Annotated in this window: 467 protein-coding genes, 3 other RNA genes, 2 pseudogenes, 9 riboswitches and 6 other annotated features (1 of these 487 running past the window's edge); of the genes and pseudogenes, 362 read left to right on the forward strand and 110 right to left on the reverse strand. The window is 34.9% G+C overall.

Features of this window, described 5'->3' with window-relative positions:
- Positions 1 to 591: 591 nt before the first annotated feature.
- A complete protein-coding gene (locus AC1Q8M_RS03265) occupies positions 592 to 1,935 on the forward strand; it encodes a TrkH family potassium uptake protein (RefSeq protein ID WP_097821914.1) in 1,344 nt (447 codons plus the stop codon).
- Between the two features lie 35 nt (positions 1,936 to 1,970).
- On the opposite strand, the gene AC1Q8M_RS03270 is transcribed toward AC1Q8M_RS03265, so the two are convergent.
- The gene (locus tag AC1Q8M_RS03270; protein WP_000136546.1) at positions 1,971 to 2,345 is read right to left on the reverse strand and encodes a hypothetical protein; all 375 of its coding nucleotides are present in this window, start codon (positions 2,343 to 2,345) and stop codon (positions 1,971 to 1,973) included.
- Positions 2,346 to 2,473: 128 nt separating this feature from the next.
- Between AC1Q8M_RS03270 and ytfJ the strand changes: the two genes are divergently transcribed.
- Both ytfJ and AC1Q8M_RS03280 read left to right on the forward strand, forming a co-directional pair.
- Positions 2,474 to 2,941, forward strand: coding sequence for a GerW family sporulation protein (gene ytfJ / locus AC1Q8M_RS03275; protein ID WP_002093915.1), 468 nt, complete (start codon positions 2,474 to 2,476; stop codon positions 2,939 to 2,941).
- A 108-nt stretch (positions 2,942 to 3,049) separates the two neighbouring features.
- Positions 3,050 to 3,139, forward strand: coding sequence for a hypothetical protein (locus AC1Q8M_RS03280; protein ID WP_000608227.1), 90 nt, complete (start codon positions 3,050 to 3,052; stop codon positions 3,137 to 3,139).
- Positions 3,140 to 3,491: 352 nt separating this feature from the next.
- Here the strand turns inward: AC1Q8M_RS03280 and AC1Q8M_RS03285 are convergent, their stop codons facing one another.
- On the reverse strand, positions 3,492 to 3,731 hold the full coding sequence (locus tag AC1Q8M_RS03285; protein WP_000101021.1) for a YkuS family protein: 240 nt from the start codon (positions 3,729 to 3,731) through the stop codon (positions 3,492 to 3,494).
- An 82-nt stretch (positions 3,732 to 3,813) separates the two neighbouring features.
- A complete protein-coding gene (locus tag AC1Q8M_RS03290) occupies positions 3,814 to 4,053 on the reverse strand; it encodes a DUF3911 family protein (protein WP_000752514.1) in 240 nt (79 codons plus the stop codon).
- A gap of 414 nt (positions 4,054 to 4,467) precedes the next feature.
- On the opposite strand from AC1Q8M_RS03290, the gene ilvE (AC1Q8M_RS03295) reads away from it, so the two are divergent.
- The 20 genes from ilvE (AC1Q8M_RS03295) (at position 4,468) to AC1Q8M_RS03390 (ending at position 22,700) form a co-directional block, all read left to right on the forward strand.
- Positions 4,468 to 5,364, forward strand: coding sequence for a branched-chain-amino-acid transaminase (ilvE, locus tag AC1Q8M_RS03295; RefSeq protein WP_001005486.1), 897 nt, complete (start codon positions 4,468 to 4,470; stop codon positions 5,362 to 5,364).
- A 15-nt stretch (positions 5,365 to 5,379) separates the two neighbouring features.
- Positions 5,380 to 5,607 (forward strand) — a binding site (T-box leader).
- 72 nt (positions 5,608 to 5,679) lie between these two features.
- Positions 5,680 to 7,380, forward strand: coding sequence for an acetolactate synthase large subunit (gene ilvB, locus AC1Q8M_RS03300; protein ID WP_000095868.1), 1,701 nt, complete (start codon positions 5,680 to 5,682; stop codon positions 7,378 to 7,380).
- Positions 7,377 to 7,886 (forward strand): acetolactate synthase small subunit, encoded by a 510-nt coding sequence (gene ilvN / locus AC1Q8M_RS03305; RefSeq protein WP_000822952.1) that lies wholly within the window; start codon positions 7,377 to 7,379, stop codon positions 7,884 to 7,886. The genes ilvB (AC1Q8M_RS03300) and ilvN overlap by 4 nt, the downstream gene beginning before the upstream one ends.
- 26 nt (positions 7,887 to 7,912) lie before the next feature.
- Positions 7,913 to 8,923, forward strand: coding sequence for a ketol-acid reductoisomerase (gene ilvC, locus AC1Q8M_RS03310; protein WP_001151744.1), 1,011 nt, complete (start codon positions 7,913 to 7,915; stop codon positions 8,921 to 8,923).
- Between the two features lies 1 nt (position 8,924).
- A complete protein-coding gene (gene leuA / locus AC1Q8M_RS03315) occupies positions 8,925 to 10,445 on the forward strand; it encodes a 2-isopropylmalate synthase (protein WP_000809597.1) in 1,521 nt (506 codons plus the stop codon).
- Positions 10,446 to 10,522: 77 nt separating this feature from the next.
- Positions 10,523 to 11,587, forward strand: a complete 1,065-nt coding sequence (gene leuB, locus AC1Q8M_RS03320) for a 3-isopropylmalate dehydrogenase (RefSeq protein ID WP_071714662.1) — start codon at positions 10,523 to 10,525, stop codon at positions 11,585 to 11,587.
- Complete coding sequence (gene leuC / locus AC1Q8M_RS03325; protein WP_071714663.1) at positions 11,587 to 12,981, forward strand: 3-isopropylmalate dehydratase large subunit; 1,395 nt, start codon at positions 11,587 to 11,589, stop codon at positions 12,979 to 12,981. The genes leuB and leuC overlap by 1 nt, the downstream gene beginning before the upstream one ends.
- Positions 12,959 to 13,540: a 3-isopropylmalate dehydratase small subunit gene (leuD, locus tag AC1Q8M_RS03330; protein ID WP_000433187.1), complete on the forward strand. Its 582-nt coding sequence runs from the start codon at positions 12,959 to 12,961 to the stop codon at positions 13,538 to 13,540. The genes leuC and leuD overlap by 23 nt, the downstream gene beginning before the upstream one ends.
- Positions 13,541 to 13,850: 310 nt before the next feature.
- On the forward strand, positions 13,851 to 15,113 hold the full coding sequence (locus AC1Q8M_RS03335) for an ATP phosphoribosyltransferase regulatory subunit (protein WP_061660284.1): 1,263 nt from the start codon (positions 13,851 to 13,853) through the stop codon (positions 15,111 to 15,113).
- The gene (gene hisG / locus AC1Q8M_RS03340) at positions 15,089 to 15,724 is read left to right on the forward strand and encodes an ATP phosphoribosyltransferase (protein WP_001244467.1); all 636 of its coding nucleotides are present in this window, start codon (positions 15,089 to 15,091) and stop codon (positions 15,722 to 15,724) included. The genes AC1Q8M_RS03335 and hisG overlap by 25 nt, the downstream gene beginning before the upstream one ends.
- A gap of 11 nt (positions 15,725 to 15,735) precedes the next feature.
- Positions 15,736 to 17,025, forward strand: a complete 1,290-nt coding sequence (gene hisD, locus AC1Q8M_RS03345; RefSeq protein WP_098855604.1) for a histidinol dehydrogenase — start codon at positions 15,736 to 15,738, stop codon at positions 17,023 to 17,025.
- Complete coding sequence (gene hisB / locus AC1Q8M_RS03350; RefSeq protein ID WP_001249954.1) at positions 17,025 to 17,609, forward strand: imidazoleglycerol-phosphate dehydratase HisB; 585 nt, start codon at positions 17,025 to 17,027, stop codon at positions 17,607 to 17,609. Before hisD ends, hisB begins: the two co-directional genes overlap by 1 nt.
- Entirely contained in the window at positions 17,610 to 18,239 is a 630-nt protein-coding gene (gene hisH / locus AC1Q8M_RS03355; RefSeq protein ID WP_053564913.1) for an imidazole glycerol phosphate synthase subunit HisH, read from the forward strand.
- Positions 18,212 to 18,931, forward strand: a complete 720-nt coding sequence (gene hisA, locus AC1Q8M_RS03360; protein ID WP_000402295.1) for a 1-(5-phosphoribosyl)-5-[(5-phosphoribosylamino)methylideneamino]imidazole-4-carboxamide isomerase — start codon at positions 18,212 to 18,214, stop codon at positions 18,929 to 18,931. The genes hisH and hisA overlap by 28 nt, the downstream gene beginning before the upstream one ends.
- The gene (hisF, locus tag AC1Q8M_RS03365; protein ID WP_098360875.1) at positions 18,925 to 19,683 is read left to right on the forward strand and encodes an imidazole glycerol phosphate synthase subunit HisF; all 759 of its coding nucleotides are present in this window, start codon (positions 18,925 to 18,927) and stop codon (positions 19,681 to 19,683) included. The genes hisA and hisF overlap by 7 nt, the downstream gene beginning before the upstream one ends.
- Positions 19,680 to 19,985: a phosphoribosyl-AMP cyclohydrolase gene (hisI, locus tag AC1Q8M_RS03370; RefSeq protein ID WP_071714666.1), complete on the forward strand. Its 306-nt coding sequence runs from the start codon at positions 19,680 to 19,682 to the stop codon at positions 19,983 to 19,985. Before hisF ends, hisI begins: the two co-directional genes overlap by 4 nt.
- A gap of 10 nt (positions 19,986 to 19,995) precedes the next feature.
- Positions 19,996 to 20,319, forward strand: coding sequence for a phosphoribosyl-ATP diphosphatase (gene hisE, locus AC1Q8M_RS03375; RefSeq protein ID WP_071714667.1), 324 nt, complete (start codon positions 19,996 to 19,998; stop codon positions 20,317 to 20,319).
- A 12-nt stretch (positions 20,320 to 20,331) separates the two neighbouring features.
- Positions 20,332 to 21,348, forward strand: a complete 1,017-nt coding sequence (locus AC1Q8M_RS03380) for a histidinol phosphate phosphatase domain-containing protein (RefSeq protein WP_098855603.1) — start codon at positions 20,332 to 20,334, stop codon at positions 21,346 to 21,348.
- A 68-nt stretch (positions 21,349 to 21,416) separates the two neighbouring features.
- Positions 21,417 to 21,584, forward strand: a complete 168-nt coding sequence (locus tag AC1Q8M_RS03385; RefSeq protein WP_001118893.1) for a DUF4025 domain-containing protein — start codon at positions 21,417 to 21,419, stop codon at positions 21,582 to 21,584.
- Between the two features lie 144 nt (positions 21,585 to 21,728).
- Positions 21,729 to 22,700, forward strand: coding sequence for an NAD(P)-dependent oxidoreductase (locus AC1Q8M_RS03390; RefSeq protein ID WP_098855602.1), 972 nt, complete (start codon positions 21,729 to 21,731; stop codon positions 22,698 to 22,700).
- Between the two features lie 30 nt (positions 22,701 to 22,730).
- Here AC1Q8M_RS03390 and pssA read toward each other — a convergent pair whose 3' ends face one another.
- On the reverse strand, positions 22,731 to 23,432 hold the full coding sequence (gene pssA / locus AC1Q8M_RS03395) for a CDP-diacylglycerol--serine O-phosphatidyltransferase (RefSeq protein WP_000285417.1): 702 nt from the start codon (positions 23,430 to 23,432) through the stop codon (positions 22,731 to 22,733).
- A gap of 188 nt (positions 23,433 to 23,620) precedes the next feature.
- Positions 23,621 to 25,507 carry an LTA synthase family protein gene (locus AC1Q8M_RS03400; protein WP_000939088.1) on the reverse strand — a complete coding sequence of 629 codons (1,887 nt, stop codon included), beginning with the start codon at positions 25,505 to 25,507 and terminating at the stop codon, positions 23,621 to 23,623.
- Between the two features lie 254 nt (positions 25,508 to 25,761).
- On the opposite strand from AC1Q8M_RS03400, the gene AC1Q8M_RS03405 reads away from it, so the two are divergent.
- The 12 genes from AC1Q8M_RS03405 (at position 25,762) to AC1Q8M_RS03460 (ending at position 36,925) form a co-directional block, all read left to right on the forward strand.
- The gene (locus tag AC1Q8M_RS03405; protein ID WP_001228820.1) at positions 25,762 to 26,157 is read left to right on the forward strand and encodes a DUF3888 domain-containing protein; all 396 of its coding nucleotides are present in this window, start codon (positions 25,762 to 25,764) and stop codon (positions 26,155 to 26,157) included.
- Positions 26,158 to 26,246: 89 nt separating this feature from the next.
- Positions 26,247 to 26,428, forward strand: a riboswitch (Lysine riboswitch).
- A 180-nt stretch (positions 26,429 to 26,608) separates the two neighbouring features.
- Positions 26,609 to 27,925 (forward strand): diaminopimelate decarboxylase, encoded by a 1,317-nt coding sequence (lysA, locus tag AC1Q8M_RS03410; RefSeq protein ID WP_000280643.1) that lies wholly within the window; start codon positions 26,609 to 26,611, stop codon positions 27,923 to 27,925.
- A 115-nt stretch (positions 27,926 to 28,040) separates the two neighbouring features.
- Positions 28,041 to 28,149, forward strand: a riboswitch (SAM riboswitch).
- 72 nt (positions 28,150 to 28,221) lie between these two features.
- Entirely contained in the window at positions 28,222 to 28,365 is a 144-nt protein-coding gene (locus AC1Q8M_RS03415; RefSeq protein ID WP_000538896.1) for a YezD family protein, read from the forward strand.
- Between the two features lie 87 nt (positions 28,366 to 28,452).
- Positions 28,453 to 29,157 (forward strand): phosphoadenylyl-sulfate reductase, encoded by a 705-nt coding sequence (locus AC1Q8M_RS03420; protein WP_000959018.1) that lies wholly within the window; start codon positions 28,453 to 28,455, stop codon positions 29,155 to 29,157.
- A gap of 38 nt (positions 29,158 to 29,195) precedes the next feature.
- Positions 29,196 to 30,332, forward strand: a complete 1,137-nt coding sequence (sat, locus tag AC1Q8M_RS03425; RefSeq protein WP_000108781.1) for a sulfate adenylyltransferase — start codon at positions 29,196 to 29,198, stop codon at positions 30,330 to 30,332.
- Between the two features lie 12 nt (positions 30,333 to 30,344).
- On the forward strand, positions 30,345 to 30,956 hold the full coding sequence (cysC, locus tag AC1Q8M_RS03430) for an adenylyl-sulfate kinase (RefSeq protein ID WP_029441817.1): 612 nt from the start codon (positions 30,345 to 30,347) through the stop codon (positions 30,954 to 30,956).
- 148 nt (positions 30,957 to 31,104) lie between these two features.
- Entirely contained in the window at positions 31,105 to 32,727 is a 1,623-nt protein-coding gene (locus AC1Q8M_RS03435) for a nitrite/sulfite reductase (RefSeq protein ID WP_000119611.1), read from the forward strand.
- 10 nt (positions 32,728 to 32,737) lie between these two features.
- Entirely contained in the window at positions 32,738 to 32,938 is a 201-nt protein-coding gene (locus AC1Q8M_RS03440; protein ID WP_000366918.1) for a DUF3906 family protein, read from the forward strand.
- Between the two features lie 84 nt (positions 32,939 to 33,022).
- A complete protein-coding gene (gene cobA / locus AC1Q8M_RS03445; RefSeq protein WP_000521256.1) occupies positions 33,023 to 33,799 on the forward strand; it encodes a uroporphyrinogen-III C-methyltransferase in 777 nt (258 codons plus the stop codon).
- 1 nt (position 33,800) lies between these two features.
- Positions 33,801 to 34,556, forward strand: coding sequence for a sirohydrochlorin chelatase (locus tag AC1Q8M_RS03450; RefSeq protein WP_000648881.1), 756 nt, complete (start codon positions 33,801 to 33,803; stop codon positions 34,554 to 34,556).
- Complete coding sequence (locus tag AC1Q8M_RS03455; protein WP_071714670.1) at positions 34,531 to 35,145, forward strand: NAD(P)-binding protein; 615 nt, start codon at positions 34,531 to 34,533, stop codon at positions 35,143 to 35,145. Before AC1Q8M_RS03450 ends, AC1Q8M_RS03455 begins: the two co-directional genes overlap by 26 nt.
- A gap of 64 nt (positions 35,146 to 35,209) precedes the next feature.
- Positions 35,210 to 35,458: a binding site (T-box leader), on the forward strand.
- Between the two features lie 111 nt (positions 35,459 to 35,569).
- Entirely contained in the window at positions 35,570 to 36,925 is a 1,356-nt protein-coding gene (locus tag AC1Q8M_RS03460) for a sodium-dependent transporter (RefSeq protein WP_000665433.1), read from the forward strand.
- A gap of 27 nt (positions 36,926 to 36,952) precedes the next feature.
- Here AC1Q8M_RS03460 and AC1Q8M_RS03465 read toward each other — a convergent pair whose 3' ends face one another.
- Both AC1Q8M_RS03465 and AC1Q8M_RS03470 read right to left on the reverse strand, forming a co-directional pair.
- Positions 36,953 to 37,111: a hypothetical protein gene (locus tag AC1Q8M_RS03465; protein ID WP_001095997.1), complete on the reverse strand. Its 159-nt coding sequence runs from the start codon at positions 37,109 to 37,111 to the stop codon at positions 36,953 to 36,955.
- 101 nt (positions 37,112 to 37,212) lie between these two features.
- Complete coding sequence (locus AC1Q8M_RS03470; RefSeq protein ID WP_000726083.1) at positions 37,213 to 38,487, reverse strand: murein hydrolase activator EnvC family protein; 1,275 nt, start codon at positions 38,485 to 38,487, stop codon at positions 37,213 to 37,215.
- Between the two features lie 495 nt (positions 38,488 to 38,982).
- Between AC1Q8M_RS03470 and gltP the strand changes: the two genes are divergently transcribed.
- The 9 genes from gltP (at position 38,983) to AC1Q8M_RS03515 (ending at position 46,681) form a co-directional block, all read left to right on the forward strand.
- The gene (gltP, locus tag AC1Q8M_RS03475) at positions 38,983 to 40,257 is read left to right on the forward strand and encodes a glutamate/aspartate:proton symporter GltP (protein ID WP_000821130.1); all 1,275 of its coding nucleotides are present in this window, start codon (positions 38,983 to 38,985) and stop codon (positions 40,255 to 40,257) included.
- Between the two features lie 68 nt (positions 40,258 to 40,325).
- Complete coding sequence (locus AC1Q8M_RS03480) at positions 40,326 to 40,844, forward strand: ribonuclease FAU-1 family protein (protein WP_000824653.1); 519 nt, start codon at positions 40,326 to 40,328, stop codon at positions 40,842 to 40,844.
- Between the two features lie 120 nt (positions 40,845 to 40,964).
- A riboswitch (SAM riboswitch) is annotated at positions 40,965 to 41,070 on the forward strand.
- A 94-nt stretch (positions 41,071 to 41,164) separates the two neighbouring features.
- Positions 41,165 to 42,481 (forward strand): Na+/H+ antiporter NhaC family protein, encoded by a 1,317-nt coding sequence (locus tag AC1Q8M_RS03485; protein WP_072939638.1) that lies wholly within the window; start codon positions 41,165 to 41,167, stop codon positions 42,479 to 42,481.
- Between the two features lie 182 nt (positions 42,482 to 42,663).
- Positions 42,664 to 43,020 carry a lmo0954 family membrane protein gene (locus AC1Q8M_RS03490; protein WP_000808640.1) on the forward strand — a complete coding sequence of 119 codons (357 nt, stop codon included), beginning with the start codon at positions 42,664 to 42,666 and terminating at the stop codon, positions 43,018 to 43,020.
- A gap of 47 nt (positions 43,021 to 43,067) precedes the next feature.
- Positions 43,068 to 43,730, forward strand: a complete 663-nt coding sequence (locus AC1Q8M_RS03495; protein WP_000814127.1) for a PspA/IM30 family protein — start codon at positions 43,068 to 43,070, stop codon at positions 43,728 to 43,730.
- Between the two features lie 106 nt (positions 43,731 to 43,836).
- Complete coding sequence (gene liaF, locus AC1Q8M_RS03500) at positions 43,837 to 44,577, forward strand: cell wall-active antibiotics response protein LiaF (protein ID WP_016513098.1); 741 nt, start codon at positions 43,837 to 43,839, stop codon at positions 44,575 to 44,577.
- A complete protein-coding gene (locus tag AC1Q8M_RS03505) occupies positions 44,577 to 45,632 on the forward strand; it encodes a sensor histidine kinase (RefSeq protein ID WP_000744326.1) in 1,056 nt (351 codons plus the stop codon). The genes liaF and AC1Q8M_RS03505 overlap by 1 nt, the downstream gene beginning before the upstream one ends.
- Positions 45,629 to 46,261 carry a response regulator gene (locus AC1Q8M_RS03510; RefSeq protein WP_000598707.1) on the forward strand — a complete coding sequence of 211 codons (633 nt, stop codon included), beginning with the start codon at positions 45,629 to 45,631 and terminating at the stop codon, positions 46,259 to 46,261. The genes AC1Q8M_RS03505 and AC1Q8M_RS03510 overlap by 4 nt, the downstream gene beginning before the upstream one ends.
- Before the next feature lie 81 nt (positions 46,262 to 46,342).
- Positions 46,343 to 46,681 (forward strand): DUF3922 domain-containing protein, encoded by a 339-nt coding sequence (locus AC1Q8M_RS03515; RefSeq protein ID WP_072939635.1) that lies wholly within the window; start codon positions 46,343 to 46,345, stop codon positions 46,679 to 46,681.
- Positions 46,682 to 46,705: 24 nt separating this feature from the next.
- On the opposite strand, the gene brnQ3 is transcribed toward AC1Q8M_RS03515, so the two are convergent.
- Entirely contained in the window at positions 46,706 to 48,061 is a 1,356-nt protein-coding gene (gene brnQ3, locus AC1Q8M_RS03520; RefSeq protein ID WP_001099141.1) for a branched-chain amino acid transport system II carrier protein BrnQ3, read from the reverse strand.
- 56 nt (positions 48,062 to 48,117) lie between these two features.
- Positions 48,118 to 48,376, reverse strand: a binding site (T-box leader).
- A 273-nt stretch (positions 48,377 to 48,649) separates the two neighbouring features.
- On the opposite strand from brnQ3, the gene AC1Q8M_RS03525 reads away from it, so the two are divergent.
- Positions 48,650 to 48,859 (forward strand): hypothetical protein, encoded by a 210-nt coding sequence (locus tag AC1Q8M_RS03525; RefSeq protein WP_000880630.1) that lies wholly within the window; start codon positions 48,650 to 48,652, stop codon positions 48,857 to 48,859.
- Positions 48,860 to 48,899: 40 nt separating this feature from the next.
- Here AC1Q8M_RS03525 and AC1Q8M_RS03530 read toward each other — a convergent pair whose 3' ends face one another.
- Positions 48,900 to 49,676: a class I SAM-dependent methyltransferase gene (locus AC1Q8M_RS03530; protein ID WP_000026288.1), complete on the reverse strand. Its 777-nt coding sequence runs from the start codon at positions 49,674 to 49,676 to the stop codon at positions 48,900 to 48,902.
- A 108-nt stretch (positions 49,677 to 49,784) separates the two neighbouring features.
- Here AC1Q8M_RS03530 and AC1Q8M_RS03535 point away from each other — a divergent pair, with 108 nt between their 5' ends.
- The gene (locus tag AC1Q8M_RS03535; RefSeq protein WP_000677053.1) at positions 49,785 to 50,636 is read left to right on the forward strand and encodes a YhfM domain-containing protein; all 852 of its coding nucleotides are present in this window, start codon (positions 49,785 to 49,787) and stop codon (positions 50,634 to 50,636) included.
- 197 nt (positions 50,637 to 50,833) lie between these two features.
- Here the strand turns inward: AC1Q8M_RS03535 and AC1Q8M_RS03540 are convergent, their stop codons facing one another.
- The gene (locus AC1Q8M_RS03540; protein ID WP_001053359.1) at positions 50,834 to 51,031 is read right to left on the reverse strand and encodes a hypothetical protein; all 198 of its coding nucleotides are present in this window, start codon (positions 51,029 to 51,031) and stop codon (positions 50,834 to 50,836) included.
- Between the two features lie 150 nt (positions 51,032 to 51,181).
- Here AC1Q8M_RS03540 and AC1Q8M_RS03545 point away from each other — a divergent pair, with 150 nt between their 5' ends.
- From AC1Q8M_RS03545 to hmpA, 3 genes are all read left to right on the forward strand, one after another.
- Positions 51,182 to 52,279 carry a site-2 protease family protein gene (locus tag AC1Q8M_RS03545; RefSeq protein ID WP_000794493.1) on the forward strand — a complete coding sequence of 366 codons (1,098 nt, stop codon included), beginning with the start codon at positions 51,182 to 51,184 and terminating at the stop codon, positions 52,277 to 52,279.
- Between the two features lie 114 nt (positions 52,280 to 52,393).
- The gene (locus AC1Q8M_RS03550) at positions 52,394 to 52,912 is read left to right on the forward strand and encodes a hypothetical protein (RefSeq protein WP_000735528.1); all 519 of its coding nucleotides are present in this window, start codon (positions 52,394 to 52,396) and stop codon (positions 52,910 to 52,912) included.
- Positions 52,913 to 53,071: 159 nt separating this feature from the next.
- Positions 53,072 to 54,280, forward strand: a complete 1,209-nt coding sequence (hmpA, locus tag AC1Q8M_RS03555) for an NO-inducible flavohemoprotein (protein ID WP_000947339.1) — start codon at positions 53,072 to 53,074, stop codon at positions 54,278 to 54,280.
- Between the two features lie 32 nt (positions 54,281 to 54,312).
- Here the strand turns inward: hmpA and AC1Q8M_RS03560 are convergent, their stop codons facing one another.
- Positions 54,313 to 54,825 carry a Crp/Fnr family transcriptional regulator gene (locus tag AC1Q8M_RS03560; RefSeq protein ID WP_000600585.1) on the reverse strand — a complete coding sequence of 171 codons (513 nt, stop codon included), beginning with the start codon at positions 54,823 to 54,825 and terminating at the stop codon, positions 54,313 to 54,315.
- 170 nt (positions 54,826 to 54,995) lie between these two features.
- Between AC1Q8M_RS03560 and AC1Q8M_RS03565 the strand changes: the two genes are divergently transcribed.
- Positions 54,996 to 55,223, forward strand: coding sequence for a hypothetical protein (locus tag AC1Q8M_RS03565; protein ID WP_000883009.1), 228 nt, complete (start codon positions 54,996 to 54,998; stop codon positions 55,221 to 55,223).
- Between the two features lie 293 nt (positions 55,224 to 55,516).
- Here the strand turns inward: AC1Q8M_RS03565 and AC1Q8M_RS03570 are convergent, their stop codons facing one another.
- From AC1Q8M_RS03570 to AC1Q8M_RS03580, 3 genes are all read right to left on the reverse strand, one after another.
- Positions 55,517 to 56,317, reverse strand: coding sequence for a sulfite exporter TauE/SafE family protein (locus AC1Q8M_RS03570; protein ID WP_000455762.1), 801 nt, complete (start codon positions 56,315 to 56,317; stop codon positions 55,517 to 55,519).
- 117 nt (positions 56,318 to 56,434) lie between these two features.
- Positions 56,435 to 57,433, reverse strand: a complete 999-nt coding sequence (locus tag AC1Q8M_RS03575; protein WP_000380276.1) for an inorganic phosphate transporter — start codon at positions 57,431 to 57,433, stop codon at positions 56,435 to 56,437.
- A gap of 11 nt (positions 57,434 to 57,444) precedes the next feature.
- Positions 57,445 to 58,065 (reverse strand): DUF47 domain-containing protein, encoded by a 621-nt coding sequence (locus AC1Q8M_RS03580; RefSeq protein WP_000231445.1) that lies wholly within the window; start codon positions 58,063 to 58,065, stop codon positions 57,445 to 57,447.
- 311 nt (positions 58,066 to 58,376) lie between these two features.
- Here AC1Q8M_RS03580 and AC1Q8M_RS03585 point away from each other — a divergent pair, with 311 nt between their 5' ends.
- Positions 58,377 to 60,419 carry a transglycosylase domain-containing protein gene (locus AC1Q8M_RS03585; protein WP_000769253.1) on the forward strand — a complete coding sequence of 681 codons (2,043 nt, stop codon included), beginning with the start codon at positions 58,377 to 58,379 and terminating at the stop codon, positions 60,417 to 60,419.
- 79 nt (positions 60,420 to 60,498) lie between these two features.
- Here AC1Q8M_RS03585 and AC1Q8M_RS03590 read toward each other — a convergent pair whose 3' ends face one another.
- From AC1Q8M_RS03590 to AC1Q8M_RS03600, 3 genes are all read right to left on the reverse strand, one after another.
- Positions 60,499 to 60,927 (reverse strand): hypothetical protein, encoded by a 429-nt coding sequence (locus tag AC1Q8M_RS03590; protein ID WP_065228522.1) that lies wholly within the window; start codon positions 60,925 to 60,927, stop codon positions 60,499 to 60,501.
- Between the two features lie 217 nt (positions 60,928 to 61,144).
- Positions 61,145 to 61,429, reverse strand: coding sequence for a hypothetical protein (locus AC1Q8M_RS03595; protein ID WP_063546928.1), 285 nt, complete (start codon positions 61,427 to 61,429; stop codon positions 61,145 to 61,147).
- Between the two features lie 227 nt (positions 61,430 to 61,656).
- Entirely contained in the window at positions 61,657 to 62,928 is a 1,272-nt protein-coding gene (locus tag AC1Q8M_RS03600; protein WP_000937248.1) for an ATP-binding protein, read from the reverse strand.
- A gap of 139 nt (positions 62,929 to 63,067) precedes the next feature.
- Here AC1Q8M_RS03600 and AC1Q8M_RS03605 point away from each other — a divergent pair, with 139 nt between their 5' ends.
- Complete coding sequence (locus tag AC1Q8M_RS03605) at positions 63,068 to 63,913, forward strand: DUF72 domain-containing protein (RefSeq protein ID WP_000897363.1); 846 nt, start codon at positions 63,068 to 63,070, stop codon at positions 63,911 to 63,913.
- A 215-nt stretch (positions 63,914 to 64,128) separates the two neighbouring features.
- Here the strand turns inward: AC1Q8M_RS03605 and AC1Q8M_RS03610 are convergent, their stop codons facing one another.
- The 4 genes from AC1Q8M_RS03610 to deoD form a co-directional block, all read right to left on the reverse strand.
- Positions 64,129 to 64,323 (reverse strand): DUF3924 domain-containing protein, encoded by a 195-nt coding sequence (locus tag AC1Q8M_RS03610; protein WP_001094860.1) that lies wholly within the window; start codon positions 64,321 to 64,323, stop codon positions 64,129 to 64,131.
- A 121-nt stretch (positions 64,324 to 64,444) separates the two neighbouring features.
- The gene (locus tag AC1Q8M_RS03615; protein WP_000806236.1) at positions 64,445 to 64,975 is read right to left on the reverse strand and encodes a tyrosine-type recombinase/integrase; all 531 of its coding nucleotides are present in this window, start codon (positions 64,973 to 64,975) and stop codon (positions 64,445 to 64,447) included.
- A 107-nt stretch (positions 64,976 to 65,082) separates the two neighbouring features.
- Positions 65,083 to 66,897, reverse strand: a complete 1,815-nt coding sequence (locus tag AC1Q8M_RS03620) for a sensor histidine kinase (RefSeq protein ID WP_000797514.1) — start codon at positions 66,895 to 66,897, stop codon at positions 65,083 to 65,085.
- Between the two features lie 309 nt (positions 66,898 to 67,206).
- Positions 67,207 to 67,914 (reverse strand): purine-nucleoside phosphorylase, encoded by a 708-nt coding sequence (gene deoD, locus AC1Q8M_RS03625; RefSeq protein WP_000110707.1) that lies wholly within the window; start codon positions 67,912 to 67,914, stop codon positions 67,207 to 67,209.
- A gap of 176 nt (positions 67,915 to 68,090) precedes the next feature.
- Between deoD and AC1Q8M_RS03630 the strand changes: the two genes are divergently transcribed.
- Positions 68,091 to 68,879, forward strand: coding sequence for a DUF8832 domain-containing protein (locus tag AC1Q8M_RS03630; protein ID WP_098855601.1), 789 nt, complete (start codon positions 68,091 to 68,093; stop codon positions 68,877 to 68,879).
- 4 nt (positions 68,880 to 68,883) lie between these two features.
- Here the strand turns inward: AC1Q8M_RS03630 and mprF are convergent, their stop codons facing one another.
- On the reverse strand, positions 68,884 to 71,463 hold the full coding sequence (gene mprF, locus AC1Q8M_RS03635; RefSeq protein ID WP_061666894.1) for a bifunctional lysylphosphatidylglycerol flippase/synthetase MprF: 2,580 nt from the start codon (positions 71,461 to 71,463) through the stop codon (positions 68,884 to 68,886).
- Between the two features lie 184 nt (positions 71,464 to 71,647).
- On the opposite strand from mprF, the gene AC1Q8M_RS03640 reads away from it, so the two are divergent.
- The 14 genes from AC1Q8M_RS03640 to AC1Q8M_RS03705 all read left to right on the forward strand — a co-directional run bounded on the left by AC1Q8M_RS03640 (position 71,648) and on the right by AC1Q8M_RS03705 (position 84,697).
- Positions 71,648 to 72,037, forward strand: a complete 390-nt coding sequence (locus AC1Q8M_RS03640) for a hypothetical protein (RefSeq protein WP_000584360.1) — start codon at positions 71,648 to 71,650, stop codon at positions 72,035 to 72,037.
- Between the two features lie 21 nt (positions 72,038 to 72,058).
- Positions 72,059 to 72,550: a YpuI family protein gene (locus AC1Q8M_RS03645; protein WP_000067551.1), complete on the forward strand. Its 492-nt coding sequence runs from the start codon at positions 72,059 to 72,061 to the stop codon at positions 72,548 to 72,550.
- Positions 72,551 to 72,655: 105 nt separating this feature from the next.
- Positions 72,656 to 73,570 carry a superoxide dismutase gene (locus tag AC1Q8M_RS03650; protein WP_001075742.1) on the forward strand — a complete coding sequence of 305 codons (915 nt, stop codon included), beginning with the start codon at positions 72,656 to 72,658 and terminating at the stop codon, positions 73,568 to 73,570.
- 112 nt (positions 73,571 to 73,682) lie between these two features.
- A complete protein-coding gene (locus tag AC1Q8M_RS03655) occupies positions 73,683 to 74,807 on the forward strand; it encodes a D-alanyl-D-alanine carboxypeptidase family protein (RefSeq protein ID WP_001252626.1) in 1,125 nt (374 codons plus the stop codon).
- Entirely contained in the window at positions 74,800 to 75,396 is a 597-nt protein-coding gene (gene spmA, locus AC1Q8M_RS03660; RefSeq protein ID WP_000247810.1) for a spore maturation protein SpmA, read from the forward strand. The genes AC1Q8M_RS03655 and spmA overlap by 8 nt, the downstream gene beginning before the upstream one ends.
- A complete protein-coding gene (spmB, locus tag AC1Q8M_RS03665; RefSeq protein WP_000029514.1) occupies positions 75,393 to 75,923 on the forward strand; it encodes a spore maturation protein SpmB in 531 nt (176 codons plus the stop codon). Before spmA ends, spmB begins: the two co-directional genes overlap by 4 nt.
- A 289-nt stretch (positions 75,924 to 76,212) precedes the next feature.
- The gene (gene rluB, locus AC1Q8M_RS03670; protein WP_072939627.1) at positions 76,213 to 76,941 is read left to right on the forward strand and encodes a 23S rRNA pseudouridine(2605) synthase RluB; all 729 of its coding nucleotides are present in this window, start codon (positions 76,213 to 76,215) and stop codon (positions 76,939 to 76,941) included.
- Between the two features lie 106 nt (positions 76,942 to 77,047).
- Entirely contained in the window at positions 77,048 to 77,569 is a 522-nt protein-coding gene (resA, locus tag AC1Q8M_RS03675; protein WP_000742194.1) for a thiol-disulfide oxidoreductase ResA, read from the forward strand.
- A 120-nt stretch (positions 77,570 to 77,689) separates the two neighbouring features.
- Positions 77,690 to 79,315 (forward strand): cytochrome c biogenesis protein ResB, encoded by a 1,626-nt coding sequence (gene resB / locus AC1Q8M_RS03680; protein WP_000910517.1) that lies wholly within the window; start codon positions 77,690 to 77,692, stop codon positions 79,313 to 79,315.
- 14 nt (positions 79,316 to 79,329) lie between these two features.
- Positions 79,330 to 80,487 (forward strand): cytochrome c biogenesis protein ResC, encoded by a 1,158-nt coding sequence (gene resC, locus AC1Q8M_RS03685; protein WP_000250087.1) that lies wholly within the window; start codon positions 79,330 to 79,332, stop codon positions 80,485 to 80,487.
- 302 nt (positions 80,488 to 80,789) lie between these two features.
- Complete coding sequence (resD, locus tag AC1Q8M_RS03690; protein WP_000426861.1) at positions 80,790 to 81,506, forward strand: DNA-binding response regulator ResD; 717 nt, start codon at positions 80,790 to 80,792, stop codon at positions 81,504 to 81,506.
- Positions 81,506 to 83,281, forward strand: coding sequence for a sensor histidine kinase ResE (gene resE, locus AC1Q8M_RS03695; RefSeq protein WP_000964683.1), 1,776 nt, complete (start codon positions 81,506 to 81,508; stop codon positions 83,279 to 83,281). Before resD ends, resE begins: the two co-directional genes overlap by 1 nt.
- 136 nt (positions 83,282 to 83,417) lie before the next feature.
- A complete protein-coding gene (locus tag AC1Q8M_RS03700; RefSeq protein ID WP_000781271.1) occupies positions 83,418 to 83,999 on the forward strand; it encodes a cob(I)yrinic acid a,c-diamide adenosyltransferase in 582 nt (193 codons plus the stop codon).
- 83 nt (positions 84,000 to 84,082) lie between these two features.
- Positions 84,083 to 84,697: a peptidoglycan DD-metalloendopeptidase family protein gene (locus AC1Q8M_RS03705; protein WP_000866228.1), complete on the forward strand. Its 615-nt coding sequence runs from the start codon at positions 84,083 to 84,085 to the stop codon at positions 84,695 to 84,697.
- Between the two features lie 153 nt (positions 84,698 to 84,850).
- On the opposite strand, the gene AC1Q8M_RS03710 is transcribed toward AC1Q8M_RS03705, so the two are convergent.
- Positions 84,851 to 85,537: a hypothetical protein gene (locus AC1Q8M_RS03710; RefSeq protein ID WP_000711798.1), complete on the reverse strand. Its 687-nt coding sequence runs from the start codon at positions 85,535 to 85,537 to the stop codon at positions 84,851 to 84,853.
- Positions 85,538 to 85,785: 248 nt separating this feature from the next.
- A riboswitch (FMN riboswitch) is annotated at positions 85,786 to 85,925 on the forward strand.
- 162 nt (positions 85,926 to 86,087) lie between these two features.
- Here AC1Q8M_RS03710 and AC1Q8M_RS03715 point away from each other — a divergent pair.
- Positions 86,088 to 86,666, forward strand: a complete 579-nt coding sequence (locus tag AC1Q8M_RS03715; RefSeq protein WP_000810856.1) for an ECF transporter S component — start codon at positions 86,088 to 86,090, stop codon at positions 86,664 to 86,666.
- A gap of 121 nt (positions 86,667 to 86,787) precedes the next feature.
- On the opposite strand, the gene AC1Q8M_RS03720 is transcribed toward AC1Q8M_RS03715, so the two are convergent.
- Positions 86,788 to 87,036: a ferredoxin gene (locus AC1Q8M_RS03720; RefSeq protein WP_001151993.1), complete on the reverse strand. Its 249-nt coding sequence runs from the start codon at positions 87,034 to 87,036 to the stop codon at positions 86,788 to 86,790.
- 298 nt (positions 87,037 to 87,334) lie between these two features.
- On the opposite strand from AC1Q8M_RS03720, the gene AC1Q8M_RS03725 reads away from it, so the two are divergent.
- The 12 genes from AC1Q8M_RS03725 (at position 87,335) to AC1Q8M_RS03780 (ending at position 97,308) form a co-directional block, all read left to right on the forward strand.
- On the forward strand, positions 87,335 to 88,396 hold the full coding sequence (locus AC1Q8M_RS03725) for a YpbB family protein (protein WP_001167017.1): 1,062 nt from the start codon (positions 87,335 to 87,337) through the stop codon (positions 88,394 to 88,396).
- Positions 88,386 to 89,915 (forward strand): ATP-dependent DNA helicase RecQ, encoded by a 1,530-nt coding sequence (gene recQ, locus AC1Q8M_RS03730; protein ID WP_016082279.1) that lies wholly within the window; start codon positions 88,386 to 88,388, stop codon positions 89,913 to 89,915. Before AC1Q8M_RS03725 ends, recQ begins: the two co-directional genes overlap by 11 nt.
- The gene (locus AC1Q8M_RS03735; RefSeq protein ID WP_001025783.1) at positions 89,915 to 90,478 is read left to right on the forward strand and encodes a CPBP family intramembrane glutamic endopeptidase; all 564 of its coding nucleotides are present in this window, start codon (positions 89,915 to 89,917) and stop codon (positions 90,476 to 90,478) included. Before recQ ends, AC1Q8M_RS03735 begins: the two co-directional genes overlap by 1 nt.
- A gap of 22 nt (positions 90,479 to 90,500) precedes the next feature.
- Positions 90,501 to 90,980 carry a LysM peptidoglycan-binding domain-containing protein gene (locus tag AC1Q8M_RS03740; RefSeq protein ID WP_001231555.1) on the forward strand — a complete coding sequence of 160 codons (480 nt, stop codon included), beginning with the start codon at positions 90,501 to 90,503 and terminating at the stop codon, positions 90,978 to 90,980.
- Positions 90,981 to 91,047: 67 nt separating this feature from the next.
- Positions 91,048 to 91,824, forward strand: coding sequence for a metallophosphoesterase (locus AC1Q8M_RS03745; RefSeq protein ID WP_000637796.1), 777 nt, complete (start codon positions 91,048 to 91,050; stop codon positions 91,822 to 91,824).
- Positions 91,824 to 92,699 (forward strand): MerR family transcriptional regulator, encoded by an 876-nt coding sequence (locus tag AC1Q8M_RS03750; RefSeq protein ID WP_061660291.1) that lies wholly within the window; start codon positions 91,824 to 91,826, stop codon positions 92,697 to 92,699. The genes AC1Q8M_RS03745 and AC1Q8M_RS03750 overlap by 1 nt, the downstream gene beginning before the upstream one ends.
- A gap of 77 nt (positions 92,700 to 92,776) precedes the next feature.
- The gene (locus AC1Q8M_RS03755; RefSeq protein ID WP_001235396.1) at positions 92,777 to 93,385 is read left to right on the forward strand and encodes a genetic competence negative regulator; all 609 of its coding nucleotides are present in this window, start codon (positions 92,777 to 92,779) and stop codon (positions 93,383 to 93,385) included.
- Between the two features lie 311 nt (positions 93,386 to 93,696).
- On the forward strand, positions 93,697 to 94,983 hold the full coding sequence (gene gudB, locus AC1Q8M_RS03760; RefSeq protein WP_000225172.1) for an NAD-specific glutamate dehydrogenase: 1,287 nt from the start codon (positions 93,697 to 93,699) through the stop codon (positions 94,981 to 94,983).
- Positions 94,984 to 95,064: 81 nt separating this feature from the next.
- Positions 95,065 to 95,274, forward strand: a complete 210-nt coding sequence (locus AC1Q8M_RS03765; protein WP_000426766.1) for a hypothetical protein — start codon at positions 95,065 to 95,067, stop codon at positions 95,272 to 95,274.
- A 98-nt stretch (positions 95,275 to 95,372) separates the two neighbouring features.
- On the forward strand, positions 95,373 to 95,609 hold the full coding sequence (locus tag AC1Q8M_RS03770) for a DUF3961 domain-containing protein (RefSeq protein ID WP_001983018.1): 237 nt from the start codon (positions 95,373 to 95,375) through the stop codon (positions 95,607 to 95,609).
- Between the two features lie 79 nt (positions 95,610 to 95,688).
- A complete protein-coding gene (locus tag AC1Q8M_RS03775; protein WP_001240655.1) occupies positions 95,689 to 96,219 on the forward strand; it encodes a peptidoglycan recognition protein family protein in 531 nt (176 codons plus the stop codon).
- A gap of 108 nt (positions 96,220 to 96,327) precedes the next feature.
- Entirely contained in the window at positions 96,328 to 97,308 is a 981-nt protein-coding gene (locus AC1Q8M_RS03780) for a YpdA family putative bacillithiol disulfide reductase (protein ID WP_001168519.1), read from the forward strand.
- Between the two features lie 35 nt (positions 97,309 to 97,343).
- On the opposite strand, the gene ansA is transcribed toward AC1Q8M_RS03780, so the two are convergent.
- Complete coding sequence (gene ansA / locus AC1Q8M_RS03785; RefSeq protein WP_000822009.1) at positions 97,344 to 98,318, reverse strand: asparaginase; 975 nt, start codon at positions 98,316 to 98,318, stop codon at positions 97,344 to 97,346.
- Between the two features lie 180 nt (positions 98,319 to 98,498).
- Here ansA and AC1Q8M_RS03790 point away from each other — a divergent pair, with 180 nt between their 5' ends.
- The 4 genes from AC1Q8M_RS03790 (at position 98,499) to AC1Q8M_RS03805 (ending at position 102,025) form a co-directional block, all read left to right on the forward strand.
- Positions 98,499 to 98,672, forward strand: coding sequence for a YpfB family protein (locus AC1Q8M_RS03790; protein ID WP_023521499.1), 174 nt, complete (start codon positions 98,499 to 98,501; stop codon positions 98,670 to 98,672).
- 129 nt (positions 98,673 to 98,801) lie between these two features.
- The gene (gene cmk / locus AC1Q8M_RS03795; RefSeq protein WP_000361252.1) at positions 98,802 to 99,479 is read left to right on the forward strand and encodes a (d)CMP kinase; all 678 of its coding nucleotides are present in this window, start codon (positions 98,802 to 98,804) and stop codon (positions 99,477 to 99,479) included.
- Between the two features lie 335 nt (positions 99,480 to 99,814).
- Positions 99,815 to 100,963: a 30S ribosomal protein S1 gene (gene rpsA / locus AC1Q8M_RS03800; protein ID WP_000229558.1), complete on the forward strand. Its 1,149-nt coding sequence runs from the start codon at positions 99,815 to 99,817 to the stop codon at positions 100,961 to 100,963.
- Between the two features lie 12 nt (positions 100,964 to 100,975).
- A complete protein-coding gene (locus AC1Q8M_RS03805) occupies positions 100,976 to 102,025 on the forward strand; it encodes a type 2 isopentenyl-diphosphate Delta-isomerase (protein WP_098855600.1) in 1,050 nt (349 codons plus the stop codon).
- A 210-nt stretch (positions 102,026 to 102,235) separates the two neighbouring features.
- Here AC1Q8M_RS03805 and AC1Q8M_RS03810 read toward each other — a convergent pair whose 3' ends face one another.
- Positions 102,236 to 102,370, reverse strand: coding sequence for a YpzI family protein (locus AC1Q8M_RS03810; protein ID WP_000513900.1), 135 nt, complete (start codon positions 102,368 to 102,370; stop codon positions 102,236 to 102,238).
- 117 nt (positions 102,371 to 102,487) lie between these two features.
- Between AC1Q8M_RS03810 and AC1Q8M_RS03815 the strand changes: the two genes are divergently transcribed.
- The 29 genes from AC1Q8M_RS03815 (at position 102,488) to AC1Q8M_RS03955 (ending at position 127,052) form a co-directional block, all read left to right on the forward strand.
- A complete protein-coding gene (locus tag AC1Q8M_RS03815) occupies positions 102,488 to 103,099 on the forward strand; it encodes a YphA family membrane protein (protein ID WP_002093921.1) in 612 nt (203 codons plus the stop codon).
- Positions 103,092 to 103,985: a YIEGIA family protein gene (locus AC1Q8M_RS03820; RefSeq protein WP_000141599.1), complete on the forward strand. Its 894-nt coding sequence runs from the start codon at positions 103,092 to 103,094 to the stop codon at positions 103,983 to 103,985. Before AC1Q8M_RS03815 ends, AC1Q8M_RS03820 begins: the two co-directional genes overlap by 8 nt.
- Positions 103,982 to 104,167: a capping complex subunit for YIEGIA gene (locus AC1Q8M_RS03825; RefSeq protein ID WP_000979048.1), complete on the forward strand. Its 186-nt coding sequence runs from the start codon at positions 103,982 to 103,984 to the stop codon at positions 104,165 to 104,167. The genes AC1Q8M_RS03820 and AC1Q8M_RS03825 overlap by 4 nt, the downstream gene beginning before the upstream one ends.
- A 124-nt stretch (positions 104,168 to 104,291) precedes the next feature.
- A complete protein-coding gene (gene der, locus AC1Q8M_RS03830; RefSeq protein WP_001125890.1) occupies positions 104,292 to 105,602 on the forward strand; it encodes a ribosome biogenesis GTPase Der in 1,311 nt (436 codons plus the stop codon).
- Between the two features lie 18 nt (positions 105,603 to 105,620).
- Positions 105,621 to 106,643 (forward strand): NAD(P)H-dependent glycerol-3-phosphate dehydrogenase, encoded by a 1,023-nt coding sequence (locus tag AC1Q8M_RS03835; RefSeq protein WP_000161783.1) that lies wholly within the window; start codon positions 105,621 to 105,623, stop codon positions 106,641 to 106,643.
- A gap of 115 nt (positions 106,644 to 106,758) precedes the next feature.
- Entirely contained in the window at positions 106,759 to 107,010 is a 252-nt protein-coding gene (locus AC1Q8M_RS03840) for a stage VI sporulation protein F (protein WP_000369753.1), read from the forward strand.
- A gap of 267 nt (positions 107,011 to 107,277) precedes the next feature.
- The gene (locus AC1Q8M_RS03845; protein WP_001289005.1) at positions 107,278 to 107,481 is read left to right on the forward strand and encodes a DUF2768 domain-containing protein; all 204 of its coding nucleotides are present in this window, start codon (positions 107,278 to 107,280) and stop codon (positions 107,479 to 107,481) included.
- A 63-nt stretch (positions 107,482 to 107,544) separates the two neighbouring features.
- Positions 107,545 to 108,258, forward strand: coding sequence for a YphF family lipoprotein (locus AC1Q8M_RS03850; RefSeq protein ID WP_000755481.1), 714 nt, complete (start codon positions 107,545 to 107,547; stop codon positions 108,256 to 108,258).
- Positions 108,259 to 108,500: 242 nt separating this feature from the next.
- Positions 108,501 to 109,979: a stage IV sporulation protein A gene (gene spoIVA, locus AC1Q8M_RS03855; protein WP_000416519.1), complete on the forward strand. Its 1,479-nt coding sequence runs from the start codon at positions 108,501 to 108,503 to the stop codon at positions 109,977 to 109,979.
- A 297-nt stretch (positions 109,980 to 110,276) separates the two neighbouring features.
- Positions 110,277 to 110,549 carry an HU family DNA-binding protein gene (locus AC1Q8M_RS03860; protein WP_001043860.1) on the forward strand — a complete coding sequence of 91 codons (273 nt, stop codon included), beginning with the start codon at positions 110,277 to 110,279 and terminating at the stop codon, positions 110,547 to 110,549.
- Between the two features lie 120 nt (positions 110,550 to 110,669).
- The gene (gene folE, locus AC1Q8M_RS03865; protein ID WP_001151481.1) at positions 110,670 to 111,239 is read left to right on the forward strand and encodes a GTP cyclohydrolase I FolE; all 570 of its coding nucleotides are present in this window, start codon (positions 110,670 to 110,672) and stop codon (positions 111,237 to 111,239) included.
- A 183-nt stretch (positions 111,240 to 111,422) separates the two neighbouring features.
- Positions 111,423 to 112,157, forward strand: coding sequence for a heptaprenyl diphosphate synthase component 1 (locus AC1Q8M_RS03870; RefSeq protein ID WP_000332843.1), 735 nt, complete (start codon positions 111,423 to 111,425; stop codon positions 112,155 to 112,157).
- A gap of 38 nt (positions 112,158 to 112,195) precedes the next feature.
- A complete protein-coding gene (gene menG, locus AC1Q8M_RS03875; protein WP_001187668.1) occupies positions 112,196 to 112,909 on the forward strand; it encodes a 2-heptaprenyl-1,4-naphthoquinone methyltransferase in 714 nt (237 codons plus the stop codon).
- A 45-nt stretch (positions 112,910 to 112,954) separates the two neighbouring features.
- Positions 112,955 to 113,917: a heptaprenyl diphosphate synthase component II gene (gene hepT, locus AC1Q8M_RS03880; protein ID WP_000776079.1), complete on the forward strand. Its 963-nt coding sequence runs from the start codon at positions 112,955 to 112,957 to the stop codon at positions 113,915 to 113,917.
- 124 nt (positions 113,918 to 114,041) lie between these two features.
- Positions 114,042 to 114,488 (forward strand): nucleoside-diphosphate kinase, encoded by a 447-nt coding sequence (gene ndk, locus AC1Q8M_RS03885; protein WP_000415883.1) that lies wholly within the window; start codon positions 114,042 to 114,044, stop codon positions 114,486 to 114,488.
- 264 nt (positions 114,489 to 114,752) lie between these two features.
- Positions 114,753 to 115,925, forward strand: a complete 1,173-nt coding sequence (gene aroC, locus AC1Q8M_RS03890) for a chorismate synthase (protein ID WP_001269390.1) — start codon at positions 114,753 to 114,755, stop codon at positions 115,923 to 115,925.
- A complete protein-coding gene (gene aroB, locus AC1Q8M_RS03895) occupies positions 115,925 to 117,010 on the forward strand; it encodes a 3-dehydroquinate synthase (protein WP_000526809.1) in 1,086 nt (361 codons plus the stop codon). The genes aroC and aroB overlap by 1 nt, the downstream gene beginning before the upstream one ends.
- Before the next feature lie 132 nt (positions 117,011 to 117,142).
- Positions 117,143 to 118,255, forward strand: coding sequence for a histidinol-phosphate transaminase (gene hisC / locus AC1Q8M_RS03900; protein ID WP_001264022.1), 1,113 nt, complete (start codon positions 117,143 to 117,145; stop codon positions 118,253 to 118,255).
- Between the two features lie 328 nt (positions 118,256 to 118,583).
- Positions 118,584 to 119,846 carry a tetratricopeptide repeat protein gene (locus tag AC1Q8M_RS03905; RefSeq protein ID WP_001168673.1) on the forward strand — a complete coding sequence of 421 codons (1,263 nt, stop codon included), beginning with the start codon at positions 118,584 to 118,586 and terminating at the stop codon, positions 119,844 to 119,846.
- 73 nt (positions 119,847 to 119,919) lie between these two features.
- The gene (locus AC1Q8M_RS03910) at positions 119,920 to 120,456 is read left to right on the forward strand and encodes a ReoY family proteolytic degradation factor (protein ID WP_001095925.1); all 537 of its coding nucleotides are present in this window, start codon (positions 119,920 to 119,922) and stop codon (positions 120,454 to 120,456) included.
- Between the two features lie 154 nt (positions 120,457 to 120,610).
- Entirely contained in the window at positions 120,611 to 121,069 is a 459-nt protein-coding gene (locus tag AC1Q8M_RS03915) for a YpiF family protein (RefSeq protein WP_000872170.1), read from the forward strand.
- A 140-nt stretch (positions 121,070 to 121,209) separates the two neighbouring features.
- Entirely contained in the window at positions 121,210 to 121,722 is a 513-nt protein-coding gene (gene qcrA / locus AC1Q8M_RS03920; protein WP_001290420.1) for a menaquinol-cytochrome c reductase iron-sulfur subunit, read from the forward strand.
- Complete coding sequence (gene qcrB / locus AC1Q8M_RS03925; RefSeq protein WP_000932700.1) at positions 121,723 to 122,397, forward strand: menaquinol-cytochrome c reductase cytochrome b subunit; 675 nt, start codon at positions 121,723 to 121,725, stop codon at positions 122,395 to 122,397. It abuts the gene before it with no gap.
- 43 nt (positions 122,398 to 122,440) lie between these two features.
- A complete protein-coding gene (gene qcrC / locus AC1Q8M_RS03930; RefSeq protein ID WP_000554601.1) occupies positions 122,441 to 123,208 on the forward strand; it encodes a menaquinol-cytochrome c reductase cytochrome b/c subunit in 768 nt (255 codons plus the stop codon).
- 118 nt (positions 123,209 to 123,326) lie between these two features.
- Positions 123,327 to 123,917: a lipoprotein heptaprenylglyceryl N-acetyltransferase LhaT gene (gene lhaT, locus AC1Q8M_RS03935; RefSeq protein WP_000262839.1), complete on the forward strand. Its 591-nt coding sequence runs from the start codon at positions 123,327 to 123,329 to the stop codon at positions 123,915 to 123,917.
- A 25-nt stretch (positions 123,918 to 123,942) separates the two neighbouring features.
- Entirely contained in the window at positions 123,943 to 124,629 is a 687-nt protein-coding gene (lit, locus tag AC1Q8M_RS03940) for a lipoprotein intramolecular transacylase Lit (protein WP_000414374.1), read from the forward strand.
- A 106-nt stretch (positions 124,630 to 124,735) separates the two neighbouring features.
- A complete protein-coding gene (gene ypjB / locus AC1Q8M_RS03945; protein ID WP_000831589.1) occupies positions 124,736 to 125,524 on the forward strand; it encodes a sporulation protein YpjB in 789 nt (262 codons plus the stop codon).
- 101 nt (positions 125,525 to 125,625) lie between these two features.
- Positions 125,626 to 126,309 (forward strand): zinc metallopeptidase, encoded by a 684-nt coding sequence (locus tag AC1Q8M_RS03950; protein WP_011109966.1) that lies wholly within the window; start codon positions 125,626 to 125,628, stop codon positions 126,307 to 126,309.
- 101 nt (positions 126,310 to 126,410) lie between these two features.
- Positions 126,411 to 127,052 carry a uracil-DNA glycosylase gene (locus AC1Q8M_RS03955; RefSeq protein ID WP_000876861.1) on the forward strand — a complete coding sequence of 214 codons (642 nt, stop codon included), beginning with the start codon at positions 126,411 to 126,413 and terminating at the stop codon, positions 127,050 to 127,052.
- 28 nt (positions 127,053 to 127,080) lie between these two features.
- Here AC1Q8M_RS03955 and AC1Q8M_RS03960 read toward each other — a convergent pair whose 3' ends face one another.
- Complete coding sequence (locus AC1Q8M_RS03960; protein WP_000202121.1) at positions 127,081 to 127,962, reverse strand: YitT family protein; 882 nt, start codon at positions 127,960 to 127,962, stop codon at positions 127,081 to 127,083.
- Positions 127,963 to 128,339: 377 nt separating this feature from the next.
- Between AC1Q8M_RS03960 and AC1Q8M_RS03965 the strand changes: the two genes are divergently transcribed.
- Genes AC1Q8M_RS03965 through AC1Q8M_RS03995 form a run of 7 tightly spaced genes read left to right on the forward strand, consistent with a single transcriptional unit; the run spans position 128,340 to position 133,894 of the window.
- A complete protein-coding gene (locus AC1Q8M_RS03965) occupies positions 128,340 to 128,681 on the forward strand; it encodes a nucleotide pyrophosphohydrolase (protein ID WP_002108639.1) in 342 nt (113 codons plus the stop codon).
- A complete protein-coding gene (gene dapB, locus AC1Q8M_RS03970; protein WP_000658810.1) occupies positions 128,681 to 129,481 on the forward strand; it encodes a dihydrodipicolinate reductase in 801 nt (266 codons plus the stop codon). The genes AC1Q8M_RS03965 and dapB overlap by 1 nt, the downstream gene beginning before the upstream one ends.
- Positions 129,482 to 129,495: 14 nt before the next feature.
- Positions 129,496 to 129,891 (forward strand): methylglyoxal synthase, encoded by a 396-nt coding sequence (mgsA, locus tag AC1Q8M_RS03975; RefSeq protein WP_000684765.1) that lies wholly within the window; start codon positions 129,496 to 129,498, stop codon positions 129,889 to 129,891.
- Between the two features lie 11 nt (positions 129,892 to 129,902).
- Complete coding sequence (bshB1, locus tag AC1Q8M_RS03980) at positions 129,903 to 130,607, forward strand: bacillithiol biosynthesis deacetylase BshB1 (protein ID WP_000015660.1); 705 nt, start codon at positions 129,903 to 129,905, stop codon at positions 130,605 to 130,607.
- The gene (gene bshA / locus AC1Q8M_RS03985) at positions 130,604 to 131,749 is read left to right on the forward strand and encodes an N-acetyl-alpha-D-glucosaminyl L-malate synthase BshA (protein WP_000768317.1); all 1,146 of its coding nucleotides are present in this window, start codon (positions 130,604 to 130,606) and stop codon (positions 131,747 to 131,749) included. The genes bshB1 and bshA overlap by 4 nt, the downstream gene beginning before the upstream one ends.
- Positions 131,736 to 132,929, forward strand: a complete 1,194-nt coding sequence (locus tag AC1Q8M_RS03990; protein ID WP_000439311.1) for a CCA tRNA nucleotidyltransferase — start codon at positions 131,736 to 131,738, stop codon at positions 132,927 to 132,929. The genes bshA and AC1Q8M_RS03990 overlap by 14 nt, the downstream gene beginning before the upstream one ends.
- On the forward strand, positions 132,914 to 133,894 hold the full coding sequence (locus AC1Q8M_RS03995) for a biotin--[acetyl-CoA-carboxylase] ligase (protein ID WP_001192056.1): 981 nt from the start codon (positions 132,914 to 132,916) through the stop codon (positions 133,892 to 133,894). Before AC1Q8M_RS03990 ends, AC1Q8M_RS03995 begins: the two co-directional genes overlap by 16 nt.
- A gap of 127 nt (positions 133,895 to 134,021) precedes the next feature.
- Here the strand turns inward: AC1Q8M_RS03995 and AC1Q8M_RS04000 are convergent, their stop codons facing one another.
- A complete protein-coding gene (locus tag AC1Q8M_RS04000; protein ID WP_000062378.1) occupies positions 134,022 to 134,411 on the reverse strand; it encodes a cupredoxin domain-containing protein in 390 nt (129 codons plus the stop codon).
- A 577-nt stretch (positions 134,412 to 134,988) separates the two neighbouring features.
- Here AC1Q8M_RS04000 and panB point away from each other — a divergent pair.
- The 10 genes from panB (at position 134,989) to AC1Q8M_RS04050 (ending at position 144,156) form a co-directional block, all read left to right on the forward strand.
- On the forward strand, positions 134,989 to 135,825 hold the full coding sequence (gene panB / locus AC1Q8M_RS04005; RefSeq protein WP_000851108.1) for a 3-methyl-2-oxobutanoate hydroxymethyltransferase: 837 nt from the start codon (positions 134,989 to 134,991) through the stop codon (positions 135,823 to 135,825).
- Positions 135,825 to 136,673, forward strand: coding sequence for a pantoate--beta-alanine ligase (gene panC / locus AC1Q8M_RS04010; protein WP_098400459.1), 849 nt, complete (start codon positions 135,825 to 135,827; stop codon positions 136,671 to 136,673). Before panB ends, panC begins: the two co-directional genes overlap by 1 nt.
- Before the next feature lie 12 nt (positions 136,674 to 136,685).
- Positions 136,686 to 137,069 (forward strand): aspartate 1-decarboxylase, encoded by a 384-nt coding sequence (gene panD, locus AC1Q8M_RS04015; RefSeq protein ID WP_000490186.1) that lies wholly within the window; start codon positions 136,686 to 136,688, stop codon positions 137,067 to 137,069.
- Between the two features lie 131 nt (positions 137,070 to 137,200).
- Positions 137,201 to 140,005 (forward strand): ATP-dependent DNA helicase DinG, encoded by a 2,805-nt coding sequence (gene dinG, locus AC1Q8M_RS04020; RefSeq protein ID WP_098855598.1) that lies wholly within the window; start codon positions 137,201 to 137,203, stop codon positions 140,003 to 140,005.
- A 250-nt stretch (positions 140,006 to 140,255) separates the two neighbouring features.
- Positions 140,256 to 140,426, forward strand: a complete 171-nt coding sequence (locus AC1Q8M_RS04025) for a YpmA family protein (protein WP_000412179.1) — start codon at positions 140,256 to 140,258, stop codon at positions 140,424 to 140,426.
- A 7-nt stretch (positions 140,427 to 140,433) separates the two neighbouring features.
- Positions 140,434 to 140,937: a cell wall elongation regulator TseB-like domain-containing protein gene (locus AC1Q8M_RS04030; protein WP_000758740.1), complete on the forward strand. Its 504-nt coding sequence runs from the start codon at positions 140,434 to 140,436 to the stop codon at positions 140,935 to 140,937.
- Between the two features lie 18 nt (positions 140,938 to 140,955).
- Positions 140,956 to 142,143, forward strand: a complete 1,188-nt coding sequence (aspB, locus tag AC1Q8M_RS04035; protein ID WP_000761571.1) for an aspartate transaminase AspB — start codon at positions 140,956 to 140,958, stop codon at positions 142,141 to 142,143.
- A gap of 120 nt (positions 142,144 to 142,263) precedes the next feature.
- Positions 142,264 to 142,971: a DNA replication protein DnaD gene (gene dnaD, locus AC1Q8M_RS04040; RefSeq protein WP_000728532.1), complete on the forward strand. Its 708-nt coding sequence runs from the start codon at positions 142,264 to 142,266 to the stop codon at positions 142,969 to 142,971.
- Between the two features lie 15 nt (positions 142,972 to 142,986).
- Entirely contained in the window at positions 142,987 to 143,634 is a 648-nt protein-coding gene (nth, locus tag AC1Q8M_RS04045) for an endonuclease III (RefSeq protein ID WP_098855597.1), read from the forward strand.
- Between the two features lie 3 nt (positions 143,635 to 143,637).
- A complete protein-coding gene (locus AC1Q8M_RS04050) occupies positions 143,638 to 144,156 on the forward strand; it encodes a YpoC family protein (RefSeq protein WP_000442659.1) in 519 nt (172 codons plus the stop codon).
- A 25-nt stretch (positions 144,157 to 144,181) separates the two neighbouring features.
- On the opposite strand, the gene AC1Q8M_RS04055 is transcribed toward AC1Q8M_RS04050, so the two are convergent.
- Complete coding sequence (locus AC1Q8M_RS04055; RefSeq protein ID WP_001283105.1) at positions 144,182 to 146,875, reverse strand: PBP1A family penicillin-binding protein; 2,694 nt, start codon at positions 146,873 to 146,875, stop codon at positions 144,182 to 144,184.
- Between the two features lie 66 nt (positions 146,876 to 146,941).
- A complete protein-coding gene (recU, locus tag AC1Q8M_RS04060) occupies positions 146,942 to 147,544 on the reverse strand; it encodes a Holliday junction resolvase RecU (RefSeq protein WP_000155599.1) in 603 nt (200 codons plus the stop codon).
- Positions 147,545 to 147,647: 103 nt separating this feature from the next.
- Between recU and AC1Q8M_RS04065 the strand changes: the two genes are divergently transcribed.
- Positions 147,648 to 148,673, forward strand: coding sequence for a DUF2515 domain-containing protein (locus tag AC1Q8M_RS04065; protein ID WP_000495648.1), 1,026 nt, complete (start codon positions 147,648 to 147,650; stop codon positions 148,671 to 148,673).
- Positions 148,674 to 148,824: 151 nt separating this feature from the next.
- On the opposite strand, the gene AC1Q8M_RS04070 is transcribed toward AC1Q8M_RS04065, so the two are convergent.
- Positions 148,825 to 149,004, reverse strand: a complete 180-nt coding sequence (locus AC1Q8M_RS04070; protein ID WP_001987054.1) for a hypothetical protein — start codon at positions 149,002 to 149,004, stop codon at positions 148,825 to 148,827.
- An 85-nt stretch (positions 149,005 to 149,089) separates the two neighbouring features.
- On the opposite strand from AC1Q8M_RS04070, the gene AC1Q8M_RS04075 reads away from it, so the two are divergent.
- Entirely contained in the window at positions 149,090 to 149,332 is a 243-nt protein-coding gene (locus AC1Q8M_RS04075; protein WP_001252034.1) for a hypothetical protein, read from the forward strand.
- A 15-nt stretch (positions 149,333 to 149,347) separates the two neighbouring features.
- Positions 149,348 to 149,692, forward strand: a complete 345-nt coding sequence (locus AC1Q8M_RS04080) for a YppE family protein (protein ID WP_000786937.1) — start codon at positions 149,348 to 149,350, stop codon at positions 149,690 to 149,692.
- A 26-nt stretch (positions 149,693 to 149,718) separates the two neighbouring features.
- Here the strand turns inward: AC1Q8M_RS04080 and AC1Q8M_RS04085 are convergent, their stop codons facing one another.
- Positions 149,719 to 149,910 (reverse strand): YppF family protein, encoded by a 192-nt coding sequence (locus tag AC1Q8M_RS04085; RefSeq protein WP_000242652.1) that lies wholly within the window; start codon positions 149,908 to 149,910, stop codon positions 149,719 to 149,721.
- Between the two features lie 177 nt (positions 149,911 to 150,087).
- Here AC1Q8M_RS04085 and AC1Q8M_RS04090 point away from each other — a divergent pair, with 177 nt between their 5' ends.
- The 13 genes from AC1Q8M_RS04090 to pbuX all read left to right on the forward strand — a co-directional run bounded on the left by AC1Q8M_RS04090 (position 150,088) and on the right by pbuX (position 161,697).
- The gene (locus tag AC1Q8M_RS04090) at positions 150,088 to 150,645 is read left to right on the forward strand and encodes a YppG family protein (protein WP_000487718.1); all 558 of its coding nucleotides are present in this window, start codon (positions 150,088 to 150,090) and stop codon (positions 150,643 to 150,645) included.
- Between the two features lie 156 nt (positions 150,646 to 150,801).
- Positions 150,802 to 151,239: a CotD family spore coat protein gene (locus AC1Q8M_RS04095; protein WP_097912253.1), complete on the forward strand. Its 438-nt coding sequence runs from the start codon at positions 150,802 to 150,804 to the stop codon at positions 151,237 to 151,239.
- 56 nt (positions 151,240 to 151,295) lie between these two features.
- Positions 151,296 to 151,850, forward strand: coding sequence for an SLOG family protein (locus tag AC1Q8M_RS04100; protein ID WP_000862916.1), 555 nt, complete (start codon positions 151,296 to 151,298; stop codon positions 151,848 to 151,850).
- Between the two features lie 97 nt (positions 151,851 to 151,947).
- A complete protein-coding gene (gene gpsB / locus AC1Q8M_RS04105; RefSeq protein ID WP_098400461.1) occupies positions 151,948 to 152,283 on the forward strand; it encodes a cell division regulator GpsB in 336 nt (111 codons plus the stop codon).
- An 86-nt stretch (positions 152,284 to 152,369) separates the two neighbouring features.
- Positions 152,370 to 152,760, forward strand: an RNA gene (gene rnpB / locus AC1Q8M_RS04110) — RNase P RNA component class B.
- A gap of 180 nt (positions 152,761 to 152,940) precedes the next feature.
- On the forward strand, positions 152,941 to 154,080 hold the full coding sequence (locus AC1Q8M_RS04115; RefSeq protein ID WP_000521224.1) for a THUMP domain-containing class I SAM-dependent RNA methyltransferase: 1,140 nt from the start codon (positions 152,941 to 152,943) through the stop codon (positions 154,078 to 154,080).
- Positions 154,081 to 154,141: 61 nt separating this feature from the next.
- A complete protein-coding gene (locus AC1Q8M_RS04120) occupies positions 154,142 to 154,324 on the forward strand; it encodes a DUF3921 family protein (protein WP_016513089.1) in 183 nt (60 codons plus the stop codon).
- 139 nt (positions 154,325 to 154,463) lie between these two features.
- Positions 154,464 to 156,401 carry an ATP-dependent DNA helicase gene (locus AC1Q8M_RS04125; protein ID WP_098400462.1) on the forward strand — a complete coding sequence of 646 codons (1,938 nt, stop codon included), beginning with the start codon at positions 154,464 to 154,466 and terminating at the stop codon, positions 156,399 to 156,401.
- Positions 156,402 to 156,502: 101 nt separating this feature from the next.
- Positions 156,503 to 158,020, forward strand: coding sequence for a carboxypeptidase (gene ypwA, locus AC1Q8M_RS04130; protein WP_000215075.1), 1,518 nt, complete (start codon positions 156,503 to 156,505; stop codon positions 158,018 to 158,020).
- Positions 158,021 to 158,068: 48 nt separating this feature from the next.
- Positions 158,069 to 158,542 (forward strand): GNAT family N-acetyltransferase, encoded by a 474-nt coding sequence (locus tag AC1Q8M_RS04135; protein WP_000542515.1) that lies wholly within the window; start codon positions 158,069 to 158,071, stop codon positions 158,540 to 158,542.
- Positions 158,543 to 158,704: 162 nt separating this feature from the next.
- On the forward strand, positions 158,705 to 159,451 hold the full coding sequence (locus AC1Q8M_RS04140; protein ID WP_098400463.1) for a type I methionyl aminopeptidase: 747 nt from the start codon (positions 158,705 to 158,707) through the stop codon (positions 159,449 to 159,451).
- A gap of 116 nt (positions 159,452 to 159,567) precedes the next feature.
- Positions 159,568 to 159,669, forward strand: a riboswitch (purine riboswitch).
- Between the two features lie 108 nt (positions 159,670 to 159,777).
- On the forward strand, positions 159,778 to 160,371 hold the full coding sequence (locus AC1Q8M_RS04145; protein ID WP_000866483.1) for a xanthine phosphoribosyltransferase: 594 nt from the start codon (positions 159,778 to 159,780) through the stop codon (positions 160,369 to 160,371).
- Positions 160,372 to 160,374: 3 nt separating this feature from the next.
- Positions 160,375 to 161,697 carry a xanthine permease PbuX gene (gene pbuX, locus AC1Q8M_RS04150; RefSeq protein WP_000809229.1) on the forward strand — a complete coding sequence of 441 codons (1,323 nt, stop codon included), beginning with the start codon at positions 160,375 to 160,377 and terminating at the stop codon, positions 161,695 to 161,697.
- A 15-nt stretch (positions 161,698 to 161,712) separates the two neighbouring features.
- Here pbuX and AC1Q8M_RS04155 read toward each other — a convergent pair whose 3' ends face one another.
- Positions 161,713 to 162,876 (reverse strand): DUF418 domain-containing protein, encoded by a 1,164-nt coding sequence (locus AC1Q8M_RS04155; protein WP_000193087.1) that lies wholly within the window; start codon positions 162,874 to 162,876, stop codon positions 161,713 to 161,715.
- A gap of 549 nt (positions 162,877 to 163,425) precedes the next feature.
- Between AC1Q8M_RS04155 and AC1Q8M_RS04160 the strand changes: the two genes are divergently transcribed.
- Positions 163,426 to 167,085 carry a dynamin family protein gene (locus tag AC1Q8M_RS04160; protein WP_000182156.1) on the forward strand — a complete coding sequence of 1,220 codons (3,660 nt, stop codon included), beginning with the start codon at positions 163,426 to 163,428 and terminating at the stop codon, positions 167,083 to 167,085.
- Positions 167,086 to 167,088: 3 nt separating this feature from the next.
- On the opposite strand, the gene AC1Q8M_RS04165 is transcribed toward AC1Q8M_RS04160, so the two are convergent.
- Entirely contained in the window at positions 167,089 to 167,343 is a 255-nt protein-coding gene (locus AC1Q8M_RS04165; RefSeq protein ID WP_000369740.1) for a DUF3931 domain-containing protein, read from the reverse strand.
- 72 nt (positions 167,344 to 167,415) lie between these two features.
- Here AC1Q8M_RS04165 and AC1Q8M_RS04170 point away from each other — a divergent pair, with 72 nt between their 5' ends.
- From AC1Q8M_RS04170 to ssrS (AC1Q8M_RS04190), 5 genes are all read left to right on the forward strand, one after another.
- A complete protein-coding gene (locus AC1Q8M_RS04170; protein ID WP_000011410.1) occupies positions 167,416 to 167,874 on the forward strand; it encodes a GNAT family N-acetyltransferase in 459 nt (152 codons plus the stop codon).
- A 30-nt stretch (positions 167,875 to 167,904) separates the two neighbouring features.
- Positions 167,905 to 168,177, forward strand: a complete 273-nt coding sequence (locus AC1Q8M_RS04175; RefSeq protein ID WP_000451820.1) for a YpbS family protein — start codon at positions 167,905 to 167,907, stop codon at positions 168,175 to 168,177.
- A 2-nt stretch (positions 168,178 to 168,179) separates the two neighbouring features.
- Positions 168,180 to 169,013: a sulfurtransferase gene (locus AC1Q8M_RS04180; protein WP_098360884.1), complete on the forward strand. Its 834-nt coding sequence runs from the start codon at positions 168,180 to 168,182 to the stop codon at positions 169,011 to 169,013.
- A gap of 116 nt (positions 169,014 to 169,129) precedes the next feature.
- A non-coding RNA gene (gene ssrS, locus AC1Q8M_RS04185) (6S RNA) lies at positions 169,130 to 169,312 on the forward strand.
- Between the two features lie 21 nt (positions 169,313 to 169,333).
- Positions 169,334 to 169,517, forward strand: a non-coding RNA gene (gene ssrS / locus AC1Q8M_RS04190) — 6S RNA.
- 54 nt (positions 169,518 to 169,571) lie between these two features.
- On the opposite strand, the gene AC1Q8M_RS04195 is transcribed toward ssrS (AC1Q8M_RS04190), so the two are convergent.
- Positions 169,572 to 170,021: a hypothetical protein gene (locus AC1Q8M_RS04195; protein ID WP_001235522.1), complete on the reverse strand. Its 450-nt coding sequence runs from the start codon at positions 170,019 to 170,021 to the stop codon at positions 169,572 to 169,574.
- Positions 170,022 to 170,104: 83 nt separating this feature from the next.
- Between AC1Q8M_RS04195 and AC1Q8M_RS04200 the strand changes: the two genes are divergently transcribed.
- The 15 genes from AC1Q8M_RS04200 to AC1Q8M_RS04270 all read left to right on the forward strand — a co-directional run bounded on the left by AC1Q8M_RS04200 (position 170,105) and on the right by AC1Q8M_RS04270 (position 184,688).
- Positions 170,105 to 170,416 (forward strand): hypothetical protein, encoded by a 312-nt coding sequence (locus AC1Q8M_RS04200; RefSeq protein ID WP_000169030.1) that lies wholly within the window; start codon positions 170,105 to 170,107, stop codon positions 170,414 to 170,416.
- 3 nt (positions 170,417 to 170,419) lie between these two features.
- A complete protein-coding gene (locus AC1Q8M_RS04205) occupies positions 170,420 to 171,658 on the forward strand; it encodes a glutathionylspermidine synthase family protein (RefSeq protein WP_098360885.1) in 1,239 nt (412 codons plus the stop codon).
- On the forward strand, positions 171,651 to 172,037 hold the full coding sequence (locus tag AC1Q8M_RS04210; RefSeq protein ID WP_000606862.1) for a DUF350 domain-containing protein: 387 nt from the start codon (positions 171,651 to 171,653) through the stop codon (positions 172,035 to 172,037). Before AC1Q8M_RS04205 ends, AC1Q8M_RS04210 begins: the two co-directional genes overlap by 8 nt.
- A 213-nt stretch (positions 172,038 to 172,250) precedes the next feature.
- A riboswitch (M-box (ykoK) riboswitch) is annotated at positions 172,251 to 172,416 on the forward strand.
- 336 nt (positions 172,417 to 172,752) lie between these two features.
- Positions 172,753 to 173,478 (forward strand): P-type ATPase actuator domain-containing protein, encoded by a 726-nt coding sequence (locus tag AC1Q8M_RS04215; protein ID WP_098360886.1) that lies wholly within the window; start codon positions 172,753 to 172,755, stop codon positions 173,476 to 173,478.
- A gap of 132 nt (positions 173,479 to 173,610) precedes the next feature.
- Complete coding sequence (locus AC1Q8M_RS04220) at positions 173,611 to 174,477, forward strand: 5'-3' exonuclease (RefSeq protein ID WP_000757069.1); 867 nt, start codon at positions 173,611 to 173,613, stop codon at positions 174,475 to 174,477.
- 355 nt (positions 174,478 to 174,832) lie between these two features.
- Positions 174,833 to 174,973 carry an FbpB family small basic protein gene (locus tag AC1Q8M_RS04225; protein ID WP_001228048.1) on the forward strand — a complete coding sequence of 47 codons (141 nt, stop codon included), beginning with the start codon at positions 174,833 to 174,835 and terminating at the stop codon, positions 174,971 to 174,973.
- A gap of 328 nt (positions 174,974 to 175,301) precedes the next feature.
- Positions 175,302 to 176,495: an acyltransferase family protein gene (locus AC1Q8M_RS04230; protein WP_098365972.1), complete on the forward strand. Its 1,194-nt coding sequence runs from the start codon at positions 175,302 to 175,304 to the stop codon at positions 176,493 to 176,495.
- Complete coding sequence (locus tag AC1Q8M_RS04235) at positions 176,496 to 177,239, forward strand: YveK family protein (RefSeq protein ID WP_098360888.1); 744 nt, start codon at positions 176,496 to 176,498, stop codon at positions 177,237 to 177,239.
- On the forward strand, positions 177,226 to 177,846 hold the full coding sequence (locus AC1Q8M_RS04240; RefSeq protein ID WP_002093924.1) for a CpsD/CapB family tyrosine-protein kinase: 621 nt from the start codon (positions 177,226 to 177,228) through the stop codon (positions 177,844 to 177,846). Before AC1Q8M_RS04235 ends, AC1Q8M_RS04240 begins: the two co-directional genes overlap by 14 nt.
- A gap of 18 nt (positions 177,847 to 177,864) precedes the next feature.
- On the forward strand, positions 177,865 to 178,503 hold the full coding sequence (locus tag AC1Q8M_RS04245; RefSeq protein ID WP_000617644.1) for a sugar transferase: 639 nt from the start codon (positions 177,865 to 177,867) through the stop codon (positions 178,501 to 178,503).
- 56 nt (positions 178,504 to 178,559) lie between these two features.
- Complete coding sequence (locus tag AC1Q8M_RS04250) at positions 178,560 to 179,996, forward strand: oligosaccharide flippase family protein (protein ID WP_061660300.1); 1,437 nt, start codon at positions 178,560 to 178,562, stop codon at positions 179,994 to 179,996.
- 3 nt (positions 179,997 to 179,999) lie between these two features.
- Positions 180,000 to 181,214, forward strand: a complete 1,215-nt coding sequence (locus AC1Q8M_RS04255) for an O-antigen ligase family protein (RefSeq protein WP_000429880.1) — start codon at positions 180,000 to 180,002, stop codon at positions 181,212 to 181,214.
- Positions 181,189 to 181,998 (forward strand): glycosyltransferase family 2 protein, encoded by an 810-nt coding sequence (locus AC1Q8M_RS04260; protein WP_098360891.1) that lies wholly within the window; start codon positions 181,189 to 181,191, stop codon positions 181,996 to 181,998. Before AC1Q8M_RS04255 ends, AC1Q8M_RS04260 begins: the two co-directional genes overlap by 26 nt.
- Positions 181,995 to 183,047, forward strand: coding sequence for a glycosyltransferase family 4 protein (locus tag AC1Q8M_RS04265; RefSeq protein WP_001023701.1), 1,053 nt, complete (start codon positions 181,995 to 181,997; stop codon positions 183,045 to 183,047). Before AC1Q8M_RS04260 ends, AC1Q8M_RS04265 begins: the two co-directional genes overlap by 4 nt.
- A 93-nt stretch (positions 183,048 to 183,140) precedes the next feature.
- Positions 183,141 to 184,688 (forward strand): glycoside hydrolase family protein, encoded by a 1,548-nt coding sequence (locus AC1Q8M_RS04270; RefSeq protein WP_000006065.1) that lies wholly within the window; start codon positions 183,141 to 183,143, stop codon positions 184,686 to 184,688.
- A gap of 112 nt (positions 184,689 to 184,800) precedes the next feature.
- Here AC1Q8M_RS04270 and AC1Q8M_RS04275 read toward each other — a convergent pair whose 3' ends face one another.
- Positions 184,801 to 199,833: a cell surface protein gene (locus tag AC1Q8M_RS04275; protein WP_492334118.1), complete on the reverse strand. Its 15,033-nt coding sequence runs from the start codon at positions 199,831 to 199,833 to the stop codon at positions 184,801 to 184,803.
- Between the two features lie 122 nt (positions 199,834 to 199,955).
- On the opposite strand from AC1Q8M_RS04275, the gene AC1Q8M_RS04280 reads away from it, so the two are divergent.
- Complete coding sequence (locus tag AC1Q8M_RS04280) at positions 199,956 to 200,816, forward strand: GNAT family N-acetyltransferase (RefSeq protein ID WP_098360893.1); 861 nt, start codon at positions 199,956 to 199,958, stop codon at positions 200,814 to 200,816.
- A 42-nt stretch (positions 200,817 to 200,858) separates the two neighbouring features.
- Here the strand turns inward: AC1Q8M_RS04280 and AC1Q8M_RS04285 are convergent, their stop codons facing one another.
- Positions 200,859 to 201,419 (reverse strand): cysteine hydrolase family protein, encoded by a 561-nt coding sequence (locus AC1Q8M_RS04285; RefSeq protein ID WP_000806323.1) that lies wholly within the window; start codon positions 201,417 to 201,419, stop codon positions 200,859 to 200,861.
- 182 nt (positions 201,420 to 201,601) lie between these two features.
- Between AC1Q8M_RS04285 and AC1Q8M_RS04290 the strand changes: the two genes are divergently transcribed.
- The gene (locus AC1Q8M_RS04290) at positions 201,602 to 201,862 is read left to right on the forward strand and encodes a DUF6123 family protein (protein ID WP_001195212.1); all 261 of its coding nucleotides are present in this window, start codon (positions 201,602 to 201,604) and stop codon (positions 201,860 to 201,862) included.
- Positions 201,863 to 201,864: 2 nt separating this feature from the next.
- On the opposite strand, the gene AC1Q8M_RS04295 is transcribed toward AC1Q8M_RS04290, so the two are convergent.
- The 3 genes from AC1Q8M_RS04295 to AC1Q8M_RS04305 form a co-directional block, all read right to left on the reverse strand.
- Entirely contained in the window at positions 201,865 to 202,770 is a 906-nt protein-coding gene (locus tag AC1Q8M_RS04295) for a DMT family transporter (RefSeq protein ID WP_141533049.1), read from the reverse strand.
- A gap of 13 nt (positions 202,771 to 202,783) precedes the next feature.
- Positions 202,784 to 203,170, reverse strand: a complete 387-nt coding sequence (locus AC1Q8M_RS04300; protein WP_000573877.1) for a reverse transcriptase-like protein — start codon at positions 203,168 to 203,170, stop codon at positions 202,784 to 202,786.
- A 68-nt stretch (positions 203,171 to 203,238) separates the two neighbouring features.
- Positions 203,239 to 204,111 carry an aldose 1-epimerase family protein gene (locus AC1Q8M_RS04305; protein WP_098855595.1) on the reverse strand — a complete coding sequence of 291 codons (873 nt, stop codon included), beginning with the start codon at positions 204,109 to 204,111 and terminating at the stop codon, positions 203,239 to 203,241.
- Between the two features lie 132 nt (positions 204,112 to 204,243).
- Positions 204,244 to 204,288, forward strand: a riboswitch (PreQ1 riboswitch).
- Between the two features lie 6 nt (positions 204,289 to 204,294).
- On the opposite strand from AC1Q8M_RS04305, the gene AC1Q8M_RS04310 reads away from it, so the two are divergent.
- From AC1Q8M_RS04310 to AC1Q8M_RS04320, 3 genes are all read left to right on the forward strand, one after another.
- Complete coding sequence (locus AC1Q8M_RS04310; RefSeq protein WP_001026474.1) at positions 204,295 to 204,780, forward strand: QueT transporter family protein; 486 nt, start codon at positions 204,295 to 204,297, stop codon at positions 204,778 to 204,780.
- Positions 204,781 to 204,931: 151 nt separating this feature from the next.
- Entirely contained in the window at positions 204,932 to 205,591 is a 660-nt protein-coding gene (locus AC1Q8M_RS04315; RefSeq protein WP_000875548.1) for a ribonuclease H family protein, read from the forward strand.
- A gap of 12 nt (positions 205,592 to 205,603) precedes the next feature.
- On the forward strand, positions 205,604 to 205,780 hold the full coding sequence (locus AC1Q8M_RS04320) for a zinc-finger domain-containing protein (protein WP_000358801.1): 177 nt from the start codon (positions 205,604 to 205,606) through the stop codon (positions 205,778 to 205,780).
- 33 nt (positions 205,781 to 205,813) lie between these two features.
- On the opposite strand, the gene AC1Q8M_RS04325 is transcribed toward AC1Q8M_RS04320, so the two are convergent.
- Both AC1Q8M_RS04325 and cspB read right to left on the reverse strand, forming a co-directional pair.
- Complete coding sequence (locus tag AC1Q8M_RS04325) at positions 205,814 to 206,062, reverse strand: DUF2564 family protein (protein WP_000534400.1); 249 nt, start codon at positions 206,060 to 206,062, stop codon at positions 205,814 to 205,816.
- A gap of 119 nt (positions 206,063 to 206,181) precedes the next feature.
- Positions 206,182 to 206,379, reverse strand: a complete 198-nt coding sequence (cspB, locus tag AC1Q8M_RS04330) for a cold shock-like protein CspB (protein ID WP_001161731.1) — start codon at positions 206,377 to 206,379, stop codon at positions 206,182 to 206,184.
- A 261-nt stretch (positions 206,380 to 206,640) separates the two neighbouring features.
- Between cspB and AC1Q8M_RS04335 the strand changes: the two genes are divergently transcribed.
- The 8 genes from AC1Q8M_RS04335 (at position 206,641) to AC1Q8M_RS04370 (ending at position 213,148) form a co-directional block, all read left to right on the forward strand.
- Entirely contained in the window at positions 206,641 to 207,369 is a 729-nt protein-coding gene (locus tag AC1Q8M_RS04335) for a YqcI/YcgG family protein (RefSeq protein WP_061660303.1), read from the forward strand.
- Between the two features lie 14 nt (positions 207,370 to 207,383).
- Positions 207,384 to 208,127, forward strand: a complete 744-nt coding sequence (locus tag AC1Q8M_RS04340; protein WP_141549509.1) for a LysE family transporter — start codon at positions 207,384 to 207,386, stop codon at positions 208,125 to 208,127.
- 19 nt (positions 208,128 to 208,146) lie between these two features.
- Positions 208,147 to 208,440, forward strand: a complete 294-nt coding sequence (locus AC1Q8M_RS04345; RefSeq protein WP_000286363.1) for a hypothetical protein — start codon at positions 208,147 to 208,149, stop codon at positions 208,438 to 208,440.
- Positions 208,441 to 208,518: 78 nt separating this feature from the next.
- On the forward strand, positions 208,519 to 209,148 hold the full coding sequence (locus tag AC1Q8M_RS04350) for a sterol desaturase family protein (protein ID WP_090975970.1): 630 nt from the start codon (positions 208,519 to 208,521) through the stop codon (positions 209,146 to 209,148).
- A gap of 221 nt (positions 209,149 to 209,369) precedes the next feature.
- The gene (locus tag AC1Q8M_RS04355; protein ID WP_097924913.1) at positions 209,370 to 209,711 is read left to right on the forward strand and encodes a DUF485 domain-containing protein; all 342 of its coding nucleotides are present in this window, start codon (positions 209,370 to 209,372) and stop codon (positions 209,709 to 209,711) included.
- Positions 209,712 to 209,713: 2 nt separating this feature from the next.
- On the forward strand, positions 209,714 to 211,264 hold the full coding sequence (locus tag AC1Q8M_RS04360) for a solute symporter family protein (RefSeq protein ID WP_001098240.1): 1,551 nt from the start codon (positions 209,714 to 209,716) through the stop codon (positions 211,262 to 211,264).
- 191 nt (positions 211,265 to 211,455) lie between these two features.
- Positions 211,456 to 212,805 carry an aspartate aminotransferase family protein gene (locus AC1Q8M_RS04365; RefSeq protein WP_000850960.1) on the forward strand — a complete coding sequence of 450 codons (1,350 nt, stop codon included), beginning with the start codon at positions 211,456 to 211,458 and terminating at the stop codon, positions 212,803 to 212,805.
- A gap of 64 nt (positions 212,806 to 212,869) precedes the next feature.
- Positions 212,870 to 213,148 carry a DUF3986 family protein gene (locus AC1Q8M_RS04370; RefSeq protein WP_098400469.1) on the forward strand — a complete coding sequence of 93 codons (279 nt, stop codon included), beginning with the start codon at positions 212,870 to 212,872 and terminating at the stop codon, positions 213,146 to 213,148.
- Between the two features lie 62 nt (positions 213,149 to 213,210).
- On the opposite strand, the gene AC1Q8M_RS04375 is transcribed toward AC1Q8M_RS04370, so the two are convergent.
- Positions 213,211 to 214,374, reverse strand: coding sequence for a cation:proton antiporter (locus tag AC1Q8M_RS04375; protein WP_098360897.1), 1,164 nt, complete (start codon positions 214,372 to 214,374; stop codon positions 213,211 to 213,213).
- 269 nt (positions 214,375 to 214,643) lie between these two features.
- Between AC1Q8M_RS04375 and AC1Q8M_RS04380 the strand changes: the two genes are divergently transcribed.
- Together AC1Q8M_RS04380 and AC1Q8M_RS04385 are read left to right on the forward strand one after the other, a co-directional pair.
- The gene (locus tag AC1Q8M_RS04380) at positions 214,644 to 215,489 is read left to right on the forward strand and encodes a MerR family transcriptional regulator (protein ID WP_000925940.1); all 846 of its coding nucleotides are present in this window, start codon (positions 214,644 to 214,646) and stop codon (positions 215,487 to 215,489) included.
- A 130-nt stretch (positions 215,490 to 215,619) separates the two neighbouring features.
- Complete coding sequence (locus tag AC1Q8M_RS04385) at positions 215,620 to 216,975, forward strand: MATE family efflux transporter (RefSeq protein ID WP_098400470.1); 1,356 nt, start codon at positions 215,620 to 215,622, stop codon at positions 216,973 to 216,975.
- 36 nt (positions 216,976 to 217,011) lie between these two features.
- On the opposite strand, the gene AC1Q8M_RS04390 is transcribed toward AC1Q8M_RS04385, so the two are convergent.
- Positions 217,012 to 217,677, reverse strand: coding sequence for a DUF421 domain-containing protein (locus AC1Q8M_RS04390; protein WP_000923922.1), 666 nt, complete (start codon positions 217,675 to 217,677; stop codon positions 217,012 to 217,014).
- Between the two features lie 161 nt (positions 217,678 to 217,838).
- Here AC1Q8M_RS04390 and AC1Q8M_RS04395 point away from each other — a divergent pair, with 161 nt between their 5' ends.
- The 5 genes from AC1Q8M_RS04395 to AC1Q8M_RS04415 all read left to right on the forward strand — a co-directional run bounded on the left by AC1Q8M_RS04395 (position 217,839) and on the right by AC1Q8M_RS04415 (position 221,142).
- Positions 217,839 to 218,417, forward strand: coding sequence for a YdcF family protein (locus AC1Q8M_RS04395; RefSeq protein ID WP_098360899.1), 579 nt, complete (start codon positions 217,839 to 217,841; stop codon positions 218,415 to 218,417).
- A gap of 148 nt (positions 218,418 to 218,565) precedes the next feature.
- Positions 218,566 to 218,883: a magnetosome magnetite crystal formation protein family gene (locus tag AC1Q8M_RS04400; protein ID WP_063546959.1), complete on the forward strand. Its 318-nt coding sequence runs from the start codon at positions 218,566 to 218,568 to the stop codon at positions 218,881 to 218,883.
- Between the two features lie 150 nt (positions 218,884 to 219,033).
- The gene (nfsA, locus tag AC1Q8M_RS04405) at positions 219,034 to 219,768 is read left to right on the forward strand and encodes an oxygen-insensitive NADPH nitroreductase (protein WP_098400471.1); all 735 of its coding nucleotides are present in this window, start codon (positions 219,034 to 219,036) and stop codon (positions 219,766 to 219,768) included.
- A gap of 215 nt (positions 219,769 to 219,983) precedes the next feature.
- Positions 219,984 to 220,529: a sigma-70 family RNA polymerase sigma factor gene (locus AC1Q8M_RS04410; protein ID WP_141549508.1), complete on the forward strand. Its 546-nt coding sequence runs from the start codon at positions 219,984 to 219,986 to the stop codon at positions 220,527 to 220,529.
- 1 nt (position 220,530) lies between these two features.
- Entirely contained in the window at positions 220,531 to 221,142 is a 612-nt protein-coding gene (locus tag AC1Q8M_RS04415) for a PH domain-containing protein (RefSeq protein WP_098360900.1), read from the forward strand.
- 299 nt (positions 221,143 to 221,441) lie between these two features.
- On the opposite strand, the gene AC1Q8M_RS04420 is transcribed toward AC1Q8M_RS04415, so the two are convergent.
- From AC1Q8M_RS04420 to AC1Q8M_RS04435, 4 genes are all read right to left on the reverse strand, one after another.
- Complete coding sequence (locus tag AC1Q8M_RS04420) at positions 221,442 to 222,167, reverse strand: sulfite exporter TauE/SafE family protein (RefSeq protein ID WP_098360901.1); 726 nt, start codon at positions 222,165 to 222,167, stop codon at positions 221,442 to 221,444.
- 221 nt (positions 222,168 to 222,388) lie between these two features.
- Positions 222,389 to 223,588, reverse strand: a complete 1,200-nt coding sequence (locus AC1Q8M_RS04425) for an MFS transporter (RefSeq protein WP_098662129.1) — start codon at positions 223,586 to 223,588, stop codon at positions 222,389 to 222,391.
- A 7-nt stretch (positions 223,589 to 223,595) separates the two neighbouring features.
- Entirely contained in the window at positions 223,596 to 224,063 is a 468-nt protein-coding gene (locus tag AC1Q8M_RS04430) for a VOC family protein (protein ID WP_016082195.1), read from the reverse strand.
- A gap of 166 nt (positions 224,064 to 224,229) precedes the next feature.
- Positions 224,230 to 224,349 (reverse strand): YjcZ family sporulation protein, encoded by a 120-nt coding sequence (locus AC1Q8M_RS04435; protein ID WP_000120179.1) that lies wholly within the window; start codon positions 224,347 to 224,349, stop codon positions 224,230 to 224,232.
- 232 nt (positions 224,350 to 224,581) lie between these two features.
- Between AC1Q8M_RS04435 and AC1Q8M_RS04440 the strand changes: the two genes are divergently transcribed.
- Positions 224,582 to 224,800, forward strand: coding sequence for an aspartyl-phosphate phosphatase Spo0E family protein (locus AC1Q8M_RS04440; protein ID WP_000291691.1), 219 nt, complete (start codon positions 224,582 to 224,584; stop codon positions 224,798 to 224,800).
- Between the two features lie 53 nt (positions 224,801 to 224,853).
- Complete coding sequence (gene hfq, locus AC1Q8M_RS04445) at positions 224,854 to 225,042, forward strand: RNA chaperone Hfq (RefSeq protein ID WP_000400665.1); 189 nt, start codon at positions 224,854 to 224,856, stop codon at positions 225,040 to 225,042.
- A gap of 27 nt (positions 225,043 to 225,069) precedes the next feature.
- Here the strand turns inward: hfq and AC1Q8M_RS04450 are convergent, their stop codons facing one another.
- Complete coding sequence (locus AC1Q8M_RS04450; protein ID WP_016513063.1) at positions 225,070 to 225,672, reverse strand: HD domain-containing protein; 603 nt, start codon at positions 225,670 to 225,672, stop codon at positions 225,070 to 225,072.
- A 172-nt stretch (positions 225,673 to 225,844) separates the two neighbouring features.
- Here AC1Q8M_RS04450 and AC1Q8M_RS04455 point away from each other — a divergent pair, with 172 nt between their 5' ends.
- The 7 genes from AC1Q8M_RS04455 to AC1Q8M_RS04485 all read left to right on the forward strand — a co-directional run bounded on the left by AC1Q8M_RS04455 (position 225,845) and on the right by AC1Q8M_RS04485 (position 234,018).
- The gene (locus tag AC1Q8M_RS04455; protein ID WP_098400473.1) at positions 225,845 to 226,678 is read left to right on the forward strand and encodes a MotA/TolQ/ExbB proton channel family protein; all 834 of its coding nucleotides are present in this window, start codon (positions 225,845 to 225,847) and stop codon (positions 226,676 to 226,678) included.
- A 19-nt stretch (positions 226,679 to 226,697) separates the two neighbouring features.
- Entirely contained in the window at positions 226,698 to 227,375 is a 678-nt protein-coding gene (locus AC1Q8M_RS04460) for an OmpA family protein (RefSeq protein WP_000033627.1), read from the forward strand.
- A gap of 150 nt (positions 227,376 to 227,525) precedes the next feature.
- Entirely contained in the window at positions 227,526 to 227,894 is a 369-nt protein-coding gene (locus AC1Q8M_RS04465; RefSeq protein WP_098400474.1) for a response regulator, read from the forward strand.
- Positions 227,895 to 228,023: 129 nt separating this feature from the next.
- Positions 228,024 to 230,042 carry a chemotaxis protein CheA gene (locus tag AC1Q8M_RS04470; protein ID WP_001192623.1) on the forward strand — a complete coding sequence of 673 codons (2,019 nt, stop codon included), beginning with the start codon at positions 228,024 to 228,026 and terminating at the stop codon, positions 230,040 to 230,042.
- A 173-nt stretch (positions 230,043 to 230,215) separates the two neighbouring features.
- The gene (locus AC1Q8M_RS04475; RefSeq protein ID WP_098400475.1) at positions 230,216 to 231,853 is read left to right on the forward strand and encodes a flagellar motor switch protein; all 1,638 of its coding nucleotides are present in this window, start codon (positions 230,216 to 230,218) and stop codon (positions 231,851 to 231,853) included.
- Between the two features lie 29 nt (positions 231,854 to 231,882).
- Positions 231,883 to 233,274 carry a transglycosylase gene (locus AC1Q8M_RS04480; protein WP_098400476.1) on the forward strand — a complete coding sequence of 464 codons (1,392 nt, stop codon included), beginning with the start codon at positions 231,883 to 231,885 and terminating at the stop codon, positions 233,272 to 233,274.
- Positions 233,275 to 233,301: 27 nt separating this feature from the next.
- Complete coding sequence (locus AC1Q8M_RS04485) at positions 233,302 to 234,018, forward strand: hypothetical protein (RefSeq protein WP_098400477.1); 717 nt, start codon at positions 233,302 to 233,304, stop codon at positions 234,016 to 234,018.
- 31 nt (positions 234,019 to 234,049) lie between these two features.
- Here AC1Q8M_RS04485 and cheR read toward each other — a convergent pair whose 3' ends face one another.
- Both cheR and AC1Q8M_RS04495 read right to left on the reverse strand, forming a co-directional pair.
- Positions 234,050 to 234,832, reverse strand: coding sequence for a protein-glutamate O-methyltransferase CheR (cheR, locus tag AC1Q8M_RS04490; RefSeq protein ID WP_000582875.1), 783 nt, complete (start codon positions 234,830 to 234,832; stop codon positions 234,050 to 234,052).
- A 39-nt stretch (positions 234,833 to 234,871) separates the two neighbouring features.
- Entirely contained in the window at positions 234,872 to 235,369 is a 498-nt protein-coding gene (locus AC1Q8M_RS04495; RefSeq protein WP_001020110.1) for a flagellar motor switch protein FliG, read from the reverse strand.
- Between the two features lie 143 nt (positions 235,370 to 235,512).
- Here AC1Q8M_RS04495 and AC1Q8M_RS04500 point away from each other — a divergent pair, with 143 nt between their 5' ends.
- From AC1Q8M_RS04500 to AC1Q8M_RS04605, 22 genes are all read left to right on the forward strand, one after another.
- Positions 235,513 to 235,977 (forward strand): YaaR family protein, encoded by a 465-nt coding sequence (locus tag AC1Q8M_RS04500; protein WP_000946323.1) that lies wholly within the window; start codon positions 235,513 to 235,515, stop codon positions 235,975 to 235,977.
- Positions 235,978 to 235,992: 15 nt separating this feature from the next.
- Positions 235,993 to 236,445: a hypothetical protein gene (locus tag AC1Q8M_RS04505; protein WP_098400478.1), complete on the forward strand. Its 453-nt coding sequence runs from the start codon at positions 235,993 to 235,995 to the stop codon at positions 236,443 to 236,445.
- A gap of 17 nt (positions 236,446 to 236,462) precedes the next feature.
- Complete coding sequence (gene flgK, locus AC1Q8M_RS04510; protein WP_069355335.1) at positions 236,463 to 237,761, forward strand: flagellar hook-associated protein FlgK; 1,299 nt, start codon at positions 236,463 to 236,465, stop codon at positions 237,759 to 237,761.
- 41 nt (positions 237,762 to 237,802) lie between these two features.
- Positions 237,803 to 238,666 carry a flagellar hook-associated protein 3 gene (locus tag AC1Q8M_RS04515; protein WP_098855593.1) on the forward strand — a complete coding sequence of 288 codons (864 nt, stop codon included), beginning with the start codon at positions 237,803 to 237,805 and terminating at the stop codon, positions 238,664 to 238,666.
- Positions 238,667 to 238,685: 19 nt separating this feature from the next.
- The gene (locus AC1Q8M_RS04520) at positions 238,686 to 240,065 is read left to right on the forward strand and encodes a flagellar hook-associated protein 2 (RefSeq protein ID WP_098400479.1); all 1,380 of its coding nucleotides are present in this window, start codon (positions 238,686 to 238,688) and stop codon (positions 240,063 to 240,065) included.
- Positions 240,066 to 240,087: 22 nt separating this feature from the next.
- Entirely contained in the window at positions 240,088 to 240,456 is a 369-nt protein-coding gene (locus AC1Q8M_RS04525; protein WP_001149516.1) for a flagellar export chaperone FliS, read from the forward strand.
- Positions 240,446 to 240,718 carry a hypothetical protein gene (locus tag AC1Q8M_RS04530; protein ID WP_001058088.1) on the forward strand — a complete coding sequence of 91 codons (273 nt, stop codon included), beginning with the start codon at positions 240,446 to 240,448 and terminating at the stop codon, positions 240,716 to 240,718. The genes AC1Q8M_RS04525 and AC1Q8M_RS04530 overlap by 11 nt, the downstream gene beginning before the upstream one ends.
- Positions 240,719 to 241,036: 318 nt before the next feature.
- Positions 241,037 to 241,495: a flagellar basal body rod protein FlgB gene (flgB, locus tag AC1Q8M_RS04535; RefSeq protein WP_074789290.1), complete on the forward strand. Its 459-nt coding sequence runs from the start codon at positions 241,037 to 241,039 to the stop codon at positions 241,493 to 241,495.
- Between the two features lie 21 nt (positions 241,496 to 241,516).
- Complete coding sequence (gene flgC, locus AC1Q8M_RS04540; RefSeq protein ID WP_000484680.1) at positions 241,517 to 241,930, forward strand: flagellar basal body rod protein FlgC; 414 nt, start codon at positions 241,517 to 241,519, stop codon at positions 241,928 to 241,930.
- A gap of 16 nt (positions 241,931 to 241,946) precedes the next feature.
- Positions 241,947 to 242,246, forward strand: a complete 300-nt coding sequence (gene fliE / locus AC1Q8M_RS04545; RefSeq protein ID WP_000701684.1) for a flagellar hook-basal body complex protein FliE — start codon at positions 241,947 to 241,949, stop codon at positions 242,244 to 242,246.
- Positions 242,247 to 242,268: 22 nt separating this feature from the next.
- Complete coding sequence (gene fliF, locus AC1Q8M_RS04550; protein ID WP_492334119.1) at positions 242,269 to 243,843, forward strand: flagellar basal-body MS-ring/collar protein FliF; 1,575 nt, start codon at positions 242,269 to 242,271, stop codon at positions 243,841 to 243,843.
- Positions 243,844 to 243,856: 13 nt separating this feature from the next.
- Positions 243,857 to 244,861 (forward strand): flagellar motor switch protein FliG, encoded by a 1,005-nt coding sequence (gene fliG, locus AC1Q8M_RS04555; protein ID WP_000883364.1) that lies wholly within the window; start codon positions 243,857 to 243,859, stop codon positions 244,859 to 244,861.
- Entirely contained in the window at positions 244,848 to 245,537 is a 690-nt protein-coding gene (locus tag AC1Q8M_RS04560) for a FliH/SctL family protein (protein ID WP_000051706.1), read from the forward strand. The genes fliG and AC1Q8M_RS04560 overlap by 14 nt, the downstream gene beginning before the upstream one ends.
- On the forward strand, positions 245,534 to 246,838 hold the full coding sequence (locus tag AC1Q8M_RS04565) for a flagellar protein export ATPase FliI (RefSeq protein ID WP_098855592.1): 1,305 nt from the start codon (positions 245,534 to 245,536) through the stop codon (positions 246,836 to 246,838). The genes AC1Q8M_RS04560 and AC1Q8M_RS04565 overlap by 4 nt, the downstream gene beginning before the upstream one ends.
- A 116-nt stretch (positions 246,839 to 246,954) precedes the next feature.
- On the forward strand, positions 246,955 to 247,365 hold the full coding sequence (locus AC1Q8M_RS04570; protein WP_000360860.1) for a hypothetical protein: 411 nt from the start codon (positions 246,955 to 246,957) through the stop codon (positions 247,363 to 247,365).
- A 10-nt stretch (positions 247,366 to 247,375) separates the two neighbouring features.
- Entirely contained in the window at positions 247,376 to 248,485 is a 1,110-nt protein-coding gene (locus AC1Q8M_RS04575; protein ID WP_000616457.1) for a flagellar hook-length control protein FliK, read from the forward strand.
- Between the two features lie 3 nt (positions 248,486 to 248,488).
- Positions 248,489 to 249,067 carry a flagellar hook assembly protein FlgD gene (locus AC1Q8M_RS04580; protein WP_001143462.1) on the forward strand — a complete coding sequence of 193 codons (579 nt, stop codon included), beginning with the start codon at positions 248,489 to 248,491 and terminating at the stop codon, positions 249,065 to 249,067.
- A gap of 16 nt (positions 249,068 to 249,083) precedes the next feature.
- The gene (locus AC1Q8M_RS04585) at positions 249,084 to 250,307 is read left to right on the forward strand and encodes a flagellar hook protein FlgE (RefSeq protein WP_000588320.1); all 1,224 of its coding nucleotides are present in this window, start codon (positions 249,084 to 249,086) and stop codon (positions 250,305 to 250,307) included.
- Between the two features lie 49 nt (positions 250,308 to 250,356).
- Complete coding sequence (locus AC1Q8M_RS04590) at positions 250,357 to 250,692, forward strand: DUF3964 family protein (RefSeq protein ID WP_000198165.1); 336 nt, start codon at positions 250,357 to 250,359, stop codon at positions 250,690 to 250,692.
- Between the two features lie 214 nt (positions 250,693 to 250,906).
- Complete coding sequence (locus tag AC1Q8M_RS04595; RefSeq protein WP_000068299.1) at positions 250,907 to 251,392, forward strand: hypothetical protein; 486 nt, start codon at positions 250,907 to 250,909, stop codon at positions 251,390 to 251,392.
- A gap of 123 nt (positions 251,393 to 251,515) precedes the next feature.
- Positions 251,516 to 252,424, forward strand: a complete 909-nt coding sequence (locus AC1Q8M_RS04600; protein WP_000075943.1) for a chemotaxis protein — start codon at positions 251,516 to 251,518, stop codon at positions 252,422 to 252,424.
- A 743-nt stretch (positions 252,425 to 253,167) separates the two neighbouring features.
- Positions 253,168 to 254,115, forward strand: coding sequence for a DNA-binding domain-containing protein (locus tag AC1Q8M_RS04605; RefSeq protein ID WP_000274693.1), 948 nt, complete (start codon positions 253,168 to 253,170; stop codon positions 254,113 to 254,115).
- Between the two features lie 95 nt (positions 254,116 to 254,210).
- Here AC1Q8M_RS04605 and AC1Q8M_RS04610 read toward each other — a convergent pair whose 3' ends face one another.
- Positions 254,211 to 255,011: a flagellin N-terminal helical domain-containing protein gene (locus AC1Q8M_RS04610; protein ID WP_001219721.1), complete on the reverse strand. Its 801-nt coding sequence runs from the start codon at positions 255,009 to 255,011 to the stop codon at positions 254,211 to 254,213.
- Positions 255,012 to 255,262: 251 nt separating this feature from the next.
- The gene (locus AC1Q8M_RS04615; RefSeq protein ID WP_016513058.1) at positions 255,263 to 256,357 is read right to left on the reverse strand and encodes a flagellin N-terminal helical domain-containing protein; all 1,095 of its coding nucleotides are present in this window, start codon (positions 256,355 to 256,357) and stop codon (positions 255,263 to 255,265) included.
- A 257-nt stretch (positions 256,358 to 256,614) separates the two neighbouring features.
- Between AC1Q8M_RS04615 and AC1Q8M_RS04620 the strand changes: the two genes are divergently transcribed.
- The 18 genes and pseudogenes from AC1Q8M_RS04620 to AC1Q8M_RS04705 all read left to right on the forward strand — a co-directional run bounded on the left by AC1Q8M_RS04620 (position 256,615) and on the right by AC1Q8M_RS04705 (position 270,940).
- Complete coding sequence (locus AC1Q8M_RS04620; protein ID WP_000635230.1) at positions 256,615 to 257,400, forward strand: lytic transglycosylase domain-containing protein; 786 nt, start codon at positions 256,615 to 256,617, stop codon at positions 257,398 to 257,400.
- Between the two features lie 62 nt (positions 257,401 to 257,462).
- Entirely contained in the window at positions 257,463 to 257,687 is a 225-nt protein-coding gene (locus AC1Q8M_RS04625; RefSeq protein WP_000775712.1) for a flagellar motor switch protein FliN, read from the forward strand.
- Between the two features lie 14 nt (positions 257,688 to 257,701).
- On the forward strand, positions 257,702 to 258,688 hold the full coding sequence (fliM, locus tag AC1Q8M_RS04630) for a flagellar motor switch protein FliM (RefSeq protein ID WP_000012361.1): 987 nt from the start codon (positions 257,702 to 257,704) through the stop codon (positions 258,686 to 258,688).
- Positions 258,689 to 258,698: 10 nt separating this feature from the next.
- On the forward strand, positions 258,699 to 259,058 hold the full coding sequence (gene fliN / locus AC1Q8M_RS04635; protein WP_000680010.1) for a flagellar motor switch protein FliN: 360 nt from the start codon (positions 258,699 to 258,701) through the stop codon (positions 259,056 to 259,058).
- 12 nt (positions 259,059 to 259,070) lie between these two features.
- Positions 259,071 to 259,391, forward strand: a complete 321-nt coding sequence (locus tag AC1Q8M_RS04640; RefSeq protein ID WP_000121178.1) for a hypothetical protein — start codon at positions 259,071 to 259,073, stop codon at positions 259,389 to 259,391.
- On the forward strand, positions 259,388 to 260,146 hold the full coding sequence (locus tag AC1Q8M_RS04645; protein WP_001220582.1) for a flagellar type III secretion system pore protein FliP: 759 nt from the start codon (positions 259,388 to 259,390) through the stop codon (positions 260,144 to 260,146). Before AC1Q8M_RS04640 ends, AC1Q8M_RS04645 begins: the two co-directional genes overlap by 4 nt.
- Positions 260,147 to 260,179: 33 nt before the next feature.
- A complete protein-coding gene (locus tag AC1Q8M_RS04650) occupies positions 260,180 to 260,455 on the forward strand; it encodes a flagellar biosynthetic protein FliQ (protein ID WP_001098080.1) in 276 nt (91 codons plus the stop codon).
- 15 nt (positions 260,456 to 260,470) lie between these two features.
- Positions 260,471 to 261,232, forward strand: a complete 762-nt coding sequence (locus AC1Q8M_RS04655) for a flagellar biosynthetic protein FliR (RefSeq protein WP_001055717.1) — start codon at positions 260,471 to 260,473, stop codon at positions 261,230 to 261,232.
- A gap of 10 nt (positions 261,233 to 261,242) precedes the next feature.
- Positions 261,243 to 262,289 (forward strand): flagellar type III secretion system protein FlhB, encoded by a 1,047-nt coding sequence (gene flhB, locus AC1Q8M_RS04660; RefSeq protein ID WP_001040119.1) that lies wholly within the window; start codon positions 261,243 to 261,245, stop codon positions 262,287 to 262,289.
- 23 nt (positions 262,290 to 262,312) lie between these two features.
- Complete coding sequence (gene flhA / locus AC1Q8M_RS04665) at positions 262,313 to 264,379, forward strand: flagellar biosynthesis protein FlhA (RefSeq protein WP_000475626.1); 2,067 nt, start codon at positions 262,313 to 262,315, stop codon at positions 264,377 to 264,379.
- Positions 264,380 to 264,393: 14 nt separating this feature from the next.
- Positions 264,394 to 265,704, forward strand: coding sequence for a flagellar biosynthesis GTPase FlhF (gene flhF, locus AC1Q8M_RS04670; protein ID WP_098855591.1), 1,311 nt, complete (start codon positions 264,394 to 264,396; stop codon positions 265,702 to 265,704).
- 42 nt (positions 265,705 to 265,746) lie between these two features.
- Positions 265,747 to 266,520, forward strand: a complete 774-nt coding sequence (locus AC1Q8M_RS04675) for a flagellar basal-body rod protein FlgG (RefSeq protein WP_001013934.1) — start codon at positions 265,747 to 265,749, stop codon at positions 266,518 to 266,520.
- Between the two features lie 169 nt (positions 266,521 to 266,689).
- A pseudogene (locus AC1Q8M_RS04680) lies at positions 266,690 to 267,984 on the forward strand (NtaA/DmoA family FMN-dependent monooxygenase).
- Between the two features lie 138 nt (positions 267,985 to 268,122).
- The gene (locus AC1Q8M_RS04685; protein WP_097924282.1) at positions 268,123 to 268,833 is read left to right on the forward strand and encodes an alanyl-tRNA editing protein; all 711 of its coding nucleotides are present in this window, start codon (positions 268,123 to 268,125) and stop codon (positions 268,831 to 268,833) included.
- A 17-nt stretch (positions 268,834 to 268,850) separates the two neighbouring features.
- A complete protein-coding gene (locus AC1Q8M_RS04690) occupies positions 268,851 to 269,687 on the forward strand; it encodes a TrmB family transcriptional regulator (RefSeq protein ID WP_048656976.1) in 837 nt (278 codons plus the stop codon).
- A complete protein-coding gene (locus AC1Q8M_RS04695) occupies positions 269,680 to 270,405 on the forward strand; it encodes an AzlC family ABC transporter permease (protein ID WP_016082166.1) in 726 nt (241 codons plus the stop codon). The genes AC1Q8M_RS04690 and AC1Q8M_RS04695 overlap by 8 nt, the downstream gene beginning before the upstream one ends.
- A complete protein-coding gene (locus AC1Q8M_RS04700; RefSeq protein ID WP_000425944.1) occupies positions 270,396 to 270,707 on the forward strand; it encodes an AzlD domain-containing protein in 312 nt (103 codons plus the stop codon). The genes AC1Q8M_RS04695 and AC1Q8M_RS04700 overlap by 10 nt, the downstream gene beginning before the upstream one ends.
- A gap of 62 nt (positions 270,708 to 270,769) precedes the next feature.
- Positions 270,770 to 270,940, forward strand: coding sequence for a DUF3951 domain-containing protein (locus AC1Q8M_RS04705; RefSeq protein WP_000602245.1), 171 nt, complete (start codon positions 270,770 to 270,772; stop codon positions 270,938 to 270,940).
- A 79-nt stretch (positions 270,941 to 271,019) separates the two neighbouring features.
- Here AC1Q8M_RS04705 and AC1Q8M_RS04710 read toward each other — a convergent pair whose 3' ends face one another.
- From AC1Q8M_RS04710 to AC1Q8M_RS04725, 4 genes are all read right to left on the reverse strand, one after another.
- The gene (locus AC1Q8M_RS04710; protein ID WP_078401707.1) at positions 271,020 to 271,604 is read right to left on the reverse strand and encodes a dienelactone hydrolase family protein; all 585 of its coding nucleotides are present in this window, start codon (positions 271,602 to 271,604) and stop codon (positions 271,020 to 271,022) included.
- A gap of 2 nt (positions 271,605 to 271,606) precedes the next feature.
- A complete protein-coding gene (locus tag AC1Q8M_RS04715; protein ID WP_097924283.1) occupies positions 271,607 to 271,942 on the reverse strand; it encodes an antibiotic biosynthesis monooxygenase family protein in 336 nt (111 codons plus the stop codon).
- A gap of 184 nt (positions 271,943 to 272,126) precedes the next feature.
- Entirely contained in the window at positions 272,127 to 272,306 is a 180-nt protein-coding gene (locus AC1Q8M_RS04720) for an H-type small acid-soluble spore protein (protein ID WP_001025734.1), read from the reverse strand.
- Positions 272,307 to 272,372: 66 nt separating this feature from the next.
- Positions 272,373 to 273,587, reverse strand: a complete 1,215-nt coding sequence (locus AC1Q8M_RS04725; protein ID WP_053564823.1) for a helix-turn-helix domain-containing protein — start codon at positions 273,585 to 273,587, stop codon at positions 272,373 to 272,375.
- 119 nt (positions 273,588 to 273,706) lie between these two features.
- Between AC1Q8M_RS04725 and AC1Q8M_RS04730 the strand changes: the two genes are divergently transcribed.
- Together AC1Q8M_RS04730 and AC1Q8M_RS04735 are read left to right on the forward strand one after the other, a co-directional pair.
- Positions 273,707 to 274,975 (forward strand): MFS transporter, encoded by a 1,269-nt coding sequence (locus tag AC1Q8M_RS04730; protein ID WP_065228583.1) that lies wholly within the window; start codon positions 273,707 to 273,709, stop codon positions 274,973 to 274,975.
- A gap of 126 nt (positions 274,976 to 275,101) precedes the next feature.
- A complete protein-coding gene (locus AC1Q8M_RS04735) occupies positions 275,102 to 275,626 on the forward strand; it encodes a COG3014 family protein (RefSeq protein WP_097924285.1) in 525 nt (174 codons plus the stop codon).
- Positions 275,627 to 275,666: 40 nt separating this feature from the next.
- Here the strand turns inward: AC1Q8M_RS04735 and AC1Q8M_RS04740 are convergent, their stop codons facing one another.
- The gene (locus tag AC1Q8M_RS04740; RefSeq protein WP_001050585.1) at positions 275,667 to 276,560 is read right to left on the reverse strand and encodes a LysR family transcriptional regulator; all 894 of its coding nucleotides are present in this window, start codon (positions 276,558 to 276,560) and stop codon (positions 275,667 to 275,669) included.
- Positions 276,561 to 276,722: 162 nt separating this feature from the next.
- Here AC1Q8M_RS04740 and AC1Q8M_RS04745 point away from each other — a divergent pair, with 162 nt between their 5' ends.
- Genes AC1Q8M_RS04745 through AC1Q8M_RS04765 form a run of 5 tightly spaced genes read left to right on the forward strand, consistent with a single transcriptional unit; the run spans position 276,723 to position 282,514 of the window.
- Positions 276,723 to 277,715: an ABC transporter ATP-binding protein gene (locus tag AC1Q8M_RS04745; protein WP_000355536.1), complete on the forward strand. Its 993-nt coding sequence runs from the start codon at positions 276,723 to 276,725 to the stop codon at positions 277,713 to 277,715.
- Positions 277,693 to 278,718: an ABC transporter substrate-binding protein gene (locus tag AC1Q8M_RS04750; RefSeq protein WP_000714686.1), complete on the forward strand. Its 1,026-nt coding sequence runs from the start codon at positions 277,693 to 277,695 to the stop codon at positions 278,716 to 278,718. The genes AC1Q8M_RS04745 and AC1Q8M_RS04750 overlap by 23 nt, the downstream gene beginning before the upstream one ends.
- A gap of 12 nt (positions 278,719 to 278,730) precedes the next feature.
- The gene (locus tag AC1Q8M_RS04755) at positions 278,731 to 280,401 is read left to right on the forward strand and encodes an ABC transporter permease (protein ID WP_000248146.1); all 1,671 of its coding nucleotides are present in this window, start codon (positions 278,731 to 278,733) and stop codon (positions 280,399 to 280,401) included.
- Complete coding sequence (locus tag AC1Q8M_RS04760) at positions 280,398 to 281,660, forward strand: MBL fold metallo-hydrolase (protein ID WP_033657460.1); 1,263 nt, start codon at positions 280,398 to 280,400, stop codon at positions 281,658 to 281,660. The genes AC1Q8M_RS04755 and AC1Q8M_RS04760 overlap by 4 nt, the downstream gene beginning before the upstream one ends.
- 20 nt (positions 281,661 to 281,680) lie before the next feature.
- Positions 281,681 to 282,514: a hypothetical protein gene (locus AC1Q8M_RS04765; RefSeq protein ID WP_098365965.1), complete on the forward strand. Its 834-nt coding sequence runs from the start codon at positions 281,681 to 281,683 to the stop codon at positions 282,512 to 282,514.
- 286 nt (positions 282,515 to 282,800) lie between these two features.
- Here the strand turns inward: AC1Q8M_RS04765 and AC1Q8M_RS04770 are convergent, their stop codons facing one another.
- Complete coding sequence (locus AC1Q8M_RS04770; protein ID WP_061666830.1) at positions 282,801 to 284,249, reverse strand: serine hydrolase domain-containing protein; 1,449 nt, start codon at positions 284,247 to 284,249, stop codon at positions 282,801 to 282,803.
- A 268-nt stretch (positions 284,250 to 284,517) separates the two neighbouring features.
- A complete protein-coding gene (locus AC1Q8M_RS04775) occupies positions 284,518 to 284,964 on the reverse strand; it encodes a YfmQ family protein (protein WP_098855590.1) in 447 nt (148 codons plus the stop codon).
- A gap of 223 nt (positions 284,965 to 285,187) precedes the next feature.
- On the opposite strand from AC1Q8M_RS04775, the gene AC1Q8M_RS04780 reads away from it, so the two are divergent.
- The 4 genes from AC1Q8M_RS04780 to AC1Q8M_RS04795 all read left to right on the forward strand — a co-directional run bounded on the left by AC1Q8M_RS04780 (position 285,188) and on the right by AC1Q8M_RS04795 (position 287,767).
- A complete protein-coding gene (locus AC1Q8M_RS04780; RefSeq protein ID WP_000108701.1) occupies positions 285,188 to 285,349 on the forward strand; it encodes a hypothetical protein in 162 nt (53 codons plus the stop codon).
- A gap of 173 nt (positions 285,350 to 285,522) precedes the next feature.
- Positions 285,523 to 286,614 carry a serine hydrolase gene (locus AC1Q8M_RS04785; protein WP_001214676.1) on the forward strand — a complete coding sequence of 364 codons (1,092 nt, stop codon included), beginning with the start codon at positions 285,523 to 285,525 and terminating at the stop codon, positions 286,612 to 286,614.
- A gap of 116 nt (positions 286,615 to 286,730) precedes the next feature.
- Positions 286,731 to 287,306, forward strand: coding sequence for a histidine phosphatase family protein (locus tag AC1Q8M_RS04790; protein ID WP_098250977.1), 576 nt, complete (start codon positions 286,731 to 286,733; stop codon positions 287,304 to 287,306).
- An 89-nt stretch (positions 287,307 to 287,395) separates the two neighbouring features.
- On the forward strand, positions 287,396 to 287,767 hold the full coding sequence (locus AC1Q8M_RS04795; protein WP_000461779.1) for a hypothetical protein: 372 nt from the start codon (positions 287,396 to 287,398) through the stop codon (positions 287,765 to 287,767).
- 18 nt (positions 287,768 to 287,785) lie between these two features.
- Here AC1Q8M_RS04795 and AC1Q8M_RS04800 read toward each other — a convergent pair whose 3' ends face one another.
- Genes AC1Q8M_RS04800 through AC1Q8M_RS04810 form a run of 3 tightly spaced genes read right to left on the reverse strand, consistent with a single transcriptional unit; the run spans position 287,786 to position 289,402 of the window.
- Positions 287,786 to 288,718: an alpha/beta fold hydrolase gene (locus AC1Q8M_RS04800; protein ID WP_141549513.1), complete on the reverse strand. Its 933-nt coding sequence runs from the start codon at positions 288,716 to 288,718 to the stop codon at positions 287,786 to 287,788.
- The gene (locus AC1Q8M_RS04805) at positions 288,679 to 289,008 is read right to left on the reverse strand and encodes a DUF3147 family protein (protein WP_098855589.1); all 330 of its coding nucleotides are present in this window, start codon (positions 289,006 to 289,008) and stop codon (positions 288,679 to 288,681) included. Before AC1Q8M_RS04805 ends, AC1Q8M_RS04800 begins: the two co-directional genes overlap by 40 nt.
- Complete coding sequence (locus AC1Q8M_RS04810; protein WP_001059782.1) at positions 288,992 to 289,402, reverse strand: MarR family winged helix-turn-helix transcriptional regulator; 411 nt, start codon at positions 289,400 to 289,402, stop codon at positions 288,992 to 288,994. The genes AC1Q8M_RS04805 and AC1Q8M_RS04810 overlap by 17 nt, the downstream gene beginning before the upstream one ends.
- 122 nt (positions 289,403 to 289,524) lie before the next feature.
- Between AC1Q8M_RS04810 and AC1Q8M_RS04815 the strand changes: the two genes are divergently transcribed.
- Complete coding sequence (locus AC1Q8M_RS04815) at positions 289,525 to 290,352, forward strand: PP2C family serine/threonine-protein phosphatase (RefSeq protein ID WP_002093930.1); 828 nt, start codon at positions 289,525 to 289,527, stop codon at positions 290,350 to 290,352.
- A gap of 42 nt (positions 290,353 to 290,394) precedes the next feature.
- On the opposite strand, the gene asnB is transcribed toward AC1Q8M_RS04815, so the two are convergent.
- Positions 290,395 to 292,218, reverse strand: a complete 1,824-nt coding sequence (gene asnB, locus AC1Q8M_RS04820) for an asparagine synthase (glutamine-hydrolyzing) (RefSeq protein WP_098360914.1) — start codon at positions 292,216 to 292,218, stop codon at positions 290,395 to 290,397.
- A gap of 261 nt (positions 292,219 to 292,479) precedes the next feature.
- Here asnB and AC1Q8M_RS04825 point away from each other — a divergent pair, with 261 nt between their 5' ends.
- Both AC1Q8M_RS04825 and AC1Q8M_RS04830 read left to right on the forward strand, forming a co-directional pair.
- On the forward strand, positions 292,480 to 293,046 hold the full coding sequence (locus AC1Q8M_RS04825) for a sigma-70 family RNA polymerase sigma factor (RefSeq protein ID WP_000840007.1): 567 nt from the start codon (positions 292,480 to 292,482) through the stop codon (positions 293,044 to 293,046).
- Positions 293,043 to 294,149, forward strand: a complete 1,107-nt coding sequence (locus tag AC1Q8M_RS04830; protein ID WP_098855588.1) for a DUF4179 domain-containing protein — start codon at positions 293,043 to 293,045, stop codon at positions 294,147 to 294,149. The genes AC1Q8M_RS04825 and AC1Q8M_RS04830 overlap by 4 nt, the downstream gene beginning before the upstream one ends.
- 41 nt (positions 294,150 to 294,190) lie before the next feature.
- Here the strand turns inward: AC1Q8M_RS04830 and AC1Q8M_RS04835 are convergent, their stop codons facing one another.
- Entirely contained in the window at positions 294,191 to 295,264 is a 1,074-nt protein-coding gene (locus AC1Q8M_RS04835) for a WD40/YVTN/BNR-like repeat-containing protein (RefSeq protein WP_016513044.1), read from the reverse strand.
- A 212-nt stretch (positions 295,265 to 295,476) separates the two neighbouring features.
- Between AC1Q8M_RS04835 and AC1Q8M_RS04840 the strand changes: the two genes are divergently transcribed.
- Positions 295,477 to 296,376 (forward strand): cation diffusion facilitator family transporter, encoded by a 900-nt coding sequence (locus AC1Q8M_RS04840; protein WP_098360916.1) that lies wholly within the window; start codon positions 295,477 to 295,479, stop codon positions 296,374 to 296,376.
- 193 nt (positions 296,377 to 296,569) lie between these two features.
- On the forward strand, positions 296,570 to 296,740 hold the full coding sequence (gene fbpA, locus AC1Q8M_RS04845) for a Fur-regulated basic protein FbpA (protein ID WP_000098302.1): 171 nt from the start codon (positions 296,570 to 296,572) through the stop codon (positions 296,738 to 296,740).
- Between the two features lie 56 nt (positions 296,741 to 296,796).
- Here the strand turns inward: fbpA and AC1Q8M_RS04850 are convergent, their stop codons facing one another.
- Both AC1Q8M_RS04850 and AC1Q8M_RS04855 read right to left on the reverse strand, forming a co-directional pair.
- Positions 296,797 to 297,468 carry a GntR family transcriptional regulator gene (locus AC1Q8M_RS04850; RefSeq protein WP_098360940.1) on the reverse strand — a complete coding sequence of 224 codons (672 nt, stop codon included), beginning with the start codon at positions 297,466 to 297,468 and terminating at the stop codon, positions 296,797 to 296,799.
- A gap of 16 nt (positions 297,469 to 297,484) precedes the next feature.
- The gene (locus AC1Q8M_RS04855; RefSeq protein WP_098360917.1) at positions 297,485 to 298,450 is read right to left on the reverse strand and encodes a DMT family transporter; all 966 of its coding nucleotides are present in this window, start codon (positions 298,448 to 298,450) and stop codon (positions 297,485 to 297,487) included.
- Positions 298,451 to 298,585: 135 nt separating this feature from the next.
- Here AC1Q8M_RS04855 and AC1Q8M_RS04860 point away from each other — a divergent pair, with 135 nt between their 5' ends.
- Positions 298,586 to 298,897, forward strand: a complete 312-nt coding sequence (locus AC1Q8M_RS04860) for a DUF3784 domain-containing protein (RefSeq protein WP_000879377.1) — start codon at positions 298,586 to 298,588, stop codon at positions 298,895 to 298,897.
- Positions 298,898 to 298,932: 35 nt separating this feature from the next.
- Here AC1Q8M_RS04860 and AC1Q8M_RS04865 read toward each other — a convergent pair whose 3' ends face one another.
- Complete coding sequence (locus tag AC1Q8M_RS04865; RefSeq protein ID WP_000757667.1) at positions 298,933 to 300,120, reverse strand: GTP-binding protein; 1,188 nt, start codon at positions 300,118 to 300,120, stop codon at positions 298,933 to 298,935.
- A gap of 168 nt (positions 300,121 to 300,288) precedes the next feature.
- On the opposite strand from AC1Q8M_RS04865, the gene AC1Q8M_RS04870 reads away from it, so the two are divergent.
- The 4 genes from AC1Q8M_RS04870 (at position 300,289) to nhaC (ending at position 304,817) form a co-directional block, all read left to right on the forward strand.
- Positions 300,289 to 301,281: a permease gene (locus AC1Q8M_RS04870; protein WP_176542718.1), complete on the forward strand. Its 993-nt coding sequence runs from the start codon at positions 300,289 to 300,291 to the stop codon at positions 301,279 to 301,281.
- A gap of 13 nt (positions 301,282 to 301,294) precedes the next feature.
- A complete protein-coding gene (locus AC1Q8M_RS04875) occupies positions 301,295 to 302,179 on the forward strand; it encodes a TIGR03943 family putative permease subunit (protein WP_086392043.1) in 885 nt (294 codons plus the stop codon).
- A gap of 112 nt (positions 302,180 to 302,291) precedes the next feature.
- Positions 302,292 to 302,951 (forward strand): class I SAM-dependent methyltransferase, encoded by a 660-nt coding sequence (locus AC1Q8M_RS04880; protein WP_001104673.1) that lies wholly within the window; start codon positions 302,292 to 302,294, stop codon positions 302,949 to 302,951.
- A gap of 462 nt (positions 302,952 to 303,413) precedes the next feature.
- On the forward strand, positions 303,414 to 304,817 hold the full coding sequence (gene nhaC / locus AC1Q8M_RS04885; protein WP_000843992.1) for a Na+/H+ antiporter NhaC: 1,404 nt from the start codon (positions 303,414 to 303,416) through the stop codon (positions 304,815 to 304,817).
- Positions 304,818 to 304,857: 40 nt separating this feature from the next.
- Here nhaC and AC1Q8M_RS04890 read toward each other — a convergent pair whose 3' ends face one another.
- Both AC1Q8M_RS04890 and AC1Q8M_RS04895 read right to left on the reverse strand, forming a co-directional pair.
- A complete protein-coding gene (locus tag AC1Q8M_RS04890) occupies positions 304,858 to 305,238 on the reverse strand; it encodes a MerR family transcriptional regulator (RefSeq protein WP_002153132.1) in 381 nt (126 codons plus the stop codon).
- Positions 305,239 to 305,254: 16 nt separating this feature from the next.
- Positions 305,255 to 305,965 (reverse strand): SDR family NAD(P)-dependent oxidoreductase, encoded by a 711-nt coding sequence (locus AC1Q8M_RS04895; RefSeq protein WP_000759552.1) that lies wholly within the window; start codon positions 305,963 to 305,965, stop codon positions 305,255 to 305,257.
- Positions 305,966 to 306,156: 191 nt separating this feature from the next.
- Here AC1Q8M_RS04895 and fumC point away from each other — a divergent pair, with 191 nt between their 5' ends.
- On the forward strand, positions 306,157 to 307,545 hold the full coding sequence (fumC, locus tag AC1Q8M_RS04900; RefSeq protein ID WP_000456608.1) for a class II fumarate hydratase: 1,389 nt from the start codon (positions 306,157 to 306,159) through the stop codon (positions 307,543 to 307,545).
- Between the two features lie 95 nt (positions 307,546 to 307,640).
- On the opposite strand, the gene AC1Q8M_RS04905 is transcribed toward fumC, so the two are convergent.
- Entirely contained in the window at positions 307,641 to 308,063 is a 423-nt protein-coding gene (locus AC1Q8M_RS04905; RefSeq protein WP_000669072.1) for a PH domain-containing protein, read from the reverse strand.
- 163 nt (positions 308,064 to 308,226) lie between these two features.
- Between AC1Q8M_RS04905 and AC1Q8M_RS04910 the strand changes: the two genes are divergently transcribed.
- The 3 genes from AC1Q8M_RS04910 to AC1Q8M_RS04920 all read left to right on the forward strand — a co-directional run bounded on the left by AC1Q8M_RS04910 (position 308,227) and on the right by AC1Q8M_RS04920 (position 311,025).
- Positions 308,227 to 308,388 carry a hypothetical protein gene (locus tag AC1Q8M_RS04910; RefSeq protein ID WP_000221432.1) on the forward strand — a complete coding sequence of 54 codons (162 nt, stop codon included), beginning with the start codon at positions 308,227 to 308,229 and terminating at the stop codon, positions 308,386 to 308,388.
- A gap of 365 nt (positions 308,389 to 308,753) precedes the next feature.
- On the forward strand, positions 308,754 to 309,518 hold the full coding sequence (locus AC1Q8M_RS04915) for a DUF2087 domain-containing protein (RefSeq protein ID WP_098360922.1): 765 nt from the start codon (positions 308,754 to 308,756) through the stop codon (positions 309,516 to 309,518).
- Between the two features lie 97 nt (positions 309,519 to 309,615).
- Positions 309,616 to 311,025 carry an MATE family efflux transporter gene (locus AC1Q8M_RS04920; RefSeq protein ID WP_000804127.1) on the forward strand — a complete coding sequence of 470 codons (1,410 nt, stop codon included), beginning with the start codon at positions 309,616 to 309,618 and terminating at the stop codon, positions 311,023 to 311,025.
- Between the two features lie 56 nt (positions 311,026 to 311,081).
- On the opposite strand, the gene AC1Q8M_RS04925 is transcribed toward AC1Q8M_RS04920, so the two are convergent.
- Positions 311,082 to 311,780: a peptidase E gene (locus AC1Q8M_RS04925; protein WP_098360923.1), complete on the reverse strand. Its 699-nt coding sequence runs from the start codon at positions 311,778 to 311,780 to the stop codon at positions 311,082 to 311,084.
- Between the two features lie 392 nt (positions 311,781 to 312,172).
- Here AC1Q8M_RS04925 and AC1Q8M_RS04930 point away from each other — a divergent pair, with 392 nt between their 5' ends.
- The 6 genes from AC1Q8M_RS04930 (at position 312,173) to AC1Q8M_RS04955 (ending at position 315,947) form a co-directional block, all read left to right on the forward strand.
- The gene (locus AC1Q8M_RS04930) at positions 312,173 to 312,571 is read left to right on the forward strand and encodes a DUF3942 family protein (protein WP_000347529.1); all 399 of its coding nucleotides are present in this window, start codon (positions 312,173 to 312,175) and stop codon (positions 312,569 to 312,571) included.
- Between the two features lie 107 nt (positions 312,572 to 312,678).
- Positions 312,679 to 313,092: a BlaI/MecI/CopY family transcriptional regulator gene (locus AC1Q8M_RS04935; protein WP_000495052.1), complete on the forward strand. Its 414-nt coding sequence runs from the start codon at positions 312,679 to 312,681 to the stop codon at positions 313,090 to 313,092.
- Positions 313,093 to 313,096: 4 nt separating this feature from the next.
- The gene (locus AC1Q8M_RS04940; protein ID WP_065228601.1) at positions 313,097 to 313,909 is read left to right on the forward strand and encodes a M56 family metallopeptidase; all 813 of its coding nucleotides are present in this window, start codon (positions 313,097 to 313,099) and stop codon (positions 313,907 to 313,909) included.
- A gap of 53 nt (positions 313,910 to 313,962) precedes the next feature.
- Positions 313,963 to 314,676 carry a cytochrome c-type biogenesis protein CcdA gene (gene ccdA / locus AC1Q8M_RS04945; RefSeq protein WP_071714467.1) on the forward strand — a complete coding sequence of 238 codons (714 nt, stop codon included), beginning with the start codon at positions 313,963 to 313,965 and terminating at the stop codon, positions 314,674 to 314,676.
- Positions 314,677 to 314,694: 18 nt separating this feature from the next.
- The gene (locus AC1Q8M_RS04950; RefSeq protein WP_000733187.1) at positions 314,695 to 315,249 is read left to right on the forward strand and encodes a TlpA family protein disulfide reductase; all 555 of its coding nucleotides are present in this window, start codon (positions 314,695 to 314,697) and stop codon (positions 315,247 to 315,249) included.
- A 17-nt stretch (positions 315,250 to 315,266) separates the two neighbouring features.
- Entirely contained in the window at positions 315,267 to 315,947 is a 681-nt protein-coding gene (locus tag AC1Q8M_RS04955) for a prolipoprotein diacylglyceryl transferase family protein (RefSeq protein ID WP_069355371.1), read from the forward strand.
- Between the two features lie 117 nt (positions 315,948 to 316,064).
- On the opposite strand, the gene AC1Q8M_RS04960 is transcribed toward AC1Q8M_RS04955, so the two are convergent.
- A complete protein-coding gene (locus AC1Q8M_RS04960; RefSeq protein WP_000724012.1) occupies positions 316,065 to 316,202 on the reverse strand; it encodes a hypothetical protein in 138 nt (45 codons plus the stop codon).
- A complete protein-coding gene (locus tag AC1Q8M_RS04965; protein WP_098855586.1) occupies positions 316,202 to 317,296 on the reverse strand; it encodes a response regulator aspartate phosphatase in 1,095 nt (364 codons plus the stop codon). The genes AC1Q8M_RS04960 and AC1Q8M_RS04965 overlap by 1 nt, the downstream gene beginning before the upstream one ends.
- A 143-nt stretch (positions 317,297 to 317,439) precedes the next feature.
- Between AC1Q8M_RS04965 and AC1Q8M_RS04970 the strand changes: the two genes are divergently transcribed.
- On the forward strand, positions 317,440 to 317,616 hold the full coding sequence (locus AC1Q8M_RS04970) for a hypothetical protein (RefSeq protein WP_061660324.1): 177 nt from the start codon (positions 317,440 to 317,442) through the stop codon (positions 317,614 to 317,616).
- A 39-nt stretch (positions 317,617 to 317,655) separates the two neighbouring features.
- Here AC1Q8M_RS04970 and AC1Q8M_RS04975 read toward each other — a convergent pair whose 3' ends face one another.
- On the reverse strand, positions 317,656 to 318,201 hold the full coding sequence (locus AC1Q8M_RS04975) for a helix-turn-helix domain-containing protein (protein WP_000427637.1): 546 nt from the start codon (positions 318,199 to 318,201) through the stop codon (positions 317,656 to 317,658).
- A gap of 145 nt (positions 318,202 to 318,346) precedes the next feature.
- On the opposite strand from AC1Q8M_RS04975, the gene dsdA reads away from it, so the two are divergent.
- Entirely contained in the window at positions 318,347 to 319,678 is a 1,332-nt protein-coding gene (gene dsdA, locus AC1Q8M_RS04980) for a D-serine ammonia-lyase (RefSeq protein WP_061660326.1), read from the forward strand.
- Between the two features lie 154 nt (positions 319,679 to 319,832).
- Positions 319,833 to 321,080, forward strand: a complete 1,248-nt coding sequence (locus tag AC1Q8M_RS04985) for a DUF445 domain-containing protein (protein WP_000058308.1) — start codon at positions 319,833 to 319,835, stop codon at positions 321,078 to 321,080.
- 30 nt (positions 321,081 to 321,110) lie between these two features.
- Here AC1Q8M_RS04985 and exsE read toward each other — a convergent pair whose 3' ends face one another.
- The 4 genes from exsE to AC1Q8M_RS05005 are packed head-to-tail and all read right to left on the reverse strand — an operon-like array spanning position 321,111 to position 324,049.
- Complete coding sequence (exsE, locus tag AC1Q8M_RS04990) at positions 321,111 to 322,067, reverse strand: exosporium protein ExsE (protein WP_001261423.1); 957 nt, start codon at positions 322,065 to 322,067, stop codon at positions 321,111 to 321,113.
- Positions 322,064 to 323,134 carry a hypothetical protein gene (locus AC1Q8M_RS04995; protein ID WP_001039116.1) on the reverse strand — a complete coding sequence of 357 codons (1,071 nt, stop codon included), beginning with the start codon at positions 323,132 to 323,134 and terminating at the stop codon, positions 322,064 to 322,066. Before AC1Q8M_RS04995 ends, exsE begins: the two co-directional genes overlap by 4 nt.
- Entirely contained in the window at positions 323,127 to 323,570 is a 444-nt protein-coding gene (locus AC1Q8M_RS05000; protein ID WP_098855585.1) for a hypothetical protein, read from the reverse strand. The genes AC1Q8M_RS04995 and AC1Q8M_RS05000 overlap by 8 nt, the downstream gene beginning before the upstream one ends.
- Entirely contained in the window at positions 323,567 to 324,049 is a 483-nt protein-coding gene (locus AC1Q8M_RS05005; RefSeq protein WP_232339738.1) for an RNA polymerase sigma factor, read from the reverse strand. The genes AC1Q8M_RS05000 and AC1Q8M_RS05005 overlap by 4 nt, the downstream gene beginning before the upstream one ends.
- Positions 324,050 to 324,333: 284 nt before the next feature.
- Between AC1Q8M_RS05005 and AC1Q8M_RS05010 the strand changes: the two genes are divergently transcribed.
- The 6 genes from AC1Q8M_RS05010 (at position 324,334) to cls (ending at position 330,770) form a co-directional block, all read left to right on the forward strand.
- Entirely contained in the window at positions 324,334 to 324,972 is a 639-nt protein-coding gene (locus tag AC1Q8M_RS05010) for a response regulator transcription factor (protein WP_000704780.1), read from the forward strand.
- Between the two features lie 4 nt (positions 324,973 to 324,976).
- Complete coding sequence (locus AC1Q8M_RS05015; RefSeq protein WP_072938169.1) at positions 324,977 to 326,077, forward strand: sensor histidine kinase; 1,101 nt, start codon at positions 324,977 to 324,979, stop codon at positions 326,075 to 326,077.
- A gap of 138 nt (positions 326,078 to 326,215) precedes the next feature.
- Positions 326,216 to 327,154 (forward strand): ABC transporter ATP-binding protein, encoded by a 939-nt coding sequence (locus AC1Q8M_RS05020; protein WP_001093820.1) that lies wholly within the window; start codon positions 326,216 to 326,218, stop codon positions 327,152 to 327,154.
- Positions 327,155 to 327,191: 37 nt separating this feature from the next.
- Positions 327,192 to 328,301 carry an ABC transporter permease gene (locus AC1Q8M_RS05025; RefSeq protein ID WP_001020153.1) on the forward strand — a complete coding sequence of 370 codons (1,110 nt, stop codon included), beginning with the start codon at positions 327,192 to 327,194 and terminating at the stop codon, positions 328,299 to 328,301.
- 1 nt (position 328,302) lies between these two features.
- A complete protein-coding gene (locus AC1Q8M_RS05030; protein ID WP_098400497.1) occupies positions 328,303 to 329,448 on the forward strand; it encodes an ABC transporter permease in 1,146 nt (381 codons plus the stop codon).
- 110 nt (positions 329,449 to 329,558) lie between these two features.
- The gene (cls, locus tag AC1Q8M_RS05035; protein ID WP_141505436.1) at positions 329,559 to 330,770 is read left to right on the forward strand and encodes a cardiolipin synthase; all 1,212 of its coding nucleotides are present in this window, start codon (positions 329,559 to 329,561) and stop codon (positions 330,768 to 330,770) included.
- 53 nt (positions 330,771 to 330,823) lie between these two features.
- On the opposite strand, the gene pyrH is transcribed toward cls, so the two are convergent.
- Positions 330,824 to 331,567, reverse strand: coding sequence for a UMP kinase (pyrH, locus tag AC1Q8M_RS05040; RefSeq protein WP_001248061.1), 744 nt, complete (start codon positions 331,565 to 331,567; stop codon positions 330,824 to 330,826).
- Between the two features lie 376 nt (positions 331,568 to 331,943).
- Between pyrH and AC1Q8M_RS05045 the strand changes: the two genes are divergently transcribed.
- From AC1Q8M_RS05045 to AC1Q8M_RS05070, 6 genes are all read left to right on the forward strand, one after another.
- Positions 331,944 to 333,215 carry a cation:dicarboxylate symporter family transporter gene (locus AC1Q8M_RS05045; RefSeq protein ID WP_000713290.1) on the forward strand — a complete coding sequence of 424 codons (1,272 nt, stop codon included), beginning with the start codon at positions 331,944 to 331,946 and terminating at the stop codon, positions 333,213 to 333,215.
- A gap of 24 nt (positions 333,216 to 333,239) precedes the next feature.
- Positions 333,240 to 334,679, forward strand: coding sequence for an aspartate ammonia-lyase (aspA, locus tag AC1Q8M_RS05050; RefSeq protein WP_000224200.1), 1,440 nt, complete (start codon positions 333,240 to 333,242; stop codon positions 334,677 to 334,679).
- Between the two features lie 75 nt (positions 334,680 to 334,754).
- A complete protein-coding gene (gene malS, locus AC1Q8M_RS05055; RefSeq protein ID WP_141532471.1) occupies positions 334,755 to 336,467 on the forward strand; it encodes an oxaloacetate-decarboxylating malate dehydrogenase in 1,713 nt (570 codons plus the stop codon).
- A gap of 63 nt (positions 336,468 to 336,530) precedes the next feature.
- Entirely contained in the window at positions 336,531 to 337,829 is a 1,299-nt protein-coding gene (locus AC1Q8M_RS05060) for a sensor histidine kinase (RefSeq protein WP_098365963.1), read from the forward strand.
- A 2-nt stretch (positions 337,830 to 337,831) separates the two neighbouring features.
- Positions 337,832 to 338,764: a response regulator gene (locus AC1Q8M_RS05065; protein ID WP_000500299.1), complete on the forward strand. Its 933-nt coding sequence runs from the start codon at positions 337,832 to 337,834 to the stop codon at positions 338,762 to 338,764.
- 117 nt (positions 338,765 to 338,881) lie between these two features.
- Positions 338,882 to 342,076: a DEAD/DEAH box helicase gene (locus tag AC1Q8M_RS05070; protein ID WP_098855582.1), complete on the forward strand. Its 3,195-nt coding sequence runs from the start codon at positions 338,882 to 338,884 to the stop codon at positions 342,074 to 342,076.
- Between the two features lie 101 nt (positions 342,077 to 342,177).
- Here the strand turns inward: AC1Q8M_RS05070 and AC1Q8M_RS05075 are convergent, their stop codons facing one another.
- Positions 342,178 to 342,312: a DUF3934 domain-containing protein gene (locus AC1Q8M_RS05075; protein ID WP_000047588.1), complete on the reverse strand. Its 135-nt coding sequence runs from the start codon at positions 342,310 to 342,312 to the stop codon at positions 342,178 to 342,180.
- A gap of 406 nt (positions 342,313 to 342,718) precedes the next feature.
- Positions 342,719 to 342,977: a binding site (T-box leader), on the forward strand.
- A 70-nt stretch (positions 342,978 to 343,047) separates the two neighbouring features.
- Here AC1Q8M_RS05075 and asnA point away from each other — a divergent pair.
- Positions 343,048 to 344,031 carry an aspartate--ammonia ligase gene (gene asnA / locus AC1Q8M_RS05080; protein ID WP_000284912.1) on the forward strand — a complete coding sequence of 328 codons (984 nt, stop codon included), beginning with the start codon at positions 343,048 to 343,050 and terminating at the stop codon, positions 344,029 to 344,031.
- Positions 344,032 to 344,089: 58 nt separating this feature from the next.
- Here asnA and AC1Q8M_RS05085 read toward each other — a convergent pair whose 3' ends face one another.
- Together AC1Q8M_RS05085 and AC1Q8M_RS05090 are read right to left on the reverse strand one after the other, a co-directional pair.
- Positions 344,090 to 344,542 carry a VOC family protein gene (locus tag AC1Q8M_RS05085; protein WP_001107260.1) on the reverse strand — a complete coding sequence of 151 codons (453 nt, stop codon included), beginning with the start codon at positions 344,540 to 344,542 and terminating at the stop codon, positions 344,090 to 344,092.
- A 226-nt stretch (positions 344,543 to 344,768) separates the two neighbouring features.
- Positions 344,769 to 345,998, reverse strand: coding sequence for an aspartate kinase (locus AC1Q8M_RS05090; RefSeq protein ID WP_000448032.1), 1,230 nt, complete (start codon positions 345,996 to 345,998; stop codon positions 344,769 to 344,771).
- A gap of 204 nt (positions 345,999 to 346,202) precedes the next feature.
- Positions 346,203 to 346,389: riboswitch (Lysine riboswitch) on the reverse strand.
- Positions 346,390 to 346,581: 192 nt separating this feature from the next.
- Between AC1Q8M_RS05090 and AC1Q8M_RS05095 the strand changes: the two genes are divergently transcribed.
- The 3 genes from AC1Q8M_RS05095 to AC1Q8M_RS05105 are packed head-to-tail and all read left to right on the forward strand — an operon-like array spanning position 346,582 to position 349,737.
- On the forward strand, positions 346,582 to 347,490 hold the full coding sequence (locus AC1Q8M_RS05095) for a DoxX-like family protein (protein ID WP_000823948.1): 909 nt from the start codon (positions 346,582 to 346,584) through the stop codon (positions 347,488 to 347,490).
- A 4-nt stretch (positions 347,491 to 347,494) separates the two neighbouring features.
- The gene (locus tag AC1Q8M_RS05100; protein ID WP_000002647.1) at positions 347,495 to 348,106 is read left to right on the forward strand and encodes a DUF4166 domain-containing protein; all 612 of its coding nucleotides are present in this window, start codon (positions 347,495 to 347,497) and stop codon (positions 348,104 to 348,106) included.
- Positions 348,107 to 348,111: 5 nt separating this feature from the next.
- Positions 348,112 to 349,737 carry a YndJ family protein gene (locus AC1Q8M_RS05105; RefSeq protein WP_098360930.1) on the forward strand — a complete coding sequence of 542 codons (1,626 nt, stop codon included), beginning with the start codon at positions 348,112 to 348,114 and terminating at the stop codon, positions 349,735 to 349,737.
- A 28-nt stretch (positions 349,738 to 349,765) separates the two neighbouring features.
- On the opposite strand, the gene AC1Q8M_RS05110 is transcribed toward AC1Q8M_RS05105, so the two are convergent.
- Positions 349,766 to 350,251, reverse strand: a complete 486-nt coding sequence (locus tag AC1Q8M_RS05110) for an 8-oxo-dGTP diphosphatase (RefSeq protein ID WP_098281005.1) — start codon at positions 350,249 to 350,251, stop codon at positions 349,766 to 349,768.
- A 137-nt stretch (positions 350,252 to 350,388) separates the two neighbouring features.
- Between AC1Q8M_RS05110 and AC1Q8M_RS05115 the strand changes: the two genes are divergently transcribed.
- Together AC1Q8M_RS05115 and AC1Q8M_RS05120 are read left to right on the forward strand one after the other, a co-directional pair.
- Positions 350,389 to 351,651: an MFS transporter gene (locus tag AC1Q8M_RS05115; RefSeq protein WP_001161164.1), complete on the forward strand. Its 1,263-nt coding sequence runs from the start codon at positions 350,389 to 350,391 to the stop codon at positions 351,649 to 351,651.
- 26 nt (positions 351,652 to 351,677) lie between these two features.
- Positions 351,678 to 351,956, forward strand: coding sequence for a hypothetical protein (locus AC1Q8M_RS05120; RefSeq protein ID WP_098365961.1), 279 nt, complete (start codon positions 351,678 to 351,680; stop codon positions 351,954 to 351,956).
- A 19-nt stretch (positions 351,957 to 351,975) separates the two neighbouring features.
- On the opposite strand, the gene AC1Q8M_RS05125 is transcribed toward AC1Q8M_RS05120, so the two are convergent.
- Complete coding sequence (locus AC1Q8M_RS05125; RefSeq protein ID WP_098360932.1) at positions 351,976 to 352,440, reverse strand: YozF family protein; 465 nt, start codon at positions 352,438 to 352,440, stop codon at positions 351,976 to 351,978.
- Positions 352,441 to 352,845: 405 nt separating this feature from the next.
- On the opposite strand from AC1Q8M_RS05125, the gene AC1Q8M_RS05130 reads away from it, so the two are divergent.
- The 4 genes and pseudogenes from AC1Q8M_RS05130 to AC1Q8M_RS05145 all read left to right on the forward strand — a co-directional run bounded on the left by AC1Q8M_RS05130 (position 352,846) and on the right by AC1Q8M_RS05145 (position 357,610).
- Entirely contained in the window at positions 352,846 to 353,649 is an 804-nt protein-coding gene (locus tag AC1Q8M_RS05130; protein WP_000427312.1) for a polyphosphate kinase 2 family protein, read from the forward strand.
- 152 nt (positions 353,650 to 353,801) lie between these two features.
- A complete protein-coding gene (locus AC1Q8M_RS05135) occupies positions 353,802 to 354,341 on the forward strand; it encodes a PadR family transcriptional regulator (protein ID WP_000678333.1) in 540 nt (179 codons plus the stop codon).
- A 36-nt stretch (positions 354,342 to 354,377) separates the two neighbouring features.
- Positions 354,378 to 356,127, forward strand: a pseudogene (locus tag AC1Q8M_RS05140) (MDR family MFS transporter).
- Between the two features lie 208 nt (positions 356,128 to 356,335).
- Positions 356,336 to 357,610, forward strand: a complete 1,275-nt coding sequence (locus tag AC1Q8M_RS05145) for an MFS transporter (protein ID WP_097846321.1) — start codon at positions 356,336 to 356,338, stop codon at positions 357,608 to 357,610.
- Between the two features lie 46 nt (positions 357,611 to 357,656).
- Here AC1Q8M_RS05145 and AC1Q8M_RS05150 read toward each other — a convergent pair whose 3' ends face one another.
- Positions 357,657 to 358,640: a ketoacyl-ACP synthase III gene (locus AC1Q8M_RS05150; RefSeq protein WP_090976140.1), complete on the reverse strand. Its 984-nt coding sequence runs from the start codon at positions 358,638 to 358,640 to the stop codon at positions 357,657 to 357,659.
- A 691-nt stretch (positions 358,641 to 359,331) separates the two neighbouring features.
- Between AC1Q8M_RS05150 and hflX the strand changes: the two genes are divergently transcribed.
- From hflX to AC1Q8M_RS05185, 7 genes are all read left to right on the forward strand, one after another.
- Positions 359,332 to 360,591, forward strand: coding sequence for a GTPase HflX (hflX, locus tag AC1Q8M_RS05155; RefSeq protein ID WP_000393275.1), 1,260 nt, complete (start codon positions 359,332 to 359,334; stop codon positions 360,589 to 360,591).
- A gap of 212 nt (positions 360,592 to 360,803) precedes the next feature.
- Entirely contained in the window at positions 360,804 to 362,015 is a 1,212-nt protein-coding gene (locus AC1Q8M_RS05160; protein WP_001149399.1) for an MFS transporter, read from the forward strand.
- A 10-nt stretch (positions 362,016 to 362,025) separates the two neighbouring features.
- Entirely contained in the window at positions 362,026 to 362,943 is a 918-nt protein-coding gene (cysK, locus tag AC1Q8M_RS05165) for a cysteine synthase A (protein WP_000762271.1), read from the forward strand.
- Between the two features lie 78 nt (positions 362,944 to 363,021).
- Positions 363,022 to 363,534, forward strand: coding sequence for a GNAT family N-acetyltransferase (locus AC1Q8M_RS05170; protein ID WP_000771301.1), 513 nt, complete (start codon positions 363,022 to 363,024; stop codon positions 363,532 to 363,534).
- 92 nt (positions 363,535 to 363,626) lie between these two features.
- Positions 363,627 to 364,454: a DUF4037 domain-containing protein gene (locus AC1Q8M_RS05175; RefSeq protein WP_098365958.1), complete on the forward strand. Its 828-nt coding sequence runs from the start codon at positions 363,627 to 363,629 to the stop codon at positions 364,452 to 364,454.
- A gap of 23 nt (positions 364,455 to 364,477) precedes the next feature.
- Entirely contained in the window at positions 364,478 to 365,053 is a 576-nt protein-coding gene (locus tag AC1Q8M_RS05180; protein WP_098855580.1) for a hypothetical protein, read from the forward strand.
- Positions 365,054 to 365,297: 244 nt separating this feature from the next.
- Positions 365,298 to 365,520: a binding site (T-box leader), on the forward strand.
- A gap of 296 nt (positions 365,521 to 365,816) precedes the next feature.
- Positions 365,817 to 367,154 carry a sodium-dependent transporter gene (locus AC1Q8M_RS05185; protein WP_001088187.1) on the forward strand — a complete coding sequence of 446 codons (1,338 nt, stop codon included), beginning with the start codon at positions 365,817 to 365,819 and terminating at the stop codon, positions 367,152 to 367,154.
- A gap of 39 nt (positions 367,155 to 367,193) precedes the next feature.
- On the opposite strand, the gene AC1Q8M_RS05190 is transcribed toward AC1Q8M_RS05185, so the two are convergent.
- The gene (locus AC1Q8M_RS05190; RefSeq protein WP_098353384.1) at positions 367,194 to 367,898 is read right to left on the reverse strand and encodes a polysaccharide deacetylase family protein; all 705 of its coding nucleotides are present in this window, start codon (positions 367,896 to 367,898) and stop codon (positions 367,194 to 367,196) included.
- 326 nt (positions 367,899 to 368,224) lie between these two features.
- On the opposite strand from AC1Q8M_RS05190, the gene AC1Q8M_RS05195 reads away from it, so the two are divergent.
- From AC1Q8M_RS05195 to AC1Q8M_RS05215, 5 genes are all read left to right on the forward strand, one after another.
- Positions 368,225 to 368,488: a CD3324 family protein gene (locus tag AC1Q8M_RS05195; protein ID WP_000878325.1), complete on the forward strand. Its 264-nt coding sequence runs from the start codon at positions 368,225 to 368,227 to the stop codon at positions 368,486 to 368,488.
- A 160-nt stretch (positions 368,489 to 368,648) separates the two neighbouring features.
- Positions 368,649 to 369,335 carry a DUF421 domain-containing protein gene (locus AC1Q8M_RS05200; RefSeq protein WP_001015543.1) on the forward strand — a complete coding sequence of 229 codons (687 nt, stop codon included), beginning with the start codon at positions 368,649 to 368,651 and terminating at the stop codon, positions 369,333 to 369,335.
- 110 nt (positions 369,336 to 369,445) lie between these two features.
- Positions 369,446 to 370,087 (forward strand): FusB/FusC family EF-G-binding protein, encoded by a 642-nt coding sequence (locus AC1Q8M_RS05205; protein ID WP_000387074.1) that lies wholly within the window; start codon positions 369,446 to 369,448, stop codon positions 370,085 to 370,087.
- A gap of 142 nt (positions 370,088 to 370,229) precedes the next feature.
- Positions 370,230 to 371,117: an RCC1 domain-containing protein gene (locus AC1Q8M_RS05210; RefSeq protein ID WP_098365957.1), complete on the forward strand. Its 888-nt coding sequence runs from the start codon at positions 370,230 to 370,232 to the stop codon at positions 371,115 to 371,117.
- Positions 371,118 to 371,342: 225 nt separating this feature from the next.
- Positions 371,343 to 371,543, forward strand: a complete 201-nt coding sequence (locus AC1Q8M_RS05215; protein ID WP_000919314.1) for a hypothetical protein — start codon at positions 371,343 to 371,345, stop codon at positions 371,541 to 371,543.
- 163 nt (positions 371,544 to 371,706) lie between these two features.
- On the opposite strand, the gene msrA is transcribed toward AC1Q8M_RS05215, so the two are convergent.
- Both msrA and AC1Q8M_RS05225 read right to left on the reverse strand, forming a co-directional pair.
- A complete protein-coding gene (gene msrA, locus AC1Q8M_RS05220) occupies positions 371,707 to 372,243 on the reverse strand; it encodes a peptide-methionine (S)-S-oxide reductase MsrA (protein WP_001291883.1) in 537 nt (178 codons plus the stop codon).
- Between the two features lie 90 nt (positions 372,244 to 372,333).
- Positions 372,334 to 373,092 (reverse strand): SDR family oxidoreductase, encoded by a 759-nt coding sequence (locus tag AC1Q8M_RS05225; protein ID WP_000911801.1) that lies wholly within the window; start codon positions 373,090 to 373,092, stop codon positions 372,334 to 372,336.
- A 545-nt stretch (positions 373,093 to 373,637) separates the two neighbouring features.
- Positions 373,638 to 373,877: a binding site (T-box leader), on the forward strand.
- A gap of 150 nt (positions 373,878 to 374,027) precedes the next feature.
- Between AC1Q8M_RS05225 and ilvE (AC1Q8M_RS05230) the strand changes: the two genes are divergently transcribed.
- The 6 genes from ilvE (AC1Q8M_RS05230) to ilvA are packed head-to-tail and all read left to right on the forward strand — an operon-like array spanning position 374,028 to position 380,928.
- Positions 374,028 to 374,927, forward strand: coding sequence for a branched-chain-amino-acid transaminase (gene ilvE / locus AC1Q8M_RS05230; RefSeq protein ID WP_044306975.1), 900 nt, complete (start codon positions 374,028 to 374,030; stop codon positions 374,925 to 374,927).
- A 22-nt stretch (positions 374,928 to 374,949) separates the two neighbouring features.
- A complete protein-coding gene (ilvB, locus tag AC1Q8M_RS05235; RefSeq protein ID WP_141532474.1) occupies positions 374,950 to 376,665 on the forward strand; it encodes an acetolactate synthase large subunit in 1,716 nt (571 codons plus the stop codon).
- Positions 376,662 to 376,892, forward strand: a complete 231-nt coding sequence (locus AC1Q8M_RS05240) for an ACT domain-containing protein (RefSeq protein ID WP_000019909.1) — start codon at positions 376,662 to 376,664, stop codon at positions 376,890 to 376,892. The genes ilvB (AC1Q8M_RS05235) and AC1Q8M_RS05240 overlap by 4 nt, the downstream gene beginning before the upstream one ends.
- 14 nt (positions 376,893 to 376,906) lie before the next feature.
- Positions 376,907 to 377,914, forward strand: a complete 1,008-nt coding sequence (locus AC1Q8M_RS05245) for a ketol-acid reductoisomerase (protein ID WP_098353395.1) — start codon at positions 376,907 to 376,909, stop codon at positions 377,912 to 377,914.
- Positions 377,915 to 377,960: 46 nt separating this feature from the next.
- Positions 377,961 to 379,634: a dihydroxy-acid dehydratase gene (gene ilvD / locus AC1Q8M_RS05250; RefSeq protein ID WP_001255814.1), complete on the forward strand. Its 1,674-nt coding sequence runs from the start codon at positions 377,961 to 377,963 to the stop codon at positions 379,632 to 379,634.
- Positions 379,635 to 379,665: 31 nt separating this feature from the next.
- Complete coding sequence (ilvA, locus tag AC1Q8M_RS05255; protein WP_000250319.1) at positions 379,666 to 380,928, forward strand: threonine ammonia-lyase IlvA; 1,263 nt, start codon at positions 379,666 to 379,668, stop codon at positions 380,926 to 380,928.
- 80 nt (positions 380,929 to 381,008) lie between these two features.
- Here ilvA and AC1Q8M_RS05260 read toward each other — a convergent pair whose 3' ends face one another.
- Entirely contained in the window at positions 381,009 to 381,236 is a 228-nt protein-coding gene (locus AC1Q8M_RS05260; protein ID WP_016513026.1) for a hypothetical protein, read from the reverse strand.
- 52 nt (positions 381,237 to 381,288) lie between these two features.
- Positions 381,289 to 382,392 carry a CapA family protein gene (locus tag AC1Q8M_RS05265; RefSeq protein ID WP_000854543.1) on the reverse strand — a complete coding sequence of 368 codons (1,104 nt, stop codon included), beginning with the start codon at positions 382,390 to 382,392 and terminating at the stop codon, positions 381,289 to 381,291.
- 203 nt (positions 382,393 to 382,595) lie between these two features.
- Here AC1Q8M_RS05265 and AC1Q8M_RS05270 point away from each other — a divergent pair, with 203 nt between their 5' ends.
- Together AC1Q8M_RS05270 and AC1Q8M_RS05275 are read left to right on the forward strand one after the other, a co-directional pair.
- Positions 382,596 to 383,312 (forward strand): DUF554 domain-containing protein, encoded by a 717-nt coding sequence (locus tag AC1Q8M_RS05270; RefSeq protein WP_000236031.1) that lies wholly within the window; start codon positions 382,596 to 382,598, stop codon positions 383,310 to 383,312.
- Positions 383,313 to 383,480: 168 nt separating this feature from the next.
- Positions 383,481 to 384,695, forward strand: a complete 1,215-nt coding sequence (locus tag AC1Q8M_RS05275) for a multidrug efflux MFS transporter (protein WP_098353397.1) — start codon at positions 383,481 to 383,483, stop codon at positions 384,693 to 384,695.
- 54 nt (positions 384,696 to 384,749) lie between these two features.
- Here the strand turns inward: AC1Q8M_RS05275 and AC1Q8M_RS05280 are convergent, their stop codons facing one another.
- Positions 384,750 to 385,511 carry a DODA-type extradiol aromatic ring-opening family dioxygenase gene (locus AC1Q8M_RS05280; RefSeq protein WP_016513025.1) on the reverse strand — a complete coding sequence of 254 codons (762 nt, stop codon included), beginning with the start codon at positions 385,509 to 385,511 and terminating at the stop codon, positions 384,750 to 384,752.
- 212 nt (positions 385,512 to 385,723) lie between these two features.
- Between AC1Q8M_RS05280 and AC1Q8M_RS05285 the strand changes: the two genes are divergently transcribed.
- The 6 genes from AC1Q8M_RS05285 (at position 385,724) to AC1Q8M_RS05310 (ending at position 391,677) form a co-directional block, all read left to right on the forward strand.
- A complete protein-coding gene (locus AC1Q8M_RS05285) occupies positions 385,724 to 386,647 on the forward strand; it encodes an alpha/beta fold hydrolase (RefSeq protein WP_065228626.1) in 924 nt (307 codons plus the stop codon).
- A gap of 294 nt (positions 386,648 to 386,941) precedes the next feature.
- Positions 386,942 to 387,586, forward strand: coding sequence for a LytTR family DNA-binding domain-containing protein (locus AC1Q8M_RS05290; protein WP_098353401.1), 645 nt, complete (start codon positions 386,942 to 386,944; stop codon positions 387,584 to 387,586).
- Between the two features lie 127 nt (positions 387,587 to 387,713).
- Positions 387,714 to 389,228, forward strand: coding sequence for a succinyl-CoA:acetate CoA-transferase ScpC (gene scpC, locus AC1Q8M_RS05295; protein ID WP_098400501.1), 1,515 nt, complete (start codon positions 387,714 to 387,716; stop codon positions 389,226 to 389,228).
- Positions 389,229 to 389,466: 238 nt separating this feature from the next.
- Complete coding sequence (locus tag AC1Q8M_RS05300; RefSeq protein WP_000701896.1) at positions 389,467 to 389,910, forward strand: GNAT family N-acetyltransferase; 444 nt, start codon at positions 389,467 to 389,469, stop codon at positions 389,908 to 389,910.
- Positions 389,911 to 389,937: 27 nt separating this feature from the next.
- Complete coding sequence (locus tag AC1Q8M_RS05305) at positions 389,938 to 390,297, forward strand: YunG family protein (protein ID WP_000342909.1); 360 nt, start codon at positions 389,938 to 389,940, stop codon at positions 390,295 to 390,297.
- Between the two features lie 54 nt (positions 390,298 to 390,351).
- Positions 390,352 to 391,677, forward strand: a complete 1,326-nt coding sequence (locus AC1Q8M_RS05310) for a bifunctional S-methyl-5'-thioadenosine deaminase/S-adenosylhomocysteine deaminase (RefSeq protein WP_002153101.1) — start codon at positions 390,352 to 390,354, stop codon at positions 391,675 to 391,677.
- Positions 391,678 to 391,826: 149 nt separating this feature from the next.
- Here the strand turns inward: AC1Q8M_RS05310 and AC1Q8M_RS05315 are convergent, their stop codons facing one another.
- On the reverse strand, positions 391,827 to 393,047 hold the full coding sequence (locus tag AC1Q8M_RS05315; RefSeq protein ID WP_081367225.1) for an MFS transporter: 1,221 nt from the start codon (positions 393,045 to 393,047) through the stop codon (positions 391,827 to 391,829).
- A 47-nt stretch (positions 393,048 to 393,094) separates the two neighbouring features.
- Entirely contained in the window at positions 393,095 to 393,670 is a 576-nt protein-coding gene (locus AC1Q8M_RS05320) for a TetR/AcrR family transcriptional regulator (RefSeq protein WP_000533752.1), read from the reverse strand.
- A gap of 380 nt (positions 393,671 to 394,050) precedes the next feature.
- Here AC1Q8M_RS05320 and AC1Q8M_RS05325 point away from each other — a divergent pair, with 380 nt between their 5' ends.
- The gene (locus AC1Q8M_RS05325) at positions 394,051 to 395,679 is read left to right on the forward strand and encodes a peptide ABC transporter substrate-binding protein (protein ID WP_065228631.1); all 1,629 of its coding nucleotides are present in this window, start codon (positions 394,051 to 394,053) and stop codon (positions 395,677 to 395,679) included.
- 51 nt (positions 395,680 to 395,730) lie between these two features.
- Here the strand turns inward: AC1Q8M_RS05325 and AC1Q8M_RS05330 are convergent, their stop codons facing one another.
- On the reverse strand, positions 395,731 to 396,261 hold the full coding sequence (locus AC1Q8M_RS05330) for a GNAT family N-acetyltransferase (protein WP_098235565.1): 531 nt from the start codon (positions 396,259 to 396,261) through the stop codon (positions 395,731 to 395,733).
- A 201-nt stretch (positions 396,262 to 396,462) separates the two neighbouring features.
- Positions 396,463 to 397,758, reverse strand: coding sequence for an Nramp family divalent metal transporter (locus tag AC1Q8M_RS05335; protein ID WP_001030687.1), 1,296 nt, complete (start codon positions 397,756 to 397,758; stop codon positions 396,463 to 396,465).
- 478 nt (positions 397,759 to 398,236) lie between these two features.
- On the opposite strand from AC1Q8M_RS05335, the gene trhO reads away from it, so the two are divergent.
- On the forward strand, positions 398,237 to 399,196 hold the full coding sequence (gene trhO / locus AC1Q8M_RS05340; RefSeq protein ID WP_000246224.1) for an oxygen-dependent tRNA uridine(34) hydroxylase TrhO: 960 nt from the start codon (positions 398,237 to 398,239) through the stop codon (positions 399,194 to 399,196).
- Positions 399,197 to 399,385: 189 nt separating this feature from the next.
- Here trhO and AC1Q8M_RS05345 read toward each other — a convergent pair whose 3' ends face one another.
- Positions 399,386 to 400,861, reverse strand: coding sequence for a hypothetical protein (locus AC1Q8M_RS05345; protein ID WP_000387439.1), 1,476 nt, complete (start codon positions 400,859 to 400,861; stop codon positions 399,386 to 399,388).
- Positions 400,862 to 401,036: 175 nt separating this feature from the next.
- Between AC1Q8M_RS05345 and panE the strand changes: the two genes are divergently transcribed.
- On the forward strand, positions 401,037 to 401,981 hold the full coding sequence (panE, locus tag AC1Q8M_RS05350) for a 2-dehydropantoate 2-reductase (RefSeq protein ID WP_001221913.1): 945 nt from the start codon (positions 401,037 to 401,039) through the stop codon (positions 401,979 to 401,981).
- A 64-nt stretch (positions 401,982 to 402,045) separates the two neighbouring features.
- Here the strand turns inward: panE and AC1Q8M_RS05355 are convergent, their stop codons facing one another.
- Positions 402,046 to 402,174, reverse strand: a complete 129-nt coding sequence (locus AC1Q8M_RS05355) for a hypothetical protein (protein WP_000031873.1) — start codon at positions 402,172 to 402,174, stop codon at positions 402,046 to 402,048.
- A 139-nt stretch (positions 402,175 to 402,313) separates the two neighbouring features.
- Positions 402,314 to 402,460: riboswitch (cyclic di-AMP (ydaO/yuaA leader) on the forward strand.
- 144 nt (positions 402,461 to 402,604) lie between these two features.
- Here AC1Q8M_RS05355 and AC1Q8M_RS05360 point away from each other — a divergent pair.
- The 5 genes from AC1Q8M_RS05360 (at position 402,605) to AC1Q8M_RS05380 (ending at position 409,029) form a co-directional block, all read left to right on the forward strand.
- Positions 402,605 to 404,431, forward strand: coding sequence for an APC family permease (locus tag AC1Q8M_RS05360; RefSeq protein WP_000254901.1), 1,827 nt, complete (start codon positions 402,605 to 402,607; stop codon positions 404,429 to 404,431).
- A gap of 598 nt (positions 404,432 to 405,029) precedes the next feature.
- Complete coding sequence (gene nheA, locus AC1Q8M_RS05365) at positions 405,030 to 406,190, forward strand: non-hemolytic enterotoxin NHE subunit A (RefSeq protein ID WP_000751828.1); 1,161 nt, start codon at positions 405,030 to 405,032, stop codon at positions 406,188 to 406,190.
- Positions 406,191 to 406,227: 37 nt separating this feature from the next.
- Complete coding sequence (gene nheB, locus AC1Q8M_RS05370) at positions 406,228 to 407,436, forward strand: non-hemolytic enterotoxin NHE subunit B (RefSeq protein WP_000162968.1); 1,209 nt, start codon at positions 406,228 to 406,230, stop codon at positions 407,434 to 407,436.
- A gap of 107 nt (positions 407,437 to 407,543) precedes the next feature.
- Positions 407,544 to 408,623: a non-hemolytic enterotoxin NHE subunit C gene (gene nheC / locus AC1Q8M_RS05375; protein ID WP_033657501.1), complete on the forward strand. Its 1,080-nt coding sequence runs from the start codon at positions 407,544 to 407,546 to the stop codon at positions 408,621 to 408,623.
- A gap of 226 nt (positions 408,624 to 408,849) precedes the next feature.
- Positions 408,850 to 409,029: a hypothetical protein gene (locus AC1Q8M_RS05380; protein ID WP_000060529.1), complete on the forward strand. Its 180-nt coding sequence runs from the start codon at positions 408,850 to 408,852 to the stop codon at positions 409,027 to 409,029.
- Positions 409,030 to 409,222: 193 nt separating this feature from the next.
- Here the strand turns inward: AC1Q8M_RS05380 and AC1Q8M_RS05385 are convergent, their stop codons facing one another.
- Positions 409,223 to 410,998 (reverse strand): M60 family metallopeptidase, encoded by a 1,776-nt coding sequence (locus AC1Q8M_RS05385; RefSeq protein ID WP_000378337.1) that lies wholly within the window; start codon positions 410,996 to 410,998, stop codon positions 409,223 to 409,225.
- 1,213 nt (positions 410,999 to 412,211) lie between these two features.
- On the opposite strand from AC1Q8M_RS05385, the gene AC1Q8M_RS05390 reads away from it, so the two are divergent.
- The 4 genes from AC1Q8M_RS05390 (at position 412,212) to AC1Q8M_RS05405 (ending at position 416,617) form a co-directional block, all read left to right on the forward strand.
- A complete protein-coding gene (locus AC1Q8M_RS05390; protein ID WP_000141976.1) occupies positions 412,212 to 413,441 on the forward strand; it encodes an aminopeptidase in 1,230 nt (409 codons plus the stop codon).
- A 142-nt stretch (positions 413,442 to 413,583) separates the two neighbouring features.
- The gene (locus tag AC1Q8M_RS05395; protein ID WP_001012290.1) at positions 413,584 to 414,954 is read left to right on the forward strand and encodes an alpha/beta hydrolase family protein; all 1,371 of its coding nucleotides are present in this window, start codon (positions 413,584 to 413,586) and stop codon (positions 414,952 to 414,954) included.
- 392 nt (positions 414,955 to 415,346) lie between these two features.
- Positions 415,347 to 415,931 carry a TetR/AcrR family transcriptional regulator gene (locus AC1Q8M_RS05400; RefSeq protein ID WP_000710980.1) on the forward strand — a complete coding sequence of 195 codons (585 nt, stop codon included), beginning with the start codon at positions 415,347 to 415,349 and terminating at the stop codon, positions 415,929 to 415,931.
- A 62-nt stretch (positions 415,932 to 415,993) separates the two neighbouring features.
- Entirely contained in the window at positions 415,994 to 416,617 is a 624-nt protein-coding gene (locus tag AC1Q8M_RS05405) for a GNAT family N-acetyltransferase (protein WP_001071936.1), read from the forward strand.
- A gap of 275 nt (positions 416,618 to 416,892) precedes the next feature.
- Here AC1Q8M_RS05405 and AC1Q8M_RS05410 read toward each other — a convergent pair whose 3' ends face one another.
- Both AC1Q8M_RS05410 and AC1Q8M_RS05415 read right to left on the reverse strand, forming a co-directional pair.
- Positions 416,893 to 417,204 (reverse strand): heavy metal-binding domain-containing protein, encoded by a 312-nt coding sequence (locus AC1Q8M_RS05410; RefSeq protein ID WP_000637518.1) that lies wholly within the window; start codon positions 417,202 to 417,204, stop codon positions 416,893 to 416,895.
- Positions 417,205 to 417,295: 91 nt separating this feature from the next.
- Positions 417,296 to 417,949 (reverse strand): CPBP family intramembrane glutamic endopeptidase, encoded by a 654-nt coding sequence (locus AC1Q8M_RS05415; RefSeq protein WP_001009301.1) that lies wholly within the window; start codon positions 417,947 to 417,949, stop codon positions 417,296 to 417,298.
- A gap of 640 nt (positions 417,950 to 418,589) precedes the next feature.
- Here AC1Q8M_RS05415 and AC1Q8M_RS05420 point away from each other — a divergent pair.
- The 7 genes from AC1Q8M_RS05420 to AC1Q8M_RS05450 all read left to right on the forward strand — a co-directional run bounded on the left by AC1Q8M_RS05420 (position 418,590) and on the right by AC1Q8M_RS05450 (position 425,105).
- Positions 418,590 to 419,180 (forward strand): TetR/AcrR family transcriptional regulator, encoded by a 591-nt coding sequence (locus tag AC1Q8M_RS05420; protein WP_000169649.1) that lies wholly within the window; start codon positions 418,590 to 418,592, stop codon positions 419,178 to 419,180.
- Between the two features lie 263 nt (positions 419,181 to 419,443).
- Positions 419,444 to 420,391, forward strand: coding sequence for a DNA-binding transcriptional repressor DeoR (gene deoR, locus AC1Q8M_RS05425; RefSeq protein ID WP_000409787.1), 948 nt, complete (start codon positions 419,444 to 419,446; stop codon positions 420,389 to 420,391).
- Positions 420,392 to 420,695: 304 nt separating this feature from the next.
- Positions 420,696 to 421,367 (forward strand): deoxyribose-phosphate aldolase, encoded by a 672-nt coding sequence (gene deoC, locus AC1Q8M_RS05430; RefSeq protein WP_001017444.1) that lies wholly within the window; start codon positions 420,696 to 420,698, stop codon positions 421,365 to 421,367.
- A gap of 102 nt (positions 421,368 to 421,469) precedes the next feature.
- Positions 421,470 to 422,651: a NupC/NupG family nucleoside CNT transporter gene (locus AC1Q8M_RS05435; RefSeq protein ID WP_000876171.1), complete on the forward strand. Its 1,182-nt coding sequence runs from the start codon at positions 421,470 to 421,472 to the stop codon at positions 422,649 to 422,651.
- Between the two features lie 36 nt (positions 422,652 to 422,687).
- Positions 422,688 to 423,989: a pyrimidine-nucleoside phosphorylase gene (locus AC1Q8M_RS05440; RefSeq protein WP_002093946.1), complete on the forward strand. Its 1,302-nt coding sequence runs from the start codon at positions 422,688 to 422,690 to the stop codon at positions 423,987 to 423,989.
- A 33-nt stretch (positions 423,990 to 424,022) separates the two neighbouring features.
- Entirely contained in the window at positions 424,023 to 424,418 is a 396-nt protein-coding gene (locus tag AC1Q8M_RS05445) for a cytidine deaminase (RefSeq protein ID WP_000358533.1), read from the forward strand.
- 207 nt (positions 424,419 to 424,625) lie between these two features.
- Entirely contained in the window at positions 424,626 to 425,105 is a 480-nt protein-coding gene (locus tag AC1Q8M_RS05450) for a CcdC family protein (protein ID WP_000561069.1), read from the forward strand.
- Positions 425,106 to 425,152: 47 nt separating this feature from the next.
- Here AC1Q8M_RS05450 and AC1Q8M_RS05455 read toward each other — a convergent pair whose 3' ends face one another.
- Positions 425,153 to 425,383 carry a DUF896 domain-containing protein gene (locus AC1Q8M_RS05455; RefSeq protein ID WP_001179618.1) on the reverse strand — a complete coding sequence of 77 codons (231 nt, stop codon included), beginning with the start codon at positions 425,381 to 425,383 and terminating at the stop codon, positions 425,153 to 425,155.
- A 247-nt stretch (positions 425,384 to 425,630) separates the two neighbouring features.
- On the opposite strand from AC1Q8M_RS05455, the gene AC1Q8M_RS05460 reads away from it, so the two are divergent.
- On the forward strand, positions 425,631 to 426,545 hold the full coding sequence (locus tag AC1Q8M_RS05460; RefSeq protein ID WP_000994723.1) for a membrane protein: 915 nt from the start codon (positions 425,631 to 425,633) through the stop codon (positions 426,543 to 426,545).
- 72 nt (positions 426,546 to 426,617) lie between these two features.
- On the opposite strand, the gene AC1Q8M_RS05465 is transcribed toward AC1Q8M_RS05460, so the two are convergent.
- Positions 426,618 to 427,325: an alpha/beta fold hydrolase gene (locus tag AC1Q8M_RS05465; protein WP_000109165.1), complete on the reverse strand. Its 708-nt coding sequence runs from the start codon at positions 427,323 to 427,325 to the stop codon at positions 426,618 to 426,620.
- A gap of 143 nt (positions 427,326 to 427,468) precedes the next feature.
- On the opposite strand from AC1Q8M_RS05465, the gene AC1Q8M_RS05470 reads away from it, so the two are divergent.
- On the forward strand, positions 427,469 to 428,377 hold the full coding sequence (locus AC1Q8M_RS05470) for a LysR family transcriptional regulator (protein ID WP_097821602.1): 909 nt from the start codon (positions 427,469 to 427,471) through the stop codon (positions 428,375 to 428,377).
- A gap of 19 nt (positions 428,378 to 428,396) precedes the next feature.
- Here AC1Q8M_RS05470 and AC1Q8M_RS05475 read toward each other — a convergent pair whose 3' ends face one another.
- Positions 428,397 to 429,113 (reverse strand): urease accessory protein UreH domain-containing protein, encoded by a 717-nt coding sequence (locus tag AC1Q8M_RS05475; RefSeq protein ID WP_219993459.1) that lies wholly within the window; start codon positions 429,111 to 429,113, stop codon positions 428,397 to 428,399.
- Positions 429,114 to 429,128: 15 nt separating this feature from the next.
- Positions 429,129 to 430,112: a F510_1955 family glycosylhydrolase gene (locus AC1Q8M_RS05480; RefSeq protein WP_000683841.1), complete on the reverse strand. Its 984-nt coding sequence runs from the start codon at positions 430,110 to 430,112 to the stop codon at positions 429,129 to 429,131.
- Between the two features lie 221 nt (positions 430,113 to 430,333).
- On the opposite strand from AC1Q8M_RS05480, the gene AC1Q8M_RS05485 reads away from it, so the two are divergent.
- A complete protein-coding gene (locus AC1Q8M_RS05485) occupies positions 430,334 to 431,617 on the forward strand; it encodes an aminopeptidase P family protein (RefSeq protein ID WP_061660351.1) in 1,284 nt (427 codons plus the stop codon).
- A gap of 94 nt (positions 431,618 to 431,711) precedes the next feature.
- On the opposite strand, the gene AC1Q8M_RS05490 is transcribed toward AC1Q8M_RS05485, so the two are convergent.
- Positions 431,712 to 432,347 (reverse strand): pentapeptide repeat-containing protein, encoded by a 636-nt coding sequence (locus tag AC1Q8M_RS05490; protein WP_000687268.1) that lies wholly within the window; start codon positions 432,345 to 432,347, stop codon positions 431,712 to 431,714.
- Positions 432,348 to 432,709: 362 nt separating this feature from the next.
- On the opposite strand from AC1Q8M_RS05490, the gene AC1Q8M_RS05495 reads away from it, so the two are divergent.
- Positions 432,710 to 434,350: a multicopper oxidase family protein gene (locus tag AC1Q8M_RS05495; RefSeq protein WP_090976169.1), complete on the forward strand. Its 1,641-nt coding sequence runs from the start codon at positions 432,710 to 432,712 to the stop codon at positions 434,348 to 434,350.
- A 51-nt stretch (positions 434,351 to 434,401) separates the two neighbouring features.
- Here AC1Q8M_RS05495 and AC1Q8M_RS05500 read toward each other — a convergent pair whose 3' ends face one another.
- On the reverse strand, positions 434,402 to 434,947 hold the full coding sequence (locus tag AC1Q8M_RS05500) for a hypothetical protein (RefSeq protein WP_000458530.1): 546 nt from the start codon (positions 434,945 to 434,947) through the stop codon (positions 434,402 to 434,404).
- 322 nt (positions 434,948 to 435,269) lie between these two features.
- On the opposite strand from AC1Q8M_RS05500, the gene topB reads away from it, so the two are divergent.
- Positions 435,270 to 437,414, forward strand: coding sequence for a DNA topoisomerase III (gene topB, locus AC1Q8M_RS05505; RefSeq protein WP_000766771.1), 2,145 nt, complete (start codon positions 435,270 to 435,272; stop codon positions 437,412 to 437,414).
- Between the two features lie 270 nt (positions 437,415 to 437,684).
- Positions 437,685 to 438,932 (forward strand): DUF4153 domain-containing protein, encoded by a 1,248-nt coding sequence (locus AC1Q8M_RS05510; RefSeq protein ID WP_098365953.1) that lies wholly within the window; start codon positions 437,685 to 437,687, stop codon positions 438,930 to 438,932.
- A 211-nt stretch (positions 438,933 to 439,143) separates the two neighbouring features.
- Here AC1Q8M_RS05510 and AC1Q8M_RS05515 read toward each other — a convergent pair whose 3' ends face one another.
- On the reverse strand, positions 439,144 to 440,109 hold the full coding sequence (locus tag AC1Q8M_RS05515) for an arsenic resistance protein (RefSeq protein ID WP_061660355.1): 966 nt from the start codon (positions 440,107 to 440,109) through the stop codon (positions 439,144 to 439,146).
- Positions 440,110 to 440,402: 293 nt separating this feature from the next.
- On the opposite strand from AC1Q8M_RS05515, the gene AC1Q8M_RS05520 reads away from it, so the two are divergent.
- The 5 genes from AC1Q8M_RS05520 to AC1Q8M_RS05540 all read left to right on the forward strand — a co-directional run bounded on the left by AC1Q8M_RS05520 (position 440,403) and on the right by AC1Q8M_RS05540 (position 445,831).
- On the forward strand, positions 440,403 to 441,095 hold the full coding sequence (locus AC1Q8M_RS05520; RefSeq protein WP_000522528.1) for an FMN-dependent NADH-azoreductase: 693 nt from the start codon (positions 440,403 to 440,405) through the stop codon (positions 441,093 to 441,095).
- A 238-nt stretch (positions 441,096 to 441,333) separates the two neighbouring features.
- Positions 441,334 to 442,692, forward strand: coding sequence for a branched-chain amino acid transport system II carrier protein (gene brnQ, locus AC1Q8M_RS05525; protein WP_001284785.1), 1,359 nt, complete (start codon positions 441,334 to 441,336; stop codon positions 442,690 to 442,692).
- 85 nt (positions 442,693 to 442,777) lie between these two features.
- Positions 442,778 to 443,197, forward strand: coding sequence for a VOC family protein (locus AC1Q8M_RS05530; protein WP_000750850.1), 420 nt, complete (start codon positions 442,778 to 442,780; stop codon positions 443,195 to 443,197).
- A gap of 329 nt (positions 443,198 to 443,526) precedes the next feature.
- Positions 443,527 to 445,176 (forward strand): copper resistance CopC/CopD family protein, encoded by a 1,650-nt coding sequence (locus AC1Q8M_RS05535; protein WP_000114327.1) that lies wholly within the window; start codon positions 443,527 to 443,529, stop codon positions 445,174 to 445,176.
- 34 nt (positions 445,177 to 445,210) lie between these two features.
- Complete coding sequence (locus AC1Q8M_RS05540; protein ID WP_000821388.1) at positions 445,211 to 445,831, forward strand: YcnI family copper-binding membrane protein; 621 nt, start codon at positions 445,211 to 445,213, stop codon at positions 445,829 to 445,831.
- Between the two features lie 42 nt (positions 445,832 to 445,873).
- On the opposite strand, the gene AC1Q8M_RS05545 is transcribed toward AC1Q8M_RS05540, so the two are convergent.
- Positions 445,874 to 446,779 carry a DMT family transporter gene (locus tag AC1Q8M_RS05545; RefSeq protein ID WP_098360752.1) on the reverse strand — a complete coding sequence of 302 codons (906 nt, stop codon included), beginning with the start codon at positions 446,777 to 446,779 and terminating at the stop codon, positions 445,874 to 445,876.
- Between the two features lie 97 nt (positions 446,780 to 446,876).
- On the opposite strand from AC1Q8M_RS05545, the gene AC1Q8M_RS05550 reads away from it, so the two are divergent.
- The 7 genes from AC1Q8M_RS05550 (at position 446,877) to AC1Q8M_RS05580 (ending at position 452,854) form a co-directional block, all read left to right on the forward strand.
- Positions 446,877 to 447,746 (forward strand): LysR family transcriptional regulator, encoded by an 870-nt coding sequence (locus tag AC1Q8M_RS05550; protein WP_098360753.1) that lies wholly within the window; start codon positions 446,877 to 446,879, stop codon positions 447,744 to 447,746.
- A 120-nt stretch (positions 447,747 to 447,866) separates the two neighbouring features.
- Positions 447,867 to 448,298, forward strand: a complete 432-nt coding sequence (locus AC1Q8M_RS05555) for an Rrf2 family transcriptional regulator (RefSeq protein WP_098360754.1) — start codon at positions 447,867 to 447,869, stop codon at positions 448,296 to 448,298.
- Positions 448,299 to 448,368: 70 nt separating this feature from the next.
- Positions 448,369 to 449,019: a DsbA family oxidoreductase gene (locus AC1Q8M_RS05560; RefSeq protein ID WP_000216673.1), complete on the forward strand. Its 651-nt coding sequence runs from the start codon at positions 448,369 to 448,371 to the stop codon at positions 449,017 to 449,019.
- A 57-nt stretch (positions 449,020 to 449,076) separates the two neighbouring features.
- Positions 449,077 to 449,679, forward strand: a complete 603-nt coding sequence (locus tag AC1Q8M_RS05565) for a nitroreductase family protein (RefSeq protein WP_047385946.1) — start codon at positions 449,077 to 449,079, stop codon at positions 449,677 to 449,679.
- Between the two features lie 126 nt (positions 449,680 to 449,805).
- Complete coding sequence (locus AC1Q8M_RS05570) at positions 449,806 to 449,940, forward strand: hypothetical protein (RefSeq protein ID WP_000997346.1); 135 nt, start codon at positions 449,806 to 449,808, stop codon at positions 449,938 to 449,940.
- A 107-nt stretch (positions 449,941 to 450,047) separates the two neighbouring features.
- Positions 450,048 to 451,658: an amidase family protein gene (locus AC1Q8M_RS05575; RefSeq protein ID WP_098360755.1), complete on the forward strand. Its 1,611-nt coding sequence runs from the start codon at positions 450,048 to 450,050 to the stop codon at positions 451,656 to 451,658.
- A 182-nt stretch (positions 451,659 to 451,840) separates the two neighbouring features.
- The gene (locus tag AC1Q8M_RS05580) at positions 451,841 to 452,854 is read left to right on the forward strand and encodes an AI-2E family transporter (protein ID WP_001006602.1); all 1,014 of its coding nucleotides are present in this window, start codon (positions 451,841 to 451,843) and stop codon (positions 452,852 to 452,854) included.
- Between the two features lie 88 nt (positions 452,855 to 452,942).
- Here the strand turns inward: AC1Q8M_RS05580 and AC1Q8M_RS05585 are convergent, their stop codons facing one another.
- Positions 452,943 to 453,887: an L-lactate dehydrogenase gene (locus AC1Q8M_RS05585; RefSeq protein ID WP_000715322.1), complete on the reverse strand. Its 945-nt coding sequence runs from the start codon at positions 453,885 to 453,887 to the stop codon at positions 452,943 to 452,945.
- Positions 453,888 to 454,087: 200 nt separating this feature from the next.
- Between AC1Q8M_RS05585 and AC1Q8M_RS05590 the strand changes: the two genes are divergently transcribed.
- From AC1Q8M_RS05590 to AC1Q8M_RS05620, 7 genes are all read left to right on the forward strand, one after another.
- Positions 454,088 to 455,524: a flavin monoamine oxidase family protein gene (locus AC1Q8M_RS05590; RefSeq protein WP_098855578.1), complete on the forward strand. Its 1,437-nt coding sequence runs from the start codon at positions 454,088 to 454,090 to the stop codon at positions 455,522 to 455,524.
- Between the two features lie 106 nt (positions 455,525 to 455,630).
- Positions 455,631 to 456,554: a CobW family GTP-binding protein gene (locus AC1Q8M_RS05595; protein ID WP_001044943.1), complete on the forward strand. Its 924-nt coding sequence runs from the start codon at positions 455,631 to 455,633 to the stop codon at positions 456,552 to 456,554.
- Positions 456,555 to 456,816: 262 nt separating this feature from the next.
- Positions 456,817 to 458,034 (forward strand): substrate-binding domain-containing protein, encoded by a 1,218-nt coding sequence (locus AC1Q8M_RS05600; protein ID WP_098855577.1) that lies wholly within the window; start codon positions 456,817 to 456,819, stop codon positions 458,032 to 458,034.
- Between the two features lie 89 nt (positions 458,035 to 458,123).
- Positions 458,124 to 458,897 carry an ABC transporter ATP-binding protein gene (locus AC1Q8M_RS05605; RefSeq protein ID WP_000149328.1) on the forward strand — a complete coding sequence of 258 codons (774 nt, stop codon included), beginning with the start codon at positions 458,124 to 458,126 and terminating at the stop codon, positions 458,895 to 458,897.
- Positions 458,875 to 459,576, forward strand: a complete 702-nt coding sequence (locus tag AC1Q8M_RS05610; RefSeq protein ID WP_001196707.1) for an ABC transporter ATP-binding protein — start codon at positions 458,875 to 458,877, stop codon at positions 459,574 to 459,576. Before AC1Q8M_RS05605 ends, AC1Q8M_RS05610 begins: the two co-directional genes overlap by 23 nt.
- 21 nt (positions 459,577 to 459,597) lie before the next feature.
- Positions 459,598 to 460,458: a branched-chain amino acid ABC transporter permease gene (locus tag AC1Q8M_RS05615; protein WP_000382787.1), complete on the forward strand. Its 861-nt coding sequence runs from the start codon at positions 459,598 to 459,600 to the stop codon at positions 460,456 to 460,458.
- A gap of 49 nt (positions 460,459 to 460,507) precedes the next feature.
- On the forward strand, positions 460,508 to 461,373 hold the 5' portion of the coding sequence (locus AC1Q8M_RS05620; RefSeq protein ID WP_002083259.1) for a branched-chain amino acid ABC transporter permease. 88 nt of this gene lie beyond the right edge of the window; 866 of the gene's 954 nt are visible here — the first part of the coding sequence; its start codon is at positions 460,508 to 460,510; its stop codon lies off the right edge, out of view.

Genomic DNA, 461,373 nt, shown 5'->3' on the forward strand with positions numbered 1-461,373 from the left:
AATTTATGTCAATTTAATTAGGGATGGAAGCTATTCAAAGACACTGGGGAATGTCTTATAAATTAGGGAGGAACAGCTTCGATATATATACTATAAAAGGTGGATGTGACCTCTGTGTGAACATAGAGTGAAGGAGAGAGGAAGTTTTAAATAAAAGATAGAAAGACAAAAAAATAAGACCATCACATATAAGATGGTCAAGGGAAGGGGACAATTTATGTCAATTTAATTAGGGATGGAAGCTATTCAAAGACACTGGGGAATGTCTTATAAATTAGGGAGGAACAGCTCCGATATATATACTATAAAAGGTGAATGTGACCTCTATGTGAACATAGAGTGAAAGATATGGGGATTTGAAAAATAGTACATATGAAATTGTTATTGCTAGCAATATTGAGTTAGGATATATAGTTTTCCAGCATAAAAGAAAAAGAAGTCTGAATATAAATAAAAGTTGTAATCTATGAAAAAAAGGATTATGCTCAACTATATTATAAGGATATAAGGTTTGTCCCAATTCTTTAAGGGCTTTTAAAAAGCTTTTTATTTATGAGGGGAAAGCTTCACTTTAATAAGGGAGTTAGTGATATGGAAGTAACAAAAAAACAAGGGCTGTATAATCGTCTTATACGATTAAACCCACCACAAATATTAGCGTTAGGTTTTTTCTGCTTAATTGTGGTTGGCGGTTTGTTATTAAAGTTACCATTCGCAACGAAAGCACATATTAGTTGGGTAGATGCTTTCTTTACAGCAACGTCAGCAGCGACCGTAACTGGTTTGGGAGTAGTGGATACAGCAAGTACATTTACGATGTTTGGCGAAATTGTTATTATGTTTTTAATTCAAACAGGTGGTCTAGGTCTTATGACAATTGCCATTTTAATTGTTTGGGTATTAGGCAAAAAAATCGGATTACGCCATCGTTTATTAATTGGAGAAGCGTTTAATCAAACAAATATAGGTGGTCTTGTAAAATTAGTAAAGCGTGTCTTTATATTTTCGATTTGTATTGAGCTTATTGGGGTCATCTTTTTATCGTTTCGCTTTATTCCAGAGTTTGGTTTTGGAAAAGGTTTATACTATAGTATTTTTCATGTAATTGCATCTTATAATAATGCAGGCTTTGCTTTATGGTCAGATAATTTAACAAGATATGTAGGAGATCCCATTATTAATATTGGGATTTGCTCTTTAATTGTAATAGGTGGACTCGGTTTTACCGTATTAATTGATATATGGTATAGTCGCAGTTTTCGAAAATTATCACTTCACTCAAAAATAATGATTATTGGAACAGTAGTGCTAAATGTTATAGCAATGATTGTAATTTTTGTATTGGAATATAATAATGTGAAGACGTTAGGGAATTTATCTTTAAATGAAAAACTATGGGCTTCCTTTTTTCAAGGTATTACCCCGCGGACAGCTGGATTTAATACGGTTGACTATGGAGGTATGGAAGAATCATCTATATTATTTACGATGATTTTAATGTTTATTGGTGCAGGAAGTGTATCAACAGGTGGAGGAATTAAATTAACAACGTTTGTTATCTTAATTACATCTGTCCTTTCTTTCTTTAGAAAAAAGGAGGAAATTGTTTTATTTCAGCGTACAATTAAAATGTCGACAGTAACGAGGGCCTTAGCGATTGTTGTTGCCAGTCAAATACTTATTTTTGCAGCGGTATTTATATTAATGCTTACAGAAAACTTCAGCTTTATTCAATTATTATTTGAGACAATATCAGCGTTTGGTACAGTCGGATTAACGATGGGAATTACTGCAAAGCTATCGGCATTCGGAAAATGTATTATTATGTTTGTTATGTTCTGCGGATTAATTGGACCATTAACACTTGTGTTCTCTTTAGCGCGACCAGCAAAACAAAAAATAAAATATCCATCGGAAGATGTGTTTACAGGATAAGGTATCCCGCGTTAAGCGAGATACCTTTTTCTTTTTTAGAAAAGGGAGAACAATAAACCAATAAGTGCTACTCGGAATAAAATTGCGATAAGTGCAGCAATCCCACCGACAACTGCAGCGATACCGCCAGTTACAGTAGCTCCGCGATTATAAGCGTAAATACCGAGTAAAACAGAAACAAGACCAAATAGTGTGGGGAATGTAAATAGCGATAAGATAGATAGCGCAAGAGCGATAAAACCAGCAGTTGATCCAGCAGCGGACGATTTTACAACATCTTTATCGTCTTTATCATCGTAATCATAATCAATGCGTTGTGGTGCAACCTCAGCGGCATACTCTTCTTTATAGTCACTATAATCACTATCTATTCTATCTCTTCTTTTATAATCATCAAATTTCTCAGTCAAAGTCATGGCTCCTTTCATAACAAGGTTCAATAGTAGTATGTATCTCTTTTTCTTTTTTATCCCGCATTAACGGGCAGTAATATCTATTAAAAGGAGGAAAATGTTTTCTTGAAATAGGAAAAGTTAGTATGACTTCCTCTATTTTGGAAAGTATAAAAAGGAATAATGAGGAAAGGGTGCAATACATAATGGAACATCCAATTGAAAATTTAATGAAAACGGCAATGACAAATTTAAAAGAGATGGTAGATGTAAATACAATTGTTGGGAGCCCGGTTTCAACAGCTGACGGAAATGTTGTATTAACAGTATCTCAAGTGGCTTTTGGTTTTGGAGCTGGTGGAAGTGATTTTAAAGGGGGTTTCATTACTGAAAAACATAACGGTGGGCAAAATCAGCATAAAGAGAACAAGCAAGGGCATCCATTTGGAGGAGGAAGCGGGGCTGGGGTTTCTATTAGTCCAGTAGCTTTTTTAGTAGTTGGTTCTAATGGGGTGCAAGTATTACATCTCAACAGCAGTACACATTTAATTGAAAAGGCTTTAAATACTGTACCAAGCACTGTAGATAAATTTGTGAATGGTCGTCAAAAGTGAACTTGCATTTTTTAGGAATTATGATATATTAGAAAAAGTGCGCTTTAGGATGATCGGAATAATTGAAATGTAAATATATATGATGTGTGGAATAAGGGAGAGGAATTTATGATTAATATCAAAAACTTAGTAGTTGGCTTATTTATGTTAGTAAGCGGCTTTGTTGTATATGTAATAAAAGAAAAAGCTCCATTCTAAAACAGACAAACCGTTAATGTCTGTTTTTAATTTGCGGAAAAATATTGACAAGCTATTGTATTGGTGTTAGAATTTTAATTCGTGTCTCGGTTACAGCTAGTGTAAAGTAAATATCTCTTATGAATGCAATACGAAAAGTTTGCGAAAGATCGGGTAATTTTATCAACAACTTTTGTGAACAAACCCTATAAATTGTATTTGTAAGCTATATATGTATACTAGTGAATCAAGGAGCGGTCAGTGGAACCGTAATGATGAGAGAGAGGTAGGGCTTTCATCCAGTATATGTTACTTTCCCGTTAGGTGAATATAAAAAAGAGGACTCCTTTTAAAAGGAGTCCTCTTTCATTTTTTAAGTGCGACTTTCAACTTGTTGACAAATTTCATCCGTTGTTAAACCGTGAGCTGTAATGACTGATCCTTTAATTGATGCATCTGCAATGCCCATCACATTAGAATCTTGCCCAGTTACAACGCAACAATCACACCCTTGTGCATCCTGTTCTGAGTTAAGTGTAACAACTTCATGCCCTTGTTGCTGAAGAGCTTGTTGAACGTCTGTTAATGAGTTTTCAACGCCAATTCTAGCCATAATTCTCACCTCCTACCATCTAATTGCTAGTATGCTCAAGTTCACTGCATTTATGAAAAGACGGTAGGAAGTAAATCTTTGTTTAGTCGTTATATACGCCAGTAAGCATTTGACTAACGAATTGATCGTTTAATGTATCTTGGGCAGAAGAAGTATTTGAATGGATGTCGATTGAAGCAATAAAATGATTATGTTCTTGCGTATTTGGTTCTACCTCTACGTAATTATCGAATTTACAAAAACCTTTCGTATCCATTAGATCAAATAATTGCAGCATTTCTACTACCTCTTGTCTCGTTCCTTTAATTTGTACACACGCCATATTTATTTCCTCCTTCATTTTGACAAATTGTTTTTTAAAAATAGGATTATGATTACGAAATGAAAAATATGAATGTTATTTTTAGACAGCGCTATTTTTGTTATTTTCCCCCTTTTTCAGCAAAAGTCGTTATATATTCCCGGATTTATAAAATCGGACGTCCGTTTATTGAATACAATAGATTCGTATCAATTGATGAAAATCCTTCTTTTAAACAAATATTTTTTTAGTGGAAATTGGCGAAAAAAATTTTTTGACTTTTTGTAAACGTTAACAATGTTGTTAAATCAATATAAGTAAAGAAGTACGTACGATTAAAAATTATAAATTTTCTAAAAATTAACTTGATTTATTTAGAAAGGAGAGTAAACTAGGAAACAATAAAAAATTCATAGAACATAGGAGGCGCTTCTAGTGAATGAGCAATGGATTTTCTTAAATGGAGAATTTGTTCCAAAAGATGAGGCAAAAGTTTCAGTATATGATCATGGCTATTTATATGGCGATGGAGTGTTTGAAGGAATTAGAGTTTATAGCGGTAATGTTTTCCGTTTGAGAGAGCATCTTGTCCGGTTGTATGAATCAGCAAAATCAATCCTTTTAGAAATTCCATATTCATTAGATGAAGTAACAAATATTGTTGTTGAGACGATTCGACAAAATAAATTATCTAATGGATACATTCGCCTTGTTGTATCAAGAGGAGCAGGAAATCTTGGATTGGATCCCGATTCATGTAAGAAGCCGAATGTAGTAGTAATTGCAGAACAATTATCTTTATTCCCACAAGAATATTATGAGAAAGGGATTCCAGTTGTAACAGTTGCAACGCGCCGAAATCGTCCCGATGTTTTATCCCCTCAAGTAAAATCTTTAAATTACTTAAACAATATTTTAGTTCGTATTGAAGCGAAATTAGCTGGAGTACAAGAAGCACTTATGTTAAATGATCAAGGATATGTAGCTGAAGGCTCAGGAGATAACGTGTTTATTGTTAAAGGAAATAAATTAATTACACCACCAAGTTCTGCTGGAGCGTTAGAAGGTATTACACGAAACGCCATTTTAGAAATCGGCGAAAAACTTGGATATGACGTAAGAGAAGAGTTATTTACAAGACATGATGTATATGTAGCTGATGAAGTGTTTTTAACAGGAACAGCTGCTGAAGTTATTGCTGTTACGACAGTAGATGGTAGAACGATTGGCTTAGGGCAAACAGGTCCACATACGAACCGTTTATTAGAAGAGTTTCGTAAGTTAGTTGTAGAAGATGGAGAGAAAATTTACGAAGAAAATAAAGTTGGATAACAACTTTTTTAACATAAGAAAGCGTTGATAGGGAGGAGTAGTTGATTGTGAAGCCTCACAGAGAGTCGGTGGTTGCTGAAAACCGATGGTTCACGTCGACGAACATCGCCCTTGAGTGCTAAGCTAAAGCATTTGTCTAGGCTTAGACGGTAGCTCCGTTATTAGCTAGATCCATTTATGGATCACTGAGGCAAGAGTATTCTTGCAAAGAAGGGTGGTACCGCGAAATCTTTCGTCCCTTCAGCACATAGCTGGAGTGTGGACGTAGGATTTTTTTATTGTATAAAAGTTTGAAAAAGGGGGCTTATAAGAACAATGTCTTCAAAAACGGAAGAGAAACTGGCAACTGGTGCACAGCTATTGTTAGAAGCGCTAGAAAAGGAAGGCGTAAAAGTGATTTTCGGTTATCCGGGTGGTGCCGTTTTACCTCTCTATGATGCACTGTATGATTGTGAAATTCCGCATATTTTAACAAGGCATGAGCAAGGGGCAATTCACGCTGCTGAAGGGTATGCCAGAATTACAGGGAACCCAGGGGTTGTAATTGCAACGAGTGGACCAGGTGCTACAAATGTAATTACGGGTCTAGCGGATGCGATGATTGATTCATTGCCACTTGTTGTATTTACAGGCCAAGTAGCAACAACGTTAATTGGGAGCGATGCTTTTCAAGAGGCGGATATTATGGGACTTACGATGCCAGTGACAAAACATAACTATCAAGTGCGAAAGGCCTCAGATTTACCTCGAATTATTAAAGAAGCATTTCATATTGCTAAAACAGGAAGACCAGGACCAGTCGTTATTGACCTTCCGAAAGATATGGTAGTCGAGAAAGGTGAGCGATGTAGCAATGTACAAATGGATTTACCAGGATATAACCCTAATTATGAACCGAATCTACTTCAAATAAACAAATTACTACAAGCAATTGAAACCGCAAAAAAACCGTTAATTTTAGCTGGAGCAGGTATACTGCATGCGAAAGCTTCGAAAGAATTGACAAGTTTTGCCCGTAAATATGAAATCCCTGTTGTGCATACGTTACTTGGACTTGGTGGTTTTCCGCCAGATGATGGGCTATTTCTAGGGATGGGGGGAATGCACGGTTCTTACACAGCCAATATGGCGTTATATGAATGCGACTTACTCATTAATATAGGTGCGAGATTTGACGATCGTCTTACTGGGAATTTAGCTTTTTTTGCTAAAGGGGCGACTGTTGCACATATCGATATTGATCCAGCAGAAATTGGGAAAAATGTGCCAACAGAGATTCCTATTGTTGCAAGTGCTAAGCGGGCGTTAGAAGTATTGCTTCAATCAGAAGGAAAGAAAGAAAATCATCATGAATGGCTCTCTTTATTAAAGAGTAGAAAAGAAAAGTATCCATTCTCTTATAAACGAAATTCTGAAAGTATTAAACCTCAATACGCGATTGATATGCTATATGAAATCACGAAAGGAGAAGCGATTGTAACAACAGACGTTGGGCAACATCAGATGTGGGCAGCACAATACTATCCGTTGAAAAATCCAGATAAATGGGTAACTTCTGGCGGATTAGGAACGATGGGGTTCGGATTTCCAGCAGCAATCGGTGCGCAAATTGCAAAGCGAGATGAACTAGTTATTGCAATTGTTGGTGATGCTGGGTTTCAAATGACTCTGCAAGAATTAAGTGTATTAAAAGAACACGCTTTACCCGTTAAAGTATTTATTTTAAATAATGAAGCTTTAGGAATGGTAAGACAATGGCAAGATGAATTTTATAATCAAAGATATTCACATTCTTTATTGCCATGCCAACCAGATTTCGTCGCTCTTGCGAATGCGTATGGTATAAAAGGTGTTCGTATTGACGATCCACTTCTTGCAAAGAAGCAAATCCAGCATGCGATCGAATTACAAGAGCCAGTCGTAATCGATTGTCGTGTACTTCAATCAGAGAAGGTTATGCCGATGGTTGCACCAGGAAAAGGTGTTCACCAAATGGAGGGAGTGGAAAAAGGGTGAAGAGAATTGTTACAGCGACAGTTCGAAATCAAAGTGGTGTGTTAAACCGAATTACAGGAGTTATGACACGAAGACATTTTAATATTGAAAGTATTTCAGTAGGTCATACAGAATCATCAGATATATCGCGAATGACGATTGTTGTACACGTTGAAAGTGAACAGCAAGTTGAGCAGTTAATTAAACAACTTCATAAGCAAATCGATGTTCTGAAAGTATCAGATATTACAGAAGAAGCAATGATTGCTAGAGAGCTTGCTCTTATTAAAGTAGCAACTTCTGTAGCGAGGGCAGAATTATATAGTTTAATTGAACCATTTCGAGCCGCTGTAATAGATGTTGGGAAGGATTCCATAGTTGTGCAAGTAACAGGTACGCAAGATAAAGTAGAAGCGTTAATTGAATTACTTCGTCCATACGGTTTAAAAGAAATTGCTAGAACAGGTGTAACAGCATTTACACGTAGTATGAAAAAACAAGATAAGCAAGTTATGTTAATTCAATAATCATTTAAATATAGGGGGAAATGAAAATGGCAAAAGTTTATTATGAGAAAGATGTAACAGTAAATGTATTAAAGGAAAAGAAAGTAGCAATCATCGGATATGGCTCGCAAGGTCATGCGCATGCGCAAAATTTACGTGATAACGGATTTGATGTAGTAGTAGGTTTAAGAAAAGGTAAGTCTTGGGATAAAGCGAATGAAGATGGGTTTTCTGTATATACAGTAGCAGAAGCAGCGGAAAAAGCTGATGTAGTAATGATTCTATTACCTGATGAATTACAACCAGAAGTATATGAAGCTGAAATTGCACCAAATTTACAGGCTGGAAACTCTCTCGTGTTCGCACATGGATTTAATGTTCACTTTGATCAAGTAAAACCACCAGCTAATGTAGATGTATTTCTAGTAGCGCCAAAAGGACCGGGGCATCTCGTACGCCGTACGTTCACCGAGGGAGGGGCTGTTCCTGCATTATTTGCAGTATATCAAGATGCAACAGGAGTTGCGACTGAAAAAGCACTTTCTTATGCTGACGGAATTGGAGCAACGAGAGCTGGTGTATTAGAAACGACGTTTAAAGAAGAAACAGAAACAGATTTATTTGGAGAGCAAGCTGTACTCTGCGGCGGAGTGACTGCACTTGTAAAAGCAGGATTTGAAACGTTAGTTGATGCGGGATACCAGCCTGAACTTGCATATTTTGAATGTTTACATGAACTGAAGCTAATCGTTGACCTTATGTATGAAGGTGGACTTGAAAATATGAGATATTCAGTTTCAGATACAGCGCAGTGGGGAGACTTCGTATCAGGACCACGCGTTGTTACTGAAGATACGAAGAAAGCGATGGGGGCAGTATTAGCAGAAATTCAAGATGGTACATTTGCAAGAGGCTGGATTGCAGAGCATAAAGCAGGAAGACCAAATTTCCACGCGACAAATGAGAAAGAGAATGAACATGAAATCGAAGTAGTAGGACGTAAATTACGTGAAATGATGCCTTTCGTACAGCCGCGAGTAAAGGTAGGGATTAAATAATATGAAGCAGATTTTGTTCATGGATACAACGCTTCGTGATGGCGAACAATCACCAGGAGTAAATTTAAATGAACAAGAGAAGTTACAAATTGCTAGGCAATTAGAGAGGCTTGGTATTCATGTAATGGAAGCTGGATTCGCGGCAGCTTCCGAAGGTGACTTCCAATCGGTAAAACGCATCGCGAATACAATTCAAAATGCTACGGTTATGAGTTTAGCTAGAGCGAAAGAAAGTGACATTCGAAGAGCATATGAAGCTGTGAAAGGTGCTGTATCTCCTCGTCTACACGTATTTCTAGCTACGAGTGATATTCATATGAAATATAAACTTTGTATGTCAAAAGAAGACGTGTTAAATAGTATTCATCGTTCGGTTACGCTTGGAAAATCATTATTTCCGACAGTACAATTTTCTGCAGAAGATGCGACAAGAACATCGAGAGCATTTTTAGCTGAAGCAGTAGAAACTGCGATTCGCGCAGGAGCGAATGTAATTAATATTCCGGATACAGTTGGATATACAAATCCGGAAGAATATTATTCTCTTTTTAGATACTTACAAGAATCCGTTCCATCATATGAAAAAGCGATTTTTTCTTGTCATTGTCACGACGATCTTGGTATGGCAGTAGCAAATTCGTTAGCTGCGGTTGAAGGCGGAGCAGTGCAAGTAGAAGGAACGATTAATGGCATTGGAGAAAGAGCAGGGAATGCAGCGTTAGAAGAAGTTGCGGTTGCTCTTCATATTAGAAAAGATTTTTATAAAGCAGAACCTTCGATGACTTTAAAAGAGATTAAGGCAACGAGTACATTAGTAAGCAGGTTAACGGGTATGGTTGTACCGAAAAATAAAGCAATCGTTGGAGCGAATGCATTTGCTCATGAATCAGGCATCCACCAAGATGGGGTTCTAAAAGAAGTAACAACTTATGAAATTATCGAACCAGCGCTTATAGGAGAATCTCAAAATCTCTTTGTACTTGGGAAACATTCTGGCCGTCATGCGTTTACGGAAAAAATGAAAGAGCTTGGTTATGAATTTACAAATGAAGAGCGAGATGCGGCATTCGAAGCATTTAAAAAATTGGCGGATCGTAAAAAGGAAATTACTGAGGAAGATTTACGCGCAATTATGCTTGGTGAAGCAGCATTTGCAGCCCAGCAATATAACATTACGCAATTACAAGTGCATTTCGTATCAAATAGTACACAATGCGCAACAGTTGTGCTGAAGGATGAGGAAGGAAATGTATATGAAGATGCAGCCACTGGTTCTGGTAGTATTGAAGCGATATACAATGCGATTCAAAGAATTTTAGGATTAGAATGTGAATTGGCAGATTATCGCATACAATCTATTACACAAGGTCAAGATGCACTTGCTCACGTTCATGTTGAATTAAAAGAAGGTAGTCACCAAATATCAGGTTTTGGAGTTGCGCAAGACGTATTGGAAGCTTCGGCGAGAGCTTATGTCCATGCAGCAGGGAAATTAAAATCTCTTATAGCGCTTGTGAAATAAATATTTGATAGGTGAGAGAAGCTTTCCTCACCTATCAAATTAAGGTTCTGAAAATTCAGTTAAAAGGAGTGTTAAAAATGGAAAAACGTATCGTTTGTTTAGCTGGTGATGGTGTTGGTCCAGAAGTTATGGAAAGTGCGAAGGAAGTATTGCATATGGTAGAAAGGCTATATGGACATCATTTTCATTTGCAAGATGAGTACTTTGGTGGTGTTGCTATCGATTTAACTGGGCAACCATTACCACAGCGAACACTTGCCGCCTGTTTAGCGAGTGATGCGGTTTTACTTGGAGCAGTAGGTGGACCAAGGTGGGATAGTGCGAAAGAAAGGCCTGAGAAAGGATTATTAGCATTAAGAAAAGGACTCGGTGTATTTGCGAATGTTCGCCCTGTAACGGTAGAAAGTGCAACTGCACATTTATCACCATTAAAAAATGCTGATGAAATTGATTTCGTTGTCGTTCGTGAATTAACAGGCGGAATTTATTTTTCTTATCCGAAAGAGCGAACGGAAGAAGTGGCGACAGATACACTTACGTATCATCGACATGAAATTGAACGTATCGTTTCGTATGCCTTTCAATTAGCAAATAAGCGGAAGAAAAAAGTAACATCTATTGATAAAGCGAATGTTTTAGAGTCTAGTAAACTATGGAGAAATGTGACAGAAGAAGTAGCACTTCGCTACCCAAATGTGGAAGTAGAACACATTTTAGTAGATGCAGCGGCTATGGAATTAATTCGGAATCCAGGAAGATTTGACGTTATTGTAACGGAAAATTTATTTGGTGATATTTTAAGTGATGAGGCTTCAGTATTAGCTGGATCATTAGGAATGCTTCCATCAGCAAGTCACGCTGAAAAGGGGCCTTCATTATACGAGCCTATTCACGGATCAGCACCGGATATTGCGGGGAGAAATAAGGCGAATCCAATTGCGATGATGCGTTCTGTTGCAATGATGCTTGGGCAATCGTTCGGATTAACGAGAGAAGGATGTGCAATTGAAGAAGCAGTTTCTGCAGTCCTTAAATCTGGAAAATGTACAGCAGATATCGGGGGGACTGAAACGACAACTTCATTTACAAAGGCAGTTATTCAAGAAATGGAAGAGCAAGCGTTAGTAGGGAGAGGAAGATAATGGGGAAAAGGTTACTAGATAAGCTTTGGGAAAGACATGTAGTTGCGACAAATGAAAATGGATTGGATTTATTATATATCGATCTACATCTTGTTCATGAAGTAACGTCACCGCAAGCCTTTGAAGGCTTGCGGCTTACAAATCGAACAGTCCGCAGACCAGATTTAACATTTGCAACGATGGATCATAATATTCCAACGAAAGATGTTTGGAATATTACCGACCGCATTGCGAAGCAGCAACTAGATACACTTCGGGAAAACTGTAAACAATTTCAGGTGCCATTAGCGGATATCGGAGATGAAGAGCAAGGGATCGTTCATGTTATAGGACCAGAACTTGGACTCACACAGCCAGGAAAAACGATTGTTTGTGGTGATAGTCATACAGCAACACACGGTGCTTTTGGCGCACTAGCGTTTGGTATTGGTACGAGTGAAGTGGAACATGTATTGGCAACGCAAACGTTATGGCAACGAAAGCCAAAAGCGATGGGCATTGAGTTAAAAGGAAAGTTACCGCAAGGTGTTTATGCGAAAGATATTATTTTACACCTTCTTTCAAAGTACGGAGTAGCAGTTGGAACAGGTTACGTAATGGAATTTTACGGAGAGACCATTCATGCTATGGATATGGAAGAGAGGATGACGCTTTGCAATATGGCAATTGAAGGGGGAGCAAAGGCTGGTATTATTGCACCAGATGAAAAAACGATTGCTTACGTAAAAGGGCGTAAATATGCGCCGAAAGACTATGAATCTATTAAGAAAAAATGGTCAGAACTTTATACAGATTTAGATGCAGCTTATGATTTACATATTCTAGTAGATGTTACGGATTTAGCGCCGTACGTTACGTGGGGAACAAATCCTAGTATGGGTGTTCGGATTGATGAGAAATTGCCAGAAAAGCATGATGCAAATGACGAAAGAGCGTTTTCTTATATGGGGTTGAGTCCCGGACAAAGTACGTATGACATTCCAGTTCAACATGTTTTCATTGGATCTTGTACAAATTCTAGGCTTTCTGATTTAGAAATTGCTGCATCTGTCGTGAAAGGTAAAAAAGTAAAAGAAGGTGTGCGAGCACTTGTTGTACCTGGATCCCAAAGGGTAAGAGAAGCAGCGATGCATAAAGGATTACATCGCATATTTGAAGAAGCTGGATTTGAATGGAGAGAGCCCGGATGCTCAATGTGTCTAGGTATGAATCCAGATCAAGTGCCTGAAGGAGAACATTGTGCCTCTACGTCAAATCGCAATTTTGAAGGAAGACAAGGAAAGGGAGCACGAACGCATTTAGTTAGCCCGGCAATGGCGGCAGCGGCTGCGTTACATGGTCATTTTGTTGATATTAGAAAGGAGAGTTATGATGGAGCCATTTCGTATTCATAAAGGTACTGCCGCAGTACTGATGAATGATAACATTGATACAGATCAAATTATTCCGAAGCAATATTTAAAGAGAATTGAAAGAACTGGGTTTGGGAAGTTTTTATTTGATGAGTGGCGATATGATAATAATCGCCAAGAAAACCCTAATTTCCCGCTTAATGCGCAAGAAAGAAAAGGAGCCAGCATATTAATCACAGGTGATAATTTTGGATGTGGCTCGTCTAGAGAACATGCTCCATGGGCGCTTGCTGATTATGGTTTCCGCGTTATTATCGCTGGAGGATTTGCTGATATCTTTTATATGAATTGTATGAAGAATGGCATGTTACCGATTGTAATGGACAAAGATATGCGTGAACAACTTGCAAAAACAGATGCGAGGGAACAAATCACAGTTGATTTAGAAAATGAAATAATTATAACGAATATGCACAGATTCCATTTTACAATCGAGAAAATGTGGAAAGAGAAGTTATTGAATGGTTTAGATGAAATTAGTATTACAATGCAATATGAACAAGAAATAAAAGAGTATGAAAGAAAAGTGGCTTTACATTAAAGAAAGTGACGGAATATTAAAAATGTATTTACATTCAAAATTAACTGTTATATACTATGTGAAAATCAGAGGAGAAAGGGAGTAAGTATTATGAATAAAATAAAATCTATTACAATGCTTACACAACTACATCATCATACATGAAACCCTTGAACCTAGCGTGAAAACGTGTAGGTACAAGGGTTATTCCCGTTGTACCTACACTCTACTGAAGAGCCTTGTAGGTATTTTGTCTACAAGGCTCTTTTTATTTTCGGCTTAGGTGAATGAAATAGGCATACATTAGAAGGGGAAAGGTGTGAAAATTTAGATGACAAAATGGAAACGGGCGAACCCGAATGGAACGAGAGATTATTTATTCGAAGAATGTACGTTAATTGAAGAAGTGGAGCAAAAATTAAGGCTTACTTTTTTAGAGAGAGGTTATGAGGAAATAAGAACACCTACAATTGAATTTTATGATGTTTTTGCATTTCAAAATAGACCGATAGATGAAGAGAAGATGTATAAATTTTTTGATGAAAAGGGAAGGATTATCGTTTTACGTCCAGATATGACAATTCCTTTAGCAAGAGTGTTTGGAACACAGAGATGGGATACGCCACTTAAAGTGACGTATAGCGGGAATGTATTTCGAGCGAATGAATCCCATTCTGGAAAATATAATGAAATCGTACAAAGTGGTATTGAAGTTATCGGGATTGATAATGTAAGAGCTGAAATTGAATGTGTAATAAGTGTCATTCAAGCACTTCAAAAGTTGAAGGTGCAATCTTTTACAATTGAGATTGGGCAAGTACAGTTATATAAATGTATTGTAAAAAAGCTCTCCATCCATGATGAAGAAGAAAGAGTACTTAGAACGTATATAGAAAGTAAAAATTATGCTGCCCTCTCAAATTTTATCGGAGAAAAGAAATTAGATCGATGCGATGAGACAGTAAGATTACTTGAGAAATTACCAAGGCTATTTGGAAATTTAGAAGTTATTGAGGAGGCAGAAAAGCTTGCTTCAAGTAATGAAATGAAAATGGCAATTGCAAGAGTAAAAGAAATGTATGAAACAATTGAAACGTTAGGATATGGTTCTTACATATCAATTGATTTGGGCATGATTCAACACTTAGATTACTATACGGGTGTTATTTTCAAAGGATATATATATGAAATTGGAGAAGAAATCGTTAGTGGCGGAAGATACGATGAGCTAATTGGGAATTTTGGAGAAATGCTGCCAGCTGTTGGACTCGCGGTACAAGTAAATCAAATTGTGAAGGCGCTGCAAGAGCAGCAAGAACCATATGAACGAAATCAAATTGATATTGTGATTCATTATGAGTTAAATAGATTAGCGGAAGCAGAAAGGTTACGAAATTTACTTCGAAAGGATGGGAAAAATGCTTGGTTATCTCTATTCTCTAATTTAAGCGATACCTTTCAATTTGCAAGAAAAAATAAAATAGGAACGGTCGTTGAGGCAAAGAATGAATATTTAGTGGAATATGTATGGAATGAGAAATGGGTAGTCCAGAAAGAAGGAGAGGCTTCATGCGTAACATTCAAATTGCGTTAACGAAAGGAAGGTTAGAAAAACATGTCATTCCACTTTTTGAGCAGATTGGAATTGATTGTTCCGATCTCAAAAATAAAGGTCGGAAGCTTGTATTTCAAAGTAAAAATACAAATGTTTCATTTATTTTAGTAAAAGCGGTTGATGTTGCTACTTATGTAGAACATGGGGTAGCTGATATTGGGATCGTTGGAAAAGATATTTTAATGGAAAACGAGAAAGATATTTATGAAATGCTGGATTTAGGAGTGGGGATTTGTAAGTTTTGTGTTGCTTCTATTCCTACGTATAATCCGAAGAGTTACCGGAAGAAAAGAATTGCTACGAAATACCCACATATTACTTCTACTTATTTTCATGATAAGGGAGAGGATGTAGAAATTATTAAAATAGAAGGTTCTGTAGAAATCGCTCCTCTTCTTGGATTGGCAGATGCGATTGTAGATATTGTTGAAACAGGAAAAACATTACAAGAGAATGGACTTATTGTATTTGAGGAAATGCACTCTATATCGGCTCGGATGATTGTAAATAAGGCAGCCTTAAAAACTAAAAAAGACGAAATATTCAGTATTGTAAATATGATGGAGCAAGAAATCTTATCAGGGAAATAGGAGGACTTAAAATGAAAATCATTTATGAAGACTTTAAGGAGGCATTATCTAAAGTAAAAGTGCTAAGAGAAAACGCTAATATAATAGAAGAAACTGTTCAAAGAAGTGTAAGAGAAATCATTAGAAATGTAAGGGAAGGGAAAGATGAAGCTTTATCTTTCTATACAAAAAAGTTTGATGGTGTAGAGATGAAAGATTTTCGTGTAAGTGAAGAAGAAATACAGCAAGCGAGTATGTTTGTAACGAATTCATTTTTAGAAGCTTTAAAAGAGGCGAAGAAAAACATTGTTTCGTATCACGAAAAGCAAAAGAAGCACTCAATATTTGATTGTGAAAGTAAAGGCATAATTAGAGGGCAACTCATTCGGCCGTTAGAAAATGTAGGTGTATATGTACCGGGTGGGACAGCCTCATATCCTTCTTCAGTATTAATGAATGTATTGCCGGCGAAACTCGCAGGTGTGAAAAAGATTGTAATGGTAACACCGCCGAGGAAAGGAGGAATTGATCCGCATATATTAGCTGCTGCAAATCTTGCGGGAGTAGATGAAATTTATACGATAGGTGGCGCGCAAGCAATTGCTGCTTTAGCATACGGGACGGAATCGATTCCGAAAGTGGATAAAATAGTTGGACCGGGAAATTTGTATGTCGCTCTAGCGAAGCGAGAAGTATACGGAATAGTAAATATCGATATGATTGCTGGTCCATCAGAAATTGTAGTTGTCGCGGATGAAACAGGTAATGCAAAATATATCGCAGCGGATTTATTATCGCAAGCAGAGCATGATGAGGGAGCAACGGCAATTTGTATTACAACGAATATGGAACTAGCTAAAGAAGTAGAAAAAGAGATAGAAAGACAGTTAGAAATGTTACCAAGAAGTGAAATTGCACGTGAATCAATAAATAGAAATGGAGCCATCTTTATCGTTCCTTCTTTAGAGGAGGCACTAAAGTTATCAAATGAAATTGCTCCAGAACATTTAGAGTTACATATAAAAGAACCGATGAATGCTCTAGATTATGTGAAACATGCAGGTTCTATTTTCCTTGGGTCATATGCACCTGAACCGCTCGGGGATTATTTAGCGGGACCGAATCATGTATTACCAACGAGCGGAACGGCAAGATTTTTTTCTCCGTTATCAGTCGATGATTTCGTGAAAAAATCAAGTTTTATTTCTTATACGGAGGAAGCATTAAAAAATGTACAGCATCACATTGTAGAGCTTGCAAATAAAGAAGGGTTACATGCACATGCGAGAGCAATCCAAATAAGGTTTGAGGAGGAAAAATAATGCGTCAGTCCAGTCAAGTACGTGAGACGACAGAAACAAAAATTAAATTAAATTTGCAGCTTGATGAAAGTACAAATGTATCTATTCAAACAGGGGTTGGTTTTTTCGATCATATGCTTACTTTATTTGCTAGACATGGAAGATTTGGATTGCAAGTTGAAGCAGAAGGGGATGCATTTGTCGATGCACATCACACCGTTGAAGATGTTGGAATTGTACTCGGAAATTGCTTGAAAGAAGCATTGCAAAACAAAGAGGGAATTAATCGTTACGGTTCTGCGTATGTACCGATGGATGAATCTTTAGGATTTGTCGCAATTGATATAAGTGGACGCTCATATTGTGTATTTCAAGGGGAATTAACAAATCCGAAGCTTGGGGATTTTGATACAGAATTGACGGAAGAATTTTTTAGAGCAGTTGCACATGCTGCCAATATTACATTACATGCGCGCGTTCTATACGGAAGTAATACGCATCACAAAATTGAAGCATTATTTAAAGCTTTTGGTAGAGCGCTTAGAGAAGCGGTCGAAAAAAATGCCAACATTACTGGTGTAAATTCAACGAAAGGGATGTTGTAATTGATTGCCATTATAGATTATGGAATGGGGAATATTCGCAGTGTAGAGCAAGCATTAAAATATATTGGGGCAGAGTACATTGTAACGAGTGATAAAGAAGAGATATTGAGAAGCGATGGCGTGATTTTACCGGGAGTAGGTGCATTTCCGAAAGCGATGGACGTATTAGAAGAAAGAGATTTAGTGTGTGTACTAAAAGAGGTTTGTGATATAGGAAAACCACTCCTCGGTATATGTTTGGGCATGCAGCTTTTATTTGAACGAAGTGAGGAACTAAAAGATTGTAGCGGGTTGGGTTTACTACCAGGGGAAATTCGTAAGTTAAAAGTTTCGTATAAAATTCCTCATATGGGATGGAATGAATTAAGGAAGGAAAGAGAATTTCCGCTTTGGAATGGATTAGTGGATGGTTCTTTCGTTTATTATGTTCACTCATATTACGCGGATTGTCCAGATGAAATTGTATGCGGAGTAAGTGATTATGGAATGCAAGTACCAGGGTTTGTAGCGAAAGGAAATGTATTTGGTGCACAGTTTCATCCAGAAAAAAGTGGTGAAATTGGCATGCAAATATTAAAAAATTTTCAAGGGGTGGTAGAAGCATGGAAATCTTCCCAGCTATCGATTTAAAAGAAGGACGATGCGTTAGACTTTATCAAGGAGAGTTTAGTAAAGAAACGGTGATGAATGAAGATCCGGTAGCGCAGGCAATCATATTTGAAAAGCTTGGAGCGGAAATACTACACATTGTTGATTTAGACGGTGCAATTGCTGGCGAGTCGTTAAATTTGCCCGTCATTGAAAAAATCTGCAAGGCGGTACGTATTCCTGTGCAAGTGGGAGGAGGAATTCGTTCACTTGTAGCGGTGGAGAAGTTATTGTCAGTAGGTGTAGAAAAAGTGATTTTAGGAACAGCAGCTCTTTATGATAAGTCATTTTTAGAGGAAGCAGTTCGTCTATATAAAGAGAAAATCATTGTTGGAATTGATGCGAAAAATGGTTTCGTAGCAACGAGAGGTTGGCTTGATCTGTCTGAAATTTCTTATATTAGTTTAGCGAAACAAATGGAAAGTTTAGATGTTCAAACGATTGTGTTTACAGACATTTCGAAAGACGGGACGCTTGCAGGGCCAAATTTTGAACAATTGGCGTTACTTCAAAAAAGTGTGGGCATTCGTCTCATTGCCTCTGGAGGAGTGGCATCTATTCAAGATGTGAAAAAGTTAAATGATATGAATATATATGGTGTCATAATTGGAAAGGCGCTTTACGAGAAAACGATTGATTTAGAAGAAGTGTTACAGGTAACGAAGTTATGTTAGCGAAACGAATTATTCCATGTCTAGATGTGAAAGAAGGGCGAGTCGTAAAGGGTGTAAATTTTATAGGATTACAAGATGTCGGTGATCCGGTTGAAATAGCTGAAGCATATAACGTGGCAGGGGCAGATGAAATCGTATTTTTAGATATTACAGCGACTCATGAAGGAAGAAAAACGATTATAGATGTTGTAGAAAAAACAGCAGCTAAAGTATTTATTCCTCTTACGGTTGGCGGGGGGATTTCAAGTGTGAAAGATATTTACAATTTACTAAGAGCTGGAGCAGACAAAGTTTCAATAAACTCAGCGGCAGTGCGAAATCCGAAGCTAATCCAAGAGGGCGCAGAACACTTTGGATCACAATGTATTGTCGTGGCAATTGACGCTAGAAAAGTAGCAGAAGATAAATGGAACGTATACGTCAACGGCGGAAGAGTTGACACAGGAATGGATGCCATAGAATGGGCGAATCGTGTTGTTAAGCTCGGGGCGGGTGAAATTTTGTTAACGAGTATGGATGCAGATGGAACGAAAAGTGGATATGATCTTCGTTTAACAGAAGAAATTTCAAAAAGTGTTTCCATTCCAGTCATCGCATCAGGAGGCTGTGGTCATACGGATCACATTATAGAAGTTTTTCAAAAGACAACAGTTGATGCAGCATTAGCGGCATCCATCTTTCATTATGGTGAGGCGACAGTGCAGAGTGTAAAGCGAAAATTAAGAGATGCAAATGTTGAGGTGCGGTTATGAAACCTAATTTTTCAAAAGGATTAATACCGGCAATTGTCATCGAAGAAGGTACGAAAGAAGTTTTAATGCTAGCTTATATGAATGAAGAAGCATATGAAAAAACGTTAGAGACGAAAAGAACATGGTTTTACTCTCGTTCGAGGCAGTCGTTATGGAATAAGGGAGAAACATCAGGGAATATTCAATATGTGCAATCTCTATACTTAGATTGTGATCAAGATTCAATTGTTGTGAATGTGAAACAAGTAGGACCTGCTTGTCATACGGGGGAGAAGACATGTTTTCACTATCAAATTATATAGGGGGATACATATGGAAAATGCCTTTAAGTTGCTGTATAAAACAATTGAAGAACGAAAGGAAAGACCACTTCCTGAATCGTATACAAATTATTTATTTTCAAAAGGAGAAGATAAAATTTTAAAGAAAATTGGTGAAGAGTGTGCTGAAGTAATTATCGCATGTAAAAATAATGATAAAGAAGAAGTAGTGAAAGAAATGGTTGATGTATTTTATCACTGTTTCGTTTTATTAGCTGAAAAAAATATCGCATTGGAAGATGTCATGCGAGAGGTGAAAGAACGAAATGGAAAGCTTTCGAGAGTTGGGGATAGAAGGGAAATAGATACATTATAAGGGGGAATGTATATGAAAGTAGATTATCATCTTCACTTAGAAGAAGGACCGTATTCAATAGGATGGCTTGCTAAAATAAATGAAGCGTTGGAATGTTATGAACCACTTCAAGAAAGGCATTCTATGGATTGGCTTATGAAAACACAAGAGCGTTTGCAAAAACGTGTGAAGGAAGGGCCATTTACAACAGAATGGATAGATCTATATTTAGAAGAAGCTGTGCGAAAAGGAATAAAAGAAGTGGGAATTGTTGATCATCTATATCGTTTTCATGAAGCAAAAGGATATTATGAAAAATATGTAGATATTAGTGATTCTAACCTCGGTCGTATACAAAAAGAATGGTTAGATCAAGTAAGGGTAGTTTCACTGTATGATTTTACAAAGGCAATTGAAGAGGCGAAAGAACGCTGGAGTAAAAGAGGTGTCAAACTTAAACTTGGAATTGAAGCGGATTATTTTATTGGTTGTGAAGGAGAGTTAAAAGAATTATTAGCGCTAGGAGACTTTGATTATGTAATTGGTTCCGTTCATTTTCTAAATGGCTGGGGATTTGATAATCCAGATACGAAAGAATATTTTGAGGTGCATGACCTACGCGTATTATACGATACGTTTTTTAAAACAGTTGAGAGTGCGATTCGTACCGAGTTATTTGATATTATCGCTCATCTAGATAATATAAAGGTATTTAATTATCGATTGGATGAGAATGAACAGCTTTCTTATTATAAGGAAATTGCCTGTGCGTTAGTAGAAATGAATACGGCAACAGAAATAAATGCAGGATTGTACTATCGTTATCCTATTCGTGAAATGTGCCCAAGTCCACTATATTTACAAGTATTAGCTAAGTATGGTGTTCCAATTACGATTTCTTCGGATGCCCATTATCCAAATGATTTAGGGAACTATGTACAAGAGAATGTACAAACATTACGAGCGCACGGTGTTACTCAGATTGCAACATTTACGAAGCGAGCAAGAGTAATGAGGTCGCTTGAAGAAGAAGTAACAAATTCAAAATGAAACGCAATTTTTTGATGAAAACCACCCTTTTTGTTCAAAATAAGAAAGAATGAAAAGGAGGGTAAGAAATGGCGAAACAACAAAATAAACAAAATGTACAAGTTGCACAGCAACAAGCTTATACTTCTGAAACGAATGCTGCATCTCAATCGGTTATTGAGGAGCAAATTAGCGATACGGTTGCAGAAGGAACTATTGATGTGAAGCTCGGAAAAGAATCGCAGGAAAAAGCGTAAGAAGAGGGGAGAGTTGCATCTCCTCTTTTTTCATGGAAAAGTGTCGATTTTCAAAACTATAATCAAATTCCTTGGTTTTTATATGTGGATTTCTTACAATGAAATATAAGAGATATCTTATTTTCTATAGAAGAGGTGTTAGTAGTGGCAAAAATATTAGTAGCGGGAAAAATTCCGGAAATTGGATTAGAACTATTAAAAGATCATGATGTAGAAATGTACGATAAAGAGGAGTTAATTTCTATAGATGAATTAACAGAGTTTGTAAAAGATAAAGATGCATTGTTAAGTTTACTTTCGACAAAGGTGCCAAAAGAAGTTATTGATGCAGCGCCTCATTTAAAGATTGTTGCAAACTATGGTGCTGGTTACGACAATATTGATTACACGTATGCGGGTGAAAAAGGAATTGTAGTAACGAATACACCGAAAGTATCAACGGAAGCGACTGCAGAATTAACATTTGCACTTCTTTTAGCAGCGGCGCGTAGAATTCCTGAAGGGGATACGTTATGTCGTACGACTGGATTTAACGGATGGGCACCGTTATTTTTCTTAGGACGAGAAGTCCACGGTAAGACAATCGGAATTATTGGTCTTGGAGAAATCGGGAAGGCTGTTGCAAAACGTGCGAAAGCATTTGGAATGGATGTTTTATATACAGGGCCAAATCGTAAGTTTGAAGCTGAAAGTGAACTGGGAGCAACGTATGTGACGTTGGAAAAATTATTACAAACAGCAGATTTTATTACAATTAACTGTGCTTATAATCCGAAATTACATCATATGATTGATGAAGAGCAGTTTAAAATGATGAAGAAAACAGCGTATATTGTAAATGCTTCACGTGGACCAATTATGAATGAAGCAGCACTTGCTTATGCATTAAAAACGAATGAAATTGAAGGGGCAGCTCTTGATGTGTTTGAATTTGAACCGAAAATTACAGAAGAGCTAAAAGAGTTAAAGAATGTAGTACTTGCTCCACACGTAGGGAATGCAACGTTTGAAACTCGTGATGCGATGGCTGAAATGGCTGTCAGAAATATTTTAGCTGTATTAAACGGCGAAGAGCCAGTAACACCTGTAAATCAAAAGGTATTAGTCACAAAATAAAAAGAAACCTTCCGGACTCGGAAGGTTTTCTTATTTTTCTTTATTCGCTTTTTTAGACGGTCTTTGTCTAATGAATTGAGATAACATGTACAAAATATATAGTGGAATGGCAATGAATAAGAAAACAGAAAAATTGCCAAATCCTGTTTGATACATTGTAATAATGATTCCAACTAAAAATAGTGTAATAATGATGCTATATCGTGGAATTGGTACATCTTTTAAACTTGGGATACGAATGCGGCTCACCATTAAAAATGCGAACGTTACAAATACGGTGATAAGAACGATTTTTGGAATGGTATGTGAAAATAATGTTAAGAAAGCAACAAGCCCTCCCGCTGCTGTAATCGGTACTCCAGTGAAATATTTCATTGAAGTAGAAGATGGTGTTACATTAAATCGTGCTAAACGATATGCTCCGAAAAGAGGGAATAATCCCGCTATGTATAATCCGATGATTCCGTAGTTTGAGAAAGATGTGTAATACATTAAAACAGCAGGTGCTGCACCAAATGTTACGACATCTGCAAGCGAGTCGAGCTCTTTTCCCATTTGTGAATCAACACGTAATAAACGAGCAACACGACCATCAAGACTATCTAACATCATCCCGATAAGTACTAAAATAGCAGCTGATTTATAATATCCTAAAGATGCATAGCCGATTGATAAAAATCCGCTATATAAATTTCCGAGCGTAAATAAGTTTGGAATAGCTGCTCTATACAAAATCTGATCCCTTGCTTTCTGTAATAAATTCTTAATTAGTGTATGAAAGTTTACTTATTTTATCATAACATAAATTTATTCCTCATACGAAAGAAATTACCAATTTGTGAAAGATTTCATAGAAGGATGATTTAAAAATTAAGTGAAAATAAAAAGAGGAAGCAACTTGTATAAAGTTGCTTCCTTTACTATTCAAATTTCGTTGTCATCGTTCCAGTTTTATATTGATTGTTAGGATCGAAACGTAATAAATCTCCATAAATTAATTTATCGGAGAGTTTTAATTCTGTTTTTGCTTTTTCAATATACGGCTGACATAGCGTCATATCAGCTTCTTCACCCGTACTTCTTTTGTAGCACATATTTTTTGTATAAACATACTCTTCAGAAACAAAGCTACCATCACGCATTACCATAAGCGGGTCTTTTTCTTTAATAAATAAGTCAGTTCCAAATTCAACGGATTTATTTGTTTTAATACCAAGTAAATGAAGGAGCGTTGGTTTAATATCAATTTGACCAGATACTTTAGAAACAACTTTTCCTTCTTGACCAGGCACATGAATAATAAGAGGAACTCGTTGTAATTGCATAGAATCGAATGGTGTAATAGTATCTTTTCCTAGGAACTGTGCCATAGCTGCGTTATGGTTTTCGGAAATACCATAATGATCACCATAAATGACAATAACGGAATTATCATACAGTCCTTCTTCTTTTAATTGTTTAATAAATAATTTAAGAGCTTCATCTGTGTAACGAACAGTTGGGAAGTAGCGGTTTACAACACCACTTTCTGAGTTGAATTCATCAACATATTGGTCTTCCGGATTTAGAAGAAACGGAAAATGATTTGTTAATGTAATAAATTTTGTATAGAAGGGTTGCGGTAAAGATTTTAACTTTGGAATAGATTGTTCAAAGAACTGTTTATCTTTTAATCCCCAACCGACAGACATTTGTTCCGTTCCTGCGTAATCATTTAAATTAAAGTAACGATCATATCCAAGCGCAGGATACATTACATCCCGATTCCAAAACGTTTTATCATTTGAATGGAAGACGGCAGAAGAATATCCGTATTTCTTTAATTGTTCTGGTGTCGCTGTGTATTCGTTTGTTGCATGAGTAAAGAATACAGAACCACGATCTAGCGGATAAAGTGAGTTTTCAACGATAAATTCAGCATCAGAAGTTTTGCCTTGTCCAGTTTGATGATAGAAGTTATCGAAATAGAAACTATCCTTAATAAATTCATTTAAAAATGGGGTAATTTCTTTTCCATTTATTTTTTTATTAATAACAAAGCTTTGTGTAGATTCCATTGAAATTAAAATTACATTTTTACCTTTTGCAGCTCCAAATAAGTTTTTATCAACTTGTTTGTCTTTTGAGTCTGTATAGTTTTTGATTTCAGAAAATCCATCCCCACTTGCAAATACACGCTCAGCTGAAGACTTGGATTGAAGTGTAATATCAAATAGATGATATGTGTATAAACCTAAATTCTTTACGACAGTTTGACGGTCAAATGAGCGCGAGAACATTTGTGGTTTATAAATAACTGATACAACAATTTGTAGTGCTAATAAAGCTGTTACACCGCTAAAGAAAGTTCGCTTCTCTGAGCGGGAAAGTGGTGTTTTGTCGCCAAATGATGGGAATTTACGCGAAATAAACATTAAAATAATTGCATCTGCAAATAAAAGTAATGTTTTGTACGTAAAGAGTTCTTTTATACTTGTCCCTAAATCAGCCATATTGTTTGTTTGGAATAAAACCGGGAAAGTAACGAAATCGTTATAGAACCCATAAAACATTGCGTTTCCAAATAAAATAAATGACAGTATAAAACTGATTCCAATTATAATTCGGTTTCGGTACTTAGATGCAAGTAAAGCTAAGCCGAAAAATAAAAGTAACGCAGCTAGTGGATTAATAAAAAGCATGAATTCTTCAAAGAAATTATCAATTTTAATATCAAATGCTAGCTTGTACACAATATATGTTTTAATCCATAGTAAAACGACTGCAACGAGTGCAAATCGCAGTTTTGGAAACAGATGTTGTAGCATAATATACTCCTCTCCTAAAAAGCATGACAGTTCTTGTGAGTCAGTTTGCTTAACGACTCATTTTATATATACGAACAGTCCTTTGTTATTATGATTATTATACTATGAGTATCATTATACGAAAATAAAAGAGAGTTGTGGGCTTTTTTATAATAATCGAGTAGAAAAAGAGTGGTGGGAGACAATAAAACAGAATTTCTATGTATGATAATTATCGTACGCAGAAAGAATCGCGTGATAATACGGAGGTTATAATGCGAAAATTATTATATTTTATAGCATGCAGTAGTGTTATACTTTTTACCTCACCGAGTGTGTCAATAGCTCAATATGATGCACCTCTTATGGAAGATGCACTTTATTCTGTTTTATTTCCAAAAATAAATAAAGCAATTGAAAAACAATATGGAAGTTTGAAACCGTATCAATGCCCTAAAATTATTAGTTTAAAAAAAGTGTATAGCGGTACATATTTATTTCAAGCAAGTATTGAAGTGACAAAGTATGAACGTGTTGCGGGGAAAATTGCTCCCCCATTTGAGAAGGTAACGATTACATTTAATAACGAAGAAGGCGAATGGGAAGTGACAAAGATTTCAGTAAAGCGCTTACCAAATGATACAAAATTAAACTGCAAAAAAACAATATAAAAAATTGTTTGACAAATAAAATGGCCCTTTGGTATTGTTAATAGCAACAATTAGATGTTTGAAAATTAAATAGACTTACCTCATCTACTCTCAAAGGTAGAGGCCGCGATAGGAAAGAGTAAGCTATGGGAGATTTCATGGAATCTGTGATCATAGGCTGAAAGGGACTATTGCCGAAATATAAGAATAACCATCTTATTCATATATTGGGACTACATTGAATAAATGTAGTACTGTCATAAGATTTATTTTATGGAGAGCTATTTGGAGATGTTGATGCGGTTTCTTATTTTGAGGAGATAACAACTCGTTTATTTTTTCAATATATATTTTTCCTAATAAGAAACGCGTGTGAACATTGTTCCGCGCGTTTTTTGTCTATCTAAAAGCGTGCTGCAATGAATAGAAGATTGGGGTTATGAGTTTTAGAGGAAATAAGGGAGGAATTTAAATGTATTTACACGGCACAAGCCGAATTAATGGGCAAGGACACTTAGAAATTGGAGGGTGCGATACGACGCAGCTAGCAAAGCAATACGGAACACCACTTTATGTATACGATGAAGAGTCTATTCGAGGAAAATGCCGAGCATTTCATCGTGCTTTTAAAGAAAGTGGTTTCTCTTATCAAGTAGCATATGCAAGCAAGGCGTTCTTGTGCATGGAGATGTGCCGAGTAGCTCGTGAAGAGAATATGTCATTAGACGTTGTTTCTGGAGGAGAATTATATACTGCGCTCCAAGCAGGATTTCCAGCATCACGTATTCATTTTCATGGAAATAATAAAACAGAAGAAGAGATAGTGATGGCTCTTCAGGCGAATATCGGTTGTTTTGTCGTAGATAATTTCTTTGAATTAGAAGTTTTACACGATTTAGCGATGCAACATGGAAAGTTTGTGAACATATTAATTCGTGTAACGCCTGGAGTAGAGGCGCACACACATGAATATATTACAACAGGCCAAGATGATTCGAAATTTGGATTTGGCGTTTCAAACGGTCAAGCGATGCAGGCAATTGGATTTGCTTTACAAAAATCCAATTATAATGTGCTAGGGATTCATTCACATATCGGATCGCAAATATTTGAAACAGCTGGCTTTGTTCGAGCGATTGAAGTTCTTCGCCAATTTTTAGAAGAAGTGAGAGAGCAAACAAACTATGTAGTAAAAGTGTTAAATGTAGGTGGGGGATTTGGAATACGCTACACAGAGTCGGATACACCGTTAACTCTTGAGACATATGTGCGAGCTGTAACAAGTGCAGTGAGAGAACAATTTACTGTATGTGAATATCCATTGCCAGAAATATGGATTGAACCAGGCCGTAGCATTGTAGGTGATGCTGGGACAACAATTTATACAGTTGGGTCTGTGAAAGATATTCCTGGTATTCGGAAATATGTATCAGTCGATGGTGGAATGACAGATAATTTAAGACCTGCTTTATATAGTGCGCGTTATGAAGCAATGTTAGCGAATCGAGGGAATGATGAGAATGAGGAACTCGTTTCGATTGCGGGGAAATGTTGTGAGAGCGGAGATATGTTGATTTGGGATATTCATTTACCGAAAGTCGCTTCTGCTGATTTACTAGCAGTTTCCTGTACAGGAGCCTACGGGTACTCGATGGCGAATAATTACAATCGGATTCGAAGACCAGCCGTTGTCTTTGCAAAAGGCGGAACATCGCAAGTAGTTGTGGAACGCGAAACATATGAAAATATTATTGGGAACGATCGCATACGTATTAAAGAGCTTGTTTAAATAGAAAAAGGAGTTGTTCGGATGGGCAATTCCTTTTTTGTAAAATAAAATAATTAAAATATATCGGAAAACTAGGATTGAAAAAAATCAGAATTGTGATAAAATACAAATACAAAGCTTATCAAGAGAAGTGGAGGGAACTGGCCCGAAGAAGCTCGGCAACCTGCTTATAGAAAGCAAGGTGCTAAATCCAGCAAAATGGAATCCATTTTGAAAGATAAGGTAAAATATATTACCGAACAGTCTTTTCGAAATGGGAAAGATTTTTTTTATGAATAAAAAGGGGGGCTGTTCGCGTGGGTGTACGGGAACATTTTGATGAAGTATCCGAGAAGATTGAAGCGATGCTTGCTGATATGAAATATGGCTCAATTACAATTGTTGTGCAAGATGGAAAAGTAATTCAGTTAGAGAAAAGTGAAAAAGTACGTTTAAAGTGAAAAGCGCTGACTAGAAAAACTAGAGGCGGTTTTAACCTATTTTCATTAGGTTAAAACCGTCTTTTTGCTTTTACAGGGGGAAAAAACATGTTGACGTATGAAACGTGGGAAGAAAATGTTGTTTCGTTTTCGGAAGAAGATGAAACAAAAGGCGCGTTATCAGTATTAAATTGGGCTTATGAAGAGTATAAAGATGAAATCGTCTACGCATGTAGCTTTGGGGTGGAAGGTATGGTATTGCTGCACCTTATAAACCAAGTAAATCCATCTGCTAAAGTTGTATTTTTGGATACAAATGTTCATTTTCAAGAAACATATGAATTAATTCAAAGAGTGAGGGAACGATTTCCTTCATTGAATATTATAGAAAAGCAGCCAGAACTTACACTTGATGAACAGGCGAAGTTGCATGGTGAAAAACTGTGGGAGAGCAATCCGAATCTTTGTTGTAAGATTAGAAAAATTTTACCTTTAGAAAAATCATTAGTCGTGGAAAAAGCATGGATATCGGGCTTAAGAAGGGAACAATCAGAAACACGTAAGCATACAAAGTTTATAAATCAAGATCATCGTTTTCAATCTATTAAAGTTTGTCCACTCATTCATTGGACGTGGAAAGAAGTTTGGCGATATGTATACAAACATAGCTTACCGTATAACCCGTTGCATGATGTTGGCTATCCAAGTATTGGGTGTGAGAAATGTACTTTACCTGTAGGGGATGGTGGCGATTCAAGAGATGGTAGATGGGCTGGGAAAGTGAAAACCGAATGTGGTCTTCATTATCAATAAGATGAATCTTGAAATAAAGCTAAGAGGGGATATAGAAAATGAGCACAGTAAACGAATTAGTAAACCGTATAGATGAGACATATGATGTATCACAAATTGAAAAAGAAATTAAATTAGACAACATTGCTTTAAGTGATTTAGAACTATTGGCGACAGGTGGATATAGCCCGCTTACTGGTTTTTTGGGGAAGGAAGATTATGATTCAGTCGTAGAGACGCTTCGTTTAGCAAATGGTAGTGTGTGGAGTATACCAATTACATTACCGGTAACAGAAGAAGTCGCAGAAAGCCTGAAGACCGGAGAGGAAGTAAAGCTTGTCAACAATGGAAATATATATGGTGCTATTCAAATAGAAGATATTTTCGTACCAGATAAAGAAAAAGAAGCGTTACTTGTATATAAAACAACGGATGAGGTTCATCCAGGAGTGAAAAAGTTATATGAACGACCAAACGTTTACGTTGGAGGAACTATTATTCTAACAAAACGCTTTGAAAATAATCAATTTCCTTCTTATCATTTAGACCCAATTGAAACGAGAGAAGAATTTAAAAAACGTGGGTGGAAAACAGTAGTCGGATTTCAAACGAGAAACCCGGTACATCGTGCCCATGAGTATATTCAAAAATCTGCTCTTGAAATTGTAGATGGTCTCTTTTTAAATCCACTCGTTGGAGAAACGAAATCGGACGATATTCCTGCTGATGTAAGAATGGAAAGCTATGAAGTACTCCTTCAAAACTATTATCCGAAAAATCGTGTCTTTTTAAGTGTATTTCCTGCTGCAATGCGTTACGCAGGACCAAGAGAAGCGATATTTCATGCGTTAGTAAGAAAGAATTTTGGATGTACCCACTTTATTGTAGGACGTGATCATGCCGGAGTAGGAGATTATTACGGAACATACGAAGCGCAAGAAATCTTCACGAATTTTACGATAGAAGAGTTAGGCATTACACCACTATTCTTTGAACATAGTTTTTACTGCACGAAATGTGAAGCGATGGCTTCAACGAAAACATGTCCGCACGGAAAAGAAGATCATGTTATTTTATCAGGTACGAAAGTAAGAGAATTATTAAGAAACGGTGAGATTCCGCCAAGTACATTTAGTCGTAAAGAAGTAGTAGAAGTGCTAATTAAAGGTTTAAAAAAAGAAGTAGTAACAGAATAGGGAGAGAACGAGATGGATACGAATATTACTTGGCATACAGCTTCGGTTTCAAAAGATGAGAGAAGAGTGAAGAATGGACATCACAGTTTTGTAATTTGGTTTACTGGTTTATCAGCTTCGGGTAAATCTACAGTAGCGAATGCGGTCGCTCGTAAACTGTTTGAAAAGAATATTGGAAATTATGTGCTGGATGGGGATAACATTCGCCACGGTTTAAATAAAGACTTAGGATTTTCTGAAAGTGATCGCATGGAAAATATAAGACGTATTGGCGAAGTGGCAAAGTTATTTGTAGATCAAGGAACGGTTGTCCTTACAGCATTTATTTCACCATTTCGAGTAGACCGCAAACAAGTAAGAGATTTATTAGCGGCAGATGAATTTATTGAAATTTTTGTGAAGTGTCCGATTGAAGAGTGTGAGAAACGTGATCCGAAAGGGCTTTATAAAAAGGCAAGAAAAGGTGATATTAAGGATTTCACAGGTATTGATTCGCCTTATGAAGAGCCAGAGCAAGCAGAATTAATTGTAGAAACGCACAAATATTCTATTGAAGAATGTGCAGAACAAATCGTGAAGTACTTACAAGAGCGTAGTTTTATCCCGCTATTTGCCGGGAAGTAAAATTCCTACCTCAAAGTTCGATTGGGGCAAGGAAGTTAGGTGGGGGGCGGGCTGCCCGTAAATACCCGATTGGTTAAGGCTAATAATCAGCGTGGGATGAACAAAACTCTACTGATTAAAGTTTCACTTTATATAGGGGGATTTAAAAATGAGTTATGAAAAAGTATGGGCTAACAATGAAAAACTAAATCAAACGGAGAAAAATAAATTAGAAAAAGATGGCTTAGAAATTTTTAATGATATTCCTTACTATGCGGAAAATGGATTTGAATCTATTCCGAAAGAAGAGTGGGATGCTTTTAAATGGGCGGGATTGTATTTACAACGTCCAAAAGAAGCTGGTTATTTTATGATGCGGGTAAATATTCCGTCAGGGATTATTACAAATGCGCAGGCAGAAGTACTTGCTTCTATCGCTGAGGATTATGGACGTGATGTAATAGATATTACTACGAGACAGGCGATTCAGTTTCACTGGTTAGAAATTCAGCAAATACCAGATATTTTTAAAAGATTAGCAAGAGTTGGATTATCTTCAGCGGGGGCTTGTGGTGATATAACGCGGAATATTACAGGTAATCCGCTTGCTGGAATTGATGCAAATGAACTATTTGATACGACACATATTGTGAAAGAGGTATATGACTATTTCCAACATAATGAAGAGTTTTCTAATTTGCCACGTAAATTTAAAATGTCTATTAGTTCTAATATTTATAACTCAGCAAACGCAGAGATTAACTGTGTTGCATTTACACCTGCTACGAAAGAAATAGATGGTGAGAAAAAAGTTGGTTTTCATATAAAAGTAGGCGGAGGATTATCAGCCCGTCCATATTTAGCTGATGAATTAGATGTGTTCGTTTTACCAGAAGAAGTGAAGGCAGTGGCAATTGCGATTGCTACTATATTCCGTGATTTTGGATATCGTGAGAAACGTCATTTAGCTCGTTTGAAATTTCTTGTTGCGGACTGGGGAGCAGAGAAATTTAAAGAGAAACTAATAGAGTATACAGGGCCTTTACAAAGTAAAGGGGAAAGTGCACTCAAAGGATGGAATGCAGGCTATTTTTATGGTGTTCAAGACCAAAAACAAGAGGGATTAAAATATGTAGGTTTTAATGTACCGGTAGGTCGTTTACATGCAGAAGAAATGTTTGAGATTGCAAGAATCGCAAAGCAATATGGAAATGGACAAATTCGTACATGTAATTCACAAAATTTCATTATTCCGAACGTTCCTCCGGAAAATGTAAAAGGATTACTTAGTGAACCGTTGTTTGAAGCGATATCTGCAAGCCCAAAATCATTTATTGGTCATGCGGTTTCATGTACCGGTATTGAATATTGTAATCTTGCACTAGTAGAAACGAAAGAAAGATTACGAAAAATTGCAGAATACTTAGATACACAAATTGCACTCGATGTTCCAGTTCGAATTCATATGGTAGGCTGCCCGAATTCATGTGGTCAACGTCAAATTGCTGACATTGGGTTACAAGGGGTGAAAATGAAAACGAAGGAAAAGGGAATTGTTGAAGCATTTGAGATATATGTAGGTGGAACGTTGTTAGATGGCGGTGCCTACAATCAAAAGTTAAAAGGAAAAATAGATGGCGAGGATTTACCTGATGTACTCGCATCATTTATAAGTTATTTCAAAGAGAATAAATTACCAGCCGAAACATTTTATGATTTTGTAGGTCGTGTTGGTGTAGACACATTACAAATAGCGTTAAATAATGTGTTAGAAGAAGTCATAGCGTCTTAGGGGGGACAATATGGATTTATATCGATTTGAAGCTGTATTAGTGAGTGATATTGTTCCGATTGTTGTTGTTGCTCAAAGTGAAGAACAGGCATTTAAGCTTGCGGAGATTGAGCTTGAAAAACATTTTTTACCGTTGCCAGAGGTAAAAGAGATTTCTTTGTTTGAAAAAAAGAAGATTCGAAAAGGTGCAGCATTTGTTATTCATGAGTAGAGATTAGTAATACGAAAAAATAAAAACTTCCATTCTTATATACGAATGGAAGTTTCATTTTAATAGTAGAAATGAGGAGAGATGATGGGGAAGGTTTATATTGTTGGAGCGGGTCCTGGCGATCCAGATTTAATTACTGTTAAAGGGTTGAAATGTATTGAGAAGGCAGATGTTATTTTATACGATCGCCTTGTGAATAAAGAGCTGCTTTCACACGCAAAGCCTGACGCGGATTTAATTTATTGCGGGAAACTCCCGAATTATCACACGATGAAGCAAGAAACAATTAATACATTTCTTATTAAGTATGCGAAAAAAGGGAAAGTTGTAACGAGGCTTAAGGGCGGCGATCCATTTGTATTTGGTAGAGGGGGAGAAGAAGCGGAAGCATTAGCAAAGCAAGGTGTACCATTTGAAATCGTCCCAGGTATTTCGTCTGGAATAGCTGCACCTGCTTATGCTGGTATTCCAGTGACGCACCGTGATGCAAGTGCAAGTTTTGCTATTGTGACTGGGCATAGGAAAGAAGGTGCTGAAGAAGAAGTGAAATGGGAAAGTTTAGCGAAAGGTGTAGAGACTTTAGCGATATATATGGGGGTTAGTAATTTGCCCTACATATGTGAGCAACTTATGAAGCATGGAAAAGATAAAAGTACGCCAGCTGCTATTATTGAGCAGGGGACGACGTCTATGCAACGTACAGTTGTTGGGACATTAGGAACAATTGTAGATGTTGCGAAAAAAGAGCAAATTCAAAATCCGAGCATGATTGTAATTGGAGAAGTTGTCCGTTTTAGAGAAAAAATCCATTGGTTTGAGAAGCAAACGGAAAATGCTTATCAAGTAAGTGGAGTGTTGTAAAATGAAAGCCGTCTTATATATATGTCATGGAAGTCGTTTGAAGACAGCGAAAGAAGAGGCGATTCAATTTATTACATCGTGTATGAGTCGTATAGAAGCGAATATTCAAGAAGTTTGTTTTTTAGAGTTAGCGAATCCTTCTATTGAAGATGGTTTTCGTACATGTGTGAAGCGTGGGGCCACGGAGATTATTGCCATCCCTGTTTTTTTATTAGCGGCAGGTCATGTGAAGAAAGATATTCCATTTGAATTGGTAAAGCTCAAGAATCAATATCCGAATGTTAAAGTGACTTATGGTAATCCGTTTGGTGTATCAGAAACACTGATCAAATCAGTATATAACGGAAGTGGTATTGAAAAGGAAGGGAAGGCTGAAGTGACCCTTCTGCTCGTTGCAAGAGGAAGTAGTGATCCTGAAGTATTACAAGATATAAAATGGATCGCCTCTTTATTTCAAGCTGAGGAGAAAATTAAAAAAGTTGAGGTTTGTTATTTAGCGGCTGCGGAGCCGAAATTTGAGAGGAAATTGAAGGAAGTTGTAGAACGGGAAGTGGAGAACATCGTTGTGCTACCTTATTTGTTATTTACAGGTTTACTTATGAAACATATTGAGAAAGAAGTGCGCCAATATGCATTGGAAGAGATAAAAATCAGTCCATATTTAGGGAAGAATGAAGCGTTACAAGATATGTTAATTCAGAAAACGACGGAGTTATTGAAAGGAGATCAGTATGTATCCACTTACAGTGCGAGTTAATGAGAAACGCGTTGTTGTTATTGGTGGGGGAAAAGTTGCAGGATTTAAAATTATTCCTTTACTCAAACAAGGTGCGGATATAGTTGTGATCAGTCCAGAATTAGATGCGAATTTAGTAAAACTTGTGGAAGAAAAGAAAATTCGTTGGTATCAAAGAGAATATGAAAAAAGTGATATTAAAAATGCTTTTTTAGTTGTTGCAGCGAGTAGTGATTCAATATTAAATGAACAAGTTGCTGAAGATGCCGCAGAGAATCAATTAGTAAATGTTATTACAAATCCGGAAAGTGGTAATGTTCACTTTCCAGCAGCGATTCATCGTGGTTTGCTTAATATAGCAGTTTCTACTGGGGGAGCGAGCCCAAAGCTCGCAAAAAAAATTCGAGATGAGATTGCAAATAAATATGATGAGACATATGAATCGTATTTAGATTTTTTATATGAAGTAAGGGTGAAGTTAAAAGATTTACAGTTAGAAAAGAGAGAACGAAATATATTACTCCAAGAAGTGTTGAAATCAGTATATGTGCAAAACGAGAGAGAAAGAGAAAGTTTTTTGCGAGAATTAGAGGGAAAGATTTTAAAATAATAAAAGATAAAGTGCGCTTTACAAATATAAAAATATAATTTATAATCACAAGTAACTTCAATAGATGAAATCGATGAGCAAGAAGAGTACGTATATTTGATGCGTTCAGAGAGCTGGGGTTAGGTGGGAGCCCGGTACGATAAATTATACAGAATGGGCTTGCGAGAGGTATGTTGAACATTGTAGTAGGCAACCCGGGTTCCGCCGTTAAAAGGATAGAGTATCGGAATTATTCCTGTACTTGAACAAGTGGGATTTATCAATCCAATTGAGGTGGTACCACGGTATTTACATTACATATATCGTCCTCTACATGCATATTTGCGTGTAGGGGACTTTTTTATTTTCTAAAGGAGGTGTGCGAGTATGAAATGAAAGTGTATAATTAACAAAAGTTTAAATATTCAGAAAAGGAGAATTTATGATGAAAGAAACACAGCAATGGACGTCGAAAATAGGCTTTGTACTCGCAGCAGCCGGAGCCGCAGTAGGTCTTGGTGCGATATGGAAATTTCCATATGTTGCAGGTAATGGCGGGGGAGGCGCATTCTTCCTTGTATTTTTACTGCTAACTTTATTTATAGGTATGCCTCTTCTAATAGCGGAGTTTGTTATTGGACGTAGCACGCAAAAAGAGGCGGTTACAGCTTATAAAGTACTAGTGCCAAATAGCAAATTATATCCTTGGATTGGTCGTATGGGAGTTGTTACTTGTTTTAGTGTACTATCTTTTTATAGTGTTGTAGGTGGATGGATTTTACTTTATTTATATTATAGTGTGACAGGAAGTTTCTGGAATGGAGTAGCTGATTATGGACAATTGTTCGGTGAAACGATTTCAAATCCGTTAAGTGCGATTGGAGCGCAATTTATCTTTATGCTTTGTACGATTTTTGTTGTAAGTAAAGGTGTAGAGAAAGGTATAGAAAAGGCAAGTAAGTACATGATGCCGCTATTATTTATTTTATTTATTGCGATTATTGTTCGTGCGTTAACACTCGATGGTGCTTTTGCTGGAGTAGAGTTCTTCTTAAAACCAGATTTTTCAAAGCTTACAGCAGATACAATTTTATATGCGATGGGACAATCTTTCTTCTCGCTAACTGTAGGTGCCTCGGTAATGGTAACGTATAGTTCGTATTTAAAGAAAGAGGAACATTTAGCGAAATCGGCAACATCTATTGTAAGTTTAACTGTTTTTGTTACAGTACTTGCAGGATTAGCAATTTTCCCAGCGATTTTCGCATTAGGAGTTAAACCGACTGAAGGACCGGGATTACTGTTTATCGTCCTTCCAGCAGTATTTGCAAAAATACCATTTGGTCAATTTTTCTTTATTATGTTTTTAATTTTATTCTTCTTTGCGACTTTAACATCAGCAATTTCAATGCTTGAAATTGTAGTAGCATCTGTTGCGAAAGGTAATGAGAAGAAGCGTCCGTCAGCATCATTATTAATTGGTATTCTTATTTTTGCAGTCGGTATTCCATCAGCGTTATCATTTGGGATTATGAGTGACGTGAAAATATTTGGGAAAACATTCTTTGATTTAGTCGACTTTTCGGTAAGTAACGTATTGCTGCCGTTAGGAGTACTAGCTATTTCATTATTTGTACCAAATAAAATGAGTAAAGAGTTGTTGATGAAAGAATTAGAAGTGACGGAAACGAAGGGGAAAACGTTATTTAACATTTGGTTCTTCTTACTTCGTTATGTCATTCCGATAACTGTAATAATTGTATTTTTAAATGTGATAGGTGTATTTAAAATGTTTGCATAAAAAAAGGCGGGGATCTCCCGTCTTTTTTTATGTTGTTGAATGTAATAGACGATTATACGCTTTATAGGCTGTGGTGACTGCGAGGAATGAACCAATTAAAAATAAAACTGATCCGCCAAATGTAAATATCCGGCCGATAAATGTCGCTCTAGCTTCTTCTATTTTTTGTTGTAATTGCGTATTCATATTGATCACCTCGTAAACTATAGGCATTTAGTTATAGTCTATGTAGAATGCCTATATTGTGTGAAGTGTAAATAAAAAACCTCGGTAGGTACCGAGGTTTTTTATAATCCGATATAAGGAGATGGGTCGACTGCGTTTGTCTTGCCGACATTCCATTCTCCAAGATGAAGTTCGAAGTGTAAATGTTGTCCGTATGATTGGCCCGTGTTCCCCATAAATCCAAGCTGATCGCCTTGTTTTACAGTTTGTCCATTCGATACAGAACGGCTATTCATATGAGCATATACTGTCGTATATGTTTTTCCGTTTATACGGTGAGATAAATACACTACGTTTCCGTAACTAGATGATAATTCTGAGCGAATAACAACGCCATCTGCAGCAGCGATAATTGGAACCGTTCCCGAAGCGGCGATGTCAATTCCTTTATGGTTATCTAAAGAACGTACACCAAATCCGGAAGTTTTTGATCCAGCTGCTGGTTTGATAAAGCCACCGATGTTTGTATCATGTGGTGTTGGAGCTGCTTGAGTTGCTTGAGCAGATTTAGTAGCTTGTTGTTTGCGAGCCTCTTCTGCCTGGCGAGCTTCTTCCGCTTTACGAGCTTCTTCGGCCCGTTTTTCTTCTTCAATTGCTTTTTGCACAGCTTGACGTTGATTTTCTAAAATGCCTTTGGATTCTTCTAATCCTTCAATCTCTGAATCTACTTTTGCTACTTTCGTATGTAGATCGTTAATAAGAGTCTGTTGCTGCTGTTGGTTATTTTGTAATTCTTGTTGTTTTTGTTCTAGTTTTTGCTCAGATTCTTTCAGTTGTTGTTCTTTTTTCTCAACAGCTTCTTTTTCTGTAGTTACAGCATTTTGATCAGATGTTTGTTTTTTTACAATATCTGTATCGTTGTTTAATATTAAACTTACGGAGTACATATTATCAACAAGATCAGCAATGTTTGTAGAGTTTGTTAATACTTCTGTAATGATATTTGTACGCGGTTTTTCTTGCATAGATTGTAATCGTTGTTTAATAACTTCCTGACGTGTATCTATGTTTGTTTGTAATTGTTCTATATGTTTCTTTTTGTCAGTAATTACTTGTTGTGTTTTGCTAATTTCTTTTTTTGTATCGTTTAATTCAGCCTCGTTTTTATTAATAGAAGTAGTTAATTCATCGATTTTTTTCTGTAATTCTTGAATTTCTTTTTCTATTTGTTCTTTCTCGACTGATTTATTTTGTAAGTCACTTTGTTTGCCTTCTAATTCAGATTGAATGTTAGATAATTTATCTTGATTTGTTTCAGCGTATACGGGTGAAAGTAACGGGGAAGCAAAAATCGTTCCTGCTGCTAAAACACTAAACGCTGCAAATTTCTTTTTCATAGTTGTCTGACTCCTTTCCCTATGAATGTTATATATCATAAGAAGAAGAGTGTCTATCGTTGTAATCATAATGTAAAGAAAACTTTATAAAATTGCTAAGTTTTGTCGGAATTTATCATTTTTCAACTTTAATTGTCATAGTACTTACATTTTATTTATGGCTGTAATAAAGGTATATTTTGGGATTTATCTGTAAAATACAGGAGGAAAGTAATAGTTTTTATGGGGTGAAATAGTACTTAGAAAGCTAATAAAACACTAGTAAGGAATCGTTCTCATGTGAGGTTTTCTAACATGGGTTTATTTTTTGTCAAGAAAATTATTTGCATTCGGGGAAAGTTATTTTGTTGTCAGATTTTAAATTTTGATTTATGATTTTTAACAGGGACAAAATGTAGTGAATTGTCGAATAATATGTAATACTCTTAATTTCTTAGTTTTATAGAGATAGAATGAGAGATAGAGTGACACATCGAAGAGGGGGTTACAACAAATATGAAAAGAATAGGACTTGCATGGCAAATATTAATAGGGCTTGCGCTTGGTATTGCGGTTGGGGCGATTTTCTTTGATAATCCAGCTGTTGTGAAGTACTTACAACCAATTGGTGATATTTTCATCCGATTAATTAAAATGATCGTTGTACCGATTGTTGTAGCAAGTATTGTTGTTGGGGTTGCTGGTGTTGGCGATGTTAAAAAACTAGGTCGACTAGGCGGAAAAACAATTCTTTACTTTGAAATTATTACAACAATTGCAATTATTGTTGGTCTATTAATAGCGAATATTTTCCAACCAGGAAAAGGCGTAAATATGGAGCAGTTAACAAAGACAGATATTTCGAAATATACACATACGACAGAGCAAGTACAAAGTCATTCATTTGCAGATACGTTTGTAAATATTGTTCCAACGAACATTATGAAGTCATTGGCTGACGGAGATATGCTTGCTATTATCTTCTTCTCTGTACTATTTGGTTTAGGTGTAGCAGCAATTGGTGAGAGAGGAAGACCAGTTCTTCAATTTTTCCAAGGTGTAGCTGATGCAATGTTTTATGTAACAAACCAAGTTATGAAATTTGCACCATTTGGTGTGTTTGCACTAATTGGTGTTACAGTTTCTACATTTGGTCTTGCTTCATTAATTCCATTAGGGAAATTACTAATTGTCGTATATGGAGCAATGATCTTCTTCGTCGTAGTTGTCTTAGGACTTACAGCGAAAATATTTGGAATTAACATTTTCCAATTCTTTAAGATTTTAAAAGACGAGCTGATCTTAGCGTATTCTACAGCAAGCTCAGAAACAGTTTTACCAAAAATCATGGAGAAAATGGAGAAATTCGGTTGTCCGAAAGCAATTACATCTTTCGTTATTCCGACAGGTTATTCATTTAACTTAGATGGATCAACTTTATATCAAGCAATTGCAGCTATTTTCTTGGCGCAAATGTACGGTATTGATTTATCTATTACACAACAAATTACATTATTACTTGTATTAATGGTTACATCAAAAGGTATCGCAGGTGTACCGGGCGTATCATTCGTTGTATTATTAGCGACACTTGGTACAGTAGGTATTCCACCTGAAGGTTTAGCGTTCATTGCTGGTATTGACCGTATTTTAGATATGGCTCGTACAGCAGTTAACGTTGTAGGAAACTCTTTAGCAGCTGTAGTTATGTCTAAGTGGGAAGGTCAATATGACGCTGAAAAAGGACAAGCTTATTTAAAAGAGATTTCTGAAAAGGGTCAAGCTGCTTGATTATAATATGAACAAGCTCTCACATAATATGTGGGAGCTTTTCTGTATATAGAAGAGGAGTATACATAATGAAACGTAAATATGGTGACGGTTCTTCGTGGAAAAGACTAATAGAAAAGAGTTATAGGCTTAAGCAAGTGGAAGAGGGAATGCTCGGAATACTGGATATAAAAAAGGTGAGAGAGCCTAGTTGTAAAGAATATGATGGTAAAGAAATTTGTATTGCAAGTGATGGGTATATGTGGGTTCAATATTTCATTAATGGAAAGAACTTTGCGATTACAGCTATGTTAGATGATAGGCACAATTTAGTGCAATATTATATTGATGTGACGAAAGAATATGAAATAGACGATCGTGGTTTACCGTATTTTGATGATTTATATTTAGATGTAGTATTATTACCTAGCGGTAAGGTGTATGTATTAGATGAAGAGGAGCTAGAGGATGCTTATAAAAGTGGCGATGTCACGAAGGAAGAGTATGAGTTAGCTTGGTACACTACGAAATGGATATTAGAAGCAATAAAAAATAGTGAATTTTATTGGATTTCAATATTGGAAGAAGAAATCGAAAAGTTAAAATGATTATTGTATTCAAATTTTTGTATAATTACCAAAAAAATCTATACAAAAAATAATTGACTTTTGTTTTGTAAGCGAGTAAAGTTAGGGAAGAAATTATTATTAAAAAATAAATATGAAACCTTCTTATAAAGAGAGGCGGAGGGACTGGCCCTACGATGCCTCGGCAGCGGACTCGATTTCAGAGTGCTGTGCCAAATCCAGCAAGCATGTGCTTGAAAGATGAGAAGAGCGTTTCTTATAGATGTATAAGACCTCTTCTCATCGGAAGAGGTCTTTTGTTATTCATTAGAAAAAGGTTGAAACTAGGGAGAGATGGTACTTTGAAAGAAACGAGAGGAAATGGTTTAGCTTTATTACCACTTGGGATATTTTTGGCGCTATTCATTGGTTCTGGAATTATTACAGGTGATTTCTATAAATTGCCGATACTTGTAGCAATTTCAATTGCTGTAGGAATCGCTTTAGTGATGAATCGTAAAGAAAGTTTTAATGTGAAAGTCGAGCGGTTCGCTAAAGGTGCAGGAAATCCGGATATTATGATTATGGTATTAATTTTTGTGCTTGCAGGTGCATTTTCTGAAACGGCTAAAGGAATGGGCGGAGTAGACTCAACTGTTAATTTAGCGTTAACTATTTTACCGCCAGGATTTATCGTAGCTGGAATCTTTGTTATTGGTGCATTTATTTCATTAGCAATGGGAACTTCAATGGGAACAATTGCAGCATTAGCGCCGATTGCTGTAGGTATTAGTGGTCAAACTGATATCTCAATTGCGCTTGCAATGGCTACTGTTGTTGGGGGAGCGATGTTTGGTGATAATTTATCATTTATTTCAGATACAACAATCGCAGCTGTTCGTTCACAAGGAACAGAAATGAAAGATAAGTTTAAAACGAATTTTTTAATTGTGTTACCAGCGGCTATTATTACAATTGTACTATTAGTAATAGTTACTTCAGGAAGTGACACGCAAATTAAAGCACATAGCTTTGATTGGATAAAGATTTTACCGTACGCAGGAGTACTTATTACAGCGCTACTTGGCTGGAATGTACTTATTGTATTAACTGGTGGAACTGTATTATCTGGTTTTATCGGTCTTATAGATGGAAGTTACACGTTAGAAAGTTTCTTTAAAAGTGTAACGACTGGAATGGGCGGTATGATGGAGTTAGTATTACTTGCTATATTAATTGGCGGTATGGTTGAATTAATCCAATATAATGGTGGTATTCAATATTTAATGAATGTATTAACACGTAATATTCGTTCGAAAAAAGGTGCGGAATTTGGTATTGCTGGTTTAGTAAGTATGACGAATATGTGTACAGCGAATAATACGATTTCGATTATCTTTACAGGCCCGCTTGCAAAAAATATTGCAGATCAATATGAAATAGACCCTCGTAAATCAGCGAGTGTATTAGATCTTTTCTCATGTTGTGTACAAGGATTAATTCCGTACGGTGCCCAAATGTTAACGGCAGCAGGATTTGCAGCGTTATCTCCGGTTGAATTGTTGCCATATGCATTTTATCCAATCTTAGTTGGAGTATGTGGGATTGTTTCTATTTTAATTGGATTTCCAAGATTTTCGAAAGTAGCTGAGAAAAAAGAGTATCATAAAACAGCTTAATTTAATATGAATGTTAGTAATTAAAAAAACGTGCAGAGAATAAACTCTGCACGTTTTTTTGCGTAAAGGGCTGAATATGACTCGGTCTTAAGTCTGAGTTAAAAACGGTTCTTAAGCTCGTTATGGAAAGATGAAAAAATAGTTAAGATAAGAGTATCAAATCGAAGGGAGGCAAGCACAAGATGAAACAATTTCTAGCGTTTATCGCAGCCGGTATTTTGGCTTTAATTGCTCTTGGTAGTCTTGCTGGTATTGTAGGATTCGCAATCGGAGCAGGAGTTGTATATTGGAGCTATAAATCATTTGTGCGAGCTAAGTCATTTTTTGGAAAGTTAGCTTGGGGTATTGTTGGTTTAATCGGTTTATCCATTGCGCTTTCTCATTCACCAGCATTAATCGGTATCGCTGCTTTAGTGGTTTTATACTACGGATACCGTGAGTGGAAAAAAGAAAAAGATGTAGTTGTTGAATCTGCTCCAGAAAGTTCTAAACCATATAGCAACTTTGAAGATGAGTGGAACAAATTAATGAAAAACTAAAACAATAAATCAAATTATAAATAAAGTAGAAGAGAGGAAGATTTATAATGAAACAATCTTTATTCGGACGTGTACGCGATGCAATTTTAGCTGATTTTCATAACGTGTTAGATGAGAAGGAAAGAAAAAATCCAATTGCGATGTTAAACCAATATTTACGTGATAGTGAGCGTGAAATAACAAAAATTGAGAAGTTAATTGAACGTCATAAAACATTAAAATCTAACTTTGCTCGTGAGCTTGAGCAAGCACGTTATTTCGTTAACAAAAGATCAAAGCAAGCTATCATTGCTCAAGAAGCAGGCGAATTACAATTGCACGAACGTGCGTTAGAAGAGGTAGCTTATTATGAAGGGCAAGTAACTCGATTAGAAGAAATGTATGCAGGTGTTGTAGAGCAAATTGATGAGTTAGAGCGTCGTCTTTCTGAAATGAAAAATAAATTAAAAGAAATGCACGCAAAGCGTATGGAACTAATGGCACGTGAAAATATGGCACATGCAAATCGTCGTATGAATACTGCGATGCATAAAATGGATGAAAATAATCCGTTCTTACGATTTGAAGAAATTGAAGATCACATTCGTGACTTAGAAACTCGTATGAATGAAGAGCATGAGCGTGACACATTTGATATGAAAATTGCAAAACTTGAGCGTGAAATGAAAGAAAAGAATGATGTATCGTTAACAAAAGAGTTAACAAAATAATAGTAGTATATTATAAAACAGGCTTATGATATAGTGATAGGAGAAAAGGTGTTGGAAAGCAATGCCTTTTCTTCTATGTATATGTGACAAGAAGGGGGGAGCTGAAATGAAGAAACATTTTTCAAAGACACAATTAATGGGGATGCTCCTCATCATATTTGGATTCGGTCTTTTTCTTGATATGATACTTGGACATTTTGAACCAGGTGGTCTCATTTTTGCATTTATTATGCTTATGTTTGGAAGGCATTATCGTAAAAAGAATCGTTATGTACGGGGAAATGTATTTTTATTTGTTGGTGGTATCGTATTTTTATTCTTCTTATTTTCATCAGCAGCATTTGTTCTTGTCGTATTTGCTTGTTTAGCTTTAATTGGTTATCAATTGATTCAACAAGGGCATCAGCAAAAAGCAATGAAGGTTGAAATTAAAGAAAAAGGGATTATAGACGAAGAGAAGCAAATATATCGTACAGAACCATATTTGAAAAATATGTTTGTAGGCAATGTACGAATGATGGATCATATTTATGAACTTGAGGATATTAATGTTCAATACGGTGCTTGTGATGTGGAAATAGATTTAACTACTGCTATGATTCCAGAAGGGGAAACGATAATTGTTATTCGGGGTGTCGTTGGTAATATTCGTTTATATGTGCCATATGATATTGAACTTTCTTTAAATCATTCTGTTATTGTCGGACGTGTGCTCTTGCCAGGTCATGAAGAGACAGGGTTTAACCGCAATGTTAGATTTAGAACAGAGCAGTATAAAGAGGCTCCTCGTCGTATTAAAATTATTTCTTCGCTTGTCGTAGGCGACACGGAAGTGAGGAAAGTATAATGAAGAAACAAAAAAATATTTCGTGGATGTATATTCGTTATTCTATGTTGTCCTCAGTTAGTATCGCACTCATTTGTACAATTGTATATGTATGGAAAAGCGAGCAACAAGTGTATGATTTATTATGGAAGGAATCCATCGCTTCTGTTCCAATTGGCTTGTTTATTATGACTACAAGTTTACTTATCGGGGGAATTGTAGGATATGCAATCGGTTACTATATAGAGCAGCGTATACAAGGATTAAATACGTTTCTATTTGAAGTAGAGCGAGGGAATTTTCCGAGCGATGTTTCGTTTACTGCAGATGATGAATTTCATGAAGTGGAACGAAAAGTAATCGTTTTGGCTCGTCGATTAGAGGAGCAAGCTGGACTCTTTCAAAAAGTAACGAATGAACGAGCTCATTGGAATGAAGAGATGAGACAAGAAGCGATTTCTCAAGAAAGGCATCGTTTAGCAAGGGAGTTGCATGATTCAGTAAGTCAGCAGCTTTTCGCAATGTCGATGATGATGTCAGCGATTAATGAACAAATAACTGAATTTCCAGATGTGACAAAAAAACAATTACAACTTGTTGAAAATATGGTTGTAAATGCTCAATCAGAAATGAGAGCATTGCTCCTTCATTTACGTCCTGTACAATTGGAAGGTAAGAAACTGACAGAAGGTATAGAGGAATTATTAACGGAATTATCGCGAAAACAACATATGAAAATTGAATGGCTTATTGAGCCAATAGAATTAAAAAAAGGTGTAGAAGATCATTTATTCCGTATTGTGCAAGAAGCGCTATCAAATACGTTGCGACACGCAAAGGCAAAGAAAACAGAAGTGCGCCTTCGAAAAATTGATCAATATGCGATTTTAAAAATTATTGATGACGGCGTTGGGTTTGAAGTAGGCGTTAATAAGGCAGGTTCATATGGCCTAAGATCGATGCAAGAGCGTGTTCATGAAATTGGTGGGACACTCAAGGTGCTTAGTTTCCCGGCCAAAGGTACACAAATAGAAGTAAAAGTACCGATTATGATTGAGAGAGGGGGAGAAGTATGATAAAAGTATTGCTTGTCGATGATCATGAAATGGTTCGTATGGGTGTATCGGCATATTTATCTACACAGCCAGATATTGAAGTAGTAGGGGAAGCTGAGAATGGACGAAAAGGATCAGAATTAGCATTGCAATTAAGACCGGATATTATTTTAATGGACCTTGTTATGGATGAGATGGATGGTGTTGAAGCAACACGTGCTATTATTCAAGAATGGCCAGAAGCAAAAATTGTAGTTGTAACAAGCTTTTTAGATGACGAAAAATTGTACCCTGTTATTGAGGCTGGTGCGACCAGTTACTTATTAAAAACATCAAGAGCAAGTGATATTGCTGATGCTGTACGAGCTACTTATGATGGAGAAACAGTATTAGAGCCGAAAGTTACCGGGAAAATGATGTCCCGTATGCGTCAAAAGAAAGAGCAACCTTTGCATGATGACTTAACGGAAAGAGAGTTTGAGATTTTGTTATTAATTGCAGAGGGAAAAAGTAATCAAGAGATTGCGGACGAGTTATTTATTGCACTGAAAACGGTAAAGACACATGTGAGTAACATATTAAATAAATTGAATGTAAGTGATCGTACTCAGGCAGTTATTTATGCATTTAGGCATCAATTAACGAAGTGATAAAGTGAAGCTTTAATTGGCGGGGAATTCCTCGCTGATTATTGGCTCGCTACAATATAGATTTGGCGTTAAAACCATCGAATGTTTTTATTGACGATAAACAATGTAAGCGTTATCATTAAAGTGTTAACAGTACATATAAAGGGGAGAATGTATATGTTAGTTCAAACTATATTCGGAATGGATAAGTCTAAAAAATTAGGGGAGTATGTGAACGCATTACAAGCACTTTGTGAACAATATAATGTTGAAACAGATAAAATTGCGATTATTGAGGCAACAGAGGAATACTATTTATTTTTAGTAAAGCAAGAAGAGCGCTATGATGTTGTCAAGGTAGAAACAGTTGATACAAATATTGAATATTATACGAAAGCTTATAAAATAAGCAGTTTTAATCATACTGCTTATCAAATGTAAAAAAACTCCCTTTTGGGAGTTTTTTTAGGAGGCTTTTACTTCGTTAGATTCGATTAGTAATGGAACTTTTTTCGTACCGCTTAACTTAGCGATTGTAAGGCCAAGAAGAGCTCCTGCTAATGCTGGTATTAGCCAACCGATTCCTTCATTATATAAAGGGATAAATTCAAAATATGGTGTGATGAATGAAACTGAAATACCACCTTGTTTTAATCCATCAAATACGCTCACTACAGCTGCTCCGATTAAAGCACCTACATAAACAGAGCGATATCCACCGAAGTATTTATGAAGTAATGATAGTAGTACGAGTACAATCGCAATTGGATACACAACAAGTAGAATTGGAACAGAGATTGCGATAATTTTTGTTAAACCTAAGTTGGCAACTAATAATCCTAATGCGCAAATGATACTCGCGAATGTTTTGTATGAAAATGTAGTCAATAATGTTGAAAAATATTGGCTGCACGCAGATACGAGTCCAACGCATGTCGTTAAACAAGCGAGTGTAACGATAAGAGATAATAGGAGCAAACCGTACGGACCGAATAATTGTTGTACGATAACAGTAAGTAGCTGTCCGCCATTTTTTGCATATCCGAGAGAGACACTAGTTGCCCCAAGCCAGCCTAGTGCACCATATACAAGTACGAGTCCTGTAGCGGCAATAAGCCCTGCTTTTGCTGTGGCGATGGCAATGGACTTACGATCATTCACACCTTTAGAACGAATTGCATTTACAACGATAATTCCGAATGCAAGTGCTGAAATAGTGTCCATTGTTAAGTAGCCTTCCATAAAGCCTTTGAAGATTGGAGAAGTTTGATACTCTTGCATTGCTGGTCCTGATTGCCCAAGTGGTGTAAATACACTTTTAACAAACAATAAGAAAATAGAGAGTAATAAAATAGGTGTTAATACATTTCCAATACGATCAACAAGTTTAGATGGATTCAAACTCAGCCAAAATACGATAGTAAAGAAGATGATTGTATATACAAATAGCACTAGGCTGCTAGAGCGGATTGTTTCTGGTAAGAAAGAACTAACACCCATTTCATAAGCGACATTTGCAACACGTGGGATGCCCATAGATGGACCGATAGCAATGTATACAATTACTGTAAAGAAAATTCCGAATAATGGATGAACATGACTTGCAAGTTGCTGCATCCCATTTCCAGATAGAGAAATTGCGATAACAGTTAGTAGTGGTAAGCCAACTCCTGTTAGTAAAAATCCAATCATTGCTGGCCAAAAGTTTTCACCTGCATTTTGGCCAAGCATGGGAGGGAAAATTAAATTACCTGCCCCAAAAAATAAAGAAAATAGCATAAGACCCGTGAAAAAAATATGTTTTTTTGATACAGTGTTCATTGTTTTTCCTCCTTTTTTAAATTCATTTGTAAGAACACAAAAAACTCGTCCCTAAAGAAAGGGACGAGTTATATTTACCCGCGATACCACCCTAATTTACACATGTAGAAATAAATCTATATGTATACGGCTTTGCAACGTACAACATGATACGTGTTCCTTGTAACGGGGGACGGCCGGTAAGAACTTACTGTAACATTCGGTTCTACTTCTCGGAGATGATTTTCGGTTACGCACTGAACGTTGGCTTTCAGCAAATCGCCAACTCTCTGGGGAACAGTTCTATAACGTACTCGTTCTCGTCAATGAATTTTTATTCAAGTATTCTGACAGTATTGTTGCATGTTTTTTTTAGAAAGTCAATATGTTTTTTTGAAAGATATATTTATATACGGAAATATCGAAAGTAATATTCGTTGTTGCAAAAGGAATAATGAATTGTAAAATGGGAGTAAAAATTTGTGGAGAATTGTAAAATTTATAGAGAAAGTTGATATTTATAGGAGTAAAGAAGGGATTATTTGAATTTACAGAGAATATTACAACAATCCACTTGCTGGAAAGAACAAACCAAAAGAGGTGACTGAAATGCTTGCGATGGGAGTATTATTTGGCATTATTGCTATAATTGGTTTTATGTGGTTATATTATTCGCGTTCGTTTAAACAAGCAGAAGTTTTACTCTTTCAAAAAGGTAGTTTGTTGACAAATCAGTCTAGATATTTAGTATGTCCGAAGTGTGGAAGTGCACAGGCCAGAAGTGGAGGATATCAAGAGTGTTGCAAAATTAGATTATGAAAGAAAGGAAGCCTCACATTATTTTGTGAGGCTTCCTTCCTTACAACTTCATGGCGCTCCAAATTGTCCATCGATCTCTTTCAATAATAGGAGAGACGTTTTGTAATGCGGTCTGTATATGTTGTAGAAGTTGAGAAAGTTCATCATCTGTTAACTCATATAGAATGGATCGACCTGTTCGAGGAGATAAATCTTGTAGCAATGCTTCTACAGAATCATGTATTTTTCGTACTTCCCATTGTGTTTGTGTGGGAAGCACGTGAAGAGAATGTTTTTGTAATTCTTTCTGTATCGTGTTGGTTTTTGGGCGTCTTTTTGACTCTATTTCAATGAGTTTTGGAAATATAGAGAAAAAATATCCACGAATGTGTTCGGGACTTCCTGGAACTGTACAATCTTCAATCGTTCGATCTTGTAAAATAAGTACACCGTTTTTATTTAATATACGAGAAGCTTCACATAAAAATGTAGGAATGTCTTGTAAATGATGAATAACTGCACGAGAAATAACTATGTCGAATGTTTCATTAGGGTATGGGATATTATGTGCATCACCGTGGATGAAAGAAATATTTGGAATGTTGCCGCAATTTTCTTTTGCAGCTTGTAATATTTCTTTTGAAAAATCAAGTCCCACAACATTTTTGGCTCCCATAAGAGCAAGTTCTTTCGTATAAATCCCGCCACCGCAGCCAATATCAATTATTTGCTTGTTTTGTATGTCTGTAATGTTTTTTACCATTTCAGCCCAAGAAATATGAGCGTTTCTTGTTGCGTATGTGTATTTATTATTTGGATCATGAAAATTAATGGACATGATAAAGACCTCCTTTCAATGATTAGTATAACTTATTTAATAGGATGTCACGTTTTTGTTTTATGTATGAAGATTATAAGAATTTCTTATCGTAAAAGGAGGATTAATTTGAAAGGGAAATATGTATTGTTGTTATTTGTTATGTTACTAGCAGCTTGTGGTCAAGCTGAGCAAAAAAAAGAAACAAAAAAAGTAGAAGAGACGGTGAATGAAGTGAAAGAAACAATAGAGGTAACCGTTATACAAAAAAAACATAAAGAGAAAAAGTTGCAGGAATCAGAAGCGAAGTTAGTAATAGACATTTTGGATAAAGCTGAGAAACAAGAAATAACCGGAAGCTTCGGTGAACCTGAATATGAAATACAAATTAGTAGAGATGGGAAAAAAGAAACTTATTATGCATGGTTAAGGGGAGAAGATAGACGAGGATGGGTGCAATATAAGAAAGCTATGTATATGTTGAATGAAAAAGATACGGAAAAGCTTTTGGCTATATTTCCAAATGTTTCAGAACAAAAAGAAGATGAGATGCAGGTAGGTCCTTTAACGGAAGTAACAAAAAAAGATTTGCAGATTACTACGTTTCATATTAAAGCGGGCGATCAAAACGTGAATTATATGGTACGGTATACGATTTCACAATCACTATACAACAAGTTAGTGAAGGAACGAGAGTATTATTTGCAACTCACTTTCCCAGAAAAAGTTCAAAAATTAATTGGAGCAAAAGAGAGTGAAATGATTTTAGGTGAAAAAGTAAAGGAAGGGTATAAGCAATATGAATTGCAGGCTACTGTTCCGATAAAAGGTGCTTCAGAATCACAATTAAAATCATTAGAAACATATTACGAAAAGTATGATTTGAAAATATTAAACAGTGAAAAAGAAAAAATAGGCGTGTTTCAAAATATAATTCAAATCGTTAAAGAGTATGGTGAAAAAATGAATTTTCAAAGATAAAGTGAGACTTTAATCGGCAGAGGATGCTCATTTTTCGTTGATTAATAGTCTTTGCCAATTCGGCGTTGATTCCCGCTTAACTTCTTTGTTCCAACTGAATTTTGAGATAAGATCCTTATTGGCTGTAACTGAATTGAAATTCTATATAGCCTTTCCTAGGAAATGATAATAGAGAGGGGAGAAGAACACCCTCTCTATTATTTTGCTTTTGCAGATGGCTCATTCATTGATTTTCGTGTAATAAGAAATGAAATCATAAGAGCGGAAAGAATGATAAGAGTGATAAGTAAGTGATTTGGCAACCAATCTAATAATAATACATAGCTCACTGTATAAAAAATAAGAGTTGAAGCTAAAAATGATAAAACACTTATTATGAGAGATTGTAAATTCATTCGTATATACCTCCTTTATTTATATTTTTGGCTAAAAATGGATTAAATAAACATTATTTCTAACAATAGAAAAAAATATGTCATAATAGAGAAAAGAACAAGCTTTGATGAATGAATAGGATTCATTAATGAGAGATAAAGGAGAGGAATATGAAAAATAATAAAAAAGGATTATGGGGAATTATTGTTGCGATAGGTCTATTTTTACTGTCTAAGTTAAAGTGGGTATTTGCAATTTTTAAATTAGCAAAGTTTTCAACGGTATTTAGTATGTTTCTATCGCTTGGCGCATACGCAGTTCTATATGGTTGGAAATTTGGAGTGGCGCTCATTTATTTGTTGTTTGTTCATGAAATGGGCCATTTATGGGCTGCGAAAAGAAAGGGGATCCCAACATCGCCAGCAATCTTTATTCCGTTTATGGGGGCCCTTATTGGAATGAAAGAGATGCCGAAAAATGCGAAAGATGAAGCTTACATCGCCTATATGGGGCCGCTTTTCGGACTTCTTTCATTTTTACCCGCGATTCCACTTTATATAATGACGCAAGAGCCGTTTTGGGCGCTTGTTATTTTGCTTGGAAGTATGATTAATTTCTTTAATTTAATTCCTGTTTCGCCGCTAGATGGTGGGCGAATTATTTCAGTTGTCAGTACTAAAATTTGGGGAGCAGGCCTTATTTTATTACTTGGCTATTCAATTTACTTTAAAAGTATTTTGGGAGGATTTATTGTTATTATCGGTTGTATGGAATTATACAGAGTGATAAAGAGAGATGAGCCGATTAAGGAATTAGGGCATAAAATTGATGGAATGAAAGAATATGTTGCTAGGCTTGAAGAGGAATTAAAAGAAACTGGAGCTGTACATCGGACTATATACATGATGCATCATGAGATGAATGCATTAAGACAAAGAGAACGGGAAAAAGAGTTACAAATAGGTGAACTTCAAAAAATGGAAGTGTTAGAGTATCTTTTACCGAAGTTTGAACCGTTAGATTATGTTCCATATGAAGATGAAAAAGATGAGTATACTATTCACATAAGAGAAGTATTTGAAGCGTCAGAAAGAAAATTAAATGAATGGAAAACAGAAAAGGAACAACAAGAAAACTATTATAAAGTGGATACGAAAACGAAATGGACAGTATTTGCTTGTTATATCGGATTAATAGCTATACTTGGTTATACAGCTTATGAAGGTTATATTGTTTTACAGGAGCATTTGCCAAGACGAAATGTGTAGAAAAATATTGTCGAAATGATAGGAAGAATTAATACAGGAATTATATTTCTACGAGAGAATGTTACAAGTATAGTCATACATTGTAATATCTTTAGTAGAGAAGGAGTTCTGTATATGAAGAAATTGTTAAGTGTATTCGGGATTATTATCGTAATGATCATTGCGAGTTATAGTCTTATGAAAGTGCTGTTACATTATGCGAATAAGCCTGCTGAGGTAAATACAATAGCTCAAGTAGAAGATGTGCAAGAAGAGACAAACGTGCTAGATTTTATTCGAATGACACATGAAAGCTATAATAATTTCTTAAATTACGGTAAAGCAGAGAATTATACAGACGGGGATTGGAAGCAATTTAAGCAATGGTTTCAACAACAAGAACCATCTTTAAAAAATATACATACGGAAATAAAGAATGAAAAAATAAAACGCGATGTAAATAGAAGCTATGAAATTGTAAAAAAAGGTGTGGAACTTCAAAATATTGAGTATGTAGTGTATGCCCACCGTGTATATCATGACTTGGATATTATCGTAAATAAATATAGAGGTGAAACGAATATCTGGGGGTATACGGAGTTTGGCGATGGGAAAGATAGAAAGGTAATTGAACAAGCTATACAAACAAAATAATAAGCTAGCTAGAATTCTAGTTAGCTTATTTTCTTTTGTAAATGCAATGTTCATATATTATTCACAAAAACAACGTGTTAATAGTGATTAAAATCACAATCTGCATTATAAGATTCAGTTAAACTAAAAACAGTTAAGGAAATAGAGGAGTGGGATACAATGTTAAGTGCAAAAACAATTGAAATCGTAAAGTCAACAGTACCATTATTACAAGAAAAAGGCGTTGAAATTACAACGAGATTTTATCAAATTTTATTTTCAGAACATCCGGAGTTATTGAATATTTTTAACCATACGAATCAAAAAAAGGGAAGACAACAACAAGCGTTAGCGAATGCTGTTTATGCAGCTGCAACGTACATTGATAATTTAGAAGCAATTATTCCGGTTGTAAAACAAATTGGTCATAAGCATAGAAGTTTAGGTATTAAAGCTGAGCATTATCCGATTGTAGGTACATGTTTACTACGTGCCATTAAAGAGGTCGCAGGTGCACCTGATGAAGTTTTAAATGCATGGGGAGAAGCATATGGTGTCATTGCTGATGCATTTATTAGCATTGAAGCAGAGATGTATGAAGAAGCTGCACATAAAGAAGGTGGATGGAAAGACTTCCGCAACTTTGTGATTGTTAAAAAAGTGAAGGAAAGCGATGTTATTACGTCATTTTATTTGAAACCTGAAGATGGAGGGAAAGTTTCTTCATTCATCCCAGGTCAATATGTAACGGTTCAAATCAATATTGAAGGTGAGACATATACACATAATCGTCAATATAGTTTATCTGATGCACCTGGGAAAGAATATTATCGTATTAGTGTAAAGAAAGAAAAAGGTGTAGATACACCAGACGGTAAAGTATCTAATTACTTACATGAACATGTAAAAGAAGGAGATGTTTTACCAGTAAGTGCACCAGCGGGAGATTTCGTGTTAAATATGGATTCAACGTTACCAGTTGTACTAATTAGTGGTGGAGTAGGGATTACACCGATGATGAGTATGTTAAATACGTTAATTGAACAAGATTCAAAACGTAATGTATATTTTGTTCATGCAGCAATAAATAGTAATACACATGCAATGAAAGAACACGTTAAGGCAGTAGAAAATGAATATGAACAAGTTAAAGCATATACTTGTTATTCTGCACCGACTGAAAAAGATTTAGAAATGAAGAACTTTGATAAAGAAGGTTTCGTTGAAAGCGAATGGTTAAAAACTATTATTCCGACAACTGAAGCAGAATTTTATTTTTGTGGTCCAGTAGCATTTATGAAGCATATAAATGCTGCACTAACTGATTTAGGTGTGAAACAAGAGCATATTCATTATGAATTTTTCGGCCCAGCAACAAGCTTACAATAAGACGAATGAGAATAAACAAAAAAACGAGGTATTTATTTTACCTCGTTTTTTATTTGTTCTCGTAATAAACGGTTAACTGTTTCACGGCGTATGCCTATCAGTTGACCAATTTCAGTTTGTGTTAATATTTCATATATAGGAATGTCACCTAAATATAATGTGAACCATTCTTGTAAACGATGAAGACGTTCTTTCGGAGAGACGGTTGTCAATTGATCAATTCGTTGTTGCATCATTCTTAATTTAGATTGCAATTGCATAGCGATGTTGGCATATGATTCGGGATTTGCTTGAAGTCTCTCATACCATTCACTACTAGTGATCGGTTCAACTTCTGTTTTTATTAAAGCGATAGCTGTACCGTGATATTCTTTCGGTGAAATCAAAGAATGATGAGGTATTGTTTCACCTGGAACGATAATGTTGAATAAAAATGGTGTTCCGTCTTCCTCTAGCCGAACTACTTTTAATAAGCCTGTTTTTATAAAGTATAAAGGACCGTCCTCGCCTTGACGGAATAGTACATCTCCTTTGTGTAGAATCAATGTTAGCCCCCCATTAATATGTTTCTATTTCTTCTATTTTAGCGTATATGTATATAGACAATATGCTATTTCAACAGCAATTTCATTGACGAAATGTATGCTATTACAGTAGTATACTATTTAGTGTGTAATAGTACTAGCAATGAATACGCTGTAGGGGGTTTAGTATATTGTTAGATGCGATGAGAATGACGGATATGAGAATTCCGGCGAATGCTATCATTCATGTAGAAGAGATGAAAGGTGGAGTCGTTTTATCCGTTGAAGTAGACGGCCAAATTATTTATACGATGGCTTATGATGAAGAAACAGATAGTTATGCTGAATTATATGATCGAAATGATAAGAGGGCGTGCCAAGTACATGAAGACTTTATGGGATGGTCACTTCTTCACTAAAAAAGATGTCAATATGACATCTTTTTTTATTAAATCGATAGAATATACAAAGAAATGAAATATAAGGATAAAATTTGTAATAATTGATTTTGCATTGTTAGCACTCTGTAACTGCAAGTGAACTATTTTTTCGCTATCATAAAGATAACAGTCGCAGTTATAGGAGTGGTCAACTTGAAGAAAGTACATATTTCAAATTATATGTTATTATGTGTTTGTTTAATTTTATTTGTTCTCCTCGGAGGATTTTTATATTCATGTGTATAAGAAAAACGCATTCTAAAAAGAATACGTTATAAAAGGGAAATAATGATTAATCTAGTTCCAAGAATAATTAACGTAATACGTAATAAATTAATTACGGCGTTACCACTTAGTTTTGTATTAATATAAGCCCCGATTTTTCCGCCGATCCATGCACCAGGAATAAGGATTAATGCATAAATCCAGCTGACATTTCCAAGTGAGATGTGAGTTGCAGAACTTACAATTGCTGATAGAAATACGATGAACATTGAAGTTGCTACTGCAATATGTGCTGGGAATGCAAAAAGAAGCATCATTGCTGGAACAAGTAAGGCACCGCCACCAATTCCAAATAACCCAGATATAAACCCAACTATAAAGGCAATAAAGATAGCAAGAAACGGTGGGAATTGATAGTGTACAGTATTTCCATCATTATCTGTAAAAGAACGCTTAATTACAGACGTATTTGAGAGGGAAAGAGGTTTTAATTTGTCTCGAAGCATAAGTAGAATTGAGACGAATATAAGGAAAATCCCAAAGTATAAAGAAAATGTGTCTTGGTTTAAAAATTTATTTGCCCATGATCCGATAATACCACCAGGGCCGCTTCCGATAAATAAAATAAGTCCACTTTTATAATCTACTCGTTTATGCTTCATGTAAGTAAGGGTGGAAGATAGTCCTGTAAAAACGACTGTTACCATAGAAGTCCCTACTGCAAGTTGTGGTGATAAACTGTGTAATCCAATTAATAACGGAACAATAATAATTCCGCCTCCAAGCCCAACTAGGCTGCCGACTGTCCCGGCGATTAGTCCGATGAAAAGTAACATGATGTATTCCAAAATTGCCAACTCCTCTAAATAACTTATCCACCAATTATTATACACGCTTTTTAATGAGAAATAGGCTTGTTCACAAAAAAGTCGTCTTCCTAGAAAAATAAGGAAGACGACTTTTGATTAGAAAACAAAATGTAATAGATAGTAAAACAGAGCAGCTAAAGAAGCTGAAATAGGAAGTGTAATAACCCATGTAATTAACATACGTTTTGCAGTTCCCCATTTTACCCCTTTCACACGGTGAGAAGCACCAACCCCTAAAATAGAAGAAGAGATAACGTGCGTCGTACTAACCGGTAAGTGAATGAATGTTGCACCGAAAATAACAAGTGATGATGATAAATCGGCAGCTACACCATTTACAGGACGAATTTTCATAATTTGTCCACCGACAGTTTTAATAATTTTCCATCCACCGACAGAAGTACCAAGCCCCATTGCGATAGCACAAGATAATTGTACCCAGAACGGAATATCGCTAGAAGTATGATAGTTATTAGCCATAAGAGCCATCGTAATGATTCCCATTGCTTTTTGTGCATCATTCGTACCGTGTGTATAGGCTTGTAATGCTGCAGTGAAAATCTGGAATATACGGAAGTTTTTGTTCGTTTTCGTTAAGTTAAAGTTTTTAAAGACCACTTTAAAAATACTGTATACGATATAACCAATAACGAAAGCGATAATTGGTGAAATGATTAAAGCTTCAAGAATTTTAATGAATCCTTTAAGGTTTAATGAGCTAATACCAGCAGCAGCAATGGCTGCACCTGCGATTGAGCCAATAATTGCATGCGAAGAACTACTTGGGATACCGTAGTACCAAGTAATTAAGTTCCATGCTATCGCCGCAAGTAAAGCAGCTAAAATTACAAGAGAACCATTTTGTAAAGCAAATGGGTCAACGATATCTTTTGTAATCGTTTTTGCTACACCTGTAAATGTCATTGCACCTAAAAAGTTCATAATAGCTGCCATAATAATTGCATGTCTAGGCTTTAGAGCTTTCGTTGAAACAGCCGTTGCAATAGCGTTTGCTGTATCGTGAAATCCATTGATAAAGTCAAAAGCTAAAGCGCAAATGACTACTAAAACGGTCAGTATCAAGAGTGTATCCATGATCAAACTCCTTACGCATTCTTCATAATAATTGTTTCTAATACGTTTGCAACGCTTTGACAGCTATCAGCTACTTCTTCAAGCTCTTCGTAAATCTCTTTAAATTGAATAATCTTAATCGGATCTTTCTCACGAGAGAATAAGTGCTTAATCGCATGACGACGAATATCATCGCATTGTGATTCGTAATCCTTAATCTTAATCGCGTTCGTACGAATGTCGACTAACTTCTTTTTAGACAGTAGTTCAACAGAATTTGCAATTTCAATTGCACATTGATTAATTGCTTCTACGAATTTAATCATGTATTCATCAGCTTCTGTAATAGAATACATTTCGAACAGACCAGCACTGTGATCTAATCCGTCTAATACATCATCCATACTCATTGCAAGTTGTAGGATGTCCTCACGTTCAATCGGAGTAATAAACGCTTTGTTTAGCTCCATAATGATTTCGTGAATAAATGAGTCACCTTTTGACTCATACTCTTTCATGCGCATAGAAAACTCTTTTAAATCGCTAGCATTTTTAATTTTATACTCCACGAAAAATTGCGCGCCTTCTTTTAAATTTTCGGAAACATTCATTAACATTTCAGAAAATTTATCTTTTTTTGATTTAAAGACCATTATTGTTACCCCCACAAAAGTAATATATGTAAAATATATTGGCTAATCAATTCTAACAAAAAACTGTCGTTTTTTAAAACATTTTATCGAAAAGTTTACAAAAACTTAACATAACTCTCGTTGTTCTATTAATAATATTAATATCCAATAGTGAATATCTTACTTGTAGAATGTCCTTTTCTTGCAAAAAGTATGAATGTAAAAGAAAAGCTTTACACTATAGGAATGACTACGTTATTATAATAAATTTAAAAGGCGGTATATTCTTCCTTTTAAAAAGAAGAGTGTAAATAAATGAAGGAAGTGAACGAATGAAATTGAAGAACACTCATTTTAAAAAAATGCTTGAGTGGTTCAATAAGAGGAAGAAACTTCGTAATTCATTAATTGTATTGGGAAGTGTACTCGTTACTCTATTTATTGCTGTAAATATAATAATTTCCATTCAAGACATATCTGAATTAAAACAAGCTGTTCCACAACCGACTTTAATTTATGATGCAAATAATGAGGTCGCAACTAAATTAGCTTCTTCGAAAACAGAAGGCGTTAAAAGAAAAGATATTCCTGATATTATGGTTCAGGCAATTGTTGCAGTAGAAGATAAGGGATTTTTTAACCATCATGGTATTTATTATAGTGGAATTATAAGTGCAGTTTTTAAAAATATTACAGCAGGAGAAGTTGTAGCAGGGGGAAGTACAATTACACAGCAGCTCGCGAAGAATGTATTTCTGACACAAGATCGTACATTTTCTCGTAAAATAAAGGAATACTTTTTAACGAAAAAAATAGAACGTACTTATACAAAAGATGAAATTATTGAAATGTATATGAATCAAATTTATTTTGGGGAAGGTGCTTGGGGGATAAAGAGGGCAGCTAAATCTTATTTTGATAAAGAGGTAAAAGATTTATCAATTTCAGAAGCTGCAACGATCGCGGGCTTAATTAAAGCGCCGTCTGCGTATTCGCCTTATAAAAACTTTAATAAATCAATTGAACGACGTAATGTCGTATTAAGTTTAATGAAGGAACAAGGATATATTTCTGAAGAGCAATACAATAAAGAAAAAGAGTCAGGCCTTGTATTAAAACGTGGGGTTGATGATAAATATAAAGGTAAATACTCCCAATATGTAGACTATATAGTTAGAGAAGCGATGGATAAGTATGAATTAACACAAAATGAAATTTTAGCAGGTGGTTATCGTATTTATACTGAGCTGGATCCGAAAAAACAACAAGCTGTAGAAGATGTTGTGAATAATGATAGTTATTTCAAAGATAGTGGCTCAGATCAACTTATGCAAACGGGTGTAGTCCTTATAAATCCCAAAACAGGCGGTGTTCCAGCTTTAGTTGGGGGGAGAGGACCATATCAGTTTTTACAATTTAATCATGCTACGCAATTAAAAAGACAGCCAGGTTCAACATTAAAGCCTCTAGCTGTATATGTACCCGCTTTAGAACAAGGGTATGAGGTATACGATATATTAAAGGATGAACCATTTCATATTAAAGAATATGAACCTAAAAATAGTGATCAGGCTTTTCATGGTAATGTGACAATGTACGAAGCGGTAGCAAAGTCGTATAATGTTTCTGCTGTGTGGTTATTAGAACAAATAGGATTAGATAAAGGATTGAAATCTTTAGAGCGATTTGGTATTCCATTAGTACCAGAAGACCGTACGTATCCAATTGCTTTAGGTGGGATGCATGTAGGGACATCTCCATTTGTAATGGCCCAAGCATATAGTACATTCGCTAATGATGGGGTTCAAGTAGAGGCTCATGCAATTAGAGAAGTTCAAAATGCTGAAGGGGAAATAATAGGGAAATGGTATAAGAAAGAGACACGAGTGACGAGTGAGAAAATCGCTCAAAAGATGACGTATTTATTAAAAGGTGTTGTAGAAAAGGGAACAGGTGGAAAAGCGAAAGTTAATAATGTTGATACAGCAGGAAAGACAGGGACGACTCAACTTGTAAATGGTCCGAGCGTAGGAGCGAAGGACTCGTGGTTTGTAGGATACACACCAGATTTAGTAGGTGCGATTTGGGTGGGATATGACAAAACAGATAGCGAGCATTATGTGCCAGGTGGTAGTCAAATTACGACGACGATGTTCCGGGACATCATGAAAAAAGCAAATGCAAACCCAGCCCAAAAAGCGTTCCAATTGTCGTTAATATCTGAGGCTGACTATAAAAAACAATTGCAAACAATTGAAGAAGAAAAGAGAAGAAAAGAAGAAGAAAAGAGAAGGCAAGAAGAGGAACAACAAAGGAAAAAAGAACAGCAAGAGTGGTTTGATAAAGTGAAAGAGTGGATTCCATCATTATGGTGAAAAAAGAGGCGAATTTCATTATTCGCCTCTTTCTCATGTGAAAAATAAAGTGAGCTCATAATGAGTGAGATAAATGCTACTATTCATTAAGAGTAATGTTCGTAATGCCAAAAGATTGAGAATCGTATGTGACGATTATTGTTCCTTTACTAATCGGTTCGTAAGGTAATTCTTCTTCATAACTACCATTATTTTCATTATGGATAGACAGCGTGATTTCATCAATTCCTTTATTTGTATACTGATCTTTAATCGTTTCAGCAATTTGAAGTAGAGTTTCGTAGTTAGAAGCTTTCGTAATAAGCATTCCTTTTATAACTTTTTTTTCATTATTTGTGGAATTGGAATAAGGGATGTCGTTTTGTTTCGTATACAAAAGTTTGTATGGAACTGTTTTTCTCTCCGCTTTTGAAATAGTGGAATATTTTAGAGTTAAAAAAAATCCTACACATAAAATAATGCATACCATAAGAGCAATCCAAATGCGTATCAGTGACATAACTCTCATTTTTCATCCCTCTTTCATATCTTTGACTTCATTATTTATCATACAAAATGAGGATTAAGATAGAGTAAATTTGAGGTAAAGAAACGTAAAGAAGGAGCACTTATCCTCCCAAATAAGTGCTCCTTTTTATTAAAAGAGAGATTTAATAGACAATCAAAAGCAAACCTATTACTTATAAATGTGCTTAGTCCTCCCAAAATATTATCGGAAATTGTGGTTAGTAAATTCGGAAGACAGATAGTGTCGCAGTTGTATCGCCCGCAGGTCCTTGAGCGCCTTGAGGCCCTTGAGCACCAGTAGTCCCCGTAGTTCCTCCACCTAGGCAACCAGATCCATATTGAACTAGAATAGCTTGACCAAGAGCTTGAAGAAGTCTAACAAATTCTGTAAGTTCTGACTTAGGGATGTTAATATGGCTACATGCTCTTACTTCGCAACAATCATTACCATAAAATACTTTTCCTTTATTTTTATTGTTCATCTTTTCATTCTTTTCTTTCATAGAATCATTAGTCATTACTATATATTAAAATGAAATTTATACTAAATTCGTGATGGACAAACTACCATTTCTAAAAAAATAAGAAATTGGCCCACCTAGAAAGAAATAAGTAAGTAAGATATAGAGAAAGGTTTATATAATGTAAAGAAGAAAAGTGCAACATAAAAAACTACATGCTAATTGTTGGGAGTGTTTAACAATTGGCATGTAGTTCGTGGATTAGTCCTTTATTTACATTGATTTAATTTTTCAAGGGTTGTTTTAGGTAAGATTGGAATTGAAATAGTGAAAGTTGTACCATCTTCATTACTAGTCATTTTTAATGTGCCGTTATGATTTTGGATGATTTTTTTTGTTACTGACAAGCCTAGTCCTGTTCCCGAATCCTTCGTTGAGAAGAATGGATCAAAGATATATTCTTGAATAGCTGGAGGAATACCAATTCCATTATCTGTGAAAGTAATCCGAACGAAATTATCAAGGCGATAACTAGTGATTTGAATAGAAAGAGGTTTGTCGCCTTGAGCATCGACGGCATTTTGAAATAGATTTAAAAACACTTGAACAAGTTCATGTCGATCAATATTGACTAAAATATCATCTAATTCATTAGAGAAGTTATAATCAATTGAAATGTTATGCAAGGAGACTTCACTAGCTAGTAACTGTTGAATATAGTCACGTAAAAATGTATTGATCGGAAACGGTTCTCTTGTAAATTCCCGTGTTTTTGAAACAGCTAAAAATTTTGTAATAATATTATTTGCACGATCTAATTCAGGGATAAGCAAGTTTTTAAATAACTCTTGATTTGATGTAGAAACGCTTTCTTGTAAAAATTGTAAGTATCCTCGTACTGTTGTAAGAGGATTTCGTACTTCGTGTGCAATTCCAGCTGCGATTCGCCCTGCTAACGAAAACTTCTCTGCATCACGTTCTGTATTTAAATAATGAAAGACACTAATAACTCTAAAAATCTCACCGTTATAATCACGAATAATTCGGTTATTTATAATACCGTAATTTTTGTCTAAAACTTCTTCATTATATATTTCTGTTCCCGTTCTTAATGTTTCAATTGCTTTAATTTTTTCTTCCGGCAAGTTTAGTAATTGTTGAATTGGTTTTCCAATAATATCATTGCGTATTACACCGAAATCATCTGCGGCAACTTGATTACATAAAGTAATATTCCCTTTACTATCGACAAAGGTTACATGATGTGAAAAGGCATCAAAAATATGAACAAAGTGTTTTTCAAGTTGTTCAAATAAAAATAATGAATCACAAGTAAGTTGAAAATTAGCTTCTTTATTTTCTTTTGGTATTTCTTGAATGGAATGAGTTGTTCTGGTTTTCTTTATTCGTAAACCAATATGTGGATTTTTGTATGTGAAATGATGTGGTAATTGATTCACAAGTTCTTCATAAAAACGTACTTTATTTTCTAGTTCTTCAATTCGTTTTTCATGAGATACAGTAGCATCGTTTGGAAGCATAAATAAATAACCCCTCATTTTAAAAATTCTTCCATATAGTATATCATATTTTTATAAGGATACTCTTAAAGAAAAGGCTACATAATGCAAAGTGTTTGGAAAGTGAATAGAAGATGAAGTTAAAAAGGGAGGGATATATGTGCTGTTCATTGGAGTGACAGGATGGGGAGATCATAATTCTTTATACATAGATTCCTATGAAAATAGAAATAAATTACGAACATATAGCGAGTATTTTCCTATTGTGGAAGTGGATAGTTCATTTTACGCGATGCAACCTGCACGAAATTATATAAAATGGGCAATGGAAACGCCGAAAGATTTTTCTTTTGTCGTAAAAGCGTATCAAGGAATGACAGGACATATGAAAGGTGAAATTCCTTTTTCTACGTTCGATGAGATGTTTGATTTGTATAAACAGTCTATTCTTCCTTTATTAGAAGCTGATAAATTAAAAACAATTTTATTTCAATATCCACCATGGTTTGATTGCAAAAAGAAAAATGTAGATTTTCTTCGATATACGAAAGAAAAAATGGAAGGTTTACCATGTGCAATAGAATTTCGAAATCAAACATGGTTTTATCCAGAAATGAGAGATAAGACGTTACAGTTTCTAGAACAGGAGAAATGGGTTCATACAATTTGTGATGAACCACAGGCTGGGATAGGTTCTGTGCCACTCGTGTTAGAGGTTACGAATTCAGACATGGCATTAATACGTTTTCACGGTCGAAATGTTCATGGTTGGCTTGATAAAGGGGAAAATTGGAGAGCGGTTCGCTGTTTATATCGCTACAACAATAAAGAACTGGAAGAATGGGTTGAACGACTAGAGCAATTAAAAAAGAAAACAAAGGATATATACGTACTGTTTAACAACAATTCAGGTGGGGATGCAGCAGATAATGCGAAACAGCTTATGAAAATGATGAACATTACATATGGTGAGCCGAAGCCGGAGCAATTAAATTTTTTTGAATGATAATAAACAAGAAAGGCACTGTACAAACAGGGGGAATGTACAGTGCCTTTCTATATGAAAAAGAGGGGTAACAATGTTACTGAGCGTTTGGTTGATTCATCAATTGTTGGCTTCATAATAAATGATAATGGTTATCATTATCATTGTCAATGGTTTTTCTAAAAATATATAAAAAACTTTGTATATTTTAAATAGAGATAAAAAAAGAACAGCGATTAATGCTGTTCTTTTCCGTTGACAAATTGTTGTAAATCAAAAGGAGTTATCGCCTGGATAAATTCTTTTGAGATAAGTGTTTGAACGAGAGTGCTCTCAGAGATAGAAGCACCTGTTTTCTTTTCATAAGCTTGTTTTAATAAATCAAGTTTTTCAGCCGTTTCTTTTGGTAATTCAATTGTAAGTGTGTTCATAATTTCTCCCCCTTAGTATTAGAGTACCACTACAGTATAGGAGAGACAAGAAAAGAGAATATGAAATATAAAAAAGGTTACCAAATTTTCAAATGGTAACCTTTTTTATGTATAAGAGTTATTAAGCAATACCGATATACTTTAAAGTTTTTGATGGAGTACTGTGATCAAAGAAGTGTTGTAAAAATGCAATATCAACACCTGATTTGTATGCACAATAACCCCAAGTTTTTCGAAGTGTATGTGAGCTAATCCCTTCTAATCCAACTTCTTTTGCAGCTTTGTTTAAAATGTACCATGCATGTTGTCTCGTAATAGATTTTGTTCCTTTTTGAGATTTTAACAATGGTTCATTACGTTTCCAAGTTTTACGTTCTTTCATGTAGTCTTCGATTGCGTGCTGTAAGTCTTCATTTACAGCAAACCATTTATGTTTCTTCACTTTTTCATTGTAAAATAAAATGGAATGGCGAACATTTTCATTTTCATCGATTACATCACTAACTTTTAATTGTAAGATTTCACTTACTTTTAAGCCAGAATTTACAGCTAATACGAATAATAAGCCATCACGTTTCGAAGATTGTAAAAGTATATTTTTGATAGTTTCTAATTGTTTTTCATTTTGAATAGGTTGTCCTGCTTGTTTCATTTCACGCACTCTCCTCTTTTATATGTGTAAAGGAAAGGATTAACTTGTTTCTTACTATAAAGGGAGAGTGTGAATTTCATGTGAACTCCTAGTGAAATTAAGACAAATTATTTGACTTCTTTTACTTTTTGTAAATTGAAATAGAATACAACACTGTTAGTCGTATTATACACACCGTATTCGGCATGATGGAGGTCTAAAATGTTTTTTACAATAGATAATCCGAGACCAGTACCTCCAGTGTGACGGCTACGTGATGCATCTAGACGATAGAAGCGATCCCAAATTTTTTCAAGGCTTTCTTCAGGGATAGGGTTTCCTGTATTTTCGATTTCGACTTTTACGGTATCTTCTGCCTCTATAATAGAGACTTGTATTTTTTCTCCATCTGGCGTATAACGGATTGCATTACTTAGTAAGTTCACAACTACTTGCTCAATGCGACTGCGATTTGCTTTAACAAGTATAGAAGGGTCTGCATCGATGTTCACTTGTAAATGTTTTTCTTCCATGCTAAATAATAATTTTGTGTAGACTTGTTGCGTTAATTCACCGATTGAGAACGTCGTCATATCTAGTTTGTAAGTACCAGATTCCAACTTTGCTAATTCTAACATTTCAACAATCAGCCTGTTCATATTTTCTGTTTCTTCTAAAATAACATCAGTATAATACGAAGTATCCTTACTAACACCATCTTTAATTCCTTCTGCAAAACTTCTAATTACACTCAGTGGTGTTTTTAATTCGTGTGACACGCCAGAAATGAATTCTTTTCTTGTTTTTTCCAATTGACGTTCACGTTCAATATCTTGTTGTAACTTTGTATTAGCGACATTTAATCGATCGATTCGATCTTTTAAATTTACAGATAATGTATTGATACTGCCAGAAAGCCCGCCAATTTCATCGTCAGCTGTAACAGGTAATTTCTCGCTGAAATCAAAATTAGCCATTTTTTTTGTAACACGATTTATTTTAATTAATGGCTTAACAATGATTTTTGAGTAGTAGAAGGATAACAAAATAATAACGAGAAACACGATAATTAAGGCATAAACATAATAATCTTTTAAAACGAGCATCGCTTCATTAACAGGCTGCAAAGATGCTATCGCAAAAGCGTATTCTGTAATCCTTCCATTTTCTATAATCGGTTTTACAAAGATACTATTTTTTATATTTTCTCCACCATCTAATATAAAAGTACTTAATTGGTTCGAGTTAGAAGTGCCCTCTCTAATCATATCTGCGAAATATTGAACGGCTTGTAATGTTTCAATATCATTTGCAAGACGAACCTCAGCTTTGGATGGGAGCTGTAACTTAGTTATAACACCTGTAAAGACGATTCGAGTTGTAGATTTGTATCGGCTTGCAAGTCTGTTCTTAGAAGGGTTACCATTAATTGACTGAAAATCCGAATAGAAATGTTCGTTCTGCCATTGATTATAATTCGTTCCTAATTTTTGTGGTGTGATTATATTATTCTCTTGTACGACTCCATCAACATTGATTATTACATCTTTTTTTAAACCTAAATTTTCGAATTTATTATATTCTTCTGGTGTTAAAAGATTATTGAGTGGAATGGAATACTGTTTATTATTGTTGGGATTAAATACATCGATATAGTAATTGTTATCACTTTTAATAATACCGTTAGAATCCAAAAACTGCATATCTGCATTTGTTTTATCATGAAATTCTTGTTTTAGTTTTCTAACCTGCTCATAACTTTTATCACTTTTATCATAATTATCTACGAATTTTTCAAAAGCAGTTTGGACTGTTTTTACTTTCTTATTAATATAAAATTTCTCTAAAAATAGAGATTGTCCTAGGAAAAAAAGTAGGAATATGATTGTAAATAAAGTGGATGTTAATAAAAATAGTTTAAAGACGATACTTCTGTTTTTCACTGCGTCACCTCTTATGAGAAATACTGTAAATGATTTCTTTATCCCGCCTTAACAGGTAATAAGACTCCTACTTCAAAATTCGGCAAATACAAGGGAGTTAGGCGGGAGATCAACTGCCCGTAAAATCCTGATTGGTTCAACTAATAATCAATGGGGAATGGGAAAAATCCCCACTGATTAAAGTTTCACTTTATTATAACAAACGTTACAAGAAAGTAGAGGGGAGAAATCTGTCTCTTTATAAAATAGTTATTTATAAAAAGTCACATAAAAAGAACTCGCCAGACGTATGACAAGTTCTTTAGTGTATTATTGTTGAATTGCTGCATCTAAAGCGATTTCAATCATTTCGTTAAATGTAGTTTGACGCTCTTCAGATGTTGTTTCTTCGCCAGTGAAGATGTGATCGCTAACTGTTAATACAGATAATGCATTTACACCGTATTTCGCTGCTAATGTGTAAAGAGCAGTTGTTTCCATTTCTACTGCTAATACACCGTAATCTCCAAGTTTTTTAACCATGTCCATGCTTTCACGATAAAACACATCTGCTGTTAAAACGTTACCGACACGAACGTGTAATCCTTTTTCAGTTCCAGCATCGTAAGCTTTCTTTAAAAGATCAAAGTTTGCAGCTGGTGCAAAATCAAATCCTGGGAATGTTAAACGGTTCATATTAGAATCAGTACAAGCCGTCATTGCGATAATAACATCACGAACTTTTACATCTTTTTGAATTGCACCGCAAGTTCCAACGCGAATTAAATTTTTAACTCCGTAGCTTTGGATTAATTCGTTTACATAAATAGAAATAGAAGGAACACCCATACCTGTACCTTGAACAGATACACGTTTTCCTTTATAAGTTCCAGTGAAACCTAACATACCACGTACGTTATTATAGCAAGTAACATCCTCTAGAAATGTTTCAGCGATATATTTTGCACGTAATGGATCACCAGGTAATAGAATAGATTCAGCGATTTCGCCTTGTTTTGCTTCGATATGTACACTCATGAAAAGTCCTCCTTATAATGTATTGATAGAAATCAATATCATTTGCATTATACACTACGAATCCTTTCAATTAAAATCTTTTTATTATTTGTAATATGTGCAAAATAGGAGGATTTCATAAATCATAATCTAGAATATATACCTTAAGAAGTTTTGTATGAACAGAGACAATAAAAATGGTAGGTGATGTTTTGAAAAATCTTGTCATTGGACTTATTGCGTTAGTACTTATTGTGGCAGGAGGATTTTACATAAAAAAATATCAAGAAAACGAAGAGACTGTAGGAGATGTTCAGGAAGTAAAGTGGGATGTGTCAAATGGAAAGGGAAATGAGAAAGTAGATATTTTATTTCAGTTGTTAAACAAAAAGAATAATGAAATTCGTGGTGTAAATGATCAAATTCGGGCAGTGATTGTAGATGGACAGTTAAAACACATACAACAAATTAAACCTACATTTGCAGGGAACGGGTCATATAAGTTATCTTCCAAAATAGCGAAAGACGAAGAATATACAATATTTTTATACGAAGATAAAAATAAGTCCGTAGAGTCATTCGCTAGGAAAGATTTTGGTAGAACGAAAGAGGAGAACAATAAGAAAAAAGTGAAATTTCCAATCGACAGTGTACTTACAAAAAAAATAGGAGAGTATGAAGTTTCTCTTTTATTTGGCGCATTACATCCGAATGAACCAGTTACGTTAATATTTCAGTTTCAAGCGAAAAAGGGTGAAAAATTGAAATTACATTCAGAGAGAGGAGAAGTAGAGTTACTCTATATCGTGGATGAAACGAAGGAGAACTTTTTATACGCTATGCCTGTAGATACGGATGAGCAATTACAATACCGGATTACATTTCCTGCCGAGGGCACGTATAAAATGTGGGGGAATTTCTATATAAATGGTAAGAAGTATGAAAAAGAATTTATTGTACAAGTTCAAAAAAGAAAAAACAGCTAAGAATTTAGCTGTTTTTTCTTTTTCCTATTAATTTTGTTACAGAGAGCATTGTAATTGGTAAAGAATGATTCTTCCTAAATGCTAAATATTTACCGCTCCATGCTGGTTTATATTTTTCTTTAAAATGTCGTAATCCGCTGAAACTATACGTATAACGAACGTTATTAAAGATTGCAGCAGCCACTCGTTCAGACCAGAAAGACTGTGTGGATAAACCAACATTTGAAAGTGGTGCCATACCAATATTAAAGGAGTGGTACTCATTTTCTTTTGCCCATTGGAATAAGTGGATGAAAATTGCGTCCATAATGCCGCTAGGCGCATCTGGATAATATCGCATTAAATCGACAGATAATGATCCGTTTTGATATACGGGCATGAATGTTGTGAATGCAATAATTTTTCCATCCGCATCAGATAATGTTGCGATAGGAGCGCGACTAATATATTCACGATCGAAGTATCCGAGTGAAAAACCTTTCTCTTTTTTTCCACCAAGCCATGCATCTGAAACTTTTCTTAACTCTTCATATAATTCGTCGGAGAAAGGTGGCTCATGAATAGAGAATGTATAGCCTTCTCTTTCAAAACGGTTGAAAGTAGCTCGCATGCCAGCACGTTTCTTTCCTGTTATTGTAAAGGTATTTAAATCAACAACAGCTTCTTCACCGAGCTTAAAGAAGTTATAACCAAAATCGTGATATAAACTCATCCATTTACTTTCAATTTGGTAGAATACACAAATGTATCCAAATCGATCAGCCTCAGCTAAAAACTCTTGCAATACAGTACGATAGGAGGAAGGGTCACCAATTGGATCACCTAGTACAATAAGTCGTTTTCCAGTTATTGAGAAGAGAATGAGTGCTTTTCCATCACTACTGAAAAAGAACTGCTTATCTCCTAAAAAACCTAAATGACTAAGTACATTTCCACCATGTTCATCTAAGAAGTTTTGTAATCTTTTATCATTAGCTGGTTGCCCGGGAAATTCATTTCGATAACGATTTGCAATGAGTGAACCAATTAGTAAAAAAGTAGGAACAAAAAAGGCAGCTGCTAATGCACTTCGTTTCACTTGTGTAATATTACGAACGACAAAATCAGGTTTGAAAGCTTCCTTTGCACCTGCAAATAAAATACCTAAGTTTTTATATAAATATAACGTTACAAGTAGGAATATAAAAACTTTTACGATATCGGAAAGTGAGACTTCCATTTTCTCACGTACAAACCTTTTACGAAGCATATACAATACAGCGAGTACGATTAATAAAATAAACGTTTCTTCAACATCAATTCCTTTTAGTGTATTAAAAATAGCCGCTCCAATTAAAGAAACAATCGTCATATAATAAGAACGTTTTGTTCCGTAATATATCCCCCGTGAAAGAATGAGTAGGAGAATACCGAATGTTAGTGATAAGCTAAAAGAAAATTGAATAAGGTGTTTTGGAGCTAGAATATGTAAGGCGTGTGCCCGATTTATACTTGTCGGTAGAATGGTTGATAAAATAACCATTAAGCCAGCAAATACTGTTAAAGCAGCAGATGCCCAAGAACCTAACTTTCCTAGAAAGTCACGCTGCAAGGTCCATATAACACCAGTTGTCTCTAATGCAGGCGCAATAAAAGGTTTATCTTCAAACTTTTTAATGGCTACTCCTGTCATTTCAAAAGCTGCAAAAATGAGACCAAGGCAGAATGGTAAGATGTAATAGACGAGACGATATAATAACATAGCAGGGAGTAAAACACCTGTATCGATGCCGTATTGCCCAAGCCCAGTTAAGAAGACAAGGTCAAATGATCCAAGGCCACCAGGAACAAGACTAACGACACCAGCTAAAGCAGCAATGACATATACGCCTAAAAACTTTTGGAATTCGATTTCAATGCCAAATAATAATAATATGACGTACATAACAATACCAGCAGATACCCATTCGACTAATGAAACTAATGAGTATAAAACGGTTGGGTTCTTCTCCTCTTCTTCTTGTCCCTCTGTTTGCATCGCTTTTCTATTTTTTAATTTAGAAAACCCGATATATATAGGAACGAAAAGAGCAAAGAAGATAAGAACAGGCCATAGCCATGGTTTTTCATGCAAAATAAATCTCGTGTCTAATATTCCGATAAGACCAAGAAATGAAAGAATGGCTAATCCATTAATAAAGGCAGTTGTCATCCAAGCGATACTTTTAATAAGTTTTCCATTTTCTTTTATGTATGGACGATAAAGCATTGTGCGTACGCCGGCTCCAACGAGACCACCAAACCCGATAAATCCATTTAAAGTATTAGCAATCCACGAGATACGGAAAATCTTTTGGACAGGAATATCAGCTTTTAAGTAACGAAGCATAACATAGTCATAAAAGAACATTGTTGATACAGCGAATGCACCAAGTGTAATTGCTAAAAAGACTCCTCCAGTTGGAATGTTTTTAATTGTATCAATCGCTTCTAAAAAAGAAATGCCCGCTAATTCTTTTTTTGCTTGAAAGAATACAATTGTTAATACAACAAATGGGAAGATAATTTTCCCGATTTGTAAGAAACGTTTCCATGAAAACGACATAAATACAACTCTCCTTGTGTAAGAAAACTGAGACAATAATATTATTATGACAAACTTCAAGAAAAATAAAAAGGTAAATTCCTGTATAGGGGAGCTATTTTTTATATAGGTATATTTAAAAGAATATTTTGTTTATCAGAAAATTAAGTTAGAATAAGATAAAAGAAGGAGGAGGGGGGAGTATATGATTATAAAAGGTTATGTAGGATATGAGTTAGAAAAAGCGAAACCTAATACATCAGAGGATTTTTTTAACAGATCTGAAGTGACATATATATTAAATGATAAAGAGAAAACTTTTTCGGTTTTATACGTTCGATATTTTGAAGAAGTTTTACAAGAAATTACTCCTTTTGAAGGAAATCCAGTGTATAAAGTAGAAGAACAAAACATATATTTGCGCGATATTGTAGCGATATGTTGTTTAGTGAAAGATAGGGAGCTTCGTGCGCAAAAACGTTTGTATTTAAATAATATGGAAGAATTTCAACAATATTTTGATGAAGGAACGGTGTTGAAAGTACAAGAAATATTGGCTGAATTACATAAAAATAAAAGAGTAGAAATAGTGTGAAATGGCAAAGGAGAGAGAAAAATGTCTAATTTGATGGTTGAAAATCAAACAGAACAAGTTTCTATATTTTTAGAAGATGCTATTCATTTAATAACCAATTATGTAAATTATCATACGTTGCCTTCTTTATTAGAGGAGACACCGGCAGGGAACGAGCAATATTATAAAGGGTTATTAGCATCAATGAGACGACTTCTCGTTTTTTGCGAAGAAGGACATGATGCATGTTTTGTCTTGTTGAATAGTCAGCCATTTCGAAAAACAGCAGCTGAAAAAATTTTATATAAGATTTACCATCAAGTAATTGCAGAGTTTTTTTCACCGAAGAGTGATTATTGGTATGAAAATAGTCGGTCTGCATATACCGGAAAAAATTCTATCGTTTTTCAACAAACACCACCTGCATCATTGGGGCAAGTGATGAAGAGTTTAGAAGGTAAATTTCAATTGATGCGTGAAGAACTAGAATATTATGAGACGGATTATCAGACAAAGATGTTACACAAATATTGATTGCGGAAAAGAAGCTAAGGTGACTTAGCTTCTTTTCCTTTTGTACAGTTATATAAGGGATTTTCATTGAATATAGTTAAGTGGATAGCATTAGGGAGGTGCAACATGAATCAGCAAGGTGTATTTACAGATTACTTTCATGAAGTAGAAAATTGGTGTGAAAGTGTTCTTCACGTATTAGATAGCCGCGCAATGGAAGTGTATGATGTCCATATGCTTGCTTATAAAATTCAGACGTTGTTAGAGCGTATGAAAGAGCATGAGTATGAAACAGATGCAGAGTTTATGTATGAAATAAGTGATGATGTAGAACACATTCAGCATCACTTGCAGGAAGTATTTATGCAAGAAGAAGAGGAATATGAATTATATGAAAGAGGGGATAGCGAACGAGCTGTTCCAATTGGAGGACATACACTCCCGCCATTACCTTATCCGTATAATGCGTTAGAACCGTATATTTCTAAAGAAATTATGATGTTACACCATGATAAACATCATCGGAGTTACGTGGAAGGGTTAAATAAAGCAGAGAAGATGATGGAAGAAGCGAGAAAAACAAATCAATTTGATTTAATTAAGCATTGGGAGAGAGAAGCGGCTTTTCATGGGTCAGGTCATTACTTACACACGATATTTTGGAATAACATGAAAAAAGACGGTGGTGGAAGTCCAAGAGGTGCTTTTTCACAACAAATCGAACAAGATTTTGGGAGCTTTTTACGTTTCCAAAAACATTTTACAGAAGCGGCCTCTAAAGTAGAAGGTTCAGGCTGGGCAATTCTCGTTTGGGTGCCCCGGTCTGGAAGGTTAGAAATTTTGCAAAGTACACTTCATCAATTATTTACACAATGGGATACGATACCACTCCTTGTACTAGATGTCTGGGAACATGCGTATTATTTACAATACCAAAATCGAAAAGATGAATATATTAAAAACTGGTGGAATGTTGTAAATTGGCCTGATGTAGAAAAAAGGTTTGAAACTGCGAAACAAATTGAATGGACACCATATTAGACGCAAATTCTCTGCGTCTTTTTTAATGAAAGCAGAAGGAAGATTTCGTTCATATTTTAAAAGGCCAAGCATACACTTGTACAAAAAGTGCCAAAAGGACGTGGGGGGAAATATGAGACGAATTTGTGTAATCATTACGCTTCTTATTATGTACGCAAGCGTTATGCCAATTCCTACATATGCAAAGATGAACAGCAATGTCAGTGCTCGAAATGCTGTATTAATGGAGCAACAGTCTGGTCGTGTATTATACGGAAAAGCAGAACATGAACCTCAAAAAATTGCTAGTATAACAAAAATTATGACTGCCTTGTTAGCTGCTGAATCAGGGAAGATGAAAGAAATGGTGTCAGTTAGCAATGAAGCGGTGAGGGTGGAAGGATCAGCAATCTATTTAAAGCCTGGACAAAAAGTGAAGTTAGAAGATTTAGTATACGGACTCATGCTTAGATCTGGTAATGACGCAGCGCAAGTAATTGCTGAAAGTGTGGGTGGGAGTATAGATGGATTCGTATATTTAATGAATGAAAAGGCGAAAGAAATTGGAATGAAAGATACTCACTTCTCAAACCCTCATGGTTTAGATGGAGATGGATCACATTATTCGTCGGCTTACGATATGGCGTTATTAACGAAGTATGCAATGGGAAACGAGTCATTTAAAAAAATCTTTGGAACAAAAACGTATAAATCCGATTCTTGGGATTACCCGTGGAAAAATAAACATAAGTTGGTAACGTCTTATTATGAATTTGCAACAGGAGGAAAAACAGGCTTTACGAAGAAAGCAGGAAGAACGCTTGTTACAACGGCATCAAAAGATGGACTAGATTTAATTGTCGTAACTTTGAGTGCTTCTAGTGATTGGGATGATCATATGAATCTATTTGACAAAGGATTCGAACGTTTCAAGCAAACGAAAGTTTTAGGACAAGGAGCAATTGCTGAAATAAATGAAAAGAAGTATGCCAACCATGTTTATACGAAAAATAGTTTTTCCGTGCCGTTAACTGAAGAGGAAAGAAAGAACGTGTTATTAAAAGTTGAACTGGATAAAAGTATAACGCTTGAGGATGGAGTAAAGGTTGGAAAGACAGATGTTTATGTTGGCAATGAGAAAGTTGGAGAACGGAATTTATTTTATAGTAAACGGAAGTTAGTAGCTACAACGGGACTTTACTGGAATAATGTGAAAGAAATTTTTTCTTACATGATAGGTGTTGGGAACGATGGTTAATCTCGTATGGGTAGCGATGGCTGTCATTGGGATTGTATACGCCATGATAAATGGAACGATGGAAGAAGTGAATAAGGCTGTATTTGACGGAGCAAAAGATGCAGTAACGATTTGTATAGGACTTATTAGTGTTTTAGTATTTTGGCTTGGTTTAATGAAAATTGCAGAGGAAGCCGGATTGTTAAAAAAATTAGTTTCGCTTTTTATGCCGATAGTAAAAAGGTTGTTTCCAGAAATACCAAAGGACCATCCGTCCATGGGATTTATTCTATCAAATATGATGGCAAACTTTTTTGGTCTAGGTAATGCAGCAACCCCTCTTGGTATTAAAGCGATGGAACAACTAAAAGAGTTAAATGGAGGAAAGGATTCGGCGAGCCGTTCTATGGTGACGTTTCTAGCATTAAATACATCAGCTATTACATTAATTCCTACGACAGTCATTTCAATTCGAATGACGTATGAATCAGCCAATCCTACTGAAATTGTTGGGGTAACATTTATTGCACAAGTACTTTCTATGATTGGAGCGATTTGGATTGACCGCTATTTTTACCGAAGAAGGAGTAGAAAGGGGCGGAAAAAATGAGTATTGTAAATACAATTTCCTTATGGGTAATCCCTTGTGTAATTGGTTTTATCCTTTTATATGGCACGATAAAGAAAGTGCCGACGTATGAATCGTTCGTTGAGGGAGGAAAAGAAGGGATTCAAATTGCAATTTCCATTTTACCGTTTATGGTTGGAATGCTTGTTTCTATTTCTATATTCCGATCTTCAGGTGCGCTAGATGCAATGATATCAGTAATGAAGCCAATGCTAGATTTAATTCATGTTCCAGCAGAAATCGTTCCATTAGCACTAATACGCCCTATTTCAGGTTCTGCTGGTCTAAGTATTACGACTGATTTAATTGCCACATATGGGCCAGACTCATTCATTGGGAGATTAGCTTCTACGATGCAAGGGAGTACAGATACGACTTTTTATATTTTAACAGTATACTTCGGAGCTGTTGGTATTAGAAAAATGGGAGATGCATTAAAAGTAGGTCTTTTTGCAGATTTAATCGGAATTATTTGCTCGATTGTCTTTGTTTCCCTATTGTTTCAGTAAAGCTATTCATTTTTTATGCTATTTCGCGTATAATACGTATACGACCACTATTAAGGTGTAGCTTAATAGTGGTTTTTTTATGTGGTATTTTTGACAAAATGATGAACTTTTATTGTGAGAAATATGAAAAATATGGACAATAATAAAGGATAAAAACATGATTTGACCTTTATATGTTTAATATCATCGCTATGTTGTTTAAGTGAGATGGAGCGAATAACCGTAAAGCGTATGCGGTTGCCAAGTCTTTCTAATGTAAGGTAAGATAAATTCGAGGTGAAAAAAAGAAATGGAACGATTACAAAAAGTGATTGCGCAAGCAGGTATTGCATCGAGAAGAAAGGCTGAGGAATTAATTCAGCAAGGAAAAGTGAAAGTTAACGGAAAAATAGTAAAAGAGTTAGGAACAAAAGTAACTCCTCAAGATAAAGTAGAAGTAAATAACATCCCTCTTGAAAAAGAAGAACCTGTTTATTTTTTACTATATAAACCAACTGGTGTAATTTCAAGTGTATCAGATGATAAAGGTAGAAGTGTTGTAACAGACTTTTTCCCTGAAATTACACAACGTTTATTCCCAATCGGACGTCTAGATTATGATACGTCAGGAGTATTATTAATGACAAACGACGGGGACTTCGCAAATATATTAATGCATCCTAAATATAAAGTTGAAAAAACGTATGTTGCAAAAATAAAAGGCCCATTAACAGGTGAGAAAATTCGCATGTTAGAACGCGGTGTTGCACTAGAAGACGGTAAAACAGCACCAGCACATGTGAAAATTATTTCTTGGGACAAGCGTAAAGAAATGGCTATTGTACAATTAACAATTCATGAAGGACGTAACCGTCAAGTACGTCGTATGTTTGAAGCGTTAGACTGTAAAGTAGTGAAATTAAAACGTGAACGTTATGCTTTCTTAGAAGTAGGAAACCTGCGACCTGGTGATGCGAGAGAATTGACACCACATGAGGTGAAACAATTACGCGCGCTTGCTTCTACAAAGCCAAGATAAGCTATAGAGTTAAAAATTCACCAGTGGAGTGCTCTGCTGGTGATTTATTCAATACAACATTTACAGAAGATAATACATAACATTTACCGAGGAGAGGAGAGGTAATATGAAGAAAAATCGCTTATTATTTCGCGTTATTATTCTACTCATTTTATGTGGTGCTGTAGGATTTACCCTTTATCAAGGATTCTTTGCTAATAAAGAGAAAATGCAAATCGGAAAAGAAGCACCTAACTTTGTTGTGACGGATTTAGAAGGGAAGAAAATTGAACTAAAAGATTTAAAGGGAAAAGGTGTATTTTTAAACTTTTGGGGTACGTGGTGTAAACCTTGTGAAAAAGAAATGCCTTATATGAATGAATTATATCCAAAGTATAAAGAAAAAGGCGTTGAAATCATAGCGTTAGATGCAGATGAAACGGATATTGCAGTAAAGAACTTTGTGAACCAATATGGTTTGAAATTCCCAGTTGCTATTGATAAAGGACAAAAGATTATAGGAACATATGGAGTAGGTCCATTACCGACAAGCTTTTTGATTGATAAAGATGGAAAAGTAGTGGAGCAAATTATAGGTGAACAAACGAAAGAACAATTAGAAGGGTATTTAAAGAAAATTACTCCGTAATAAAGAAAGCCTTTACATAAGAGGTGCGTGTCTATAGTGCCTCTGGTTTAAAAATTCTGAGTATTGCGGTAACTCGAGGTTAGAATATACAATAGTACATATAGAGACAGGGCGGTGAGAGTGTTGAAAGAAATTAAATGTGAATGTGGACATGTTAATCCGATAGGAACCGTTTTTTGTGAAGCTTGCGGGAAACCATTTGAAAGCAATGAAAATGCAAAACTATTGGATATGCGCTATGAGGGGAGTGCACGGAGATCTCTCACGCAAACAAAAACGATAGTCGATAAAATTTGGAGCTTTTTCTCTTCTGTAAAAGTGGGTGTATGGCTAATCGTAATAACTTTAGCTGCATCAGCGATAGGAACTATTTTTCCGCAAGAAATGTACATAACTCCAGGGATTGCACCAGCTGAATATTATAAACAAGAATACGGATTTTTAGGGCAATTATACTATCAATTAGGATTTAATAATTTATACGGTTCATGGTGGTATATGATTTTGATTGCTTCTATCGGTATTTCACTTGTGATATGTAGTTTAGACCGCGTTATTCCACTTTATAAAGCTTTAAAAAAGCAAGGCGTAAAAAGACATCCTAGCTTTTTAAAGAGACAGAGATTATATGGGACTGGTACACCGAAAGATGGTGACCTGGAAAGAGTGCAAAAGAATTTAAAGAAAAGAAACTATAACGTGAAAGTGGAAGACGGAAACGTTTTAGCAGAAAAGGGACGCTTCTCGCGTTGGGGTCCATATGTAAATCATATCGGTCTTATTATCTTTTTATTCGGTGCGATGCTTCGTTTTTTACCGAGTATGTACGTAGACGAAGCACTTTGGTTACGTGATGGTGAAACGAAAGAAATACCAGGGACGGATGGACAATACTACTTAAAAAACGAGAAATTTATAAAAGAAGTTTATGATAAAAGTAAGGACAAGGAAGTTTTTGAGGAAGCGATTGATCGTGTAGGCGATAAAATGATTGCGAAAAACTTCCAAACGAATGCTGTATTATATAAAGCTGTGGGCGAAAATATAGCAGGGCAAAAACCAAAGTTGGAAAAAGTAAAAGAAGCGGAAATTCGAGTAAATGAACCACTGAAATTTGATCAATTTGCAGTGTATCAAGTGGATTATAAAGAAAGTGAATTTAAAAGTATGTCCTTCAACTTGCAAAATAAAGAAAATAATCAAAAATGGGGACCGATTAAAGTAGATTTAACGAATCCTAAGGAAAAATATGATTTAGGAAATGGTTATTCTCTAGAACTATTAAGCTATTTTCCTGATTTTTATTTCGATGAGAATGGAAAACCAAATACAAAAACGAAATTACCGAACAATCCTGCATTTGTATTTAAAATGTTTACACCTGAAACACCAGATGGTGAAGTGAGTTTTGTTGGTATTCAGCAAAATATAGAACCTGATGGAAACAACAAATATAAAATGTCGTTTGCAGGTGTTGAAATGCAAAATGCAACAGCACTTACTGTAAGAAAAGATTTAACGCTTTGGATTCTCGGTATTGGAGGGTTTATATTTATGGTTGGTGTCATTCAAGGTATGTATTGGAATCATCGCCGTATTTGGATACAACGTGTTAATGATGAATGGTGGATTGCAGGGCATACGAATAAAAATTGGTTCGGTTTAAAGAAAGATATTGAAAGAGTAATAGAAGGTACAGCAATTCCACAGCCAAATGATAAAGTAATCGATAAAAAAATTAGTTAAGGTGGGGAAACGATATGGTGCAAATAAGTAGTAACTTTCTCTTTACCGCATTTATTTTATATTTAATTGCGACTCTATTTTTTGGTGGAGCCATTAAAGAAAAGGGTCATAAATGGGCAAATGTAGGAATAACAATTACAATTTTAGGGTTTATAGCACAAACAGTATATTTTGTTACAAGGTGGATCGCATCAGGGCATGCACCAGTTAGTAACTTTTTTGAATTCGGTACATTTTTCGGCATGATGCTTGTAGGAGCATTTATTGTAATGTATTTTATGTACCGTGTAAGTATAATTGGACTATTTGCATTACCAGTTGCGCTTTTATTAATTGCCTATGCAAGTATGTTTCCGAGGGAAATATCTCCGCTTATTCCATCTTTAAAAAGTAATTGGTTACATATTCACGTGACGACTGCAGCAGCAGGACAAGCAATTTTAGCGATTAGTTTTATTACGGGCGTTATGTATTTATTAAAAAATGTAGATCAATCAACGAGAAGTAAACGGACATTTTGGCTAGAGACGGTAGTATTTACACTTGTTTGTACAGTTGGATTTATTGGAGTAACAACGGTATTTTCTAGTATGAAATATGAAGCGAAGTTTCAATGGGTTGATAAAAATGAACAGCAACTGGAAATGAAGTACAATCTTCCGGCTTTAGTTGGACCGCATGAAGGGAAGTTACTGACAGAAAATAAATTAGAACCGGCAGTTGAAGTTCCAGCGATTGTAAATGCGAAGAAATTAAATACTGTTATTTGGTCAGTGTTAGTTGGAACATTACTTTATATTGTATTAAGACTTGTTTTACGGAAGCGAGTATCGGCAGCACTTCAGCCGTTAGTAAAGAATACGAATAGTGATTTACTAGATGAAATCGGATATCGATCTATTGCAATTGGATTCCCAGTTTTCACATTAGGAGCGTTAATTTTTGCAATGATTTGGGCTCAAATAGCGTGGACGCGTTTTTGGGGCTGGGATCCGAAAGAGGTTTGGGCACTTATAACGTGGCTCTTTTATGCTGCAGTACTACATTTACGATTATCTAAAGGGTGGCATGGAGAGAAATCAGCTTGGCTTGCAGTAATTGGTTTTGCAATTATTATGTTTAACTTTATTGTAGTAAACTTAATTATTGCCGGTTTACATTCATATGCATAGAGAAATAAAATAGGAGAGTGCATGTCACTTTCCTATTTTATTTTTGTCAACTTTTCTTCTTTTTTGAGAAAAACATGACAAAGTAGCGGTTGATTTTGTAAAATGATGTCGAGGACATTATATACTGTTCAAAAAAAATACATAGTTTTGGAAAAAAATTGAACAAAATTTATTATTCTTGTGAAGCATAATATGGGAAGTGAAACATTTAGAAGATTGCTTAAATAAACGAGAATAGCGCAACATAATAGTAAAGAAGGGTAGGTGTGAACCGCTGAAGTGAGAGTACGCAGCGGGTAGAGATGGAAAATGAATCAAGAATTTTAATTGTAGATGATGAGGATCGTATTCGTCGTTTATTGAAAATGTACTTAGAAAGAGAACAATACACAATTGAAGAAGCAGATAATGGTGATACAGCTTTAGAAATGGCGTTACAAAATGATTACGATTTAATCTTATTAGATCTTATGATGCCTGGTAAAGATGGCATTGAAGTATGTAAAGGGGTTCGTGAGAAGAAAGCGACACCAATTATTATGCTGACAGCAAAAGGTGAAGAAGTAAATAGAGTACAAGGATTTGAAGTTGGAACAGATGATTATATTGTAAAGCCATTTAGTCCACGTGAGGTCGTGCTACGTGTGAAAGCGGTATTACGTCGTGCTGTACCAACAACATTCTTTACACAAGATACAACGACAAAAGATGTTACTGTATTCCCGCACTTAACAATTGACAACGATGCACACCGTGTTACTGCAGATGGTAATGAAGTAAACTTAACGCCGAAAGAATATGAGTTACTATTATTTTTAGCGAAAGCTCCTGATAAAGTATTCGATCGTGAGCAACTGTTAAAAGAAGTATGGCAATATGAATTCTTCGGAGATTTACGTACAGTTGATACACATGTAAAGCGTTTACGTGAGAAGTTAAGCAAAAAATCACCAGATGCAGCGAAAATGATTGTTACTGTTTGGGGTGTAGGTTACAAATTTGAGGTTGTGAACGACTGATGCTTTGGAGAAGTGTAGTAGGGAAGTTATGGATGACCATATTACTTCTCGTTTCGTTTGTTCTTGGATTTGTTGCGATTTTACTTTCACAGTTTTTTAGAACGTATTATGTTGATATGAGTGAAGCTAGGCTTCAAAAAGTCGCAACAAGTGTTTCAGAGTTAATTGAAGAAGGTGCCGATGTAAAAACGATTGAGAATATCGCTTACAAATTCTCTGATCCACTTTCAAGGATTATTATTGTAGAAGATGGTAAAGAAATCTCTTCTTCACCGAAACAAGAAGGCTTAGTCACTCTTACAATGGATGACTTAAAAGAAGATAAAGAATTAGCGGCTGTGTTTACAGACAAAAAAGAAATTAAGAATAACATTAGAAAAGCCTCTAATAGTAGAAAAAATAAAAATACTGAAAATGATATTATGATTGTCGGAAAACCAGTGCAATCAAAAAATCAAAGTGCAGTGTTTGTATACGAATCTTTACAAGTGCCGATACAAGGTATGGAAAGAACGACTGATTTTATATTCTTATCAGCAGGGATTGCGATTATATTAACAACTTTCTTTGCATTCTTCTTATCTACTCGAATTACAGCACCACTTCGTAAAATGCGTGAGGTTGCTTTTGAAGTGTCGCGTGGGAAGTTTGATGCGAAAGCTCCTATGGTATCTCAGGACGAGATTGGTGAGCTCGCAACGGCCTTAAATCAAATGGGGAAACAGTTGAAGTTTAATATGAATGCCCTGCAGCAAGAGAAAGAACAGTTAGCAAGTATTTTGAGTAGTATGGCAGATGGGGTTATTACATTAAATCAAGAAGGTGAAGTTGTAGTAATCAATCCGCCGGCTGAACATTTCTTACAAGTTTGGCAAGAAGAAAAAGAGATAGAGCTCAGTAAAAAACTGCCTTCTGAACTTGTTGAACTATTCCATCTCGTTGTAGAAAGCGAACAACAACAAGTTGTTGAAATTAATTTACAAAAAGGGAACTATGTAGTTCTTATGACGCCGCTCTACAATCAAACGAAAATTCGCGGGGCTGTAGCAGTACTGCGAGATATGACGGAAGAACGTCGTCTTGAAAAGATGCGTCAAGACTTTATTGCGAATGTATCGCATGAACTTCGTACACCGATGGTCATGCTGCAAGGGTATAGTGAAGCAATTTTAGATGATATTGTGCAAACGAAAGAAGAAATTAATGAGTTTGTTCAAATCATTTATGATGAATCCGTTCGTTTAGGTAAACTTGTAAATGAATTATTAGATTTAGCACGCATGGAAAGTGGTAATGTAGAGTTACATATAGGTGAAGTGGACATACATCCGTTTGTTGAAAAAATTGGTCGTAAATTCCAAGGGATTGCAAAGGATAAAGAAGTTGAACTAACAGTTGATTTCAAAAATCCAATTGAACAATACCCGTTTGATGCAGATCGTATGGAACAAGTATTGACGAATTTAATTGATAACGCAATACGTCATACGAACGCAGGCGGACATGTAACACTTGTAATTGATACGAAAAATAATGGTCTCATTTTTGAAGTACAAGATTCGGGCGTTGGTATTCCAGAAGAAGATATTCCATTTTTATTTGATCGTTTCTATAAAGCTGATAAAGCAAGAACACGTGGAAAAAAAGGTGGAACAGGACTCGGGCTTGCGATTGCGAAAAATATTGTTCAAGGCCATGATGGTAAAATTTCTGTATCAAGTGTTGTTGGAGAAGGAACTACATTCTCTGTCTATTTACCGAATCGTATAATTTAGATATACGTTTTTAAAGTTGATAATGAATAAAGTTCTGCTGTTTTTTATTTTTTTGTAAACTCAATTAAATAAAGAATGGTAGAACTTTTTTCTATGTTGCTCGAATAAAGAATAACAAGAGAGGTGCTGTGAAGAAATGAAATTATATACAAAAACAGGAGATAAAGGAACGACAAGTGTAATAGGTGGTAGGGTTGATAAAGATGATATCCGTGTGGAAGCGTATGGAACAATAGACGAGGCGAATTCTCATATCGGATATGCAATGACTAAACTACAAGGCGGGCCTTTCGGAGATATTTACAATGAACTTGAAACGATTCAACATGAACTATTTGATTGCGGGGGAGACTTGGCGATAGTAGGTGAGAAGATACCTTATAAAGTAAAAATTGAAATGGTCGAAAACTTAGAAAGTAGGATTGATTCGTATATAGAAGAAGCACCGCCGCTAGAGCGCTTTATTTTACCAGGTGGAAGCGAGTCGGCAGCTGCTATTCATATTGCACGTACAGTTGTAAGGCGAGCAGAACGATGTATCGTGTCCTTACAAAAAGAAGGAAAAATAAATGAAGTTGTTCTAAAGTATGTAAATAGATTATCTGACTATTTATTTGCAGTAGCTAGAGTAATAAACGCTCGATTACAAGTAAAAGATGTAGAGTATAATCGCAGTGCAATCGTTTTTCGTGATAAGAAAGAGAAGGAAGTGGAGTGATTCACTTTCTTTTTTGTATACTTTTTTCTGTAATATACCAAAATAGAGAAGGTATGGTGGTAATTAGAAAACGGAGGATGTATATGAAAGTTTTAAAATACGGCGTTATGTTATTGACAGTACTGTTTTTATCTCAATTACATGTGTACGCAGAGGGAAATCAATGGGCATGGCCTGTTGAAGGACAGATAAGTGATTATTTTGGGACAAGACACGGAAAACACTACGGTATAGATATAGCGGCACCGATCGGCACGCCTGTGTCAGCTATTCAAGAAGGGAAGGTAACAAAGTCTTATTATTCAAGTAGTTATGGAAACGTTATATTTATTAAACATGGAGAATATGAGGCTGTGTATGCACATTTAAATAAGAGATATGTAGTTCAAGGGGATTATATTTCAAAAGGAGAAAAAATTGGAGAAGTAGGGAACACGGGAGAATCGCGAGGTGCACACTTACATCTAGAACTTCATCAAGGAAGATGGACGATGGCGAAAAAGAATGCGATGAACCCATTGCTTGTTTTAAGTGAACAAAGAAATGAAGTTGTTTCTTCATCATTATATGTCGTACAAAAAGGGGATACTTTAGTTAGTATTGCACGGAAATTTAGTATGACACTTAAGGAGATTAAAGAAAAAAATGGATTGCAGCAAGAGCTAATTTATCCTAATCAACAATTATATGTTAAGTAAAGGCAACGTCTCAAAAATTAAACTTTGAATATTCTTAAATAAGGTTCAATGTAAATGAAATTATATGGGCGCTTCTCCTAGAAGTATTGAGTGAATTAGAGTATCTATATTTAAAAGAAAACCGTCCCAAAATTTATTTTGGGACGGTTTCTTTTACCAAAAAATAAAGACACATATAAATCCAGAAATAGCTAAATAGCTATATAAGTAAAAAACTTTTGTTCTTGTTTTCTCTTTTGTTCGAAACAGTACGATAGTCGGTTCAATTAAACCGATTGTCAAACAAAGTAGGCCAAGAAGCATACAACCAATCGAAATAGAATACAGGGCGATTTGTGGTGCTTGAAATGGAATCATCCATTTTAATAAAAATGCAATAAGTGCAGTGTAACAAATGCTACCGATGTATTTATTCAGTGGTGTATTAGAACGAAAGCCAGGAAGTTTTTTTAAGAAAGAGCGGGAAACAACTTCTGTTTGTAAAGATGTATGCTCTTCAATAATTTTTTGAGCTTCTTTTCCTTTTTGAAAAAGAGATAAGATCCAATTTCGCTCACCCTGAAAAATAAATTGAGAAGTTGTCAAATAGTGATCAATCTTCACTTTACTCCAACTCTTCCACGGATGACGCTCACACAATTTTAATTTACTTTCTGTTTTCTTATCATACTGATAAATACTGATGCCATCTTCATCGAAAGTAGCATAGTATGTCTCGTTTGAGAATGTGCCTAAATCAATTGGGCAGTAGAAAAGTAATTCTTTTTTTAAGTAAAAGTATTCTTTTCTTAAGTTTTTTTTCATTGCTTCTCGAATAGAATGTCTCTTTTCTTTTTTCATGACATTTCCTCCATAACTCAGAAAATGTTCTTATCTTAACAATTCAATATCTTATCACTTTTAATTATATATGACTAGGTAATTCAAAAGAGAAATGCCGAATAATAAAAAATATGGATTGTATTGTAAAATATTTCGCAATTCATTTGTTGTTACGAAAAATAAATAACTAATTTTAAATAAGTTACAATTTTTTAGTTCACAATGTTATGAGGTTGTTGTATAATGAAGGGGAAAATAGAATATCGGTCTATCTTCGGGGCAGGGTGAAAATCCCGACCGGCGGTGATGAACTATTTATGATTTTGTTCTAAGCCCGCGAGCCGTTAAGGCAGGATTTGGTGTGATTCCAAAGCCGACAGTATAGTCTGGATGGGAGAAGATGGAGGTTCAAGCGTTCAAAAAAGATATGGATTTGAACGTCTGTTTGATGTGCCTTAAATTCTCCCTTTGTGTAAAACACAAAGGGTTTTTTCGTTCTATGAAAAAATAGGCATAGCAGAACCTTTCCACTTTCCATGAGATGATCGATGGAAAAGGAGAGAGAAAGATGAAACAAAAAAACAGTGTAGTGCAGATGGTGAGTGTAGCGATGCTAAGTAGTATTGCATATTTACTAATGATGTTGGATTTCCCGTTCCCAGGGCTTCCGCCATTTTTGAAAATTGATTTTAGTGATGTACCAGCTCTAATTGCAGCAATTATCTTTGGACCAGTAGCAGGAGTGATTGTAGAGGCGATAAAGAACATTTTACATTACGGGATTCAAGGAAGTTTAACAGGAGTACCAGTTGGAGAAATTGCAAACTTTATTGCAGGATGTTTATTTATTGGACCAGCAGCTTTCTTATTTAGAAAGTATCGTACTGTGAAGAGTTTAACGACAGGATTAATGCTAGGGACAATTACAATGGCACTTATTATGAGTGTATTAAACTACATCATCATATTCCCGGCTTACACTTGGTTTTTAAATTCACCGGCTATGTCTAGCGAAGCTATCAGAACAACGGTTGTAACGGCAATCTTACCATTTAATTTAATTAAAGGAATTGTTGTAACAATTGTATTTGTAGCATTATTCTCACGCCTGAAAGTATGGGTGTTTGCAAAAATGAAAAATGCATAATATATATTAAAACCATTAGTAGTGTGGAACTACTAATGGTTTTTTATTAAGGAAAATAAAATTTAGATACAAAAAACGCCCCTCATCAATATGAGGGGCGTTTTTTGAAGTTAATAAAAGACTATTCGAATTTTAAAGCGTCTCCGTCGAATGATTCGTCAGCAACTTTAATTGAGTCAGTTGGACAGCCTTCGAATGCATCCATCATATCTTCAATTAATACATCTGGAATTTCAACGATACCTTGGTTATCGTCTAATGTTACAAATGCAATACCTTCATCATCATAGTCATAAATGTCTGGTGCAGCAGCGCCACAAGCACCACATGCAATACAAGTATCTTTATCAACGATTGTATATTTTGCCATCTTTTTTCCCTCCTGATAATATGTATGTGAAAAGCTCGCCATAAAAATTATAACCTTATTGTAAAACGGTTTGTGAAACTTTTCAACATAAAATTATAATGATAATGCTTATCAATTAGAGTGTCAACTTATTTTTGAATTATGTCATAAGATTTTCAAAATACGTAAATGTGATTTCGTTTGATACAATAGAATATATACAAGTATATAGTTCTTATATGATAAGTTTAATGAGCGACAGTAGATAGTGTAATTGTACTGAAAAGAATGAAGTTAAGATTGGAAGGTGGAAGCGGTCATGCAAATACAATATACTTTGTTGCATTGTTTAAAACAATTGAATGGTGAAAGAACCGTTTCTTCTATTTATTATTTACTAAAGGGCAAACGTTCTTCGCAAACTTTACAAGATGGAAATATGTTCCGGATTTCTTTTTTATTCGGAATATATAAATCATTAAATAGAAATGACTATGATGGTGAAGTTGTAAAGTTGTTGCAAGCGGATTTTATTCAAGAAATACATGAAAATACATATGTGTTAACACCTACGGGTAAAATGCAGTTACATAAATGGGAGGAAGTTTATGCTTTTCCAGCACATTTGCATGGTTTACATTATGGTGAATTAGGTGAAACATTTTGGAAAAGATTATCATTGATTATTCAAACCATATCAAATTTACAACAGAATAATACGAAGTTTATCCCAATTCAACAAGATACAGAAATAATGATGTGGGTAAAACGTTTTCTAACAGGAAGGCCATATAAAAGAAGTGAGTTGGCGAGGAAACTATGGACGGAAGTACATAATCTTTTGGAAAAGAGTAATGCGATAGAAGCGACGATTGTAACATATCGACTAACGGGCTATGAACGTATTGGTTGTACATTGCAACAATTAGCAGAAATTACGAAACAAGATATATTCAGGGTGTATTTTTTATTTTGGGGTACAATGCATTTCTTTATACAAGAAGTTCGTGATAAAGAAAATGAATTTCCACTATTAGCTGAAATTATATCTTATCCAAATGAGAGAGCTGAATTATTTAGTTTATCCACGAAAAAAACATATAATTTTTGGAGACAAGGGCGTTCTTTAGAAGAAATAGCGACGATTCGGAATTTAAAGGTTGCAACGATAGAAGATCATTTTGTTGAAATTGCTTTGCGAGAAAAAGATTTTTCTATTGAAATGTTTATGGAAAAAGAAAAGATAGACAAAGTAATAAAAGTAATTGAAGCATTACAAACGCGGAAGTTACGTGTTTTGAAACAAGCTGTTGGAGAAGATATCTCTTATTTTGAAGTTCGTCTTGTATTAGCGCGGATGGAGGGTGTAAATGAAACTTGAAGAATATTTATATAAGTGGTTTGGATATTCTGAATTTCGTCCAGGTCAAAAAGGAGTTATTACAGATTTATTAGAAGGAAAAGATGTGATAGCAATGCTTCCGACTGGAAGAGGGAAATCTATGTGCTATCAGTTTCCGGGGCTTATGCGAGAAGGAACAGTGCTTGTTGTATCACCGTTATTATCTTTAATGGAAGATCAAGTGACACAATTAAAGTATGTTGTGAAAAACCGAGTGATAGCATTTAATAGTTTTCGGACATTAAATGAAAAAAGAGAAGCGATGAAAAAATTATCTTCATATAAATTTATTTTTGTTTCACCAGAGATGTTACAGTCGGAGTTATTAATTAGGGAATTGAAGAAAATTCATATTTCATTATTTGTTGTTGATGAGGCTCATTGTATTTCTCAATGGGGTTATGATTTTAGACCGGACTATAAGAAACTAAATGTAGTTATTGAAAATATTGGTTCTCCTACAGTATTAGCATTGACAGCCACAGCGACAAAAGGGGTACTACAAGATATCGCAGACAGTTTAAATTTAAAGGGTGCCGCGGAACATGTATACTCTATTGACCGTCCTAATATTGCAATGGAGGTGCAATTTGTAGAGACGATAGAAGAAAAGAAAGAGGCGCTTTTGGAGCAGGTGATGTATTTACAAGGGCCGGGAATTGTATATTGTTCAAGTAGAGCATGGACAGAAAGGTTAACGGAATACTTGAGAGGAAAAGGTGTTACTGGTGTAGCTTTTTATCATGGTGGTATGGAACATGAAGAGCGTATGTTAATTCAACAACAGTTTATGAACGATCAATTGCAGCTTGTAATATGTACAAGTGCATTTGGTATGGGGGTAAATAAGGCGAATACGCAATATATTATTCATTTTCATTATCCAACTAATATAGCTTCTTACTTACAAGAAATCGGAAGAGCTGGAAGAGATGGCGAACCGAGTATAGCTATTTTATTGTGTAGTCCGTTGGATCATGATTTACCAATTTCAATCATTGAGGATGAATTGCCAAGTAAGTCGCAAATACAATTTTTATTTTCTTTACTACAAGAAAGAATGTTTCAAACGAAAGAATTACCAATAGAAGATGTAGAAGAAATTTGTTATAATGCAGCAAGATTTAATGAGCAATATTGGCGTTTCGTTCGTTATCATCTCGAACAGGTTGGAATTATACAACAACGAAGATTATTATTAGAGGGTTTGTCAGATGAAATTATGAACCGATTAATAGCTGAAGTAGAGATAAGGTTGCGTAATAAATATAGTGAGCTAGAAAATATGAAGTCATGGATACGAGTTAAAGGATGTAGACGTGAATATGTGTTGCAACAGTTCGGTTATAGGAAAGAGAAAGAGTTAAATAATTGCTGTGATTATTGTGGTATTACAAAAGAAGATTATAAAAAAAGACGAGCGCAACAATCGGATTTCGACTATAATTGGGAAACAGAGTTACAAAAGCTTTTCGGCCTAGAAAAGATGGGGGAATGATGAACATTCAAAGGCATAATGTTGAAGATATGAGTCCGCAGGAAATAAGGCTGAATCTATATATAACACAGTTAATTATTATCGGTATTGGCTGTTTACTAGCATATATATTATTTCAAGATGTAAAAGAAGTGTTTAATTTATGGAGATGGGAACCAGTATCTATACTTATTATAGGTGGTTTGTTAGCGATTGGTATTGTGTTATTAGATTATGTTGCAATGCGAGTGTTTCCAGAGTCTTGGTTTGATGATGGTGGTATTAACGATAAGATGTTTCGAGGAATGTCGGTTCTGCATTTACTCATTATTACGTTCGTAATCGGTTTTGCAGAAGAATTTTTATTTAGAGGTGTAGTGCAGACTCATTTTGGAATTGTAATTGCGAGTTTCGTATTTGCAGTGTTACATATTCGTTATATAACAAAGCCATTTTTGTTTTGTTTCGTCTGTTTCATTAGTTTTGTCTTTGGTTATGTATTTGAATGGACAGGGAATTTGTTTATAACAATCTTTGCACACTTTCTTGTTGATTTTATAATGGGACTCCAATTAAGAAAATAAATGGAAGGTGGTGGTGAACAACATGAGGAAACGAATTCCTGATTTTGAAGAGGAATTAGAAGTTGAGCGAGTAGAAGAAAAAGAAAGTTTACCGCCGCGTAGTGAAATTCATAGAAATAAAGAGAAAAAACAAAAGTTTAAAATAAATCATATTTTCGTCCGGGTTTTAACATTTCTATTCATTCTGCTGCCGATTAGTATTTTGTGGTATACGGATAAATATATTCAGGTGAAGGGCGATAGTAATAATGCCGGGAAAAGTGCGTTTGAAGTAATCTTCTTTGATTCAGCTAAATCTGAGTCGCAGAAACAGTCTGAAAAAGCGATAACGCATACTGTGAAAGAGGGAGAAACTTTAGAAAGTATAGCGAAGCAATATTTTTCAGATGAAAATGGGGTTGAAGTAATTAAAAAGTATAATAACTTGCAAGAAGATGAAGTGAGTGCAGGTCAAGAATTAAAAATTCCGATAAAAGATAAGTCCACAAAGCAAGAGAGCTAGTGAATTAGGCGAACGCAGTTTGTTATAAAAGCCTAGGGTTATCTTTATGATGAGGGGAGTAAAAAATATGATATGGATTATATTATTCAGTACTCTCATAGGAATGGGGATTTTATTACTTCTTGTGATGTATAAAGAAGCGATGCGTAATACAGTGTTGGAACATACTTTAGTATTTAAAGAATTTCCGAAAAGTTTTCAAAAAGTAAATGTGTTTTTTATTTCTGATATTCATAGAAGAGTCATTTCGAATTTGTTAATTGAACAAGTAAAAGGAAAAGTAGATCTCGTAATTATCGGAGGAGATTTAGCAGAGAAAGGAGTCTCTTTATCAAAAATCTCTGCCAATATTCAAAAGTTAAGAGAGATAGCTCCTGTATATTTTGTGTGGGGAAACAATGATTATGAGATAGAATATCATGAATTAGATGCTTTATTATTAGAAAATAACGTAAAAGTTTTAGATAATACAAGAGTGGTATTTGAGTCTGAATTAGGCGAGAAAATTTGTTTGCTCGGTATAGATGATGTTGGATTGCACCGTGATCGTTTAGATTTGGCATTGGCGGATTGTAAAGAAGATGGTTTTCGTATCTTAGTTAGTCACAACCCTGATATAATAAAAAAGATGTCTGGAAATGAACAGATTTCACTTGTATTAAGTGGACATACGCATGGAGGACAAATCCGATTATTCCCATCTAAAAAATATTTAAAAGGTGGCGTATATAACCATTTGAATACGATTCTCTTTGTTAGTAATGGGTACGGAACAACATTGATACCACTTCGTTTCCGAGCGCCTGCTCAAACACATATTATTACATTGTGCGGAGGGAAATGATGCCAACTCTTAGTGGAAAATATAATATAAAAGCTGTTTCAAATATAATTGGAGTTCAGCCGAGTACGCTTCGCGCATGGGAAAGACGATATCAAATTATTGCCCCAAAGCGGAATCAAGCTGGGCATCGTTTATATACAGAAGAGCATATTCAAATTTTAAAATGGTTAATGGAAAAAGTTTCTTCCGGTATGATGATTGGACAAGCAGTTCAGTTATTAGAAGAGAATCGTTTGCAGAGTACAGTTCAAAAAGAGATACATTTCGATAAAGAAGTTGTTTTAGTGGACGATTTGCTACAAGCTTTGTTAAAATTTGATGAAATTACAATTGCTGCATTATTAAACGAAGCTTTTAGTATATATTCAACAGAAAAGGTTGTTGCCAGTATCGTTCTTCGAGTGACAGACAAATTATTAACGTCAAAAAATAATAATGAGATTTCAATGGTGCAATTTCAATATGCACTATCATTTTTACAAACGCGTCTAGGGATGGTGTATCACAATGCCTCAATGTTTTCTTCTTTACACAAAGTTATTGTGTTAGAAAAGAATGCATTGAAAGGATTTATTTTTTCAATTTATTTACGCTTAAAAGGATATGAGGCGATATATATTAGGACAAGCTTAGCTGAAGATGGTATGTTGTCAGCGGTAGAGGAAATACAGCCGAAATATGTATTTGTATCTTTTGCTGACGAACTAGAAATGAAAAAGACGATGAACTTTATAAATGTATTACAAGAAAAAAGGGAATCTCTTTCTGTTGGATTTATCGGAAAGCTAGGCGTTCTAAACCAGTTGGACATTGAAACAATCTTAATTGGTGATACGAAAGAAGAATGGGATGAATGGTTAAAAATGTCGGAATAGTTGTTCGAAAAGAACCATCTATTTTCTATTTCATATAATAAAAATTAGATGCATTGGTTACGTAGGGAGGGTATGAGATGAGGCTGGAACGATTAAATTACAATAAGATAAAAATTTTTCTAACATTTGATGATTTATCTGAAAGAGGATTAACGAAAGAAGATTTATGGAGAAATGCGCCGAAAGTACAGCAATTATTTCGTGATATGATGCAAGAAGCAAATAAGGAATTAGGATTTGAAGCAGATGGTCCGATTGCAGTTGAAGTGTTTTCTCTACAAGCACAAGGGATGGTTGTAATTGTAACGAAAGAAAATCAAGAAATTGATACGGATGATGAGTTCCGTGACGAGTTTATTGAAATGCAAGTGACTCTAGATGAAAGTGAACATATATTATATGAGTTTGCTACGCTAGATGACATAATTAACCTGTCGAATCGCTTATATAACCTTGGTGTAACTGGCGGAAAGCTATATACGTGGGATGAGCGCTTCTATCTTTGGGTGGAAGAAGAGGAACAAATTCAATTGTTAAAAGCGGATTTTATAGCTATTTTAGCGGAATACGGCAATCCGTCTACAGCAACTATTTATCGCATCATGGAGTACGGTAAAGAATTAATGGATTTTAACGCGATAGAACAAATACACAATTACTTTGTGAAAAAACAAAACCTCAGCTAATACAACATAGCTGAGGTTTTGTTTTTATTTGAATAAGGGAAGGGATGATAGTAAATACGCGAACATACTTTTTGAAAATAAAATATGCAGTTTTATGGGAGCGTTGCTGAGGAAAATAAAAAATATTTAAATATTTAAGTATTTTACTTTTCTAAAAGTAATAAAAGGACTATAATAATAGTGAAAACGCTTGCAACAGAAAATAGTTTGTATATATTTGTTAGCGTTTTCTATTGCATTCCAAATTTAAGGGTGTATACTAGGCAATGAAGGTTTACTAAACAAGTGAAATTACAGGGGGTTTACTTACTATGGTAGCCGAAAAGGGAACTCAAACAAAAACACAACAACAAAGGGAACAACATTTTGAACTATTGAATTCAACACAAATTGTTATTAGTGAAGCGTTAGAAAAATTGGGTTATCCAAACGAAGTATATGAATTATTAAAAGAACCAATTCGTATGATGACAGTGAAAATACCAGTTCGTATGGATGACGGGACTGTTAAAATATTTACAGGATATCGTGCACAACATAATGATGCTGTTGGTCCAACGAAAGGTGGAATTCGCTTCCATCCGAATGTAACAGAAAATGAAGTGAAAGCACTTTCAATCTGGATGAGTTTAAAATGTGGTATTGTTGATTTACCATATGGTGGAGGTAAGGGTGGAATTATCTGTGATCCACGTGAAATGTCATTCCGTGAGTTAGAAAGATTAAGCCGCGGTTATGTACGAGCAATTAGCCAAATCGTAGGTCCGACGAAAGATATTCCAGCTCCAGATGTATTCACAAACTCTCAAATTATGGCATGGATGATGGATGAGTATAGCCGTATTGATGAATTTAATTCACCAGGATTTATTACAGGTAAACCGCTTGTATTAGGTGGATCACATGGACGTGAAACAGCAACTGCGAAAGGTGTAACAATTTGTATTCGCGAAGCTGCGAAAAAACGTGGCATTGATATTAAGGGTGCACGCGTTGTTGTTCAAGGGTTCGGTAATGCTGGTAGCTTCTTAGCTAAATTTATGCATGATGCAGGTGCGAAAGTTATTGCAATCTCAGATGCTTACGGCGCTTTACATGATCCAAACGGATTAGATATTGATTATTTATTAGACCGTCGTGATAGCTTCGGTACAGTAACAAAGCTATTTAACAATACAATTTCAAACAAAGAATTGTTAGAGCTTGATTGCGATATTTTAGTTCCAGCTGCAATTGAGAACCAAATTACAGAAGAAAATGCTAATGATATTAAAGCGAAAATCGTTGTTGAAGCTGCAAATGGTCCAACAACATTAGAAGCGACTAAAATTTTAACAGATCGCGGAATTTTACTTGTTCCAGACGTATTAGCAAGTGCTGGTGGTGTAACGGTATCTTACTTTGAGTGGGTACAAAATAACCAAGGTTACTACTGGACTGAAGAAGAAGTAGAACAACGTTTAGAAAAAGTAATGGTAAAATCATTTGATTCTATTTATGAAACAGCACAAGTTCGTAAAGTGAACATGCGCTTAGCGGCGTACATGATTGGTGTTCGTAAAATGGCTGAAGCAAGCCGCTTCAGAGGTTGGGTATAAAATATTATATCTTGAGAAAACGTGATTTCCTTTCGAGGGAATCACGTTTTTTTTGTTGAAGTATTAAATGAGGTGTTGTATATGGAGAATGAAATGCTGGAACGAGTAGAACAATTAGAAGAAAAGGTTAAGAGGTTAGAGGGAGAACTTGCAAGAACGGTGAAAGCTCGAAAAATAAGTACTGTTCGGATATTCGGGGAAGGGCTACTGTTTTTGATATTTGGTATGGTTGTAGTAGGGCCGATTATTGCCGTTGTAATCTCAATTTTTACTTGGCTTGCTGAAAAATAAAATAAAATAAAAATAAAAAAGAACGCTTGTTCTATACGAACAAACGTGCTATACTCTCCTTAGATAAACAAAACGGAAATGATTTTAAGGAGAGATAAATGATGAAAATGACAGTAGACCAAAGATTTATGATGCCAGCAGATGTTGTAGAGCGAGTGGAAGTATTACGAAACAAACAAAGCAAGCGTGGCACATTATTACAATCGGTAAACAAATTTTTCGGTTTAGATACGAAAGAAGATTGTGTTTGGTTTTACGGTTTTTATGGAGTGGCTGTAAGTATCTTGTTGTTTATGGTGTTCACTTCAAATATTTTCGATTTTCTCTTCGCGTAAGAAATATGCGATAAGGACATTGCTACCGAATACATATATAAGGAAGTAAGGTAATCTTCTAGAGCGGGAGTTGGTAGCAATGGCGATGTTTCCTATAGAGCGCAACTATATAGGATATGGAAGTTCACGACCGGGGATTCCTCTAACTAAAGTGAGATTTATTGTAAGTCATGATACGGGGAATCCTGGAAGCAATGCGATAGGAAATCGAGATTACTTTAATGAATTACAACCGAAAGCTTCGGCGCATACATTTATAGATGATAAAACAATATTGGAGATTATTCCTATAAATGAAGTTGCATATCATGTTCGATATGGTGTGCCGACGGATAATGACTTATACGGCTATGACGCGAATAAGGCGGCCATTGGAGTGGAACTTTGTTATGGCGGTGATGTTAACTTTTGGGAAGCATATAATCGTTTTACATGGTATCATGCGTATTTATGCCAAAATTTTGGCTTAAATCCGAAAAAAGATATCGTGTCACATAAAACGCTTGATCCAGCTAGAAAGATTGATCCTGAGAATGTATTAGGGAAACAAGGTATTAAATTTCAGCAGTTTTTAGCAGATGTCTATCGGATGTACGTTTCGTTTAGATGACAAATATATGAAAAATGAATACAATAAAGATAGGTGCCTACTGCTGTAAGTAGGTTTTTTCTTGTTTTTATAAATAGTGTATTGGTAGAAGACTAGGAGTGGACGAGTATGCAGAAAGAAACAGTTATTATAATCGGAGGCGGTCCGTGCGGATTAGCGGCAGCGATTTCGTTGCAAAAGGTAGGGATAAATCCGTTAGTAATTGAAAAAGGAAACATTGTAAATGCCATTTATAATTATCCAACTCATCAAACATTTTTCTCTTCTAGTGAAAAATTAGAAATTGGTGATGTAGCTTTTATTACAGAAAATCGTAAGCCAGTTCGAAATCAAGCGCTTGCGTATTATCGTGAAGTAGTAAAACGTAAATCTGTACGTGTAAATGCTTTTGAGCGAGTGGAGAAAGTTCAAAACGATGGAGAAGTTTTTCAGGTTGAGACGACAAAGCGTGACGGAAGTAAAGAAATATATATAGCGAAATATATTGTTGTAGCAACTGGATATTATGATAATCCAAATTATATGAATGTTCCAGGTGAGGAATTGAAGAAAGTAGCTCACTATTTTAAAGAGGGGCATCCTTATTTTGATCGAGATGTAGTAGTTATAGGTGGGAAAAACTCGAGTGTAGATGCCGCGTTAGAACTTGTTAAAGCTGGTGCGCGTGTAACGGTACTGTATCGTGGAAGTGAGTATTCATCAAGCATAAAGCCTTGGATTTTGCCGGAATTTGAGGCGTTAGTACGAAACGACACAATTCAAATGCATTTCGGGGCTCATGTGAAAGAAATTACTGAGCATACATTAACGTTTACAGTTGATGGTGAAGATTTTACAATCCAAAATGATTTTGTATTTGCGATGACTGGTTATCATCCTGATCATAGCTTCTTAACAAAGATGGGTGTTAAGATTGATGAAGAAACAGGACGTCCAATTTATACAGAGGATAGAATGGAAACGAATGCTGAAAATATTTTCATTGCAGGTGTCATAGCTGCTGGAAATAATGCAAATGAAATATTTATCGAGAACGGTAGATTTCATGGAGATGCGATTGCACAAACTATTGCATCAAGAGAAAAATAAAAAGGAGCTGTCGGGAAAACCTCGACAGCTCCTTTTTATTCGTGCATAAACATATTTTGAATGGATTCATGAGAATTTGTATTCTCTAATGCGACAAGTAATTTAATGCGTGCTTTTTGTGCATTTAAGCCGTATGTGAATACAATGCCCATATCTTTTAAGTGTTTACCGCCACCTTCATACGAATATACGTCTTGAACGATACCGTTGAAACAGCGAGAAACTAATACGACAGGAATACCTTTATTTAATAATCGTTCTAGACTAGGAAGTGTTCTTGGAGGTAGATTACCTTGTCCAAGCGCTTCGATAACAATACCGTCTACAGGAAGATTTTCGATTGCTGCTAATAATGTATCATCCATGCCGGCATATGCTTTTAGAACAACTACATTTTTAGATACTTTGTTTATCGTATATGTTTCGTGATGTACTAAAGCGTGATGGAAGACAACACCGCGTTTTGTTACCATTCCAATTGGTCCATATTGTGGGCTTTGGAATGTTGCGACATTACTTGTATGTGTTTTCGTTACATTTGTAGCGCAATGAATTTCGTCGTTTAATACGACTAAAACACCTTTTTCTGCAGCTTCATCACAACTAGCAACTTTTACAGCTGATAAGAAGTTATATAGACCATCAGCACCTAACTCATTGCTAGAGCGCATTGCACCTGTCACAACAATCGGAATGGTTGCTTGTACTGTTAAATCTAAGAAATAAGCTGTTTCTTCTAATGTATCCGTACCATGCGTAATGACTACGCCATGAATGTTGTCTTGTTTTACTCTTTCATCAATGATGACTTGTAATTGTAACATTTCGCTCGGTGTCATATGAGGAGATGGTAGATGGAACACATCTTCAACGATTAAATCAACATCGCCTTCTAAATCAGGAATGAATTTTAAAAGAGGATTTTTTTCACCTGGTTGTACGACCCCAGTTTCTTTATCTTCCTCCATTGCAATTGTTCCACCTGTGTGTAAAACTAGGATTCTTTTCAATGCTTATACCCCTTTCAAGTAAAAAAATACATTTAGAACATAACATGTTTTGAGTAAATTCGACAATGGAAATGTATAAAAGTATGTCTCGAAAATGACAATAAAATTAACTGCTATATGTACGATGTATAAAATCACGAAACGAAATGTGCAAATATAGTATAGGAGGGGGCAATTATGTTGAAAAAGATGGAGAGAATTTTTATTCGTATATTAATAATACAATTCATTTGTCTTTCTGTTGTACAATTGTTATTTATACATAAGTCATCAGTGAAATATTTATCTAAAATTGTTTATTACGAAGGTGTCATGGTAAAAAATAAAGCAGAAATCTTGCAGGTGAATAGGTAGTTTTCATTTTCTTCTATGAAGGATTATGCTACAATAATTGAGGATTTAATGACGTGAAGCAAATGAGAAGAAGCAGGGTGAACACCTGCTTTTCGTTTTGTTTTATAAGTGAAAAAATGAGGTGTTACAATGGATAAACGAATTTCAATTGCTATAGATGGTCCAGCAGCTGCTGGGAAAAGTACAGTGGCAAAAGTTGTTGCGAAGGAACTTTCTTACGTTTATATTGATACAGGCGCGATGTACCGTACGCTTACATATGCAGCCCTTGAACAAAAAGTAGATATTGAAAATGAAGAACAGTTAATGGAAGTTGTAAAGAATGTAAATATTGAATTTCAGCAAGGAGAAAATACGCAGCTTGTATTTTTGAATGGACAAGATGTTTCTGAAGTAATCCGTACACCTGATGTGACGAATCGAGTATCTATTGTAGCGAAGCATCGCCTTGTTCGTGAAGAAATGGTACGTCGTCAGCAAGAGTTAGCGAAAAAAGGCGGTGTTGTAATGGACGGCCGTGATATTGGTACACATGTATTACCGGATGCTGAAGTGAAAATCTTTATGCTTGCTTCTGTTGAAGAAAGAGCGGAAAGAAGGCATTTAGAAAATTTAAATAAAGGTTTCGATTCTAATTTAGAGCAGCTAAAAGAAGAAATTGCTCAGCGTGATAAATTAGATTCAGAACGCGAAGTTTCTCCACTAAAAAAGGCTGATGATGCATTGGAATTAGATACGACTTCTTTATCAATTGAAGAAGTTGTCCAAAAAATTATGAGTATTGTTTCAGGAGTGTTTGCGAAATAAAGAAAGGGGATAATCCTCTTTCTTTTTTTGTTGAAATAGAAATGTAAAGGATACGTGAATTGTGAGTCTCTTTCCTTGACAAATGAGCTGATTTGTAAGAAGTTAGTTAAAGAGGAATAAAACTGTCAGAATATATTCGCTATTATATTTCAAAACATACTTTTTTCAAGCTGGTTTTGCTGTATACTATTTATATAGGTTTAATATATTTTCTTGTGAATGGTATTGAAAAAGAGTATGTGATGAGAAATTCTTAAACATGCAAATGAAAACTTTGTTTTCATTTCGTATATACATAAAAAAATGCTTTGTCAATTCTGTAGGGAGGTATTTCCATGGTAGAGAAAATGAATGAAGAAGTTATGGATTCAAAAGAATTACAAGTTGGTGACGTTGTTACAGGTTCTGTAACGAAAGTTGAAGAGAAACAAGTGCTTGTAAATGTTGGATACAAAACAGATGGCGTAATTCCAATTAGTGAATTAGCTAACGTTCATATTGAAAAAGCAAGCGATGTTGTAGAATTAGATCAAACACTAGAGTTGAAAATTATTAAATTAGAAGAAGATGATCTTGTCTTATCTAAACGTGCTGTTGATGCAGAAAAAGCATGGGTAGAATTACAAGAGAAATTTACTTCTGGTCATGTATTTGATGTTACTGTAAAAGATATTGTGAATGGCGGATTAGTTGTGGACCTTGGTGTTCGCGGTTTTATTCCAGCTTCACTTGTAGAAGTACATTATGTAGAAGACTTTACTGACTATAAAGGTAAAACATTAGCGGTGAAAATTGTTGAATTAGACCGTGAAAAAAATCGTGTAATCCTTTCGCATAAAGCGGTAGTAGAATTAGAACTAGATTCTAAGAAAAAAGAAGCAATTTCTTCATTAAAAGAAGGTGACGTTGTTGAAGGAACAGTGCAACGATTAACTGACTTTGGTGCATTCGTTAACGTTGGTGGCGTGGACGGTTTAGTTCACATTTCACAAATTTCACACGAACGTGTAGAGCAACCTTCTGAAGTATTAGAGCAAGGTCAAAAGGTGAAGGTAAAGGTGTTATCTGTTGATGCTGATACACAACGTATTTCTTTATCAATTAAAGCGGCTCAACCAGGACCTTGGGAAAACGTTGCTGGCGAAATAAAAGCTGGAGATATTCGTGAGGGAGTAGTAAAACGCCTTGTTACATTTGGTGCATTCGTTGAGATTTTACCTGGCGTTGAAGGACTTGTACACGTATCTCAAATTGCAAATCGTCACGTGAAAAACCCGAATGAAGTATTGGAAATGGGACAAGAAGTAAAAGTGAAAGTACTTGAAGTTCACGTAGCAGAGAAACGTATTTCTTTAAGTATAAAAGAAGCGCTTGAGGAAAATAATGTAATTGAAGATTATAGTCAGTATGAGCCAAATGCTGATTCTGCTACTTTCCAATTAAGTGATATTATTGGTGAACAACTGAAAAAATTAAAGAAATAATGAGGGGTACAAGTGGTAAGGGCAAAACGTAAATTAGATCATATTGAATACGCTCTTTCTACTGGTCAGTCTCGTACGCATGGCTTTCATGATATTGATTTTGTGCATCAAAGCTTGCCAAATTCAAATTATGACACAATAACATGTGAAACAAAAATCGGCGAACTTTCACTAAGTTCGCCGATTTTTATCAATGCGATGACTGGTGGTGGAGGAGAGAAAACGTTACATATTAATGAGCAATTAGCATATGTAGCGAAACAGCATAACCTTGCTATGGCTGTAGGGTCGCAAATGGCGGCGTTAAAAGATGAAAGTGAGGCTGCTTCTTATAAGGTGATTAGAAAGGTAAACCCGAATGGTATTTTCTTTGCTAATTTAGGTAGTGAGGCAACTATCGAGCAGGCAGAGCGTGCCGTTGATATGATTGAAGCGAATGCATTGCAAATTCATTTAAATGTCATACAAGAGTTAACGATGCCAGAAGGAGACCGTGACTTTACTGGTGTACTTCAGCGCATAGAGAAAATTGTTTTAAATAGTAAAGTTCCTGTCATTGTAAAAGAAGTTGGATTTGGGATGAGCAAGGAAACAATGCAACAGTTAGCGAACGTAGGTGTAACGGCAATTGATATTGGTGGGCAAGGTGGTACGAATTTTGCTGCTGTTGAAAATGAAAGAAGACAGCGAATGCTTTCTTATTTTAATAACTGGGGCATACAAACAGCAACCTCGATTATTGAAGCAACCTCTACAAATAATAACCTCTCTTTTATTGCATCAGGGGGTATACAGACAGCGCTTGACGTAGCGAAAGCAATCGCATTAGGGGCGAATACAACTGCGTTTGCTGGTTACTTTTTACGTATTTTAATGAAAGATGGTATCGAGAAATTAGTGGATGAAATTGAACTTCTACATACAGATTTGAAATTTATTATGACAGCTCTTGGTGCGAAGACGATAGAAGAGTTGCAATCTGTACCTCTTGTTGTAAAAGGTGAAACATATCATTGGTTAATGCAGCGTGGTATTGATACTGCGCATTATAGTAGGAGATAAAAAATCAACCGTTCGGTTGATTTTTTTGTTTTGTTTTCTTTCTCGTAATATAAAATGGAATTGGTATTTTCTAAAGGAAATAGGTGGAGGTAAAAAGAAGTGATAGGAGGATATAGTACACAAAATATTATTTCGATATAAATAAAAATCATTAAAATGATTATGTAAAAGACGGTTTCGTACAATATCGAAACCGTCTTTTTGTATTCATTAGTGCTGGTTTTGTTTTCGAGCCTGCTCTGGTGTATCAAGTCCAGTTGCACCTGGATATTGTAGTGATTGATCACGATCAGATTCAACGCGGCGTGATTCTCGTAGTTTTCGTTCTTGGCGATCTTTACCCATAATGAATAACACCTCCTTGTTAAAAGTGTTGCTGTTATAAGAAAAAACTATGCGTAAATAAAGTGGATTAACTTTCATAAAAAATTCCCATAATGGAAAACATAGGAGGTGAAGTAGATGGATGGAAGTACTTTTTATTTTATAGCTTGGATAGGGTGGGTTGTCGTAACCTTTTTTATGAAAAAGGACCATATTCGGTGGAAGTTAGGCGCTTGTATATTGATTTTTATAATTTGCTCTCCGTTACATGTAACGATTGCCTCATTCATGGTATCAGTAAATGCTCTTTTACTTTGTATTATTTCTTTTATAGGGATCGCGCTGTATTCTGTTTGGAAAAAATTATATAGCTTACTTTCGGCACTTATTATTGCGATGTTATATACAAGTTTTCATCTGTTAGAGATATATGATCCGATTTGGATTGTGGTGGATAGAGTGTTTCTGCTAAGTAGTGCTCTTGTGTATGCATCGGTGTTATTGCATGGGGATCGCATATTACGATTATGTTCCCTATATGTAGGGATGTTACAAGGAGAGTTGCTAGTGACATTTATTTTTCGGAAATTGAATTTTCCATATGATTACGGTAGTTTAGCATTTTTTGATATCGTCGCCGTTTCTACATTATTCATGGCAGTATTGTTTTGGATTGCAAAAGCATCAGTATACATGGAACAGTTTAAGAGAAAAACACGTAAAAGAAAGGCGAGGGTAATACATGACTGAATATACACCAGCCATTTTATGCGGCGTAATAGCGGGGACAGTTACAAGGGTGTTAATGCTTCGGACGGATACACGGCAATATCCGACGAGGCTACATGGAAAGATTATTCATATTGCAATGGGGTTAATTGCAGCAGCTTTAGGAGCGATTGCAATCCCATCTATTTTGAAAAAAGATTTTTCTGCCATTACATTTCTTACGTTAGCAGCGACACAATTTCGTGATGTACGTAATATGGAAAGAAATACACTTCAACAATTAGATGGATATGAGCTCGTACCGCGTGGAAATACGTACATTGAAGGGATTGCATTGGTTTTTGAAAGTCGCAACTATTTGGCGATGTTAACGTCGTTTGCAACGACGTTTGCGTATATAGGGTTCCGTTCATGGATTGCTGGAGTAATTATGGCTATAATCGCATTTTTTATTGCGAAAAAATTAATGTCTGGTAGAAGACTCCATGACCTTGTAGATATTGAGCATGTTCCGCTGCGTTTTGAAGGAGCAGGGCTTTATATCGATAATATTTATATTATGAATATTGGATTGCCGGTGAGGCAAGAAGAGATTATGAAATATGGCATGGGGTTTATATTAAAACCGAAATCAATTGATGCGATGGTGACAATCTCAAATTTAGGGCAACGGCAAGCTATTTTACACGATGTTTCGGTGGCGTTAGGCATTTATAGAGATTCTGGTACACCAGCGCTTGTACCGTTAGCAAAGCGTGATTTAGAGGATGGCAGGGTTGGGATTTTTGTCTTACCGCAAGATCAAGATGCAGAGAAAGCAATAAGTGTCATAGGAAATGTACCAACGTTAGAAAGTGCTGTCCATATGTCATCGGAAGCCCCGAAAGGAAGGGGAGATAAGAGATGATGTTAGAAAGCGTTATCCTGGCAGTTATTACAACAGCGCCAGAAAAATTTGCAGGTGGTGCTCCTTTATTTGTTTGTGAGTCGATGGAGGAACTAGAATTTGTTGCAAATAATTTAGAGGCAATTTTAGATGGTATTGCGCATCGCTTACAAGAGAATGTATATATTATTGTGAAACATTAGGAACGTGTGTTATAATGTGAGGTGTTTTGATACGTTGAGAAATATTCTGGAATGCAAATCCCTTCTTGCACAAAGAAGGGTTTTTTACATAATAAACAGAAGCAAGTTGAAAGGATGAAAGTATATGCCGAAACCAGTAATAGCAATAGTAGGCCGCCCGAACGTAGGAAAATCTACTATTTTCAATAGAATAGTTGGAGAAAGAGTTTCAATCGTAGAAGATATCCCAGGTATAACTCGAGACCGTATTTATAGTGCGGGAGAATGGTTAAATCATGAGTTTAACATTATTGATACAGGTGGAATTGATATTGGAGACGAGCCGTTCTTGACACAAATTCGTCAACAGGCGGAAGTTGCGATTGATGAAGCAGATGTTATCATTTTTATGACGAATGGTCGCGATGGTGTAACTGCAGCGGATGAAGAAGTTGCTAAAATTTTGTATCGTTCTAAAAAACCAATTGTACTTGCGGTAAATAAAGTTGATAATCCAGAAATGCGTAGTGATATTTATGATTTTTATTCATTAGGATTTGGCGAGCCATTCCCGATTTCAGGTACACACGGTTTAGGACTTGGTGATTTGTTAGATGAAGCTGCAAATCATTTTCCAAAGATTGAAGAAGAAGCGTATGACGATGAAACAATCCGTTTCTCTTTAATTGGACGTCCAAACGTAGGGAAATCATCGCTTGTAAATGCACTTCTTGGTCAAGAACGTGTAATTGTAAGTAATATCGCAGGAACGACGCGTGATGCTGTCGATACACCATATAGTAAAGATGATCAAGATTATGTAATCATCGATACAGCTGGTATGCGTAAAAAAGGAAAAGTATATGAAAGTACAGAAAAGTATAGTGTACTTCGTGCACTTAGAGCGATTGAACGTTCTGACGTTGTTTTAGTTGTTTTAGACGGAGAAGAAGGAATTATTGAGCAAGATAAAAAAATCGCTGGATATGCTCATGATTCAGGACGAGCTGTTATTATCGTTGTAAACAAATGGGATGCAGTGAAAAAAGATGAAAAAACAATGAAAGCATTTGAAGAAAACATTCGTGCTCATTTCCAATTCTTGGATTATGCACCGATTGTATTCTTATCTGCAAAAACGAAAAAACGTACACAAACGTTATTACCGGTTATCAATGAGGTAAATGAAAGCCATAGTATCCGTGTACAAACAAACGTATTAAACGATGTAATTATGGATGCGGTAGCAATGAATCCAACACCGACTCATAATGGTAGCCGTCTGAAAATCTTCTATGCAACACAGGTTGCGGTAAAACCACCGACATTTGTTGTGTTTGTAAACGATACAGAATTAATGCACTTTTCATATGAGCGCTTCTTAAAGAATCGTTTACGTGAAGCGTTCGGTTTTGTAGGAACGCCGATTCACATTATTGCTCGAGCAAGAGACTAATGGAGAGGATGTGATTTTATGACAAAAATCACAGTAGTAGGAGCAGGTAGCTGGGGAACAGCGTTAGCGATGGTATTAGCTGACAATGGACATGATGTACGTATTTGGGGAAATCGCTCAGAACTTATGGATGAAATGAATACGAAACATGAGAATAGTCGATATCTCCCAGGCATTACATTGCCAAGCACAATCGTAGCCTACTCTTCTTTAGAAGAAGCATTAGTAGATGTAAATACAGTACTGCTAGTAGTACCGACGAAAGCGTACAGAGATGTATTACAAGAGATGAAAGAAATTGTTACAGAACCGATTACTTGGATTCATGCGAGTAAAGGGATTGAACCTGGTACGTCAAAACGTATTTCGGAAGTAATCGAGGAAGAAATTCCAGAGAACTTAATTAAAGATGTTGTTGTATTGTCTGGACCGAGTCATGCTGAAGAAGTTGGTTTACGACAAGCGACAACAGTTACGTCTGCAGCAAAGCGTATGGAAGCGGCTGAGGAAGTACAAGATTTATTCATGAATAGTTATTTCCGTGTATACACAAATCCAGATATCGTTGGAGTTGAACTTGGTGGTGCGTTAAAAAATATTATCGCATTAGCTGCTGGTATAACTGATGGTCTTGGATTAGGTGATAATGCAAAAGCGGCATTGATGACACGTGGTTTAACAGAGATTGCTCGTTTAGGAAGAAAAATGGGCGGGAATCCGTTAACGTTTGCTGGTCTAACTGGTATGGGAGACTTAATTGTAACTTGTACAAGTGTTCATAGCCGAAATTGGCGCGCTGGAAATATGCTTGGAAAAGGACATTCTTTAGAAGAAGTGTTAGAAAGCATGGGTATGGTTGTGGAAGGTGTAAGAACAACGAAAGCTGCTCATGAATTGGCAGAGAAAATGGAAGTTGAAATGCCGATTACAGCTGCTTTATATGACGTGCTGTTCAATGGGAATAACGTAAAAGATGCGGTAGGCTCATTAATGGGACGTGTTCGAAAACATGAAGTGGAAGCTATACCTGACTTACTGTAAAGAAAAGCGACAGAAGTACATTTGTACTTCTGTCGCTTTTTTATTTTATGGGTCTTTTCACCATTTATTTATTTTTGCATAGGATGAAGAGTAACTTGAGGAGAGGGTGAAAAGAATGGATAATAACATTTTTAATAATATTGAGAAGGAAGCGAAAGTAAATAAAGAGGATATTTTTAAATTAGCATCATCCGTGCAAAATGCGAATTTACGTGATGAAACTGTACTTCGTCAATTGATTCATCAAGTGGCTCTTATGGCGGGACGTGAAGTGCCGAAAGAGCAAGAGGATCAAATTGTAAAAGCGATTATTAATAATAATATGCCAGCAGATTTTGGCTCGTTAAGCAAAATGTTTAAAAAATAAATTATGAGAAACAAAGAGTTTGTAGATTGCATATGATAGCCATGAAAGAATGGGAATAGAGCTGTTTTTGGGCATATTTGGTCAACCGAAGCGAGAGATACAATCGCTTCGGTTTTATTTTTATCTAGATTGGTGGAAGATGCTGAAAAACCTATTGATTAAAGTTACATATTCGCGATTTGTAGTAAAATGTTCTTTTTGTATTTGTTTAAAGATTTTAATTTGTTAAAATAGTATAAAAATAGATTAATAAAAAGGGGTGTGTATATGTCAGAAGGGCTTATGAAAATGTGGTTGGCTTTAGGGGCAATTGGATTTATGTTTTTTGCAGTAAGTTTTATTTTATTAAGTAGACATAAAATAAAGAATAAATTTTTGAAAGGGATTACAGCGTTAGTAGCGTACACCCTTATGGTTGTGTCAGGAATTGTTATTTTTCTTGTTGTATTTAGTGGACCTGTACAGCAGTAAATGGAATGGTCTCGAAAATACTACATACGGAGCAAGTTATATTAGTATGAAAAGGTGATGCTAGTGAAAAAAGTCCATATTATTTTAATATTTTGTTGTATGAGCCTTTTAACGGGGTGTCTGTATCCGAAAGAAAATATGAAGCAAAATGCGGTTCCTTATGAAGATCAGCTACAAGTTGTTCAAAAAGCTGTTGTGACATTTAAGAAGCAAAATGATGGGATATTGCCAATTAAGACGAGGGATATGAGTACACCTATTTATCAAAAGTATCCAATCGATTTTCAACAGATTGCTCCGCGTTACATACAAGAAGCGCCAGGGAATGCATATGAAAGTGGAGGAGTATATCAATACGTATTAATAGACGTTGAAACAAATCCAACAGTAAAGTTAATTGATGTTAGGATGGCTGAACAAATTCAGGAATTATCTTTAAAACTTAGGATGTATCGTGATGAACATCAATATCCACCTTTTAAAAAAGTAATTTCAGATGGTGTATATGAATTGGATTTCAAAAAACTAGGATATAAAGATGTGCCACAAGTGACAAGTCCATATTCTGGTAAAGGGCTTCCTTTTGTAATTAATGAAAAAGGAGAAGTTTTTGTTGATTATAGAATCGACTTATATGACGCTTTGAAAAAAAATGAAGGGCAGTTTACGGAGGGAGAAGATATTCGAAATATACTTTTGAAAGGTTCCCCGTTTGTACCAGCTTATTCTTTACCGTACACAGTAAAGAACGGAGAACCAATTTTTTTAAAATCATAAGTCATGAACCTTTCTTTTAGTGAATAAGTTCTAGAAGAAAGGTTTTTTATGTTATACAACTTACGATGCAAACAAAAGATATTTTTTAATAGTCATATGAAATTGGACAAAATTATATGATATATTGTCCGAACTTCTAGAATACCATTATATTATATCAGATATTATAGGCAACGTTAGAGAAGGTATTAGTTGACTATAAACGCGGAATTATTCCCAAAAATTTTGAGGGAGGGAATCACTTGGAAAAGGTAGATATTTTTAAAGATATTGCAGAACGAACAGGCGGTGATATTTATTTTGGAGTTGTAGGAGCTGTTCGAACAGGGAAATCAACATTCATTAAAAAATTTATGGAACTTGTAGTTATTCCAAATATTGAGAATGAGTCTGACCGTCAAAGAGCGCAGGATGAATTGCCTCAAAGTGCTGCTGGTCGTACAATTATGACGACGGAACCGAAGTTTGTTCCAAACCAAGCGGTTTCTATCGAAGTAGATGAAGGACTTGAAGTGAACATTCGATTAGTAGATTGTGTTGGATATACGGTTCCAGGAGCGAAGGGCTATGAAGATGAGAATGGCCCGCGCATGATTAATACCCCTTGGTATGAAGAACCTATTCCATTCCATGAAGCTGCAGAAATCGGCACGCGTAAAGTAATTCAAGAACATTCAACAATTGGTGTTGTAATTACAACAGATGGAACGATTGGTGAAATTCCAAGAAGAGATTATATAGAGGCAGAAGAACGCGTTGTAAATGAGTTGAAAGAAGTAGGAAAACCTTTCATTATGATAATTAATACGGTACAGCCGTATCATCCAGATACAGAGCAATTACGCCAAAGTTTATCAGAAGAATATGATATCCCGGTTATTGCAATGAGTGTGGAGAGTTTAAGAGAAACAGATGTATATAATGTACTTCGTGAAGCGCTATTTGAATTCCCTGTATTAGAAGTGAATGTGAACCTTCCGAGCTGGGTAATGGTGCTAAATGAAGGGCATTGGTTGCGTCAAAGTTATCAAGAAGCAGTTCAAGAAACTGTGAAGGATATAAAACGTCTTCGTGATGTGGATCGCGTTGTTTGGCAGTTTAGTCAATATGAATTTATTGATCGGGCGAGCCTAGCTGGCATTGATATGGGGCAAGGTGTGGCGGAGATTGATTTATATGCGCCAGATGAATTATATGATCAGATTTTAAAAGAAGTAGTAGGAGTAGAAATTCGAGGGAAAGATCATTTATTGAAGCTTATGCTCGATTTATCTCATGCGAAAATAGAATACGACCAAGTGGCAGATGCACTGCGTATGGTTAAGCAAACAGGATATGGTGTAGCAGCCCCTGCACTAGCGGATATGAGCTTAGATGAGCCAGAAATTATTCGTCACGGTTCAAGGTTTGGTGTGAAGTTAAAAGCGGTAGCGCCATCTATTCATATGATTAAAGTAGATGTAGAGTCAACGTTTGAGCCGATCATTGGTACTGAAAAGCAAAGTGAAGAATTAGTTCGTTATTTAATGCAAGATTTTGAAGATGACCCGTTATCAATTTGGAATTCTGATATCTTTGGACGTTCGCTTAGCTCGATTGTTCGAGAAGGAATTCAGGCGAAATTATCATTAATGCCAGAAAATGCTAGATATAAATTAAAAGAAACGCTAGAAAGAATTATTAATGAAGGATCTGGCGGATTAATTGCGATTATACTATAAGAAAAATCCCTCTCACTGTAGAGGGATTTTTTGTTTTTTCGATTATAAAATAGAAAAATAAACAGTCATTATCTAATACATTGTTGTAAATTGTCAAGTTTCATCAGATTTTCACATTTTCAGAGTAACAATTTCCTTAAAAATATTGAATTATAAAGGAGAATCGTATAATATAGGCGTTGATAATGATTTATCTACATCTTTGTAGTATAGAATTTGTAAAAATTGCCTACAAATGAAAGTAAGACTCATTTTATGATCATTATACAGTCTTATCTTTGGGAGGAGGTGAATGGCATGAACAAGACAGATTTAATCAATGCTGTTGCAGAAGCAAGTTCCCTTTCTAAAAAGGACGCAACAAAAGCAGTAGACGCTGTTTTTGATTCTATCTTAGAAGCTTTAAAACAAGGTGATAAAGTACAACTGATCGGATTCGGTAACTTCGAAGTTCGTGAGCGTGCGGCTCGTAAAGGTCGTAACCCACAAACAGGTGAGGAGATTGAAATCGCTGCAAGTAAAGTACCTGCATTCAAACCTGGTAAAGCGTTAAAAGATGCGGTTAAATAATCCTTACATATTAACAGGGAAGAAGAGTTTCCTTTTTGGGAACTCTTCTTTTTGCTTTTAAAAACATAAATATGCTAGAATGTGTTCGTATCACTTTTAGGTTTTCGGGAGGGCTAGCGGATGGCAAAAGTTAATTTAGAACAAATTGAACATGCAGTACGCCTTATTTTAGAGGCGATTGGGGATGATCCAAATCGTGAGGGAGTACTTGATACGCCAAAGCGTGTTGCAAAAATGTACGCAGAAGTGTTCTCAGGTATGCATGAAGATCCGAAAGAGCATTTGCATAAAGTATTCGGAGAAGATCACGAAGAGCTTGTACTAGTAAAAGATATACCATTTTATTCGATGTGTGAGCATCATTTAGTTCCATTCTATGGAGTTGCTCACGTTGCATATATTCCGCAAGGTGGAAAGGTGACAGGGTTAAGTAAATTAGCTCGTACTGTAGATACAATTGCACGTCGTCCACAACTGCAAGAACGTATTACATCAACAGTAGCGAACTCTATTATGGAAGTACTAGAGCCTCATGGTGTAATGGTAGTAGTAGAAGCAGAACATATGTGTATGACGATGCGTGGTGTGAAAAAACCAGGTGCGAAAACAGTAACGACAGCAGTGCGTGGTGTGCTTGAAAATGATGCTGCAGCGCGCAGTGAAATTTTATCGTTTATTAAAGCGAAGTAAAGAAAAGCGGGAAACTGCTTTTCTTTTTTTTTTTAGTAAATAAATGATATAGTTTTAGCTAGACAGAGTGAGATTAGAAAGATTGCTTACATGAATGGTAGGTGTAGCCAAGTTTTGGTTATAGAAAATAGAGTGTATGTGTTATAATAAGTTTTATGAATTAGAAAACAAGGGTGATTTTTTGTGTGTGACATCTACGGAGGGTATGCGGGTATAAAAGAGAAATTGATGGAGAAATTACGCCATCCTTATTTTATAAACTATATTGAAGAACCATTTATTGATGAAGAAAAGATAGCATTGTTATATGGTGCTTTAAAGAGTGCAAACTTACATATAGAACAAATTGAGCATTACGTAGTAACAATTATGCTTGTACAAATTGCGCTTGATACGCATGAAAGGGTATCAAATAAAGCAGGCGAGGAAGAGATTGAATTCCATAAATGTCGTCAATTAACAGTACTTGCAGGCGATTACTATAGTGGACTATATTATTATTTATTGTCTATGAATCGTGATATTGTTTTAATTCGTGCACTTGCTGAAGGAATTAAAGAGATAAATGAACACAAAATTATGTTATACCAAAAAGCGCATGAAACGATGGATGACATAATGAAAAGCGTAGTAACGATTGAGTCTGCGCTCCTTCAAAAAACATGTGATCATTTTCATTTATCACATTGGAAGCCATTTATCACATACGTATTAGGTGGAAATCGCCTTCAAAAAGAAATTCAATTGTATGCTGATAAACAACATTCACCTGTTTTTCAAGCGGTGCAAGATGCTTTAGGGGATAAAGCAGAAGTAGTGATTAATGGTTGGATGATGGAATTGAGAAAGAAAGAAAAACAATTTTTAGAAAATCACACAGACGTACATGAAATAAATTCTGTGTTAAGGGATAAATAGAAGACATAAGCAATTTTACATTGGAAGAAGGTACGAGCATGCAACAATCAAAAGAAGAAAGAGTACATGACGTATTTGAAAAGATTTCTGATAAATACGATGTGATGAATTCTGTAATTAGTTTTCAAAGACATAAAGCGTGGCGTAAAGAAACGATGCGAATTATGGATGTACAACCTGGCAGTAAAGCGCTTGATGTATGCTGCGGAACCGCAGATTGGACAATTGCGCTAGCTGGAGCGGTAGGTGAGCAAGGAAAGGTTGTTGGCTTAGACTTCAGTGAAAATATGTTATCTGTCGGTAAGCAAAAGGTAGAGGCGTTACAATTAAAACAAGTAGAACTTCTACATGGGAATGCGATGGAGCTTCCATTTGAAGATAATACGTTTGATTATGTAACAATTGGGTTTGGTTTACGTAACGTACCGGATTATATGCACGTATTAAAAGAAATGACGCGTGTAGTAAAACCAGGTGGAAAAGTAATCTGTTTAGAAACATCTCAACCAACAATGATTGGTTTTCGACAAGGGTATATTTTATACTTTAAATATATCATGCCGTTATTTGGAAAGATGTTTGCGAAAAGTTATAAAGAATATTCATGGCTTCAAGAATCTGCTAGTGCATTCCCAGGGATGAAAGAATTGGCCCAAATGTTTGAGCAAGCTGGACTTGAACGTGTGCAAGTGAAACCATTTACTTTTGGGGTAGCAGCGATGCATTTAGGTATTAAACCAGAATCAAAATAGAAAAAAGAAAAAAGAAAAAAGAAGTTTTAGGTTAAGGTGAACAATATGAAGTTACAACTTATGTACTCTTTTTTACGATCGGATATTAATGTGATAGAAAAAGAATTAAAAAAGACAGTTGCTTCTGAACAGCCATTAGTAGAAGAGGCAGCATTACAACTTATTGAAGCTGGTGGGAAGCGAATTCGTCCTGTATTTGTGTTGCTTGCAGGGAAATTTGGAGATTATAAGTTAGATGCGATTAAGCATGTTGCTGTTGCGTTAGAGCTTATTCATATGGCTTCTCTTGTTCACGATGATGTTATTGATGCTGCATTTTTACGACGCGGCAGTGCGACTGTGAATGCGAAATGGGGAGATCGTATTGCGATGTATACAGGGGACTATTTGTTCGCTAAGTCTCTTGAATGTATAACAAATATCGAAATCCCAGAGGCGCATCAAGCGTTATCACATACTATTTTAGAAGTCTGTAAAGGTGAAATTGAACAAATTAAAGATAAATACAATTATGACCAAAATTTAAGAACGTATTTAAGAAGAATAAAGCGAAAAACAGCATTATTAATTGCCGCGAGTTGTCAATTGGGAGCGATTGCTGCTGGTGCTAATCGTGATACAGTAAATCGTCTATTTTGGTATGGGTATTTTGTGGGAATGTCTTATCAAATTATTGATGACATTTTAGACTTCGTTTCCACAGAAGAGAAACTTGGAAAACCTGCTGGTGGAGATTTATTACAAGGAAACATAACGCTCCCTGCTTTATATGCGATGGAAGATCCAGTACTTCGTCAAAAAATCACATCTGTACATGAAAATACAACAGCAAGTGAAATGCAAGAAATTATTGATGCTGTAAAAAATAGTCCAGCAATTGATCAAGCATTTGCGTTTAGTGAACGTTATTTACATAAAGCTTTAGAAATAATAAAACCACTCCCACGTGGAAAAGCAAAGTATGCATTACAAAATGTTGCAAAGTATATTGGAAAACGAAAATTTTAATGTTTATTCTAAAAAATAAAATAATCTCTCTATTTCAAAACTATTGCACAATTGTGATAAGGGTGATAATATGTGTGTGGGGATATACAATTACATACATAATTCAGAAGTGGAGAGATTTTTTATGGAAAAAACATTTCTAATGGTAAAACCAGACGGTGTACAACGTGCCTTCATTGGGGAAATTGTAGCTCGTTTTGAGAAAAAAGGATTTCAATTAGTTGGTGCAAAATTAATGCAAGTCACTCCGGAAATTGCTGGACAACACTACGCTGAGCATAAGGAAAAACCTTTCTTTGGTGAGTTAGTAGACTTTATTACATCTGGACCTGTATTCGCAATGGTATGGCAAGGTGAAGGTGTAGTAGATACAGCGCGTAACATGATGGGGAAAACAAGACCACATGAAGCAGCTCCTGGAACAATTCGTGGAGATTTCGGTGTAACTGTTGCGAAAAATATTATTCATGGTTCTGATTCTTTAGAAAGCGCAGAGCGCGAGATTGCTATTTTCTTTAAAGAAGAAGAATTAGTTGACTACTCAAAATTAATGAATGAATGGATTTACTAATTATTTTGAAATAATTTGTAAACGCTTTAATCACTGTGATAATAGTAAAAAGTGCAAGGAGAATAGGGGTATTCTTCTTGCACTTTTTTTATTTTCAATTAGTTACGAAGTTTGAGCTGTTATGATATATTGATATTTAAATTAGGCCTATCGGAAATATAGAATAAGAAAATGGTCGATTTATGATATAATTTCTTTAATATTTTTAGAATGATAAAAGTTAATATAGTGAGATAAATACATATACGAAAAGAGGAATAACGTATGCGATATATTACGGCTGGTGAATCTCATGGTCCGCAACTTACAACGATTATAGAAGGTGTTCCAGCAGGATTGTCTTTAGTAGCGGATGATATAAACGAAGAGTTAGCTAGAAGGCAAAAGGGATATGGGCGTGGTAGACGCATGCAAATTGAAACGGATCAAGTGCAAATTTTAAGTGGTGTTAGACATGGAGAAACATTAGGTTCCCCTATTGCACTCGTTGTTGAAAATCGTGATTTTGCCCATTGGACAAAAATTATGGGGACAGAGCCTTTAACTGAGCAGGAAGAAAAAGAGATAAAAAGGAAAGTGACAAAACCAAGGCCTGGGCATGCTGATTTAAATGGTGCAATTAAATATGGTCATAGAGATATGAGGAATGTACTGGAACGTTCGTCAGCGCGCGAAACGACGGTGCGTGTTGCTGCTGGTGCGGTTGCTAAAAAGGTGTTAGCAGAACTTGGTATTAAAGTGGCGGGCCATGTAATTGAAATTGGCGGTGTACAAGCTAAGGAGGTTACGTATAGTTCAATTGAAGAATTAAAGAGTATTACAGAAGCATCTCCTGTACGTTGCTTAGATGACGAAGCTGGTAACCAAATGATGAAAGCGATTGATGATGCGAAAGCAAATGGTGATTCAATTGGTGGAATCGTTGAAGTAATTGTGGAAGGAATGCCAATTGGAGTAGGTAGCTACGTGCATTATGATCGAAAACTGGATGCGAAATTAGCAGCTGCAATTATGAGTATTAATGCTTTTAAAGGTGTCGAGATTGGAATTGGTTTTGAAGCAGCGCATAGACCGGGAAGTGAAGTTCATGATGAAATTCTATGGAATGAGGAGCATGGATATACAAGAAGAACAAATAATGCAGGTGGATTAGAAGGCGGTATGACGACTGGAATGCCAATTGTTGTGCGCGGTGTGATGAAACCGATACCTACACTTTATAAACCTCTTCAAAGTGTAGATATTGATACGAAAGAGCCTTTTACAGCGAGCATTGAACGTTCAGATAGTTGTGCAGTGCCAGCAGCTAGTGTCGTTGCAGAAGCGGTTGTGGCTTGGGAATTAGCAACAGCTTTAATAGAACAATTCGGATTAGATCGTATGGAACTAATTCGTGAAAATATTGAGAAACATAATGAATATGCGAGGGGATTTTAATGGGAAACATACATATTCAAACGAAATCAAAAGAATATGATGTACATGTTGGTAAAGAAGCGTTGTCAAACTTAACAATGATCGTTCAAAATATGCAGCCAGCTGTATCTAACGTAATGATCATTTCAGATGAAGCTGTTGCATCACTACATTTACAGACAGTTATCGATGCATTACAAGTGGAGCAGGACGTGTTTTCGTTTGTTGTACCAAGTGGCGAAAAAGAGAAGTCTTTCGAAAATTTCTATGCGGCTCATACGTCAGCTCTTGAAAATAAATTAGATAGAAATTCTTTAATTCTTGCACTTGGAGGCGGAATGATTGGAGATTTAGCTGGTTTTGTTGCTGCATCTTTTATGCGGGGTATTCGCTTTGTGCAGGTTCCGACGACTTTATTAGCGCACGATAGCGCAGTAGGTGGGAAAGTAGCGATTAATCATCCGTTAGGTAAAAATATGATTGGTGCATTCCATCAGCCAGAAGCGGTTGTATATCATACACCGTTTTTACAGTCTCTTCCTGAAAAAGAGTGGCGTTCAGGTTATGCAGAGGTGATAAAGCATGCTCTTATTGGTGATGTGGAGCTATATCATTGGTTAAAAGAAGAAGTGCAAACATTAGCGGATCTTCGTGATGAGAAGTTAATCCATATATTAACGAAGGCGATTCCTGTAAAGGCAAATGTTGTGTCACAAGATGAAACAGAGAAGGGTGTACGTGCCCATTTGAACTTTGGACATACGTTAGGACATGCTCTTGAAAAAGAGCTAGGGTATGGGAATATTACTCACGGTGACGGCGTAGCGGTTGGAATGTTATTCGCCATATTTTTAAGTGAGCAAGTGTACAAGGTTGATCTTGCTTATGAAGATATGAAGCAGTGGTTCTTGAAATACGGCTATCCAAAAATGCCAAGAGATTTGAATGTAGAGCGCCTCGTTCAATTGATGAAACAAGATAAGAAAGCAAATGCAGGAGCAATTCATATGGTGCTTATGCAGGAATATGGGGTAGTGAATGTCGTATCTATTTCAGATGAGACTGTTCATATTGCGTTAGAGGCATTTCAAAAAGATATGGTTTAAAATGATAGCGAAGTGTTGTGAAGTGCTCATTTAGAGGTATTCTCGTAATAGTGACGGTTATGATAAAAGATTACAGTAAGGGGCTATAACTGTATTGTAATCAAATTGAATGAAATGACTGGGGGAAGAAAAATGAGAGTGAAAGAGCAATTGTTAACTTTGAGAGCGTATGTGCCTGGGAAAAACATTGAAGAAGTAAAAAGGGAATATGGATTATCGAAAATTGTGAAATTAGCATCGAACGAAAATCCATTCGGTTGCTCAGCGCGTGTGACAGAAGCATTAACTTCTTTAGCGAGCCAATATGCCCTTTATCCAGATGGATATGCCTTTGAACTTCGGACAAAAGTAGCGGAACATTTAGGTGTAAAAGCAGAACAACTACTATTTGGTAGTGGATTAGATGAAGTCATTCAAATGATTAGCCGAGCGTTACTACATGAAGGAACAAACGTTGTAATGGCGAATCCTACGTTTTCACAATATCATCACCATGCTGTTATTGAAGGAGCAGAAGTTCGTGAAGTATCACTTAAAGACGGTATTCACGATTTAGATGCAATGCTAGAGCAAGTAGATGATAAAACGAAAATTGTATGGATTTGTAATCCGAATAATCCGACAGGTACATATGTTGAGAAACAAAAATTACTTTCATTTTTAGAATCAGTTCCTAAGTCGGCTCTCGTTATTATGGACGAAGCATATTATGAATACGCGGAAGCAGAAGACTATCCGCAAACATTACCACTTCTTGAAAAGTATGAAAATCTTATGGTTTTACGCACGTTTTCAAAAGCATATGGTTTAGCTGCTTTTCGTATCGGATATGCGATTGGGGATGCGAAGTTAATCGGACAGCTAGAAGTAGCGAGGTTACCATTCAATACATCAACTGTAGCGCAATCTGTAGCACTCGCTGCATTAGAAGATCAAGCCTTTTTACAAGATTGTGTGAAAAAGAATGCTGAAGGTCTAAATCAGTATTATGCATTTTGTAAAGAATATAACGTATTCTATTATCCATCTCAAACAAATTTCATTTTCTTAAAACTTGGTATACCAGGTAATGAAGCTTTCGAACGATTAATGAAAAAAGGGTATATCGTTCGTTCTGGTGCTGCATTTGGTATCGATGATGGTATTCGTATTACTGTCGGTTTGAAAGAAGAAAATGATGAAATTATAGAGTTGCTGAAAGAGCTTGTAAATGAGCAAGTACAGAAAGAAGAAACATATTCTTAAGAGATTGTGAAGGCTCCTATTATAGGAGCCTTTTTTATCGTATTAAAAATAAAGGTTGAAGACTGGCAATTAAGTTGTTCTGTAAATCACGGTTTGTATGGCTTGATAATTAGTGAGAGAAGTTATTTGCACGGTCATAAAAGAAAGCGGTACAATAGAAGATGATGATAAGGTATCGGTGTCATATCCGAACCTTTTGAATAATTACCTACTCTGTAAGAAGAAGTATAAGAAGAAGCATGCTCATTCTAAAGGTTGCGTTCTAACAGTGAGTTGCTTATGATAAATGAACAGAAGAGAATATTTTTTAGAATTAAAGGAGACGTTTATGCAAAAGTTTGAACAAGCTGTTTCATATATTGAAAATGGTGAAGCGGAAAAAGGATTACAATTATTAAAAGAACAATTAAAAATTGCAAATGATGAAGAGAAGTATGATATCGCTCGTTACTATCATACACTTGGATTTACAGATGAGGCATTAGCGATTACTGAAGACTTACGTTTACTGTATCCGGAAGAAAGTGAATTCACTGTATTTTTAGCAGAATTATATATTGATCTAGATAAAGAAGATGAAGCGATTGAAGTACTTCATGATATTCCAGAAAATGACGATTTATATGTTCAATCTTTATTACTTGTTGCAGATTTATTCCAAATGCAAGGTTTTGATGATGTAGCAGAGCAAAAACTATTAAAGGCGAAAGAAATGATGCCTGATGAACCTGTTATTACGTTTGGGTTAGCAGAATTATATAGTAGTAAAGGTGAAGAACAAAAGGCAATTACTTATTATGAATCGCTATTAGCTGAACATAAAGTAATGGGTGGTGTTGTGATCGCACTTCGCCTTGCAGAAACGTTAAGTGCGATTGGAAACTGGGAAGAGGCGATTTCTTATTATGAAGCAGGCCTAGAGGAACAAAAAGATATTCACTCATTATTTGGATATGCCTTCACATTATACCAAGGTGAAGAATATCAGAGAGCAATCGGTGCTTGGCAAGAACTAAAAGAATTAGACCCTGAGTACGCATCACTGTACATGTATTTAGCGAAAAGCTATGAAAAAGAAGGAATGCTTCAAGAAAGCTATGAAACGCTTCATGAAGGAATTAAAGTAGATGAGCTTTCAGTTCCGTTTTATGTAGAGTTAGCGAACATTGCGGCGAAATTAGGAAAAATAGTAGAAGCAGAGGAAGTTCTTCAAAAAGCACTTGAGTTAGACCCAGGGCATTTAGGCGCAACATTAAAATATGCGTATATCTTAAAAGGACAAGAAAAGTACGAAGAGTTAATTGCAATTGTAGAGCGTGCTATTGATAGTGGAGAACCAGATACACAACTACTTTGGGACCTTGCGTATGCAAAAAAACAATTAGAAATGTATTCGGATGCATTAAAACACTATGAAAGTGCATATACTTCTTTTAAGAATCATCCAGACTTCTTAGAAGAATACGGTTATTTCTTATTGGAAGAAGGAAAGCGAAAAGAGGCGAAAGAAGTATTTACCCAGTTATTACAACTAGACCCGACACAAATTCATATTGAAGAGTTGTTATATAATTTAGAGGATTTTTCATAAGTTGGAAGGAAACTGAATGCCGCTTCTTGAATCTAAAAAGAAAAGAGAAAGACAGAGGAGGGACTTAATTGCTATGAATACCCCTGTTTCTGTAAACGAGAAGAAGGATTTTGTAAAATGGTTTTTGAATAATTACCAACTGAAACAGCGTGAATGTGTATGGATTCTGAATTATTTAATGAGTCACGACCAATTGATGCATAAAGTCCACTTCGTAGAGCATGCAAAATATTGTCCGCGTGGCTTAGTGATGTCAGCGAATTGTGTGAAAGACACACCGTTTCACTTTTTTAAACAAAATGTTATGACAACAGATGCTGAAAAATCGTTTCATGATATTCGTTTAAATCGAGATGAGGATATTTATATTCAACTCAACTTTAAATCATCGTTTCAAAATGCGAATTATGTAGCTGTATTAGAAGAAAACCCATATCTACCAAAGCATATTGAAGTAAATGAAAAAGATCGTTTACTTGCAGAAAGGTTTTTGGAAGAAAGTGTATTTTCATTTAGGAGAGAACGCCTTTTGAAACAAATTGATGAAGCGTTAGATAAGCAAGATAAGGAAGCGTTTCATAGATTAACGGCCGAGTTAAAGACTTTATAGAATTTATTTGGATTAATAAATTTTTACAAATTTCAGACTTTCACCAAGAAAAACTACCTATATTGGGTAGTTTTTCTTTTTTTACCTCTTTTAGTATGGTTTAATATATATAAAGTGAAAGTTCTGTCATTTGTAAGTGAAGGAGGGAAGGAATTTGAAGTGGAGTGTAAAAGATGTGGAACAGTTTGAACAAGCAAGAGAGTATGTTGATACAGGAGTAATACCGCTTTTATCAATTTCGGCAGCACAAGAAATGAAAATGGTTGTAGAACAAGGTGAATTTATTGAATTGTTGAGCACGGAATTGGAAAGAGAGTATAAAGGAAGAGTGCTTTTACTACCTGCGTTTACGTATTTGGTAGAAAGTCAAAAGAATGAAAAAGGTCGTTTGCAAGAATGGACAAATCATTTACGCAGCGAAGGTTTTAAGCATATTGCTTATGTTACAAGTGATTTTTCATGGAAAGAGGATATGCAAGAGTTACAGGGAGATTTATTTTGGTTTCCTTCATTAGCATTAGAACAATTTAGTGATCAAGCAAAAAGAGAAGTTATTCATGCGCATATAAAAAATATAATGGTGATGTTGGAAGAGAAGTGGGGAAACTCGTAATAAACAGAAAGTTCTTATTATTATGAGTAGTATGATATTGACCTGTGCATGAGCGTATTATATCATGATAGTGTCCTAGTTTTTATTTTTTATATAATTTATCACGAGGGGACAATTTCTGATAGAGGGGGGAAATTTTCGTGAGCGAGAAAGAACATCGCGTGTCAAGAAGACAATTTTTAAATTACACACTCACAGGGGTAGGAGGCTTTATGGCTGCCGGTATTTTAATGCCGATGACGCGATTTGCGCTTGATCCGGTGTTAAGAAAAGAAGCCGGAACAGATATGGTTGCTGTTGCGCAAGTAAAGGATATTACAACAGAGCCGAAGCGTTTCGATTTTAAAGTGAAACAGGTTGATGGTTGGTACAAGTCTGAAGAACCAAAATCGGCGTGGGTTCATAAAGATGAAAGCGGAGACATTGTTGCGTTCTCTCCAGTATGTAAACATTTAGGATGTACAGTTAACTGGAATTCGGACAAAGCACATCCGAATCAATTCTTTTGTCCATGTCACGGGGGTCGTTATACAAAAGATGGGATGAACATTAAAGGTACGCCACCCCTTGCTCCGCTGGATGTGTACGAGTCTAAAGTGAAAGATGGAACGCTGTATCTAGGAAAAGCGAAGCCAAGAGGGGGTGCAAAGTAGATGTTAAATAAAATTTATGATTGGGTAGATGAAAGATTAGATATTACACCGATATGGCGTGATATCGCTGATCATGAAGTACCTGAACATGTAAACCCGGCACATCACTTTTCTGCATTCGTCTATTGCTTTGGAGGACTTACCTTTTTCGTTACTGTAATTCAAATTTTATCTGGAATGTTTTTGACGATGTATTATGTGCCTGATATTAAAAATGCTTGGGAATCAGTTTACTATTTACAAAATGAAGTTGCTTATGGGCAAATTGTTCGTGGTATGCACCACTGGGGTGCTAGTCTCGTAATTGTAATGATGTTTTTACATACACTCAGAGTTTTCTTCCAAGGTGCGTATAAAAAGCCCCGTGAGTTAAACTGGATTGTTGGTGTTCTTATTTTCTTTGTTATGTTAGGTCTTGGTTTTACCGGATATTTATTACCGTGGGATATGAAAGCTTTATTTGCTACAAAAGTAGGGATTCAAATTGCAGAGCAAACACCGCTCATTGGTCCTTATATTAAAACATTACTCGCTGGTCATTCCGAAATTGTTGGCGCTCAAACATTAACTCGCTTCTTTGCTATTCACGTCTTCTTCTTACCAGCAGCACTTCTAGGTTTAATGGCCTTCCACTTCATCATGATTCGCAAACAAGGTATTTCCGGTCCACTATAAGAGATTGCTAAATTAAAGGGGAAAGAACTAAAGGAGGGAGATTATGCATCGCGGCAAAGGGATGAAGTTTGTAGGAGATTCTCGGGTACCGGTAGCTCGGAAACCAAATATTCCAAAAGACTATTCTGAATACCCAGGGAAAACAGAAGCATTTTGGCCGAACTTCTTGTTAAAAGAATGGATGGTTGGTGCAGTTTTTTTAATCGGTTATTTATGTTTAACAGTGGCGCATCCGTCGCCGCTTGAGAGAATGGCGGATCCAACAGATGCTGGATATATACCACTTCCAGATTGGTATTTCTTATTCTTGTATCAGTTATTAAAGTATTCTTATGCTTCCGGTTCATTTACTGTAATTGGAGCGTTTATTATGCCAGGGATTGCGTTTGGTGCATTACTGTTAGCTCCATTTCTTGATCGAGGTCCAGAAAGACGTCCATTGAAGCGTCCTGTAGCAACTGGATTTATGCTTTTAGCAATTGCATCGATTATCTTTTTAACTTGGGAATCTGTAGCACACCACGACTGGGAAGCTGCAAAGAAACAAGGAGCAATTGTAAAAACCGCGCCAGTTGATAAAAATGATGATGGCTATAAATTAATGCAAAAAAATACTTGTTTAACATGTCATGGTGACAACTTACAGGGCGGGGCGGCAGCACCAGCACTGCAAAACTTAACTTTAAAGCCAGAAGAAATTGCTAAAATTGCGAAAGATGGAAAAGGTTCCATGCCTAAAGGTGTATTTAAAGGTACAGATGAGGAACTGAAGAAGCTTTCGGAATTCGTTGCAAAGTATAATAAAAAATAATAAAAAGCTGACTACAAAATTTGTAGTCAGCTTTTCTATTTAGTTGGATGAAGTTTGTTATAATAGAGTAGGATTTAGTGAATGAATTACTTTGCTTGAAAGGTGTTGGACATACAGATTGGTGTACTTGTATGCAATGTTAAGACAACGCTCGGTATTATTATTTTTATTGGTTGTTAACATATTAGGTACAATTTACGGGTTTATATGGTACGGAAATCAACTGAAAGAAACGTCACCTATATTTTGGCCGTTTGTACCAGATAGTCCTATGGCGAGTCTCTTTTTTGTCTTTGTTTTAATTGCTTTTTTGACAAAGAGAAACTGGGGATTAATAGAAGCGCTAGCGATTGTTACTTTAATAAAATATGGTATTTGGGCTGTTGTTGTAAATGCGATTATGATTTACGTAAAAGGTCCTATTGGTCTTATGGGCTACATGTTAATGCTTTCGCACTTTGCGATGGCAGTGCAAGGTGTTTTATATGCTCCATTTTACCGTATAAAAAAATGGCATTTTATAGTAGCGGGTGTATGGACGTTGCATAACGATGCAATTGATTATTTATTTTGGCAAATGCCACGATATGGAATTATGCATTTGTTTGTAGAGGAAATTGGTTATTTTACGTTTTGGTTAAGCGTTGTTGTACTATGTATTACATATTATTGTTGCTTACGTGAGCACAGGAAACAATTTTCTTTATGATGGTTAGAACATTTAGGGGGAGAACATGGAGAAAAATAAGAGTGGTACAAAAATATTGGATCGATTGATTACTTTAGTTGTTTCATATAGCATAGCATTTTCTATTTTTGCACTCGCAACAACGGCAGTTGTGTATGGAAAATGGCTGTATTATTTTGAAATTGATTTTTTAAATATTCCTGATTTAGCGGATATGACGAAGGATGAAATTAAAAGAAATTACGATGTGCTTATTACATATTTATCCCCGTTTTATGACGGAGCATTACATTTGCCAACATTAGATATGTCTACAAATGGCCGTATTCATTTTGTAGATGTTAAAAATATTTTAGTAAAGATTCAATATGTGATGTATGCGACAATTATGATTGCAGTGATAGGGGGAATTTATTTATTAAAAAAGAAAAATGAAAAGTTTTTACTGCACGGATCAATTTTAACAATCATTTTTCCGATAGCGCTTATGTTACCAATCGCTATTAATTTTGAAAAGAGCTTTGTATTATTCCATAAGCTTTTATTCAGTAATGATTATTGGATGTTTGATATTGAAACGGATCCAGTTATATTAATGCTACCAGAGGAGTTCTTTATGCATGCTGCGTGTGCTATTTTATTATTCATTTTAGGTGGTAGTATACTTTGTTATAGCTTATATAGATATTTCGTAAAAAAGAAAAGGATGTCAAAGAAAAAATTCTCTGCTTAAAGAGAATTTTTTCTTTGTAAAACGATAATATATTTTTCGGTTCAGTTCTGTTCTATTCTTGTCCCAATTAACATATTTTGTACTAGTAGTTATAGGGGGGACCGGGATGAAGAGAACATTAATTGGATTGATAGCATTTCTAATTATAATGTTTCCGTTACGTATATATGCTGAAGAGTGGAATGAGCTAACAGGGTTGTTAGACGACTCGTTACAGTTAGTGAAGCGTAATGAAGATGAAAAAGCGGTACAAGTATTACAACTTTTCTCAGAGCAATTTTTAATGAAGGGGAATGAAAAGAAGCATGAAGTAACACCAGATCAAGTTAGAGTTATTTCTTTAGCTTACGACAAGGCGCAGCAATCGCTCTCTGAAGAAGGTTTAGGTAAGCAAGCTAAAATGGATAATGTGTTGGCATTACAACTTGCTGTTGATGCACAAGTATCGAAATATCAACCACTTTGGATGGAAAGAGAAAGGAAAGTAATGGATGCCTTTTCTCAAATGGAAAAAGCGATGGAAAAAGAAGATGCTGGGCAGTTTCAACAAACATTAAATACATTTTTAAATGAATTCAATATTATTTATCCAAGTTTAATGATTGCTTTGCCAGAAAACGAGGTACAGCGTGTAAATGTTCATTTATCTTATTTGGATGAATTTCGTAACGTTATGTTAAAAACGAAAGGTGGCCAAATGCAATTAGGGATTATTAAAGGGGATTTGCAAAAGATATTTCACACAGTAAAAAAGGATGAAATTGCACCTTCTCTCATTTGGTTTATGACAATTACTGGGGGACTTATTTTATTCACATTAACTTATGTTGGATGGAGAAAGTATAAAGGAGAGAGAGAAAAAAGAAAAAGTAATGTGCATTCTAAAAATAGATAATGTAATAAGTAAAGATATGGATTGTAAGGTTTATTCATTGACAATAGTGGCAGAAGAAAATAGAATGAGAAGTACTATAATTAAAACTTCAATGGAGGTTCATGATGTTTTATTTAATTTACTTCGCGATCATAATGATCATACCGTTGTATGCACAGTCAAGAGTACGAAGTGCCTATAGCAAGTATTCACAAGTTTATTCAACATCAGGTATGACAGGAGCGGAAGTGGCTCGAAAAATTTTAGATGAAAATGGATTATACAATGTAGCTGTGGAAGAAACACCAGGTCATTTATCAGACCATTATGATCCAACGGCCAAGACGGTTCGATTATCAACAGATAACTATTATGGACATTCAGTTGCTGGTACAGCAGTGGCAGCACATGAAGTAGGACACGCAATTCAAGATGCGCAAGATTATAACTTTATGCGTATTCGTCATTCGTTAGTTCCTGTGGCGAATTTTGGATCGAATATATCATGGGTATTTATTATGATTGGTATATTTGCGACAATGTCGAAACTATTGTTATTAGGAATTATTTTAATGGCTGCAGGTGTTGTGTTCCAACTTGTTACATTACCAGTTGAGTTCGATGCTTCAAAGCGTGCAATGCAACAAATTGAAGCGTTAGGTATCGTATCAACAGATGAATATGGCCAAGCTCGTAAAGTATTAAATGCAGCAGCATTAACATATGTAGCAGCTGCAGCTGTAGCGGTATTTGAATTATTACGTCTCGTATTAATGTATACTGGTATGCAGCGTAGCGACGACTAAAGACTATCAATTTTGATAGTCTTTTTTCGTTGTGTGGATTGAATTATATAATGTATTACAAATAGAAATAATAGAAGTAATGCGGAAAGGCGGTGGGGGAAATGAAATATCCAGACCATTTAGTAAAACAAGTGAAAGAGCGTAGTGCTCCTTATCAACTAGAAGGTTTTTTAAGTGGACAAGGTCCTGAAAATCCCAAATTTATGTTGTTAGGAGAAGCGCCTGGTGAAACAGAAATTCATAATGGGATTCCGTTTAGCGGGAGGTCGGGAAAACAATTAATGGGTTTTTTAGAGCGTATTCACGTTACGAGGGAAGAAGTATATATTACGAGCGCTGTTCGGAGTAGACCTTATAAATGGCGAGAGAAAAAAGAACGAAATGGTGAAAGCATACAAAAAAAGTATAATAGAACGCCAAATCAAGGAGAAATAGTTGCCCATGCGCCTTTGTTAGATTATGAATTAGAGAAAATAAATCCGAGGCTTATCGTCACACTTGGAAATATTGGTCTTCAACGTTTAACAGGAAAAAATAAAAAAATCACAGATGTACACGGGCAATTATTAAAACAGCCCATTCAAAAATTAAAGGATATGCAAAGTGCAGAGTTTACATGGTCAGAGAATGAATATCATGTTTTTCCAACTTTTCATCCAGCTTCCATTTTTTATAATCGGAGTTTATTGGAGCTTATTTATGAGGATTTGGAGAAGCTTAAAAGACTTGTAATAAAAAACTAGAAAAGCTAAGGCGCTTTTCTAGTTACATTTAATTATGTAAAGGGTTTTTATTTTCATCTAACGTAAATCCTTCACCAACTACATCATGTACATCACTTACAGCGACAAATGCATGAGGATCTACTGAAGTAATAATATTCTTTAATTTCACGATTTCATTTTTAGCAACAACGCAATACAGTACGTTACGTTCCACTTTTGTATACGATCCAACAGCCTTTAAAAAGGTTGCTCCGCGCTCCATTTCAGATAAAATTTTGGCAGCAATTTCATCGTTTTTCTCTGAGATAATAGTCGCTCCTTTGGCGGCATAGGCTCCTTCTTGCATAAAATCAATGACTTTAGCCCCGATAAAAACAGCAACTAACGTATACATACCCTCGCGGTATGATAAATAGGTAAGAATAGAGACGACGATAACGACAGCATCGAACATAAACATCGTTTTACCCATACTCCAGCCAACATATTTGTGAGCTAGTCGTGCGATAATATCTACACCGCCAGTAGTCCCGCCATATTTAAATATTATCCCAAGACCGATACCGATAAATGCCCCGGCGAATAAAGCTGCGAGTGTCATATCATTTTGCAAGTTTAAATGTAAGTTGAGCACTTCGTAACGCTGGAAAATCCATAGAAATAAAGATACGCTAAATGTGCCGATTAATGTATATAAAAATGTCGTTCTGCCAAGTAACCTCCAACCAATAAAAAATATAGGGATATTTAAAATTAAGTTTGAGTAGGAAGGATCAAACTTAAATAAAAAATACAATAATAGTGTAATACCAGTAAACCCACCTTCTGCAAGGTGGTTTTCAATATTGATATTGACAATACCGAAAGAAAATATAGCGGAACCGATTAAAATAAAAATAATATTTCGCATCTTCAATTTTGATGTCATATAGAAATCCCCCTAATTATGTAATGATTACATTGCTCCGCTGAAACGGTAAAACATAATAATAAGTAATTTCTAGTTGCTAGTGAAAATAGTAAGAACTCGATTAGTATGGGCTAATCTTTTGCAAAAAGCGCAAAAGAAAGTTTCACTTTACCCCGTTCCAACGGCTGGTAGGAGATAAAGCTCTGAAGAAAGGCGAACCAGCCGTAGGAACCCGATTGGTTCAACTAATCTTTTGCAAAAAGCGCAAAAGAAAGTTTCACTTTATTATAGTCTATCCAAAAAAGGGTCGCAAATAGGTGTTTGGCGGGGAATAATATTTGTCAAATCGCGATGAATTGGCTAACATGAAAGAGGAAGGATTAGAGGTGAATAGTATGGAAGCAAAAACGATGAAAGATATGCAGAAAGAAGTAGATGCATATATTGGTCAGTTTAAAGAAGGTTATTTCAGTCCGCTTGCAATGATGGCTCGTTTAACGGAAGAAATGGGAGAGCTTGCGAGAGAGGTAAATCATTATTATGGTGAGAAACCGAAGAAAACAACTGAAAAAGAAAGAAGTATTGAAGAAGAGCTTGGAGATGTATTATTTGTTATGATTTGTATGGCAAATAGTTTAAATATTGATTTAGAGACAGCACATAACATTGTAATGAATAAATTTAATACACGTGATAAAGATCGCTGGACACGTATTGATGAGGGAGAGAAAGAATAATGAAAGAAATTAAAGTAATTATCGCCGGACCAAGAGGACGTATGGGACATGAAGCAGTCCTTCTTATGGAAAGAACGGAACATTTTAATTTAGTAGCAGCAGTGGATTATAAGCATGGTGGTGAGAAGATTTCTGATTTACCTGGCATGCCAGCATTACATGCACCGATTTACGCTGATTTACATACTTGTTTAGATGAAGTAGAAGCAGATGTGTTGTTAGATTTAACAACACCAGAAGTTGGGAAACAACACGTTACACTTGCAGTTGAGCGTGGACTTCGTTCTGTTATTGGTACAACTGGATTTACAGAAGAAGAATTGGCACGTTTAACAGAGAATGCAAAAGAAAAAGCAGTAGGAACAATTATTGCTCCAAACTTTGCAATTGGTGCAGTTCTTATGATGAAATTCTCACAAATGGCAGCGAAATATTTCCAAGATGTTGAGGTAATTGAATTACATCATGATCAAAAATTAGACGCACCATCTGGTACAGCTGTAAAAACGGTAGAATTAATTCGTCAAAATCGTGAATCAAAGCAGCAAGGTCATCCAAATGAAGTAGAGCAACTAGCAGGTGCACGTGGTGCAAATGTAGACGGTATTCACATTCATAGTGTACGTTTGCCAGGGCTTATTGCACACCAAGAAGTAATGTTTGGTGGAGATGGACAAATGTTAACAGTTCGTCATGATTCATTCAATCGTGCATCATTTATGTCAGGTGTAAAACTATCAATTGAGACAGTAATGAACCTTGATCATCTTGTGTACGGTTTAGAAAATATTATCGACTAAAGGGGAGACAACGGATGAAAATTGCCTTAATCGCACATGACAAAAAGAAAAATGATATGGTTTCGTTTGCATACGCATATAAACCAATTTTTGAGCAACATGAATTATTTGCAACAGGAACGACAGGGCTTCGTATTATGGAAGCGACTGGATTAGTTGTAACAAGATATCAATCTGGCCCTCTTGGTGGAGATCAAGAAATTGGTGCAATGATTGCAAAAAACGATTTAGATATGGTGATTTTCTTCCGCGATCCATTAACAGCACAGCCGCATGAACCGGATGTGAATGCATTGCTTCGTTTATGTGATGTATATGCGATTCCACTTGCAACGAATATGGCAAGTGCTGAAATGTTGATGCACGCATTAGAGCGAGGAGATTTAGATTATCGTAAGTTAAGAAAATGAGGGGAACAATTATGAGTGGATTACATATATTAGCGTTTGGTGCTCATGCCGATGATGTTGAAATCGGCATGGCTGGTACCATCGCTAAATATACAAAGCAAGGGTATGAAGTAGGTATTTGTGATTTAACAGAAGCTGATCTTTCTTCCAATGGAACGATAGAGTTGAGAAAAGAAGAAGCAGAGGTCGCAGCTCGTATAATGGGAGTAAAAACGAGGCTGAATTTAGCGATGCCAGACCGTGGTTTGTATATGAAAGAAGAGTATATACGTGAAATTGTCAAGGTGATCCGTACATATAAACCAAAACTAGTTTTTGCGCCATACTATGAAGATCGTCATCCAGATCATGCAAATTGTGCAAAGCTTGTGGAAGAGGCTATTTTTTCAGCAGGAATCCGTAAATATATGCCGGAACTTTCACCACATCGTGTGGAGTCTTTTTATAATTATATGATTAATGGTTTTCATAAACCGAATTTTTGTATAGATATAAGTGAGTACCTCTCTATAAAGGTGGAAGCATTAGAAGCATATGAAAGTCAATTTTCAACAGGAAGTGATGGTGTTAAGACACCGTTAACAGAAGGATACGTTGAAACTGTGATTGCTCGTGAGAAGATGTTTGGAAAAGAAGTTGGAGTCTTGTATGCCGAGGGATTTATGAGTAAGAAACCGGTTTTATTACATGCTGATTTATTAGGGGGATGTAAATGAAATTAAAAATAGGTATTACATGTTATCCTTCTGTAGGTGGTTCTGGAGTTGTTGGAACAGAATTAGGAAAGCAATTGGCGGAACGCGGGCATGAAATTCACTTTATTACATCGGGTTTACCATTCCGGTTAAATAAAGTATATCCAAACATATATTTTCATGAAGTGACGGTAAGCCAGTACTCTGTATTTCAATATCCACCATACGATTTAGCGTTAGCAAGTAAAATGGCAGAGGTTGCACAAAGAGAAAACTTAGACATTTTACATGTGCATTACGCAATACCACATGCAATTTGTGCATATTTAGCAAAACAAATGATCGGAGAGCGTATTAAAATTGTTACAACCTTGCATGGAACAGATATTACTGTGTTAGGTTCCGACCCTTCGTTAAATAATTTAATTCGTTTTGGTATTGAGCAATCGGATGTTGTTACTGCTGTCTCGCATTCATTAATTAACGAAACGCATGAGCTTGTAAAACCAAGTAAAGAAATTCAAACGGTATATAACTTTATAGACGAACGTGTATATTTCAAACGTAATATGTCTCAATTAAAGAAAGAATACGGTATAAGTGAGAGTGAAAAAGTACTTATTCATATTTCGAATTTCCGTAAAGTGAAACGTGTGCAGGATGTTGTTGAGGCATTTGCTAAAATTGTTAAAGAAGTAGATGCGAAGTTGCTTCTTGTTGGAGACGGACCAGAATTCTGTACGATTTTACAGATAGTGAAGAATTTACATATTGAAGATCGTGTTTTATTCCTAGGGAAGCAAGATAATGTTGCAGAACTACTTGCGATGAGTGATTTAATGTTGCTTCTATCAGAGAAGGAAAGTTTTGGTCTTGTTTTATTAGAAGCAATGGCGTGTGGTGTACCTTGTATCGGAACACGGGTTGGAGGTATTCCAGAGGTTATTCAACACGGGGAAACAGGATATTTATGTGAAGTTGGCGATACAACAGGAGTGGCAAATCAAGCTACTCAGCTATTAAAGGACGAGGAACTTCACCGTAATATGGGAGAACGAGCAAGAGAAAGTGTTTATGAGCAATTTCGCTCAGAAAAAATTGTTTCACAATATGAAACGATTTACTATGACGTACTAAGGGATGACAAAAATGGAAAGATTTAAAAAAGCTAGTTCTATTATTGAGACATTAAAACAACAAGGACATGAGGCTTACTTTGTTGGTGGGAGCGTACGCGATCTTATTATCGATAGGCCGATTGGAGATATTGATATTGCGACATCTGCTTTACCAGAAGAAGTGATGGCTATATTCCCAAGAAATGTTCCTGTTGGTCTTGAGCATGGAACTGTAATTGTTTTAGAAAATGGTGAGCCTTATGAGGTAACTACTTTTCGAACAGAAAGCGAATATGAAGATTTTCGAAGACCTAGTAGTGTTCAATTTGTTCGTTCATTAGAAGAGGATTTAAAACGTCGTGATTTCACGATGAATGCAATTGCTATGACAGAAGAAGGCGAAATGGTTGATTTATTTGCTGGACAGGAAGCCATTCAACAGAGAGAAATTGTGACAGTTGGAAATGCTGCGGATCGTTTTCAAGAAGATGCCCTGCGAATGATGCGTGGTATTCGGTTTGTAAGCGCGTTAGGTTTTTCATTAGAAACGAAAACGAAGCAAGCGATTGAAACGTATGGACATTTGCTAGAACATATAGCAATTGAGCGCATTACAGTAGAGTTTGAGAAATTGTTAACTGGTACATATTGTGTGAAAGGTCTCAAAGAATTAGTAGAGACGAAGCTATTTTCTCATTTGCCATATTTACAAATGTCAGAAGAGAGACTGTTAAAAGCTACGCAGTATAAATGGGATTCTTTCGAAACGGATATTGAGGCGTGGGCATTTTTCTTATATTGTATCGGAGAAGAACATCCATCTGTCTTTTTACGTCAATGGAAGTTTTCGAATAAAAAAATAAAAGATATTGTTGCAGTTTTATTGGCAATCCGTACTAGAAAGGAGAAGGATTGGGATACAGTCCTTCTTTATAAAACGGGAATTTATATCGCTGAAATGGCAGAGAGAGTATATGAAGCGATGATTGAAAGCTATGATCCTACATCTGTTAAACGAGTACAATCAATGTTTCATGCATTGCCAATCCAGGGTCGTCAAGAAATGAATGTGACTGGTAATGATTTATTAAACTGGGCAAACAAAAAGCCTGGTCCGTGGGTTGCTGACATGCTTCAGAAAATCGAGGAAGCAATTGTAAAAGGAAACGTAGTTAATGAGAAAGAGCGTATAAGGGAGTGGCTGCAAGGATGCAATCTACTATAAGAAAGCAGTTATTACAAGTTTTTTCTGAAGCGGATGGCGAGTTTGTATCCGGCCAAACGATTAGTGATAAACTTGGTTGTTCAAGAACTGCTGTGTGGAAACATATGGAAGATCTCCGGAGTGAGGGATATGAACTTGAAGCTGTGCGCCGATTAGGTTACCGAATTGCAAGTAAGCCAGACAAAGTGACTGCTAATGAAATTCAGTTAGGGCTACAAACGAAGCGAATTGGTAGAACAGTGTATTTTGAAGAAACTGTTGAATCAACGCAGCACATTGCAGCAAAACTTGCTTATGAAGGTGCAGAAGAAGGAACTATCGTTGTAGCAGAAGAACAAACAGCGGGAAGAGGTCGTTTAAGCAGAAAATGGCATTCACCAAAAGGAACAGGAATTTGGATGAGTATTATTTTACGCCCATCGATTCCAGTTCATCATGCACCGCAACTTACTTTGTTAGCGGCTGTTAGTGTTGCACAGGCAATTGAAAAATGTACAGGTGTAGACGTGGGAATAAAATGGCCAAATGACATTTTAATTCAAGGTAAAAAGGCTGTAGGTATATTAACAGAAATGCAAGCGGATCCTGATAAAATTAATGCTGTCATTATGGGCATCGGTATTAATGCGAATCAAAAGCAAGAACATTTTGATGAAGAAATTCAGCACATTGCTACTTCATTAGCGATTGAATCAGGTAAGCCGATTGTTCGTGCAGAACTTATGCAACAAATCTATTTACAACTAGAAAAATTATATGAAGAGTATTTACAAAATGGTTTCTCTGTCATTAAAATTCTTTGGGAAAGTTACGCTGTGAGCATCGGGAAAGAAATTACCGCTCGAACGATGAGAGAGACGATTACGGGGTTAGCAAAAGGAATCACAGAGGATGGTGTATTACTTCTGGAGGATCATGAGGGGAAAGTACATCATATTCATTCTGCAGATATCGAAATTAAGTAAAAGAAGTTCCTCTTTTGGAACTTCTTTTTATTTCAATATTTTTGAGTTAAATTTGTAACATGATAATAAATCCTTTTCATATTTAAAGTTCATTTCAAGATATCTTCCGTCTAGTTGGTCTGGCATGTTATTTGACGATTACTTTGCCTTCCATTCCTTTAAGGAGATGGTATCGACATATTAATTCATATGTACCAGTATTTTTAGGTTTCACGGTAATATTCTTTTCTTTTCCTGACTCAACTACGACGTCAATGCCGAGTTTTTTCACTGTAAAGGTGTGCTCGTTTTTACCTTTATTTTTCAATAGTAATGTTGTTGATCCTTCAAGCGGAATCGTGATGACATTTGGATTAAAGTAATCATCATTTAGTTCAACCTCAATCACGTTCGTTACATCGGTGGGTTGTGTTACGACATTAACTGAGGCAAATACATGAAAGGATCCTAAAGATATCCACCATACAATCATTACAAGCAAACTGCTGAATCGAAATAACCACCTGTTCATAGACATCTGCAATTCTCCTTTGTTAAGTACTTTTCCTCAATTAACCTGCATCATTAGTTTAAGAGTTATACTATACAGTTAAATTGATTACAGAAGAAATTAACTTGGAATTTTTTAACATGCGTTGAAAAAACATGTATCTTTTCAGGATTGAATTATCTATAAAAACTTTATCCCGCTATTTACTGGGCAATAAGACCTCCACCTCAAAATTCAGCGGAAGCAAAGAAGTTAGGTGGGGATCGGGCTGATTAAAGTTTCACTTTCTAGCATATATACTCTCTTATTAAATTTCATATACCGTAATCAGAATAAAAAATTATTTTTTCAAAAAAATGTAGTAATTCCCTTTTGTAGTTTGCTATAATTAGTTCGAATGTGGGCAGTATCAGAGCGAACTGCACCATGATTCGAAGTAATACGAAAAATAATAACTTGGATTCTGCCTTGATCCAATAACGGACTGGGACAGAGGGATGAATAATGCCGACTAACACACAACCCTTCTGCCCTTTTATGGCCAGAGGGGTTTTTTATATGATTGCGGCCATCTCCTCTCTCCTGCATAAAGGAGGAGTAGTTTTTGAAAACAAAAACAGATTTTTTGAAGATGAAAGAGCAAGGTGAGCCGATTACAATGCTAACGGCGTATGATTATCCATCTGCTAAATTAGCAGAAGAAGCTGAAGTTGATATGATTTTAGTTGGAGATTCTCTTGGAATGGTTGTACTCGGATACGATTCAACAGTACCTGTAACAGTAGAGGATATGATTCATCATACGAAAGCTGTACGCCGTGGAGCGAAAGAGACGTTTATTGTAACTGATATGCCATTTATGTCGTATCACGTATCATTACAAGAAACGATGGTGAATGCACGCCGCATCGTTCAAGAGAGCGGGGCGCATGCACTGAAGGTAGAAGGTGCTGGAGAAGTTATATCAACGATTCAATATTTGACGAACGCAGGAATTCCTGTTGTAGCGCATTTAGGTTTAACCCCTCAATCTGTAGGAGTGTTGGGTGGATATAAAGTGCAAGGAAAAGATGCGGAGAGTGCAAAGAAATTAATAGAAGATGCAAAGAAATGTGAAGAAGCTGGTGCAATAGCGCTTGTGTTAGAATGTGTACCAATGCAGTTAGCAGAACTTATTTCAGAGCAACTAACAATACCGACAATTGGGATTGGTGCAGGACAAAAAGTAGATGGGCAAGTGCTTGTTTATCATGATCTTATCTCATACGGCGTGAATCGTGTGCCGAAATTTGTGAAGCAATATACATCTGTTCAAGAGGAGATTGTGCGTGGGATTTCACAATATGTTACTGAAGTAAAGACAAGGCAATTTCCTGAAGAAAAACATTCGTTCACAATGAAAGAGGAAGAATGCTTAGCGTTATACGGAGGAAAACAATAATGAAAATCGTAACTACAGTGCAAGAGATGCAGCAAATTACAAACGAACTTCGTGCAAGTGGAAAGAGTATTGGTTTTGTTCCAACGATGGGTTATTTACATGAAGGGCATGCTACCTTATTACGTAAGGCAAGAGAAGAAAATGAAATTGTAGTTTTAAGTGTATTTGTAAACCCGCTGCAATTTGGCCCAAATGAAGATTTAGATCGATATCCTCGTGATATTGATAGAGATGAAAATGTAGCAAAAGAAAACGGTGTAGATTATTTATTTTATCCGAGTGTAGAAGAAATGTATCCAGCAGAACAAACAACAACAGTAGAAGTTGTGAAGCGCACGGACGTATTATGCGGTCAACAAAGACCTGGTCATTTTGCTGGTGTTGCAACTGTACTAATGAAACTATTTAATATTACGCTGCCAACGCGTGCTTATTTCGGTATGAAAGATGCTCAACAAGTTGCAGTAATTGACGGATTTGTAACTGATTTCAATATTCCGGTTACAATCGTACCAGTTGATATTGTGAGGGAAGAAGATGGATTAGCGAAAAGTTCTCGTAACGTGTACCTATCACAAGATGAACGTGAAGAGGCTCTTCATTTATACCGCAGCCTATGTATAGCGAAAGAAAGAATTGAGGTAGGTGAACGTAATCTGGAAATCATTACAAATCTTGTGAAAGAGTATATTGAGACGCATACGAAAGGCACTGTAGATTATGCGGATTTATATGCATATCCGTCATTAACAATGGTAGAGAAAGTCGAAGGACGAATCATTTTAGCTATTGCAGTTAAGTTTGAAAATGTAAGATTAATTGACAATATAACATTAACGGTTAAATAAGGGGGAGCACCTATGTTTCGCACAATGATGAGAGCAAAGTTACATCGTGCAACTGTAACGGAGGCAAATTTAAATTATGTAGGTAGTATTACAATTGATGAAGATTTAATGGATGCAGTAAATATTGTAGAAAACGAAAAAGTCCAAATTGTAAATAATAATAATGGTGCTCGTTTAGAGACATACGTTATTAAAGGGGAACGCGGTAGTGGTGTTGTTTGTTTAAACGGTGCTGCGGCAAGGCTTGTACAACCAGGGGACAAAGTAATTATTATTTGTTATGGGCTAGTTACGGAAGAAGAGGTTCATAAACAAGAACCAAAAATTGCAGTACTAGACGATAATAATCAAATTATTGAAATGTTAGGTGCTGAAAAAGCGGGTACGATATTATAAGTAGAAAGGCTATCTCCATTGCGGAGATAGCTTTTTTGTGCATCTTTTCATTAAGATGAGATAAAACGTGGTATAGTAACATTATATAAATTATTGTTGTTTGAAAGGTAAGAAATTGAGGTGTTACATATATGAGTAAGCGTTATGTCGTTGTTGATTTAGAGACGACAGGGAACTCCTGGAAAGATGGGAAGGATAAAATTACCCAAATTGCAGCTGTTGTAGTAGAAGATGGAGAGATATTGGAGATTTTTTCGTCTTTTGTTAACCCAAAGAGAGAGATCCCACCATTTATTACAGAATTAACAGGGATTGATGAAAGTCTTGTAAAACAAGCCCCGTTATTTCAAGATGTAGCCCCGATGATTGTTGAGCTATTACAAGGTGCGGCTTTCGTTGCGCATAATGTTCACTTTGATTGGAATTTTTTAAATGAAGAATTAAGACAGGCTGGATATACAGAAATACATTGTCCTAAAATCGACACGGTTGAATTGGCTCAAATTCTTTTGCCGACAGCTGATAGTTATAAATTACGTGATTTAGCTAAGAAGCATGAACTAGAACATGATCAACCACATCGTGCGGATAGTGATGCTCTTGCAACAGCGGAATTATTTTTACAATTTTTAAATGAAATTGAAAAGTTACCACTTGTCACGTTGCAATCGCTTTATGAATTAAGCGATGTGTTCCAAAGTGATATAGTTGATGTGCTTTCTGAAAATATTTTAAAGAAAGTAATGAATGGTAAAGAAGATATAGCGGAGTATGAAATACATCGAAATATTGCGCTGAAAAAGCGGAACTATTCCTTAAACCTTGGAGAAACGTGTTCATCAAAGTTTGATGCTTTCTTGAATAAAACGATGGATAAATTGGAATCACATATGCCAAAGTTTGAAAGAAGAGAAAGTCAACAACTGATGATGAAAGAGATATATACGGCGTTAAGAGACTCTCGTTTTTCACTAATTGAAGCCGGTACAGGAACAGGAAAGACTCTTGCATATTTGCTTCCCAGTCTTTATTTTGCAAAGAGAAAAGAAGAACCTGTCATTATAAGTACACAAACGGTACAACTCCAACAACAAATATTAGAAAAAGAAATACCGTTATTACAAAAAATAATGCCATTTTCATTTGAGGTAGCTCTTCTTAAAGGAAGAAAGCATTATCTTTGCTTACACAAATTTGAGTATGCTTTACAAGAGGAAGAAAAAAATTATGATATGGCACTTACGAAGGCGAAGATTTTAGTTTGGCTATTGCAAACTGAAACGGGTGATCAAGACGAATTAAATATTCCTGAGGGCGGAAAGTTACTTTGGAATCGTATTTGTAGTGATGCGTATAGTCCAGGCGGTATGCAAAGTAATTGGTTTAGTCGTTGTTTTTACCAGCGAGCGAAGAATAAAGCTTTATTTGCAGATATCGTTATCACAAATCATGCGTTATTATTTCAAGATTTTTCAAGTGAAGAACCGCTGTTTGCTTCATGCGAACATATTATTTTTGATGAAGCTCACCATATTGAAGAAGCTGCGAGTAGAACATTGGGTGAACAGTTCTCTTGTATGTATTTTCAATTGGTTATATCTCGTCTTGGGACGCTAGAAACAGAAGATGTACTCTCCAAAGTATATAAAATGATGAAAAAATCAGAGCAAGCATCTCGTTCAACTTTCCGTATGATAAGTTATAGTTTGAAGGAACTTAAGTTTGATGCGGATGAACTCTTCCAAATGTTACGTACTTTTATATTTAAACAAACAAAGCAAGAACAAGGAACGAATAATATGCCGCTCATCTATAGGTATAACGCAGAACTAGAAAAAGGTAAGTTGTGGGATAGTATCGTTGAATTAACAAATCGTTTTATATATGAATTAAGAAGGGTAGTAACTGCTCTTGAGAAGCAAGTGGATATATTGCAAAGTAAGTTAGAATGGGAGATGCATGTTGTAACAGGTGAATTTATGCATTTAATTGAGTTGCTGAGAAAGATGGCAGAATCATTACAGTTACTCGTATTAGAAAAGAATTCGTATGTAACTTGGATGGAGACTGAAACGAAAGGGACGATTCATTCAACAGTTCTATATGCACAGCCTGTTCATATTGGTGAAAGATTTGCTGATGAATTTTTAACAGAAAAAAAGAGTGTTATTTTTACATCCGCAACACTAACAGTTAACGATACGTTTGATTATATAAAAGAGGAACTTGGTTTACATGATTTCGCTCCAAATACTTTAAAGGTTCCGTCGCCATTTCGTTATGATGAACAAATGAAATTAATGGTTTCAACGGATGTACCTTTTATTAAGCAAGTAAGTAATGAGCGATATATTGAATCTGTATCGGAACATATTGCAAAGATAGCGAAAGCCACAAAGGGCAGAATGCTTGTTTTATTCACTTCGTATGAAATGTTAAAAGAAGCGTATGCGAATTTAAAAAATAATGATGAATTAGAGGGTTATTTATTACTCACACAAAGTGTGAATAATAGAAGTCGAAGCCGTTTAATTCGAAAGTTTCAAGAGTTCGACAAATCAATTTTATTAGGGACGAGCAGTTTCTGGGAAGGGATAGATATTCCAGGAGATGCCTTAAGTTGTCTTGTTATTGTCCGTCTACCATTTACGCCGCCTCATCAGCCGATGATGGAAGCGAAAGGTGAGTGGCTAAAAAATCAAGGTGAGGATGTATTCGCTAAATTAGCGCTGCCACAAGCAATATTACGTTTCAAACAAGGATTCGGTCGCTTAATTCGAACGAATACAGATACAGGAACGGTAGTAGTGTTAGATCGTCGTTTGACGAGTTCTTCCTATGGAAAACGATTTCTACAATCGATCCCTAACGTCCCTCTTTATGAAGGACCATTAGAAGAATTATTAGTACAATTAGAAGAACCATCAAATGAATAAAAATGGAAGAAAAATACGCCTGAAGTATTTATAAACTTCAGGCGTAAAAAATGTGGGTAGGAGGAATTTTATTTTTCTTACTTCTTGTATACAAAATGTGTTGGTTTTCGACTTGAAACCTTTTTTTGCTGTACATGTCCTGCTATAATAGATGGGTGATGAAGCAGGGGTTGTAAAGAATGTATTCTTATTGTAACCGCATTGCGTTCTTCTATAATTAGAAATTTTTGTGTAACGGAGGAGTTTTTTCATGGAGAAGAAAATCGAAGTACTATCAACGACGCGTATTAAATATTCGTCTGATTTGTATAAAATTGTTGATAGTTTGAATCGTACGTTAAAAGAGCAGGACCTCATGTTCGGACTAGCATTAGACGAAAAAGATAAAGAAACAGCTGTATTTACGATTTACAGAACGTAGTGATACAATGAAAAAGTGGATCTTTGCAATCATTATTGTTATCGTTGCTAGCGGAATATATGGGGCGTATGTTTATAATAAAGCAATGGGGAAGAAAATTCCAAAAGAGTCGAAATTTGTAGAAATTGCTAAAGAAAAAGCAAAGCTTACAAAGGTGAAATCTGTTGATTATTACAACGGAAAATCTGCATATATAGTCGTGCAAGGTACAGATGAAAAGGGAGAACAACTTATCGTTTGGGTGCCGGAGAAAAAAGGGGATACTGTAGTAAGGAAAAAGAGCGAAGGTATTTCTGAAAAAGAGGCTATACAAAGAACATTAGAACAAGTCGGCAATGAAAGTAAGGAATCAAAAAGTAAGCCGAAAGAGATTATGAAAGTGAAATTAGGCTTTGAAAATGATGTACCACTATGGGAAGTTACATATATTGATGATGACAATCGTTATAGTTATTACTATCTTGAATTTAAAGATGGAAAATTTTTAAGACGATATAGCATTGAAAAATAGATGTAGGGGGAACTACAAATGAAATTAGCAAAGCGAGTAGCTGCTTTAACACCGTCTTCAACTTTAGAAATTACAGCAAAGGCACAAGCATTAAAAGCAGAGGGTCATGATGTAATTGGATTAGGGGCAGGGGAACCTGACTTTAATACACCAGAGCATATTATGGATGCTGCACATAAAGCGATGTTAGAAGGGCATACGAAGTATACACCAACAGGTGGATTACAATCGTTAAAACAAGAAATTGTGAAGAAATTTACTCGCGATCAAGGTATTGCGTATGATCCATCTGAAATTATTGTATGTAATGGCGCAAAGCATGCATTATATACATTATTCCAAGTATTACTTGATGAGGGAGATGAAGTTATCATTCCAACTCCTTACTGGGTAAGCTATCCAGAGCAAGTAAAGCTTGCTGGCGGTAAGCCGGTTTATGTAGAAGGTTTAGAAGACAATGAGTACAAAATTACAGCAAAGCAGCTGCGTGAGGCAATTACAGAGAAAACGAAAGCAGTTATTATTAATTCACCGAGCAATCCAACAGGAATGATTTATAGCAAAGAAGAATTACAACAGCTTGGAGAAGTATGTTTAGAACATGATATTTTAATCGTTTCTGATGAAATTTATGAAAAATTAATTTATGGTGGCGTAGAATATACTTCAATTGCCCAGCTTTCTAATGCATTAAAAGAACAAACACTTATTATTAATGGTGTATCTAAATCTCATTCTATGACAGGATGGCGTATTGGATATGCAGCAGGAAATAAGCAGCTTATTAAAGCGATGACGAACTTAGCGAGTCATAGTACGTCAAACCCTACTTCAATCGCTCAATACGGCGCAATTGCGGCATATGCAGGCTCACAAGAACCTGTGGAAACAATGCGTCAAGCCTTTGAAGAGAGATTAAACATCATTTATGATAAATTAATTCAAATCCCTGGCTTTACTTGTATTAAACCGCAAGGTGCATTTTACTTATTCCCTAACGTAAAAGAAGCTGTAGCTTTATCAGGATATGCAACAGTTGATGATTGGGCAAAGGCTCTATTAGAAGAGGAAAAAGTGGCTCTTGTACCAGGTACAGGATTTGGTGCTCCAAATAATGTTCGTTTATCATATGCGACATCTCTTGAACAAGTAGAGAAAGCATTAGAACGCATCCATACATTTATGAAAAGTAAAGTGCAAGCTTAATTTTATATTTCATTCATGTAATATAAAAAACCTCCCTATTGATGGGGAGGTTTTTTTGACGAATTGTGGCAAAAAGAAATAGCTAAAGGTGTGTTATACTAGAGAGCGAGGTGTTTGGTGATGAAAAAGAAAATGATGTTACATTGGTTTGAGCAGGGAAGCATTGCAATTCCAAAATTGCTTATGATGCATTATAAAAAATTAGGTTTAAATGAGACGGAATTTATGGTTGTACTTCATGTACATACATTTTTAGAATCAGGTAATTCGTTTCCGACTCCTTCAGAGATTTCTGAACGGATGACGATAACGGAAATGAAATGTATGGAAGTAATTCAAGCGTTGATTCAAAAAGGTTTTTTATCACTAGAAGGTGGACAAAGATCAGAAGCGATGATGTGCGAAAGTTATTCTTTACAACCGTTATGGGAAAAAATATTACATTTCTTAATGGATGAATCAATAGAGGAAGAGCAAAAAGAGAAAAAACAGCTGCAAGTAAATTTATATACAGTATTTGAAAAAGAATTTGGAAGACCACTTTCGCCGTTCGAATGTGAAACGTTAGGAATGTGGGAGGACCAAGATCAACATCATCCAAATTTAATTCAAGCGGCTCTTAGAGAAGCTGTAATGAGTGGAAAACTAAATTTCCGATATATTGATCGTATTTTATTTGAGTGGAAAAAGAATGGAATTAAAACGGTAGATCAGGCTCAAAATCAAGGTCAAAAATTTAGAGCGAATCAACAAAGAGCACAACAAATGACAAAACAAGAGACGAAATTTACTGGAAAAGTGCCTTTTTATAATTGGTTGGAGCAGTGATATAGGAGGAGAAATATGCTTAACAAAACGCAAATCCGTTATTGTTTAGATACAATGGCGGATATGTATCCAGAAGCGCATTGTGAATTGGTTCATGATAATCCATTTGAACTTGTAATCGCGGTGGCGTTATCTGCACAATGTACAGATGTACTTGTAAATAAAGTGACAAGAAATTTATTTCAAAAATATAAAACACCAGAAGATTATTTAAGTGTTTCTCTAGAAGAATTACAACAAGATATACGCTCTATCGGATTGTATAGAAATAAAGCAAAAAACATTCAAAAATTATGCCGAATGTTATTAGATGACTATAATGGGGAAGTACCGAGCGATCGAGATGAACTTACGAAATTACCCGGTGTAGGAAGGAAAACAGCGAATGTTGTAGTTTCCGTAGCGTTTGGGATTCCTGCAATTGCTGTTGATACACATGTGGAGCGAGTGAGTAAACGATTAGCGATTTGTAGATGGAAAGATTCTGTGTTAGAAGTAGAAAAAACGTTAATGAGGAAAGTGCCGATGGATGAGTGGGGGGTTACGCATCATCGTATGATTTTCTTTGGACGTTATCATTGTAAAGCACAACGACCGCAATGTGAGGAGTGCAGACTGTTAGAAGTATGTCGTGAAGGAAAGAAGCGAATGAAGGTGAAATAAAGGATGGAGCGAGTTATAGAAATACCGAAAGAATTTCACTGCTTACCATTTTTTAAAGAAAGCGTAAATTCAATTGAGTATCATACAGACGAGTCTTTTGAAGAAATAATACAAAATACTTACTTTATATTTGATATTGAAAGACAGTATGAGCCATGGAAGGAAATTGAAAACAGTATTCCAGCGATGTTGAATGTATGGAAAAATAAGCATGAAGACATTGCTATACTGTTTCGAAATAGAAATAAGCAAGAGGCTGAGGGGCCAATGATTCTTTTTGCAGCTCACTTGTTATCGGTTGTCTATTGGCTAAATGAGCAACCTGTTCATAGTTTGAATGAAATGCAAATAAATACGAATAAATTAAAAGTGCAACCTGTTAATTTTATGGAAAGATATTTATTCATAATAAAGAAACCGAGTAATTATCATTCTTATATTCAATTAGCGCAGTTGTATATCGAAATAGAAAAGCTGTATGTAAAAAAAATGATAACAAAAAAGAAGTCCGCTTCTCGTTAAGAGAAACGGACTTCTTTTTTGTTTATTAGGACTCTGTTGTAATAACAGTACCGTCTGCGTGAGGTGTATCTCCTCCGGTATTTTGATGTTGCTGTTCTTGTTGTTTCTTAGCTTCTTCTTCAGCTTTTTTCTTGGCCTCTTCTTCAGCTTTCTTCTTAGCTTCTTCTTCAGCTTTTTTCTTAGCTTCTTCTTCAGCTTTTCTTCTAGCTTCCTCATCAGCTTTCTTTTGAGCTTCTTCTTGCTGTTTACGTTGTTGTTCTTGTTGCTGTTCTTGTTGTTTCTTAGCCTCTTCATCAGCTTTTTTCTTAGCTTCGTCTTGTTTTGCTTTATCTTCATTAGTCTTTTTCTGGGCTTCCTCATCAGCTTTTTTCTTAGCTTCTTCATCGGCCTTTTTCTTAGCCTCTTCTTCAGCTTTTTTCGCATCTGGAGTTCCGCCAGGCGCAGTGAAGGATGCACCAACTGCTGGGCTTGTACCAGTGCCTTTTTTCGCTACTACAGAGAAGCTGTAAGTAACACCTGGTTTAATACCACCAAGAGTAGCTGTCGTACCACTTATTGATAGGCTACCACTTGAACCGTCAGTTGCTTTATAGCTGGCTGCATATGCATCAACTTCTGCTGGTCCAGACCAGTTTAGTGTAACTGTGCTAGCGCCATCGAAAGTGACATTCAGACCACTAGGGGCATCTACTTTAATTTCTTTAATTGCATCTTTTTTCGCACCTTTTACGTATAACTCTCCGTTTATTTCTTGAACAGAAGAAGGACGTTCAAAGCGTGATTTATCTGTAGCGAATTTGCTCATCATTACTTGGAACATTTGCTGTGCAATTTTAGTATAACGATCACTAATGTAGTTTTCTGGACCGTTCTTTACGTAACCCGTCCATACAGCCATCGTATATTGTGGTGTATATCCAGCGAACCAGCTATCCCTGTTTGCATCAGCTGGAATGCCGTATTTCTTTAAATCTTTTGCATCAAAGTTTTGCGTTCCAGTTTTACCCGCTACGTCAACACCTGAAACATATGCTGTTGGTCCTGTACCACCAGAACCAGGTTTTACTACGTCACGAAGAACGTCAGTTACCATGTAAGCTGTATAGTCTTGCATAGCGCGTTGTTCTTTCGGTTTAAAGCTTTTCTTTTTCCCGTCCGGGAAGGTTACTTCTTTTACGAAGTGTGGTTTATTATAGTTACCACTATTACCAAAGGTTGCATATGCACCTGCTACTGCTAATGGAGAACTATCGTTACTACCAATTGCAGTAGATTCATGTACTCCATTTTCAAATGTCATGCCTAAACCTTCAGCAAACTCTTTTGATTTATTAAGTCCAACTGTTTGAGCTGTCTTTAAAGCCGGGATGTTTAATGACTTCTTCAATGCTTCACGAAGTGAAACGTCACCTTTAAAACTCCCTGTAGCATTTTTAATCTTTGTGCCATCAGAATAAGTATATTCAGAGTCATTTAATTGATGATAAGTAGACCACTGAAGATTCTCAATCGCTGGACCGTAGTCGAAAATTGGTTTCATTGTTGAACCAACTTGGCGTTTTAAATCAGTTGCCATATTATGACCTTTGAAAGTGGACTTATTTTCTTTACGTCCAGCACCAATTGCTCGAACTTCTCCAGATTGTGTATCCATAAATACGAATGATCCTTGGAATTGATCGTTTGGATACTTAATAAGATTGCCATCCATAATTTTTTCAGCATAATCTTGAGCATCTTGATCAAGTGTTGTATGAATCGTTAAACCATCTGAACCGATATTTACATCAGGATATTCTTTTTCAACTTCTTTTACAACTGCATCTAAAAATGCTTGATACTTCATCTCAGTTATTTCTGAAGACGGTTGAAGGCCCTCTGTTACTGGGATCTTAACTGCGTTATTCATTTCTTCTTTTGTTATATAACCATGTCGATTCATTAATGACAATACGACATTACGACGATTTGTTGCTCGTTCAACATTTTCCTTTTTTGTTGGATCATAAATGTTTGGACCTTGGGGTAAACCAGCGAGCATAGCAGCTTCATGTAATTGCAAGTCTTTCAAATCTTTACCATAATATTTTTGCGCTGCTGTCGCAATACCATATGAACGGTTACCTAAATTAATCTTATTTAAGTACATTTCTAAAATCTCATGTTTAGAGTATTGTTGCTCTAATTTATAAGATAAGTACCATTCTTGTACTTTTCTCTTAGCGGTTTTATCCATCGTTAGAAAATAGTTCTTAACGACTTGCTGTGTAATCGTACTACCACCTTGGGAACCGAAACCACCAGTGACATTTTCCATAACTGCTTTTGTAGTTCGTTTAAAGTCAATTCCATTATGATCATAGAAACGCGAATCCTCAGTTGCAAGGAATGCATTTTCAACTACTTTTGGAATTTGATCATAAGTAACATGCGTTCGTTTTTCAGCACCGTATTCATAGAAGAAATTTCCATTTTTATCAAGAAACTTTGTTGATAAAGGATTAACAAGTTTGGATTTATCTAATTTTGGAGCGTCCTTTACCATAACAAAGAAAGCGGAAACGCCGGCTACAAGACCAACGATACCAAGAAGTAGACAACCTATAAGGAATTTCTTGAAAAAGGAGCCTTTTTTCTTTGGTTTTTCTTCTTTATTTGTTTTTTTCTCTTGATTTTTTACATGATTTCGTTCTGTACGAGAACGATAATTATCTGACATTATACTTTCTCCTACCTTTCATTCTCTCCCCCAAAAGTCGAAAAAAGAGCCTTAGTGATGACTCTATCACGAAAAATAAACCGTGTCTAGTACACGGATATAGTCAATCCGAGGGTGATAACCGCATGATAATAAGGATCCATGCTCTTCTATTTCTTCTTTCGTAATCGACTTGCGTCCACCTGTATTTTGACGATTCCAAAATGCAATAATATGTTTTGCATCTAATAAATAAAATTCATCAAAAAGTGTAAATTTAATAATGACAAATGCAATTCCATTATGAGCAACCACTTGCTTCATATGTTCTATTTGATGAAGGTGGAAGTTTTGAAGTGGGAAACTAGTTTTATTTTTTGTTTCCTTTGCTTCAAAATCGATGTATTTCCCTTTGTATACACCGTTGTAATCTGTCGTAGAAGGTTGTTTAAAATACGCTTCTTTTACCACTGCAGCACTTCGAGCGGGGTAATCTACTTTTACAATTTGAAGAGGTGTAGGCTTTTTATGTACACATGCAATATTATGGGTTAAGTAATATTGATTTGTTTCATTCAATTCCTCTTCAAGGGACATACCTCTATTACTATAAGTATGTGTTTTTATAGGTGTTTTTTGAGGTTGTGAAGCTTGATTATACCTTTTTCCATTTGGGTAACGAATGGTCATAGTGTGTCCACTCCCAACTTGCTAAGAATTACTTACAAAGGTGATTATATCAAAAAATGAAAAAAGATGTGACCTTTTTGATGAAAGGTATGATGACTTATTTATGTTTACATGGAATGATTATATGAAAATTAAACAAAATCGAGAAAAAAAATTTTGTACAGAGAAAGAAAAAGCGATCATTCGCAATATTAAAAAGAAAACAGAAATAGCTAATGTGGACAATATTTCTCGGACACAATCTTATCAAGAATATTATTTAAGAAATAGTGAAATCAGGTGGGCCTTTTTAGCGAGTATGGTTTCGAGAAATGCGGGATGGAATATGACTGATTTAGAAGGGAGATATTATGCCACTGTATTACCTGAAACGGTAAAAAAACATTTATTTCTTCTGTACGAACAAGCTAATTGGATTATTTTCTTAGATGCATTTCCTCAGCTATTATTGTATGAGGAAAGTAAGAAGAGACGGGCACCTCTCTTTCATTTGTTGCAATATTTCAGCGTATCAATTTTTATGGAAAAAGAATGGTTACTTTTCTGGGAAAGAAGAGATATGAATAGGCTTATGACAGCGCTTATTATAAATGAACAAAATAAAATTCAAAAACCAGTCATTGAGAACACATATTTTAAAAAACATGTATTCCATACTGCACTTTTTAAAGTACAAGAAAGATTTCATATTAGTGCAGTTATCTTCCCAACAATTGAAGGGAGGATGTATGGATTTTCGGTTTATCAATTTGAAACGTTACAACAGCGTATAGAACTAGGAAAAAAATTAGCATGGTTATTGTTTCATCCAATTTATAATGGTTCGTTTTATAAGTTTGCATTGCAAACTACACATACTGGGTCTAGAGAAGATTATGAAGTTTACGCACAGGAAACTCGAAAGTCTTATACGCCAACACTTAGAGATATTTATCCTGTTATTTTACATGAAGAAATAAAAATGAGAGATTGGTTTTGTGCAAATATGAAAATGAATGTGCTATTTGTACTTGAAGAACCTAAAGAGGAAGTTAATATAACAGAATGGTATAGAAGAAAGAGAGAACAAATCTATAGGCTATCTATCGTAAATCGTTTTGCTAAAAGGATGGATGAGTTCATGATATAATAAAAAAGAAGTCCCGTCTTCCATTTTGAAGACGGGACTTCTTAATTTGAAACAATCCTGCTATGCGTGCTACGACTTTAATTTCAAAACGTAATGCTAGTAGGAGATTAAGGATGATTTGAAATCTACCTGTTCGTAATAAAGTCTCGCTTTATGTAGCAGGGAAGTTTGGACCATCTAGCTTTGGATTGCCAGTCTCAGGTTTATTTTGTTGTTTGTTTTGGTTTTTCTTTTTTTCATTTTTGTTCTTTGCCATTGTAATACACCTCCTTTTTGTATTGTTACCATTTCTATAAATGACATACGAAATGATTTCTTTGACGAATAACAACTAGTTTTGTCATGTGGGCAGGAGTGGTGAATCATTCGGCGAAATTACATGACAAAGGAAAAGCAAAGAAGGAGGCGTTTTGTATATGGCGATGGTTCAGAAGGAAGATGTAATGAAAAAAATGGATCAAATGTTAAGTTCTCTCGATTTGCTGGAAATGAATATAGCGATTAGAATGAATCATGCATTAAAGGATGCGAGTGAAAAAATATGCAATAAGATAGAAATAACAGAAATGCATATTGAACATATGGAAAATAAATTAGTGCATCACGAAGAAAAAGGGAATTGGGTAAAGACATTTCAAAACGTCGTAGTGAGTGCATAATAAGGTGGGAAAGAAATGAAGAATGAAGCATTAATACAGTCTTCAGAAAAACTCATGCAGTATAATAATGAAGCGAATGTAAAAAAAAGAGAACTGATTGAATACGATTTTTATAAGGATATGAAACCGTTTGTAGATATGGTAGATGAGGAATTAGAGAAGTGGAAAGAATTAGCTTATACGTGGATTAAAGAAGAAAAGCCAAAGTATATACATGTACAGCAAATTGATCAAGTATACGATAATTTACAAACGAATGTGTTACAATGCTTTGTAAATAAAGGTAAAGGTAAACGATTCTTTGAAACACACCAAGCCGTTTCGTATACTTTGCAAAATATAGTTGAGCAATGTAAATAACAAGAGGGAGAACCCTCTTGTTATTTTTATGCTTCTGTCATTGTTGTAGGTTTTGTTGCGCCGTTTATTTCTAATTCTTTTATTAATGTTCGATAATCTGATATGCATATTTTTCCTTCGAGATACCAATGTCTCGCAAAGTCTAATAATTCATTTGCATTCTCTGTGCAATACCCCTTTTTTTGAGAAAACGCTTGTTTTAAATCCCCTAATACCATGTTGATTCCTCCCCCATGAGAATCTTCTTCTTAATTATCATAGCATGGAAGGGTTTTCTTTTTTAATTTTTTAAAAATTTAAACTTCCGACAAAAATAGACAGATACTCCATCACACATATTATTTTATAGGTACATATTATATATGTAGAAACTTATGTAAAGGAGGAGAGAATGCATGTTTCAACAATCTAACGTATATCAGCAAACGTATCCATATGCACAGCAAAATATGTACCAATATAATACGGATACATATTTACGGTATAATATGTATCCTTTCGAGCCTTATTATGGAAATCAAAATTATTATCAACCGTTTGAAGTGTCATTTATGAATCAAGCTCAACAACAGCAGCAACCTTATGTAAATCAGGCCCAACAACCACAACAGCAGCAACCTTATGTGAATCAAGCTCAACAATCACAAGCTCAGCAACCATACATGAATCAACAACAGCAGCAGCCTTATATGAATTCACAATATTATATGCCACCACAAGCGCCCTATGCTAATCAACAAGGGATGTTTTATCCACCAAAACAACCGTATCCGACGCAGAGTAAACAAAAGCAACAACAGCCAAGTCAGTTTTCTAGTTTTGTTTCTCAATTTAAAACATCAGATGGTAACTATGATGTAAATAAAATGATGAACACAGCTGGCCAGATGATGAATGCGATGAATCAGGTGACAGGTATTGTAAAGCAAGTTGGAGGCTTCTTTGGTAAGTAATGTTGAAGGGTTGTCTCTGAAAGTATTGTATATGAAATAAAGGACTAGACAAATTTCCTTGTAATAAATGGGTATATATAACAAACGGCTTTCTCTCTTTTCTCATACTGTAAAGTGTAATCAGATTTTTTTAACGAGAGAGGAGAGAAAAAAACTATGCATCATTGTCATCCTTGTTTTGGAGGGCATAAGCCTGTAGGACCTATTTGTACAACTGCTCCTGTCGTTCATCCGACGAAACAATGCGTAACACACTCTTTTTCAACAACGGTGGTGCCACACATTTTCCCAACACATACAACACATGTACATCATCAACAAATTAAAAACCAAAACTTCTTCCCACAAACAAATTCAAATGTAAATGTTGTGGACCCAATCGACCCAGGATTCGGCGGTGGATGTGGACCGTGTGGCCATGGTCATCATCACCACGGTCATCATCACCACGGTCATCAAATATCTCCATTTGGGCCAGGACCGAATGTATCACCGTTTGGACCAGGACCAAATGTATCACCGTTTTTACCAAACAATGTATCACCAGTAGGTCCAAATATCGGACCAAACGTTGGTGGAATATTTAAAAAGTAAATGATATGTTAGAACTAGCGAAATGCTAGTTCTTTTTTTGTAATTGGAGTGTTGATATGAAAGTTATTGCAGTAACAGGATATAAGCCATTTGAACTTGGAATATTTAAAAATGATCATCCAGGGGTGGAGTGTATAAAAAAGGCATTACACCGCAAATTAACCACTTTTGTAGAAGATGGTTTAGAGTGGGTTATAATAAGCGGCCAGTTAGGTGTAGAATTATGGGCTGCTGAAGTTGTTTTTGAAATTCAAGTAGAATATCCAGACTTAAAATTAGCGGTATTTACTCCGTTTTTAGAACAAGAAGAAAATTGGAAAGAAGATAATCGTGAATATTATGAATTTATTCTTTCTCAAGCAGACCATGTTGATAGTATCACGAAACGGAAGTATGAAAGCCCAGAACAATTTAAATTAAAAAATCAATTTTTTATTGAAAAAAGTGATGCGCTTTTAGCGGTATATGATGAAGAAAAACCAGGAAGTCCCAAATATATTGTAGAAGCAGCAAAGAAAAAAGGGGAAATAGAAAATTATCACAGTTATTTCATTCTTTTTTCTGATTTACAAGATATAATAGAAGAGGAACAGTGGAATAATGCAGAGTAATATGTAATATAGTACTCGTATATATGATTGACAAAAAGCATTGTTTCTGAAAAAATTTAGTTAATGAAAGTTTTGGTAAAAATTTGAGGTGAAGAAAATGATTTCGGATAAAATTAAATTAACAGCGAAAGATATTTTAGAAAAAGAATTTAAAACAGGTATGAGAGGTTATCAGCAAGAAGAAGTAGACAAGTTTCTTGATATGATCATTAAAGACTATGAAGCTTTCCACAAAGAGTTTGAGCAATTAAAGCAACAAAATGCTCGTTTAAAGCGTGAATTAGAGGAACAAAAACTAGCAGTAACGCAAGTTCCACAACAACCTGTACAAACACCAGCTGCACAACCGGTTTATAACAACACGAATACGGATATTTTAAAACGCTTATCTAACTTAGAAAAAGCTGTATTTGGAAGTAAGTTATACGAATGATGTAAGGTGGGAAAAGGTTTAAGCGTTTTACATAGAAAAAAACGTTGCAAAATCTTTTTGTTTCCACTATACTAATGGATGTCATAACGTTTGGGTAATCGCTGCAACGCCAACGTTGTAGAGGAAAGTCCATGCTCGCACGGCCTGAGATGGCTGTAGTGTTCGTGCCTAGCCAATTCATAAGCTAGGGTATTCTGGCTGTAAGGCTGGTTTAACGGCAGGGAAAAAACCTAAGTCCTTTCGGATATGGTTTGACTACCTTTAAAGTGCCACAGTGACGAAGTCCTTGAAGAAATGATAGGAGTGGAACGAGGTAAACCCCACGAGCGAGAAACCCAAATAATGGTAGGGGAATCTTTTCCAAGGAAATGAACGACGGGAAAGGACAGGTTTTATAACCTGTAGATAGATGATTGCCACCGGAGTACGAGGCGTGGGCCGTTTGTAGTACAAAGGAACAGAACATGGCTTACAGAACGTTATGAACCAACTATGAAATAACTCAGCTCTCCTTTGTTAGAGGAGGGCTTTTTATTTGTATGAAGTTATAAAGTATGAGTTAAAATGGTTAATGAGAAAAATTTTCGTAAAATGTAATGATTAATAGGACCAATTGCTATTAATTATTGTTTGAATATACATAAGAGGTGAATACAAATGGGAAAAGTTACTTTAATTGCAACAGCGGCAATGGGTATTGAAGCGTTAGTTGCCCGAGAAGTTCGCGATCTTGGTTATGAATGTCAAGTAGAAAACAGCAAAGTAACATTTGAAGCAGATGAAAAGGCGATTTGTCGCACGAATTTATGGTTACGCACTGCGGACCGTGTAAAAATTAAAGTTGGCGAATTTAAAGCAACAACATTTGATGAGCTATTTGAAAAAACGAAAGCATTAAACTGGGGAGATTATATTCCAGAGAATGGCGAGTTCCCTGTTATCGGTAAATCTTTAAAATCTGAATTATTCAGTGTTTCGGATTGCCAACGTATCGTTAAAAAAGCTGTCGTTGAAAAATTAAAAACAACATATAAACGTACAACTTGGTTTGAAGAAGATGGTCCGTTATTCCGTATCGAGATTGCAATGCTCAAGGATATTGCAACATTAACAATTGATGCGAGTGGTGTTGGACTTCATAAACGTGGATACCGTATGGATCAAGGGGAAGCTCCGTTAAAAGAAACATTAGCTGCGTCTTTAATTAAATTAACAAACTGGAAGCCAGATCGTCCATTTGTTGATCCATTCTGTGGATCAGGTACAATTCCAATTGAAGCAGCATTAATTGGACAAAACATTGCACCAGGATTTAACCGTGGTTTCGCATCTGACGAGTGGGGCTGGGTAGGTAAACAAAACTGGCGTGAAGCTCGTCAAGAAGCTGAAGATTTAGCGAACTATGATCAACGATTACAAATCATTGGATCAGATATTGATCATCGTATGATTCGAGTTGCTCAAGATAACGCAGAAGAAGTGGGCTTAGGCGATTTAATTACATTTAAACAAATGCAAGTAAAAGATTTCACAACAAAAGAGGATTATGGCTACGTTGTAACGAATCCTCCATACGGAGAACGTTTAAGTGAAAAAGCACTCGTTGAACAACTGTATAAAGAAATGGGACAAGTATTCCGCCCGTTAGATACATGGTCAGCGTATGTATTAACAAGCTACGAAGCATTTGAGAAGTGTTACGGAAAAGATGCGTCGAAGAAGCGTAAACTGTTTAACGGATTTATCCGTACAGATTACTACCAATACTTCGGAAAACGTCCACCGCGTAATTCATAGTATAAAACTCCTCCAGCGCGCATATACTGGCTATTATGTAATGCGTAAAGGAGGAAGTGATATGGATAATTTCCAATTATCAATGATTCAAAAAGCTATTCACCGTACGTATGATGAGCTCGGAAAAGAAGTGGATAGTCAAGGTGCGATTGTGGGTGAAATACAAAAAGCACAAGAAGAATATTTGTCAGCTCTTTCACATGAAACAGCGATTGATAAACGGTATTTAAAGTCATTAATATAGAAGAAAATTTTCCTTTTTCGAAAGGAAAATTTTTTTTCGTGAATTTCTATGTATTGCAACAGGGGAAAGTAAATGCATACATATGCGTAGCAGTTGCTATTATCTTTTTATAGAAAAACTTTTTGGTTGGAGGCTAAGGATGTTTACTGAGAAGAGATTACCATTTGAAGTAGGAAAACAAGATAATTTTTATGATAAGTTGAATGAGTGGATTGGAGATGTGTTTTACGACATCCTTCCGGAAAAAGGCTTTGAAGAGCGTGATGAACAAATTTTTATGGCGTTTCAGTTAGAACGCGCTTTCCAAGAAAAGAAAGTTATGTTCGCAGAAGCTGGTGTAGGAACCGGGAAAACAATTGTATATCTTCTATATGCAATTTGTTACGCGCGTTATACTGGGAAACCAGCTATTATTGCTTGTGCAGATGAAACGTTAATTGAGCAGCTTGTAAAAGAAGAAGGGGACATCGCTAAGTTATCTGAAGCATTAGGGCTATCTGTTGATGTAAGGCTTGCAAAATCAATGGATAATTATTTATGCTTACGTAAACTTGAAGATGTTATGAGTGGACGAGCTCCAGAAGTAATTGAAGACGTATATTACGAGTTACCACAGTTTGTATTCGATCATGGTACGATGCAAAACTTTACTCACTATGGTGACAGAAAAGAATTTCCACTTTTAAATGACGAAGAATGGTCAAAAGTAAATTGGGATTACTTCCAAGATTGTTTTACTTGTGATTCTCGTCATCGTTGTGGACAAACTCTTTCTCGTGAACATTATCGTAAAGCAGCAGATTTAATTATTTGTTCTCAAGATTTCTATATGGATCATATTTGGACGTACGATGCTCGTAAGCGTGAAGGGCAAATTCCATTATTACCAGAAAGTAGCTGCGTTGTATTCGATGAAGGACATCTTGTAGAATATGCAGCTCAAAAAGCTTTAACATACCGTTTAAAGCAAACGATGATGGAGCAACTTTTAACGAGATTGCTACAAAACGATATTCGAGAGGAGTTTGCACATTTAGTAGAAGAAACAATTTGGCAAACAGAGCGATTCTTTGATGTGTTACAAGAAAACAAAAAAGAAATTGCCGGTTCTGATCGTTTAGAAATTACTGTGACAGAAAAAGTAACAGCTGAAGCGAAACGACTTTATGCAAAAATCGGTGAAGTTGGAGATGCATTAGTATTCGAAAGTGAAATGCATACAGTAAATACGTATGATTTAAATATTGTTGATGAGCATTTAGATGTATTAGAACATTCACTTCGTCTGTTCATGCACGAGAAAAATGTAATTACTTGGGGTGAAGAAGGTGATGGTGCCTTTACGTTAGTGATTATGCCGCGTGCAGTTGAAGAAGTATTACAAGAGAAAGTGTTCTCGAAGAAAATACCGTATATTTTCTCTTCTGCGACATTATCGAACAATGATTCATTCGCGTTTACAGCTAATAGCCTAGGGGTAAAAGATTACTTATCATTCTCAGTTGCTTCACCGTTTGATTACGAAGAGCAAATGGCAGTAAACTTACTATCGTATACGAAAGAAAATGAATGGGAAAGAAAGTGTCAATATACACTTGAAAATATACAAAAAACAAATGGACGTACCCTTGTATTATTCCGTACAACGCAAGAGCTTGCAGCGTTCAAAGAGTATGTAAGTAAGGAGCAAATGTCGGTTCCGTTCTTATATGAAGGAGATCAGGAAATTAGCCAGCTCGTTTCTCGTTTCCAAAATGAAGAAGAGACTGTACTTTGTGCGGTTCATTTATGGGAAGGTTTAGATATTCCTGGTTCATCATTATCACACGTTATTATTTGGTCATTACCATTCCCTCCAAACGATCCTGTGTTTGAAGCGAAACGTAAGCACGTAAATAATCCATTCTGGGATGTAGATGTACCATATATGATTTTACGACTTCGTCAAGGAATTGGGCGTTTAATTCGTACAAGTGAAGATAAAGGTGCTATATCAATCTTCTTATCTGATTCAGAAGATGAGAAAGTAGTTGCAGCTGTGAAAAATGTACTGCCAGTAGAAGGTAAAGAATTATAAGGAGAAAGCTTGGCGCTTGCCAAGCTTTTTTTCTATTATAAAAGGAATTTATGTTTCCGTGTCGAATTAAGTTTGAGGTAGAAAAAGGAGGCTTTTATACGATGACAGTTGCTACATATGAGGTAGAAAAACAATTTTTAACATACGTGAAGAAGATACAGAATTACGGAGAAGCATTAAGTTTAATGTTTTGGGATTTAAGAACAGGTGCACCAAAAAAAGGTGTAGATCAGCGTTCAGAAGTAATTGGTATGCTTTCGTCAGAAGTGTTTGCTATGTCGACTTCAGATGAGATGGGAAACTATTTAACAGAACTTGAAGCTTTAATACGTGAAGATAAACTTTCTGAAACGACGAAGAAAATGGTTGAAGAGTGTCGGAAAGAATATGATAGAAATAAAAAAATTCCACAAGCTGAATATGAGGCTTATGTGAAATTAGAAGCGAAAGCAGAGAGTGTGTGGGAAGAAGCTCGCGAAAAATCTGATTTCGAAATGTTCCGCCCATACTTAGAAAAAATTGTTGAATTTAAAAAGAAATTTATTACATATTGGGGTTATGAAACATATAAATACAATACATTATTAGACATGTATGAGCCAGGTATTACAGTAGAAGTTTTAGATCACGTATTTGGTCAACTTCGTGAGCGCATCGTGCCGCTTGTAAAAGAAATCTCTGAGTCTAAAAAAGGATTAAAAACAAGTGCTTTATCGGAACAGTTTTCAAAAGAAAAACAAAAGAACTTTACATTAGAACTATTAAAGCAATTGAATTATGACTTTGAAGCAGGTCGTCTTGATGAAACAGTACATCCTTTCGAAATTACATTAAATAGAGGGGATGTTCGTATTACGACACGCTATGATGAAAAAGATTTCCGTATGGCTGTATTTGGAACAATTCATGAATGTGGTCATGCAGTATATGAACAAAACATTGCAGAACAATTTGAAGGTACACCACTTTGCAGTGGTACATCTATGGGTATTCACGAATCACAATCATTATTCTTTGAGAACTTTATCGGCCGTAATAAATCATTCTGGAAGAAAAATTATGATTTATTAAAAGAGTATAGCGATGGTCAATTTGATGATATGTCAGTCGATGAGTTTTATGATGCAATTAACGAATCGAAGCCGTCACTCATTCGTATAGAAGCAGATGAGCTTACATACCCGCTTCATGTTATGGTGCGTTATGAATTAGAGAAAGAATTATTTGATGGTACATTACAAGTGAAGGACTTACCAGCAGCTTGGAATGATAAGATGGAAGCATATTTAGGAATTCGTCCGGAAAATGATGCGCAAGGTGTATTGCAAGATGTTCACTGGGCTGGTGGCTCATTTGGATACTTCCCATCTTATGCGCTTGGTTACATGTATGCAGCGCAATTTAAGCAAAGAATGTTAAAAGACATTCCGAACTTTGATGCATTATTAGAAGAAGGAAACGTAACACCGATTCGTGAATGGTTAACAGAACATATTCACCAATATGGTAAAACGAAAAAGCCGCTTGAAATTTTAGAAGATGTAACAGGTGAAGGCTTAAATGCAAACTACTTAGCCGATTATTTAGAAGCGAAATATAGAGCGATTTATGAGTTGTAAAAAAAGAGCTGCTTAATTGCAGCTCTTTTTATTAAAGGGGATGGGAGAATGGGTTATACATATACAGTAATGAAGCAAGAAGAAGCGGAGGAAATTGCGTATAACTGGCATTATGAAGGGAAATATTCTTTTTATGATATAGAGGCAGATGAAGAAGATTTAGCTGAATTTTTACAGGGTGAGAGTAGAGGAGATCATACATTTTCTGTGAAGCAAAATGGCATTCTCATTGGTTTTTTTACTGTTTGTAAAATGAATGATGGAACGGTTGATATAGGACTTGGAATGAGACCTGATATAACTGGAAATGGATTTGGTTTACAGTTCGTGAATGCTGGACTAGCTTTTAGCAAAGAAAAATACGGGTGCAATTATATAACACTATCAGTAGCGACATTTAATGAGAGAGCAATCAAAGTGTATAAAAGAGCAGGATTTGAGGCGGTTGGAACGTTTATACAGAAAACAAATGGTAGTTGTTTTGAGTTTTTGAAAATGAACTACATATGTAAACATGATTAAAAAACAGAGGGGTCTTCTGTTTTTTATTTTGATTTAGAAATATATGATACATATTTTTGTACTTGTTGTATGTAATAGAGGGTTTTGAAATTTTGGTAAAGGATGTGTATGATAGAAGTTTAGTAGCGAATAGTAGGTTTAGCAAGGAAAGGTAGAGGTAGTATGATTACAATTAAAACGAAAAATGAAATAGATTTGATGCATGAATCTGGAAAATTACTTGCTTCATGTCATAAAGAAATTGCGAAAATGATAAAGCCAGGTATAACGACGCAAGAGATTGATACGTTTGTTGAAATGTATTTAAAAAAGCATGGTGCCACATCTGAACAGAAAGGTTACAATGGTTATCCATATGCGATATGTGCATCTGTAAACGATGAAATGTGTCATGCGTTTCCGGCCGATGTTCCTTTAACTGAGGGTGATATTGTAACAATTGACACAGTAGTAAACTTAAATGGGGGTCTTTCAGATTCTGCTTGGACGTATAGAGTTGGAAAAGTTTCTGATGAAGCAGAAAAGTTGTTGCTAATAGCTGAGAATGCTTTGTATAAAGGGGTTGATCAGGCGGTAATCGGTAATCATGTAGGAGACATTGGCTATGCAATTGAAAGTTATGTAACAAATGAAGGTTTTTCTGTCGCAAGAGACTTTACGGGACATGGAATCGGTAAAGAGATTCATGAAGAACCAGCAATTTTTCATTTTGGGAAACAAGGACAAGGGCCTCAGTTACAAGAAGGAATGGTGATTACGATTGAGCCGATTGTCAATGTAGGTATGCGATATTCGAAAGTAGATTTAAATGGGTGGACTGCACGAACGATGGATGGGAAATTATCAGCTCAATATGAGCATACACTTGCGATTACAAAAGATGGGCCAATCATTTTAACGAAGTTGTAATTGGAAATGAAAGAGTTTACAAAACTCGAACGAAAATAGTAGTTTTTAAAAATTCGTACGTGTTTTTTCGATAAATGCTTTTCAAAGTATAAAAAGTGCGTTATAATCCTTCTATAAAATAAATAGTTAGCTACACTCATATAATCGCGGGGATATGGCCTGCAAGTTTCTACCGAAGTACCGTAAATACTTTGACTATGAGTGAGGACGAATATAATTGCTTGTTTAGCATTCTTTTTTTGCGAAACTCCAAAAGCGCGTCTCTCACTTGTAACGAGTGGTGGCGGCTTTTGGAGTTTTTTTATTGCATAAGAGGGGGAACAAACATGAAAGTATTACAAGAAAAGATTTTGAACGAAGGAAAGGTTTTATCTGGTGATGTATTAAAGGTGGATGCATTTTTAAATCACCAAATTGATCCAGTACTTATGCAAGAAATCGGAAAAGAATTTGCCAAACGTTTTAAAGAAGAGAACATTACAAAAATCGTGACGATTGAATCTTCAGGCATTGCACCAGCGGTTATGGCTGCATTAGAGCTTGGTGTAAAAGTAATTTTTGCACGAAAACGTAAATCGTTAACGTTACAAGATAATATGTACGTTGCAAACGTATATTCATTTACAAAACAAGAAACAAATGAAATTTCATTATCTCGAAATCATATTGATGAAAATGATCGCGTGCTAATCATCGATGACTTTTTAGCAAACGGTCAGGCTGCTTTAGGTTTAATGAGTTTGGTAGAGCAAGCAGGAGCAAGTATTGCAGGAATTGGAATTGTTATTGAAAAAGCATTTCAAGATGGAGGAAAGAAGCTTCGTGAACAAGGCGTTCGTGTTGAATCACTAGCAGAAATTGCATCACTTGATAACGGCACAGTTACATTTGTACAGCAAGAAACTGCGGAGGTGAAATAAACGATGAAGCAGCATCCATTTAAAATTGCATCGCTTGGTATGCAACATATGCTTGCAATGTATGCTGGAGCAATTATCGTTCCGCTTATTGTGGGCGGTGGACTTGGTTTAAATCAAAAAGAATTAACATATTTAGTCTCAATTGATTTATTAATGTGCGGCGTTGCGACAATTTTACAAGCATTATCAAATCGCTTTTTCGGTATTGGACTTCCCGTTGTACTCGGTTGTACATTTACAGCCGTTGGACCGATGATTGCGATTGGAAAACAATACGGTGTGTCTTCAATTTATGGAGCAATTATTGCTGCTGGGTTATTCGTTGTTATTTTTGCGAAATTATTTGGAAAGCTTGTAAAACTATTTCCACCTGTTGTAACAGGGTCTGTCGTTACAGTAATTGGAGTTACACTTGTTCCAGCCGCTATTAATGATATGGCTGGTGGAGTAGGAAGCAAAGATTTCGGAAGTCTTGAAAACTTAGCGTTAGCATTTGGAGTGTTATTATTTATCATCATTATGTATCGTTTCTTTGATGGGTTTATCCGTTCAATTTCTATTCTATTAGGTTTGTTGTTCGGTACTATCGTTGCAGCATTTATGGGGAAAGTAAGCTTGCAAGCAGTTGGAGAGGCGGATTGGTTCCATGGTATTCAGCCATTTTACTTCGGTACACCAACATTTGAATTAACACCAGTTATTACGATGATTCTCGTTGCTTGTGTAGGGATTGTAGAAGCAACAGGTGTATACTTTGCATTATCTGATATTTGCAATAAAAAAATCGGTGAAAAAGAATTAACAAAAGGGTATCGTGCAGAAGGATTAGCGATGGTGTTAGGTGGTATTTTCAACGCGTTCCCATATACAACATACTCTCAAAACGTAGGACTTGTTCAATTAACTGGAGTGAGAAATCGCGTTATTATTTATACTTGCGGTGGTATGTTAATCGCTCTTGGGTTTATTCCGAAAATTGCAGCTATCACAACAATTATTCCGAAGTCAGTACTTGGCGGTGCTATGCTCGCAATGTTTGGTATGGTTATGGCATATGGTATTAAAATGTTAAGTAGCGTTGACTTTGGAAGACAAGAAAACTTATTAATCGTTGCATGTTCTGTTGGAATTGGGCTTGGCGTAACAGTCGTTCCTACATTATTCTCACAACTTCCAGAAAGCATTCGTATTTTAACAGATAACGGAATTGTACTTGGAAGTGCATCAGCAGTATTGTTAAATATCGTATTTAATATGGTGCCGCAGCGCAAAGTGAAAGTAAAAGAAGAGCCGGTGTCTATGCAAAGTGCAGTAAGAGAAGCGTAAAAAAGCAAGGTCTCGTTATGAGACCTTGCTTTTCTTTTTAAGTGGCATCATTTTCCCGTAAGTACCAAGACGCCAAATGTACTCAAGTGGCCCGTATTGGTAATGTGAAAGCCACCAGCGGCTAATAAAGATTTGTAACGTGTAGAAACCGACGCAGAATAGTGGTCCAACCCATAATGGAGCAAGATAATCATTTTTGAATAGTAGCCCGAATACAAGTAATGTAACAATTGTATGTGAGATGTAATTCGTTAACGCCATTCGTCCAACGTATTGGAATGGACGTAATACTGTTTGCCATTTTTCTTTTTGTAATAAACGCATTAACGTGACAATGTAGAAGATGAACAATGTCTTTCCGCTTATCATCGTAATGCCCATAAGTGAAAATGGTGTGTATGGTTGATTGTTCATAAAGAAGTAAACCATAATAAACCACATCGGTAATGTTAAAATGAACATAATGATTTGCCATTTTTTAAGTTTTGGATCTAATTCCTTAGCACGGCGGAAAATGTCTTTTTTACCGGCATATAATCCGAGTAAAAACAATCCTAGTGTTTCAGGAAGCATAATAAGACTGTTACTTATTGCTTCAGAATAGAATGAATAGAATCTGTCTGTAATTTGTAAGCCCCAGTTTTCTAACGGCATAATGGCTATGGAAAGGCCTAGTTCATCTACCGGCACTAATAACATGACAAGAGAACCTAATAATGTGAACAATTGCATGAAACTTAATAGTACAATTGACCATATTAAAATAGTACGTGTCTTTCTTTTGTAAAATAAAAATAAGAAAAACCCGGTAATTGCATAAGTATGTAAAATGTCACCGTCCCATAAAAGAACGTAATGTAAGAACCCGAATAATAATAAGATAAGTAAGCGGCGAACAAACAAAGTTTTTGGGCGATCGGTCTTCGCCTCAGCACGATTCATAAAAATATAAAAACCTAATCCGAATAAAAACGAAAAAATTGTATAAAATTTCGTTTGAATAAACATATCGTAAAATAGGCGAATATAGCTGTCTATCCCTTCGTAAATTCCTGTAATATCACGTGAGTCAACCCCGGCAATAATTGGCCAGTTAACAAGAAAAATACCTAATACAGCTATTCCTCTAATAATATCGATGGAATGTATCCTCTCGCCTTGTGAAATGTTTTGTGTCATTATTTTCCTCCTTGTTAAGTAATTCCCTTTTATTATACAAAATGTAAAGAAGAGGGTATATAGGTAATTTCCAATTTTTAAAACTGTTAAGATGTGTATTATGAGATATAATAAGAGTGCACAACAAGTTTTAACCTTTTTCAAAACAGGCAGTAAAGCTCCTTCTTATAAGGAGCTTTCTTTATGAAAAGTGTTGATAATGATTCTCTTTAATGATAAAATGTATTCAAAAGTGATAATCATTATCAAAAAAGGTTGGTGCATGAGTATGGTATATGCATTAGTAGCAGGTACAGTTGCTGTATATGCAGTTATTGCAAAGTATGTTTTAAATGGAGTAGGAACAGCAAAATGAGTGATATGACATAAAATCCCTTTCATTTGTAAAAAGAATGAAAGGGATTTTTTATTTTTAATGAGAATATGCTGAAAATTTAGTATGATAGTAAAGTAAAACTGTAATCAATGGGTAAGTGTAACTCTCACTGGTTATGAGCTCGCAATTAGCGGGGAAAAGTATATACATCTTGGATAAAGGGGAACAAGGGGATGACAAACATAGTACAGACAAACGGTATGAAAAAACTTGTTTGTTTTTATGAAGAGTGGCAAAAACACGGCGATGCAGAGAATAGCTTAAAGTTGTTTGAAGTAATTCAAAAATATAAACGAGAGCAGCTTATGATAGCGTTCTGCGGTCACTTCTCAGCAGGGAAATCAACGATGATGAATCATCTATATAAAGCGCAGTTGTTACCAACAAGTCCAATTCCGACAAGCGCTAACGTCGTTAAAATTGAAAAGGGATTTGATCGTGTTGTTGTAACGATTAAATCTGGAGAACAGTACGAATATGACGGTGCATATTCAGCAGAAGAATTAAAGCAAATTTGTAAAGATGGCGATGAGGTAATTGGTGTTCATATTTATCGGAATGATGCACCAATTCCTGAGGGTGTTATGTTAGTTGATACACCAGGGATTGACTCAACAGATGATGCCCATCAACTAGCGACAGAATCAACGCTACATCTAGCAGACGTAATTTTTTATATGATGGATTATAATCACGTCCAATCGGAAGTGAATTTGCAATTTGTTAAAGAATTGAAACAACGTAATAAAACGGTTTATCTCGTTGTAAATCAAATAGATAAACATAAAGAAAATGAATTATCATTTGAGGATTATAAAGATAGTGTGAAACAATCGTTCTCTAACTGGGATATTGAAGTAGATGGAGTTTATTATACGTCATTACGAATGATGAACCATCCACATAATGAAATTGGAAGCTTAGAAACATTAATTACTTCTATTATGAAAGAAAAAGAGCAGTATGTAAGAGAGGGAATGGAGCGAGAAACAGAACATTTAATGGGAGAACATTTCTCGTTTATTGTTTCTGAAAATGAAAAAGCTCTTTTGACATATGAGGAAGAGTTAGCATCACCGCTTTTGATTTCAGAAATAGTTGAAAAGAAAGAAGAGCTAACGGAAACTAAACATCGCGAGGCTAGTAAAGAATCTCATGTGAGAAACGAATTTATAAAAGGTTTACAAGCTATATTAGATAACGCGTATTTAATGCCATTTGAAATGAGAGAATTGGCAAATGCATATTTAGAAACGAAATTAACAAAGTTTAAAGTTGGTTTGCTATTTGCGAAAGGAAAGACGGAGCAAGAAAAACAAAGACGTGTAGAGGCGTTTTATTCTGCCCTTCAAAAGACTGTTGAAACGCAACTTGATTTTCATGTGAAAGAATTTATTGTAGCCTTCTTAAAAGAAGAAGGATTGTTCACGGAGGAAATTGGGAAAGACATATATGCTTTAGAAATTGCTTTTGGACCAGAAATGTTAGCTGAAGTCATTAAACAAGGTGCAGGTTTCACAGGTGATTACTTACTTCTTTATACAGCGGATGTAGCGAATGAACTGAAGAAACGTTATTTTACAAAAGCACAGCAAATTTTTGATAAAAGTGCAGTTGTTTTAAAGCAAAAAGTGAAGGAAGCAGTTGCTCGTATGGAAGAAGAGATTGAAAAATATACGATGTTGCAAACGGCAAAAGAGACGGAATTACAATACAGTAACAATTTAGAGACATATGAAAGTTATTTACAAAATGTTTGGCACGAGCGTGTTGCTACACCAGAAGGATTGCAAATAGAGGAGATATTGCAACGTGAAAAACAAATTGTTAGTGAGAAATTCACACTACAAGAGCAGGAAATGGTAAATGATAACGTAGCGGCTCATGAAGAAGAGATAAAAGGAACGGCAGCTTTAAATATTCAGCGTATATTAGAGAAAGTGAAGAAAGCTGAAATGATATTAGAGCCATTGCCAGCGCTGAAACATGTACAGCAAGAGGTGATAGAAAAAAGGCGTCGTGTGGAAACGAAACAATTTACAGTAGCGTTATTCGGAGCTTTTAGTGCTGGGAAATCATCATTTGCCAATGCCTTACTTGGTGAGAAGGTACTTCCTGTATCACCAAATCCGACGACGGCAACGATTAATCAAATTTTGCCGGTTACAGAGGAAAAACCACACGGAACAGTAATGGTTCAATTCAAATCAAAGCAAGCTCTATTAGAAGATATGAAAGCTGTTTATAAGCTGTTTCATTATGAGATTACTACGTTAGATGAGGCGTTAGCACAAATTGATAAAGTTATGAAATATCCTTCACCGACTGGGAAGCAAAAAACAACATTTAGCTTTTTACGAGCGGTACAAAAAGGGTATGATGCAGTTTCTACTTATTTAGGAGAACAAGTACAAGTCACATTAGAAGAGTTCTCTGATTATGTAGCGAATGAAGAAAAATCATGCTTCGTTGAGTATATGGAGCTTTATTATGATTGTGCTTTAACAAGGCAGGGAGTAGCGCTTGTAGACACACCTGGAGCGGATTCTATTAATGCTCGCCATACGGATGTTGCATTCCAGTATATTAAAAATGCAGATGCTATTTTATTTGTAACATATTATAACCATGTATTCTCTCGTGCTGATCGTGAATTTTTAATTCAGCTTGGGCGTGTAAAGGATACTTTTGCCCTTGATAAAATGTTCTTCTTAATTAATGCGGCGGATTTAGCAGAGTCTGAAGAAGAACTTGAAATGGTAAAAGGTTATATCGCAGATCAGCTACTGCAATACGGTATTAGAAATCCGCGTTTATTTGCAATTTCAAGTTTATGTGCGCTTGAAGAGAAACAAGGAAAGAATGTTGAAAAAGAGAAGTATGGTATTTTACAAAACTCTGGAATTACTAAGTTTGAGGAATCATTTACGTCCTTTATGATGAGAGATTTAATGCTTGTTTCTGTGCATGCTCTATATGGTGCGTTGCAAGGGGCAGATCAGCTTTTAGTAAACATGATAAATGGTGCAAAGCAGGGGAATGAAGAGAAAGAGAAGCAAACGAAAAAATATGAAGCAGAGCGTGATCAACTACTTCATATTATTTCATCATATAGTGTACTTGCTGAAGAACAGGCGATGCAAAATGAAGTGAAAGAGTTGCTTTATTACGTGCAACAGCGTCTATTCCTACGTTATAACGATGTGTTTACTGAATTTATTAATCCGGCGTCACTTCGAACGGATGGAAATGTGAAAACACAATTGCAACAGTGTGTTATGGAATTAGTAGCATTTATTCAGCATGATTTATTACAAGAAATGCGTGCGACATCATTACGTCTTGAAAAATGGATAGACGAAGCGATGAAGCGTGCAAAGGACGAAATTGTAGTGAACTGTAAAGTAGAAAATCAATCAATTTCTATGAATGGAACAGTTGAGTATGAATATAAAGATATTACACATAAAGAACCGTTCCCTTCAGTTGAAATAAAAGATTTCAAAAAAGCACTGGCACATTTTAAAAATGAGAAAAGCTTTTTTGAAAAGAATGACAAAGCTTTTATGCAAGAAGACGCTAAATCTGTATTAGAACCGCTTGTATCAAACTATGTAGCCGATGAAAAAGATTTATTTGTCCATCATTATAAGCAAGAATGGGATATGAAGTGGAACTTATTCCAAAAAGTGATGCAACAAGATGTAATGAACTATTATGAAAGTATATTGTTTGCATTGGCTGAAACGATCGATGTATCTCTATATGAACAAAGTAAAGAACAATTGCACAATCAGTTAGTAGAGATTGAAAAAGAAATTTATGTTATATAGTCGTTATGAGAAAAAGATTCGTTCAATTTTCTTTTGCAGTACAGTATCTAAAGATTTGACAAATCCAGCAAATTCATCGGTAGAAATCATATGAGTAAGAACGAGTCGTCTGCCATCTGGTGTTTCACCGCATAAGACGAATGAAGAAAATTCGTATGTTTTATTTTCAACTACTAATTTTGGATAGGAATACGTGTCGCTTTTCTTCTTCTTTCCATCAATAGAGATGACGTTGCATTTTTTCTCATTGTTGTCCATGGTGAATCCCTCCTTTCTATTATTTATGGTAGACAAGGAGGGTTTAGAACAATAGAGATGGGGGGATTTTTTATGTCTTTTGTAATAGAACGTATTTTAAAAGAGGCTATACCGAAGTCTTTATTGCTACTTGCTGATCCAAGTGAACGGCAAATAGCTATATATGTACAAAGAGGGTTAACATACGTAGCAAAGCAAGGGGGCAGCATCATCGGTGTGTATGTTCTTTTGGAAACAAGGCCGAAGACGATGGAAATCATGAATATTGCGGTTGCAGAGCATTTGCAAGGAAAAGGGATTGGGAAGAAGCTATTAAGGCATGCCGTAGAAACTGCTAAAGGATATGGTATGTCAAAACTTGAAATTGGTACAGGCAATTCTAGTGTTTCACAACTTGCTTTATATCAAAAATGTGGATTTCGTATTTTTTCTATTGATTTTGATTACTTTTCGAAGCATTATGAAGAAGAGATTATTGAAAATGGCATTGTATGCCGTGATATGATTCGGCTTGCAATGGAATTGAATTAGAACGTATAACTTATTTAGGGGGAAGAGAAGATGGAAGTACATAAAGCAATTACAGCACATTCTCGTAAACAAAATGAAAGTGTAAAAGCATGTTTACAATTAGATGCGCAGCGTGAAGCAGCTATTGAAGCAGCCGTATCTCTTGCGTCAAATGGGAAAGAATTTTCGGTTGATGTCATTAATGTTGTAACAAAGCAAATTAATGATCTTGCAAAAAATGGTGTTACCTTGCAGCGTAAATATGTTACAGAAGAAATGGTTATGGAGTATGTAAGTCGTTTACAAGAGAAAGAAGGTCGTTAAAGATGATAGTTACAGTCGAATGGTTACGTGAGCATATAGAAGATGAGAACGTCCGTGTAATCGATTGTCGTTTTGATTTAGCGAATCCTAATTGGGGTAGAGAAAAGTATGAAGAAGAACATATTCCTCATGCGTTATATTTTGATTTGAATTTAGATTTATCAAGTCCTATAGCAGAACATGGTGGCCGCCATCCGTTGCCAAGCATTGAAGAGTTTGCGGACAAGCTTTCGGAGGCTGGTATTGATGAACATACGACAGTAATTGCGTATGACAGTCAAGCCGGTGCAAATGCTGCTCGTTTATGGTGGTTATGTAACTATGTAGGACATGAGAAAGTATATATATTAGATGGTGGTTTCCCGGCTTGGAAAGAGAATGGACTACCGACGACAGCGGAAATTCCTGTTGCTATACGAAAAACATTCAAAGCTAACATACAAGATCATATGCTTGTATCGATGGAAACAGTAAGAGAGAATATCCAGGCAGGTGCAGATGTTACGTTAATTGATTCAAGAGAGCCAAAACGTTATGCTGGTGTAGAGGAACTTGTCGATCATAAAGCAGGACATATTCCGACAGCAACAAACTATTTTTGGAAGGATGGAATGTTGCAATCAGGACAATTTAAGAATGAAGCTGAGCAACAAGAACGATTTCAAAATCTGTCGAAAGATAAGGAAACCATTGTATATTGTGGTTCTGGTGTTACGGCATGTCCAAATATCATTGCGTTAAAATTGGCTGGATTCCAAAATGTTAAATTGTATGCAGGTAGCTGGAGTGATTGGATTTCTTATCCAGAAAATCAAATTGCAAAAGAAGAAGATTAATCACTTGCATGCAAAAATAATTTGTATTAAAATAAGGTCACAAGCAAGAGATTGCTCGAAAAACTTTGTATTTTACACATTGGAAACAATGTGATAATATAACGACAAGTAAATAATACATCCTGCGGTGTACGTAACTTATTTATGTCTAAAACCGATGTTAGTTATACGGAAGCTCAATATTTAGCGACCATCATCAAGCCTTCCTTGTGGAGGAAGATGTACGGTAACTGTGAGGGCATCCACCTGCGAGTAGCGGGTTTTTGGACATTTACGAGGAGCGGCACGTGCGGGGGTCTTATTTCAACTAACCTTATATAAAATTCCTACGGTGTACGTAGCTTATGCATGTCTTAAACCAATAAGTTTAATATGGAAGTTCAATATTTAAATGTAGCTAACATGCCATCTTTTTAAGAAGGAAGTTACAAACATTTGTGAGAGCATCCACCTGTGAGAGCAGGTTTATGGACATCTAGAGAGAACGGCATATGTGGGGCTATATAAAAACCTTACGTTTTATACGTAAGGTTTTTTTGTTGCATAGATATATCAATATTATCTTGATTCACCTGTGAAGTTTCCGTAATAAATGTAGCACTTTCTGTCTTCATCAATCTCTCTTGAATCCAAGGAGAATTCCATAGACATGCCGTCTCGCTGAATATATATAATATCTGAATGAAGAGATGGTAAAATTTCTTCGTAGTTCCATACATCTTGACTATCTACTAAGCTTGAACTCGTTTCACTTAGTTCTCTAATTTCAAAACCGATGTGGGAGTATGTAGGGTCTGAAGGGTCATTGGCGAAAACTTCTTTTTGAATATAAATAACTGCTGTTCCGTCTGGATCAACCGAAGTTGCAGTAACAACATAAGTATTTTTCTCTTTAATAAAATATTCACAAGTCATGCGTGCGATAATTTCAGAATTAGAAATATTGGCGTAGTTCCATAAAGCAGGATACCCTTTCGTTTCATCATTAAGTCGATATTCTAAGCGCATTTAATCCCTCTTCTTCCTTTTTCTTCTACTTTATCATGCCATCCTATATAATAGGAATAGAATTTAAAAAGGGGAGTGCGAAGGTGACAAAAACGAAATGGCTAGTAGGTGGTGTCGTAACGTCTTTAATGACTGGCACTTTATTTGGTTGCGCACAAGATCTTCCCCCAAAACCGAATGATAATAGTTGTTCTGATTGGGATTGGGATGATGAACTTGGGGTATGGCAGTGTGATGATAGTAGTTCAGGTTATCGTGGGCATTATTTCTATGGTGGGCGATACTATCAAAATAAATCTACTTTTAAAAATTCATCGGCGTTTAAATCGTATCAATCGTCTGCTGAATTTAAAGGTGGAATTGGAAGCGGTTCAAAGGGAGGATTTGGGGGCTAAAATATGTCGCAATACATAAGGGATCGAAAAGAATTTTATTTAAAATATCCGAATTTTTGGTCGGATTTATATGAATGTGAGTATAGTTTGTTTCATGTTTTTTCTATAACAAATCAGACTTTGGACCAATTACACTTAGCGACTGAACGAATGGGGAAAATATTTTTTAAGACTGCTAGACTGCTGCGTAATTTAAGTGACGAACAGCTTCTAGATCTTGGCTTTCCATCCGCGAGTTTATCATTCATTAGAATGAAAGGGCTTTATCCTGAATCTGTAATTTCGCGATTTGATTTTGCTGTAACAGAGGATAACAAAATCAAAATGCTTGAGTTTAATAGTGATACACCAACTTTTATTGTGGAATGTTTTCAAATGAATGGGAAAGTATGTGAAAATCTAGGTTATGATGATCCAAACTCGGATCAAGAACGATTGCTATCTTCTGGTGTAACGAAAGCAGTAATGGAAGCGACAAAGGGATTAGATAATCCAAATGTTGTTTTTACAGCACATCATGAACATATCGAGGATTGGAATACCACTATGTATTTAAGTCAGCTATGCCATGTTGAAAATAAAGTAGTGCCAATGTCAGAACTTAGAATTACAAAGGATGCTCTAGTTGATAAAGATGGGACGAAGATTGATGTTTTATATCGCCAAACGTATCCGATAGAAGATTTAATTGAGGATCAAGATCCTGAAACAGGAGATTTGGTAGGTGTGGAACTGCTGCAACTTGTAAAAGCCGGAAAGCTTTTTATAATAAATCCTTTGTCAGCATTTTTACTTCAGCCAAAATCAATTCAGTGTCTTATTTGGGGGTTAGCAGAAGAAGAGGTCTTTTATACAAATGAGGAACAACAGTGGATTAAAGAATATATGTTACCTACATATTTAGAACCAGATTTATTTTTAGGAAAAGGTTCTTTCGTTCAAAAACCTTCATTTGGGAGAGAAGGAGATACAATTACGATTCGCGATAAAGACGAAAATATTATGCTTCAAAATGCACACGAAACGTATAAAGCGTCACTGCCGATATTTCAAAAGTATACCGAACTGCCAGTCGTATCCTTGGAAACAGAAAAAGGGATCGAGAAACTGTCATATGTGTTTGGTTCGTTTTTAATTGCTGGAAAAGCGAGTAGTATCGGTATTCGTGCGGGAGAAAAGATTACAGGAAATGAATCGTACTATTTACCGGTAGGTATAAAAAGGAGGGGAAAAAATGATTAATTTTTTATTATATTTAGCAGTAACACTCGGCCTTTTATGTATAGGTCTGTTCTTGATGGAAGTGACAACGAAAGTAAAGGAATTTAAGTTAATGGCTCAAGGAAATAAGGCGGTAAGCTATGTGCTTGGAGGACGATTACTTGGGTTAGCTGTTGTTTTATATTCGACAGCAGCTAATTCAATTTCACTTCTTGATATGATTTCGTGGGGAGCAGTTGGGATTTTGGCTCAAATTATCGTCTTTTATTTAGCTGAGTGGCTTACACCACGCTTTAATATAAACAAAAGTCTCGAAGAAGATAATCAAGCAGTCGGTCTTTTTCTTATGTTTTTATCGCTTTCAATTGGGATTGTAATCGCTGGTTGTATAACTTATTAAAAACTTTACGTTTAAACGTAAAGTTTTTTATTTTATCCCGCTATTTGCCGGGCAGCCCGATTGGTGAGGGCTAATAATCAGTGGGGGATGAACAAAACCCCCACTGATTAAAGTTTCACTTTATATACGTTAGTTTGCCATACCTTTTGAAAAAATTGTAGGCTACTGTTGACATCTATTTTAAATAAGAGTAACATTTTCAATGTAATGAAAATAAGTCTCTGTTAGGTGAGGCTCCTGTATAGAGAAATGCTACTGCCCAAAAATGTCGAGAGACGCCAATGGGTCAACAGGAATGATCGAATTAAGGTTTTTCTTAACGTAGCTGGTAATGTACCTATGCTATACAGTGCTAAAACTCGGCGAGGGAGAGGTCCGTAGATTTCTAATTATATTAGAAATCGTTTATTTGTGTATGTAATGGCCACTACTCTCTTAAGGGTAGGGGTCTTTTTTGTTACCAAGCTATGAGTAATTTCATAGTATAAACTATAAAATTAAACGAGGAGGTGAGGAGCATGTCAAATTCTGACTCGGTTCCGTTACCCATATACTTCAAATCAAAAATATATGATGTAGGCAGGAAACGATTTGTTCCTCCCTCTATATTTATCACAATGTAGCGTTTATAAAGCGCTAGACAACTTTCACAGAAAAGTGGATAAATTGAGAAACAAAGCGTTTCTTCCTATGTTGTAAAGGAGGAGACGATAATATGTTATATGCAAACAAAACTGTGGGTAACACGTCATATAAACTAAATAAAAAATCAATAAAAGAACAAACAATGCTCCAAAAAAATAAAGATTTATTAATTGAAATTGCAACAAGAGATGTAAAATCTGTATTTGCATATTTTAAAACAACAAGAGACGGACTATCAATGAAAGAGGCGCAAAAACGTATTCAAGTATATGGCCGAAATGAACTAACTTCAAAAAGAGCAATTCTTACAGAAGTAATGATGAAGCTTGGTGGCATGATTCCAGGTTTTTCAAAACAACGTGTGTGTGATGAGTTACAACGTGAAACGATTACTGTATCTAGAGTAGAATGTTCTAGTAGTACAGGGCTAAATAGTGAACTGAAAATGATGGAGATACCAGTGCAAGAACTTGTACCTGGAGATATGATTTTTCTTTCGGCTGGAGATGCTGTGCCAGCTGATGTACGTATTATTTATGCAGATGATTTATTAGTGAATGAGTCTGTGTTAACGGGAAACGAAGCGAGTATAGAGAAGTTTGAAAGCTGCTATCACCTTGAACGTAAACGATTTATTCCATTAAAACGGATGAAAGATTATAATCCACTTGAGCTTGAAAATGTATGTTTTAAAGGTTCACATATCGTTAGTGGAAGTGCAAAGGCTGTCGTTGTTTCTACTGGAAAAAATACGTATTCAGGCATATTGCATACTTGTTGTAGTAGAACGTCTTAATGTGTTAATGGTGCTAAATATACAAAAACAATGTATAATAGACAAAGTTGAGCAAAAACGTAGAATGGTAATCTATTTATATAACCTTACGTGATAACGTGAGGTTATTATTTTTTTAATAGGAGAGGAATTATGAAAAAAGTATTATTAGTTGATGGTATGGCACTATTATTTCGTGCTTTTTACGCAACAAGTGTCTACGGACAATTTATGAAACGACAAGATGGAACCCCTACGAACGGGATTCATGGTTATATGAAACACTTGTTAACAGCTACGCAAGCGATCGAACCAACACATATCGTTACATGCTGGGATATGGGAAGTACGACATTTAGAACAGAATCGTTCTCGAATTATAAAGCAAATCGTGCAGCGCCACCAGAAGAATTAATTCCTCAATTTGATTTAGTGCAAGAAATGACTGCAAAATTATCCATTCCAGTTATCGGTATGAAAGGCTACGAAGCCGATGATTGTATCGGTACGCTTGCAAAACAATACTGCAATGAAGCTGAAGTTTATATTTTAACTGGTGATACAGATTTACTTCAACTTGTTGATAAGAACGTTACAGTTATGCTTCTGCGTAAAGGAATTGGAAATTACGAATATTACACACCGGAGAAAATCATGGAAGAAAAAGGTGTAGAGCCGTGGCAAATCGTCCATGCAAAAGCTTTCATGGGAGATACAAGTGATAATTATCCAGGTGTAAAAGGTATCGGTGAAAAAACAGCGTATAAGCTTATTCAAGAGCACGGAACAGTATCCGCTGTACTAGAAAATGTAGAATCATTAACAAAAGCGCAGCGTACGAAGATTGAAAGTGATTTAGAGAACTTAAATATTTCGTTGCAATTAGCACAAATTCACTGTGAAGTTCCAATTTCATGTTTACTAGAAGAGGGATTACACACAATGGATGAAGAAAAACTTAGATTTGTTTGTGAAGAAATGAATTGGGGAAGACCTGAAATATTAATAAATATGCTATAAATAGTTTGGAAAGAGGGATGTTGTATAAGTCGAACTTTGACTTGGTGACACCCTCTTTTGGTTTTTGTAAACAGTATTATAGTAAATAAAATTATGTCGAACTCAATTTTAAATATATAAATGTTTCGACAATATATAATGATAAAAGTTGATGAAAATAGTAACTTTTATAATGAAGTGAATTAATTTCAACATAGTTTTAGATAGCTTTTTTTTCGTGTTCACAAAGTTGTCAGAAAATAAGCGGAATTTTCATATGAAGTTCAAATAGAATTCACAACAATCAATTATTATAAGGACACACAGATAATTCCTTATCTTTTATATAACCCATCCCCCAAGGAGGACAATGAAAATGAGAAAAAAAGTGAGAAAATCTTTTAAACAATTATTAATTGAAAATAAACAATCACTATTAAATAATAAAGAAAATATGAAAGAAATTGAAGAGAGAATTGAGAAACGACATGTAGCATATAGTGGTGCGAGTAATTAAATAAAATAAAAAAGATAGCCTATATAGGCTATCTTTTTTATTTTATATTGAAAAAACGTTATTCATCTTTTTAATTTTGTAAATATGCAAGATATTTTTATAGTGTTTTTCTATCAATATTACTCATTTTTCGAGGTTGAAATTGGTATATACCAATTTTTGAGATTTTCTATTCATAATATTACAAAAAATGTTACAATACACTCAAATTTATACTATAAAATCATTTTAATATGAAAAATTGGAATGAAAAGAAAGGAGGGGAATATGAATAAAGATGTCGCTTTGAAATGATTATTATCATTTCATTAGGAGTTGATGTAAAAAGATGAAGAGATACGAAGAATTGGACTCTATAAGAGGGATTTCTTCATTAGTAGTAATGATTGGTCATCATTTAATGATTTTTTCAGCATTTCAAAATTACAGTTATGAAGATAATAAACCATTTGTTGTGTATCTATTAAAAGAAACACCTGCTCGTCTAATTTTTAGTAGTGGTAACGAATCTGTTATTATCTTTTTTGTTTTGAGCGGATTTGTTTTGTATGAATCTATTCAAAAAAACTATAGTAGCTATGGATCATACCTTTTAAAACGTATATGCAGAATATACATTCCTTATATTGTGGCAATAATAATAGCTATTATATGCCAGGCTACAATTAGTGAATATGGTATTTCTTATTTAAGTGAATGGTTTAATCGCTCATGGACGATTGAAAGTTCTTCAAGCTTAATCGCACAACATATTTTATTGGTGGGGAAATATAATACAGATGCATATAACGGTGTCATTTGGTCACTTGTCCATGAAATGCGAATATCAATAATTTTCCCGTTAATTTTGATGATTTGCTTGCGAAAAACGTTAAGGGGTTCATTACTATTATTGTTTAGTTTTAGTATATGTTCTGTCATGATGTTATTTTTGTTTCGTGCGGGCTTAACATTAACAAGCTATGCATTAACTTTGCATTATACGGTGCTATTTTTACTAGGGGCACTAGTTGCGAAGTATAAAAATAATTTAATAGTTTTTTATAGTAATTGTACTAAAAACACGAAAATTGCATGGTTTTTATTTGCGATTTTACTTTTTATGTATGAAGGGCTTATTGGAGAAATGAAAGTGCTCAATAATTTTATATTTCGAGACTACGTAGTGGCGATAAGTGCATGTCTATTTGTCATATTAAGCTTGTCAATATCAACTTTGTCGTCCTTGCTACGTAATAAATACTTGTTATATTTGGGGAAGATTTCTTACAGTCTTTATTTATATCATATTATATCGTTATTTTCCCTTATATACATGCTCCATGAAATATTACCGTTGCCAATTATTTTAATTTTTTCACTTGTTTTTTCGTTTATACTTGCAATGTTTTCGTATATATATGTAGAAAAATTTGCATTCAGAGTCGGAAAGTATGTAACAAAACAAGTGGATAGAAAGGAGAAAGGGTTATCTGAAAAGAGTGGCTTGCAGGATGTTATTCAGAAAAGGGCGGTGAAATAATTGAAGCAAGAAATGAGCATAAAAGATTTTCAACAATTATTGAAAAGAAGATTCGTAACGATTATTTTAACGATGTGTTGTTTAACCGCTTCTTTAGTTCTTATCTCTATGTATGTTTTAAAGCCGTCATATCAATATTCAACGCAAATTCTTGTTGGGAATTTAGATGAGTTTAATAAGGAAAATTCAACAAATAAAACACAAGAAAATAAGCAACTAGTAACATCGTATGTCGATATTTTAAAAAGCCCATTAATTATTTCAACAGTTAAAAAAACTTTGAAATTAGAGCAATCAAGTTATGAATTAGCACAAAAAATCTCGGTAGTGAATACGGACAACTCACAAATTGTAACTGTTACAGTAAAAGATTCCAATCCGAAAGTCGTGAAAGACATAGTAAAGACATTGGCAGAGCAATCACAAAAAAGCTTTCAACAGTACACAAATGTACAAGGAGTGAAAGTATTAACTGATCCTGAGTTACAGGAACAGGCCGAAAAATTGTTTCCGAAATTTCAACTGATCATTCCTATTTCTTTAATTGTTAGTTTTTTTGTTGGTATAGGTTTAGCTGTATTTCGAGATTATTTTGATGAACGTATATACGTGGAACAGGATTTAGAGAAAATAACAACAGTCTCTGTTATTGGTTACATAAATATGAAACCGAATAGAAAAAAGAAACCTACAGAGGTTGATAAACAATCATCTTTATATCGAGGTGAACATGTCGATGTTTAGGACAAAGAAACAGCTGCCATTCGATCTGCATGATGATCTGATGAAAGAGCAGTTTTATACGGTGTATCACGAGTTAAAAAAATCTGGAAAACAACTGTTCACAGTTAGTTCAACGAAGGACAGAGGTGTTGTTGCCTCGCTTATAGTAAATATGGGTCTAGTGTTTGCGGAAATGAAGAAAAAGGTGTTACTTATTGATGTGAATTTTTCTGACCCTAAACTACATGTATTATTACAAAGTGATCACATGATAACAGTAAACGATATAATAAGCTCTTCCCCCTGCAATTATGAATCTTTTTCTAGTAATTTGTCTAAATACTTATATTGTATTCCTGCAAAAAAAACAGTACACACAGGGACGCCCTTAGTTGCTATGGATGAATTTGATAATGCGATTGCTAAGTGGAAAGAAGATTTTGATTACATTTTCTTTTATTCTTCTGAAGTATTTGATCTTCCTGCTACGCACATTATTGCAGGGAAATGCGATGGAGTAGTCTTAGCAGTTAAAAAGCGAAAAGATTCACTACGTACAGTGCAAAAAGTAATAGCGAATATAAATAGAAAAGAATGTGAATTAATAGGGATAATTTTATATTCTTGAATGTGGGGGTAACGATCCATGATTCGTGAAACAAATCAAGCCAAGTTGTATACGATTCCAGCTCAAGAAAAGCCTAGCATATTGAATCGAAGTGTAAAACGCTTGTTTGATATTATATTTTCAATCATATTGTTACTATTAACGATACCAATTATGTTGTTCTTTTGTATTATGATTACTTTAGAAACATCAGGGGCTCCAATTTACTTTCAAGAACGTTTAGGTATAAACGGGAAGAAGTTTAATGTATTTAAATTAAGATCGATGGTAAAGGATGCTGAAATAAATGGCCCACAATGGGCAAAAGAACATGATTCAAGAATTACAAAAGTTGGATTGTTTATAAGAAAAACGAGAATTGATGAATTACCGCAACTTTTAAATATTTTAAGAGGGGATATGTCTTTTGTAGGCCCTAGACCAGAGAGAGAGTTTTTTTATAATGAATTTGATGCGTATATTCCAGAATTTAAGGAACGTTTAATGGTAAAACCAGGATTAACAGGATGGGCGCAAATAAATGGAGGGTATAATCTTGATCCAAAGGAAAAGTTGAGGTTGGATATGGAATATATTGAAATGAAAACGATTCGAATGGACATCCGTATTTTATGTAAAACCGTTTTAATTGTATTGAACGGTAATGGTGCAAGATAAATATATATGTAAACAAACAACATATGTAAGTAGGTTACTTGCAAAGGAGAACTGGTATGGGTAGATCTATTCTAAACAATATTATCCATCTATTTTATAGTACGATTTTAGCTAACCTTCTTCAGGCCGTCAGTTTAATTGTTTTAGCAAACTTTTTTAACGCACAACATTATGGGATGTTTAGTGTTGCCATAGCAGTGACGTTTGTTATGTTATTTTTTACAGACTTAGGACTTAGTAATACGTTTCTTCGAGAAGGGGCAAAGGATGGGGCAGATTTAGAGAAGATTTTATCATCGTATATAAAAATAAGGATGATCCTACTTATTTTTATTTCTATAATCGGTTATATTGTTATTCATTATATGTATGCGGACAAAAATTTAATTTATATGATGATAAACGTAATGTTTTTCATGTTAATAGGATTAACTTGGCAAAATATAGGAATTGCCTATTTTCAACTGACGGAACGTATGAAGTATATAGCGCTCATTAAAGTTGTATCAGCATCGGTTGTCATTATAATTACATGTTTTTGTATTTTCGGAGAGTTACCGGTGTATGTAACGGCTCGCTTATATGCTTTTGGGTATATGATCGGTGGTTTATTCAGTATATATATCATGAGAAGAAAGACGAAAATGAATATGAAAGTCGTAATTCATAAAGCGTTATTTTGGCAATTAACTCCCTTTATTATTAGCGGTTTTTTAATAATGAGTACGCCACAATTAGCACCTATCTTGCTTAACTATACATTGCCATTAAGTATGGTAGGTGTTTTTGCAGTGGCGTACCGGATGCCGGCAGCTTTATATCAAGTACCAGGGGTAATTGCAGGTGCATTTTTTCCAGTGCTCTTTAAGCATTATAACCAGAATAATATAGAAGAGCATACGAAATTAAATTTGCTTCAAATTAAATCAATGGCGATTGTAGGGATATGTATGACGATCGGTTTATATCATTTAGCACCATACTTTATTTCTATATTTTTTCATGAAGAATGGAGCAATGCAGTAGAACCACTCCAAATATTATCATTTCTTATTGTGCTACAGAGTTTAAATATTGCCATTGCTGATGGTTTAACGACGAGTGGATGTCAAAATAAGAGAACTGTTGTGCAGTGTGTAGCATTGGTGATAGGTGGGGTTATGCTTTATAGCTTTAGTAGTATTGGTGGAGTGATAGGAGCGGCATACGCTATGGTTTTATTTGAAATCGTCGCTTTAGTGGGATACATAGCGGTAAGTGTAGTGAAGAAAAAAATTGTATTCCAAATTGTAATACCGTATACAATTTATTTTGGTGTAACCTTTATTGGAGTGCAATATATATTGCATACATATCATTTAATTGCGCTTGTTCTTAATATACTAATCGTAGTAGCTGCCATATTCCTATATGATTATGAGCTGAAAAAACTTCTTCTTTCTTTTATAAGAAAAATACGCAAAAAGGATTATATTACGAAACAGGGGATATAGCCTATGGAAAATAATATGAAAGTATCGATGGGATGGATTATTCTTCTAATATTATTTGTTATGTTAAGTAAATACAATTTATATATTGGATTTTCATTGAAGATATATATGATTTTTTTAGTCATATATTTTTGTTTAACAATTAAAAACTTTCATATTCAAAAGTTATATTTTCATGAAGTTGTATTTTTACTGTTTTATTTCATTTATTGTTTAAGTGGAATTCTTTCTATGTATTTAAATGCTAGTATTCGTATGATTTTTGGCGTGCTACTCGTTTTAGGATGCTATTTTATAATGAGGAATTTATTGGGGAATACTGAAATAGTGGTACTTGAATCATCTATTGCTTATGTAGGAGTAGTATTTAATGTTGTAAGTCTAATACTATATATAATTGGTTTACAATACTTTAGTTTATACGGTGGAGAAGAGAGAGAAATTTTTGCTGGGTTATTAGTGGATAGAGGATATCCACGATTAATTGGATTGCTAGATGATCCTAACATTTTTATTTTTTATAATACAATATTTTTTATGTACTATATGACGAATTTACAAAATATTACTAACATCTTAGGATTGATTTTATGTGTTACGACAAGTCTATTAACCTTTTCAAGGGGCGGTATATTAGCGCTTGTACTTGTCGTTTTTGTATATATATGTATGTCTAGTTTCGCCAAAAAAATAAAAATAATTATGAGTTTAGTATTGTTTAGTGTAGTTATTTTTAGTTTATCGAATAGTGTAATGGGGGGCCAATTAGATGACATATTAAATAAACGAATTTCTGATTTTTCCCATGATAATGGAAGTGGTAGATTTACATTATGGGAAGCTGCTTTTAAATATTATTTATCCAATCCATATATTGGAATCGGCGCTTTTAACTTTTCGAATTATTATGAGTATCAATTTAATGAAAAATTATATGTACACAATACATTTTTAGAAATTTTGTCTGAATCGGGTACAATTGGTTTTCTTCTATATAGCGCGTTTTTATTCATATTAATGTTCAAGCTAGCGCAGCATACTTTGTTTCGTGAAAAACCATATCTTCTATTGACTATGATTGCATTTTTATTTCAGATGATGTCATTGTCACTCATTATTAACGAAGCGTTCTTTTTATTTTTAGCAGTTGTTGTGAAGTATATTTCAATATATGAAGGAAGGGGAAAGATAGATGGTAAAATGTCTATCAGTACATAACGAGCCTAACGAGCCGCCTTATGTTTCTGTAATAACACCTTCTTATAATAGTATACGATTTATAGGTGAGACAATTTCATCTGTACAGAATCAATCGTATGAAAACTGGGAAATGATTATCGTTGATGACGGTTCAACCGACCAATCTGCCGCAAAAATTAAAGAGATAATAGAAGGAGACTCACGAATTAGGTTATTATCATTAAAAGAAAATGTTGGTGCTGCTAAAGCTCGGAATTTAGCGATCCAAGAGGCAAGAGGAAGGTACATTGCCTTTTTAGATAGTGATGATATATGGTTGCCGCATAAATTGAAGACACAATTGTTATTTATGGAAGAAATGAATATTGCTTTTTCATATGCGTCGTATAGTTTAATTGATGAAAATGGTAATGAATTAAATCGTGAAGTGAGTGCACCAAAATCTGTTGGCTATCATTATTTAGTAGGAAATACAATTATCGGTTGTTTAACAGTGATGATTGATCGTGAAAAAATTCCATATGTCGAAATGCCTAGTATACAGCCGGAAGATACAGCGTTATGGCTGAACTTATTACATGAAGGGTATGAAGCAAAAGGGATACAGCAAGTGTTAGCAAAATATAGAATTGTTACAAATTCTGTTTCTAGAAATAAAATTAGAGCAGCTTTCCGGTATTGGAAATTGTTAAGGGAACAAGAACGACTGAATTTGGTGCAAATTTTTTACTATTTTAGTAAGTATGCTTATCATGCTTATAAAAAAAATAAAATTAATGTAGTTGGGAAGACGCAATTATGAATATACTGTTGATGACAGATAAATTGATAACTGGCGGAGCCGAGAGCTATTTCTGTAAATTGGAAAGTAATTTGCGTTATGATGATTTTAAGATTTATACAGCTGCAGGTGATGGAGAACTATATGAATCTCTTACTAGAAAAGAAAATTTTATATTACTTAGTCGATGGAATCATTTGAGAAATATTTATTATTTACGAAATGAAATTTGTAAACGAAAGATAGAACTTATTCATGCAAATAGTTTGCGAATGGTATTATATGCTTTTCTAATTCAAAAGTTTATTAAAAAAAAGATGAAAATTGTTTATACGAAACATAATGTAACGATACTAGAAAAGAAAATGCCAACGCTTTTTCGTTATTTCATGAATAAATATGTAAACAATATTATTACAGTAAGTGAGTTTGAAAAGAATAATTTAATTTCAATTCATGTAGCAGAAGAAAAAATAAATACAATTTATAACGGTGTCGATATTGAAAAGTTTTTATTCCAGCAGAAGAAGAAAGAACCTACATATAAAATAGGGATATTAGCTAGATTATCCAAAGAGAAAAACCATCAACTATTTGTCAAAATTGCAAATGTGTTGAAAAAGAGAAATGATTTTATGTTTTATATTGCTGGTGATGGACCAGAGAAAGAATCGATTATGAAAGAAATAGAAAAATATGGATTGCGGCAAAGGGTGAAGATGCTAGGGAATATTTCAGAGCCGCATGAGTTTATAGGGAATATGGATGCCTTACTTTTATTATCTTTTCGTGAAGTGTTTCCAATGGTAGTAATTGAAGCGATGGCTACAGGGACACCAATTGTTTCAATAGATGTTGGCGGAATAAATGAAGCGGTAATAGATGGAGAATCAGGTGTTTTGATATCTGAATATTGCGAATCTGAATTCGCAAGTGCACTTGAAGAACTACAAGGGAATGAAGAAAGGGTAAATGATATTAGATTGAAAGCACGAGAGAAAGCAGTGAGGTATTTCTCGTTAACTAAAATGATAGAAGAAACGAAAAATATATATGAGTTAAACAAATGACCGGGTAGGTCGTTTGTTTTTTTTATTATAGAAACTTTTAAGAGAGAACTCACATATTATATGAAAAAAGGTAATATGAGGAGTGAATTTATTTTGTCAGAATATATTTCTTCCCAAGAAGATTGTGCGCCAGAAAGTAGCGTTCACATTGATTGTTTTGGCGCAGTTCCAAACTCGGTAAATGATAGCTCATTAGCAATTCAACAAGCTATTGATTATTGTGTAGCTAACCGAATTTCGACAGTAAAAATTACAGGAGTAAATACGTACAAAATTGTAAAGCCGATTGTTATTAAATCAAACGTAAGATTAGAGTTAGATCCTACCGTAACGCTGCAAATTGATGGAGATTTTAATGCATTTGAGCTACAAAGTAACGCTTCGATAGTTGGTGGTACTATTCAAGTTATAAATCCATTGTTTCAATCTGCTGTCATTTATGTTTCTGGTTCACAACAAATCGAAGTACCTAATCAATCTGTTATATCAAATATAAATATAATAAATACAACTCCATCGTATAAAGGAAAAGCTATACATTTTTATTGTCAAAAGGCATGGGATTATATTAGTTTCTTTCAAGTTAAATTTATTCAAATTAAAAACTTTCAAACTGCAATATATTTGAAAACAGAGTATATAGATGATATTAATACACCTTGTTGGATTAACGCCAATGTATTTCAATCTATATTTATTGATGGATGTGTGTATGGGATTGAAGTAGATGGAAATAGTGATTTGCCAAATGAAAGTTCAGGAAATACGTTTCATGATATTCAAGTGCAATGTAGACAACAAACGAACAAAGTAATTCGTTGTTCAGGTGCGTATAATACATTTGATTGTATGATCTGGGATACGTACCGGATGAGTAGTGAACAAATTGTTATTGAATTTTCTTCCAATTCTCATCGTAACTACCTTTTTTCAAATCTGCTTTCGACAACTATTGTAGATCAAGGACAATACAATGTTTGTAAGTCTACTTATGAAGAATCCCTACGAATTCAGTTACCTTTGACGTTAAATAGACCTCATTTAATAGGAAATCAAGATGATATTTTAGTAAATGCTCAGCAGAAATATAACGTTAAGCAAGTAAGTGGAAAAGTGCCGTACGGGGGAAATCTCACAAATTGCTTTAATTTAATAGATGAACAAAGTGTAAACTATATTGACGTTCCAGATAGTAATCCAGTTGTAATTGAACTGGATTTTACGAAAAAACCAATACAAATGTTAAATTGTTTTGGAATGTATTTTGGGTGGGGAGAGAGTCCAAAGAAAATTAAAATTGAATATGCATTAAGTGCAACTGGAAGTTGGGTTATCGCGTTGGATGTTCCATTAAATGTTGGCGATACAATTATATCGAATATGAAGGCGAGTCAGTTATATAAAGTTAGAATTACATTAAGTGGTTATTCTCAAGACCATAAGCGTTTTCGAATTAATCGTATCTTTGCAAGATCTTCTATGGAAAATGGGAGTGCTTGGTTAGCGACAACTGGAGGAAGAATGTTTGGAGATATTGAAATAGAGGCAAGTAAAGGTATAATCATGAAGACTGCTAGTGGAGTGAAATGGAAAGTTACTATTAATGAAGCTGGCCAACTTATTACGACTAAAATAACTTGAGATGGTGTTTAATCGTATATCATTGGACGAGTTACAACGTAGTGGAATATAGGTAATGAAAAAGAGATTGTAATTTGGTTTCAACCAAACTACAATCTCTTTTTTGTTTCAATTACTTCCACCAAATCCAAGTCCAAAGGTAATTTCGTACATTTCGAGGAGTAATACGAATGAAGCGCTCACCGTCAAAGAAGCAATTTAAATTTGGAAGTGTTTCATCTGGATTTTCTGGAACAAAGGTGACGATGTTTTCGTTACTTGTAACGGTTACTGTAATTGGTGGGTCGGTAGGTGAGACTTGAAGTTGTAACGAAATATTGGCCGTATTTTTAAATTCATTATTAACAGGTGGACTTATTACTTGTACTGTGAATAACACGATAATTGTTTCGTTTGGTTCCAAATTAGTAGCGACTAGGAAACCAATATTCGGATTCGCTAGTGGAGAGCGTTCACTGTTAATAAAGACAGTGCCGTTTATAAATTGTAAACCTGCTGGAATAGTATCTTGTAATGAAATATTTGAGAGTGCAATTTTGGAAGTATTCGTAATGCGCACCGTGTAATCAAAATATTGATTTAAATAAGCAGAGCTGACGGAAGCATTTTTCGTGACTGTTGTAGTTATAAATTGAACTGGTATACGAACGATATTTGAATTAACAATGAAAGTAATAATTGGATCCTGTGGTGTCAATTGAAAGGCAGCGGTAACTGTTGCAGAATTTATAATTGTACTGTTTGAAGGAATAGAAGTTACGAGGACTTGAAATGTTATAGTTGCTACTGTACCTGCAGATAAAGAACCAATATTAATACCAGTGTCTGGACGAACATTTGGAACGGGAGTACCGTTAATGGTTACGCTGTTTTCTATCAATGTTGTACCAGCTGGAATTGTGTCTATAACAGAAGTACTGATTGTCGGAATTGGGGAATGATTGAATACCGCTAATGTGAATGTAATGATATCTCCTATAACGACAATAGATTTGTCAGCTGTTTTTTCAATGCGAACCATCGGATCAATAACTGTCGTTGTAACGGTATTTGTTTGTTTTGTAATTGTAATAGGTGGTTTTGTTGGATCAATGATAACGGTATAGGAAACAGAAGCATCATTATTAATTGTAGATTGAAGAGTAGAAGAAGATATTGTCACTTGGAACGTAATAATAACAAATTCATTAGGAGCAAGATTTCCTAACGTAATACCATTTTCAGGGTTCTCATTAGGCTGATTGATTCCGTTAATCGTAACACTACCAGCAACAAAAGTCGTATCTATTGGTACGGCGTCTATGGCAAGAAGGTCTTCAATCGTTACATTACCGCTATTCGTAATCGTAATTGTATACGTTAAAGTTTGACCAGGTAAGGCATTCGTTACATCAACAGATTTTATGGCAATGACATTATCATTTTGGACAGTAGTTGTGACGGTATTTGTTGTAGTCGTATTTGTAACAGGTACGTTATTTGGGTTGACTATATAGTTAAAAGTAGTAATTGCGTTGTTGTTTAGTTCATTTGGTGTTGGAATAGAAGTCACAGTTACTTGGAATGAAACGATAGCATTTCCATCAATAGTTATAGTACCAAGTGGTATGCCGCTTACTGGATTCGCTCCTGGAAGAGTTTCTCCGTTTACAATGACGCTATTTTCTATAAACGTAGTACCTTGAGGAATAATATCTTGAATGATCACATCATTTATTGCAACATTACCGGTTTGATTTAGTGTAATCGTATACGTTAACGTATCACCAACCGTTGCAAAGGCAAGGTCAACAGCTTTATTACTATTCAAATTCGCGTGATTAATTTCTGTTGCGGCAGCTGATGAAATAATAGTTTCGGTAATAGGTGGTCGATCTGGTGCCGTGTATTCATATTTAATTGTACTCGTGTTAGAAATTGGATTTGTTTGTGGAATCGAAGTAACCCGTACTTGGAATAGAATAGTTGCTGTCGTATTAGGCGGAATGTTATCAATTTGTATACCGTTAAGGGGGTTGTCATTTGGCCGAGCGTTGCCGTTCACGATAACACTATTCTCTATAAAGCTCGTATTTACTGGGATGATATCTGTAGCAATAATGTTTTCGACTTGTATATTTCCGTTATTTATGATGGAAATTGTATAAGGGATGATAGTTTGTAAGTCAGCATATTGGATAGGCGTTGTTTTTGTCGCAATTACATTAGCAGAAATAACTTCAGTGAAGGTAATATTGCTAGTCGATATTTGTTGTTCCACGTTTATTGTATAACGAGCAGTTGATTGATTTTGAACATGGCCGCTAGCAGGAAGAGCTACGACGGTAACAGAAAATGTGACTGGAATAGAAATATTAGGAGCAATCGTTCCTACAAGTATACCTGCACTTGGATTGGCGTTAAGCTGAGGAATGTTATTTACTAAAACGCTACCGTCAATAAAGGTTGTTCCATCAGGAATATTGTCTGTAAATACAACAGCAGTGGCATCCGTATTCCCTGTATTCGTTAAAGTTGTTGTATAAGTTAAAATGTCACCAATCGTTACAGAGGTTAAATCAACAGTTTTAAGTGAAACGATATCAGCATCATTAATTTGAACGAAAGTAGTATTGGAAGTAGTAGATTTTTGAATTGGTGCAAAGTCAGGATTGAAAATAAAGTCGTAGACGATGTTTGCAGTATTAGGTGTTGGATTTACAGCAGGTAAATTCGTAACGGAAACTTGGAATGTTATTGTAGCCATTTGACCTGACGCAATATTAGGAATGGAAAAGCCGATATTCGGATCTGCTGCAGGAAGTACAGTATTGTTAACTATTACACTTCCTGGAATAAATACTGTTCCATCCGCTATAGTATCTGTAAAAAAGATGGAGTTAGTTGTAGTCGATCCATTATTTTGAATGAATACTGTATATTCAATGGTTTCATCAATGTTAGCTAATACAGTATTAGCGGATTTTGTAGCAATAAGAATAGCATCAATAAATTGTATATTTGTACTATTGGAAGAGGTTGTTTCTGAAATTGGTGGTCCGCTTGGGTCTGGTCGATACTCATAGTGAATGACGGCGATATTATTAATGTTATTTTGTGGCGGTATAGAGACTACGCTTACTTGGAACGTAACAATAATCGTATTATTTGGAAGAGTTATATCAAGATTGATACCGGTAATTGGATTTTCGTTAGGTCTTGGTACGCCATCTACAAGAATGCTATTTGGAACGAATGTGGTGCCAGAAGCAATTGCGTCAAGTAGGAGAGTATTTGTAATAGGTATTGTACCGGCGTTTGTAACTGCGACTGTATATGTGATGATTTGACCGATACGTGTAATGGATCTATTGGCGGATTTAATGGCACTAACATTTGCTGTCCGTACTTCAGTATTTACTGCATTTGATAACGATCTACGCTGAATAATTGGAGAACTAGGGTCAATTTGGTATTCGTACGAAGTGTCTGAAATATTAATGACTGTATTGCCCTCTGGTATATTTGTAAGTTGTACTTGGAATGAAATAGTGACTGTTTCATTTGGTTGTATCGTGCCGAGAGTTACTCCGTTTTCAGGATTAGCGCCAGGCTGAGTTACATTATTTATTGCTAAGCTATCTTCAATGAATATAGTACCTTCTGGAATGTTATCAATGAACACGGTATTGTTAGCCGGAACGGTTCCTATATTTTGTAGTGTATTTGTGTAGGTAATAATTTGCCCGATTGATATGAAATTTACATCCGCGCTTTTAACAGAAATAATATTTGCATTTTGAAGTGATGTTGTAACAATGTTAGAATTTGCAGAGCGATTTACTGGTGGGGCTGTAGGAATACTTACATATTGGTAAGTTGCTGAAGATTGATTTGCAATTTCGGTTTCAGTAGGTGGATTATTTGTTTGCACTTGAAATAGTATCGTTTTGGAACTGTTTGCTGGAATTGTTCCAATCGGTATTCCGTTTTCAGGATTTACACCTGGCTGAAGGACACCGTTAATTGTGACACTATCGGGAACGAATGTAGTCCCAGCTGGAATAGAATCTGTGAAATTAATATTTATTGCGTCAACATTACCGATATTTTTCACTTCAGAAATATAAAGTATAGTTCCACCGATATCTACAGTTGTTGGATTGGATGTTTTAGTAATTGTCAATTGTGCTTGCACGAAATTTGTAATGACGATATTACTAGTAGATGTTTCAGTAATAGGCGGTTGCCCTGGGTCTGGTTGGATTGTATATGTTGTATTGGATTGATTTGTAATCGATTCTTGCGAGAATGAATCGTTAATAAGAATTTGGAACGAAATAAGATGAGTAGCGTTTGCTGCTAGGGTAGGTAAAGTAACACCTACATTTGGATTAGCACCAAGTATAGTTGTTCCGTTAAGTGTAAAACTATTTTCTACGAATGTAGTATTTTTGGGGATAGTATCTGAAAATATGAGATTAGTAGCTGGAATATTTCCGGTATTTTCTAGTGTTATTGTGTAAGTCAAAATATCACCTGTTGTTGCTTGTTGTGAATTGACTCCTTTTAAAGAAAGGATAGTCGCATCCGAAATTTGTGTGAAAGCAGGATTAGACGTAATTGTTCGAGAGATGATAGGGGCAGTTGGATCGGCGATAAAAGTATAGTCAATACGGGCTGTATTAGAAATTGGGTTCACGCTTGGAATAGATTGAACGATAACTTGGAATGTTACAGTGACGTTGTCTGACGGTGCGATGGAGTTTAATGGTATTCCCACGTTAGGATTGGCACCTGGAACAGAAACACTATTAATAGTTACGCTATTCGGAATAAATGCAGTTCCTTCTGGGACCAAATCTGTTAAAGTAACTGTATTTGCAGTAGTATTTCCGTTGTTTTGAACGACTACTGTGTAAGTGATTGTACCGTCAGTAGATTGTACGAGAGAATCTGTACTTTTAATTACGGATAACGATGCATCAACAACAGCTGTATTAACCGTATTAGACGAGGATGTTGCTGTAACAGGAGGTTGATTTGGATCGACAATATACGTGTAACTTGTAAGTGCTTGATTTATAATCGCTCCTTGCGGTGGAATAGAACTTGCAAGAAATTGGAACGTAATAGTAGCGGAATCACCTGGTGCGATAATACCAACTGGAATACCGAGAGTTGGACTTGCATCTGGAAGTGAAATCCCGTTGAGCGTAACACTATTTGGAACAAATAATGCTCCTTCAGGAACTCCGTTAATGAGTAATACAGAGTTTGCAGGGAAGTTTCCAGTATTCGTTAATGTTGCTGTATACGTAATTATATCCCCGATAGATACAATTGAACGATTTGCTTGTAAAACAGTTGTAACAGTCGCGTTATTAATTTGTGTTGAAGCGCTATTAGAATTTATTGTGCCTGTAACAGGAGGAGAGGTCGGATCAACGATGAATGCGTATTGAATAGATGCTACGTTTGTAATCGGATTTGAAGGTGGAGTTGATGTAACTATGACTTGGAAAGTAACGGTTAAGGAACTACCTGCGCTAACTGTTTCGATATTAACTCCGTTATTTGGATTTGCGCCTGGAATGGTATTTCCATTTACAGCAAAACTATTTTCAACAAAGGTCGTTCCAGTTGGAACTGGGTCTGAGAAATTTACATTCGTAGCGTTTGTATTGCCGTTATTTTGAATCGAAACTGTATAAGTGATCGTATCTCCAATATTTGCAAAGGCTGTATTAGCAGTTTTTACAGCTGAAAGTATGGCTGTATTAATAGAAGTAACGAAGACATTCGTTTCCACATTGCCAGGCTGAGCCAGTAATGCATTGCCTACGTTATATTGGAAGTTAACAAATCCTAAGTTTTGGAGTTCAGGTGTGAACGTTGTTGGATTACTTACGATTTGTACTTGGAATATGATTGTAACAGTTTGATTTGGATTGATTGTATTTATGCCAACACCGTTAATAATCGAAGCGGATGGTAATGGAGTGCCATCAACAATAACTGATCCTGCAACAAATTGTGTCCACGATGGTAAAGGGTCTGAGAATATAGCGTTGTTAGCAGGAATATTGCCTGTGTTCGTAATAGTCGTTGTATACGTAATCGTATCACCAATCGTTGCAAAAGTTTTATCTCCTATTTTAATAGTATTTAAAATAGCACTTTCAATTTTTGTTGTAACGTTGTTAGAAATAATATTTTTTGAAACTGGAGGATTAGCTGGATTAACGATATGTTGAAAGCTAACGCTAGCTTGATTAGTAATTGGATTTATAGGTGGAATTTCATTGGCGATAATGTGAAATGCTACGATGACAGATTCGTTTGGCGCGATATCACCGATTGGAACGCCTGTAATGATATCTGCATTTGGGATGCTAGTTCCGTTCAGTGTAAAGCTATTCGGTTCAAAGGAAGTTCCGTCTGGAATAAGGTCGGTAAAAATAACATTCGTTGCACTCACATTTCCGCTATTTGTAATTGTAACGGTGTAGGTAATATCCTGCCCGATATCTACCGTAGATACATTTGAATTTTTTTGTGCAGTAAGGATAGCGCTATTAATTTGTGTTGTCGTTGTATTAGATTGATTGGAAGTTGTAATAGGTGGCTGGCTAGGATCAACGACATAATGATATGTGGTAGAAGCAGAGTTAGAAATGGGATTAAGTGTTGGAAGCGTAATAACAGTTGCTTGGAATGTAACGATTGCCGTATTACCACCATTAATGGAACCAATATTTACACCAGTTGATAAATCAGCGTTTGGAATGGTTTGCCCATTAGCTGTGAAACTATTTGGAACGAAACTTAAATTATTATCAAGAATATCGATAATAGTTACATCAGTTGCGGTCACATTCCCGGTATTAGGAAGGTTCAGTGTAAATGTTATTGTATTACCAACATCCGCAAAAGTAAGATTTGCTGTTTTGGTGCTAATAATAGTTGCGTTATTTATTTGAAGGAGTGTAGTGTTGGAAGTAGCTGCACTTGAAACGGGAGGATTAACAGGATCAACAGTAAATTCATACGTCGTTGATGCTATATTTGGTGCTGGGTTACTAGGGGGAATGTTGTTTACTGTAACTTGAAAGACGATGCTATATATTTCATTTGGTGGAAGTGTTGCAAGTAATACGCCTGTATTTGGATTCGCATTCGGTTGTAAAACGCCATCGACCGTTAATGTGTTAGGAACAAATGTGAGTCCACTTGGTAATGCATCTGTGAATACTATATTAGTTGCATCGGTATTGCCTATATTGGTAATAGAAGTAGTATAAAAAGCAGTTTGCCCGATATCTGCAAAGGATACACTTTCATTTTTCGTCATAGATAATATTGCTTCTTTAATTTGTGTTGAAACAGGATTACTAATTGAAGTTTCTGCATCAGGTGGTGAGACTAATTGGTACGATGTTGATGAGAAATTTACAATTGGGTTTTGGGTTGGTAATGAGGTCACATTTACTTGGAATGAAACAGTTACTGTAGCCCCAGCTGTTATCGGCCCAATATTTACACCGTTTGTTGGATCTGCACCACTTTGAGGAATTCCATTAATAGAAAATGAATTTGTAATAAATTTCGTTCCGCTCGACATAGCATCTGTGAAAATAACATTTTGTGCGGAGGAATTTCCATTGTTTGTTAAAGTGACAGTATAAGTGAGTGTATCTCCGATGTGGCTAAAAGCTTTATCAACTTGTTTCGATGAAAGAATGGTAGCAGTATTAATTGTAGTAAACGTTGTGTTTGAAGTAACATTTCTTGAAACAATCGGTGCATTTGGATCAGCGATAAATGTGTAAGAAGCAGTAGCGGAATTGGCAATAGGATTTTGAACAGGGGTAGAAGTAGCGGTCACCTGAAATGCTATAGATATTGAGCTGTTAGGGGCAATTGATCCAATCGTTATGCCTGTATTAGGATTCAATCCAATTTGTGTGATTCCATTTATTGTAACGCTGTCAGTAATAAATGTTGTGCCATCTGGTATAAGATCAGTGAAAGTAATATTCGTTGTATTTGTATTGCCGTTATTCGTTAAAATTGTCGTATAGGTAATGGTATCGCCTAGTGTTACAAGTGTTTGATCGACCGATTTTACCATCGTTATCATAGCATCTAATACAGGATTTGTAGCAATATTCGTTGAAGTAGAGGTAGTAGCAGGAGCGCTGTTTGGATCAACAGTATAAGAATATAAAATTGTGTCATTACCCATAATTGAACTGGAAGGGGAAACGGAAATAACATTTACTTGGAAAGTAACAGTTACCGTTTCACCAGGAGCGATATTTGGTATATTTACTCCAAGTGCTGGTTGCGCACCAGACTGCTGAACGCCATTTATTGTGACTGAATTTGGTATAAAGGTAGTGTTAGCTGGAATAGCGCTTGTGAAAGTAATATTCGTTGCGGCTGTATTTCCGGTATTTCTAATAGTAGTTGTATACGTAATCGTATCTCCAACTGAAACTATAGATTTATCAGCACTCTTTTTTGTTGTTAAAATTGCACTATTAATAGTTGTCGAAACCGTATTAGATACATTCGTTTGTGATACGGCAGGTTGGCTAGGATCGACCACATGTGCAAATTGTACAGAGCTAGAATTAGAAATTGGATTTATACTTGGAATGTTTGTAACAAGTACGTTAAGAGTAATCACGGCCGTTCCATTTGGGTTTATATTTCCAATCTGAATTCCGTTAGCTGGATTTCCGATTTGCTGTGTACCAGAATCGTTTGTAAGAGTGCCAGATATGAATGTCGTTCCATCAGGTAAAGTATCCGTAAAAGTTAAATTTTGTGAAGTGACATTTCCAGGGTTACTTAATGTAATTGTATAAGAAATTGTATCGCCAATTGTTGCGAAAGTTTTATTTACAGATTTGATTGCTACAATTTCCCCAGAATTTATTTGTGTCGAAACCGGATTGGACGTCGTACTTCTTGAAACGAGTGGTAAGTTTGGACCTGTCATAAATTGATAATTAATGGAAGCGCTGTTTACAACCGGTGAGTTTGGTCCGCCTGGTCCAATGGTGAAAATTGGATTTGGAATGCTAACTACTTGCACACGGAAGGTAACGTTTATAAAATCTCCAGCAATAATATCCCCAATCGGTATCCCATTCGCTGGATTTACTCCAGGTAATAAAACCCCGCCTACTCGAACGCTATCCTCTATAAACACTGTATTATTTGGAATTGGATCTGTAAAAATGATATTCGTAGCAGTTGTGTTCCCTACATTTTCTAATAAAACTGTATACGTTAAAAATGAATTTCCAGGTGCTATGTCAGAAAATAGTCGATCCACACTTTTCGTTGCTTGAATAATCGCTTCGTTAATTTGAACTAAAGTTGGATTACTTGTAGCTGTTTCTGTCACGGGCGGCTGGGTAGGATCAACAATGATCAAGTATGTTGTGCTAGATTGGTTCAAAGTTGGATTGGTAGCTGGTATTGAGCCAACGATAGCTTGAAAGCTAATTGTTGTCGTTCCTCCAACTGGAATTGAGTCTAAAGAGATCCCGCTATCTGGTCTAAATCCAAGTTGTGGGATGGTATTAATTTGTACGCTATCAGGAACGAATGAAAGTTCAGGTGGTAATATATCGATAAAAACAGGTGTGTTTGCGGTAGTATTTCCGCTATTGGTGAGGGTAGTTGTATACGTAATTGTATCTCCAACAGCAGCAAAAGCACTGCTTGCAGTTTTTGTTGCGATAACAGAAGCAGTATTTACTTGTGTAAAAGTTTTATTAGATTGAACTGTTCGTGAAACTGGCGGTTCATTTATATCTACAATAAAGCTATATTGAAGCGATGATTTGTTAGGGATTGGATTAGGATTTGGAATCGTTGTAATGTTTACTTGAAAACTGAGTATAACGGATGTATTTGAATTTATGTTGCTAATATTGATACCATTTTGTGGATTTGCATTAGGAATAGTTGTTCCATTTACCGTAAAACTATTTGGAATAAACGTTGTACCATTTGGAATTACATCTGTAAAAATGACATTGTTTGCGGTAGTATTACCGGAATTAGTAATGGTAGAAGTGAAAGTAAGTGTATCTCCAATAGTAGCGAATGTTGAATTGACAGTTTTATTTATAGAAAGAGTAGCATCAATAATTGGAGTAACCGTCGTATTCGTAATTGTACTACCAACAGCAGGAGATTGGTTTGGATTCACGGTATATTCATAATTTACAAGAGCATTATTTGTTAATGTGCCACTAGGTGGTATCGCTAAAATTTGTGCTTGAAAAGTAATGAATACAGTATCTCCTGGCGAAATATCTGCCAAGTGAACACCAAGTGATGGATCTAATCCTGGTTGTGGAACATTATTGATAGTTACGGAGTTTTGGATAAATGAAGCTCCTGCGCCAAGCCCATCTGTTAAAACAGTTGCACTAGCAGGGATATTACCTGTATTTGTTACTGCAATCGTATAGGTAACAATATCACCAATTGCAGCTGTCGGTGTATTCACAGACTTCGTAGCGACAATAGTAGCGTTATTAATTTGAGTTGTTATTACGTTACTTAACGTATTGGCGGATGTTGGAGGTAAGTTAGGATCTACGACATACTGGTACGTTGTATTGCTTTGGTTCGGGATTGGATTTGGATTCGGGATAGAATTTACTTGTACTTGGAATGAGATGATTGTATTTGCATTCGGATTTATTGGGTCGATTGCAATTCCGCTTGCTGGATTGACATTAGGCAGTGTATTCCCGTTTACAGTAACACTATTAGGAATGAACGATGTCCCGTTTGGAATTACATCTGTAAATATTACATTTGATGCAAGTGTGTTCCCGTTATTCGTTAAAGTAGTCGTGTACGTAATAATATCATTTACGTTAGCAAACTGTTTATCTGCCGATTTAGTAGCAGCAATTGAGGCGTTATTAATAGTTGTCTGTACAGTGTTAGAAGCAACCATCTGCATCACAGCGGGTTTGGATGGATCATACGTATATTGGAATGTTGTGCCTGATTGATTTGTAATTGGGTTTACAGCAGGGATAGTTGGTACAAAAACTTGGAATGCAACGGTGCGTGATGAATTCGCTCCTATCGTACCAATTGAAATGCCGTTAGCAGGATTTGCATTAGCTATAGGGACATTATTAATCGTTACAGTATTAGGAATGAAGAGGGTACCCGTTGGAATAATATCTGTAAATGTTACATTAGCGGCAGGGATATTCCCGTTATTCGTTAAAATAGTCGCATATAGTATGACATCACCAATATCAGCGAAGTTTGTACTCGTTAGTTTTGTAGCAACAATATTAGCAGTATTAATTTGTGTAGTTACTATATTGCTAGCAGTGTTTCTAACAAGAGCAGGTAAGTTTGGATCAGCGATAAAGCTATATTGAAGTGAAGCGCTGTTTTGAATTGGGTTTGGTGAAGGTAGCCCATTTGCACTTATTTGAAAAACAATCGTTGTAAAACCACCCGAAGGAATGGAGCCGACTTGAAGACCGGTACTAGGGTCTGCACCTAGTTGTAAAGCACCACCTATAAAAATACTATTTGGTACGATAGTGGTGCCATTAGGGATTATGTCGGTAACGATAACATTATTTGCTGTAGTATTGCCAAGATTAGCTAAAGAAATTGTATATGTGATTGGTTGCCCGACATCGGCGATAGTTAAATCTACTTCTTTGACAATCACTACATTTGCTAAATTAATTTGTGTACTTACAGTGTTACTTACAGATGTTTCTATAGTTGGTGGATCGCCCGGATTTAGAATAAAGCTATACTGTGTACTAGATGAATTTAATGTTGGGTTTTGTGTTGGTAAAGAGGTGACGGTTACTTGATAAGAGGCAGTAAGTGAGCCATTAGCAGCAATGGAAGGTAGTGGAACACCTATATTTGGATCTGCGTTATTTTGAAGTACACCATTAATAAGAAAAGTGTTTGGAATAAAGGTAGTACCGTCTGGATTCGTATCTACGAAAGTAGGGCTATCAGCAGAAACACTTCCTGCATTCGTCAAAGTAACAGTATAAGTTAATATATCCCCTACGGTAGCGAACGCTCGATCCACTGTTTTGGCTGAAATGACATTTGCATCGTTTACTTGAGTAAATGTAGTGGTTGAAGTAGTGTTCTTACTTACAGGTGAAGTGTTTGGATCAACGATAAAGTTATAGGAGATGGAAGCGCTATTTGAAATAGGGTTTGGATTTGGAATGCTAGTTATTACTACTTGGAATGAAGCTGTAATTGTAGTATTAGCATTGATGTTACCAATATTGATGCTAGCTGGTGTAACGCCTGGCTGAGTAACACTGTTAACTATAACACTGTTTGGGACAAAGGCGGTTCCATTCGCAATTGAATCAGATAGTAATATATTGTTCGCTGCAACATTTCCATCGTTAGTAAGGGCAAAGGTGTAAGTTAATACATCACCAACTTCCGCAAACGTTTTATCTACAGATTTATTAACGTGGAGATTTGCTAGTCTAATTGTTGATGTAACAGAATTAGAATTTGCTGTTTTTGAAGTCGGTAGCAAACTTGGATTTACAGTGTAAATATAAGAGGCGAAAGCGTTATTAATGATAGGATTTTGGGCAGTGATGTTAATGACTGTTACTTGAAAGGATAAGGTAAAAGTAGCTCCACCAGGAATTGTGCCGATAGGTAAAGCAACGAGAGAATCTACATTCTGCAAAACCCCGTTTAGTGTTACAGTACCAAGAGTCAATATCGTTCCGTTTGGAAGTGGATCTGTTAGTTGAACGTTATTAGCGGCTGCATTTCCACTGTTTGTAATAAGGATTGTATAACTTATCGTTTCGCCAATTGTGGCAAATTGTTTGTTAGTTGATTTTGTTAATGTTAAATTCGCATTGTTAATTTGAGTGGAAACGAGATTAGAAGAAATGTTTTTTGTAACGGGAGATTGGCTAGGGTTGACGGTATATTGATAAGAAGCGCTTGATCCGTTAGATACGACATTTGACGCGGGTATTGTGTTTACTACTACTTGAAATACAACATTTTTTATTGTGCCGCTTGGGATGGATCCAATGTTCACGCCGGTAGCGGGATTTGCGCCCACTTGTGTCGTGCCATCTATTGTTAAACTGTTTAGAACAAAAGTTGTTCCAGTAGGAATGATATCTGTAAAAATAACATTGTTCGCATTTGTATTACCTGTACCTGTAAAGGAAACGGTGTACGTTAGTGTATCACCAATATCTGCGAAATTTTTATCTACTGCTTTTGCCATTGTTACAGTGGCGTTATTCACTTGAGTAGATACGATATTGGTCGTATCAGTCCCACTTACTGCAGGTTGATTTGGTACAGGAATGTATTGATATGTTGTTGTACCACTATTTAATATTGGATTTGTTTGGGGGATAGAAGGAACGAATACTTGAAATGAAATAGTAGTAGTAGAATTTGCGGCAATTGATCCAATTGATATACCATTAGCGGGATTTGCGCCAGCTTGAGTAACTCCGTTCACAGTTACACTCCCTGGAATGAAAGTAGTCCCGCTAGGAATCGGGTCCGTATATATAACATTTGTTGCAGCGATATTTCCTATATTAGCTAGGGCAATACTGTAAGTTAATGTTTCACCAATATCGGTAAAAAGTTTGTTAACTGATTTTGTTCCATTAATATCTGCCAGGTTAATTTGTGTTCCAGCAGAGTTGCTTGTTGCAAGACCGTTAAAAGTTGTTCCTCCGGCAATTGGTGTATATTGAAATGTAATATTAGCAGTGTTAGAGATAGGATTTTGACTTGGAAGAGAAACGACAGTAGCTTGGAAAGTTACTGTGCGAGAAGCACCATTATTAATTGTTCCAAGTGATATACCAGCCGCGGGATTTGCATTTGTTTGTGGTACGTTATCTACTGTTACAGTGCCGGGTATAAAAGAAGTACCGTTAGGGAGACTATCTATAAAAATAGCGTTATTGGCAGGAAGAAGTCCAGTGTTAGGGATAGTAACTGTATAAGTGAGAATATCTCCAATTGCAGCAACACTTTTATTTACGCTTTTCGTTGCTTGTATATTTGGTGAGTTTATATTAATTTGTAAGCCTACTGTATTCAACATATATGCGTCTCCGTTAGTAGTTAAACGGATTGCGGCGGATACTTGTGAGTTTGTTAAATAAGGAGAAATATCAATAGAAGTAATATCCCAGCCCTGTCTTCCAGCGGAGATGTTTGTACCTGTAGAAGCACTTTGATTTCGAGTTCCAAATGTCCCAGTTGTATCTAAATTTCCTGCAGCATTATTAACTTGAGAACCGAAGAAATTATTTACAGCATTATTTGGCCCAGATAAAGCATTTAATGAACTGAAATTTGGTCCAAATAATGCTTGATCCCCTATTAAATCTGCATCTCCTTCAATAGAACTTAAAAATAATCTCCCGCTTACAGGTCCTCCTGAAGGTGTTAAAAATCCAGAAACAGCTACATCGGCACTACCGGTATCAGCAGAAACACGGTTACCCGCTACATAAATGGTTAAGTTTCTTGCTGGCAATGTCCCGTTTTGATAAGCGACGATAAGCGTCCATCCAGCCGAATTAATTGTTCCATTAGAAGCATCTATAGGATCTACAAGTCCAGGAACCGCGCCTGTAGTATAGGAACCAGCACCTCCCGCTTGAATAAGGGTTGTTACGTCTGCTGAACGAGTGTAAAAGCCAAATGTAATAGAGTTTGAAACGAATGTTTGGTTTGAAGCCGTAACAGCTGAAGGAGTAATCGAGTATGTTGAAACAGGTGTTGTAAAAGAAACTGGGTTTCCTAATACACTCGTAATGTTTTGATCACGAGATAAATAGTTTCCACCCCAAACGAGTTCTGCGTAAAGAATAGTACTACCAGCAGGGATATTTAAAATAGCGGTAGAACTATTTTGTGTATAGTTTAACGTTGTACCAGCAGGAAAAGTAGGTACTTGTAAAGCAGTATTCGTAGTTGCGAATGCACCAATTGCCCCGATTGTACCAGCACGGTTTTGATTACTAATTTTACTTAAGCCTAAAGTATTTCCAGTAATAGCGAGTGCGCCGTTAGTGGTGGTAGAAAATCGATTCGTAATGGGCATGTTGTCACCTCATTTACAATATAGTCTTGGTCAAAATAACATATGTATGTGACAAATGAATGGAAACATGTACAAGTTGATTTAGTAATAATGATTTAAATGTCTAGATAAGGGGATGGAGTATGATTGAATTGGAAATTAGGGTGGAGCGTCTTAGTAAAGAACAAATAGGCGATATTGTAGCATTATCTTCTTATATTGGCTGGGATTATAACAGAGAAGAAATTGATACAGTTTTTAACTCAGGTATTGTATACGGCGTATGGAATGAGCGAAAGGAACTTATTGCTAGCGCAGCAATAATATTATACGGGGAGGCGTTGGCATCTATCGGAATGGTAATTGTACATCCAGATTATAAGGGAAGAGGAATTGGAAAGGTGATAACGAATTCATGCATGAGTAGCGTATCAGCTCAAACTCCAATTATGCTTATTGCTACGGATGAAGGGAAGCCCTTATATGAAAAATTAGGATTTAGGGTAGTAAGCTATGTCTCTAAATATATTTGTAACTCGTACAATGTGAATCATAAATGTGCAGAAAATGAAGAATGTATGATGGTTTATAAAGAGGGTGATTTAGAAGGAATAATAAAAATAGATGAAGGCGCATTTGGGACAAGCCGAAACGAGTTTTTAAAACAAAGAATTATGCAAAGTGAGCAGTGTGTCGTTGTAAAGGATACGGAAGAAAATGTAGTAGGATACGGTATAAGTATACAAACGCCAGAAAATAAAATAATAGGACCAGTCGTTGCTAAAAATAATGCGATGGCAATGAGAATAGTACATGATTTTGCAAGAGGGCATAATGGAAAATTAAGAATGGATGTACCAGAAGGAAAGAACGAATTTATGAAAGAATTAGAGGTTGCTGGTTTTAAAAAGGTAAATACACCACCAATTATGATAAAAAATAGTAATTGGTTATTAAAAAGAAATAGTGAACTATATAGTATTGCGGCGCAAATTTTTGGATAAAGAAAGAATCCTTTTAAATGAAGGATTCTTTTTTGAGCTAATTTAATCACGATATTGGTCATGAGTTGGCTGAAAGAGGTCTTCCTCGATATCTCTCACCATAGAAAAATTATCAACGTTATAATGACCGTGTAAAGTTTTATTGTGATGACCAATAATTTGCTCTGCAGACAATACGTTAGAATCAGTTGTTGAATGACCGTTTTTAATTAATGTAACGTCAAATCCTTGTACAGTTGCTGTCCTAACGGCAGTGTCAATACAATGTTCTGTTTTACATCCGCCTATAACAATATGATTAATGTTTTCTTCTTTTAAAAGTTCAAGTAAAGAAGTGCCGTAGAATGAATTGGTTGCTGCTTTATTAATAAGGATTGCAGACTGGGGTACTTGAATTTGATTATGTACTTCAAATCCTTCGCCACTACCAGAAGCAACATCGATATCTCTTACGAAAACAATAAGAGCATTTGAATCTATTGCTTTCTGCAGTGCTATATTTAGTGTAGATAATAGCTCGGTTTTACGAAAAACTTCATTTTCTTGCTCATTTCCATCAATTAATTCTTGTTGAGCGTCGATAATTAATAGTGCTTGTTTCATCGTGTCTCCCCTTTAATATGAAATAAGTTCCACTTTACATATTCCTTCAGATTGTTAGAAAATCCTCCATTGTAAGCGAAGTAGAAGATTGATTTACAAAGTTGTCAAAGAAATTTCATTCTCATAGCGTGTAAAAACATGTATGATAGGAGATGGAGAATTTTTGAGTAGGTGGGAATAACATGCAAACAGTAGAAGATTATCTTTCATTCTTACATACGAAAGGATTTAAATTATCAGAGGAAGCACAGGGGTTTATTATGTTTGGACAAGGATATACTGGTGCGTCTGATGGGATTGTGAACGCAGCAATAGAAGCGACAATTAAACATCAATTGCAGTTTGATGGTAGTTATTTCGTTGCGTTATTAGAACGATTGAAAGAGGAAGAAATTACAGATAAAAAAAGCGCTAAGGCTTTTATGCGGAAGTTACAAGCGTAACTTCACGCAGCCTGCGCTTCTTTTTTTGTTTTGGAAGGTAATTCAACAAAAATCATGCCTAGAAAAATACATAGACATCCGATAATAGCAGAAATAGAAAGTTGTTCATTTGCAACGAGAACGCCTGTTAAGGCAGCAAAAACGGGCTCCATTGCGAAAATAATTGCTACTCTCGTTGGAGAAGTGTGTTTTTGTGCCGATGTTTGAATGAAAAAAGCAATAGATGTTGCAAACAGGGCAGTTAGAAAGAGTGCGAATAAAAAGGATTGATTCGTCCATAGTGATACTGAAAATAACTTTTCCCAATCTTCAAACAAGAAAGCGCAAATAGAAGAAAATATACCAACAGCTAATACTTGAGATGTGCTTAATAATAAAGGTGATATTTTTTTAGAAAAGAAGCCGTTAATAAGAATATGGGCAGCGAAAGCGACTGCACAACCGAGAACAAGTATATCTCCTATATTTAATTGGAAAGAATCAGCAGCTGTTAATAAGTACAAACCTGTTGTAGCTACAGCAATACCAAGTACGATGAAAATGGTAGCTTTTTGTTTTAAAAAGATAAATGATAAGATTGGGACCATAACAATGCTTAGCCCAGTTAAGAAACCTGCTTTTGAAGATGTTGTATAGAGTAAGCCAAATGTTTGCAATAAATAACCGACAAATAAGAAAAAACCAACGATTATCCCTGCCGTGCTACTATGTTTTATATCTTGTTTTGAAGTTTTTTGTGAGAAAATAATTTGAACGAATAATAAAATAATTCCAGCGAATAAAAAGCGAATACCATTAAACGTAAATGGACCAACGAAAGACATAGCGTTTTGAACGACAACAAACGTAGCTCCCCAAATAAAAGAGACAAATAATAAAGTAAGAGGAGCAATCCACTCTTTTTTCACACTCATACCCCCGTTAATTTTGTAAGATAGCTTTTCTAGCTAATTCATCAGCTACTTTATTTTGACTACTTGGAATCCACTTAATAAAAAAGAGATCGAAGTTTTTTATGTACTGCAGCGCTTCATCTAAAAGAGGTGCAAATATTTTATTTTTTGCGTATTCCTTTTCAACAGCCCGTTCGACAAGCTGGGAATCTGTACGAAAAGAGACAGTGCTATAATTATGCTCGATGCAATATTTTAATGCTAGAAGTAAAGCGCGGTATTCTGCTTCATGATTGGACATTGTTCCAAGTGGTAATGATAATTGTACAGGCGGCTGAACGCCTTTAATAAACACTCCTGCACCAGAAGGACCAGGATTTCCTTTTGATGCACCATCAATATATACTTCAATCAAAATGAGAAACCTCCAAATTATAAGATTATCCCCTACTTAAATGCTTTTTGAAGTAGGGGATAGAGTAGTTATCCGATTGTGATGCTATAACAACATGTAAATGTTTCATTCGCTTGTAACGATTGAATTCCCTTTTTGTCCTTGAAATCTTTTGTTGGATTTATTTCATCAGCGATTCCATACCAAGGTTCAATACATAAGAAAGGTGCGTTATCCCCTGGTGTCCATACGCCGACAAATGGGAAGCCATCAAATTCTACTGTTACAAATTTATTATGTTTATGAGAACGAATCGAAATTTCATTCGTATTCATATTTTCAAAAATAAGCGCATCATTTTTGAATAAATCATATGTAAGTGGCAATTCAGTTGTATTTTCAGCGATTAATTGCTTTTTGTTTGAAAGATAAGGTCCTTCTAATACGCTTGTTTCTAAGCGTTCCGAACCATTAAACGATAAATGATAATCTGTAAATGATTCACCGTCCAATAAAGGGAAGTTGAAGCCAGGATGTGCTCCGATTGAGAAGAACATCTCTTTTGAAGTAGGATTGTTTACTTCATATGTTACATGAACGATTTGTCCATCTAGCTCATAAGAAACGAGTAGTTCGAATTCGTATGGGTATTTTTTTAATGTTTCTTCATTACTAGTAACGATATAAGTGATTTTTGTTTCGCTTTGTTCTTTCACAGAGAAAGTAAGATCACGAGCGAAACCGTGTTGTGTTAATGAATATGATTTACCGTCTACGTAGTATGTATTATCTACTAATCGGCCGACAATTGGGAACAAAATTGGTGCACGGCGTCCCCAATAAGTAGAATCACCTTGCCATAAATATTCTGTGTTGTCTTCTTTTAAGCGAACGCTCTGTAATTCTGCACCTTTGTCAGAAATGGAAACGATCACTTTTTCATTTTGAATTGTTGCTGTCATGAAGTGAAACCTCCTAAATCTTTCATATGTTTCATTATACGTTGTCTAAAAGGAAAAAGGTAGTTTATGATAGGAATCTATTGACGAAAGAGGGGCTACCACGTAAAATATAATCTTGTTGCTTAAAAAACGAATAACGTGGTTCGAAACCATCCCACGTAAAAAAACTAAGGAGATTTTGTCATGAATATTAGAACTTTAGTCGGTAATGGTATTTTAGCGGCATTATATATTGCTGTTTCTATGCTTATTCAGCCATTTGGCTTTACGAATGTACAATTTCGTATTTCAGAGATGTTTAATCATCTCGTTGTATTTAACAAGAAAGCAATTTACGGAATTGTATTAGGTGTATTTTTAACGAATCTCTTTTTCTCACCTATGATCGCTTACGATTTAGTATTTGGAGTAGGGCAATCTATTCTTGCGTTAGTTGCAACGATTATTTCTATGCGATTTATTAAAGGTGTTTGGGCTCGTATGATTTTTAATACAGTTATCTTTACGATTACAATGTTTATGATTGCAATTGAACTTCATCTTGCATTGGGTTTACCATTTATGTTGTCTTGGTTAACTTGTGCAATCGGTGAATTTGTTGTCATGGCGATCGGTATGCCTGTAATGTACTGGATTAATAAGCGAGTACAATTTGAAAGATTTATGTAATAGATGAAAGAGCTATTCCTATAGGGATAGCTCTTTTTGTATGTAATCATATTGAATATAATGCTGTGACTCTAGATAAAATATAATAAAATAAAGTGAGGCTTCAATTAGCCGGATATATATAAGATGTCTTACATAAGGGGAATGTAGTATGAAATATAAAATTCATTGGTTGTATAAAACGAAGCGTGGATTGCAGACGGAATTAACAACAGAGTATATGAACATAGAAGAAGTACTTCAATTTGCAGAGGATTTTGAGAAAACAGGAAGAGCTAAGGAACTTTTATTTTACGATGAAATGGACGCAGAATGGTCATTAAAAGAGATGAAAAAGTTAAGTAAGCAAGTAGAGGAAGAGCCCCAAGAAATACTCGTTTATTTTGATGGGGGGTATGATGTGCAAACGAAAGAAGCTGGCGTTGGTATATGTGTGTATTATAAAAAAGGAAATACAAACTACCGCATTCGCCGCAATGCATATATAGAAGGTATATATGATAATAATGAAGCGGAATATGCATCATTATTATACGGTATGAATATACTCGAGGAACTAGGGATTAAGTATGAAGCAGTTACACTTCGCGGAGATTCACAAGTGGTACTGCAGCAATTAGCCGGAGAATGGCCTTGTTATGATGAGCATTTAAATCATTATTTAGATCAAATTGAACAAAAGGCGAAGCAAATGAAATTAAAACTTGTATGTGAACCGATATCTAGAAAACAAAATAAAGAAGCACATCAATTAGCAACGCAAGCATTAGAAGGGACAGTCATTGATAGTCATAAAGAAATAACCGAATAGAGAGGTGCAAAGGTGGATAAAAAGCAACTCATTACAGAGGTAAATGACTTATTAGAAACATATTGTGAAGGATGTTTCTTGCGAGAACATAATCGAAAGACAAATAGTAAGTATTATGCTCATTCATTTTGTATAAGACAATGTACAGTTGGAGAAACATTGAAAAAGTATGGAGAACAGTTGTCATAAAAAAACATCCAGAGAAAATTCTCTGGATGTTTTTTAGTGCTTTGCTTCGTTTAATTGCTGCTCGCATTTGCTTAGTTTCTTTTCCTCGTTCATTAAAAATGGTTCATCTAAATCTACTGCAACAGATTTCATAATTTCAAGCTGTGAGCGAGCTGCTTCTACTGCAGTAGTAGCATGCTCTAATGTATCTGGATCCATTGAAATTGTTGCTGATCCTACCATTTTTTGTGCTGTTTCTACACGGAATTTTACTTCTTCAAAATCATTTACTTCTGATCCCATTGTTACTGCCTCCTTTGTATATTGCGCATTTCACATAGTTTTTGCTCTGTAAAACGGAAATATACAAAGGAATAATAAAGGAGGTTACCAAGTAAGGTAACCTCCTGTTATATGTTGGATTAAAGTTTTACTACGTTAGCAGCTTGAGGTCCACGGTTACCTTCAGTAATGTCGAAAGATACTTCTTGACCTTCTTCTAAAGCTTTGTAGCCGTCTCCTTGAATAGCGGAGAAATGTACGAATACATCGTCAGCGCCTTCCATTTCGATAAATCCAAAACCTTTTTCGTTGTTAAACCATTTTACTTTTCCTTGCATGTTATAATTCCTCCTAAAAGCGTTTACTATTTTCATTTAGTGAAATTCATTTGAAAAATAATATAAACTAAAAATGCTATATTCTTGAATATTCTGCTAAATGATTAATTTAAATATACACGAATTGGGAGAATTTAGTCAAGTAAGCGATTTTATTTTTTGTATTTTTAAATAATTTTTCAGTCGAATTTTTAAATAGGTATAGGACAGGCCGAATATGTAATATTCTTAATTGAATGCTATACATAATGAGGTGAAAGAATGAATAAGTCTTATTTATTAGATAATGAAGGAATAAGAACGAGAACCGACATACCGGATTGGGTTGCAAAAGAATTTGAGATTTTTTCAAGTGTCGTGTTAGAACCAACTTTTCCATGTTATTTCGGTTTAACAGCTTTGAAAAAGAATGAACTTCGTTATTCATTTCTTTCTCATAATGATTGGAGTCATTTGCCGCATACAATGTTATCTTTTTTAGAGTTAATGAAAGAGAGGCCGATTGTAAGAAGGGGCTTTTTCCTTTTTATAGAACCGGAATGTGAAGAACAATCACTCGAATATTACCGCGATTCTTTTTGGAAAGTGCTACAGTATTTGCATGAAAACGATGATCAAGCATGGCCAAAGCAAATTCCTGAAGATCCAGACCATTATTTATGGGAATTTTCATTTGGTGGTGAGCCAATATTCGCATTTGGAAATGCGCCAGCTTATAAACAACGAAAAACTAGACATTTAGGGAATGCTCTCGTTATTGGGTTTCAGCCACGCACTATTTTTGATGGATTAGAGGGAGATCGTCCTAAAGGAGCATATTCAAGACAAATGGTCCGTGAGCGAGTTGAAAAGTGGGATCAATTGCCGAAACATCCTAACATTAGTCATTATGGTGACCCAGAGCATCGTGAATGGAAACAATATTTCATAGGAGACGATGTAGAACCAATAAAAGGGAAATGCCCTTTTCTTCATAAGATAAAAAAGTAAGAGCCATCACCTAGATGGCTCTTTTGTATATTTTGGATAAAAAAGGGTATTTTATTACGAAAGCTAGTCTATTTTTTCAAATTACATCATTAACTAGTAGTAAAGAGAGTAGAAAGGATAGAGCGATGATTGGAGCAATTATACAGCAAATTGTATTAGGTATATCATTAGCTGCGCCAGTAGGGCCGATTAATATTGAAATGTTAAAACGAGGAATTGAACGTGGGTTTTGGCACGCTTGGGTTGTTGGAATTGGTGGAATGACTGCAGATGTTTTATTTATGCTTCTCATTTATTTCGGTTTATCTTCTGTGTTTATGTATACATATGTACAAGCCTTCATGTATTGCACGGGTTTTTTCTTGTTATTTTATTTAGGATTTCAAAGTGTAAAACAAGGAATTTTCGAATCGAATATGGAATATAAAAAAGAAGAGGTAGGTGGCCTTAAGCAATCGTTTATGGCAGGGTTTTTAATTGCGATATCCAATCCATTAAATCTTGTTTTTTGGTTTGGTATATACGGAAGTACACTGAGCTCATTACTTACGAAGGTAACGAAACAAGAAGCTTTTTTGTACAGTCTTTGCATTATTGCTGGTATTATTTTATGGAATTTAAATATTGCTTTTTCTGTACATTTTGGAAGAACTTTATTAAAACCAAAAGCGCTTGGCTACATAACAGCCGGAGCAGGTATTATTTTAGTAGGATATTCTATACATTTTGCATACAAAGCTTTACAGTTGTTCACATAAGATTGAAGGGGAGATTTTTATGTATCGAACCACTATTGACGGAAAAGAAATTATCATTACGTTAGCGCCAAAAATCCGAAAAGAAATTACTGATAGAAATCCACTATATGAGGCGGTATTTCATAATGCTGCAAGATTGCTACAAACAAAGCAACCGACGTTTGCAGTAAATCATGAAATATTTGGGCTCATTATTGGAGAAGTGCAAAGAGGAGAAGTAACAGTATTTGCAGTGGAACATATTATTCCGAAGCAAAATATATTTGGATCGAACAATTTTTTCTCGACAATAGAACAGCAGGCAAATTTGTAAAGTGAATAGAATAAGAATAGAAAAGAAATAGTCGTAACGATATGTTGCGGCTGTTTTTTTGGAAAAGGGGGAAACAAGATGAAGAAAGTGGGGAAAGAGTTCTTTTTACAACATGATATCGTTATTATGTATAGCATTCTATTTATTTTCATTATTATTTTAAAAATGCAATTTTTTACGTGGTTTGGGATGTTAGCATGTATGTTTGGGATTGTTTTCTATACACTTAATGAATATATGACACATCGTTTTTTATTCCATATAAAGCCACCTAAAAACACATTTCTATTAAAAATGTTAAGAAGATTACATTATGATCACCACGTATATCCAGAGGATTTAAAACTTTTGTTTTTACCTGTATGGTTTAGTATACCTAGTTTTACTATTTATTTGCTTATAGCATATGGTATTACAAAAAGTGTTACTATTACACTTTCATTTGGAATCGGAATGATTATCATGCTGCTCGTTTACGAATGGAAACATTATATTGCCCATAGACCGATTCGTCCCGTCACTAAGTTTGGAAGATGGCTAAAAAAACAACATATATTACACCATTATAAAAACGAAAAGTTTTGGTTCGGTGTTTCAAATCCAGTATTCGATTTTATATTTGGAACACTTAAAGACGGAAAAGATGTTGAGTTAAGCGAAACAGCTCGTAATTTAGAAAAGGAAAAAAAGACAAAAGTAGTGCGTTAAGCACTGCTTTTGTCTTAATGAGGAAAAAAAGTAAAGTGTCACTTTATTTTGAAAAAGTATATTAAAAATTTGGGGGAATTTGCTGAAAAATGTCTATCGAAAAATCTTTGCATGAATGTATGGATTGTCTAAAATGAGTATAAGTTTCTGAATATTTATAAAATTTAGTCTTTAGGTATACGAAGGGGAAGTGTATTTCAAGTAAGAGAGGGGATCGGTTAATGAAACGAGATGATACGTCAGCACGTAAGTTGCAAAATGAGGTGAATTATACAGAGGTCGTTCAGTCGGAAGAATTTCAATTGTTATTAAATACGAAAAAGAAGTTTATCGTTCCAATGAGTATTTTCTTTTTTAGTTTTTTTATTGCACTGCCTATTTTAACGTCGTATTCAAAGGTGCTTAATACACCTGCATTTGGTGACGTTACATGGGCGTGGGTATTTGCTTTTTCCCAATTTATCATGACATGGGCACTATGTATGATTTATAGCAAAAAAGCAGAATCATTTGATGAAATCTCCCAAAAAATTCTGCAAAACATGCAAAAAGGGAGGGGCTGAACTTGAATACTACTGCGTTTGCACTATTTTTAATTATCGTTCTTGGTACGCTAGTCATAACCTATTTTGCATCGAAAAAAACGAAAAATGCGAGTGAATTTTATACGGCAGGAGGGGGATTAACTGGTTGGCAAAATGGTCTAGCCATTGCTGGAGATTACATGTCTGCTGCTTCATTTCTTGGTATAGCCGGAGCAATCGCATTAACTGGGTTTGATGGATTCTTTTATAGTATCGGTTTTTTAGTTGCTTATTTAGTTGTACTGTATCTTGTTGCAGAACCGCTTAGAAATTTAGGGAAGTACACTTTGGCGGATATGATTGCAGCACGCTTTGATGCGAAAAAAGTTCGCGGAGTTGCAGCTCTTAATACGATGACGATTTCTATCTTTTATATGATTGCACAATTAGTTGGCGCGGGTGCACTTATTAAATTATTATTAGGGATTGAATATACGACATCTGTATTAATCGTTGGAACACTTATGACGGTGTATGTTATTTTTGGAGGTATGACAGCAACGAGCTGGGTACAAATTGTAAAGGCTGTATTACTTATGGCTGGTACGTTTATTATTTCTGTTATCGTTTTCGCAAAATTCAACTTCAGCGTGACTGAAATGTTCGCCCAAATGAAAACAGCTACACCTTTAAAAGATTCATTTTTAAATCCAGGTGTAAAGTATAAGGATGGTCTTGATACACTTTCTTTAAATTTAGGACTAGTACTTGGTACAGCTGGATTACCACATATACTAGTCCGCTTTTTTACAGTACGTGATGCAAAAACTGCACGTCAATCTGTCGTATATGCGACGTGGTTAATTGGTGCATTTTATATTATGACGATTTTCTTAGGATTTGGTGCGGCAGCGTTTGTAGGAAATGAAGCGATTATTAAAGCGAACCCAGCTGGTAATATGGCGGCACCTTTATTAGCCAAAGCGTTAGGTGGAGACTTCTTATTTGCTTTCGTATCAGCAATTGCTTTTGCAACGATTTTGGCTGTAGTGGCAGGTCTTGTATTAACAGCAGCATCAGCATTCGCTCATGATTTTTATAATGAAATCATTCGTAAAGGAAAATCAACGGAAAAAGAGCAAGTATCCATGGCTCGTTATGCATCTATTGGAGTAGCGATACTATCTATCATACTTGCATTATTTGCCCAAACATTAAACGTAGCATTTTTAGTATCATTAGCATTTGCAGTTGCAGCGAGTGCAAATCTACCAGTAATTTTATTTACAATATATTGGAAGCGTTTTAATACAACGGGTGCTATTTCGGGTATGATTGTAGGTCTCGTATCAGCAATTGTTCTCGTAGCGTTGAGTCCGAATGTTTGGAACCCTGTAGCTGGAAAAGCTATTTTTGTTGGGGAAGCGTTATTCCCATATACGACACCAGGAATTATTTCAATTCCACTCGGATTTCTTGCAGCATATTTAGGAACGGTTTTATCTAGTAAGAAAGAAGATGAAGCGAAATTTGATGAAATTCTCGTGAAATCTAATACTGGTCATGGCATTAGCGATGCGTCTTCACATTAAATAAAAGAGGAGCTTTTCGATAGATAAGAAAAGCTCTTTTTTCTTTTGTCATTTTCTTGTAAATATTACTGATTTGTAAGTAGGATTTGTCTTAATTTTGTGGAATGAAAATAGCAGGGAGAAATTTAAGTCATCATGGCACCAGCGCAGCTTTTGTGAAAAATAAGTTGTTATGGAAGGTGGAAGTAATGATGAAAACGAAGCAAACTGATGAATTATTAGCAAAAGATGAGCAATATGTTTGGCACGGAATGCGTCCCTTTAGTCCAAATAGTACAATGGTAGGGGCAAAAGCTGAAGGGTGCTGGGTTGAAGATATACAAGGAAAAAGATATTTAGATGGTATGAGTGGCCTTTGGTGTGTGAATAGTGGATATGGAAGAAAAGAGCTCGCAGAAGCGGCTTATAAGCAATTACAAACATTATCATACTTTCCAATGTCACAATCCCATGAGCCAGCTATAAAGCTTGCTGAAAAGTTAAATGAGTGGCTTGGGGGAGAGTATGTTATTTTCTTCTCAAATAGTGGTTCAGAAGCGAACGAAACAGCTTTTAAAATAGCAAGACAATACTATGCTCAAAAAGGTGAACCACATCGTTATAAATTTATGTCACGTTATCGTGGATATCACGGGAATACAATGGCGACAATGGCAGCGACGGGACAAGCGCAGCGTAGATATCAATATGAGCCGTTTGCTTCAGGTTTTTTACATGTAACACCACCGGATTGTTACCGTATGCCTGAAATTGAAGGGCAGCATATCTATGATGTAGAATGTGTGAAAGAAGTCGATCGTGTTATGACGTGGGAATTAAGTGAAACAATTGCTGCGTTTATTATGGAACCTATTATTACAGGCGGGGGCATATTAATGCCACCACAAGACTATATGAAAGCTGTTCATGAGACGTGTCAAAAACACGGTGCCTTGCTTATAAGTGATGAAGTGATTTGCGGTTTTGGGCGTACAGGAAAAGCATTCGGATTTATGAATTATGATGTGAAGCCAGATATTATTACAATGGCAAAAGGCATTACGAGCGCATATTTACCATTATCTGCAACAGCTGTGAAAAAAGAAATATATGAGGCTTTTAAAGGTAAAGGAGAATATGAATTTTTCCGCCATATTAATACATTTGGTGGAAATCCAGCAGCTTGTGCATTAGCACTTAAAAATTTAGAGATTATGGAAAATGAAAATTTAATTGAGCGATCTGCACAAATGGGTTCCCTTTTATTAGAGCAACTAAAAGATGAAATTGGAGAACATCCGCTTGTTGGGAATATTAGAGGAAAAGGTCTATTAGTTGGAATTGAATTAGTAAATGATAAAGAGACGAAAGAGCCAATTGATAATGATAAAATAGCAAGTGTTGTAAATGCTTGTAAAGAAAAGGGTTTAATTATAGGACGAAACGGTATGACAACAGCAGGATATAATAACGTTTTAACATTAGCGCCGCCGCTTATTATTTCAAGTGAAGAAATTGCTTTTGTTGTTGGAACGTTGAAGACGGCGATGGAACGTATTTAATAAATAGAGAGAGGAGCGAGCTGTAATATAAGGCTCGCTTTTGTTTAGTAGGAGGGGACTTTTAATGGAGAAATATGATCCTAACAAACATTATCACATCGGATATTATGAAGACGGATATGATTTAGAAGTGACAGCGTACAAAAGAATAAATGAACCAGTTTGGGATGCTTATATTCCGCACTATGAGGCAGACGATTTTTATAAGAAAGTGGAGGGAATGAAGCTAGGTAAATATATAGATGATTATGGCATTATGGTGTATTCATTTGGGAATGATATTGATGATGATGAAGCACAAATTATTTTTGAAAAATGGTTAAAAAAGAACGGGATTGTTTAAAGATAAAACAAAAAGGAGATTGCTATCTTATAAAATAGCAATCTCCTTCTATTATAGTAAACTTATTTACTTGCTTTCATTACTTTATCTTTTGCACCAAAAGTGTATTTTAACATTGGTGGTGTAATCATTGTAGTTAAAATAACGACAATAACGATAGCTGTAAAGTAATTTTGTGCCAATAGACCTGAAGAAAGTCCTGTTCCTGCGATGATAAGTGCAACTTCACCACGAGAAACCATTCCAGCACCGATAATTGCAGAAGACTTAGCGTCAAATCCAGTCATTCGAGCACCGAATCCACAGCCGATTAATTTCGTTAATACAGCGATAACAGTTAATGCTAAGATGAACCAAATTTGATTGCCGATACCGTCAAATGTAATATTCATACCGATACTAACGAAGAATACGGGAACGAACATAGCGTAAGCAATTGGTTCTACTTTCTTTTCTACTTCATGTTTGTAGTTTGTTTGAGAAATTGCAATACCAGCAGCGAAAGCACCGATAATACCAGCAATTCCTAATAATTCGCCGAAATATGCGAATGAGAAACAGATGATAAGAGCCGCGCTCACGATAGACTCAGATACGCGCAGTGGTGATAACCAGCGCATAATCGCAGGAACACCTTTCCATCCGATTAAAATAATAGAAGCGAAGAATACTACTTTCTTCAAGATAACCATTGTTAAGTTAACATCATCAGTACCTAAGAAGCTCATTGCAAATGCTAATAAAATAACAACAAGAATGTCATCAAATACAGCGGCTCCAAGCATCGTCGTACTTTCACGTGTTTTCATTTTACCTAAATCACGAAGTGTTTGTACGGAAATACTAACACTTGTCGCACATAGAAGTAATCCTAAGAATACAGCGTTTCCTTGTTCCATTCCCATCACAAGACCGGAAACGTAACCACCTACGAATGGAAGAATGATACCTCCGAGTGCAACTGCTAAAGAAGAATTACGATTTGCGTTTAATTCTTCTAAGTCTGTTTCAAGTCCAGCCATAAACATTAAAAGAATAACCCCGACATTACTTAATTGAGTTAGAAGCTCTGAATTTTCAATCCAACCTAATACAGCTGGACCGATAACTATACCGACAATTAATTTACCTAGTACAGAAGGTTGACCTAATCTAACACTAAGATCACCAGCAAGCTTTGTACTTAATAAAATAAGTGCAATTTGAAAGAAAAATTCGAATTCCATCTGATCCTCTCCTCGTCATTTTTAATTTTATAATACGATTTCTCGGAATTTGCCTAATGAAAATATGTAAAACCCATTAAACAAAAGGGTCTGATTACAAGTTCTTTTGAACTCGTAATTTGAACCTGTAATTAATATATAATAAAATTTATTAAAAATCAATGAAAAAATAGCAGATTTTCATGATGGAATTTGATTTAGGTATGAAGGGAATGGCTATATAATAAGAAGAAATAAGGCAATATTTTTAATGAATTGGAGAAGGAAACATGTTATTAAATAAACGCTTTACAATTGGAGAAATGGCAAAAATGCATAATATCGCAGAATCTACATTGAGGTATTATGATGAAAAAGGAATTTTTCATCCGTCCATTGTTGATCCTCAAACGAATTATCGTTATTATACAATCGATCAATTTTCACTGTTAGATACGATTAAATTTTTACGCCAGTTAAATATTCCGTTAAAGGAAATTAAGAAATATATTGATGAAAGAAATCCAACATACGCACTCAATTTACTGGAAAAACAACAAGAAATGATGCTGAAGAAACAAAGAGAAATTGAATATGCCTTAGCAAAAATGGAACATAGAATTCATTTAATTAAGGAAGCAACAAAAGCAAAAGCTGAACAAATGGTAATTAAAGAGATTCCGCAGCGGAAAATTACAGCAATTGCGGTTGCTCCAAATACGACGGATGATATGTTTGAGTACTACATCCATTCGTTGCAAAAAAATATGAGGCAAATGGATGATAGTTTATTTTCTGGAGATATTGGTGTAACTGTTGCGAAAAAAGGATTAATGCAAAATGAGTTTCAAGCATATAGTAGTGTTTTCATTCTTTTGGATTACATGCCCTTTCAAGTGAATAGTTCAGATGAAATTAAAGCAGGTATATTTGCCTGTGTATATCACCACGGGCCATATGAAGAAACTGATGAAACATATAAGAAATTAATAAAATATATTGATCAAGAAGGATATGAAATAGACGGAGATTCGATTGAGATTGCATTAATTGATTGGTCTGTAACAGAAAATCCAGAGGAGCAAGTAACAGAAATTCAAATTCCTATAATGAAAAAACAAAGCAATAAGTTATAGGACTCGTATAATTACAAATGAGCATCAAACGCGATAATTAAGTTACCTATTTTTTAATTCCCTATTGACCTTCAAGTTACTTGAAGGTTTAAACTGAGGAAAGAGAGTTGAAAAAGGAGCATATTAGAGTATGGAAGCAACAGAAAAATTAAGAGAAAAACCGATAAAAAGTTTATTTATTTCTTATTTAATACCAGCTGTTCTAGGAATGGTATTAATGTCAGTTAATATTGTAATTGATGCGGTCATGATTAGTAGAGGAGTTGGGGCGAACGGTTTAGCAGGAGTAAACGTGGCTATTCCAGCGTTTTCGATTTTCTTCTCTATTTCATTATGGATCGGAATGGGCGGGGCAACGTTATATTCCATTGCATTAGGTGAAAATAAACGAGAAAGAGCACGGTCTATTTTTACTCAATCCATGACGGTAGCAGTTGTTATCGTAGGTGTTTTAGCGGCTATTTGTTTATGGAGAATAGAAGATTTAGCGTACTTATTTGGTGCAAATGAAGTGATTTTACCATATGCGTTAGACTATTTACACGTATTATTAACATTTGGAATGATATACGTTTTAGAAAATATTTTAAGTACATTTATACGAAATGATGGAAATCCTAATTTAGCAATGGCAGGTCTTGTTGTAACGGCTGTATTAAATATAGTATTTGACTATATCTTTATTTTTATCTTTGGATGGGGGGTAACAGGTGCTGCTTCAGCGACTATTCTTTCGGCAGCGATTGGTTTCCTTGTATTATTAACTCATTTCTTTAGAAAAAGTAGTATTTTAAAATGGACGAAATTCCATTTTGAATGGGATACTGTCAAACAAATTATGGTGATTGGTTTCCCAAGTTTTACAGCAGAAAGTACGGTTGCAATCGTAACGATTGGTTTTAATATCGCATTCGTCCAATATGCAGGAGAAGTAGGAGTAGCTTCCTATGCGATGGTGAATAGTATTCATGCAATGGCATTACTATTATTCTTCGGTGTAGGTGCTGCATTGCAACCGATTGCTAGTTTCCATTACGGGGCAAACTTATCAGAGAGACTTCGTGAAGGATTGAAGTTTGCTGTGAAAATTGCTGTTGTACTTGGGGGCATTGCGATAATTGTCGGATTATTCTTCGGGAAATATATCATTGGTCTATTTGATGTCCAATCTCCAGAATTATTGGAGTTAACATTAACGGGTATTAGCTTATTCTTTATTCAATACGTATTTTTAGGCTATAACATTGTGTATGGAGAGTACTTCCAATCAGTGCGACAAACGAAGAAATCAGTACTGATTATAATGAGCCGAGGGTTACTATTTATCATTCCATTGTTATGGATTATGCCGAAATTATTTGGGATAAACGGAATTTGGCTCGTTATGCCAGTTGCTGAAGTAATGACAGCAATTATCGTATTTACGATGAATCGTATGAAACATCCTGTTCCATTAAATATGGCAGGAGAGAAAGAAGCGATATGATGAAGAAAATCCCCTTAAGCAATTAAGGGGATTTTTTTATTCCTTTAAACTAATCGCAAAAGATCCATCCGTTTCTTGAACAGAAGCGAAAGCAACGTTTTTAATATTTGTAATTCCTTTTTCTTTTAATTCTTTATATAACCATTTTTCATCTTTATGGATTAACTTTAAGTTATCATATTGAATTTGTGAATCGACAATAAGTGCAATTGGTAATCCAGCATACTTAACATCTATGTTTAAATCTTTTGGAGTTAATGGTACAAGTTCTCTTTTTGGTAAAATACTAATAGCTCCGTTCGCTTCTAAAATGGCGTATTCAATTTCATGAACACTCGGATATCCTGCAACGCGAAGATTAGAAAGTAGTTCGGCAATGGGATATCTACTTTTTTGTAAGTTCTCAAAAATAATATCACCATGTTTAATTAAAATGATAGGGTGTCCGAGAATAAAACGATTTAGTTTGTTGAATAGGCTTAATTTTGTAAGGAGTAAATGTAAACATGTAATAACAACCATACCGAGAAATGCTTGTAAAGCACCAGAGACGGGTATGGCCTGGAAAGCTAAATAAGATAAAAAGATTATAGCCCCAAAATCATGAGGAGTTAGTTGTGCTAACGCGGATTTACCGAGTAACTTAAGCGATAGTAAAAATAAGATGAAAAAGAACGACACGTTACATAAAAAGAGAAGCAATAGAGACACTCCTTGGTGTAAAGTTGTACTTACTATTCCCGAAAGTAATATAAATATTACCTTTCAGAGGATAATTTAGGGTTTATTGGAATTTGTCTGTATACAAACAAATAAATGGATATTATCATGAAGGAAGTAAAAGAAAATAGGAGTATATGAGTATGAGAAAGAAGAAAATAATAAAGTGTATTTTAGTTGTTATAATGATTTGCGCCGTATATGCGGGGTTTTTACAATATCACATTTATAAGCATGGACATATGAATGCAAGTGACGATGCTGAGTACATAATTGTACTAGGATCGAAAGTAAATGGAACGAAACCATCTTATTCATTGCAATATCGTATTGATAAAGCAGCTGAATATTTAAAATCACATGAGAAAACAATCGCTATCGTATCTGGAGGACAAGGAAAAGGTGAAGACATTTCAGAAGCATTAGCAATGAAACAAGGACTAATAAAACAAAACATCGCAGAAGACCGTATTATAATGGAGGACAAATCTAAGAATACAGATGAGAATATTACATTCTCAAAACCGTTAATTCCAGCCGATATGAAAAAAGGTATGATCGTAACAAACGATTTTCATATGTTTAGAGCGAAAAAAATAGCTGCCAAACAAGGTTTACAATTAGAAGGTCTTCCGGCAAAAACACCGAAACCAATCATCATTCCATCGAATGTACGAGAATATTTAGCAATTACACAGTATTGGTTTATGAATCGAATATAGTGAAAGTGATCCCGTCTGAAACTTCAGACGGGATTTAATTTGAGGAAAATCTTACAAATATGTCACGTTAGTGAAAGGTAAAGCGATAGTTTCTAGAATGGTTTCCTGACATAATGAAGGTAACAAAAACTATTTAGAGGTGAATCGGATGAAAGGAAATAATATTTTATCTTCGTTATGTTACTTTAGCATCTTTTTTGCACCATTTTTACTACCAATTATCGTGTACTTTGTTGCAGAAGATGAAGTGAAATATCACGCGAAAAAAGCATTTTGGTCACATGTTTTCCCATACGCAATCTTATTTGGAGGACTAGCAGTATCAGGAATGTACGGTTTAGGTTTCAATCAATCTGACGGTGCTGGAATTGGAATGATTATCACATATACAGTGTTCATTCTTGTAGGAATTTACTACTTCATTTGGAATATCGTAAAAGGTATTAAAGTCTTGAAAACGGCGTAATAAGACAAGAAAAAATTTCATTTACCGTATTCATAGACGTTTTAAAAAAAGAGCAATTCAAAAAGAATTGCTCTTTTTGTGCTTATAAGTTGTGAATATTGAAAAAGATGTGTTAATTTTTCATTATGAAGAGAAAAAGGAGTGATTTTCATGAATGAGATAATACATAAGATAGAGCAACACGTTTCAGTTCGTAAATATAAAGAAGAAGCAATTCCGAAAGATGTAGTAGAAAAAATGGTGCACGCTGCACAGCATGCGGCTTCATCACATTTTGTACAGGCGTATTCTGTCATATATGTAACAAATCAGGAATTAAAGGCTAAATTAGCAGAGTTATCCGGAAATCGCCATGTGAAAGACTGCGCAGCATTCTTTGTTTGTTGTGCAGATTTAAAACGACTTGAAATTGCATGTGAAAAACATGGTACAGAGATAAAGCATGAAGGGGTGGAAGACTTTATCGTTGCGACGGTAGATGCTTCACTTTTTGCGCAAAACTTAGCGTTAGCAGCAGAGTCATTAGGATACGGTATTTGTTATATTGGTGGTATTCGTAATAATCCGAGAGAAGTGAGCGAATTGCTTCATTTACCAGATAAAGTATATCCTGTATTCGGAATGACAGTCGGTGTACCAGATGAAGAACATGGAGTTAAACCACGCTTACCGGTAGCAGCGGTTCTTCATGAAAATGGATATGATGAACAAAAATATGATGAATTATTAAACGAATATGATGAAACGATGAGCGCGTATTACAAAGAAAGATCATCAAATCAAAAAAAAGTAACATGGACGGAATCAATGAGTTCGTTTATGTCTAAAGAAAAAAGAATGCATATGAAAGAGTTTTTAAGTGAAAAAGGATTAAATAAGAAGTGAGTAAAGAGGCAAACCTGTGATGCGGGTTTGCCTTTTTTGAAAGGAGAAATACCTAAGATCAGAAAGTTGTCTATTCTTTCTGATCTTAGGTATTTCGTTTGTTATCATATATATAGAAATAAAAGTTAATAAATTTTTCCAAAAGTGATAGAAAATGAGAATGAAATACCAATAGTAAGTAAAGGCAGCTGCTAAAGGGGAACTGAGGAAGGAAGATGCATATGATTTTCGATTCTGAAGAGGATTTAATTATAGCTATGAAAAAACATGATCAAGATGCTTTGAAAGAAGTGATTGATCAATATGGAAAATTAATTTTGTACATTATTCATAAATCATTAAGTACCCCTACTGAAAAACAATATGTGGATGATTGTTATAACGATGTATTTACTGTTATTTGGTTTAATATCGACCAATTTGATACAGAAAAGGGAAACTTAAAATCTTGGATGATTGGTATTACTAAATTGAAGGCATTGGAATATAAAAAGAAAGTATATAAAGAGAATAAAATCGATAAGGACGTAGAAATAGATACAAGTGTCCATGATAGGTATGAAATAGAACAAGAAGAAGAGATTATGGAAATTGTTCAAGATTTAAATAAGAAAGATCGATATATCTTTTTAAAGAGGTATATTGATGGGTATTCCATTGACGATATTGCAAAAGAATTAAAAGTAAAGGCAGATTATATATACAATCGAATTTCTCGTGGGAAGAAAAAATTTCAAAAACTGTGGAAAGGGAGTGTGTAATATGGATAAAAGATTATTATCGATGTTAAATGAGCTCCAATATTCAGAGGAAGAAATTACACGTTTAGAGAAAGAAGCAAATGAGTCTATCGATATAGATAAGTATTATGTAAGAAATGGAGAGTTACTAAAAAAATTAACTTTACAAATGTTAGAAGAGTCAATTCGAAGTGAATTACAAGTTGATGAAGAAATTAAGAAGGAACTGTTAGTAGACGAAGGGTATATGACAAATAATAAAGTCATACCAAATATATATTACGTAGGAGCTACTTTCTATTATTATCTCGTTTTAACAAATAAAAGAGTGATTATGAAAGGATTAGATTGTTATTTTAAAAAGACACATGAACATAGCATGCCAATAGAGGATATACAATCCATTTCGCAACATAAAAAAATGAAAAATGTCTTTGAGATTAAATATAATAACACTCATATACAATTTGGAAGTATTAAGTATGCACGTGAAGTTGCAATGATAGTTATGGAGTTAAAAAAGCGAGGAGTAAAAGTAGAAAAGTATACAGATTTTGAAAAAGGGTTTTTCTTATTTTTTAATATATTTGTGATAGTAAGTGCAGGTCTTTGTTTTATAAAATATTTAATGTAAAAAGCGGCATAATAGCCGCTTTTTATCGTTTTATCACGCTATTTTCCGGGCAGTAAGAACCCCATCTCAAAATTCAGGGGAAGCAAAGAAGTTAGGTGGGGATGAACAAAACCCCCACTGATTAAAGTTCCACTTTATTTAGTATTTTGATTTGAAAAATTGGTCTTATGAAAGAACGATGATTGCTAATTGTAAACTGCCAATAAGGCCATTTAAGTTTTGATATGGAATACCCCGCCGGAAAATACAGCAATAATTTCGTTTGAACATATCTGTTATTGTACGATTTAAAGCACCTTCTATAACAAGTTCAAACTTTCAATAAGAAGATACCCTCCTGTACAACTTAAAAGAATATACGTAAATATTTTGAAAATCCGTTGATTAATCCATTTAAAAATAATTTGTCCTATAAACAAACCTAAAAAGACAATTGGAATGGCATAAAAAATTGATTCCCAAATGGTTTTGTTTGTGCCAGTAAAGAGTATTTGAGTTACTAGACTAATGAAATATATAAACAGATAAAAAGCTAATGTAGTTGCTCTTAACTTCTCTTTTTCAGTAGCAGTTCCTGTAAAATAAAGTAACAGTGGAGGACCTGGCATACCGATACTGGTCGTTAAAAGACCAGATAATCCGCCAACTATGAAATCTCTAGATTGTGTTGATCTAACCTTAACGTTGCATATTAGCAATAATGTTAATAGTAAGAGTAGGATGCTAACTGCTAATTTAAAAATGTTTATGTTAACGGAAATGAAGATTAAAATGCCAAAAGGAACACCAACTATACTTCCAAGAATAAACCTTTTCAGTAGAACAAAATCAACGTCCATTCTTATTTTCCAAATGAGTGAAATGGAGATAATTAAAGATAAAATAATGTTTATTTGTATAGCTTCTTGTGGTAGAAATAACATAAGTAAGAAAGGGGTTGCCATTATGGAAAAGCCAAAACCTGTACTTGCTTGCAGAATAGAAGCCACTAATATAATACATACGAAAATGAATGTGATACCCAAAACAGCCCTCCTATTTAATTCAGTTTAACTAGTTAAAGTCTATTATTTAAGTGCAATATTTCACAAACTTGTTTATATTTTAACATAAATATCTAGTTTTTTCTCAAATAGTGTTGCCATATAAGGCTCTTTAACTAAAAAATTCGATTTACATTTTTAAATAATTTTATTATGGGGAAACAAATAATGAATGGGATCAAAATTTATTGATTATCATTAAATTATTCACTGAGATCCCCACGATAAAACAAGAACAGCCATATAAAACTTACAAAAATACAACATATAGCTAATAAACTGCCAATCATTTGAGGAGAAAGAATTTCTAACAGCCCTCCTGTAAAAAACATCGATAACTGAATAAGAGATCCGTAAATGGAGTAATGGAATGAAAAAACTTTACCCATCATATTTTCGTGTGTGTAAGTTTGAAGTAATGTCGTATCAAGTGGAACGATGATTCCTCCTGCTATGCGCATACAGAATAAAGTAATGATACCGATAATAAGTTGATCGGATAGAATGAATCCGAGAAAGAAAATTCCTTGTAATAAGTAGGCCCAACCGAATACTTTTTTCATTTTTTCTTTATTATGAGACATATAAAGATTAACGAGGAGGCTTCCAATCATAAGCCCAGTGCCTTGAACTGTATATAAAATTCCAATGTTAGTGTGGAAAATTCTCTCGGCATAGATTGTTAGAAGTAGTTGATAAGCGCCGCCAATAATGCCCCATGAAATGCCGACAAGAATTAATGTTAAAATGATTTTTGTTTGTAATATGTATGTATAACCATCTTTTATATCAGTGAAAAATGCTTTTTTCTTGTTACAAGTATTATGAGCAGGGATACTCATAGTATAAATAAAATAAGCTGAAATAAAGTATGATAGGCTATTTACTAAAAAAGCGAACTCAATATGTAAAGGTTGTGCAAGTATCCCGCCCAAAGAAGCACCTATAATAGACATAAAACCAGTAATTGTACTAGAAAGAGAGTTAGCAGTTACGAAATGGTTTTGGTGTACGATATTTTTTAAGGTTGCTTGTTTAGCCGGCTCAAATAAACAAGAAAGTACAGATAAACATATATTAGCAATGAAAATAATCTCAATTTTATAGCCTGCGAGTAAGTATGTAAGGACTAGAATTCCCCGTGTAATATCGGTGAAAATCATAATATTTTTTTTAGAAAAACGATCTACAACTCCGCCAATGAAAGGACTAAGAAGAAGCGCTGGTAACCCTTTACTTATAAAAGTAAGTGCGATCATAAACGGCGATTCCGTTATGCTGTAGACAAATGTTAATAAAGCTACCGTATGAAACCAATCCCCAAGTACACTGAATGTTTGCCCATAAAATAGTTTATTGAAGTTTTTATTTGTTTTAAGAAGTGTGGAATAAGAAACTGACATAAATAGATTAATCCTTATGTAATGATGATGCTTGAACTTGTTTTTTCCATTCGCTTAAATACACTTTTTCCTCTGTAGGAAGTCCAACAGGTAATTGTGCGATCAATTCTAAACTATTTCCATCAGGATCGTTAAAGTATACGGAGGCGTGTGCCAATTCTGGAAAAACAATCGGTTCAATTGGCTCCATCCCAAAGTCTTTTCGTGCTGAAATTCCTTTTTGATTTAGCCAATATATCGCATTTTCTAAATCATGTAAGCTAACTTGAAAGGCGATATGTCGTAAAGAGGGGTGATAATGAACTTTGTATTCTGACCCTTCCCAAAGGCCGAGCCAACTTTTATTTTCTGTAATCCAAAAGAAAGCAATATTGTCTCCTCTTTTATATAATGTTAGGCCTAGTGATTCGTAAAAAGGAATAGATACTTTTAAGCTATGGACAGGTAAATGGGCTTCGTAAAGACCTTTAATCATTGTAATCCTCCTTAGTAAAATGTTTCTTATTCCATATTAAACGATATTTTGTTAGTTGAAATCGCAAATAAGAGGGATATAAATTCATACGAAAGTATGAAAAAAACAGCTCAAATATGAGCTGTTTTTCTATAGTTTTTAGTTCATTTGTCAAGGATAGGATATATTAATATCCGTATCCGCCGCCACCCCAACAGCTACATCCGATGATGATTAGAAGGATGAATAGTACGATAAGCAAAGCAAATCCACCGCCGAAACCAGCGCAACTTCCACCATAACTCATATGTTTTCCTCCTTTTTAGTAAGTTAATCTATATGGTTCATGGACTACTATATACAGTATGTTTTTTGTATAGAAAACGAGCCAGTCTCATTTATAATTAGACAAATGCCTGTAGATTCATTAGGATTGCATGTTAGTGATTTGTAAATAAACCTTTACGTAATTCATAATTTAGGCATAAAAAATAAAAAATTGTAAAAAAAACCATTTTCTTATTTTTTTATGAGAGAATATGTACTATAATTTTACAAGTAATATTATGGGAAAAGGGAGTTTTAGTATAGAGATGGAGATGGGACAATTACAAAATAAAATAGAAAACAAAAAGAAAGAATTAATTCAACTTGTTGCGAGACACGGATTGGATCATGATAAAGTTTTGTTATTTAGTCGTGATTTAGATATACTAATTAATAAGTTTATGAATATAAAAGACAAAGTGCATAAATAAAAAATTTATAGTTTTTTATATTAAGATGTTTCACAGAAAGGAGAGGACAGTAATTGGAACATTTACAGGAAGAATTGTATAAACAAATAAAAGAAGAAAAAGGTACAGTTACAATTTTCTTAAAGAGTGGCGTTAGAATAGTAGGAGAAGTTGTTGGAGTGGATAAATTTACAGTTTTAATCTTAGTGGATGGAAAACAACAGCTTATTTATAAGCAGGCTATATCAACAATAATGAAATAAGACACTCTTGTTGAGTGTCTTATTTCATTATTGCTTGCATGCCTCAACATCAATGCCGGCAGCAATTAACTTCTTTTCTCCATCTTGTTCAATAATTTTTTGTAATTTAGATAGGAAAGAATCAAAGTTTGTATGCTTTGCTACTTGGAATGTCATTTTATGTTCAATTGGTAGCCACGTATCAATATCAGCTTCGTTATGCTGGATTTTTACCTCAAGTTTATCGAGTGCATTAGCAACTTTTGCTTCGTACGTTTCTTTCGCTTCAAACTCCATCCATAAGTCATATAATTCTTCGCCGAGAGAACCTGTTAATGTTTGTTTAATATTTAAAATAGCTTCTAGTTCATTTTTTTGTTTTTGTAGCTGTAATTCGTGACTATTCATCGTATCAAAAGCAGGGATATCACCAGCTTCGGCTTCGACTAGGTCGTGAATAATAACCATCTTAAGTAATTTCTCAATATTTACTTTTTGATCCAAATAAGGTTCAACTAAAATGGCCATTAGAGACATACGCCATGTATGCTCGGCAACACTTTCTTGACGTCCGTTGGAAAGCCAGCTGTGTCGCATTTCATATTTTAATTTTTCTGCTAATGCAATGACTTGTAAAATGTTGTGTTCCATCGTGAGCCTCCTCATGTTTTTATACCATAATTCTAATATAGAAATGAAATGTGTCAATTTCATGAGTATATTGCGATAAACAGATGATAAGCGTATAATACATGTTATATGTGAAAACGTATTATTAAAATAAAAAAATGTTATATGAAAATGGAAAGGAAAGGGCAGAAATATGGGAGAAAAAAATCAAGTATTAGTTAGACCACAAAGAAGAAAAAGGAAGTTTGATATTTCTAGCCCAGTGGGCATCATAGTAGGTTTCATCATAGTGATAGCGGCAATTATGCTTGGCGGCGGTGGAATAAAAGCTTTCAAAAACTTTTTAGATATTTCATCTATTTTAATTGTCATAGGGGGAACAACAGCGACAATTGTTGTGGCATATCGATTTGGAGAAATAAAAAAATATACGAAAAGTATTTTCACTGTTTTACATAGAAGAGAAGAAGATTTAGAACAGTTAACGGATTTGTTTGTTGATTTTTCGAAAAAGTCTAAAAAGAATGGCTTGCTTTCTTTAGAGGTTGATGGAGAGCAAGTAGACAATCCTTTTATTCAAAAAGGAATTCGATTAATGTTAAGCGGTTACGATGAAGAAGAATTAAAAGAAGTGTTATTGAAAGATATTGAAACGGAAGTGTATGAGTTAAGAAAAGGAGCGGCATTATTAGATAAAATTGGTGATTTTGCTCCAGCTTGGGGAATGATTGGTACGTTAATCGGTCTTATCATTATGCTCCAAAACTTACAAGATACATCGCAAATTGGTACAGGGATGGCAGTTGCGATGTTAACGACATTATATGGGTCTGTACTTGCGAATATGATTGCAATCCCTCTGTCGGAAAAAGTATACCGTGGTATTGAAGATTTATATACAGAGAAGAAGTTTGTAATAGAAGCAATTTCAGAATTGTATCGAGGACAAATCCCTTCTAAATTAAAGTTGAAACTGGATACATACGTATACGAAACAAAGGTAAAAAAGGTAAAAGGAGCAGCCTAATATTTCAAGGAGTGGTATGATGAGTAAAGGACCGCAAAAGGGATCGCCTCGTTGGATGACGACTTTTACAGATTTAACGATGTTATTATTAACTTTCTTCGTATTACTAGTTGCTACATCAAAGCAAGATGCAGTAAAATTGTCAAAGATGCTTGAAAAGTTTAGTGATACGGGGCAAGTAGATGCAAAAGTAATGGAAAATACAATACCAGATATTTCACATGAAAAAAATGATGAAAAAATGATCTCAAAAAAGAGAATGGATGAATTATATAAGAAGTTGAAAGCGTATGTAGATAATAACGGTATTAGTCAAGTGAATGTATATCGAGAGGATACAGGGGTAAGCGTCGTTATAGTAGATAATTTAATATTTGATACAGGCGATGCGAACGTTAAGCCCGAAGCGAAAGGGATAATAAGTCAATTAGTTGGATTTTTTCAATCCGTACCTAACCCAATTGTTGTAGAGGGACATACAGATAGTAGACCTATTCATAACGAGAAATTCCCTTCTAACTGGGAGTTATCTTCAGCACGAGCGGCAAATATGATTCACCATTTAATTGAAGTGTATAATGTGGATGATAAAAGGCTAGCTGCGGTAGGATATGCAGACACAAAGCCAATTGTACCAAATGATTCACCGCAAAACTGGGAAAAAAACCGTCGCGTTGTTATTTATATAAAAGAGTAGTATATTATTATTTTAATAATAAAATAATAAAAATACGAAAATTCTTTTAAAAAAATATTAAATTTTATCATTTTATTTTGTATAATGAGTGAGAATGATAAGGTGAAATATTAAGATATATTTATACATAGAAGGAGAGAATTAAAAAGAATGGCACATAAAATTTTAGTAGTAGACGATGCGATGTTTATGCGAACGATGATTAAAAACTTATTAAAAAGTAATGAGGAATTTGAAGTTATCGGCGAAGCAGAGAATGGGGTAGAAGCAATTCAAAAGTATAAAGAACTTCAACCTGATATTGTAACATTAGATATTACTATGCCAGAAATGGACGGGCTTGAAGCATTAAAAGAAATTATTAAAATTGATTCAAGTGCAAAGGTTGTTATTTGTTCTGCAATGGGACAACAAGGTATGGTATTAGATGCAATTAAGGGCGGGGCAAAAGACTTTATTGTAAAGCCATTCCAAGCGGATCGTGTAATTGAAGCTTTAACAAAAGTAGCAAATAGTTAATATAGAAGGGGTGCCACAAGGAATCAAAACAGTGATAGCGGATCGACGTGTGGCCCCCTTTTTTCTCATTATAAAACACTAAATTGTTATACATAAATGAAATGTTTGTTAGACAGGTAGGGGATAAAAATGCAAACAGATCTATTAAATATATTTTTCGAAGAGTCAGAAGAACATTTACAGTCGCTAAATGAAAATGTGCTAGTGTTAGAGCAAAATCCTGCTGATATGGATGTTGTAGGAGAAATATTCCGCTCCGCTCATACATTCAAAGGTATGTCTGCGAGTATGGAATTTACAGAGATGGCTGATTTAACGCATAAGATGGAAAATGTGTTAGATGAAATTCGTCATGGAAATATAGTTGTAAATGCGGATATTATTGATGTGATTTTTGAGTGCATTGATAATTTGGAGAAGATGGTTGCAGATGTGCAACAAGGTGGAATGGGCAATATTGATGTAGTCTCAACTAAACAGAAATTAGAAGCATTATTGAACGGCAATGTAGAAACTCCTACGGAACATATAGAGCAAAATCATATAGACAACGATGATGCAGTTTCACATGAAGTGCATATAACAGTTGAACAGCAAGCAATTTTAAAAGCAGTACGTGCCATTATGTGTATTGAAGCATTGCAGAATGTAGGGAATATACAAAAAACAGCTCCGAGTATTGAAGAAATTGAAGCAGATGCTTTCGGATTTGAATTTACAGTATTTATGGATACTGATTGTAGTATAGAAGAATTGAAACAAGTAGTACTTCATGTTTCTGAAATTGAGAAAGTGGAAGTAAAGCAAGGAGAACCTATATCGAGGGAAGTAGCTTCTAAAAAAGTTGTTACACAAGAAGTTGTGCAAGTAGAAGAAATGCTACAACCAGCTGTGGCTACGCAGGTAGAATCACCGATAGTGGCAACGAATCAACCTACAAGTGCTATGCCAGCTAAAAGTACTACAAAAACGAAAAATGCTAAAGTGGAGAATCGTTCAATTCGTGTTCAATTAGAGAAAATCGAAAGATTAATGAATATGTTTGAAGAAAGTGTAATTGAACGTGGGCGCATTGATGAATTGGCTGAAACGATTCAAAACAAGGAGTTAATTGAACATTTAAATCGATTAGGCGATATTTCAAAAGATATTCAAAACGTACTATTAAATATGCGTATGGTGCCGATTGAAACTGTGTTCAATCGTTTCCCACGTATGGTACGTATGTTAGCGAAAGATTTAGGGAAAAAAATCGATTTACAAATTACAGGTGAAGATACTGAAGTAGATAAAATTGTTATTGATGAAATCGGTGATCCGCTCGTTCATTTAATTCGAAATGCAATCGATCATGGTGTTGAAACTGTTGAAAAACGACGTGATGCAGGTAAAAATGAGACAGGTACTATTAAATTAGAAGCCTTTCATAGTGGAAATCATGTCGTTATTCAAATTACGGATGATGGAAACGGTATTAATAAAGGGAAAGTATTAGAAAAAGCGATTAAAAATGGCGTTGTAACTGAAGCAGATGCAAATAGATTAACAGATCGTGAAGTGTTTGATCTTATTTTCCAACCAGGATTTAGTACAGCTGAAGTTGTATCAGATCTTTCTGGACGCGGTGTCGGATTAGATGTTGTAAAACATACGATTCATAGTTTAGGTGGACATTTAATCATTGATTCTGAGGAAGGAAAGGGAAGTACATTTAGAATTGAACTTCCGTTAACGTTGTCTATTATTCAATCTATGCTTGTTCAAACGAATGATAAGCGCTATGCTTTACCTCTTGGAAATATCGTTGAAGCAATTCGAATTAAGAGAGAAGACATCCAATCCTTACAAGGAAAAGATGTGTTAAATTATCGTAATCAAATTATTGAAGTGAAACATTTAAGTACTGTATTTGGTGAAAAAACAGTAGATGAGGCGTTTGCGTCATATGATGGTCAAATGGTTCCTGTGTTAATTGTTCGTAATACACATCGCAGCTATGGACTTATTGTAAACACAATTATCGGTCAAAGAGAAATAGTCTTAAAGTCATTAGGTGACTTCTTTGCAGAGAGTTCTAACTATTTCTCTGGTGCGACGATTCTCGGTGATGGACGAGTGGTCCTCATTTTAAACCCAGAAGGTTTATAATAGGAATGAAGGAAAGCTCCCCACTTGTATACAATTGGGGAGCTTTTTGGCTAATCGTTACTAATCTAATAATGGGAATACATACATATTAACGTTTTATATAATAAGTTTGCTAAAATCAAATGAGAGTTTATATTATTTGATAGAAAAACAGAAATGAGGAGGCAGGGAAAATGCCTGAGCAACACACAAAAGGGGATACGAGCACGATTGTGCTAGAAAAAGAAAATGAGCATTTAACGCCTCAAGAATGCGATATTCTTGGCGAAATTGCAAATATATCATTTGGTTCAGCTTCGACTGTATTATCAACGATTTTAAATAGGCAAGTAAGCATTACTGCTCCTCGCATAGAGTTGGTAGATTTATATGATTCAAGAGATGTCGAAGTTCCACATGTTGTATTAAACATTCATTTTACAAAAGGATTAGATATGGAAAACCTTCTTGTTCTTAAACAAGATGTTGCATTGTCCATTGCTGATTTAATGATGATGGGAACAGGTGAAGTGGAGGATGGAAAAGAACTTGGTGAATTAGAACTAAGTGCTGTACAAGAAGCGATGAATCAAATGATGGGATTCGCAGCTACATCTATGTCGGAATTCTTCCAAGATACAGTAGATATGTCTCCGCCGACGATTAATGTTGTAAAGTTATCAGAAGAAATGGAGAAAATCTCTGAAATCGATGGGAATCATACGATTGTTAAAGTGTCGTTTGATTTAAAGATAGATAATCTTGTAAACTCTAAACTTGTACAAATTGTTTCAGTTGAGCATGCGAAACAAATGGTAAATAAATTAATGCAATTATCTGGTGGAGTAGAAGAAAAAGACGAGCTAGCAGAAGTAGTGGAAACTGAGATTGTAGAAGAAGTTGAAAAAGAGCATTTAACACAAGAAGAGAAAGATGTGCTTGGTGAAATTGCAAATATTTCAATTGGTTCCGCTTCAACAGTATTGTCAACGCTTTTAAATCAGCCAGTTACAATTAGTACACCAAATGTGGAAGCAATCAATGTTCGTCATTATGATGGAGTACCAGTGCCATTTGTTATTTTAAATGTTGACTTTGTTGAAGGGCTAAAGAATGAGAATGTATTCGTATTTACGAAAGATGTCGCCTTAACAATGGTAGATTTAATGATGATGGGAACAGGGGAAGTTGATCCGGAAAAAGAGCTTACTGAATTAGAACTGAGCGGTATTAAAGAAATTATGAACCAAATGATGGGTCACGCTGCTACGGCGATGTCAGAAATGTTCCAAGAAAAAATGGACATGACGCCGCCAAATGTTAAATTTGTAACGTTAAAAGAAGAAATGGAGTATTTGGGAGAGTCAATGGAAGTGGACGAACTCGTTCAAATTACGTTCAATCTTGAAATTGGTGATCTGCTTCAATCGAAAATGTATCAAATTTTGCCAATTTCTGAAGCGAAAGAAATGGTAAGGCGACTTCTGTATCCAATGGTGGAAGAAGAAGAGATTGCCACAGAAGAAATTGAAGAAGAAAAAATTGTAGAACCAGTTGTGCAACCTATTGAATTTAAAGAAGTAAAACAAATGGAACCAGTATATATGGACACGTCCATTCTACAAAATGTAGAAATGAACGTGAAATTTGTATTTGGAAGTACAGTGAAAACGATTCAAGATATATTAAGTTTACAAGAAAATGAAGCAGTTGTACTAGATGAGGATATTGATGAACCAATTCGTATTTATGTAAATGATGTATTAGTGGCGTATGGTGAACTTGTAAATGTAGATGGATTTTTCGGAGTAAAAGTGACGAAATCACTATAAGGCATTGAAATAGGAGTTTGAACTAGTAGATGAAAAACGTAAAGTTTTTTCTAATGAGTTGGCTATGCATACATGTATGCTTGTTCTTCCCCTTGCAAAGTCAGGCTGAGGAACAAATTGAGTCAAATCAAAAAATAAATGAAGTGAATGTACAAGAAGAAAATAAGGAATCTCAAGAATCGTCAGAGCAAGTGGAAACGAAGCAAGATGAAGAGAAACAAAAAGAAGAGAAACAAAAAAAAGCAGAACAACAAGAAGTAGCAAATAAACAATTGAGTGAAAGAAAGATAGAAACAGAACAGGGAATTATTACAGTAAATAAGCTGGAGCTTAAAGTTGGCGAAGAGGTGCGAATTGCTGTAGAACCAAATGGGAAAAACATTCAAAGTATGAAAGGTATATTGCAGTTACAAAAAAATGGCGAGCAATATGCGCAAGAAAGAATGTTATCTTTTGAGTATGATGAAGAAACGAAGAGCTGGGTTGCTAACTATAAAGCAGGGGATTTTGATTTGCAAGGTGATTGGAATCTTCAGCTCGTTCAAAGTTACAAAGAGAATGAGAAAGAAGAGCTCATAAAAAATGAAGTGAAAGTCCCGCTCATTCGTATTAAAAATGAAACGCCAACTATAGATAAAGAATTGCCAAAGTTACAGAAAGTTACTATTGATGAAGTAAAAGAGAACTTAGTTGAACGAAAACAGGGAGATTCTATACAAATACGAGTAAAAGCGTCAGATATAGAATCGGTTGTAAAAGAAGTGCGCGTTACATTAAAAGGGAAAGAAAATAAAGAGCTTTCCTTTTTATTAGACTACAACAAGCATGATATGGATTGGCAAAAAGTATTTGAAATAACAGAAGCATTGCCGGCTGGGTCATACGAATTACTGGTAGAGATAATAGATGCAGCAGGTAATAAACTTGTTGAGGAAAGTGAATATACCATTTCTGTTTTGGTGCCAAAAAACGAAGATGATAAAAAGATAGAAGAGAAAGAAAAAGAAGAAAAATTAGATAATAAACTAGAAAATGAATTAGAAGATACGAAAGAAAATGAGAAACAAGAAGATTCGAAAGTCAAAAACCCGCTTCCAGAAGAAAATTTGCCAGTTGTTCAAATTCCGAAGCAAGATGAGATAGTAAATAAGTTTATAAAAGAACCGTTGAAAGAGAAAGAGGAATTTACTTACGTTATAAAAGAGACGTTCGAAGACAACAAGGAAGTACATAAGGGGAAGGACCAAAAAGAGAAAAATAACAAACAAGTTGCCTCTAAAAAGAAAGAACAAAAAGAAGAACCGAAAGACAAGAAAGAAGAAAAAGGTGAACAGGGAGTGCAAGCTTCTGATGTGTTTACCATCATGTCAGGTTTATTCGTACTGTTTTTAGTTTTAAAGAGTAATAAAGAATGGGGCTAATTATTTCATAGTAGTGGAGGCGCTTAAATGGAGATTAAACGTACGACAATTGAAGATAAGGCGTTACAACCATTAAAACAGCCTGTAGCTATTTCGGAGCATGAAATCCAGAAAGAACGAAAGCGTAGCAATTTAGTGTTTACTGGACAGTCTAAAATTATTTCGAAAAATAATGAAATAGGTATTTTACTTGCAAGTTTAAGTGATGGAAAGATTATGAAGGAAATGCTTTCTAAAGAGATGGATACAGTGTTACAACTTTTTAAAAAGTTACACACGTTATCTGGAGAAGGTAAGCAAACAGAAAAAATATTTGAACAAGTAATTAGAAGCCTACAAGGGCTTGTTAAGCAGGCGCATATAAAAGAACTTCCTTTGTTAGATGGAACATATGATTTCGCTGAAGTACAACTATCATTTGGTAGAAAAGTACATATTCCGTTACTAGATGTGAGTGCACTTATCTCTAGAGTGGAAAGTGATTCTTCAGAAGGAAATATAAATTTGATGGTAACGGTTATTACTGCTTATATAACGAAACTGTCTAACGAAACAATTTTAATTAGCGTTACAGACCGTATTGCTAAAGATCGGGATGTAAGTGTATGGAGAGCGCTTGCGGAAATGAACATGACACAATTGTCACAGGCGTTGAAACATACGGTGCAAGAACATAAATGGTCTATGACGTTTCTTTTTCTCTTCATATGGATTGTCGGTATTATTTTAATTCGAGTTATGTAAAAAGGTCGTCACTCCATTGTGACGACCTCTTTTATATTTTTTCGTAGAAGAATGTATCAAATCGCTGAAGATTGTAACGTTCGGGTGTTAAAATTTGTTCCGTACTACCAACAAATAGTACACCGCCTTTTCGTAAAGAACGACTAAATTTTTCATAAAGTTTTACTCTTGCTTCTTCTGTAAAATAAATCATTACGTTACGACAAATAATCAAATCATAATTTGTATCGAACGACTGCATTAAAAGGTCGTGCTGTTTGAACGTAACGTTTTGTTTAATGTTTTGATGCAATGAATATATATCATTCTCTTTTGTGAAATGACGTTCTTTCAAATCATTAGGTAATTCCTTCAGAGAACGTTCTGTATATTGACCGCGTTTTGCGGTTTCTAAAATATGAAAATCAAGATCTGTTGCTTGAATTTCAAAACGAAATGGAGCTAGATGCTTTGATAAAATTAAAGAGAGTGTATACGGTTCTTCACCAGCAGCGCAAGCGGCACTCCATACCTTTAATTTTCCGCTATTTTGTTCGAGTAATTTTGGTAGTGCTTTCGACTCTAAAGTTTGCCAGCGTTCTTTATTTCTAAAAAACTCTGAAACGTTAATTGTAATATAGTCAATAAAATTTAAAAATAAATTTTGATCAGCGCGTAATTTGTTTAAAAAATTAGTGTAGTTTTCGAAGCCTTTTCTCGAAATGAAAGCATCGATTCTACGGCGCATTCTATCTTGTTTATAAGAAGCGATATCCATATTGAATTGTTGTTTAAAACTCGCGATAAAATGATCATAATCTTGTTCAATTATCATATTTACAATGGGCACAATAATGATATTGTGCCTCCCCCTTTACATCATACGAATTTTTTGTTCAAAGCTTTTTTTCATTTGCTTTTCATGTAATCCTGGTAAATCATAAATGACAGCATCAATACCTGCTTCTTTTGCAACATCGACAGGGATGACAGATGTATGTTTGTCCCCATTATAAAAACAGAGAACTAAATCAGTGTCTTCAATAATTTGTTTAACAAAAAACATATAATCTGATCGGTAAATGGAGTCAGAAGGATGATCGAAAGCAACATATTCGGCTCCGTGTTTTTTTAAGTAATCAACGACTTCTTGAAATTCATCTGTTATTGCTTGCAATGGTTGCAGCGTGTAAAGGCATAAATTTTGAGCGAGTCTTTCATTCTCAACGAAAAAACGAAGAACCTCATTTTCAATAGATTTATAACATAATATGTAAATTTTATGTTTGTGAGCATAGTCAGTTAAAAATTTTTTAATTTCTTCTTGATCTAATGCTGTTAATTGATTTGAACCACAAAGGAAAATATTCATAGAATTGTGCCACCTCATGCTAAATTGTAACATATCTTTTATAAAAAATAACTGCAAAATATTACTGTTCAGAGTATAATTATAAATAACTGGATTTTACGATTAAGTTTAGGAAGAAATAAAAAAATAAATAGGTGATATATATGCTACGTTCTATCTCGCATAATCCAATTTTATCGCATATACCGCCTGCTACTCAAATGCCGAAAGAAGCAAATGTCAGGACAGGACTTGCATTTTCGGATAATTTGCATGCAGATCCGAAAAAAGATAAATTACTAGAACAAATGGAAGCGTTTGTCGATAATATTGGAGAAATTAAAGAGAAAATTGAAATGGAATTAACGCTTGATAATGTAATGGAATACAAAAATACAGTAAAATCATTTTTGAATTTTTACGTTGATAATGTATTGCAGTATAAAGATGTCATGTCTCGTCACCCACGTTACGGATATTCACAGAAAATGACGATTGTGAAACAGGCAGAAATGGGATTGAATGAATTAGAAGATGTTATGAATTTAATTAATACGAAAACAGGACATTTAGAAATGTTAAATCAAATTGGAGAAATCCATGGTTTAATTGTGAATTTAGTCTTGTAAAAGAAAGGAAGCTATATGTACATACAATTATATGAAAAACTCGTTATTATTCAAAAAGCGTATGAAAATATTCAAGCGCTTGGAGAGCAAATATATGAGAATTTAAAAAGTAAAAATGTAAATGCAGTTCAAAAGTTACAAGTAGAGCAATTGCAGTACATTGATGGTTTAAAAGGGTTATCAAGCTCATTTGAAGAAATGGTTGTTCAGTTCTGTAAAGAACAAGGAGTTGAATCGTTTCGTGTAAGTGCGTTATTTTCGTATTTTTCTCAAGAAGAAATTGAAAAAATGGAAGAATTACAAAAAAACGTAACTGAATTAGAAGATAATGTAAAAATGATTCTTTTGAAAAATCAATATTACTTAAACGTACTATTAAAAACTACAGAAAGTATTGTGGATTCTGTTTCTGAATATAACTTAGAGCGAAACAATAATTCGCAAATCTTTATGAACGAACTATTGTAAAGGAGAAGTGAAGCTTTATGAGATTATCTGATTATAATACACCGCTATCGGGCATGTTAGCGGCTCAAATGGGGTTACAAACAACGAAACAAAACTTGTCTAACATTCATACACCGGGTTATGTGCGTCAAATGGTGAATTACGGATCTGTTGGAGCAAGCAATGGTCATACGCCAGAACAGAGAATTGGTTACGGTGTACAAACGCTAGGTGTTGACCGTATTACTGATGAGGTAAAGACGAAGCAGTTTAATGATCAATTATCTCAGCTCTCTTACTATAACTACATGAATTCGACTTTATCACGTGTAGAGTCTATGGTTGGAACGACAGGAAAGAATTCATTATCTAGTTTAATGGACGGTTTCTTTAATGCCTTTCGTGAAGTGGCGAAAAATCCAGAACAACCAAACTACTACGATACATTAATTTCTGAAACTGGGAAGTTCACAAGTCAAGTGAATCGTCTTGCGAAAAACTTAGATACAGTGGAAGCACAGACGGCAGAAGATATTGAAGCGCATGTTAATGAATTTAATCGTCTTGCTGCTAGTTTAGCAGAAGCGAATCATAAAATTGGACAAGCAGGTACACAAGTGCCAAATCAACTTTTAGACGAACGAGATCGCATCGTTACAGAGATGTCTAAGTATGCAAACATCGAAGTATCTTATGAATCTATGAATCCTAATATCGCGAGTGTTAGAATGAATGGTATTTTAACAGTAAATGGACAAGATACATATCCACTTCAATTAAATAAAGAAAAAGACCCAATGTCAGTTGAAATTTACGGTTCAGAAATCTCTGTAACTAGCGGAGCGATAAAATCAGCGATTGACACGAAAGCGAAGATTGTTGATTATAAAAAAAATCTTGAAGACTTAATGAGTTCGATGAAAAATCAAGTGAATACAGTGATGGGAAAAGATTTCTTCGTTGGAGATCATGCGAAAGATATGAAGTTAAATCCAGAATTCCAAAAAGATATTTCGAAAATGAAAATATCTGCTGAAACAGCAAATAAACTAGCAGCAGTTACAGAAGACGATTATAAAGAAGGTCTTTCTTATAAACAAGCATTAGATCAATTTATAGTTCGTGTTGCATCTGATAAAAGTGCAGTAAATGGTTATCAAAAAATTCATGGCGACTTACTAGAAGGTATTCAACAAGAAAAAATGAGCGTTGAAGGTGTAAATATGGAAGAGGAAATGGTAAATTTAATGGCCTTCCAAAAATATTTTGTCGCAAACTCTAAAGCTATTACTACGATGAATGAAGTGTTTGATAGTCTATTTTCGATTATTCGATAAGTGATAATAATTGATTGGAAATATATAAGGAGGAGATAGAAATGAGAGTATCTACATTTCAAAATGCAAACTGGGCAAAGAATCAGTTAATGGATTTGAATGTGCAACAACAATACCATAGAAACCAAGTAACTTCAGGGAAGAAAAACCTTCTTATGAGTGAAGATCCACTTGCAGCGAGTAAATCATTTGCGATTCAACATTCATTGGCGAATATTGAACAAATGCAAAAAGATTTAGCTGACTCAAAAAATGTATTAACACAAACTGAAAATACTTTACAAGGTATTTTTAAATCTTTAACGAGAGCAGATCAATTAACGGTACAGGCATTAAATGAGCCAAATGGTGAAAAAGAATTGAAAGCCATCGGTGCAGAGATTGATCAAATTTTAAAACAAGTTGTATATTTAGCGAATACGAAAGAGCAAGGCCGTTATATTTTCGGTGGTGATAGTGCAGAAAATTCACCATTTACAGAAGATGGTACGTACCAGGGCGGAAAAAATGATGTGAACTGGCAACTAAATGATGGTTATGAATTAAAGGCATTTCGTAACGGAGAAGCATTATTATCACCGGTTATAAAAACGTTAAAACAGATGAGCGAAGCGATGCAAAAAGGTGACCAAAAAGCGTTACAACCGTTATTAGGAGAAAATAAGAAAAACTTAGATGGCATCATTAACCGTACAACTGAAGTTGGTTCAACAATGAACACGATGGAGACGTTTAAAACAATTTTAAGTGAGCAAAATTTAGCGCTTCAAGAAAACCGTAAAGAAATTGAGGATGTTGATTTAGCGGTCGCAATTTCTGACTTGGCATATATAAATGCAACGTATGAAGCGACGCTTAAAGCGGTTAGTACGATGAGTAAAACGAGTATTTTAGACTACATGTAATCTATAAGGAGTGAGAAAAATGGCAGGAACAACGATGACAGGTATTGGTGGTAGACAACAAATTTGGAACCTCGGAAATAATATGATCGATACTTCTAACTTCGTCGAATTAGAAATGAATGCTTTAGATATGAGAAAAACACCATATACGAAAGAAAAGAATGACCTTACAAATGATAAACTACTATATACAAGTTTAAAATCAGAATTTAGTTCTTTTACACAAACTTTTAAAAACTTAGCGGCTTTTAAAGGAAATGAGAAAAAAGTAACGACAACACAAGACGGTTATATTAATGTAAAAGCTGATGGTGGTGCGATTGCAGGAACTTTTAATATGACGATTACACAGCTTGCACAGCGTCATCAAATAGCTTCAAATGACATTAAAGATATAAATGCGAAGCTTCCTAAAGATGAAACATTAAAACTAGGTGGTAAAGAACTAAAAGTAACAACTGATATGACATATAAAGATTTAATTAATAAGATTAATGATGGAGATTATGGCGTATCAGCTTATACACTTGGAAATAAAATTTTCATGACCTCGAAAAAAGAAGGAACAGATGGAGTAATTAAGTTTGAGGGGAACACATCTACACTATTTCAAGATATTGGTTTAGCTAATGCGGATGGCGTAGCGCTTAATACAATCAATGAAGCGCAAAATGCTATGTATACTATTAATGGTATCAAAGGGGAAGGTTCTACTAATACAATTGAAGCTCTTCCTGGTGTGAAAATTGAATTGTTAAAGGTAACTGAGCCGAAAGTAGAAGGAGCGCCAGATGCTGGTACAACAGATCCAAAAGCAAAAGGTATAGATCTAAAATTTACAGTAAGTGATTCAAACGTAACAGATGCATCGAATGTTATTAAAAAAATGGTAGCTGATTATAATAAAGCTGTTTCTACAGTAGATATCTTTGCCGGAAAAGGTGGAGCTTTCCAAGGTCAAGCTATTATGCAAAGTGTACGTCAAGCGATGAACAATGTCGTAACATTTTCTCAAGATGGTAATTATTTATTCACATTTGGTATTCAATTAAAGCAAGATGGAACGATGGAAGTTGATGACGAAAAGTTAACGAAAGCATTAAAAGAGAAGCCAGATGCAGCGAAGCAATTTTTCTTTAGTTCTAACGGTTTAGGAAAAATGATGGAAGAACCACTTGATAAACTATTCGGTGATAAAGGTGTAGTCGGCGAGAGAGTTAAAAATATTGACTCACGTGTAAGTGATTTAGATAAAAAGATTAAAGATATTGAGACGCAAAACTTGCAAAAGCAAGATGAAATTGTGAAGAAGTATCAAAAGCTAGAGAGTACATTAGCAGCGCTTGATAGCCAATTAAAAACAATTAAAGCAATGACAAAACAAAAAAGTGATGATTAATGAAAGTTGAGGAAGTGATCGTATGCAAGCATGGCAACGTTATATGCAAAATGATATTATGACGAGTAATCCGATTAAAAATACAATTTTTATTTATGAAAGATGTATTGTAGAGTTTCGTAATTTAGAAGAACTTTTACATACTTTTAAACTACAAGAAGGGGACGCACTTCTTGAAAAATTAGAACGTATTTTTGAAGAACTAAAGCTTCAATTAAATCCTGAAATTACGAAAGATTTATATGATAGTCTCTATGGTTTATATGATTGGATCAGCATTCAAATTCAAACGATGAAAGTAACGCGTGAAGCGAAAGATATTGATGCAATTGTGAAAGTGTTACAAGATTTAATAGACGGTTACCGCGGAGCACTTGAAAATGAACAATGATATTTATCGGACGTTTGTCAGCTGTTTTAATGAAATCGGTGAATTGCAAGTGTCAGACAGAGAGTTTGCTGAGAAGAGTGAGATGTTAAATCGCTGGATGATGACATTGGATGAAGAAACGCGTGCGCAAGTTGCGGCAGAAGTAAGCCCGTTCATTATTAAGGCCGCTCAGCATATTCGGGATAAGCAAAAGATTTTGGAAGAAATGATTATGACAAATGATGGGCGAATGAAGGCTAATTCATTTTACGGTAAATATTAATAATAACGTCTGGAAGCAGATCCCCCTTTTAAAAGGGGATCTATTCCTTCGTTTACATAAAGAAATCCGCTGATTGAGGTTTCATTTTATGACTGTGATGAAAAAATAATAGTAATCTAAATAATAGAAAAATGGACTTTAGTTTGTAGTTTATATATTGAAATGTTCTATAGATTACTATGTGTATACAGTTTTTTTGCATTCTTTTTTATATTTTTGTATTTTTCTAAAGACAATAATGAAAAAATGGAATAAAATATGTAAGGGTACATAATAGTAAATATTTTAATAAACGCATATAAGAAAATAAATAATGAAGTGAAACTTCTATCAGTGGATCATTACGTTAGAAAAGGAAGGGTGTGGAATATGCCAGATTTAGTGAGTGATGTAAGCCATTATATGAATTATTTAGTGACGAAACGAAATACTGTTTCTAGTAATATTGCAAATGCGAATACACCTGGCTATAAAGCACAAGATGTAACATTTGCTGAGCAGATGAATAAAAGTAGTGCATTATATAAAAACAATGCGGCTGATTTAAAGAGCAATCCAGATTTATATCAAACGAATGAAATGCACTTGCCGACAGTAAATACGAAAAATACATATGCAAAGATTCAAACAAAATCAATGCAAACGAATAAAGACGGAAATAGTGTGGATGTAACGACAGAAATGCTAGATTTAATGAAAACAAATCAGTTATACGGTATTTCAGTTAACGCAATTAATACACAATATGCAATTAACCAAGCGGCACGCGGACGTTAAAAGTAGAAGGAGAGACAACGGATGTTTCAGGCAATTAATGCAAGTGGCTCAGGGCTAACGACAGCGAGAAAGTGGATGGAAGTTACTTCTAACAATATTGTAAATGCAAATACGACGGCGGCTCCGGGGGCAGATTTATATGAGCGTCGTAGTGTGGTGCTAGAATCAAACAATAGTTTTGCAAGTATGCTAGATGGGGCTCCTACTAACGGAGTGAAGATAAAAAGTATTGAAGCAGACAAAACGGAAAATTTAGTGTATGATCCGACGCATCCGCACGCAAATGAAGAAGGATATGTACGTTATCCAAATATTGATGTAACTGCTGAAATGACGAATGTTATGGTTGCTCAAAAAATGTATGAAGCAAATACGAGTGTATTAAATGCAAATAAAAAAATGCTTGATAAAGATTTAGAAATCGGCCGAGGATAAGGGGGAAGATAGTAATATGAAAATCCAACCAATGTTAAATACACAACCATTTGGAGCAATTCAGTCAATTGGTGCATCGAAAACTTCTCAAACATCTGTAGTTGAGGGGAAAAAGTTTATTGATTTATTGGAAGATATGAATCAAACGCAAAACAATGCGCAAACAGCAGTATATGATTTACTAACTAAAGGGGTAGGAGAAACACATGACGTTTTAATTCAGCAAAAGAAAGCTGAGTCTCAAATGAAAACGGCTGCTCTCGTACGTGATAATCTTATTGAAAATTATAAGTCACTAATTAATATGCAAATTTAGGAAAGTGGACGGGTGTGTTTAAATGGAAAAGATGAAAAATGTTATCCAATCGTTAAAAACGTGGCATAAGTTAGTAATTGGTGCTGCGCTTTTAGCGATTGTAACAGGAGCACTTTTATACTTCACCTTGCCAGATAAATATGTTGTTGTATATCAAAATTTAAATGATACAGATAAACAAGAGATTACAGCAGAATTATCGAAGTTAGGTGTCGATTATCAATTAGCGGCCGATGGTTTGATTCGTGTGCAAAAGAATGATGCTCCATGGGTTCGAAAAGAAATGAATGGGATGGGCTTACCGTTTAATTCTAAAAGCGGTGAGGAAATTTTATTAGAAAGCTCGCTCGGTTCAAGTGAGCAAGATAAAAAAATGAAGCAAATTGTCGGTACGAAGAAGCAATTGGAGCAAGATATTGTAAGAAACTTTGCGACAGTTGAAACGGCAAATGTTCAAATTACATTGCCTGAAAAAGAGACAATTTTTGATGAAGAAAAAGCAAAAGGAACAGCGGCGATTACGGTTGGAGTGAAGCGTGGCCAATTGTTAACAGCTGATCAAGTTGCAGGTATACAGCAAATGATTAGTGCAGCAGTTCCTGGCGTGAAGGCAGAAGAAGTAAGCGTTATTGATAGTAAAAAAGGTGTTATCTCAAAAGGGACAGATGAAGCACATTCTAGTAGTTCTTCTTCTTATGAGAAAGAAGTAGAGATGCAGCATCAACTTGAAGGTAAATTAAAGCAAGATATTGATGCAACGTTAATGACGATGTTTAAACCGAATGAATATAAAGTGAATACGAAAGTATCTGTAAACTACGATGAAGTTACACGTCAGTCAGAAAAGTATGGTGATAAAGGTGTACTTCGTAGTAAACAAGAGCAAGAGGAAAGCTCTACTGCGCAAGAAGGGGCAGATACGAAGCAAGGTGCTGGTATTACAGCGAACGGTGAAGTGCCAAACTACGGTACGAACAATAATCAAAATGGTAAAGTTGTCTATGATAATAAAAATGGTAACAAAATCGAAAACTATGAAATAGATAAAACAGTTGAAACAATTAAGAAACACCCAGAATTAACGAAAACAAATGTTGTTGTATGGGTAGATAATGATACGTTAGTAAAACGTAGAATGGATATGACAACTTTTAAAGAAGCAATCGGAACAGCGGCAGGACTTCAAGCTGATCCGAACGGTAACTTTATAAATGGTCAAGTTAACGTTGTAACTGTTCAGTTCGATCAGCCGAAAGCCGAAAAAGAGAAAGAGCCAGAAAAAAGTGGTATGAACTGGTGGTTATTCGGTGGAATTACAGCTGGCTTATTAGCAATCGGTGGTCTAGTATGGTTCTTATTAGCAAGACGTAAGAGAAAGAAAGAAGAAGAGGAATATGAAGAATACTTAGCAGAAGACGAAATTGCTGCAAGTAATGAAAGTATCTTGGAAATTCCTGAAGAAAAAATAGTGCCAGAGCCAAAACCTGAACCAGAAGAACCGAAAGAACCAACGTTAGATGAACAAGTGCAGGATGCTACGAAAGAACATGTAGAAGGAACTGCAAAAGTAATTAAAAAATGGTTAAACGGACAGTAAGGGAGGAACAACGATGTTAGATGAAATCTCCTCCAAAGAAAAAGCTGCCATCCTTATTCGTACATTAGAAGAAGGGGTGGCAGCAAAAGTCATTGAATATATGACAGCTGAGGAAAAAGAAGTATTACTTCGTGAAATCGCAAAGTTTCGTGTATACAAACCAGAAACGTTAGAAAATGTACTAGGAGAGTTCTTATATGAATTAAATGTAAAAGAATTGAACTTAGTCACTCCAGATAAAGAATACATTCGTCGCATATTTAAAAACATGCCAGAAGACGAACTGGAAAAATTATTGGAAGATCTTTGGTATAACAAAGATAATCCATTTGAATTCTTAAATTCACTTACAGATTTAGAACCACTTCTTACAGTGCTTAATGATGAGTCACCACAAACAATTGCAATTATCGCTTCTTATATTAAACCGCAACTTGCGTCTCAATTAATTGAGAGATTGCCAGATCATAAACGAGTAGAGACGGTAATGGGTATTGCGAAGTTAGAACAAGTTGATGGTGAATTAATTAATCAAATTGGTGAGTTGTTAAAATCGAAATTAAATAATATGGCATTCAGTGCAATTAATAAAACTGATGGCTTGAAAACAATCGTAAACATTTTAAATAATGTTTCACGTGGTGTTGAAAAAACAGTTTTTCAAAAGCTGGATGAAGTCGATTATGAGTTATCTGAGAAAATTAAAGAAAATATGTTTGTCTTTGAAGACTTACTTGGTCTTGAAGATCTTGCGCTTCGCCGTGTATTAGAAGAAATTACAGATAACGGTGTTCTTGCGAAAGCACTTAAAATTGCAAAAGAAGAAATTAAAGAGAAATTATTTACATGTATGTCTTCAAACCGTAAAGAGATGATTCTAGAAGAATTAGATGGCTTAGGACCGCTTAAGATGACGGATGCTGAAAAAGCGCAGCAAACGATCACTGGTACAGTGAAAAAGCTAGAAAAAGAAGGAAGAATTATCGTTCAAAGAGGTGAAGAGGATGTCCTTATTTAAAAACAGAATTCCGAAGAATTCTGTTTCTTTTTCTGAAGAAACGTATGAATTACAATTTCCAAAACCAGCTTCAGTTCGAATAGAAGAGGAAGAATTACAAGCTGATCATGCAGAACTTCGCGCCCAGCAAGAATCGTTACATATGGAAATGAATCAGCTAAGGCAAGAGAAGCAAATGCTAGAACGAGAGCGGCAGCAGTTATTACAAGATAAAGAACAATTTCAAATGCATATTCATGAACAAATGGAACAGATGGAAGCAGCGCGTGTGCAGTTTCAAAAAGAACAACAAGAAACAGCATATGAATGGACAGAGTTATTATGGGATCAATCTTTTCATCTAGCAGAAAAAATCGTGAATCAAGCGGTAGATTCACGATCGCTTGATGTGTTACCTATTTTAACTGGCATCGTGCAAACATTGCCAACTTCGTTTGAAAAATTAATCATTACAGTACATCCAGAAACGTTTGAACGTATTCAAGAAGAGAAGGAAAATACGAAAGAATATTGGTTACTACAATTAGTAGAATGGAAATATGATTTCTCCCTGCAGTTTGGTGAATTTGTTCTGGAAGAAGAGAAAGAGTTCTTTGAATTTAAATTTGCACCTATATTTGCGAAACTTCGTCAGAAATGGGAAGAAGAGAAGCTATTTGAGGAGCAAAATGTATGAGCCGTCTGTTAATGAATGAGAACGAAAAATGGAATAAGTTCATTGAAACACCACTGTATACGAAAGTAGGCAAAGTTCATAGTGTACAAGAACAGTTTTTCGTAGCAAAAGGGCCGAAAGCGAAGATTGGAGATGTTTGCTTCGTTGGAGAACATAACGTCTTATGTGAAGTGATTGCTATTGAAAAAGAAAATAATATGCTACTTCCATTTGAACAGACAGAAAAAGTATGTTATGGAGATTCAGTGACATTAGTTTCAGAAGATGTTGTTGTACCACGTGGTAATCACTTGCTCGGAAAAGTGTTAAGTGCAAATGGTGAAGTGTTAAATGAGGAAGCTGAAAACATTCCATTACAGAAAATTAAACTAGATGCACCGCCTATACATGCATTTGAACGTGAAGAGATTACCGATGTATTTGAAACAGGAATAAAATCAATTGATTCTATGCTAACAATTGGTATCGGTCAAAAGATTGGTATTTTTGCTGGGTCAGGTGTTGGTAAATCTACTTTACTTGGAATGATAGCAAAAAATGCAAAAGCTGATATAAACGTTATTAGTTTAGTAGGAGAACGTGGCCGGGAAGTAAAAGACTTTATTCGAAAAGAGTTAGGCGAGGAAGGTATGCAAAAAAGCGTCGTTGTTGTAGCGACGTCAGATGAAAGTCATCTTATGCAACTTCGTGCAGCGAAACTCGCAACGTCTATTGCTGAATACTTCCGTGATCAAGGCAATAATGTATTACTTATGATGGACTCTGTTACTCGTTTTGCCGATGCACGAAGAAGTGTTGATATTGCTGTTAAAGAGTTACCGATTGGTGGTAAAACACTGTTAATGGAAAGTTATATGAAGAAGTTGTTAGAGCGGTCTGGGAAAACACAAAAGGGATCTATAACAGGTATTTATACGGTGCTTGTTGATGGGGATGATTTAAATGGTCCTGTACCAGATTTAGCACGTGGTATTTTAGATGGACATATTGTATTAAAGCGTGAGCTTGCAACGCTTAGTCATTATCCTGCAATTTCAGTATTAGATTCAGTAAGTAGGATTATGGAAGAAATCGTGTCGCCACATCATTGGCAACTTGCAAATGAAATGAGGAAAATTTTATCAATTTATAAAGAAAATGAATTGTATTTTAAGTTAGGAACGATTCAAGAAAATGAAGAAAATGCTTATATTTTTGAATGTAAAAATAAAGTAGAAGGTATAAATACATTTTTAAAGCAAGGTCGATCGGATAGTTTCCGATTTGATGATATCGTTGAAGCGATACACCATATAGTATAAGGCCTCTGCCCAAGAGGTCTTATTTTTTTGTTTTTTAATATTTCACAGATTTTTTTGGAAAAAAACTATATAATAGAAAAAGAGAACGTTATAATAGGAAGGGGCTATGAAAACAGGTGGATAAACAGCAGTACGACACAATAAAATTGCAAATAAATCAAGAAAAAGAACATATTTTAAAAGAAGTGTATGAATTAACAGCTGAAAAAAGAAAAATAGAACAAAAAAAAGAATATGATTTATATGTTGTGAAATCGCGTAGTAAAGTCGTACAAACTGGGCAACGTATTATGGCTGGCATGCTTTCTTCACATACGTTTTCACCTGAAAGAATAGAAGAATGGAATCGAAAAATTAAAAAAACGGAAGGTTTTATTCAAAAAAATGAAAGCCTTTTAGAGCAAGTAAAAGAAAAAGAACGTGTCATTGATGAGATGTATCAAGAAAATTGCAAAAAGCTTGCGAAAGCACAAGAAAAGCTGGAAGAAAAAATGCTTCTGGATTTGAAAATGTGTATGAATGGATGAGGTGAATGTAGTGATACAGTCTGTATTACCGGTGCAACAAAGTTTACCTCCGCAAAAAGAAAAAGGGCTAGAAGTACAATCAAAAAATGAAGATTCTTCATTCGATCGTACGATGAGAATGGAAAATAAAAAACAGCCGCAAACGGAGAAAACGAAACGAGAAGAAGCACCAACAGAAGAGAAAAAAGATTATATTCTTTCTAAAAAATCGGTAACGAAAGAAGAGCCTATTGTAAAGAAAGAAGAAAAAAAAGAGACAGAACAGTTGTTATTAGCTGTATCTGAGCAAATGGTTGCAATTGAGCAATTACATGTGCAGCCGGAATTGTTATATCAATACATACAAAAAATACAAGAGCTATATAAAGAATATGGCAATATTAAACTTAATGAATTACCTGCAGCTGAATTACAACAATTACAAGAACTTCTTTCAAATATGAATATCAAAAATGCTATATGTTTAGAAGATACAATGCAAATGGTATTAGACAAAATGAAGATGCCAGAGCAAACGATGCAAGCATTGAAAGTTGTAGAAACAGAAACTTGTAATATTGCAAAGAAACAAGAAGAGTTTAAAGACGTAGATCTTCCGAAACTTGAGAGCGATGATGCAAAGGTAGAGTTGCCAGAGGTTGATGCATTAAATGATTCGAGCTCTGCAGGTGCAGAGTTATTAAATAAAACGACGAGTACCGAACAAGTAGGGAAATCAAATAGTGGTGCTGAGAAAGTTTCATTACCTGACTTAGGAAAGAAAATGGAAGCACAAGTAGAAGCGCTGCAAAAATTTGTAGTGAAACAAGAACGTGTTTTATTTCAGTTAAATCCAGAAAAACTTGGTACATTAACAGTGTTTATGAAAAAACACGGAGATCAAATTGATGTTCACGTAGAAATGGAAAAACACGATGCGAAAAAACGTGTTGAAATCATTTTTGATGAATTGAAATTAAAGTTAAAAGAAAAAGAAATCAATATTCAAATTAGCTATTCAGATAAAGATGAAAATCGTAAAGAACAGCGAGAACAAGAGCAAAGGCAAAAACAGAAATTAGCAAATACAAATCATGAAAAACAACAATCAACAGAATTTGCGGGATTATTGGAGGAATAAAGCGTGCCAACAGTTGGATTAAATACAACGAGTACAAATCATATTCCGTTACAAGCAGGAGCGCAAAAAAGTAATGTACCTGTTAATGGTGTACAATCGCCAGTGCAACAAAGTAATGGAGTTTCGGCAGGAGCGCAAAAGACTCCTGGGGTAATGGGGAAAGATGATTTCCTAAAATTGTTTTTATCAAGTTTCCAACATCAAGATCCATTTAATGCGATGGATATGAATCAAATGATGAATCAGACAGCGCAGTTATCTCTTATGGAACAAGTACAGAATATGACGAAAGCAGTAGATAAGCTGCAATCAACGATGTATTCAACAGCACTTGATGGTGGAATGAAGTTTTTAGGTAAATACGTAAGAGGTGTTGACGGTGACGGAAACAAAGTAACCGGTCAAGTAGAAACAGTTCGCCTTGCGGAAAATAACGATGTACAGCTCGTTATTAATAATAAGGTTGTATCTCTTCGTTTCGTTGAGAGAGTGTCTGATAAACCGATTGGGGAAACGAACCCAGAAGACGCAAAGAAAGACGATCAAAAAGTAACTGAAGAAGTAAAAACTACAAATTCATAAGGAGTGTCCATACGTTATGATTAAAGCGTTATATACAAGTATTACAGGGATGAATGCAACACAAAATGCATTAAGTGTAACTTCAAATAATATTGCCAATGCACAAACAGTAGGTTATAAAAAACAAAAAGCAATGTTTGATGATTTACTATATAACAATTCGATTGGTGCAAAAGGTGACGGTAAATACGCAGGAACAAATCCGAAAAGTATTGGTAATGGTGTGAAAATGAGTGGTACAGTTACGGATTATAGTGATGGTACAATTACGTTAACAGGTGGCAAAACACAAGCCGCAATGGAAGGTAATGGTTTCTTCGTTGTAGGTGATTCAAAAGGCGGAAATATGGAATTTACTCGTAAAGGTACGTTTGGGATATCTTCAGATTACTATATTACGAATACTGAAGGTCAATATGTATTTGCATACCCTGCGAATGAGGCAACTGGTGAAGTTGATTTATCTGGAATTCCAGGACCGTTGCAAATTCCAATGGGAACAGCAATTGGTGGTATTCGAACATCGAAAGGGACAATTAAAGGTAATATTCCAACTGGTGAAAAACAAATTACACAAGATTTACCTGTATATGATAATGCGGGGAATACATGGACAATGCGTGTCGAGTTTAAACAAACGAGCGAACATAATTATACATATAAAGTACAAATGCGTAATGACTCGAAAAAAGAAACAGAGTTTAAGGATGTTCCAGGTGCAGGTGGTAATATGACATTTGATGCTGTTGGAAATCCAAATCCGAAAGAGCAAGGGGCCAATATTCCATTTGATGGCGGCTCTATAAAATTAGACTTAAGTCATTTAACAAACCATCCAACAGATAAAACATTATCAGTAACAGACGTAGATGGTAGAGCAGCAGCGACGGTTAAAGATTGTTTCATTGCTGACGGTGGATATGTGATGGTAAAATATTCTGATGGAAGTATGAAATCAGCTGGTCAATTAGCTGTTGCGATGTTCCCGAACGAAGGCGGACTAATGAAAACAGGTAATGGTAACTATACAGCGACGAATACAACAGGTATTTTAGCTCTTGGTGCATCTGGTCAAAACGGTGCGGGTAAAGTACGCGGTGGTGCACAAGAAGGTGCCAATGTAGATTTATCTGTAGAATTCGTTGACTTAATGTTATACCAACGCGGATTCCAAGGAAATGCGAAAGTGATTAAAGTTTCAGATGAAGTATTAAATGAAGTTGTAAACTTAATTCGATAATATATCGTAAAGAAAAAATGTAATGGAGTAGAAAGGGTTTTTTATTCGTATGACAAGACAAGAGCGAATTTTACAATTGCCTTTTTTCGAAAATAAACGTGAACTTGCCGAGCAAGTATTAAAAATAGAACGAGAAGAGCATGTATATTTACCAGATCAATTTGAAATTAAGCAAGTGCCTCCATATTCATTTGGCGAAAAACAAGCAATCATTGGCCGCATCCATGAGTTTTATTTCATAAGTGTTGGTAGCGATAGCGTTTGGAAGTATCAACTGTTTAAGGATGAGATGAAGTGTCGTGAGTTTTTTGTTATGTTGCCTGATATTACGGATCAGCAGATAGCGTTTTGGTTTAATAACATAGAGTTATTGAAAGGTTCTTAAAAGCACTTTTTAGGTTTTGAGAGAGGACCTGGCGATGTTTTGGAGCGGTTAGTGCCTAATAGAGTCCCGACCGATGTGTAAGACCAGAGATATGTAGCGTTACTAGAGTAGTATGGTAGTGTAAGAAGTGGTAATATAAAATAGTTTTAAGTTAATTTAAGGTAGTTGTAGTATACAATTAGACTGAATTTCTATAAAAGGAGAGGTGAGGAGGATGGCGCAAAATAAGTATCGCGTTACATTCATTTCGCCGAGTGAGGTTGAGCAGCGGACTGTAATGGCGGCGAATAGTTTGCCGGATTTAATTCGTAAAGTAGAGAGTATTATTGCAGATCCAAACGGTTATTTTGTGAATGATAAAAAAAATAATTGTTATTTTAAAGTGATTAAAGAAAATGTTACGTTTATTCAATATGAGTTACTATTTTCGGATAAGGAAATTCATATTGAAAAATTAAAACATATAGCACCGGTGGTATTAAAACGATTATTCGAAGAAATAAATGACCCGGAATTATATGCACTTGCGCTACTTGATGTTGATATAGCAACGAAAGAATATGTGCTAGCAGAAATGAATTCTGAGCTGAGAATAAGAGTAGAGACCGAGCTTTCGAAAAAATGGGAAGCAATGCCGACGGAAGTTGTAGGAGCACAAGAAGTGTTATTAGAGGCACTTGCTTCGTTTATACAAGATTAATTGTTTTTTAATAAAATGAATCGATCGACTATCTATATTTTTTATATAGGTAGTTGACTTTTTCTCTTTTATAAAGCTTAATAATTAGATATACGGAATTAATGGAAGGGGAGCGACACCTTTATGTCACAAGCACAAAGTATTTTATTAGAAAGCGGAACAAATGAATTAGAGATTGTTACGTACACTGTTGGTGAAAACCTATTTAGTATTAATGTAATGAAAGTACGTGAAATCATTAATCCATTCCCTGTTACAACTGTGCCAGAATCTCATCATGCAGTTGAAGGTGTTGTTCAAGTACGTGGTGAAATTTTACCTGTTATTAACTTAGCAATGGCTCTTAATTTAAAGTCAACAAAGCCACTTGATCAAACGAAATTTATCATCTCAGAATTAAACCAAATGAAAGTTATTTTCCGCGTTGATGAAGTGCATCGTATTCAACGTATTTCATGGGAACAAATTGATGAACCAGCTTCATTATCTATGGGACTAGAAGAAACGACATCTGGTATTGTAAAACTAGATGGAAAAATCATCTTACTATTAGATTATGAAAAAATTGTATGTGAAATTAGCGGCACTGGTTATGACAATAAATCAATTGCAGGGTTAGAACAAAAAACAGATCGAGCTGAAAAAGTAATTTATATTGCAGAAGATTCAGCGATGCTTCGCCAAATATTAGAAGAAACATTATCATCAGCTGGATATACAAAAATGAACTTCTTCAGCAATGGTGCGGAAGCGTTAGCACAAATTGAAAAATTAGCGAAAGAGCAAGGCGAAAAAATGTTTGAACATATTCACCTGCTAATTACGGATATTGAAATGCCAAAAATGGATGGACATCATTTAACGAAAGTGGTTAAGGATAGTGAAGTAATGAATCGTTTACCAGTCATTATTTTCTCTTCATTAATTACAAATGAATTATTCCATAAAGGTGAAGCTGTAGGAGCAAATGCTCAAGTAAGTAAGCCAGATATTCAAGAGCTAATTGGTTTAGTTGATAAGTTAGTGCTTTAAAAGCTTCTATTTAGCCAGAATAGAAGCTCTAGCTAAGTGTTGAGCGGTCAGTGCTTAATAGAGCCCTATGCGATGTTGAGACCAGAGATATGGAGTGGTTATAGGTAAGTAGAAGAGCTGGCGTATAACATTTTTCTATTTAGTAGGAATAGGGGAAACTACTTATGTAAGTAAGTTTTCAGTGATTAATAGAGTCTCATGCGATGTGAGTTCAGAGGTATGAAGTAGTTTTAGGTAAGAAGAAGTGAGACTTCGATTGAGGATTTGAAGATTGGGTTTATAACTCTATTCTGTTAGAGAGAGGAAGGAATTAGCCATATGTAGCATTGGCTAATTCCTTTTTGGTATTCTATACTCTAACCTGGCAGAAAAATGAAAGGTTTCTAAGATGTTTGGCGCTGTATGTATGAAAAAATCTTCAAATGAAGATTTTTGATTTGAAAATATAAGCAAACGTATTTTCGAAGGTTATTTTAGTAACATTTCGTGGTAACGCAAATTTTTTCGGTGAAAAAATATTCAAAATACCATATAATATAATTAAATGTAATTAATATGCAATTTTACATATTAATAAAAAAACATTTTCCAAATTTTTATACTTTCTATACATTTTTGTATGTTAATTATTTGACAGATAATTTCGAACTGTTATAATATGGATATGTAAAAATTGCTATTTTCTTAAAAGACATGGGAGTCAGATGAGAATTGTGAAAGGATGAGGGGGAGTGGCACAGATTATGTATCACCACACAGCAATTAATGTATTAGGTCTTTTACAAAACATGTCAAATAATAAAATGAACGATATGCAACTAGAGGTGGAATTAAAAAAAATAGAAAAAGAATTCCAAGTAAAGTATGAAGAATTAGTTGATTTACATAATAGAATGGTATTATTTCAAATAGATATAGAAAAAAATGGCGGGATGCGAGCGTACGAAAAATCAGCAATTACATGGCTGAAATCTGAACTAGAGCTACTGTATGAAGTGTATCAATTTTGTCAGCGTCACGGTTTAAACATTTTAAATATTTCAAAATACGTAAGTAAAAATGAACTAAATCTTTTTCCAAAAACAGAAAGTCAATTGCAAAATACGTATTATAAATTGAAAAAACGTGAAATACCGTTTGAAAATATTGAAAAACAGAAACCAGGACGAAAGCGAAAATATATACCAGTAAAAGAGACAATCGTTGCAAGAAAACAAGAAAACGAGTACGAATTAAAAGAAGAAATCCAGCATAAAGAAGATGAAAAAAATCTTGTAACAGTTATATCTGGTATCGTTGATAACTTTGAAACAATTAATCAATGTAGTGAAAGGAAAGAAGACGAACTACATCAGTTTATGGAAGGTATTTATAAGCTTTCTAGTATGGCGGCAGGGCGTTTTAGAGAAGCGAAGAATACACGTAGCCTAGAAGGTGAATTGCAGTCGTTACAACTAGAAAATGAAAGGTTAAAACGAGAGAAAGAAGAGCTTGTACAAGATATTAAAGGCATGACGCAGCTTTTAATTCATTTCATTACAAGTTCTGATATCGATCAAATTCGTAAATTACCAACTTTCGTACAAGATTGTAAAATGGAATTACATAAACTAGGGCTATATAATGCACAAGACGGTAAAATGAAAATTATGGTTGATCGTAGCGGACAAGTTATGACCGTAACACAGTAATAAAATTTGGGTACAAAATAAAAGGGAGATACATAGTTTATATGTATTTCCCTTTTATTTTGTATGGAATCGTTCCAAAGAAGGAAGATGAATTTTTACGATTGTAGTAGTTTAGAAAGCATTTGCGGAATTTGGTTCGCTTGTGAAACCATACTAAGGGCAACTTCAGTTAATAATTTGAACTTTAAAAAATCACTCATCTCCTGCGCCATATCTGCATCTTCAACTTGAGATGCAGCATCTGTTAACGCCATACTTTGGCTATTTAAATTTTCAATATTGAGCTGTAAACGATTTATCATAGCTCCAAGATCAGCACGATGAAGTGATACACTTTGCAAAGCCTCTTCAATTTTACGAATTGCCGTTCTTGCTTCTTGTTCTGTTGAAATCTTGATGTCATGTTGTGTAGGGGAAGGGGGGATAGATTTTGATATATGTACCGTATGACCGATATCGTTTAATGTAACAGGACGGTTTTGGCCGCCAAATACGGATAAATCATTAAACTCCGTCGTCTCACCGATATAGCCAATTTGCTCTGTTAAAGATTGAAACTCTTTATTTAACGAATCACGGTTTTTATTTGAATTTGGATAATTCGCAGACTGAACAGCTAAATCACGCATACGATGTAAAATATTCGTCACAGTTTGAAGAGCAGCTTCCGCTGTCCGAAGCATTGATAGCGCATCCTCATTATTACGAATCGCCACGCGCATACCACTCGCTCTCGCATGCATACGAGTCACAATCGCTATGTTTGCTGGATTATCAGAAGCATGACTCAACTTCTTACCAGTCGACAAATGCTCCATTGTCACATTCATACGTTTCTCATTCTCATACAACGACTGCCTAGCATTCATACTTAAAACATTCGTACCAATACGCATAATAGACACTCCTTATAGATTGATATAGTTAGTGTTCTAAAGCTAATAAACGGTTATGAAAAGAAAAAGGGGCGTATGCTCACTATATCTTTTTGTTTTCATACACGGAACTAGGATAAAACAGGCCCTGACCGCTACTAAATATGATTAGAGCTTCTCTTTAAGTTAAAAAATCTTTCAATCTATCTATATAGAAAAAATAAACCTCTCCGCAAGCAGAGAGGTTTATTCAAGAAACTAGCTCAAATGGCTTATTGTAATAATTTAGAAACCATTTGTGGAGTTTGGTTTGCTTGAGAAAGCATGCTGATTCCAGCTTCGTTCAAGATTTTGAACTTAGTCATTTCAGACATTTCTTTCGCCATATCAGCGTCTTCGATTTGAGAAGCAGCTGAAGCCATAGAAGAAGATTGGCTCTTAAGGTTGTTTACGTTAAAGTCAAGACGGTTTAATGTAGCACCTAGAGTTGCGCGGTTAGATGCAATGTTTTTAAGTGCTGTATCGATAGACGCGATTGCACCAGAAGCATCAGCTTTAAGATCTGAAGTTTCAAGTTTTGTTAATTTAGCAAATTCTGCACCTAAATCATTTGCTGCAGCTTTTGATCCACCATCGTCTGCTTTATTGTAGATTTCTAATTTTGCTTCGATTTTCTTTACATCATCTGCAGACATGAAAGATTTAACTTTATCAAATTCTTCCATAGTAGCTTTTACTTTTGGATCAAGCGTCGCTTTAGTAGTCTCTGTTGCCTTTCCAAGATCATCAAATGATTTTGTAGTTGTCGCATATGTTGTTTTGTTAACTTTATCAGTTCCGATAGATAAAGTATCAAGTTTTAATTCTTTAGTGGATACATTAGATAAGTTAATGTTAATTTGTTTACTTGTATCAGCGTTATCTAATGTCTGAATTGCGATTTCTGTATTTGAACCATCTAATAATTTTTTGTCATTAAACTCAGTGTTTGTAGAAATATAATCGATTTGCTCTTTTAATGCGTCAAATTCTTTGTTTAATGCAGCTTGGTTTTCATTAGTATTTGTACCATTTGCAGATTGGTTTGCAAGGTCACGCATACGAAGTAAGATGTTAGATACTGAGTTCATTGCTGAATCAGCTGTACGGATTAATGAAATACCGTCTTGTGTGTTGTTAGCAGCAACACCTAATCCACTTTCACGAGCACGCATACGAGTTGCGATTGCAAGACCTGCTGCATCGTCAGAAGCGTTGTTGATACGTTTACCGCTTGATAAACGGTCCATAGCGTTGCTCATTTTTGCTTGGTTTTGGCGCATGTACTCTTGAGTACGCATGCTGTTAATGTTTGTATTAATTCTCATGTTAAGAAACCCCCATTTTTTTATATTGACTTTTCTGCAAATTGAAAAACGGTAATATGCGAAAAAATCAATTTCGAGATTTATTGTAATCCTTGCTACAACGGGTGTCAACTAAAAATTCGAATTAATAAATATAAAAAAATAACAGTTTAACAATATATTCATTTTTTTATTACATAATTATTAAAAGGATTATTGCAAACTTTAAAAAAAAACTCTAATATTAGATTATCTTTGTTTACCGAAAAGGTGATATTATGATAGTTGGAAATATAGTAAAAGAAGTGCTTGCATATAAAAAAGGACAAATTCAGCAAAAGTTAAGTAGTCCACAAGCATTTGTGAGTAGTCGTTTTCAAGAGAAGTTGCAGAGTGAACCTGCGAAGGAGACGAAAGAAACTACGCAGCCGGCCAAAGTAGAGGATATGAGTCAGCCGGTACAATCTACGAAAATAGAAGCGGTTGTTAATAAACCGGCAGAAACTATTAATAAAGTAGAGGAAGCGAGTAAGCCTGAAGAAAAGGTTGAAACGAAGAAAGCAGATGAAGTGCAAGTTGCGCAAAAAGAGTTTGAACGACGTTTCCCAGAAACGAAAAATGAGGCTGCTGATACGTGGGAATTAACGAAGAAGTATAATATTCAAAAAATACGTTCTTCCAATGAAGGGAAGTATGAGGATATTATTGATCGTGTAAGTCGTACATACGGAATTCCGAAAACGTTAATTCAAAAAATGATTGAAGTAGAGTCTAATTTTAATCCGAAAACGGTGTCACATGCAGGTGCGATGGGTCTTATGCAACTTATGCCAGCGAATGTGAAAGAGATGGGTGTGAAGAATCCATTTTCACCAGCTGAAAGTATTGAAGGTGGCGTGAAAGAGTTAAGCGGTTATTTAAAGAAAAATAACGGCGACTTAGTATTGGCACTTGCTTCTTACAATGCTGGTCCTGGGAATGTGAGAAAGTACGGAGGCGTACCGCCATTTAAAGAAACGCAAGGATATATTAAAAAAATATTAAATATCGACGTTTCAAAATAGGGAGTTTCATATATAGAGAGAACATGAAATTTTCGTGAACATGATATGGGAGTTGGCTAGATTTGAAATTACAAGATGATATTCCGTTAACAATTTATTTTGAAATCGGAAATACGAAAAAGAAAATTGAAGATCTGCTTCATATTACGAAAGGTACATTGTATCGTCTTGAAAATTCAACGAAAAATACGGTGCGTCTTATGCTTGAGAATGAAGAGATTGGAACCGGAAAGATTTTGACGAAGAATGGGAAGATGTACGTTGAAATCGTTGAATTGAAAAGGTAGGGAAGGGGATTGTCATGAGTGGCGAAAAATTAAGCCAAGAGCAAATTGATGCCCTGCTGAAGGCGGTAAATGAAGGCGAGGAAATGCCAGCTTTCGCACAAGAAGCAGGAAAGCAAGAGAAATTTCAAGAGTATGATTTTAATAGACCAGAGAAGTTCGGTGTTGAGCATTTACGTAGTTTGCAAGCGATTGCTTCTACGTTTGGGAAACAGACGTCACAGACGTTATCAGCGCGTATGCGTATTCCAATTGAACTAGAGCCTTCAACGGTTGAGCAAGTTCCATTTACGAGTGAGTATGTGGAGAAAATGCCGAAAGATTATTATTTATATTGCGTAATTGATCTCGGTTTACCAGAGCTTGGAGAAATTGTTATTGAGATTGATTTAGCATTCGTTATTTATATTCATGAATGTTGGCTTGGCGGAGATAGTAAGCGTAACTTTACGATGCGCAGACCGTTAACAGCATTTGAGTTTTTAACGCTTGATAATATATTCTTGCTTCTTTGTAAAAATTTAGAGCAATCATTTGAAAGTGTTGTTGCGATTGAACCGAAATTTGTAACGACGGAAACAGATCCGAATGCATTAAAGATTACGACAGCGAGCGATATCATTTCATTACTTAATGTAAATATGAAAACAGATTTTTGGAATACGACGGTGCGTATCGGGATTCCGTTCTTATCTGTTGAAGAAATTATGGATAAGTTAACGTCTGAAAATATTGTCGAACATTCTTCGGACAAACGTAGGAAGTATACGTCTGAAGTGGAAGTGAAAGTAAATCAAGTGTACAAACCTGTTCACGTTGCGATTGGTGAGCAGAAAATGACAATGAGTGAGATTGAACAAATTGAAGAAGGCGATATTATTCCGCTTCATACGAAAGTTTCGGATGAATTACTTGGTTATGTAGATGGAAAGCATAAATTTAATTGTTTTATTGGAAAAGATGGAACGCGTAAGGCGCTCCTATTTAAAAGTTTTGTAGAGTAGGAGGATCCATATGAAGCATGAAGTATCTCCTGTGTCATTAATGGGATTAGAAGATTTTGCAGGAAAGCGAAATGAAGCAGGTAAAGCACATATTGATACTGTTTCAGATATTTCGATTGAACTTGGTGTAAAGCTTGGAAAGTCATCTATTACGCTCGGTGATGTAAAGCAGTTAAAAGTTGGCGATGTTCTTGAAGTAGAGAAAAACTTAGGACATAAAGTAGATGTGTATTTAAGTAATATGAAAGTCGGCATCGGTGAAGCAATTGTAATGGACGAGAAATTCGGTATTATCATTTCTGAAATTGAAGCTGATAAAAAACAAGCGGCGCTTATGAAAGCGCAAAGTCAAATGCAAGATAAAGAGTAAAGGAGGAGTCATATGTCGTATATGACGACCTTATTTCAAGTCGTTTTACTGTTTGGTGCGCTCGGTTACGGTGCATATTATATGACAAAAAAGACGCGCAAACAGCAGTTTTTTAAGCAGGGTGAAAATGGCCATATTCAAGTAAAAGACGGCGTGTATTTAAATCATCAAACGAGTGCCTTTTTATTTGAAGTGGACGGAAAGCAAGTGTTCACTGTTATTAGTAATAACGGTGTACAGTCTGTGCAATTAACCGGAACAGGAAATCAGTTTCAACAAGCACTAGAAGACGCGGTGAAGACTGAAACGAAAAAAGTAGAGGATCCATCATGAGAATAAAGAAACAGTTATCATTATTAGCCGTTATTTTCGTATTTTCTATCGTTTTTTCAATTATTTTTGTAAATCCAGCGTATGCGGCCCCGAACGGTTTTATTAATTTCGAAAATGGAAAAGAGTTTACGAGTAATTCAAGTGTACAACTATTTGCGCTCGTTACCCTTTTATCATTATCTTCTTCTATCGTTCTATTATTTACACATTTTACTTATTTTATGATCGTTCTTGGGATTACACGTCAAGGACTTGGGGTAATGAATTTACCACCAAACCAAGTGCTTGTTGGACTTGCATTATTTTTATCACTCTTTACGATGCAGCCTGTACTCGGGCAACTGAAGAGCGATGTGTGGGATCCGATGACGAAAGAGAAAATAACAGTAAGCCAAGCTGCGGAAACGACAGCTCCTATTATGAAAGAATATATGTCAAAGCATACGTATAAGCATGATTTGAAAATGATGCTGAAAGTACGCGGAGAAGAGTTGCCGAAAGATTTGAAAGATCTTTCCTTATTTACACTCGTACCATCCTTTACGTTAACGCAAATTCAAAAAGGTTTACTAACAGGGATGTTCATTTATTTAGCGTTTGTATTTATAGATTTGATTATTAGTACACTTTTAATGTACCTCGGGATGATGATGGTACCGCCGATGATTTTAAGTTTACCGTTTAAAATACTCGTTTTCGTATATTTAGGTGGATATACAAAAATCGTCGATATTATGTTTAAGACGGTCGCCTGAAGCGCTTGATGCTATGTGATAGGAGTCATATAAATGAATACGTCACCAATTATAGATATTTTCCAAACCTTTTTTTATAAAGGGGTTATGATTTTAATGCCGATTGCCGTTGTAAGTCTGATTGTCGTTATTATTATCGCGGTTATTATGGCAATGATGCAAATTCAAGAGCAAACGCTGACGTTTTTACCGAAAATGGCGAGTATTGTGCTCGTTATTATCATTTTAGGTCCGTGGATGTTCCAAGAGTTAACGATGCTTATTTTAGATTTATTTGATAAAATCCCATCGCTATTGCGTTCGTACTAAGATAGGTGAACTGAAATGAATATGGAATTATGGGCGGCGACGTTTTTTGCGTTTTGTCGCATTACTTCATTTTTATATTTTTTACCGTTTTTCTCAGGCCGATCCATTCCAGCAATGGCGAAGGTTACAGTTGGACTTGCTCTTTCAATTACAGTGGCCGATCAAGTGGATGTCTCTCACATCAAGACAGTTTGGGACGTTGCAGCTTATGCAGCAACGCAAATTGTAATTGGTTTATCACTTTCAAAAATTGTAGAGATGCTGTGGAACATTCCGAAAATGGCAGGGCATATTTTAGACTTTGATATCGGTTTATCACAAGCAAGTTTGTTTGATGTAAATGCGGGCTCACAGTCTACTTTACTATCAACCATTTTTGATATATTTTTTCTCATTATTTTTATTTCACTTGGCGGCATTAACTATTTCGTTGCCACGATTTTAAAGTCGTTTCAATATACAGAGGCGATTTCAAAATTGTTGACGACTAGTTTTTTAGATAGTCTACTCGCAACGTTATTATTTGCGATCACATCAGCGGTTGAAATTGCTCTGCCGCTTATGGGAAGTTTATTCATCATTAACTTTGTTCTAATTTTAATTGCAAAAAATGCTCCGCAATTAAACGTTTTTATGAATGCATACGTAATTAAAATTACGTGCGGTATTTTGTTTATTGCGATGAGTGTACCGATGCTCGGTTATGTGTTTAAAAATATGACGGATGTATTACTTGAAGAGTATACGAAACTATTTAACTTTTTCTTAACGAAGTAGGGGGACGCGCATGGCAAAGGATAATAAAACAGAAAAGGCCACCCCGCAGAAGCGTAAAAAATCGCGTGAAGAAGGGAATATTGCCCGGAGTAAAGATTTAAATAATTTATTTTCCATTCTCGTATTAGCAGTTGTCGTTTATTTCTTCGGAGATTGGCTAGGTTATGAGATTGCAAATTCCGTAGCGGTGCTGTTTGATCAAATTGGAAAAAATACAGATTCAACCGAGTATTTTTATTTAATGGGGATTTTATTACTGAAAGTATCGGCTCCGATATTAATACTCGTATATGCTTTTCATTTATTCAATTATATGATTCAAGTCGGCTTCCTATTTTCTTCTAAAGTCATTAAACCGAAAGCGTCACGTATTAATCCGAAAAACTATTTTACGAGATTGTTTAGTCGTAAAAGTTTAGTAGATATTTTGAAATCACTGTTCTATATGGGATTAATCGGTTACGTTTCGTACGTTCTTTTTAAAAAGAATTTAGAGAAAATTGTCAGTATGATTGGTTTTAACTGGACTGCGTCACTTACTGAAATTATTAGGCAAATTAAATTTATCTTCTTAGCAATTTTAATTATTTTAATCGTTCTTTCTATTATCGATTTCATTTATCAAAAATGGGAGTATGAACAAGATATTAAGATGAAAAAAGAAGAAGTGAAACAAGAGCATAAAGATAATGAAGGGGACCCGCAAGTAAAGGGGAAACGAAAAAACTTTATGCATGCGATCTTGCAAGGGACAATCGCGAAGAAGATGGATGGTGCAACGTTTATTGTAAACAACCCGACGCATATTTCAGTGGTGCTTCGGTACAATAAACAAGTTGATGCGGCGCCTATTGTCGTTGCAAAAGGGGAAGATGAGCTCGCATTATATATACGAACGCTTGCCCGTGAACATGAAATACCAATGGTGGAAAACCGTCCGCTTGCTCGTTCTTTATATTATCAAGTCGAGGAAGATGAGACAATTCCTGAAGATTTATACGTAGCTGTAATTGAAGTTATGCGCTATTTAATTCAAACGAATGAACTTGAAGTATAATAGCGCGTTTGGAGGGGATCTCTTTGTTTAAGATGGATTCTGCAAGAACCTATTTTTCTATCTTTTTAGCAGCGTCATTCGTTGTGGCGCTCTTAATTCCACTTCCACCATTTATACTTGATATCGTTATCGTTTTTCTACTAAGTATGTCAGTGCTTATTTATATGCGAGCGACAAGTATTAACGAGTGGGATGAGTTAAAGTCATTTCCGACGATGTTGTTATTAATCGGGATTTTCCGCGTATCGATTAACGTTTCGACGACGCGAGCGATTTTAACAGACGGAAATGCGGGTCATGTTATTGAAGAGTTTGGCCAGTTCGTAATTGGCGGGAACTTATTAATTGGTATCGTTATTTTTATAGTTTTAATCATATTCCAGTTTATCGTTGCAAACGGTGCATCTCGTACAGCTGAAGTAGCAGCTCGTTTTACACTTGATTCTTTACCAGGGAAACAAATGTCTATCGATGCTGATTTAAACCAGCGTATTATTTCAGAAAAAGATGCACAGGCAAAACGTAAAAAATTAAATATGGAAACAGAGTTTTACGGAGCGATGGATGGTGCCGGGAAGTTCATTAAAGGGGACGTTATTTTCGGGATTGTCATTTTATTCGTAAACATTATTTTCGGTTTAATTGTCGGCATGATGCAGCAAAGAATGAGCTTTGCAGATGCAGCTCTTCATTATACACAGTTAACTGTCGGTGACGGAATCGTAAACCAAATCGGTTCATTAATGCTTGCAATTTCAACAGGTATTATCGTAACGCGTGTATTTGACGGCTCACCGGATACAGTAACAGAAGGTATCTTTAAAGAGCTATTAGCGCATGAAGTCGTTGTATATGCACTAGGTGGTTTATTTATCGCAATGGGTATTTTTACTCCGCTACCGTTTTTACCATTCGCACTCGTTGGTGGAACGATTATCTTCTTAGGCATTCGTAATAAAAATCGAATAAAGAAAGAAAAAGAAGACGAGCTTCAAAAAGAATTAGAAATGATTCAAGGCGAAGATGAGCAACTGCAACAAGTGGAAGATTCATTCGGAGTATTTACGGATAAATATCCGATTATTGTAGAACTCGGTTTAGATTTAGCAGCACTTGTAAAGCAGAAAATTAACGGGGAAACAGCTCGTGATAAAGTTGTTCTTATGCGGAAGTCGATTATTACTGACCTTGGTATTAACGTTCCTGGAATTAACTTTAAAGATAATACGAGCTTTAGACCACGTGGTCGTTACATTATTCGTATTAAAGGTGCGAAGGCGGCTGAAGGTGTTTTAAAATCAGGTTATTTATTAGCACTAAAAACACCGAACGTAATGGCTGATTTAGATGCAGAACCAGCGAAAGATCCAATTTTCGGCGAAGATGGATATTGGATTTTAGAGCATATGGTGCAAGATGCACAAATGAAAGGCTATCAAGTGTTAGAGCCACTTAGCATATTAATTACACATTTAGATGTTGTCGTAAGGCGTAATCTGCATGAATTAATTCAGCGCCAACATGTAAAAGACTTAATTAACTCGCTTGAAAATGATAATGGCGTTCTATTAGAAGAGATTAAGAAGAAAGAAATTGATTTATCACTCGTTCAAAATGTTATTAAACAACTTCTAAAAGAAGGTATTTCTATTCGTGATTTACCAACAATTATTGAAGGTATTATTGACGGAAAAGAAGTGTATCAAAATCACGTTGATGGTGTGACATCATTTGTTCGTGAATGTATTTCAAAAGTTATTTGTGAAAATGCGAAAAATCCGGACGGAAAAATTTATGCAGCGCTCTTCTCTGATTCAATTGAGTTAGATGCGGATGTTGTGAATAATTCATATCAAGGTTACTTGTTAAACTGGGATTTAGATTTAGAAACACGTGTCGTTGAGCAAGTGCAGCGCGTCTTTAAGCAAGCACGTTTAATGGGAAGAGAACCAGTGTTATTAACACGTAGAAAAGATTTTAGATTTGCAATTGTAAGACTGCTAGAACGTTATCAAGTAGAAGCACAAGTACTTTGTATTAGCGAATTAGCACCAGAAATTGTTGTGGATCAAATTGCCTATATTGAATAGTAGGGGGTGAAGTAATGGAAAGTACAGAAAAGAAAGAAGCGTTAATGCGAATAAAAGCAGCTTCGAAAAATGAATTGTATCGAAAGTTATTTGACCAATATGGTACAGATTATTATTACGTTGTCGATGAAAGTGTAAAACGAAATATACCGTTTTTCTGGAAAAAGGATTATGAAATGTTAGTTGCTTTTCCAGAAGAAAAACAGGAAGAAGTGAATGAAGGTACAGCTCAATTTCATGAACAGTTAATGGATGTTGTGAATGATCCTTCAGAACAAATTGTGAAGGCGAATGGAATTCAATCAGTACTGCACAATTTAGAAAACGTAACGACTTCTATGTCATACGCGGCAATGCAAACAGGAAATAGTGAAGAATGGGCAAGAAAAAAAGAAAAACTATTAAAGCTGTTTGAAAAAGGAATTGTCGTGGTGAAACAGACGAAAGAAACGGAAGTACCGAAAAAGAAAAAAGTTGTGAAACAAGTCATTCCGGTAAAGAAAGAAGAAGTAGTTCCAAAGAAAGAAAGTCAAGAATCTGTACCGTTTATTATTCAAAAGGTAATTCGGATGCTAGAACAAAACGATGTGGAACAATATTTCATTTATGCATATGCTGAAAAGTTAAAAATAAAGTTTGAAAATGCAACGATGATTACGGAAGAAGAAGTTATTAGGTACATATTGGAAGATATGAAATCTCATTTCAATACGGAAAACGTCTTTGAAAAAGAAGTACAAACAATTGCATTAATCGGTCCAACTGGTGTTGGTAAAACGACGACGCTTGCGAAAATGGCATGGCAATTTCACGGTAAGAACAAAACAGTTGGTTTTATAACGACAGATCATTCGCGCATAGGGACAGTGCAGCAATTGCAAGATAACGTAAAGACAATTGGATCGGAAGTAATTGCTGTGCGTGATGAAGCTGCAATGACAAGAGCGCTTACGTATTTTAAAGAAGAAGCGCGCGTCGATTATATTTTAATTGATACAGCCGGAAAAAATTATCGTACGACAGAAACAGTAGAAGAAATGATTGAAACGATGGGACAAGTAGAGCCAGATTATATTTGTTTAACGTTATCAGCTTCGATGAAAAGTAAAGATATGATTGAAATCATTACAAACTTTAAAGATATTCATATAGATGGTATTGTGTTTACAAAATTTGATGAAACAGCAAGTAGTGGTGAATTGTTGAAAATTCCAGCAGTATCATCAGCTCCTATTGTATTAATGACAGATGGCCAAGACATAAGGAAAAATATACATATCGCTACAGCTGAACATTTAGCGAAACAAATGTTACAAACATCGTAGAAAAGAGGTGAAGAATAAGGCGCTTGCCTTATTCAAACGAATATGAACGGTCTTTATATAGGTTCTATGGGTATGATGAACTACATGCAGCGAATTAATGTTCATTCGAATAACGTTGCAAATGCTCAAACGACAGGATTTAAAGCAGAAAATATGACGTCTAAAGTATTTGATGTACAAGACACATATCGCCGCGGAGATGGGGCGGTAACAAATATCGGTTCGGTCGATTATGCTGTAGTACCAGCTGCAACACATGTGAATTTAGTACAAGGAAATATACAAATGACAAATAGCGCTACAGATTTCTTTTTAGATGACGGCGCAGCCGGCACAACATCATTTTTCGTTACTTCTAAAAATGATGAAACGTTTTTAACGAGAGATGGTAGTTTCACATTAAATAGTGATCGTTATTTACAAACATCTTCAGGTGCTTTCGTAATGGGAGAGAATAATGAGCGTATTCGTATTCCGGAAGGAGCAAAGGTTGCTGTACAAGCAGACGGTACATTATATGATGAAGTAACACAAAATAATATTGCTCGTTTGCAAACAAAAACAGTAGATGCAGAAACGAATGCTCGTCTCGTACAACGTGAAAATAAAAGCTTTACACTAGCAGAAGGAAACATTGCTAATTTACCGAACGGAACAGGAATAGTAAAAAATCATATGCTAGAAAATTCAAATGTAGATATGACGAAAGAGATGGCCGATCTTATGACGGATCAAAAGATGATTCAAGCATCACAGCGCGTTATGACGTCATTTGATAAAATTTATGAAAAAGAAGCGAATGAAATATTGAGATAAAGGACTTCCAAAAGTGGAAGTCTTTTTTGTTATTGCTTTTATTACAGTTACATCATAAAATGATAATGATTATCAATATCATTTTATCTATTTTCATAAGAACAGAATTTCATAATGGCAGCAATATTTGTTTAACTAAGTGAATTAAAAATAAGGGGATGGTGTATATATGTCTACAAAGAATCAACTTTGCATTGGATTATGTTTAATTTCTAGAAAGAACAAGAGAATGAGTTTAATTCCGGAATTGATGAACAAGTAGAGTTGGCACTACAGGCAGAAAAGGCTAAGTTAGATTTTGTTTTTAAAGCCGATTATTTAGTGGCGCACCCAGATTTAATTGCTCGTAATAAAGGGAATGTCATTTTAGACCCGACGTTACTGTTTACTGCTATTGCTTATGCGACAGAAAAAATTGGAGTCGTTACAACTGCTTCAACTTCGTTTTATCCACCATATATATTAGCAAGGCAATTACAATCGTTACACTGGATTAGTAACGGCCGAGTAGGGTGGAACATTGTTACATCCATTGACGGTGCTGAAAACTTTGGTGAGGAAGGGATGCCATCATCTGAGGAACGATACGCGAAAGCGGCAGAATGTACAGAGTTAGTAAGAAAACTTTGGAGGAGTCACCCTAATGAAGTATTGAAAGTAGATAATCCTGATGTTATTAGAGAGATGGTAAAGCCTATTGAGCATAATGGTGAGTACTTTAAGGTAAAAGGTCCACTGAATATCCCACAGCATATATCAGGAGAAATGCCATTATTTCAAGCCGGTGCTTCAGAGTCTGGTCGGAATTTTGCTGCTTCTGTTGCTGATGCAATTTTTGCCGCAACGCCTGATATAGAGTCAGGAATTGAACTTCGTCAAGATTTAAGAAGAAGAGCAGAACAGCATGGCCGCAAGCAAGATGCTATACGTGTATTACCTGGATTATATTTCTTTATAGGTGATACATATGAAGAAGCGTTAGAAATGCATAGGCAAGCTCATCAACATCTCACAAAAGAGAAGAGATATACGTTACTTGAAATGGTTCTCGGATTAGATGCGAGAGGGATTCCGCTAGAAAGTAAAATTACGGAAGAGATGCTGCCAAGTCGGAATCAAACTGTACGTAGTAAAACTCATGCCGAGTTATTACGGAACTTCATTATTAAAAATGAACCAACAGTTGAACAAATACTAGAACGACCAGAAGTTGTTGGATCGGCTCATTGGGTTGCGGTTGGTACACCAAAAGACGTTGCGAAGCAAATTATGGATAGGTTTGAGGCAGGGGCGTTAGATGGATTTATTGCCATTCCAGGAGGACCTCCAAAGTCACTAGATCTATTCTTTAGTGAAGTCATCCCTTTATTTGTGAAGGCGGGTGTATTTAGGGAAGAGTATACAGGTTCTACTTTACGGGAGCATTTGGCGGGGAACATATTAAATACTTTACAGTTAAAATAAATAATAGTATGTAGAAAAAAGCCTTATTGTAAAAGGCTTTTTTTGTTTAAAATTAAAAATTCTGAAATATAAGTTGACTGTATGAATGTTATTTTTTATATTAGTAGGTATAACTATAACTACTAAAGAGGTGAGAGTATGACAACGGCATTATATTTAGAAGATGCATACAAAACGAGTTGCGAAACAGAAGTGATAAAAGTAGAAGGGAATAAAATATTTCTAAAAGAAACAGTTTTTTATCCAACTGGTGGAGGGCAGGAATGTGATACGGGTGTCATTGTACAAGATGGGTCTGTATTTGAAGTTGAAAAAGTAAAGAGGGAGCAGGGAGAAATAGTTCACTATATAAAAGATGAAGCTCAAGTAAAATTAGGTCCAGTTAAATTAGAGATGAATTGGGAAAGACGTCATAATTTAATGCGTCATCACTCTTTACTGCATCTTATCGGAGCTGTGGTTTATGAAAAGTATGGAGCACTATGCACCGGAAACCAAATTTATCCTGATAAAGCCCGTATCGATTTTAATGAGTTACAAGAGTTATCGAGCGTGGAAGTAGAAGAAATTGTTGAGGAAGTGAATAAACTTATTGAGCAAAATAAAGAAATTTCCACTCGCTATATGAGCCGCGAAGAAGCAGAAAATGCTGTAGGAATGATTAAAACAGCAATAAATCTCCTGCCAACTACTATCCAAGAAATCCGCATTGTTACAATTGAAAATTTAGACGAACAAGCTTGTGGAGGCACACATGTGAAAAATACGAGTGAAATAGGAACACTTGTTATTGATAAAGTAAAAAGTAAAGGGAAGCAAAATCGTCGTTTTGAAGTAAGGGCGATTTAGATTGTGAGGGGTTACCGATGGATGAAATTATAAAGGAATTACAAAAGTTAGGATTTTCCCAGTATGAATGTAAAGCGTATATTGGATTGTTAAAACACTCCCCAGTAACAGGCTATGAAGTGAGTAAACAAACAGGAGTACCTCGTTCTATGATTTACGAGGTACTCGGTAAGTTAATGGATAAAGGAGCGGTGCATATTGTACCTTCTGAACCAGTTAAATATGTACCAGTACCAGCTACCGAATTAATGAATCGAATGCGAAAAGACTTTGAAAAATCCTTTGAATTTTTAGATGAGAAACTAAATTGTTTAGAACAAGAGCGACAAATAGATGTAATTTCGCATATTCGCTCAAATGATCGTGTTTTAAAAGAAATATGCAATATAATTAATAGGGCAAAGGAAGAATTATGGATTTCTGTATGGGAAGATCAAGTGCATGAAATTGAGCCATACATTCATCAAAAGAAAGAGGAAGGCGTACATATATTTTCAATCTTATTTGGAGCTCCAGAAACAAAAATAGGAGCGACGTTTCATCATAATTATATGACGCCCCACGTTGTTGAAAAGAGAATGGGTGGTCATTTAACTGTTATTGCTCGTGATGGAGAGGAAGTATTAATTGCGAACTTCTCAAATGATAGCACTTCATGGGCCGTTACAACGTATGACCCAGCGCTAGTTCTCGTTGCGACAGAGTATGTGCGGCACGATATTATGGTTGAAGAAATCACAAAGGAATTTGGAGCTGATAAGTTAGATACGTTATGGCGTGAAAATATAGATTTAGTTCATGTCGTAACAGGAAAACGAACTTTAGAAGGAATGGAGGATGATAGAGATGAGTAAAGCTGAGGCACATGTAGCTTTGCAGAGCGATGATACATTTCAGCAAGGAGTAAAAGATTGTTTACCAACTGTATTTGGTTATTTGAGCATCGGTATAGCAGCTGGTGTAATTGCAAAAACAGCAGGTTTTTCTATCATTGAAATTGCATTTATGTCCACTTTAATTTATGCAGGTTCTGCCCAATTTATATTAGCTGGTATGTATGCAGCCGGTGCTCCTGCTTCCGCAATTATTTTTACTGTATTTTTTGTTAATTTACGCCATTTATTAATGAGCGCAGCGCTTGCACCGTACTTTACGAAAATTCCTCTATTTAAAAACTTAATCATCGGTTCGCAAATTACAGATGAAACTTTCGGCGTTGCAGTGCAGCATGCAGCGCAAAAAGGATATTTAGGTGAAAGATGGATGATTGGGCTTAACGTAACAGCATATTTAAATTGGATACTTGCTACCATTATTGGTGGGCTATTTGGTGAGTGGATACCAGATCCACATACATACGGGATGGATTATGCATTACCAGCGATGTTTATCGGATTATTTGTTCTTCAGCTCATAAGTAGTAAACCAAAACTAGTAATTCATTTAAGTGTTGCAATTGTATCGATTATTATCGCATACGTTTCACACCTATTTATGCCAGATAGTATAGCGGTTATTATCGCAACATTACTAGCTGCGACGATTGGAGTGGTGATTGAAAAATGGAAATGAGATTAGATGTATTATTACTTTTACTAGCAGCAGGAGCTGTTACACTCGTGCCACGTATTTTACCTCTACTCGTATTTAGCAAACTACAAATTCCTGACTGGGGTTTAAAATGGTTAAATTACATACCAATTGCGATATTAGCAGCGCTTTTAGCACAAGTTTTATTTATGCATGAGACGATGCAGTGGGATTATCTTATTGCAGCAATTCCAACATTTCTTGTAGCGATATATACTCGTAGTTTATTAGGTACAGTATTAACGGGAGTGGTTGTGATTATTTTGTTACGTTTCTTTTTCTAAAAAGGATTACGCTCATATAATAGCGAAAAGTGTAATAACATGAAAAATATAGGGGTGGTGTTATGATACTTTTAACGATAGGAGCAATTTTGTTAACGTTGTTTATTTTCTTTATTCTCGGTTTTATTACATTTATGATGTTTGTTGATAAGGCGACGCCTCAAATATATTATACACCTTGTGAATCAGTGACAGTGAAAGCTAAAGGTAAACATAGAAGGAAGAAAAGTTGAAAGTTGGCTTTTCTTCCTTTTTCTATTACATCCCCGAAAGAACTAACAACAATAACCCAAATAAAAAACTAATAAAGTTTCACTTTACAAGAAATGAATCTATTAAATTGTATGCTTGTTTTGTAGAGTGCCTGTTATATTTTTCAGTGTACGGATTTAGAAATCCATGTTCACCGTGTAGTTGTTTTATTTCTAATAAAGGATTTTTTTGTTGCTGCAATGTTTGAATTAAAGAGGATACTGAAAAACTAGCTTCTTTTTCAGGAAATATAAGTAGTGTAGCGCATGTAGGCTTTATGTGAACATAGTCGCGTATACGAGAACCGTAACATCCGATAATAAAATCTATTTTCGGATTGTTACTACATAGCCATGAGACGGTAGCTCCAACGCTAAAGCCGATAAGACCAATATGTGTATAACTACTAGAAAGATGAGAAATGAATTCTTCAATTTGCTTTTTTCCATAATCAAATCCAATATGATTTACAAAATGTTCATATGCTTTTTCTTCATCACTATAATGAAATGCATGTTGCGATTGTAGAAGGTTAGGACAGAATACGTCTATATGAGATGAAGTAAAGTGGTTGGTAACGTGATGCATATGGTCGTTCACACCATATATTTCATGAACAATAACGAGAGCTACTTTTTTCTTCATAGTTATATTGTGCCTCTTTGAAACTTAAATTCTTTCTCAACAAGGCAGATACGCAGGTGGAAGTTTTCATACCATTGCTCACGACCTCTTTTTTTCGCTTCTTTATGTAAGGCGTTCTTTTTCCAATTTTCAATCGCATCAAGTGATTCCCAATAAGAAATTGTTATTCCGAGTCCAGAATTACCTCGTGCACTTTCTACACTTAAAAATCCAGGTTGTTGCTTTGCAAGTTTCTCCATTTCTTCGGCAACGGTATTATAGTCAGTTGTATCATTTGATAAATTAGAAGTGAATATAACTGCATAATAAGGCTTGTTTTTTTCTAAATTAGATGCCATTATTTTTCCTCCTTAATGTATAGTACGAATAATTAATCCATAGTTTGTATTTTAGCAGGTCATAAAAAGAAAAGAAGTAGAAAATTCTTATTTTTTCAGCTCATGTAAAATAAAAGATTGAAGAAATTTATAATAAGTAATCTGAAATAAGAAAAATGCCACTTCAAAAGAGAAGTGGCATTTCTTATATTTCCTCTAAGCTATTAACTGGAACAGTTAATTCGCGTCCTGGGTTTTTTACTTCATATATGCGGGCGGTTTCATTGCTTTCATCGACGTGTTGAATCATAACAGGCATGCCTTGAAAACTGACATTGGCTTGTTCCGCTGACACAGAAAGCTCTATTGCACGTTGTATATTCATTTATATTCCTCCCATCATTATTATCTTTGCTAAAAAAGAGGAATAATATACCATTTAGAGACATTCTTAAAGTTTTTGTATTATTTGTAATGTTTCTTTAATAAATGAAGAAAAGATGGAATCAGGATAACCATCTATCGTTTGAACTGCTTCTTTTGCTTCTTTCAGAGCAGCTGGTTTATCTTGAAGTTCTATATGACACAGGGCACGATATGAGCCAGCTGTTAATAACCATGACTGATCAAGTGGATGACTCATATAATCTGGAATATTAGCACGTTTTAATGTTTCCAAAGCTTCCTCGTAACGTTTTAAACCATACAGAGATTTTCCTTTTTCAAGATAATACAATCCATCTTCTTGAAAAATCGGTACATCTTTTAGTTTTTCTCGGAATTGTTCTAAATGTTCTAATGCAATTGTATATTCGTTTGTAACGGTATTGTAGTAATAAGCTTTTAATATATCTATATTTGCAGCGGATAAAGTATCTTCTGTAAAAATGGCAAATTGCTCCGATTTTTTTATGTAATATAAATATCGTTCTTTATCGGTTGTAATGATTTTTTGATAAGATAAAATACGGTAAAATTCATCTGTTTTATAATACACTTGATGTTTTTTTGAAAATGCAAGTGCATCTAAAATGACTTTTTCACATTTTTCATAATTACCATATGCGAGTAAAATAATTGCTTCTTTTAAGTATAATTGTATATGTGTAATGAGATCCATTTCTAAATTCTTCGTTTTATATTCATCGCGAATTCTGCTAATCAACTGTAAACATTCTTTATATTTTTTCCGTTTGTAGAGCATATAGTAAAACAGTAGTTTCGTTTCAGTACTTTCACGATACAAAGTATATTTTTCAAATATAGAAACAGCTGTTTCTACGTAATATTCAATATTATAATCGTTCATAATGGCCGCTCCAGTTATGAACTGTTTATATAAACGTGCTGTGTTTAAAGTAAGGGGTAGTTCTTTTTGAACGATAGGTAGTAAAGTCTTGTATACTTCATCGCATTTATTTGATTTTATTAATGGCTCCATTTTTTGAATGAGTTCCACAATTTCTTCTTCATCTTCTTCTAATAAAAAGCTAGTTTCACATTCAAGTTTTTCCGCAATATATTGTAATGTTTTCATAGAAGGTGTAGCTTTTCCATTTTCAATTTGACTAAGCATACTTTTTGTCAGTTCCGAACCTGCCAGTGCTGTTTGCGTAAGCTTTTTATCTTTTCGTAATGCTTTAATTTTTTCACCGAGAGTTGCCATATTATTGCTCCTTTATATTTAAAAAGTTTAATTGTATTTAACTTTTTATTGTGAAAATTGGAAAGTTGATTATATAATAAGTTTAACACAATTTAACTTTTAAGGGGAGAGAGTCAAAAATGGGAGATATAAGTATAGGACAACATGATTCAAGAATGAAGATTGCAACTAGAAATATCATTTTAATGATGATTGGAAAAATGACGTCTTTATTAGGCGCAGGTATTTATACGTTCGCAATGGGGTTATATGTATTAAAGACTACTGGTTCAGGGATGGGGTTTGCAATTACGCTCGTTTGCGGATCACTTCCAAGGATGATCTGTGGCCCAATTGCTGGTGCTGTAGCAGACCGTGTGAATCGAAAATGGCTTGTCATTGGTACTGATTTATTAAGTAGTTTAACGATGCTTAGTATGTTTATTCTTGCTACTATATTTGGGCCATCACTTCTTTTTATTTATATTTCAGCAGCATTATTATCAATTTGTGCAAGTTTTTATTCTGTTGCATTAACTTCGTCTATTCCGAGTTTAGTAGATGAAGGACGTATTCAAAAAGCGAGTGCTTTAAATCAAACGGCAGCTTCTTTATCAAATATTTTAGGACCGATTATTGGCGGAGTTGTATATGGTTTCTTTTCAATTAAATCGTTTTTCCTATTAAATAGCATTACGTTCTTTTTAGCGGTTATTTTGCAATTATTTATCGTATTTGATTTATATAAAAAAGAAGTGGCTGAAAGTACAGAGCATTTCTTGACGAGTATAAAAGAAGGTTTTTTATATGTAAAAAGACAACGTGAAATATATGGTTTAATGAAAATAGCATTGTGGGTAAACTTTTTTGCGTGTGGTCTAACAGTTGCACTTCCGTACATTATCGTCCATACATTACATTTATCTTCAAGGCAACTCGGTACTGTAGAGGGAATGTTAGCAGTCGGGATGCTAATGGGAGCGATTGCTTTATCAGTGCGTAAAGAAGTGAATAATCCATTTCGTTCTATTTATACTGGACTGTTTTTGTTTGCAGGTTTAAGTTTATGTACAGTCTTTCCGTTGTTAGTTGTCATTCCAAAAGTAGCAAGTTTTATTTACTATATTGCTTTTATGATGTTAACTGGTATAGCAATTATGATTGTAAACATTCCAATGCAAGTACATATGCAAAAAACGACAGATCCGAGCTACCTAGGGCGTGTGTTTGGCCTACTTGAAACAATTGCGACTGCAATCGCACCGCTTGGTATGATTGTATATGGACTACTATTAGATATGTTGCCAACTAGCATTGTTATGATGACAATAGGTGGAGGGTTATTGTTAGTTGTATTAGTTGGAGTAAAGCAACATATGGCGAAAAAACAAGTAGATGTGTCCGCTTAAAAATAAGAAAATAATAAAAATTTGACTTATCATTATAAAAATGACTAAATTAGTATTTTAGTTTTTGAAACTCTTTTTCATGTATGTTAAAGTAAAGTGAGCTTGCAAAGAAAAGGAGACAACAGCATGAAAAAATTAAGTTTTGTTATGCTTTTTCTATTAGTCGTAATGGCTGGATGTAGCAATTATGACACATATATTGAAACAGGTATGCAATCATTGAAAGATGAAAAGTATAGTGATGCAACAATGTGGTTCGAAAAAGCAGAAAAAGAGAAAGCAGGAAATGAAGCGAAATCATATAAAGAAGTTGCTGAGAGAATGGATCACGGAGCAACAGCATTAAAAGACGGTAAGTATTTAGAAGCGAAAGACATTGCAAATGAAGTGTTACAAAAGAAAAAAGATGATGAACTTGAAAAAGCTGTAACATCAAATGCAGAGAATATGCTTCAAAAAGCAAAAGATGTGGAAGAGAAAGTAAATGAAAGAGTGGCAAAGCGTAGAAAGGTAGAAGAAGAAGGAATCGATAAAATTATTAAAGCTGTCGATAGTATGGATGAAGTGAAAGAAAAAGAGAAGAAAGTATCAGAAGCATTAGATAAGGCTGAAGAGGCGCAAGCAAAAATTGAGGCAAAGAAAAATAAATAGATTTATAGTTTGAAAGGCTGTCGTGCATAATGACAGCCTTTTAATTTTTTGTTGCAAATGAAGTGATGCTCTGTAGTAAAAAAGAAATGATTTTAGAATTCCATCTGTCCTCATGATGAATCGTATAAATGTTACGCTGAAATTCAAATTCAGGGATTGGTATATAGCATAGCTCATTTCGTTGTATTTCTTGCTCGATAGCAAGTTTAGAAATAAAGGCAATTCCATTACCATATTTTAAAATTTGTTTCATCGTTTCTAATGAGTCTAATTCAATTTCAGATTGGAATGTAATGTTGTGCGCCAACGTCCATTGTGTAAGTAAATCTCTCGTTGTAGATGGATTACGATGCAATAGTATGCGTTCCTTTTCGATATTTTGTAACGATACATTGTCTTTCTTTGAAAAATAATGTTCTTTGGAAAAGGCAAGAACAAGTGTATCGGGCATTATATTCGTTTGTTTTAAAAGTGGTTCATCAAATGGAGCAGCGGAAATTATCCCAAGATCGATTTCGTGATTTTGTAGCATCATTCGAATTTCAGGGGCTGTTTTCACTAGTAGCGTTATTTTTATATTGGGAAATTCACATTGAAATTGATGAACGACTTCTGGCAAAAGATAAGTCGCTGGTACATAACTAGCGCCGATTGTTATAGCACCTTTATGAAAATCTTTAAACTCTTGCGTGACACGTCTAGCTTCTTTCATAAGTGCATCTATTTTACAAGCATAATGGTGCAAAGCCTCACCAGCCTCTGTTAAGAAATACCTTCCAGAACGTAATTCGAATAGAGATACACCGAGTTCTTCTTCTAAGCTTTTTATATGAAATGTAATAGTTGGTTGTTTAACGCCAAGTTTTTCTGCAACGATTGTAAGCTTTTTGTATTTCTTAATAAGTACTATAATTTCTAATTTTAAGAGATTCATTATGAATTGCCGCCTTTTTTATTTTAACTATAGAAAAAATCTATAGAAATAAATAGTTTATTAGAAGTTTTTTAATTTAATCTTTACAGTACATTAACATTCAGTATAAATCTTCCATATAGAATGAAAGCAGGTTAAGAATGAGGGGAGAGAGGTGAAGCAATGGATATTACAATTAGTGGATTAGAAAAGACATTTGGAAAAATACAGGCGTTAAAGCCGTTGCAGATTGTAATGAAACAAGGGGAATTCACTACACTTTTAGGACCTTCGGGATGTGGGAAAACGACTTTACTTAGAATGATAGCAGGGCTTGAAGAACCGGATAAGGGAGAAATATATTTTGGAGACCAGTGCATGTATTCTGCTGCAAAAAAGATAAAGACATCTCCTCATGAACGGAATATCGGTATGGTATTTCAAGATTTTGCTTTATGGCCGCACATGACTGTTTTTGAAAATGTTGCATTTGGTTTAAGAGCTACAAAGCAAACGAATCAATTGCGAGAAAAAGTAGAAGATGCGATAAAGCGAGTTCGCCTGCAAGGTATGGAGAAAAGGTATCCACACGAACTTTCTGGTGGACAGCAACAACGTGTCGCATTCGCTAGAGCAATTGTAACAAAACCTCATTTTATTTTGTTTGATGAACCGCTAAGTGCACTCGATGCAATTTTGCGAGAAGAAATGAGAATAGAGCTTATGGATATCGTTCATTCCATTGATTTAACTGCACTGTATGTCACTCACGACCAAACAGAAGCAATGTCAATGTCAGACCAAATTATTGTCATGAAACAAGGAGAAGTATTACAAAAAGGAACACCGGAAGATATTTATGTGAAACCGTCTCATGAATTTGTTGCCAAATTTGTTGGTAAGGCGAATTGGCTTGTAGAGGGTAAAAAAATGGTTCGTCCAGAGCATGTGAGCTGGACGAAAAATGAAGTGTGCGAAATGTATACAGGTGAAATTAAGCACGTTACATATGTAGGAGAACGGTATGAAATAAAAGTAAACATGGGGGCACTCGGAATATGGACAGCTTATCACAATAGTAAATTAAGCATCGGTAAACCAGTATCGTTATATGTGCCAAAAAAATGTATTCATCATATAGGGGGAGAATCATATGAAGAAATTCAGTTCGCTTAAGTCTTTATTTGTATGTACTTTATTATTTTCGGCTGTAGTAACAGGGTGTAGTTCAAAGACAGGCAATGCAGATGCAAAAAGTAAAAATACGACTGAAAAGAAAATTGTTGTATATAGTGCAGGGCCAAAAGGGTTAGCAGAAAAAATTCAAAAAGACTTTGAAAAGAAAACTGGTATAAAGGTGGAAATGTTTCAAGGGACAACTGGTAAAATTTTAGCGAGAATGGAAGCTGAAAAGAAAAATCCAGTCGTTGATGTAGTCGTACTTGCATCATTACCAGCGATGGAAGGATTAAAGAAAGAGGGTCAAACGTTAGCTTATAAAGAAGCGAAACAAGCTGATAAGCTGCGTTCTGAATGGTCAGATGATAAAGGACATTATTTCGGGTATAGTGCTTCAGCATTAGGGATTGTGTACAATACAAAAAATGTGAAGACAGCGCCTGAAGATTGGAGCGATATAACGAAAGGGGAATGGAAAGGAAAAGTGAATCTTCCAGATCCAGCACTTTCAGGTTCAGCTTTAGACTTTGTAACTGGATATGTGAAAAAGAATGGAAAAGATGGATGGAATTTATTTGAACAACTTAAGAAAAATGAAGTTACAGTAGCAGGAGCAAATCAGGAAGCGTTAGACCCAGTTGTAACAGGTGCGAAAGATATGGTAATTGCGGGTGTTGATTATATGACGTACAGCGCAAAAGCAAAGGGTGAACCTGTTGATATCGTATATCCAAAAAGCGGAACAGTTATTAGTCCACGCGCAGCGGGGATTATGAAGGATAGTAAAAATGTAGAAGGCGCAAAAGAGTTTATTGATTATTTATTATCCGATGATGTACAAAAACAAGTTTCTAAAGCGTATTTATTGCCTGGTAGAACAGATATAAAAGCTGAAAATAGACCAAATGTAGAAGAGATTCCAGTATTAAATATTGATTGGAAAACAGTTGAGAAAGAGCAAGATGAAATAGGAAAACAATTTAAGAAAGTATTTCAATAAGATGGTGATTCCATGGTAAATCGATTCGTATCAGTAAGACAAGTTGGAATGACGGTAGCGTTATTGCTTGTGGCGATGTTAATCGTCATACCCCTTTTTCTTATTTTGTTTTCTAGTATATATGAAAATAGCAGTTGGAACTTTTTAAAGCCTTTTGAAGTGATGCAGAGTGGTGGATTAGCTGGGATTTTTCTGAATTCGCTGCTTCTAGGTGTACTCGTTGTAATAGGAGCTACAATATTTGCATTTCCATTGGCATTTATTATGAGCAAAACAGATGTAGGAAAGTATAGTAAGTTAGATATTGTTTTTATGATTCCATTTATGACACCGCCGTATATTGGATCAATGGGCTGGATTTTGTTCATGCAACCTAACGGCTATTTTGAACAATTTTTTCCGATGCTAAAGACAGTTTCATCATCGTTTTTTAGTTTAGGAGGTATGGTCTTAATTATGAGTCTGCATTTATTCCCATTCCTTTATTTCATGCTGAAAAACACGTTACTTCAGATTGGGAGTAGTAAAGAAGAAGCTGCAGCAGTTCATGGCGGAAGTTTTTTCTATCGTTTAAGAAAAATAATATTGCCGTTATTAGTATCAAGTTATGTAATGGGTGCTTTACTCATTTTCGTAAAGACGATTGCTGAATTTGGAACACCGGCTACATTCGGACGTAGAATAGGATTCCACGTGTTAACATCAGAAATCCATAAATTTATTTCGAGTTGGCCAATTGATTTTAGTAGTGCAACAGCATTATCTTCTTTATTACTTAGTGCTTGTATGCTTATTTGGTATATGCAAAATGTATTGAATCGAAAGTATTCATATGCAATGGTTAGTGGAAAAGGTGTGAAATCTAAAAGATATACTTTGTCTATATTTACGCGCGTTGTAGCATGGATGTATGTAATTGGTTTATTAATAGTATCAATTGGAATTCCATACTTTTCTATACTTATTGCTTCTTTGTCAAAATTAAGAGGCGGCGGTTTACATGTAAATAACTTTACAACAAGCCATTATGAGGCATTGTTTACAATAGGATCTCCGGGATTAGAGGCTTTATGGAATAGTTTTCTTTTTTCACTCGTAACAGCGATTATCGCGGTAATGATTGGAGTCTTTTTGGCACTTATGATTCGAAAGGGGAAAAAAACCTCTGAAAAATGGCTTGATATGTGCGGTATGTTACCGAATATGGTACCAGGAATCGTTATGGTTGTAGGTCTTATTCTATTTTGGAATTCACCATATATGCCTATGTCAATTTACAATACACCAATCATGGTTATCGTAACGTATGTTGTTCTGTTTTTACCTTACACGGTGCAATATGTAAAATCATCACTCGGACAAATTGATGATTCTCTCATGCAGGCAGGAAGTGTTTTTTCTGGAAATTATATTTATATTTTTAGAAAAATAATAATGCCTCTTATTATCCCAGGCATTCTTGCTGGATGGGCGATGACATTTACAATTTCGATAAGAGAGTTAGTAGCATCGCTTCTCGTATTACCTCCATCAGTAGAAACGTCAGCAACGTTTATTTTTGCTCAATTTGAACAGGGTGAAGTATCTATAGGCATGGCGATGGCCGTTGTTTCTGTTGGACTTACAACAATGTGCTTATTACTGCTGCAACATATGGAGCAAAAACGAAAAGGGGTAGCATGATGAGAGTAGAAGTATGGGGAGGAGCTGGAGAGTACGGTCGCTCCTGCTATTTTGTAAAAAATAAAGAGACGAAAATAGTATTTGATTGTGGTATTAATCGATCTTATGAGGATAGTTATCCAAAAATAGAGAGAGAAGCTGTTCCATTTCTAGATGCGGTATTTTTATCACATATTCATGAAGATCATACGATGGGTTTACCTTTATTAGCGAAGTATGGCTATAAGAAAAAAATTTGGACGACTCGTTATACGAAGGAGCAACTGCCGTTATATTATGAAAAATGGAGAAACTATAATGTGATGCAAGGGTGGGATTTACCTTATAGCGACCAACACATAAAAGATTTAAATTATGTATGTATTGATGAGATTAGCAATCCAAATGAATGGGTACAAATTACTCCTACATTGCGGTTTCAATGGGGATATAGTGGGCATGTATTGGGAGCTGTTTGGTTTTTAGTTGATATGTATAATACATACGTATTTTATTCAGGCGACTATTCAGCAGAGTCTAATATACTACGAGCTAATTTACCTGAGAAATTGGGCCACAATATAAAAGTCGCAATTGTGGATGCCGCTTATCACACAGATGATGTTTCGCAAAATGAACGTGTAAACGAACTATGTGCAGAAATTGAACGAGTTATGCAAAATAAAGGAATAGCATTATTACCGCTGCCACAACTTGGTAGGGCGCAAGATATAGTATTGTATTTATATGAACGATATAAAGAATTTCCTCTTATAGTAGATAAAGAAATCTTGGCTGGATTTGAAGAGATGTTCGCATATAAAGATTGGATAAAAAATAATAAAGAACTTAAATGGGTTATGAAGAGTCTAAAAAGAAACATAATAGTGATGGATAATGACATTAGTCTGCAAAATAGTTACGGAATAGTTGTAATGAGTGATGCGAATATGCAAACGAGACGAGCACAGTTATACTATGAACAGCTTCGGAATGAAAAGCGGAATGCCGTTATTTTTACTGGGCACATTGCGAAAGGGAGTTTTGCAGAAAGAGTTATGAAAGAACCTGTAAGGAGTACATGTAGGGTGAAGCGAGTTCCGTATAAAGTTCACCAAAGTATAAGAGACGTTAAAGAGATGTTAAATACATTATTACCAGAACATACGGTGCTAGTACACGCTTTGAAAGAGGATACAGATCGATTACAACAAAAGCTAAGTACAGCAGGATATGAAAATGTATATTCACTTGCAATGGAACGTATAGAAGTCAGTTAAAATGTAAAGGGGATAGGTATATGAAAAAAGTATTTGTATTCGTAAGCATTTTCTTTTGTTGTTTCCTTTATAACGTTAAGGAAGGGGTTACTGCTAGTCCAATGAAACCTAGTTTTGAAGTAAAGTTATTATTAAAGCCAGAACAAGTATTAGGTGATAACAAAGAGATGAAGCAAGAGGTGCTAGAAAATTTCCAGGCTGGTACAAAATATGAAAGAATACAAGTGCAATTTTTAGATACTGCGAATAAAAGTTTAAGTGATGAAGGTTGGTTTGCTAGAATTCGAAAGAAAGAATTTAGTAAAGATTTTGAACTAACATATAAAAAAAGATATCCTATTCAAAATGGTGTAATTCAAGATGCACTAGAAGTAGCTAAAAAAGAAGGATTCGATAGTAATACGGATAGTTATGAGGCGGAAATAGATTGGGGATTTGAGAAGAAAACATTAAGCATTTCAAATAAGAAAAGCTACAGTGCTAAAGGATATGGGGTACTTGATTTACCAAATGAACAAGCTGCTCAAAACATGTTAATAGAAAAAGTACCAGGGAAAATGAACAAATGGTTGTATACAAATTGGGGAGAAGAGATGTTAAAGAATTCCCGTATTTATGGTCCTGTATTAATGAAACGATATACAGGAGAGTTTGAAAACATAAAAGCAAATATTGAAATTTGGCCATTAAGTAATACCGGAAAATTAGAAGATGACTTCGTAATAGAAGTGTCATTTAAAACAAATGAAGAAAGTATTGCGACAAAACAAAGGGAATTATTAATGGGGAGTTTAGAGAAAAAAGACTGGTTGTTACCGAAAGATAGTTTAAAGACAGAGCTTATTTTTCAGTAAATGAGAAAAAAGGAATCCATATTTCGTGGATTCCTTTTTATATATGAGTATTAAGCTAAATCATGTACAGAGATAATAAAGTTGTTTAATTTACAATAAAGTCATTTAAAAAATAATATAGTTGTTTAAAAATCCTTCTTCTACTAACGAGGCAGGTTAGTGGAAGAAATAGCAAGTGGGTTTAACTAGGAGAAGTGTCGATGACATTAAAGAAGACACCGAGGTGTCTTCTGTTTTTTAAATTAAAAATATCGATAAATTAGGATTTATTTACTTAACATTATACTTATTTTCGGACCGAGGCATCTAATCGGTGAGTATATACAAACCAAGTAATGCTTGCTGTTAATAATGTTGACGAAATTAAAGCTGTAAGAACACTATATGTTTGCCAAATAAGTATCGTTGACCAATCGAGGGCAAAAAACATTATACACTGGGCAATCGTAGCGATTAGGAAAATAATTGTTACGATTGTTCTCTTTTTTGTCATTGGCTGCTGCTCATTCGTTTTCCTTTTTCTTAATCCTAAGAAAAATAACAGAACGGCTAATAGGCAAAGAATAATTGTGGTAGACGACAAAATGATGTCCAAAAGCTGTGTGCCGCTTATCTCATATGACTGAGTTAGATTGCCGTTTAATATATTTTTAACTTTTAGTACCAGGTTTATATTGGTATTTGCGCCGTTGCTCAGTAAGCAGATGGCTGTTCTTTCATTTGGCAGTATGGCTACTTTGGTACTAAAATTTGGATTACCCCCAGTGTGTTCTATAAACGTTTGTTCGGCGTTTACCGACCAACCTGCCGCATAATACATATCATTGACAGCCGAAACAGACATATCACCCCTATGTGATTTTTCGATAGCCCTGTGAAATATTTCGGGTATGTCCTGCACAATACCCATCTGTATGCCCATCCAACGCGCCATATCTTTTGTATTAGAAATGATATAGCCGGCAGGTTTATTCCCAGCATAATCCGGAGCGTTAAATGGAGTTGTTATAAAAAAGGAAGAACGGTAGCCCTGTGCTAACTGTCCAGTGGCTTGAGCATCTTCTTTATAAACATACGTCTGGTGAAGACCTAAGGGTATAAATACCTGCTCCTTCATAAAGTCTTCATAGCTTTGTCGTGATACAATCTCAATAACCAAACCCAATACGTCATAATTAACGGTTCCATAGTTATATTGTTCACCGGGAGAGAACGCCAATTCTGCATCTACCAGCGTTTCCACGGTCTTTTGCAACATATCAGGCGTATTACCTTGTGGAATATTTTGAAGATGTCTAATATTTGTTAGGCCGCTGGTATGGTGAAGAAAGTTATTTAGTGTAAGGTTTTGCATATCAACAGGTTTACCTTGATACTTTAACGTAAACCAAGGTAAATATTTTTGGATAGGGTCAGTCATTGATAGCAGCCCTTGCTCTTCCAATAGCAAAATCCCCATACCAGTAAAAGCTTTACTCACCGAGGCCAACTCATAGAGTGTATTTTCACTTGCAGACAGTCCCTTTTCAAGATCTGCATACCCAGAAGAAAAGTAGAACACTTCACCATCAGCAAGTATTGAGAGTGACATTCCAGGCACACCTGACGTACGACAGGCATCATCTAGCAATGCTTGTATTGCCACAGATTTCGAATCTGACAACGCATAACTTTGTGTTGCGAATCCTGAGAATAATATAAATATCGTTAATACAAAAACAATAGTCTTTTTCATACACTCTCCTTTCTGAAGAATTATAAGGATATAAATAACTTATTTTTATAACTATAAACTAAATTCTGATTTATATTTCTATTTATCTATATAATATCAAATAATTGTGAAGAGTTACACTTAAACTAACGGGGGCGTTAGTTTAATAAGAAGTAAACAACTTTATTATTCATTTTTTAAGCATTACATAAGCAGATGGATATAATTTGAAACAACTTTAAAGAGCCTTGCTGCATATAGAATGTAGTAAGGCTCTTATCTTTTTTAGTCAAAATTCAATAACTTTATTATCACTATACAAATCAGCTGATACGAACATATCACTGTTTTGAAGATTTTTAGAGCGTAAACTATAAGCAACTACCTTCTTTTTATATTGTTTTACAACATCAACATGCTCTTCATGACTGTAAATATAAAATGTGAAATCTTTTTTACCACGTTTTGCATTGATAATTAAAGGAGTGCCTTCATTATGGGGTGGTGCATAATAGCGATCTAAAAATAAACCTTCGTTAAAATCATGAATAATTTTTGATTTCTTTTCGCCTTCTACGTTATTTCTGTGAATTGTAATAGTCACATTCTCTTCGTCAAGTTGTGGATGTGTTTCGTACTTGCTAATAATGGATTCAATAACAGTGTTAGGAAGGCTAGAAACGATAATTTTAAATGCTCCAAATACAACTAACATCACAATAAACCAAGTCGTCATAGTATATCATCCCCTTTATTCTATTTAATAATATAACTCATATGGTAATAGTACATATGGTGAAGTTTTGTATAATTTGTGAAAAATATGCCATTTTTACGAACGAAATGTTAGAAAAATCAATTTTGTTACAAAAAGTTGAAATTGAAGTATTTTTAAAAAAAAAGGTTTATAATAAAAATATAACTAATAACCACATTACTAATTATAAGGAAGTGTAACTATGAGTACTGTAGCAATCGTATATGGTATTATTCTTTCCACAATTATTGTTTTGTTTTTCGTTGGGGTCTCACGTTATATTCATAAATGGAAAGAAGGCGTTGCGAAATTAAATCACATTGAAGAAGAACTTAGTGATTTAATGTTACATCATGGTAAGTAAAATTTTTCAACTAAACAATGTGAAGAATATCACAAAACATGCTCTCATCATGAAAGCATGTTTTTTTGTTGTTTAAGAAAAGAAGTGTTTTTTGTATAAATAATCTAATTATTACTTAAAAAGGGAAATTTATTTAGTATAATATATAATATGTTTATTTTAGGGGGAGTATCATGAGGGGATTAAAAGTTGTTGGAATTATAGCTGGAATTACTATAGTAGGCTGTATAGCTTTCTTTTCAGTGAAGGAATATGTCAATTCCAAAGAAGACTCTAATTATGTGCTAAATTACATAAAAGAACATAAGGATGATAAAACAACTTCTTTAATTGTTAAAAGAAATGGTGAAACATTGACATCAATAAATGAAAAAGAAAAACTACCGCTAGCAAGTATGTCGAAAATCGTTATAGCAATTGAATATGCTAAGCAAGTAGCTGAAGGGAAAATAAGAAAAGACGAGCAAATTTCATTGAAAGAATTAGAAAAATACTATGTGAAAAATACTGATGGTGGTGCACACCCTGCATGGCTAGATGATGTAAAAGTTAAAGAGTTAGTGAAGGGTGGTCAAACTTCTTTAGAAGAAGTAGTGAAAGGAATGATCCATTATAGTTCGAATGCGAATACATCATATTTATTGGACAAGCTTGGAGCAGCGCGGATAAATGAAAGTTTGAAAGAGTTAGGCTTAAATAGTCACGATGAATTTTATCCAACGTATACAGGGGCATTATATATGAGGGGCTATGTTGAAAAAGAACTGCATATTCCTCAAAATAAAGCATTGGACAAGCTACGTAATATGTCTAATGATGAATATGTTAAGCATGTATGGCAAATACATGAATGGATGAAAGACGAGAAAGAATGGACAAAACGCGAGATATCGTTAAAAGCCGATATGGACTTTCAACGTATTTGGTCAGATCGGTTTATAGGTGCAAATGCGAAGGATTACATGAGTTTACTGGAAAAGATAAATAGCAGAAATTATTTTACACCACAAATGCAAGGTGAGATTGAGAATATATTTAAAGGAACCGTAGGAGAGGGTATGTTCGAATTTGCTGGACAGAAAGGTGGTTCTACGGCATTTGTATTAACAAATAGTTTCTATGGTACTGATAAAAAAGGGAATAAGATTGAGATTGTCTTTATGATGAACAATTTGAGTGAAAAAGCATTTGAAAAACTTCTAAGTAATATGGATTACTTTATTCGAGATATTGCCATAAGTGAGGAATTCAGAAATAAATTATAATGAAATAATTTTATTATGTAAACAAAAGAGCGCTTATGCAAAGTGCTCTTTTTTAATACAGGATTTTCTAATCTTGTTATTGAATATAAATTGAAAATAAGAAAGAAGGTTGAAAAATGACAACAATCTATTTCGTTCGCCATGCCCATTCTACCTATACAAAAGAAGAACGGGAGCGACCTTTATCTGAAAAAGGGTACTTAGATGCAGAGAATGTAACACGCTTATTAAAAGATAAACATATTGATGTTGTGATTTCTAGCCCGTATAAAAGAGCAATCCAAACTGTACAAGGAATTGCGAATACATATAAATTATCAATACAAACAGAAGAAGATTTGCGTGAAAGATTATTGAGCACAGAGCCGGTATCAAATTTTAATGATGCTATGCAGAATGTGTGGGAAGATTGGAGTTTTGCATACGAAGGCGGAGAATCGAATGATGTCGCACAAAGGCGCGCTGTAATATGTATGCAAAATATATTAAAACAATATGAAGGTAAGAATATTGTAATAGGTACGCATGGAAATATTATGGTATTACTCATGAATTATTTTAATTCGAAATATGATTTAGAGTTTTGGAAAACACTTCATATGCCTGATGTGTATAAATTAAATTTTGATAAAAATCGTTTCATTTCTGCTGAAAGAATAGAGAAAACAGGTCATCGGTTAAATATTTTGTAAAAGTTTATCAAAAAAAGAGGAAAGAGAGAAGTTATTGTAGAAGTATGACTTTGTAACATAAAAAATATATGTTAAAGGAGGCTGTTTACATGTTTGAGAAAGAGAAAGAAGGGCTTATTGAAGTTCAAAACGTATATGAAATTGCACCAGAAGATGGAACAATTATTGGTATGGCAACGGAAGAAGAAATGGAAATTGCTGCTGAACTAGAGTTACAGTACTATGCCCATTCTCGTTTGTTAGAAGCAAATATTCAGTTAGACGGTTCCTCCTACAAAGAGTTACTTCAGGAGTTCCAGGAGTACGAAAGAAAATCAATGAGCTTTTGGCGAGCGATACATAAACGTTTAGCTGTGCCATGGGCGTGGGTACTACGTATTGATGTTGCGAATGGCCCTATATATGTAAGTAATGGAAGTTCATATTACGAAGAAATCGATGATGAAGAAGATTATGAATAGATAAGTAAGGAAGCAGCTTTAGTTGCTTCCTTTTTTTATTTGTAAGAAATGAATCGCCTCAATAATAATATCTGGTCGATCATTTTCTATACCGTAACTCGCATGTTCGGCAAGAATATATTGGTTGTTAGTTGAGAGGTGTAATTGTTCGTGAATTAGTTCTTGCCACATTGCTTCAAGTTGTGTTGCTTCCTCTTTAGGCATGCCGCCATTAGTCAATTGAGTAATAGAATATTGAGGATCTCTACCGATAACGATTAATGGTATTTCTAATGTTTTACATAGCTCTTTTAGTGAGAGAGCACAGTTTTTCCACTCCGATAGTTCAGAAGCTGTCGCTTTATATAATGAAGGCGAGGTAGAGAATTCAATTTGCTGTTTTGATTGATCGGTGAGCATAGGTTTTAGTTCATTATAAAGTGTGTCTACATCCATTTTGGAATATATATTATATTTTTGAAACCAAACATCATCAGAATCAGTTTGATCAGAAATTGGTAAATGAAGTTCATCTAAACGGTGTAAGTTCATCGAAGTAGAATCAACTAAAATAAGTGCTTGCAGCTTATCTTCATGTAACATCGCAAAATGTTGTGCACATAATCCTCCATAGGAATGACCGATTAGAATAAATGGCTCTTGAATAGCTAGTTTGTTTAGTAACATATGTAGCTCTTTTGTAACTTGCCTTATTGTACGCGGCTGATTGCCTAAATCACTTTTTCCGTAACCTGGGCGATGGTATGAAACGACTGTAAAGTGCTCTGAAAGCTTTTCTATAATAGGAAACCAATCATAAAATGAGCAAGTCATTCCGGTTTGAATGACTACAGTTTGTTTACCAATTCCTTTTATATGTACTTCTATATTTTGCCCCATTATTTCTACAAATTTATGAATGTTAATTCCTCCTAAGCTTGAAATAATTTTTGACAAGCAAAAACGATACACCAAACACCTATACCAAGTAGGACAGATGTACTAAGTGTAAATGAATTTTTTAAACCAATATAGACGATAAATAATAGTAGTGCTGATGCGGGGAATCCATATAATACCCCTAAAGCAAATTGACTCAATTCTTGTTTATTTCCGCCTTCGAATGAAATCCAAAATAGACTAAGTAAACTCACGAGAGGAAGGGCAGCAATAAAGCCACCTATCGTACTGTAATGTTTAGCGACTTCAGTGATAATGCCAATAATAAGTGCCGAAACGAGTACTTTAACGAGGAAATGCATATTTTGCCTCCTTCGCTAATAACGAAAATGCTTTTTCAATTAATTGTTGTTCTTCTTTTGATAACTGTGATTCTAATATTTTTATCTTTTCTTTATCTAGTAAAGTATGTTTTTCTAATCCTTCAATTCCTTCAATTGTTAAAGTAAGGTTTACCACTCTTTCATCTTTTTTATTTCTCTCTTTAACGATGAAACCCTTTTGAATAAGGCGTTTTATATGTTCAGACGCTGTGTTATGAGAAAGACTAAGCTCAGTAGCGACTTTTCCAATTGTTATATCTTTCTCACGAGAAACGATTTGTAAAATACGAATTGCTTGGTGGGAAAGGTTGTCCTCGTATTCGTATCGTAAGTGATAATAAATGCTCTCCCAATGTTGATTAATGTTGTTCATAATAATAAATCCCCTTTTTTATATCGTATAGTAAGATATATTCGTTGTTTTAGAAATAAAATCCTTTTATTTGGATAAAAAATGTTGAAAAAGTTTATTTTTATTGAAATATAAGGTAATCTATGTGTAAAGGTATACATTTAGCAAGAGAGAGGATGATAGCTGTGAATACATTCAAATGGATTAGTCATGAACAGATGTATGTAGATGAAATACATGTTGAAAAATGTGGTCCTCTTTCAGTCGGCGTATATGGGGGAAATCAAGAGAGTGATGCATATGAACGAGGAGATGCGGTGCTGGCTTGGTGGGATCCTGAATTACAATTTGAATTTGTTATGATTTTTGATACACATCACAAAACAAAAAATATAGATTATATAATAGAAGCGATTTCGGAAAGAAAAGAAAAACTAAAAGATTTATTCTCATATCCAATACATTTAGCTTTTCATCATACACATATGTACTTATTAGCGTTATTTACAGATGAGTTATTTATTAAAAAGTGTGATCAAGATGATGAGGAACTCGCTTGCTTAATTTGTTTACGAAAAGGCGAATTTTTATATTGGTTATCAGTTGGTGATTGTTTTGCATATTTATTCCATTCTGAGAAAACGAAAAATGGAAAAGGACGATTAAATAAACGGAAAAATTACGAATATATTGGCAGGAAAAATATTTTTGCAGCAAATACACCTTGCTTTACGTCAGGTGTAAGAGGATTAGAAAAAGGAATGAATCACATTGTAATGGCAACGGACGGTATTTTAGAGTGTGATAAACGAAGGTTTGATGATGATCAATCTTTAGTAGAAATATTACATGACGGAAATAGCTTGCAGATTGAGCCAGTATTAACAAATGTACTGCAGTGGAAAGGTAGAGACTGTGCCACGATTATTGGATGGTCTATTGATACTGATAATAAACAATGTGCTAATTAATATAAAAGGAGTTCAAGGTTTTTATCCTTGAACTCCTTTTTGTTAAGCGATATGGATGTGATATGTTTTCAACCATTCATTTACTTGTAGCATATACTCCATGGCACTTCTTGCCTCAAAATTGTTAATCTCTTTATTACTTTGATCAGCAATTGAAAGTAAGATGGAATGGTTAATAAGTGAGAAAATAGGATTGTTTTTATTGTTACACATATCAAGTGTTAAATTACGGATTGTTTGTAAGTAGAGTGGATCTTGTGAAGTTGGATAAGCGCTTTTTCTTCTATTGCGTACATCGTCAGGTAAAGCTGGTTGTAGTGCTCTACGTAAAATGCCTTTTTCAATATTATCAATACTTTTTATGTTGAAAGGAACATTCCATAAATATTCAACTAATCTATAATCGCAAAACGGTACACGAACTTCAAATCCAACAGCCATACTCATGCGATCTTTACGGTCAAGTAAGAAAGGAAGGAATCTTGTTAAAAATAAATAAAACATTTGACGTTGTTTCGCGGATTTTTTACTTTCGCCTTCAAGAGTAGGTACTTCAAGTATCGCTTCTTGGAATCGTGTATCAATATAGTCTTCTAGATTACATTGGTTATTTACTTCATTTAGTAGAAGAGGAGATGTATTTTTCCAATTTGTTAGCCAAGGAAACTTATCTACATATAGTAGTTCTTCTTGATGAAACCAAGGATATCCACCGAATACTTCATCAGCCGATTCGCCGGATAAAGCTACGGTCGCATCTTTTTTCATTTCGCAAAATAGTAAATATAGTGAAGTTTCCATTTCACCAGCACTCGGTAAATCTTTTGCATGAAGGGGAACGAATAATTGATTTGCTAATTCTTCAGCATTCACAATAATATCATGATGCGCTGTCCCGACATGTTCAGAAACGCGTTTTACCCAAGGTGCATCTAAACCAGTGCGAGCAAATGTCAGTTCGAAATCTTTTGCGCTATTTACAAAGTCAACAGAATACGTATGAAGTGTTTTATTTTCAGCAGCAAATTCTTTACCCGCAAGTGCAGTAATACCGCTAGAGTCTAATCCGCCTGATAACATACAAACGAGAGGAACATCGGCAATTAATTGTCTTTTTACTGTATCTTGTAAAATAGATAAAATATGCGAAGATGTATCTTCTATAGAGTCTGTATGGAACTTACTTTCTAAATTCCAATACTTAGTAACTACTTTTTTATGACGTGTAAATGTTATAGAATGTCCAGCACGTACTTCTTGAATATGTTTAAAGACGCCACATCCTGGAGTGCGAAATAAGCCTAATCCAAATATTTCATTTATTCCATCCGCATCAATTTCAGCAGGGACAGATGGATGCGCTAATAATGCTTTAATTTCAGAGCCGAAAATAATACTGCCATTTCTTTCTGTAAAAAAGAGTGGTTTTACACCTAAATGATCTCGTGCTAAAAACAATTGTTGCTTCTGATCATCCCATAAGGCAAAAGCGAAAATTCCGTTTAAATGTCGTACGCAGTCTTCTTTCCATTCTAAATAAGCATGTAGTAATACTTCTGTATCTGAATGGGTTTCAAATGCATGCCCACATTTTTGAAGCTGCTCTCTAAGTTCACGGAAATTATAAATTTCTCCATTATAAGTAAGAGCATAAGTATAATCACCAGCACGAAATGTTTTTGGCTGCGTTCCTCCTTTAGGATCTATTACGATTAATCGGCGGTGTGCAAAAGCTGCGCGAGGTGAAAACCAAAATCCTTCAGCATCCGGACCACGATGCTGAATACTATTTGCCATCTTTTTTAAAATAACATGTTGATTTGAAAGGTCTTCTTTCCAATCCACCCAACCTGTAATTCCACACATACATATCTCATCTCCTAATTTAAAATAGTAGATTAACGAAATAAAATATACACTAAGTTAAAGAATGACTATATAAATAGTGTACTACATGAATCAAATTGTAGACTTGAGAAAATTTTCTTTGAACGCATAGTTATGTGAGACAATGGCTAAGGAAAAGTATTCCATTACATACAAAAATAAAAAAGATGAGAGAAAAAATTTTCTCAGACGTTATATAAGGTGTAAAAGCTTTTACAAAATAATAAGGGGAATCGCTACATGAAATCAAATGAGAAAAATTTTATAAAAAGATTACAGCGGCAAAAAGAAGACGCGTTAGAATTTGTTGTCGATACATACTTACCGCTCATAAAGGGGATCACGCATAAAGTTCTACTTCCAATTCAAAATGATGGACTCATAGAGGAATGTATAAACGATATATTTCTTTCCATTTGGAATAACGCAAATAAATTTCATGGAGAGCCAAGTGATTTTAAAAAGTGGATTGCAGCGATTGCGAAGTTTAAAGCAATTGATTATTACCGGAAATCGACTAAAACAGTAGAAATCATTTCAGATGAGTTTCATATCAGTACAGAAAAATCAGCAGAAGACGAATTAATCGTTATGGAAGATAGGGAAGAATTATTGAAGCTCATTAATCAATTAGAACCGCTAGATCAAAAGGTGTTCATTATGAAATATTTACTTGGTATGAAGACAGAGGAAATAGGTGACAAGTTAGGATTAACTCGGGCAGCAATTGATAATCGAGTGTACCGGGGGAAAAAGAAACTACAACAAAATGCTACGAATATTAGTTTTGGAGGTAGTGCAATATGAAAGACATTTATGAACTATTAAATGATATTGATATAGACGAAAAAGAACTAGAAGAAATTGAGGCTTCTGAAATTGAAAAGGAAAAAGTAAAACGAAATGTAAAACAATCGATACGTACGAAGAAAAAGATGAAAAATTGGAAAAAAGGTGTCGCTGCTGCATCTATTTTAGTAGGATTATCAGTTGCAACTCTTGGTATCGGTTTTCCTACATATGCTGGAGGGTTGCCAATTGTAGGTGATATATTCCGATTTTTAGATAATGGTAGAACGGGGGTATATGAAAATTATAAAGAGTTTTCGACTGAATTGAATATGACGAGAGAGAGTAATGGGATTAAGGTTACACTCAATGATGCCGTTTTTAATGGAAGAACTGTAACGATAACATATTCTATTGAAAGTGATAAGGATTTAGGAGAAAATCCAAATGTAATAGAATTTTTACAAATTGCCGGATTTAATGGTACGACTGGTAGTTCTAAAATTACAAAAGTGGATGACAAGAAATACGTAGGTATGAGTACAGCAACTGATGTTGATGGTATAAAAATGGATGCTGCAAATGTCAAGTGGGAGATAGATAAGATAGAAACAGTAGATGGAACACAATCAATTAAAGGGAACTGGAATTTTGCGCTTTCTTTAAATGCGATGGACAGTAAAGAAGTGAAACTTAAAGGAAGTTCTGAAAATAAATTAATAAAAGTAAATATAGACAAAATGGAAGTAACCTCGATGTCCTTTATCGTTTTTTATAATCAAGAAGAATCTAAGGCGTTAAGAAGTATATGGGATAGCGCTGATGTGGAATTAGAAATAAAAGATGATTTAGGAAATCGATATGCAGGTCAAGGCAATGGTGGAAGTAGTACAGTAGCAGAGCCGCATAAAAGTAGTTGGAGTGCTACATTCCAAAAAATGAACGAAAATGCAACGAAACTTATTATTACACCTCATGTTAATTTAAGAGTTCATACACCAGAAAACTTTGGTGGAGTGGAATTTATTAATGGAATCGAGAAGAAAATTGAAGTGCCGAAAAAAGAAGCGAAGAGTAAAGATATTGTGTTAGATGATATTGTCATTGATTTAAAGAAATGAAAGAGAGACTGCCTAAAATCATTTAGGCAGTCTTTTTTTCGTTAAGAACTAGTGACGAGTAGTGCATGTGGATGCTGCGTTTTATACTCATCTTTCCACGGAATGTTTAGATGTTCCCACGATTCGCCGCTATCATTGGATTGAAACACGCCGTTGTTATTTAACGTGTAAAACGTATGTGGTTCTGCCTTGTTTGTAGCAAACATCGAAATGACTGTACCGATTGCAGATGGTAGTCCTTGTTGTACTTGCTGGAAAGGAGTATCTTTCGTTTTTCGATAAATATAAGATTCATAAGGGATACGGTGATGAGCGAGATCAGCACTTGGCGCGGCAGAAACTAGAATCGTATTACAATCAGCTGGATCAATTGCCATGCTGTATAAATAATGATGTTCAAGTCCTTCACTGCATGAGATCCAGCTGTTTCCATTGTTATAACTTTCAAGATAGGCACGATCAGGTCCGCCCATAAATCCGTCACCACATGATGCATAAAGACGATTTGGTGCTTCAGGGTGCATAAGTAATTGATGAGCATCGATAGGAGCACCGAATTTTTTATCAATCCATGTATGCCCTTTATCATTACTTTGAATAACAGCACCAGCTTCGATTGAAACGTGTATTGTATTAGGGTTGTTTGGATCAACTGTAATCCAGCGTACGTGATGGGTAAAAGGTCTAGGCGGGAAAGCCCACGTATAAGAAGATAATAATGATTTCATATTTTTAAGTTCAGTCCACGTTTCACCACCATTTTCAGAGCGAAATAAAGCGCTCGGTTCTGTGCCAACATAAACGACCCCATATCCGTTAACTTGTTCATTTGAGCTTATTGTTATGGAAGTGATAGAGGAGTGCAAAATACCATCTTCTTTAGGGAAATCAAAGTAACGATAAGAATCTCCAATTGGTCTCCATGAATCCCCGCTATCGTCACTTAACCATAGACCTCGTCCAAATGTTCCGCAATATACACGGTTTGGGTGGAACGGATCAACAGCGATACAGGTAGGTTGCATATTTTGTAAGTGGTAAGTCGTTTCATAGTTATCATATTGTTCTTTCACTACAACAAGTTCACGTTCCATACAGAGAAATAAACGTTTCATTTAAGTAACCTCCTTAAAAATTCTTTCATTAGTAAACAGTATGAAAATAAAAAAGAAGTAGTCTTGTTTTTATTTGAGAAAAAGGGATTGTCTAAAAAATAGCGAAGTGTGTATACAGAGGAAGCGGGCGTTTACAATCAGTCAATTCGGGATAAAGATGGGGAGTTTGTTTCATACTAACATACAGATATTGTACTTAAAGGAGTATAAGTATGGGACATTCGCATGATCATGGTCATTCAAAAAATAAAAAGGCGTTACTAATTGCCTTCCTACTAACAACAAGTTTTATGATTGCAGAAGTTATTGGTGGATTTGTAACAAATAGCTTAGCACTATTATCTGACGCGGGGCATATGCTAAGTGATGCAGTATCTTTAGCTTTAAGTTTACTTGCGTTTAAGCTCGGAGAAAAAACAGCAACAACTGTGAAAACATATGGATATAAGCGAGTCGAAATGTTAGCAGCATTATGTAACGGTGTCGTTCTTATTGTCATTTCGGTATACATTTTTATTGAAGCAATCCGTCGTTTTAAAGAACCAGTTGAGATTGCTAGTAATGGGATGCTCATTATTGCAGTCCTTGGTCTGCTTATTAATATTTTATCAGCTTGGATATTAATGAGAGGCGGAGATGTGAAAGGTAATTTGAATTTAAGAAGTGCTTTCTTACACGTACTAGGCGATCTATTGGGTTCCGTCGGAGCGATTATTGCTGCGTTACTTATTAAATTTTTCGGATGGACGGCTGCAGATGCGATTGCTAGTATTCTTGTGTCTATTTTAGTCATTATTAGTGGATGGCGTGTAACACGTGATACGGTTCATATATTAATGGAAGGTGCACCACAGCACATAAATATTAAAGAGGTAAAAAGTACGTTATTAAATATTCCGATTGTCAAAGAAGTTCATGATTTGCACATATGGTCTGTCACATCAGATTTTCAAGTATTAACATGTCATCTTATTATTAAAGGGAATGAAACGCAAAGTGTATTAAAAGAGGCTACGTATGTATTAAAGGAGAAATTTCATGTAGAACATGTCACCATTCAAGTAGAAATAGATGGTGAATTTCATCATGATGAGACAACTTGCAAAGTATGAAAGAAAAAGGATAAGAAAAAGTGTCATAACATTTTTCGCACGGCATACATATATATAATGTGGCCACAAATACTTTGCAAGGTAAATATTTCATGAAATTACTTTACTTATAAAGAGTCATCTTTTATAATCAAAAGTGGTAATTGATAAAGATTATCATTTTCAATGATCGTAGAAAGGAGTTTTTTAAAAGATGAGTAGTCAACTCCGTTTTGCTGTTGAAAATCGTAAGAGGCATTTAATTGATGAGTTAATTGGAGCAGGTGTGTTTAAGATTCGCGACCGACAATTATACGAGCTGTCTTTAGAGGAATTGGAAAAAGAGTACGAAGATATGGAAGATTATGCGAATATTCAGGCGTAGCTATATAGATTAGTAAAAGGAGAGCTGGTTACGATTTTGTGTAACCAGCTCTCTTTTTATTTCGTAGAAATTATTTTTTGTATTTCTTTCATGGGACGGATCCAGTTTTGGGTCATTATTTGTTCCATTTGTTTTTCGTCCTGCTTCTGTAATGCTTGAATGATAGAGTGATGTTCTTCAATAGATTGACTTGCTGGAACAAAGTTTTGGAAAAACAAATATTCAAGACGTAAAACGTGAAGTTGCATATTTTCTAGAAAGGGTTCAATATATTGATTTTTAGCAATAGAAGAAATTGTATTGTGGAATTGTATATCTAATTCTAAAGCTTGTTTTGCGTTTTTTTTCTCTATAGAGTGCTGAAAATGATCATTTATTTCAGAAAGTAGTTGAATATCAGCGTCTGTAATGTTTTGAAGAGCTTGCTTTCCTATAATAGAGTGAAGACCAGCCATCGTTTCATAAATGATAGATACGTCGTCTAACTTAATAGGAGCAATTTTCGTTTTTTGCCCTGGTACCATTTCCACTAATCCAGAAAGCTCTAATATTTGAAGTGCTTCCCTTACAGGTGTTCTGCTTACTCCTAGTGCCTCAGCCAATTCCCCATCATTAATTTTTTCATTGGGCTTCAGTACACCTTCAATAATCCAATTTTGTAGTTGATTTAAAACGAGTGATTTTGCTGAAATTCTTCCTGGTTTTTTATAATTTTGAGGGACAGGCATAGTGAATTCAATCCTTTCATTGTATATTTTCCTTTTTTGCATGAACAAGCTTTAATTTTTGTTTCCCTTCATCCGGCTTTTGGCTTAAGATGAGCACCATTACAATGACACAAAAAGCGCCTAATAACTGAAAAGATTGAAATGGCACGTGTAATATAAGTACAGAAGAAATAATAGCTGCGAGTGGTTCTGTGCAACCAAATAATGTTGTTTCTTTCGGAGTCAGGTATCGTATGCTGTCTAAGTATAAATAAAAGGCAATAAGTGTCCCGAAAATGACGACAAATGTGATGAGCGGTAGGGTACTTAGTTTTACATATTTCATAGTTGATAATAAAATGAATTCGTTTGTAGAAATAAAGTGTACAATCGTTACACCAATACCCCCAATAATCATGCCCCATCCAACGATAACGGAGGAAGACCATTTTTCTAACAATTCCTTTGAATATAAACTATAAAAAGCGAGAGATAATCCAGATAAAACACCCCAAATAATAGCTGGTGTAGAAACAGCCAAGTTATGAACAGACCCGTTTGTTAGTAAGAGAAAAGTGCCTACTAATGAAAGGATAATTGAAATGAAATCAATTTTTGATGGACGAACGTTCCATTTGAAAAGTAAGTATACAGTGATGAATATAGGAGCTAAATATTGTAATAATGTTGCCACGGCAGCATTTCCTTCTTTAATTGAAGCGAAATACGTATACTGTACAGCAAGCATACCGAATAGACCAAACAAAATCATTTTAATAGCATCAGATTTTTGTTTCCAAATGCCAAATATCTCTTTTTTTCTCGTTCCGAATGAGGAAATAATGAGCAAAATAATTCCAGATATAAGTAAACGGATCGTAACTAACCATTCGGTTGAAACATTGTCATATTGAAAAAGTTGTTGTGCAGCTGTACCAGACAAGCCCCATAAACAAGCACCGATTATGACCATTATAATTCCTTTTAATCGATTTGAATCCATATGATCTAAAATTCTCCTTTCTAAAAATACAAATTGAATACAATATGCAATATATCACAGAATGACTCATTAATAAACTGAAATTTCTAATTTGTTTTTTGTGTATAGTAAAATATTGTAGAGGAGGGGGAGTATATGTTAGCTGGATTTTTAGTTTGTTTATTTGTAGGGTTACTTATCATTTTTTTAGGGTATCAAATACATGTGAAAAAGAGGTTGTTTTTGTTAGCAGGATATCAAGAAGAAACGTTTGTTGGAGATAAAAATAAATTAGCGAAGCTTTCAGGAGCATTTTCTTATATAGTCGGAGTTGCTACTATAATATTACCGCTTAGCTTAGAAAAAATAGGGGATGTAGTTGGTATCATATATGCTATATTAATTGTTTTAGGTACAGTTGTATTTATAATTAAAGCAAACCTATTAAATAAGAGTGCTATAAAATAAAAAGGCTTCATTCTACTGAAGCCTTTTATTAATTATTATGAAGTATAAGTAAAAGCCGGAATAGGATCAATAAATGTATTCCACTTTTGTCCCATTTCCTTTTCTGTTAATAGACAATCATCTAATGATTGTTCAATCACAGAACGATTCATATCAATACCGATAAATACGAGCTCAGTTATTCGATCTCCATATTGCTCGTCCCAGTTTTTTAATACTTCTGGTTCTTCTGCAATCATTTGATTTCTTTCAGTTTCAGGTAATGCGGCTATCCATTCACCGGCTCCTTGAATTGTAATAGAGGAACCTGCTTGAGATAGAAGCCCTATCATATTATTACGAGATGCGAGCCAGAAGAATCCTTTCGCTCTTACAACATCTAAAGGCCATTTTTCTAGCCAATTCATAAGGCGCTCGGGATGGAAAGGATATTTGCGACGGTAAACAAAGGAATTGATACTGTATTCTTCCGTTTCCGGTGTATGATGTTCACTATTTAATTCTTGTATCCAGCCGGCCGATTGACTAGCTTCTTCATAATTAAATAGATTTGTGTTTAAAATTTCTTGTAATGGTACTTTGCTAAACGAAGCTTCAAGAATTTTTGCATTAGGATTTAATTTTTTTAGTAAATGATGAAGCTCTATCACATCTTCTTTTTCTAGCAAATCTATTTTATTAAGAATAATTACGTTTGCAAACTCAATTTGATCTATTAATAAATCAATAACTTCCCGGGTATCATTCTCATCGATTGCTTGTTTTCGGTCTAATAAACTTTCTCCGTCTGCAAAATCATCCCAAAACCTATTTGCATCTACAACTGTAACCATCGTATCGAGGCGACAATTTTTCGTTAAATCAATGTTAAGAACTTCGTCTGTATAAGTAAATGTTTGAGCAACTGGAATAGGCTCACTTATACCAGAAGATTCAATAATAATATAGTCAATATCACCATTTTCAACAAGACGATTCACTTCTATCATTAAATCTTCTCGTAGTGTACAACAAATACAGCCATTTTGAATTTCTACTAGTTTTTCCTCCGTACGTGAAAAACCACCCTTTTTTATAAGAGATGCATCAATGTTTACTTCGCTCATGTCATTAACGATGACAGCTACTTTTAAGTTATTCTTATTAGTCAAAATGTGATGTAGTAAGGTAGTTTTTCCAGATCCTAAAAAACCACTTAATACAGTGATAGGTACTTTTTTCATGAAATGATCTCTCCTTTAAATCGTAATGATTACGTTTTATGTTAAACGATGGGAAAAGAAAAAGCAAGAATAAATCATAATGATTACGATTTAAGAATAGAAATAGACTATAAAATTTGTGCTGTAGTATGGAGCATTTGGACAAGCACATGTTTACATATAAATAAAATGGAGGCGAGAAGCTTGGTCTTTAATAGAGTTTCAAAAGAATTAGTAGGCATAGCTCTTATCGCTATGTTTCTCTTTTTATTATTTTTTGTAGATTTTACAAGTCTAGCAAATTTGCACAAAAATATGCCACAGGAATGGTTGAATGTGAATACATTATTTTTAAGTATCATTTTTGAAGCAATACCCTTTATTTTATTAGGGGTAATTGTTTCTTCATGTATTCAAGTGTTTGTGACGGAAGATATGATTCAAAAAGTCATGCCGAAATCTCCAATTGTTGCAATGATTCCAGCAGTATTTGTGGGAGTTCTTTTTCCAATGTGTGAATGTGTCATTATACCAATTGTAAGAAGGCTCATTCAAAAGGGGCTACCACTTCATGTAGGCATTGTTATTTTATTGAGTGCACCCATTATGAATCCAGTTGTTCTTTTATCTACTGTATATGCGTTTCCCAAAAATGATTACGTTGTATATGCACGCTTTGGGATAACAATTTTAGTTGCTCTATTTATAGGGCTAATTGTGTATTACTGCTATCGCGAAAGAAATGTTTTAAAAGATGTAGAGGTTTCAGTTCAAACAAGCAAAAAAAAGAGTTGGAAAGATGTTATGAATCATATTGTAGATGAGTTTTTTGATACTGGTAAATATTTATTGATTGGTGCTTTTTTAGCAAGTGTATTTCAAACGTTTTTTGATCGGAATGTACTGGATGCAATAGCACATAACGAAGTAATTGCCCCCTTTATTATGATGGGATTTGGTTATGTTCTATCAATTTGCTCTGCAGCAGATGCTTTTATAGCGGCATCTTTTGGACATGTTTTCTCGGTAAAGGCACTTCTCGCATTTCTTGTGTTTGGGCCTATGCTTGATATGAAAAATACGTTAATGCTATTTGCATATTTTCAAAAGAGATTTGTATTCTTTTTGATGGGAATTGTGATTGTATCTGTGTATACCATCCTGCAAATCATAATGTTATAGGAGGTGAGAAAGAATGGAGAAAGAGGAGCAGAAGGCATATCATCGCTATATTCGTGGCATTATTTTAATTGGTTTAGCAATGCTCTTATTTAAACTACTTGTAACAGGTAATATTTATAATTTTATCGCTCCAAAAATGATCAAATTTACGTATATAGCTTTTGTAGTAATTTTAATTTTTGGTACTGTACAAGTTTGGGGAGATGGAAGAGAGAAACAGCATGATTGTAATTGTTGTAAACATCATACAACATCAAAATCAGGGATAAAAAGTTTCTTTGTATATGTTTTATTTGTCGTTCCGATAGTTAGTGCTTTTCTCTTTGGAAGTGTAACAATTGATGGAAGTTTAGCAGGAAAAAGGGGTATGAATCAAAGTGTACAGTCGAGAAGTCTGGAAAGGAATGAAAAAGAGGGGGAACAGGTTAATTTTGATGGGCGAGAAGTATCCGTTGATCCAGAAGAAACATCAAATTTATCAACGACTTATAAAACGGAAGAGCAAGTAGTAAAAAGTATGTTAGGACAGCGTAAACTACAAGTAAAGGATAAGGACTATGTTCAAACAATGAATGTAATTGGTCAAAATGTTAATTGGTTTAAAGGGAAAGAAATTACATTCTTAGGGTTTATATATAAGGATAAAGATGTGACGGGTAATAAAACAGTAGTGGCTCGATATGGCATAACTTGTTGTATTGCGGATGCATCAGTCTGGGGGATGATTGTTACCGGGCAAAATGTTGAAAAAATTCCAGAAGAAACATGGGTGGAAATAACAGGATTATTAGGTGAAACGACATATAAAGGAACAGTCTTTCCACTTGTAAAAGTAAACAAAATCAAGAAAATTAATAAGCCAAATGAACCATATGTATATGATGCTTTACCTCAATAGAAAAGAATAAATTCTTCATATTTTCATGAAATAGAATCATAATCATGGCGATAAAAAAATAAAGATAAGAGTAATTTGGTTTGTTAAAAATATGTGCAGAAGGAGTTATGCGATGAACTGGGTTACTCATAAACCATCATTTGAATTTGAAACATTTAGTCCTATTATTCGGTCACAATCTGCGTGGAGTGGACATTTAGATTTTGCATATGACTTAGTGCGATTTGAAAAACCAGAAACTTTAGTTGAGTTAGGTACACATCTAGGTGCTTCTTTCTTCAGTTTTTGTCAGGGAGTAAAAGATGGAGGGTTATCGACTAAATGCTTTGCAGTAGATACTTGGGCTGGAGATGGGCATACAGGTCCATATGGAGAAGGAGTTTTTCAAATAGTAGAAAAAGTAGTGAGTGATAACTACCTTAATATAGGAAATTTAATTCGATCTACTTTTGATGATGCTGTAGACCGGTTTCAAGATGAAACGATAAATCTTTTGCATATTGATGGCTATCATACGTATGAAGCTGTTTCTCACGATTATAATACATGGCTACCGAAAGTCGCGAAAAACGGTATTGTATTATTTCATGATATTGAAGTTAGAAGTAGTGATTTCGGCGTATATAAGTTTTGGGATGAGGTAAAAGCGAAGTACCCTCATTTTCAATTTGCGCATTCATATGGACTGGGAGTGTTATTTCCGAAGGGTTGTAGTGATAAGTTTGAGGAAATACTTAAAAATAAAGAAGAAATACAAAATATGTATAAATAAAGGTAGGGCATGCATCATTTTAATGATGTGTGCCCTATTTTTGTGTGGGAAATTATGGTGTGAATTAAAAAGTGAAGATAGTTGTAAAAAGTTTTGTTGCAGCAAATATTAAAAAAGTTAGTATGGGATTTTTCTTTGTAAATAAAGTGAAGCTTTAATACGTTCATATCAATTCGGAATTTTACAGTAGTTAATTTCTTACCTAAGTGCTTTGCACTTACTGAATTTTAAGGCGGAGGTCTTATTGGCTGAAAATATCGGGATAAATAAAAATACAACATTTTTTATATTTTTCATTGCGAAAAACGTAATCTACTTTTACAATAGAAAGGGTTGTGAATATATTATACTGGAAAAATAAATCGAAATAATATGAAAATTTTGTTTTGTCTTCGCTAATTGTATATTACATACATGTAAGACGACATACGTCATGTTATCGACTTGTAAGGAGAGAAAAAAATGAAAAGTGTAAGATTACCATCGATGCTAGAAATCATAGTTCTTTTATTACTATTTCTTGCTGTTGTCTTTTCCTTCCAAACGATTTTTGATCTCCCAATTCAATTAGCGCTATTTATTTCATGGTTTTTAGTAATTGCGCTTGGATTAAGATTAGGATTTCGTTATCAAGAATTGCAAGATGCAATTACGAAAGGGATTTCTAACGGATTAGAAGCAATACTGATTTTAGTTGCAGTAGGTGCTTTAATTGGAACATGGATTGCTGGTGGGGTAGTACCAACATTAATCTATTATGGATTAGAATTTATTCACCCTAGCATATTCCTATTAGCAACATTAATTATTTGTTCTATAACTTCTATCGCAACAGGAACGTCTTGGGGAACAGTGGGAACAGCAGGTATTGCTATGATGGCGATTGGTGAAGGACTTGGTTTACCACTTCCGCTTGTTGCTGGTGCAGTTCTTTCAGGAGCTTATTTCGGCGACAAATTATCACCACTTTCTGATAGCACAGTTCTTGCAGCTTCTATGGCGAAAGTAGATGTTATTGCTCACGTTCGAGCTATGCTCGTATTAGATGTTCCGGCTTATATTATTACTAGTATTATGTTTACTGTAGCTGGTTGGATGTATGGCGGCGATAATGTAGATTTGAATCGAGTAGAATTTTTAAAAGAAGCTTTATTAAAGCAATTTGATATTAAAATATGGATGCTTGTTCCGGCGGTCATTGTTATCGTTCTATTAGCGATGAAGAAACCGTCTATGCCAACAATTGCAATGGGAGCTTTAATTGGTGCAATTTGGGCAACTCTTTTCCAAGGGATGAACTTTGGAGAGGCGATTGGAACAGCTTATAACGGATTCTCAATTCAATCTGGTGTTGAGTTTGTTGACAAGTTATTAAACCGTGGTGGAATTAACGGCATGCTTGGCTCAGTAGCCGTTATTATTTTCGGTTTAGGATTTGGTGGATTACTTGAAAAATTAGGTGTTTTAAAAGTAATCGTATCAAAATTTGAGAAGAAATTAAATTCTGCAGGTAATGTAACATTGTCTACATTAATCGTGGCATTCTTAGCTAATATATTTGGTTGTGCGATGTATGTATCACTAATTTTAACACCAAAAATTATGGAAGATAGCTATGATAAATTAAAAATAGACCGTCGTGTATTAGCGCGTAACTCAGAAGTAGGTGGAACGTTAACTTCAGGTATGGTTCCATGGTCTGATAATGGTATTTTTATGGCTGGTATTTTGGGTGTAGCAACGTTCTCATACGTTCCGTTTATGTGGTTAAGCTTCGTATCGTTAATTTTAGCAGTTATTTACGGATATACAGGCAAATTCATCTGGTATGTAGATGATGCAGATAAAGGAAAGCAAGCATCATAAAATAAAAATCACCTTCTACAATATGTAGAAGGTGATTTTTTTATTTTTTTATAGCATTTTCTGAAGTTATTTCATTCTCATATTTAGCAATTTTTTGTTGTATCTTTTTTAAGTTTTTTTCAGTGTCTTGAATGAGCTGTAAGACATTGGTCTCCTGTTGTTTCATTAATTCTAACCTTTGAAGGATGGTAGATTCTCCTTCCATAGACCAGTCGATAAATTGTTTTATTTTTTGAATTGGCATACCAGTGTTTTTTAAACACAAAATCATCTCTAAATATTTCAGTGCTTCTTCATCAAAAACTCGATCTCCTTTTTCGTTTCTTTGCAGAAAAGGAAACAGTCCTTGTTTATCGTAATAACGTATTTGAGAAATAGTTAAATGTTGCATTTTGGCGACTTGCCCAATTGTATAATACATATCATTCATCCTTTTATTACCAAGGTATAATGCCATCTTTGTTAAATATTTTACCATTATAGTTTGTTTCACTTAGTGCATATTTAATAATAATTTTAGCACTTTCAGTGGTTGTATGGCCACCGGGGGAATTTCCATTAAGATCCGTAGTTGTAAAACCAGGAGTTACTCCAAATACTTCTGGACCGTTAGTGGCAAATTCTTTACTAAAAGCTAATGTTAAAGCATTAATAGCTGTTTTGGAAGAATTATATCCTAGTGTATTAATTGGATGTGTTTCACCATTAGCAAACATTGTTAGTGAGGCCATGTCAGTTGTTACATTTATGATTTTACTGTTGCTTGATTTCTTTAATAATGGTAAAAAGGCTTGCATCATTTGGAAAGTTCCAAAAAAGTTAACTTCAAATCCTTGGCGTAAAGTTTCAATATTTAATTCACTAGGTAGCGTATTGAAGTCTAGCGCTATGCCTGCGTTATTAATTAATAAATGTAAGTGGTCAGTCGTTTCGTAAATTTTCTTTGTTGCTTCTTGAATGGATTGTGAATTTGAAATATCTACTTGAATATAGGAAACGTTTGAAACATTTAAAGATTCTACGGCTTGTTGTCCAAGTTGTTCATTACGAGCACCTAAAAATACGTGATAATCTTTTTCTGCTAATTGACGAACAAGTTCATATCCAATTCCTTTATTCGCACCTGTTATAAAAGCATATTTTTTCATATTGAATTCCTCCAGTAGTGTTATAGTAGGTTACAATGGAAAGGATACAGCCTAAACTTAAGTTTAGGTCAAGAGGAATTTTTTAAAATAAATATAGAATATCTATATATAAGAGTGAGAATTCTTATCATTTAAGAGAAAGTCTGTTATTATAAGAGATGTAGGTATTATATTTTCAAGGGGATGAAAACATGGAGTACAGAATTGAAAGAGATACATTAGGAGAAATAAAAGTTCCAGCTGATAAATTATGGGCAGCACAAACACAACGTAGTAAAGAAAACTTTCCAATTGGAACAGAGCAAATGCCGCTTGAAATTGTAAAAGCATTTGCAATTTTAAAGAAGAGTGCAGCGCTTAGCAATCAAAAATTAGGAAAGCTATCAGAAGAAAAAGCAGAAGCAATTGTAGAAGCTGCGGATGAAGTGATTGCAGGGAAATGGAATGAACATTTTCCGCTTGTCGTATGGCAAACAGGTAGTGGTACACAGTCAAACATGAATGTGAATGAAGTAATTGCAAATCGTGGGAATCAAATTTTGAAAGAGAAGGGATCTGACGTACATATTCATCCGAATGATGATGTGAACATGTCACAAAGTTCAAATGATACATTTCCAACGGCGCTTCATGTAGCTTGTGTAATCGCAGTAGAAAATCACGTATTACCAGCAATTACGAAATTAAAAGAAACTTTAGCAGAAAAAGTAACTGCATTTGAACATATTATAAAAATTGGTCGTACACATTTACAAGATGCAACGCCGTTAACTTTAGGGCAAGAAATTAGCGGATGGCACCGTATGCTTGAAAAAACAGAGCGTATGATTGCAGAGAGCAATACATATATGAAAGAGTTAGCAATTGGTGGAACTGCGGTTGGAACAGGTATTAATGCTCATCCTAAATTTGGTGAGATGGTATCAGAGGAAATTAGTCAATTTACAGGTAAACAATTTGTTTCTGCACCAAATAAGTTCCATGCATTAACGAGCCATGATGAAGTTGTATATACTCACGGTGCATTAAAAGCATTAGCTGCGGATCTAATGAAGATTGCTAACGATGTACGTTGGCTTGCAAGTGGTCCACGTAGTGGTCTTGGAGAAATTATTATTCCAGCAAATGAACCAGGGAGCTCTATTATGCCTGGTAAAGTAAATCCAACGCAAAGTGAAGCATTAACGATGGTTGTAGCGCAAGTGATGGGGAATGATGCAACAATCGGATTTGCTGCGAGCCAAGGTAACTTTGAGTTAAATGTATTTAAACCTGTTATTGCTTATAACTTCTTACAATCAGCTCACTTATTAGCGGATGCAATTGTTTCGTTTAATGACAATTGTGCAGTTGGTATTGAAGCAGATGAAGAAGTAATTAATGAAAATGTGAATCGTTCACTAATGCTTGTAACAGCGCTAAACCCACATATCGGATATGAAAATGCAGCGAAAATTGCGAAGCATGCTCATAAAGAAGGATTAACTTTAAAAGAAGCAGCGTTGCAATCTGGACTACTAACAGAAGAGCAATTTGATGAAATTGTAGATCCAAAGAAAATGATTGCTCCAAAAGAGTAATAGAAAAAGCCAAGATTCTTAGTATAGAATCTTGGCTTTTTTGATGTTCATTTTTAAGTTTCATCTACTTGCAATAATGCAAGCTTCAAAATATATTATTTGTTAGCAGGCGTATTCATTACTTTCATCTGTGGGCAGTTCTCTTTTAAGAGTGAAATGAATTTTTCTTCTTCTTGTGGTACGAAAGTGGTCACTGAGTCAAATAAATTATAATTAATTTCTAATTGTTGCCTAGTCCATTTTTTTGAACGAAGTTTTTTGCCAGAGTACTTAATATGGCGAATGTCTTTAAATGGGATTTCAGTACGAAGTATGAAACCGTGTTTTACAACAAGAGATGATTCCGTTACGTTGTAGTGAGAGAAATAGAATGAAGAAAGATTCACGATATTTAATAGCATCATGAGAGTGAAAAAAATAGAATTTTCATTTTGGAAGAATAACGAAACGAAAAAAATAATTATAAATAATGTAATGAAAATGACGTGGAATGGATTTTTTTTCGCTTTAAACTTCAAGTTAGTCACCTCGGTATACTTGTTCTTTAACTAAATTAAATCATAACATTGTGATAAAACGTGTGAATATGCAGAATTGCATATTCGCACGTTTTATTATTCATGTAAAATTTCTTGATGGGATAAATTCAAAAGAAGTTTTGTAATAGTGGAGTGGCATGAAGTGACTTACAAGAATAGAAAGATAGCGTTAGTCATAATTAGTTGTATGATGATTATGAGTAGTTGTGCTAATAAATTTGTTGAAGATAGAAATCGAAAGCATACATTTGTACAAGCAAGTAAGGTTTTAGTAGAGACTGTAAATAGAATATATAAAAAGTAAAGGGTGTTTTCTTATACGAAAACATCTTTTTTGTAGTTAAAATTGAATACTGAAGTTTTGGAATGAGTGAATACCAGTTCCATATTCACTAATCGCATATGTATTCTGTGCAATTTGTTTAACGGTAAACTAAGGGTCTTGAAGAATATTTATGTTCTATTTCACATCCTATAAAATGAATTTGTATAAACATATTCGCTTTTCGTTGTATTAAACCCTTTTGTTAGATGTTTTTATAAAAGTTTATAAAATGGGTAAACGAAACATTGAAATGTTTGTTTGCGTTGTGATAAGATGGTGAAGTGATAATAAACGTTATGCTGATTTGTTTGGTTTTAAATAAACATTTTAAAGGAGTGTTTAGTATGAGTGATATTTCAGAGAAGTTTTGGGATGCGTCAATAGAGGAATTAAAGAAAGGGTATGTGTTTGATGAAGAAAAAGAGGAGTACATTTGCTTAGCTTGTGGTGAAACATTTATTAAAGGTGTTATTTATCAAGATAACCAAATTTTGTATGAAGCAGAGAAGTTCGTCCAATTGCATATTCAAAATGAGCATACGTCTATGTTTGATTATTTGTTAAATATGGATAAGAAATTTACTGGTTTAACGGATTTACAAAAGAAAATGGTTCAGTTTTTCCATATGGGACTGAATGATAAAGAAATTGTAAAAGAAATGGATGGCGGAAGTACATCAACAATTCGTAATCATCGATTTACACTGCGAGAGAAAATGAAGCAAGCAAAAGTATTTTTAGCGCTAATGGAATTATCAGAAGAAAAATCAAAAGTACAAACGAAATTTGTGCCAATTCATAGAACAGCAACGATGGTGGATGATCGATACAATATTACGGAAGAAGAAAATGATGAAGTATTAAAAGCTCATTTTACAGAAGGATTAGATGGACCTCTCTCTAAATTTCCGAAGAAACAAAAGCGTAAATTAATTATATTGCGCCATTTAGTGAAGAAGTTTGATAGTAATAAAAAGTATACTGAAAAAGAAGTAAATACAGTGATAGAAAATGTATACCCTGATTTTGTAACAATAAGAAGATATTTAATCGAATATGGATTTTTAGATCGAACAGCCGATGGAAGTCAATATTGGGTGAAGTTATAATTATACGAAAAGAAAATGAATAGAAGCACAGTATCATAACAACTATACAAAGAGATAGAGATTGAAAATAGATGTTTAATAAAAGGAGAAATGAAATTTGAAACCACCTGCAGATAACAATAAAGAAGGTGCGGAGTCACATAAGTTGGAAAGTGAGAGTAAACCGATTTGGAAATCGATGTCGATGTTTTTAGTACCGTTATTATTAAGTAATGTACTACAATCAGTTGGACAATTATTTGGTATGGTAGTAGTAGGAAGATGGCTTGGAGTTAATGATTTAGCGGCTATATCAGCATTCTTCCCATTATTTTTCTTGCTCGTTTCATTTGTAATTGGTATCGGTTCAGGAAGCTCTATTTTAATTGGTCAGGCGTTTGGTGCTAAAAACGAAGATCGTTTAAAAGCTATCGTTGGTACGACGTTGACGTTTACCTTTATTATTGGAGTTGTGTTGGCGATAATAGGCAGTATTTTTGCGATGGATATTATGCGTCTAATGGGAACGCCAGAAAATATTATTGAAATAAGTGTACATTATGCACGGATTTTATTTATATCGATGCCAGTATTATTTTTATATTTCGCATATACAACATTTATGAGAGGTACAGGAGATTCTAAAACGCCATTTTACTTTTTAATTGTAAGTACAGCGCTAAATATGATTTTATTACCAGTTCTTATTTTTGGATGGTTAGGAGCTCCGAAATTAGATGTGTATGGAGCGGCCTATGCATCTGTTATATCTACAGTTATTACGTTTATTGTCATGCTTGTGTATTTAAAGAAGAAAAATCACCCATTACAACTAGATGGCACGGTTAGAAAATACCTTCGAATGGATGGGGAGTTATTAAAGCTATTGCTAAGGCTCGGTATACCAGCAAGTATAAATATGATATTAGTATCATTATCTGAGATTGCCGTAATCGCATTTGTAAATCGTTACGGTTCGGATGCAACAGCTGCTTACGGCGTTGTGAATCAAGTTGCAAGTTATGTACAAATGCCAGCAGTTAGCCTTGGTATTACAGTTTCCATTTTTGCGGCACAATCGATTGGTGCGAATCAATTTGATCGATTGCAGAAAGTTGTGAAGGCTGGAATTATTATGAACTACGTCATCGGTGGTGTGTTAATATCTCTTATTTACTTATTCTCAAGAGACATCTTATCACTATTTTTAACGAGTCAAACTACAATTGAAATTGCTCATAGCTTAGTTATGATTACGTTATGGAGTTATTTAATTTTCGGTCATGCACAAATTATTAGTGCGACAATGCGAGCGAGCGGTACAGTACTTTGGCCAACTGTTATTGGAGTTGTTTCAATTTGGCTTGTAGAAGTACCAGTAGCATATTATCTTTCTTACCATACAAGTCTTGGAATAGAAGGCATTTGGATCGGGTATCCAGCAGCATTTATTGTCAGCTTAATATTACAGTATGCATACTATAAGCTTTCATGGCAAAAGAAACGAATTACACGATTAGTTAGTTAAATAGAAAAATGTCCCTAAGTTATTAGACTTAGGGACATTTTTTCGTAAGTTCAGGTTTATAAATAGCTTTTTAAAGTTATATCAAAATGTTGTCTAATGAGTGTTTTATCACTCATATAAAACTCCCACGCTTTTTCCGGTTCACCGATAATCTCAAAGGATTCTTCTGTAATATATAAAGCGCAATTATCCTCGAGTGCAATTCCTTCTATATTCCCTTGATGATTTTGTAAAAAGGAATGGAAGGCGTTCATTCTGTTTAATTGATTATAATGTGGACAAAATCTTTTATTAACAATCCCCCATCCGTTACTTTCTATATAACCAGAACCTTCATAATCTGATCGGATATTAGACGTGAACCAACACATAGCACCAGCGCTATAACCAGCAATAAGTGTTCCTTGTTGCAGAGCCAATAATAATTTTTCATCGAGTCTATGTTCTTTCCATTGCGTAAGCATGTGAATATAGTTCCCGCCACCTAGATAAATTAAATCGGCTGAATGAATCATCTCGTCTATTTCATACTTAGAAGGTGAATCTGTTGTAGTACGTAAAATTTGTACTTCGCAATGTAATTGTTTTTCAAACGTGTCTAAAAATAATTTTATATAGCTTTCATCATCATGACTAGCCGTTGGAATAAACAATATTTTTGGGTACTGTTTATTTGTTAATTCTATAAGGCGTTCATTAATAGGCAAGTGATTTGAATCTTGTAAATCACCGCCACCAATGACAGCTAATTTCATAGTAAAGCACCACCTAATCATTTTTGTTATATAAAAATTCGATAGAAGAGAGTTACATTCCTTCCGTAATGTAATCAATAATTAGAAAATATAGCTTAAGTATATCGGAATAGTAAAGAAACTACTGACTATATATACCAATGCATTAGAAACCATTCATTGATATATAATATTTCATACTAATGTTTCAAAATATGGAAAAAATATGTTTAAATAGATATAATGACGCATTCATTCATATTGAATTCATACTTATATTTTAAAAGGGTATCGGAAATAATAGCGATTTTCTAAAACAGTTTTTACTTTTAATAGGAAGTTTTATTACAATATGGTAAAATTATTTCAATATATTTATTTAATATGAAATACAAAGAAGGAGCGTGAAAAAAGTGGATTTTCGATTTGAATTTACAACGAAGCTGAAAGAATACTTAGACGATGAGAAGGATGAAAAAATAATAAAAGATGGACATAGAGATGTAATTTTTCACTATTTATATGCGTTAGAGACTGAAATTGGCGTTGTTAAAAATCCTAATTTTACTTTTTTTGCATCAGGAAGACGTTCACATATAGTGTTAGAAAACGTTGAATTTAAAACAGAAGTGAATGTGAAAAGTAATATAATCGAAATTGTAAAAATAGTGGATAATGTAGTTATTCCATTAGATACTATCGTAGCGAAAGATCGGGAATTATTTGCCCTTGGGCGTAATGAGAAGTTTAGTGTACAAATATTAGAGCAGTACCTTTTTGATACATTTGGAGAAAAATTAGGTTTAAAATGAATGGAATAGCCTATGTATTTATAGGTAGTTAATTTTCGTATATATCATTTACGTTTGACCTTTCATTTAATTTATACTACAATTCGTAGTGTGAAAGGAGTTGTACAATGTTTACTCAAAACTATAAGTTAAATGAGCACGGGTTAAATCATTTCTTTGGACCGCTTGAAGCAAAAATTATGGAGATTGTTTGGTCTAGCGATGGTATTACGATTAAAGAAGTGCAGCAGAAATTAAGTGAAGAATCACCTGTGAATTTTAACACTGTTATGACAGTTATGAACAGGTTAGTAGAGAAATTACACTTAGAAAAACAGACTGTGAAAAGAAGTGGCATATATCGTGCTGTACAAACGAAAGAAGAATTCTTATCCAATCAAACGAAGAAAATGACACAGGAATTGATGGGGGAATTTGGAGATTTAGTTGTAAATCATATGTTAGATGAGTTAGAGCAGGCTGATCCGACTTTAATAAAAAAGTTAGAAGACAAATTGAGTCAGTTAAAAAAAGAGGATTAATGAAATGAAATGGCAAATGCGTAAAATCGTATTGTTAGCAGTAATTGTTAGTACCCTCTTTTTCAGCTTGTTACTGTATTACGTTACATATCCATTTCTGTTTCAAAATAAGATGTTCCTTCTTTCAAAATTTTGCTTGTTCCAGTTAGAAAAACATATGAAAGAATTATCGCTGATTCGTATAATAATCGCTGGATTATTATTACTTACTGTATTAATCGTGTGCAAAAGAATTTGGCGACAATTTTTCTATAGTAAAAAATTACAAAAAGTACTTATCCCTTTCATCCGAAAAGGAAAACAAATATATATATTGCCGACTACGGAAGTTGCGGCATTTACAATTGGGCTATTTCGTCCGAAAGTTGTCATGTCAGAAGGGATGCTTCAAACATTTTCAGATGAAGAAATGGATGCAATTATTTTCCATGAAGAATATCATCAAAAGAATTGGGATCCGCTAAAATTATTTTGTTTTACGCTATTAGCAGAAGGAATGATGTACATACCAATATTAAAAGGGTTGTTACAGCGATATCATACGTATCAGGAACTAGCTGCTGATAAATATGCGATGCAAAAAATGGAATCCTCACTTGAGTTAGGTAGCGCGTTATTAAAATTAATTAAAATAAAGACAATGGAAAATCGATGCGTTACAGCTTTATTTGCAAAAACAGCAATAAATTTACGAATCGAGCAAGTGTTAAATGAAAAGGTTGTTAAGCTTACTATTCCGTTACATACGAATTCGGTATATGTAACAGTAGGTTTATTCTGTATGTCGGTTGTACTTATTGTCGGAGAGTGCATATAGCCTCTTTTTTTTAGAATAAACACTACTCGTTGTAGTGTTTCAGGGGGAATAAAATGAATGCAGCAGATTTAACAATTTGGCTTGTGGCTGGGGCCGGAGTATTGTCATTTATATCACCGTGCTCTTTACCGCTATATCCGTCTTATTTATCTTATATTACAGGTGTGTCTATTCAAGATTTAAAAGAAAATCGTGGGATTATGCAAAAATCAGCGATTATACATACAGTATTTTTTATGATCGGATTTTCGGTTATATTTTACGCGTTAGGTTTATCGGTAAGTTGGATTGGAATAACATTTTCATCTAACCAAAAATTGATTCAACAAATTGGTGGGATTTTTATTGTTTTAATGGGGCTATTTATGACGGGGTTGTTTCAGCCTAAGTGGCTTATGGCAGAGAAAAAGGTGCAGTATAAAAGTAAATCGACTGGATTTATTCGCTCGATTTTAGTCGGTATGACATATGCAGCGGGTTGGACGCCATGTGTTGGACCGATATTTTCAGCTGTACTCATGCTTGGCGCGACGAATCCTGAAGGGGCACTTCTTTATATTACAGCGTATACTCTTGGTTTTGCGGTTCCATTTTTCGTGATGGCATTCTTTATTGGGAAGGTAAAATGGATTGTTACATATGCCAATGTCATGATGAAAATTGGCGGTGGAATGATGATTGTAACGGGTATTTTATTGTATACAAATCAAATGACGAAAATTACAGCATTCTTTATTCGTCTATTCGGTGGATTTACAGGTTTTTAAAAATGAGGAGGAAGAAAAGTGAAGAAACTAATTGCTATTATACTAGTAGGTGCTCTCGTTTGGGCGGGGGTTAACTTTTATAATTCAAAGAAAGAAGAAAAGGAAAGAAAAGCAAAGCAAGCAGAGTTACAGGAGAAAGAAGTATTACCACAAGTCGGTTTTAAAGCACCTAGCATCACATTAAAAGGATTAGACGGAAAGTTGCAGTCGTTAAATGATGCTAAGGGAAAACCATATATTATTAATTTTTGGGCATCATGGTGTGGACCGTGTGAAATGGAGGCACCTGATTTAGTTCATATGTATGATAAATATAAAAAGGATGTTGAAATTTTTGCGGTGAATGCAACTGTTAGTGACCCAGTACAAGAAGCAAGCGCATTTGCTAATCGCTATGGGTTTGAGTTTCCTGTTCTATTAGATATGGACGGAGTAGCTGGACTAGATTATAAAGTATTCTCTTTACCGACGACATTTTTTGTTAATAAAGATGGAATTATAGTAGATCATGTACGAGGTGTATTACCACCAGATCAATTAGAAAAGAAATTTAAGAAATTGATTGAGAATTAAAAGGAGATTTCGTGACGATGGAGTGGATCGTGAGGTTACAACCCATATCTCTTATAATTGGAAGTCTATTTGGATTTGTGTTGATGAAACGAAAGATGAGGCATCAAAATGTATCATATGAAAAAATGATGGATGCCGTAACAAATGCTTTTCTTATCATCGTATTTGTATGGAAGTTTGCACCATCAATTTTAAATCCTGTATGGGCCTTTGGGGCGCCAGTGCAAGCAATATTAGCTGTTGGAAGTATGCAACATATTGTAGTAGGATGCGTGATTGCGAGTGTATACATTGTTTGGAAAAGTAAAAAGGAGCAATTTTCGCTTCGTATTTTACTTGATGCATTGCCTTTTGGTCTGTGTGTGAGTATTATCTTTTATTTTCTATTACATCATGAAGTAGGTGCACAAACGACACTACCATGGGGAATGAAAATATATGAATCTAAACTTTTATATCACCCTATTTTCGTATATGAGATCAGCCTTGCTCTTTGTATAATGGGCTTGTTATGGATGAAAAATGAAAGGCTCGGAAATGGAAAGAATATAAGTGTTTTTCTAATTATTGAGGGGTTTGCTCATATTATTATTTCGCTTGTTAGTGAACAAAATTCGGTTCTGTTTGGTCTATCAGCAGAGCAAATAATGAGCTTTTGTATTATTAGTTTAGGGATTTTGTTGGTGCCGAAAAAATAAAAGATAGCCATGTACAGAGAGTATATGGCTATCTTTTATAAGCATATTTCTTCATCATATGCTAAATCATTATATTATAGAAACTTAAAAACCCCTTTATTAGGGGTTTTTAGGTTTCTATAGGTCTGCATGTGTTTCTTGTTTATCTGTATCCCATTTTGGAAGTTGTTTTGCTTGTTGACTTTCAGTAAAATTATTAAATCCAAAAGCAAGTATGCATGTAAAGGTTAAAATAGCTAAACTAATCTTTTTCATTATCTTAGTGCCTCCTTAGTTAATAATTTTTGTTTTGCTTCGTAAGTATTGAAAAAATATTTTTGAGATTTCTCTATTTTATTCACTTTATGAAATTCTACTGCTAATAATTCGTAATATTCTTGTACATAATCGTATAATTCTTTACTGTTAAAATATGTAGTGCCTGCAATGATTGCGTTTTCTAATTCGTCTAGAATACCAGTGTGTTGTGTTTTTAAGATAGTGAAATGGTGTTTATATTCTTGATTATTTAATTCATTACAAATTTCTAAGCCTTTTTGAACCCAATCGTTTGCAATTTCTTTTTCATTTAAACTAAAATGTTCTTTGGCTTGTAGAAAATTGGCTTTTAGGTGTTTAGGTAATTTGTTTGTAACTATTGTAAGATGTCTAATAGCAAGGGTTGATAGATTTTGAGAAGAGTAGAGCCAACCTAAGTTATTTCGAACTTTTAAGATTAGTGTATCGTCTTTCAGCTTTTGTAAAATATTGATTGCTGAATTATAGTTCTCTTCGGCTTGTTCGAATTGTTTTAAATAAACAGAACATGAGCCTAAAATGTTTTCGCATAGAGCTATTTTAATTTCATAACGTGGATATTTTGAGAAAATCTCTTTAGCTTGATTTGCATAATTGATTGCTGTAAGTGGTTTGTTTGTATGGTGATTAAATATAGCGAATTTATATTTATATTCAGCTTCTTCTAGTTCGCCTGGTACATGTTTTAAAAGGGATTCAGCTTTTTCGTATTCTTTTTTTGCTTCATCATAATTTCCAATAATGGTAGCATGTTCAGCTTTAAAAAAGTGATAATAATAAGTAATAAAGTCTTCAGTTATTGGATTGTCTAAACGAACAATTTGACTAAAAGTATCATATTTAATGTTTGTCCAATCGGTTAGGACCTTATATTTAAAGTTTAGTAGGGAGTAGTAAAGCGATAGATTTTGATCAGCTTCAATTTTATTAATCTGTTTCTCTATTTTTTCTTTTAATTGTTTCGCTTCAATTAATTGCTCCGCTACCATTACTTGATATAAAATGTTTAATTCGTTGACAATCTGTTCATGCCCTTTTAATAACACACTCATTATATATTCCCCCATCCGATAAAAGTATCCTAATTTAATTATTTCTATAATAGCAAAATAGAAGAAGTATAAGAGTGATTTTACCATATTTTTCAACAAAATTCTGAAAAATCAATTAATTTTTACGTGTTTCTTATTTTTATGTGAATATTACAAGTGCCTCTGGTAGTGGTGGGATGAATCTGACTCATGATACGTTAGCATCAATGGGAGGGATAGTTTCACTTGTAAATATGTTATTAGGAGGATTGTTCGGATTGGGTCCAACTGTTAAGTTTTTAACAAAAATTTCACTTTCTTATTTAACAAAAACAGGATAATCCTCATTTTATAAGAATCATCCTGTTTTTATTGATATATTAAAAAATCGGCGGAGTAACAGAAAATAAGACAATCGCGTTTTTTTCAAAATGATTCACCCATTTATGCTTTAAATAAGCAGGTATTTTTACACTATCGCCAGTTTCTAATACGTATTCTTCCTCATTTAAATATAATGTGATTTTCCCATCTAAGACAAATGCTAATTCTTCTCCTTTATGTTCTAGCACATTTTCTGATGAAGCTGTATTAGGCGGGACGGTCATAATTGCTGTTGCTAAATTTCCAGTGAAATCAGGTGAAAGCATTTCATATGATAAATTATCAATAATCATTTTCTTTCGTTTATGGGAACGTACAATTAAATCGTCTGTATTTGTATCTTCAAGTAAAAAGCTAAATGTTGGCACATCAAGAGCTTTAGCAAGCACTTTTAATGTTTGGATAGAAGGGTTAGCGGACCCGCGCTCAATTTGACTTAACATTGATGGTGTAATATCGGCCATCTTTGCTAGTTCTTTACTAGTTAAACCTTTTTCTTTTCTTTGTTTTTCAATTTTTTTACCAATATCTATATTTTCCATAATGAAAATCTCCTTAATAATTATTAAATTATATTTAAATAAATTAAATTAAAATTAACTTAATGGGATTATTTGTGTTAAACTATATTAAAATTAATTATAATTTATTGTATGGTGAGCTACAAGGATATAAGGAGGAAACAAAATGAAAGAAATAGGGGCATTACAAGCAGAATATCCATTAGTGAATAAGCTTATTGCAACAGAAGAAGTATTTTGGATAAATCCAAACATAGAAATGTATGAAACAGCAATAAAAGATTCACCACTTAATGAAGAGAATGTAAAAGATGCGGAAGAGAGATTAAAGCGTTTTGCACCATATATTGCGAAAGTTTTTCCTGAAACGAAAGGGGCGAACGGCATAATCGAATCACCTTTAGTGAAAATACCTTCTATGAAAGAAGCATTAGAGAGAAAATATGAGCAACCTATTTTAGGAGAATTATTATTAAAATGTGATAGTCATCTTCCAATATCAGGATCAATTAAAGCTAGGGGCGGCATTTATGAAGTGTTGAAACATGCTGAGCAACTAGCATTGCAGCACGGAATGGTAACAGAAGAAGATAATTATTCCGTTTTAGATAGTGATACATGTAGAGAGTTTTTCTCGAAATATTCAATTGCAGTAGGTTCTACAGGGAATTTAGGACTTAGCATAGGGATTATGAGTGCGAATCTAGGTTTTAATGTAACTGTTCATATGTCAGCAGACGCAAAAAAATGGAAGAAAGATTTATTAAGAAGTAAAGGTGTAAACGTTATTGAATATGAAGATGATTATAGCAAAGCAGTAGAAGAAGGAAGAAGACAAGCGGATGCGGATCCTAGCTGTTATTTTGTAGACGATGAAAACTCACATGATTTATTTTTAGGATACGCAGTAGCCGCATCACGATTACAAAAGCAATTAGAAGAGTTAGAGGTTGTAGTAGATGAAGATCATCCTTTATTTGTTTACCTTCCGTGCGGAGTAGGAGGAGGACCTGGCGGAGTAGCATTCGGTTTAAAGTTATTGTATAAAGATAATGTTCATTGTTTCTTTGCAGAGCCAACACATTCTCCTTGTATGTTACTCGGCTTAATGACAGGCCTTCATGACAAAATTTCCGTTCAAGATATCGGAATTGATAATGTAACAGATGCGGATGGACTTGCGGTAGGAAGGCCATCTGGATTTGTCGGTAAAACGATGGAACCATTTTTGAGTGGGAATTACACAGTAAGTGATGAAGAGTTATATAGATTGTTAAAAGAACTAGCTGATACTGAGAATATTGATTTAGAGCCTTCTGCACTAGCAGGTATGATAGGGCCAGTGAAAGTATGTAAAGAAGATGAGTATTTACAAAAGCAACAGTTAACAGAGAAGGTGAAAAAAGGTACTCATATTGTGTGGGGAACGGGTGGAAGTATGGTTCCAAAAGATGTAATGAATGAGTATTATAGGAAAGGTTTGGAATTAACGGTATAAGAAAAATGAGGCTAGTTGTAGCCTCATTTTTTCATGTACATAAAAATCTTTGTTATTTTCACAATAGTTCTTTATAGTATATATAAAGGATAACTAATATTGAATAAATACAACAAAAAAGCTTTATTTTACATAATAAGAGGATGTGTATACGATGTCATTACAGACTAAATATATAGCGGGTATTTCGCTTGGGGTTATGGGTGTCGGTTTTGCGGCTTCTATCCCTTTTCAAGGAACGGTAGCTGGAGAGATTATACAAGGTGGATTTGAAGCTGGATTGGTTGGTGGACTTGCGGATTGGTTCGCGGTTACAGCTTTATTCCGTCATCCGATGGGAATACCAATTCCGCATACAGCTTTGTTACCTAAAAACCGTAAACGGGTAACGAAAGGACTCATTCATACGTTAGAAAATGAATGGCTGACGAAAGAAAGTATTACGAATAAAGTAAAAGAGATGCAGTTAGCACAAATGGTACTGCAAATTGCTGAGAGAGAAATGCAGTCTGATGCTGTGAAAAAGGGGATTGTAACGATTGCAGAGAAAGCAATTGTTACAATAGATACAGAAAAGTTAGCTGTTATTATTGAAAAAGAATTAAAAACATATTTGCATACAATTAATACAAGTAACATTTTACAAGTGCTTGTTGATCAATTAGTTGTGCAAGAATATGATGAAAAGACACTTGATTACATATTAGTGAAGGTAAAAGATTGGACAGCGCAAGATGAAGCTCGTTACCAGCTCGGTAGCTTAGGTATGAAGGCGATGGAAAATATAAAAGTAGATGGATTCTTGCAGTTTACTTTGAAATCATTTATGAATATTGTAGATGAAGATAAAATTGGCGGCATTTTGCAGAAGTTTATCATTAGTAATATTAACAGCTTACAAGAGGCTGATAATAGCACAAGACAACTTATATTAGCGAAGATTCGTCAAGAAATTATCAATGTAAAAGAAAATGAAGCCTTATTACAGGAATTAGAAAATTGGAAAGAAAAGTGGATTGCGAATTGGAATGCTACTGACAAAATAAAAGAGATGCTAGAGCAAGTACAACAAAGAGCAGTTGCTTTTGTAAATAATGAAGAATTTGCTGATAAATATGTTATTCCATTTTTACAAAAACAAATGAACAAAATAAAAGAAGATGAACAAACTGTTCAAAAAATAGAGGAGTGGTTACAAAAGCAAGTTGTCACACTTGTGGAAAAGAACCATTCGAAAATCGGTAAGCTTGTACAAGAAAATCTTGATAAGTTAGATGATAAAACGTTAATCGAAATGATTGAAAATAATGTCGGTAAAGATTTACAGTGGATCCGAGTGAACGGGGCGGTTTGCGGATTTATGATTGGATTAGTGTTAGAAGGAATTAAAGCGATTATATGAGAAAAACCTTCCGCAATTGCGGAAGGTTTTTTATTTTTCGAGAACACTCATATTCAAATTATAAGCTTTCTCAATATTTAACTTGTACGTCCCATTTCCAGTTTTAATCGAATTTTTATACCAATGTTCTTGGTTGTTTAATTCTGGATGTTCTTCTGAAGAAGTATTTTCGTTTTTCGTTAAATCTTCTACTTGTTCCCAAGGTGTGCTTCCATGTGTTTCTTTTTGATTTGTTACTGCTGTTAAAGATACATCACTCTCTTGTGCAAGATGGACAGACACTCTTGAGCTTTCCTGTACAAACCAATTATTTTGTAATTGACCTGGATAAAGAGATAGTTCGTTATTTGAAGCACGGATTTCCACATTTTTATTTTGCGGAAGAACAAGCGTTGGTTTCACCTGTGGTGCTGAATTAAATAACGTATGCTGAACAGGTAATGATTTTAAAGTGATATACATCGTTTCTCCAGCCGTTTGAACTGAAAGGAAATCATCTTGTTTTAAATTGAGTTTTTCATTTGCTTTCGTCGTCATTTCATAAGTTCCCAAAAGGTGAATTTGATTTGTATTATTTCCCTCTATCGTTAGAGGCTGATGACCTGCATCTACTACGATTTTTTTGATAGATTCAGGTATATCAAATTGTCCGTCTGGAATATTACTCGTTTGCCTCGTTGTGTTAATAGAGTGACGAACTTCTTCTAGTAATCCAGTTGATAATAAACAGTAAAAAGCAATTCCGACGCTTCCTAAAACACCGATAAAGAAAATACTAAAAATATCATATTTAATAAATGATTGTTCCTTCTTAGAAAATAGAAGGTATAGTAAAACTTCAGCTCCAAGTATGATAAGTAAAACTGGCCACCATGCAGTTAGTGTATCTAATACTTGAATTCCTTTTACGACTGAAAATAGTAAAAAGCATCCTAACGATATAATAGAAAGCCCCATTGAGAATGTTCCAACACGCCAAGTCCTCATTCGCTTGTCCCACCTTTGTTTTCTTTATTTCCAAGTAACAATTTAAAGCCGCCGCCAATTAAAAGGAGTGCAACGATAGATGTCTGGAAATAGCGATAATATAGTTCACTAAGATGAATATTAAATATAGTTACAAAATAATCATTCAAAATAGGAAGGACTGTTTGATTTAATAAATAATAACCACCGAGTGTAATTAATCCGATACCGATCCATCTTTGATGATTTATAAAATAATCGATAATGGGTTCGTCTTGTACTCGTTCTTTTCCGTATTTTGCTGTTTGCTGTAACGCATCAAAAAAGCTATAGAACCAAATGATTGGTACTAAAAATAAAAACGCAGAAAGTCTTAATAAGTCGAGTAAATAAATAGATAGTAAAAAGGCTGCCATAAGCTGAAGACCACGGCGTTGTAAACCTAAATACATATGACCTGCTCCAGGGAACATCGCTAAAATAGAAGCAAATGTTTTACTTTTCTTTCCTTGCTCTCGATGTTCTTCAAACTCTTCGAAAATAGTACGATCATCTAGTTGCTCGCCACGTTCTTTTTTCTGGAGTTGCTGAACAACATCGAAGAAATTGTAAATCCATAAAACAGGTAATGTAATAAGGAAGATAAGAAAACTTTCTTGCGATGTTAAAAGTGCAACGAAAATAATCATACTTCCGATTCCTGTGCAAGCTACTAAAAACGTAAGACCACGTTGCATAAGTCCTAATTGGAAATGGCCAAGTCCAGGGATGATAGATAGGAGAATGATATAAAATCGTTCGCTCTCTTTAGAGGAATTTATCAATTCTCCAGCTTCTTGTTTTTTCGTTTGTTTTATAATGGTGATAACTAAATCTAGTAAGTTAATTACCCATAGAACAGCTAGTAAAAATAGAGAAAGAAAAGCAATATCACGTTCTCTTACTACTATGGTACAGAATACTGCAAAGGAGAATAGAAATAAAGATCCTCCGCTATATAAAATAAACCGTCCTAGCTTTTTTAAGTATAAATGTCCAAGCCCAGGAATTAGCCCTAATACAAGTGCTAAAAAGGGGTTTTTATTCATGCTTTAAACCTCCGTCCTTTTTTGATGTATCTACCGATTTGTTTACAATTTGTTGTGAGATAGAAGACTCGTTATGTTTTGAAGATTTCTCGAAATTTGATGTCGCTGTAAAAATATATTGGAATAAACCACTTACCATAAAAATAATTGTAGCTGCAGTCGCAATTATGTAGTGAATAATTGTGCGTTTTAGTGAGTTTGTTTTTATATTTTCATTAGGTTGTAGCGTTTCAAAATTAATTTGCGTCATAACTTCGTTCGTAAATGAATCATCATTTATCATTGGAAGGTTTTCATGTTGTTCATCAATACTTTCCATATAAAGTGTTAAACAATGATCACATTCGTAAAGATGTTCTTCCATAGATTCACGTTCATTGCTTTCTATAAAATCTAATGTATAATTGCACCAATCTTCTTTTGAATAATGCATCATAGAAACTCTTCCTCCTTCCAATGTTTTTTAATCCATTTTCGTGCCCGATACAGTTTCATTTCAACTGTTTTCACTTCGATGTTTTCCTGTAAAGCAATTTCTTGATAGCTTTTTTCTTCTAAGTAATGTGCGAGAACGACGTCACGGTAATTTTCCGGAAGTTCTCTCAGTTTTTGAGCGATGAGTAATTTTTGCTCTTTCGTCAATAATAAATCCTCAATATTATGAGAGGATTTTATATTTCCCTCAGTTTCTTTACATAAGGAGAGTTCTTCGTTTTCTCTAGCTTTCTTCCTCTTATAATCAATAGCGTGATTGGTGGCAATACGCGCCATCCACGTTTTTAATCCGCGAAATTGATAATTAGGGAGAGAGGCGTGAATTTTTACGAATACTTCTTGTGTAACATCTTTCGCATCTTCTTCATGTCTTAAAATAGAAAAGATAACTTGGAAAATATAATGACGATATGTTTGCACAAGGATACGAAAAGCATGTTCGCTTCCTTGTTGTGCTTTTTCAATTAATTGTTTTTCCTCAATGGGTCTCTCCCTCCTTTTTGACGCATTCTATTATATAGACGTAAAGAATGATAAGTCACCCTACACATTTTATAAAAAAAGAATAATATATTTTTTGTAGGAGAGCTAGATGAAAAAAGGTGTGAAAAAATGGTAAAGAGAAGTATATAATGAGCAAGTGGGAAATGTTACACGTAGAAAGGATGTGAATGTTAGTAGGAGGAAGGTCCATACTAACAAACATGAAAATTACAATATTGATAGCAGATGATAACTCTTTTATTAGAGAGGGCATGAAAATTATTTTAAATACATACGAAGAGTTTGAAGTAGTAGATACAGTAAATGATGGGAAGGAAGCAGTGGAGTATTGCAAAAAGAACGACGTTGATATCGCTCTATTAGATGTTCGCATGCCAAATATGAACGGAGTAGAGGCGACGAAATTCATTTGTGAAGAGACGAAAACAAAACCGCTTATTTTAACGACGTTTGATGATGATGAATATATTTTGGATGCAGTAAAAAACGGAGCTAAAGGTTATTTATTAAAAAATAACGATCCGGAGCGGATTCGTGATGCGATAAAAGGAGTATATAACGGTCAAACTGTTATGCAAGATGTTGTCCTCGATAAAATTAAGTCTAATTTAATGGAAAGTAAAGAGGAAGAATGTAAAATTGATAAGAGTCTTTTCACAGAAAGGGAGCTTAGTATTATCGCATTAATTGCAAAAGGTTTCTCAAATAAAGAAATTTCGAAACAGCTTTTTATATCTGAGGGAACAATTGCAAATTATATTACGTCAGTTTTAGGGAAAACTGGACTTGAACATCGCACACAAATTGCGATTTATTACTTAACAGGGAAAGTAGATTAATGATATGGAATTTTGGTTAACTGTAAGTAAATTAATTGTCTTTTTATATATTGTGTTTAGTTATATTTACGCAAATGTAGCAAATTTACCGTGGGTTATATTTACTTTACTTATTTACCTCTCTGTAAACGTAATGATTTCTATATTTAAAAAAGATACGTATAAAAAAATATTAATCTGTATGTCCATTGGCGTAGTTATGTTATTTACATGGAGGATTCATCCATTTTTTATTTTGTTTTTACCTTTGAACTTATACGAAATTATATTCTATTACATAGAAAATAATTGGCCACGCTTTGTCGTTATGATGCTCCCAATTACGATTGCAGATGAAAGTATTCGAATGACTTATGGATTAATTGTTGCATTTTCTTTTCTCGTTTTAACTATTGCAGATCGATATATATCGCGTGTAGTAAAGCTTGAATCGCAAAATGATAAGATGCGGAAAGATATGCAACGACTTACGAAAAGTTTACATGAAAATAAAGAGTACATAAGACAATCTGAATACACATTTAAGCTAGAAGAGAGAAATCGGTTATCACAAGAAATTCATGATAAAATTGGCCACTCGATGACGGGTGCACTAATTCAAATGGAAGCAGCAAAGAGATTAATGGGGATAGATAAAGAAAAATCAGCGGAGTTATTACAAAATGCAATTCACATTTCAAAAGATGGAATTGAAAGTATTCGCATTACGTTAAAAAATATGAAGCCACCAACAGAGCAAATTGGCATTCATCGTATGAAATTATTCATAGAGGAATTTGCCGGTAAGAATGATGTGAATATTCCTTTCGTGTACAAAGGGAACTTAGATATGATTTCTCCCATTCAGTGGAAAATTATCGGTGAGAATGTTACAGAAGCACTAACAAATGCAATGAAATATGCTGATGCGACAGTTATTTCTATAGATATTCATGTGCTTAACAAGATGGTTAAGGTGCAAGTGAAGGATAACGGAAAAGGGGTAGCTCTTGTTAAAAAAGGTCTCGGTATTATGGGGATGGAGGAGCGAACGGCGTCTGTAAACGGAAAAATTATTGTAGATGGGACAAGTGGTTTTTCAGTAACGATGTTGTTGCCAATATAAAGAGAATGGTACGAGGATGAACCATCTCATATGAAAAAAGTGAATATTCTCATGTGAAAAGAATGAACTTCTGCACTGAGCAGGTTCATTCTTTTTGTTTATACTAAAAGCAGAGAAACCGAAATAGGGGTGAAAATGATGAATACATTAGAAATTAAAAATTTAACGAAAAAATTTGGTGATTTCATCGCAGTTGATAATATGTCTTTATCTATTAAAGAAGGAGAAATATTTGGCTTTTTAGGATCAAATGGTGCTGGTAAGAGTACAACGATAAATATGATTGCTGGTTTGTTAAGAAGTAATGAAGGTGAAATTAGCATACTAGGAAAAAATATAAAGAAACATAATCGATTTGCAAAGATGAATATCGGTATTGTTCCACAAGATATTGCGATTTATGAAGAGTTAACTGCCTATGAAAATGTGAAATTCTTTGCTGGATTGTACGGATTACGAGGAGCTGAATTAAAAGCTAGGGTAGAGGAAGCTCTTCAATTTGTAGGACTTAGTGATAAACAGAAAAGCTATCCGAAGAACTTTTCTGGTGGGATGAAAAGAAGATTAAATATTGCTTGTGCAATTGCACATAGACCGAAGTTAATTATTATGGATGAACCGACAGTTGGAATTGATCCGCAGTCAAGGAACTATATTCTTCAGTCTGTCCGGAAGTTAAATGAAATGGGAAGCACTATTATTTACACGAGCCACTACATGGAAGAAGTAGAAGAGATTTGTACGAAAATCGCAATTGTCGACCACGGTAAAGTGATTGCAGAAGGTACGAAAGAACAGTTAAAAGCGATTATTACAGATACGAAAGATATTTGGATTGAAGTGAAGTCAGTAGAAAATTTAGATGTAGAAAAGTTAAAAGAGATAAACGGTGTGAAAGCTGTTCAGATTGAAGAGAACGTAATCAAGGTAAACTCGGATGCAGGATTAAATAATTTAAATCAAATTATTCAGCATTTCATTAATCATGACATTGAAATTCGTTCGTTAGAGGAGCAGGCTCCAAACTTAGAAACAGTATTTCTTACGTTAACCGGAAGAAACTTACGAGATAAATAAAAGGTAAATGAAGAAAAGGTAAAGGGAGGTTCATCAATTGAACATCTTCAATATTGCAATTATGCATATTAAAAGAGATTTCAGAGACGTAAGAACTTTAGTTTTTATGTTAGCATTTCCGATTGTGCTTATGCTTGTGTTAGGAACAGCGTTAACCAACGCATTTAATAGTGATAGTCATTCGATTAAAGATATACAAGTGCTATATAAAGATGAAGCGAGTAGCACGTTTTCTCAATCATTTGAAGCATTTACGAAAGAAGTGGATAAATCAGGTATTCATTTTAAAAAAGCTTCCGAAGGTATAGATGGGAAAGAAGAAGTGAAGAAAAATAAATATGCTGCTTATGTAGAGTTAAATAAAGATGGTGCAAAATTTTACGGAAGTGACAAAAGTAGTATTGAGGGGAGTATTGTGGAAGGAATGCTTACAACATTTGTTGATAAGTACAATGTAGCGGTCGAAGTTGCAAAAGTAGATCCTACTAAGGTGAGCACAGTTATTTCAAACGGAAATCATAATGATTATATAAAAGAAACATCCTTACAAGCTGCGAAAAAACCAGGTTCTATGGATTACTATGCGGTTGTAATGACAACGATGATTGCACTATATGCTGCGATGGGAGCGAGTTCTTTAATTCGAGGAGAACGAATACGTAAAACAGGAGATCGTCTCATTGCTGCACCTATAAGTAAAGCTGAAATATTCATTGGAAAAGTACTTGGTAGCCTAGTAGCAAATGCCCTGTGCATATTACTCGTCATGTTATTTAGTAAATTTGTTTTTCAAGCGAATTGGGGCGACCATCTTGGAATCATATTTCTTATTTTATTAACACAAGTCTTTCTAGCAATTAGCTTCGGTTTAGGAATCGGATATATTACGAAAACAGCTGAAGCGTCTAGGGCAATTATTATGGTTGTTGTGCAATTAGCTTCTATTTTTGGAGGTGCATATTTCGTAATAGAAGAAAATTTCGTTACGAATTTATCACCATTAACTTGGGCAAATACAGCTGTTATGAAAATTATTTATGCAAATGATGTAGGGGCAGCATTATCAGTCATTTCTTTAAACCTTGGAATTTCAGCACTCTTTTTATTAATTGCAATTATTGCATTACGTAGACGGGAGGGGCTATAGTATGAAGGATATTTTATGGCTCATACAAAAAACGTTATCTGTGCTTTTGAAAAATAAAAAAAGTTTACTCATTATAATTAGCTTGCCGATAATAGGGACGCTCATTTCCTTCTCGATATATGGAAATGCAGGGCAAGGAACGTTAAATATCGGGATTGTAAATAAAGAAAATGAGCCGATAACAAATGATACGATAAAGTTTTTAGAAGGATTAAATCATGTGAATGTGAGTAAGGTTAAGGAGTCTGAAGTAGAAGATAAACTCACTTCCAAAAAACTTGATGGAGTTATTACATTGGATTCTGGTTTTTCAAAAAGTGTTCGAGAAGGGAAACCAGAGCATATTGAAATTTCATCGATTAAAGGTGATCAAGTAACAGGATTTATAAAATCATATTTATATAATTATATTGATAATATAGCAGCTATTAGTAAAGTAGCAGGAACAGATCAAAGTACATTCGACAATATGTACGCAGGGTATCAAAAAGGTTCATTTAAAATGAAAACTGAGATGCTAGAAGATACTTCGAAAAATAAAGATATGACAAATCAAACGATGGGTTACCTTATTATGTTTATGCTGTTTTCAGCAGCTAACTTATCAGGTCATATTTTAAAAGAAAAAGAGAATAGAACGTACTTTAGACTATTATCAACGCCGATAGATGGGAAGAAGTTCATATTATCTAATGTCGGGGTAAATATGATAATACTAACAGTACAAATTTTGATTACAATCCTATTCCTGACGAATGTTTTTCATACGAATATCAATATGTCTTTCATAGTGATGATGGGCGTACTAATGCTATTTGCATTAATCGCAATTGGAATATCATTAGTCCTTGTAGCTTTTTCGAAAAACTCAGCATCGGCAAATGCGATGCAAAATATGATCATTGTACCAACATGCTTACTTGCGGGATGTTATTTCCCATATGATATTATGCCAAGTGCAGTACAAAAAGTAGCTAATTTTCTTCCGCAGCGCTGGTTGTTAGATACGATATCAAAACTACAGCAGGGAATACCATTCTCGGAGTTGTATTTAAACATTTTAATTTTATTCGCTTTCGCAATTGCATTCTTCTTAATTGCGATTTATAAGTTTGGAAGAAATAATGATGCGAGGAATTTTGTTTAATGTGAAAAGGATGTGACGTTAAGTCACATCCTTTTTTGTATGAAGCATGAAATCTAAACTTGAATGACAAAATAGAAAGGTGGAAAGAAAATGATCGGAAGGAAATCAAAATGATTAAAAAAATATTGCGAGTTACTTCTATTGTTATTGCTATTTTCGTTTTTATTTTAATTTGGATGCATATCGATGTTACCTTAGGTAGGAAAATGGAAGCTGGGGAAAACATGCCGACAGAGTATGCGCCTCATTATAGTGATTTTCAATTATATGTAGAAGGGAAATCATTATATGAGCAGCTATTTGAAGATATTAAAAAAGCGAAAAGCTCCATCTACACTTATTTCTTCATTTTGTCGGATGATAAAAGTAGTCATACTTTTTTAAACTTATTAAAAGAGAAGGCAAAAGAAGGAGTAAACGTCTATTTATCAGTTGATCGCATGAATGATTTATCATTTGAAAGAAAGATGATAAATGAATTGAGGGAAAGTGGTGTGCATTTTACATATAGTAGAAAACCTGCATTGCCATTCGGATTTTATTCACTTCACCATCGTAATCATCGCCGTATTACGACGATTGATGGGGAGATTGGCTATACAGGCGGATTTAATATAGGAGATGAGTACTTAGGGAAAGATAAGCGATTTGGATATTGGCGTGATTATCATGTACGGCTTAAAGGAGAAGGAGCAAAAGATTTAGAAGAGCAGTTTGCTTTAGATTGGAAACGAGATACGAAAGAAGAGATAAAGAGGAGTACGAATAAAGCTAGTAAAGGGAATACATTACATACTATGACTAGTTACAATGGGCATTACGTTGCTGAAAAATATATAGAGCTCATAAAACAAGCTCAACACTCCATTGTAATTGCAACGCCGTATTTTATAGCAAAAAATAAAGAATCTATGAATGCTTTAATCGCAGCACAAAAGCGTGGTGTTACAGTAAAAATACTTTGGTCATATAAACCAGATCTACCTCTTATAAAAGAAGCGGCGTATCCATACATACGTCAAGCTGTTAATAATGGGATTACTGTATATGGGTATAAAAAAGGAATGTTCCATGGTAAATTAATGCTTATTGATAATGAATTAACCGTTATTGGTACAACAAACTTTACTTCGCGTAGCTTCAACATAAATGATGAAATGAATTTTTATATTTATGGTGGTCCTATTGTAGGACAAGTTAATAAGGCATTAACAGAGGATTTTCATGATTCGAAAGAAATGACGAAAGAGTTTTTTGAAAAGTTATCTTTTTGGGAGCGTTGTAAGGAGAAAGTAGCGGGATTGGTTGAGTTCTATTTGTGATGATGGATTAGGAAAGGGTGCCTACAAAAGGCACCCTTTTTGGTGGGAAATCATTATTTTTCATGCACCAGCATCGTAACATCATCATTGATCAACGTCCCCACATGTTCGCCTAAACATATTTTCTTCATGACCCCAGGCTCATCAAAGTTAAAGACATGCGTTGGTAAATTGTAGTCTCTGGCAAGCAGTAATGCCGCTTGATCCATGACTTGTATATTTTGTCTAACGACATCATTATAGTTTAGTTTGCTGTACATTTTTGCTGATTTATTATGCTTTGGATCACTTGTAAAGACGCCATCTACCCCTTGTTTTGCGACTAATATGGCATCACTATTCATCTCGATGGCTCTTTGTACACTTGGATAATCTGTTGTCACGAACGGTTGGCCGTTTCCGCCTCCAAAGATAACGATATAGCCGTTATCTAAATGGTGGACTGCACGCAAGCGAATGTATGGTTCAGCTACTGCATTAAATGGAATGGAAGTCATAACGCGTACTTCTCTATTTGTTTTACTTGTTAAAACACCGCGAAGCATTAAGCTGTTAATGATTGTACCTAACGTACCGATATTATCAGCTTCCACGCGATCAATTCCCCACTCTTCAGCTAGATGCCCCCTAAAAATGTTACCGCCACCGATGACGATGGATACTTCGATACCTAAATCAACAATAGATAAAATTTCGTTTGCGATATGTTCTAATCGTTTGGAGTTAAAGCTATTTCCAGTTTGATCGGCAAGTGCACCGCCGCTTAATTTAATTAAGACACGTTTATATGGTCTCATAACAATTCCCCCTATATAGATCGCAATAAAAAAGGAACAAAGGCGAATGCCTTTGTTCCTTTTTAAGAAAATGAAAAAGAAAAGAAGAAGATAGGACGAATTGCTTTGTATAGTTTTTCATAACATCCACTCCTTTTCATTTTGATTTGTTTTAAGTATATATCTTTTTGATTATACGAAACAATCTGATTACTTATCAAGTTTATTTTATCGTTTTTTAACAAAATGGTGTCAATGAAAAAAAGAAGAAAAATATTTGAATTTTTTGTGACGAACTTGTAGGTTTTTGTATGATTTTGTAGGTTCGCTTATAAGATGTGTGAGTAGCTTTTATAAATTCAAATTGAAAGCGTTCGCATGAAGGGGATGAACATAAATGAAAAAATTCGGATTGGCAACACAAATTTTTGTCGCGCTTGTTTTAGGGATTGTAGTAGGGGCAGTCTTTTATGGCAATAAAACGGCGATTTCTTATATCACACCAATTGGGGATATATTTATTCACTTAATTAAGATGATTGTAGTACCAATTGTTATTTCAGCATTAATTGTTGCGGTAGCTGGTGTAGGAGATATGAAAAAGCTTGGGAAACTGGGCGGTAAGACAATTCTTTATTTCGAAATTATTACGACGATTGCTATTTTAATGGGATTACTTGCAGCGAATATATTCCAACCAGGTACTGGCGTTGATATGAGTAATCTACAGCAAAGTGATATTTCTTCTTATAAACAAACTGCAGATGCAACAGAGAAGAAAGGTTTTGCTGATACAATTGTTCACATTGTACCGAAAAACGTATTTGAATCGATTGCACAAGGTGACCTATTACCGATTATATTCTTCTCAGTACTATTCGGCTTAGGAGTTGCAGCAATTGGGGAAAAAGGAAAGCCTGTCTTTAACTTCTTTGAAGGTGTACTCGAAGCGATGTTTTGGGTTACAAATCAAGTTATGAAATTTGCACCATTTGGTGTATTCGCATTAATTGCGGTTACGGTTGCAAAATTTGGTGTAGCAACACTACTTCCTTTAGGAAAACTAGTGCTAGCTGTATACGTAACTGTTATACTATTCGTTGTGATTGTATTAGGTATTAATGCAAGAATGGTTGGCGTAAACATTTTTACATTAATGAAAATTTTAAAAGAAGAACTGATTCTTTCATTTACGACAGCAAGTTCAGAAGCTGTTTTACCTAATATAATGAGAAAAATGGAAGAGTTCGGTTGTCCAAAGGCAGTTGCCTCTTTCGTAATTCCGACAGGTTATACATTTAACTTGACTGGATCGGCTATTTATCAAGCGTTAGCGGCATTATTTGTTGCACAAATGTACGGTGTGCACATGTCACTGACAGAGCAAATAACGTTATTATTCGTTCTCATGTTAACATCCAAAGGTATGGCGGGAGTTCCAGGTGCATCGTTCGTTGTTGTATTAGCAACGTTAGGTTCAATGGGGTTACCACTAGAAGGTATCGCGTTAATTGCGGGAATTGACCGCATTTTAGATATGATTCGCTCATCTGTCAATGTATTAGGAAATGCATTAGCGGCCATTGTTATGTCGAAGTGGGAAGGCGAATTCGATAATGAGAAAGCAAAACAATATGTAGAAACAGTCAAAGAAACAAAAGCAGCATAAGAAATCGTTAAGGAGTGAATAATCATGGCAACATTAACTGAAGTTAAAAATGGTGTTCGAATTGAAAAAGATTTTTTAGGTGAAAAAGAAGTACCAAACTATGCATACTACGGCGTGCAAACGATGCGTGCAGTTGAAAACTTCCCGATTACAGGATACAAAATCCATGAAGGCTTAATTAGAGCGTTCGCAATTGTAAAAAAAGCAGCAGCGCTTGCTAATACAGATGTAGGAAGATTGGAATTGAACAAGGGTGGCGTGATCGCAGAGGCTGCTCAAGAAATTCTTGATGGAAAATGGCATGATCATTTCATCGTAGATCCAATTCAGGGCGGAGCAGGTACTTCAATGAACATGAATGCAAATGAAGTCATTGCCAATCGTGCTCTTGAATTATTAGGAATGGAAAAGGGAGACTATCACTATATTAGTCCAAATAGTCATGTAAACATGGCGCAATCAACAAACGATGCATTCCCAACAGCGATTCATATCGCTACATTAAACGCATTAGAAGGTTTATTACAAACGATGGGTTATATGCACGATGTATTTGAATTAAAAGCAGAACAGTTCGATCATGTGATTAAAATGGGTCGTACACATTTACAAGATGCTGTGCCAATTCGTCTTGGACAAGAGTTTAAAGCATACTCTCGCGTACTTGAACGTGATATGAAACGAATTCAACAATCGCGTCAACATTTATATGAAGTAAATATGGGGGCAACTGCAGTTGGTACAGGCTTAAATGCAGATCCAGAATATATTGAAGCAGTTGTAAAACATTTAGCTGCAATTAGTGAATTACCGCTTGTTGGTGCAGAAGATTTAGTGGATGCGACACAAAATACGGATGCTTATACTGAAGTATCTGCAGCACTTAAAGTATGTATGATGAATATGTCTAAAATTGCGAATGACCTTCGCTTAATGGCATCAGGTCCACGTGTTGGTTTAGCAGAAATTATGTTACCAGCTCGTCAGCCAGGTTCATCTATTATGCCAGGGAAAGTAAACCCTGTTATGCCAGAAGTTATTAATCAAATTGCGTTCCAAGTAATTGGTAATGACCATACAATTTGCCTTGCTTCAGAAGCAGGACAATTAGAATTAAACGTTATGGAACCAGTACTTGTTTTCAACTTACTGCAATCAATTAGCATTATGAATAACGGTTTCCGTGCCTTTACAGATAATTGCTTAAAAGGAATTGAAGCGAATGAAGATCGCTTAAAAGAGTATGTTGAGAAAAGTGTAGGAATTATTACAGCCGTGAACCCTCATATCGGTTATGAAGCAGCAGCTCGCGTTGCGAAAGAAGCAATCGCGACAGGGCAATCCGTTCGAGAACTTTGTGTGAAAAATGGTGTACTGTCACAAGAAGACTTAGAGTTAATTCTAGATCCATTCGAAATGACACATCCAGGGATTGCAGGAGCAACTCTTTTAAAGAAAAATTAAAAGAAGAGGGGGGACAAACCCCTCTTTTTTGTTTACAATATAGAAATGCTATATATGAATAGAGGTAGGGATGTTATGAGCAAGTTTACAGTAGCTTCTAATGGTGCATTAGAAACAACATTAAGAGGAGCAGAAGTATTATCAACACCACTTTTAAATAAAGGGGTAGCTTTCACACAAAATGAAAGAGAAGAGTTAGGTTTAAAAGGGTTATTACCGCCAGCGGTTTTAACGTTAGAAGAACAGGCACGCCGAGCATACGAACAATTTAGTTCGCAGCCGGATGATTTATTAAAGAATGTATACTTAACTGCGTTACATGATCGAAATGAAGTATTATTTTATCGTATATTAACAGATCATTTACGTGAAATGTTACCGATTGTATATACACCAACTGTCGGTGTAGCAATTCAAAGGTATAGTCATGAATATCGTAAACCACGTGGTATTTACTTATCAATTAACGACCCATCAGGTATTGAAGAAGCGTTTGCCAATATTGGTGCAACAGCTGAGAACATTGATTTAGTCGTTGTAACAGATGGAGAAGGTATATTAGGAATTGGTGATTGGGGTGTTGGCGGTATTAATATCGCAATCGGAAAATTAGCTGTTTACACTGCCGCAGTTGGAATCGATCCTAGCCGCGTATTACCGGTAATATTAGATGTAGGTACAAACCGTGAGGAACTATTAAACAACCCATTTTATATTGGAAATCGTCACCCTCGTATAACAGGTGAATCTTACGATGAATTTATTGATACATTTGTTCAAGCGGTAAATAAACAATTCCCGAAAGCACTTTTACATTGGGAAGATTTCAGTTCTCGCAATGCACGAAAAATTTTAGATAAATACCGTCATGACGTATGTACGTTTAATGATGATATTCAAGGTACAGGTGCAGTTTCACTTGCTGCTGTATTATCAGCGGTGAAAGCTTCTGGTGTACCACTGAGTGAACACCGCGTTGTTGTGTTTGGCGCTGGTACAGCTGGAATCGGTATCGCAGATCAAGTAAGAGATGCAATGGTCCGTGCTGGCTTATCAGAAGAAGAGTCACATAATCGTTTCTGGTGTATTGACCGAAACGGATTAGTTACAGATAACATGGAAGATCTTCTTGATTTCCAAATTCCATATGCAAGAAAAGAAGCAGAAGTAAGTGAGTGGAAGCAAAATGATGTGATCGGACTTGCTGAAGTTGTGAAACATGTAAAACCGACAATTTTAATTGGCACATCTACTGTTGCAGGTGCATTTAAAGAAGAGATTATTAAAGAAATGGCTTCTCACGTAGAAAGACCAATCATTTTGCCAATGTCGAATCCGACGCCACTTGCTGAAGCAAAACCAGTAGATTTAATTGAATGGACAGAAGGAAGAGCATTAGTTGCAACAGGAAGTCCATTTGAACCAGTTACGTATAACGGTGTAACGTACGTTATCGGGCAATCAAATAATGCACTTATTTTCCCAGGGCTTGGTCTTGGAACAATTGTAGTACGTGCAAGCGTTATGACGGATGGGATGTTCGCAGCAGCTGCTGAAGCAGTTGCAAGTATGGTAGATACAAGTCAGCCAGGCGCACCTATTTTACCAGAGGTCGAAGAATTACGTAATATCTCAGAAATGGTTGCAATTGAAGTAGCTAAAGTTGCAGTTGCAGAAGGTGTTGCAAGAGTGAACTTAAGTGATAACGATATCAAGATGGCAGTGAAAGAAGCAATGTGGAAGCCAGAGTATCGCCAAATAAAAGCGGTAGAAAAGGTTAGAATATAGAAACGAAGCCCGTTTATAACAATAAGCGGGCTTTCGCTTTTACTACTGAAAAAAGTATAGGAAGTGGCACCTTTGAATTGGAATCAATTATGGAAGAAAGATATGTCCCTTTTAATTATATTAATGGTCGTTGTTCCGATTGCTGGGGAGCTGAACTTTCATCCCTTTAATGATACGTTTCGAGTTAGCTTCGGTACACCGCTATTCTTCTTTTTATTATTATTTTTAAGAAGAGTACCAGCAGGAGTTGCAGGTATTCTTGTTGGTATATCTGTAGTCTTATTCCGAGTATGTCTTGACTGGATCATGCAAGGTTCATTTCATATGACAGAATCATTTTATTTGCGTTATCCTGTGTTCTTCTATTATTTTATTTATGGCAGTTTTTTTTCGCTTTGTAGGGTAAATAAGTTCCATCAGAAACCAATCATTATTGGATGCCTTGGAATTTCAATTGAAATTGTTGCAAGTATGTCAGAACTTGCGTTTTATCACATGTTAGTACTAGGTACAACAATAACGATTTCTGAAGTGAATAAACTTATTATTATTGCTATTTTTCGTAGTTTCTTTGCACTTGGTTTTTTAAATATGATGAATTTATATGAAACGAAATTAAAAGAATCGCAAGTTCGAAAAGAAAATGAAAATATGTTAATGCATCTTTCTAATTTATATGTGGAATCTGTTCATTTGAAAAAGACGTTACAAAATGCGGAGTTAATTACACAAGAAGCATATCAACTTTATCGAAACTTACAAGTAAGCGCTGATTCAAGTAGTAAAACAGCATTGAAAATAGCGGGGGAAGTGCATGAAATAAAAAAGGATAATCAAAGGATATTTGCAGGGTTATCTAAACTGTTATTAGATAAAAATGTGGCTGAATATGTAGAAGGACATGAGTTAGCAGAGATGATTGTTAGAATAAACGAGAAGTATGCTGAAATGCTAGAAAAGGATATACGTTTTTCTAAACATATAGAAGGTGAGCATGCTGCATACCACGTGTATACAGTGCTATCAATTTTTAATAACTTAGTTGCAAATGCAGTTGAAGCAATTGAAGATAAAGGTTTCGTTATTATTAAGCTATATAAAAGAAATCAGCAAATATTTTTTGAAGTAATTGACGATGGGCCTGGTATTACACAAAAGTATAAGAAATTAGTATTTAAGCCAGGATTTACTTCCAAGTATGATCAAACGGGAACACCGTCAACTGGTATTGGGCTTTCTTACATAAATGAAATGGTAACAGAGCTAGGCGGAGAAGTGAAATTAGAAGACCGAGAAAATAAAAGAGGATGTAAGTTTATCGTTTGTTTACCAGAGGATAGTTTAAAGCGGGAAGGGGAATAGATTTGTTTTATTATATCGTAGACGATGATGAAGTTTTTCGTTCAATGCTTTCGCAAATTATTGAAGATGGAGATCTTGGAGAAGTAATTGGTGAGGCGGATGACGGAGCTTTTATTGAAGCGGATCAACTAAATTTTAAAAAAGTAGATATTTTATTTATTGATTTGTTGATGCCGATGAGGGACGGAATTGAAACAGTTCGTCACATTGCGTCAACTTTCACGGGGAAAATTATTATGATTTCTCAAGTGGAATCGAAGCAGCTTATAGGTGAGGCATATACACTTGGTGTAGAATATTATATTACAAAACCATTAAACAAAATCGAAGTTGTATCTGTTGTACGCAAAGTGATAGAGCGTATTAGATTGGAGCGTTCTATACATGATATTCAAAAATCATTGAATAACGTGTTTCAGTGGGAAAAACCGCAATTGCGTACTGAACCAGTACAAGAAGGAAAAAAGATAGGGGATTTAGGGCGCTTTTTACTATCAGAACTCGGTATTGCGGGAGAGAATGGAAGTAAAGATTTACTTAGTATGCTGGAATATTTATATGGTCAAGAAAAGGCACAGACATTTGACTTTGGCTTTCCTGCGTTAAAAGAAATTTTTCATCATATTACGATAAGGAAATTAGGGGATATAGCTTTAGAGGCGGATATTGATAAAGAGAAAAAAGCGTCTGAACAAAGAGTACGTCGAGCTATTTATCAGTCGTTAAATCATTTGGCTTCTTTAGGACTAACAGACTTTTCAAATCCAAAATTTGAAAGCTATGCTCCAAAATTTTTCGATTTCACTGTAGTTAGAAAACGGATGACAGAAATGACGAAAGATGAACTTGCATCTTCTGGTCATACGCGAATTAATACAAAGAAGTTTATTCAAGTGTTGTATTTTGAGGCGAAGAGGTTGATGGAGATAGAGTGAAGAAGATGCTTATAAATAAGCATCTTTTTTGTTAAATCAACATTTTATATTTTCTCGTGGAGCATGTAAAATGTTAAGTAAGAGAAAATGGTTTTATATTAAGGAAGTGTCAAAGCGATGAGTTTCACATTGAATAAATCGATTATTAAAGAAGTGTGCGGAGAGACCTCATATAAAAGAGGTGAAGCCTATTATAAATCAAATAAAGTGATAATAAATCATTATGATGAAAATAAAGAAATTTGCGAGGCGACAGTAAAAGGGAACGAGGATTTCCAGGTTACAGTAGAAAAAGCTAAAAAGGGTGATGTTGTTGCAAAATGTAGTTGTCCTTCATTAGCGTCTTTTCAAACGTACTGTCAACATGTTGCAGCAGTATTAATACAAATAAACTATAATCAACAAACAGGTGGAATGAGCTCCACTAGTAACAGAAATGATCAATTGACAAGTGGTATGTTGCAGCTGTTTGCAGACAAACCACTGAGGCCAAAAAGTAAACAACACCGTTTTGATACACGTGAAATATTAGATGTTGAGTTTATATGTACACCAGTAGCTACGAGAAGTGGTGGTGCTCTTCTTGGAATTCAATTGAAACTTGCCAAGGTGTATTTCATAAATCATATTAGAGAATTTCTTTCTAAGGTGGAGAAAAGAGAGTCTTTTCATTGTTCAAATGAATTTACATATACACCAGATGTACATAGTTTTAAACAAGAAACGGATGCAATTATTCAGCAGCTCATTAAAATGTATCATAACGAAAAAATGTATGAGGATGCGCTAGAAGTACATGCGAAACAAGATGAAAGTATGATATTTATACCACCAGCTTCATGGAAAGATATGCTCTCTTCACTTTCTAAAGTTGAATATGTACAGCTGAAACAAAATAAACAACTGTTTCAGGGATTACAAGTTTCAAAAGGTTTGTTGCCGTTACACTTTGAATTTACGAAGGGAAATAATGGCGGATTTACACTTCATATAGATGGTCTAAATCGTGTACAAGTTATGGATATGTATAACAATGCACTTTATGGTGGGAAATTATATCACTTACACATTGAAGATTGTATGCGACTTATTGAATTACAAAAGATGATGAGTCGCTCAAATAGTAATCAGTTTTATATTCCAGAAAGTAAGATGGAACATTTCGTCGCGAAAGTTGTACCAGGATTAATGAAGCTCGGAACGGTACACATTGATGAAGTAATATCGGATCGTGTTGAAACACCTTCGCTAAAAGCGAAATTGTATTTAGACCGCGTGAAAAATCGCTTATTAGCAGGTCTTGAATTTCACTATGGGAACGTCATGATTAATCCGCTAGAAGAGGATGGACAGCCGTCTGTTTTTAATCGTGATGAGAAAAAAGAAAAAGAGATTTTAGACATTATGAGTGAAAGTGGCTTTGCAAAAACAGAAGGCGGTTACTTTATGCATAATGAAGAAGCTGAGTATAACTTTTTATATCACGTCGTGCCAACATTAAAAGGTTTAGTTGATATTTATGCGACGACAGCAATCAAATTGCGAATTAGTAAAGGGGATGCAGTTCCTCTTATTAGAGTGAGAAGAAAAGAAAGGATTGATTGGTTGTCATTTCGTTTTGATATAAAAGGAATACCAGAAGCAGAAATTAAAGGTGTATTAGCGGCCCTTGAAGAGAAACGTAAATATTATCGATTGGCGAACGGTTCGTTTTTGTCGCTAGAGAGTAAAGAGTTTAATGAAATTAATCAGTTTATAAAAGAATCAGGTATTCGGAAAGAATTTTTACATGGAGAAGAGGTAAATGTTCCGCTTATTCGGAGTGTAAAATGGATGAACGGACTTCACGAAGGCAATGTTTTAAGTTTGGATGATTCAGTTCAAGAGTTAGTAGAAAACATTCAAAACCCGAAAAAATTAAAGTTTGCTGTGCCAAATACTTTAAATGCAGAAATGAGAAAGTATCAAGTATATGGGTTCGAATGGATGAAAACACTTGCTCATTACCGTTTTGGCGGTATTTTAGCAGATGATATGGGACTTGGAAAAACGTTGCAAAGCATTGCTTTTATAGATTCTGTTTTGGCTGAGATTCGAGAAAAGAAACTGCCAATATTAGTCGTTTCACCATCATCTCTTGTTTATAATTGGTTTAGTGAATTGAAAAAATTCGCCCCGCATATTAGAGCAGTTATTGCAGATGGAAACCAAGCAGAGCGCCGGAAAATTTTGAAAGATATAACGGAATTTGATGTCGTAATCACGTCATATCCATTACTGAGAAGAGATATAAGATTATATGCAAGACCATTTCATACACTATTTCTTGATGAAGCACAGGCGTTTAAAAACCCTACAACGCAAACGGCAAGAGCTGTGAAAACAATTCAAGCTAAATACCGTTTCGGACTAACTGGTACACCTGTAGAAAATTCATTAGAAGAGCTATGGTCTATTTTCCATGTCGTCTTCCCGGAATTATTACCAGGAAGAAAAGAGTTCGGTGATTTAAGGCGTGAAGATATAGCGAAGCGAGTGAAACCATTCGTATTAAGACGATTAAAAGGGGACGTATTAAATGAGTTGCCAGAGAAAATAGAGCACTTACAATCATCGGAGTTATTACCCGATCAAAAGAGTCTCTATGCTGCTTATTTAGCGAAGTTAAGGGAAGAAACGTTAAAGCATTTAGACAAAGACACGTTACGTAAAAATAAAATTAGAATTTTAGCTGGTTTAACGAGATTGCGACAAATTTGTTGTCATCCCGCTTTATTTGTTGATGATTACAAAGGAAGTTCAGCTAAATTTGAACAACTGTTAGAGATTTTAGAGGAATGTAGAAGTACAGGGAAGAGAATATTAATTTTTTCTCAATTTACGAAGATGCTTTCCATTATTGGTCGTGAGTTAAATCGACAAGCAATTCCATACTTTTATTTAGACGGGAGTACACCAGCGCAGGATCGTGTAGAGCTGTGCGATCGGTTTAACGAAGGAGAAGGAGATCTATTTCTCATTTCTTTAAAAGCTGGTGGTACCGGACTTAATTTAACTGGTGCAGATACAGTAATATTATATGATTTATGGTGGAATCCAGCTGTTGAACAACAAGCGGCCGATAGGGCGTATCGAATGGGACAAAAAAATACAGTGCAAGTTATAAAGCTAGTATCTCAGGGAACAATTGAGGAGAAAATGCATGAACTGCAAGAAAGTAAGAAAAATTTAATCGCTGAAGTGATTGAGCCGGGAGAAGAGAAATTGTCCTCAATCACAGAGGAAGAAATTCGAGATATTTTAATGATTTAATATAAAAAAGCTATGCCTTCAAATTTATGAGGGCATAGCTTTTTTGTTGTAATAATTATATTTTGTTTTGTACAAAGTAAAGAAATCAAATGTTATTTAAATTACTTCTTTGTCCCTTTACTTTTGTATGGTTTGGCAGCTGCCTTTTTCTTTGCACTTGATTGCCAACGGTTCCATCCTTTACTTCCTGTACCTTGTCCTACACCTTTTTTCGGTTTTGCTTTCGTTTTACTCATATGATCACTCCGTTATATAAAAATCTTATTTGATAATAGTCAATGATTTAGAAAATACTCTTTATAAATGACTATGATTGCTTTAAGTAAAAATAAACTGCTTGAATGCTATAGTATAACATGAATTTGCAAGTAAACTGAAAGGAATTATAAAGAAAATGAAAATAATAAGAAATACTGCAGATTCTATATTCCGAACGATCACATTAATTGTTGTGTATACGTTAGTTTCGGTCAGTGAAACATTTTTTGGATTGACGAGGCAGAAAAAGTAAAGATGTTAAATTAACAACAATCAATAAAGCCGTAAAATAAAGAATTGAAAAACATTTTAAAACTTTTTGTTGACTTTCTTTATTTTTTGTATAGAATAATCATTAATAAAATGTTTCAGAGATGTGACAACAAAACGACTATGAAAGGACGAGTAGTAGTAGGACGTAGTTTAAGCGAGTCAGGGGTGGTGTGAGCCTGATACGAAGCCTATTATGAAGAACCTCCTGGAGTTGCTAACCGAAATCCTTTATAGGAAAGTAGACTTAGCCGGGAACTTCGCCGTTACAAGAAGAACAGTATCGAGATATTTCATCTCCGTATTGTATAAGTGAGCAACCTCTGTTGCTAATTTGGGTGGTACCGCGGAACCAAAGCCTTTCGTCCCAGTTTTTTGGGAAAGAAGGGCTTTTTTTGTTGGCTTCTTTTCACAACATCCAAACATTTTAGGAGGAAACCACCATGTATCAATCATTAATGACAGTAAGAGAGACTCAAATCGCAATTAAGGAAGTTAAAACATTTTTCGAGGACCAATTAGCAAAACGCCTTGAACTATTTCGCGTATCTGCACCATTATTCGTAACGAAAAAATCAGGATTAAACGATCACCTAAACGGTGTAGAACGCCCAATTGAATTTGATATGTTACATTCAGGAGAAGAATTAGAAATTGTTCATTCACTAGCGAAATGGAAACGATTTGCATTACATGAATACGGATACGAAGCTGGTGAAGGTTTATATACAAACATGAACGCGATCCGTCGTGATGAAGAACTTGATGCAACGCATTCCATTTACGTTGACCAATGGGATTGGGAAAAAATCGTTCAAAAAGAATGGCGTACTGTCGATTACTTACAAAAAACAGTACAAACAATTTATGGAATATTCAAAGATTTAGAAGATCACTTATTTGAAAAATATCCGTTCCTTGGAAAGTATTTACCAGAAGAGATTGTTTTTATTACTTCTCAAGAACTAGAAGATAAATATCCAGAATTAACACCGAAAGATCGTGAACACGCAATTGCAAAAGAACACGGTGCAGTCTTCATTATTGGAATTGGTGATGCACTTCGTTCAGGTGAAAAGCATGACGGACGCGCGGCTGATTATGACGATTGGAAATTAAACGGTGATATTTTATTCTGGCACCCAGTACTACAATCTTCATTTGAATTATCATCAATGGGAATTCGTGTTGATAGTAAATCGCTTGATGAGCAGCTAACGAAAACTGGTGAAGACTTCAAACGTGAGTATGATTTCCATAAAGGTATATTAGAAGACGTACTACCATTAACAATCGGCGGTGGTATTGGGCAATCAAGAATGTGCATGTACTTCTTACGTAAAGCACATATCGGTGAAGTTCAATCTTCTGTATGGCCTGATGATTTACGTGCAGCTTGTAAAAAAGAAAACATTCATCTGTTTTAATAGAAGTGAGGGAATAGCTTAAATATAGAGCTATTCCCTCTTTTTTATAAAACATTACTTATTTATTACCGAGTTCTTCCGCTAAACCGATTAAAATTCCTTCGACCCCACGAATGTAGCAGAGACGATACGAGTTCTCATACTGAACTACTTCACCAACGAGCTCTGCACCATGCTTAGTGAGTCTCGATACCATTTCGTCAATGTCTTCAACGGTGAACATGACGCGTAGATAACCGAGGGCGTTTACAGGAGCATTTCGGTGATCTGATATAGTAGGTGGGGTGAGAAATCGCGAAAGTTCAATTCGGCTGTGGCCATCTGGAGTGACCATCATAGCGATCTCTACGCACTGAGAACCGAGTCCAGTTACGCGACCAGCCCATTCACCTTCGACATTGGCTCGACCTTCGAGATTCAAGCCAATCTCCTCAAAGAAAGAGATTGCGTTATCAAGGGATTCTACAACGATGCTGACATTGTCCATTCGTAGTAATTTGTTTTTTGCCATAGTCTTATCTCCTTATGTATAAAAGTCTATTATTTAATTATCCTCATAATTATACTACTAAGTAGTTACAAATTCCTTTCAGTCAAAAACACCTTGTCACAGTATAGGAAAATGTGACAAGGTGTTTTTTAATATGTCATATAGCATCGTGTTAACGAACAGCTTTTTATTTAATAGGAAGGTAATACATTAATATGATTTTTTTAGCATTACTAAATATATCAGATTAGCTCATTTGCACTAAAGGCTCAATTTTCGCCATAAATGATTGATGCAGCGCCTCAACGCCTGTTACTAAATGAAGGCGGTCAATAACGACAGACACTTTAATTTCTGATGTACTTACCATTTTAATATGAATATCTTCTTCTTTTAAAGTAGTGAACATATTTGCAGCGACACCTGGGTTAGATACCATGCCAGATCCTACGATTGATACTTTTGCTAAGTGATTTTCATGTTCTACAGATTCATAGTGAAGAGTTTCTTGATTTTGTTCCAAAACTTCTAAAGTTTCTCTTAAATCATTCGAATGAATGGAGAAGGAGAGGTGTACAGTTCCTTCATTTGTAATACTTTGAATGATGATATCTACATTAATGTGTGCTGCTGCTAATGTAGAGAAAACTGTTGAAAGCGAGCCTTGTTCTAATCCTTTAATTGTGACACGTGTAATGTTATCCTCAAATGCAATACCTTTAACGATTGATTGTTGTTCCATGTTACATTCTCCTTTTACAATTGTTCCGTTTTCTTGTTCCATACTTGAGCGAACTTCTAAAACTACATTATGATTTTTAGCAAACTCAACAGCGCGCGGGTGTAATACGCCAGCACCGAGATTAGCAAGCTCTAACATTTCGTCATAAGAAATTTCGTCTAATTTGTAAGCATCTTTTACAACTCGTGGGTCCGTCGTATATACACCTGTCACATCCGTATAAATATCACATTTTTTTGCTTTAAGTGCAGCAGCTAATGCGACAGCAGTCGTATCAGAGCCACCACGGCCAAGCGTTGTAATTTCATTTTCTACACTTATACCTTGGAAACCAGCTACGATAACAATCGTACCTTCAGCAAGATAAGATTGAATACGATCTGTATGAATGTCAGTAATCCGTGCACTACTATGTACAGATTCTGTCGTAATACCTGCTTGCCACCCTGTTAATGAAATTGCATGATAGCCTTTTGCTTGCAGTGCCATTGTTAATAATGAAATAGTTACTTGTTCTCCTGTAGATAGAAGCATATCCATTTCACGTTTACTTGGATTTTCTGTGATAGCGTTAGCGAGTGCGACAAGTTCATCTGTGCTTTTTCCCATTGCTGAAACGACAGAGACAATGCTATGACCTCGTTCATATTCTTCAATAATTAAATTTGCTACATGTTGAATGCGTTCGACGCTTCCGACAGAAGTGCCACCAAATTTTTGAACAATTGTTTCCATTACAAATTCCTTCTTTCGTCTATTTTTAAGAATAGATTAGGAAATATATAAATCCCCAATACTCCTGTAGTTACCAGAAAGACAAACAAAAAACACCATCTCAAATAAGTGAGGATGGTGCTGTTACAGGAAAAGGGAAACAGAAAACGGAGCTAATAAAAAAACCGCCAAAAAAGGAATATCATAAAAAAATGATATCTCTTTTTTGTAGATAGCTCTTCATACGTACACGTCTGTACATATGACAGTTCTGTTTCTATTCGAAAACAGCCCCAATTGATAAATGCAGAGAAATTTATCAATTTCGGCAATACTTCCTTTCATCTAAGTTCATAGACATCTCTGTGTCTCCATTAGAATACTCATAAGTATCGCAACCTCTATCTCACGTTTTAGGCGAGAGTGTTTGATTTATGAAGTTGTTGGTAACATTTGTTTTATAATAATTTAAATTTTTCGTGGAATCAAGTGTTTTATATATATTTTAAAAATTCTTTCTTTTTTTGAGGAAGTTTGTGAAAAATGTAGCAAAATAAATTCATTGCATGTACATTAAACTTATAGTGCATAGGAGGTGGGGAGAATGAAAAGGAAACAGCCTATTTATGTTGCGACAAAAATGAACACGACGATGGAAAAATTATGGGAATATACGCAAGAACCAGATATACATACAGAGTGGGATGCTCGCTTTACTGAAATTTCGTATTTAGAGAAAAAAGAAGGAGAACCACAGAAGTTTTTGTATAAAACAAAGATTGGATTTGGGCTTGAAATAGTTGGAGAAGGGGAATCAATAGGTGAAATAAGAAAAGAAACTGGTGAAAGAATTTCTTCTTTAAAATTTTGGACGGATAATACATTATCTCTTATTCAAATAGGACGTGGTTATTGGAAGTATACGCCCAATAAAGAATACATCCATTTTGAGACACAATATGATTATGATACAAGATTTGGTCGTATAGGAAATGTGATAGATTCCTATATTTTTCGTCCGTTATTAGGTTGGGCGACTGCTTGGAGTTTTGATGCCTTAAAATTATGGTTAGAAAAGGGGCTTCATCCTAGGTTACTAATTAGAAGAACAATGACGTATTGGCTCGTATGTTCTTTATTTGCTTTTGTATGGATATATCAAGGGATAGTGCCAAAACTACTGTTTACTCATTCAGAAGAAGTAAAGATGCTTTCTTTATTAATCGGTTCAAATGAAAGTAGTGTATGTATACTTAAAATAATTGGGGGGTTAGAAATAATTTTCGGTGTCGTATGGCTGTTGCCACTAACAAAACGAAAATTATTTATACTGCATATTATTGTATTACTAGTTTTAACGTTAGCGGCAGGATTTACGAATATCGCAAGCTTTACAGGACCGTTTAATCCGATTACATTAAATGTTCTTTTAATGGGGTTATCAATTGTCGGTTATATAAATAGTTTCGATTTACCAAGCGCGAAAAATTGCAAGAGGGCGAGAAAGGGATAAGTATATGGCTAATATGTATGAACGATTATTAGGGGATACCTATAAAAATCTTCATCCTGAATTGCAGAAGCGTTATGCGATTACAGAAGAGAATAGTTTTACAGGGGAAGGAAAGATGGATGAAATTTACGGTGGCTCTTTTTTCGTGAAATTTATATTGAAAATTGCATCGAAGTTTCGAATGTTTTTCTCGGAACGAGGAGAGGAAATTCCATTTACGATACAAAACATAGCTGAGCGAGATGAATATGGACAAGAATTAGTAAGGTGGAACCGTACTTTTTATTTTCATAATAAGAAAAGATATTTTAATGCAGTTATGCAGTTTGATGAAAACGAAAATGAAATTGTAGATTATTTTGGTGAACCACATTTACTCGTTTCTACACTGCATTTTCATATCGATGAGTTAGGGGCAATGCATATTTCTTCAAAGAAACAATGGTTTTATATGTTTGGAAGAAAAATGCCGTTACCAAAATTTTTGTATGGTGAGGCAAAAATTGTTGAAAGTTATGATGAAACACTTCAGTGTTTTCGAATTCATGTACAAGTACGAAACCCGTTAATTGGTTCGCTTTTTTCATATAAGGGAACATTTGTGGAAAGGGAATAAACGATATGAAAAATATAATATTTGGGCTTGCTTGTTATGTTGTTTTTCTAATATGTGAGTGGTCGAATATAAATCCTGTTGAAGCAATTATATTATTATCTGTTTTATTATTTATACCAATGTCATTTTGTATTATTGATAAAAGAAAAAGAGATGGATCGCAATTATTATTTTATAAATCCGTATCATTTTTATATCCAATCGCAGCAATTTGTGCAATGCTAGCTTTCGTCACAAATCACTATTTATTTGCGCTAGTTTGGTTTGTATATACAGGAATTGTTGCGTTATTTGGTGTAAGTAGATTGCTAGAAAGAGGATGGAAGCCGTTAGAAGAGATCGCCATAGATAGTGCGTTTATTTATTTGTTTTTAGGTGGTTTTTGGTTTTCTGCTTCAGTAGCAAAACTTTCAATTATGCATTTTAGCTCTGACATTGTTTTACTCACAGCTGCACATTTTCATTATTCGGCGTTTCTATTGCCATTATCAGCTGGTTTAATAGGGAGAAAAAGAGAAAAGAGAAGTAAAGTGTATGATGCTATTATGTTTATCATCATGATTTCACCTATGACAGTTGCAATAGGAATTACATACTCAAGAATATTTGAATTTTTTGCAGTGTTCCTATATTTATGTGCAATTTATGGGTATGGATTTTACGTTTGGAGAGCAAAATTTAATGCTATCAGTGCAAAGATTCTTCTAATCGTTTCGTCTAGTACATTCATGGTTACAATTATGTTCTCACTTATATATTCATATGGAAATTTGAAGCATGTAATGACGATTACAATTGCTCAAATGGTTTGGATTCATGGTGTTGTCAACGGAATTGGAGTAGCTTTACCGGCATTTATCGGCTGGGTGATTGAAAAGAGTGTTCCGAATTATAAATACTATGGGAAACCAATGAGTAAGTTAAGAGGAAATGTGGCAATTGGTGAGGCTTATTTATATAGCAGCAATTTAGTAGACAGTAAGGAATACAACGGTTTAGTCGATAAAGTAAATGACTTTCATAGTGAGGCATTTGATGTGACGAAGGTTCCTTTAAGTATGATTCATTTTTATGAAAATACAGCAGAGTATGAATTGCAATCGAATATTAAATGGACTCGTTGGTTCCGTCCGTTAGCACTTTGCTATGAGAAAATGAGTAAGCGTGTAGAACAAATACATTTAGGGATGGGCGGCAATTGGGAAACGATGCATGGCTCTATCATTAGTGTAATAGATGAGAAAGATGGAAGAGAGAATGTAAGGGCTTGGATAAGGAAAAATGAAGCAGGTGAATCTATTTTTGTAGCTCTTTATTCAAAGCATACAAATAAGAATGAGACATATATGAATATCGCCTTACCTTTACCTTATTCGAATATGACTGGTATTTTGAAACTATATAATGATAGTCATGATTTAATCATTACTAGTAAGTTAAGAGAAAATGGTCAGGGAGATGAGGGGATTTATTTACATACTCGGTTCTTAACAATCCGTTTACCATTAGCAGAGACTTTTATTATAAAAGAGCGCACGGATCATATACTAGAAGCTAATCATAGAATGTGGATATTTGGAGTTGAGTTTTTAGAAATTGATTATAGGATTAAGAAAGTAGAGGAGAAGTAAGAAAAGCTTGGAAAAATTCCAAGCTTTTTTACGTATGTGTAATTGTTATAGCAACTTGTTTATCTAGCTCATTATCCCAAACACGTTGAATTTCAAAAGTGCCTGTTTCAAAAAATAATGGGAATCTTTCTTTAAACCAATCTTGCATAGGAAGCTTTAGTGCTGTATCAATTGGTATCCATAATAATTCGCCCTCAGGAGGGTTCAAAAGAAATTCACCTTCAAATGAGTCTGTCCAGTAGTTGAATACCATGTACCGAACATTCCCTTTCGGATTTACATATTCATCTAATCCCTTAAAAATTAAATCCGAAACAAGTAATCCGGTTTCTTCTTTTACTTCCCTTATAGCGGCTTGAACGATACTTTCGGGGAAATCTACTTTGCCGCCAGGAGCGATGTAGCCAGGGAAACCTCGATGGTTGGGGCGTTTTATGAGTAAAACTTCATTGTTGCGCTGGATCATACACATTGTATAGATCTGGTGTTCGATGTTATGTGAATTTAGAGGCATAATGATGTATTCTCCTTTGTATTTTTTTGATAATTTTACCATAACATAATTGTTTCTTATATAATTAGAAATATAATATTATAAATTTTCAGTCATATATTATGTATTCTATAGTCATTTGAAAAGAGGGGAGAGACATGCAAGGGGAAATACAAAAGGAGAAAAGTTTAGGTTATATTGGAAAATTATTATTACCAGTTAAAGTATCAACGCACTTTAAGTTTTTATGGATTGGACAATTACTCTCGGCCTTAGGTAGTTCGATAACTATGGTCATACTTCCAGTTGTTGTGTATTCATTAACTGGTTCAACAGTTGTAATGGGGATGACGATGGCAATGTACATGCTACCTAATATTCTTGCTTTACCGTTTGCGGGTTTAATTGTAGACCGAATTGATCGGGTTAGGTTAATGTTATTTACGGATATAATCCGCTGTATATTAATGCTATTACTTGCATCGCTTATATTTATGGATTTATTAACAATTACGATTTTATATATTCTCGTTGCCATATACGGGCTTATGGAAGGGATATTCCAACCAGCATATTCTGCTGTAAGGGCGAAAGTATTCGTCCCTGAAATTCGTAATGCAGCTAACGCACTCACTCAAATGAGTAATCAAGGTATACGATTAATTGGGCCAGCACTTGGTGGGTTAATCGTATCGGTTGCATCTGCAGGGATAGGTTTCGGACTAGATGCAGCAACCTACTTATTATCATTTTTATGTTTATTATTTTTAAAAGAAATTAAGTTTAAAAAAGTAAAACCCATTGAAAAGAGTAAGCTTAATTACAAACAAGAGTTTATGGAAGGTGTTTTAGTTTTAAAAAGTCATCCGTGGCTGTGGATTACAATTTTAGTTTTTTCTTTTATAAATATTTGTTATGCCGGCATTATCGTCGTATTAATTCCATGGTTATTTAATGTTCATCATCATTTTGAAGCTTACGTGTATGGACTTGGCATGGCCTTTTCTGGTGGTGGGGCTGTAATTGCCGCATTAATATTTGGTGGGAAAGAGCTGTGGCATAAAAGAGGATTACTGGCTTATGGAGGTGTTTTAATGAGTGGCATTGCTTTATTAATTATGCCATTCATTTCTTGGGCACCCGCTTTAATATTCTTAATGGCAATTGAAGGATTTGGCATGATGATATTTGGACTCATTTGGGAAACGAGTTTACAGGAGCTTGTACCAGAAGAAGCATTCGGAAGAGTGGCAAGCCTTGATATGTTGGGTTCTTTTGCTTTATTGCCATTAGGATACGTAGTTGTAGGCTGGTTAGCTACTGTCATAGGTGGCGAGATAACTATTATAACACTAGCTAGTTTAGTAATTTTAACAATTGGAATCGCATTGTCTGTACCGAGTATTCGTCGATTTAATTGATTATATGGGAAAAGAGGGCGATATGCATGACTATAGAAAACTTGAAAGATATAGTAACAAGGCAATTAGAGAGTAAATATATTTTGGAAGAAAAGGTCATTGAAGCGAAAAATTTTACAGTCTATATCGCTACCAAAATAGAAAATAACTTAGCATATAATCAATTAGTATTAATAAAACATCTTTGTAATGAAAAACCGTCCATACATATTTGGCACAAAAAGATTAGTATGGAAGCAACAAAATTAGAAATCACAAAAGAAGTGACGGAAGCGATACAAGCAGGTTTCAAAAATGAAGACTAAGCCCTAAAGAAATTAGGAATTAGTCTTCATTAAATACAAATGTTTCTTTCATTTTTTTACCTTCATTTACCGGATGGCCGTTATAAGAGAAATTCTTTTCTTCCCAAGTGATCACAACTTTAAAATTATGACTATTAAAGTCTAATGGGAATACCATGTAGTCAAAGCTTGTATGACTTTTAGAAATATTTTCATTAGGTGTAGTAGGTTTAAAGGTAGCTTTAGAGGTAGGATTGTTATCAAGTATTTCCACAGATACATTTGATACATCATGACCGATGTTTTTTACGAGTAAACTATACGTATCAAATACACCTTGTTTTGGCTGGATTGCTTGCTTGTTTGGATTATGGGATTTATCAATTTCGACATACCATTGTTTAGACTTTGACGCAATCGGCAGTGACTGAAATGTGTAAGCACTAGCTTGCATTGGTAGTGCTAAACATATAAGCGTAAAGAGAGTTAATATTTTTCGTTTCATTTTTTTTAGAGCTCCCATTCTTTAATGGATTTACTTGTTATTATCTTCTTTTTACGAGTTAATATACCATATAATGTAAAGTGGTTGTTGTGAGTAGTGAATCAAAATCTTATTCACTACTCTTATAGCTAGCATAATTACGTATGAAGTAAGAAAGAATAAATTTGTTTTTTCTATACTTAGATTACTGCCCTTTTTAAAAGGGCTATTTTTACGTTTTAATAAAAAGAATATACTGATAATTCAGTATAAAACATTTATTTTAATGTAGTTAAATGTGCTTGTATATGTGAAATTAGAGAGGGAAGCTGTGTAGAGATGTTTCTACACAGCTATTTAGGATATGAAAAAATTACCAAAAATATGTTAAAATAACATTGTCATACAACAAGGGGGATTTGTTTTATGGAAAATGGACATCTTGCTAAAGTAGACTTAACGAAAAAAATTGAATCAAAATCTAAGTACAATAAGAAATTAGAAAAATATCAAAGGCGCTTATTAGCATTACAACAAATTTTGAAAGAAGAAAAAATCGCGGTTATGCTTGTTATGGAAGGATGGGATGCGGCTGGTAAAGGTGGGGCAATTAAGCGGGTGACGGAACATCTTGACCCACGTGGGTTCCAAGTAGATCCAATTGGAGCGCCTGCACCTCATGAAAAACGTTACCATTATTTGCAACGTTTCTGGCGTAAAATTCCACAGTACGGGCAAATTACTATTTTTGATCGCTCATGGTACGGTCGTGTGTTAGTTGAGCGTGTTGAAGGTTTTGCTACAAAGGAAGAGTGGATGAGAGCATATGATGAGATTAATGATTTTGAAAAACTACTAACAGATGACCATTACATAATAGGGAAGTTCTTCTATCATATAAGTAAAGAGGAACAGTTAAAGAGATTTAAAGATAGAGAGAAAAATCCTTTGAAAAGATGGAAAATTACAGACGAAGATTGGCGTAATCGTGAAAAATGGGATGAATATGTTGAAGCAATGGAAGACATGTTTGAAAAAACAAGTAAGCCAAATGCGAAGTGGCATATTATTGAAAGTAACGATAAATTGTATGCCCGTGTGAAAACGTTAAAAATCATTATTTCATTCATTGAGGATTATTTCTTAGAACATGGTATAGAATTGCCTTCTTATTATTATGAAATGAAAGAGGATATTGAAGTTTTGCAAGATGTAGGTGTTAAAGAGTAAAAAAGAAAATGGTCCTGTGAATTGGTGAAACCAAATTATGGGGCTTTTTTATTTAGAAACATTTTACAATTAACAGAATAAGGTATATAATCAATAATCATATTAACGTTGTTAATATGATTATTGATTATATACTATGTGGGGGTTTTACTTTGAAGGGAAGAGATGTTGTTTTAGGTTTATTAATGGAAAAGGAATTGTCTGGTTACGATATTAAAATTGTGTTTGAAGACGTATTTACTCATTTTTTTGATGGAAGTTTTGGAATGATTTATCCAACGTTACGACAATTGGAGAATGAAGGGAAAATAAAAAAAGAGGTTGTCATGCAAGAGGGAAAACCGAATAAGAAAATGTACTTTATTACAGATGAGGGGCGTGAAGAATTTTATCAATACATGCAGACACCTGTAGAGAAGGATGTTTTACGTTCGGATTTTTTAATGAGAATGTATTTTGGTAACTATAGTGATGATGTAACAATAAAAAAATGGATTAAAGATGAAATTGAAAGAAAAGAAGCGTACATTGCAGATCTTCGATTGAAATATGAAAAGTGGAGAGTAGGTATTACTTTCGTCGAAGAAATTTCACTAGATGTAGGTATTGCATCGTATAGTGCACAAGTGGAGACTTTGAAGAAAAAATTAGAAGAGTTAGAGGCGAAAGAAAACAATAAAACAGAAGAATGAAAAACGCGTTCACAATAAATAAAGGGGTATATAAAGATGGAGCAATCAAAGGGTATTAAGATTGTCTTTTTAATGTGTCTAGGTATCTTTCTTTGTATGATTGATACGACAATTATGAATATAGCTTTACCGGCAATACAATCGAGTGTAAATACTTCGTTAGAAAAGATGTCTTGGGTATTAAATGTTTATACAATGACGATTGCAGTACTTGCCATTCCGTTAGGGCGGATAGCTGATATCTTTGGAAAAGTAAAGATGTATATTCTTGGTCTGGTGATTTTTGGTGGTGGATCGGTACTTTGCGCTTTTGCTAATACAGGTGATTTTCTTATTTTTTCTCGTTTTATACAAAGTATTGGGGCAGCGATTTTATTTCCAACAAGTATGGTAATTGGTGTATCAGCTATGCCATTAGCTAAAAGGCATGTTGCGCTTGCGATTTTAGGAGTAACACAAGGATTGTCAGCTGCTATGGGACCAGTAATAGGTGGAATTATTGCGCAAAATTTAGGATGGAGATGGGTGTTCTTCGTTAATGTTCCGGTTTGTATAATAGGAATCGTGTTATGTTGCATCATGCTACAAATAAAAAATGAAGAACGTATTATTTCAAAAATAGATTGGATAGGACTACTATTAAGTAGCACAGCAATTTTTTCATTTACTCTCATATTAGTAAAAGGTAATACATGGGGATGGCAAAGTAATATTGGCTTTGTCTTGTTATGCAATTAGCACTATTTCTCTTATTCTATTTGTTTTAGTAGAACGAAAGATTCATAATCCAATGGTGAATTTAAAGTTATTTCAAGATCGAATGTTTGTCGGAGCGTCTATCGTTGTTATATTAAGTAATTTATTTTTAATTGGAGTTACTGTATTGCTTCCAACGTTCTTGACGAAACTACAAGGTCGAACGGAAATTGAAGCGGCTTTTTTAGTGACACCTATTTCAGCAATGATATTTTTTGTCTCACCAGTTGCAGCAACTTTAATTAAAAAACTCGGAAAAGTAACTATTATTTTGTCAGGATTTCTTATTATGGGGCTTTCCTACTATTGGTTGCAAATGATTGATGTTAATTCAACAAATATAGAAATTATTATTCCATGTATGATATTAGGTGTTGGATATGGTTTAGTAGTGGGGCCAATTACAGTTTTAAGTGCGTCTTCGTTTGAAGGAGAATTGTTAACTGCTTCTCAAAGTGTTGTATCAATGTTACGACAAGTCGGAATTGTATTGGCAGTCGCAATATTTGTCTCTAACTTAACTCACAATTTAACTGTAAATAAAGAAAAAGTATATCGTTATGCAGAAGAAAAGGTGCGTACTATTCATGTGAATAGTACTGAGCAAACTGAAATTTTACAAATGACTAAAGAGAAAATAGAGAATCAAAGTTTAGAGTCGAATATAAATAAGAAACAAAATGCAATGACAATGGGATTAAGTAAAGAGAAAAAGGAAGAATTGATTCGCGACAAGACGGATGAAATATTAAGAAAAGTTCCAGTAGAATATAGAGATGTAAAAAGAGAAGAAGTTATGAGGCAAGTGACAAAAGAAGTTGAAAAACAAGAGGAAAGTATAAAGAAAGAGGTACTCACATTTTCAAATGATGTGAATCATTATGCCAAGAATCAGATGGCTATGAGTTTTACAGATTTATATAAAGCAAGTGTGCCAATTATTTTAATTTGTGCTTTCGTAAGTTTGTTGTTTTGGGAAGGGAAAGCTTTGAGTAAAAAGAGAAGGGGAAGATTAGTAGAAGAAGCGTAAAGAAAAACAGGCTATAGCAGCCTGTTTTTTTCATTGTTTTCTCCTTGCATATTGTGAATAGTAGTATTTTTAATATAGCATGGGATAAGTCGAGTATGATTAGAAAGTTTTTTAGAATGAAAGGGATGAGTGGAAAATGCCATTGAATATGTAACGTTATACATAGTACATTAACAAGAGGGATTAATTTTAAAAGGAGGATGGGGAATTGCTAGATAAGGCAGGGGCTTTAATAGATAATCATGTGTACACAGAAGAAGAGCAACAAAAACTATACAAACGAACGTTAATAATCGTCAGCATTTCACAAATGTTTGGCGGTGCAGGACTAGCTGCTGGTATTACAGTGGGAGCACTTCTTGCGCAGCAAATGCTTGGAACAGATGCATTTGCAGGATTACCAACTGCTATGTTTACATTAGGATCGGCATTAGCAGCTTTCATAGTAGGGAAGCTTTCGCAACGATATGGACGCCGGATAGGTCTTGCAACAGGGTTTATAGTAGGCGGATTTGGAGCAATTGGTGTTGTAATGGCAGCTTTAACGAACAGCATTATTCTTTTACTTATTTCTTTACTCATATATGGTGCCGGTACAGCCACGAATCTACAAGCTCGTTATGCAGGTACAGATTTAGCAGATAAGAAGCAGAGAGCAACGGCTGTTAGTATTACGATGGTAATGACGACTTTCGGTGCAGTTGCAGGACCAAATTTAGTAGGGGTAATGGGAAGTTTTGCTCATTCAATTGGAGTTCCTAAACTTGCAGGTCCGTTCATACTATCGGCAGCAGCATTTATACTGGCGGGTCTAGTTCTTTTTGTTATGCTTCGTCCAGATCCTTTGATTATTGCTAACATTATAGAAAGATATAAACAGGAACATACATATAAAGGACAACCAATAACAGAAGAAGCGAAAGAAAATAAACGAGGTATTACAGTTGGAGCAACCGTAATGATACTTACGCAAATAGTGATGGTTGCGATTATGACGATGACGCCAGTTCATATGGGACACCACGGTCACGGTTTAAGTGCAGTAGGACTTGTGATAGGTTTTCATGTAGGTGCAATGTATCTTCCATCTCTCGTTACAGGAATGTTAATTGATAAAATTGGCCGAACTACAATGAGCATAGCTGGTGGAGTGATTTTACTTGCAGCGGGTGTCATAGCTGCGATAGCGCCAAGTAATTCTTTATTATTATTAATCGTTGCTCTGTCTTTACTTGGGCTAGGATGGAACCTCGGATTGATAAGTGGTACAGCACAAATCGTTGATTCCACAACACCGTCTACACGTGCTAAAACACAAGGGAAAATAGATGTTTTTATTGCGCTAGCTGGAGCTTCTGGTGGAGCAATGTCAGGTATGGTAGTAGCGAATTCAAGTTATGCGGCATTGTCATTGGCTGGAGGGGTGTTAGCGTTATTACTTATTCCTGTTGTGATATGGTCTCGAAAAGGGGCAAGAAATTAAATGAAAAAGAGGTTCTAGTTACTGACTAGAGCCTCTTTTTATACACTTAAATTAAATTCCACTCTACAATAAGCCCTAAATGCGTAAGTCCGCCACCAAATCCGTATAGTAAAAGTGTGTCTCCGTTATTTAATTTCCCTTCTTTTATAGCTAAATTTAAAGCGAGTGGAATGGTGACTGAAGAGGTATTCCCCATATATTCCACGCTCGTTAATGTTTTTTGTATTGGAATTTGAGATTTTTCGCAAATAGATTCGATCATTCGTAAGTTAGCGCTGTGGGGTATGAACCAGTCTATATCATCTACTTGCATATTTACGGTATGTAATAAATTTTTTATGCCTTTTGGTACTGTGCGTGTTGCCCATTTATATACTTCTCTTCCATTTTGAACGATTTTTTCATTTGTTTGCAGTGGTGTGCCATTCATAGTAGTAGATAAGTTTGTTCTATATAGATGAATGCCGCCATCACCGTTTGTTCCCATGTGAGCAGCGATAAAGCTTTGGGTGTTTTCATCTCTTTCTAATAAAATAGCTCCAGCACCATCACCGAATAAAATACAGGTCGTTCTATCGGTATAATCAGTAACTTTAGATAATGTCTCTGTCGCTACGACAAGTACTTTTTCATGTGATCCAGAAGTGATTAAGCTATTACCGATGTGTAGTCCATATGTAAAACCAGCACAAGTTGCATTTAAATCAAAAGCTAGTGTATGAGGTATGTTGAAGTATTGTTGTATTTGGCAAGCAACACTAGGGAAAACGTAATCAGCAGTAGTAGTAGCGACAATGATACAGTCGACATCTTCTAAGTTTTTCTTATATGTTGTACATAAATTTTCAATTGCTTTAATGGCTAAGTTTGAGGAGTATTCTTCGTCGCTAGCGATTCTTCTTTCCTTCATTCCTGTTCTTTGTACAATCCATTCATCATTCGTATGGACCATCTTTTCTAAATCGTTATTAGACAATATTTGATCTGGAACATAAGTACCAATTGCAGTAATACGAGATTTAGAATGCATAGGAACATCTCCTAACTTTTATTTTTATAACCTGATACTAATATTAGGTTATAAAAATGTCAATAAAGATTTTTGTTGTATTAAAACGATAATACTTAACTTACTATGAAGGAATTTGGCGAGTGCTGTAAAAATAATATACGAGAAGTTTCTAAAATTGATAATTGCTTTTGTTATTTTTATTGTGAGAAAAATTCGCAAAAAATGACGATTAAAGTAAAAATATAAAGATTTTCTTTAGTGTGATATAGGTTGTTAAACCTTGTGAAAGCGAATTACTTATGCTACACTTTATGTAACTTAAAATGAACGGAGGGGCTTCCTTTGATCTTAATCAGATTACGTCTCAATACTTTGTGCCAATAATTGAATAGCGCTCAAAGGCTCTGTCTGTGTACAGAGTGAACGGGATTGGTCTGCCTATTTTAAAGGAACCCTTTATTAAGCTTATATGTGAAAAAGAGGGAGGGACGAATACGCCCTCTTTTTGTTTTGCCTTTATAAATAGAATGGGATTGTATAAGTGAACACTTACTGTGGATACGTATACAATCTTGGGACTTTTTGACTATAAAATAGGATGAAAGCATAGCTTTCTTCTATTTCTTTGGTGAACCCTTATCCGTTTACGAAAACACAGGCAGCGACCTGTGTTTTTTATTTTACGTAATCGAAATGGAGGAATAAATATATGGAAGAAGTATTACAAAGAGCAGTTTTAGTTGGAGTAAATTTAGGTAATGAAGATGATTTTGCATATTCGATGGAAGAGTTAACAAATCTTGCGGAAGCTTGTGATGTAGAGGTAATTGGGCAAGTAATGCAAAATTTACAACGAGTAAATCCATCGCATTATATCGGAAAAGGAAAGATTGAAGAAGTTGCAGCGTATGTACAAGAAATAGATGCGAATATGGTTATCTTTAATGATGAATTATCTCCTTCACAAATTCGAAATTTAGAAGAGGATTTAGATTGTAAGGTAATTGATCGTACCATTTTAATTTTAGATATTTTTGCGCAACGTGCGAAAACGAAAGAAGCACAGCTACAAGTAGAAGTAGCACACCTTCAGTATATGATGCCTCGTTTAATCGGTCTTCGTGAATCGTTAGGGAGACAGAGCGGCGGCGTTGGTACGAAAAATAAAGGTGTCGGTGAAAAGAAGTTAGAGTTAGACCGTCGTAAAATTGAAGAACAAATTTCAGTTTTGAATAAAGATTTAGAAGCGCTCGTTGCCCAGCGTCAAACGCAGCGAAAGCAGCGTAAGAAAAATGAAATACCTGTTGTAGCATTAGTAGGTTATACGAATGCAGGAAAGTCAACGACGATGAATGCAATGCTTGAAATTTATAATGGTACAGAAGAAAAACAAGTATTTGAAAAAGATATGTTATTCGCGACGTTAGAAACATCTGTACGAAATATTGATTTGCCAGATAATAAATCATTTTTATTAACAGATACAGTTGGATTTGTAAGTAAATTACCACATCATCTTGTGAAGGCGTTCCGTTCAACGTTAGAAGAAGTAGCGGAAGCAGACCTACTTATTCACGTTGTAGATTACGCAAATCCAAATTATGAACAATTAATTGATATTACAAATGAAACGTTAAAGAAAATTGGAGTAGAAAATATTCCAACGATCTATGCTTATAATAAATCAGATATGGTAGATGTTGAAATTCCGAAAGTGCAAGAAGATCGCGTTTATTTATCAGCGAAGAAACATGTTGGAATTGAAGAACTTGTAGAAATGATTGGCTCACACATCTATAAAGAATATACGAAGTGTGAAATGTTAATTCCATATGATCAAGGACAGGTAGTTTCGTATTTCAATAATCATGCACACGTTTTATCTACGAGTTACGAAAACGAAGGTACCAAATTACAAATAGAATGTAAGACGAGTGATTACGAGAAGTATAAGCATTTTGCAATTTAATGTAAGAGGCAACCCAGTATGTGATTGGGTTGTCTTTTTTTTGTACTGTTTTACCGCTGAAAGTTACAAGGATGCAAGCCAATGACGGGAGTTAAGTTATATTTCTGGAAAAAGAAATGAAAGCAGTATAGAATAGAAATGTTTCAAAAGTCAGAATTTATTACACCTACTGTAATAAATATATATTTTGTACAGAAAGGGGAGATTCACATATGCAGGCAGTTTCACACAAAAAAACTGTAGAAACACCGACAATATATCGAATTTTATTTGCGATTAGCTTTGGGCATTTTTTAAATGATTCGATGCAAGCAGTTGTGCCGGCGTTGTTTCCTATTTTGGAAAAAACGATGAATTTATCCTATATGCAAGTAGGGTGGATTGCGTTTGCATTAAATATGACGTCATCGATTATGCAACCGGTGTTTGGTATGTATTCAGATAAGAAGCCGTCACCATTTTTATTACCACTCGGCATGTTTTCAAGTATGCTTGGAATGATTGGACTCGCGTTTGCACCAAACTTTATTATTGTTATTATTTCTGTTTTATTTATTGGTTTAGGTTCCGCGGTCTTTCATCCAGAAGGCGCTCGTGTTGCGTATATGGCGGCAGGTGCAAAACGAGGGTTAGCGCAAGCAATTTATCAAGTTGGGGGAAACACGGGGAATTCTCTAGCTCCTATTTTTACAGCGCTAATTTTCGTTCCACTCGGTCAAATTGGTTCATTAGGTTTTACAGCATTTGCAGCAGTAGGAATTGTATTATTAATTTTCGTATCGAATTGGTACAAAAATGAATTAGCAACCGGTGCTGTAAGAAGGAAGAAGAGGGCTGCACTTGAGGCGGAAAATGCAATTGTAAGTACACACATTAAATTCGTTATTATACTTCTTGTTTTTCTTACTTTTGTACGCTCTTGGTACGGTGCTGGTATCGGGAATTTCTATCAATTTTACTTAATAGAGCATTACGGTTTATCTATAAAAAATGCCCAGTATTTCGTATTCGCATTTATGATTGCTGGTGTGTTAGGAACTTTCTTCGGAGGACCGTTAGCAGATCGATTTGGTAAGAAAAATATCATCGTATTTTCAATGTTAGGTTCAGCGCCACTTGCACTGTTATTACCACATGTCTCACTTGTGTGGGTCGTACCGTTATTTTTATGTATCGGTTTTATTAGTTCAAGTAGTTTTAGTGTAATTGTTGTATATGCACAAGAGCTTGTACCTGGAAAAGTGGGAATGGTGTCAGGATTAATCGTAGGTCTTGCGTTTGGACTTGGAGCATTAGGTGCTGTAGTTCTTGGGAAATTAGCAGATATATATAGCCTGCAATTTATTATGCTATTATGTAGTTGTCTACCATTAATTGGACTCACTTCATGGTTACTGCCAAGTGATAAGAAAACGATAGAATAGGGGATGCGCTATGAAATTGTGTGAAAACGTTACGGAATTAATAGGAGATACACCTGTCGTCCGATTATCTAAATTTATTCCGGAAGACGCAGCAGATGTGTATGTGAAACTAGAAATGTTTAATCCATCGCGCAGTGTGAAAGACCGTGCTGCTTATAATTTACTTCACGTTGCAGAAGAAAATGGTCTCATCAAACCAGGAGATACAATTATTGAACCGACAAGCGGGAATACAGGGATTGGTTTAGCGATGAATGCAGCAGCTAAAGGGTATAAAGCGATTTTAATTATGCCAGATAATATGTCAAAAGAGCGTATTAATTTATTGAAAGCATACGGAGCAGAAGTAGTTTTAACACCAGCAGAACAAAGAATGCCAGGAGCAATTGCGAAGGCGTTAGAATTGCAAAAGCAAATACCGAATAGTTTTATTCCGCAACAATTTGAAAACCCAGCTAATCCGAATATTCACCGTTATACGACTGCGCTTGAAATTTACGAACAAATGGATGGAGAGCTGGACGCTTTTGTTGCAACGGCAGGAACAGGCGGAACGATTACAGGGACTGGTGAAACGTTAAAAGAGAAATTACCAAACTTATATATTGCAGTAGTGGAACCGAAAGGATCACCCGTTTTATCAGGTGGTGTGCCAGGTCCTCATAAACTAGTAGGAACAAGCCCAGGGTTTATCCCGAAAAACTTAAATACAGAAGTGTATAACGAAATTATTCAAATTGCAGACGAAGAGGCTTTAACGACAATGAGAAACTTAGCTAGACAAGAGGGATTATTAGTTGGGCCGTCTTCTGGAGCATCTGTTTATGCTGCAATCATGATAGCGAAACGTCTAGGCGCTGGTAAAAAAGTTTTATGTATTGCGCCTGATACAGGTGAACGTTATTTGAGCATGGGGTTATTTGAATAAAAAGGATAGAAACACCTTAATAGTGAATAGCTGCTATTAAGGTGTTTGTTTTATGGAATGAAGAGGGGGAGAAGAACAATGAAACTATTAAAACCAACCCATGAATATAGTGAGCATATTACAGCGTATAGACACGCGTTTTTACACTCAGGGGAACAACCACATGGAAGTAGTTCTTTACAAAACTTTGATTCTCTTGATGAATGGTTTGAAAAAGTGAGTAAACAAGAACTAGGAGAAAATTTACTAGCTAATCGAGTGCCATCTAGTCAGTTTTTAAGTTTTGAAAAAGAGGAACTTATAGGTTTTGTGAATATTAGACATAGATTAAATCCAGAATTATTACGGGAAAGCGGTCATATTGGATATAGTGTCCATCCAAATAAACGTCGCCACGGTTACGCTACGAAACAATTACAACTTGCATTAGCTGAAGCACAAAAATTAGGATTGCAGAAAGTATTAATAACTTGTGATAAATCCAATATCGGTTCTGCTAAAACGATTCAAAAGGTTGGCGGTGTGTTAGAAAATGAAATAGTTTCTTCTCGTACTGGTGAAGTTATTCAGCGCTTTTGGATAGAAATATGATGTAGTAGGAATTTGAAAAGGTAATGCAAGCTGTAATATCGAAATAGATAAATGAAATATAGGGGATTACTGCAATTTTAGGGGGAAATGAAATGGGATTAAAAGAGAAAGCAATAGAGATGTCAGAGATCTATAGGCAAAATCCGAAAGTAGAAGCCATTATTTTAGCGGGTTCAGTAGCTAGAAAGCTTGAAGATGAACATTCAGATATAGAATTACATATTTTATGGTCAACACCGCCAGAAGATGAGGATCGTAGGGCCCCTATTCATCATATTGATGGGACAATATTATCGTATTATCCGTATGAGGAAGAAGAATGGTCGGAAACGTATTTAACGAAAGAGGGAATTAAATTAGAGATTAGTAACTTTTTAACAGAGACAGTAGAGAAAGTGATTTCGGATGTGATGGATCAATATGATATAAGTTATGAAAAACAATGTATTGTATCATCCGTTCATGATGGTGTTAGTTTGTATGGAGAAGAGAAAGTGAATGAATTAAAAGATAGAGTAGTGGTATATCCAGATGAACTAGTAAAACGAATGATTTCAGAAAATCTATGGTTAAGTAATCGTTGGCACAATCGAAAGGCGCTTTTAAAACGGAAAGATTGGCTTATGCTTTATGATGTTATTTGCGAAGTACAAAGGAACGTATTCGGTGTTTTATTTGGTTTGAATAAAATGTATGTACATCATCCAGCGTTTAAATGGATGCCTAATAATGTGGAACGAATGACTATTAAACCTGAAAATTTATATGAACGTATGGCGGACACATTAATAGGGAGTCCAGAAAATAGTGTGCAGGAGTTAGAGTTGCTAATAGAAGAAGTGTTGCAACAAGTTCATACATACGCGCCAGGAGTAAATGTGGATGAGCAAGAAAAATCTATTTTTTATTTTGTGAAATAGAAAACAGTAATAAGGGGGAAGTTATGGGTTTTTTTAATAGGTTTTTTAAAAAAGTTGAAAAAGTAAATGAGCAAGAAGCCACTCTTCATGAATTAAGTGAAGAATTGTATGTTGAATCACCGATAGAGGAAGCGACTAGTTACTGGGTATCAATGGCACAAAATATAATTGTTAATGCTGTAAAGGCGGCTGACAATGATGTAGAACGTGCCTTCGTATTATTGAATTTGAAGAAAGGTGAGGCTTCATTTGATATTTTCTATCAAATAAATGGGCAATTGTATTTCTGGGATCAGCTAGAAAATGAGACGATAAGAAATAGAATTCAGAACGAGTTGTTACCGCAAGCTCCAGAAGTTTCAAATGCAGTAAATGAGCAATTTCATGAAGCTGATCACCCTATAATTTCGTTTGCGCAATTGCAGTTTGAATGGGAAACGAAAGCCTGGTTTTCACATATAATTTGGGAAGATAACCTTGCTGCTCAATTGCCCAAAACTCAAATTCTAAGTGAATGGTTTCGTGTAATTAAAGAAGAAACGAAAAATAGACCACTGGATAGTGATGCGAAATTTTCTTGGTATCCATCAAACTCTTAAAAAATTAATACAGAGAGACAGGTTATGTTTCTAGATGATTTGTATTATTGAATAAGTATCAATAATACGTAATTCTTTTTCTATTGCCTGTTAGAATTCGTTATGTACTAATCCACTTGTTTTCTAAACTAAAAACTTATATTTCGAATTTTGAAATAGATTGTAATACATAAAAATTCGAAATATAAGTTGACACTATTTTTAATGTGTGATAAAAATGATAGTAATCAATTCGGAAAATAATATTTGGGCAATGAAAGGGTATAGTAGTGAATATCTCCCTATTTCAGAGAGCTGATGGTTGGTGTGAATCAGTATATAGATTATTCATGAAGTTCGTCCTGGAGCATCTTTCATAAATCTCGCATTATGAGGAAATGAAAGACGGTAGTTTATACCGTTATCAAATAAAGTGGTGAAGATTTTTTCACAACTAGGGTGGTACCGCGATATTTATCGTCCCTACGTATTTACGTAGGGACGTTTTTTATTTAGGTCCTAACTTTGGTGTGTCTTCATAACTAGGGTGGTACCGCGATATTTTATCGTCCCTACGTTTTTGCGTAGGGGCGTTTTTATTTAGGTGGTTTCTTAGTGTTCTTCACAACTAGGGTGGTACCGCGATATTTTTGTCGTCCCTACGTATTTACGTAGGGACGTTTTTTTATTAGGGAGGAAGTGAACGTATTAGAAAAGAGTATTGATAGAACAATATAAATACCGAATTGTAACAAAGAAAAAGAGATAGAGAGGAGATTAACAAATGAATTCACAGCAATGGACATCGAAATTAGGTTTCGTATTAGCTGCAGCAGGTTCGGCAATTGGTCTTGGAGCGATTTGGAAATTCCCATATATGGCCGGCATTGGAGGAGGCGGAGCGTTCTTCCTAATTTTCATCGGTTTCACATTATTAATTGGTTTACCGCTATTATTAGCTGAATTTGTTATTGGAAGAAGTACACAAAAAGAGGCTGTCGATGCATATAGAGAGATTGCTCCTAAAACGTTATGGCCTTGGTTAGGTAAATTAGGAATTGTAACATGTTTCATATTACTTTCTTTCTACAGTGTTGTAGGAGGCTGGATTTTATTATATTTATGGAATGCAATTACAGGTAGACTATGGGAAGGAAATGGAGCATACGAAGCTACGTTTGGTGAAATCATTTCCAATCCATATTTAGCAGTTGGATCACAGCTATTATTCATCCTTATTACTATTTTCATCGTAAGTAAAGGTGTACAAAATGGTGTTGAAAAAGTAAATAAATATTTCATGCCAGCATTATTCGTTTTATTCTTTGTATTAATCGTTCGTGCACTTACATTAGATGGTGCTGGAGAAGGCGTTCGTTTCTTCTTACAACCTGATTTCTCACATGTAACATCAGAAGTTATATTATACGCAATGGGGCAATCGTTCTTCTCATTATCTGTCGGGGTAGCCGTTATGGTAACGTATAGCTCATACTTACCGAAAGAAGAAAGCTTACCACGTTCAGCATTTTCTATCGTAGCCTTAACTCTTGTTATTACATTACTTGCAGGACTTGCAATTTTCCCAGTTGTGTTCGCATTTGGAATGGAACCATCTCAAGGGCCGGGACTATTATTTATCGTGTTGCCAGCTATTTTCAGTAAAATGGCGTTCGGAAAATTATTCTTCATTGTTTTCTTATTACTATTCTTCTTCGCTACGATTACATCAGCAATTTCGATGTTAGAAATTAGTGTTGCATCGTTAACATCAAAAGGTAAAGGGAAACGTGAAAAAATGGCCTTAATCGTAGGGTTATTAATCTTCGTTGTTGGGGTACCATCAGCATTATCATTCGGTATATTAAGTGATCTGAAGATTTTCGGAAAGACAGTCTTTGATTTAGCGGACTATGCAGTAAGTAACGTTTTAATGCCACTTGGTGTATTATTAGTTTCTATCTTTGTTCCTTTAAAAATGAAGAAAGATGTATTAATGAAAGAGCTAGGTGTAAGTAAAAATAAAGGTTATAAACTATTCGTATTATGGTTATTCTTACTTCGTTATATCGCACCAATTGCGATTATTATCGTATTCTTAAATGTACTTGGCATTATATAAAAAGAAAGGTAGCGTATCATACATAGATACGCTACCTTTTTATTTTGCTCTTTTTTGCAATTCATTTACTGTTACGAACTGATAGCCCTTCTTAGATAAAGAATCTAAAATACCTTCAATCGTTTTAAAATTTTCATTAGACTCATCATACATAGAATGCAGTAAAATGATAGAACCTGGTTTTACATTTTTATTAATATATTCAATTTTATCAGCTGCAGATTTATAAAAAGTATCGGGCTCAAGATCCCATATAATGGTTTCGATATTATTTTTATTTAAATAATAGGGTAGTCCAATTAATTTTTTTCCGTTAGGGGGCCTAAAATCAATTTTGTCTGTAAATCCTGTTTGGCGGATTAATGAATTCGTTTTTTCTATTTCATCTTTAATAAAAGAAGGTGTTTTGAAAACCATTCTATTATGAGAATATGTATGGTTTCCAAGTTGGTGCCCAGATTGCGCGATAGCTTCTCCTAACGATAAATTTTGCTCTAATTCATTTCCAATTAAAAAGAAAGTAGCTTTAGCGTTGTATTTATCTAGTAGCGGTAATATTTGTTTTACATTGTTAGTAGGGCCATCATCAAAAGTTAAAGCAATCACTTTTTCATTTGTTTCTACGCGTTGTGTTAAAGCTCCAAATAATTGAAAGCTTCTTGCGTTCATCAATTTGTATGTTCCGAATAATGCCGTGATAATAAAGAATAGTGTAACGATTGTAATGATAATTTTTTTCTTCATAATGTAACCTCACAATGATTTTTAATTCAGTTAAAAAGTATTATATCAAACTAAGTAATTTCGTGCTTTAAGAAGGGTGTGGATGCAAGGAGAAGGAATTTATCATATAATAAAATGCAAAAGGTATATTAGGAGGTGTTTATATGGCGATTATAATTCAATTGCCAGACACTGCAACGTCTCATGCAAAGCCAAGTATGGAAATGGCGATACTTTGCGTGAGGTAGACAAGTAATATACAATCGCCTATATGAGCTCGTATCATTTTTTATATTTGGCTTTGCACCTTATTGAAATGAACCATAAAAAATAAGGGGCGAGCAGAAATGAAATACGTAAAAGCTAATGCTGTTTTACCAGAGAGTTTAATTACTGAAATTCAAAAGTATATACAAGGTGAAACAATTTACATTCCGAAACAAGAAACGAAACATTATAAATGGGGTACACGATCTGGCGGAAGAAAACAACTAGATGAAAGAAATAAAGCAATTAAAGAAGCGTTTAAAAGTGGGATTGCTATTCATCAACTTGCAGAAGAATATTTTCTTTCTGGGGAAACGATTAAAAAGATTGTGTATTCTAAATAAGAGGAAAAGAGTCTGATTCATATATTACTTTGAATCAGACTCTTTTTGTTTTATGTGTATTGGATATATGAGGTGTGAACGGGCATGATAATAGAAAAAATGTGCCGTTTTTTTATTAAATGGTATACAGAGCACTTGAAAAGTAGAAAGGTGAACATATATGAATCATATTGGACAAATAACGATAGAGCTTTTAGTTGGTTTTTTTGTTCTATTAATTGCTACAAAAATATTAGGGAAAACACAAATATCTCAGCTAACGCCATTTGATTTTATTTCTGCAATCGTCCTAGGTGAGCTCGTTGGAAATTCAATATATGATCCTAAAATTAAAGTATGGTCTATTTTATATTCAGTATTTGTTTGGGTAATTTTAATTTATACTATAGAAGTGATAACACAAAAAGTAAGAGGAACAAGAAGGTTTTTTGAAGGATATCCTTCAATTATTATTCGTAACGGAAAGATTGATCGTGAACAATTAAGCGTAAATCATTTGGATATAAACCAATTACAACAAATGCTTAGGCAACAAAAAGATATATTTTCAATCCGAGAAGTTGAATATATGATATTGGAACCGAACGGAAACATAAGCGTTCTGAAAAAAAGTAAATACGAATCTCCTACTATAAATGATTTAAGTTTAAAACATAAGCCTGTATACTTACCAATTTCATTAATTAGTGATGGAAAAGTAGTTAAGGATAATTTGAGGGAAGCGGGATTTGATGAAGGATGGCTTTATAAACAAATAAAGCAAAAAGGAATTACTAAATTTGAAGACGTATTATATGCGGAATGGAAAACAGATGATGGCTTCTTTTGTCAGGAAATGCAGCGGTAGAGAATAAGTGATATATGTAATGTTTGTTTCTAAGTTATCTTTTACATATCAAAAAACGTAATCATTGTATACAATAAAACTAGATCAACAATTTGTATGGAGTGATAAAGATGGAAGCGTTTATTAGAAGTGATCAATATAATTTTATAAAATCACAAGCTTATATTTTAGCAAACGGGCATGCAACGGCAAATGATAGAGGTGTAATTCAAGCGTTAAAATCGCTTGCGATTGAAAAGATAATACATGTATTTGAGAATTTAACGGATGAACAGAAAGAGTTAATTGATACGGTATTAACAGTTCAAAATAGAGAAGATGCAGAATCATTTTTAATGAAAATAAATCCGTATGTAATTCCGTTTCAAGAAGTTACAGCACAAACATTAAAAAAATTATTTCCTAAAGCGAAAAAGTTAAAACTTCCTGATATGGAAGAAATGGATATGAAAGAAATATCTTATTTAAGCTGGATTGATAAGGGGTCAAGCAGGAAATTTATTATAGCGAAAAATGATAAAAATAAATTTGTTGGTCTGCAAGGAACGTTCCAAAGTTTAAATAAAAAAAGCATTTGTTCGTTATGTCATGGACATGAAGAAGTAGGAATGTTTTTAGTTGAAATTAAAGGCGATGTACCAGGAACTTTCGTTAAAAAGGGAAACTACATTTGCAAAGATGGTGTAGCTTGCAATCAGAATATGAAATCGCTAGATAAATTGAACGATTTTATTGAACGCTTGAAGAAATAACGAGAAAACCTCTAGTATTTAAACTGGAGGTTTTTATTTTTTGAAGAAGTAAAATAAGCTTTCTTTGTAAATGTAGATTTATAATGAAATTTGATAAAAATATCTATTATGATACAGTTGCTTATATGCAAGGAGGTAAAACATGGATTACCTTTTATCGAAAGAAAAAGTGAAACGATGGCCTAAAGATACGATAGCGGCGGGGCGTTGTCATACAGTTGGCCTGAAATCGGATGGCACGGTAGTAGCGGTGGGCCGGAATAAAGAAGGGGAATGTAATGTAAGTGGCTGGCGAGATATTGAAGCAGTCGCAGTGGGCAATGTTCATATGGCAACGAACACGGGTAATGCTCATACAATCGGTCTTACATGTGACAGTACTGCGGTAGCAGTGGGTTGGAATAAGCATGAACAATGTGATGTAAACGATTGGCATAATATTGTAGCGGTTGCGGCAGGGTGGCGTCGTACTATTGGCCTGAAATCGGATGGCACGGTAGTAGCGGTGGGCCGAAATAAAGAAGGAGAATGCAATGTAAGCAGTTGGCAAGGTATTGTGGCAGTCACAGCGGGTGACTGGCATACAGTCGGTCTTAAATTGGACGGCACATTGACGACTGTGGGGAATAATCGATATGGTCAATGCAATGTAAGGAGCTGGCGAGGTATTGTAGCGGTCAAGGCTGGGTATCTTCATACTGTTGGTCTTAAACGAGACGGTACGGTGACAGCAGTGGGGAATGATAAACATAACCAGTGTGATGTAAGTGGCTGGCGAGATATTGTAGCAATAGCGGCTGGTACGAATCATACAATCGGACTTAAATCAAACGGTACCGTGGTGGCAGTGGGTTGGAATGAGTATGGTCAATGTAACGTAAGTGATTGGAGAGATATTGTAGCGATAGCGGCTGGTTGTGCACATACAGTCGGACTAAAATCAGACGGCACGGTGATCGCGGTAGGTAATAATGAATTTGGCCAATGCGATGTAGGCAGCTGGCGCGACATTCGGTTGCCTGGCAAATAGTCAATTTACAATAAATCATTAGTAATATTATTCTATTTTAGGAGTAATTATGGAATAGGATATGTAGAAAATAATTAAACTTAAATCTGCTGAATAAGAATCTCTTTTGAAAAGGGATTCTTATTATTTTTCATAAAATGAGGGTGTAAATGGAATTTTTGAACAAATTTTATTTCAAAATTACAGTAGAAGATATAAATTAAAAAGTATAGAGGAGATAAAGGAATGCTTAAAAGGTTTTTACTTTCTTTACCGGATGTTTTACTTATATGTATCGTTCTCTACATAATGTACACAAATTCTTTTAGTTTTGGACAGATGCTAGTAATTTCCATTGCAATCGGAATTATTGGTGGTCTTGCTATTAGAATTTGTAAGGATGTATTCACGTATATAAGATGGACAATTAAACAAAGAAAAAATTGAATATGTTTAATAGTTATTAGGAGGGAATGAAGTGACTAAGAAAAAGAATAGAGTGAAAAACGAGATAGTACTTTGGTCACTAACAGCAATTGTTCTATTAATTGTATGGTACTTTTATCAAAAATAAAAACGCATCGTACTCAAAAAGCACGATGCGTTTTTATTATTTTTTTTGCCAATTTTCTTTTATAAAGTCTTCACGACCAGATTCCTTTTGCTCAGTAGCATATTTCTCTGGATTCTTTTTATAGAAATGTTGGTGGTATTCCTCTGCTTCGTAAAAAGGTGCAGCAGGACGAATTTCAGTCACGATTGGATCTTTAAACATACCGCTTTCTGCAAGAGCTTGTTTTGATTTTTCAGCAAGCCCTTTTTGTGTTTCGTTATGATAAAAAATAGCGGTACGATAAGATGGACCACGGTCAAAAAATTGTCCGCCATCATCAGTTGGGTCGATTTGTGGCCAATATAAGTCTAGTAATTTCTGATAAGGAAAAATAGAAGGATCGAATGTAATTTGAACAACTTCTAAATGTCCAGATGTTCCAGCTTTTACTTGTTCATATGTTGGGTTTTCTACATGACCTCCTGCATAGCCAGAAAGTACTTTATGAATACCAGGAAGTTCATCAAATGGTTTTACCATGCACCAAAAGCAACCGCCTGCGAAGGTTGCGAGTTCGTATGTTTTTTCGGACATTGCTGTAATCCTCCTAAATGTATATGTTTTATATAGTATTATATAAATTGTTTTATTGCGCAATAAAAAAGATTTGAAAATATATGTTTTTTATAAACAAGATCCTCCGCTCACATCAATTAATTGTCCAGTAACCCAGCGGCTGTCTGGAGAAGCAAGGAATGCAGCAGTATCGGCAATGTCTTCTACTTCACCTAAGCGATTGAAAGCGGAAATAGTAGTAGCGTACTGCTTCATCATTGGGTCGCTCAAGAGTTCTGCATTCATATCTGTTTTGATAAATCCTGGAAGTATTGCATTCACCGTTATTCCTCGTGCTCCAAGCTGTTTTGCTAGCGTAAAAGTCATTGTATTAATAGCGCCTTTCGTCATACTATATGCAACAAAATCAGGTAAAGAAATGCGGGTGGCAGCGGATGAAATATTAATAATTCGGCTATTGTCACGTAAACGTGGTAGTGCTAGTTGAATGATAAAGAATGGAGCTTTTGCATTTACTGAAACCATTCTATCAAAAAATTGTTCAGTCGTTTCTTCAATAAAAGCACCAGGACCAATGCCAGCATTGTTTATTAAAATATCAAATTGTATTTCACCAGTGCGCTTTTGTAATTCAGTATCTAAAGCTTTATAAAGGTTTTCTACACCGTGTAAGGATTCTAAATTTGCGCCGATAGAAAAAGCTTGGCCACCATTTGATTGAATTTCATGAACAGTTTCTTCAGCGTCATCTTTTCGATTACCGTAATGAACAGCAACCAATGCACCGTCATTTGCTAAACGTTTAGCGATTGCTCGTCCAATTCCTCGACTTGCTCCTGTAACTAACGCTACTTTCCCTTTTAACATAGTTTCCTCATCTCCTCATAAACTTTATAAGTTTTTCTTTATGTAGTAATGCAAACATACTTAAGTAATATATGAGTGTATGTAAGTAATGCATTCCAATTTTGATTTGAGAAAAAATAAATAGAATTAATTTTGATTTTTTTGAAAAAACATGTTGACAAGGAAAAGAACAACGTCCTATAATACGTGTAACAAATAAAAGTTAATTAAGAATTTTCTAACTTTATATGTTGTATATGCAAAGAAGAGGAAAGTAGATGATTATGATCGTTTCAGAGAGCTACTCCAAGGCTGTGAGGGTAGTAACAATCGAATCATTGAAGATCACCTCGGAGCATCGCTTGCGAAAGGGAAACTGAGTAGAGGGCGGCGGCATCGTCTCCGGTAAAAGGACGGAGGTCTGATTGGACCTACAAAGCTTATATTTCGTGAGAAGTATAAGGAAGCTGAGTGGTAACGCGAAACTCTCGCCTCAGCAATCAAAGCTACTAAATTGTAGTAGTTGATTGCTGAGGCGAGAGTTTTTATTTTTAAAAATAGAAGAAGAGAATGCGTAGAAGAGGAGAGTAAATGATAAAGATTGTTTCAGAGAGCTGCCCCGAGGCTGTGAGGGTGGTAACAATTCACTCATTGAAAATCACCTTGGAGCACTACTTTTGAAAACTAGTAAAAAGTAGCGGGGTTGTTCCCGATAGAAAAACAAAAGTCTAATTGGACTTGCAGAGCTTATATTTCGTGAGAAGTATAAGGAAGCTGAGTGGTACCACGATTCCCTCGTCTCAGCAATGGATTGCTACAAGTATGTAAGTAATCGATTGTTGAGACGAGTATATTTTTAAGGTTTATATACTGAATATTCTGTTAAAAATACTCATCTCAGCAATCGATGTAGAAATAGATTGCAAAAAATAGAGAAAAAAGAGGAGCGATGTGAGATGGGAAACCAGTATATTTACATGAATGGGGAATTTGTAGAAAAAGAAAAGGCAGTTGTTTCAGTGTATGATCATGGTTTTTTATACGGAGACGGTGTATTTGAAGGGATTCGTAGTTACGGAGGAAATGTATTTTGTTTAAAAGAACATGTGAAACGATTATATGAATCAGCGAAATCTATTTTACTAACAATTCCAATGACGGTAGAAGAAATGGAAGAAGCAGTTTTACATACACTCCAAAAAAATGAATACGCTGATGCTTACATTCGCTTAATTGTCTCAAGAGGAAAAGGTGACTTAGGGCTCGATCCGAGAAGTTGTGTGAAGCCGAGCGTAATTATCATTGCAGAACAATTAAAGTTATTCCCACAAGAATTTTATGATAATGGGCTAAGTGTTGTATCTGTTGCATCAAGACGTAATACGCCAGATGCGTTAGATCCACGTATTAAGTCAATGAATTATTTAAATAACGTACTTGTAAAAATTGAAGCAGCACAAGCAGGAGTGTTAGAGGCTCTTATGTTAAATCAACAAGGATATGTTTGTGAAGGTTCTGGCGATAATGTTTTCGTTGTGAAAGATGGAAAAGTGCTAACCCCGCCATCCTATTTAGGAGCATTAGAAGGTATTACGAGAAATAGTGTTATCGAGCTATGTGAACGACTGAATATTCCGTGTGAGGAAAGACCATTGACTCGCCATGATGTATATGTAGCGGATGAAGTATTTTTAACAGGAACAGCAGCGGAGTTAATTCCAGTTGTAAAAGTTGATTCCAGAGAAATTGGAGATGGGAAACCAGGAAGTGTAACGAAACAATTGACCGAAGAATTTAAAAAATTAACGAGAGAAAGAGGAGTACGTGTTCCCGGGCTGACGGAAAGCTTAGCGTAAATAAGGAGAGGAGTTAATGGAAATGAAGCAGCAGTATACAGCGTATGAGAAATTACAGTATGAAGAAATGACAGGCGCTGGACATGTGATTCAATGTTTAAAGAGATTAGGTGTAACGACCATTTTCGGCTATCCGGGCGGAGCAATCTTGCCAATATACGATGCTTTATACGAAAGTGGTTTGAAACATGTTTTAACTCGTCATGAACAAGCTGCCATTCATGCGGCTGAAGGATATGCGAGAGCTTCTGGAAAGGTCGGGGTAGTCTTTGCTACCTCTGGCCCAGGGGCGACAAATTTAGTTACGGGTTTAGCAGACGCTTATATGGATTCGATTCCTTTAGTTGTCATTACCGGGCAAGTTGCAACGCCTTTAATTGGTAAAGATGGATTTCAAGAAGCGGATGTTGTCGGAATTACAGTACCTGTTACGAAGCATAATTACCAGGTTCGTGATGTGAATCATGTATCACGAATTGTGCAAGAAGCTTTTTACATCGCCAAAAGCGGGCGCCCGGGACCAGTATTAATTGATATTCCAAAAGATGTTCAAAATGCAAAAGTCACCAGTTTCTTTAGTGAAGAAGTTGATATTCCGGGGTACAAACCAGAACTTGTACCAGACAGCATGAAACTTAGAGAGGTGGCTAAAGCAATTTCAAAATCAAAGCGTCCACTTCTTTATATTGGAGGAGGTGTCATTCATTCAGGTGGATCCGATGAACTCTTCGAATTCGCAAGGGAGAACCGTATTCCAGTCGTTTCAACTTTAATGGGACTTGGTGCATATCCACCGGGAGATCCATTGTTTCTAGGGATGCTTGGTATGCATGGGACATACGCTGCTAATATGGCGGTAACAGAATGTGATTTACTACTTGCATTAGGTGTTCGCTTCGATGATCGTGTAACAGGAAAATTAGAACTTTTTTCTCCGCACTCGAAAAAAGTACATATTGATATTGATCCTTCTGAGTTTCATAAAAATGTAACTGTAGAGCATCCGATTGTTGGTGATGTAAAAAAAGCGTTACACATGCTGTTACATATGTCTATTTATACACAAACAGACGAATGGCTTCAGAAAGTAAAGACATGGAAAGAAGAATATCCACTTTCTTATAAGCAAAAAGAATATGAGTTAAAACCACAGCATGTGATCAACTTAGTAAGTGAATTAACGAATGGTGAAGCGATTGTCACAACAGAAGTAGGTCAGCATCAAATGTGGGCTGCTCACTTCTATAAAGCAAGAAAACCTCGGACGTTCCTTACCTCTGGAGGATTAGGAACAATGGGGTTTGGTTTTCCAGCAGCAATTGGTGCTCAGCTAGCTAAAAAAGAAGAACTTGTCATTTGTATTGCAGGTGACGCTTCTTTTCAAATGAACATTCAAGAACTACAAACAATTGCTGAAAATAACATCCCTGTAAAAGTATTTATCATAAATAACAAATTTTTAGGGATGGTAAGGCAATGGCAAGAAATGTTTTATGAAAATCGTTTATCAGAATCAAAAATTGGATCACCAGATTTTGTGAAAGTAGCAGAAGCTTATGGAGTAAAGGGATTAAGAGCAACAAATTCAACCGAGGCAAAACAAGTGATGTTAGAAGCATTTGCTCACGAAGGTCCTGTCGTAGTTGATTTTTGTGTAGAAGAAGGTGAAAACGTATTTCCGATGGTTCCGCCAAACAAAGGGAATAACGAAATGATTATGAAGAGGTGGGAAGAATGAGTCATACTTTTTCACTCGTTATTCATAACGAGCCAAGCGTCTTATTACGTATAAGTGGGATTTTTGCTCGGCGTGGTTATTATATTTCTTCTTTACATTTAAAAGAAAGAGATACTAGTGGTGTTTCTGAAATGAAACTCACAGCAGTTTGTACTGAAAATGAAGCGACATTACTTGTTAGTCAGTTGAAAAAATTAATTGATGTTCTGCAAGTAAATAAATTATAAGGAGTGTATGGAATATGAAAACATATTATGAAAAAGATGCAAATGTAGAGTTGTTACAAGGAAAAACTGTTGCAGTAGTTGGTTATGGATCACAAGGTCATGCGCAAGCACAAAATTTACGTGATTCTGGTGTAGAGGTTGTAGTTGGTGTTCGTCCTGGTAAGTCGTATGAAGTAGCGAAAGCGGATGGATTTGAAGTAATGTCTGTTTCAGAAGCGGTTCGAACCGCACAAGTTGTACAAATGTTATTGCCAGATGAACAGCAAGCTCATGTGTATAAAGCAGAGGTAGAAGAGAATCTTCGTGAAGGACAAATGTTACTTTTCTCACATGGATTTAACATTCACTTCGGACAAATTAATCCGCCAAGTTACGTAGATGTAGCGATGGTCGCGCCAAAAAGTCCAGGTCATCTCGTTCGCCGTGTATATCAAGAAGGAAATGGTGTTCCGGCATTAGTCGCAGTGCATCAAGATGCGACGGGAACAGCGCTACATGTAGCATTAGCGTATGCAAAAGGTGTAGGTTGTACACGTGCGGGTGTAATTGAAACGACATTCCAAGAAGAAACCGAAACGGATTTATTCGGTGAGCAAGCTGTACTTTGCGGCGGGGTAACTGCACTTGTGAAGGCCGGGTTCGAAACGTTAACGGAAGGTGGATATCGTCCTGAAATTGCATACTTTGAATGTTTGCATGAATTAAAGCTAATTGTTGACTTAATGTACGAAGGTGGATTAACGAATATGCGCCATTCTATTTCAGATACGGCAGAGTTTGGAGATTATGTAACAGGATTGAGAATTGTTACAGATGAAACGAAGAAGGAAATGAAGCGTGTTCTTACAGAAATTCAGCAAGGTGAATTTGCGAAGAAATGGATTTTAGAAAATCAAGCAGGGCGTCCGACGTATAACGCAATGAAAAAAGCAGAACAAAATCATCAATTAGAAAAAGTGGGAGCAGAGCTTCGTGAAATGATGAGCTGGATTCATGCACCGAAAGAATTAGTAAAGAAATAGAGTAAGAGAGTATAAATGAAAAATATGTAAGAGGGGATTTGACAAGATGAGAAGTGACATGATTAAAAAAGGTTTTGATAAAGCGCCGCACCGTAGTTTATTAAAAGCAACTGGTTTGAAAGATGAAGATTTTGACAAACCATTCATAGCGATTTGTAATTCTTTTATTGAAATTATTCCAGGGCATAAACACTTGAACGAGTTTGGGAAACTTGTAAAAGAGGCAGTTCGTGCGGCAGGTATGGTACCATTCGAATTCAATACAATTGGAGTTGACGATGGTATTGCGATGGGACATATCGGTATGCGTTATTCTCTTCCGAGTCGTGAAATAATTGCAGATTCAGTAGAAACGGTTGTAAATGCACACTGGTTTGACGGCATGATTTGTATCCCAAACTGTGACAAAATTACACCAGGTATGATGATGGCGGCACTACGTATTAATATTCCGACTGTATTTGTTTCAGGCGGCCCGATGGCAGCAGGAAAAACATCTAAAGGAGAAGTTGTTGATCTGAGTTCCGTTTTTGAAGGAGTAGGAGCTTATCAATCTGGGAAAATTTCAGAAGAAGAATTAAAAGATATTGAAGATCATGGCTGTCCATCTTGTGGCTCTTGTTCGGGTATGTTTACCGCGAACTCTATGAATTGTTTATGTGAAGTGTTAGGTTTAGCTCTTCCTGGTAACGGGAGTATTTTAGCAATTGATCCAAGACGTGAAGAGTTAATTAAACAAGCAGCAGAGAAATTGAAAATTTTAATTGAAAGAGATATTAAGCCGCGTGATATTGTAACGGAAGAAGCAATTGACGATGCTTTTGCACTTGATATGGCGATGGGTGGATCAACGAATACAGTATTACATACGCTAGCACTCGCACAAGAGGCAGGACTAGATTATGATATGAACCGTATTGATGCAGTTTCAAGACGTGTACCTCATTTATGTAAAGTAAGTCCAGCCTCAAATTGGCATATGGAAGATATTGATCGTGCGGGCGGGATTAGTGCAATTTTGAAAGAGATGAGCCGAAAAGAAGGAGTACTTCATCTTGATCGAATAACTGCTACGGGGCAAACATTAAGAGAAAATATTGCTGAGGCAGAGATTAAAGATAAGGAAGTTATTCACTCTCTCGAAAACCCTCATAGTGAGGAAGGAGGATTGCGTATATTAAAAGGCAACCTTGCGAAAGATGGAGCAGTTATTAAAAGCGGTGCAACAGAGGTAAAGCGTTTTGAAGGACCTTGCGTTATTTTTAATTCACAAGATGAGGCACTTGCTGGCATTATGCTTGGGAAAGTGAAAAAAGGAGATGTAGTTGTCATTCGTTATGAAGGACCAAGAGGTGGCCCTGGTATGCCAGAAATGTTAGCACCAACATCAGCAATTGCTGGAATGGGATTAGGTGCTGAGGTTGCATTATTAACAGATGGACGTTTTTCTGGAGCTTCACGTGGAATTTCAGTAGGACATATTTCACCAGAAGCAGCAGCGGGCGGGATGATTGCACTTCTTGAACAAGGGGATATTGTATGTATTGATGTTGAAGAACGCTTGCTAGAAGTAAGGGTGAGTGATGAGGAATTAGAAAAGCGTAAAAAAGAATGGAAACGACCAGAACCGAAAGTAAAAACTGGCTGGCTTGGACGTTATGCACAAATGGTAACATCGGCGAATACAGGGGCTGTCCTGAAAATCCCACATTTTGATTGAGCCAATTTAAAAGAGATAAGGATGATATATAATGGTGCAAAAGGTAAAGGAGAGAGTGAAAATTGAAGATATCTTAATGGCTCATAATTGCCTGAAAGATATCGTTATTAAAACACCGTTACAACGTGATACAGTTTTATCTGAGAAATATGATTGTGACGTTTATGTAAAACGAGAAGACTTACAATTAATTCGCTCTTTCAAAATTCGTGGTGCGTACAATTTAATTCAAAGCTTACCGAAAGAAAAATTACAAAACGGTGTTGTTTGCGCAAGTGCTGGTAATCACGCGCAAGGAGTTGCTTATACGTGTAATTTATTGAAGATTACGTCAAAAATATTTATGCCCACAACAACACCGAAACAAAAAGTATCACAAGTACAATTTTTCGGTGGTGATTTCGCAGAGATTGTATTAGTTGGTGATACATTCGATAGCTCTTTCCAAGAAGCACAGCGCTATTGTGAAGAAAATAAGATGACATTTGTTCATCCGTTTGATGATCCGTATGTTGTTGCAGGTCAAGGGACAGTGGCAGTTGAAATTATGCATGATATGGAGAAATCAGTTGATTATATCTTTACAGCAATCGGTGGTGGTGGATTAGCATCAGGAGTTGGTACATATGTAAAAGGTGTTAGTCCTACTACAAAGGTTATTGGTGTAGAGCCAATGGGAGCTGCATCTATGAAAGAGGCTTTTCTTCAAAATGAAAATGTAGCATTGGAGAAAATAGATAGCTTTGTTGATGGGGCAGCTGTTAAAAAAGTAGGAAAGTTAACATTTGAAACTTGTAAAGATGTAATTGACGATATTATTTTAGTACCAGAGGGGAAAGTTTGTACGACGATTTTAGAACTGTATAAGAAAAATGCGATTGTAGCTGAACCGGCTGGTGCACTCTCTATTGCAGCGCTTGATTTATATAGAGATGAAATAAAAGGTAAAACAGTTGTATGTACGCTAAGTGGTGGAAATAATGATATTGATAGAATGCAAGAAATGAAAGAGCGTTCGCTCATTTATGAAGGACTGAAACATTACTTTATCATTGAATTTCCGCAGCGTTCAGGTGCGCTAAGAGAATTTCTTGATAAAGGATTAGGACCAGAAGATGACATTACGCGCTTTGAGTATATTAAGAAACATAATAAAGAAAATGGTCCAGCATTAGTCGGCGTAGAATTAAAACATAAAGAAGATTATGAGCAATTAATTACTCGCTTTAAAGAAAATAATATTCAATTTATGGAACTTAATAAAAACCCTGTTTTGTTTGATTTGCTTATTTAATAGAAGGAAAGAGTTAGAATGTAAATAAAAAAGATAGATACAAGCGAGGGAATATAGTGCTTGTTCTATCTTTTTTATAGTTAAACTAGGTACTCATTAAATTCAAGAAGAATAAAGCTAGCTAACCAAAAGAGTATCGCAATACGAATGATTACATACATTGTAAATTCAAAAGGAGTAAGATTTCTCTCTCGCTTTATTTTTTTAAATAGTCTCACAGAATAAAGGGAACATAAAAGTAGAACTGCTATAGACATTTTATAAACGTTCTCTAACAAACTTACATTTTCTAATAAGTCTTTCAGCATGTTTATCACCTATTCTGTAAAGTATATTACAGAGAAATAGATCTTGAGCTGTCTAGTTTCGTTTGTTTTTTATTTTCCCTGTATCATCAATTTCTACATCAGTTGAAATTGTTTGTAAATATTGAAGAGCTTTTTTCTTTTCTTCCTCATTTACAGAGGAAACTTGGTTGTTGCGAATGATATAAGGATTGAATGACATTTGGACATCCTTTCCTTTAAAAGTTAAAGTTAATACGCCAGTTTCGGCGCTTTTTCCATTCACATAACTTGGGAATAAAAAGTTACCTAATGAGTAAGCGATAGGAACTTTATTATAATACTCAAACCCTTGTAACCAATGTGGATGGCTTCCGACAATCGCGTTAGCTCCTGCTTCAACCATTTTAGGTACATATTGCTTTTGGTATTCTACCGGACGATTTGATTTTTCAACGCCCCAATGCATATAGACGATTAAATAGTCTGCATCTTGTTTTTGTTCTTTAATTGTTTTTGTTACAAGATTTAAATCATAGCCATTCGCAACGCCAGGTTTATTCTCACCAGCTACCCAATTAGAATCAGGCATAAATCGAACGAAGGAAATAAATTTAAACTTTTTCCCTTTTACGGTCATTTCTCGTGCTGTATATGCATCTTTCGCATTTTTTCCGGCTCCAGTGTAAGGGAACTTTAATTTTTCTACGTGAGAAATCGTATCTAATAATCCATCTTGCCCATAATCAAGTGTGTGGTTATTCCCAATATTTACGATGTCATATCCAGTGTTTTTAATAGCTTGTAGTGTAGATGGATCACTTTTAATCCAAAACAGTTGCCCAGGTGCTTTCTTTTCTTTCGTTGTAAATGCCGACTCTAAATTCACAAAAGAAATATCAGCTTTTTTTATTTCTTCTTTTACATGTTGGAATGGGTAATCAGCCCCATTCTTTTCGATTATAGGACGTAATTGCCAATCAAACATTGTATCACCAGAGAAGGTGAGTGTGATTTCTTGGTCTTCTATTTTCTTTTCGCTTTTTGAAGCGGTTTTACTAGATTTGTTTTGCAAATCGGGTTTGTCTTTTGCTTTTGAAATAAAAGAGTAATTGATTAATAAAACAATCGGTGTAATGAAAAAGGCTATTAACAAAAATCGTTTTAGTAAAGTTTTCATATATACCTTCCCTTTTAATATTATCCCGCAATTAAATTAACACTGAATCTATTAAAGGTAATTAAAGTTACAAAAAATAGCGGGTTATGTAGTGGAAAACATTTGTTAATATTCTCAATATTAAGTTAACATATAGATAACCTGTAAATCAATGTATAAACCAAAATATAGAAATAAAGAATTCGAAGGGTGAAGAATGAGAAATGGTTATATTAGGAGCAGTTGTAAATGGGATTTGTATTATATTTGGTACTTTACTTGGTAAATTATTTAGTAGGATTCCAGAAAGTATGAAAGGGACGATAATGCACGCAATCGGTTTAGCGGTTACTGTGCTTGGGCTTCAAATGGCATTAAAAAGTGAAAACTTTCTTGTTGTCATACTGAGTTTAGTGATTGGTACGGTAATTGGAGAATGGTTACAATTAGAAGAAAAGTTAAAACATTTAGGGGATTGGCTAGAAAATAAAGTTGGATCGAAAGGGAAAGGTAGCATATCAGAAGGTTTTGTAACAGCTACTTTAATTTTTGCAATTGGCGCGATGGGGATACTTGGTGCACTTGACAGTGGGATTCGCGGAAATCATGATATTTTATTTACAAAGGCGATTATCGATGGATTTATTTCTATTATATTAACGACAACTCTAGGAATTGGCGTAGTATTTTCGGCGATTCCAGTTGTTTTATATGAAGGTGGTATTGCAGTTTTTGCAACACAAATTAATAGTTTTGTCCCGAAAGAATTAATGAACCAATTTATAGTGGAGATGACGGCTACGGGCGGCATTATGATATCTGCTATTGGATTGAACTTGCTTAGTATTATTAAAATCAAGGTGGCAAATTTACTTCCAGGTATATTGGTAGTGGGTGTAATTGTTTCAATTATTTATGGTTACGGTTTAATGGATTATTAACCAACTTCATTTAGTGGGAGTTGGTTTTATTATGAAAAAAATGTGGGATTGTAGTGATTTTCACTAGAAAATAGCGGGTTTTGTAGTAAATCTTACATATAAAGCAAATTACTAAACTTTTTACAAGAAAGGGTGTAGAATGGGTATCTAAAGAAAGAAGGTGTGAAAATGGCCAGCTGGAAACGGAATTTAATGATTTGTTGGCTAGGTTGTTTTACCACTGCAGCCGGTATGAGTTTAGTAATTCCTTTCTTATCTTTTTATATTGAGGAATTAGGAGTAACTGGCACTTCAAGCATTGCACAGTGGTCGGGACTTGCATTTGGTGTAACATTTTTAATGGGTGCGATCGTATCACCAATATGGGGGAAGCTTGGTGATATACATGGACGGAAATTGATGCTTATTCGTGCTAGCCTTGGTATGGCGATTATTATGACGCTTATGGGATTTGTAACGGATGTGTATCAACTAGTCGCACTAAGATTTTTAATGGGAGCAGTATCTGGTTTCCTTTCAACAGCGATGACATTTATTGCAGCAGAAACTCCGAAAGAACATTCAGGTTGGGCGATTTCCACAATTTCAACTGGTGGTGTGAGCGGTTCGTTACTTGGCCCGTTACTTGGAGGTTATTTGTCTGAGTTAATTGGAATGCGTCATGTCTTTCTTGTTACAGGAGCTTTTTTATTCCTTTCCTTTCTCATCGTTTTTTTCTTTCTGCATGAAGAAAATCACTCTGCTCAAGCAAAAAAAACACAGTCGAAAAAAGTATGGACGATGGTCCCAGCGAAGCATTTAATTATTAGTTTATTTGTAACAACATTTATTATTCAACTTGCTAATATGTCAGTTCAACCAATTGTTACATTGTACGTGAAAAATTTAGTAGGTCCTCATACTGCACATATTGAAACAATTGCGGGTGCAGTTATGTCAGCGACAGGATTAGCAGTTATTTTGGCAGCACCAAGACTAGGAAGATTATCAGATCATATCGGTCCTCAAAAAACGTTAGTTGTAGCGTTATTTGCAGCAGGAATTATTTTTATCCCGCAAGCATTTGTAACCTCAGCTTGGCAACTATTAATTCTTCGATTTTTATTAGGTATCGCACAAGCAGGATTATTGCCTTCCGTACAAACTCTACTAAAACAACATACACCAACCCATGTTACGGGACGAATATTTGGATATAATCAGTCGTTTCAGTTTTTAGGAAATATGATTGGGCCAGTGCTCGGGGGACAAATTGCAGCGCATGCAGGCTTCCAATATGTTTTCCTCTCTACATCATCACTATTATTTATTGCGTGTATTTGGGTTTATTTTCATAATAAGAACGAAGAAGTATCAGAGAAACAACGTTTGGAAGTTAGTTAACTAAGTGAATGAAAAAGAAAAAGGATGAAGCAACATGTGCTTCATCCTTTTTCTTTAAAATCGAAGACAGAGATAACTTAATGTACCAAGCTCATAACTACGGTGAATGACTTCACCGCTATTCTCGCCACTTCCCATTGCAATAAACAAAGGAACAAAATGCTCTGCTCTTGGTACGGCTAATTGTGCATGAGGAGCATTATTCTCCCAATTAAACAATGCATCTTTATCGTTATTCTGCATATGTTTAATAATCCAATCATCAAATTCAATTGCCCATTTTTCAGGTGTAGTTTGATTCCATTTCAGTGCTCGTAAATTATGAACGGTAACGCCACTACCGATTACTAAAATATCTTCTTGTCCGAGTCCTTTAAGTGCTTCTCCAATTTCAAATTGTTCTTTTGCAGAAAGGAATGGATTTACTGATATTTGCACGACAGGAATATTTGCTTCTGGATACATGCGGTGCAGGAGTGTCCATGAACCATGATCTAAACCTCTGGTCATATTATGATGGACTGGAATACCTTTGTTTCTAAATTTTGTTTCTAACATAGATGCAATGCTAGAAGAGCCTTTCGCACGATATTTGATTTCGTATAACTCAGGGGGGAAACCTCCAAAATCATAAATTGTTTCATATTCGTTATCTGATGAGGAAATCGTTAATACTTCAGTTTCCCAGTGAGCAGTGAAAATAACAATTGCTTTTGGTTTATATGTTTCTCCAAGTGTTTTTAAAAATCGTGTATAGTCTGTATCTTGAATAGCGAGCATAGGCGAACCATGTGCTAAAAATAGTGATGGCATCATAATAGTAGAAACCTCCTAAAAATTATATAATTACTTTATGTAAGTAACTATATAATTTTATTTTTGGTTCGTCAAGAGATTAGTTTGAAAGCAAGTCTGAAAAATACATCATTTGTCATAATGAAAGCAATTACATATAATATAAAATAAGAAAAGTGAATGGATATTCATTTTTCTTAAAGGTATACATAATAAATTTGGGGGCTGACGAAATGAATGTACAGGAAAGTTTCGTTACGGCATTGGATGAATCGGAAATTTATTTGCGTAAATGGTTACCAGAAGGAGATCCGAGAGGAATTATTCAGATTGCACATGGCATGACAGAGCATGCAGGGGTGTATACAGAATTTGTAGATGCTTTATTGGAAGCAGGTTATGGTGTTTATGCGCATGATCATAAAGGACATGGGAAAACAGTAAAAAAAGAAGAAGATTATGGTCATTTTGAACCAAATATAGGGTGGAATCAAGTTGTATCGGATGTTATCTTTGTTTCAGAAAGGATAAAAGAAGAACAGTCAAGTCCTTTGTTTTTACTTGGACATAGTATGGGTTCTTTTTTATCAAGACGTGCTGTACAACTTAGGGGTGAACTATATGATGGATTTCTAATTTCAGGAACAGGTGGAAATCCAGGGCTTTTAGGAGCTATTGGTCATAAAGTAGCAACAATCGAAATGAAATTGCGCGGGGCAAAAACGAAAAGTCCAATGTTAAACTTTTTATCTTTCGGAAACTTCAATTCGAACTTTAAGCCAAATCGTACAAAATTTGATTGGTTATCTTCAGATAATAATCAAGTTGATAAATATATTGCGGATCCGTTATGTGGTTTCATTTGTACGACGAGTTTTTACCGAGAATTATTTTCTGGAGTATTAGAAGTAAATAAACTAGAAGAATACAAGAAGACGCCAAAGAATCTTCCAATACATATATTCTCTGGTGATCGTGATCCTGTTGGCGATATGGGGAAAGGTGTAAAAGAAGTATATGAAAACTATAAAAAATGTGGTGTGAAAGACGTGACACTACGTTTATATGAAAATGGTAGACATGAAATGTTTCATGAAGTAAATAAGGATGAAGTATTTAAAGATTTAATTTCGTGGTTAGATGCGCATAATAAATGAGAAAGATAATCCCAAACTGTTTGTAGTTTGGGATTATTTATTATACAGAAATAGGGGCAATAAATTCTTAAATTCACTTTACTTAATAAAAAATAAATCTTATTCTATAGTCGTTCAAAAAATAAAGAAATATTGTATGAGAGGAAACCTCACTTTTCTGAAGTGAGGTTTTTTGTAGTAACGAAGTAATAGTGAATAAAACTAATTTTAAAAGTAACTTAAAATCAAACTTTTTATAAAGCAACAGATGCCTGTTCATAATAGTAGTATAATAGTGAATGAGGTGTTAATAGAATGGAAGATAGAACGTTAGGTTTATTACTAGATGTTGTTGGGGAATTATTTTCAGATGAAATTTCAATTGCTGTTTCGAATACGAAAGAATATATTTACTATCGGCCAAGTAAACGAATTGATTTAAAGATTAGTGTCGGGGATCCTATAAAGGAAGGAACGATTGCTCATAAAGCGATGGTGATGAATCAAAAAACCTCTGAGTTTATTAATCGGGATGTTTTTGGTATTCCTTATCATGGAATGGCTGTACCATTTTCAAGCAATGGAAAGCTTGAAGGGTGCGTAACGGCAATTTATCCAGCTTTAACGGATGGAAAGTCAGTTGTTACTTTAAAAACAACAGACGGCTGGATTCCGGTTCCTTTTTCAAAGGTTATGTATTTAGAGGCTAAAGATAAAAAGACGTATGTGAATTCAGAAGAGTTATCAGGAACACATAAATACTCTCTGCAAGAATTCGAATACTTGCTTCCGAAAGATTCATTTATTAGATGTCACCGTTCGTTTATTGTAAATATTAATCATATTAAAGCGATTTATCCTGATACCCATTCTACTTTTGTACTTTCAATGGATAATGGTGAGAGAGTACCAGTTAGTCAATCATACGCTAGTTATTTCCGTAAGCTTCTAGGATTCTAAGTTTTTCTGCTTTAGAACCTAGATTTGCTGTTCTGTCTGAATTTTCGGCATTGTATACTAAAATCCCTATTTTGATAGTGTTAATGTGTAAAATAATTATGAATATTCAATGAGAGAGGGATTACATATGGAGAATAACTTAGATAGAATCAGAGATCAACGTCTAAAAGATCGGGTAGTTACACCTGAGGAAGCAGCTTCCTGGATTCAAAGTGGAATGACTTTAGGCTTAAGTGGGTTTACACGTGCAGGTGATGTAAAAGCAGTCCCATTTGCGCTTGTAAACCGAGTTAAGAATGATGAATCTTTTAAAGTAAATGTTTATACTGGGGCTTCTTTAGGATCGGATGTAGACAAATTATTTGCTGAGGCAGGAATTTTAGGGAAAAGATTACCTTTCCAAGCTGACGCGACTATGCGAAAAGGAATTAATAACGGAGACTTTTTATTTGTGGATCAACACTTGTCTCATACAGCAGAGTTACTCCGTGCTGACGTTCTGGATATAGATTTCGCCATTTTGGAAGCGGTTGCGATTACAGAGGACGGAATGATTATTCCAACCACTTCAATTGGAAATTCCTTAGCGTTTTCCTTAAATGCTAAGTCTATTATTATTGAAATGAATATGGCTCAATCCGCGCAATTAGAGGGGCTACATGATCTATATGAACCAGGTAAACAAGGGGAGAGGCTTCCAATTCCGCTTGTGAAAACAGATGACCGAATTGGAACAATCGGTATTCCAATTGATTCTGAAAAAGTAAAGGGAATTGTGTTTACGAATCAATTGGATTCGCCATCGACAATTGTTCCTCCGGATGAAGAAACTGTTATTATGGCACAGCATTTAATAGAATTCCTTCGAGAAGAAGTCAAAGTAGGCCGATTAACAAATCGTTTAGCGCCGTTACAATCAGGAATTGGTTCAGTGGCTAACGCCGTATTGCATGGAATGTTAGATTCAGAATTTGAAGATTTAGAAGTATATTCCGAGGTTTTACAAGATGCAGTTTTTGATCTTATGGATGCTGGAAAAGTCAATTTTGCTTCTTGTTGTTCTATCACGCTTTCTGAAGAGAAAATGCAACAAGTATTTTCTAACTTTGAAAAATATCGTGACAAATTAATGATGCGTCCACAAGAGATTTCCAATCATCCTGAAATTATTCGTCGCCTTGGATTAATCTCAATTAATACTGCATTAGAATTAGATATATACGGAAATGTTAACTCTACTCACGTTTTAGGTACAAAAATGATGAATGGTATTGGTGGGTCTGGCGATTTTGCAAGAAATGCCCGCCTAGCTATCTTTGTTACTAAATCGATTGCGAAAGGTGGTAACATTTCAAGCATCGTTCCTTTCGTTTCTCATGTAGACCATACTGAACATGATGTAGATGTTATCGTCACTGAACAGGGGTATGCTGACTTAAGGGGACTTGCGCCAAGAGAAAGAGTGGAACTTATTATTGAGAATTGCGTACATCCAATGTATCGTGCCCAGCTACGAGCTTATTACGAAGAAGCAAAAATAAGAGGTGGACAAACTCCTCATATTTTAGAAAAAGCTTTTTCTTGGCATACGAACTATGCTAAAAATGGAACAATGCTTGAAGCGGTAGTAGAAACTGTATAGGTTTGTATCGTACGAAATAGTAAAACGAATGAGTGAGCTTGAAGATTAAATTTTAGAAAAAGAGAACGCCAACTTTTAGGGATGGCGTTCTTTTTCTTTAAAAAAATTGTTGAAAATCGTACTGATTATAATAAAGATTTATAAAATTAATTTCTAATTTATGGAAATTAAAGGTTTTTTTGAAGTGCTTTCCGAATCAATTTAGTAGTGTACATATTGAAAGTGAGGAAAAAGAATCATGAAGATAAGAGAAGCATTATTAAGTGAAGCAAATGAATTAAGTGAACTCGCACTACATTCAAAAGCAACGTGGAATTATAGTGAAGAATTCATACTTGCTTGTAAGGAAGATTTAACAATTACGGAAGAGTACATAAAAAATAATTTTGTATATGTTTTAGAAAACGATAATGCGAAGATTGGTTTTTTCTCATTTTTACGTAATGATAAAGCTCTCGATTTCTTGTACATTCATCCTCATTACAAAGGAAAAGGTTACGGGAAAATACTTTGGGAGTATGTAATAGAAAAAGCCAATGAACTAGGATTAAAAAGTTTTACAATTGATAGTGATCCGAATGCAAAAGGATATTACTTGAAAATGGGAGCACAGTTAATAGGAGAGACACCATCAACTGTCTTTAAGGGTCGTGTACTGCCTCTTTTGAAATATGATGTGTAAAACTATTAATAGTAGGGGAAGATTAGAATGGATGATGTAAAGGAAAAAAGAATATATGAAGCACTAATAAAATCGTGGTCGATTGAAACGAGTTCAAAGTGGACAATTGAAAACCCAGCAAAGGGACAATGTGGTGTTACAGCTCTTGTCGTTCAAGACATATACGGAGGAGAAATTAAAAAGACAAAAGTAAGAGAGGTATGGCACTTTTATAACTTTATAGATGGGCAGAGATTTGATTTTACAGAGACTCAATTCAATGGGAAATTGAATTATATGGATGAAAAGTCAAATCGGGAAGAAGCATTTGCAGATACAAATGAAAAACAATATAGCATTTTGAAGGGAAAAATAACGAAAGAATTAAAATTATCTTTTGACTCTTAATCTTTAATAAGTTACTATAATGGTGGTAACTTCATTAAAGGGAACTTCATAGAGTTGAAAGGGGAAATACTTTTGAAAACAACTTATGTAAACGCTACAATTGTAACGATGAATGAACAAAACGAAGTGATAGAAAATGGATATATCATTGTAGAAAATGATCAAATTATAGATGTAAAGAGCGGAGAATTTGCAAATGATTTTGAAGTAGATGAAGTAATTGACATGAAAGGAAAGTGGGTTTTACCAGGGCTTGTAAATACACATACACACGTTGTAATGAGTCTCCTAAGAGGTATTGGAGATGATATGTTATTACAGCCATGGCTTGAGACGAGAATTTGGCCACTGGAAAGTCAATTTACTCCCCAAATTGCGGTCGCTAGTACGGAATTAGGATTACTTGAGATGGTGAAAAGTGGTACAACATCATTCTCTGACATGTTTAATCCAATTGGAGTAGATCAAGACGCAATTATGGAAACGGTATCAAGGAGCGGGATGCGAGCTGCTGTTTCAAGGACTTTATTTAGCTTCGGAACGAAAGACGATGAAAAGAAAGCGATTGAAGAAGCTGAGAAATATGTGAAGCGTTATTATAAAGAAAGTGGCATGTTAACTACGATGGTTGCACCACATAGTCCATATACATGTAGTACAGAATTGTTAGAAGAGTGTGCTCGTATTGCAGTAGAGAATCAAACAATGGTTCATATCCACCTTTCTGAAACAGAGCGTGAAGTACGTGATATTGAAGCACAGTACGGAAAACGTCCAGTAGAATATGCAGCGAGCTGCGGATTGTTTAAACGCCCAACAGTTATTGCACACGGTGTAGTATTAAATGATGATGAGCGTGCATTTTTAGCAGAACATGATGTTCGAGTAGCTCATAATCCGAATAGTAATTTAAAACTAGGTTCTGGTATAGCGAATGTAAAAGCGATGCTAGAAGCAGGAATAAAAGTAGGAATTGCAACAGATAGTGTTGCATCTAACAATAATTTAGACATGTTTGAAGAAATGCGCATAGCGACTTTATTACAAAAAGGTATTCACCAAGATGCAACAGCATTACCAGTTGAAACAGCTCTTTCTCTTGCGACAAAAGGAGCTGCGGAAGTAATCGGGATGAAACAAACAGGGTCACTAGAAGCTGGTAAGTGTGCTGATTTTATTACGATTGACCCGTCTAACAAGCCGCATCTACAACCAGCAGATGAAGTGTTATCACACCTTGTATATGCTGCGAGTGGTAAAGATATAAGCGATGTAATTATTAACGGAAAACGTGTCGTTTGGAATGGTGAATGTAAAACGTTAGATGAAGAGCGTATTATATTTGAAGCAAGTCGTTATAAACGAGGTTTACAAAGATAACTTTTTTAGGCTGTGGAGAGAATCTTCTCCACAGCCTATTTCTAATTTGTAAACCTCACTATATTTTTTAAAACTTTGCAACAGAAGTGATAATGCTAACACTACCCAAAAAATTAGATGTTGACGCTAGTTTTAGAGTACATTGATAGTTAGGACATGTATTTATTTTTGGTTTTTAATAAACTTATTGTATTATTGTGTATTAAATGAACTATTAAGGCGATTAAAGGTAAAGCAGCTCCAATGAGTAAAGTTACTTCACTATTAAATTTATAGTAAGTATAACTTCCAATCCATGAACCAAAGGCTCCTCCCAAAAAGAAAATAGTCATATATAATCCATTAAGTCTGTTTCTTATCTCGGGATTCAAACCAAAGATAATTTTTTGACCTAATAATAAATTTCCTGCTACACCAATATCAATGCAGATACCTGAGATAAGAATTAAAATTATGCTAAATAGTGAATGATCTTGAACAAAGAATAATAGTACGATCGATAATAGTACGAGTGCCAATGATACATTAGTCATTGTAAAAATATAACCTTTATCTGCTATTTTACCAATAGTAGGAGTTAATAAAGCTCCAGCAATTGCAACAAAGCCAAATAATGCAATTTCATTATTTGAAAAATGTAATGGCTCTGATCTTAATAAAATTGGAATAGCTGTCCAATAAAGGCTAAATGCAGCAAATAAACATGCGTGATAAAAAGCTCTTTGTTGTAAAGGAGAAGTATTTATTAGTAGCTTTACCATAGAAGTTATTAAATTTGGATATGTCATGTTACTAGTTGAGATAACTTCATAGTTGGGTAAAAATTTTAGAATTAACAGTAATACGGTAACTAGGGTTATTAATGAAAAAAGAAATACCATTCTCCAGCTAAACCACTCTGTTATTCCGATAGATAATGGGCGAGCAATCATAATCCCAATCAATAAACCACTCATCACTTTACCCACATATTTACCTGCCTCTTCAATTGGCACGATTCTCATTGTTAGTGGAACTAACATTTGAGCTGCACAGGCCCCAATGCCAATTATAGTTGTTAATAGTAAAAAAATAATTCCGTTTGTCGAAATTAGCGTACCAATTAATGAAAAAATAGTTAACCCGATAAGAATTCCTATTATTTTCTTACTTTTCAATAAATCAGCCATCGGTACGATAAAAAATAACCCCAATCCATACCCAATTTGTGTCAAAGTAGTGAGCAATCCAGATAAATCAGAAGAAATGTTCAGATCTTTTGCAATGAATTGTACAATTGGTTGTGCATAATAAATATTTGCAGCAAGTGAACCACAACTAATTGCTAAAATAAATATTAGAAAATTTGTCTTTTTAGTCAATTTTATCATTCCTTTCTTTTTGGAACGTTCATTCCGAAATCATTAAAAAAGAAAGACTATAGGTCTGCAATAGTCTTATCTACTAGATGATAGGCTGAATTTTTCTCTTTTTTATATTTAGACATTACATTCAAACTATGATTTAAACTTAATAAAGAATATGCAACTAATTCAGTATCAACCTCTTGTGAAATTTCTCCTTTCTTTTTTCCTTCTTCGATAACTTGCTTAAATACTTTTTCAAGTTCATTAAAATCATTTATGAGTATTTCTTCTATGGCAGGGTCAATTTGTCCAATAAGCAGTGAAGAATTAGTTATCATACAACCTTTTGGAATTTCACCTGAATAACATTTTTCAATATGTTGATAAAAAAAGGATTTAAGTGATGCTTTTGTGTTTATACCACTAAAAAGTAAATTTCTCTTTTGAGAGCCATAATTTTTATAATGTTCCAAAACTAGTTTAAATAGTGCATCCTTATCTCCAAAGCTATCGTAGAGAGTAGATCGACTTATACCCATCGTTTCAATAAGATCTGATATATATGTAGCATCATAACCTTTTTCCCAGAATAAATGCATAGCTTTATTTAAAGCGTGTTCTTTGTTAAAACTAATACTTCTACCCAATTTATAACACCTCCATTCATGTAACTTAGTATAAATATTCCGGAACGATAAGTCCAGAATATTCGTCTTAATTTCCGAAAGTTTCGTAAAATATCCGTAAATGTTAATTTGGTATTGTGGTATTTAGATGCTATAAAATAGAAAGTATGTATTGAAGCGACAATTAAATTCGATTTTATTGAGGAAAAGTTAAGCTCCTATTAGTTTATATGTTTTTTTCGTTAAAAATCGAAAAGATTCCAAGGTAATCCATATCCTTTTAAAAGGATAGTTTTTTTCTTGAACGAATAAATATTCAAAAGAATGTCGCATCTTTCTGTTAGTATTTCTGCTATAATATATTACGCTTTATAATATTTTATATTTAAGGAGAACAACTCATGAAGCGAAAAAAGAGCCATTTAATGGTAATGGCACTTGTTACATCTTTATTATTAACAGCTTGTAATAATAAAGCGGATAAAAGTGACATAGAGGTTAAAAAACAAGTGTTAAATGTAACAGTATCAGAAGAAATTCCTTCTCTGGACACTGTGAAAACAACAGATGGTACATCAGCACACATTATGCAGAATATATTTGAAGGGTTATATGTATTAAACGATCAAGATCAGCCTACTCCAGCCATAGCAAAATCGTTTAAAAGAAGTGAAGATGGTAAGAAATATACATTTGACTTGCGTAAAGATGCAAAATGGTCAAATGGGGATAATGTAACAGCAAATGATTTTATATTTGCTTGGAAACGTGCAATTAACCCTGAAACAGCCTCTCAATATGCGTCCATGCTCTTTTATGTAAAAAATGCGAAAGAGATCAATAAGGGAACAATGCCTCTTGATGCACTTGGGGTTAAAGCGATAAATAATTATACGTTAGAAGTTGAACTCGAACAGTCAATTCCGTATTTTTTACAGTTGTTAGCACTACCTATATACTTACCACAGCATGAATCATTTTTGAAAGAACAAGGAAACAATTATGCATTGGAACCTAGTAATCTCATATATAACGGTCCATTTGTATTAGAAAAATGGAAGCATGAACAAGAGTTTCAATTAAAGAAGAATGCTACATATTGGGATCGAAAGAAAGTGAAATTAGACGAAATAAACTTTCATATCGTAAAGGATACAATGACAGCTGTAAATTTATATGAAGCCGGAGATTTAGATCGAGTACCTATTAATTCGCAAGTTGTAGACAAGTATAAAGGGAATAAGGAATTACATATGTCGAGTGATCCTGGAATTGCTATGCTTCGTTTTAATGAAAAAAATAACGCGTTAGCAAATAAAAAGGTGCGTCAATCTATTTCATTAGCGTTAAATAAAGATGATTTCGTTGCTCACTTTATTAATAACGGAGCAAAACCTGCAAGTGGACTTGTACCAGTTGGTCATGTAAATGAAGTGACTGGTAAAGATTTTAGAAAAGAAAATGGAGATATTTCCTCATATGATTTGCAAAATGCGAAAAAACTTTGGGAAGAAGCGAAAAAAGAGCTTGGGGTAGAACAAGTAAACCTAGAGTTCTTAACGTTCGAACAAGATAACGCAATACGTATGGCAGAATATATAAAAGGTGATTTAGAGAAGAATTTGCAAGGGTTAACGATACAAATTAAACAACAGCCATTTAAGCAAAAATTACAGTTAGAACAAATAGGTGATTACGATATAACTATGGCAAATTGGGGACCTGACTATAAAGACCCAATTAGTTATTTAGAGTTATTTACGACAGGGAATCCGAATAATAAAATGAATTATTCTAATGTTCGTTACGATGAATTAATAAAGAAAGCGAAAACGGATTTTGTACTAGATACGGAAAAACGATGGGAAGCGTTGCGAGAAGCCGAGCAGGTATTATTAGAAGATGCTGCGGTGGCGCCGCTTTATCATATTGGCTCAGCATATGTACAAAAGGATTATGTAAAAGGAATTGAAAAGCATCAATTTGGTGGTATTTATACTTATAAGAATGCTTATATTGCTAATGAATAAATACAAAAAACCTTACTTTTTAAAAGTAAGGTTTTTTACACATGAATTCTATTAAATCGATTTTAATAAAGCGTAAAAATTCGTATCATATGGGATATCATCTTGATACATATAATTTTTTAGAACACCTTCTTTTTCAAAGCCTAATTTTAATAGTACTTTATTGGAAGCTTCATTTTCAAGAAATACAATTGCCCCGATCCGCTTTAAATGAATCGTATGGAAACCGTATGATATAACCTCAGAAACAGCTTCAGTCGCATATCCTTTTCCCCAGTGTTCAGGCAAAAAGGCATAACTTATATTGGCTCGTTTATGCTCAGAAGACCAATCGTGAAAACCAATGGTACCGATGAGTTCTTTCTTGTCTTTTAATTCGATTCCCCATTTTATACTGTTTCTTGCATTGTAACTCAACTTAAAGTTATGAATGATTTGTTTCACTTGATCAACATCTTGTAACGGTTTTTGGCCATAATAGCGCAGTACATTAGTATTAGAAAAGCATTGTAGTATACGCGGTGCATCTTCTTCGGTAAGTTCTCTTAAAATAAGTCTTTCAGTTTTTAATAAAGGAAACATATTTTCGCTCCTTTTCACATGAAAATAGAATGTATTTGTTATTATATAATTTAATCTGAAAATAAAGATTATTCAAGGCGTAAGGGAATTATTGTCTGGAAATAGATTATATAATTTATCTTAAAAAGAGTTTATAGGATTAATACAAATAATGAATTGAAAAAGGGTATTCCAAATAAAAATTGGAATACCCTTTTTTCATTACCCTACAAATGTTTGATACAGTAAGAAGATATTTAAAACGATAACGAGAGCAGCAATTATCCATGCGATAAATGTTGTTATACGGTGGTTAACGAGTGCACCCATAATCTTTTTATTACTTGTAAACATAATAAGTGGTACAAGTGCAAATGCAATACCGAATGATAAGACAACTTGACTCATAACTAGAGCGTAAGTTGGATTTACACCTAAAGCGATAATAACTAGTGGTGGAATCATTGTAATAAATCGGCGTAAATATAACGGAATATGCATGCGAATGAATCCTTGCATAATAATATCGCCTGACATTGTACCGACAGAAGAGCTTGATAAACCGGCTGATAACAGACCAATTCCAAACAAAGCAGCTGATATAGGACCTACTAAGTTGGTAAATTGAGTGTAAGCAACATCTAAATCTTCAACGTGCATACCATTTTTAAAAAATAGTGCAGCTGCAACAATTAACATACTCGCATTAATTGCTCCAGCGATAACCATTGCAATAATAATATCGATAAATTCGAAACGAAAAATCTTTTTCTTTTGTTCGTCAGTTGTTCCGACCACACGGCGTTGTGTTAATGCAGAATGCAAGTATATTGCATGCGGCATAACTGTCGCACCTAAAATCCCTGCTGCAAGTAATATACTGTCTACACCTTGGAATTTTGGAATAAATAGTCCTGAAAGAAGGGGACTTAATTCTGGTTTTGCATAAAAAACTTGAATCCCAAAAGCAATTACTACAATGAAAATCATTCCTGTAATAATAGCTTCTAGTGGACGAAATCCTCTACGTTGAAATTCAAGGATAATAAATGATCCGGCTGCTGTAATTAAAGCGGCAGGTAGCATCGGGATTCCAAATAGTAAGTAAAGCCCCAAAGCAGCTCCAATAAATTCCGCTAAATCTGTAGCCATAATAACTAGTTCACCTTGTATCCATAAGCCGATAGACACAGGCTTTGGAAAGTTTTCACGAGCTATTTCGGGTAAATTGTTTCCTGTAGCAATTCCTAATTTAGCCGATAAAGTTTGGATTAATACAGCCATTAAGTTAGAAGCGAGTATAACCCATAATAGTAAATATCCATATTGTGAACCAGCTGCGATATTTGTAGCAAAGTTGCCAGGATCAATATAAGCAACGGACGCGATAAAAGCGGGTCCTAAAAATGGTAACAGTCTTTTCCAGCCTTTTGTTTCTCCACTTAAAGCTAAGTGAGCTGATTGTACAGTTGTACTTTCAGAAGGGAGATGTTTATCTTTTGTTATATCTTTATTCATAGTAGTTTTCCCCTTTAAAATGTTAACTTGATGAAATTATTGTATTTATTCTTACTCATTATTTCAATACATTTAAATATGTTATGTGATAATTTCATTTGAACACGAAAGTTTCCTTAATGCAAATTATATGCCTTTATGCAATGGATGGTGTGATAATGTAAAATGAATTGGGAGTTTATGGTGTGATGACATGGGGAAACATAGTGAATTAAAGGGCTGTTTTTGAAATTTATGTGAACATAAAGCTGATAATACAGCATATTAATTGATGGAATTGCAATTGTATGATATATAATATATTGGGATTACAACATAACCATAGTGTTATGATGTGTAATCTTGTTTTTTATTTTTGTTAACTGATAGAAAATAGTATAAAGAAAAGAAAATGGGATTCATTTTCTTATTATATATGTTTTGATATGAACGTTAACTTATACATGATTTTAAAAATTAGATAGGTGGTAGAAATACATTGGCAACTACAAAACCATACAGAGTATTACTATATTACATGTACACAACAATTGAAAACCCAGAAGAATTTGCTGCAGAGCATTTAGCATTTTGTAATTCACTTGAATTAAAAGGAAGAATTCTTGTAGCAAAAGAAGGTATTAACGGAACTTGTTCTGGAACTGTAGAGCAAACAGAGAAATACATGGAAGCAATGAATAATGATCCACGTTTTGATGGTATCGTATTTAAAATAGATGAAGAAGAAGGGCATGCATTCAAGAAAATGCACGTACGTCCTCGTCCAGAATTAGTTACACTTCGTCTAGAAGATGACATTAACCCACACGAAATAACTGGGAAGTATTTAGAGCCAAAAGATTTTTATGAGGCAATGAAACAAGAAGATACAGTTATCATTGATGCACGAAATGATTATGAGTTTGATTTAGGACACTTCAAAGGCGCGATTAAACCTGATATCGAATCATTCCGTGAATTACCAGATTGGATTAGAGAAAACAAAGAAACACTTGAAGGTAAAAAGATTTTAACATACTGTACAGGTGGAATTCGTTGTGAGAAATTCTCTGGTTGGTTAGTTCGTGAAGGTTATGAAGATGTAAGTCAGCTTCACGGCGGAATTGTAACGTACGGAAAAGATCCAGAAGTACAAGGTGAGCTTTGGGATGGGCAATGTTACGTGTTTGATGAACGTATCGCTGTTCCAGTAAACCAAAAAGAACATGTTATCGTTGGTAAAGATCACTTTACAGGTGAACCATGTGAGCGCTATGTAAACTGTTCAAATCCAGAATGTAATAAGAAAATTTTATGTTCTGAAGAAAACGAAGCGAAATATTTACGTGCATGTTCTCATGAATGTCGTGTAAGTCCACGTAACCGCTATGTAATACAACATGAATTAACTGAAGAACAAGTAGCTGCTGCATTAGAGAAAATCGAAGCAGGGAAGTAAGCTGAATTCGTATAATAAAAAGGTACTCCAAGTTTTATTTTGGAGTACCCTTTTTTTATTATCCAGTCCTGTCATTTGTCGTTTTTTGTCGGTAAGTCGATATATTTAAAAAATCGCTGATATATCTTAAAAATCGCTGATAAAAATTTCACTTACTGTAGCACACCAAGAATTTGAAAATAACCTTCTTTAGTTTTTATCCTCTTTTTCTTTTACAGCAGACAGTACCGTTTGTTTTACCCAAGCTTTTCTTTGTTTATGCTGTAGACCCCATTGGTATAAACTTTGGGCTCCTAAAATAAGTGAAATGACAATGCCGCTAATCGCAATTAATAGAGCGAAAAATTCAAGAGGTGACGATATTTTGTTTGAATCGGTGTTTCTTAAAAGGTCGATCATAGTAAACCCTAACATTTGGCCCACTACAGAGTAGAGCGTTAAAATTAATAATAAAAGGCTATCTTTTTTAGAGGCGACATTTTCTTGATATTTAAACAAACTATCAAGATTTTGTTTCGCATTCGAGTATAGAACCTCAATATTAAAAAGTTTTCTTAAGCGAAAGAAAATATCTTCACTTTGTGATTGGGATACTAATTCTAAAGAAAAATAATTAGCAGTGAACGAATTGATCGAATAAATTAATTTCTCTATTTCATTAGTATCTTGTTCAATGTTTAGCTCAGCATAGGCGTTTGCCATTTTTAATAAAACAATTTTATGAAATAGGTTTAATAATAAAGCGTAATAAAATTCTCCGAACATTTGACTAGCAAGTTTAGAGATTTCGCGTTCTCCATCATTTGTTACACATGTAAAAATATGTTCTTCCATTATGAAATAACGATTTGGAGCCCATCTCTGGTAAGCGTGTTTTTTTAAATAGTCATGAATGTAAGGAAGGTTATTTGCACTCACATAGGGCTTACCATCACTTGTTAATCCGGAAAGACTAGAAGTACGATAAACATCTACTTCATTAAGTTCCATACCTTCTTTTAGTGACAATAAAGTTTGAACGTACATTCTTTGGTCTTCAAAGAAAGGGAAGGTTTGAAAGTATGAACTTCTTAATCTCTTCTTTTCAAAGAAATCAGTTACACCATGAAATAAATAACCAAAAATGAATTTTTCAACTTGGGAATACTTCTTTCCGTTACATTCAATACAAATAGTCTCATTTGTATCATTTTTAGTTTCAAGTACACGGAAGCGAGCAGCGAATTCGATTGCTTCAGATAAAGTCATGTTTGGAGCAGTGTTTACTTCTGTTCGAATTGTTAAGAAGCCAAGTTCATAAGGACAAAGTGTTACATCAATAGAGTGTATCTTGAATGGAATTGAAATAAGGTTTGTTGTTAAATGTCCAGTTAAGTTAAGGTCCTTTGAATAACGTTGCAAGCCCTTTTGATGCTCTGAATGAGGAAAGAGAATTTTATTTGTAAATGAAAGATAGTATGCTTCCATATTTTGATGTGAAACTTTAAACTCCCCATAATATGTATTTTCATCATCGAGATGATCGAGCCGAAAAGGACGAAAATCGTTTTTTTGTAAGAAAGGGAACATATTTTGTTCATATCCAGCTTTAAACGAAAACGGGAATATAAATTGGAATATAGCTGTTGCTACACCTTTTTCCTCAATTGATTGTATTGCCTCCATCTACATTGTGTCCTTTCCATATATGCTATAGAAACAACATGCCCAAATTTATTTGAAAATAACCACTCTTTTATACTCAATTGAGAGTGAAAATTCAGCTTATTTAGCAGGGAACATGTATAATGTTATGTATACTAAAAGTTATAAAATTGTATTTTGAAAAGGGGGATGCTGTATGCGGATTTTAGTATTAGGCGCTGGTGGAGTCGGAGGATTTTTTGGTGGCAGATTAGTCGAGAAGGGAGAAGATGTCACGTTTCTTGTTCGTAGTAAACGGAAAAAACAATTAGAGGAAAGAGGACTTGTAATCCGAAGTGTTAACGGGGATTTTTCCTTCCGACCGAAATTAATAACGAAAGAAGAGCGAACTTCTCCATTTGATGTCATTTTATTTTCAACAAAAGCGTATCACTTAAACGAGGCAATTCAAGATTTGAAGCCGTTTGTTGGCGAAAATACTGTAATCATTCCATTGTTAAATGGTATCGCTCATTTATCGCTATTACAAAAAGAATTCGGCGAAGAAAAAGTAATTGGCGGTTTATGCTTTATCGAGACGACGTTAAACAATCAAGGAGAAATTGTACAAACTAGCGCTGCCAACAGACTTGTGTTTGGAGAAATTAAGTCTCAAAATTCAGAGAGAGTAAAGCATATTTCTAAAGCATTTTCAGGTACGAAATCTAGTTTTGTTTTAAGTGAAAATATTACGCAAGATATGTGGCATAAATATTTATTTATTACTGTAATGTCAGGTGTGACAACGTTAATGCGTGCACCAATTGGACCAATCCGTGAAAGTGAAGGCGGCCGTGATTTTATCCGTAATGTGTTTGAGGAATCTGTACAAATCATGAGAGTATTAGGAGCTCCAGTAAAGGCTAATATTGCCCAGGAACATATGAAAACGATTGATAAAATTTCGTATGATATGAAGTCATCAATGCAACGTGATATGGAAAAGGGTTCGTTTATTGAAGGGAAGCACTTGCAAGGATATTTACTGGATGTAGCAGAGAAATTTTCTATAGCGGCACCATTATTAGAATCTATATATCAAAATTTAAAGGTGTATGAAGAGATGACCTTTAACAAATCTGTAATAGAATTAGATGTATGAAAAAATAAAAAAGATAGCAATATATAAGTGTATTGCTATCTTTTTTATTTTTTTGTATGACAAATTATTTATTTCTTTTCGTTCTATCTGTCAAATTTATTTCCTGTTCACGTTTACCATATAACTGATTAATTTCATTTGCTACTGCATCTAAATATGAATCGGAAAAAATAGGCTTCTTTTCTTTAGACATATGGGTCTCCTTTGCGGATTTTTAATATTCATTATGTATATTTCTCAGCGGATTATGCGCAATCATTTTAATTTTTTTCTTATTAAAAATTTTTGTTTACTTTTTGAAAATAAAGGAGTATTATAATCCACAGTTTCAATTTTCTAAATCGCTGAAACCGCATGGTACGGGGGACCCGTTTTTACGGATTAGTACATAATCCGATGGGGTGAATCCTTGAAAAAGGTAGGGCTACTCATAGGCCCGAATCCGACAGCTAACCTCGTAAGCGTTATATTGAGAAGGAAGGTGGAGCTTGTGCGACAAAAAAAATAATGTCTACAAGTCTATTTCGCTATGGCTTGTAGACATTTTTTGTTTTCTGAAGAAATAGTTTACTGGCTGTAACAAGCAGAAAAGTTCGTACAAAATTATTGGAGAGTGGACAGCATTGGTTTCATCTATTAAAAGATTTTTAATTGGAAGACCGTTAAAATCAACAGAGCTTGGAGAACAAAAGCTTAATAAAACGAAAGCTTTAGCTATTTTATCTTCTGACGCATTGTCATCAGTTGCTTACGGTCCAGAACAAATTTTAATTGCTTTAGCAGGTGTGGGAGCGATCGCTTATTGGTATTCCATTCCGATCGCTGTTGGGGTATTAGTATTATTGACAGCCCTTATTTTATCTTATCGTCAAATTATTTTTGCTTATCCGCATGGCGGGGGAGCGTATGTTGTATCAAAAGAAAATTTAGGGATGAATCCAGGCTTAATTGCTGGAGGATCTTTATTAGTCGACTATATTTTAACTGTTGCGGTAAGTGTATCTGCAGGTACAGATGCGCTAACATCTGCTTTTCCTAGTTTACATGCACATAATGTAATCATTGCGATTATATTTGTTATATTTATTACCATCTTAAATTTAAGAGGAGTAACGGAATCAGCTTCTGTTTTAGCATATCCTGTTTATTTATTTGTTTTAGCCCTATTTATATTAATTGGTGTAGGCATATATAATATTTTGACTGGTCACGTTTCACCAACTTTACACACGCCGATCGGAACGCCGGTTGCGGGTATTAGTTTGTTTTTACTGTTAAGAGCATTTGCATCAGGTAGTTCTGCTTTAACAGGTGTTGAAGCAATTTCAAACGCAATTCCGAACTTTAAAGATCCTGCGCCAAACAATGCTGCAAAAACATTGCTTGCAATGGGTGCATTACTTGCTGTGTTATTTTCAGGAATTGTATTTTTAGCTTATTATTACGGAGTGACGCCGAGTAAAGAAGTAACAGTTGTTTCTCAAATTGCTGAACAAACATTTGGACGTAATTTCATGTACTATTTCATACAAGGTACAACAGCTTTAATATTAATTCTCGCAGCTAATACAGGCTATTCTGCATTTCCTTTATTAGCGGTTAACCTCGCAAAAGATAAATTTATACCGAGAATGTTTACGATTAGAGGAGACCGTCTAGGTTACTCAAACGGTATTATAATACTTGGAGTTGCTTCGATTATATTAATTGTAGCTTTCCAAGGACAAACAGAACATTTAATTCCGTTATATGCAGTAGGGGTATTTATTCCATTTACACTTTCTCAAACAGGGATGGTATTAAAGTGGCTTCGCGAAAAACCTGAAGGATGGGTTTTAAAATTAACGGTTAATTTAATTGGTGCAGTTATTAGTTTTATCGTAATGAGCATGTTCTTTTTAACTAAATTTGCACAAGTTTGGTCGATTCTTATTTTCTTACCTGCTATTATCTTCTTGTTTCATCGAATTAAGAAGCATTATGATGCAGTGGGTGATCAATTAAGTTTAAAAACTTGTGAACCTCTTATTCCAATTGAGGGGAATGTAATTGTCGTTCCTGTAGCAGGTATGACGCATGTAGTAGAAAATTCATTGAACTATGCGAAATCTCTTTCGGCAGATCAAGTTATCGCTGTATATGTTGCTTTTGACAGAGAAGAGGAAAAGAAATTTGAAGAGAAATGGAAGGTGTGGCAACCTGAAGTAAGGCTTGTTACATTACATTCTCATTATAGAAGTATTATTCAGCCGCTAACGAAGTTCATTGATACAGTGCAATATAAGGCAAGTGAATCGAATTACCGCGTTACGGTCGTTATACCACAGTTCATTCCGAAAAAAGGTTGGCATAACATTCTTCATAATCAATCCAGTTTACTCATACGTGCGTATTTACTTTATAAAAGAAATGTTGTTATTACGACAGTTCCATATCATTTGAAAAAATAAGAAGATTTTTGAAGGATAGCTTCGTGAAAATGAAGCTATCCTTTTTGTGTATATGCTATGCATAATTGCATATGGATTTAAAAATTATATTAATATAATTTTATCGGTTATTTGCAAGTAGTGTTTTCTGTTGTGATATATAGATATTTCAATCGATAAAGTGAATCGGATTATATTTTGAAATAAGGACATGAAAGCTTGAAAATAAAGGGAATGAAAATACTTCTTTACGTTATATAAACAGCTGTGTTTAAATGACCTTACAGTACAAAACATATATGAAAACAAAACGAAATTTCATATTTACGCATGTTGTTTAGTTTAAAATGAATAATATTTTTAAGTAATATATTCACTATGTGAATGTGAGAATTTCGATGAAATAGAAAATTTATACAATGTTATTCATACTAAACACATATGAAAAATAATAAAATGTTTTGTGACGATAAGTAAGTACTGTAGCAATACGAGAGAGGTGGTTCATACATGGATCACGGTGAGAACGTTCTCTATTTTAATCATCTCAAATTATGGGCAAGAAAATAGAATAATAAAATGCGATAGTAATAGTTGCTAATACATAGGAGGAGTTAAAGTGAAAAAGACTTTAATTACAGGGTTATTGGTTACAGCAGTATCTACGAGTTGCTTCATTCCTGTAAGCGCTTACGCTAAGGAGGGGCAAACAGAAGTGAAAACAGTATATGCGCAAAATGTAATTGCTCCAAATACATTATCCAATTCAATTAGAATGTTAGGATCACAATCACCGCTTATTCAAGCATACGGATTAATTATCTTGCAACAGCCAGACATTAAGGTAAATGCGATGAGTAGCTTAACGAATCATCAAAAGTTTGCAAAGGCGAATGTAAGAGAATGGATTGATGAATATAATCCGAAGCTAATTGACTTAAATCAAGAAATGATGAGATACAGCACTAGATTTAATAGCTATTATAGTAAGCTCTATGAACTAGCAGGAAACGTAAATGAAGATCAGCAAGCAAAAGCAGATTTTATGAGTGCATATGGAAAATTACAATTGCAAGTACAAAGCATCCAAGAGAGTATGGAGCAAGATTTATTAGAGTTAAATAGATTTAAAACAGTATTAGACAAAGATAGTAACAACTTATCAATTAAAGCCGATGAAGCAATAAAAACACTGCAAGGATCAAGTGGAGATATTGTGAAATTAAGAGAAGATATTAAAAGAATTCAAGGGGAAATTCAAGCTGAACTAACTACTATTTTGAATAGACCTCAAGAAATCATTAAAGGTTCTATTAATATCGGTAAACAAGTATTTACAATCACAAATCAAACTGCACAAACGAAAACAATCGATTTTGTTTCTATCGGTACTTTAAGTAATGAAATTGTAAATGCTGCAGATAGTCAAACGAGAGAAGCAGCTCTTCGCATTCAACAAAAGCAAAAAGAGTTATTACCACTTATTCAAAAGTTATCACAAACTGAAGCAGAGGCGACTCAAATTACATTCGTTGAAGATCAAGTAAATAGCTTTACAGAATTAATTGATCGTCAAATTACAACTTTAGAAACGTTATTAACGGATTGGAAAGTTTTAAATAATAATATGATTCAAATTCAAACAAATGTTGAAGAAGGCACGTATACAGACAGTAGTTTACTTCAAAAACATTTCAATCAAATTAAAAAAGTAAGTGATGAAATGAATAAGCAAACAAATCAATTTGAAGATTACGTTACAAACGTTGAAGTACATTAAACAGAAAAATAATTAGCGATATAGGGAGAGAAGAAAAATGACAAAAAAACCTTATAAAGTAATGGCTCTATCAGCACTTATGGCAGTATTTGCAGCAGGAAATATTATGCCGGCTCATACGTATGCAGCTGAAAGTACAGTGAAACAAGCTCCAGTTCATGCGGTAGCAAAAGCTTATAATGACTATGAAGAATACTCATTAGGACCAGAAGGCTTGAAAGATGCAATGGAAAGAACAGGTTCAAATGCTTTAGTAATGGATCTGTACGCTTTAACAATTATTAAACAAGGTAATGTTAACTTTGGAAATGTATCGTCTGTTGATGCGGCTTTAAAAGGGAAAGTAATTCAGCACCAAGATACAGCTAGAGGAAATGCGAAGCAATGGTTAGATGTATTAAAACCACAGCTTATTTCAACAAATCAAAATATCATTAACTACAATACGAAATTCCAAAACTATTATGATACTTTAGTTGCTGCAGTTGATGCAAAGGATAAAGCGACTCTTACGAAAGGCTTAACTAGATTATCAAGTAGTATTAATGAAAATAAAGCACAAGTGGATCAGTTAGTAGAAGACTTGAAGAAATTCCGAAATAAAATGACTTCGGATACGCAAAACTTCAAGGGTGATGCAAATCAAATTACATCTATATTAGCTAGTCAAGATGCAGGGATTCCGCTTCTGCAAAATCAAATTACAACGTACAATGAAGCAATTAGTAAATATAATGCAATTATTATCGGTTCATCTGTTGCGACAGCTCTAGGACCAATTGCAATTATCGGTGGTGCAGTAGTTATTGCTACGGGCGCAGGAACACCGCTAGGAGTAGCATTAATTGCAGGTGGTGCAGCAGCTGTAGGCGGTGGTACAGCTGGAATCGTATTAGCGAAGAAAGAGCTTGATAATGCACAAGCAGAAATTCAAAAGATAACAGGACAAGTTACAACTGCGCAATTAGAAGTAGCAGGATTAACGAACATTAAAACACAAACAGAGTATTTAACAAATACAATTGATACTGCAATTACAGCGTTACAAAATATTTCAAACCAATGGTACACAATGGGATCAAAATACAATTCTTTACTTCAAAATGTAGATTCTATTAGTCCAAACGACCTAGTTTTCATTAAAGAAGATTTAAACATTGCGAAAGATAGCTGGAAAAACATTAAAGACTATGCAGAAAAGATTTATGCTGAAGATATTAAAGTAGTAGATACGAAAAAAGCATAATTGAATACGAATCGTTAGAGCGTTAAGTGTTGATGAATGATTTGAAGCTCCTGTTCAGTTGTGAGCAGGAGCTTTTGATATCCTTATAAGGAGAATAGGTGAAAAATATGCAGAAAAGTTTTTATAAAAAATGTCTTTTAGCGGTAATGATTGCTGGGGTGGCAACAAGTAACGCATTTCCTTTACATCCTTTTGCAGCAGAACAAAATGTAAAGGTGCTACAAGAAAATGTGAAAAACTATTCTCTTGGACCAGCTGGATTCCAAGATGTAATGGCACAAACGACATCAAGTATATTTGCAATGGATTCATATGCAAAATTAATTCAAAATCAACAAGAGACGGATTTAAGTAAAATAAGTTCGATTAATAGTGAATTTAAAGGGAATATGATTCAGCATCAAAGAGATGCAAAAGTTAATGCAGCATATTGGTTAAATAATATGAAGCCTCAAATTATGAAAACGGATCAAAATATTATAAATTACAATAATACTTTTCAATCGTATTATAATGACATGTTAATAGCGATTGATCAAAAGGATAGCGGAAAATTAAAAGCGGATTTAGAAAAGTTGTATGCGGATATTGTAAAGAATCAAAATGAGGTAGATGTATTATTAGGGAATTTGAAAGCTTTTCGCGATAGAATGGCGAAAGATACAAATAGTTTCAAAGAGGATACAAATCAGTTAACAGCGATATTGGCAAGTACGAATGCTGGTATTCCAGCTTTAGAGCAACAAATAAATACATATAACGATTCAATTAAAAAGAGTAATGATATGGTCATTGCTGGTGGCGTACTTTGCATAGCATTAATAACATGTCTTGCTGGCGGGCCAATGATTGCGGTTGCGAAAAAAGATATCGCAAATGCAGAAAGAGAAATCGCTAATTTAAAAGATAGAATTTCAGGAGCGCAAGCAGAAGTCTTAATTTTGACTGATGTAAAAAATAAAACAACAAACATGACAGAAACAATTGATGCAGCAATTACAGCACTACAAAACATATCAAATCAATGGTATACAGTAGGTGCAAAATATAATAATTTACTACAAAACGTAAAAGGAATTTCTCCAGAAGAGTTTACGTTTATAAAAGAAGATTTACATACAGCGAAAGATAGCTGGAAAGATGTAAAGGATTATACAGAAAAATTACATGAAGGTGTGGCAAAGTAAACAGTGGACTAGTTCTGCTGTTTATTTTTTTATCCTGTTTTTTGTGAGAGTTGAACTTGCAATTATATATAAGTTTGTCATGTATTTTTATATTTTTTATAAATTCTAAAAGGACATTCCCTATTGTTGGTATGATAGACAGAAACTGTTTTTTTAGAACAGGAGACAATAAATAGGGAAAATAACATTAGGATTATTAGTTATATTTCTACTTATATTTATGTACATGTCTTTAGTAGGAGATGAGAATAAGGGTTCCTTAACTCCTAATCTGATTTCAAAGGAAAAATATTTAGAAATTGATTCTGTTGCTGGAGGTACATTTAGAGATTATGGTCAAGAAGCAGAAGCAGTGTTTGAAAAACTAAGTAGTCAGAAAAATGTTGAAACAAAAAAGATTTTTTGAGGAAGAAATTTTTGAAGAATCATTATAGACTTTTACTTTATTAGTATTAACTGAAACTTATTCACTTAATTTCCTATCAGAAATTATAAAGTGAAAACAGAACATGAAATACGCAAAAAATATCACAGGGCAGATCCTCAAAATATTTCAAAATCCACCCTGTGATCATATACTCATTTACAAGTGAAAATAATTAATACCCTAAAATATCTACTTCAGCTGCTGAAGCAAATCCATTCTGTCCTTTCGTTACTTCCACTTTTACATACTTTGCAGTAACTGGGGTAAATGTTGCCGTTTTCTTATCACTATTATTTTCCCATGTTCCTGATGATATTTTGTCATACGTAATGCCATCTACACTCGTATAAATATTGTAAGTTAAAATACGGCCATTTTCTGACCAATCTTGCCTTGGAAGATATGCCAATTGTGAAATGGTACGTGTATCACCAAGTTCTAGTGTCAAATTGTAAGGATATTGATTTGGTGTCCAAGTACTATGCCAAAATGTATCTGTTTTTCCATCTATCGCCTTACTAGCTGAGCCCGTTGATTCCTCACTATTTGCACTTGCCTTCATTATTTTTTTTGACAATACAGCAAGTGGTTTAACAGGTTTAGCATCCGTCGCTTCCCATATAGGTGCAATTAATGTTGGGGTGTTTAAAGCTTCTACTTTTTGTCTCGTTTCTTGTGTTGCTTTCAATCCCCATTTATCAAAGAATGGCAGTACATTTTGTTTTGCTATTTTCGATGTATTGTAAATAAATGCCTGTATTTTATCCTCGTCTGTTTTGGGAAGTTGATCTTCAGGTATCTCACGATATAATTTGTGGAGATTTGGATAAAAATCATCCCCATATGCCAAATGAAGTTGCCAAAGCATAACAAGTTTTACAAACAGGTCGTCAATATTTTTATATTCTTTATTTGTTTGGTTTAAATACGCAAAAGCTCTATTATAATCTCCCTCTGTATCTAAACGTGTTGGTATATTTGGGTATATTTTTTTGAATGCAGCTAATGAATATAGATTATTCGTTACTTCACCCATACCTCTTAAATCATTCCACGTCCATGGATATTGTTGTCGTGCATGTCCCGCTTCATGCATTTGTCCCCATCCAAACTCATTTACATTTAAAGTACTTTTGATAGCTTCACCAGCAGTCGTAAAGACGGCTCCATCCCAACTTGCATACATGCCCCAACTTTGTGCGTTAGGATTTTCTACAAAGGCCCAAATACGACGAGTTGAACGATGTAAAGGATTAGGATCCGTTTCAGATAGCCCTGCTAACTTGTCTTGCGCTCGAATCATATCATCATATTTATTTAATAGGGGCACAGGATCTTGATTTACAATATATTTATTGGCACTATCACGAGTTACAGTTAGTACGGCTCGTTCTGATTTCAATTGTACTGCATGTGCATTTGGATAGTTGTTCATCATGGCAATCCAGTCAGCTTTTGTGTGTTTCCCTAATACAAAGAAAGGAATAGGACTACCGCCTTGCGTTACTTGCACCTTAACTGTTCCTGTGCTTTGAAAATTATCTAACCCTAATACGCCGCCGTTTGGTGAAGAGATAGTATTAGAGCCTGGAGAAAGATCAATTTCTTTTCCCCATTCTTTATCATATTGATGTGTCCCAATAATGGCTCTAATCTTTTGCGTTCCTGATACTGTAATTGTAACCTGTTCATTAGGTTTCACATATATGCCTGTTGGCATATAATTTTTTTGCTCACTTCTTTTTTCTCTTTTTGCTTCATCCCAAAAACTTCCTGTACCTGGAAGGTCAAACTCTCTTTGTTCAAATTGAGTTGCAGTTTGTGCAGTTTCTGCATGCACATCTAAATTGTTTGACATAATAGGTGCAAATAACGTGGTTGCTAAAATAGCGGATGTTGCAAACACCTTTATAGTTTTTTGTAATCTACAATTCTTTCTGCTGTCCATATAGATCAGTCCTTTCGTTCAAATTCATTAATTACTTATATACGAAATATCAGCTTTTTCATTAATGCCGAAAGTGGATTTTTTAAATTTGCACTTATTAAAAAAATTTGATGATATTTTTAGATGAGTAAAAAAAGCATAGTAACATTTCAAGTTCTCTTCCTGATTAATTTAGAAACACATTACCTTCATTGATTTTTTTAATCACTCCTCCAAGTAAACATTTAAGATAAATGTCCTATCTCAAAGCTCCTTTCCTAATTTTGGGATTACGAATTAAGTATAATTCAAAAATAAAGTTATACAATTGAGAAAAATTAAAATGTTAAAAATTTACACTCTCGCAAAATTTTTAACATTTACTAAAAAATATTTGTTATAGAGAGGAGATTCACATACCCATCAAGCTAAACTTTTGAAATATCCCCAAAACTAAAATTCTATCTCTTCATAATTACTCATAAAAATCCGGTTCAGTTTTCTCGTTTTGTGGCAACAATTAAACTCTTAACTTGATGGGCATGTGGTGTTACCTCTAGGAGATATCTTCATCTAGATAGGATAATATAAACATGAAAAAAGATTGGTAAAGTGGAAACATGTTTGTTTATTGGCAAAATGAATAAAAAGATAGCCCTCTTGCAGATAAATGTAGGGGGTATTTTTGAGCAGTAATTTCGTATCCATGTGTGCGTAAAAATCTTTTCGTTATCGCTCCCTTTGATAGAATCCATGTTCATATAGTTTTTTTTACCCAATTTTTTAAAAATTAAATTTTACGACTTGATAATTCGTTTGAAATGATTTAATCTTATATCAAATGATATGTTTATCTATCAAAAATAACTTTATAAAGAGAAAGGAGTGATTGAGAATGTTAAACGCCACATTGATGGAAAGCCTTTAGGTGCAGCAACATTGAAAAGATTGGGAAGAAATGAGTGAGCTTTCACAATAAAGAACTCTATAATTTGTTGTAGTGTTTGATACCTTCGATTAGATTTTTTGAAAAAAAACCAATATTATTTGAATCAAAGTTTAGAAAGTAAATATATGAGTAGTAGAAAAAATCCATTAGTTGTTATCATGTCTTGATGAAAAATGTAAAAAATAGGAAAGAGAAATTCTGAGAAAACCTGTTCAGAAAGTATGGTATGAAAGCAGGTTAGTGAGGGGAATTCAAAACCAATTTGATAAAAGCGAGGTAAATAATATGACTTTTGAAGAAAAATTACAAGCATATGCAGAACTTACGGTGAAAATCGGTGTCAATATTCAACCAGGGCAATACTTATTAGTCAATACATCAGTAGATACATTGGATTTCGCCCGTATAGTTGTCAAAGAGGCTTATAAGGCTGGGGCAGGGCGTGTTCATGTTAATTTTTCGGATGAAGAAATGGAACGTGCGTACTTTGATCATGCCTCAGATGAAGAATTTAATCGCTTCCCAGAGTGGATAGTTAAAATGAATGATGAGCTAATCGAACGTAAAGGAGCACTATTAATGATAGATGCTACAGATCCTGATAAATTTACAGGTATTTCATCTGATCGTCTAGTTACCTATCAAAAGGTAGCAGGAGCTGCTCTGAGAAACAATCGCAACGCCGTAATGAAGGATTCAATAGCTTGGTCGATGGTAGCAGTTCCTTCACCAAAGTGGGCATCGAAGGTGTTCCCGGATTTAGCAGCTGAGGATCAAGTACCAGCATTATGGGAGGCTATTTTTAAAGCTGTTCGTATTGGTGAAGGCAATGCTATTGAAAAATGGCGTGAACATGTAGAGAATTTAGAATCTCGTGCGGTCCTACTGAACAATAAAAAATATATGAAGCTTCACTATACAGCGCCAGGAACTGATTTAACAATTGCATTAGCACCACAGCATAAATGGATTACTGGAGGTGGTAAAACTCCTGATGATACTATCTTTATGGCTAATATGCCGACAGAAGAGGTGTATACGTTACCGATGAAACAAGGGGTAAATGGCTATGTAAGTAATACAAAACCATTAATTTATCAAGGAAATATTATTGACGGCTTTAAACTTACATTTGAAGAAGGAAAAATTGTTAAAGCTGAAGCACAGGTAGGACATGATTTATTACAGGAGCTTATTAATGTGGATGAAGGCTCTTGCTATTTAGGTGAAGTAGCACTTGTACCACATGAATCACCAATTTCAGCATCGGGAATTTTATATTTTAATACATTGTTTGATGAAAATGCATCGAATCATTTAGCGATTGGTAAAGCTTATCCAACTTGCTTAGAGGGTGGAAGAGATTTAGAAAACGATCAGCTTGAAACGTTAGGTGCAAATATTTCAGTAACACATGAGGACTTTATGATTGGTAGCAGAGAGATGGACATCGACGGTATTCTATCAGATGGAACTGTAGAACCAATTTTCCGTAAAGGTAGCTGGGCATTTTAAGTTTTTAATTTGAATAAAGGAGTAGAGTGGATGAAACGATTAGCATAATCGGTGCAACTATATAGGTGTTTCCTCTGCTTTTGCTCAAACTGAAAACTACCTCTTTAATTAGAAGTAAAATGCATGCAAAGGAGATATGCCAATGAATTTCTGGGAAGTTGTTTTGATAGTTTTGAATTTTAGTCTATTAAGTTGGATACTGTTAGTAGGAAGAGAAACGAAAAAGTGGTCTAAATTAGCTACTTTGGTTGCCGTTGTAATGGTTACAGTTCAGCTATTGGCAGAAGGTTTTAGATGGCAGATGATTCCGGCATATGTATCCCCAGTTATCTTAATTTTATGCTATTTATTAACGGTGCGGAAAAAGGGCTTTAGAAGTTGGGGTATATTCATAGTTAAGGCTTCGTTGCTATGTATCTATTTGTCTGTAGCAGTTGCGCTACCCTTACTTATGCCAGTATTTTCATTTGAAGAACCAACTGGCCCACATAGGGTCGGTACGAAGGTATATCATTGGATTGATCATCAGAGAAATGAACCATATTCGAAAAATCCAACCGATCGGCGCGAACTGATGGTGCAAATTTGGTATCCTGCAGCTGAAAAAAGCAAGGGGGATCCAGAACCTTATATTCGTAACATAAATGAGCTCTCCAAGGGATTGGAAAAAACATTGTCCATTCCTGCATTTGCATTCAGCCACATGGAATTGGTAAAGTCTCATTCGTTTATGGATTTACAACTCTCAGACTCAGAGAATCACTATCCCATATTACTTTTCTCTCATGGTTTTAATGGTTTTCGTAATCAAAACACGTTTCAAGTTGAGGAGTTGGCTAGTCAAGGGTACATTGTTCTAAGTATCGATCATACCTTTGATGCTGCAGCTACCGTCTTTCCAGATGGTCGAACTGCTTACGTACAGCCCATCAATTTAACTGATGAAGGGGATAGTCACATAAAATTATGGGAGGAAGATGTCAGCTTTGTCCTTAATCAGATAGAAAAACTTAACCAAAATGATGAGACCGGCTTCTTTACAGGAAGACTGGATACATCGCGAATTGGAATGTTTGGCCACTCTTACGGTGGAGCTACCGCAACACAAATACTTGCAAAAGATTCTCGTGTCAAAGCAGCTATCAATATGGATGGTACATTGTATGGAGAAATTTTTCCTGAAAGTGGAATTGGAAAACCGTTTCTGCTCATGAGTGCAGAAGAGCCTGATGAAGCAGATCCCTATGAAGTGAGGGAGCGATACGGACGTGGGTTAGCTGGTGGTGGTATGTCAATGCTCATTCCTCATACGGATCATACAAGCTTCACTGATTTACATTTGTTCTCCCCTGTGTTGCAGAGCCCAGGTGAAAATCCAAAGGAAGTTCATCGTATTATCAACGAATTCAGTCTGGCATTTTTTGACCAGTATGTAAAACAGAAGGATGACGGCTCCACCCTTAAAAGGCTGATGACCAAATACCCGGAAGTGAATTTTAAGGAAAACCGATAACTTTATGCAGAAAGTAACTTCATTATAAAATATTCAGTAATTAAATGAAGTGCAAACGGATTTAATAAAAGTAGAAAAATTACTGTAATTATTAATTCGCCATGAAAAATCCAGATAAGGTAATCATTTTCTCTACTAAGAAAGCGATTCGTACCATTTCCTTTGGCTTTTGTATTTATTACATTAAAGAATTTAATTTCTTCATCGTTATCTAAATAATGAAATGCTAAAAATGAAACATTCAAAGTACTATCAGTTTCAGTAATATAATTCTTTTTGAAAAGCTACATTCAGCAGCTGGACACTTTATTTTAAATTGTTTATTATAATATCAAATGATATATTTATCTATCAAAAATGACGACTTTATACAGAAAAAGGAGAGATTGACGATGAAGAAAGACTTGTCAGCGTTGAAGGAAGCGAGATTTAATGCAATTCTTGATTCGGCTACTATATTGCTTGTTGAAAATCCTACTGCTTCGATGAATGAAATTGCGGAATATGCGGGAATTGGAATTGCTACACTCCATCGCTACGTCGAAAGCAGGGAGAAATTGATGCTGTTCTTGGGCCATCGGGCTATCCAACTGGTAAGTGATACTGTAAACCAGATTCCACTGGATGAGGAAAGAAGTGAAAACTATATCCCGGAACTCATTGAAGCGTTAATCCCTTTAGGTGACAAAATCTATTTTCTAGGTCATGATGCATCTGTATTTAACAACAAAGAATTAGGTGAAGCAGAAGAGAAGCTGAGGGAACCCTTACGACGCGTTATTGAACTGTTACAACAAAGAGGTTACTTTCAGCAAACGGTTAGTAGCGAATGGATTTTAAATACGCTTTATGCTCTGCTTTTCCATACCTGGGAACAGGTACATGAAGGAAATGTGGCTAAAAAATCTGCCGCAGAGCTTGTTTTAAATACATTTTATTATGGTTTCAAAGCTAAGGATGAGTTGAGAGGAGAGTGAACTGATTTAAATCTATGATAATTAATATCAATAATATAGAAAGTGAAAAGGAGCAATAGAAAATGAATCAAATCTCTATTGTAAAGGCTGTTCATCAGTCCATGGTCGGCGCCCAGCTAAATGTAATGGCATTGGAATACATGGCGTTTCCGCTTGCAGGATCTGAGGAGAAGAACACAGTCGAAGGGATATTTTGTAGGCTATGGCGGCAGGGGAACAACCGTTTTAGTCATCAATACGCCTATGAAGCTCAAATGGACGGGAAAACTTTAGGGATGATTACTTGCTATCCCATACCCGTCTTAAATCGTCTTGCCTGGCCCACTTTTAAACAACTGCTTTCGTTCCGAAAGCTGGGGTTTGTTGTTTATAACATTCTGAATATCAAAATGCTTTATTCCATGTTTACCTTGAAGGAGGGAGAAGATGACGAGTTTCACATCGGAACAATTGCCTTACTGCCCGAAAGTCGAGGACTAGGGATAGGTACCAGACTACTTGAGTTTGCCGAGGAACAAGCTTCGCTGCAAGGCTTTTCCAAATGCTCTCTGACAGTAAAGAAAGAGAACCAACTTGCAATTAAATTGTATCAGAGGATAGGCTACCAGATTACAGGTGAAATCAATAAACCAAAGTTATCGTTGTACAGAATGGTCAAAAACGTAGAACCTTACAACCGTTTATAAAAAAGTTGTACAGTATTAGGGTAACGCCACATGCCCATAAACTTAAGGATTCAAAATTACCCCAAATCGAAAAAATGGACTTTTTGCACAAGTTAACACAAGATTTTTAGCTTGATAGTGATGGGGCCTCTATATAAAAAAACACAGTTTACACTCAAACTGTGTTTTTCGACGTACAATGATTTATCAACATCTCTTTATTCTTTAAAATCTGCAACAGAACCAGGATTCCCCCTCAAAGTATAAATTCGAAGGGGAACCGTTTTTTTATTTACTTATATACGTACAGCTGTACCACTGACAGCAACCATTAACATTCCATCACGAACAACTTCGTAATCTACGTCAATACCAACGATAGCGTTCGCACCTTTTTCTTTTGCAAGTTCTTTCATTTCGCCCATTGCAATATCACGAGCGTCTTTTAGCTTACTTTCATAAGCACCAACACGGCCACCGACAACATCACGAACGGAAGCGAATACATCGCGGACAATATTTGCACCCATAATAGCTTCACCATTTACAATATCAATATACTCAATAATCTCTTTACCTTGAATTCCAGAAGTTGTTGTTACAATCATGACTGACACTCTCCTAATATATTATAATTTTTGATTAGCTTTCTTATGCCATAGAAAAAGTATTTTTGGCACTAGAAACAAGTCTAGTTTCTTACAGAATGAAACCAAGGCAATTGTTTAACATGTGTATCGCTATAACATATGCAATGGATCTTTTAGAAATAAGATAAGCCGCAGTAAGTATCAACGATCCAGGTAAATAAATAGCAATATCCGAAAGTTGGTTCGTATGAAGAAGTGTAAAAATCATAATCGAAATGATAGATGCAATAGCAGTACCAATATGGTAAGAAAAACGATTTATTAATATGTGGCGAAACACAATTTCTTCAAGTATTGGACCCAGAATACCAAATACAAGCAATGTAAATACAAGAGGTACCTCTGCACCAGTTTCAAGGAGCTGCTCTTGGTTCTCTGGTTGACCAGTTGCTAGAAAATACATAACACACTGTTCCACAATTAACGTAAATAAAACTACCATAGGAATACTTACTATTTTCAAAATTGTCTTCTCTTTAAAATAAGTAAAACTTTCAATAATTTCTTTCCTAAAGCAAATGATTCCTACAATAGCAGGTACAGTAAAACCGATGGCACTAAGAACAAATTCTGATTCAACTAAATTGACATTAGCTAAAAGTGATATGCCAAATAGTATGTACAAGCCAATTTGAAATGGTACAAACAGTGTAAAGATTATTAGCATAATGATTTCTTTTTTATTCATTTTTATAAAGTTCACTGTATTGCCCCCATAATTAAATTACCTATAATTTTTGATTTTTCTTTCTGCATAACGCTCTCCTTCTAAATATATTTATATAAGATTCTAAACCGGACGGTTCGGTCTGAATCGAAATCTAATGATACTACAAGTTTCTAGTTTTTTAAACCCTTTTTATAAAGTATTAACAAAATCAAAATGGAAAAAAGCAAATATATTTATATTTCAGTTGCTTTGTTACAATTTAATTCCAGTAATCATTAATGGTTAATCTTTTATAGAATGAAGTGAAAGTGGGGGTAGTTCAAACAATTTAGCTAAACATATTAATAAAAATTATATATAATAATCATATGTCTATACGTTAAAATTAACTATATATTTTTACAACTCTACGATTTTAGATAAAATTAGTTGTATAATATGACTGAATTAAACAATTGGTCATGTTATTTTGACAGAAAATTCACTTAAGTTATATAGGTAATACAATTTGATTAACTTCTTTTCAAACTGTATTGTTTGAGGTTTCCATAAGATAGGAATTGATAAGATATTTCTGTTCCAAACTTATTTATACTTACAAAAAAATTAAGAAAATAGAGGGTAAACATTACCTAGAATATTAGGATCGTTTTCATTAGGAGGATTACAAAGCATGACTAAAGTTGATAAGGTTAAAGAAAAAATTATTGAAACATCTTTATATTTATTTAATACTAATGGGATAACTCGCACATCCATCCAGGATATAATGACAGCTACTGAACTACCTAAAGGATCTATTTATCGTAGATTCAAAAGTAAAGAAGAAATTGTCCTTGCTGCCTACGACAAAAGTGGTGAGATTATGTGGAGTCATTTTCATAAAGCAATGGAAAATAAAAAGACAGCAATTGATAAAATCCTTGCAATTTTCCTTGTATATCAAGATGCAGCTAATAATCCTCCTATTGCTGGAGGCTGTCCATTACTTAATAGTGCCATTGAAAGTACTGGAGTATTTCCAGAATTACAAAAAGCAGCAGCAAAAGGTTATGATGATACAGTAATGTTAATGGCTTCTCTCATAAAAGAAGGAATAGAGAAACAAGAATTTAAAGAAGATGTAGACATTATATCACTCGCTTCCTTTCTTGCATCTTCAATGGAGGGGGCTATTATGGCAAGTCGAGTATCTAACGATAATATACACCATCATTATTTTATTGAACAAATAAAACATCATCTTTTCTCCTATTCTAAATAAGTGAGAACTTGCATTGCTTTCATTTAACTTTTATAGACTTAAATTGAATAAACACCCCTCATAAACAGTATCTTCTGTTTATGAGGGGTGTTTGAATAGTTTTTAGACGATGGTTTATGTTTCTTATTGAACGGTTTCATTGTATATAATAAGTGGAATAAAAGTTCAGTTAGATAAAATTCGGTAGTCGAATTTTTTTGCATAAAGCTGTATAATGCTTGTAACGAAAGGGAAATACAGGAAGGGATTTGTAATGAGTTACTATGGAAAAAGATAAACAACAATTAAGCGTTGAAGTTGCAAGATTATATTATCAATCAGATTATAGTCAGCAAGAAATTGCTAACAAATTAAATATTTCAAGACCGACGATTTCTAGATTGTTAAAGTACGCGAAAGAAAAAGGGTTTGTTCAAATTAGCATCGCCGATCCATTTGCGGATTTAGATAACGTTGGGAATTTACTGAAAGAAAAGTACAACTTGTTAGAGGCACATGTTGTGTTTTCTCCAGTACCGGAATATGCAACGATTACAGAGTATATAAGTAAATATGCTGCTGAGTATATGGAAAAGACGGTTAAAAACGGTGATATTGTTGGTGTAAGCTGGGGAATGACGATGTATGAAATTGCTAGAAAAATCGTACCGCAACATGTAAAAGGGGTAGAGGTTGTCCAGCTAAAAGGTGGCATTAGTCATTCGAGTGTAAATACATATGCGAATGAGACGATAGCTTTATTTGCAGATGCTTTTCAAACGACGCCAAGAAATCTACCTCTTCCAGTTATATTTGATAATGCAGTGACAAAAGAATTAGTAGAGCAGGATCGACATATTCATCACATTATCGAAATGGGGAAACAAGCGAATATTGCAGTTTTCACTGTAGGAACAGTGCGAGACGAAGCGCTGTTATTCCGATTAGGTTATTTCGATAAGGATGAAACAAGTTTACTCAAAAAACAATCAGTCGGTGACATTTGTTCACGTTTCTTTGATGGAGACGGAAATATTAGTAGCGAAGAGATTAATCAGCGTACAATTGGAATTGAGTTAGAGGAACTGAAATTAAAGAAACGCTCTATTTTAGTTGCAGGTGGTAATAGAAAAATAAAAGCAATTGATGGTGCGTTACGTGGCGGGTATGCAAATGTATTAATTATCGATCAGCATACAGCAAAAGAACTGTTACATTATCAAAAAGGTTAGAAATAAAAGGAGTTCTCAAAATGTTAATTTTGAGAACTCCTTTTATTTTGTTATGTATGAATGATAGGAGTCTTTTTTGAACACAAATTGCCTTTTTAAAAATAATTATGGATATGGAGATACATACTACCATTGTTAACATAGAAAATTTGATTATATATGAAGTGTTCTTTGTTAGAATGCGCTTTATTTACTACAAGAAAATGCCTTTTAAAAAAGAATGAACAAAATTTCAAAAGTGTATTTACATTTGTTCAACTAAGAGTTAGAATGAAGTTGTTAAAAGATATGAGGAGTGAAGATAATGAACATTGCAAAGTTAATTGACCATACAATTTTAAAAGCTAATACTACTAAAGAAGATGTTATGAAAGTAATCGAAGAAGCAAAGGAATATAAATTCGCTTCTGTTTGTATTAATCCTACATGGGTGAAGCTAGCTGCTGAAGAATTAGCTGGACATGATGTAGATGTTTGTACTGTAATCGGTTTCCCATTAGGAGCAAGCACGACTGAAACAAAAGCATTTGAAACAAAAGATGCGATCGCAAAAGGTGCAACTGAAGTTGATATGGTAATCAACGTAGGCGCTTTAAAAGACGGCGATAACGAGTTCGTTGAAAAAGACATTTATGAAGTAGTACAAGCAGCAAAAGGAAAAGCTCTTGTAAAAGTAATCATTGAAACTTGCCTATTAACAGATGAAGAGAAAGTACGCGCTTGTGAATTATCAGTAAAAGCTGGTGCTGACTTCGTAAAAACTTCAACTGGATTCTCAACTGGCGGAGCAACTGCTGAAGACATCGCATTAATGCGTAAAACAGTAGGACCAAACGTTGGTGTAAAAGCATCTGGTGGCGTTCGTACACGTGAAGATGCAGACAAAATGGTAGCTGCTGGAGCTTCTCGCGTTGGAGCAAGTGCTAGTGTTGCAATCGTATTAAATGATGCAAAAGGTGCTACAGATAACTACTAATCATTAATGAAGTGAAGAGCAATAGATACACAAAGTAAAGTGTATCTATTGCTTTAACAATTGAAAAAGATGTAAGCGGATACGAATGGGAGGGGAAGGCTTATGAAATACTTAATTGGTATTTTTGGCCTCGTATTGATTTTAGGTATCGCTTGGCTTGCTAGTAATAATAGAAAGAAAGTCAAATATCGCCCAATCATAACGATGGTTATTTTACAATTCATTTTGGGGTTTTTATTATTAAATACAAGTGTAGGGAATATATTAATTAGCGGAATAGCAGATGGTTTTGGAGAGTTATTAAAATATGCTGCTGACGGTGTGAATTTTGTATTTGGTGGATTAGTAAATCAAAAAGAGTTTTCGTTCTTTTTAAGTGTATTAATGCCAATCGTATTTATCTCAGCACTAATAGGTATATTGCAACACATTAAAGTATTACCTATTATTGTGAAATCTATCGGTCTAGCATTAAGTAAAGTAAATGGAATGGGGAAACTAGAATCATATAATGCTGTTGCTTCTGCGATTTTAGGACAATCTGAAGTGTTTATTTCAGTTAAGAAACAACTAGGATTATTGCCAGAGAAACGAATGTATACATTATGTGCATCTGCAATGTCTACCGTTTCAATGTCTATCGTTGGATCATATATGGTGTTATTAAAACCACAATATGTTGTAACCGCTTTAGTGCTTAACTTATTCGGTGGTTTCATCATTGCTTCTATAATTAACCCATATGAAGTTACTGAGGAAGAAGATATGTTAGAAGTACAAGAAGAAGAGAAGAAGACCTTCTTTGAAGTATTAGGGGAATACATTATTGATGGATTTAAAGTTGCGATTACAGTAGCAGCTATGTTAGTTGGTTTCGTTGCTCTTATCGCATTCATTAATGCAGTATTTAAAGGTGTAATCGGTATTTCATTCCAAGAAATTCTTGGTTATGCATTTGCACCATTTGCATTTATTATGGGTGTACCTTGGCATGAAGCAGTTAATGCCGGAAATATTATGGCAACAAAATTAGTATCAAATGAATTTGTCGCTATGACAGATTTAGCACAAGGAAACTTTAATTTCTCAGATAGAACGACAGCGATTATCTCTGTATTCTTAGTTTCATTTGCAAACTTCTCTTCAATTGGGATTATTGCAGGGGCAGTTAAGAGCTTAAATGAAAAGCAAGGGAATGTAGTCGCAAGATTTGGTTTGAAATTACTATTCGGTGCAACGTTAGTAAGTTTCTTATCAGCAACAATCGTTGGCTTATTATTTTAATAGATTCATATAATATAAAAAGGAATGGTGATTGTAATGAGAATGGTAGATATTATCGCAAAAAAACGTGACGGCAAAGAATTAACGACTGAAGAAATCAAATTCTTTATTAATGGATATACAGACGGAAGTATTCCTGATTATCAAGTGAGTGCACTTGCAATGGCAATCTTCTTTAAAGATATGACAGATCGCGAACGTGCAGATTTAACGATGGCGATGGTTGAGTCTGGAGAAACGATCGACTTATCGGCAATTGAAGGAATTAAAGTAGACAAACATTCAACTGGCGGTGTTGGTGATACAACAACTTTAGTATTAGGACCATTAGTTGCTGCTTTAGACGTACCAGTAGCAAAAATGTCTGGTCGTGGTTTAGGACATACTGGCGGAACAATTGATAAATTAGAGGCGGTAGAAGGATTCCACGTTGAAATTACGAAAGAGCAGTTCATCGATATTGTAAACCGTGACAAAGTAGCTGTTATTGGACAAACAGGAAACTTAACGCCTGCAGATAAAAAGATTTATGCATTACGTGACGTAACAGGAACTGTTAACTCAATTCCTTTAATCGCAAGTTCAATTATGAGTAAAAAAATTGCAGCTGGTGCTGACGCAATCGTACTTGATGTAAAAACAGGTGCTGGTGCATTTATGAAAACAGAAGAAGATGCAAAAGAATTAGCACATGCAATGGTACGTATCGGAAATAACGTAGGACGTCAAACAATGGCAGTTATTTCAGATATGTCACAACCTCTTGGATTTGCGATTGGTAATGCTCTAGAAGTGAAAGAAGCGATTGATACGTTAAAAGGTGAAGGTCCAGAAGATTTAACAGAATTAGTACTTGTATTAGGAAGTCAAATGGTCGTACTTGCGAAAAAAGCAAATACGTTAGAAGAAGCTCGTGAAATGCTAATTGAAGTGATGAAAAACGGAAAAGCAACTGCGAAATTTAAAGAGTTCTTAAGCAATCAAGGCGGAGATAGCTCAATTGTAGACAATCCAGAAAAAATGCCACAAGCGAAGTATGTAATTGATGTACCTGCAAAAACTTCAGGTGTTATTTCTAACATTGTTGCAGATGAGATTGGTATTGCAGCTATGTTACTTGGTGCAGGTCGTGCAACGAAGGAAGATGAAATCGATTTAGCAGTAGGATTAATGTTACGTAAAAAAGTTGGCGATGCAGTAAAAGAAGGCGAGCCGTTCGTAACAATCTACGCAAATCGTGAAAATGTAGAAGATGTAAAAGCAAAAATTTATGAGAACATCTCTATCGCTGAAACAGCAGTGGCTCCTAAATTAGTTCATACAGTTATTACTGACTAATGATCATTTCATTTACTTTGAGGGGGAAATAATATGGATAAGAAAAAATATATTGAAGAAGCAAACAAGATGTTATCGAAAGCGTATATTCCGTATTCTAAATTTCCTGTTGGCGCAGCGTTAGTTACGAAAGAAGGGAAAATCTATACTGGTTGTAATATAGAAAATGCTTCTTATGGTTTATGTAACTGTGCAGAAAGAACAGCAATATTTAAAGCGGTATCAGAAGGGGAGCGCGATTTTAGTTACTTAGTTATTACAGGAGAAACTGATGGACCGATTTCACCATGTGGTGCGTGTAGACAAGTAATTGCTGAATTCTGTGATCCGAAAATGCCTGTATTACTAACGAATGTAAAAGGTGATGAAAAAGAAGTGACTGTTGAGCAATTACTTCCAGGTGCTTTCACAATTGACGATTTAAAATAAGTTAAAAAGCCATTTTGCAATTATTAATTGCAGAATGGCTTTTTTGTTCATATTCCGTTCATAAACTTTGCGTAAAATGATTGCAGCGAATATGGAAAGTTTACAGCAGGAGGAATATAATGAAGAAATTCTATAATGCGGCATGTAGTTACTTATTGGTTTATGATTTTGCTAAAAAAGTCATTTAAATAGATAGGAGTGGAAAGTATGATAGCACTTTTATCAAGTGTCATAGCGGTTTGTATGGCTGTTGGGGTAATGTTTCTACGTTTTAAAGCAGCGAAAAAGCCGGTAACGAAAAAGAAAATTATATTACCACCAATTTTTATGAGTACAGGCGCGATGATGTACTTTTTACCAGATTTTCGATTAACATCGTTAGAAATAGTCGAGGCAATTAGTATAGGGATTATTTTCTCTATTTTTCTTATTAAAACAACTAAGTTCGAAATAAAAGGCGAACATATATTTATGAAACCGTCAAAAGCATTCATATTCATTTTAGTAGGCTTATTAGCTGTACGCGTGGCATTAAAGTCATATTTAAGCCAATCAATTGATTTGGCAGAGTTAAGCGGCATGTTTTTCTTACTAGCATTTGCGATGATTGTGTCGTGGAGAATTGCGATGTATCGCTCGTTTACTAAATTAGAAAAGACAATAAACAGAGCTGGAATTTCTATATAGGAAATCCAGCTCTGTTTATGTTTTATTGAAATTCTTTAGCGCGGAACTCATTTGCTTAATTTTAAACGTATTTGAGCATCTTGTAATGCAACTGGTGTAACGTTAAGACCATTCGAATCAACAATTTTTGTATTTAATAAAATGGAATCTAGGCTTCCACGAAATGTTTCTGTATAGTTTTGACGTAACATTTGTTGTTCTTGTTTTTCATCAACTGTTAATCCAGATGTTCTTTCTTTTTTTGATAATTCATTAATACGGAATAAAATGTTTTGCATTTGTTTTCACCTCTAGTTAGAATTAATTACATTAGTTACTTACTAATGTATAGTTATTTTAACCTATCTTTCATTAAGTGTCAACGTCTATAAAAATTTCTTTTTTGTAAGAGCATGGAGTGAAAAAGGATGTGAATAACTTAATGATACTTGAAATAGAAAAGATGTTAATATACAATACCGTAGTAGGGTATAAAATTAGTTGTTTTACATTATGAAAGAAATGAGCACAAAGGAGTATGTAATAATGAATGCAGTAATTTCAAAGAAAGAAACAATCATCTCATATACGATTGCTATTTTATTTATTTTAGCCATGGTAACAGCGGGTGTGTTATTAAATGATCCGGAAGTTATTCTGCCGGAAATAGCAGCGATGGCAATTGCTTTATGGGCGTATCGTGAGCCAGGATGGTTAAGGCAACCAGAAAAAATCTTCATTGCACCTTCAATAACAGCTGTGATTGGTTTTATGGTGAATCAAATGGATATTGCTTATTTAGGGAAAGTAAGTTTAACGCTTGTATTCATGATGCTTTTTTTACGTGTAATTCAATCCAATTTAGCACCATCTATTGCGACAGGTTTATTACCATTAGTAACAAATGCGACGGAATGGTCATTTGTTATCGCGGTATTCGCTTTAACATTTATTTTAATGGTTGGTGTTCTTATATTTAAATTGAATAACGGTATTAAGCGAAAAGTGCAAATACAGTATAAATATATGACTGTATTTCTCATACTAAATTTCGTATGGATTAGTTTATGTTGGATAACTGGTTATGAACAATTAGCAGTTATTCCACCAATATTAGTTGTTGTATATGAATCACTTCAAAAGCCGATGTACAATGAAAAAATGGCTTTTAAACAAATAGTAGTATTAACTACATCTGCAACTGTTGGAACAATATTGTACTTTGCGATTGATTCATGGATTGTAGTCACTTTATTAAATATGATATTAATGCTTATTTTATTAAAAATTGCTGGTGTACGTATTCCAGCAGTGTATGCATTTCCATTATTGCCGCTCGTATTTCCAGATGGAATGATAAAGATGTTACCAGTAGCTTCATTTGTTGCGGGAGTATTTTTATTTGGTGCAGTACTACTGTATAAAAAGTGGGAGATGAAGCAAAAGGGCATGGCAATGTAGATAGAGTAAAGATAGCTTTTAATTAGTAAAATAAATAGACACCTGTGAGTGTCTATTTATTTTATGAAAAATTTAGTTTAATTCATTTAAGTAATGAACAAGTTCCGATGCTTTAGAGAAAAATGGAGAATGATCAGCTTCTAAAGTAATAATTTTCTTGCAAGGTGTTTCTGTATTCATTCGGCGCTGAAAATCAATTGGAATCGCTCTATCTAGAGTCGTTTCAATATAAATGCGATCTATGGCTCCAAAGTTTTCTTCAGATATTTTCAGCTCTTGTTGGAAGGGTCCTAATGGTTGAGGACGCATTTGATTAAAAGATGCTTCTTTAATAGAACCGTCTTCTGTAGCATTTAAAAATGTTTGTTCAATTAGATTAGGTATAAGTTCAGCAGTCAAGTCATTTTCATTTATAGTGAATTGCGGGCCATCTTCTCCGTCTAATTTACTACCAAGACTTTCTCCATTTCGTGGTAAGAAAGCACAAAGATATACTAATTTATCGATTTTATTTGGTATAAGTTCAGCAGTTTGAGTAATAACGATTCCACCCATACTATGTCCAACAAGAATAACCTTTTCATTTTGTTGATTTATATTAGCTGTTACTGCATCAACATAGGAATCTAACGTTATATTTTGTGAAGGAGTTGTATCTTTCCCACTTCCAGGTAAGTCTAGTGTAATAACAGTGTGACCTAAAGCCTCTAGTTGAGGTTTTACTAATTCCCATGCCCATTCACCTTGCCATGCTCCATGTACTAAAATGTAAGTACTCATTTAATCAACACTCCTCTAGGGTATATAAGTTTCATCTATTTGTAATATTGATGATGTATACTCAGTGTAAATGAAGTGGTTTCATAAATATAATGAAGGTTATTTATAGATGATATAAATATATTTTATATAAGGAGAACAGAATGAATGTTTTTGATTTTAAAGTCTTTACATATGTGGCTCGTTTAAATAGTATTAGTCTGGCAGCAAAGGAATTACATATGACACAGCCAGCAATAACCCATATTATTAACAAATTAGAGAAACGATATGCTATAACGTTATTTGATCGCTCTAGACAAGGAACGATTCTAACTGAAAATGGCAAAGAATTTTTAGTTGGTGTGAATCGACTTCTAATGGAGTATGAAAAACTTGAGGAAACAGCTTTCCAGTTGAAGAATAAAAGCTTGTATAAAATTGTACTAGCTACGTATCCTTCCGTTACTGTATATTGTTTGGCGGAGTGTATTCAACTAGGGAATATTGATCATAGTCAATATGTACTTGCAGTTCGAGAAGGAAGCTATCAAGAAGTGTTAGATTGGCTATCATCAGGTAGTGCAGATTTTTCTATTTCTATAAAAGAAAATTTAATACAAGGATTTCATTATGATGTCATTGGTGAAGATCCGTATGTTATGGTTTCTTCAAAAAAAGTTCTGCCTAACCTTACTATTAATGATATAAAAAATTATCCTTTTATTATGCCACTTTCTGGTTGCAAAGAAGTGCTCGAACCGTATTTGATGAAAAATGAAATAACAGTTAATAAAGTGATGGAGTCAGAATCAATTAGTTCAGCATTAGCACTTACTATACAAGTTAATGGTATAACAATCGTTCCGTTATCAGGACTACATAAGCAAATTATTCATGACTTCATTGTACAGCCGATAGAAATTACAATTCCACGACAACTTATTATGCAATGGTCACCTAAAAAAGAGAATGACCCGCTGTTTCTCGCGTTTGTTAAGAATTTATTAGCTCAACTACAGCAAAAGAAAAAAATGAATATAATATTACAAAAGATAAGCTCATTTCACTAGAGCTTATCTTTTGTATGTATTACCAATAAAGAGCAGTATCATAAAATCCGATTAAAATAAGGAGAAAACCAGCTATACGCTGAATGCTATTTCCTATTTTCCTACTCTTCTTTAGTAATGCCCCGTTTAATCCCAGATAGGAGATGAAGGACATTAATACGACGATAGGAAGCGCAGTTCCTATCGAAAAGAACGTTGGAAACAAGTACCCGTAATTAAATGATAAAGATAAAGGGATTAACGTTCCAAAAAATAGAACGAACATAGTCGGACAAAAAGCTAAGGAAAAGAAGAATCCGAGTAAAAATGAACCAACTTCATTTTGATTTCGTATAAATTTAATCGAGAAGAAATATCTTCTTTTTATAATACCTGACAACAGTAGCCCCATTAAAATTAATAGGGGTCCCATCATTTTTCGTAACCATGGAAAATACAAAGTCAATATTTGCTGAATCTCTTTTCCTAAAAACCATACTAATAGTCCAAGCGTCGTAAAAGCCATTATTTTTCCTAAAATGAATAAAAGTATATGTTTCCATACATGTCCCTTTTGTAAAGATTGGTTGCTATAAAGTGTAATAGCACTAATGTTTCCTGTTAATTGGCAAGGAGCAAGGGTACCTACTATGCCTAATAAAAACGAAAATAAAAGAGGTACAGATTTCGTAGCATTCGCGGCATCCATTAAAGGAGACATGAGTTGATAGCTCCATTCACTTATTGTTGAAAACACGTTATATTCACCCTTCTACTTAAATTGGAATGTTCCTTCATTAGCAATCTGCTTCCACGTATTACCCTCATCTGTAGAGAGGAATACATTTGATTTCATTGTAGCAAATACGATTTCGGCTGAATTTTGAGGGTTTTGTGAAATATACATAATTGCATCTTTAGAATCTAAAGGTGGAATTTGTATGTTTGTTTCTTCATTTGTAGCAATTGATTTCTTCGTTACGATTTGCTTATTAATAGGGGCGTAAATAACATCTTCATTACTTAATGTAATTGCGGTCGATTCAAGTGATTTAGCGAATAGTTCAAATGTATTTCCGTAATCTGTAGATAAGTAAACACCGTCTTTAGCACTTACCGCGACTACACTAGATTGATTCGGATGTACTGAAAAGGAATGAATCGTACTTGAAAGACCTTTTAACTTACTATTTTTCCATTCTTGTCCGTTGTTCGTACTGAAATAAAAACCTTGTTGTAATTTAGAATTAGGGCGTTCGTTGTATAAATAAATTGCTTCCGTATTATATCCGACAGCAAGGTTATGAAAATCGGATTCTCCATAAAACGCTAGCTTTTCAAGGGTATTACCGCCATCAGAACTTTTCAATAATCCTAAAGGATTTTTTAAATTTGCACCTGGTTCAGGGTGACCACTGGCAAAGAATCCGTTCTTCGTTGCCTGAAATCCCATATAATCATGTAGCTCAGTCTTAGTTTTAAACCATTTTCCATTTTGATAAACTTTTATCCCGCTATGAGTGGCGATAGAAATCCCAGACATATTTCCTGCATAACCAATTCCGTGAATGTGCTCGATTTTTCCAGATGTAATTTCTTTATAGAAGTCTTGCGGACTCGTATTTGCTGTTTCTGTATTTTTTGGTTGAGATTGCGCCGTTTCGTTCTTCACTGGTGCTGTTTCGAAGTTGCTAGAACATCCAGAAATTATTAATAAAGAAGTAATTGCTAAACCTGTTGCTACATAATGTTTCAAATTTGTAGACCCCTTTCCTATACATGAGATTTTAAGTATATGGAATAAATATCAAGAAATTGTGGAGTGATATGCATAATTTAGCGTGGAAGGGGCCCTAGTAATGAAAATTCTCCTTTTGCTATGAGTATAATTAATTGACGAAAAATTATAACAATAATAGAATGAATTGTATTGATGATTAGTTTCACAAGCATACATAGAATACTAGGGGGATTATTATGAAATCAACATTTTTTGCTCAAAATAGAGAAAGACTAACGAAAACATTACCTGATGAATCCGTTACGATTTTATTTGCGGGACAAGCACCGCATATGTCAGCTGATGCACATTATAAATTTGTACCGAATCGTAATTTTTACTACTTAACGGGAATCGATGAACCAAATGTTATTTTTATGCTGAAAAAGTTTGGGAATAGTGTAGAAGAGACACTTTTCATTGAAAAATCAGATCCAGTAATGGAAAAATGGGTTGGGAAGACAGTTTCTAGCGAAGAAGCAGAGGGAATTTCAGGTATAAAGAAAGTTTTATATTTAGATAGCTTTGAAAAAGCAGTATCAAATATACTCTTTACAGAAAATGCGAAGCATCTATATTTAGATATAGAACGTCGCGAGTGGAATGGTACGGAGACAAAAACATTAGCATTTGCTAAACATGTAAGAGAAAAATATCCACACGTAACAATTGGTAATGTATATCCGAACATTTGTGAATTACGAGTTTTTAAAACTGAGGAAGAAATTGAAATTATTAAAGAAGCGATTGCTATAACGAAAGACGGTATTTACAACGTACTTAAGCATGCAAAAGTAGACATGATGGAGTATGAATTAGAAGCTCAATTTGATTTTACACTGAAATCATCTGGCATTAAGCATCATGCGTTCAATACAATTTTGGCAAGTGGTAAAAATGCTACAGTTCTTCATTATGAAGATAATGATGCACAAATTCAAAATGGTGATTTAGTATTGCTAGATTTAGGTGCTCAAAAAGACTACTATAACGCTGATATTAGTTATACATTCCCGGCAAATGGAATATTCTCTAGTCGTCAAAAACAAATTTATAATATTGTATTAAAAGCATTAAAAGAAACAACAGAGATTATTAAGCCGGGATTAAAGTTCGCTGCATTAAATGAGCATACAAAAAAGGTACTGGCAGAAGAGTGTAAAGCAATTGGTTTAATTCAAGAAGATGAAGAGTTATCAAAATACTATTATCATGGTGTCAGCCATTTCCTTGGTTTAGATACACATGATGTAGGAACATATAAAGATAGAATGTTAGAAGAAGGTATGGTTATAACAATTGAACCTGGTCTTTATATTGAAGAAGAATCAATTGGAATTCGTATTGAAGATGACATTCTTGTAACGAAAGACGGGTATGAAAACTTGTCAAAAGATATCATTAGAGAAGTTGAAGAAATTGAAGAATTTATGAGTGTAAATAATGAACATGTAAAAGGAAACCAAGCTGTAGTTAAATAATAAAAGAGTCATCACTAATTTATTTGAACTTTATCTCGAATCGTGGACAATTAAAAAATCCATGATTCGGGATAGGGTTCTTTTCTTCGAAATACTAATCTTTAATTATTAATCCTAATAAAGTAGCAAACTGAACAGCTTGATATGTTGATACTTTACATCCTCTTAAATCGTTCACTGAAACTGTAAGTGTATCAAAGGTAGAAGAACTAATATCTATCCCCTTCAGTGATGTCTGATCAAAATTAGCTTCATCAAGACTACATAATTGGAATTCAACTTTTTTAAGTTTACAGTCAAAAAAATCTGCATTATTTAATGAAGTTTCATTAAATATAATTTTTTCTAGTTTAGAATTCCCAAATGCTGCTAAATTCAAAATTGAATTCTCAAATTTAACATTTCCTAAGCTAGATTCTGCAAAATTAACCCCGATTAATTTACTGTTTTTAAATTCGACTCTATGAACAGAAGAATTGCTTAAATTAACATTTGATAAATCGCAGTTTTCAAAACAAACATCTGTAATATCAATATTGCTAAAGTCTGTATTAGTGAATTTACAATTCTTTATCACTGCATCATACAATCGCACTCTATCTACAGATTCATTTTCGAAAGTGGAGTCTATAATTTCACACACTTCTAATGTTGGATCTTCTTCATAAAAAATATCTTGAAAATTCTTTGAAGATAACTCTGGTGAAATTTTTGGTCTATCAATTTTCATCGTATATCAATCCTCTTCTATTTGATATATTTGTGTAATTTGAGTCCATTGTCTGTAAAGAACATTAGTTCTTATTATACAAAAATCTAAGTTCTTTTGTGAAGAGCATTTTAGCTACATTTTTCTTATTTAATAATAGCAGTGTTATTGTTTCTTAAGAAATAACGTCAAAACAAATACGAGAACGGCTAATATAGTCGCTACAAGGAAAGCATTTTGTATTTCTAAAATATTCGCCTCTTGTAATGTCTCCGCTTTTAGTAATCTTCCAATTAGCTTACGTAAGATCTAATTACATCTCCTTATTTTCTTGAAAATCAACTTCTATAATGATTTTGAAAAAGAAAAAGGAGGGATTTTCCATGAAGCGATTTGTATTAGCAGCCATTACAGTCTCTGTAATATTTTTAATTGCTGCCTGTTCTGTGACGACAAATACAACAAATGATCATAAAAATATGAATGATAAAAAAACACTACAGACTGAAACAGCTACAACACCATTGAAGGTTGAAAAAGGACCAGAAGTTACTTTAATAGCGAAAGAAGAAAAGCAAAAATTAAGTAACGGTGTTATTGTTCCAGTCTGGACATTTAATGGCTCATCTCCTGGTCCAGAAATTCGGGTGAAAAAAGGTGAAAAGGTGAAAGTGACATTAAAAAATGAATTATCTGTACCAGTATCCATTCATTGGCATGGATATCCTGTCCCAAATAACATGGATGGAATTCCAGGCGTGACACAAGATGCAGTTGAACCAGGAAAAAGTTTCACTTACGAATTTGAAGCGAACGTACCAGGAACGTACTGGTATCACTCGCATCAAGATTCTGTAAATCAATTAGATAGAGGTTTGTATGGAGCGCTCATTGTAGAAGATACAAAGGAAAAATATGATAAAGATTACACATTAATGTTGGATGAATGGGTTACAGATAAAGAAGAAATTAAAAAGCAGTTAAAAGAAATGACAAAAGGGCAAATAGGTAATAAATCTAAAGGTGATGAAAATACGAAAAAGAATGACGATAAGAACGGCATGGATCATTCCGGTATGGACATGGGCAGTGATCAAAAAGACTCTGGCAATATGACAGGAATGGACCATGGAAATATGAAGATGGAAGGTCATGATATGAGTATGTATGATTTATTCACAATCAATGGAAAAAGCGGTGATTTAGTAGTGCCATTGAAAGTGAATAAGGGAGATAAAGTTCGTCTTCGACTTGTTAATGCTGGTTATCTATCACATGATATACATGTTCACGGTCATGATATAAAAGTAATTGCGACAGATGGTCAACCAATAAACAATCCAAAAGTTATAAAGGATAAAGTAATTTCAATCGCACCGGGTGAACGTTATGATATTGAATTTACTGCTAATAATCCTGGGAAGTGGTATGTTGAGGACCATTCAAAAAATAAAGGTGCAAAAGGAATGAAAGCTGTTATTGAGTATGATGGCAGCAAAGAGATGAAAGATAAAGCAGATGAAAAGGGAAAATTAGCGAAATTAGATATGACGAAATATGGTGCTAAAAAATTAGGTAGTTTCACGTTAAATCAAGAGTATACTGCCACATATAATATGGACTTAAATACGCAAATGAATGAAAATGAAATGGTATATACAATTAACGGAAAGGTATTTCCGGATATTGACCCAATTCAAGTAAAAAAGGGTGATTTAGTAAAAGTGAAATTGGTAAATCGTTCTAAAATGGATGATCACCCAATGCATTTACATGGTCACTTCTTCCAGGTGTTGAGTAAAGATGGAAAACCGATAGAAGGTTCTCCAATTGTAAAAGATACATTGAACTTAAAACCAGGAGAAGAATATGAAGTAGCCTTTGTAGCAGACAATCCCGGTGAGTGGATGTTCCACTGTCACGACCTACATCATGCTTCAGCAGGGATGGTAACGGAAGTGAACTATACAGATTATAAATCTGACTATGTTCCAAACCAAAACATTCCTAATAAGCCAGAATAATAGGAAGCAGTTATCCTATGGATAGCTGCTTATTCATTTTTGTTGCAAGTACTAATTTATATGTTGATTATGCCCAGGTGAAGGTGCAGGAGTATGATGTGGGAATGTCGCGAATACGGCAACTATAATTACTACACTGATTGAAAGTAATAACAAAAAACGCTGTTGGATAAAAGTAGAAAAGTTCTCCGATAACAATTGAATCACACAGGACATAGTAATCGTTATAGTAAGTAAAAGGCTAATGAACAATATACTATGAGCTTGTTGAGCGTTTAACATTTCTGTAATCATTGCTCCCATCATACTTGCCATTAATCCAGAGAACAGTCCTTCTAAAGCAGTATATAGGTGAAAACGTAGACCCACTAAAAAACCGATAAAACCACTAATTAAAATAGCAAGTAAAGTAGAATATAGTAATTCCCCCTTAAAGAGAATGCCTAAATAAAAACCAATACTTAAACCGATACTCATACTAAAAGACATAATAAATACCATATACTCCATTAGGGTACCCTTACGTTTAGAAATATTGGATGCAATAAGAATTGAGGTACAGCAAAGTGTTAAGGTAGTTAACGTATAAGCAAACATTATGATACCTCCTTGTCCTATCGTTCATTTCATCATATGTGTACTTATGATAATTTATATCTGCATATTATCTGCACAATTTCATAGATGTAAGCAAAGGAACGCTTGATTTTTTAGGGCGTCTTTTTTAATTGTAAGCATGTGAAAGAAATTGTTATATTATGAGTTTCTATTGTGAAGCCATAAAGAATAAGCGTATAATATTATAGGTCTCACATTTGCGAGACAAACCGCGAATGATAAATAAGATTGTTGTTTTATCATCGCTTCTAAACATATAGACAATGAAAGTAACACTGGAATACAGATAGGGAGTTATAAAATGAAATTAATTATTGCCGAGAAACCAGATCAAGGGTTGGCTCTTGTTTCACAGTTTAAATATCGCCGGAAAGATGGATATTTAGAAGTAGAAGCAAATGAGTTATTTCCAAATGGAGCGTACTGTACATGGGCAATTGGTCATTTAACGCAGTTATGTAATCCAGAGCATTATCACGCAGAGTGGAAAAAATGGTCACTTAATACATTACCGATGATTCCAGAGCGTTTTCAATTTGAAGTAACAAAGTCAAAGTATAAGCAATTTAACGTTGTGAAACAGCTGTTACATAATCCACAGGTAACAGAAATTATTCACGCAGGCGATGCTGGGCGTGAAGGGGAACTGATTGTACGAAATATTATTAATCTTTGTAACGTGCAAAAGCCGATGAAACGTCTATGGATTTCATCTTTAACGAAGCAAGCTATTTACCAAGGATTTAAAAATCTACTTGATGAATCAGATACAATTAATACGTATTACGAAGCATACACAAGATCTTGCGCTGACTGGGTTGTTGGTATGAATGCATCACGTGTCTTTAGTATTTTGTTAAAGAAAAAAGGAATGAATGATGTATTTTCTGCTGGTCGTGTCCAAACACCAACGTTAGCATTGATTGTAAAGCGAGAGAAAGAAATTGAAAACTTTAAGTCAGAGCCTTTCTGGGAAGTGTTTGCAACCTTTAATATAGAAGGAAAGAAATATGACGGAAAATGGGAAAAGGATAATGAATCCCGCTTAAAAGACCCTGATATGGCGAATAAAATTGCGGCATTTTGCCAAGGGAAACCGGCTGTTGTGAAGGAAATGAAAACGGAGCGTAAAGAGTTTCAGCCGCCGCTTTTATTTAACTTATCATCACTGCAAGCAACGGCAAATAAAGCCTTTAAGTTTTCACCGAAAAAGACGCTTGATATAACGCAAGCACTCTATCAAAAAGGGATTGTTTCTTATCCACGTTCAGATTCTAACTATGTTACACAAGGAGAAGCAGCGACGTTCCCTGATATTTTACAGAAGTTAAGTCAGTTTGATGAATATAAAGGCTTATTACCGGCTCCGGTTGAATCCATTATGAATAACAAGCGTTATGTAAATGAAAAGAAAGTAACAGATCACTACGCAATTATTCCGACAGAGCAAGTTACAAACCCAAGCAGACTATCAGGTGATGAAAAGAAAATATACGATATGATCGTAAGAAGGCTTATTGCAGCTCATTATGAAGTTGCAATCTTTGACTATACAACGATTGTAACGCTTGTAGATGAACGTGCTGAATTCATTTCAAAAGGAAAACAGCAAATTCAAGAAGGTTGGCGTAAAGTTATTTTCCAAGACGATAAAGATGACGAAACCATTCTTCCAATTGTAGCTGAAGGCGAAGAAGGAAAAGTTGTAAAGGTGAAAGTGAAAGAAGGAAAAACACAGCCACCGAAGCGCTATACAGAAGGACAACTTATTACGTTAATGAAAACAGCTGGTAAGTATTTAGAGAATGAAGAGCTGGAGAAAGTATTAAAGAAAACAGAAGGTTTAGGTACGGAAGCGACTCGCGCAGGTATTATTACGATGCTGAAAGACCGTAAGTATATAGATGTAAAGAAAAACCAAGTGTATGCGACTGATAAAGGAAAAGTATTAATTACCGCAATTGGTGATAAAATACTAGCTTCACCGGAAATGACTGCGAAATGGGAACAACGTCTTGCGGAAATTGGTGAAGGTACAGCTTCACCAGCTACATTTATGGAACAGACGAAAAAGCTATCAGCTAAAATTATTGAAGACGCAGTGGAAATGTCTGAGAAGTGGGATTTCACGGGACTACATGTTGAATCGATTGAACGGAAAGGATCGAAATTTACAACGGGTAAAAAGGTTGGTAGCTGTAAAAAATGTGATGGTGATGTAATTGATAAGTCAACGTTTTACGGTTGTTCTAACTATAATACAACGCAATGTGATTTCACCATTTCAAAGAAGATATTAAGTAAAACAATTTCGCAAAAGAATATGACAAAGCTCTTAAAAGGTGAAAAGACTGATTTAATTAAAGGTTTTAAAAAGGGCGAGAAAACGTTTGATGCGAAATTAGAGTGGAAAGATAATAAGATTAATTTTGTGTTTGAGAATTAAGTTGTTTCAACAAATAAAAAAATATGATAATTAAACTGTATCCTATAGAATAGACACTTAAAAAAAGTCTATTCTATAGGATATTTTTTTGAATAAGTAGTACTATATATTTATATTTAAAATAAAATATACAATAAAAAAATCTTTATAATTGATAATTATTTATTGTAAAACAATAAATAATGTATTAAAATCAATATCATAATAAATCAGTGAGGTGCTTTTTATAGAAAGATAACACCGCTGTTTTTTATTAGAGGAGGTAAAACTATGAACAAGCACAATTTGATTATTGAAAATATGGATAACCCTCATGAGTTGGAGAGAATGTATAGAAAAGACCCGAAAGCTTTTAAAAAATCATTCTCACAAGCATGGGATGAAAAACCTGATTCTCAGGTTCTAGCTGCTTGGTATGAAAGATTGCATTTCAAGGAGACGGCAAAGAAAGAAAAAGTATCGTTGTTTCAAAAAGGTTTCTTATTCATGGGCCTTTTAGCTATTCTGGCCGGCATAAGCACCAGGATCATTTTCCACTTTGTTGAGCAGGAAGCAATTGCTCCAATTAACTTGGCTTTTGGTGTAATTCCCTTTATTGCTGCTTATTTTGTTTACAATAATACTCCCAAAAAAAGTATTATTTATTCCCTTGCAGCGTTGTTCCTTATTTCCGGGATGTATCTTAATACGTTGCCATTAAATTATAAAGACAGTACCATTCTTGCTTATTTACATCTTCCTATATTTTTATGGGTCTTAGTAGGGCTTGCGTTTACAGGAAATGAATATTCAAAAGGCAGTACAAGATTAGCCTATATAAAATTTAATTTAGAATATTGTCTTCTCTACGCCAGCATGGCAGTGAGCGGAATGATACTAGCAGTATTCACCATGCGTTTATTTAGCTTTGTTGACTTAGATATAGGAGAATTCTATTTTAGTAATGTTGTTTTATTTGGAGCAGCGGCTCTCGCTATTGTGGCTGCATACTTAGTATCAATGAATCTTAAGCTTGCTAAAAATATTACACCATACATATCTAAAATTTTTAGTCCTCTCGTCCTGATCACGTTGCTTATCTATCTTATAACGGTAATTTGGGTCGGGAAAAATCCGTTCTTGGATCGCAATTTCCTAATGGCCTTCAACGGAATCCTCCTTGGTGTATTGGCTGTTACCATATTTTCTATCGTTGAAAGTGACTCGGACGAGAAAAAGAATATTTCAGATTATATAAATTTTTCCTTAATTGTTCTGGCGCTTATTATTGACACTGTCGCATTGTCAGCCATAGTATTTAGACTTTCTTCTTACGGGATTACACCTAATAGACTTGCTGTTTTAGGAGTAAACATACTGATTTGGGCAAATCTCATTTGGATTATGTTTGCCTATATGCGTTTCTTGCAAAATAAATCAGGACCAAAAGCTATCCAAGATGCCGTTACGAAGTATTTGCCAATATACGGACTTTGGGCAGCTTTCGTTATATTTACGTTTCCTATCATTTTTAATTAGAAAGGATCTGTTAATGCGGGAGTGGTGAGGGCTAATAATCATTGGGGGATGAACAAAACCCCCAATGATTAAAGTTTCACTTTATTACAATTGGTATTATTACGTTTGTAGTTTCGGTAATTTCATTTGTATTGATAAATAAGAAATAAGAAATAAGTGTTGTATGTAATCTTTCCATAATAAAAAACGTCCCAAAATGGGACGTTTTTTATTATGCGTATTGCCGTTTTTTCTTAATAAGCAACAAAACTTGTGAAACACAAGCTAGTACCGGTAACTCAATCAACGGTCCAATAACGAGTGCAAGTGCGATAAGAGGCTCGTCTGGAAAAGCTGTTACAGCGATAGCGAGTGCAACAGGTGAGTTTCTTGCTAACGTTGTTAAGCTTAGACTTACTGTATCTTTGTAAGATAAATGCATGATGCGTCCGATAAATTGTCCTAGTAAAAAATTAATGATGAAGAACAATAGAACAGGAACGAGTAATAATAAAACGACATTCATATTTTGCAGTAAATATTTACCTTGTGATGCAAACATCGCTACTATTGCTAAACTTAAAAATACAATTTGAGCAGAGCTGAAAAACGGAATGAGTTTATTCTCGAGAGTTTCAGCTTTTTTCATTTTATTCATAATGAATTTTGTAGCGTGTGCAAGTATAAATGGTAAGACGATTACGATAACAATACTTTCTACTAAAACAGAAACCGCTACAGTTTTCATGACACCAGCAAATAAAAATAAATAAATTGGAAGGAGTAGTACTTGCAAAATTAAATTTACAGGTAAAATTGCAGTAGAAAGTGCTACATTTCCTTTCGCTATTTCAGTAAAGATTAAGTACCAATCTGTGCATGGAGTAACCATTAACATTATAAATCCAACCCAAAGTGCTGGATGATCTGAAAGAAATAGTGCTCCTAATCCCCAAGCGAGTAAAGGTGTCCATAAGAAGTTAATAGTAAGACTTGTTCCAGCAAATTTTAAATTACGAAATCCGTTTTTTATTTCTTTTAATGGGATGCTGAGGAATAATCCATATAGCATGAAAAATAAGAAGGGGACAATAAACTGGTCTGAATACGTATGTATCATATTAAATTGTCCGAGTACGATGCCGCATGTAACAGCAAAAAGAATAATAAAAGTTTGAATCTTTTCTATAGTGCTCATGAATAAATCCTTTCTATATATGAATTTTCCTCTCTAAGTTTATTATACAAGTAATAAAGATGTATTTGGTGTTCAATTGTATTTTAGTTAATATTTTTAAATTGAGATTTTATTTTTTATTAAAAGTTACTTGACTAAAGTAAGTGACTATATTACAATCACTTACATAAGGTAATTAAATAACAAAAAGTTTTGATAGCTTAACTTAAGGTATCTATTGGAACTTTTTCTTAGAATAAGAATTTTTATGATGATGAATAATGAATATGAAAAGAAAGATTAGGTGAAGAAAAATGGGACTATTTAGCTCATTATTTGGTAAAAAAGAAGAAAATACGAATGTAGAGGGGAATAAAAAAATGTCAAAAGTATTATTTGTAAAAGCAAACGATCGTCCAGCGGAGCAAGCAGTTAGTTCAAAAATGTATGAAACATTTGTAAGTACTTATAAAGAAGCAAATCCAAATACAGAAATTACGGAATTAGATTTATTTGCATTAGATCTTCCTTATTACGGAAATATCGCGATTTCAGGTGGATATAAACGTAGCCAAGGCATGGAGTTAACAGCTGAAGAAGAGAAGGCAGTTGCTACAGTAGATCAATATTTAAATCAGTTTTTAGAAGCTGATAAGGTTGTATTTGCATTCCCATTATGGAACTTTACAGTACCAGCACCATTAATCACATATATTTCATACTTATCTCAAGCTGGAAAAACGTTTAAATATACAGCAAATGGCCCAGAAGGTTTAGTTGGTGGTAAAAAAGTAGTTGTGTTAGGTGCTCGTGGTTCAGATTACTCTTCAGAGCAAATGGCTCCTATGGAAATGGCAGTTAATTACGTAACAACTGTACTTGGATTCTGGGGAATTACAAATCCAGAGACAGTTGTAATTGAAGGGCACAATCAATATCCAGATCGTTCACAACAAATTGTTGAAGAAGGTCTAGAAAACGTTAAAAAAGTAGCAGCGAAATTTTAATTTATGATAGTAAATGGAAAAACCAACATGGATGACCGTGTTGGTTTTTTAGTCTATTTTTCATGTTAAAAAATGTATATTTATAAAATAAAAGAAAAGTTCGAAAATAGTATTGCAAAATATTATATAGCAAACTATAATGAGTTCAAGAATAGTTGATACTTAAATTAAATATTCAGAAAATTCAATTAGTTAAAATTGGAAAATGAGATAAGGAAATTTGAATGGGGGTTATAATATGGCGAATAAAGTACCGTTTTCGTTCATAGTAGTTATTGGATTAATGTTATTTGCACTATTTTTTGGAGCAGGAAATTTAATTTTCCCAGCGATGCTTGGTCAATCAGCAGGAGAGAATGTATGGATTGCTAACGCTGGATTTTTAGTAACTGGTGTTGGATTACCATTACTAGGTGTACTAGCATTTGGTTTTTCAGGTAAAGATGATTTACAGTCATTAGCAAGCCGTGCTCACCCAGTGTTTGGGATTGTATTTACAACAGTTTTATACTTAGCGATCGGTCCGTTATTTGCAATACCGAGAACAGGAAATGTATCTTATGAAATTGGTCTTAAGCCGTTTATGCCAGAGGGAGTAGGTTCTACACCTTTAATTCTTTTCACAATTATATTCTTTAGCATCACTTGTTTTTTTTCGCTAAATCCCGCGAAAATTGTCGATATTGTTGGAAAAATTTTAACGCCAATTAAGTTGACTTTCATCGGTATTTTAGTAATCGTTGCTTTTATACATCCGATTGGAGATATGCAAGCACCAGTGGAAGCTTATACATCACATGCATTCTTTAAAGGATTCCAAGAAGGATACTTAACGATGGATACGCTCGCATCATTCGTATTCGGGATTATCATCATCAATGCTATTAAAGAAAAAGGTGCGAAAACGAAAACACAAATTATGGTCGTTTGTGCAAAAGCGACAATAATTGCAGCATCTATTTTAGCAATTATCTATACAGCTCTTTCTTATATGGGTGCTTCAAGTGTTGCAAAGCTTGGACATTTAGAGAACGGCGGAGAAGTATTAGCGAAAGTTTCTAACTACTATTTCGGATCATATGGCGGAGTATTATTAGGATTAATGATTACAGTAGCTTGTTTAACAACTAGTGTGGGACTTGTATCAGCATGTTCTTCATTCTTCCATAAGTTATTCCCAAATGTTCCTTACAAAGCAATTGCAATCACACTATGTGTATTTAGTGCAATTGTTGCAAACGTAGGATTAACACAGTTAATCGCAGTTTCTGTTCCAGTATTAACAGCAATTTATCCACTAGCAATCGTATTGATTTTCTTAACATTCTTCCATTCATTATTCAAAGGAAGAGCTGAAGTTTATCAAGTGAGCTTAATCGTAACATTTATCATCAGCTTATTCGATGGATTAAGTGCAGCTGGAGTTAACATTGAAGTAGTAAGCCAAGTGTTCACTAAATTCCTTCCGATGCAGGAAGTAGGATTAGGCTGGATCTTCCCAGCGATTATCGGTGGATTTATCGGATATGGCATTAGCGTTGTAAAAGCAAAAAATCAAGTTCAACCAGCAACTAGAGCGGATAAGAAAATAGGTTAAATAAAAAAGTTATAGAACTTGTTTCTATAACTTTTTTTGTTACTATTGATAAGGATAGAAAAAATAAAGTAGTAGGGGAAATAAAATGAAAAAAACAATTGATCATATCGGCATCGCAGTTCGAGATATAGATAGTACGATACGTTTTTATGAAAATGTGTTACTAGGAACTTTAATAGATCGTTACGTAAGTGAAGCTCCTGGTGTGGAAAGCGAAGTAGCCATTCTTGAAGTGGATGGAGATAGAATTGAATTACTTGCACCGACGAATAATACGACGTCGCCAATTGCCAGATTCATCAAACAAAAAGGTAAAGGTGTACATCATGTTGCATATCGAGTAGATGATTTAGATGTAGCTTTAGAAGAGTTAAAGGAGCAAGGCATTCGAACGTTAGAGCATACACTTCGAATTAATAAACACGGCAGAAGATTAATTTATCTTAACCCAGCGGATACTGAAGGAACGATTATCGAGTATTGTGATTATCCGGAAGAGAAATAGAAGAGGGATATTTTTTTAAAGGTGTTACGTAATAACGTAATACCTTTTTATTTATGTATTTCACATTTTCTTCACAAATGATTCACGATAACTTTTCTTCTTTGATAACTTACATAAATATATTTTATGATATAATAACAATCGACTTTAAAAATGTAAGTTGTATCTATCATAATAGTTACTATTATATTGGAAGTTTAGAGGTGGAAGAGAAATAAAGAGTTATACTTTATAGAAATTTATATTTAATCAGGTTAATATTTCTACGGAGAATCAAACTTCGGAAGTTAAAGTAATGAAAATAGAGCGATGAGGAAGAAAGAAGTGAAATGAGTGTGAAAGTAATGAGAAGATTAGGGACATGGTTATTACTTGCGTGTGTGCTTATCATATTGATACCGAAAAGTGCATCTGCTCATGCGTATGTTGTGAAATCAAACCCTACGGAAAATGAAACGTTGAAGAGAGCACCATCTGTTGTGAAAATTGAATTCGATGAGGACATACAAGTTTCACGTTTTAATACATTGTATGTGAGAGATACATCAGGTAAAAGAGTCGATTTAAAAGATGCTCATATTGATAAAAAAAATAAAAAACTATTAGAAGCCGGATTAAAAGAAAATCTCAAAAATGGTCTCTACTCTATTCAGTGGAAAGCTATTTCAGCTGATGGGCATCCAATTCAAGGGGTTATTCCATTCCGTATTGGATTAGCGGAAGCGGGAACAGACGATGTACAAGTGGAAGAGATGGGGTATGTCCCGCAAATCGATATGATTATGGAACGTGGAATTTTATATACAAGTTTCTCGCTATTTTTAGGAGTTCTCTTCTTTAATCTTATTATGTATAAAGGGAATGCAACCTCGGTTCGATCAAGGAGTAAGAACATAATATGGATCTCCTTATTTGGGATATTTATTAGCTTGTTATTCAACCTACCATTGCAAGCGAAAATAAATGCCGATGTTTCGTGGCTAGAAGCATTCAACCCTTTACTATTAAAAGAAACATTACAGCTTTCTGTTTTTGGTTATGTATGGATTACTCAAATGGTTCTCATTAGTACGCTTATAATTGTTACGTATTTTGCGGTGAAGCATGAGAAGTTTTCGTCGTTTAAAGTATGGAGTATTCCAATACTATTGTTTATAGGGTTACTTGTTATGAAGGCCTTTAATAGTCACGCATACGGTTTAAAGTTTAAAGACATTGCTGTCGTTATGGATTTTCTACATTTATTCGCAGCTTCATTATGGGCTGGTGGTTTATCATCTATTATTCTTCTTTTACGTAATGAGGATAACAAGTGGCATATGTATTGGGATATGATTAAGCGTTTTTCACCGTGGGCAACAGGTGCTGTCATCGTGATTTTAATAACAGGCCTTTTTAACAGTACATTTTTTATTCCAACAATCCACTCGTTATTTGATACGAAGTATGGATTGGCTTTATTAACAAAGATACTTTTATTCATTTTCATGGGGATATTGGGAATTATTCATTATGTGAAAGGGAGGATGCGAGCACAGCAAGGATTAGGAGCTACGGTGAAAGTAGAGTTTGTCATTGGAATTATCATTTTCGTAATCGTAGCTTTTATGACAAACGTACAAACACCACCGATGCCTCCTACTGGACCATTTACAGAGAGTAAGCAATTAGATAATGGATATGAACTTACGCTAAATGTAAGTCCGAATAAGGTAGGTCAAAATAAATTCCATATTACACTAAAGGATGAAAAGGGACAGCCTATTACTGATATGGAACAAATGATATTGACGACTCAATCATTAGATATGAACATGGGAAACGGTTCATTTAAAGTTTCAGCAGTTTCACCGGGAGAATATGAAGCAGAAGGTATGTATATTAACATGACAGGAAACTGGAATATACATGTTCATGGATTAACAAAATCTCTGGATAGCTTCGATACAGATTATAAATTTATTGTAGGTGGCAGATAAAGAGGCGTTATAGATGAAAGGGAGTTAATAGAAAATGAAACGTATAAAAAAATTAGGAACAACAATGATCGCAACAATAATTGCAATGGGAATCTTTTCGTTACCTGTTAGTGCTCATGTGACGGTAAAGCCAGAAACTTCTGATGTTAATTCATGGGAGACTTACACAATAAAGGTACCAGTTGAAAAAAATATAGCAACAACAAAAGTCACACTAAAAATACCGTCTGGCGTTGAGTTTCAACAGTATGAGCCAGTGCCAGGGTGGAAAGTGGAAGCGCAAAAAGATAGTGCTGGAAAAGTGAAAACTGTAGTATGGGAAGCGACAGGAGAAGGGATTTTAACCGGTCAATTCCAACGATTTACTTTCGTCGCTAAAAATCCGGATAAAGAGCAAAAAATAGCTTGGGACGCATATCAACAATATAAAGATGGAGAAATTGTTGAATGGACAGGTGATGAAAAAGCTGAAAAACCACATTCACTTACTACAATTGCAAAAGGTACGTCATTAACAGGAGAACATGGTGAAGTGTCTAGTGTAGAAAAGAATGAAGGTACTAGTAATATGCAAGTAATAGCGATTGTCTTATCTATTTTGGCGATTGTATCGTCGGTTGGTGCGTGTGTTTTTGTAGTACGTCGTAAAAAGTAAGACGTAAGAAAGAGCCTACAAACAGTAGGCTCTTTCTTACGTTTATTTCAATTCAACTTGCTGCCTTATAGCAAGTGTTTTCGGTTTTATATTTACAAAACAAATACTCACAACAATAAATAATAGTCCGATGAATAAGCTAATGGTAATAGCCTCATGTAAGAAAATTGAACTTACAATAATAGCTATTAGTGGAATGAGGAAGGTATAAGCCCCAACTTTACTTGCTTCACCAGCTCCAACAAGTGTGAAGTATGCAAGCCACCCCATTGCAATAACAAAGAATGAAATAAAGAGAAGTACGCTAACAAATGGCATACTCCAAGCGATACTAGACCAGCTTTCAAACTCTGAACCAAATCCAATTAAGCAAAGGCCACCAATAATAAGCTGAAGTGTTACCATCCAAATGGCATTAACACGGTGACCAGTCTTCTTAATGAATACTGTGCCAAGTGCCCAGCCAATAGCGCATCCTAACGCGAGAAGGATTCCAATAACAGAAATATGTCCTGTTAAACTGCTTGAGCTAATAACGCCTACACCAATAAATCCGAGAACAAGCCCGAAAATTTTCAAGCCGTACATTGATTCTTCAAGCCATATCCACGAGAAAATACCGAGTAAAACTGGTTGTAGAAATACAATGGCGGAAAATAACCCAGCAGGCATATATTGAAGGCCGACAGTTTGTAATCCGTAAAATATAATGATGTTAAGTAAAGAAGAAATAACGTATAAATGCCACGTTTCTTTTAAATGTAACTCTTTGTATTTCGGTAATGCGAACAGGAGTAAAATGAATCCTCCAATTAAAGTTCGAACGCCTGCGAATAAAACAGGTGGTGTATAATGCAGGGCAAACTTTGATAAAGGCCAATTGATTCCCCACATGAAAACGAGAAAGGTAAGGATTATGGCCGTCTTAGTTCGAGAAAGCTGTGTCACTGAAAGACCTCCTTGTTGTTATTCATTTCACTATGATATGATATCGACTGTAATAAATAAAATGAATCTTTTTTATGAGGAGTATAAGTGATTAGTTATGACCATTACACAACTGCAAGTATTAATAAAAACTGTTGAGTTAGGTAGTTTTACGAAAGCTGCCAGGGTATTAAATATGACGCAGCCAGCTGTTAGTCATGCGATTTCAAGTATTGAGTCAGAGTTAGGAGTTACTATTCTTATACGTGATAAACGAAAAGGGCTCCTCGTTACGGATGTAGGAAACAGGATTCTTGTACATATTAGAGAGATTTTGAACGGTGTAGAGAAGATTGAACAAGAAGTTGCGATGGAGAAAGGACACGAAGTTGGGACGATTCGAATTGGTAGTTTTCCGAGTGCTTCTGCACATTTCTTACCCAAAATGATAAACCTTTTTAAGGAGAAGTATCCGAAATTAGAAGTGGTTCTTTGTGAAGGAACGATTAAAGAAGTTGAAGATTGGTTAGTATCGAGGGTTATTGATATAGGAATTGTTATTTTGCCTAATAAAGATATGGAGATTGTTCCATTAACGAAGGGGAAAATGGTTGCTATCTTAAGAGAGGATCATTCTCTCTGTAAGAAGGACTCTATTACAATTAGTGATTTAGAGAATGAACCAATCATATTATGTAAGGGCGGATACGAACCACCTATTATTGATATGTTTAAACAAGCAAATGTACCACTTCGGGCTGAGTATGTAATTTCGACAGTTACTACAGCTTTAAATATGATTCAAGAAGGATTAGGCATTGCAATATTAGCTGAATTATCTTTAACGAATTTACCAAAAAATGTGCAAACGAGAGAATTGGAACCACAAGTATGGAGAGAAATTGCTTTAGCTGTTCCTTCATTAAAGGATTCTTCAATCGCTGTGCAGCTATTTATTGAAGAATTTCAATCGCTATTTGCAGAATAAAAAGAGGTGTCTCATATATCATAATGGGACACTTTTTAATTTACTTATAAAAAATCTATGAAAAGGATTGACTTATTTTTTTGTTGTAACTATAATGATTACATCGAGGTGGTGATTACGATGAAAATTAGTAGCCGCTTTTCCATAGCTGTTCATATTTTATCTATTTTGAAAAACAATCCATCTTCACTTTGTACTTCAGACTATATGGCTGAGAGTGTCAATACAAATCCAGTAGTCATTCGTAAAATCATGTCGTACTTGAAACAAGCTGGCTTTGTTTACGTAAATCGTGGACCGGGTGGCTCGGGATTACTAAAGGATTTACATGAAATCACATTGTTAGATGTGTATCATGCAGTGAACGTAGTCGAAGAAGACAAGCTATTTCATATTCACGCCCAACCGAATCCAGATTGTCCAATTGGGGCGAATATTCAAGCGGTGTTAGAAATTATTTTAATTCAAGCACAATCCGCGATGGAAGAAGTTTTGAGAAATATTACGATGGGGCAGTTGTTTGAAACTTTGCAAGAAAAAATGAATGCTTAAATAATATTTATATTTTTTTATCATTAATGTAACTGATTTGATTACAACGATAAGGTAAGGTGTAAAAGTTATGACTGTAAAAATGAAAGTATACTCAGATTTTATATGTCCGTTTTGTTTTTTAGCAAAAGGTCCATTAGATGAGGTAGCGAAAGAGAAAGATGTAGAGATTGAATGGATGCCATTTGAATTACGTCCAAGTCCATATTCAAAAATAGATCCATGGAATGAACCAGAAAAATTAGGTTCATGGGATGCTTTCATTCTTCCGACTGCGAAGAAATTAGGAATCGATATGCGCTTGCCACGTGTTTCACCGCACCCATATACACATTTAGCTTTCGAAGGATGTCAATTTGCAAAAGAACGTGGACTAGGTAATGAGTATCACCACCGCGTATTCACCGCATTTTTCCAAGAAGAGCAAAACATTGAAGATATTGATGTGTTAACAAAATTAGCGGTAGAAGTAGGACTTCCTGAAGCAGAATTTAAAGATGCTTTAGTAACTCGTAAATATAAGGAAAAACATCAAGAAGCAATTCAGCACGCATATGATGAAGCGAATATTATGGCTGTTCCAACTGTCATGATTGGAGATGAAGTCATTCAAGGGCTTGCTAGTAAAGAAACACTAGAAAGGGTCATTGATAAAGAAATTGAAAAGGATAAAACAAATTCATTTGAAGGTATGCAATGTAATACCGATGGATATTGCTAATTAGCTTGTTATGAAATAACAAAATAAATTATAAAACAAACATTTGGAGGAATTAAAATGTCAGCAACTACAACAAACTTAAAAGAAGCAATTGTGAACCGCCGTTCAATTCGTAAAGTAGCAAAAAACGATGCAATTACGAAAGACAGAATTGAAGAAGTGTTAAAAACAGCTTTACACGCACCAACATCTTTCAATATGCAAAGTGGTCGTATGGTTGTATTAATGGATGGAGAGCATGAAAAATTTTGGGATATCGTTAAAGAAACACTAAGAGCTCGCGTACCAGCAGAAAACTTTGAAGCGACTGTAGAAAGACTAAAAGGATTCCATGCAGGTGTAGGAACAGTTCTATTCTTTGAAGATCAAGCAACTGTACAAAAAATGCAAGAAAATGCGCCATTATATAAAGATCAGTTCCCATTCTGGTCTCATCAAGGAAATGCGATGTTACAACATACTGTGTGGATGCTATTATCTGCTGAAGGAATTGGAGCGTCATTACAACATTACAACCCAATCGTAGATGCTGAAGTGAAAGAAACTTGGAACATTCCAGCAGAGTGGAGCTTAGTAGGTCAAATGCCATTTGGTGAACCAAACGAACAACCAGCAGAAAGAACGTTCTTGCCTACTGAAGATGTAGTGAAATTTTATTAAGAAATACAATATGTAACGAGAAGGAAGCTGTGCTTAAAAACAGCTTCCTTTTTTGTAGTGGTGTTAATTTATGTGCATTTAGGGAAGAAATATAAGAAATAATCCGGTGAGAAGGGAATTAGAAAAATGAATGATGAGAAAAAATATACAGTGGTAGGTACTGATGTTGAGGAAGTAAAGCGTTTAAATAAAAATTCAGGGTTAACGTATAATCAAGTGAAAGAAATGTTAGCAAAGCAAATGCAAAAAAGAAGTAATTAGATTGAAATCTTTCATTTTTTCATTTAGCATTTTGATTGGAGAGAGTTAAGTAAAAGGTAACTCTCTTTTTCGTGTAACGAAGCACCTTATAGAGTGGAGGAAGCAACATGAAGAAATGGGTAAAGGTAACGCTGTCTATCGCTGGAGGCATTGTCTTATTAGCGTGTGCCGGCGGATATTACGTGTATAAAAATTATTTTCCAAAGGAACCTGAGCGTATTGTATATGATAAAGAAAGAGTGCTACAACCGATACATAATCAGCTTAAAGGAATCAATATAGAAAATGTAAAGATAAAAGAAAAAGAAGTCGTAAATGCGACTGTAGATGAGCTTCAAAAAATGATTGATGATGGAAAGTTGTCATATGAAGAATTAACGAGCATTTATCTCTTTAGAATACAAGAACATGATCAAAATGGAATAACATTAAATTCTGTTACAGAGATAAATCCTAATGCGATGGAAGAAGCAAGAAAGTTAGATCAAGAGCGGGGTAGAAACAAAAATTCGAATTTATATGGTATTCCTGTCGTTGTAAAAGATAATGTACAGACGGAAAAAGTGATGCCGACTAGTGCAGGAACTTATGTATTAAAAGATTGGATTGCAGATCAAGATGCAATTATTGTGAAACAGTTGAAAGAAGAAGGGGCATTTGTTTTAGGAAAAGCGAATATGTCTGAGTGGGCGAACTATTTATCTTTTACAATGCCAAGTGGATATAGTGGGAAGAAAGGACAAAATTTAAACCCGTACGGTCCGATTACATTCGATACTTCAGGATCAAGTTCAGGATCTGCTACAGTAGTTGCGGCAGATTTTGCGCCGCTTGCAATTGGAACAGAAACGACGGGATCGATTGTTGCACCAGCGGCGCAGCAATCAGTAGTTGGGTTACGTCCATCTTTAGGTATAGTAAGTAGAACAGGAATTATTCCATTAGCTGAAACTCTTGATACAGCAGGACCTATGGCAAGAACAGTAAAAGATGCAGCAACGTTATTTAATGCAATGATAGGTTATGACGAAAAAGATGTTATGACAGAAAAAATGAAAGATAAAGAAAGAATTGATTATACAAAGGATTTATCAATAGATGGATTAAAAGGGAAAAAGATAGGGCTTCTTTTTTCTGTAGACCAACAAGATGAAAATAGAAAAACAGTAGCAGAAAAAATTAGAAAAGACCTTCAAGATGCAGGTGCGATATTAGCTGATAATATCCAGTTAAGTGCTGAGGGTGTAGATAATTTGCAAACATTAGAATATGAGTTCAAGCATAATGTAAACGACTATTTTTCACAGCAAAAAAATATACCGGTAAAATCGTTAGAAGAGATTATAGCGTTTAATAAAAAGGATAGTAAAAGACGAATAAAATACGGACAAACATTAATTGAGGGGTCTGAAAAATCTGCTATAACGAAAGAAGAGTTCGAAAACGTAGTACAAACGAGTCAAGCAAATGCAAAAAAAGAGCTAGATAGGTATTTAGTAGAAAAAGGTTTGGATGCTCTAGTTATGATTAATAACGATGAAGTTCTTCTATCAGCTGTAGCTGGTTATCCGGAATTAGCGGTTCCTGCTGGATATGATAAAAATGGAGAACCAATCGGTGTAGTGTTTGTAGGGAAACAGTTTGGTGAAAGAGAGCTTTTCAATATTGGATATGCGTATGAACAGCAGTCTAAAAATAGAAAATCACCTAGTTTATAAAAAGATTATATGAAAAATAACTGGAGTCCACCGAAATATGTTGGTGGATTCCAGTTAAACGAATCTAACAATATGAAAAGAAAAAAAGGATTCTTCTTAATTAGTAAGAAAGATTGTCTATAGGAGTTCATAAAATGTAATATATTCAATTACCATCCATTGAAGGGGGAGGTTAATTCTTAATGAATGAAGTAAAGAGTTTTTTTCGAAGTAGAGGGTTTCAACGGTTTCTCGTTTTAATAATAGTAGCGCTTGTATTATATGCATTAAAAAGTATGATCAATTTAATATTAATTACGTTTATACTGACGTTTTTAATGGATCGATTTCAACGTTTTATTTCAAGGAAATTGAAAGTAAACCGGAAAATTGTTATTGCATGTTTGTATATAATACTAGTTTCCTTTATAGGCACAACGTTATATAAATATTTACCTGTGCTGACGATACAAATTTCACAATTAATTTATCAATTTAAACTATTTTTTCAAAATCCACCTGATAATGAAATCGTTAAATATGTACTTTCGACAATTAATGGGATGGAAGTATCAAAATATATAGAACAAGGTGTAGATGTTATATATCAATCAATAGCAAATATAGGGAAGGTAAGTTTACAAATATTATTATCTCTAATTTTAAGCTTATTTTTCTTATTAGAAAAAGAGCGTATTATTACATTTACATCTAAGTTTAAAGATAGTAAGTTAAAAATCTTTTATGAGGAAATTGCATATTTTGGTGAAAGATTTGCAAGATCGTTCGGAAAAGTAATTGAAGCTCAGTTTTTAATTGCCGTTGTAAATTGTATTCTTACTGTCATTGCATTAATTGTTTTAGGATTTCCACAGCTACTTGTATTAGCTGTTATGGTTTTCTTACTAGGGTTGATTCCTGTTGCAGGTGTGATTATTTCTTTGTTTCCACTTTGTATCATTGCTTACAACGTAGGCGGAGTTATGTACGTAGTATACATACTTGTGTTCATAACAGTAATCCACGCTCTTGAAAGTTATTTTTTAAATCCGAAGTTTATGTCTGCAAAAACAAATTTACCAATCTTTTATACATTTATGATTCTCATCTTCTCAGAGCATTTCCTCGGAATATGGGGGCTTATTATCGGGATACCAATCTTTATCTTTTTATTAGATGTACTTGATATAAATAATGAGGATGCGACTAAAAAATAAGAAATGATAGAAAATCATTAAAAGGTCATAGGGGATAATTAAGATAAAAAAGCAATCCAAAATAAATTGGATTGCTTTTTTATCTTAATTAAAGAACCGGAGCCATTGTTTCTTTTAATACTTGAACAGAGTGATCGAATTTTAATTCTTCTTCTTCACTTAATTCAACCTCTAAAATTTCACGAACACCGCCGCGATTTAAAACAGCAGGCACCCCGATATAAACATCTTTTTGACCATATTGACCTTCTAAGTAAGCTGATACAGTTAATACACTATTTTCGTCGTTTAAAATTGCTTTTGTAACACGTAGAAGTGACATACCGATACCATAATAAGTTGCGCCTTTACGCTCAATAATATGGTAAGCTGCATCACGGACGTTTATGAAAATTTTGTCTAAATCTTCTTGATTATACGTGTTGTCTTTTTCAAGCAGTGTTTGTAGTTTTTGGATACCAACGGAAACATGACTCCAAACAGGAAGTTCAGTATCGCCGTGTTCTCCGATAATATAAGCGTGAATGTTGTGTGGACCAATATCGAAGTACTCACCTAACATATAGCGGAAACGAGCAGAATCAAGCGTTGTACCAGAACCGATTACACGTTCTTTCGGTAAACCAGATTCTTTCCAAGTTACGTAAGTTAAAATATCTACAGGGTTTGTTGCGATTAAGAAGATGCCATCAAATCCGCTATCCATAATACTGCGAACGATTTGTTTAAAGATTTTAGCGTTTTTCTCAACTAAATCTAAACGTGTTTCGCCTGGTTTTTGTGGTAATCCAGCTGTAATAACTACAAGGTCAGCATCTTTACAATCTTCGTAGCTGCCTTTCCATACTCTAGTTGGAGCTGGTGCGAATGGAACAGCATGACTTAAATCCATTGCCTCCCCTTCAGCTTTTGCCTCATTTACATCGACTAAAACAAATTCTTCAGCTACGGCTTGGTTAATCATGCAGTAAGCATAACTACATCCAACTGCTCCTGTTCCTACTAATACAACACGGTTAATACCTTTTTTCATTTCAAAATTCCTCGCAATTTCATTGATTTTATTATGTAAGATAATACGTCTTACTTCTATAGAGTCATATCTAGTTTATTACATTTTATAAAAGATATTCAAGTATTTGAAAATGTATCCGTGCAAATCCGCGAACAAAACATAGGAATTCAGTGAACCGAATATAATTCAGTAAAATCCTTTGTAAAAGGGGAAATGGCATGGGGAACCCATTAGCAATGGAAGAAATGCTTCATATTATTCATGCAGGGCTTGTCAAAAAGAATAACCCAAAACGGATTACGATTGCAGGTGCAGGGATTTCTGGATTAGTTGCAGGTTCTTTATTAAAAGAGGCTGGGCACGAAGTAACGATTATAGAAGCAAATAACAGAATAGGTGGCAGGGTGTATACGATTCGGGAACCATTTAGTGTGGGTTTATATTTTAATGCGGGACCGATGAGAATCCCTGACACCCATAAGTTAACCTTAGCGTATATTCATAAATTTAAACTACCTTTAAACCTTTTTATAAATAAAACTTTTGCAGGTATCATTTATACGAATAACATTCAAACGAGATTGAATGTGTTTGAAAATGATCCAAGTGTACTTGAATATCCGGTTTTGGATAAAGAAAGAGGAAAAACGGCAGAAGAGCTAATGATTGAGGTATTAGAACCAATACTAAATTATATTAAGAAGGATCCTGATAAAAACTGGCTTATCGTTGAAAAAAAGTATAAAACGTATTCGCTTGGTTCATTTTTAATGGAGTATTATTCAGATGGTGCAATAGATATGATTGGGGTACTTCTTGATATGGAAGCTTATATGGGAATGTCCTTAATTGAAGTATTACGTGAAATGATTTTCTTTACTTCAACGACGAAATATTATGAAATAACTGGTGGAATGGATAAGTTATCGAATGCATTCTTACCACAATTAAGAGAACATATTTTAATGCCATATAAGGTTGATAAAATTATACAAGAAGATAATAAAGTAATGTTACAAGGAAATCATGAACAAACGTTAGAGCAATTTACAATAACAAGTGATTTTGCTATTATTACAATTCCATTTTCAGCGTTAAGATTTGTAGAAGTTCAGCCATACTATTTATTCTCTTATTTTAAAAAAAGAGCAATTCGTGAATTAAATTATATTGCTGCAACTAAAATTGCAATAGAGTTTAAAAGTAGATTTTGGGAGAAAGCGGGACAGTGTGGCGGTAAATCTATTACTGATTTACCGATACGGTTTACATACTATCCGAGTTATGGCATTCATACTCCAGGACCAGCTATCGTAATAGCAAGTTATACGTGGGCAGATGAGGCGTTAACATGGGATAGTCTCCCGCAAAGAGATCGTATTCGTTACGCATTAAAAAATTTAGCGGAAATATACGGTGACATCGTCTATAGTGAGTTTGTCACTGGAACATCTTTTAGCTGGAGTAAAAATCCGTATTCTTGCGGTGCATTTACAGCTTTCGAACCAGGCCAAGAGCTCGAGTTATTTCCGTATATTACACCACCATCTGGAAAAGTACATTTTGCAGGAGAGCATACGACATTAACACATGGATGGATGCAAGGGGCAATTGAGTCTGGAGTAAGAGTTGCATATGAAGTAAATGAACAGTGAATCTCTTATATTTACAAATGGTCATTCTTTTAATAAAATGATAAATATAAATCGTAATTATTACGCTTTGAATACATTTGAAGTAAAGAAATGGATGGTCGGTTGAATGAATAAAGTGGAGATTCATATATTAGGTGGTTTTTTAGGTAGTGGAAAATCAACATTATTACAAAATTTATTGTTAGCAGAGAAAAAGAAGAATAGAAAAGTTGCAGTATTAATGAATGAAATTGGTGAATACTCGGTAGATACAGATATTATTGGAAAAGAGAATGTTTTAAGAGAACTTCTTAAAGGATGTATTTGTTGTACATTAAAAGAAGAGCTTGAAATACAATTACATTCGTTATACCAACAAGAAAGACCAGATGTAATTTATATAGAAACGACAGGTGTTGCGCATCCAATTGAAGTGTTAGACGCGTGTGTCTCGCCAATTTTAGCTCCTTTTCTGGAAGTAAAATCAATTGTAGTCGTTTTAGATGCAGTAAGGTGGTTAAACCGAAGTATATTAAGTGCAAATGTACAACAGCTATTGCATGAACAACTGAAATTTGGTAGTCACATTCTTGTTAATAAAGCAGATTTACTAACAGATGAAGATAAGAACACAGTATTTGAAGAAGTAAAGGCAATAAATGATCATGCGAAAATGTATGAGACAAAGTATTGCAATATATCTTTAAAAGATATAGAGGAAGCAGAATTTCCAAATGATGAGGAACATGAGACACTACATGTCAAACAGCATTTACATATACAAACGATGACGTATCAATTTACGAAACCGATTGAACAAGACAAATTATATGAATGGCTTTCGAATTTACCAGATAGTATTTATCGAGTGAAAGGTTTTGTGAAATTCCATGGAGATAAATACCCTCACCTATTCCAATATTCGTTCGGAGTACCAACTTTATTAGAACAAGACTTCGGTTTCCCGACAAACTTAGTAGTAATAGGAGAAGGACTAGATAAGAAACAATTGGCTGAAGGGTTAGAGAAAGTAGAACTTAACTCTAATTAAGGGGAAAAGACTAACTTAAAAATAAGTTAGTCTTTTTGTATGGTCATTACTGAAATGAAACAGTATTTTCAATTGGATTGCAGAATATATATTGATTGTATGTCCGTTTCCATTACATAGGAAGGTGATTATATATTTGTGCCGAATGTAGAGGGTACTACAAGAGTTTTCCATTATCTATCGAATTAGTTAGTCATGATTACGGACAGGGGATTTTGGCGTGTTTGATTCTATCAGAAAGTAAAGTATGGGGAGGATCACAATGTCGATGAAAAAACGTAAGTGGCTAAAGACAATGTTTATTGGTTGTGTTTTAGGTTCGTTATTAATAACGGCAGCTTGTTCAGGAAAGAAAACAAGTACAGAGGATGAAAAAACGATTAAGGTAGGAGTCCTTGCTTCTTTAACAGGACCACTAGAATCGTATGGAAAACAAACAGTGAACGGATTTGAATTAGGGTTAGATTATGCAACTGGTGGAACTGGGAAAGTAGATGGGAAAAAGATTAAGTTTGTTGTAGAAGATACAGAAACGAAAGCGGATGTAGCAGTTAAAAAAGCTACGAAGTTATTAGAAGAAGAGAAAGTTGATTTTTTAGTTGGATCGTCTAGTTCAAGTGATACGTTAGCGGTTTTACCACTGGCTGAAGAATATGAAAAGATTATGGTTGTAGAACCGGCAGTTGCGGATAGTATTACCGGGAAGAACTGGAATAAATATATTTTTAGAACTGGAAGAAGTTCCTCACAAGATGCGATTGCAGGAGCAGCAGCAATTGCGAAAAAAGATGTAAAGATTGCGACATTTGCCCCAGATAACGCTTTTGGTCGTGAAGGGATTGCTGCATTTAAAGCGGGTGCGAAAAAATTAGGTGCGAACATTGTGAATGAGCAATACGCGGATACAAATTCAACAGATTTTACAGCGAATATTCAAAATATCATTAGTTCAAAACCAGATTATTTATTTATCGTTTGGGCAGGGGCAAATTCACCTTGGAAACAGTTGAAAGATATGAATGTGGAAGCGCAAGGTATTAAAATTTCTACAGGTGCGCCAGATATACCAGCATTAAAAACAATGGATGCATTAGTAGGTATGCAAGGTTTTTCTGTATATTATCACACACTTCCAAAAAATAAAGTGAATGATTGGCTAGTTGAAGAGCATAAAAAACGTTTTAATGGTGCAGTGCCAGATTTGTTTACAGCGGGAGGAATGTCAGCAGCAATTTCTATTGTAGAAGCCTTAAAGAAAACAAAAGGTGATACAGATGTAGATACCTTGATTAAGAAAATGGAAGGAATGGAATTTGATACACCGAAAGGAAAGATGAAGTTTAGAGAGAAGGACCACCAAGCCATGCAGATACTGTATTCTATCACATTGAAAAAGCAAGACGGTGTTGATTATCCGGTGCCAGTGTTAGAGCGAGAATTAACGATGAAAGAAACAGAACCACCAGTTCAAAATAAATAGACTGAATTTTCTGTTGTTTTTGTATAAAGAGGGGGGACCCTCTTTATACATATTTCTTTCATACTCACGGCTTTAAAGGGAGGGATTTCGTGACACATTTGCTAGAGACGAAAAATCTTAGCGTATCTTTTGGTGAACATCATGTTATTAAAGATGTAAATTTAACTGTCCAAAAAGGAAAGCTCATTTCTATTATCGGGCCAAATGGTGCGGGGAAGACAACATTATTTAATTTACTAAGTGGACAGATTTCACCCACAACAGGTGAAGTGTATTTTAAAGGGCAAGATATTACAAAACTATCAATTTCAGATCGAACACGCTTAGGAATCGGTCGCTCTTTTCAGCTTACAAACATATTCCCAGAATTAACGGTACTTGAAAATGTCCGTTTAAGTGTTCAATCATTCGTACAAGATTACTATAGTTTTTTCCCGAGTTCAGCAAAATTAAAGCAACAAGTTGGAGAGGCGAGACGTTTCTTAAAAACAGTATTACTTCACGAGAAAGAGAACGTATTAGCGAAAGATTTGGCACATGGAGAGAAAAGAAAGCTAGAACTTGCGATGTTATTAGCTTTAAAAACGGATGTGTTATTACTTGATGAGCCGACGGCAGGTATTTCGGTTGAAGAGGTCCCTGCTATATTACAAGTGATTGAAAATATTAAGAAACATCCAGAGAGCACAATTGTACTTATCGAACACAAAATGGATATGATACTAGGTTTGTCAGATCATCTTATCGTTTTATTTCATGGAGAGTTATTGGCTGAAGGATTGCCAGAAGAAATTATGAAAGATGAGCGTGTACAAAGTGCTTATTTAGGGGGATTATATAGTGGCACTATTACAAGTGAATAATATAGAAACGTATTTAGATCAGTTTCATATTTTGCAAGGAGTATCTCTTACTGTTGAGAAAGGGACGATTACTGTACTGTTTGGTAGAAACGGGGCAGGGAAAACAACGACATTACGTTCAGTGATGGGGTTTCACCGCATTGCAGATGGTGAAATTTATTATGATAGTGCAAAAGTAAGTGGATTAGCTACACATTTAATTTCAAGGAAAGGAATAGGATATGTACCAGAAAATCAAGGTATTTTTCATGATTTGACAGTAGAAGAAACATTCGCTCTTGCTAGGGGGAAAGGTGAAGAAGTAGAAGGGAAAATAGAGTGGATGCTAGAACTATTTCCGGATTTAAAGCAGTTTTGGAATAAGAAAAGTGGGCTCTTGAGCGGAGGGCAAAAGCAAATGTTGGCTATTTCAAGAGCGTTTATTAATAGTGATGGATTATTACTTATTGATGAACCGAGCAAAGGGCTATCCCCGATAATGGTGGAGAAATTAATGGTAGCTATTTTGAAGATGAAAGAGAAAACAACAGTTTTACTTGTTGAGCAAAATTTTATGATGGCTAGTCAAATTGGCGATTATTTTTACATTATGGATAACGGACGAATTGTTCATAACGGTTTTATGAATGAATTAAAAAAGGATAAGGAAATGTGTCATAAATATTTAGGAATCTCTTAACATGAATCCGAGGTGAAAAGGATGGATGTGTTAATCAATTTATTTGTAAATGGGATTTCAACAGGGATGCTCATTTTTTTGTTAGCATCAGGTCTTTCACTTATTTTCGGTCTAATGAGCGTTTTAAACTTTGCACACGGTGGTTTATTTGCATGGGGAGCATTTACAGGTGTTTGGTTATTTAATATGACAGGAAGTTATATATTAGCTTTAGTTGGAGCAGTAGCCATGGGAATGTTCCTAGGATTTATTTTAGAAAGGTTTCTTATTAGACCGGTATATGGAAATCATGTTCGACAGCTGCTCGTTACGCTTGGAGGAATGCTCGTTCTTAGTGAGTGTATTAAAATATTTTGGGGGCCAAACCCTATTAGTGCAAAATTACCGTTATGGTTACAAGGAAGTTTTACATTCGGAGGTATTATATTAATTAAATATCGTCTATTTGTTATTTTGATTGGGATAATTATTTACATTGCACTACTACTATTACTCAAAAAGACGAAGATAGGTCTTATGATCCGTGCAGGTGTAATGGATAAAGAAATGGTTCAAGCGCTTGGTATTAATGTAAAAGCGATATTTTCTTTCGTCTTTTTATTAGGGGCAGGGATGGCAGCTTTGGGAGGATTCTTATTAGCACCGTATTCGGGCGTTATTTTCGCCGAGATGGGCATGCAGTATGCAATTTTAGCATTTATAGTAGTAATTATCGGTGGATTAGGAAGCGTACAAGGTTCAGCTATTGCTTCTTTAATTGTCGGATTAGCTGGTGCTTTTACAGCGTATTTTATACCAGATTTATCACTTGCAATTAATATGTTAATGTTACTATTTTTCTTAATAGTGAAGCCAACTGGACTTGTTGGTGAAAAGGGGTGAAATGGTGAACAACACATCGGACCGAATTAAAGTATACTTCGGAGTATGTATGCTCATTTGTTTAAGTGTATTTCCGTTCGTAAATGATTCACGGAGCCTGTTAATTTTGTTCACTCAAATCTTCATCTTTGCTATTTTTGCAATGAGTTTTGATGTATTGCTTGGGTATACAGGAATTGTATCGTTCGGTCATTGTATGTTCTTTGGGATAGGAGCATATGGGGTAGCGCTTTTATTTGATCGACAAGGCGTATCAATAACGAACTTTTTAATTGGAATAGTAGCTGCAATTATCGTTTCAGCAATCGTTAGTTATATAATTGGTTTGCTTTCTTTACGATTGAAAAGTCATTTTTATGCAATGTTAACACTTGCTATTTCACAGTTGTTTTTCGTACTTGCTGAAAAATGGCGTGGGCTTACTCACGGAGGAGATGGTTTTACATTTGGGGTACCAGAAATATTCCGTGATCGTTTTACTTTTTATTATGTATCACTTGTATGTTTATGCTTCATTTTTATTCTATTACGTCTTTTTACAAAGTCTTCTATTGGGAAAGTATTAAAGGCAATTTCACAAAATGAACAACGTGTTGAGGCACTTGGATATAAAGTCCTCCATTATAAAATAATCGCAAGTGTAGTCGCAGGAATAGTAGCTGCAATTAGCGGTGGTTTATTTGTTATTACATTGCGCTTTGTCAATACGACTGTATTTTCAATTGAAATGACACTAAATGCACTCTTAATGACAATGATTGGAGGAGTGGGAACATTAATTGGAGCTATTGCTGGGTCTGGGATTATTGAATCACTAAAATATTATTTATCAGAACTAGCGACGGAATATCCGATTTTTGAAAGATGGACGATTATTCTAGGTTTATTGTATATTATCGTGCTACTCGTTTTTCC

Source organism: Bacillus sp. GW823-FHT06A10 (genome assembly GCF_058795375.1).

Coding starts and splice junctions, on each gene's coding strand:
- ilvD (WP_001255814.1), top strand. CDS start 377,961: ATGAGAAGTGACATGATTAAAAAAGGTTTTGATAAAGCGCCGCACCGT.
- AC1Q8M_RS03955 (WP_000876861.1), top strand. CDS start 126,411: ATGAAATATCCAGACCATTTAGTAAAACAAGTGAAAGAGCGTAGTGCT.
- liaF (WP_016513098.1), top strand. CDS start 43,837: ATGAAGAAACATTTTTCAAAGACACAATTAATGGGGATGCTCCTCATC.
- AC1Q8M_RS03835 (WP_000161783.1), top strand. CDS start 105,621: ATGACAAAAATCACAGTAGTAGGAGCAGGTAGCTGGGGAACAGCGTTA.
- topB (WP_000766771.1), top strand. CDS start 435,270: ATGAAATTAATTATTGCCGAGAAACCAGATCAAGGGTTGGCTCTTGTT.
- dinG (WP_098855598.1), top strand. CDS start 137,201: ATGAGTAAGCGTTATGTCGTTGTTGATTTAGAGACGACAGGGAACTCC.
- AC1Q8M_RS04655 (WP_001055717.1), top strand. CDS start 260,471: ATGAATATGGAATTATGGGCGGCGACGTTTTTTGCGTTTTGTCGCATT.
- leuB (WP_071714662.1), top strand. CDS start 10,523: ATGGAAAAACGTATCGTTTGTTTAGCTGGTGATGGTGTTGGTCCAGAA.
- recU (WP_000155599.1), bottom strand. CDS start 147,544: ATGACCATTCGTTACCCAAATGGAAAAAGGTATAATCAAGCTTCACAA.
- AC1Q8M_RS05510 (WP_098365953.1), top strand. CDS start 437,685: ATGAACAAGCACAATTTGATTATTGAAAATATGGATAACCCTCATGAG.
- AC1Q8M_RS04180 (WP_098360884.1), top strand. CDS start 168,180: ATGATAGTTACAGTCGAATGGTTACGTGAGCATATAGAAGATGAGAAC.
- panC (WP_098400459.1), top strand. CDS start 135,825: ATGAAAATCGTAACTACAGTGCAAGAGATGCAGCAAATTACAAACGAA.
- AC1Q8M_RS05190 (WP_098353384.1), bottom strand. CDS start 367,898: ATGAAGAAAAAAATTATCATTACAATCGTTACACTATTCTTTATTATC.
- brnQ (WP_001284785.1), top strand. CDS start 441,334: ATGGCGAATAAAGTACCGTTTTCGTTCATAGTAGTTATTGGATTAATG.
- AC1Q8M_RS04725 (WP_053564823.1), bottom strand. CDS start 273,587: ATGGCAACTCTCGGTGAAAAAATTAAAGCATTACGAAAAGATAAAAAG.
- AC1Q8M_RS05485 (WP_061660351.1), top strand. CDS start 430,334: ATGAAATCAACATTTTTTGCTCAAAATAGAGAAAGACTAACGAAAACA.
- AC1Q8M_RS04675 (WP_001013934.1), top strand. CDS start 265,747: ATGAACGGTCTTTATATAGGTTCTATGGGTATGATGAACTACATGCAG.
- AC1Q8M_RS04290 (WP_001195212.1), top strand. CDS start 201,602: ATGCAAACAGTAGAAGATTATCTTTCATTCTTACATACGAAAGGATTT.
- AC1Q8M_RS04065 (WP_000495648.1), top strand. CDS start 147,648: ATGTTTACATGGAATGATTATATGAAAATTAAACAAAATCGAGAAAAA.
- AC1Q8M_RS04730 (WP_065228583.1), top strand. CDS start 273,707: ATGGGAGATATAAGTATAGGACAACATGATTCAAGAATGAAGATTGCA.
- cmk (WP_000361252.1), top strand. CDS start 98,802: ATGGATAAACGAATTTCAATTGCTATAGATGGTCCAGCAGCTGCTGGG.
- AC1Q8M_RS04240 (WP_002093924.1), top strand. CDS start 177,226: ATGTCGATGTTTAGGACAAAGAAACAGCTGCCATTCGATCTGCATGAT.
- AC1Q8M_RS04460 (WP_000033627.1), top strand. CDS start 226,698: ATGAGTAAAGGACCGCAAAAGGGATCGCCTCGTTGGATGACGACTTTT.
- AC1Q8M_RS05215 (WP_000919314.1), top strand. CDS start 371,343: ATGCTTAAAAGGTTTTTACTTTCTTTACCGGATGTTTTACTTATATGT.
- AC1Q8M_RS03450 (WP_000648881.1), top strand. CDS start 33,801: ATGAAAGCCGTCTTATATATATGTCATGGAAGTCGTTTGAAGACAGCG.
- AC1Q8M_RS04740 (WP_001050585.1), bottom strand. CDS start 276,560: ATGAATCTCTTAAAATTAGAAATTATAGTACTTATTAAGAAATACAAA.
- AC1Q8M_RS04610 (WP_001219721.1), bottom strand. CDS start 255,011: ATGCGTATTGGTACGAATGTTTTAAGTATGAATGCTAGGCAGTCGTTG.
- panD (WP_000490186.1), top strand. CDS start 136,686: ATGTTTCGCACAATGATGAGAGCAAAGTTACATCGTGCAACTGTAACG.
- AC1Q8M_RS05105 (WP_098360930.1), top strand. CDS start 348,112: ATGAAAAATATAATATTTGGGCTTGCTTGTTATGTTGTTTTTCTAATA.
- AC1Q8M_RS03950 (WP_011109966.1), top strand. CDS start 125,626: ATGATGTTTTATTTAATTTACTTCGCGATCATAATGATCATACCGTTG.
- ilvC (WP_001151744.1), top strand. CDS start 7,913: ATGGCAAAAGTTTATTATGAGAAAGATGTAACAGTAAATGTATTAAAG.
- AC1Q8M_RS04140 (WP_098400463.1), top strand. CDS start 158,705: ATGATTACAATTAAAACGAAAAATGAAATAGATTTGATGCATGAATCT.
- AC1Q8M_RS04810 (WP_001059782.1), bottom strand. CDS start 289,402: ATGAACAACATTAATCAACATTGGGAGAGCATTTATTATCACTTACGA.
- AC1Q8M_RS05390 (WP_000141976.1), top strand. CDS start 412,212: ATGACTTTTGAAGAAAAATTACAAGCATATGCAGAACTTACGGTGAAA.
- AC1Q8M_RS04365 (WP_000850960.1), top strand. CDS start 211,456: ATGAAAACGAAGCAAACTGATGAATTATTAGCAAAAGATGAGCAATAT.
- AC1Q8M_RS04435 (WP_000120179.1), bottom strand. CDS start 224,349: ATGAGTTATGGTGGAAGTTGCGCTGGTTTCGGCGGTGGATTTGCTTTG.
- lysA (WP_000280643.1), top strand. CDS start 26,609: ATGTATTTACACGGCACAAGCCGAATTAATGGGCAAGGACACTTAGAA.
- resD (WP_000426861.1), top strand. CDS start 80,790: ATGGAAAATGAATCAAGAATTTTAATTGTAGATGATGAGGATCGTATT.
- AC1Q8M_RS03910 (WP_001095925.1), top strand. CDS start 119,920: ATGAATACCCCTGTTTCTGTAAACGAGAAGAAGGATTTTGTAAAATGG.
- AC1Q8M_RS04960 (WP_000724012.1), bottom strand. CDS start 316,202: ATGAAAAAGATTAGTTTAGCTATTTTAACCTTTACATGCATACTTGCT.
- AC1Q8M_RS04880 (WP_001104673.1), top strand. CDS start 302,292: ATGAACTGGGTTACTCATAAACCATCATTTGAATTTGAAACATTTAGT.
- AC1Q8M_RS03580 (WP_000231445.1), bottom strand. CDS start 58,065: ATGGTCTTTAAATCAAAAAAAGATAAATTTTCTGAAATGTTAATGAAT.
- brnQ3 (WP_001099141.1), bottom strand. CDS start 48,061: ATGAACACTGTATCAAAAAAACATATTTTTTTCACGGGTCTTATGCTA.
- AC1Q8M_RS04095 (WP_097912253.1), top strand. CDS start 150,802: ATGCATCATTGTCATCCTTGTTTTGGAGGGCATAAGCCTGTAGGACCT.
- folE (WP_001151481.1), top strand. CDS start 110,670: ATGGCAAAAGTTAATTTAGAACAAATTGAACATGCAGTACGCCTTATT.
- AC1Q8M_RS05085 (WP_001107260.1), bottom strand. CDS start 344,542: ATGGCAAAAAACAAATTACTACGAATGGACAATGTCAGCATCGTTGTA.
- sat (WP_000108781.1), top strand. CDS start 29,196: ATGAGCACAGTAAACGAATTAGTAAACCGTATAGATGAGACATATGAT.
- AC1Q8M_RS04645 (WP_001220582.1), top strand. CDS start 259,388: ATGAGAATAAAGAAACAGTTATCATTATTAGCCGTTATTTTCGTATTT.
- flgK (WP_069355335.1), top strand. CDS start 236,463: ATGAGATTATCTGATTATAATACACCGCTATCGGGCATGTTAGCGGCT.
- AC1Q8M_RS03740 (WP_001231555.1), top strand. CDS start 90,501: ATGAGGAAACGAATTCCTGATTTTGAAGAGGAATTAGAAGTTGAGCGA.
- ilvA (WP_000250319.1), top strand. CDS start 379,666: ATGGTGCAAAAGGTAAAGGAGAGAGTGAAAATTGAAGATATCTTAATG.
- scpC (WP_098400501.1), top strand. CDS start 387,714: ATGGAGAATAACTTAGATAGAATCAGAGATCAACGTCTAAAAGATCGG.
- AC1Q8M_RS04260 (WP_098360891.1), top strand. CDS start 181,189: ATGGTAAAATGTCTATCAGTACATAACGAGCCTAACGAGCCGCCTTAT.
- hisC (WP_001264022.1), top strand. CDS start 117,143: ATGAGAGTGAAAGAGCAATTGTTAACTTTGAGAGCGTATGTGCCTGGG.
- AC1Q8M_RS05590 (WP_098855578.1), top strand. CDS start 454,088: ATGGGGAACCCATTAGCAATGGAAGAAATGCTTCATATTATTCATGCA.
- panE (WP_001221913.1), top strand. CDS start 401,037: ATGCGGATTTTAGTATTAGGCGCTGGTGGAGTCGGAGGATTTTTTGGT.
- AC1Q8M_RS04465 (WP_098400474.1), top strand. CDS start 227,526: ATGGCACATAAAATTTTAGTAGTAGACGATGCGATGTTTATGCGAACG.
- AC1Q8M_RS05440 (WP_002093946.1), top strand. CDS start 422,688: ATGAGAATGGTAGATATTATCGCAAAAAAACGTGACGGCAAAGAATTA.
- AC1Q8M_RS05495 (WP_090976169.1), top strand. CDS start 432,710: ATGAAGCGATTTGTATTAGCAGCCATTACAGTCTCTGTAATATTTTTA.
- deoD (WP_000110707.1), bottom strand. CDS start 67,914: ATGAGTGTACATATCGAAGCAAAACAAGGCGAAATCGCTGAATCTATT.
- AC1Q8M_RS03400 (WP_000939088.1), bottom strand. CDS start 25,507: ATGCTACAACATCTGTTTCCAAAACTGCGATTTGCACTCGTTGCAGTC.
- AC1Q8M_RS03775 (WP_001240655.1), top strand. CDS start 95,689: ATGGCGATGTTTCCTATAGAGCGCAACTATATAGGATATGGAAGTTCA.
- fumC (WP_000456608.1), top strand. CDS start 306,157: ATGGAGTACAGAATTGAAAGAGATACATTAGGAGAAATAAAAGTTCCA.
- AC1Q8M_RS03700 (WP_000781271.1), top strand. CDS start 83,418: ATGAAATTATATACAAAAACAGGAGATAAAGGAACGACAAGTGTAATA.
- AC1Q8M_RS04165 (WP_000369740.1), bottom strand. CDS start 167,343: ATGGACAACAATGAGAAAAAATGCAACGTCATCTCTATTGATGGAAAG.
- AC1Q8M_RS04335 (WP_061660303.1), top strand. CDS start 206,641: ATGAATAAGTCTTATTTATTAGATAATGAAGGAATAAGAACGAGAACC.
- AC1Q8M_RS04025 (WP_000412179.1), top strand. CDS start 140,256: ATGGAGAAGAAAATCGAAGTACTATCAACGACGCGTATTAAATATTCG.
- AC1Q8M_RS05405 (WP_001071936.1), top strand. CDS start 415,994: ATGAATCAAATCTCTATTGTAAAGGCTGTTCATCAGTCCATGGTCGGC.
- AC1Q8M_RS04940 (WP_065228601.1), top strand. CDS start 313,097: ATGAAATGGCAAATGCGTAAAATCGTATTGTTAGCAGTAATTGTTAGT.
- AC1Q8M_RS04715 (WP_097924283.1), bottom strand. CDS start 271,942: ATGGCATCTAATTTAGAAAAAAACAAGCCTTATTATGCAGTTATATTC.
- AC1Q8M_RS04565 (WP_098855592.1), top strand. CDS start 245,534: ATGAGCCGTCTGTTAATGAATGAGAACGAAAAATGGAATAAGTTCATT.
- AC1Q8M_RS04895 (WP_000759552.1), bottom strand. CDS start 305,965: ATGAAAAAATATGCTTTTATAACAGGTGCGAATAAAGGAATTGGATAT.
- AC1Q8M_RS04055 (WP_001283105.1), bottom strand. CDS start 146,875: ATGTCAGATAATTATCGTTCTCGTACAGAACGAAATCATGTAAAAAAT.
- nheC (WP_033657501.1), top strand. CDS start 407,544: ATGCAGAAAAGTTTTTATAAAAAATGTCTTTTAGCGGTAATGATTGCT.
- AC1Q8M_RS04520 (WP_098400479.1), top strand. CDS start 238,686: ATGGCAGGAACAACGATGACAGGTATTGGTGGTAGACAACAAATTTGG.
- AC1Q8M_RS05100 (WP_000002647.1), top strand. CDS start 347,495: ATGGCTAATATGTATGAACGATTATTAGGGGATACCTATAAAAATCTT.
- AC1Q8M_RS05470 (WP_097821602.1), top strand. CDS start 427,469: ATGAATGTTTTTGATTTTAAAGTCTTTACATATGTGGCTCGTTTAAAT.
- cobA (WP_000521256.1), top strand. CDS start 33,023: ATGGGGAAGGTTTATATTGTTGGAGCGGGTCCTGGCGATCCAGATTTA.
- AC1Q8M_RS03905 (WP_001168673.1), top strand. CDS start 118,584: ATGCAAAAGTTTGAACAAGCTGTTTCATATATTGAAAATGGTGAAGCG.
- deoC (WP_001017444.1), top strand. CDS start 420,696: ATGAACATTGCAAAGTTAATTGACCATACAATTTTAAAAGCTAATACT.
- AC1Q8M_RS04280 (WP_098360893.1), top strand. CDS start 199,956: ATGATTGAATTGGAAATTAGGGTGGAGCGTCTTAGTAAAGAACAAATA.
- AC1Q8M_RS05450 (WP_000561069.1), top strand. CDS start 424,626: ATGATAGCACTTTTATCAAGTGTCATAGCGGTTTGTATGGCTGTTGGG.
- AC1Q8M_RS05180 (WP_098855580.1), top strand. CDS start 364,478: ATGGGTTTTTTTAATAGGTTTTTTAAAAAAGTTGAAAAAGTAAATGAG.
- AC1Q8M_RS04355 (WP_097924913.1), top strand. CDS start 209,370: ATGAAACGAGATGATACGTCAGCACGTAAGTTGCAAAATGAGGTGAAT.
- AC1Q8M_RS05395 (WP_001012290.1), top strand. CDS start 413,584: ATGAATTTCTGGGAAGTTGTTTTGATAGTTTTGAATTTTAGTCTATTA.
- AC1Q8M_RS03610 (WP_001094860.1), bottom strand. CDS start 64,323: ATGAACACACTTACAATTGAATTACCAAAAGAAACGGCTGAAAAACTT.
- AC1Q8M_RS04695 (WP_016082166.1), top strand. CDS start 269,680: ATGAGTAAAGCTGAGGCACATGTAGCTTTGCAGAGCGATGATACATTT.
- AC1Q8M_RS04205 (WP_098360885.1), top strand. CDS start 170,420: ATGTCGCAATACATAAGGGATCGAAAAGAATTTTATTTAAAATATCCG.
- AC1Q8M_RS05160 (WP_001149399.1), top strand. CDS start 360,804: ATGCAGGCAGTTTCACACAAAAAAACTGTAGAAACACCGACAATATAT.
- AC1Q8M_RS04790 (WP_098250977.1), top strand. CDS start 286,731: ATGACAACAATCTATTTCGTTCGCCATGCCCATTCTACCTATACAAAA.
- AC1Q8M_RS03995 (WP_001192056.1), top strand. CDS start 132,914: ATGCAATCTACTATAAGAAAGCAGTTATTACAAGTTTTTTCTGAAGCG.
- der (WP_001125890.1), top strand. CDS start 104,292: ATGCCGAAACCAGTAATAGCAATAGTAGGCCGCCCGAACGTAGGAAAA.
- AC1Q8M_RS03840 (WP_000369753.1), top strand. CDS start 106,759: ATGGATAATAACATTTTTAATAATATTGAGAAGGAAGCGAAAGTAAAT.
- AC1Q8M_RS03470 (WP_000726083.1), bottom strand. CDS start 38,487: ATGAAAAAGAAATTTGCAGCGTTTAGTGTTTTAGCAGCAGGAACGATT.
- ilvB (WP_141532474.1), top strand. CDS start 374,950: ATGAAGCAGCAGTATACAGCGTATGAGAAATTACAGTATGAAGAAATG.
- AC1Q8M_RS03515 (WP_072939635.1), top strand. CDS start 46,343: ATGTTTTTATTGACGATAAACAATGTAAGCGTTATCATTAAAGTGTTA.
- AC1Q8M_RS04815 (WP_002093930.1), top strand. CDS start 289,525: ATGTGTAAAGGTATACATTTAGCAAGAGAGAGGATGATAGCTGTGAAT.
- AC1Q8M_RS03385 (WP_001118893.1), top strand. CDS start 21,417: ATGGCGAAACAACAAAATAAACAAAATGTACAAGTTGCACAGCAACAA.
- AC1Q8M_RS04560 (WP_000051706.1), top strand. CDS start 244,848: ATGTCCTTATTTAAAAACAGAATTCCGAAGAATTCTGTTTCTTTTTCT.
- AC1Q8M_RS03615 (WP_000806236.1), bottom strand. CDS start 64,975: ATGAAACAAGCAGGACAACCTATTCAAAATGAAAAACAATTAGAAACT.
- pyrH (WP_001248061.1), bottom strand. CDS start 331,567: ATGAGACCATATAAACGTGTCTTAATTAAATTAAGCGGCGGTGCACTT.
- AC1Q8M_RS05535 (WP_000114327.1), top strand. CDS start 443,527: ATGAGTGTGAAAGTAATGAGAAGATTAGGGACATGGTTATTACTTGCG.
- AC1Q8M_RS05500 (WP_000458530.1), bottom strand. CDS start 434,947: ATGTTTGCTTATACGTTAACTACCTTAACACTTTGCTGTACCTCAATT.
- AC1Q8M_RS03510 (WP_000598707.1), top strand. CDS start 45,629: ATGATAAAAGTATTGCTTGTCGATGATCATGAAATGGTTCGTATGGGT.
- AC1Q8M_RS03290 (WP_000752514.1), bottom strand. CDS start 4,053: ATGGCGTGTGTACAAATTAAAGGAACGAGACAAGAGGTAGTAGAAATG.
- fliE (WP_000701684.1), top strand. CDS start 241,947: ATGAAAATCCAACCAATGTTAAATACACAACCATTTGGAGCAATTCAG.
- AC1Q8M_RS05185 (WP_001088187.1), top strand. CDS start 365,817: ATGAATTCACAGCAATGGACATCGAAATTAGGTTTCGTATTAGCTGCA.
- AC1Q8M_RS05015 (WP_072938169.1), top strand. CDS start 324,977: ATGGAATTTTGGTTAACTGTAAGTAAATTAATTGTCTTTTTATATATT.
- AC1Q8M_RS03530 (WP_000026288.1), bottom strand. CDS start 49,676: ATGTCCATTAATTTTCATGATCCAAATAATAAATACACATACGCAACA.
- AC1Q8M_RS04400 (WP_063546959.1), top strand. CDS start 218,566: ATGAAAGGAAATAATATTTTATCTTCGTTATGTTACTTTAGCATCTTT.
- recQ (WP_016082279.1), top strand. CDS start 88,386: ATGAAACTTGAAGAATATTTATATAAGTGGTTTGGATATTCTGAATTT.
- AC1Q8M_RS05020 (WP_001093820.1), top strand. CDS start 326,216: ATGAATACATTAGAAATTAAAAATTTAACGAAAAAATTTGGTGATTTC.
- ypjB (WP_000831589.1), top strand. CDS start 124,736: ATGAAGAGAACATTAATTGGATTGATAGCATTTCTAATTATAATGTTT.
- AC1Q8M_RS05115 (WP_001161164.1), top strand. CDS start 350,389: ATGCAAGGGGAAATACAAAAGGAGAAAAGTTTAGGTTATATTGGAAAA.
- AC1Q8M_RS05345 (WP_000387439.1), bottom strand. CDS start 400,861: ATGGAGGCAATACAATCAATTGAGGAAAAAGGTGTAGCAACAGCTATA.
- AC1Q8M_RS04620 (WP_000635230.1), top strand. CDS start 256,615: ATGATAGTTGGAAATATAGTAAAAGAAGTGCTTGCATATAAAAAAGGA.
- AC1Q8M_RS04650 (WP_001098080.1), top strand. CDS start 260,180: ATGAATACGTCACCAATTATAGATATTTTCCAAACCTTTTTTTATAAA.
- AC1Q8M_RS03720 (WP_001151993.1), bottom strand. CDS start 87,036: ATGGCAAAATATACAATCGTTGATAAAGATACTTGTATTGCATGTGGT.
- AC1Q8M_RS05465 (WP_000109165.1), bottom strand. CDS start 427,325: ATGAGTACTTACATTTTAGTACATGGAGCATGGCAAGGTGAATGGGCA.
- AC1Q8M_RS04710 (WP_078401707.1), bottom strand. CDS start 271,604: ATGAAGAAAAAAGTAGCTCTCGTTATTGTTCATGAAATATATGGTGTG.
- AC1Q8M_RS03645 (WP_000067551.1), top strand. CDS start 72,059: ATGTCTAATTTGATGGTTGAAAATCAAACAGAACAAGTTTCTATATTT.
- AC1Q8M_RS03595 (WP_063546928.1), bottom strand. CDS start 61,429: ATGAAAGAAAAGAATGAAAAGATGAACAATAAAAATAAAGGAAAAGTA.
- asnB (WP_098360914.1), bottom strand. CDS start 292,218: ATGTGTGGAATTACAGGTTGGGTGGATTGGAAAGAAGACCTTTCAAAT.
- AC1Q8M_RS04805 (WP_098855589.1), bottom strand. CDS start 289,008: ATGCATTTCCTCGTTAAAGTACTCGTTTCGGCACTTATTATTGGCATT.
- AC1Q8M_RS03280 (WP_000608227.1), top strand. CDS start 3,050: ATGATTAATATCAAAAACTTAGTAGTTGGCTTATTTATGTTAGTAAGC.
- AC1Q8M_RS03860 (WP_001043860.1), top strand. CDS start 110,277: ATGAACAAGACAGATTTAATCAATGCTGTTGCAGAAGCAAGTTCCCTT.
- AC1Q8M_RS04720 (WP_001025734.1), bottom strand. CDS start 272,306: ATGAATATACAACGTGCAATAGAGCTTTCTGTGTCAGCGGAACAAGCC.
- AC1Q8M_RS03750 (WP_061660291.1), top strand. CDS start 91,824: ATGCCAACTCTTAGTGGAAAATATAATATAAAAGCTGTTTCAAATATA.
- AC1Q8M_RS05565 (WP_047385946.1), top strand. CDS start 449,077: ATGTCAGCAACTACAACAAACTTAAAAGAAGCAATTGTGAACCGCCGT.
- AC1Q8M_RS04485 (WP_098400477.1), top strand. CDS start 233,302: ATGGAGATTAAACGTACGACAATTGAAGATAAGGCGTTACAACCATTA.
- nfsA (WP_098400471.1), top strand. CDS start 219,034: ATGAATGAGATAATACATAAGATAGAGCAACACGTTTCAGTTCGTAAA.
- fliN (WP_000680010.1), top strand. CDS start 258,699: ATGAAGCATGAAGTATCTCCTGTGTCATTAATGGGATTAGAAGATTTT.
- ytfJ (WP_002093915.1), top strand. CDS start 2,474: ATGACTTCCTCTATTTTGGAAAGTATAAAAAGGAATAATGAGGAAAGG.
- AC1Q8M_RS04850 (WP_098360940.1), bottom strand. CDS start 297,468: ATGCCTGTCCCTCAAAATTATAAAAAACCAGGAAGAATTTCAGCAAAA.
- AC1Q8M_RS05070 (WP_098855582.1), top strand. CDS start 338,882: ATGAGTTTCACATTGAATAAATCGATTATTAAAGAAGTGTGCGGAGAG.
- AC1Q8M_RS05380 (WP_000060529.1), top strand. CDS start 408,850: ATGTCTTTAGTAGGAGATGAGAATAAGGGTTCCTTAACTCCTAATCTG.
- AC1Q8M_RS03745 (WP_000637796.1), top strand. CDS start 91,048: ATGATATGGATTATATTATTCAGTACTCTCATAGGAATGGGGATTTTA.
- AC1Q8M_RS05260 (WP_016513026.1), bottom strand. CDS start 381,236: ATGCTGAAAGACTTATTAGAAAATGTAAGTTTGTTAGAGAACGTTTAT.
- AC1Q8M_RS04245 (WP_000617644.1), top strand. CDS start 177,865: ATGATTCGTGAAACAAATCAAGCCAAGTTGTATACGATTCCAGCTCAA.
- AC1Q8M_RS04750 (WP_000714686.1), top strand. CDS start 277,693: ATGAAGAAATTCAGTTCGCTTAAGTCTTTATTTGTATGTACTTTATTA.
- AC1Q8M_RS05200 (WP_001015543.1), top strand. CDS start 368,649: ATGAATCATATTGGACAAATAACGATAGAGCTTTTAGTTGGTTTTTTT.
- AC1Q8M_RS03755 (WP_001235396.1), top strand. CDS start 92,777: ATGAGGCTGGAACGATTAAATTACAATAAGATAAAAATTTTTCTAACA.
- hmpA (WP_000947339.1), top strand. CDS start 53,072: ATGTTAAGTGCAAAAACAATTGAAATCGTAAAGTCAACAGTACCATTA.
- AC1Q8M_RS03575 (WP_000380276.1), bottom strand. CDS start 57,433: ATGGATACACTCTTGATACTGACCGTTTTAGTAGTCATTTGCGCTTTA.
- gpsB (WP_098400461.1), top strand. CDS start 151,948: ATGATTTCGGATAAAATTAAATTAACAGCGAAAGATATTTTAGAAAAA.
- ilvB (WP_000095868.1), top strand. CDS start 5,680: ATGTCTTCAAAAACGGAAGAGAAACTGGCAACTGGTGCACAGCTATTG.
- AC1Q8M_RS04775 (WP_098855590.1), bottom strand. CDS start 284,964: ATGACGACTTGGTTTATTGTGATGTTAGTTGTATTTGGAGCATTTAAA.
- AC1Q8M_RS05540 (WP_000821388.1), top strand. CDS start 445,211: ATGAAACGTATAAAAAAATTAGGAACAACAATGATCGCAACAATAATT.
- spmB (WP_000029514.1), top strand. CDS start 75,393: ATGAGTATTGTAAATACAATTTCCTTATGGGTAATCCCTTGTGTAATT.
- AC1Q8M_RS04830 (WP_098855588.1), top strand. CDS start 293,043: ATGAAAGACATTTATGAACTATTAAATGATATTGATATAGACGAAAAA.
- AC1Q8M_RS05335 (WP_001030687.1), bottom strand. CDS start 397,758: ATGAATAAAGATATAACAAAAGATAAACATCTCCCTTCTGAAAGTACA.
- AC1Q8M_RS03705 (WP_000866228.1), top strand. CDS start 84,083: ATGAAAGTTTTAAAATACGGCGTTATGTTATTGACAGTACTGTTTTTA.
- AC1Q8M_RS05195 (WP_000878325.1), top strand. CDS start 368,225: ATGAAATACGTAAAAGCTAATGCTGTTTTACCAGAGAGTTTAATTACT.
- AC1Q8M_RS05305 (WP_000342909.1), top strand. CDS start 389,938: ATGGATGATGTAAAGGAAAAAAGAATATATGAAGCACTAATAAAATCG.
- AC1Q8M_RS03815 (WP_002093921.1), top strand. CDS start 102,488: ATGGATGGAAGTACTTTTTATTTTATAGCTTGGATAGGGTGGGTTGTC.
- AC1Q8M_RS04425 (WP_098662129.1), bottom strand. CDS start 223,588: ATGTCAGTTTCTTATTCCACACTTCTTAAAACAAATAAAAACTTCAAT.
- AC1Q8M_RS05205 (WP_000387074.1), top strand. CDS start 369,446: ATGGAAGCGTTTATTAGAAGTGATCAATATAATTTTATAAAATCACAA.
- AC1Q8M_RS03550 (WP_000735528.1), top strand. CDS start 52,394: ATGAAGAAATTGTTAAGTGTATTCGGGATTATTATCGTAATGATCATT.
- AC1Q8M_RS03735 (WP_001025783.1), top strand. CDS start 89,915: ATGAACATTCAAAGGCATAATGTTGAAGATATGAGTCCGCAGGAAATA.
- AC1Q8M_RS04085 (WP_000242652.1), bottom strand. CDS start 149,910: ATGGTATTAGGGGATTTAAAACAAGCGTTTTCTCAAAAAAAGGGGTAT.
- AC1Q8M_RS05030 (WP_098400497.1), top strand. CDS start 328,303: ATGAAGGATATTTTATGGCTCATACAAAAAACGTTATCTGTGCTTTTG.
- AC1Q8M_RS05435 (WP_000876171.1), top strand. CDS start 421,470: ATGAAATACTTAATTGGTATTTTTGGCCTCGTATTGATTTTAGGTATC.
- AC1Q8M_RS04090 (WP_000487718.1), top strand. CDS start 150,088: ATGTTTCAACAATCTAACGTATATCAGCAAACGTATCCATATGCACAG.
- AC1Q8M_RS03490 (WP_000808640.1), top strand. CDS start 42,664: ATGAAACAATTTCTAGCGTTTATCGCAGCCGGTATTTTGGCTTTAATT.
- AC1Q8M_RS04325 (WP_000534400.1), bottom strand. CDS start 206,062: ATGGGATCAGAAGTAAATGATTTTGAAGAAGTAAAATTCCGTGTAGAA.
- AC1Q8M_RS04515 (WP_098855593.1), top strand. CDS start 237,803: ATGAGAGTATCTACATTTCAAAATGCAAACTGGGCAAAGAATCAGTTA.
- AC1Q8M_RS03770 (WP_001983018.1), top strand. CDS start 95,373: ATGATGAAAATGACAGTAGACCAAAGATTTATGATGCCAGCAGATGTT.
- AC1Q8M_RS04735 (WP_097924285.1), top strand. CDS start 275,102: ATGAAAAAATTAAGTTTTGTTATGCTTTTTCTATTAGTCGTAATGGCT.
- AC1Q8M_RS03710 (WP_000711798.1), bottom strand. CDS start 85,537: ATGAAAAAAGAAAAGAGACATTCTATTCGAGAAGCAATGAAAAAAAAC.
- AC1Q8M_RS05095 (WP_000823948.1), top strand. CDS start 346,582: ATGAAAAGGAAACAGCCTATTTATGTTGCGACAAAAATGAACACGACG.
- AC1Q8M_RS04255 (WP_000429880.1), top strand. CDS start 180,000: ATGGAAAATAATATGAAAGTATCGATGGGATGGATTATTCTTCTAATA.
- nheB (WP_000162968.1), top strand. CDS start 406,228: ATGACAAAAAAACCTTATAAAGTAATGGCTCTATCAGCACTTATGGCA.
- AC1Q8M_RS04975 (WP_000427637.1), bottom strand. CDS start 318,201: ATGGAAAATATAGATATTGGTAAAAAAATTGAAAAACAAAGAAAAGAA.
- AC1Q8M_RS05175 (WP_098365958.1), top strand. CDS start 363,627: ATGGGATTAAAAGAGAAAGCAATAGAGATGTCAGAGATCTATAGGCAA.
- AC1Q8M_RS04170 (WP_000011410.1), top strand. CDS start 167,416: ATGTCTTTTGTAATAGAACGTATTTTAAAAGAGGCTATACCGAAGTCT.
- resE (WP_000964683.1), top strand. CDS start 81,506: ATGCTTTGGAGAAGTGTAGTAGGGAAGTTATGGATGACCATATTACTT.
- AC1Q8M_RS04430 (WP_016082195.1), bottom strand. CDS start 224,063: ATGATTAAAGGTCTTTACGAAGCCCATTTACCTGTCCATAGCTTAAAA.
- AC1Q8M_RS03480 (WP_000824653.1), top strand. CDS start 40,326: ATGAAACGTAAATATGGTGACGGTTCTTCGTGGAAAAGACTAATAGAA.
- hisF (WP_098360875.1), top strand. CDS start 18,925: ATGTTAGCGAAACGAATTATTCCATGTCTAGATGTGAAAGAAGGGCGA.
- AC1Q8M_RS05530 (WP_000750850.1), top strand. CDS start 442,778: ATGAAAAAAACAATTGATCATATCGGCATCGCAGTTCGAGATATAGAT.
- bshA (WP_000768317.1), top strand. CDS start 130,604: ATGAAATTAAAAATAGGTATTACATGTTATCCTTCTGTAGGTGGTTCT.
- AC1Q8M_RS04080 (WP_000786937.1), top strand. CDS start 149,348: ATGAAGAATGAAGCATTAATACAGTCTTCAGAAAAACTCATGCAGTAT.
- AC1Q8M_RS05420 (WP_000169649.1), top strand. CDS start 418,590: ATGACTAAAGTTGATAAGGTTAAAGAAAAAATTATTGAAACATCTTTA.
- AC1Q8M_RS03585 (WP_000769253.1), top strand. CDS start 58,377: ATGAAATTGAAGAACACTCATTTTAAAAAAATGCTTGAGTGGTTCAAT.
- AC1Q8M_RS03285 (WP_000101021.1), bottom strand. CDS start 3,731: ATGGCTAGAATTGGCGTTGAAAACTCATTAACAGACGTTCAACAAGCT.
- AC1Q8M_RS04780 (WP_000108701.1), top strand. CDS start 285,188: ATGAGTACTGTAGCAATCGTATATGGTATTATTCTTTCCACAATTATT.
- dsdA (WP_061660326.1), top strand. CDS start 318,347: ATGAAAGAAATAGGGGCATTACAAGCAGAATATCCATTAGTGAATAAG.
- AC1Q8M_RS03265 (WP_097821914.1), top strand. CDS start 592: ATGGAAGTAACAAAAAAACAAGGGCTGTATAATCGTCTTATACGATTA.
- asnA (WP_000284912.1), top strand. CDS start 343,048: ATGTATCAATCATTAATGACAGTAAGAGAGACTCAAATCGCAATTAAG.
- AC1Q8M_RS05550 (WP_098360753.1), top strand. CDS start 446,877: ATGACCATTACACAACTGCAAGTATTAATAAAAACTGTTGAGTTAGGT.
- AC1Q8M_RS04770 (WP_061666830.1), bottom strand. CDS start 284,249: ATGAAAAAGACTATTGTTTTTGTATTAACGATATTTATATTATTCTCA.
- AC1Q8M_RS03810 (WP_000513900.1), bottom strand. CDS start 102,370: ATGGGTAAAGATCGCCAAGAACGAAAACTACGAGAATCACGCCGCGTT.
- AC1Q8M_RS05560 (WP_000216673.1), top strand. CDS start 448,369: ATGACTGTAAAAATGAAAGTATACTCAGATTTTATATGTCCGTTTTGT.
- AC1Q8M_RS04125 (WP_098400462.1), top strand. CDS start 154,464: ATGTTTACTGAGAAGAGATTACCATTTGAAGTAGGAAAACAAGATAAT.
- AC1Q8M_RS04915 (WP_098360922.1), top strand. CDS start 308,754: ATGAGTGATATTTCAGAGAAGTTTTGGGATGCGTCAATAGAGGAATTA.
- AC1Q8M_RS04370 (WP_098400469.1), top strand. CDS start 212,870: ATGGAGAAATATGATCCTAACAAACATTATCACATCGGATATTATGAA.
- AC1Q8M_RS05245 (WP_098353395.1), top strand. CDS start 376,907: ATGAAAACATATTATGAAAAAGATGCAAATGTAGAGTTGTTACAAGGA.
- AC1Q8M_RS04765 (WP_098365965.1), top strand. CDS start 281,681: ATGAAAAAAGTATTTGTATTCGTAAGCATTTTCTTTTGTTGTTTCCTT.
- AC1Q8M_RS04965 (WP_098855586.1), bottom strand. CDS start 317,296: ATGAGTGTGTTATTAAAAGGGCATGAACAGATTGTCAACGAATTAAAC.
- AC1Q8M_RS04175 (WP_000451820.1), top strand. CDS start 167,905: ATGGAAGTACATAAAGCAATTACAGCACATTCTCGTAAACAAAATGAA.
- AC1Q8M_RS03440 (WP_000366918.1), top strand. CDS start 32,738: ATGGATTTATATCGATTTGAAGCTGTATTAGTGAGTGATATTGTTCCG.
- leuD (WP_000433187.1), top strand. CDS start 12,959: ATGGAGCCATTTCGTATTCATAAAGGTACTGCCGCAGTACTGATGAAT.
- mprF (WP_061666894.1), bottom strand. CDS start 71,463: ATGTCGTTTTCATGGAAACGTTTCTTACAAATCGGGAAAATTATCTTC.
- spmA (WP_000247810.1), top strand. CDS start 74,800: ATGGTTAATCTCGTATGGGTAGCGATGGCTGTCATTGGGATTGTATAC.
- AC1Q8M_RS05270 (WP_000236031.1), top strand. CDS start 382,596: ATGGTTATATTAGGAGCAGTTGTAAATGGGATTTGTATTATATTTGGT.
- hisD (WP_098855604.1), top strand. CDS start 15,736: ATGAAAATCATTTATGAAGACTTTAAGGAGGCATTATCTAAAGTAAAA.
- ccdA (WP_071714467.1), top strand. CDS start 313,963: ATGAATGCAGCAGATTTAACAATTTGGCTTGTGGCTGGGGCCGGAGTA.
- AC1Q8M_RS04955 (WP_069355371.1), top strand. CDS start 315,267: ATGGAGTGGATCGTGAGGTTACAACCCATATCTCTTATAATTGGAAGT.
- flhB (WP_001040119.1), top strand. CDS start 261,243: ATGGCAAAGGATAATAAAACAGAAAAGGCCACCCCGCAGAAGCGTAAA.
- AC1Q8M_RS04100 (WP_000862916.1), top strand. CDS start 151,296: ATGAAAGTTATTGCAGTAACAGGATATAAGCCATTTGAACTTGGAATA.
- flgC (WP_000484680.1), top strand. CDS start 241,517: ATGTTTCAGGCAATTAATGCAAGTGGCTCAGGGCTAACGACAGCGAGA.
- resC (WP_000250087.1), top strand. CDS start 79,330: ATGGTGCAAATAAGTAGTAACTTTCTCTTTACCGCATTTATTTTATAT.
- AC1Q8M_RS04305 (WP_098855595.1), bottom strand. CDS start 204,111: ATGACAGCAACAATTCAAAATGAAAAAGTGATCGTTTCCATTTCTGAC.
- AC1Q8M_RS04480 (WP_098400476.1), top strand. CDS start 231,883: ATGAAAAACGTAAAGTTTTTTCTAATGAGTTGGCTATGCATACATGTA.
- AC1Q8M_RS04455 (WP_098400473.1), top strand. CDS start 225,845: ATGGGAGAAAAAAATCAAGTATTAGTTAGACCACAAAGAAGAAAAAGG.
- AC1Q8M_RS04155 (WP_000193087.1), bottom strand. CDS start 162,876: ATGACACAAAACATTTCACAAGGCGAGAGGATACATTCCATCGATATT.
- AC1Q8M_RS04605 (WP_000274693.1), top strand. CDS start 253,168: ATGTATCACCACACAGCAATTAATGTATTAGGTCTTTTACAAAACATG.
- AC1Q8M_RS03765 (WP_000426766.1), top strand. CDS start 95,065: ATGGAGAATGAAATGCTGGAACGAGTAGAACAATTAGAAGAAAAGGTT.
- AC1Q8M_RS03460 (WP_000665433.1), top strand. CDS start 35,570: ATGAAAGAAACACAGCAATGGACGTCGAAAATAGGCTTTGTACTCGCA.
- AC1Q8M_RS03540 (WP_001053359.1), bottom strand. CDS start 51,031: ATGAATTTACAATCTCTCATAATAAGTGTTTTATCATTTTTAGCTTCA.
- nth (WP_098855597.1), top strand. CDS start 142,987: ATGCTTAACAAAACGCAAATCCGTTATTGTTTAGATACAATGGCGGAT.
- AC1Q8M_RS05225 (WP_000911801.1), bottom strand. CDS start 373,092: ATGTTAAAAGGGAAAGTAGCGTTAGTTACAGGAGCAAGTCGAGGAATT.
- AC1Q8M_RS04640 (WP_000121178.1), top strand. CDS start 259,071: ATGTCGTATATGACGACCTTATTTCAAGTCGTTTTACTGTTTGGTGCG.
- nhaC (WP_000843992.1), top strand. CDS start 303,414: ATGAAAAGTGTAAGATTACCATCGATGCTAGAAATCATAGTTCTTTTA.
- fbpA (WP_000098302.1), top strand. CDS start 296,570: ATGAGTAGTCAACTCCGTTTTGCTGTTGAAAATCGTAAGAGGCATTTA.
- AC1Q8M_RS05120 (WP_098365961.1), top strand. CDS start 351,678: ATGACTATAGAAAACTTGAAAGATATAGTAACAAGGCAATTAGAGAGT.
- AC1Q8M_RS04760 (WP_033657460.1), top strand. CDS start 280,398: ATGATGAGAGTAGAAGTATGGGGAGGAGCTGGAGAGTACGGTCGCTCC.
- AC1Q8M_RS04285 (WP_000806323.1), bottom strand. CDS start 201,419: ATGAAACAAGCACTATTAATTATCGACGCTCAACAAGAATTAATTGAT.
- lit (WP_000414374.1), top strand. CDS start 123,943: ATGGAGAAAAATAAGAGTGGTACAAAAATATTGGATCGATTGATTACT.
- AC1Q8M_RS05595 (WP_001044943.1), top strand. CDS start 455,631: ATGAATAAAGTGGAGATTCATATATTAGGTGGTTTTTTAGGTAGTGGA.
- AC1Q8M_RS05150 (WP_090976140.1), bottom strand. CDS start 358,640: ATGCATTCTAAATCTCGTATTACTGCAATTGGTACTTATGTTCCAGAT.
- fliF (WP_492334119.1), top strand. CDS start 242,269: ATGGAAAAGATGAAAAATGTTATCCAATCGTTAAAAACGTGGCATAAG.
- AC1Q8M_RS04935 (WP_000495052.1), top strand. CDS start 312,679: ATGTTTACTCAAAACTATAAGTTAAATGAGCACGGGTTAAATCATTTC.
- AC1Q8M_RS03960 (WP_000202121.1), bottom strand. CDS start 127,962: ATGACATCAAAATTGAAGATGCGAAATATTATTTTTATTTTAATCGGT.
- hepT (WP_000776079.1), top strand. CDS start 112,955: ATGAAGTTACAACTTATGTACTCTTTTTTACGATCGGATATTAATGTG.
- AC1Q8M_RS05585 (WP_000715322.1), bottom strand. CDS start 453,887: ATGAAAAAAGGTATTAACCGTGTTGTATTAGTAGGAACAGGAGCAGTT.
- AC1Q8M_RS04340 (WP_141549509.1), top strand. CDS start 207,384: ATGGCTCTTTTGTATATTTTGGATAAAAAAGGGTATTTTATTACGAAA.
- AC1Q8M_RS04890 (WP_002153132.1), bottom strand. CDS start 305,238: ATGTATTATACAATTGGGCAAGTCGCCAAAATGCAACATTTAACTATT.
- AC1Q8M_RS05090 (WP_000448032.1), bottom strand. CDS start 345,998: ATGGAAACAATTGTTCAAAAATTTGGTGGCACTTCTGTCGGAAGCGTC.
- hisE (WP_071714667.1), top strand. CDS start 19,996: ATGGAAAATGCCTTTAAGTTGCTGTATAAAACAATTGAAGAACGAAAG.
- AC1Q8M_RS03545 (WP_000794493.1), top strand. CDS start 51,182: ATGAAAAATAATAAAAAAGGATTATGGGGAATTATTGTTGCGATAGGT.
- hisI (WP_071714666.1), top strand. CDS start 19,680: ATGAAACCTAATTTTTCAAAAGGATTAATACCGGCAATTGTCATCGAA.
- AC1Q8M_RS05210 (WP_098365957.1), top strand. CDS start 370,230: ATGGATTACCTTTTATCGAAAGAAAAAGTGAAACGATGGCCTAAAGAT.
- AC1Q8M_RS05285 (WP_065228626.1), top strand. CDS start 385,724: ATGAATGTACAGGAAAGTTTCGTTACGGCATTGGATGAATCGGAAATT.
- rluB (WP_072939627.1), top strand. CDS start 76,213: ATGGAACGATTACAAAAAGTGATTGCGCAAGCAGGTATTGCATCGAGA.
- bshB1 (WP_000015660.1), top strand. CDS start 129,903: ATGAGTGGATTACATATATTAGCGTTTGGTGCTCATGCCGATGATGTT.
- AC1Q8M_RS04145 (WP_000866483.1), top strand. CDS start 159,778: ATGAAAGTATTACAAGAAAAGATTTTGAACGAAGGAAAGGTTTTATCT.
- cspB (WP_001161731.1), bottom strand. CDS start 206,379: ATGCAAGGAAAAGTAAAATGGTTTAACAACGAAAAAGGTTTTGGATTT.
- AC1Q8M_RS04590 (WP_000198165.1), top strand. CDS start 250,357: ATGACAAGACAAGAGCGAATTTTACAATTGCCTTTTTTCGAAAATAAA.
- AC1Q8M_RS04275 (WP_492334118.1), bottom strand. CDS start 199,833: ATGCCCATTACGAATCGATTTTCTACCACCACTAACGGCGCACTCGCT.
- AC1Q8M_RS03435 (WP_000119611.1), top strand. CDS start 31,105: ATGAGTTATGAAAAAGTATGGGCTAACAATGAAAAACTAAATCAAACG.
- AC1Q8M_RS04395 (WP_098360899.1), top strand. CDS start 217,839: ATGAGAAAGAAGAAAATAATAAAGTGTATTTTAGTTGTTATAATGATT.
- fliM (WP_000012361.1), top strand. CDS start 257,702: ATGAGTGGCGAAAAATTAAGCCAAGAGCAAATTGATGCCCTGCTGAAG.
- AC1Q8M_RS04875 (WP_086392043.1), top strand. CDS start 301,295: ATGGAGAAAGAGGAGCAGAAGGCATATCATCGCTATATTCGTGGCATT.
- AC1Q8M_RS04195 (WP_001235522.1), bottom strand. CDS start 170,021: ATGCGCTTAGAATATCGACTTAATGATGAAACGAAAGGGTATCCTGCT.
- dapB (WP_000658810.1), top strand. CDS start 128,681: ATGAAAGAAATTAAAGTAATTATCGCCGGACCAAGAGGACGTATGGGA.
- AC1Q8M_RS05400 (WP_000710980.1), top strand. CDS start 415,347: ATGAAGAAAGACTTGTCAGCGTTGAAGGAAGCGAGATTTAATGCAATT.
- AC1Q8M_RS04835 (WP_016513044.1), bottom strand. CDS start 295,264: ATGAAACGTTTATTTCTCTGTATGGAACGTGAACTTGTTGTAGTGAAA.
- AC1Q8M_RS04160 (WP_000182156.1), top strand. CDS start 163,426: ATGACAAACATAGTACAGACAAACGGTATGAAAAAACTTGTTTGTTTT.
- aspB (WP_000761571.1), top strand. CDS start 140,956: ATGAAATTAGCAAAGCGAGTAGCTGCTTTAACACCGTCTTCAACTTTA.
- AC1Q8M_RS05445 (WP_000358533.1), top strand. CDS start 424,023: ATGGATAAGAAAAAATATATTGAAGAAGCAAACAAGATGTTATCGAAA.
- AC1Q8M_RS03335 (WP_061660284.1), top strand. CDS start 13,851: ATGACAAAATGGAAACGGGCGAACCCGAATGGAACGAGAGATTATTTA.
- cysC (WP_029441817.1), top strand. CDS start 30,345: ATGGATACGAATATTACTTGGCATACAGCTTCGGTTTCAAAAGATGAG.
- AC1Q8M_RS04250 (WP_061660300.1), top strand. CDS start 178,560: ATGGGTAGATCTATTCTAAACAATATTATCCATCTATTTTATAGTACG.
- AC1Q8M_RS04995 (WP_001039116.1), bottom strand. CDS start 323,134: ATGAATAAAAACCCCTTTTTAGCACTTGTATTAGGGCTAATTCCTGGG.
- AC1Q8M_RS04415 (WP_098360900.1), top strand. CDS start 220,531: ATGGATAAAAGATTATTATCGATGTTAAATGAGCTCCAATATTCAGAG.
- msrA (WP_001291883.1), bottom strand. CDS start 372,243: ATGTCCGAAAAAACATACGAACTCGCAACCTTCGCAGGCGGTTGCTTT.
- AC1Q8M_RS05575 (WP_098360755.1), top strand. CDS start 450,048: ATGAAGAAATGGGTAAAGGTAACGCTGTCTATCGCTGGAGGCATTGTC.
- resA (WP_000742194.1), top strand. CDS start 77,048: ATGAAGAAAAATCGCTTATTATTTCGCGTTATTATTCTACTCATTTTA.
- AC1Q8M_RS03420 (WP_000959018.1), top strand. CDS start 28,453: ATGTTGACGTATGAAACGTGGGAAGAAAATGTTGTTTCGTTTTCGGAA.
- AC1Q8M_RS04860 (WP_000879377.1), top strand. CDS start 298,586: ATGTTAGCTGGATTTTTAGTTTGTTTATTTGTAGGGTTACTTATCATT.
- AC1Q8M_RS04075 (WP_001252034.1), top strand. CDS start 149,090: ATGGCGATGGTTCAGAAGGAAGATGTAATGAAAAAAATGGATCAAATG.
- AC1Q8M_RS05075 (WP_000047588.1), bottom strand. CDS start 342,312: ATGAGTAAAACGAAAGCAAAACCGAAAAAAGGTGTAGGACAAGGTACA.
- AC1Q8M_RS05355 (WP_000031873.1), bottom strand. CDS start 402,174: ATGTCTAAAGAAAAGAAGCCTATTTTTTCCGATTCATATTTAGATGCA.
- qcrC (WP_000554601.1), top strand. CDS start 122,441: ATGCATCGCGGCAAAGGGATGAAGTTTGTAGGAGATTCTCGGGTACCG.
- AC1Q8M_RS03600 (WP_000937248.1), bottom strand. CDS start 62,928: ATGCTTCCAAACGATGCTACTGTATCTCATGAAAAACGAATTGAAGAA.
- AC1Q8M_RS05385 (WP_000378337.1), bottom strand. CDS start 410,998: ATGGACAGCAGAAAGAATTGTAGATTACAAAAAACTATAAAGGTGTTT.
- AC1Q8M_RS05110 (WP_098281005.1), bottom strand. CDS start 350,251: ATGCCTCTAAATTCACATAACATCGAACACCAGATCTATACAATGTGT.
- AC1Q8M_RS04230 (WP_098365972.1), top strand. CDS start 175,302: ATGAAGAGATACGAAGAATTGGACTCTATAAGAGGGATTTCTTCATTA.
- AC1Q8M_RS04595 (WP_000068299.1), top strand. CDS start 250,907: ATGGCGCAAAATAAGTATCGCGTTACATTCATTTCGCCGAGTGAGGTT.
- hisB (WP_001249954.1), top strand. CDS start 17,025: ATGCGTCAGTCCAGTCAAGTACGTGAGACGACAGAAACAAAAATTAAA.
- AC1Q8M_RS03455 (WP_071714670.1), top strand. CDS start 34,531: ATGTATCCACTTACAGTGCGAGTTAATGAGAAACGCGTTGTTGTTATT.
- AC1Q8M_RS05000 (WP_098855585.1), bottom strand. CDS start 323,570: ATGATGCATTATTCAAAAGAAGATTGGTGCAATTATACATTAGATTTT.
- AC1Q8M_RS04925 (WP_098360923.1), bottom strand. CDS start 311,780: ATGAAATTAGCTGTCATTGGTGGCGGTGATTTACAAGATTCAAATCAC.
- AC1Q8M_RS05130 (WP_000427312.1), top strand. CDS start 352,846: ATGGAAAATGGACATCTTGCTAAAGTAGACTTAACGAAAAAAATTGAA.
- AC1Q8M_RS04505 (WP_098400478.1), top strand. CDS start 235,993: ATGTACATACAATTATATGAAAAACTCGTTATTATTCAAAAAGCGTAT.
- AC1Q8M_RS05125 (WP_098360932.1), bottom strand. CDS start 352,440: ATGAAACGAAAAATATTAACTCTCTTTACGCTTATATGTTTAGCACTA.
- leuC (WP_071714663.1), top strand. CDS start 11,587: ATGGGGAAAAGGTTACTAGATAAGCTTTGGGAAAGACATGTAGTTGCG.
- AC1Q8M_RS05010 (WP_000704780.1), top strand. CDS start 324,334: ATGAAAATTACAATATTGATAGCAGATGATAACTCTTTTATTAGAGAG.
- AC1Q8M_RS04475 (WP_098400475.1), top strand. CDS start 230,216: ATGCCTGAGCAACACACAAAAGGGGATACGAGCACGATTGTGCTAGAA.
- rpsA (WP_000229558.1), top strand. CDS start 99,815: ATGGTAGAGAAAATGAATGAAGAAGTTATGGATTCAAAAGAATTACAA.
- AC1Q8M_RS04375 (WP_098360897.1), bottom strand. CDS start 214,374: ATGGAATTCGAATTTTTCTTTCAAATTGCACTTATTTTATTAAGTACA.
- gudB (WP_000225172.1), top strand. CDS start 93,697: ATGGTAGCCGAAAAGGGAACTCAAACAAAAACACAACAACAAAGGGAA.
- deoR (WP_000409787.1), top strand. CDS start 419,444: ATGGAAAAAGATAAACAACAATTAAGCGTTGAAGTTGCAAGATTATAT.
- AC1Q8M_RS04825 (WP_000840007.1), top strand. CDS start 292,480: ATGAAATCAAATGAGAAAAATTTTATAAAAAGATTACAGCGGCAAAAA.
- AC1Q8M_RS03825 (WP_000979048.1), top strand. CDS start 103,982: ATGATGTTAGAAAGCGTTATCCTGGCAGTTATTACAACAGCGCCAGAA.
- AC1Q8M_RS04345 (WP_000286363.1), top strand. CDS start 208,147: ATGTATCGAACCACTATTGACGGAAAAGAAATTATCATTACGTTAGCG.
- hisA (WP_000402295.1), top strand. CDS start 18,212: ATGGAAATCTTCCCAGCTATCGATTTAAAAGAAGGACGATGCGTTAGA.
- AC1Q8M_RS03505 (WP_000744326.1), top strand. CDS start 44,577: ATGAAGAAACAAAAAAATATTTCGTGGATGTATATTCGTTATTCTATG.
- AC1Q8M_RS05580 (WP_001006602.1), top strand. CDS start 451,841: ATGAATGAAGTAAAGAGTTTTTTTCGAAGTAGAGGGTTTCAACGGTTT.
- AC1Q8M_RS04855 (WP_098360917.1), bottom strand. CDS start 298,450: ATGGATTCAAATCGATTAAAAGGAATTATAATGGTCATAATCGGTGCT.
- AC1Q8M_RS04310 (WP_001026474.1), top strand. CDS start 204,295: ATGAATATTAGAACTTTAGTCGGTAATGGTATTTTAGCGGCATTATAT.
- AC1Q8M_RS05555 (WP_098360754.1), top strand. CDS start 447,867: ATGAAAATTAGTAGCCGCTTTTCCATAGCTGTTCATATTTTATCTATT.
- AC1Q8M_RS03845 (WP_001289005.1), top strand. CDS start 107,278: ATGTCAGAAGGGCTTATGAAAATGTGGTTGGCTTTAGGGGCAATTGGA.
- AC1Q8M_RS04265 (WP_001023701.1), top strand. CDS start 181,995: ATGAATATACTGTTGATGACAGATAAATTGATAACTGGCGGAGCCGAG.
- AC1Q8M_RS04115 (WP_000521224.1), top strand. CDS start 152,941: ATGGGAAAAGTTACTTTAATTGCAACAGCGGCAATGGGTATTGAAGCG.
- AC1Q8M_RS04870 (WP_176542718.1), top strand. CDS start 300,289: ATGGAGGCGAGAAGCTTGGTCTTTAATAGAGTTTCAAAAGAATTAGTA.
- AC1Q8M_RS03465 (WP_001095997.1), bottom strand. CDS start 37,111: ATGAATACGCAATTACAACAAAAAATAGAAGAAGCTAGAGCGACATTT.
- AC1Q8M_RS03715 (WP_000810856.1), top strand. CDS start 86,088: ATGAAACAAAAAAACAGTGTAGTGCAGATGGTGAGTGTAGCGATGCTA.
- ndk (WP_000415883.1), top strand. CDS start 114,042: ATGGAAAAAACATTTCTAATGGTAAAACCAGACGGTGTACAACGTGCC.
- AC1Q8M_RS04600 (WP_000075943.1), top strand. CDS start 251,516: ATGTCACAAGCACAAAGTATTTTATTAGAAAGCGGAACAAATGAATTA.
- aroB (WP_000526809.1), top strand. CDS start 115,925: ATGGGAAACATACATATTCAAACGAAATCAAAAGAATATGATGTACAT.
- AC1Q8M_RS03630 (WP_098855601.1), top strand. CDS start 68,091: ATGGTAGGTGATGTTTTGAAAAATCTTGTCATTGGACTTATTGCGTTA.
- AC1Q8M_RS03380 (WP_098855603.1), top strand. CDS start 20,332: ATGAAAGTAGATTATCATCTTCACTTAGAAGAAGGACCGTATTCAATA.
- AC1Q8M_RS03655 (WP_001252626.1), top strand. CDS start 73,683: ATGAGACGAATTTGTGTAATCATTACGCTTCTTATTATGTACGCAAGC.
- AC1Q8M_RS05455 (WP_001179618.1), bottom strand. CDS start 425,383: ATGCAAAACATTTTATTCCGTATTAATGAATTATCAAAAAAAGAAAGA.
- menG (WP_001187668.1), top strand. CDS start 112,196: ATGCAACAATCAAAAGAAGAAAGAGTACATGACGTATTTGAAAAGATT.
- AC1Q8M_RS05275 (WP_098353397.1), top strand. CDS start 383,481: ATGGCCAGCTGGAAACGGAATTTAATGATTTGTTGGCTAGGTTGTTTT.
- AC1Q8M_RS04385 (WP_098400470.1), top strand. CDS start 215,620: ATGGAAGCAACAGAAAAATTAAGAGAAAAACCGATAAAAAGTTTATTT.
- AC1Q8M_RS03990 (WP_000439311.1), top strand. CDS start 131,736: ATGGAAAGATTTAAAAAAGCTAGTTCTATTATTGAGACATTAAAACAA.
- AC1Q8M_RS04500 (WP_000946323.1), top strand. CDS start 235,513: ATGCTACGTTCTATCTCGCATAATCCAATTTTATCGCATATACCGCCT.
- AC1Q8M_RS05265 (WP_000854543.1), bottom strand. CDS start 382,392: ATGAAAACTTTACTAAAACGATTTTTGTTAATAGCCTTTTTCATTACA.
- AC1Q8M_RS04450 (WP_016513063.1), bottom strand. CDS start 225,672: ATGGAACACAACATTTTACAAGTCATTGCATTAGCAGAAAAATTAAAA.
- AC1Q8M_RS04050 (WP_000442659.1), top strand. CDS start 143,638: ATGGAGCGAGTTATAGAAATACCGAAAGAATTTCACTGCTTACCATTT.
- AC1Q8M_RS04410 (WP_141549508.1), top strand. CDS start 219,984: ATGCATATGATTTTCGATTCTGAAGAGGATTTAATTATAGCTATGAAA.
- AC1Q8M_RS05325 (WP_065228631.1), top strand. CDS start 394,051: ATGAAGCGAAAAAAGAGCCATTTAATGGTAATGGCACTTGTTACATCT.
- AC1Q8M_RS03820 (WP_000141599.1), top strand. CDS start 103,092: ATGACTGAATATACACCAGCCATTTTATGCGGCGTAATAGCGGGGACA.
- AC1Q8M_RS04135 (WP_000542515.1), top strand. CDS start 158,069: ATGGGTTATACATATACAGTAATGAAGCAAGAAGAAGCGGAGGAAATT.
- AC1Q8M_RS05460 (WP_000994723.1), top strand. CDS start 425,631: ATGAATGCAGTAATTTCAAAGAAAGAAACAATCATCTCATATACGATT.
- AC1Q8M_RS04705 (WP_000602245.1), top strand. CDS start 270,770: ATGATACTTTTAACGATAGGAGCAATTTTGTTAACGTTGTTTATTTTC.
- AC1Q8M_RS05290 (WP_098353401.1), top strand. CDS start 386,942: ATGGAAGATAGAACGTTAGGTTTATTACTAGATGTTGTTGGGGAATTA.
- AC1Q8M_RS05330 (WP_098235565.1), bottom strand. CDS start 396,261: ATGTTTCCTTTATTAAAAACTGAAAGACTTATTTTAAGAGAACTTACC.
- AC1Q8M_RS05280 (WP_016513025.1), bottom strand. CDS start 385,511: ATGATGCCATCACTATTTTTAGCACATGGTTCGCCTATGCTCGCTATT.
- AC1Q8M_RS04220 (WP_000757069.1), top strand. CDS start 173,611: ATGAAAAAAGTATTATTAGTTGATGGTATGGCACTATTATTTCGTGCT.
- ypwA (WP_000215075.1), top strand. CDS start 156,503: ATGACAGTTGCTACATATGAGGTAGAAAAACAATTTTTAACATACGTG.
- AC1Q8M_RS04690 (WP_048656976.1), top strand. CDS start 268,851: ATGGATGAAATTATAAAGGAATTACAAAAGTTAGGATTTTCCCAGTAT.
- AC1Q8M_RS04470 (WP_001192623.1), top strand. CDS start 228,024: ATGCAAACAGATCTATTAAATATATTTTTCGAAGAGTCAGAAGAACAT.
- AC1Q8M_RS03650 (WP_001075742.1), top strand. CDS start 72,656: ATGAATCAGCAAGGTGTATTTACAGATTACTTTCATGAAGTAGAAAAT.
- AC1Q8M_RS05240 (WP_000019909.1), top strand. CDS start 376,662: ATGAGTCATACTTTTTCACTCGTTATTCATAACGAGCCAAGCGTCTTA.
- AC1Q8M_RS04785 (WP_001214676.1), top strand. CDS start 285,523: ATGAGGGGATTAAAAGTTGTTGGAATTATAGCTGGAATTACTATAGTA.
- mgsA (WP_000684765.1), top strand. CDS start 129,496: ATGAAAATTGCCTTAATCGCACATGACAAAAAGAAAAATGATATGGTT.
- cheR (WP_000582875.1), bottom strand. CDS start 234,832: ATGATAATTGAACAAGATTATGATCATTTTATCGCGAGTTTTAAACAA.
- AC1Q8M_RS03965 (WP_002108639.1), top strand. CDS start 128,340: ATGGAAGCAAAAACGATGAAAGATATGCAGAAAGAAGTAGATGCATAT.
- AC1Q8M_RS04755 (WP_000248146.1), top strand. CDS start 278,731: ATGGTAAATCGATTCGTATCAGTAAGACAAGTTGGAATGACGGTAGCG.
- hflX (WP_000393275.1), top strand. CDS start 359,332: ATGGAAGAAGTATTACAAAGAGCAGTTTTAGTTGGAGTAAATTTAGGT.
- AC1Q8M_RS03780 (WP_001168519.1), top strand. CDS start 96,328: ATGCAGAAAGAAACAGTTATTATAATCGGAGGCGGTCCGTGCGGATTA.
- AC1Q8M_RS05615 (WP_000382787.1), top strand. CDS start 459,598: ATGGATGTGTTAATCAATTTATTTGTAAATGGGATTTCAACAGGGATG.
- AC1Q8M_RS05170 (WP_000771301.1), top strand. CDS start 363,022: ATGAAACTATTAAAACCAACCCATGAATATAGTGAGCATATTACAGCG.
- AC1Q8M_RS05490 (WP_000687268.1), bottom strand. CDS start 432,347: ATGAAAATTGATAGACCAAAAATTTCACCAGAGTTATCTTCAAAGAAT.
- AC1Q8M_RS05045 (WP_000713290.1), top strand. CDS start 331,944: ATGAAAAAATTCGGATTGGCAACACAAATTTTTGTCGCGCTTGTTTTA.
- AC1Q8M_RS04495 (WP_001020110.1), bottom strand. CDS start 235,369: ATGAATATTTTCCTTTGTGGTTCAAATCAATTAACAGCATTAGATCAA.
- hisG (WP_001244467.1), top strand. CDS start 15,089: ATGCGTAACATTCAAATTGCGTTAACGAAAGGAAGGTTAGAAAAACAT.
- AC1Q8M_RS04685 (WP_097924282.1), top strand. CDS start 268,123: ATGACAACGGCATTATATTTAGAAGATGCATACAAAACGAGTTGCGAA.
- AC1Q8M_RS03640 (WP_000584360.1), top strand. CDS start 71,648: ATGATTATAAAAGGTTATGTAGGATATGAGTTAGAAAAAGCGAAACCT.
- pbuX (WP_000809229.1), top strand. CDS start 160,375: ATGAAGCAGCATCCATTTAAAATTGCATCGCTTGGTATGCAACATATG.
- AC1Q8M_RS04215 (WP_098360886.1), top strand. CDS start 172,753: ATGTTATATGCAAACAAAACTGTGGGTAACACGTCATATAAACTAAAT.
- AC1Q8M_RS04315 (WP_000875548.1), top strand. CDS start 204,932: ATGAAATATAAAATTCATTGGTTGTATAAAACGAAGCGTGGATTGCAG.
- dnaD (WP_000728532.1), top strand. CDS start 142,264: ATGAAAAAGAAAATGATGTTACATTGGTTTGAGCAGGGAAGCATTGCA.
- qcrB (WP_000932700.1), top strand. CDS start 121,723: ATGTTAAATAAAATTTATGATTGGGTAGATGAAAGATTAGATATTACA.
- AC1Q8M_RS03405 (WP_001228820.1), top strand. CDS start 25,762: ATGCGAAAATTATTATATTTTATAGCATGCAGTAGTGTTATACTTTTT.
- cysK (WP_000762271.1), top strand. CDS start 362,026: ATGAAATTGTGTGAAAACGTTACGGAATTAATAGGAGATACACCTGTC.
- AC1Q8M_RS05520 (WP_000522528.1), top strand. CDS start 440,403: ATGGGACTATTTAGCTCATTATTTGGTAAAAAAGAAGAAAATACGAAT.
- gltP (WP_000821130.1), top strand. CDS start 38,983: ATGAAAAGAATAGGACTTGCATGGCAAATATTAATAGGGCTTGCGCTT.
- AC1Q8M_RS04585 (WP_000588320.1), top strand. CDS start 249,084: ATGATTAAAGCGTTATATACAAGTATTACAGGGATGAATGCAACACAA.
- AC1Q8M_RS05570 (WP_000997346.1), top strand. CDS start 449,806: ATGAATGATGAGAAAAAATATACAGTGGTAGGTACTGATGTTGAGGAA.
- cls (WP_141505436.1), top strand. CDS start 329,559: ATGATTAAAAAAATATTGCGAGTTACTTCTATTGTTATTGCTATTTTC.
- AC1Q8M_RS05315 (WP_081367225.1), bottom strand. CDS start 393,047: ATGATAAAATTGACTAAAAAGACAAATTTTCTAATATTTATTTTAGCA.
- AC1Q8M_RS04865 (WP_000757667.1), bottom strand. CDS start 300,120: ATGAAAAAAGTACCTATCACTGTATTAAGTGGTTTTTTAGGATCTGGA.
- aroC (WP_001269390.1), top strand. CDS start 114,753: ATGCGATATATTACGGCTGGTGAATCTCATGGTCCGCAACTTACAACG.
- aspA (WP_000224200.1), top strand. CDS start 333,240: ATGGCAACATTAACTGAAGTTAAAAATGGTGTTCGAATTGAAAAAGAT.
- AC1Q8M_RS04210 (WP_000606862.1), top strand. CDS start 171,651: ATGATTAATTTTTTATTATATTTAGCAGTAACACTCGGCCTTTTATGT.
- AC1Q8M_RS04840 (WP_098360916.1), top strand. CDS start 295,477: ATGGGACATTCGCATGATCATGGTCATTCAAAAAATAAAAAGGCGTTA.
- leuA (WP_000809597.1), top strand. CDS start 8,925: ATGAAGCAGATTTTGTTCATGGATACAACGCTTCGTGATGGCGAACAA.
- AC1Q8M_RS04530 (WP_001058088.1), top strand. CDS start 240,446: ATGAACAATGATATTTATCGGACGTTTGTCAGCTGTTTTAATGAAATC.
- AC1Q8M_RS05600 (WP_098855577.1), top strand. CDS start 456,817: ATGTCGATGAAAAAACGTAAGTGGCTAAAGACAATGTTTATTGGTTGT.
- AC1Q8M_RS04745 (WP_000355536.1), top strand. CDS start 276,723: ATGGATATTACAATTAGTGGATTAGAAAAGACATTTGGAAAAATACAG.
- AC1Q8M_RS03525 (WP_000880630.1), top strand. CDS start 48,650: ATGCTTGCGATGGGAGTATTATTTGGCATTATTGCTATAATTGGTTTT.
- flhF (WP_098855591.1), top strand. CDS start 264,394: ATGGAAAGTACAGAAAAGAAAGAAGCGTTAATGCGAATAAAAGCAGCT.
- AC1Q8M_RS04795 (WP_000461779.1), top strand. CDS start 287,396: ATGTTTGAGAAAGAGAAAGAAGGGCTTATTGAAGTTCAAAACGTATAT.
- AC1Q8M_RS04440 (WP_000291691.1), top strand. CDS start 224,582: ATGTACTATAATTTTACAAGTAATATTATGGGAAAAGGGAGTTTTAGT.
- AC1Q8M_RS04700 (WP_000425944.1), top strand. CDS start 270,396: ATGGAAATGAGATTAGATGTATTATTACTTTTACTAGCAGCAGGAGCT.
- AC1Q8M_RS05410 (WP_000637518.1), bottom strand. CDS start 417,204: ATGATTGTAACAACAACTTCTGGAATTCAAGGTAAAGAGATTATTGAG.
- AC1Q8M_RS04525 (WP_001149516.1), top strand. CDS start 240,088: ATGCAAGCATGGCAACGTTATATGCAAAATGATATTATGACGAGTAAT.
- malS (WP_141532471.1), top strand. CDS start 334,755: ATGAGCAAGTTTACAGTAGCTTCTAATGGTGCATTAGAAACAACATTA.
- ilvE (WP_044306975.1), top strand. CDS start 374,028: ATGGGAAACCAGTATATTTACATGAATGGGGAATTTGTAGAAAAAGAA.
- fliG (WP_000883364.1), top strand. CDS start 243,857: ATGTTAGATGAAATCTCCTCCAAAGAAAAAGCTGCCATCCTTATTCGT.
- AC1Q8M_RS04615 (WP_016513058.1), bottom strand. CDS start 256,357: ATGAGAATTAATACAAACATTAACAGCATGCGTACTCAAGAGTACATG.
- AC1Q8M_RS04030 (WP_000758740.1), top strand. CDS start 140,434: ATGAAAAAGTGGATCTTTGCAATCATTATTGTTATCGTTGCTAGCGGA.
- AC1Q8M_RS04000 (WP_000062378.1), bottom strand. CDS start 134,411: ATGTCTATGAACAGGTGGTTATTTCGATTCAGCAGTTTGCTTGTAATG.
- AC1Q8M_RS04380 (WP_000925940.1), top strand. CDS start 214,644: ATGTTATTAAATAAACGCTTTACAATTGGAGAAATGGCAAAAATGCAT.
- AC1Q8M_RS04225 (WP_001228048.1), top strand. CDS start 174,833: ATGAGAAAAAAAGTGAGAAAATCTTTTAAACAATTATTAATTGAAAAT.
- AC1Q8M_RS03590 (WP_065228522.1), bottom strand. CDS start 60,927: ATGAGAGTTATGTCACTGATACGCATTTGGATTGCTCTTATGGTATGC.
- exsE (WP_001261423.1), bottom strand. CDS start 322,067: ATGAGGACTTGGCGTGTTGGAACATTCTCAATGGGGCTTTCTATTATA.
- AC1Q8M_RS04120 (WP_016513089.1), top strand. CDS start 154,142: ATGGATAATTTCCAATTATCAATGATTCAAAAAGCTATTCACCGTACG.
- AC1Q8M_RS04350 (WP_090975970.1), top strand. CDS start 208,519: ATGAAGAAAGTGGGGAAAGAGTTCTTTTTACAACATGATATCGTTATT.
- AC1Q8M_RS04985 (WP_000058308.1), top strand. CDS start 319,833: ATGTCATTACAGACTAAATATATAGCGGGTATTTCGCTTGGGGTTATG.
- AC1Q8M_RS03725 (WP_001167017.1), top strand. CDS start 87,335: ATGCAAATACAATATACTTTGTTGCATTGTTTAAAACAATTGAATGGT.
- AC1Q8M_RS03495 (WP_000814127.1), top strand. CDS start 43,068: ATGAAACAATCTTTATTCGGACGTGTACGCGATGCAATTTTAGCTGAT.
- AC1Q8M_RS05300 (WP_000701896.1), top strand. CDS start 389,467: ATGAAGATAAGAGAAGCATTATTAAGTGAAGCAAATGAATTAAGTGAA.
- AC1Q8M_RS05515 (WP_061660355.1), bottom strand. CDS start 440,109: ATGAGCACTATAGAAAAGATTCAAACTTTTATTATTCTTTTTGCTGTT.